Source organism: Pseudoalteromonas fenneropenaei (assembly GCF_042643375.1).
Lineage (GTDB): Bacteria > Pseudomonadota > Gammaproteobacteria > Enterobacterales > Alteromonadaceae > Pseudoalteromonas > Pseudoalteromonas fenneropenaei.
Map to the genome: position 1 here is coordinate 57672 of NZ_JBHRSD010000011.1, position 405707 is coordinate 463378.

Annotated in this window: 347 protein-coding genes, 6 tRNA genes and 2 pseudogenes (1 of these 355 only partly in view); 132 read left to right on the plus strand and 223 right to left on the minus strand. The window is 45.2% G+C overall.

Annotated elements, in window-relative coordinates; translation table 11 throughout:
• Both msbA and ACFOEE_RS06120 read right to left on the minus strand, forming a co-directional pair.
• Positions 1-646 carry the 5' portion of a lipid A export permease/ATP-binding protein MsbA gene (gene msbA, locus ACFOEE_RS06115; protein WP_377122014.1) on the minus strand. Its footprint begins 1100 nt before the window's first position, so the window shows 646 of its 1746 coding nt (coding positions 1-646); it begins with the start codon at positions 644-646; the stop codon falls past the left edge of the window.
• 60 nt (positions 647-706) lie between these two features.
• The gene (locus ACFOEE_RS06120; RefSeq protein WP_377122017.1) at positions 707-2683 is read right to left on the minus strand and encodes a DNA internalization-related competence protein ComEC/Rec2; all 1977 of its coding nucleotides are present in this window, start codon (positions 2681-2683) and stop codon (positions 707-709) included.
• A gap of 261 nt (positions 2684-2944) precedes the next feature.
• Here ACFOEE_RS06120 and ACFOEE_RS06125 point away from each other — a divergent pair, with 261 nt between their 5' ends.
• On the plus strand, positions 2945-3454 hold the full coding sequence (locus ACFOEE_RS06125) for a DUF2062 domain-containing protein (RefSeq protein ID WP_377122020.1): 510 nt from the start codon (positions 2945-2947) through the stop codon (positions 3452-3454).
• Positions 3455-3583: 129 nt separating this feature from the next.
• On the opposite strand, the gene ACFOEE_RS06130 is transcribed toward ACFOEE_RS06125, so the two are convergent.
• The 19 genes from ACFOEE_RS06130 to ACFOEE_RS06220 form a co-directional block, all read right to left on the minus strand.
• On the minus strand, positions 3584-5308 hold the full coding sequence (locus ACFOEE_RS06130) for a DUF3466 family protein (RefSeq protein ID WP_377122023.1): 1725 nt from the start codon (positions 5306-5308) through the stop codon (positions 3584-3586).
• Positions 5309-5316: 8 nt separating this feature from the next.
• Positions 5317-7221 (minus strand): ATP-binding cassette ATPase Uup, encoded by a 1905-nt coding sequence (gene uup / locus ACFOEE_RS06135; RefSeq protein ID WP_377122026.1) that lies wholly within the window; start codon positions 7219-7221, stop codon positions 5317-5319.
• A 1-nt stretch (position 7222) separates the two neighbouring features.
• Entirely contained in the window at positions 7223-7447 is a 225-nt protein-coding gene (locus ACFOEE_RS06140) for a glutaredoxin family protein (protein ID WP_377122029.1), read from the minus strand.
• Complete coding sequence (rlmKL, locus tag ACFOEE_RS06145; RefSeq protein WP_377122032.1) at positions 7440-9551, minus strand: bifunctional 23S rRNA (guanine(2069)-N(7))-methyltransferase RlmK/23S rRNA (guanine(2445)-N(2))-methyltransferase RlmL; 2112 nt, start codon at positions 9549-9551, stop codon at positions 7440-7442. The genes ACFOEE_RS06140 and rlmKL overlap by 8 nt, the downstream gene beginning before the upstream one ends.
• A 56-nt stretch (positions 9552-9607) precedes the next feature.
• Positions 9608-10135, minus strand: coding sequence for a cell division protein ZapC domain-containing protein (locus tag ACFOEE_RS06150; protein WP_377122923.1), 528 nt, complete (start codon positions 10133-10135; stop codon positions 9608-9610).
• 121 nt (positions 10136-10256) lie between these two features.
• Entirely contained in the window at positions 10257-11267 is a 1011-nt protein-coding gene (pyrD, locus tag ACFOEE_RS06155; protein WP_377122035.1) for a quinone-dependent dihydroorotate dehydrogenase, read from the minus strand.
• A 134-nt stretch (positions 11268-11401) separates the two neighbouring features.
• A complete protein-coding gene (locus ACFOEE_RS06160; protein ID WP_377122038.1) occupies positions 11402-16240 on the minus strand; it encodes an NAD-glutamate dehydrogenase in 4839 nt (1612 codons plus the stop codon).
• A 202-nt stretch (positions 16241-16442) separates the two neighbouring features.
• Positions 16443-18773: an efflux RND transporter permease subunit gene (locus ACFOEE_RS06165; protein ID WP_377122041.1), complete on the minus strand. Its 2331-nt coding sequence runs from the start codon at positions 18771-18773 to the stop codon at positions 16443-16445.
• The gene (locus tag ACFOEE_RS06170) at positions 18773-19816 is read right to left on the minus strand and encodes a WD40/YVTN/BNR-like repeat-containing protein (protein ID WP_377122044.1); all 1044 of its coding nucleotides are present in this window, start codon (positions 19814-19816) and stop codon (positions 18773-18775) included. The genes ACFOEE_RS06165 and ACFOEE_RS06170 overlap by 1 nt, the downstream gene beginning before the upstream one ends.
• Before the next feature lie 125 nt (positions 19817-19941).
• The gene (locus ACFOEE_RS06175; protein ID WP_377122047.1) at positions 19942-21309 is read right to left on the minus strand and encodes a DUF1329 domain-containing protein; all 1368 of its coding nucleotides are present in this window, start codon (positions 21307-21309) and stop codon (positions 19942-19944) included.
• Between the two features lie 11 nt (positions 21310-21320).
• The gene (locus ACFOEE_RS06180; RefSeq protein ID WP_377122050.1) at positions 21321-23438 is read right to left on the minus strand and encodes a DUF1302 domain-containing protein; all 2118 of its coding nucleotides are present in this window, start codon (positions 23436-23438) and stop codon (positions 21321-21323) included.
• A gap of 321 nt (positions 23439-23759) precedes the next feature.
• Positions 23760-23981: a DUF2835 family protein gene (locus tag ACFOEE_RS06185; RefSeq protein ID WP_377122053.1), complete on the minus strand. Its 222-nt coding sequence runs from the start codon at positions 23979-23981 to the stop codon at positions 23760-23762.
• A 9-nt stretch (positions 23982-23990) separates the two neighbouring features.
• Positions 23991-26576 carry an aminopeptidase N gene (gene pepN / locus ACFOEE_RS06190; RefSeq protein WP_377122056.1) on the minus strand — a complete coding sequence of 862 codons (2586 nt, stop codon included), beginning with the start codon at positions 26574-26576 and terminating at the stop codon, positions 23991-23993.
• Positions 26577-26622: 46 nt separating this feature from the next.
• Positions 26623-28089 carry a Na+/H+ antiporter NhaC gene (gene nhaC / locus ACFOEE_RS06195; protein WP_377122059.1) on the minus strand — a complete coding sequence of 489 codons (1467 nt, stop codon included), beginning with the start codon at positions 28087-28089 and terminating at the stop codon, positions 26623-26625.
• Positions 28090-28377: 288 nt separating this feature from the next.
• Positions 28378-30408: a carboxy terminal-processing peptidase gene (gene prc, locus ACFOEE_RS06200; RefSeq protein ID WP_377122062.1), complete on the minus strand. Its 2031-nt coding sequence runs from the start codon at positions 30406-30408 to the stop codon at positions 28378-28380.
• Positions 30409-30418: 10 nt separating this feature from the next.
• Complete coding sequence (gene proQ / locus ACFOEE_RS06205) at positions 30419-31120, minus strand: RNA chaperone ProQ (protein WP_377122065.1); 702 nt, start codon at positions 31118-31120, stop codon at positions 30419-30421.
• A gap of 16 nt (positions 31121-31136) precedes the next feature.
• Positions 31137-31415, minus strand: a complete 279-nt coding sequence (locus ACFOEE_RS06210) for a hypothetical protein (RefSeq protein WP_377122068.1) — start codon at positions 31413-31415, stop codon at positions 31137-31139.
• A 2-nt stretch (positions 31416-31417) separates the two neighbouring features.
• The gene (locus ACFOEE_RS06215; protein WP_377122071.1) at positions 31418-31882 is read right to left on the minus strand and encodes a GAF domain-containing protein; all 465 of its coding nucleotides are present in this window, start codon (positions 31880-31882) and stop codon (positions 31418-31420) included.
• Positions 31883-31999: 117 nt separating this feature from the next.
• Positions 32000-32386, minus strand: coding sequence for a hypothetical protein (locus ACFOEE_RS06220; RefSeq protein WP_377122074.1), 387 nt, complete (start codon positions 32384-32386; stop codon positions 32000-32002).
• Positions 32387-32818: 432 nt separating this feature from the next.
• Between ACFOEE_RS06220 and ACFOEE_RS06225 the strand changes: the two genes are divergently transcribed.
• Positions 32819-33349 (plus strand): AidA/PixA family protein, encoded by a 531-nt coding sequence (locus tag ACFOEE_RS06225; protein WP_377122077.1) that lies wholly within the window; start codon positions 32819-32821, stop codon positions 33347-33349.
• A gap of 95 nt (positions 33350-33444) precedes the next feature.
• Here ACFOEE_RS06225 and ACFOEE_RS06230 read toward each other — a convergent pair.
• Together ACFOEE_RS06230 and ACFOEE_RS06235 are read right to left on the minus strand one after the other, a co-directional pair.
• Positions 33445-33535: transfer RNA gene (locus tag ACFOEE_RS06230), tRNA-Ser, on the minus strand.
• A gap of 44 nt (positions 33536-33579) precedes the next feature.
• A tRNA-Ser gene (locus ACFOEE_RS06235) sits at positions 33580-33670 on the minus strand.
• A gap of 404 nt (positions 33671-34074) precedes the next feature.
• Here ACFOEE_RS06235 and ACFOEE_RS06240 point away from each other — a divergent pair.
• The 5 genes from ACFOEE_RS06240 to ACFOEE_RS06260 are packed head-to-tail and all read left to right on the plus strand — an operon-like array spanning position 34075 to position 36091.
• On the plus strand, positions 34075-34740 hold the full coding sequence (locus ACFOEE_RS06240) for a Bax inhibitor-1/YccA family protein (RefSeq protein ID WP_377122080.1): 666 nt from the start codon (positions 34075-34077) through the stop codon (positions 34738-34740).
• A 55-nt stretch (positions 34741-34795) separates the two neighbouring features.
• Positions 34796-35146, plus strand: a complete 351-nt coding sequence (gene tusD, locus ACFOEE_RS06245) for a sulfurtransferase complex subunit TusD (RefSeq protein WP_377122083.1) — start codon at positions 34796-34798, stop codon at positions 35144-35146.
• Positions 35143-35499, plus strand: a complete 357-nt coding sequence (gene tusC, locus ACFOEE_RS06250) for a sulfurtransferase complex subunit TusC (RefSeq protein ID WP_377122086.1) — start codon at positions 35143-35145, stop codon at positions 35497-35499. The genes tusD and tusC overlap by 4 nt, the downstream gene beginning before the upstream one ends.
• Positions 35499-35759, plus strand: coding sequence for a DsrH/TusB family sulfur metabolism protein (locus ACFOEE_RS06255; protein WP_377122089.1), 261 nt, complete (start codon positions 35499-35501; stop codon positions 35757-35759). The genes tusC and ACFOEE_RS06255 overlap by 1 nt, the downstream gene beginning before the upstream one ends.
• A 2-nt stretch (positions 35760-35761) precedes the next feature.
• Positions 35762-36091 (plus strand): TusE/DsrC/DsvC family sulfur relay protein, encoded by a 330-nt coding sequence (locus ACFOEE_RS06260; protein WP_377122092.1) that lies wholly within the window; start codon positions 35762-35764, stop codon positions 36089-36091.
• Positions 36092-36132: 41 nt separating this feature from the next.
• On the opposite strand, the gene ACFOEE_RS06265 is transcribed toward ACFOEE_RS06260, so the two are convergent.
• From ACFOEE_RS06265 to ACFOEE_RS06275, 3 genes are all read right to left on the minus strand, one after another.
• Positions 36133-38919 carry a collagenase gene (locus ACFOEE_RS06265; RefSeq protein ID WP_377122095.1) on the minus strand — a complete coding sequence of 929 codons (2787 nt, stop codon included), beginning with the start codon at positions 38917-38919 and terminating at the stop codon, positions 36133-36135.
• Between the two features lie 237 nt (positions 38920-39156).
• Positions 39157-39960, minus strand: a complete 804-nt coding sequence (locus tag ACFOEE_RS06270; RefSeq protein ID WP_377122098.1) for an SDR family oxidoreductase — start codon at positions 39958-39960, stop codon at positions 39157-39159.
• 51 nt (positions 39961-40011) lie between these two features.
• Complete coding sequence (locus ACFOEE_RS06275; RefSeq protein WP_377122101.1) at positions 40012-40290, minus strand: hypothetical protein; 279 nt, start codon at positions 40288-40290, stop codon at positions 40012-40014.
• A gap of 248 nt (positions 40291-40538) precedes the next feature.
• On the opposite strand from ACFOEE_RS06275, the gene ACFOEE_RS06280 reads away from it, so the two are divergent.
• A complete protein-coding gene (locus tag ACFOEE_RS06280) occupies positions 40539-42098 on the plus strand; it encodes a Na/Pi cotransporter family protein (RefSeq protein ID WP_377122104.1) in 1560 nt (519 codons plus the stop codon).
• Here the strand turns inward: ACFOEE_RS06280 and ACFOEE_RS06285 are convergent.
• Positions 42074-43549: an amidohydrolase family protein gene (locus ACFOEE_RS06285; protein WP_377122107.1), complete on the minus strand. Its 1476-nt coding sequence runs from the start codon at positions 43547-43549 to the stop codon at positions 42074-42076. The two genes, ACFOEE_RS06280 and ACFOEE_RS06285, sit on opposite strands and share 25 nt — an antisense overlap.
• Positions 43550-43727: 178 nt before the next feature.
• Here ACFOEE_RS06285 and ACFOEE_RS06290 point away from each other — a divergent pair, with 178 nt between their 5' ends.
• On the plus strand, positions 43728-44633 hold the full coding sequence (locus tag ACFOEE_RS06290; RefSeq protein ID WP_377122110.1) for a substrate-binding periplasmic protein: 906 nt from the start codon (positions 43728-43730) through the stop codon (positions 44631-44633).
• A 38-nt stretch (positions 44634-44671) separates the two neighbouring features.
• Here the strand turns inward: ACFOEE_RS06290 and msrA are convergent, their stop codons facing one another.
• A complete protein-coding gene (msrA, locus tag ACFOEE_RS06295) occupies positions 44672-45997 on the minus strand; it encodes a peptide-methionine (S)-S-oxide reductase MsrA (RefSeq protein WP_377122113.1) in 1326 nt (441 codons plus the stop codon).
• A 176-nt stretch (positions 45998-46173) separates the two neighbouring features.
• Between msrA and ACFOEE_RS06300 the strand changes: the two genes are divergently transcribed.
• The 7 genes from ACFOEE_RS06300 to asnB all read left to right on the plus strand — a co-directional run bounded on the left by ACFOEE_RS06300 (position 46174) and on the right by asnB (position 53928).
• Entirely contained in the window at positions 46174-47676 is a 1503-nt protein-coding gene (locus ACFOEE_RS06300) for a leucyl aminopeptidase (RefSeq protein WP_377122925.1), read from the plus strand.
• An 86-nt stretch (positions 47677-47762) separates the two neighbouring features.
• Positions 47763-48452 (plus strand): 5-oxoprolinase subunit PxpB, encoded by a 690-nt coding sequence (gene pxpB / locus ACFOEE_RS06305; protein ID WP_377122116.1) that lies wholly within the window; start codon positions 47763-47765, stop codon positions 48450-48452.
• Positions 48449-49396 (plus strand): 5-oxoprolinase subunit C family protein, encoded by a 948-nt coding sequence (locus tag ACFOEE_RS06310; protein WP_377122119.1) that lies wholly within the window; start codon positions 48449-48451, stop codon positions 49394-49396. The genes pxpB and ACFOEE_RS06310 overlap by 4 nt, the downstream gene beginning before the upstream one ends.
• On the plus strand, positions 49389-50153 hold the full coding sequence (locus ACFOEE_RS06315) for a DUF969 domain-containing protein (protein WP_377122122.1): 765 nt from the start codon (positions 49389-49391) through the stop codon (positions 50151-50153). Before ACFOEE_RS06310 ends, ACFOEE_RS06315 begins: the two co-directional genes overlap by 8 nt.
• Entirely contained in the window at positions 50150-51160 is a 1011-nt protein-coding gene (locus tag ACFOEE_RS06320) for a DUF979 domain-containing protein (RefSeq protein WP_377122125.1), read from the plus strand. Before ACFOEE_RS06315 ends, ACFOEE_RS06320 begins: the two co-directional genes overlap by 4 nt.
• 24 nt (positions 51161-51184) lie before the next feature.
• Positions 51185-51847, plus strand: coding sequence for a pyroglutamyl-peptidase I (gene pcp, locus ACFOEE_RS06325; RefSeq protein WP_377122128.1), 663 nt, complete (start codon positions 51185-51187; stop codon positions 51845-51847).
• A gap of 410 nt (positions 51848-52257) precedes the next feature.
• On the plus strand, positions 52258-53928 hold the full coding sequence (asnB, locus tag ACFOEE_RS06330) for an asparagine synthase B (protein WP_377122131.1): 1671 nt from the start codon (positions 52258-52260) through the stop codon (positions 53926-53928).
• Positions 53929-54010: 82 nt separating this feature from the next.
• Here the strand turns inward: asnB and pssA are convergent, their stop codons facing one another.
• Entirely contained in the window at positions 54011-55336 is a 1326-nt protein-coding gene (pssA, locus tag ACFOEE_RS06335; RefSeq protein ID WP_377122134.1) for a CDP-diacylglycerol--serine O-phosphatidyltransferase, read from the minus strand.
• Positions 55337-55590: 254 nt separating this feature from the next.
• On the opposite strand from pssA, the gene trxB reads away from it, so the two are divergent.
• From trxB to infA, 4 genes are all read left to right on the plus strand, one after another.
• Entirely contained in the window at positions 55591-56547 is a 957-nt protein-coding gene (gene trxB / locus ACFOEE_RS06340; protein WP_377122137.1) for a thioredoxin-disulfide reductase, read from the plus strand.
• A gap of 97 nt (positions 56548-56644) precedes the next feature.
• Positions 56645-57361, plus strand: a complete 717-nt coding sequence (gene aat, locus ACFOEE_RS06345) for a leucyl/phenylalanyl-tRNA--protein transferase (RefSeq protein WP_377122140.1) — start codon at positions 56645-56647, stop codon at positions 57359-57361.
• Positions 57354-58058, plus strand: a complete 705-nt coding sequence (locus ACFOEE_RS06350; protein ID WP_377122143.1) for an arginyltransferase — start codon at positions 57354-57356, stop codon at positions 58056-58058. The genes aat and ACFOEE_RS06350 overlap by 8 nt, the downstream gene beginning before the upstream one ends.
• A 93-nt stretch (positions 58059-58151) precedes the next feature.
• Positions 58152-58370: a translation initiation factor IF-1 gene (gene infA, locus ACFOEE_RS06355; protein ID WP_005493784.1), complete on the plus strand. Its 219-nt coding sequence runs from the start codon at positions 58152-58154 to the stop codon at positions 58368-58370.
• 157 nt (positions 58371-58527) lie between these two features.
• Here the strand turns inward: infA and clpA are convergent, their stop codons facing one another.
• Positions 58528-60792 (minus strand): ATP-dependent Clp protease ATP-binding subunit ClpA, encoded by a 2265-nt coding sequence (clpA, locus tag ACFOEE_RS06360; protein ID WP_377122146.1) that lies wholly within the window; start codon positions 60790-60792, stop codon positions 58528-58530.
• Between the two features lie 28 nt (positions 60793-60820).
• Positions 60821-61138, minus strand: a complete 318-nt coding sequence (gene clpS, locus ACFOEE_RS06365; protein WP_377122149.1) for an ATP-dependent Clp protease adapter ClpS — start codon at positions 61136-61138, stop codon at positions 60821-60823.
• Between the two features lie 202 nt (positions 61139-61340).
• On the opposite strand from clpS, the gene cspD reads away from it, so the two are divergent.
• Both cspD and ACFOEE_RS06375 read left to right on the plus strand, forming a co-directional pair.
• Entirely contained in the window at positions 61341-61556 is a 216-nt protein-coding gene (gene cspD, locus ACFOEE_RS06370) for a cold shock domain-containing protein CspD (protein WP_377122152.1), read from the plus strand.
• A gap of 432 nt (positions 61557-61988) precedes the next feature.
• On the plus strand, positions 61989-64211 hold the full coding sequence (locus ACFOEE_RS06375) for an NADP-dependent isocitrate dehydrogenase (protein ID WP_377122155.1): 2223 nt from the start codon (positions 61989-61991) through the stop codon (positions 64209-64211).
• A 216-nt stretch (positions 64212-64427) separates the two neighbouring features.
• Here the strand turns inward: ACFOEE_RS06375 and ACFOEE_RS06380 are convergent, their stop codons facing one another.
• From ACFOEE_RS06380 to tssJ, 27 genes are all read right to left on the minus strand, one after another.
• The gene (locus ACFOEE_RS06380) at positions 64428-65414 is read right to left on the minus strand and encodes a hypothetical protein (protein WP_377122158.1); all 987 of its coding nucleotides are present in this window, start codon (positions 65412-65414) and stop codon (positions 64428-64430) included.
• Between the two features lie 187 nt (positions 65415-65601).
• A complete protein-coding gene (locus ACFOEE_RS06385) occupies positions 65602-66591 on the minus strand; it encodes a hypothetical protein (protein WP_377122161.1) in 990 nt (329 codons plus the stop codon).
• Entirely contained in the window at positions 66581-66967 is a 387-nt protein-coding gene (locus tag ACFOEE_RS06390) for a hypothetical protein (protein WP_377122164.1), read from the minus strand. Before ACFOEE_RS06390 ends, ACFOEE_RS06385 begins: the two co-directional genes overlap by 11 nt.
• Positions 66968-67051: 84 nt before the next feature.
• A complete protein-coding gene (locus ACFOEE_RS06395) occupies positions 67052-68014 on the minus strand; it encodes a hypothetical protein (protein ID WP_377122167.1) in 963 nt (320 codons plus the stop codon).
• Positions 68015-68217: 203 nt separating this feature from the next.
• Positions 68218-69210, minus strand: a complete 993-nt coding sequence (locus ACFOEE_RS06400; RefSeq protein ID WP_377122170.1) for a hypothetical protein — start codon at positions 69208-69210, stop codon at positions 68218-68220.
• Positions 69211-69226: 16 nt separating this feature from the next.
• Positions 69227-72412 carry a hypothetical protein gene (locus ACFOEE_RS06405; RefSeq protein WP_377122173.1) on the minus strand — a complete coding sequence of 1062 codons (3186 nt, stop codon included), beginning with the start codon at positions 72410-72412 and terminating at the stop codon, positions 69227-69229.
• A 2-nt stretch (positions 72413-72414) separates the two neighbouring features.
• The gene (locus ACFOEE_RS06410; RefSeq protein WP_377122176.1) at positions 72415-73494 is read right to left on the minus strand and encodes a DUF4150 domain-containing protein; all 1080 of its coding nucleotides are present in this window, start codon (positions 73492-73494) and stop codon (positions 72415-72417) included.
• Between the two features lies 1 nt (position 73495).
• Positions 73496-74374, minus strand: coding sequence for a hypothetical protein (locus tag ACFOEE_RS06415; protein WP_377122179.1), 879 nt, complete (start codon positions 74372-74374; stop codon positions 73496-73498).
• 2 nt (positions 74375-74376) lie between these two features.
• A complete protein-coding gene (locus ACFOEE_RS06420; protein ID WP_377122182.1) occupies positions 74377-75399 on the minus strand; it encodes a DUF2169 family type VI secretion system accessory protein in 1023 nt (340 codons plus the stop codon).
• Positions 75393-76577 carry a hypothetical protein gene (locus tag ACFOEE_RS06425; protein WP_377122185.1) on the minus strand — a complete coding sequence of 395 codons (1185 nt, stop codon included), beginning with the start codon at positions 76575-76577 and terminating at the stop codon, positions 75393-75395. Before ACFOEE_RS06425 ends, ACFOEE_RS06420 begins: the two co-directional genes overlap by 7 nt.
• Positions 76577-77005, minus strand: coding sequence for a hypothetical protein (locus ACFOEE_RS06430; RefSeq protein WP_377122188.1), 429 nt, complete (start codon positions 77003-77005; stop codon positions 76577-76579). Before ACFOEE_RS06430 ends, ACFOEE_RS06425 begins: the two co-directional genes overlap by 1 nt.
• A gap of 8 nt (positions 77006-77013) precedes the next feature.
• A complete protein-coding gene (locus ACFOEE_RS06435) occupies positions 77014-79041 on the minus strand; it encodes a type VI secretion system Vgr family protein (RefSeq protein WP_377122191.1) in 2028 nt (675 codons plus the stop codon).
• 17 nt (positions 79042-79058) lie between these two features.
• Positions 79059-81728 carry a type VI secretion system ATPase TssH gene (gene tssH / locus ACFOEE_RS06440; protein WP_377122194.1) on the minus strand — a complete coding sequence of 890 codons (2670 nt, stop codon included), beginning with the start codon at positions 81726-81728 and terminating at the stop codon, positions 79059-79061.
• Between the two features lie 22 nt (positions 81729-81750).
• On the minus strand, positions 81751-82722 hold the full coding sequence (gene tssG, locus ACFOEE_RS06445; RefSeq protein ID WP_377122197.1) for a type VI secretion system baseplate subunit TssG: 972 nt from the start codon (positions 82720-82722) through the stop codon (positions 81751-81753).
• A complete protein-coding gene (gene tssF, locus ACFOEE_RS06450) occupies positions 82719-84449 on the minus strand; it encodes a type VI secretion system baseplate subunit TssF (protein ID WP_377122200.1) in 1731 nt (576 codons plus the stop codon). The genes tssG and tssF overlap by 4 nt, the downstream gene beginning before the upstream one ends.
• On the minus strand, positions 84446-84850 hold the full coding sequence (gene tssE / locus ACFOEE_RS06455; protein WP_377122203.1) for a type VI secretion system baseplate subunit TssE: 405 nt from the start codon (positions 84848-84850) through the stop codon (positions 84446-84448). The genes tssF and tssE overlap by 4 nt, the downstream gene beginning before the upstream one ends.
• A 113-nt stretch (positions 84851-84963) precedes the next feature.
• The gene (locus ACFOEE_RS06460; protein WP_377122206.1) at positions 84964-85449 is read right to left on the minus strand and encodes an Hcp family type VI secretion system effector; all 486 of its coding nucleotides are present in this window, start codon (positions 85447-85449) and stop codon (positions 84964-84966) included.
• Between the two features lie 194 nt (positions 85450-85643).
• Positions 85644-86054: a hypothetical protein gene (locus ACFOEE_RS06465; RefSeq protein ID WP_377122209.1), complete on the minus strand. Its 411-nt coding sequence runs from the start codon at positions 86052-86054 to the stop codon at positions 85644-85646.
• 34 nt (positions 86055-86088) lie between these two features.
• Positions 86089-86688, minus strand: coding sequence for a hypothetical protein (locus ACFOEE_RS06470; protein WP_377122212.1), 600 nt, complete (start codon positions 86686-86688; stop codon positions 86089-86091).
• Positions 86689-86765: 77 nt separating this feature from the next.
• On the minus strand, positions 86766-88292 hold the full coding sequence (tssC, locus tag ACFOEE_RS06475) for a type VI secretion system contractile sheath large subunit (protein WP_377122215.1): 1527 nt from the start codon (positions 88290-88292) through the stop codon (positions 86766-86768).
• Positions 88293-88294: 2 nt separating this feature from the next.
• Entirely contained in the window at positions 88295-88822 is a 528-nt protein-coding gene (gene tssB / locus ACFOEE_RS06480; protein WP_377122218.1) for a type VI secretion system contractile sheath small subunit, read from the minus strand.
• A 43-nt stretch (positions 88823-88865) separates the two neighbouring features.
• Complete coding sequence (locus ACFOEE_RS06485) at positions 88866-90473, minus strand: type VI secretion system domain-containing protein (protein WP_377122221.1); 1608 nt, start codon at positions 90471-90473, stop codon at positions 88866-88868.
• Entirely contained in the window at positions 90473-91459 is a 987-nt protein-coding gene (gene tagF, locus ACFOEE_RS06490; protein WP_377122224.1) for a type VI secretion system-associated protein TagF, read from the minus strand. Before tagF ends, ACFOEE_RS06485 begins: the two co-directional genes overlap by 1 nt.
• 9 nt (positions 91460-91468) lie before the next feature.
• Positions 91469-95164, minus strand: coding sequence for a type VI secretion system membrane subunit TssM (gene tssM, locus ACFOEE_RS06495; protein WP_377122227.1), 3696 nt, complete (start codon positions 95162-95164; stop codon positions 91469-91471).
• Between the two features lie 2 nt (positions 95165-95166).
• Positions 95167-95889 (minus strand): type IVB secretion system protein IcmH/DotU, encoded by a 723-nt coding sequence (gene icmH, locus ACFOEE_RS06500; RefSeq protein WP_377122927.1) that lies wholly within the window; start codon positions 95887-95889, stop codon positions 95167-95169.
• A 30-nt stretch (positions 95890-95919) separates the two neighbouring features.
• Positions 95920-97266: a type VI secretion system baseplate subunit TssK gene (gene tssK / locus ACFOEE_RS06505; RefSeq protein WP_377122230.1), complete on the minus strand. Its 1347-nt coding sequence runs from the start codon at positions 97264-97266 to the stop codon at positions 95920-95922.
• On the minus strand, positions 97266-97724 hold the full coding sequence (gene tssJ, locus ACFOEE_RS06510) for a type VI secretion system lipoprotein TssJ (RefSeq protein WP_377122233.1): 459 nt from the start codon (positions 97722-97724) through the stop codon (positions 97266-97268). The genes tssK and tssJ overlap by 1 nt, the downstream gene beginning before the upstream one ends.
• 562 nt (positions 97725-98286) lie before the next feature.
• On the opposite strand from tssJ, the gene ACFOEE_RS06515 reads away from it, so the two are divergent.
• The 3 genes from ACFOEE_RS06515 to ACFOEE_RS06525 are packed head-to-tail and all read left to right on the plus strand — an operon-like array spanning position 98287 to position 103570.
• Complete coding sequence (locus ACFOEE_RS06515; RefSeq protein ID WP_377122236.1) at positions 98287-102057, plus strand: contractile injection system protein, VgrG/Pvc8 family; 3771 nt, start codon at positions 98287-98289, stop codon at positions 102055-102057.
• On the plus strand, positions 102054-102740 hold the full coding sequence (locus ACFOEE_RS06520; RefSeq protein ID WP_377122239.1) for a hypothetical protein: 687 nt from the start codon (positions 102054-102056) through the stop codon (positions 102738-102740). The genes ACFOEE_RS06515 and ACFOEE_RS06520 overlap by 4 nt, the downstream gene beginning before the upstream one ends.
• The gene (locus ACFOEE_RS06525) at positions 102734-103570 is read left to right on the plus strand and encodes an ADP-ribosylglycohydrolase family protein (RefSeq protein WP_377122241.1); all 837 of its coding nucleotides are present in this window, start codon (positions 102734-102736) and stop codon (positions 103568-103570) included. Before ACFOEE_RS06520 ends, ACFOEE_RS06525 begins: the two co-directional genes overlap by 7 nt.
• A gap of 43 nt (positions 103571-103613) precedes the next feature.
• Here the strand turns inward: ACFOEE_RS06525 and ACFOEE_RS06530 are convergent, their stop codons facing one another.
• Entirely contained in the window at positions 103614-103766 is a 153-nt protein-coding gene (locus ACFOEE_RS06530; RefSeq protein ID WP_377122243.1) for a hypothetical protein, read from the minus strand.
• Between ACFOEE_RS06530 and ACFOEE_RS06535 the strand changes: the two are divergent.
• The 7 genes and pseudogenes from ACFOEE_RS06535 to ACFOEE_RS06565 form a co-directional block, all read left to right on the plus strand.
• A pseudogene (locus tag ACFOEE_RS06535) lies at positions 103736-103849 on the plus strand (ISAs1 family transposase); the annotation flags it as partial. The gene ACFOEE_RS06530 and the pseudogene ACFOEE_RS06535 sit on opposite strands and share 31 nt — an antisense overlap.
• A gap of 12 nt (positions 103850-103861) precedes the next feature.
• A complete protein-coding gene (locus tag ACFOEE_RS06540) occupies positions 103862-104530 on the plus strand; it encodes a GAD-like domain-containing protein (protein ID WP_377122246.1) in 669 nt (222 codons plus the stop codon).
• A gap of 327 nt (positions 104531-104857) precedes the next feature.
• A complete protein-coding gene (locus tag ACFOEE_RS06545) occupies positions 104858-105064 on the plus strand; it encodes a hypothetical protein (protein WP_377122945.1) in 207 nt (68 codons plus the stop codon).
• Positions 105049-105345 carry a DNA/RNA non-specific endonuclease gene (locus ACFOEE_RS06550; RefSeq protein WP_377122929.1) on the plus strand — a complete coding sequence of 99 codons (297 nt, stop codon included), beginning with the start codon at positions 105049-105051 and terminating at the stop codon, positions 105343-105345. Before ACFOEE_RS06545 ends, ACFOEE_RS06550 begins: the two co-directional genes overlap by 16 nt.
• Complete coding sequence (locus tag ACFOEE_RS06555) at positions 105335-105676, plus strand: immunity protein YezG family protein (protein WP_377122249.1); 342 nt, start codon at positions 105335-105337, stop codon at positions 105674-105676. The genes ACFOEE_RS06550 and ACFOEE_RS06555 overlap by 11 nt, the downstream gene beginning before the upstream one ends.
• Before the next feature lie 222 nt (positions 105677-105898).
• Complete coding sequence (locus ACFOEE_RS06560) at positions 105899-108124, plus strand: hypothetical protein (protein WP_377122252.1); 2226 nt, start codon at positions 105899-105901, stop codon at positions 108122-108124.
• Positions 108121-108552 carry a hypothetical protein gene (locus ACFOEE_RS06565; RefSeq protein ID WP_377122255.1) on the plus strand — a complete coding sequence of 144 codons (432 nt, stop codon included), beginning with the start codon at positions 108121-108123 and terminating at the stop codon, positions 108550-108552. Before ACFOEE_RS06560 ends, ACFOEE_RS06565 begins: the two co-directional genes overlap by 4 nt.
• Positions 108553-108737: 185 nt before the next feature.
• On the opposite strand, the gene ACFOEE_RS06570 is transcribed toward ACFOEE_RS06565, so the two are convergent.
• On the minus strand, positions 108738-109019 hold the full coding sequence (locus tag ACFOEE_RS06570) for a hypothetical protein (RefSeq protein WP_377122258.1): 282 nt from the start codon (positions 109017-109019) through the stop codon (positions 108738-108740).
• A gap of 685 nt (positions 109020-109704) precedes the next feature.
• Between ACFOEE_RS06570 and ACFOEE_RS06575 the strand changes: the two genes are divergently transcribed.
• The 4 genes from ACFOEE_RS06575 to ACFOEE_RS06590 all read left to right on the plus strand — a co-directional run bounded on the left by ACFOEE_RS06575 (position 109705) and on the right by ACFOEE_RS06590 (position 113603).
• Positions 109705-109953 (plus strand): hypothetical protein, encoded by a 249-nt coding sequence (locus tag ACFOEE_RS06575; protein ID WP_377122261.1) that lies wholly within the window; start codon positions 109705-109707, stop codon positions 109951-109953.
• Between the two features lie 270 nt (positions 109954-110223).
• The gene (locus ACFOEE_RS06580; RefSeq protein WP_377122264.1) at positions 110224-111738 is read left to right on the plus strand and encodes a mannan-binding lectin; all 1515 of its coding nucleotides are present in this window, start codon (positions 110224-110226) and stop codon (positions 111736-111738) included.
• A 54-nt stretch (positions 111739-111792) separates the two neighbouring features.
• Entirely contained in the window at positions 111793-112593 is an 801-nt protein-coding gene (locus tag ACFOEE_RS06585) for a hypothetical protein (RefSeq protein ID WP_377122267.1), read from the plus strand.
• 2 nt (positions 112594-112595) lie between these two features.
• Entirely contained in the window at positions 112596-113603 is a 1008-nt protein-coding gene (locus ACFOEE_RS06590; RefSeq protein ID WP_377122270.1) for a glycosyltransferase family 8 protein, read from the plus strand.
• 25 nt (positions 113604-113628) lie between these two features.
• Here the strand turns inward: ACFOEE_RS06590 and ACFOEE_RS06595 are convergent, their stop codons facing one another.
• The 11 genes from ACFOEE_RS06595 to ACFOEE_RS06645 form a co-directional block, all read right to left on the minus strand.
• The gene (locus tag ACFOEE_RS06595; protein WP_377122273.1) at positions 113629-115413 is read right to left on the minus strand and encodes a hypothetical protein; all 1785 of its coding nucleotides are present in this window, start codon (positions 115411-115413) and stop codon (positions 113629-113631) included.
• A gap of 24 nt (positions 115414-115437) precedes the next feature.
• The gene (locus ACFOEE_RS06600) at positions 115438-115857 is read right to left on the minus strand and encodes a hypothetical protein (protein WP_377122276.1); all 420 of its coding nucleotides are present in this window, start codon (positions 115855-115857) and stop codon (positions 115438-115440) included.
• Between the two features lie 136 nt (positions 115858-115993).
• Positions 115994-117340 carry an alanine racemase gene (locus ACFOEE_RS06605; RefSeq protein ID WP_377122279.1) on the minus strand — a complete coding sequence of 449 codons (1347 nt, stop codon included), beginning with the start codon at positions 117338-117340 and terminating at the stop codon, positions 115994-115996.
• A gap of 4 nt (positions 117341-117344) precedes the next feature.
• On the minus strand, positions 117345-117863 hold the full coding sequence (locus ACFOEE_RS06610; RefSeq protein ID WP_377122282.1) for a KdsC family phosphatase: 519 nt from the start codon (positions 117861-117863) through the stop codon (positions 117345-117347).
• A gap of 9 nt (positions 117864-117872) precedes the next feature.
• Positions 117873-118613 (minus strand): hypothetical protein, encoded by a 741-nt coding sequence (locus ACFOEE_RS06615; protein WP_377122285.1) that lies wholly within the window; start codon positions 118611-118613, stop codon positions 117873-117875.
• Positions 118606-120438, minus strand: a complete 1833-nt coding sequence (locus ACFOEE_RS06620; protein WP_377122288.1) for a WD40 repeat domain-containing protein — start codon at positions 120436-120438, stop codon at positions 118606-118608. The genes ACFOEE_RS06615 and ACFOEE_RS06620 overlap by 8 nt, the downstream gene beginning before the upstream one ends.
• 11 nt (positions 120439-120449) lie before the next feature.
• The gene (locus tag ACFOEE_RS06625) at positions 120450-121937 is read right to left on the minus strand and encodes a hypothetical protein (RefSeq protein ID WP_377122291.1); all 1488 of its coding nucleotides are present in this window, start codon (positions 121935-121937) and stop codon (positions 120450-120452) included.
• Entirely contained in the window at positions 121930-123204 is a 1275-nt protein-coding gene (gene ribA / locus ACFOEE_RS06630) for a GTP cyclohydrolase II RibA (RefSeq protein WP_377122294.1), read from the minus strand. The genes ACFOEE_RS06625 and ribA overlap by 8 nt, the downstream gene beginning before the upstream one ends.
• 658 nt (positions 123205-123862) lie before the next feature.
• A complete protein-coding gene (locus ACFOEE_RS06635; protein WP_377122297.1) occupies positions 123863-124192 on the minus strand; it encodes an energy transducer TonB in 330 nt (109 codons plus the stop codon).
• 58 nt (positions 124193-124250) lie between these two features.
• Entirely contained in the window at positions 124251-125015 is a 765-nt protein-coding gene (locus tag ACFOEE_RS06640) for a thioesterase II family protein (RefSeq protein WP_377122300.1), read from the minus strand.
• A 211-nt stretch (positions 125016-125226) separates the two neighbouring features.
• Positions 125227-126231: a sensor domain-containing diguanylate cyclase gene (locus tag ACFOEE_RS06645; protein WP_377122303.1), complete on the minus strand. Its 1005-nt coding sequence runs from the start codon at positions 126229-126231 to the stop codon at positions 125227-125229.
• 355 nt (positions 126232-126586) lie between these two features.
• On the opposite strand from ACFOEE_RS06645, the gene ACFOEE_RS06650 reads away from it, so the two are divergent.
• On the plus strand, positions 126587-127042 hold the full coding sequence (locus tag ACFOEE_RS06650; protein WP_377122306.1) for a GNAT family N-acetyltransferase: 456 nt from the start codon (positions 126587-126589) through the stop codon (positions 127040-127042).
• Between the two features lie 120 nt (positions 127043-127162).
• Here the strand turns inward: ACFOEE_RS06650 and ACFOEE_RS06655 are convergent, their stop codons facing one another.
• The 4 genes from ACFOEE_RS06655 to ACFOEE_RS06670 form a co-directional block, all read right to left on the minus strand.
• Positions 127163-128185, minus strand: a complete 1023-nt coding sequence (locus ACFOEE_RS06655; RefSeq protein ID WP_377122309.1) for a hypothetical protein — start codon at positions 128183-128185, stop codon at positions 127163-127165.
• A 216-nt stretch (positions 128186-128401) separates the two neighbouring features.
• On the minus strand, positions 128402-128653 hold the full coding sequence (locus ACFOEE_RS06660) for a DUF1289 domain-containing protein (RefSeq protein WP_377122312.1): 252 nt from the start codon (positions 128651-128653) through the stop codon (positions 128402-128404).
• Between the two features lie 124 nt (positions 128654-128777).
• Positions 128778-131630 (minus strand): discoidin domain-containing protein, encoded by a 2853-nt coding sequence (locus ACFOEE_RS06665; protein WP_377122315.1) that lies wholly within the window; start codon positions 131628-131630, stop codon positions 128778-128780.
• Positions 131631-131704: 74 nt separating this feature from the next.
• On the minus strand, positions 131705-134698 hold the full coding sequence (locus ACFOEE_RS06670) for a TonB-dependent receptor (RefSeq protein ID WP_377122318.1): 2994 nt from the start codon (positions 134696-134698) through the stop codon (positions 131705-131707).
• Positions 134699-135097: 399 nt separating this feature from the next.
• Between ACFOEE_RS06670 and ACFOEE_RS06675 the strand changes: the two genes are divergently transcribed.
• Positions 135098-135868: a copper homeostasis protein CutC gene (locus ACFOEE_RS06675; RefSeq protein ID WP_377122321.1), complete on the plus strand. Its 771-nt coding sequence runs from the start codon at positions 135098-135100 to the stop codon at positions 135866-135868.
• On the plus strand, positions 135865-136782 hold the full coding sequence (locus ACFOEE_RS06680; RefSeq protein ID WP_377122324.1) for a BadF/BadG/BcrA/BcrD ATPase family protein: 918 nt from the start codon (positions 135865-135867) through the stop codon (positions 136780-136782). The genes ACFOEE_RS06675 and ACFOEE_RS06680 overlap by 4 nt, the downstream gene beginning before the upstream one ends.
• Here ACFOEE_RS06680 and syd read toward each other — a convergent pair.
• Positions 136779-137300, minus strand: a complete 522-nt coding sequence (gene syd, locus ACFOEE_RS06685) for a SecY-interacting protein (protein WP_377122327.1) — start codon at positions 137298-137300, stop codon at positions 136779-136781. The two genes, ACFOEE_RS06680 and syd, sit on opposite strands and share 4 nt — an antisense overlap.
• Before the next feature lie 71 nt (positions 137301-137371).
• Here syd and queF point away from each other — a divergent pair, with 71 nt between their 5' ends.
• Positions 137372-138217 (plus strand): NADPH-dependent 7-cyano-7-deazaguanine reductase QueF, encoded by an 846-nt coding sequence (gene queF / locus ACFOEE_RS06690; protein WP_377122330.1) that lies wholly within the window; start codon positions 137372-137374, stop codon positions 138215-138217.
• 43 nt (positions 138218-138260) lie between these two features.
• On the opposite strand, the gene ACFOEE_RS06695 is transcribed toward queF, so the two are convergent.
• Genes ACFOEE_RS06695 through ACFOEE_RS06710 form a run of 4 tightly spaced genes read right to left on the minus strand, consistent with a single transcriptional unit; the run spans position 138261 to position 145560 of the window.
• A complete protein-coding gene (locus ACFOEE_RS06695) occupies positions 138261-139121 on the minus strand; it encodes a peptidylprolyl isomerase (RefSeq protein WP_377122334.1) in 861 nt (286 codons plus the stop codon).
• A 21-nt stretch (positions 139122-139142) separates the two neighbouring features.
• Complete coding sequence (locus ACFOEE_RS06700; protein ID WP_377122337.1) at positions 139143-139937, minus strand: hypothetical protein; 795 nt, start codon at positions 139935-139937, stop codon at positions 139143-139145.
• A 53-nt stretch (positions 139938-139990) separates the two neighbouring features.
• The gene (locus tag ACFOEE_RS06705; protein ID WP_377122340.1) at positions 139991-143782 is read right to left on the minus strand and encodes a translocation/assembly module TamB domain-containing protein; all 3792 of its coding nucleotides are present in this window, start codon (positions 143780-143782) and stop codon (positions 139991-139993) included.
• Entirely contained in the window at positions 143779-145560 is a 1782-nt protein-coding gene (locus ACFOEE_RS06710; protein WP_377122343.1) for an autotransporter assembly complex protein TamA, read from the minus strand. Before ACFOEE_RS06710 ends, ACFOEE_RS06705 begins: the two co-directional genes overlap by 4 nt.
• Before the next feature lie 156 nt (positions 145561-145716).
• Between ACFOEE_RS06710 and ACFOEE_RS06715 the strand changes: the two genes are divergently transcribed.
• Positions 145717-146043: a ribonuclease E inhibitor RraB gene (locus ACFOEE_RS06715; RefSeq protein WP_377122346.1), complete on the plus strand. Its 327-nt coding sequence runs from the start codon at positions 145717-145719 to the stop codon at positions 146041-146043.
• Positions 146044-146052: 9 nt separating this feature from the next.
• Here the strand turns inward: ACFOEE_RS06715 and ACFOEE_RS06720 are convergent, their stop codons facing one another.
• The 3 genes from ACFOEE_RS06720 to pyrC form a co-directional block, all read right to left on the minus strand.
• Positions 146053-147795 (minus strand): DEAD/DEAH box helicase, encoded by a 1743-nt coding sequence (locus tag ACFOEE_RS06720; protein WP_377122931.1) that lies wholly within the window; start codon positions 147793-147795, stop codon positions 146053-146055.
• 86 nt (positions 147796-147881) lie between these two features.
• Complete coding sequence (locus ACFOEE_RS06725) at positions 147882-148187, minus strand: H-NS histone family protein (RefSeq protein WP_377122349.1); 306 nt, start codon at positions 148185-148187, stop codon at positions 147882-147884.
• Between the two features lie 169 nt (positions 148188-148356).
• Positions 148357-149397: a dihydroorotase gene (gene pyrC / locus ACFOEE_RS06730; RefSeq protein WP_377122352.1), complete on the minus strand. Its 1041-nt coding sequence runs from the start codon at positions 149395-149397 to the stop codon at positions 148357-148359.
• 187 nt (positions 149398-149584) lie between these two features.
• Between pyrC and ACFOEE_RS06735 the strand changes: the two genes are divergently transcribed.
• Complete coding sequence (locus ACFOEE_RS06735; RefSeq protein WP_377122355.1) at positions 149585-152008, plus strand: bifunctional diguanylate cyclase/phosphodiesterase; 2424 nt, start codon at positions 149585-149587, stop codon at positions 152006-152008.
• Positions 152009-152104: 96 nt separating this feature from the next.
• Here ACFOEE_RS06735 and metE read toward each other — a convergent pair whose 3' ends face one another.
• Entirely contained in the window at positions 152105-154390 is a 2286-nt protein-coding gene (gene metE / locus ACFOEE_RS06740; protein WP_377122358.1) for a 5-methyltetrahydropteroyltriglutamate--homocysteine S-methyltransferase, read from the minus strand.
• A gap of 290 nt (positions 154391-154680) precedes the next feature.
• Here metE and ACFOEE_RS06745 point away from each other — a divergent pair, with 290 nt between their 5' ends.
• The 3 genes from ACFOEE_RS06745 (at position 154681) to ACFOEE_RS06755 (ending at position 156998) form a co-directional block, all read left to right on the plus strand.
• A complete protein-coding gene (locus ACFOEE_RS06745) occupies positions 154681-155568 on the plus strand; it encodes a LysR substrate-binding domain-containing protein (protein ID WP_377122361.1) in 888 nt (295 codons plus the stop codon).
• Positions 155569-155717: 149 nt separating this feature from the next.
• Positions 155718-156482: a YdcF family protein gene (locus ACFOEE_RS06750; protein WP_377122364.1), complete on the plus strand. Its 765-nt coding sequence runs from the start codon at positions 155718-155720 to the stop codon at positions 156480-156482.
• Between the two features lie 153 nt (positions 156483-156635).
• A complete protein-coding gene (locus tag ACFOEE_RS06755; protein WP_377122367.1) occupies positions 156636-156998 on the plus strand; it encodes a hypothetical protein in 363 nt (120 codons plus the stop codon).
• A 74-nt stretch (positions 156999-157072) separates the two neighbouring features.
• Here the strand turns inward: ACFOEE_RS06755 and ACFOEE_RS06760 are convergent, their stop codons facing one another.
• Together ACFOEE_RS06760 and ACFOEE_RS06765 are read right to left on the minus strand one after the other, a co-directional pair.
• Entirely contained in the window at positions 157073-160252 is a 3180-nt protein-coding gene (locus ACFOEE_RS06760; protein ID WP_377122370.1) for an amidohydrolase family protein, read from the minus strand.
• Positions 160253-160361: 109 nt separating this feature from the next.
• Positions 160362-161195 (minus strand): M90 family metallopeptidase, encoded by an 834-nt coding sequence (locus ACFOEE_RS06765; protein ID WP_377122373.1) that lies wholly within the window; start codon positions 161193-161195, stop codon positions 160362-160364.
• 101 nt (positions 161196-161296) lie between these two features.
• Between ACFOEE_RS06765 and ACFOEE_RS06770 the strand changes: the two genes are divergently transcribed.
• On the plus strand, positions 161297-163645 hold the full coding sequence (locus ACFOEE_RS06770) for a DEAD/DEAH box helicase (protein ID WP_377122376.1): 2349 nt from the start codon (positions 161297-161299) through the stop codon (positions 163643-163645).
• A gap of 97 nt (positions 163646-163742) precedes the next feature.
• Here the strand turns inward: ACFOEE_RS06770 and ACFOEE_RS06775 are convergent, their stop codons facing one another.
• Positions 163743-165110 carry a YjiH family protein gene (locus ACFOEE_RS06775; protein WP_377122378.1) on the minus strand — a complete coding sequence of 456 codons (1368 nt, stop codon included), beginning with the start codon at positions 165108-165110 and terminating at the stop codon, positions 163743-163745.
• A gap of 85 nt (positions 165111-165195) precedes the next feature.
• Positions 165196-166254, minus strand: coding sequence for an outer membrane protein assembly factor BamC (gene bamC / locus ACFOEE_RS06780; protein ID WP_377122380.1), 1059 nt, complete (start codon positions 166252-166254; stop codon positions 165196-165198).
• A 395-nt stretch (positions 166255-166649) separates the two neighbouring features.
• Between bamC and ACFOEE_RS06785 the strand changes: the two genes are divergently transcribed.
• Together ACFOEE_RS06785 and bcp are read left to right on the plus strand one after the other, a co-directional pair.
• Positions 166650-167183 carry a glycine cleavage system protein R gene (locus ACFOEE_RS06785; RefSeq protein WP_377122383.1) on the plus strand — a complete coding sequence of 178 codons (534 nt, stop codon included), beginning with the start codon at positions 166650-166652 and terminating at the stop codon, positions 167181-167183.
• A gap of 9 nt (positions 167184-167192) precedes the next feature.
• On the plus strand, positions 167193-167663 hold the full coding sequence (gene bcp / locus ACFOEE_RS06790; RefSeq protein WP_377122386.1) for a thioredoxin-dependent thiol peroxidase: 471 nt from the start codon (positions 167193-167195) through the stop codon (positions 167661-167663).
• Positions 167664-168106: 443 nt separating this feature from the next.
• Here the strand turns inward: bcp and ACFOEE_RS06795 are convergent, their stop codons facing one another.
• The 3 genes and pseudogenes from ACFOEE_RS06795 to queE form a co-directional block, all read right to left on the minus strand.
• Positions 168107-169027, minus strand: coding sequence for a toll/interleukin-1 receptor domain-containing protein (locus ACFOEE_RS06795; RefSeq protein ID WP_377122389.1), 921 nt, complete (start codon positions 169025-169027; stop codon positions 168107-168109).
• Between the two features lie 511 nt (positions 169028-169538).
• Positions 169539-169628, minus strand: a pseudogene (locus ACFOEE_RS06800) (transposase); the annotation flags it as partial.
• Between the two features lie 24 nt (positions 169629-169652).
• The gene (queE, locus tag ACFOEE_RS06805; protein WP_377122933.1) at positions 169653-170318 is read right to left on the minus strand and encodes a 7-carboxy-7-deazaguanine synthase QueE; all 666 of its coding nucleotides are present in this window, start codon (positions 170316-170318) and stop codon (positions 169653-169655) included.
• A 144-nt stretch (positions 170319-170462) separates the two neighbouring features.
• On the opposite strand from queE, the gene queC reads away from it, so the two are divergent.
• Both queC and ACFOEE_RS06815 read left to right on the plus strand, forming a co-directional pair.
• Positions 170463-171119, plus strand: coding sequence for a 7-cyano-7-deazaguanine synthase QueC (gene queC, locus ACFOEE_RS06810; RefSeq protein WP_377122392.1), 657 nt, complete (start codon positions 170463-170465; stop codon positions 171117-171119).
• Positions 171120-171234: 115 nt separating this feature from the next.
• Positions 171235-171474, plus strand: a complete 240-nt coding sequence (locus ACFOEE_RS06815) for a hypothetical protein (protein WP_377122395.1) — start codon at positions 171235-171237, stop codon at positions 171472-171474.
• A 43-nt stretch (positions 171475-171517) separates the two neighbouring features.
• Here ACFOEE_RS06815 and ACFOEE_RS06820 read toward each other — a convergent pair whose 3' ends face one another.
• The 11 genes from ACFOEE_RS06820 to rlmE form a co-directional block, all read right to left on the minus strand.
• Positions 171518-172447 (minus strand): ATP-grasp domain-containing protein, encoded by a 930-nt coding sequence (locus ACFOEE_RS06820; RefSeq protein ID WP_377122398.1) that lies wholly within the window; start codon positions 172445-172447, stop codon positions 171518-171520.
• Between the two features lie 269 nt (positions 172448-172716).
• Positions 172717-174753 carry a UvrD-helicase domain-containing protein gene (locus tag ACFOEE_RS06825; protein WP_377122401.1) on the minus strand — a complete coding sequence of 679 codons (2037 nt, stop codon included), beginning with the start codon at positions 174751-174753 and terminating at the stop codon, positions 172717-172719.
• Between the two features lie 106 nt (positions 174754-174859).
• Positions 174860-177097 (minus strand): TonB-dependent receptor, encoded by a 2238-nt coding sequence (locus ACFOEE_RS06830; protein ID WP_377122404.1) that lies wholly within the window; start codon positions 177095-177097, stop codon positions 174860-174862.
• A gap of 244 nt (positions 177098-177341) precedes the next feature.
• Positions 177342-177426, minus strand: a tRNA-Leu gene (locus ACFOEE_RS06835).
• 43 nt (positions 177427-177469) lie between these two features.
• Positions 177470-177554: transfer RNA gene (locus ACFOEE_RS06840), tRNA-Leu, on the minus strand.
• Positions 177555-177615: 61 nt separating this feature from the next.
• Entirely contained in the window at positions 177616-177963 is a 348-nt protein-coding gene (gene secG, locus ACFOEE_RS06845) for a preprotein translocase subunit SecG (protein WP_377122407.1), read from the minus strand.
• Positions 177964-178713: a triose-phosphate isomerase gene (tpiA, locus tag ACFOEE_RS06850; protein ID WP_377122410.1), complete on the minus strand. Its 750-nt coding sequence runs from the start codon at positions 178711-178713 to the stop codon at positions 177964-177966.
• Positions 178714-178791: 78 nt separating this feature from the next.
• The gene (gene glmM / locus ACFOEE_RS06855) at positions 178792-180132 is read right to left on the minus strand and encodes a phosphoglucosamine mutase (protein WP_377122413.1); all 1341 of its coding nucleotides are present in this window, start codon (positions 180130-180132) and stop codon (positions 178792-178794) included.
• Positions 180125-180973: a dihydropteroate synthase gene (gene folP / locus ACFOEE_RS06860; RefSeq protein WP_377122416.1), complete on the minus strand. Its 849-nt coding sequence runs from the start codon at positions 180971-180973 to the stop codon at positions 180125-180127. Before folP ends, glmM begins: the two co-directional genes overlap by 8 nt.
• A 107-nt stretch (positions 180974-181080) precedes the next feature.
• Positions 181081-183021, minus strand: coding sequence for an ATP-dependent zinc metalloprotease FtsH (gene ftsH / locus ACFOEE_RS06865; protein WP_377122419.1), 1941 nt, complete (start codon positions 183019-183021; stop codon positions 181081-181083).
• A 68-nt stretch (positions 183022-183089) separates the two neighbouring features.
• On the minus strand, positions 183090-183719 hold the full coding sequence (gene rlmE, locus ACFOEE_RS06870) for a 23S rRNA (uridine(2552)-2'-O)-methyltransferase RlmE (RefSeq protein WP_377122422.1): 630 nt from the start codon (positions 183717-183719) through the stop codon (positions 183090-183092).
• An 87-nt stretch (positions 183720-183806) separates the two neighbouring features.
• On the opposite strand from rlmE, the gene yhbY reads away from it, so the two are divergent.
• Positions 183807-184100 carry a ribosome assembly RNA-binding protein YhbY gene (yhbY, locus tag ACFOEE_RS06875; RefSeq protein WP_377122425.1) on the plus strand — a complete coding sequence of 98 codons (294 nt, stop codon included), beginning with the start codon at positions 183807-183809 and terminating at the stop codon, positions 184098-184100.
• Here yhbY and ACFOEE_RS06880 read toward each other — a convergent pair.
• Positions 184097-185269: a serine hydrolase domain-containing protein gene (locus tag ACFOEE_RS06880; RefSeq protein ID WP_377122428.1), complete on the minus strand. Its 1173-nt coding sequence runs from the start codon at positions 185267-185269 to the stop codon at positions 184097-184099. The two genes, yhbY and ACFOEE_RS06880, sit on opposite strands and share 4 nt — an antisense overlap.
• A gap of 102 nt (positions 185270-185371) precedes the next feature.
• Between ACFOEE_RS06880 and ACFOEE_RS06885 the strand changes: the two genes are divergently transcribed.
• From ACFOEE_RS06885 to ACFOEE_RS06910, 6 genes are all read left to right on the plus strand, one after another.
• Positions 185372-186175, plus strand: coding sequence for a hypothetical protein (locus ACFOEE_RS06885; RefSeq protein WP_377122431.1), 804 nt, complete (start codon positions 185372-185374; stop codon positions 186173-186175).
• Between the two features lie 69 nt (positions 186176-186244).
• Positions 186245-187141 (plus strand): MipA/OmpV family protein, encoded by an 897-nt coding sequence (locus ACFOEE_RS06890; RefSeq protein WP_377122434.1) that lies wholly within the window; start codon positions 186245-186247, stop codon positions 187139-187141.
• Positions 187131-187565 carry a DUF3019 domain-containing protein gene (locus ACFOEE_RS06895; RefSeq protein WP_377122437.1) on the plus strand — a complete coding sequence of 145 codons (435 nt, stop codon included), beginning with the start codon at positions 187131-187133 and terminating at the stop codon, positions 187563-187565. The genes ACFOEE_RS06890 and ACFOEE_RS06895 overlap by 11 nt, the downstream gene beginning before the upstream one ends.
• Positions 187565-188269, plus strand: a complete 705-nt coding sequence (locus tag ACFOEE_RS06900; RefSeq protein ID WP_377122440.1) for a response regulator — start codon at positions 187565-187567, stop codon at positions 188267-188269. The genes ACFOEE_RS06895 and ACFOEE_RS06900 overlap by 1 nt, the downstream gene beginning before the upstream one ends.
• 23 nt (positions 188270-188292) lie before the next feature.
• Complete coding sequence (locus ACFOEE_RS06905) at positions 188293-189594, plus strand: sensor histidine kinase (RefSeq protein ID WP_377122443.1); 1302 nt, start codon at positions 188293-188295, stop codon at positions 189592-189594.
• 204 nt (positions 189595-189798) lie between these two features.
• A complete protein-coding gene (locus ACFOEE_RS06910; protein ID WP_377122935.1) occupies positions 189799-191139 on the plus strand; it encodes a sodium-dependent transporter in 1341 nt (446 codons plus the stop codon).
• Here ACFOEE_RS06910 and ACFOEE_RS06915 read toward each other — a convergent pair.
• On the minus strand, positions 191131-191571 hold the full coding sequence (locus ACFOEE_RS06915) for a GNAT family N-acetyltransferase (protein WP_377122446.1): 441 nt from the start codon (positions 191569-191571) through the stop codon (positions 191131-191133). The genes ACFOEE_RS06910 and ACFOEE_RS06915 overlap by 9 nt on opposite strands.
• 64 nt (positions 191572-191635) lie before the next feature.
• Positions 191636-192379, minus strand: a complete 744-nt coding sequence (locus tag ACFOEE_RS06920; protein ID WP_377122449.1) for a sporulation protein — start codon at positions 192377-192379, stop codon at positions 191636-191638.
• A 195-nt stretch (positions 192380-192574) separates the two neighbouring features.
• Here ACFOEE_RS06920 and ACFOEE_RS06925 point away from each other — a divergent pair, with 195 nt between their 5' ends.
• Positions 192575-194146: a cation:proton antiporter domain-containing protein gene (locus ACFOEE_RS06925; RefSeq protein WP_377122452.1), complete on the plus strand. Its 1572-nt coding sequence runs from the start codon at positions 192575-192577 to the stop codon at positions 194144-194146.
• A gap of 280 nt (positions 194147-194426) precedes the next feature.
• Complete coding sequence (locus ACFOEE_RS06930) at positions 194427-194708, plus strand: hypothetical protein (protein ID WP_377122455.1); 282 nt, start codon at positions 194427-194429, stop codon at positions 194706-194708.
• A gap of 627 nt (positions 194709-195335) precedes the next feature.
• Here ACFOEE_RS06930 and ACFOEE_RS06935 read toward each other — a convergent pair.
• The 3 genes from ACFOEE_RS06935 to ilvY all read right to left on the minus strand — a co-directional run bounded on the left by ACFOEE_RS06935 (position 195336) and on the right by ilvY (position 199439).
• Positions 195336-197447 (minus strand): TonB-dependent receptor family protein, encoded by a 2112-nt coding sequence (locus ACFOEE_RS06935; RefSeq protein WP_377122458.1) that lies wholly within the window; start codon positions 197445-197447, stop codon positions 195336-195338.
• Between the two features lie 370 nt (positions 197448-197817).
• Positions 197818-198495, minus strand: a complete 678-nt coding sequence (locus ACFOEE_RS06940; RefSeq protein WP_377122461.1) for a winged helix-turn-helix domain-containing protein — start codon at positions 198493-198495, stop codon at positions 197818-197820.
• Positions 198496-198554: 59 nt separating this feature from the next.
• A complete protein-coding gene (ilvY, locus tag ACFOEE_RS06945; protein ID WP_377122464.1) occupies positions 198555-199439 on the minus strand; it encodes an HTH-type transcriptional activator IlvY in 885 nt (294 codons plus the stop codon).
• Positions 199440-199551: 112 nt separating this feature from the next.
• Here ilvY and ilvC point away from each other — a divergent pair, with 112 nt between their 5' ends.
• The 4 genes from ilvC to ACFOEE_RS06965 all read left to right on the plus strand — a co-directional run bounded on the left by ilvC (position 199552) and on the right by ACFOEE_RS06965 (position 205248).
• Positions 199552-201024 carry a ketol-acid reductoisomerase gene (gene ilvC, locus ACFOEE_RS06950; RefSeq protein ID WP_377122467.1) on the plus strand — a complete coding sequence of 491 codons (1473 nt, stop codon included), beginning with the start codon at positions 199552-199554 and terminating at the stop codon, positions 201022-201024.
• A gap of 149 nt (positions 201025-201173) precedes the next feature.
• Positions 201174-203087, plus strand: coding sequence for a methyl-accepting chemotaxis protein (locus ACFOEE_RS06955; RefSeq protein ID WP_377122470.1), 1914 nt, complete (start codon positions 201174-201176; stop codon positions 203085-203087).
• A gap of 84 nt (positions 203088-203171) precedes the next feature.
• Entirely contained in the window at positions 203172-204356 is a 1185-nt protein-coding gene (locus ACFOEE_RS06960) for a tetratricopeptide repeat protein (protein ID WP_377122473.1), read from the plus strand.
• The gene (locus tag ACFOEE_RS06965) at positions 204337-205248 is read left to right on the plus strand and encodes a M28 family peptidase (RefSeq protein WP_377122476.1); all 912 of its coding nucleotides are present in this window, start codon (positions 204337-204339) and stop codon (positions 205246-205248) included. The genes ACFOEE_RS06960 and ACFOEE_RS06965 overlap by 20 nt, the downstream gene beginning before the upstream one ends.
• On the opposite strand, the gene ACFOEE_RS06970 is transcribed toward ACFOEE_RS06965, so the two are convergent.
• The gene (locus tag ACFOEE_RS06970; RefSeq protein ID WP_377122479.1) at positions 205158-205490 is read right to left on the minus strand and encodes a GIY-YIG nuclease family protein; all 333 of its coding nucleotides are present in this window, start codon (positions 205488-205490) and stop codon (positions 205158-205160) included. The genes ACFOEE_RS06965 and ACFOEE_RS06970 overlap by 91 nt on opposite strands.
• A 107-nt stretch (positions 205491-205597) precedes the next feature.
• On the opposite strand from ACFOEE_RS06970, the gene ACFOEE_RS06975 reads away from it, so the two are divergent.
• Positions 205598-205957 (plus strand): outer membrane protein assembly factor BamE, encoded by a 360-nt coding sequence (locus tag ACFOEE_RS06975; protein WP_377122482.1) that lies wholly within the window; start codon positions 205598-205600, stop codon positions 205955-205957.
• An 86-nt stretch (positions 205958-206043) separates the two neighbouring features.
• Here the strand turns inward: ACFOEE_RS06975 and ACFOEE_RS06980 are convergent, their stop codons facing one another.
• Together ACFOEE_RS06980 and ACFOEE_RS06985 are read right to left on the minus strand one after the other, a co-directional pair.
• Positions 206044-206364 (minus strand): RnfH family protein, encoded by a 321-nt coding sequence (locus ACFOEE_RS06980; protein WP_377122485.1) that lies wholly within the window; start codon positions 206362-206364, stop codon positions 206044-206046.
• Positions 206361-206801: a type II toxin-antitoxin system RatA family toxin gene (locus ACFOEE_RS06985; protein WP_377122488.1), complete on the minus strand. Its 441-nt coding sequence runs from the start codon at positions 206799-206801 to the stop codon at positions 206361-206363. The genes ACFOEE_RS06980 and ACFOEE_RS06985 overlap by 4 nt, the downstream gene beginning before the upstream one ends.
• Positions 206802-207074: 273 nt before the next feature.
• Here ACFOEE_RS06985 and smpB point away from each other — a divergent pair, with 273 nt between their 5' ends.
• The 4 genes from smpB to ACFOEE_RS07005 all read left to right on the plus strand — a co-directional run bounded on the left by smpB (position 207075) and on the right by ACFOEE_RS07005 (position 213032).
• On the plus strand, positions 207075-207557 hold the full coding sequence (smpB, locus tag ACFOEE_RS06990) for an SsrA-binding protein SmpB (RefSeq protein WP_377122491.1): 483 nt from the start codon (positions 207075-207077) through the stop codon (positions 207555-207557).
• 227 nt (positions 207558-207784) lie between these two features.
• Positions 207785-210895, plus strand: a complete 3111-nt coding sequence (locus ACFOEE_RS06995) for an efflux RND transporter permease subunit (RefSeq protein ID WP_377122494.1) — start codon at positions 207785-207787, stop codon at positions 210893-210895.
• 8 nt (positions 210896-210903) lie between these two features.
• Complete coding sequence (locus ACFOEE_RS07000; protein ID WP_377122497.1) at positions 210904-211959, plus strand: efflux RND transporter periplasmic adaptor subunit; 1056 nt, start codon at positions 210904-210906, stop codon at positions 211957-211959.
• 155 nt (positions 211960-212114) lie between these two features.
• Entirely contained in the window at positions 212115-213032 is a 918-nt protein-coding gene (locus tag ACFOEE_RS07005) for a glycoside hydrolase family 16 protein (RefSeq protein ID WP_377122500.1), read from the plus strand.
• 15 nt (positions 213033-213047) lie between these two features.
• Here the strand turns inward: ACFOEE_RS07005 and ACFOEE_RS07010 are convergent, their stop codons facing one another.
• From ACFOEE_RS07010 to ACFOEE_RS07025, 4 genes are all read right to left on the minus strand, one after another.
• Positions 213048-214682 carry a winged helix-turn-helix domain-containing protein gene (locus ACFOEE_RS07010; RefSeq protein ID WP_377122503.1) on the minus strand — a complete coding sequence of 545 codons (1635 nt, stop codon included), beginning with the start codon at positions 214680-214682 and terminating at the stop codon, positions 213048-213050.
• Between the two features lie 69 nt (positions 214683-214751).
• Positions 214752-215138 carry a VOC family protein gene (locus ACFOEE_RS07015; RefSeq protein WP_377122506.1) on the minus strand — a complete coding sequence of 129 codons (387 nt, stop codon included), beginning with the start codon at positions 215136-215138 and terminating at the stop codon, positions 214752-214754.
• A 158-nt stretch (positions 215139-215296) separates the two neighbouring features.
• A complete protein-coding gene (gene argA, locus ACFOEE_RS07020) occupies positions 215297-216637 on the minus strand; it encodes an amino-acid N-acetyltransferase (RefSeq protein WP_377122509.1) in 1341 nt (446 codons plus the stop codon).
• 267 nt (positions 216638-216904) lie between these two features.
• Entirely contained in the window at positions 216905-217426 is a 522-nt protein-coding gene (locus ACFOEE_RS07025) for a GNAT family N-acetyltransferase (RefSeq protein WP_377122512.1), read from the minus strand.
• A 203-nt stretch (positions 217427-217629) separates the two neighbouring features.
• Between ACFOEE_RS07025 and ACFOEE_RS07030 the strand changes: the two genes are divergently transcribed.
• The 4 genes from ACFOEE_RS07030 to ACFOEE_RS07045 are packed head-to-tail and all read left to right on the plus strand — an operon-like array spanning position 217630 to position 221325.
• Positions 217630-218334: a spondin domain-containing protein gene (locus ACFOEE_RS07030; RefSeq protein WP_377122515.1), complete on the plus strand. Its 705-nt coding sequence runs from the start codon at positions 217630-217632 to the stop codon at positions 218332-218334.
• Positions 218335-218342: 8 nt separating this feature from the next.
• On the plus strand, positions 218343-219053 hold the full coding sequence (locus tag ACFOEE_RS07035; protein WP_377122518.1) for a spondin domain-containing protein: 711 nt from the start codon (positions 218343-218345) through the stop codon (positions 219051-219053).
• Positions 219054-219088: 35 nt separating this feature from the next.
• Positions 219089-219808 carry a response regulator transcription factor gene (locus tag ACFOEE_RS07040; protein WP_377122521.1) on the plus strand — a complete coding sequence of 240 codons (720 nt, stop codon included), beginning with the start codon at positions 219089-219091 and terminating at the stop codon, positions 219806-219808.
• Positions 219805-221325, plus strand: coding sequence for a sensor histidine kinase (locus ACFOEE_RS07045; protein ID WP_377122524.1), 1521 nt, complete (start codon positions 219805-219807; stop codon positions 221323-221325). The genes ACFOEE_RS07040 and ACFOEE_RS07045 overlap by 4 nt, the downstream gene beginning before the upstream one ends.
• Here ACFOEE_RS07045 and ACFOEE_RS07050 read toward each other — a convergent pair.
• A complete protein-coding gene (locus ACFOEE_RS07050) occupies positions 221320-222201 on the minus strand; it encodes an RDD family protein (RefSeq protein WP_377122527.1) in 882 nt (293 codons plus the stop codon). The two genes, ACFOEE_RS07045 and ACFOEE_RS07050, sit on opposite strands and share 6 nt — an antisense overlap.
• Positions 222202-222355: 154 nt before the next feature.
• Between ACFOEE_RS07050 and ACFOEE_RS07055 the strand changes: the two genes are divergently transcribed.
• Both ACFOEE_RS07055 and ACFOEE_RS07060 read left to right on the plus strand, forming a co-directional pair.
• Positions 222356-222487: a hypothetical protein gene (locus ACFOEE_RS07055; RefSeq protein WP_377122530.1), complete on the plus strand. Its 132-nt coding sequence runs from the start codon at positions 222356-222358 to the stop codon at positions 222485-222487.
• A 33-nt stretch (positions 222488-222520) separates the two neighbouring features.
• Positions 222521-223042, plus strand: a complete 522-nt coding sequence (locus tag ACFOEE_RS07060; RefSeq protein WP_377122533.1) for a hypothetical protein — start codon at positions 222521-222523, stop codon at positions 223040-223042.
• A 123-nt stretch (positions 223043-223165) separates the two neighbouring features.
• On the opposite strand, the gene ACFOEE_RS07065 is transcribed toward ACFOEE_RS07060, so the two are convergent.
• Positions 223166-223636 (minus strand): nuclear transport factor 2 family protein, encoded by a 471-nt coding sequence (locus ACFOEE_RS07065; RefSeq protein ID WP_377122536.1) that lies wholly within the window; start codon positions 223634-223636, stop codon positions 223166-223168.
• 197 nt (positions 223637-223833) lie between these two features.
• On the opposite strand from ACFOEE_RS07065, the gene ACFOEE_RS07070 reads away from it, so the two are divergent.
• On the plus strand, positions 223834-225144 hold the full coding sequence (locus ACFOEE_RS07070) for a hypothetical protein (protein WP_377122539.1): 1311 nt from the start codon (positions 223834-223836) through the stop codon (positions 225142-225144).
• A 99-nt stretch (positions 225145-225243) separates the two neighbouring features.
• Here the strand turns inward: ACFOEE_RS07070 and ACFOEE_RS07075 are convergent, their stop codons facing one another.
• From ACFOEE_RS07075 to ACFOEE_RS07100, 6 genes are all read right to left on the minus strand, one after another.
• Positions 225244-225870: a hypothetical protein gene (locus ACFOEE_RS07075; RefSeq protein ID WP_377122542.1), complete on the minus strand. Its 627-nt coding sequence runs from the start codon at positions 225868-225870 to the stop codon at positions 225244-225246.
• A 193-nt stretch (positions 225871-226063) separates the two neighbouring features.
• Positions 226064-226690, minus strand: a complete 627-nt coding sequence (locus ACFOEE_RS07080; RefSeq protein WP_377122545.1) for a hypothetical protein — start codon at positions 226688-226690, stop codon at positions 226064-226066.
• Complete coding sequence (locus ACFOEE_RS07085; RefSeq protein WP_377122548.1) at positions 226687-228885, minus strand: T6SS phospholipase effector Tle1-like catalytic domain-containing protein; 2199 nt, start codon at positions 228883-228885, stop codon at positions 226687-226689. The genes ACFOEE_RS07080 and ACFOEE_RS07085 overlap by 4 nt, the downstream gene beginning before the upstream one ends.
• Before the next feature lie 312 nt (positions 228886-229197).
• Positions 229198-230238, minus strand: coding sequence for a tetratricopeptide repeat protein (locus tag ACFOEE_RS07090; protein WP_377122551.1), 1041 nt, complete (start codon positions 230236-230238; stop codon positions 229198-229200).
• 277 nt (positions 230239-230515) lie between these two features.
• Entirely contained in the window at positions 230516-231817 is a 1302-nt protein-coding gene (locus ACFOEE_RS07095) for a DUF3644 domain-containing protein (RefSeq protein WP_377122554.1), read from the minus strand.
• A 254-nt stretch (positions 231818-232071) separates the two neighbouring features.
• Entirely contained in the window at positions 232072-232428 is a 357-nt protein-coding gene (locus ACFOEE_RS07100; RefSeq protein WP_377122557.1) for a DUF1428 domain-containing protein, read from the minus strand.
• A 102-nt stretch (positions 232429-232530) separates the two neighbouring features.
• On the opposite strand from ACFOEE_RS07100, the gene ACFOEE_RS07105 reads away from it, so the two are divergent.
• Positions 232531-233013, plus strand: coding sequence for a YbaK/EbsC family protein (locus ACFOEE_RS07105; protein ID WP_377122560.1), 483 nt, complete (start codon positions 232531-232533; stop codon positions 233011-233013).
• 16 nt (positions 233014-233029) lie between these two features.
• Here ACFOEE_RS07105 and ACFOEE_RS07110 read toward each other — a convergent pair whose 3' ends face one another.
• From ACFOEE_RS07110 to ACFOEE_RS07130, 5 genes are all read right to left on the minus strand, one after another.
• Complete coding sequence (locus ACFOEE_RS07110; RefSeq protein ID WP_377122563.1) at positions 233030-233710, minus strand: response regulator; 681 nt, start codon at positions 233708-233710, stop codon at positions 233030-233032.
• Between the two features lie 12 nt (positions 233711-233722).
• Positions 233723-235237, minus strand: a complete 1515-nt coding sequence (locus tag ACFOEE_RS07115; RefSeq protein WP_377122937.1) for an ATP-binding protein — start codon at positions 235235-235237, stop codon at positions 233723-233725.
• Between the two features lie 34 nt (positions 235238-235271).
• Entirely contained in the window at positions 235272-236795 is a 1524-nt protein-coding gene (locus tag ACFOEE_RS07120; RefSeq protein WP_377122566.1) for a cytochrome-c peroxidase, read from the minus strand.
• Between the two features lie 107 nt (positions 236796-236902).
• Positions 236903-237634, minus strand: coding sequence for an SDR family oxidoreductase (locus tag ACFOEE_RS07125; protein WP_377122569.1), 732 nt, complete (start codon positions 237632-237634; stop codon positions 236903-236905).
• A gap of 9 nt (positions 237635-237643) precedes the next feature.
• Complete coding sequence (locus ACFOEE_RS07130) at positions 237644-238153, minus strand: GNAT family N-acetyltransferase (RefSeq protein ID WP_377122572.1); 510 nt, start codon at positions 238151-238153, stop codon at positions 237644-237646.
• A gap of 217 nt (positions 238154-238370) precedes the next feature.
• Between ACFOEE_RS07130 and ACFOEE_RS07135 the strand changes: the two genes are divergently transcribed.
• Entirely contained in the window at positions 238371-239381 is a 1011-nt protein-coding gene (locus tag ACFOEE_RS07135) for a tetratricopeptide repeat protein (protein ID WP_377122575.1), read from the plus strand.
• An 83-nt stretch (positions 239382-239464) separates the two neighbouring features.
• Here ACFOEE_RS07135 and ACFOEE_RS07140 read toward each other — a convergent pair whose 3' ends face one another.
• From ACFOEE_RS07140 to ACFOEE_RS07165, 6 genes are all read right to left on the minus strand, one after another.
• A complete protein-coding gene (locus tag ACFOEE_RS07140; RefSeq protein ID WP_377122578.1) occupies positions 239465-240058 on the minus strand; it encodes a GNAT family N-acetyltransferase in 594 nt (197 codons plus the stop codon).
• Positions 240059-240101: 43 nt separating this feature from the next.
• Positions 240102-241433: a M23 family metallopeptidase gene (locus ACFOEE_RS07145; RefSeq protein ID WP_377122581.1), complete on the minus strand. Its 1332-nt coding sequence runs from the start codon at positions 241431-241433 to the stop codon at positions 240102-240104.
• Positions 241434-241435: 2 nt separating this feature from the next.
• Positions 241436-242824 (minus strand): peptidoglycan DD-metalloendopeptidase family protein, encoded by a 1389-nt coding sequence (locus ACFOEE_RS07150; protein WP_377122584.1) that lies wholly within the window; start codon positions 242822-242824, stop codon positions 241436-241438.
• Positions 242817-243188, minus strand: a complete 372-nt coding sequence (locus tag ACFOEE_RS07155; RefSeq protein ID WP_377122587.1) for a BlaI/MecI/CopY family transcriptional regulator — start codon at positions 243186-243188, stop codon at positions 242817-242819. The genes ACFOEE_RS07150 and ACFOEE_RS07155 overlap by 8 nt, the downstream gene beginning before the upstream one ends.
• 185 nt (positions 243189-243373) lie before the next feature.
• Positions 243374-243982: an HAD family hydrolase gene (locus ACFOEE_RS07160; RefSeq protein WP_377122590.1), complete on the minus strand. Its 609-nt coding sequence runs from the start codon at positions 243980-243982 to the stop codon at positions 243374-243376.
• Positions 243983-244018: 36 nt separating this feature from the next.
• Positions 244019-244432 (minus strand): Rrf2 family transcriptional regulator, encoded by a 414-nt coding sequence (locus ACFOEE_RS07165; RefSeq protein WP_377122593.1) that lies wholly within the window; start codon positions 244430-244432, stop codon positions 244019-244021.
• Positions 244433-244561: 129 nt separating this feature from the next.
• Between ACFOEE_RS07165 and ACFOEE_RS07170 the strand changes: the two genes are divergently transcribed.
• The gene (locus ACFOEE_RS07170; RefSeq protein ID WP_377122596.1) at positions 244562-245464 is read left to right on the plus strand and encodes an NAD(P)/FAD-dependent oxidoreductase; all 903 of its coding nucleotides are present in this window, start codon (positions 244562-244564) and stop codon (positions 245462-245464) included.
• A 147-nt stretch (positions 245465-245611) separates the two neighbouring features.
• Here the strand turns inward: ACFOEE_RS07170 and ACFOEE_RS07175 are convergent, their stop codons facing one another.
• The 7 genes from ACFOEE_RS07175 to ACFOEE_RS07205 form a co-directional block, all read right to left on the minus strand.
• Entirely contained in the window at positions 245612-246850 is a 1239-nt protein-coding gene (locus tag ACFOEE_RS07175) for a carbohydrate porin (RefSeq protein WP_377122599.1), read from the minus strand.
• Positions 246851-246948: 98 nt separating this feature from the next.
• On the minus strand, positions 246949-247614 hold the full coding sequence (gene hxpB / locus ACFOEE_RS07180; protein WP_377122602.1) for a hexitol phosphatase HxpB: 666 nt from the start codon (positions 247612-247614) through the stop codon (positions 246949-246951).
• Positions 247615-247732: 118 nt separating this feature from the next.
• A complete protein-coding gene (locus tag ACFOEE_RS07185; RefSeq protein ID WP_377122605.1) occupies positions 247733-251242 on the minus strand; it encodes an ATP-binding protein in 3510 nt (1169 codons plus the stop codon).
• A 2-nt stretch (positions 251243-251244) separates the two neighbouring features.
• On the minus strand, positions 251245-252177 hold the full coding sequence (locus ACFOEE_RS07190; protein ID WP_377122608.1) for a GGDEF domain-containing response regulator: 933 nt from the start codon (positions 252175-252177) through the stop codon (positions 251245-251247).
• 25 nt (positions 252178-252202) lie between these two features.
• Positions 252203-254302, minus strand: coding sequence for a two-component system response regulator (locus ACFOEE_RS07195; RefSeq protein ID WP_377122611.1), 2100 nt, complete (start codon positions 254300-254302; stop codon positions 252203-252205).
• Positions 254303-254888: 586 nt separating this feature from the next.
• The gene (locus tag ACFOEE_RS07200; protein WP_377122614.1) at positions 254889-256976 is read right to left on the minus strand and encodes a hypothetical protein; all 2088 of its coding nucleotides are present in this window, start codon (positions 256974-256976) and stop codon (positions 254889-254891) included.
• Positions 256977-257184: 208 nt separating this feature from the next.
• On the minus strand, positions 257185-259476 hold the full coding sequence (locus ACFOEE_RS07205) for a S8 family serine peptidase (protein WP_377122617.1): 2292 nt from the start codon (positions 259474-259476) through the stop codon (positions 257185-257187).
• Between the two features lie 377 nt (positions 259477-259853).
• Between ACFOEE_RS07205 and purM the strand changes: the two genes are divergently transcribed.
• The 3 genes from purM to ACFOEE_RS07220 are packed head-to-tail and all read left to right on the plus strand — an operon-like array spanning position 259854 to position 262289.
• Positions 259854-260906, plus strand: a complete 1053-nt coding sequence (gene purM, locus ACFOEE_RS07210; RefSeq protein ID WP_377122620.1) for a phosphoribosylformylglycinamidine cyclo-ligase — start codon at positions 259854-259856, stop codon at positions 260904-260906.
• Positions 260906-261562 (plus strand): phosphoribosylglycinamide formyltransferase, encoded by a 657-nt coding sequence (purN, locus tag ACFOEE_RS07215; RefSeq protein WP_377122623.1) that lies wholly within the window; start codon positions 260906-260908, stop codon positions 261560-261562. The genes purM and purN overlap by 1 nt, the downstream gene beginning before the upstream one ends.
• Complete coding sequence (locus ACFOEE_RS07220) at positions 261510-262289, plus strand: DUF3108 domain-containing protein (RefSeq protein ID WP_377122626.1); 780 nt, start codon at positions 261510-261512, stop codon at positions 262287-262289. Before purN ends, ACFOEE_RS07220 begins: the two co-directional genes overlap by 53 nt.
• A gap of 75 nt (positions 262290-262364) precedes the next feature.
• Here ACFOEE_RS07220 and ACFOEE_RS07225 read toward each other — a convergent pair whose 3' ends face one another.
• Positions 262365-263132 (minus strand): class II glutamine amidotransferase, encoded by a 768-nt coding sequence (locus tag ACFOEE_RS07225; RefSeq protein WP_377122629.1) that lies wholly within the window; start codon positions 263130-263132, stop codon positions 262365-262367.
• 186 nt (positions 263133-263318) lie between these two features.
• Complete coding sequence (locus ACFOEE_RS07230; RefSeq protein ID WP_377122632.1) at positions 263319-263585, minus strand: hypothetical protein; 267 nt, start codon at positions 263583-263585, stop codon at positions 263319-263321.
• Between the two features lie 78 nt (positions 263586-263663).
• Between ACFOEE_RS07230 and ACFOEE_RS07235 the strand changes: the two genes are divergently transcribed.
• Positions 263664-263873, plus strand: a complete 210-nt coding sequence (locus ACFOEE_RS07235) for a DUF3955 domain-containing protein (RefSeq protein ID WP_377122635.1) — start codon at positions 263664-263666, stop codon at positions 263871-263873.
• Here the strand turns inward: ACFOEE_RS07235 and ACFOEE_RS07240 are convergent.
• A complete protein-coding gene (locus tag ACFOEE_RS07240; protein WP_377122638.1) occupies positions 263870-264754 on the minus strand; it encodes a LysR family transcriptional regulator in 885 nt (294 codons plus the stop codon). The two genes, ACFOEE_RS07235 and ACFOEE_RS07240, sit on opposite strands and share 4 nt — an antisense overlap.
• A gap of 94 nt (positions 264755-264848) precedes the next feature.
• On the opposite strand from ACFOEE_RS07240, the gene ACFOEE_RS07245 reads away from it, so the two are divergent.
• Positions 264849-265502 (plus strand): glutathione S-transferase, encoded by a 654-nt coding sequence (locus tag ACFOEE_RS07245; protein WP_377122641.1) that lies wholly within the window; start codon positions 264849-264851, stop codon positions 265500-265502.
• Positions 265503-265555: 53 nt separating this feature from the next.
• Here ACFOEE_RS07245 and ACFOEE_RS07250 read toward each other — a convergent pair whose 3' ends face one another.
• The 3 genes from ACFOEE_RS07250 to ACFOEE_RS07260 form a co-directional block, all read right to left on the minus strand.
• A complete protein-coding gene (locus ACFOEE_RS07250; protein WP_377122644.1) occupies positions 265556-266641 on the minus strand; it encodes an MBL fold metallo-hydrolase in 1086 nt (361 codons plus the stop codon).
• A 240-nt stretch (positions 266642-266881) separates the two neighbouring features.
• The gene (locus tag ACFOEE_RS07255; protein WP_377122647.1) at positions 266882-268420 is read right to left on the minus strand and encodes a tryptophan halogenase family protein; all 1539 of its coding nucleotides are present in this window, start codon (positions 268418-268420) and stop codon (positions 266882-266884) included.
• Positions 268421-268491: 71 nt separating this feature from the next.
• Positions 268492-271455, minus strand: a complete 2964-nt coding sequence (locus ACFOEE_RS07260) for a TonB-dependent receptor (protein WP_377122650.1) — start codon at positions 271453-271455, stop codon at positions 268492-268494.
• A 404-nt stretch (positions 271456-271859) separates the two neighbouring features.
• Here ACFOEE_RS07260 and ACFOEE_RS07265 point away from each other — a divergent pair, with 404 nt between their 5' ends.
• The 3 genes from ACFOEE_RS07265 to fadE all read left to right on the plus strand — a co-directional run bounded on the left by ACFOEE_RS07265 (position 271860) and on the right by fadE (position 276149).
• Positions 271860-272726 carry a helix-turn-helix domain-containing protein gene (locus tag ACFOEE_RS07265; protein WP_377122653.1) on the plus strand — a complete coding sequence of 289 codons (867 nt, stop codon included), beginning with the start codon at positions 271860-271862 and terminating at the stop codon, positions 272724-272726.
• A gap of 224 nt (positions 272727-272950) precedes the next feature.
• A complete protein-coding gene (locus ACFOEE_RS07270) occupies positions 272951-273502 on the plus strand; it encodes a YkvA family protein (RefSeq protein WP_377122656.1) in 552 nt (183 codons plus the stop codon).
• 193 nt (positions 273503-273695) lie between these two features.
• Positions 273696-276149: an acyl-CoA dehydrogenase FadE gene (fadE, locus tag ACFOEE_RS07275; RefSeq protein ID WP_377122659.1), complete on the plus strand. Its 2454-nt coding sequence runs from the start codon at positions 273696-273698 to the stop codon at positions 276147-276149.
• Between the two features lie 582 nt (positions 276150-276731).
• Here fadE and ACFOEE_RS07280 read toward each other — a convergent pair.
• The 3 genes from ACFOEE_RS07280 to ACFOEE_RS07290 form a co-directional block, all read right to left on the minus strand.
• Positions 276732-278147 (minus strand): FAD-dependent oxidoreductase, encoded by a 1416-nt coding sequence (locus ACFOEE_RS07280; protein WP_377122662.1) that lies wholly within the window; start codon positions 278145-278147, stop codon positions 276732-276734.
• 8 nt (positions 278148-278155) lie between these two features.
• Positions 278156-282613 carry a glutamate synthase large subunit gene (gene gltB / locus ACFOEE_RS07285; RefSeq protein WP_377122665.1) on the minus strand — a complete coding sequence of 1486 codons (4458 nt, stop codon included), beginning with the start codon at positions 282611-282613 and terminating at the stop codon, positions 278156-278158.
• Between the two features lie 724 nt (positions 282614-283337).
• Positions 283338-283679 (minus strand): Grx4 family monothiol glutaredoxin, encoded by a 342-nt coding sequence (locus tag ACFOEE_RS07290; protein ID WP_377122668.1) that lies wholly within the window; start codon positions 283677-283679, stop codon positions 283338-283340.
• Between the two features lie 238 nt (positions 283680-283917).
• On the opposite strand from ACFOEE_RS07290, the gene ACFOEE_RS07295 reads away from it, so the two are divergent.
• From ACFOEE_RS07295 to ACFOEE_RS07310, 4 genes are all read left to right on the plus strand, one after another.
• A complete protein-coding gene (locus tag ACFOEE_RS07295) occupies positions 283918-284499 on the plus strand; it encodes a superoxide dismutase (protein WP_377122671.1) in 582 nt (193 codons plus the stop codon).
• A gap of 215 nt (positions 284500-284714) precedes the next feature.
• Positions 284715-286637, plus strand: a complete 1923-nt coding sequence (locus ACFOEE_RS07300) for a PrkA family serine protein kinase (protein ID WP_377122674.1) — start codon at positions 284715-284717, stop codon at positions 286635-286637.
• Between the two features lie 31 nt (positions 286638-286668).
• The gene (locus tag ACFOEE_RS07305; RefSeq protein WP_377122677.1) at positions 286669-287958 is read left to right on the plus strand and encodes a YeaH/YhbH family protein; all 1290 of its coding nucleotides are present in this window, start codon (positions 286669-286671) and stop codon (positions 287956-287958) included.
• A 17-nt stretch (positions 287959-287975) separates the two neighbouring features.
• Complete coding sequence (locus tag ACFOEE_RS07310; protein WP_377122680.1) at positions 287976-289481, plus strand: SpoVR family protein; 1506 nt, start codon at positions 287976-287978, stop codon at positions 289479-289481.
• A 344-nt stretch (positions 289482-289825) separates the two neighbouring features.
• Here the strand turns inward: ACFOEE_RS07310 and ACFOEE_RS07315 are convergent, their stop codons facing one another.
• Together ACFOEE_RS07315 and ACFOEE_RS07320 are read right to left on the minus strand one after the other, a co-directional pair.
• The gene (locus ACFOEE_RS07315) at positions 289826-290806 is read right to left on the minus strand and encodes a sensor domain-containing diguanylate cyclase (protein ID WP_377122683.1); all 981 of its coding nucleotides are present in this window, start codon (positions 290804-290806) and stop codon (positions 289826-289828) included.
• Between the two features lie 4 nt (positions 290807-290810).
• A complete protein-coding gene (locus ACFOEE_RS07320) occupies positions 290811-291815 on the minus strand; it encodes a response regulator (protein ID WP_377122686.1) in 1005 nt (334 codons plus the stop codon).
• Positions 291816-292015: 200 nt separating this feature from the next.
• On the opposite strand from ACFOEE_RS07320, the gene tpx reads away from it, so the two are divergent.
• The gene (tpx, locus tag ACFOEE_RS07325) at positions 292016-292597 is read left to right on the plus strand and encodes a thiol peroxidase (RefSeq protein WP_377122689.1); all 582 of its coding nucleotides are present in this window, start codon (positions 292016-292018) and stop codon (positions 292595-292597) included.
• Positions 292598-292676: 79 nt separating this feature from the next.
• Here the strand turns inward: tpx and adk are convergent, their stop codons facing one another.
• From adk to ACFOEE_RS07355, 6 genes are all read right to left on the minus strand, one after another.
• Positions 292677-293321, minus strand: coding sequence for an adenylate kinase (adk, locus tag ACFOEE_RS07330; RefSeq protein WP_377122692.1), 645 nt, complete (start codon positions 293319-293321; stop codon positions 292677-292679).
• Between the two features lie 188 nt (positions 293322-293509).
• Entirely contained in the window at positions 293510-295426 is a 1917-nt protein-coding gene (gene htpG / locus ACFOEE_RS07335; RefSeq protein WP_377122695.1) for a molecular chaperone HtpG, read from the minus strand.
• Between the two features lie 242 nt (positions 295427-295668).
• Positions 295669-296283, minus strand: coding sequence for a recombination mediator RecR (gene recR, locus ACFOEE_RS07340; RefSeq protein WP_377122939.1), 615 nt, complete (start codon positions 296281-296283; stop codon positions 295669-295671).
• 138 nt (positions 296284-296421) lie between these two features.
• Positions 296422-297033, minus strand: a complete 612-nt coding sequence (locus ACFOEE_RS07345) for a hypothetical protein (RefSeq protein ID WP_377122698.1) — start codon at positions 297031-297033, stop codon at positions 296422-296424.
• A 70-nt stretch (positions 297034-297103) separates the two neighbouring features.
• Complete coding sequence (locus ACFOEE_RS07350) at positions 297104-298435, minus strand: hypothetical protein (RefSeq protein ID WP_377122701.1); 1332 nt, start codon at positions 298433-298435, stop codon at positions 297104-297106.
• A gap of 254 nt (positions 298436-298689) precedes the next feature.
• Positions 298690-298926 (minus strand): heavy-metal-associated domain-containing protein, encoded by a 237-nt coding sequence (locus ACFOEE_RS07355; RefSeq protein ID WP_377122704.1) that lies wholly within the window; start codon positions 298924-298926, stop codon positions 298690-298692.
• Between the two features lie 165 nt (positions 298927-299091).
• On the opposite strand from ACFOEE_RS07355, the gene ACFOEE_RS07360 reads away from it, so the two are divergent.
• The gene (locus ACFOEE_RS07360) at positions 299092-301455 is read left to right on the plus strand and encodes a heavy metal translocating P-type ATPase (protein ID WP_377122707.1); all 2364 of its coding nucleotides are present in this window, start codon (positions 299092-299094) and stop codon (positions 301453-301455) included.
• Positions 301456-301475: 20 nt separating this feature from the next.
• Positions 301476-301883, plus strand: coding sequence for a Cu(I)-responsive transcriptional regulator (cueR, locus tag ACFOEE_RS07365; protein WP_449301150.1), 408 nt, complete (start codon positions 301476-301478; stop codon positions 301881-301883).
• 52 nt (positions 301884-301935) lie between these two features.
• On the opposite strand, the gene ACFOEE_RS07370 is transcribed toward cueR, so the two are convergent.
• The 8 genes from ACFOEE_RS07370 to ACFOEE_RS07405 all read right to left on the minus strand — a co-directional run bounded on the left by ACFOEE_RS07370 (position 301936) and on the right by ACFOEE_RS07405 (position 310170).
• The gene (locus tag ACFOEE_RS07370; protein ID WP_377122710.1) at positions 301936-303945 is read right to left on the minus strand and encodes a PKD domain-containing protein; all 2010 of its coding nucleotides are present in this window, start codon (positions 303943-303945) and stop codon (positions 301936-301938) included.
• Positions 303946-304188: 243 nt separating this feature from the next.
• A complete protein-coding gene (locus ACFOEE_RS07375) occupies positions 304189-304515 on the minus strand; it encodes a YbaB/EbfC family nucleoid-associated protein (protein ID WP_377122713.1) in 327 nt (108 codons plus the stop codon).
• Between the two features lie 59 nt (positions 304516-304574).
• A complete protein-coding gene (gene dnaX, locus ACFOEE_RS07380; RefSeq protein WP_377122716.1) occupies positions 304575-307055 on the minus strand; it encodes a DNA polymerase III subunit gamma/tau in 2481 nt (826 codons plus the stop codon).
• Positions 307056-307057: 2 nt separating this feature from the next.
• Positions 307058-307603, minus strand: coding sequence for an adenine phosphoribosyltransferase (apt, locus tag ACFOEE_RS07385; RefSeq protein ID WP_377122719.1), 546 nt, complete (start codon positions 307601-307603; stop codon positions 307058-307060).
• A gap of 151 nt (positions 307604-307754) precedes the next feature.
• Positions 307755-307880: a hypothetical protein gene (locus ACFOEE_RS07390; RefSeq protein WP_377122722.1), complete on the minus strand. Its 126-nt coding sequence runs from the start codon at positions 307878-307880 to the stop codon at positions 307755-307757.
• A 78-nt stretch (positions 307881-307958) separates the two neighbouring features.
• Positions 307959-308717, minus strand: a complete 759-nt coding sequence (locus ACFOEE_RS07395; protein ID WP_377122725.1) for an HvfC family RiPP maturation protein — start codon at positions 308715-308717, stop codon at positions 307959-307961.
• Positions 308717-309562, minus strand: a complete 846-nt coding sequence (locus ACFOEE_RS07400; RefSeq protein ID WP_377122728.1) for an HvfB family MNIO-type RiPP peptide maturase — start codon at positions 309560-309562, stop codon at positions 308717-308719. The genes ACFOEE_RS07395 and ACFOEE_RS07400 overlap by 1 nt, the downstream gene beginning before the upstream one ends.
• A 119-nt stretch (positions 309563-309681) precedes the next feature.
• On the minus strand, positions 309682-310170 hold the full coding sequence (locus ACFOEE_RS07405) for an HvfA family oxazolone/thioamide-modified RiPP metallophore (protein WP_377122731.1): 489 nt from the start codon (positions 310168-310170) through the stop codon (positions 309682-309684).
• A 144-nt stretch (positions 310171-310314) separates the two neighbouring features.
• On the opposite strand from ACFOEE_RS07405, the gene ACFOEE_RS07410 reads away from it, so the two are divergent.
• Together ACFOEE_RS07410 and ACFOEE_RS07415 are read left to right on the plus strand one after the other, a co-directional pair.
• The gene (locus tag ACFOEE_RS07410) at positions 310315-311301 is read left to right on the plus strand and encodes a tRNA dihydrouridine synthase (RefSeq protein ID WP_377122734.1); all 987 of its coding nucleotides are present in this window, start codon (positions 310315-310317) and stop codon (positions 311299-311301) included.
• Between the two features lie 34 nt (positions 311302-311335).
• Positions 311336-311701 (plus strand): conjugal transfer protein TraR, encoded by a 366-nt coding sequence (locus tag ACFOEE_RS07415; RefSeq protein WP_377122736.1) that lies wholly within the window; start codon positions 311336-311338, stop codon positions 311699-311701.
• 196 nt (positions 311702-311897) lie between these two features.
• On the opposite strand, the gene ACFOEE_RS07420 is transcribed toward ACFOEE_RS07415, so the two are convergent.
• From ACFOEE_RS07420 to ACFOEE_RS07465, 10 genes are all read right to left on the minus strand, one after another.
• Complete coding sequence (locus ACFOEE_RS07420; RefSeq protein WP_377122738.1) at positions 311898-312902, minus strand: hypothetical protein; 1005 nt, start codon at positions 312900-312902, stop codon at positions 311898-311900.
• A gap of 471 nt (positions 312903-313373) precedes the next feature.
• Complete coding sequence (locus ACFOEE_RS07425; protein WP_377122740.1) at positions 313374-314636, minus strand: tetratricopeptide repeat protein; 1263 nt, start codon at positions 314634-314636, stop codon at positions 313374-313376.
• An 11-nt stretch (positions 314637-314647) separates the two neighbouring features.
• Positions 314648-315265 (minus strand): energy transducer TonB, encoded by a 618-nt coding sequence (locus ACFOEE_RS07430; protein WP_377122742.1) that lies wholly within the window; start codon positions 315263-315265, stop codon positions 314648-314650.
• Positions 315265-315669, minus strand: coding sequence for an ExbD/TolR family protein (locus ACFOEE_RS07435; RefSeq protein ID WP_377122744.1), 405 nt, complete (start codon positions 315667-315669; stop codon positions 315265-315267). The genes ACFOEE_RS07430 and ACFOEE_RS07435 overlap by 1 nt, the downstream gene beginning before the upstream one ends.
• A gap of 13 nt (positions 315670-315682) precedes the next feature.
• Positions 315683-316207, minus strand: a complete 525-nt coding sequence (locus tag ACFOEE_RS07440) for a MotA/TolQ/ExbB proton channel family protein (protein ID WP_377122746.1) — start codon at positions 316205-316207, stop codon at positions 315683-315685.
• Positions 316207-317571, minus strand: coding sequence for a MotA/TolQ/ExbB proton channel family protein (locus ACFOEE_RS07445; RefSeq protein ID WP_377122748.1), 1365 nt, complete (start codon positions 317569-317571; stop codon positions 316207-316209). Before ACFOEE_RS07445 ends, ACFOEE_RS07440 begins: the two co-directional genes overlap by 1 nt.
• A 6-nt stretch (positions 317572-317577) precedes the next feature.
• Positions 317578-318348: a DUF3450 domain-containing protein gene (locus ACFOEE_RS07450; protein ID WP_377122750.1), complete on the minus strand. Its 771-nt coding sequence runs from the start codon at positions 318346-318348 to the stop codon at positions 317578-317580.
• A 413-nt stretch (positions 318349-318761) separates the two neighbouring features.
• On the minus strand, positions 318762-319409 hold the full coding sequence (locus ACFOEE_RS07455; RefSeq protein WP_377122752.1) for a CatA-like O-acetyltransferase: 648 nt from the start codon (positions 319407-319409) through the stop codon (positions 318762-318764).
• A gap of 54 nt (positions 319410-319463) precedes the next feature.
• The gene (locus ACFOEE_RS07460; protein ID WP_377122943.1) at positions 319464-320504 is read right to left on the minus strand and encodes a Leu/Phe/Val dehydrogenase; all 1041 of its coding nucleotides are present in this window, start codon (positions 320502-320504) and stop codon (positions 319464-319466) included.
• Between the two features lie 308 nt (positions 320505-320812).
• Entirely contained in the window at positions 320813-322339 is a 1527-nt protein-coding gene (locus tag ACFOEE_RS07465; protein WP_377122754.1) for a fumarate hydratase, read from the minus strand.
• 178 nt (positions 322340-322517) lie between these two features.
• Between ACFOEE_RS07465 and pabB the strand changes: the two genes are divergently transcribed.
• From pabB to ACFOEE_RS07480, 3 genes are all read left to right on the plus strand, one after another.
• Positions 322518-323858 (plus strand): aminodeoxychorismate synthase component I, encoded by a 1341-nt coding sequence (pabB, locus tag ACFOEE_RS07470; protein ID WP_377122756.1) that lies wholly within the window; start codon positions 322518-322520, stop codon positions 323856-323858.
• Positions 323859-323866: 8 nt separating this feature from the next.
• Positions 323867-324430, plus strand: coding sequence for a CoA pyrophosphatase (locus ACFOEE_RS07475; RefSeq protein WP_377122758.1), 564 nt, complete (start codon positions 323867-323869; stop codon positions 324428-324430).
• A 79-nt stretch (positions 324431-324509) separates the two neighbouring features.
• Positions 324510-325886: an L-serine ammonia-lyase gene (locus tag ACFOEE_RS07480; protein WP_377122760.1), complete on the plus strand. Its 1377-nt coding sequence runs from the start codon at positions 324510-324512 to the stop codon at positions 325884-325886.
• A gap of 95 nt (positions 325887-325981) precedes the next feature.
• Here the strand turns inward: ACFOEE_RS07480 and cysB are convergent, their stop codons facing one another.
• Positions 325982-326959, minus strand: a complete 978-nt coding sequence (cysB, locus tag ACFOEE_RS07485) for an HTH-type transcriptional regulator CysB (protein ID WP_377122762.1) — start codon at positions 326957-326959, stop codon at positions 325982-325984.
• Positions 326960-327304: 345 nt separating this feature from the next.
• Here cysB and ACFOEE_RS07490 point away from each other — a divergent pair, with 345 nt between their 5' ends.
• Entirely contained in the window at positions 327305-328063 is a 759-nt protein-coding gene (locus ACFOEE_RS07490; protein ID WP_377122764.1) for a hypothetical protein, read from the plus strand.
• A gap of 25 nt (positions 328064-328088) precedes the next feature.
• On the opposite strand, the gene ACFOEE_RS07495 is transcribed toward ACFOEE_RS07490, so the two are convergent.
• Entirely contained in the window at positions 328089-329381 is a 1293-nt protein-coding gene (locus ACFOEE_RS07495; protein WP_377122766.1) for an NCS2 family permease, read from the minus strand.
• Between the two features lie 120 nt (positions 329382-329501).
• Between ACFOEE_RS07495 and ACFOEE_RS07500 the strand changes: the two genes are divergently transcribed.
• From ACFOEE_RS07500 to ACFOEE_RS07510, 3 genes are all read left to right on the plus strand, one after another.
• Positions 329502-329957, plus strand: coding sequence for a tetratricopeptide repeat protein (locus ACFOEE_RS07500; protein ID WP_377122768.1), 456 nt, complete (start codon positions 329502-329504; stop codon positions 329955-329957).
• A gap of 139 nt (positions 329958-330096) precedes the next feature.
• Positions 330097-330531, plus strand: a complete 435-nt coding sequence (locus ACFOEE_RS07505; RefSeq protein ID WP_377122770.1) for a SulA-like leucine-rich domain-containing protein — start codon at positions 330097-330099, stop codon at positions 330529-330531.
• Between the two features lies 1 nt (position 330532).
• Complete coding sequence (locus ACFOEE_RS07510) at positions 330533-330985, plus strand: YchJ family protein (protein WP_377122772.1); 453 nt, start codon at positions 330533-330535, stop codon at positions 330983-330985.
• 354 nt (positions 330986-331339) lie between these two features.
• Here the strand turns inward: ACFOEE_RS07510 and ACFOEE_RS07515 are convergent, their stop codons facing one another.
• Complete coding sequence (locus ACFOEE_RS07515; protein WP_377122774.1) at positions 331340-331852, minus strand: VC2046/SO_2500 family protein; 513 nt, start codon at positions 331850-331852, stop codon at positions 331340-331342.
• 112 nt (positions 331853-331964) lie between these two features.
• Here ACFOEE_RS07515 and ACFOEE_RS07520 point away from each other — a divergent pair.
• Together ACFOEE_RS07520 and ACFOEE_RS07525 are read left to right on the plus strand one after the other, a co-directional pair.
• A tRNA-Tyr gene (locus ACFOEE_RS07520) sits at positions 331965-332049 on the plus strand.
• A gap of 27 nt (positions 332050-332076) precedes the next feature.
• Positions 332077-332161, plus strand: a tRNA-Tyr gene (locus ACFOEE_RS07525).
• Between the two features lie 184 nt (positions 332162-332345).
• Here ACFOEE_RS07525 and ACFOEE_RS07530 read toward each other — a convergent pair.
• The gene (locus tag ACFOEE_RS07530) at positions 332346-332999 is read right to left on the minus strand and encodes a M48 family metallopeptidase (RefSeq protein ID WP_377122776.1); all 654 of its coding nucleotides are present in this window, start codon (positions 332997-332999) and stop codon (positions 332346-332348) included.
• Between the two features lie 88 nt (positions 333000-333087).
• On the opposite strand from ACFOEE_RS07530, the gene ACFOEE_RS07535 reads away from it, so the two are divergent.
• Entirely contained in the window at positions 333088-334068 is a 981-nt protein-coding gene (locus tag ACFOEE_RS07535; protein ID WP_377122778.1) for an ion channel, read from the plus strand.
• 8 nt (positions 334069-334076) lie between these two features.
• On the opposite strand, the gene ACFOEE_RS07540 is transcribed toward ACFOEE_RS07535, so the two are convergent.
• Positions 334077-334709, minus strand: coding sequence for an HD domain-containing protein (locus ACFOEE_RS07540; RefSeq protein ID WP_377122780.1), 633 nt, complete (start codon positions 334707-334709; stop codon positions 334077-334079).
• Positions 334710-334834: 125 nt separating this feature from the next.
• Here ACFOEE_RS07540 and ACFOEE_RS07545 point away from each other — a divergent pair, with 125 nt between their 5' ends.
• Positions 334835-336025 (plus strand): class I SAM-dependent methyltransferase, encoded by a 1191-nt coding sequence (locus ACFOEE_RS07545; protein ID WP_377122782.1) that lies wholly within the window; start codon positions 334835-334837, stop codon positions 336023-336025.
• Between the two features lie 55 nt (positions 336026-336080).
• Here ACFOEE_RS07545 and ACFOEE_RS07550 read toward each other — a convergent pair whose 3' ends face one another.
• From ACFOEE_RS07550 to prmB, 8 genes are all read right to left on the minus strand, one after another.
• The gene (locus ACFOEE_RS07550) at positions 336081-336371 is read right to left on the minus strand and encodes a PilZ domain-containing protein (RefSeq protein WP_377122784.1); all 291 of its coding nucleotides are present in this window, start codon (positions 336369-336371) and stop codon (positions 336081-336083) included.
• Positions 336372-336380: 9 nt separating this feature from the next.
• The gene (locus ACFOEE_RS07555) at positions 336381-336776 is read right to left on the minus strand and encodes a response regulator transcription factor (RefSeq protein ID WP_377122786.1); all 396 of its coding nucleotides are present in this window, start codon (positions 336774-336776) and stop codon (positions 336381-336383) included.
• Between the two features lie 134 nt (positions 336777-336910).
• The gene (gene hrpA / locus ACFOEE_RS07560; protein WP_377122788.1) at positions 336911-340798 is read right to left on the minus strand and encodes an ATP-dependent RNA helicase HrpA; all 3888 of its coding nucleotides are present in this window, start codon (positions 340796-340798) and stop codon (positions 336911-336913) included.
• Positions 340799-340934: 136 nt separating this feature from the next.
• Positions 340935-341363 (minus strand): CBS domain-containing protein, encoded by a 429-nt coding sequence (locus ACFOEE_RS07565; protein WP_377122790.1) that lies wholly within the window; start codon positions 341361-341363, stop codon positions 340935-340937.
• A gap of 82 nt (positions 341364-341445) precedes the next feature.
• Entirely contained in the window at positions 341446-342471 is a 1026-nt protein-coding gene (locus ACFOEE_RS07570; RefSeq protein WP_377122792.1) for an isoaspartyl peptidase/L-asparaginase family protein, read from the minus strand.
• A gap of 285 nt (positions 342472-342756) precedes the next feature.
• Positions 342757-343464, minus strand: coding sequence for a SapC family protein (locus tag ACFOEE_RS07575; protein ID WP_377122794.1), 708 nt, complete (start codon positions 343462-343464; stop codon positions 342757-342759).
• Positions 343465-343691: 227 nt separating this feature from the next.
• Positions 343692-344792 (minus strand): chorismate synthase, encoded by a 1101-nt coding sequence (gene aroC / locus ACFOEE_RS07580; RefSeq protein ID WP_377122796.1) that lies wholly within the window; start codon positions 344790-344792, stop codon positions 343692-343694.
• Positions 344793-344858: 66 nt separating this feature from the next.
• Entirely contained in the window at positions 344859-345794 is a 936-nt protein-coding gene (gene prmB / locus ACFOEE_RS07585) for a 50S ribosomal protein L3 N(5)-glutamine methyltransferase (RefSeq protein WP_377122798.1), read from the minus strand.
• A gap of 86 nt (positions 345795-345880) precedes the next feature.
• Between prmB and smrB the strand changes: the two genes are divergently transcribed.
• Positions 345881-346417, plus strand: a complete 537-nt coding sequence (gene smrB, locus ACFOEE_RS07590; protein WP_377122800.1) for an endonuclease SmrB — start codon at positions 345881-345883, stop codon at positions 346415-346417.
• Positions 346418-346662: 245 nt separating this feature from the next.
• Positions 346663-346923: a hypothetical protein gene (locus ACFOEE_RS07595; protein WP_377122802.1), complete on the plus strand. Its 261-nt coding sequence runs from the start codon at positions 346663-346665 to the stop codon at positions 346921-346923.
• 363 nt (positions 346924-347286) lie between these two features.
• Here ACFOEE_RS07595 and ACFOEE_RS07600 read toward each other — a convergent pair whose 3' ends face one another.
• Entirely contained in the window at positions 347287-347892 is a 606-nt protein-coding gene (locus tag ACFOEE_RS07600; protein ID WP_377122804.1) for a peroxiredoxin, read from the minus strand.
• A gap of 261 nt (positions 347893-348153) precedes the next feature.
• A complete protein-coding gene (fadR, locus tag ACFOEE_RS07605; RefSeq protein ID WP_377122806.1) occupies positions 348154-348870 on the minus strand; it encodes a fatty acid metabolism transcriptional regulator FadR in 717 nt (238 codons plus the stop codon).
• A 227-nt stretch (positions 348871-349097) separates the two neighbouring features.
• Here fadR and dsbB point away from each other — a divergent pair, with 227 nt between their 5' ends.
• Positions 349098-349616 (plus strand): disulfide bond formation protein DsbB, encoded by a 519-nt coding sequence (dsbB, locus tag ACFOEE_RS07610; RefSeq protein WP_377122808.1) that lies wholly within the window; start codon positions 349098-349100, stop codon positions 349614-349616.
• A 3-nt stretch (positions 349617-349619) separates the two neighbouring features.
• Positions 349620-349925, plus strand: a complete 306-nt coding sequence (locus ACFOEE_RS07615) for a DUF6170 family protein (RefSeq protein ID WP_377122810.1) — start codon at positions 349620-349622, stop codon at positions 349923-349925.
• An 83-nt stretch (positions 349926-350008) separates the two neighbouring features.
• Here ACFOEE_RS07615 and ACFOEE_RS07620 read toward each other — a convergent pair whose 3' ends face one another.
• Positions 350009-350329 (minus strand): ComEA family DNA-binding protein, encoded by a 321-nt coding sequence (locus ACFOEE_RS07620; RefSeq protein WP_377122812.1) that lies wholly within the window; start codon positions 350327-350329, stop codon positions 350009-350011.
• A 184-nt stretch (positions 350330-350513) separates the two neighbouring features.
• Between ACFOEE_RS07620 and ACFOEE_RS07625 the strand changes: the two genes are divergently transcribed.
• Positions 350514-350804, plus strand: a complete 291-nt coding sequence (locus ACFOEE_RS07625) for a YebG family protein (RefSeq protein ID WP_377122814.1) — start codon at positions 350514-350516, stop codon at positions 350802-350804.
• Positions 350805-351229: 425 nt separating this feature from the next.
• Here the strand turns inward: ACFOEE_RS07625 and ACFOEE_RS07630 are convergent, their stop codons facing one another.
• From ACFOEE_RS07630 to ACFOEE_RS07645, 4 genes are all read right to left on the minus strand, one after another.
• Positions 351230-352420, minus strand: a complete 1191-nt coding sequence (locus ACFOEE_RS07630) for an amino acid aminotransferase (protein ID WP_377122816.1) — start codon at positions 352418-352420, stop codon at positions 351230-351232.
• A 75-nt stretch (positions 352421-352495) separates the two neighbouring features.
• The gene (locus tag ACFOEE_RS07635; RefSeq protein WP_377122818.1) at positions 352496-353158 is read right to left on the minus strand and encodes a GAF domain-containing protein; all 663 of its coding nucleotides are present in this window, start codon (positions 353156-353158) and stop codon (positions 352496-352498) included.
• A 63-nt stretch (positions 353159-353221) separates the two neighbouring features.
• Complete coding sequence (locus tag ACFOEE_RS07640) at positions 353222-354868, minus strand: ATP-binding SpoIIE family protein phosphatase (RefSeq protein ID WP_377122820.1); 1647 nt, start codon at positions 354866-354868, stop codon at positions 353222-353224.
• A 2-nt stretch (positions 354869-354870) separates the two neighbouring features.
• A complete protein-coding gene (locus ACFOEE_RS07645) occupies positions 354871-355176 on the minus strand; it encodes an STAS domain-containing protein (protein WP_377122822.1) in 306 nt (101 codons plus the stop codon).
• A gap of 138 nt (positions 355177-355314) precedes the next feature.
• Between ACFOEE_RS07645 and ACFOEE_RS07650 the strand changes: the two genes are divergently transcribed.
• Positions 355315-355644, plus strand: coding sequence for a stress response translation initiation inhibitor YciH (locus ACFOEE_RS07650; RefSeq protein WP_377122824.1), 330 nt, complete (start codon positions 355315-355317; stop codon positions 355642-355644).
• On the opposite strand, the gene ACFOEE_RS07655 is transcribed toward ACFOEE_RS07650, so the two are convergent.
• Positions 355641-358571, minus strand: coding sequence for a bifunctional diguanylate cyclase/phosphodiesterase (locus ACFOEE_RS07655; RefSeq protein WP_377122826.1), 2931 nt, complete (start codon positions 358569-358571; stop codon positions 355641-355643). The genes ACFOEE_RS07650 and ACFOEE_RS07655 overlap by 4 nt on opposite strands.
• Before the next feature lie 388 nt (positions 358572-358959).
• Between ACFOEE_RS07655 and ACFOEE_RS07660 the strand changes: the two genes are divergently transcribed.
• A complete protein-coding gene (locus tag ACFOEE_RS07660; protein ID WP_377122828.1) occupies positions 358960-360117 on the plus strand; it encodes a chorismate mutase in 1158 nt (385 codons plus the stop codon).
• Between the two features lie 75 nt (positions 360118-360192).
• Here the strand turns inward: ACFOEE_RS07660 and tyrA are convergent, their stop codons facing one another.
• From tyrA to ACFOEE_RS07695, 7 genes are all read right to left on the minus strand, one after another.
• A complete protein-coding gene (gene tyrA / locus ACFOEE_RS07665) occupies positions 360193-361326 on the minus strand; it encodes a bifunctional chorismate mutase/prephenate dehydrogenase (RefSeq protein ID WP_377122830.1) in 1134 nt (377 codons plus the stop codon).
• A gap of 251 nt (positions 361327-361577) precedes the next feature.
• Positions 361578-361937, minus strand: coding sequence for a 50S ribosomal protein L19 (gene rplS, locus ACFOEE_RS07670; RefSeq protein WP_377122832.1), 360 nt, complete (start codon positions 361935-361937; stop codon positions 361578-361580).
• Positions 361938-361970: 33 nt separating this feature from the next.
• Positions 361971-362738 carry a tRNA (guanosine(37)-N1)-methyltransferase TrmD gene (gene trmD / locus ACFOEE_RS07675; protein ID WP_377122834.1) on the minus strand — a complete coding sequence of 256 codons (768 nt, stop codon included), beginning with the start codon at positions 362736-362738 and terminating at the stop codon, positions 361971-361973.
• Entirely contained in the window at positions 362738-363271 is a 534-nt protein-coding gene (gene rimM, locus ACFOEE_RS07680) for a ribosome maturation factor RimM (protein ID WP_377122836.1), read from the minus strand. The genes trmD and rimM overlap by 1 nt, the downstream gene beginning before the upstream one ends.
• Before the next feature lie 17 nt (positions 363272-363288).
• On the minus strand, positions 363289-363537 hold the full coding sequence (gene rpsP, locus ACFOEE_RS07685) for a 30S ribosomal protein S16 (protein WP_208843602.1): 249 nt from the start codon (positions 363535-363537) through the stop codon (positions 363289-363291).
• A 284-nt stretch (positions 363538-363821) separates the two neighbouring features.
• Positions 363822-364898 (minus strand): AI-2E family transporter, encoded by a 1077-nt coding sequence (locus ACFOEE_RS07690; RefSeq protein WP_377122838.1) that lies wholly within the window; start codon positions 364896-364898, stop codon positions 363822-363824.
• Positions 364891-365124, minus strand: coding sequence for a hypothetical protein (locus tag ACFOEE_RS07695; protein ID WP_377122840.1), 234 nt, complete (start codon positions 365122-365124; stop codon positions 364891-364893). The genes ACFOEE_RS07690 and ACFOEE_RS07695 overlap by 8 nt, the downstream gene beginning before the upstream one ends.
• Before the next feature lie 95 nt (positions 365125-365219).
• Between ACFOEE_RS07695 and ACFOEE_RS07700 the strand changes: the two genes are divergently transcribed.
• From ACFOEE_RS07700 to ACFOEE_RS07720, 5 genes are read left to right on the plus strand one after another with little or no spacing between them, the layout of a single operon-like run.
• Positions 365220-365885: a hypothetical protein gene (locus ACFOEE_RS07700; RefSeq protein WP_377122842.1), complete on the plus strand. Its 666-nt coding sequence runs from the start codon at positions 365220-365222 to the stop codon at positions 365883-365885.
• A gap of 1 nt (position 365886) precedes the next feature.
• Positions 365887-367338, plus strand: coding sequence for a beta-barrel assembly-enhancing protease (gene bepA / locus ACFOEE_RS07705; RefSeq protein ID WP_377122844.1), 1452 nt, complete (start codon positions 365887-365889; stop codon positions 367336-367338).
• 57 nt (positions 367339-367395) lie between these two features.
• Positions 367396-367746 carry an arsenate reductase (glutaredoxin) gene (arsC, locus tag ACFOEE_RS07710; protein ID WP_377122846.1) on the plus strand — a complete coding sequence of 117 codons (351 nt, stop codon included), beginning with the start codon at positions 367396-367398 and terminating at the stop codon, positions 367744-367746.
• A complete protein-coding gene (gene wrbA, locus ACFOEE_RS07715) occupies positions 367743-368297 on the plus strand; it encodes an NAD(P)H:quinone oxidoreductase (RefSeq protein WP_377122848.1) in 555 nt (184 codons plus the stop codon). The genes arsC and wrbA overlap by 4 nt, the downstream gene beginning before the upstream one ends.
• Entirely contained in the window at positions 368294-368758 is a 465-nt protein-coding gene (locus ACFOEE_RS07720) for a DUF2069 domain-containing protein (RefSeq protein WP_377122850.1), read from the plus strand. Before wrbA ends, ACFOEE_RS07720 begins: the two co-directional genes overlap by 4 nt.
• Positions 368759-368804: 46 nt before the next feature.
• On the opposite strand, the gene ACFOEE_RS07725 is transcribed toward ACFOEE_RS07720, so the two are convergent.
• Complete coding sequence (locus tag ACFOEE_RS07725; RefSeq protein ID WP_377122852.1) at positions 368805-370142, minus strand: ankyrin repeat domain-containing protein; 1338 nt, start codon at positions 370140-370142, stop codon at positions 368805-368807.
• A gap of 151 nt (positions 370143-370293) precedes the next feature.
• Between ACFOEE_RS07725 and ACFOEE_RS07730 the strand changes: the two genes are divergently transcribed.
• The gene (locus ACFOEE_RS07730; protein WP_377122854.1) at positions 370294-370476 is read left to right on the plus strand and encodes a DUF2897 family protein; all 183 of its coding nucleotides are present in this window, start codon (positions 370294-370296) and stop codon (positions 370474-370476) included.
• A gap of 29 nt (positions 370477-370505) precedes the next feature.
• Here ACFOEE_RS07730 and ACFOEE_RS07735 read toward each other — a convergent pair whose 3' ends face one another.
• The 8 genes from ACFOEE_RS07735 to pspA all read right to left on the minus strand — a co-directional run bounded on the left by ACFOEE_RS07735 (position 370506) and on the right by pspA (position 377108).
• On the minus strand, positions 370506-370850 hold the full coding sequence (locus tag ACFOEE_RS07735) for a 4a-hydroxytetrahydrobiopterin dehydratase (protein WP_377122856.1): 345 nt from the start codon (positions 370848-370850) through the stop codon (positions 370506-370508).
• Positions 370851-370861: 11 nt separating this feature from the next.
• Positions 370862-371659, minus strand: a complete 798-nt coding sequence (gene phhA / locus ACFOEE_RS07740) for a phenylalanine 4-monooxygenase (protein ID WP_377122858.1) — start codon at positions 371657-371659, stop codon at positions 370862-370864.
• Positions 371660-371933: 274 nt separating this feature from the next.
• Positions 371934-373112 (minus strand): methionine gamma-lyase, encoded by a 1179-nt coding sequence (megL, locus tag ACFOEE_RS07745; protein ID WP_377122860.1) that lies wholly within the window; start codon positions 373110-373112, stop codon positions 371934-371936.
• Between the two features lie 147 nt (positions 373113-373259).
• Positions 373260-374291, minus strand: a complete 1032-nt coding sequence (locus tag ACFOEE_RS07750) for a TIGR01620 family protein (RefSeq protein ID WP_377122862.1) — start codon at positions 374289-374291, stop codon at positions 373260-373262.
• Positions 374288-375685 (minus strand): YcjX family GTP-binding protein, encoded by a 1398-nt coding sequence (locus ACFOEE_RS07755; protein ID WP_377122864.1) that lies wholly within the window; start codon positions 375683-375685, stop codon positions 374288-374290. The genes ACFOEE_RS07750 and ACFOEE_RS07755 overlap by 4 nt, the downstream gene beginning before the upstream one ends.
• A gap of 42 nt (positions 375686-375727) precedes the next feature.
• Positions 375728-376138: an envelope stress response membrane protein PspC gene (gene pspC, locus ACFOEE_RS07760; RefSeq protein ID WP_377122866.1), complete on the minus strand. Its 411-nt coding sequence runs from the start codon at positions 376136-376138 to the stop codon at positions 375728-375730.
• Positions 376135-376368: an envelope stress response membrane protein PspB gene (pspB, locus tag ACFOEE_RS07765; protein WP_377122868.1), complete on the minus strand. Its 234-nt coding sequence runs from the start codon at positions 376366-376368 to the stop codon at positions 376135-376137. The genes pspC and pspB overlap by 4 nt, the downstream gene beginning before the upstream one ends.
• Before the next feature lie 77 nt (positions 376369-376445).
• Positions 376446-377108, minus strand: a complete 663-nt coding sequence (gene pspA, locus ACFOEE_RS07770; RefSeq protein WP_377122870.1) for a phage shock protein PspA — start codon at positions 377106-377108, stop codon at positions 376446-376448.
• A gap of 182 nt (positions 377109-377290) precedes the next feature.
• Here pspA and pspF point away from each other — a divergent pair, with 182 nt between their 5' ends.
• Genes pspF through ACFOEE_RS07800 form a run of 6 tightly spaced genes read left to right on the plus strand, consistent with a single transcriptional unit; the run spans position 377291 to position 383652 of the window.
• On the plus strand, positions 377291-378373 hold the full coding sequence (gene pspF / locus ACFOEE_RS07775; RefSeq protein WP_377122872.1) for a phage shock protein operon transcriptional activator: 1083 nt from the start codon (positions 377291-377293) through the stop codon (positions 378371-378373).
• 2 nt (positions 378374-378375) lie between these two features.
• On the plus strand, positions 378376-379983 hold the full coding sequence (locus ACFOEE_RS07780; RefSeq protein WP_377122874.1) for an ABC transporter substrate-binding protein: 1608 nt from the start codon (positions 378376-378378) through the stop codon (positions 379981-379983).
• Positions 379983-381017, plus strand: coding sequence for an ABC transporter permease (locus ACFOEE_RS07785; protein ID WP_377122876.1), 1035 nt, complete (start codon positions 379983-379985; stop codon positions 381015-381017). Before ACFOEE_RS07780 ends, ACFOEE_RS07785 begins: the two co-directional genes overlap by 1 nt.
• Positions 381004-381897 (plus strand): ABC transporter permease subunit, encoded by an 894-nt coding sequence (locus ACFOEE_RS07790; RefSeq protein ID WP_377122878.1) that lies wholly within the window; start codon positions 381004-381006, stop codon positions 381895-381897. Before ACFOEE_RS07785 ends, ACFOEE_RS07790 begins: the two co-directional genes overlap by 14 nt.
• Positions 381897-382889, plus strand: a complete 993-nt coding sequence (locus ACFOEE_RS07795) for a peptide ABC transporter ATP-binding protein (RefSeq protein WP_377122880.1) — start codon at positions 381897-381899, stop codon at positions 382887-382889. The genes ACFOEE_RS07790 and ACFOEE_RS07795 overlap by 1 nt, the downstream gene beginning before the upstream one ends.
• A 1-nt stretch (position 382890) precedes the next feature.
• Positions 382891-383652 (plus strand): ATP-binding cassette domain-containing protein, encoded by a 762-nt coding sequence (locus ACFOEE_RS07800; RefSeq protein WP_377122882.1) that lies wholly within the window; start codon positions 382891-382893, stop codon positions 383650-383652.
• A gap of 73 nt (positions 383653-383725) precedes the next feature.
• On the opposite strand, the gene ACFOEE_RS07805 is transcribed toward ACFOEE_RS07800, so the two are convergent.
• The 3 genes from ACFOEE_RS07805 to ACFOEE_RS07815 form a co-directional block, all read right to left on the minus strand.
• Positions 383726-384559, minus strand: coding sequence for a DUF417 family protein (locus ACFOEE_RS07805; RefSeq protein WP_377122884.1), 834 nt, complete (start codon positions 384557-384559; stop codon positions 383726-383728).
• A gap of 154 nt (positions 384560-384713) precedes the next feature.
• A complete protein-coding gene (locus tag ACFOEE_RS07810; protein ID WP_377122886.1) occupies positions 384714-385448 on the minus strand; it encodes an SIR2 family NAD-dependent protein deacylase in 735 nt (244 codons plus the stop codon).
• A gap of 1 nt (position 385449) precedes the next feature.
• On the minus strand, positions 385450-386355 hold the full coding sequence (locus ACFOEE_RS07815) for a DMT family transporter (RefSeq protein ID WP_377122888.1): 906 nt from the start codon (positions 386353-386355) through the stop codon (positions 385450-385452).
• Positions 386356-386693: 338 nt separating this feature from the next.
• Here ACFOEE_RS07815 and ACFOEE_RS07820 point away from each other — a divergent pair, with 338 nt between their 5' ends.
• Both ACFOEE_RS07820 and ACFOEE_RS07825 read left to right on the plus strand, forming a co-directional pair.
• On the plus strand, positions 386694-387050 hold the full coding sequence (locus ACFOEE_RS07820; RefSeq protein WP_377122890.1) for a hypothetical protein: 357 nt from the start codon (positions 386694-386696) through the stop codon (positions 387048-387050).
• Positions 387051-387378: 328 nt separating this feature from the next.
• The gene (locus tag ACFOEE_RS07825; protein ID WP_377122892.1) at positions 387379-387969 is read left to right on the plus strand and encodes a porin family protein; all 591 of its coding nucleotides are present in this window, start codon (positions 387379-387381) and stop codon (positions 387967-387969) included.
• Between the two features lie 43 nt (positions 387970-388012).
• Here the strand turns inward: ACFOEE_RS07825 and ACFOEE_RS07830 are convergent, their stop codons facing one another.
• Entirely contained in the window at positions 388013-390166 is a 2154-nt protein-coding gene (locus ACFOEE_RS07830) for a tetratricopeptide repeat protein (RefSeq protein ID WP_377122894.1), read from the minus strand.
• Between the two features lie 185 nt (positions 390167-390351).
• On the opposite strand from ACFOEE_RS07830, the gene ygjK reads away from it, so the two are divergent.
• Together ygjK and ACFOEE_RS07840 are read left to right on the plus strand one after the other, a co-directional pair.
• The gene (gene ygjK, locus ACFOEE_RS07835) at positions 390352-392652 is read left to right on the plus strand and encodes an alpha-glucosidase (protein WP_377122896.1); all 2301 of its coding nucleotides are present in this window, start codon (positions 390352-390354) and stop codon (positions 392650-392652) included.
• 119 nt (positions 392653-392771) lie between these two features.
• On the plus strand, positions 392772-393971 hold the full coding sequence (locus tag ACFOEE_RS07840; RefSeq protein ID WP_377122898.1) for an iron-containing alcohol dehydrogenase: 1200 nt from the start codon (positions 392772-392774) through the stop codon (positions 393969-393971).
• A 75-nt stretch (positions 393972-394046) separates the two neighbouring features.
• Here ACFOEE_RS07840 and ACFOEE_RS07845 read toward each other — a convergent pair whose 3' ends face one another.
• Positions 394047-396071 (minus strand): methyl-accepting chemotaxis protein, encoded by a 2025-nt coding sequence (locus ACFOEE_RS07845; protein ID WP_377122900.1) that lies wholly within the window; start codon positions 396069-396071, stop codon positions 394047-394049.
• A gap of 350 nt (positions 396072-396421) precedes the next feature.
• Here ACFOEE_RS07845 and ACFOEE_RS07850 point away from each other — a divergent pair, with 350 nt between their 5' ends.
• The gene (locus ACFOEE_RS07850) at positions 396422-396883 is read left to right on the plus strand and encodes a HugZ family pyridoxamine 5'-phosphate oxidase (RefSeq protein WP_377122902.1); all 462 of its coding nucleotides are present in this window, start codon (positions 396422-396424) and stop codon (positions 396881-396883) included.
• A 106-nt stretch (positions 396884-396989) separates the two neighbouring features.
• On the opposite strand, the gene ACFOEE_RS07855 is transcribed toward ACFOEE_RS07850, so the two are convergent.
• The 3 genes from ACFOEE_RS07855 to putP all read right to left on the minus strand — a co-directional run bounded on the left by ACFOEE_RS07855 (position 396990) and on the right by putP (position 400187).
• The gene (locus ACFOEE_RS07855; protein ID WP_377122904.1) at positions 396990-397796 is read right to left on the minus strand and encodes a PhzF family phenazine biosynthesis protein; all 807 of its coding nucleotides are present in this window, start codon (positions 397794-397796) and stop codon (positions 396990-396992) included.
• A 9-nt stretch (positions 397797-397805) separates the two neighbouring features.
• On the minus strand, positions 397806-398645 hold the full coding sequence (locus tag ACFOEE_RS07860) for a kinase (RefSeq protein WP_377122906.1): 840 nt from the start codon (positions 398643-398645) through the stop codon (positions 397806-397808).
• Positions 398646-398708: 63 nt separating this feature from the next.
• Positions 398709-400187 (minus strand): sodium/proline symporter PutP, encoded by a 1479-nt coding sequence (putP, locus tag ACFOEE_RS07865; RefSeq protein WP_377122908.1) that lies wholly within the window; start codon positions 400185-400187, stop codon positions 398709-398711.
• A 322-nt stretch (positions 400188-400509) separates the two neighbouring features.
• On the opposite strand from putP, the gene ACFOEE_RS07870 reads away from it, so the two are divergent.
• Positions 400510-401733 (plus strand): EAL and HDOD domain-containing protein, encoded by a 1224-nt coding sequence (locus tag ACFOEE_RS07870; RefSeq protein ID WP_377122910.1) that lies wholly within the window; start codon positions 400510-400512, stop codon positions 401731-401733.
• A 120-nt stretch (positions 401734-401853) separates the two neighbouring features.
• On the opposite strand, the gene ACFOEE_RS07875 is transcribed toward ACFOEE_RS07870, so the two are convergent.
• Entirely contained in the window at positions 401854-402738 is an 885-nt protein-coding gene (locus ACFOEE_RS07875) for an alpha/beta hydrolase (RefSeq protein ID WP_377122912.1), read from the minus strand.
• Between the two features lie 49 nt (positions 402739-402787).
• Positions 402788-403171: a SpoIIAA family protein gene (locus tag ACFOEE_RS07880; protein ID WP_377122914.1), complete on the minus strand. Its 384-nt coding sequence runs from the start codon at positions 403169-403171 to the stop codon at positions 402788-402790.
• A gap of 206 nt (positions 403172-403377) precedes the next feature.
• On the opposite strand from ACFOEE_RS07880, the gene ACFOEE_RS07885 reads away from it, so the two are divergent.
• The gene (locus ACFOEE_RS07885; RefSeq protein WP_377122916.1) at positions 403378-405396 is read left to right on the plus strand and encodes a TonB-dependent copper receptor; all 2019 of its coding nucleotides are present in this window, start codon (positions 403378-403380) and stop codon (positions 405394-405396) included.
• Positions 405397-405707 lie beyond the last annotated feature (311 nt).

Sequence of the window (405707 nt, forward strand, 5' to 3'; positions counted from 1 at the left end):
AACCGTGGATCACTTTATGACCCGCGAGCATTTGCTCTGAGCTACGTGTCACTTCGCCCATCGCATCTTGAATGTTTTTGGAAATTTTACGAAAGCGCTTTGATACGACCCCGACAATCACCGCCACTAGCGGCGTAACCACTAAAAATACTAAAGACAATTGCCACGATGCGCGGAACATAACTATGAGCAAAAACACCACATAAGCGCCCTCACGAATTAAAATTTGTAATGCGCGAGTGATGGCTTGCTGCACTTGCTCGGTGTCATAGGTGATTTTCGAAATCAGTTCACCTTTTGAGTGCTGATCATGAAATCGCACCGGCATCGCCAACATATGTTCAAATAGTGACTGGCGCAGCGCTCTCACCACATGAGAGCCAACATAGGTCAAGCAGTATGACGACATATAGTTGAAAAGTCCGCGTCCGATGACCAATGCCATCACGACAAAGGGCGCCATCGCTAATATTTCGCTATTGCGGGCAGTCAAACCTTGGTCAATAAACGGCTTCATCAAGTCAACAAACAATGCATCCATAGCAGAATAGCCAAGCATGCCTATAACAGAAAAAATAGCCGCCACTTTGTATGGGCCAACATAACTTAACAAACGTTTGTAGATTTTCGCGGAAGACTGTTTCATACCACTATCCGGCTGCAAAAAAGACGCCTATTGTAGCCTTCAAGCATAAAAAACAAAAATTTAATTGTCCAAAAACCATAAGCTGGGATGCATCCTTGCAGTTTCAACAGTGATTTTATCGTTATGAATATTAAATCTAATGTCGCCTTGTAGCGCAGTATCCCAAATGCTCGCTCCACTATGCTGATAACGGGCTACCACTTGTGGATGAGGAATACGCCAAGGACTATAAAAAGCGCGCGAAAACACCACATGCTTAGCCGCGACTTTGGTAACAAACTCTGGCGATGATGAGGACTTCGAGCCGTGATGCGGCGCAACAAGAATATCAGCATACAACTCGTCCATCGCAACAAGTTGCGATTCAGCTTGCAGTTCAATGTCACCACTCAATAATATTCGTGTCTTGCCATCGCTAATACGCACCACACAGGAGCTATTATTATCTTGTTTAAGTGGAATTCGCAGTGGCCATACAATTTCTACCCGCAACGACTGCCAAGTATATATCCCTGTTTGGCATGGTAGCTCTGCATTACCTTGATGGAACTGCTGTAAACTCGCTTGTAGCCCCGCCTTATAGAGTGCAGGCAACCCGCCGCTATGGTCTTTATCGGGGTGGCTGACTATCACAGTCTGCAAAGCGCTACCTTCACGGGTTAAATAGGGTAACAAAGCCCTATCTACATAATTGACTCGACCAAAATGGCTGGGGCCTAAGTCATAAATGAGCGCATGATTATTTTGCTCAACCGCAACCATTAAACCATGCCCGACATCAAATACGACAACTCGCCAAGTTGGCTGCGGCATGAACCAATGATAACCAACGAGCACAGCCAACAATGGCAAGCTCAGCCATCTTACCATTGGCACCAATGCCAGTATTATTACTAGGTAGCACACCAGCACAGTATTAAGCGTAAGCCAAGGTAAATTGAGCCAGCCCCACTCTGCTGGCAACTGCTCGGCTTTTGCAAATAGCACACTTAGAGCAACATCAAGCAGTGGTAGGCAAAACAGCGTATCAAACAGCGCCGCATACAACACATCTATTAAAATTGCGGGAAACAACACGAGAGTAACCAACGGAATAGCGACTAAATTCACCAACAAACCAATTATGCTTACGCCAGCAAAAATATGGCTAGCGGCTGGTAATAACACCATAAAAATACTCAACTGGAACAACAGCAACTGCAAAGCCGCTGCACTTATTCCAGACTTAGGTCGTCGAACATGGTACATCTGGATAGTCATTAAAATGGCGATAACCGCGAGGTAAGATAAATAAAGTCCGATATCAAGCACAGCGAAAGGGTCAAGCAGTAACACCACAACTAGCGACCAAAACACCGCACGCCAACTAAAATAGCGCCCATCTGCGAGATAACAAATTGCCATCACCAGCAGCATGCAAAAGGCCCGTTGACTTGAAACCGCAGCACCACTTAAATAAACATAACTTAAAGTCAGCAGTAAAGCTGGCAGCACTGCGAGCTTACGCATGTTCAAATGTTGTGAACGCACGGTCACAACCACAACGACACTCAGCCCAACCCTTAGGCTAAGATGCATCAGCAAATAAACAATACCAACATGCATGCCGGAAATAGCCAACAAATGACTAAGCCCAAACTGGCGCATCAAGGCACTTTGCTGAGGTGGATTTAAAGTTCTATCGCCACTGAGTAAACTATAGTAGAGCCAGTGTTGTGTGAGTTCGCTAACATGTGCTGACCACCAAGTACGCCATTGTCTTGACCACGTAGTGGGTTGCTGGCCAGTTTTGGAAAAGGACAATACTTTGCCTTTAAGCCTGATTTTGTCTCTAAATGCTTGTAGCTCGCTATTGCGGCCATGGAAATGGCGTTTACTGCGATACAGTTTTAGCCCGACCAGTGCAGAATATTGAGCGCCTGGTTGTAACACATCCCCGCTCGGAAAAGTTAAAAACGCATTGGCTTTTCGGCCCTTTTCATCTGTGAGCGCCGCAATAACGTAAGGCGCAGGTTCGGAGTTGACTATTTCTGTCACAATCAGCTGATATCGTGAAGGCTCTGTAACCCAATCTGAGACATGGGAAAATTGATAGCACGTCTGCCAATACAAAATTACATACAAAATCGCGCAAATAAAACCTAACACAAATTTATAAATGGGCTTAAAATACCCTGTCAGGACCAAGATAACGACAGCAATAGCCGCAAAAGACCAAGATTGCCACAGCAATACGGTGGTGGTGCTGCCGCAAAGGAAACCCCAACATATCAGTGTAGAAGTAGATGGTTGCATGCTATGGCAAAAAAAACGATCCAACGCTTAATGCCCGATCACAACAAGATCAAAGAACAAAAATCGCTTAAGATCTTTGGTTCTCTCCTCCATGATGCCAATCTGTGGCATTTAAATCGCCGCTCAGCTCGCGGTGCGTTTGCAATTGGATTGTTCTTCGCGTTCATCCCTGTTCCTTTTCAAATGGTACTCGCCGCTGCGCTCGCTATTCCATTACGAGTGAATTTACCTTTGTCGATTGCTTTAGTTTGGCTTACAAACCCTTTAACCATGCCGCCGATATTTTATGGTGCCTATTTAGTTGGTGTCGCCGTGTTAGGTCACGAACCGCAGCCCTTTGCATTTGAAGCCAGCTGGCAATGGTTAACCGAAAGTTTAAGCACCATAGGGCCTGCATTTATTGTTGGTTGTTTAGTCTGTGCAACGGTCGCATCACTGATTGGTTACTTCGGTATCGATTACCTCTGGCGCCGCTCAGTAAATAAAGCTTGGGACTCACGCAGTAGCCGTTAAGCTTCAATCGCAACAACTGTTGTTGAGACCAACCTAGCGTATGCTCTCAACAAACCAGCTTAAAAGCGCAGTTATAAAGAGTACAGACATAAACAGTATAGATATAAAAAAAGCCCTCTCGGGCTTTTTTTATTTAACTTGGCGACGACGCCAAGCAACTAAAGGTGCTAATAATACAGTGAGCCAACCCCAGCTGGCAGACTGACGCTCGTACTTTTCAACTTCTGGCGCCAAGCAACTTTCAACTTCACCGCTGATAGGTGTCAATACTACTGGTACTGCAATACTCTCGTATTCTGTCTTACCATCAACATCTTTGACCACATTACCTAGCGAATCACGCTTCTCAACCGTCTTTGTTGCTGTACCATAAATCACATTACCGTCTGTGATCTTGTTCGCTTCAGCGACTGTGTACTTAAAGTTTTCACCTGTGGCTGGATCTTTACATGGCAGTAAGTTGTTAATGTTAGTGATTTTCTCATCACCGATTTTGTACAGGAAAGCTTCGCGACGCGAATTTTGCGTATTGCGGTCAACCTCAGCTTGGCCAACCAGCACACCCGCATTGTTGATAGAAGTCACCGCAACATCTGAGCCTGGGAAGAAACCTTGAATATCTTTAGACTCGCCAGAGTCAATATCGTAGTAGAAACCGACCACACTTCTTGCACCACCGGGAATTTCCCGCTGCTGGAACCCAACCATAACGTTATGGTCGTTGATATCCGTTGCTTTACCATTCTCATATGATTTAATGACTTTGGGTGCAGCATGGAACCCGCCGTCTTTGAAATAACCCGCCACGATATGCTCGTAATCTTTGTTATCCTCAAAACGTACAGGTGAAAAGCCTACGGCTATGCCATTTTTGTTAATGGCCAGCGCACCGCTTACATAAGCGCCTTCTTCATTATCGTTTGGCGTTAAGCCTAGGCCTAAATCTGTCGTGTCTACCACATTAAAGTTTTGGTCTAGTTTCCAAATATAACCATTGGTCATAAAGAAACTACCAAGTTGGCGAATCCAAGTACAAACCGCCACGGACTCATCTTCACCGTCACAGTTGTCATCAAAAATTTCCTGAGACGCTTTGGCAATTGCCACTGAACTTTGACCTGCCACTAAATAGCTACCGTCGTCTAGTTTGGCAATATCCATTGCTTTAGACATGCCACCAAACTCGGTATATTTTGGCTCTAAGGTAATTTTCTCACCCGTTGGTGTAATAACTATACCGCGCGAGATCCATGGTGTTTCAAAGTACAACTTTTCTTCGTTATCTTTATTGGTAAACGGCTTTTTACTAAAAGGTGCTGTGCCCCAACCCGCCATAACACCATCGTCGGCCAAAGCATTGAGAAAGTTTGATACAGAACGAGTTAAGCCATCATAGTCGCTTGAAGCAACATCAAATAACACTTGTTCTTGAGTCGAATTACCAATGTAGCGAATAGCAAAACCATCAACCAATTTTTGAAACTCTGCATTGTTCGCTCGGTTAGCTAAAAAACGCACCATAAAATCATTGGCATCAGCGTTAGTGGCAGCAGCACCATTTTTAATGTCTTCCAGAGTAAAAGTGATGGTTTTATCAATAAGTTCAAACTCACCTTTTACGTCGTCGTAAAATTTTTTGATGGTTGAATCATCAAAATCAATATAACTGACGTCAATCGGGCGATTAAAGTTACCACGCACTTGGCCTATCATATCGCCATTGTCATTGGCATCTACCACGTAAGTGTGTTTAGCACCCGAGTGAAGAGGTAATTCGGTTAATTGATAAGTTGCAGCACTCAGTTGGCCGGATACGGCGGCTAAAATACTGGCTGCAAGTACTGATTTTTTCATTTTCTTCCTTACGACTGATTCTGTAATGCTTCGAGTTCTTCCCAGCGATTAAATGCGGTTTCGAGCTTCGACTCTAGCTCTGCTAAATGGTTCAATGCAGCTTGCGTTGTCGCAGCATCTTGTTTAAAAAACTCTGGTGAGTTAACCAACTCTTGTTGTTGTTCAAGCTCAGCTTCAAGGGCTTCCACTTTACCCGGTAATGTCTCTAATTCAAGTTTTAACTTATAACTGAGTTTATTACTGTTTTTCTTTGTTACCGCTGATTTAACAGTTTCAATTGGGGTCTGTTTCTCAGCAACTTTTAACTCTTGCTTTTGCGCTGCTAAATAACGCTCACAATCACTGTAACCACCAACGATTTCGGTAATTTTGCCATCACCTTCAAATGCCCATACCGCGCTACAGGTATTATCAATAAACTCACGATCGTGACTTACGATTAATACCGTGCCTTGGTATTGGTCAATAATTTCCTCGAGAAGTTCCAAAGTTTCGATATCGAGATCGTTGGTTGGTTCGTCCAGGACCAACACGTTGGATGGTTTTACAAACAATTTGGCCAATAGTAAACGGTTTTTCTCACCACCACTCAATGCTTTTACTGGGGTGCGAGAACGTGCTGGCGGAAATAAGAAATCCTGCAAGTAACTAAGCACATGACGACTGCGGCCACCCATCATCACTTCTTGCTTACCTTCAGCAACGTTGTCTTGTACAGTTGCCTCTTCATCAAGTGCCTGACGATACTGATCAAAGTAGGCAACTTCAAGATTCACGCCTTGCTTGACTTTGCCTTGCTCAGGTTGCAAGTCACCAAACAACAACTTCAGTAAGGTCGTCTTCCCAACGCCGTTTGGCCCAACTAAACCAATGCGATCGCCACGCATCACAACCGTTGAGAAGTCTTTCACAATCGGCTTATCTTTAAAGCCCATTGCAAGATGCTGCGCTTCAAACACCAACTTGCCAGAGCGGTCGGCATTCTCGATATTGAAATCGACTTTACCAAGTTGTTCAACCCGTTGCTTACGCTCCACGCGCAGCGCTTTTAACGCCCTTACACGCCCTTCGTTACGGGTACGGCGAGCTTTAATGCCTTGACGGATCCACGTTTCTTCTTCCGCGAGCTTTTTATCAAACAACGCGTTTTGTGTTTCTTCAACCTTCAAGTCGTGGGCTTTTTGCTCAAGATATTTGGCGTAATCGCCAGGGTAAGAAATCAATTGACCACGGTCTAAGTCCAAAATACGGGTCGCCACTGCGCGGATAAAGGCACGATCGTGAGAAATAAACACGATGCCGCCTTTAAAGTCTTTCAGCAGTTGCTCAAGCCAAATCACCGAAGCCATATCTAAATGGTTGGTTGGCTCATCCAGTAATAACAAATCTGGCTCGCTAACCAAAGCTTTAGCAAGCGCAACCTTACGTAACCAACCACCGGATAGCGACTCAAGGCGCATATTTGGCGTTAAATCAAGCTGCGCTAGCACCAATTTGATACGACTTTCAAAGCGCCAACCATCTACAGCTTCCAATTGTGCGGTGAGACGCTCGAGTTGCTTAAGTAGCGAGTCTGTTTGAGAGGTTTGTAATGCATCGCTGACATGATGAAATTCTATCAATAATTCAGCCACCTCAGGCAAACCTTGGGCAACATAATCAAACACACTACCGTGAACCCCTTTGGGCGGATCTTGCTCTAATCGCGAAACTTTCAGGCCTTGCAAACGGTTTATTTCACCATCATCGAGAATAACCTGACCACCCAGCACTTTGAGGAGCGTTGATTTACCAGCACCATTGCGCCCTACGATACATACGCGTTCGCCACTACTGATCACCGCCTCGGCATTGTCCAGTAATGGGTGCGTTCCAAAGGCAAGCTGTGCCTTACTGATACGAATTAAATCCATGTTAATCTAAAAATTCTTCTAATTGTTGTGAGGTAAACGGCCAACCCAGCTCGGCCCCAGTGTCCAACCGCTGCACCACAGGAATAGTAAATTGATACGCTGCCATTAGCGCACTGTCTTCCACTACATCCCTAAGTTCAACCGCTGCGGGGATGTCCGCTAACATGGCTAGAGCCATTTCACAAAGATGACAGCCCTCAGTGTGGAATAACGCCACCTTAACCATGGGTAATAAGCCAGCTATTGTGAATTTGTTTATTGCGTTTAAAATCTGGCGAAATAGTCTGATCAGAGATGTTTTCCGCTTTTAAACCTAGTCCCATTAAGCCCACTTCATCCATTTTAAAACCGCGTTTATTATTTGAGAACAATAACACGCCTTTTGGACTTAAGATTTTCTTAACCCAAGTCATCAGTTGAATGTGGTCGCGCTGGACGTCAAACACTTCCTGCATCCGTTTAGAGTTTGAGAACGTTGGCGGATCGAGGAAAATCAAATCATATTGCCCTTGAGCATGCTCAAGCCACTTCAAACAATCTGCCTGCTCAAAACGAAAACGAGGGCTACGTAAGCGGTTTAAAGCGAAGTTTTCTTCAGCCCATTTGAGATAGGTTTTTGACATATCCACAGTCACCACAGATTTGGCGCCGCCCACAGCTGCATGCACCGATGCGCTGCCGGTATACGAAAATAGGTTCAAAAAGCGTTTGTCTTTGGCGTGTTGTTGAATATAGCGACGCGCCAAACGGTGGTCGAGGAACAGCCCAGTGTCTAGATAATCAAACAGGTTTACTTTAAATTGCGCACCAAACTCAGTGACTGTCATGGTACGGTCTTGACGGCTTAACACTTGATATTGCTCTTCACCTTTTTGGCGCTTGCGCACTTTCACAGCGATGTTTTCGGGAGCTAGCTCAAGTGTTTGCGCAGTCAAACTAATGACGTCCTGTAAACGCTTTTCTGCCACATTGTCGTCAATATTTTTCGGCGCCGCGTATTCATAAATCACTGCATGGGCTGGATAAATATCAACTGCCACATTGTATTCTGGGATGTCAGCATCATACACTCGGTAAGCTTCTATCTCGTTTTGCTTGACCCAGTTTTTCAATGCTTGTTTGTTCTTTTTCAAACGGTTTGCAAATGCGCTTGAACCTTCAAAGTGCAAAGTCGTAGCGCGATGCGTTTGCGACACCTGACGCGCATCGAGTTGATAGGTGTTTAGTACCACATCAAGTGGGCCGTTTTTAAACTTGTAGCTTTTGGCTTTTACCAATTTTAACAGGTTAAACAAGCTATCATCTGTGCCAAGCAGCGCCACCTGCCAATCGGCATAATACTGCTTTAATGCACCACCGATATTGCGATATAAATTCACCAGCTCAGCCATACCACCTAAACGCTCACCATACGGTAAGTTAGACAGTATTACCCCTGGGCGTTTTGCAACTAAATTAAGTTTACTGGCATCTTGCAGGTTAAATTGAATGCGCTCTGCAAACCCAGCTCTACGGGCGTTTTGCTTTGCAATATCCAGCACTTTTTCGTCAATATCAGAACCAATCAACCATAAGTTTTGCTCGACTTGCTGAGCTTTTAACTCATCTTTAAGTTCTTTAAATTTCGCAGGACGAAACCCTGGCAAAGTTTGAAACGCAAACTCTTTTTGCAAACCAGGAATTTGCTTTAGCGCCATACTTGCAGCTTCAATCAATAGCGTGCCTGAGCCACAACAAGGGTCAAATAACGGTTTGGTCGGATCTTGTAACCAGCCACTGCGCTTGACGAGGGCAGCCGCCAAATGTTCACGAATCGGCGCTTGGCCTTGTTTCGTACGATAGCCGCGGTCAGACAAACGTGGGCCTGAGTAATCAATATAAATTGCTGCTTGGGTTTTATTCAGTTTGCCAACAATACGCACATTCGGAGTGTCTTTGCTGACATTTGGTCGCTCACCAGCCACTTCATTGAAATAATCGACTACTGCGTCTTTGACTACCATGCCAGAGAACTGGCTGTTTTTCAGCAAAGTATTAGTACCATTAAATTCAACGGCGAAACTTTGTGAGACGCCGAACCAATCCTGCCAAGCAACCTGCTTCACTAACTGATACAGCTCGTCTTTACCTTTAACGTCGTTGCTTTCCGTGAGTAATAACATGACACGAGTAGCAAAACGCGACATTAAACAGATTTTTTGCGCCAGCAGACTGTCCGCTTCAAAGCGCACCGAACCGATAGTTTGCTTAACAACTTTGGCACCCAGCTCAGTGAGTTCGTCCACCAACAAAGTTTCGACCCCAATCGAGGTCAGTGCGATAAATAGCAACTTAATAAACCCTTTTTAATTCAAACGGGCTGAGTATACCACAAGTTGCCGCAGTCCTAAGCAGATTGCGCGGATTTCTGTGTAATGATGAGGGGGTGGATACGATCGTTCAGCACTTTAATCGCTTGGAATGGCTCAAGCACTAAATGCTCATCTAAATGATAAGGTCCTTGTAGGTTAATACAGAGCGACGCTTCTGCACCACAATCAACTAACAAAAATTCACCTTGTTGATGGGCACTTTTGAGTACTACTATGGCGTCACTAATAGCCGTACCACCTTGATAAGGTTTAAAAAACCAGCTCTTTGCCTGCATCGGTAGTAAGTAATATTTTGCCGCAGTCGCGTTGAGTGCGATTTGACAGATCTCCGGCTCACGCCAGACACCAAATTGCTGTAAGTATTGAAAAACTTGATTGTAAAACGCCGCATCTTGAATACTGAACGCCGGATTGTCGCGCGTATCTTCCGTCAACTGACGAAGTTTAAAAGGCGTGACTAATTGAAACTCTCCGAGGTCCACAAGCAAACGGTTTACTTCTTCTGAGTAAATCCACTGCCAATCTTTTGATGCTTGCACAATCAACTCCCGTGCGCTGTGCGATTTATTTCACTAGTGCACGGGAGTATAACGCGAAATACCGCGAGTTGAAATTTTTTATAATAACAATTTGTTTCGGATCATTTTGTTATATGACTGATCTTTATAACGAATCTACGATCGATTTGACCAGACCTGGTCCACGGTAGATAAAACCTGTATAAACCTGCACTAACGATGCGCCTGCATTGAACTTTTGCTGAGCAGATCCAGCGTCGTCGATCCCACCTACCCCAATGATCGGCAGCTTACCTTCAGTGATCCTCTTCAACTCAGAGACTACATGAGTTGATTTCTCACGTACTGGACGGCCCGACAAACCACCCGCTTCGTCCGCATGTTGTAAACCTTTCACCATACCACGCTCTAATGTGGTGTTAGTTGCAATTACCCCATCAATGCGGTTTTTCATCAACGACTCAGCAATTTGGCTAAGCTGGACAGCATCCACATCTGGCGCAATTTTAACTAACATAGGAACATTCTTTTGGTGTTTAGCAGTTAAATCCATTTGCTCCGCTTTTAAGCTTTCGAGCAAATCGTCCAACGCTTCACCGTATTGCAAGTCTCGTAAACCTGGGGTATTTGGTGAAGAGATATTCACTGTGATGTAGCTTGCGTGTTCGAATACTTTACGCATACAGTGAATGTAGTCATCCTTACCTTGCTCATTTGGCGTATCTTTATTTTTGCCAATGTTTATCCCCAAAATTCCACGATATTTCGCAGCCTTGACGTTGTTAACTAGATTATCAACCCCTTTGTTGTTGAAGCCCATACGGTTGATAATAGCGTCAGCCTGAGGTAAACGGAAAATACGTGGTTTGTCGTTACCCACCTGCGGGCGCGGTGTAACAGTCCCGACCTCGATAAAGCCAAAGCCCATTTGCGCAAAAGCATCGATACATTCTGCGTTTTTATCTAAACCAGCAGCAAGACCCACTGGGTTTTTAAACTCTAGGCCCAAAAACTGCACAGGCTTGTCCGCAACCGTTTGAGACCAAGCTAAGCTCAGCGGTGTGCCAGCAAAACGGCGAAGGTTTTCTAAAGCGAATTCGTGAGCCCATTCTGCATCTTTACTAAACATAAATCGGCGTGCTAAATCGTAAAACATGAAAACTCCTCGGTAAGTCAATCGCAGTAATATTGATTACTTCTATTTGTAAAAAGTAATGAATATTACGCGCCTAAAAATAGACAGAAAAAAAATACCCCAGTTAAAACTGGGGTATTTTAGCGTTTTTACAATTATTTGGAAGTGTCGCAGTTGTGGCTTAACAACATCAGCTCGCGCAATGCAACTGAGAACTTCGCAAAGTCGTGGCTTTGTGAAGTTTTGAACTCAGCCAGCATTTGCTTCCAGCGTTGTAGCAACAAGGTGCGAGCATCCATCCAAGCGTCGATTTGTGCTTCAACATCGGCTTTGTCTGTAGTGAAGCCATTCAGAGCCACTTCAGACAATGAACGTTGTTGCCAATCTAGCTCTTCGCGGTATGAAGCGCGTGCCAATGCTTGCCAATGGTTCGCAACCGGCTGCTTGGTGATCTGATCTAAGAACCAGTGGAGGCCCATTTTCGCACCTAGCTTGAAGTAAGTCGCAGACACTAAACCGATATCGCGACCAGTTTTGTGTGCTACTTCAGCTAAATCCATCACAGAGAACAAGCTAGATAGCGACTCAATACGTAGTGCGATGTGCGCAGGTACGCCTTGCTCTTCTAGTGCGCGCGCTGCATCACCGATACGCTCGCTTTCTTGTGCTTCCATGTAGTTATGGAGGTTAGCACTCAAGTCTTTAAAGGTTGGTTTAAAGAACTCGATTGACTCAGCAATCGTTAGTGCTTTGTTGCGGTGACGTAAGAACCAGCGGGTCGCACGGCGTACTGTACGACGTAACTGGTACAGCATTTCTGTTTGTACTTCAGCTGGGATCTTGTTATCAAGCGCCGCAATTTCACCCCAAGTTTGCTTCATCTCGAACACTTCGCTGGCGATTGAGTAGCACAACGCGATTTCTGCATCTGAGGCACCCGTTTCTTCGTGCATACGCACCATGAAGTTCAAGCCCATGTCATTGACGATGGCGTTGGCCAATTTCGTTGCAATGATCTGACGGCGCAGAGGATGGTTGTCCATCGCCGCATTGAACTTCTCACGCAGTGGCAGTGGGAATGAATTCACTAAGAACTGGCGGAAATATGGATTTTCAGAGATTTCATCCGTTACCAGAGTTTCTTTCAGTACCATCTTAGAGTAAGACACCAGTACCGATAGCTCAGGACGAGTTAAGTCTTTACCTGCTGCAGCGCGCTCTGCCAACTCTTCATCAGTTGGAATAAACTCGATAGCACGGTCCAACTTGCCCATTTTCTCAAGTGCATGGATAAAACGCACTTTTTCTTTAAGCGTGTCAGGACCTTTTGACTTAGTAATAGAAAGTGTATGTGTTTGACGATAACAGTCTTTCAATACCAATTGTGCTACTTCGTCTGTCATGCTGTACAGCAACTCATCGCGTTGTTTACGCGTTAAATCACCTTCAGCAACTAGCACGTTCAGTAGGATCTTGATGTTAACTTCGTTATCCGAACACGCCACACCACCTACGTTGTCGATAAAGTCAGTGTTGATACGACCGCCTTTTGACGCGTATTCAATACGACCAAGCTGGGTTGCACCTAAGTTACCACCTTCGCCTACAATCTGTGCACCGAGTTCTGCGCCATTAATACGTAGCGCATCGTTTGCACGGTCACCTACGTCTGCGTTGGTTTCTTTAGAATGCTTGATGTAAGTACCGATACCACCGTTCCAAAGCAGGTCTACTGGCATCATGAGAAGTGCTTTGATAAGCTCGTTTGGCGTCATTGTCGCCTTCTTCGTGCCAAGCATTTTCTTCATTTCGTTGGTCAACGTAATGGCTTTTGCTGCACGCGAGAATACGCCACCGCCCTCAGAGATTAGTGACTTGTCGTAATCTTCCCAGCTTGAACGTGGCAGTTCAAACATACGTTTACGCTCTGACCAAGATTTCTCTGCATCTGGATTTGGGTCAATAAAGATGTGCATGTGGTTAAACGCAGCTTGTAAACGAATGTGTTTTGACAACAACATACCGTTACCAAATACGTCACCGGCCATATCACCGATACCTACTACTGTGAAATCTGTAGTTTGACAGTCGATACCAATTTCGCGGAAGTGACGCTTCACTGATTCCCAACCACCACGAGCTGTGATACCCATTTTCTTGTGGTCGTAACCAATTGAGCCACCTGACGCAAACGCATCACCCAACCAGAATTTGTACTCTTCTGCAATACCGTTAGCGATATCAGAGAAAGTTGCTGTGCCTTTGTCAGCCGCAACAACTAGATATGGGTCGTCTTCATCGTGGCGCACTACGTTAACTGGTGGCACGATTTCACCGTGAACAATGTTGTCAGTAATGTCTAACAAACCACGGATGAAGATCTTGTAACACTCTTGGCCTTCTTTGAAGAATGCGTCACGCTCAGTTGGCAGCTGTTTACACACAAAACCACCTTTCGAACCTACCGGCACGATAACAGTGTTTTTCACGTTTTGCGCTTTAACTAAGCCTAAGACCTCGGTACGGAAGTCTTCACGACGGTCTGACCAACGTAAACCACCACGCGCAACTTTACCACCACGTAGGTGAACACCTTCTACGCGCGGTGAGTATACGAAGATCTCAAACGCAGGTAGCGGTAATGGCATATCTGGAATGGCGCTTGATTTGATCTTGAACGAGATATAAGACTTGTTCTTATCGTCAGCGTCTTTTTGATAGAAGTTGGTGCGCAGTGTTGCCCCAATCATATCAACATATAAGCGAATGATACGGTCATCGTCTAGGTTCGCAACGTTCTCTAGTTCAGCATGGATAGCTTCAACTAGTTTCTCAAGTTGCTTTTCGTTAGCTGGTTTTTTCGGCGAGAATTTCTTCGCGAACAAATCAGCAATCATAGCTGCGATGTGCGGGTAATGCTCAAATGTGCTTTCGATATAGTTTTGTGAGAAAGTCACGCCGATTTGACGCATGTACTTAGCGTATGCACGTAGAATAGATGCTTCACGGCCTGTCATGCCACCTTGTAGCACTAAACGGTTAAAGCCATCGTTTTCTAAGCGGTTGTACCACACGTTCGTTAGCGCCGCGCGGAAACGTGCCGATACTTTGTCAAAGTCAGTGATGTGCTTGCTGTCTAAGATCATTGAGAAATCCATGATCCAGTTTACTTTGCCATCATTGGTTTTAACTGGGAACGGGGTTTCACCGATAACACGTAGACCAAAGTTTTCCAACATTGGCATAACGTCTGACAAGTGGATGGGTTCCGCTTTGTGGTACAGACTCAAACGTACGATAGAGGTATTCGCTTCTTCCTGTGGACGGTAGAACAAAATCTCTAATTTGTTTTCATCGTTTAACTGTTCAAGCTTATCGATGTCTACCACTGCAGCACTTGGCAATACTTGATCTTTGTAAGCATGCGGGAAAGCATTGCTGTACTTACGCGTTAATTCATTCCCACGCGCTTCACCGTTGCCTTCAAGCAACGCGCTTTGCAGTTTATCTTCCCAAGTACGGGCTGCTTCTCTTAGGTTGTTTTCGATGTCTTTCACGTTAATTTCGATGCTGTTGTCCGCAACGCGAACAGTATAATGAGTACGGGCTAAGGTTGATTCAGAGAAGAAGGTGGTAAATTCCACTTTTTCTTTTGAGCCAAACGCGTTTGCCAATAGGGCTTGAGTTTCACGACGTAACGCAGTGTTGTAACGTTCACGCGGTACATACACCATACAAGAGAAGAAACGGCCATAAACGTCTTTGCGCACAAACAGACGGCACATGTCGCGCTCTTGTACTTGTAGTACCCCAGTTGCTACTTCAAGCAATTCACTTTCGCGCGCCTGAACTAGTTCGTCACGCGGGTAAGTTTCAAGAATATTTAATACCGCTTTGTATGCATGCGTGCCAACGGCGAAATCACACATATCCATAATACGGTTGATCTTGCTCTTCAATACTGGCACATCACGCGCACTGTTATTGTAGAAGCTAGAAGAGAATAAGCCGATAAAACGGTCTTCACCGACTACATTTCCGTCTTTGTCAAAACGCTTGATACCCACATAGTCGATATGCGCTGGACGGTGCACGCGAGAAATTGAGTTGGTTTTAGTCAAGATCAATAAATTGCTACTACGCGCTTCTTTGCGGGCGCCTTCTGGCAAACTGGATAATGCAAGTACCGCATCATCGTCAGAGTTTTTCATCAAGCCAAGGCTAGTACCTGCAACCGCTTTTAATTCATAGTCGCCTTTTACTGGCTTTAAGTCATACTGACGGTAACCCATGAAAGTGAAATTGTCTTTCACAAGCCAGTCAAGAAATTCAGCGGCTTCTGCAACCTCTTCAGGGCTGCATTTGTGCGGGCGAGTTGGTAGTGATTTGGTTACTTCAATAAGTTTATCGCGAATTGGCAACCAATCTTCTACTGCAACTGAAACGTCCTGCAACGATGACTGCAATTCTGCAGTAAAGCGTGCAATCACCTTATCATCAGTTTGACGGTCGATTTCGATAAAGAAAACCGTTTTTTTCGACGTTGATTCTTGTTCAGCTTTAAGGTTTGAAATGGCAGTGATAGCGCCTTTGTCGTTACGTTGGATCTTCAGCGGGCTATGAAGCAAAAGGTGAGAGACGATGTTTTCGCGGTTCATAGCCATACGAACAGAATCCACCAAGAAAGGCATGTCTTTCACGATAATTTCAACTATGGTATGAGACGATTGCCAACCGTCTTTTGCCACTTCAGGGTTGAACACACGAATGACTGGCTCATCCGAAGTGTTTTTCTCTAGAGAGTTCCAGAGACTGAGTGCAGCGCCATAAAGATCACTGTCGTTACGTTTTACCAAATCCTCTTTAGACATATTGCTGTACAAGGTTTTGGCAAATTTCTCAACGAGTGACACATGTTCGGCGTGAACTTTCTTTTGGATCAAATTGCAGACATTATCGAGGATAACCGATGCTTGACCTTCATATTGTGTCATTATGTGTTCCTTAATCTAAATCACCTTTGAACGGTAGATTTTGTGTACAGCCATTTATTAGCGTGGAGTCAGGTGAATTTTAACCTTTCTGACGCTAATAAACAGCTTTTTCGACGAAAACATTTCAAGCTTTTCAGCCGTTTGCTCATCTATTCACAAAATATAGATATAAATCGTGAAACCCGACTTTTTAATGGAACATTTATTCACAATCTTTTTTCTGGTCAGACCAGATAAGAGCGCCGATTGCTGGTAAAAGCAACACTGCACCGAGCATATTGACCAAGAACATGAAGGTCAAAAGTATGCCCATATCCACTTGGAACTTAAGCGCGGAGAAGATCCAGGTACTTACACCAACCGCTAACGTGATCCCGGTAAAGAGCACTGCACTGCCCCGTTCTGCTAACGCATTACGGTAAGCAACACTCAACGCAACTCCTTGTTTTAACTGCCCTATCATAGAAGATAGGATGTAAATACCATAATCCACACCAATACCCACGCCCAGTGCTATAACAGGCAGTGTTGATACGGTTAAACCAATTTCTAAATGTACCATGAGCGCTTGCGCTAAGGTCGAAACAATATAAAGCGGCAATACCACGGCTATTGTTGCTCGTAAGCTCTTAAAACTTAACAAACAAAGCGCAATAACGGCCCCATAAACATAGACCATCATTGGTAATTGTGCAGCTGCGACTGATTCATTTGTCGCTGCCATTACACCAATCGGCCCAGATGCCAGTTTAAAAGCAACCGTGTCAGATCCTTCTTGTGCGGCAAAGGTTTTAATTGCGCTTATCACGCTGTCAATGGTTTCAGCTTTATGATCTTGCATAAAAATAATAATCGGCATCACCGAACAATCACCATCGAGCAAGCCTGTGCTGGTCTCTATCCGTGACGTGGCTTGAACCAAACTCGCTTCGTTGCGGGGTAACACCTGCCATTTCAAGTTGCCTTGGTTATAGCCGGCATTCACAGCCTGTGAAACTGAGCTCAGCGACACCACAGATTGCACGCCCGGCAGATTCTCAACACGCCATTGGAAACGGCTGATCCGCTCCATGACATCGTGCTCTGTACAAGCTGCAGGATACGCTTCAACTATCACCTTCAAAATGTCTGAAGAAATGGTATATCGGTCATTAATCAAGAAGGTGTCTTGGTTGTACCGTGCACTTTCATGCAGTGCCGGCGCGCCAGCATGAAGGTCACCAATGCGCATTTTTTCTGACTGCCAGTATCCAACTGCAAACAAGGCCGCTGAGAGCAGTAAAATGACCACAGCCACCTTTTTATCTGTCGCTTTGACTAACAGTTCACGCAACTCGGTGAAATAATGGTGGGCTCTACTATGACCATCATCGACGCGATGAATGTCACTGGTTTTATAATAAGAGGCAAGAATTGGCAGTAACACTAAATTGGTGAAAATGATCACCCCTACCCCTAAACTCGCGGTGATCGCCAGCTCACGAATAATACCAATATCTATCGCCAGTAAGGTTAGGAAACCGACTGTATCAGAAAGTAATGCGATTCCACCAGGAATCAGCAGTGCTTTAAAACTTGCCTCTGCTGCAACTTTACTTGATACCCCTTCGCATACTTTTTTGCCAATCGCGTTGATCATTTGCACGCCGTGCGAAACACCAATCGCAAATACAAGGAATGGCACTAAAATAGACATTGGATCTAAACCAAAACCCAGTACCGATAGCAAACCCATTTGCCAAACCACCGCAATCAGTGAACAAAGGATAGGTAGCAAGGTGAGTTTTAAACTCTTACAGAATAGCCATACCATGATAAAGGTGAATACAATCGCGATGGCAAAAAATAACACCACGCCTTTTGCGCCTTCAGCGATGTCCCCTGCCATCTTCGCAAAGCCAATGATATGAATACTGACTTTATCTGTACTGAGTGGCTCACGAATTTGTGACTCAAGCTTACTGGCAAACGCCAGCGTATCGAGCTTTTCCTGCGTTTGGGGGTCAATTTCCATCAGCTGTGCAGTAACCATCGCACATGAATAATCAGAGGCTACCATACGCCCAACAACTTTAGCTTTTTCGATATTTTGTTTTACTACCGCAAGGCCCTCTGCTGTTGGGGCAAAATTGGCAGGAATGATGGGGCCACCAGCAAAACCGTCCTCAACAACCTCAACAAAGCGTGCGCTCGGTGCGAAGATAGAGTTAACCAGAGGGCGATTTACCCCTGGAATAAAATACAGTTGGTCATGTACAGCTTTAAGCTGGGTAAAGAAAGGTTCATTAAAAATATCACCGTCTTTGTCACATACTGAGATGAGTATGCTGTTGGCACCACCAAACTGCTTTTCATGTTTTAGATACACTTTCATGTAATCATGGTTAAGCGGGATATTTTTGGTAAAAGCAGCATCCAACTGAATTTGAGTTGCTTTGAATCCTAGCCACACAGTCGTTAAAGCAAATAGGATCAAAACCACTAAACGGTGACGAAAAACCGCATGTTCGGTTAAATCTAAAAAGCCGCGCATTAGTTATTATTCTCCACAGTTTGCATGCCACTTTCTGTTGCCATAATTAACTTATCACCCTTGGCAACGGCAGCAAGAATAGACTTGCCATTTTTCATCGTTGTTGTCGTAACTTGCTGGCCTTTAATCGTAAATAGCACACCGCTATTGCCGACTAATATCTGGTGGTCTTGCAGCGTTAAAATACTATTGATAGTCATAGGTTTATCAATATTTAGCTGCTGCCAATTACCATCTTCAAGTTGCGCTAGCGGAATTTGAAACGCATTGCCGCGCAAACCTGCCACCGTCATTTGATTGTTTGCCACACTGACATCGAAAAAGGAGCCGTTGTAAAATTCAGGTAAACGCTGCCAGCTTTTACCACCATCTTGACTCTCAGCGACCAATCCCATTTCACCAACAATAAAGAAACGCTCACCTAGGGTGGTAATGCGATTCAAATGGGGCAGCATAAACTCCCCCTCACTACGATAAGCTTCAGGGTCGCTCTCTTTGATTTCATCTAAGTAGGCTTTGTCATCTGGATTAAGAAAGTCATCAACAAAACGGCTCTGCCAGTTTCGACCACCATCAGAGGTTTCGTAATACATGCCATAGGCACCTATCGCAACCCCATGCTTGGCATCGACAAAAGCAATGTCCAAACAAGGTTTTTCAATTTTGCTGGAGTAATGTTGGATAACCCAGTTTTCGCCACCATCTTCAGTAACTAGAATACTGGCGTCATGACCACATGCCCAACCGAGCTTTTGATCGATAAAATAAACTGAGGTTAGTAACGACTGTAGTGGCACATTGGCTTGCTGCCATTTTGCGCCATCACTGCTATAGATAATCGTACCATGTTTACCAACGGCGACAAAACGTTCACCATTGAAGGTCACGTCAGTAAATAAAGTGCGCTCTGGATGAGCGACATGTAAAGACTCTTGAGGTGCATTTGCACCCGGCTCGGCAGCTGTAGTTTGCGCGCTAACAGCAAGCGAGCTTGAGACTCCAAAGAACAGCAGCATTAGGCTGGCGCTTAGCTTATACATCATGATGAAGTTCTCTTGTCAGGAAGATCCGTGAAAGTTAATGTGAGAGACAAAACAGGCAAGCTAATGCTTGCCCGTTGCACGAATGAGCGCTGTAACCAAATACAGCGCCATGTGACTTAGCACGCTTAGCGCGTACCCTCACGACGTAGTGCATTTGGCGTGAACTCGTTGTCTTGGAATGACTGACTGAAGTCATACATTTTTTCTTCGTTATCTAAACCAATCGCAAGATAACGACGTGAGTTCAAATCATAGTACACATCCAAAGTACTCCAATGTGTTGGTACATCGTAGTAATTCAGGCCGTGTGCCATGGCAACACGATACATTTGGTCGCGGTTATCGTATAGATCAGCGACATGGATCTGCCAGCTGTCTTCGTCAATGAAGAACACACGCTTCTTATAAATGTGACGAGTGCCTTCTTTGAGGTTTGCTTCCACCACCCAAACACGGTGCTTTTCATAGCGCACATGCTCAGGATTGATATGACCCGCTTTGATAATGTCATCATACTTCAGTTTATCGCTATGAAGCTTATAACTGTTGTAAGGAATGTATAGCTCTTGTTTGCCCTTGAGCGTCCAAGTGTAACGGTCTGGTGAACCGTTAAACATGTCAAAGTCGTCAGTAGTACGTAAGCTATCTGAAGCGGTACCTGGTGCGTCATATGCAACGTTTGGTGCACGTAACACACGGCGTTGCCCGGTGTTATAAGTCCATGCTTGACGTGGTGTTAAAACTTGGTCCATAGTCTCATGTACCAACAGTGCAGTACCTGCCAAGCGTGCCGGCTCAGTAACCGCTTGTTTGAACTTAAAGAGAATATTCGACTGTTGTAGCTCTTCTGGTGTTGCTGCTGGGTCAGAATATTTCACCAATAATTGTTCATCAAAGCCAATGATTTTGTAGTCACCAGATTCAGTTGGCATTGCCTGACCACCAAAACGCGCAATCGACAAACCGCGGTAACGCAACAAGTGGTTCCAAATAACTTCTAAACCCGTCTCTGGAACTGGGAATGGAATACCGATCGCGGTGTTTTTAATCCCGTTGCCGCCTTCGATAAGTTCGGCAGTAGTCGCGTACTTTTTCGTCGCATCGTAAACGAATTGCGGGTAAGCCGCACTGCGACGGGTTTGATAAATGTTCATTTTGAACGTATCAGGATACGTATTGAACATCGCTATCTGACCTGGGCTTAAAAACTGCTTGTATTTATCTAGGTTAGACTTATCAATCGTAAACAGGACTTTGTCATCTGGATACGGATCTGGGTGGTGCATGCCTGGCTGAAAACCAGCAACTGGCTTAGTGATACCACCTTCCCAGCTCGGGATAGAACCATCGGCATTACCCGCTTTTTCAGCACCAATAGGAGTTAAATCCTGACCAAGGCGTGCAGCCTGCTCAGGGGTAATTTTTGCCAGTGCTGCAGGCACTGAAAATAAGCCAACTAGGGCTGCGGCAATTAACGTAGGTTTCTTAAACATACAATTAGCCCTTAAATAGAATACTTGATATTGAAAGACACGAAATCACGATCTGCAAAGGTGTTGGTTGCGCCACCACCCCAGAAGGCGTTATAGCTAACATCGAACGACCAAGTATTTTGATAGTTAAAGTTCAATGTCACACCGAGTGATTTACGATCTTCGACAAACAGGAACATTGGGTCTGGTGTGGTACCATTAACATCGTGTGAGAACACGATACGCGGCGACATGTTAATACCAGCATAAAGGTTGTTATAATCACCTTTGGCGATCAGACGATAGCCCCATGATGTCGCTGTGGGGAATGGATTCACTTCAGGGCCGTTGGATAGACCAGTATGGATCACATCGTATTCACGACCTGGAATACCCTCGATAGTACCTGAGCGACCAGTACCTGCTACGTTTAAACGCAGTTCATCATACTCAGGCATGTCTTTAATGGTAACAATACCCGCTTCGGCAATGACTGCCCAGCTATCAGCACCAAGCGATGGACCAAACAAATGGGTCGCAGCAAATTGGAACTGCATGGTATCGCGTTCAATATAACCTTGTGCGATTTCACCAGGGCCCACAGCAGAAATGGCTGCACCATCACTTAGTTGCGAAATACCAGCAAAATCAGGACGGATACCTGCAACTGCAAGCTGCTCTGCCATACCTGCGTAAAGTAACTCTACGTCATCAATTTGCAGTGGCTCACCGCTACGGTAAGAGAATTCACCGGCAAATGCTGTTTCACCTACAGTGGTGTTAAAGCTCAAACCGTACATTTCAATGTCTTCTGGATAGGCAATCACAGCTTTAGTGAAAGCATTCAAATTCGTGACATTGTCTTCTGTGATAGTGTTTTGACTGATATACGCTAAATCTTGTGCCAAAGAAGCCTGGGTAAAGTTAGACGCTTTACCGGAAATAAGCGGCACACGACTATGATAATTTACGTAGTACAGACCGAACTCTGTCTCATTCCAATCTGCAGCGTACCAGCCTAATTTAACACCGTATTGGCCTGCATCTTTTGGTTCTTTCTTACCGTTGTCACCTTTGCCTTTTAACGCCACTTTAGTTGGGTAAGCAAGGTACATTTGCGCTAGTAAAGACTGAGCAGCAGCGCTTTGTAACACGGCTGGATTGCTTGCATCTAAACCACGCGATACCAACGCGCCTTTCCACATCGTGTCAAGGTTATTGAGCACTGAAGTCAGGTGATAGAGATCAATATCTGGGTTCGAAGTAAAGCCCAACTGCACGTTCTGTGCATAGCCATTTTCTGACGCAAAATCGTTCGTCGAGAAGTAGCTACCTGTTGCTGGCAGGCGAGTTTCTTGCCACTGATATTGATAGAAAGCTTCTAACGTCAAGTTTTCAGTCAAACCCAATGATGCCCAGAACATACCGACAGGAATAAAAGCTTCTTTAACTTCTGCACCAGCCGCTTTCAAACGATCAATATCAACAGGGTTAACGTTAATTCCGTGCGAGATCAAAATACTTTCGCCCCAGTTGATCACTTGTTGGCCAACGCGTACTGACAACGGGTTTTTACCATTGTTCAAATCAAAGTTTGCCCAAACAAATGCGTCTAAGAGACGGAAGTCAGAACACACTTGCTTTTTTGTTTCATCGTCTTCACAAGGATCAACTTTCTTGCCAGAAACAGGATTGGCATACGCGAAATCACCGTCTTCCATTGCAAAGTCATAGAAGTACATAAAACGCGAAAACACACCCCAGTTGTCTTTGCTTATCGACAACTCATGCGTGCCTTTGATGAGCTGAGAAAAGGTGTCGCCGGCGTCAAAATTTAAATCACCCGCATCACCATTGTTTGAGTAGGCACCCGGTTGAGACCAAACTTCAGCAGAACTGTAGATGGTATTGCCGATAGCTGCATTGTAACCGGTCCAGTCGAAGCGCGGATGGTTACTCTTACCGATGAACTCGAAGTCTCGGTCTTCCGTACGGATACTTTGTCCGTAAGAGAAGGTCGAATCGAAAGTTACATCAAATTCGCCAACTTGAAAACTTGCAGCATGAGTAGCCGTGCTTGTCGCGGCGAGCAACGCAGCACTAAGACCGAGTGTGAGTTTATTTTTCACAAAGTGCAGTCTTGTTGTCATTATTTCTCCCCCTTATGGCGGGTAATTTTTATCAAGTTATTGTTTTTTGTTGTCGTAACGATAGAAGCGAATTCGTAAAAATACAAATTGTACGCGTCAATCGGTGTCGTCGCTTTTTCGTATTTGTTGACTAAATCCGTTTAAATTTCATTCAAAATCAAAACCTAACCGCCAACAGAACTTAATCTTGCCATATTTTTTGTTGGTAAGACGTCCAACCAGATAAGTTATAACACGTAATTTAAGTTTAGAACAAACCCATTTAACAAAAATACAATATTAATCAGCACTTGAAAGTAAAAAGTGACGTAGTTTCTACACTTACGTCACTTTTTCAAGACTAACAAACTGATTACTATCATTAAGAATGAGGCGAAATCGACCACGGACACCAATTGTGGAGATAAATGGTCGGACGCGACTGGCGGGAAAGCGGATTTTTTTTCCGCCGTCCTCAACCACCTGGACATAATCAATAACACCTTGATAATAAGCCATACACTGCGCATGGCTTAAATCCAAATAAAAGAAAAACTCCCGCATGCGCTTGCGTTACGCCTCCAAGGCTTTGCTGACTTTTTCGTACAAGTCGTCACTTAACCCACTTAGTGCCGCCAAACGCTGCAGCTGCGCCCGGATAAGTTCACCACGAGCGCTGTCAAAACGACGCCACGACATAAAAGGTGTTAACATACGTGAGGCGTTTTGGGGATTGATAGCGTTGAGTTCAACTAACAAATCCCCCAACAATTGATATCCACTGCCATCGGCACGATGAAACACTGATGGATTTGCACGAGCTAAGCTGCCAACTAATGCTCTTACACGGTTTGGGTTGCCTTTATCAAAGCGCGGATGCTGATAAAGCCCTTTCACCCGCGTAATAGCTGCTAAGTCTCGACGCTGTGCTTGCAATGCAAACCATTTGTCCATTACTAACGCATCATGACGCCAAGCACCATCAAATGCCGCCATGGCGTCATCTAATCCGCTATGCGTGGCGTCCACCATAGCCTTTAATGCGCCCAATTTTAGCGTCATATTTGGATTCTCTAAAGCGTGCTTAAGCCACGTGTCGATTTGCACATCACTGACTTTGGCAAGATAGCCAAGACAAGTATTTTTCAGTGCACGAGTCCCAACAGCGGCAGCCGACAAACTACCATCCTCTTGGAGTTGCGCATAGCAGCTCAGCCAAAGCGGTTTTAATTCGCAAGCCAACTGGTGTTCAAACGCCGCCAAAGTCTCACACAAAGCCTCAACTGGAATAGTCTCAAACTGGGCGATGAGGGTATCAAAACTCGGTAAAGTCAAGAGCTCAGATATGAGCGCTAAATCACCAACAGGTTTGCTTAATAACTCGCCACATGCCGCGACAATTTCTGCGTCTAATCGCTTGATGCCACTGTTAATGGCTTGTACTACGGATACGGTGTAGATCTGCTGCATTGCTTCCCAACGCGCATAGTCACTGCGTGCAAAACGCAAAATATGCAGTTTGTCGGCAAGACTACTGTCAAACTGCACCTGCACTGGTGCAGAGAAATCCTCTAACATCACCACCGCTGGTTTACTTGTGACCCCTGTGAACGTGAAACTTTGCTCTGCGGCTTTAACATGTAACACCTTGCCGCTGACATTCGGCTGGGCACTAAGTGGCACCGACTTACCCATGTCATCCAGTAGCTCAATTGCGACCGGAATATGCAACATAGCTTGCTCAGGGTTATTCTTTGGCGGTAATTGTTTAATATTAAGCGTTAAAGTTTGCTGTGTACTATCGTAAACCGAATCAACCACCAAGCGAGGCGTGCCAAATTGGCTATACCAAAGTTTGAACTGAGTTAAATCCGCATCATTGGCATCTGCCATAGCGGCAACGAAATCATCGCAAGTAGCCGCTTGACCATCATGACGACTGACGTATAACTGCATCCCAGCTTGGAAGCCCGCTTCACCTAACAGAGTATGCAGCATGCGGATCACTTCAGCGCCTTTGTTGTATACTGTCACTGTGTAGAAGTTGTTCATTTCAATCACTTGCTCAGGCCGAATTGGGTGAGCCATTGGTCCTGCATCTTCAGCAAACTGATGATTGCGCATAGCTTCTACTGCATCAATGCGATTAAGACCCCGCGAGCCTAAATCTGAACTAAATTCTTGATCACGAAATACCGTCAAACCTTCTTTTAACGACAGTTGGAACCAGTCACGGCAAGTAATGCGATTACCCGTCCAGTTATGGAAATACTCATGGCCTACGATAGATTCAATCGTATGGAAATCTCTGTCCGTTGCGGTTTCTTGATTCGCGAGTACGCAAGCGCTGTTAAATATATTTAGCCCTTTGTTTTCCATCGCGCCCATATTGAAAAAGTCGACTGCAACTATCATGTAGATATCTAAGTCATATTCGAGCTTGAAGCGCGATTCGTCCCATGCCATGGCCTTTTTCAGGCTTGTCATGGCATGAGGCGCTTTGCCTAAATTCCCCTTATCCACGAATAACTGTAGCGACACCTCACGCCCACTTTGCGTCACAAATGTGTCTTCAAGAACGTCAAAATCCCCTGCCACTAAGGCAAATAAATAACTCGGTTTGTTGAACGGATCATGCCATTTGGCAAAGTGACGGCCATCAGGCAAGTCACCTGAATCTATTTTGTTGCCATTGGATAACAGATACGGCACTTCTTTTGGCGCGATGATAGTGACTGTGTATTGCGTCAGCACATCAGGTCTATCTAGGAAGTAGGTTATTTTACGAAACCCTTCTGCTTCACACTGAGTACAATAAGCACCACCTGATTGATATAAGCCTTCTAACGACGTATTACCAGCGGGGTCAATTCGGCATTGAATATCCAGAGTAAATTGCGTTGGCAGTGAGGTAAGATGTAGCTCAGAGGCGGTTTGGGTAAAGTCTTGATGTACCACACCATTCACTTTCACTTCTAACAGCTCAAGCTCTACACCTTGCAAAGTGAGCTCGCGAGAGTTGTTTACTGCCAACCATGTTGATTTTGCACTCACCAAAGTGGCATGAGGCGCCAGCTCAAAAGTGAGCGCCAGTTCAGCAACCTGATGAGAAGGGGGTGTATAGTCTTTTAATAATTTTGCCGCTGGTTTTGCTTGCATGATGATGTCCTTAAAAAAAAGCCCCAACTAAGTTGAGGCGTTTAAATTATTGCGCTGCTGGCGCCTCGACGGGCTGCTTGGGTTTAATACGCAGGATTTTAACCCCGAGATAAGCATAAATGACCGCCAGAATCGGATTAATTAGATTAAAGAAGGCATATACCGCATAGTCAAATGGATTTACCATCAACACACTTTGCATATAAGCACCACAGGTATTCCAAGGGATAAGCGGGCTGGTAATAGTACCGCCATCTTCAAGTGTGCGAGATAAATTAACGCTTTTCAGGCCGCGCTTTTGATATTCTTCTTTAAACATTCTACCTGGTACGACAATCGCAATGTACTGATCTGCCGCCACTGCATTAGTACCAATACAAGTTGCAATCGTCGCTGTGATAAGTGAGCCAGTGCTGCGCGCGATTTTCAGAATGCTTTTTACAAACATCTCTAATAAACCGGTCTTTTCCATAATTGCACCAAACATCAGCGCCGTCATCACCAACCAGGTGGTAGTAAGCATGCTGGCCATACCCCCGCCACTAAGCAGACTGTTCATTTTGCTATCGCCAGTTTCTACGCTAAAGCCTGCAAAAAAGGTTTGCCAAACCAGCTTGAAATGGCCGATTAGCTCACCTTGAGACTTGTCAATTTGTGTAGCGATTAAGTCACCTTGGAATAGCAATGCCCAAATCGCACCGAGCACCGCGCCGATTGAAATGGCAGGAAACGCTGGCATTTTCTTAATCGCTAAGGCCAGTAACACGATAAGTGGGACCAACATTGCGAGATTAATATTAAAGTGCGACTGCAAAATACTCACGATAGCGTCTATTTGATGCGCTTCACTACTCACGTCAGCATTAAAGCCCATAAATAAAAAGATGATGAGGGCAATCACAAAACTGGGGACTGTCGTCCACAGCATATGTTGAATATGTTCGAACAAATCAGCACCTGCAACCGCAGGTGCTAAATTGGTAGTTTCCGATAACGGACTGAGTTTGTCACCAAAATACGCCCCGGAGATCACCGCACCCGCGGTCACGACGTGATCTAAACCAAGTCCAGTGGCAACCCCTAACAGCGCCACACCTATGGTCGCGGCGGTCGTCCAAGAGCTACCGATACTCATCGCGACTATGCCGCAAATTAAACAACTGGCAGCGTAAAACCACTGTGGGTCGATAATTTGTAAACCGTAGTAAATTAAGGTAGGTACAGTACCTGAAAGTAACCAAGTGCCGATAAGTGCACCAACCATGAGCAAGATCAAAATCGCCCCAAGGGAAATTGTGATACCTTTTATCATGGCTTCTTCAAGAGTCTTCCAAGTGTAGCCATTTTTTAAGCCAATCAGTGCTGCAGTGAAAGTAGCGAACAATAATGCGATTTGATTTGGCCCTGACGATGAATTATCGCCAAACAAATAGACGGCTGCGCCGAGAAGACATACCAGCACGCCAATGGGAATTAAGGCATCCAAAAAGGTAGGTTGCTTTACTTGCTTCAAAACGTGTTACTCCTGTGCACAGCAGCGGCTGCGCTTATTATTATTGCTAGCTGTATTAACTTGTCTTGCAACTTAACAAGGCAAATATAAGCTAGTGTTGCAAACACGATAACGGCCTGCTCTGCGGGTCATGTGCTTGTTGTTGTCAATTTTTTGCGCTTGAGTACGCGGCCTGCTGACCTTTCATTTCATCATCATTTAGCTAAATTGAAGGCCAACAGCGCATTCAATCATACCAAAGGCTATCGCAGATGCGTAATAAAAAAGGCGCTAAAGCGCCCTTTTTGCTTATTTTGTATTCTTGGCGAGTCGCCCATAAGTGATAAAATCTTGCGTCACTAATGCGGCTTCTTCTAGATAGGGGTCAAGTTCAGACAATAGCTCAGGTGCATCGTCTAATGATTTGATAGGCTCTTTACCTAAACGCGCTAATCTTTCATTGGCACGCTTTAGGCTTAAAGCATCATTATCGGCGCGCTCTTTAAGACGCTCTGCCTCAACTAAAGAAATCGTTTTATTGTCTTTCTCTTGCTTGTATCGCGCAATGTCATCAAACACATAAGCAAATTCAGGTTCTTTCTTGATGCGTTCTTCATGCTTTTCACCCAAATACTTTACCGCTGCGGCTAACGAGTCGACTGTATTGTAGTTAGCTCGAGCAATACTATCCCAAGGCAAAGCATTTGGTTCTTGGCTCTCACCCCATTCTGCCGGGTCAATTGCTGATGGTAACATGACGTCTGGAATAACGCCCATATGCTGCGTGCTGCCGCCGTTAATACGGTAAAACTTTGCAATGGTATATTGCACACTACCGAGCGGATTATCGTACAAGTCGTACGCTCTACCTAGTGGCTTATGTTGCTGTACCGTGCCTTTACCAAAGGTTTGTTCGCCGATAACCACAGCACGGCCATAATCTTGCATCGCTGCAGCAAAAATTTCAGAAGCCGATGCACTGTAACGGTCAACTAAAACTGTCAACGGGCCATCGTAGAAAGTCACGCCGTCGCGGTCTTGCTGTGCTTCTACTTGATTATTCAAAGTGTGGATCTGTACCACTGGACCTTGGTCAAAGAATAAGCCGGATAACTGCGTTGCTTCATACAACGAACCACCACCATTTTGCCGTAGGTCGATGATAATTCCATCTACCTTTTGCTCTTTGAGTTTAGCTAATTCAATTTTGACGTCTTTTGACAGGTTGTTGTAGAAACTGGGGATTTCAATCACACCGATTTTGCTGGTTAAGGTTGAATACTTGGCTTCAAATACTTCGCCTTTTGCAGCTCGGTCTTCCAAACGAATTTTATCGCGAACGATCTCAACTACCTTGGGTGTACCATGACTGTCAGCACCTTTCAGATACTGTAAGCGTACTTTGGTGCCCTTTGGCCCTTTGATAAGGTCAACCACATCATCTAGGCGCCAGCCAATCACGTCAACAAACTCTTCACCTTCTTGCGCCACGCCAATAATGCGGTCATCTGCTTTGATCTGCTCAGATTTATCAGCTGGACCACCTGGTACTAAGCTACGAATAACCGTGTAATCGTCATCAAAACCCAACACTGCACCAATGCCTTCAAGCTCAAGTTCCATATCCATCTTGAACTGTTCAGCACGACGCGGTGATAAATACGAGGTATGCGCTTCAATACTACGTGCAAAAGCGTTCATCACGATTTGGAAGGCATCTTCGGAATTGGTTTGCACTAAACGTTTCAAAGCATTGTTGTAACGTTTAGTCAGTACTTCTTTGACACCAGCCCAATCTTTACCCGTCATTTTCAAACGTAGCGCATCGTATTTAACGCGTTGACGCCAGATCTCATCCAATTCCGCGGTGGAAGTTGGCCAAGCTGCATCTTCACGGTCAAATACGTAATTATCTGGCTTATCAAAAGTCATTTCTTTATCAAGTAAAGAAATAGCAAACTGATAACGCTCAAAACGACGTTTAAGGCTGACATTAAACATATCAAATGCAAAGTTTAGCTTGCCTGATGTCAAACCGTCATCGAAAGCATCTTTGTACTGCTTAAATTGTTCAACGTCAGAAGCTAACATTACGCTTTTGTTGAAATCGAGCGTTTCTACGTAACGCTCGAATACTTTTTCCGATAACGCGTCGTTAAGCTGGATATGTTTGTAATGCGAACGAGTAAACAGATTTGTCACTCTCTTGCTGGCAATGGCATGTTGACTTTCCTGTTTCAACACAGGTAATGACGACACATTTACCGCATCATTCGAGGCGGCGACAGATACAGAAACTAATGCTGCAGCAATGGGAATGAGTGACCACTTTTTACTCATACGCTACTCCTTAAATAAAGTACAAACTGTCCGCTTTGGTTTTAACTTGCATACCAGTAACCAGTTCTACAAACACTTCGTCGTTTTTCACTTCACGAATAGTTGCATTAACCAGTGCCTGACCTAGCTTCACTTTTACCTTAGCATTCACTTTGACTTCGGATGCTGGTAAAGGTTCGACTTTGCCAGAACGTTTTACCGGTGCTTCTTCAACAGGCTTAGTATTTACCTTAGCGTGTTTATCGTGAGGTTTGTTCTTATCAAACGGTCTCTTTTTGTAAGATTTTGTGTCAGCGCCACGATTTGCATCGCGCGGAGCACCATCACGGCCACCTTCACGACGAGGCGGACGCTTACCTTTGTTCATAGGTTTGGCCGCTTTACGTTTCGCGCGTGATTCTTCTAATGCTTGCTTAGCATGTTCAATATGCTCTTGTTCAATCTTTTCAGCTTGGTTACCGTCAAGATCAATACGGAATTCATTTTGAGTAACCGACTCAAGATAACGCCAGTTTGAAGTATATTTGCGTAGCGCTTGACGAACCTGCGTTTTACTCACAGTTTCATTGCCTTCGATGCGCTCAGCGATATCCTTAAAAATACCCACTTTTAGAGGTTTGATGCCGTCTTTGGCCTTAAAGCAATTTGGATACTCCTGATACAGGAACTCCAATACTTCATTGATGTCTTTTAGCTTGTTTGTGGTTTCCATGTTTAAACCTATATTGTTATATCTGCTCATCTAGTGATGAGTGAATATAGTGCGTTACCCAGTCTGATAGCTCTTCAAAATCGGCTTCCAGCAGCGCCGTATCACCGCGAAGATGCTCCCAAATACCATTTATAATTTCGTCAATTGTTTCGCAGTCGAGGTCTTCTGGTAACAGACCCCAAGCTTGGTGGATTAGTTCATTCAGCGTCTCAGCAACTTGCTCTTCTTCGCCTTCCCAATCGCCAACATCAGCGTAAGAAAACAAATAGTCTTGAACTTGCAGCAAATCTTTCATGATTATGCCCCAAGCGTCAGCTCAAAGGCGTTGATAAGCGCTTCTAATCCTTGTTTATCTTGTTCGTCAAAGCGCGCTAAACTGGGGCTGTCGATGTCCAATACCGCAACGACTTTACCGTTACGATAGACTGGCACCACTATCTCAGAATTTGACGCGGCATCACAGGCAATATGCCCTGGAAATAGATGTACGTCTTCCACCAGCTGGGTTTGCTGCATCGCGACGGCTGTACCGCAAACACCTTTGCCGACTGGAATACGAATACAGGCGGGTTTACCTTGGAATGGGCCTAACACTAACTCGTCGTCACCGTCCATGATGTAAAATCCTACCCAGTTGATGTCTTCAAGCGACATCCAAAGCAGGGCGCTTAGGTTAGCCATATTGGCAATCATATTTGGCTCGTCGCCGATTAAACCTTTCGCTTGGAGGATTAGACTGTGGTAAAAATCTTGCTTCTGCATCGTATACATCTAAATAAATACATAGAAGCCTAAGGTACTCTTTCACGGGCTTAAATGAAACCTTTTCCAGTCAAAAAGTGTTATTTCTCTGTAAATATTGCATCGCTTGATGAGATTTTAGACAAGTCGTTCTGCGTTTCGTCGCAAGCCATATAAAAACAGCGCTGCGGCTAATCCTGACATTACCGCATTTACAATAAAACCGACTCCCCCCGCCGCGGCAAAAATATAACTAAACACCGCGCCAGCCAATAACCCAACCGTTGCCAACAGGTTATAGCTGACCTTACCCCGCTTATAGAGCCACAAATATGCGGGTAGCACAGCGACTCCAATTGCCAAACCGACGATATGGGCGTTGGCTATCGCACTTATCAGTAAGCTAAAAAATGTCGCGCTGGAGCCATTAGGTAAAGTCACTGCGTAATAAATGCCAAGCACTGTACCCACTAATATTGGCGATAATAGCGAATAGCCCACGCCTTTTAGGATCTGATTTTTCATCTTAACTCACTTGTTCGGAGTAATTTACTGCCACACTTAAGCTTGCCCGAGGTTGCAAATAACTCAACTCGACTTTGGTCTATAACGGGTGTGTTAACTAGTTTGACTAAGCGCATTGTGGCACTTAATAGATTTACCCTACTGATAAGCACCAAACGACGCACTACTTCATGCGGTTAAAAATCCACATCTATTTTAGAACTACGATTGGACTAGCGACCTAACTAACTGAAGCATAAATATATAAGAATAAGTTATTCCCAAGCCGCTGTTTGCGCCCAAACAATATTAGCGATACGGTGAAATTGAACTAGCCTTGGGGGGCGAATTGAGACCTTTTTAGACCTATTCGCACCCGGTCACATCGGCATCGACGAGGTTGTTGCGCTGTGTGTCGAAGTGGTTACAAAACTTTAGATCAAGGACAAGAACATGAGTCAAATTAACGTATTAGTTGCAGTTGACGGTGCAAAACTGGCACAACAGGTTGCGGATGGTAGCCTCCATGCAGGCAGTGCTGGCAGTCCCACCCTCCTCGGGTCATATGGCACATCAGACGTGTATATTTCGATGATTGCCCAGCATAGCGTCGCGGTGAATGACCAAGGCCAATCTGAACTCACCATCAAAGCGCAATCTGGAGATATTATCAGTTGGTTTATGACCACCTTTGGCAATAACACAGATCACTCAGCAACCATTTACAACGCGAGCTTTAACCCGTCGAATGGCATACAAGCTTATGGCAGTACCATTCAGGAAGAAAACAATTATCTTCCACCTGCGGATAACACTTCACCTTCGTCGGTGACACGTTTCACCAATACTTTTAGCTCTTACAGTGCTAAGCTAACTAAGGTTAATCAACACATTCAATACTATATGTCGTTTGTATTGGTGGATAACAGCAATGGCCACATCATTGGCTATTTTGCGTGGGACCCATTTATCAATGTCAACTAACTCTGCTGACACCGGGCGCAATTCGCCCTGCGATAAATAAGTCAGTGTATGAAAAGTAAAAAGGCCGCAAACTTAATTTGCGGCCTTCTTTTTAGTGGCGGAGAGATAGGGATTTGAACCCTAGATACGCTATTAACGTATGCCGGTTTTCAAGACCGGTGCATTCAACCACTCTGCCATCTCTCCTAAACCGATCATTCCCGCATATTACTGCGTGAACTTAAAATGAGTGGCGGAGAGATAGGGATTTGAACCCTAGGTACGCTATTAACGTACGCCGGTTTTCAAGACCGGTGCTTTCAACCACTCAGCCATCTCTCCGCAGCGGGGCGAATAATAGAGAAACTCGGCGATGATGTGAAGCACTTTTTGCAAAAAAAAGTTCAACTGCTTAAAAAACAGCTTTTCTGCCCATTAAAGAATCACTTAACCTACCACTTTTGCTATTTCCGGCCCTACCATACCTATCTTGGTCATTATTTTACTTGTGAATTCGTGCTTGATCACCGCCCATTTGCCATTCTCAGCTTAACCCTAACTGGTACGCGTACTATCTGACGGGAACTAAATCGGTGTTTTTCAGTCTATGTATTTAGATTAGATTGCCCAAATTAGAGAGTCTTGTTACTCTTTTCTAAGGATAAGAAAGTGAACAAAATCTCTAACCAATAGGTGCAAAGAACACTTAACGTTAGTAGCTTAGATTTTCAATATAAGGAGCTCATATGGCTTTCAATCACTCGTATCAAACCGCAAAACCGGTGATGTCGACGCTTGAAACCAATAAGGTGTTGAAAAACACTTATTTCTTGCTGGCAATGACATTGGCATTTAGTGCCGTCACCGCAGCTATTTCGATGACTATGGCGCTGCCGCGCTTCACCGGATTGATTTGCTCTCTGGTGGCGTTTGGCTTGCTATTTGTTATCCAGAAAAAAGCGAATTCATCCTCTGCTATCGGCCTAGTATTCTTATTTACTGGCTTAATGGGCTTTGGTTTAGGACCAATGCTCGCGCACTACGCGAGTATGCCAAACGGCGCAATGCTGATAACCCAAGCACTTGGTTCAACAGCGCTGGTATTTTTTGGTTTATCTGCTTACGCACTAACGACTAAAAAAGATTTCTCCTTTATGGGAGGATTCTTAATGGTCGGTTTAGTAGTGGTGATTATTTCGAGCCTAGTAAACCTATTTATCGGCAGCTCAGTCGCATTTATGGCTATCAATGCTGCAGTAGTGTTACTGATGTCTGGCCTGATTTTATTCGATACTAGCCGCATCGTGAACGGTGGTGAGACCAATTATGTGCTTGCAACAGTAAGCCTGTACCTCAACATCTACAACCTTTTCACCGCACTACTACACTTGTTCGGCGCAAGTGATGACTAATCGCTGAGATTTGCTAAAATAAGCCCCACCTTTGGGGCTTTTTTATTGGTTTATTTTGGCAAGTTTCGTCCTTTCACTTCATAGCGCACCGAGCTCATTGACTTCGGTACAGCTGCTCTACCGCTACGCTACTGCTGCTATCGCGAATGGGCATACCATAGAAGCGGTGTTTCTTTATCAGCAAGGTGTGTATCATGCGCAGCAGCATATCCAAGTAGCCTCAGATCAATTAGATGCCAAATCCCTCTGGCGCCAACTCAAGGCGAAGGATATTCCATTAATGTTATGTGTTACCGCTGCGGAAAGCCGTGGTGTGGAGTGTGATAGCGAATTATTTGATATCGCTGGGCTTGCTGAGTTTGCTATGCGTACCAGTAGAGTGGATAAATGGGTGCAGTTTAAATGACCAAAATTCTTGTCATTAGCCAAAACTCACCTTATAGCGGTGCAAGCTTAAAAGAAGCGTTAGATATGGCGCTTATTTTTGCCGCGGTAGATGCTGAGGTCGCATGGCTCTTTCGTGGCCCTGCTCTGTATGCCTTACAAGGCGCTCAGCAACCTCAGGTGCTCGGCTTAAAAGATCAGTTCAAAACCATGAAAACGCTCGAAATCTATGATGTCGAGCAACTCTACGTGTGCGCCGAAAGTTTGCTACATTACGGCCTAGCTGAGGAACAATTGGCGCTGCCCGTAACCGCCTTAACTTCCAAGCAGCAAGCTGAGCTAATTCAGCAATTTGATAAGGTGGTCACCTTTTAATGGCAACATTACATATATTCTCAAGTCTTTTGGAGCAGGCTCTACCCTCTGCCAGTGCACTCATTGCCAAGGACGACATAGTCGTGCTTACGCAAGATGCCTGTTATGCAGCAGCGCAATTTGCCCATCTTCCCAATCTGCATATTCTCGCGGATTGTGCAACTGCACGCGGCGCTCTGCTGCCTGAAGGGGTGAAAGTCATTTCTGATACAGAGTTCGTCGAGCTGACGTTACTTTGTCAAACAAATATAAGTTGGTAATTATGTTAGCGTTTAAAGGCCAAGAAATCGCCACCGATCAACAAGGTTATTTGTTAGATCATACCCAATGGAGCAATGAGCTCGCAGCTGAAATTGCTCGTTTGGAAGACATCACGATGAGCGATGCACACTGGGAAGTCGTGCATTTTGTCCGTGATTTTTATCTTGAATATAACACTAGCCCTGCTATCCGAATGTTGGTCAAAGCAATGGCAAAAGCGCTTGGTGAAGATAAAGGCAACAGTATGTACCTTTATAAATTATTCCCTAAAGGCCCAGCAAAACAAGCTACAAAAATAGCTGGCTTACCAAAACCTGCGCGTTGTATTTAACTAAAAAAGGCCTCATTGAGGCCTTTATCTTTGCTTAACGGTTAATTGCACCAACCTTCGTTGTAGCTGACTTTAATCGTCGCACCACTCGCTTGACCAGAGACTTTCAAGTAACCCCAATAATTATTTTGACCACTGAGGTTAATACATTCACCGTTACCGCTGCGATTTGAGCTTGCCTCAACATTACTTGCGGTTGGCCAACCTTGATTACTGTACTCTAAATTAAGGTCGCCCGTACCGTGTGCGGTTTCAATACTGATACTTTGCTGCCCACTGACGTTTTCTAAGCTAAACCACATTGGATCTTGGCCACCTAAACAAGTTGCCTGGCCCGCTGTTAAACGACCACTGGTGACTGGGCCTTGGGTTTGACAGGCATTCGGTAAGCTCGCTACCGCTGCTGTGTAATCGGCAACCAGTTGTAAACCACTAAAGGCATTGTAGCCACGCACCATGACGTGGTAAGTACCAGCTTGTGGCGTAGCAATGTCACAACGTTCAGCGTTACCGCCCACATACGGGCGGCAATCCCACGAAGTCGTAGTTGGCGCAGCACCAAAGCGTACATATAAATCACCATCACCACTACCACCTGAGGTAACAAAGCTCAAGTCACTCGCCCCAGCAGGAACTGTGAAAGTGAACGCTAGCTGCTCATTTTGTGCCGCAGCAAGTGTCACTGCTACGCCTTTTTGTAAAGTCGTGCCGGTGTTTACCGCATTAACCGTGACATTGGTACTGGCTTGAGTCGCAAGACCTTGATTGTCTGTGACCGTCAGGGTAACTGTATAGCTACCTGCGCTAGTATAGCTGTGGCTAGGTGATGCTTGATTGCTTTGACTGCCATCACCAAAATCCCATACATAACTGACTATAGAGCCATCTGCATCTGCGGAGCCAGCACTTGAAAACGCAATTGCACTATTCACATCACCACTGTACGGACCATTGATCACCGCAGTCGGTGCCTGATTACTCGTGCCGTTGGCCAGTTCTTGAGTCCATGCGCTAAATTCACTGTTATATTGCTGTGCCCAGCTGTCTACTGTGCTCTTATAACCACTCCAGTTGCCTACGCGAGTCTGCGCCAGCATTGCCTCAACCTCTGAAAAGTGGCGTTCAAACATAAAACGTACCGCGAGATAACCCCAACGATAAATACGGTCAACATCAAAACCATCGTAAGTGGTTGCAAAAATTTGCGCTAAATTGTACACCGAGCCATCTTTGATGGTGTCTATCGCAGCTTGATTGTCATTTTGATTGGCAATGTATTCAGCCACACCTTCACTCCACCACACCACATCTTGAGTCGGTGCATTAAAGTCACCGTACATATCAAAACGACCATCTAGATAATGCACATATTCATGTTCAAGGTTCCAAATAAAGTGATCAGGTTTGGCGTAAGAAGCTTCATAGGCGATGAAGTTAGCTTGGTTACCTACTTTGCTTGGGTCCCCTTCCAAATACATCCCGCCATTATTGGTATCAATTTTAAAGATGGCTTTGGCATATTTCTGATAATCGGCACTCGAGTTAAAAATGTTAACTTGTAAAAAAGTATTGTTGTCGTTCGCAACGGGTTGATTGTTAGTCGCTAAACTGGCGTGAAAGCGCGTTTCTTCCGCTGCCATGGTGGCGCACGCTGAGGTCAATTGGATGCTCGTGAGTTCTTGGGCGCGAATACGAATAGTGTTACTGCACTGGTGGCTTTGTGCCAACACTTGCGACTCTAACGTTTTATCAAAATTACAAATATTGTATTTACTGCAATCCACGTAGTAGCTCGCCACATCCGCTGCGGCAAGCCATACCGCATCGCCAAAACCATAACTTTGATAACGACTAAACAAGGCATTGAGCGCGCTATCTACTTTAGTTTGGATTGCAGTCCCGGAATATTTTTTTAGTCGCGCAAGTTCACTACCCGCATTGGCAATCATAAATTCTGCGTCGGAATTGACCATCCAAGTCTTTTGCACAAATGCATCAAGTTGGGTGACAAGATCTTGATCATTACCAACCAAAGCCACAAAATTACTGTTCCACTGACCGCGATACAAAATGGTGAAAATGTTATTTACCGCACCGCGCATATTCCATTTGCCAGCATAGCTTTGATTCCAGCGACTTAACCATTGCTTCACCACGGGCAGATAAACGTCCTGTTGCTCTGAACTGTCCATGGTAATAATGGCTTCGCTCAACACTTTGCCGTGCGCATCGTTGTCGTCATAAAAATGGCTATTGTTTACAAACGCATCTAGTGCCGCTTTCACTGCAGGTTTGACCGTAGCCGGAAACGTCACTGAATCATTATAAAATTCTACGTAAAACCCAGCGCGAATAAATAAGAATAAGGCTTCTAACCCATCACTGCCATTTCCAGCGTAGGCCGTTGCAAGGGATTGAGCTCTATCCGCTGCAGCAAGCATTTTCTGCGCGGTAAATACTTGTGCTTGCTGCGCGCTGGCTGCCGAGAATAAATCGTTAATACAGCCGGCCCCTTGCGACACCACAAGATCAGCTATGGTGTTACTATTCGCATTGGCTAATGCACTGAGGTCGCAATTAGTTGCTGCAGCCTGCAAAGTCGTGCGCGCTGCCTTGTGTAGTAAGTTATTTTGCTTTACTTGCACGGCGATAGGCGCACGTTCATCGGCTTGTTTGTGGTCATGAGCATGATATTGGGTTTGGGTTTGCACAGCTGGGATGGGAGTAAAATGCCGGGTTTCATGCTGTGCTGCCGCCAGCGCATTGATACTCGTCACTAAACTTGCGCCAAGTATTGGCATGCTGGTTATTAATGTTGTCAGTTTCATATTGTACCTTCAAAAATGTTGTATCCAAGCCCGAATAGGCGCGAGAAAATTAACACTTTATTTATACTGTATACAATATATTTTATATAACTTTAATTCATAATCATGTTACATTTTTATTCCATCGGTATTTCACGCTTCCCAACACTCCATTCAACTCATTGAATTTAAAAAGAAATAGACAAAAAGCAGCTGAGTATTTTGACCCAGCTGTCATATTTTAACTTAAGATTAATCTTATTGTTGCTGTGGACGCGCAGCTGTACCGGCTAACAAACCACCATCGACATTGAGTTCAATGCCTGTTACATATTTGGCTTCATCACTGGCTAAATAAAGTGCTGCATAGGCAACATCATCAACATCACCCATGGTTGCCAACGGCACATCTTTCGCGATAGCTGCAATGGCCGCAGCCCTTGCTTTGGGTTCTTGAGGTAGCATAGGCTCCCACATCGGAGTTAATATGGCACCTGGATGAATGGCATTACACCGAATAGGATAACCTTGCTCGGCACAGTAAAGGGCGACTGACTTGCTATGATTGCGCACCGCAGCTTTGCTCGCAGCATAAGCCGCGGCCGCTGGGATCCCCACTAAACCGGAGCGAGACGAAATATTCACTATGCTGGCGGCTTTACGTCCCTTCATTAAAGCAATCGCGTATTTACAGCCAAGTGCCACGCCCTCACTGTTCACGCTATGTACGTGTCGCCAAGCAGGTAAAGTAAAATGTTCAGGATCATGACGCTCTGGAAAATCGCTAAACCCCGTTACACCAGCATTGTTCACTAAAATATCCAAACCACCAAAACGGTTAGCAATGTCCTCTTTAACCGCTTGCCACTGTGTTTCATCAGTAACATCCAAAGTGACAAAATCCGCCTGTGCGGAGTTAAACTCACTGCGTATCACCGCCGAAAAAGATTGAATATCTGAAAGCAATACGAACGCCCCCGCTTCTGCAAATCGCCTTGCTATTTGCAAACCAATCCCTTGTGCCGCGCCTGTAATAAGTGCGACTTTGCCTGCCAACCGCATAGTTTTCCTCAACTTGACTCTTTACTTGTGTTCAGTAGAATTAAACAAACTTCAGTATTGTTTCAAAGCCACAATACCACCTTGACGTATGGTCACAAGGACTGTGGTTTTACTCAAATAAACAGGATATTCGCCGTCTGGCAAACCGTCTTGGCAGAGGCGATTGAGCTTGTCTATTAATTCGTTCCCTGTGTCTGTGGATTGACCGCTAGTATGACTCGCACCGCGCAGTGCAGAAACACCCTGCTCGAAAACCTGATTCAGTACCTGCTTGCCTACACCTGATTTTACTTGGTGCTTGGCAACCGTTTTAAGAAGTGACTTTAACATAATTCCGTGTCCCTTTATTGAACTCACTGTTAGTGTAACAAACTTTCACCGCTTAGCTTTCGAAAAATAGTGACAAAATGTATCAGCCGTTTTCGCGCCAATCGTCGTCGCGCAGTTGCAACTGTAAGGTCACTCAGCCGACCCACTGCAACTTCCTGTAGAAAAGGTATATAGTAAAATTTATAGCGCGAGATCAAAGCATTGTAGTGCTCTGCTGTTACACTTGCCGCTTACTTTAAAGGAAAACTATGACGCAAGAATTGTTAATTGCCTTTGGCGCACTGGGGTTAATTTTACTCGGCATGGATTGGATGAGTAACGGTTTAAAAACCGCGACTGGGCCAAAATTTTTAGCCGCATTAGAGCATTGGACAACCACACCAAGACGGGGTGTGCTGTTTGGCACCACTGCCACCATTGCGGTGCAAAGTTCCAGCGCGATTACCGTAGCAACCATCGGCTTTGTTAATGCTGGGGTGTTGCCCTTAGAGCGCGCCGCGTTTGTCATTTATGGTAGTAACGTGGGCACCTCGCTCACTGGATGGTTTATTGCTCTTGTCGGCATTGAACTCAAAATTGATGCCTTTGCGTTACCCTTGCTTGGCTTCGGGGCTTTGCTGAAGTTATTTTCGAGCAGTGCGCAACGTCGTGGTCTAGGCGAAGCGTTAATCGGTTTTGCGGCGTTATTTTTGGGTCTGTCGTATCTCAAAACTGGGTTTGACGCCTCAGGTATTAGCTTAGATTTCGCCATTTTGCAGCAAGGCGGTTTAGGCGCCCTGCTCATCGCGGTACTAATCGGTACGGTACTCACTACCTTAATGCAAGCCTCGGTGGCAGTTATTGCTTTGGTCTTAACCGCAGTTTCAACTGCAGGGCTCGATCTCACCATTGCCGCTGGCTTTGTCATCGGCGCGAATCTTGGTACTACCTCAACCGCCATCATGAGCACGCTGGCAGCCACCGCTAACGCCAAACGCCTCGCGTGGCTGCATGTACTATTTAATGTTGTCACCGCCTTAGTTGCGGTGCTATTAGTTGCACCAATTTTGAATTTGATAGCTTGGCTTGAACAATCGCTTTCCATCAGTTCTACGCCTGCGGTTAGCCTTGCGCTTTTTCATAGCTTATTTAATGTGCTCGGCGTATGTTTGCTGTGGCCGATGACAAAACCTTTGGTGAGGTGGCTAAATCGTCGCTTTACGGAAAAACCCAGCCAACTCAAGTATGTCGATGCTAACAGCTTATTAATGCCAGATACGGCGCTGCGCGCTTTAACTATGGAGCAGTTAGAACAAATCTCGCAGCTATTACAGCATGTATTACCGCTTAGCCGAGGCATTAAACCAGATGAAAAAGCCCTGCAACCTGTGCTGCAAACTCAAAAGCAATTAGCTGACTTTTTACGCCAGTTAGGGCAATCGACGTTATCGGCCCGCCAATCAAGGCTGATGGTGCTACTCTCGAACAGCCAATTGCGTATAGAAACCGTGTTACAACTTATCCCAAAAATTGACCTTGCACTTGGTGACCACAATGAACACTTCAAACTTGAAGTCGCACTGTGGCAAACCTTGGCTGAGCCAGATTATCAATCGGTTGAATTTAAACGCGTGTATCGCAATTACCTAAAAGGCGTTGAGTTACAAAAACAAGCTATTTATCGCCACGCTGTATTTGGGCAGTTAAATCACAGCAAAGCCTCGCAATTATTATTAGCTATTCATGAACTCAAACGCATGAACATTCAAATGCTGAAAGCCTTTGCAGGGCTACGCAAAGCCCTTCAGCAATCTTCACCCAGTGAATAGCTGCACTGACCGGCAACCCAAGTCTGTTCGACCAAACATTCCTTGAGTAGATCTGGGTTAGCAAAAATATTGTGAGACAGCACCACAAAATCAGCTGCCGCACCAACTTTTAAAACCCCTAGTTGATGCGGACTATCAATTAGTTGCGCGGGGTTTTCCGTCACACACGCTAACGCATCACGCATCTCAATTCGCTGTTCTGGCAACAAATGACGCTCTGCACCGACATAGTATCCGGGCGCGGTATGCATTTCGCGATTAACCGCACTGTCAAAATGTCGCAGTGCTCCTAATGGCCGCTCTGGAAACTGGCTAGCAAATACTACAAACTTGTTGTCAGTGATCATCTGCCGGAGTGGCAAAATTTTGCTAAATGGTTGCGAGCGCATCTGCAAATAGCCATCTAGGCTCAGAGAGTCAGGGTGCGCATAAACCACATCTGCTGATTGCGGCTGAGCTTTGTGATTAAGCACTCGGATTGCATGAACGCGGTTACCCCGCTGCTCTGCTATTGTTTTTGCCATGCGATGGAAGAGCGCCAACACTTTGTTATGGAGTGGATGGGTTTGCCTTGCTTGACTTACAGCTAGAGTAGTCACTCCTTGAGACAATGCCTGAATAATGATGTTTTTCAACGCGCCCTCGGTTTGATGAGTTGCCCTTAATATCTGCTCTTGCGGTAAAGCGTGCAAAATCCAAGCAAACTCGTCTTTATTTAAACCACCTTGCTGCTCAATGTATTGACTAAAGATTCTGACATTGGCGAAACGTCGTTTTGCTTCATCTGGTAAAGTTAGATACAAAGTCATAGTCGCGAGACTGTTAATAAATGCCCGCTCAGCCGTCTTATCAAAAATACACACAGGTCGAGGTAGTTGTAAGCTATCAAGAAATTCCAAAGATAAAGGCTCTTTACTCTCACTGTGAGGTAGAAAAGGCGAAAAAGGTAACAGACTCAGATCTACACCAAAACCCAGTAACCATTCGTCAGCATCCAAGCTTTTATCTATGTAACTCAGTGCTCGACTCAAATAATGGAGATTGTAATTTGGCATTGGTTGCTGCCAGTTACCTTGTAGGCCAAATGGCCCTAAGTGAAACCAGCTGCTGGTTGCAAGCGCAGTTCCTAGATCAAGCTCCGCTTGTATAAAGCCAGGCACAATACATTTTGCCGCACTTAATCTCAGAGTTTGGTTACAGGTTAAATTGTGCTCTTGCAAGTATCCCTGCATTTGCGGCTCTGAACCAATTGCCGCTACCATACCTTGCTGTATTACCATCGCCTGATAATGATGACGCTGGGAATAAATATCTCCCACCAGTAACAAGACTTCATGGTGATGGTTTTGCTCGGGTTGGAACTCATTACAACTAAGAGAGTCGATATTTAACTGTGTAATGCTGTCATTGAACAAATCCAAAAGCGGGCAATTTGCCAACGGGCTGGACATAGCGGAGATCCTTAAAAATACAACTACTCTTTCTATCGACCATTTTAGAAAAAGCTGATGTATTTGCCGATTACAGCAAATTACACTTGTTCCTTAGCCATTCATGTGCAACAAAAATTTGTTAACGTACCGTTATTTAGTCTAGACTGGCAAAGAGTGCCCCTATGTTAATTAGTTTATGAAGTACTTTATAGTGTTGTGGCTATCTGTTGTGCTACTGGCTGCGCCTAGCGTATTTGCAAAACGGCCTGTCCATGTTAGCTACATCAATGACGGAAAAAGTTTTTTATATTCTGGTCTACCCCACGAGCGTGGCTACTTGTTTAATCCTGACGCGGAGCGACGGTTACGGTTAGTGACGCTCAATTGGCCGCCTTATATCGACGACAGCCTATGCAATAAAGGATGGGTGTTTCAGCTTGCGGTCTATTTGCTAACTTCTCAAGGTTATGGCGTTTATGTTGAGTTTCTCCCTTGGGCTCGGGCAGTGCGAGATGTTGAGCTTGGCAAGGCTGATATTATATTTCCTGAGTATTATATCGAACAAGAAGCACCTTCTGACGTAGTACGAGGCAAAACGAGGCGTGCTTTATTGGCACTGTCACACAACTTTCCCGGTGGGGAGATAAGCCTGTTTAAACACAAAGACAGCGATTTTCAATTTAATGGTCAATTGCAGTCTATTTTAGATAAAACCATTGGCATAGTGCGTGGTTATCAAAATACGCCTGAATTTGATGCACTCATAGATAACGGCAAACTCAAAACGGTTGAAGCTGTTAACGACTTACAGCAAATCAAACTATTAACCAATAAACGGGTTGAGCTGATAGTGGCTGATCCTGAAGTAGTACGCTCAACCATCAAACAAGCCGATGTTAGTATTGCCGAAAAACGCCACATGCTCAATCAGATGCATGTGCTAACCCCTCACCTTGCCTATAACCCGCTTTATTTTGCTCTCAGTAAACAAGTTCCTGACTGGAAAAACATTCTTCATAACCTCAATCAAGCACTGGATGCAAAACTCGCCTCTGGCGAAATACAAGACTTTATTGCCCGTAGCAAAGCGCAATGTGAATGACCACAACGTACTTTGCTAACACGTTATATTTACGGTGTTTAGCCTCGCGGCATAAATTCAAGCACGGTTGCATTGATGCAATAGCGGTCTGCGCCGTTTGGCCCTTCGCCTTTAAAAACATGCCCTAGGTGAATACCACTGGATTTCGAGCGTAGTTCAATGCGCTGCATGCCATGACTATTATCTTCATGATAGGTCACACTCCCCTTTACTGGATGGGTAAATGACAACCAGCCAGTGCCTGAGTTAAACCTATCTTTGGTATCAAATAACGCTGCACCGCTGAGTTTGTCGACAAACACACCTTCGCCGGTGTACTTAAATAAATCGTATTGCTGACAAAACGGCCGCTCCGTCCCTTTATTAAACGCGATATGGTACGCCTCGCTGTCACCTAATTTAAATGCACCAAGCGCTTGGTAAAACTCATCCCGAGCCATAAAACCTTGCGCTCCAGCCTGCTCTTTGCCATTTTCAAGAAATAAAATGGTCGGTGTGGCCCAAGTAGCCGAACGAATTTGTAAGCCTTGCAGTTGGTCTGCATACCGATAACTAATCGCAATATCGCCCTGATAATCATTCACCACGGTGGCTTTAAACTTTTCGCAGTAAGGGCAGTAACTACGTGACTCAATCACCACAATATGTTTGCCTGCAAGTAAAGCACTATTATCGACCTGTACTTGGCTACTTTTATCAAAGCGCACTCCGGTACTGTGATCTGGACAATAGCCATTGGGGTTTTTAGCTAAATAATTCTGATGATATTCTTCAGCTTTAAAAAATGCCTTTAGCGGTTTAATAGTTGTTGTGATAGTGCCAAAACCAGCTGCGCTCAGCAGAGTCTGATATTGTGCTTTAACTGCTTGAGCTACTTTAAGTTGTTGCTCATCTGAGGTAAGAATAATCGAGCGATACTGACTGCCAACGTCATTGCCCTGACGGTTACCTTGAGTCGGGTCATGGCTTTCAAAATAATGTTGTAATAAAGCCTGAGTTGATAAAATTCCCGCGTTATAAGTAACTTTTACCACCTCGGCGTAATTATTGGGGTCAAAGCGCCGCTTAGCCGCAGTAATAGCTTTATAACTGGCGCTAAACCCTTGCCCATCAGCATAGCCCGATTCTGCGTTGATCACCCCAGGTAAAGCTTCATAGCCCTTTTCCGCCCCCCAGAAACACCCTGAGCCAAGCACTAAAGTTTTGATTTGCGAGGTTGCATTGGCAGGTGCCGACAGTGGGATTTCGCCTCCCGTACTTTGCCCACCAACTAAGGTTTGGGCTCGTGCAGGCATATTACTCATAAATACACTGCTAACAACAATCAAGGCGAATGCCAAGGTGATACTGATAAAAGCTTTCATGGTAGATATCCAAATTATTACCTATGCAGAATTAGACCCACATAGCTGGGTTCTACTTTCATGATGATTTCTGCGTTTCGCCGGATAAAACGCGAGATTCACCGCGTCAGCATAGTCAGTTATGCACATTTGAGGTAAAAAGCGCTGCAATAGAGTTAACTAAGGGCTATAAGATGATGAATCTAAAATTGACTATGACAGCATTGGCGCTCATCAGCGCAAGTGCAACAGCAGCAGATATCGAATTTACCAAACGTATCAATGACGCAGATGCTTTAGTGCTGTTTCAATCAAATGCCGCTGCCAGCAGCTATTCGTTTTTAGATAAAGACACGCAAAAACAGTTAACCAAAGCTTTAGCTGCCGAGCAGTTTAAAGGTGACTTTGGCAAAACAGTTGAACTTTTAGCCCCAGTTGACAGTAAATACAGCCGTATCTTAGTGGTAGGTTTAGGTGACACCGAGCAATTGGATGTCAGCAAGCTAACTAAGCTTGGCGGTAACATCCACGCTAAATTACAAGCAAAGAAAGTTGGGTCGATTAGTGTTGCCTTCGACCAAGTTACAGGTAAAGCCGATAACGCCGAATTGGCCGCGCAATTCGCACATGGTATCAATCTGCGTGACCACACGTTTAACGTCTACAAAAAAGACGCCAAGCCACAATCGCTCACATACCATTTGAACGTTGCGGACAATCAGGCGGCTCAGGATAAATATCAAACACTAGCACATATTCAACAAGGCGTGTTTCTTGCGCGCGACCTGACATCTGAAGTCGCCAGCGAAATGACTCCAGTTGATTTTGCTAACGCAGCCAAAGAGCTAGAAAAACTGGGTGTCACTGTTACAGTATTAGAGCCAAAAGAAATTCTAGCTCTTGGTATGGGCGCACTGGAAGGTGTTGGCCGTGGCAGTAGCCAAGGTTCACGTTTAGTGGTTGCCCATTACAAAGGCAGTGACAGCACGCCTGTTGCTTTGGTTGGCAAAGGTATTACTTTTGATTCAGGTGGTTACAGCCTCAAAACGGGTGCTTCAATTGCGCGCATGAAGTCTGATATGGCAGGTGCGGCTGCGGCACTTGGCACAGTTAAAGCAATGGCACTGAGCAAAGCAGAAGTAAACGTAGTTGCCGTGATGGGTATGGCTGCCAACATGGTGTCTCAATATGCGGTCGCACCTGGTGATGTATTACGCACCGCTGAAGGCTTGTCAGTAGAAGTGGTTAACACCGACGCAGAAGGTCGTTTAGTGTTAAGTGATGCCATGTGGTACGCCCGTAAACATTTCTCCCCTGAGATCATGATTGATATCGCAACACTCACCGGCTCTAAAGTCAGCGCACTTGGCGACCGCTACGCGGGGATCTTCTCAAACGACGATACGTTAGTACAAGAGCTGACGTTTGCTGGTAAGCAAGTCAACGAAAACCTGTGGCGCTTGCCGTTAGGCTATGAAGATATGCTGAAATCAGATATCGCCGACCTTAAAAACGTTGGCAGTGGCGGCCCAGGTGCAACGACTGCAGCGGCATTTTTACAAAAATTTGCCGGTGATACTCGTTGGGTTCACCTTGATATCGCAGGCAATGCGCTATCTTCTAAGAGCCAGGATGAAGTACCTGAAGGTGGCACTGGTTTTGGTGTGCGCTTACTAAGCGAATGGTTGCTCAACAAATAACCACACGCTTTTCCCCCTGAGGCCATGCAATTGCATGGCCTTTTGGTTATGCTTACTGTACAAGGTTTAAAAAATATAGGTGCCATTTGCCTAGCACTTTTGAAGTTACCAAGAACTGCCAAGCTGATTTGAGAGCCGACTTAGTAGCCCTTGCGCCAGATATTGTGGTATTTAGCCTCCCTCCAACATTACCACTTAACGACCAAGCCGTTGCAGAATGTTTGCTTGCCGTGACCCAGTTGTGCCAATCAAGTCTAGAATGCCATGATGTCGTCCCCGCGGCACGCAGCGTCACACTGTACTTGCGCGATGCCAATCGTTGTCAGTATTGGCAATCGAGGTTAGCGCAAGAATGGCAAACACTAGAAGTAGCAAACACCCTCTGCCAAGTCCATCGCATTGCAGTCAAATATGGCGGTCAATTTGGTCCCGATCTCATTCCACTGGCAGAACGCTTAGGATTAAGTTGCCAAGATGTCATCCGGTTACACAGCCAAACTGAGTATCGCGTCGGTTTTATGGGATTCCTGCCCGGTTTTGGTTATCTACAGGGTTTAGCAGCGCAGTTACATGTCCCGCGTCTTGCCTCGCCGCGTACCCATGTCGCCGCTGGCAGCGTTGCCATTGCTGGCAAGCTGAGTGCGATTTACCCCTCTAGCTCACCGGGAGGCTGGCATATTCTGGGTCGTACTGAACAAAACTTGTTTAACCATCGCCAAAGTTCACCCTGTTTATTTAATCCGGGCGATCGGGTCGTATTCGAGGTATCCAGATGACAATCACAGTGATAGCCCCAGGCCCACTTACCACCATTCAAGATCTTGGCCGTCACGGTTACCGTCATTTAGGAGTTGCCACCGCAGGAGTGCTCGACCCTTTGGCGCTGCGTCTCGGTAATCGTTTAGTGGGCAATCAAGATAATGCCGCTGGTTTAGAAATTACCTTTGGTAATGCACAATTACGTTTTGATAGCCCCTGTACATTTGTGTTAATGGGCGCATGCTTGCAAGCAAGTTTAGATCAACAACCAATTGCGCCGGGCTTTCGCATACAGGCTAAAAAAGGCAGCATGTTACAACTACGCGGACGCAAAAATAGTTTGCGCGCCTACTTATGTGTCGCGGGCGGAATTGCTGTAGATACGGTGATGGACTCCTGTGCGACCGATTTACAAGCGCAATTTGGTGGGTTGAAAGGCCGTGCCTTGCAAGCAGGCGATGTAATTAAACTCGGCACGCCACCCAAAGCTACGCTTAAATCTTGTGTTGGCTTTCGTCTTCCTCCTTATCAACAAAACATTCGTGTTTTACCAGGGCCTCATCGTCATCTTTTACCGAATGATGCGTTTGCTCAGCTGCTAGAACATGACTGGCAAATTGCCAAGTGTAGTAACCGCATGGGCGCTCGTCTTGATACCAATGATAATGCACAGTTACATCATCATCTTGATCTCCCATCACAAGCGGTGCACCCTGGGGTTATTCAACTCCCGCCTAGCGGCTCGCCAATCGTGTTATTGCAAGATTGTCAAACCACCGGCGGCTATCCGATTATTGGACAAGTGGTCGGGGCAGATCTCAGACACTTTGCACAATTAGGCGCTTTACAGTATTGTCGATTTGTTGCGGCTGACTTTTCATCGGCACTTGCCGCTACGCGTGAACAAGAGTTACACCTCGCACGCGCCGATATTGCCTTGAACTATAATAATAATGACTGAATTAAATTTACTCCCCTTAGTGGGTATCGTGGTGGTGGTTGCAGGTTTTGCGCTGCGCTTTAACCCGTTATTGGTGGTGGTTAGCGCTGGTATTGCAACCGGTTGGGCAGTACAGCTCGATTTTTTAACTTTACTCGAAACCTTCGGTGAAAAATTCCTTAACGCGCGGCAACTCGCGAGCTTATTTCTAATCATTCCTATTATTGCGCTGTTAGAGCGCTACGGCTTGCAGCAACGGGCACAAGCTTGGATAGCCAGCATTAAAAGTGCCACAACGGCACGGATCTTAATGATGTATTTTTTGGTTCGTGAGGGTTCCGCAGCCCTTGGCTTGATTAGCCTTGCTGGTCACGCGCAAACGGTTCGCCCCCTACTCGCCCCTATGGCACTGGGCGCGGCGGCAAATTTGCACGGGCCTCTACCCAAACCCATTCAAGATCAAATCGCAGCTCACGCTGCCGCCTGTGACAACATCGCGGTATTTTTTGGCGAAGATATTTTTATCGCGTTTGGCGCAGTGCTATTGATGAACGCCTTTTTACAAGAAAATGGCATTATGGGGATTGAACCTTTACACATTGGTTTGTGGGCTATTCCCACCGCTATTGCCGCCTTGATTGTACATTGCTTTCGCTTAGCGAGATTAGAAGCACAGATCACTCAGCAGCTGGTTGCTTATCTGAAAAGCCAACCACAGGAGCATGACGCTACAAAAAAGTCGGAACTTGAAAACAACACCAGTGAGGTGTTGTCATGAGCACGCCTACAATCTCAGCCCCAGAAACCGCCATTTTTAGTATCGGCAATATTTACTTGCTAATTGGCATGGTCTTGCTATTTTTAGTCGTTAAAACGCTGCAAGATAAAGGCCATCCGAAACGCTTAACCACCGCGCTGTTTTGGGGGTTATTTGCCAGCGTGTTTTTATTTGGCGATGTCTCAAAAATGCTGTTAGGAGACGCCTATACACACCGCTGGGTAGGCATCGCTGTGCTCGCCATTGCCTTACTAGCAGGCTTAGGGCAAGTTTCTCTGGGTACTTATCAACAAACCACGGAAGCACAAAAGCAAACCTCGCAACAGCGGATTGGCAACTGGCTATTTTTGCCCGCGGTGCTTATTCCTGTGGTCACCGTTATCTGTACTTTGCTACTTGATACACTGAGCTTTGGCTCCTTGCGGGTATTTGATCCGCACCATGTTACCTTGGGGGCTTTAACCTTAGCATGTGGAGTCGCACTCATCGTTGGTTGGAAATTAACTGGCGGTAGCCCAGTGCAAGCGTTTAGTGAGTCGCGCAGGCTGGTTGATGCCATAGGCTGGGCAGCGATTTTGCCACAAATGTTGGCCATGCTTGGTGGCGTGTTTATCGTTGCACAAACTGGGGACGCCATTAAAGAGGTGGTAACACTATTTATCGCGCCGGAAAATCGCTTTATGTTAGTGGTGTTATATTGCGTTGGTATGGCACTTTTTACTATGGTAATGGGCAACGCTTTTGCTGCGTTTCCAGTGATGACAGCCGGCATTGCAGTGCCATTTTTAATTGAAGCCCATGGCGCAAGCGCTGCGCCTTTGGTGGCCATTGGCATGTATTCTGGCTATTGCGGCACGCTAATGACCCCAATGGCGGCAAATTACAATATTGTGCCTGCAGCATTATTGGACTTGAAAGACAAATATCACGTCATCAAAGTGCAAATTCCAACTGCTTTAATACTGCTCGCATTTAATATTGTACTGATGTATTACGTGGTGTTTTAACCCCAACCAACAACGAGGAATCCCATGGCAAAACCATGCGTTTTAGTGACTGGCTTCGCGCCATTTGGTGGCGAAACCATTAACCCATCTTGGGAAGCGGTCAGTCAATTGGAAGGTGAGGCCATCGGCTTACAGCAAAGTCATATAATCCACACCAAAGAATTACCGTGCGAATTTGATAAAGCCCTAGTGGCACTCTATCAAGCCATAGATAAATATCACCCGAGTTTAGTTTTGTGTGTTGGGCAAGCAGGTGGTCGCGCTGCGATTAGCATTGAACGCGTGGCGATAAATATTAACGACGCACGCATTGCTGATAATGCAGGGAAACAACCGATTGATACCGCTGTGATAACAGGTGGTCCGGTTGCTTATTGGGCTGCGCTACCCATTAAACGCTTGGTACAAGCACTACATCAAGCACAAATACCTGCAGAAGTTTCAAACTCGGCAGGCACCTATGTGTGTAATCACGTGATGTATGGTTTACTGCATTACATTGATACCCAACAACTCGATTGCCAAGGTGGCTTTGTCCATATTCCATATTTACCTGAGCAAGCGGTTAAGCACTCAGGTGCAGCAAGTATGAGTGCCAGCAACGTTCAACAAGCGCTAAAGGTGATTTTGACAGAAGCGCTCGCCAATCCTATTGATATCAAGCTCGCTGCGGGTACAACGCACTGAGTGGCGCTTAACGCAGCTCACCTGCGCACCATCTTGGTGCGCAGGTGCACGCCGACTATTCACCTAGACCAATTGCAAAATATCATTTCCGTAAGAGTTTAATCTTCGTCGACATTATTCTCAGTAAACTGCACCATAAAAGTGCAAATATGCACCATTGTGACACATAAATTATTCATGTTTTTCCTTCATTAACATGTGACTTACGTTTTTATTTCTGATAAATGTAAGGTGAATGAAGCTAAATATACCCACATGACTTGGCGTCGCAGTTAAGCATCAAGCTCGCGTATCCCCAAAACATAGAATTACTATGTGATTGAAGTGAAGAAACGCAACAGCCGCTGTAACTTCAACTAGTCAGGACATATTTAGCTTAGCAAACCACACAACACAGGAATGAGGTAACTATGTGTTCAATTTTTGGCGTACTAGAGCTACGCAGTGATCCGCTTGAACTACGCAGTCAGGCAATTGAAATGTCAAAACGTTTACGCCATCGTGGGCCAGATTGGTCAGGTGTCTACGCGTCTAGTAAAGCCATTTTAGTGCATGAGCGTTTAGCTATTGTCGGCGTTTCAAGCGGTGCACAACCTTTATACAACCCTGAGCGCACGCATATTCTTGCAGTTAACGGCGAGATTTATAACCATAAGCAACTTGCCCAACAACTCACTGTCGATTTTAAGTTCCAAACTGAATCTGACTGCGAAGTCATTTTGGCCCTCTATAAACAAAAAGGCCCTGAGTTTTTAGACGACCTAAACGGGATTTTTGCCTTCTGTTTATATGATGAAGCGGAAGATGCGTATCTTATCGGTCGCGACCACATTGGTATTATTCCGCTTTACACTGGTCGTGATCAACATGGTAACTTCTATGTAGCGTCTGAACTTAAGGCGTTAACGCCAATTTGTACGCAAATTGAAGAATTCCCGCCGGGTCATTATTTGTATTCAAAAGAAGGCACACCACGTCGCTATTACAGCCGCGACTGGCAAAGTTTTGATGCGGTCAAAAACAACGATGCCTCTGCTGAGACTGTCCGTGAAGGGCTTGAAGCGGCAGTAAAACGTCAGCTGATGTGTGATGTTCCCTATGGAGTGTTACTTTCTGGTGGCTTAGACTCCTCGGTTATTTCCGCCATTACGCAAAAGTTTGCCGCAAAGCGTATTGAAGATAACGATCAATCTGATGCTTGGTGGCCAAAGCTGCATTCGTTCTCCATCGGTTTAGAAGGTTCACCTGATTTAGCCGCAGCACAAAAAGTGGCTGACAAGATTGGCACAGTACACCACCCTATTCATTTCACCGTACAACAAGGTATTGATGCGCTTAAAGAAGTGATTTACCACCTTGAAACCTACGATGTCACAACGGTGCGCGCCTCCACTCCGATGTACTTAATGGCGCGCTATATCAAAGCCATGGGTATCAAAATGGTATTGTCAGGTGAGGGCGCTGATGAATTATTCGGTGGCTATTTGTATTTCCATAAGGCGCCTAACAGCCAAGAGTTCCACAATGAGTTAAACCGTAAAGTCAGCAAATTACACTTATTTGATTGCTTACGCGCTAATAAATCCATGGCTGCGTGGGGTGTTGAAGCGCGCGTGCCGTTCCTTGATAAAGACTTTATCGATGTCGCGATGCGCGTCAACCCAGAACAGAAGATGTGTAAAGACGGCCGAATTGAGAAACATATTGTGCGTCAAGCATTCGATGGCTATTTACCAGACGAAGTATTATGGCGTCAAAAAGAGCAATTCTCTGACGGTGTAGGCTACAGTTGGATAGATTCGCTGAAAGAGTTCGTTGCCACACAAGTGTCGGATCAAGACTTAGCGAATGCTGCGTTCCGCTTCCCTATCAACACCCCAGATAGTAAAGAAGCCTATTATTACCGCTGTATCTTTGAATCACACTTCCCGGGTGACGCTGCTGCTAAGTGCGTACCACACGGCAAGTCGGTAGCCTGCTCAACGCCTGAAGCGTTAGCTTGGGATGCCAGCTTTGCGAACAATGCCGATCCTTCTGGCCGTGCTGCCAACGTCCACAATGCAGCCTACCAAAAGCCCTAATCGGCGGCACATGACTACTGTTAACATATTAAAAAGGCTGCAATTGCAGCCTTTTTATTGTCACTGTGCTTAGGCTCACACTTTAAATAAAGCGTTTGATAATAAAATCCACTTTTACTCGTTTCGCTTGGCCTAACAATTTTTTCACTGGCGTTGGGTAATCATCCATTGTTTCCAAACAATCTGGGCCTGAGAGGCGGCGCGAGTTTGCCAAAATAGCGGCTTTTTCGGCCAACACGGCATCTTTTATCGCACCGCTGCGGTCTTCAATTAAAATGCCGTTTTCAATATCCAGACCCCAAGCTCGCGGATTAAGATTATGACCACTCATCAAATGCAATCTATTATCTTGACACACACCCTTTAAATGGAATGAATTGCTGCCATCTTTCCATAAATACACGTTCAAACGCCCTGAATCTATGTATTTTTGCTGCGACTTAAGAAACTTATACAAGATAGTTTCATACAAATAAGGTAACGCACCTATGCGGCTAAAAGGCGCAGTTGGGTCGATATAAAAATCGTTTGCGGTTTTATCGCCAACTACAATCGTCACTTCTTTGCCTTGCTTCAATAAACGACGTAATGAACGCAATAACGGCGCAGGAAAGTTGAAGTATGGCGTGTACAACACCAATTCACGCTCAGTGGTATCAAACAAAGTCTTAATCAAGCGATTGAGCTTGTTAGCACGTCGGCCAAAACCTAAAAAGGCGCGTACGCTCAACGCTTGACCAGAGGAAAAACGTGCGGCGCCATACTGAGCTGACTTTAAGGTTTTCATCAGCTGCCGCTGGGCAACTTTGATATCCATAAACTGAGGTAATGGTCGCACATCCAAACGCGGCACCGCTTCGGAGCAAAGCAAGTACTTGGCCGTAAACTCACACATTGCGTCACATAAGCCTGCCTGGTTAAGCACAAAATAACGGTCTAAACGATATCTTTCTTCGTATTGTAAATACACGTTATTTAAGCTGGCACCGCTATAAAGCAAAGTATCGTCAATCACGAATCCTTTCACGTGCAGCACCCCAAATAGCTCTTTGGCTTTTACAGGTACGCCGTAAATGCGCACGTTTGATTGTGTCTTCTCAAGCTCATCACAATACAGCTTAGCATTGCCCTCTGAGCGTGCTGCGCCTATCAAACCGCGCTGCGCACGGTGAAAGTCTACTATCACAGTAACTTCTAATTGTGGATTCGCCAACGAGGCTTGATGTAGCTCAGATAAGATCTCACGCCCTGCCTCGTCATCTTGCAAATACAATGCGGTCATCACAATGCGACGCTTTGCATTGCGGATCAAAGATAACAAAGTGGCGCGATACTCACTCGCGCTTGTTAAGATGGTGACATCCGTTGCATCTAACCCAAAAGCGGGTTTTTCCTGCCAAAATACCATAATTACCTAAACATTCTCGGCTATCCGATATGGATACCATAACCAAATTCGCTAGAACATAGCAAAAAATTCCTAGCGGGTCATGATATAACGACAATAATTGTGTCTAAAGGCCGAAATTTTGCTCAAGTACAGATTTTTTGACAACTTGGCTTTTTGCGAAAAAACAAATTCCGCTATTTTGTTTACTTATGGCTTGAATTTCTTAGAATCAGCCGCATTGAATGTTGAAATGAATTCTTGGGAAGAAAATTATGACAAACGCTAAGCATTGCAAACTGCTTATTCTTGGTTCTGGTCCTGCTGGTTACACAGCTGCAGTGTACGCTGCACGTGCCAATCTTAATCCGGTTTTAATCACAGGTTTACAGCAAGGTGGTCAATTAACCACGACGACAGAAGTAGAAAACTGGCCTGGCGATGCACACGGCTTAACTGGACCTGCGTTGATGGATCGCATGAAAGAGCACGCTGAGCGTTTTGAAACGGAAATTATTTTTGACCATATTCACACTGTGGATGTTAAGAACCGTCCGTTTACTTTAATCGGTGACTCAGGCACTTACACTTGTGATGCGTTAATCATTTGTACTGGTGCTTCTGCTAAATACTTAGGTATGGAATCTGAAACAAAGTTCCAAGGCCGTGGTGTTTCAGCTTGCGCAACTTGTGATGGTTTCTTCTATCGGAATCAGAAAGTTGCCGTTGTCGGTGGTGGTAATACCGCTGTTGAAGAAGCGCTCTACTTATCTAACATTGCTTCAGAAGTGCATGTTATCCACCGCCGTGATAGCTTCCGCTCAGAAAAGATCCTTGCAGACCGTTTAATGGACAAAGCCAGAAACGGAAACGTGGTTTTACACTTAAATAAAACCCTAGACGAAGTACTAGGTGACGATATGGGTGTAACGGGCGTACGTATCCGCGATACGCAAAATGACTCAACTGAGCAATTGGATTTAACCGGCGTATTTATCGCTATCGGTCACAAACCAAACACTGATATTTTCCAAGGTCAGCTTGAGATGAAAGATGGCTACTTAGTGGTGCAATCAGGCCTTAACGGTAATGCCACACAAACCAGCGTAGAAGGCGTTTTCGCCGCAGGTGACGTAAGTGACCACATCTACCGCCAAGCCATTACTTCTGCAGGCACAGGCTGTATGGCAGCGCTTGATGCAGAAAGGTATCTAGACGCCTTGGCAAAGTAAGCCTAAGCTGACTAAATTGAGGCACTGCGGTGCCTTTTTTATTGTAACTTAAGAAAAATATTGTATCTTCAGACCTAGCCTAAGCCATTTTCTGAGTATGATGCAACAGCTGTATTTCCTCTCACCATTAGAATTAGATTTTCCAGATCCAGAAACCGCTCTACAAGACCCGGACGGGCTGTTAGCCGTAGGTGGCTGCTTATCCTTAATGCGACTTAAAAACGCCTACAACAACGGTATTTTCCCTTGGTACAACGAGCAAGAGCCGATTATGTGGTGGTCACCATCACAGCGCGGCATCATTGAGCTAGATGAATTCCATGTCAGTCGCTCACTCAAACGCACCGCACGACGTTTAACTCCCAAAGTGACTATCAACCACGCTTTTGTTGACGTGATGCGTGCCTGCCGTGAACAACGTTTGCACCGCGAGGGGACTTGGATCAGCCGTGCCATGCTCAAAGCTTATCATGATGCGCACTTAGCTGGCTTTGCTCACAGTCTTGAAGTATGGCATCAAGGGGCGCTTGCTGGCGGCCTCTATGGCATTATGCAAAATGGCGTGTTTTGTGGTGAGAGCATGTTTCACCATGTCACCGATGGTTCAAAGTTGGCGGTATGGGCTTTGGTTAACTGGCTTAAGCAGCACCAGGTACATTTTATCGATTGCCAATTGGAAAACCCCTATTTAACTGCTCTTGGTGCAAAATCTATTTCACGCGCGCAATTTTTGACTAGACTTAAAGAGGCAAAGGATTTTCAAATTCCCGAAGGCATGTGGCAAGCTCAGGAGCTGGTGAACATCTATGACTGAACACTTTCCCGCAAAAATTGGCCTAAGTCAGCAATTTCCCTGTAGTTATCTGCCTGACAAACAAGAGCAGTTATTAGTTATTCTCGACCACAGTTATTTTACTGCTAAGCGCTTTGAGGCATTGTTAGAGCTTGGCTTTCGTCGTAGCGGCGATCAGATCTATCGCCCTCACTGCCCTGCTTGTCAAGCATGCCAGTCAGTGCGCGTACTAGCGCAGCATTTTAAGCCATCCGCCTCACAACAACGTAAGCTTAAAAAAGCACGGCAGACATTCCAGTTTGTGGTGTCGCACAAAGAGCGACCTGAATATTACACTTTATATGAAAAATACATTTGTTTGCGTCATCAAGACGGCACTATGTACCCACCCAATCGTGTGCAATATGAAAGCTTCTTGTTTTGCCATTGGCTGCCGGTCACCTTCTTAGAGATCTGGCATGAACAGAAGCTGGTCGCTGTTGCCGTTACCGATACTATGCCCAATGCGCTCTCCGCGATTTACACTTTTTTTGATCCGGATTACGAATCTTATAGTTTAGGCACTTTAATGATTATGGCGCAGTTGGATTTCGCAAAACAGCACAAAAAGGATTATGTTTACCTTGGATATCAAATAGATGCGTGTAAGAAAATGCGTTATAAAACACAATTCCTACCTGCTGAACGCTTAGTTAATGAGCAGTGGTTAAACATTTAGCTAACAAATAGTGCCCTGTCGTCCTTTACTTATCGGTCGCTTTTCGGCAAAATCTGCAGCGTTTCACTTTTTATAGAGGTTATAACGCTACACATGGCGAAAGAAGACGTAATTGAGATGCAAGGCACCGTCCTTGACACTTTACCAAATACAATGTTCCGCGTAGAGCTTGAGAATGGCCACGTAGTTACTGCGCACATCTCTGGTAAGATGCGTAAGAACTACATCCGTATCTTAACTGGTGACAAAGTAACGGTAGAACTAACACCGTATGACTTATCAAAAGGCCGCATTGTCTTCCGCGCTCGTTAATTTGTAGTCATGTAATTCTGTATCACCCTTAGCCGCCATAGAATTCATAGCTGTGGTTGTTTTTATTTTGGGGTGATACGCTAACGCAAATTTTTGCGACAGCAGAAAAACAAAAAGCCTGAATTTTCAGGCTTTTTGTGTTTTTAGAAACCGCAACTTAAGCGGTTTCTAATTCTTCTTGGTAAATAAAGTTCAGCTGTTTGTCTTTCACATCAATACGAACATCACCGCCATCTGCCAAACGTCCAAACAATATTTCATTTGCCAGCGGCTTTTTCAGTTGCTCTTGAATGACACGCGCCATTGGTCGCGCGCCCATCGCTTTGTCGTAACCTAAATCAGCTAACCACTCACGGGCTGCCTTAGTTAGCTCAAGATTAACCGACTTCTTATCTAATTGGGCTTGTAGCTCAACTACAAACTTATCAACCACCTGCAAGATAATGTCTTTATCTAAATGGTTGAACCAAATAATGTTGTCTAAACGGTTGCGGAACTCTGGAGTAAAGGTTTTGTTGATTTCAACCATCGCATCATGTGAATGATCTTGCTGTTGGAAACCAATCGACTTACGAATAGTCTCTTGCACCCCAGCATTGGTCGTCAACACCACGACCACATTACGGAAATCCGCTTTACGGCCGTTATTATCGGTTAATGTACCGTGATCCATTACTTGCAGCAGGATGTTATAAATATCTGGATGGGCTTTTTCAATCTCATCTAGTAACACCACAGAATGCGGGTGCTTAATCACCGCTTCAGTTAATAACCCGCCTTGCTCAAAACCAACGTAACCAGGAGGCGCACCAATCAAACGACTTACCGCATGACGCTCTGAGTATTCCGACATGTCAAAGCGGATGAACTCAACGCCCATACACTTTGCCAATTGCTTGGTGACCTCGGTTTTACCGACCCCAGTTGGTCCTGCAAACAAGAATGAGCCAACGGGTTTATCTTCATTTGCCAATCCAGAGCGCGATAAACGAATTGCCGACGTTAGCGCATCAATTGACTGATCTTGTCCGAATACCAACATTTTCAGGTTACGGTCGAGATTTTTCAGCACTTCTTTATCACTTGAAGACACACTTTGCTGTGGAATTCGTGCAATTTTCGAAATGATTTGTTCAATATCCGCCACATTGATGGTTTTCTTGCGTTTTGACGGTGGCAACAGACGCTGAGACGCCCCAGCTTCGTCAATCACATCAATGGCTTTGTCTGGTAAATGACGCTCGTTGATATACTTAGCACTCAATTCCGCCGCAGCTCGCAGTGCTTTTACCGTATAACGAACACCGTGATGCTCTTCATAACGGTCTTTTAAACCCAGCAAGATCTTAGTCGTATCTTCAACACTCGGCTCAACAACGTCAATTTTTTGAAAGCGGCGTACCAGTGCGCGGTCTTTTTCAAAAATATTCTTAAACTCTGAGTAAGTCGTAGAACCCATACAGCGCAATTTGCCGCTCGAAAGCAGAGGCTTAATCAGATTAGACGCATCCATTACACCACCAGAGGCAGCGCCAGCACCAATAATGGTGTGAATTTCGTCAATGAATAAAATCGCGTTTGGTTTCTTTTGTAGCTCTTTTAGCAAAGCTTTAAAGCGCTTTTCAAAGTCGCCACGGTATTTAGTGCCAGCCAACAATGCGCCCATATCGAGTGAGTAAACTACTGCATCAGCAATTACCTCAGGCACTTGCTCATTGACAATACGATACGCCAAGCCTTCAGCGATGGCCGTTTTACCTACCCCAGCTTCCCCCACTAATAATGGGTTATTCTTTTTCCGACGACACAATACTTGCACCGTACGCTCAACTTCCTCATCACGCCCAACCAGTGGGTCGATTTGCCCAGCTTTTGCTAAGGTATTGAGGTTAGAGGTAAAGTTTTCTAACTTTGTCGCGTCTTCGCTATTTGATTCAGACACTTCATCTTGCATTTCTTCGTGGTCGTCATGATCAGAGTCATCTTCAACTTTAGAAATACCGTGAGAAATGTAATTCACAATGTCTAAACGGCTTACATCCGCTTTTTTCAGCAAATACACAGCTTGGCTTTCTTGCTCAGAGAAAATTGCCACTAGCACATTCACACCGGTAACTTCTGTCCGTCCTGATGACTGCACATGGAACACCGCACGTTGCAATACACGCTGAAAGCCTAAAGTAGGCTGAGTTTCTCTATCTTCCTCTAAATCAGGAATAACAGGCGTAGTTTCATCAATAAAATCAGAAAGTTCTTTTTTCAAACTTTCTTTGTCAACCCCACACGCACCTAAAGCATCCCCAGCTGATGGGTTATCAATTAATGCCAGCAATAGGTGTTCAACGGTCATAAATTCGTGACGGCGAGCTCTTGCCTCACGAAATGCCGCATTCAAGGTAATTTCTAGGTCTTTATTCAGCATGGCAACCCCCAAACGAGATTAAATTAGGTTATTCCTGCTCACAACTACAAAGCAGCGGATGCTCATTATCCCGAGCATATCGATTTACCTGCTCTACTTTGGTATACGCAATGTCTGCAGGATATATGCCACAAACAGCACGCCCTTCATGATGTACCCGGTACATCACGTCAGTTGCTCTTTCGCTATCCATATTAAAGAACTTCATCAACACTTCGATGACAAAATCCATTGGGGTGTAATCGTCATTATTCAAAATGACCTTGTACTTTCGGGGTGGCTTGAGTGCGAGTGTTTCGCGCTCCCTTACCGTTTCCAAGACACCTGATTCTTTCGGTCCGCTCATAATAAATATAGTCTTGTCTCACAAACACAAGCAACAGGGAATTAAAAATAAATAAAATGTTAAAAAAGTTTAGCAAAAAACTTGACTGTGCGTCGATATAATCTACAGTCTTATCTGACTTGCTCAGTCTATGGGCAGTCTAGCAAAATACCAAGGTTAGATTAACTTAAATTTAGTCAACTTATAGAAGGATGTATGAAGTATGGCTTGCGGAAAAGTCAAATGGTTCAATAACGCCAAGGGTTTTGGTTTTATCGTTGAAAACGGCAATGAAGAAGATATCTTCGCGCACTACTCCACGATTAATATGGATGGCTACAAGACGCTTAAAGCTGGTCAAGATGTAACATTCGAACTACAACAAGGCCCGAAAGGTTTGCATGCTACCAATATCGCTCCAGTCGATAGTTTAGTATGAAGACAGATGGCAAGTGACTAAAAGCGAGCAACTTGGGTTCTCGCTTTACTTTCACTCAAGCCTTTTCGTAATTTTTCTTTCCCTCACATTATTAGACCAATTCTCTAGCAATTCTTACTAAATCGCATTAGCCCTTTACGCTTTCACTTGTTAAACTATAGCCACTCAAGATGTGACATCACTCACAATGCTTTAACATGCGCTGTCCAAACATACACTTGCTTCTTCACATTGCACGCAGAGACAAGTAGGCCGCGCTTAGGTTAGTTAGTTTTTTTTATTTTTACTGTTGGTTGAAAATTGCCACGTGCAACACCATATTAGTTGCTTAAATTTCGAGTAGAAAAACCTAACACACTTACCACTTCCTTTCATTAGGTAGTGGTTGCATTGCATTGTTGAAAGGCGTAAGCCGCAAATCTAGGAACGATGATGACATCTAAAATCATTTATACAAAAACAGACGAAGCACCGGCATTGGCCACGTACTCGTTACTGCCAATCATTCAAGCCTACACCAACGCTGCAGGTGTAGAAGTTGAAACCCGTGACATTTCATTGGCCGGCCGTATCATCGCAAACTTCCCTGAGTATCTGACTGAAGAACAGCGTATTGGCGATCACCTTGCTGAATTAGGTGAGCTTGCAAACACGCCAGAAGCGAACATCATCAAACTGCCTAATATTTCTGCTTCAGTGCCACAGCTTAAAGCGGCTATCAAAGAGCTACAAGCAAAAGGCTATGCGCTACCTGATTATCCAGAAGAGCCGCAAAACGATGCCGAAGCTGCAGCCAAAGCAATTTACGATAAAATTAAAGGTAGTGCTGTAAACCCTGTACTACGTGAAGGCAACTCAGACCGCCGTGCGCCACTTTCAGTGAAAGAATACGCACGTAAAAACCCTCATTCAATGGGTGCTTGGGCTGCTGATTCAAAATCTTACGTAGCCAGCATGACAGAAGGTGATTTCTTTGGCTCTGAGCAATCAGTAACAGTTGCTGACGCAACTGATGTACGTATTGAACACGTTGCCAAAGATGGCTCTATCACTGTTTTAAAAGCCAGCACCAAATTAAAAGCAGGTGAAATCATTGATGCGTCATGTCTAAATGTTAACGCACTACGCAGTTTCCTAGCTAAAGAAATTGAAGCGGCGAAATCAAATGGCGTGTTGTTCTCATTACATATGAAAGCAACCATGATGAAAGTGTCAGACCCTATCATCTTCGGTCACGCAGTAAAAGAATTCTATAAAGACGTATTTGCTAAACACGCGGATTTATTTGAGCAATTAGGCGTAGATGTAAACAATGGTCTTGGCGATGTGTATGCCAAACTACAAACGCTACCTGAAGCAAAGCGTGCTGAAATTGAAGCGGATATCGCAGCAGTTTACGCGGCGCGCCCTGCAATTGCTATGGTAGACTCTGACCGTGGCATTACGAACCTACACGTACCAAGTGATGTGATCATCGACGCCTCAATGCCAGCGGCTATCCGTACCAGCGGACAAATGTGGAATGCTGAGGGTAAACAACAAGATACCGCGTTTGTGATCCCAGACCGTTGCTACTCTGGCGTTTACCAAGCCACGATTGATTTCTGTAAAGCCAATGGCGCATTCGACCCACGTACTATGGGTACCATTCCTAACGTTGGTTTGATGGCACAAAAAGCAGAAGAATACGGCTCACACGATAAGACTTTTGAAGTCAAAGCTGATGGCGTGGTACGTGTTGTTGATGCCGCAGGTACTGTGTTAATGCAACACAACGTTGAGCAAGGCGACATTTGGCGTATGTGCCAAACTAAAGACGCACCAATCAAAGATTGGGTAAAATTAGCGGTAAACCGTGCCCGTCTTTCTAACACACCAGCTGTATTTTGGTTAGACAGCGCACGTGCACACGACGCCGAGCTTATCAAAAAGGTCAATGCTTACCTACCAGAGCACGACACTACGGGTCTTGAACTGCATATCATGGCGCCAGTTGAAGCAACGCAATTCTCATTAGCACGCATGAGCAAAGGCCAAGATACAATTTCTGTAACTGGTAACGTGTTACGTGATTATTTAACCGATTTATTCCCAATTCTTGAGCTTGGCACCAGCGCTAAAATGCTATCAATCGTGCCTCTGATGAATGGCGGTGGTTTATTCGAAACTGGCGCGGGCGGCTCTGCACCTAAACACGTTCAACAGTTTGAGAAAGAAAACCACTTACGTTGGGATTCACTTGGTGAGTTCTTAGCACTAGCTGCTTCTTTAGAACACTTAAGCCAAGTTACAGGCAATGCTAAAGCGCAAGTGTTAGCAAACACGTTAGACAAAGCAACGGGTAAATTCCTAGACGAGAACAAATCACCTTCTCGTCGTGTGAAAGAACTAGACAACCGTGGTAGCCATTTCTATTTGGCTATGTACTGGGCAGAAGCGTTAGCAAACCAATCTGATGACGCAGAGCTAAAAGCTTTGTTTACTGATATTGCCGCTGAAATGAACAGTAACGAACAAGCTATTGTTGCTGAGCTAAACAATGCTCAAGGCGTAGCAGTTGACCTTGGTGGGTACTACCAACCAAATGATGAGCTAGCATTTGCTGCAATGCGTCCAAGCCAAACACTCAATGCCATCATCGCAAAACTTGCTTAAGTTTTTATTGCTTTGATTTAAGTAATTAAAAAGCCAGTCTTCATGACTGGCTTTTTGCTTCGACACCATTATGTGAGCAGAACCCCATCCTTCTCAGTAAGAGCGATATACTTCGCCGCGGGCTTTTACGGCTTTTTGCTATTTTTAAATTAGATTTTAATATGTAGCAAAACACAACCATAGATTTTCACCAGACCGTCCAAGCAACTCTGTCGCTTACGGAATACAAAACAGCAATTGCAGCGTGATGCGTTTTAGTTTGTATCTCCAGTCGAGCTTATCGGTGCGGGTTAAATCTGGTTCCCAGCGCAGCCAAGGTTGGGTGATTTCGGCTTTGGGTTCAGCTTGTTCTGACCAGTCGTATTCCCACGCTTCTTTTAAAAGCTCTTCACCGATTTCGATTTGTTGGTCTACTGACATTGTGCGCCAGTAATATTCAGGGCGATTGTTTTGCTTATCAAATTCTGCCGTGATTGGGTCTAAGTGGCGGTAAGCCTCATACACAGGCACATCGGGCAACGGTTTTTTATTGTCCATATGCCTTACAATACGCTCCCACGCCAAAATACAATGGATGGGATGTTGGGATGAATCTGTGACTACTACATCCACTTCAGCATCTGGAAATTCACTCTCGTCCTTATGTCCAATCACAGGGTAAAAAGTATAGGAACCATTATTATTGGTAATGGTCGTTCTAACTGCGCAAATAATATCGCGCCAAGGAAAGCAACAATGGCCAAATTCATCTCGCTCTTCACAGCCTTTAATGTCATTTAAAAACCCGACTTTACGCGTAACGCGGTCAAAATACATAAGTTTGGAGGGGAATTTATTGGCAAACACATTACTTAAGTTAACAAAGGTAAAATTCCACGCCAGCACAAACCACATATACCCATAGAGGAATTCATCATCTGAAAATAGTGCAAAAATGAAAAACAAGCTCAAAATAATCCCAAAGAAAAAACCAGCGAATAGAGGGAATAGCTTTAAACGAGCACTATCATTACCGCAAGAATGCCAGATAAAGCGACCTTCATCTTTATAAAAGGCATCTTTTACTTTATTAAAACGCAGTAAAAAATTTATGCCAAAAAAACGTTTATCAAACTCAAGACTTCTTTCAACATCTATGTCGTAAAACTGATTATATTTGGTCTTTTTTGGTAGCATACCCACATTAAATCGGTTAAATTTCACGGTTTGTTTCCTTAGTCTTATATGGCTTTGTACACGCTTAAAATCGCTATTTTAGTCATACCCTAAAGCCAGCCCTCGTCACAGTCTGTTCCTTACTGTACCAAAGCGCTTAACGCCTATTATTTATCCCTTTACATGTTTTACAACGCCCCTCTCTTGTTCAATTAAGGGTAAACGCTGCTCTTAATCACGGAATACAAAACAGCAATTGCAGCGTGATACGTTTTAGTTTGTATTTCCAGTCGAGTTTGTCTGTACGGGTTAAATCTGGTTCCCAGCGCAGCCAAGGTTGAGTGATTTCTGCTCTGGGTTCGGCATTTTCTGACCAGTCGTATTCCCACGCTTCTTTTAAAAGCTCTTCACCAATTTCGACTTGTTGGTCTACTGACATTGTGCGCCAGTAAAATTCAGGGCGATTGTTTTGCTTATCAAACTCCGCGGTGATTGGGTCTAAGTGGCGGTAAGCCTCATACACCGGCACGTCGGGCAGCGGTTTTTTATGGTCCATGTGCCTAACAATACGCTCCCACGCCAAAATACAATGGATGGGATGTTGCGATGAGTCTGTGACGACTACATCCACTTCAGCATCTGGAAATTCACTCTCGTCCTTATGTCCAATCACGGGGTAAAAAGTATAGGAACCATTGTTATTGGTAATGGTCGTTTTGACTGCGCAAATAATATCGCGCCAAGGAAAGCAACAATGGCCAAATTCATCTCGCTCCTCACAACCTTTAATGTCGTTTAAAAACCCGACTTTGCGCGTAACGCGGTCAAAATACATAAGTTTGGAGGGGAATTTATTGGCAAGTAGGTTCGTTAAATTAACAAAAATAAAGTTCCAAATAACTAAGGTTAATAGCAATGCTGTTGGGTATGGTTCGTTGCCAAAAACGATCCACCAAGCAGTAAACGATACGACAACAATGCCACCAAATATACCGGCAAACATAGGGAAAAGGATTACACGTGAGCCATCATTACCGCAGTCGTGCCAAATAAAGCGGCCTTTATCTTTATAAAAAGCATCTTTTATTTTATTAAAACGAAGTAAGAAGTTTATGCCAAAAAAGCGTTTATCAAACTCAAGACTTCTTTCAACATCTATGTTGTAAAACTGATTATATTTGGTCTTTTTTGGTAGCATACCCACATTAAATTGGTTAAATTTCAATGGTCTTTCCTTTGTATGATATGGCTTTTTCAAGCGCTGCGTGGTCTACAGGGAGTGAGATATCTTTGTCTAGACGTAGTTTTACATTTGCTTTTTGGCCGGTAATTGTTGCGCTAAGTGGTATCAGCTTGCTATCAATGTTAATGGTATAAAGCGCAATACTTCGCCCCTCTGGCGTCATGGTTAATTGGTATTCCTTATCACCCGAAATACCTCGGGTTTGCCATCCGTCCACCTCGGTGGGTTTATCATAAAGACGACTGAGTTTATAGCTAAAATTAAGCTCAAGCTCGGATACACCTGGCGTAAAGGTGGGCATATCTACTTGCACCAAGTATTGAGCTAAGGCTTTAGTTATCGTGACTCTAGGGGCCATCAATGTACCAAGCAGTGATTTCGCAAATGGCCCCCATTTACCCTCTGAAACCAACAAGATTGCAAAAAATATTCACCATTTTACTCACCATACCTCCCAGCAATTGACTTGTTGGTCTTCTTTATCAAAGTAGCGTTTCATAATTTCAGGGTACGGGCCTGTGCCCATGGCATTGCGGTCTTTTTTATAGTGTTTTTCCATTTGAATGTGCACATCTTCGTTTACTGGTTGAGTGATATCCATAAAGTGGATTAACGACGTCCAGTGGCCTTCTTCAATGCCCCCAAAAAATAAACTGTAGCTAGGTCTAAACCAGTATTTAGCCGGGTATTTGGTTAAGAATAACGCCCCAGAGCCGCGTTCACCGCCGCCTCTGGCCGATTGCACCACAGGGCCAATCGACAGTTCAATGTCTTCAATGGGAATATAAAAAGGCCGACGGAATAGTTTGTGCGGCATACGCACCAGCCCCGTATGGCGGTTAAACTCAAACTTGTCTAAAAAGTCGAGTTTGCGCCAGAGTTGGACCACCAAATAAATGCCAAGAGGCCCACCAATTAAACCGCCGAAAAAACCTTTCCAACCATAGCTATTTTCAAACGGTGCTTCAATTACAGCGAAAAAAGAGACGAAGGCAATAGCAAAAGCCAACAAACAACATAAAAACCAGACTCCCATTCCCCGTCTCAGAATAGCTACTTGTCCATCGCACTCGCCACAATGGTAATAAATATCGGTATGTTCTCGCGAGGCAAATTGACGCTTAGTGGATTTTGCCTTTTTAAATTCGCAGCCATTTAACTGTGCCGCTTTGGCTAGCCGTTGCTCATAGCTTTGATGATGCAGATGCTTGCTATCAAATTCATGATAATAAACTTCAGTGACTCGATATTTGTTTTTGTTTTCACGCCTTCTGTCCTTTTCTAAATAGACTTTAAGCTCTTCTGGCGTGGCGTTTTGTTTTCTTTTCTCCCACCACTCACGGCTTTCTTGTGCGAGTGCTGCGCGCTGTTCTTCGGTCATGTCTCTAAAACGGGGCTTGGTCACGATATCGCCCTTAAATGGTTAGAGGCTTTGCAGCATTTGCTGTGGCTTAAAGCTGATTGAGGTCAAATAAGATTGGCCATAGGTATGGCTTCCTTGCCGTGCCGCAGTACTTAACGCCTATTATTTATCCCTTTACTCGCTTTACAGCGCCACTGCTCTTGTTCAATTAAGGTTAAACGCTGATTTTCAAACGTTGCTCTTTTTCACGGAATACAAAACAGCAACTGAAGCGTGATGCGTTTTAGTTTGTATTTCCAGTCGAGTTTGTCTGTACGGGTTAAATCTGGTTCCCAGCGCAGCCAAGGTTGGGTGATTTCGGCTCTGGGTTCAGCTTGTTCTGACCACTCGTATTCCCACGCTTCTTTTAAAAGCTCTTCACCGATTTCGATTTGTTGGTCTACTGACATTGTGCGCCAGTAATATTCAGGGCGGTTGTTTTGTTTGTCAAATTCTGCGGTGATTGGGTCTAAGTGGCGGTAAGCCTCATACACAGGTACATCGGGCAGCGGTTTTGTATTGTCCATATGCCTAACAATACGCTCCCACGCCAAAATACAATGGATGGGATGTTGCGATGAATCCGTAACGACTACATCCACTTCAGCATCTGGAAATTCACTTTCGTCCTTATGTCCAATCACGGGGTAAAAAGTATAGGAACCATTGGTGTTGGTAATGGTTGTTTTAACTGCGCAAATAATATCGCGCCAAGGAAAGCAACAATGGCCAAATTCATCTCGCTCCTCACAACCTTTAATGTCGTTTAAAAAGCCCACTTTTCGCGTAACGCGGTCAAAATACATAAGTTTAGGGGGCAATTTATTGGCTAGTAGGCTCGTTAAATTAATAAAGGTAAAATTCCACGCCATTAAAATACCCAATGGGATAAGTGAATAGGTATCGTCAGGCCCTAAAAATGGTATTGAAAATAGGGAAATTAAAAAAGTAATACCACCAAACAAACCAGCAAACATAGGAAAAAGGATTACACGCGAGCTATCATTACCGCAAGAATGCCAGATAAATCGCCCTTCATCTTGATAAAAAGCATACCTAGCCTTGTTAAATCGCCGCAAAATATTGATACCAAAAAAACGGGTGTTGAACTCACTCACTGTCGTAATATCAAATTTAAAAAACTGATTGTATTTGGTCTTTTTTGGTAGCATACCCACATTAAATTGGTTAAATTTCAATGGTCTTTCCTTAGTCTTATATGGCTTTCTCAAGAGCTGCATGGTCTACAGGGAGTGAGATATCTTTGTCTAGGCGTAGTTTTACACTTGCTTTATGGTCAGTGATTACGCTAAGAAAGAGCTGTTTGCTATCTATGTTAATGGTGTAAAGCGCGACACCTTGCCCCTCCGGCGTCATGGTTAATTGATATTCCTTATCACCCGAAATACCTCGGGTTTGCCATCCTTCCACTGCGGTGGGTTTATCATAAAGACGACTGAGTTTATAGCTAAAATTAAGCTCAAGTTCGGATACACCTGGCGTAAAGGTAGGCATATCCACTTGCACCAAGTATTGAGATACTGCTTTGGTTACCGTGACTCTAGGGGCTAGCAGCGTGCCAAACATATAACGGTAATACACATCTGGGTTAGCAAATTGGTTAAAGTCAGCTTGGTCATCACTGTTAAATGTACCAAGCAGTGATTTGGCAAATGGCCCCCATTTACACCATTTTTCTGACTCGGTATCCACTAAATAGGCGCCTAAAATACTGAGCACTATGCTGCCTAAAAAAAGTGACCAGCCAATTGGCCCTAGACTGACCAAAACCGCACCATAAATTGCACTCGCGCCACCTAATACACCAGCAATAATGGTGACCGCTGCGGCATCTTTATCTTGCTTGCGCCATAGCTCTACGCCATCCCATACTTGTACGCCTGCGGATATGAACCCCATTGCACCACCAAAAGTACGTAAATGGGTGAATTTAACTGGTCTGCGAAGTTCTTTTGACCAATCTTCGGCTAACTTAGTCGCTCTAGCCTGAGTTAGCCAGTGTTGATTGGCCGCTTTACTGTAGTTTTCCCACACTAAGCCTATTGCCGCCAGCGTACCACCTAAAGTACTTATATGTTTAAACATTTGATACGTAAAATGCTTACCACCAAATTCTTTTTCATATTGGCTATAGGTATAATACGCTGTCATACCAGTTAACAACATCAGCGGGACTGACACAGCCCGCTTTAGCTCAAACGGGTGTTTTTGCATTGCCGTCATTGAGAGGGTTTTGGGATCAATGCCGTTTTCTAGTGCATGGTCGTACAATATTTTAGGTGGTACGTCTTTTATGTTGGCGGTGAATACCATTCCTTTTAATTCTGCGGTGCGTTTGAATGTGCCGTGTAAGTCTTCAACTTGCTGCAGCAATTGCAATATTTCATCGCGTACATGGCGTGCTAAATAAGGCTGACCGTTTAAATTTGCTAATTCGGCGGCACCCGTTGGGTTGATATTGCGCTGTAACTCTCGCGCTATAGTAATGAGCTGATTGCTATTTACCTGTTTGCCTTGTTTAATGGCTTTAAGCGCATTTTTAATCGCTTGGCGACCTTTTTTAGACGTCACTTTTTGTAATAATGGATTAAAATCGAACCCTGCACTAATGGCGAAACGGTCTGGAGGAACTTCACCAAGCGGGTGTAATTGAATGTCTTTAAGCACCGGATGACCAAAGCTTTTGGCTAATGACCCAACTTGGGTATAAAATAGCGCTAAGTCTCTGTTTTTTTGACCACGCAATGACATCAGCTTAAATTGACGCTCCCAAAATGCGAGGCTCTCCGATAAGCCTTTTTCTATCACTTGGTTGAATCGTGCCTCTGCAAATAAAGCAGGAAGTGCCACAGTTTGGTGTTGAACCTGACTGGTGTCTAACGCCAATTTCAACGGATTAAATGCACCTAATTCCTCGCGAATATGCTGCTTATCAGGCTCAGTAGCGGTGAGTTTGTCACCAAATAAATCTGGGCTCGCGCAAAATTGTTGTTGTAACCAGCCTTCTTCATCTGTGCACAGTTCATCGATATAGGCATGACAATCGGCAGCGCTCTCTTTTAATGCTCGGCTAAGTGTTAATTTGGTTTGCTTATCTTGTAGTGCAGGTATATAAATGGGGACTGTGCTGCTCTCTCGAATTAAACAAAGCAGTTGCTCATAAGCAAATTCAAATGCAAGTGGATAGGCAAACGCATTTAGGGTCGAAAAATCGCGATATAATGCATGCCAATTTAACTCTGGGTTTTGATACAATCCCAAGAGCGTGGTTTTACTTTCGATATAGCGCTCTAGCTTTGCAATGACGGCTTCTGGCTCTTCACCGATTAAATAGTCTTGTAGCTTTTTACGGTCTAAACTGCTTGCTGCTTTTCTGGCTTGCTGACTGCCTGCATCGTTTTTCTTATAAGTTGTACCATGGCGAACTAAACTACCACCGTGAGCTAACCCGACACCACTGGTCACATAAAAATTCTGCTCTGTTTCCCACAGTTCCTCATTTAAAAAGAGTTTATAGGCCAACATAGCCGACTTATAAAAGCCATTGGCTTGCAAACTATTTTGATGTAGTTGTAACTCAATCATCGCCGTATCTGCATCAAGCTTTACATCTTGTGCGATACCAATCACATCGTGGATATACACACAGGGCATTGGGGTGTTTAGCGGTGGTAACGTGATGGTGCCCATATGCTCAATACTTTGCCAATTTGGTGCATCTTGCATGGCTAAAGTTTGCATCCGCTCGTTACGATATGTCGCTGCATTTTCCTTATTTGGACATGTTGATTTAGCTGGGTTGATATCAAAACGTGGGTCTTTTGGCCACATGCCGCCCAGCGCATTAATGTACTCCCATGACCATTGCAGGCGAGAAAAGGCAATTTGTACATCGTTAAATTCGGTTGCCGTGTTATCGGTTAATAGCCCCTTGCTTTTAACCGGTAGCGTTATCTCAAAAGCGTGATAAGTATCATAAGGTCGAAAATCGTTACCATGATGTTTGCGTAGGTCGACCTCACTTAACGCACCGTGTGGCAAAACGGCAATTTCACGCCATAAATAGCCGTTGATATAAAGATAGTAATAACCCAGCGCTTCGCCCTCTAAGAGCCGGTCTTTACCTTTAAATAAAGCGACAAATTCTGGGTCGCCCGCTTTATCTTGGCTAAATGTCGCTTCTTTAAAGACCAGTGGCTTTACCGTTACAAATTCAGGTATGTCTGCCTGCGCGGCTGGGGTTGAGTCCTGCTCGGTTAGCGCTAAGCCAAAGGGTAATAGACAAGGTGCTTGCCCTGACAAGCTTGGTAATTGCAAATTCAGCGCACAACCTAACTCGGCATGTGCAACCGGCACTTTGATATTATGTACCACACTCATGGCTACTCTCCCTGATCTAAACGACGTTCACTTTGCTCTGCAGCTTGCGTAAAGGTAAATGTGCCCTGTCCGCTCAACATCCGACCTTGCTGTGAATTAACAACAATAACCGCACGGCTATCATTGGTTTGCAGTTGTGTATTACCACGCTTATTAATCCTTAATCCTTGTGGATTGGCGCCACCGGGTTGGCGCAGTGGCGAAGGTGGGGTGTTTTTATTATTGGAGATCATTAAATCGCCTTGGCGTACAGCGGGCTTGCCTTCAATCAGCACATTGGTACTGCAGGTTATAAATTCGGCTTTTTGTTCAACTGTACCACTGATAATGCCTTTTTTATCGCCGGGGCTATCGCCTTTACTTTTTGTAAAGGTACATTTGATATGGGCCGCGCCATTACCTTGAATTTTAACTGAATCTGCTACGCCAGAAATATCCTCTGCTTTGGCAACATTTCCGTAAGGAATGGGAATAACACCAACCATGGGCACGGTGGTTAAACACACATCGATAGTGTTAAGTACCCCGCCACTGTCAACATGGACGGCGGTTTTGCCATTGATCAGTAAATTATTGTTACTCACCGTACTGGTTTCAGGCGCTTCGCTATCGGCGTCTTTAACGAGCGTTTCAACTTGGCCCGCTTGCCAGCCTAATTTTGTGCTGACTAAATTGAGCAAATTCTGTTTGTCGGTAACTGGCTTATTCACATCCATACCGGTTTCAGGCTCGTTGTGAGGTAGAATTGGAGCGTTTTTTTCTTCATCCCATTCGGGTGGAGGGATGATATAAGTTGGGATAAATTGGTTAACCAATTGGCCTAGCGTCATATTGGCATATTTTGGGCGCTCAAGTTCAGCTAAAAACGCCTGTTCGCTACTGGCTTTATCTGCAAATATGGCTACGCCATTGGCTTGCCCAAGCGCGCCATGACTTCTGGCACTAACATTAAGCGGCAATAAAGTCGCATTATTGTGGCGCCAAGTTGGCGTGCCACCCGTTCTGAGCTCCGCATTTTGCGCATCAATATCATATTGCACGCTTTGGGCTGCTTTGCCGCGTCCGGCTCCAATATAGCTCATGTTATTTGCTCCTTGCATATTCAATGAGTTGCGCATTATTGTCGTTATCTAACATTAACACCCGCTGACGCGCACGGTGAAAAGGGCTGCGCAATAAAGCAATTGCCGCCACTAAGTTCATCCAAGGCTGACAGACGCCCGTGTGACCACACACTACATTGGGGTCGAGCATTTCAATAACAGCATCCTCAGCTTGATATATTTTTTGACTGGCTGCGTACCAGTGGTATTGCCATGCCTCATTTGGCGTACCGCCAAAGAGATAAAGCTCATCGGCAGTTGCATTGGCAGCTTGTAACTGCTCGTGCAGTGCGCCGGCATACGCATGCTCTGTTACTTGCGTTTGCCCACCAACAAAAAACGCACAGGCTCCTTCACCGGGAATTTTCCCCAATGGGCCGTCAAGTACTTGGAGCTGGCTAGCCTCGCGAGCGAGAATTTGCTCTGCGCCCACCGTTGAGTCAGCGCATAATACTAACGTCCCTAGCACTAAGGTATTTGCAGTTAAACTTGGCTGCTGGGAAAACGACACTGCGGCGACTTTGTTATCGCGCAACAGCGATTCAAGCAGTGCATCGCCAAGCACTGGCTCGCCAAATTCATGGGGAGTAATAAAACAGATTTTTTGTACCGCATTGCTGTTGAGTAAAGTGCTGACGCTATCATCTTGGATCAAACCTTGCAGCAAAAGCAGTAACCTTGATTCACGGTCTAAGTCATCCAGTTCTGGAATAGTCACACGCATCACAGGTGCCGTGAGGGAGCTGTCATACTGCACCATAAAGGGACTTGGCTCAGCAAAGTACATGTGGTTTTCAAGTGCGGTCGCAAAAGTCGCCAAACAACTGCCGGTAGCATTAATATGTGCAAGATATTGCATCGTCAGCCTCCTTGTTGCGTGAGCACAATATGGCTGTTGGCTTTAATTTGCGCCCGCGCAAACCCACAGCGCCAAATCAAACTCAGTCTTTGTGCCTCGGTATCAACCACCAGCGTGTCACACTTCATGTCTAGCGCTATGCTTTGCAAACCACTGTGCACACTCAGCTCTGGTGGCTCAAAGGGTAATTTGAGTGTCAAAGCATGTTGATACGAGAGCTCCGCCACAAAACCACTTAAACGCAGCTGCCAATTGGGTGCAAAAGGCGCCGTGACGATTTGGTCACGTGGGGCGTAGTTATAAAAATCATCAGCCAGTGCTTTGCTATAGGGGAACTCCCCTAGCATTAATTTCGCTTCGTTTATTTTGGGTAACTGGTTAACGCGTGGTGCCCAGTGAAGTGGCAACGGGCCATAACCCGCCACCAATGCATTATGGCTGGGCTTGCGATATTGGCTGTGCGCGTATTCAATTTGCGGTAGCGGGCTACCTATGGCATCGCGGTTACTGAGCTTGTAGCCTTTCCCTGCGGGGTTCTCTGCACTGAATTCGGCTTTACTGCCTGAGCTTTGGCCACCAAACGCATTGTCATAGGTCATTGTGAGTGGTTGCAAATAAGCCGGCTCACTTGCCACTGGCCCGAGTAAACTGCGTCGCCATTGCCTCTGCCCTGTTACCCTCAGCACTTTGTTGAGTAAGGTTTTACCCTCCCCATCCGATAATTGTAATTGGGTTTCAATAACGCGCACCGCTTGGCCTTTAGGCGGGTAAGCAGTAAAGTTACCATAAATTTCAATACCTTGTTTGTAAGGTACGAGTTCATTCGCGGCTGTAAGATATTGCGCCGCGCCTTCACCGTTAAACTCATCGCCACTTTGAAGATCTGGTGCTTGGCTGAGCGGGCACAACTTGCCTTGGCTATCAAATTCATAGCTTTGTTTCACAACCACAATATGTTGCGCATCGCCTGAGGCTGACCAACTAGCAAAGTCAGCGGCTTGCCACTTTGTTTCGTTAATTAGCATGCACCCTCCGACATTTTCTGCCACACCATTTTTTGCCACAACTGAGTACTGCTATTGGCACACCAAAATGCCCAAGCACCTTGCGCCTTGGGTAACGCATGGCACAACGCACGTTGGCTATACAGCCCAGCAAATTGGCGCAGCAGAGGCAATGCGTTGGCTTTATCATAACTGACACCTTGCCACACCCACTGCCCCGGTTGTTGGCGCAGTTGCTGCTCGGCATAGATGGCATCATCACTTGAACTGCGTTTGGCCATATTGAGGTTTGAGGTTGATTGTGCCGTGCTGCCATTTGCTGCTAATTGCGGTACTTGTTTGAGCGCTTTAGTTGTTAAATTCAGCCATGCCGAATTAGCGCCAGCCATACAAGGGGCAAAATCTAATAAACCTATCACCAGTTTAAGGGCGGATTTATGCTGAAAATGACTTAATACATCAGCACAGTACTGAGGATGCTGACGACAAAATTCATCGGCTATTTCTTGCCAACGCATATCGCCGGTTAACCCGCCGACAGCGAGTAATTGCGCTTTCTGTGCTGGGTTATCACAGCGTGCAAAGGCCACAAAGCACTGCTCGGTCAGGCCAGTTTGTTGACTTAGATAGGCATTGACAAAGGCAGGATAAATTAACTCGAAATCACTATGGGCTAAGGCTTCTGACACCAAAGACGGCGCGTCGATATAGCTGAGCAAAAAATACTTTAATGCTGCTGGGCCATTGTCTGGTTGTTCAAGCAACAAATTAATTGCGGCCGTGTCTGGCTGTACATTCCAATTATCGGGGTGTTGCAATAACAAGTTGAGCGCAGTGGGATTTTCGCGCCCGAGCGCCATTAGCGACTCTATAGACAGTGGTGCGAGACTTTTGAGCAGCTGTGTACAACATAACGCCAGCAAATCGAAATTGCTGTTTTCAATCAGCATCGCATTTTCAGCATTCAGGCAAAAGCTTTGCCAATCTTGCGTGGCCAGTTGCTCTAGTTTTAAACCCGCTAACTCTGCCAACGCGTCATGCGTGGTTAGGGTATAAATATGATTGAGTAACTGAGACTCTAACACCGCCATGCGTGCCGCCGGATATACCCCAACTTGCTGTAATCTAATACGTTGTTTAGCTAAAACTGCAACGCGTTTTTGGTGCTGAGCAGCACGGTTTAACTTTGCAAACATCATTAGTTCAACCGAATTGGCCAACCTATGAGATTAAAATCTCGCTCACTTTGGGCGTCAATTTCGGTGCCTTCCAGTCGCAGCGAGCCATCGGCAAGCAATTCAATCTGACTTTTGCCACAGCTGAGACTAATGGCTTTACTGGCATTCAGTAACACTTGCCCTTGTACATCACGCGGCAACACAGCTGGCGCCTCGTTGGCAGTCAATAGTTTGCCCATCACCACGCAACCGGCATTGGTATGCCATACGATCACGGGGTCGTTTACTTGGCAGGCGCTCACGCTATCAAGCTGACCAATCACCGCAACCTCAGTGTGTTGTCCTTGGTTTAAGCTAACTTGGATCACCCGTCCCAATTCATCCACCTTACTCACTTGCACCACCAGCGCGCTAGTTTGGGTAAAAAACGATAAAAGTTGTGCTGTCATCATTATCCCTAATTGTTCGAAGTTGCCTTGCCTTTAATCACAATATTTTGCGCTGATAAAGTAATGCTTTGCGCGTCAATACTCAGGTTTCCTGCTGCATCAATTTCCACACTGCTGCGCCCTTGTAATAGCTGAATACTGCCGCGCTGACCTGTAGAAATGGTGATATTGCTGCCACTTTGAATGTTTACTTCGCCTTGTTTAGCCTGCAGCTCAAGGTTGCCATTACTGCTATAAACACTGACATCATCACGGGCTTGCAGTTTCATTTCCTGTTGCGCTTTCATGGCTAACGCGCCTTCGCTTGCAACCAGGTGCACATCACTCTGCGCTACTTGCGATAAGGCTTGCTTAGCTCGAACTTCGATATTCCCTTCTATGCTTTGCATTTGGATAGCCTGCTCGGCACGTAAGGTAATATTCTGCTTGGCGCTATGATTGATATTGCCACCCGCTTCAAATTGCACCGACTCTTTGGCATTCAGTTTTAGATCGCCGTCTTGACTCGCGAGCTCCGCAAAGTGAGCACCTTCAGTTGCGTTTAGCTCCAGTTTGTTTTTACCTTCTTTGGTCGCAAGGACTATTTTCTCTTGCGCGCTTTTATCGTCCATTAACAAACTGTGGCCAGCTCGGGTGACTAAGCGATTTTCGGTGGGATTAAAGGCATTGACTGGGCTTGTCGCATTTTGGTTATATAACGCACCAAGAATAATTGGCCGGTCTAGATCACCATGTTCGCCGCACACTAGGACTTCTGTCCCAGCGGTTAACGGGAAATGCATCCCATGTCCGGCACCGCCGTAAGGCTGCATCAATCTTGTGGGCTTACTGGCTTGACCTTCGCCATCAACATTAAACGGTAGATTGACCATATATTCGCCTTTGTCGTCGACTTCTTGTTCTATGGTGGCACTAAAGGTGGCAAATACACGTCGCGGTGATTGCACTTCGGCTTTAAAATCAACGTTGTTAGCAATCGCATAGACCTGATTCTTGTAGGTCAAGCCTTTTACATTGTCGCCGTAATGTAAGCTATGACTTTGGCTACCTTGATGCTCAACGCGGATCACTAAATAAGTACCACTAAATTCAGGGTGATCCTGCAACGTCAGCAATGTACCTGGGCGTAACGCACGACAATCGGTATCAAAAATCACCACATGGCGCTGACAATCCAGTGCAGCTTGCGCCACTTTTGCAAGACTTTTTGCCTCCGCATCGGTTTTGGCATTTAAACCATACTGTTGCTGCTGGCCAAAGCCCGGATTATTGGTGCGATTTTGTTCAGCGCCACTGACGTTGCCCGGTGTCATGTAGTTGTAATCATCGAAACGTACCGAGTGAGTGGTTAAAGTGGCACGCTCGCTTACCGCAAACACACTTTCGCTTAACCTCACTTGGCCACTCGGTGGGACATAACTTAACGTCACGGGCGGGTTAAATTGACTGAGCGACGATGCTCGCTCAACCACCACTAAGTTGCTCACCCCAGGTGAGACTTCAACAACGCTATATACTAGGCCATAACGGCGCATTAAGCGGGTTACAAACTCGTAATCAGACTCGTCATATTGCACTGTCATATCGCGTACGGGGCCGCGAGCTTGCACTTGTAAGCGAGCCATTGGAAACCCCGCCTTTTGTAACACGCTACGCACTATGTCACCGACACTCATCCCAGTAAAAATCCGATTAGAATGGCTATGCTTAAGCATAGTGAGCAATGAGCTTATCACCACAGTGTAGTGATAACCTTGCTGATTTTGACCATGACCAACCACTTCGCTAACTAAACCACTTAATGTCCGCACGCTATTGCTCCACAATAACGACAGCGTTGCGTCTTGCCCGAGCAATTGCTTGCTTTGTAAGGCCTGTTTCGCCACCACTCGAACGTTGAAATGGAAGTCTTCAGCCATGGCATCATCGTGCGAAGTAAAATCACTGACCGTCACCAATGCATCAGGTAACCCTTTGATGTTGATTGAAAACTGGCTTGCGTTCGCTTGTAGTTCGTCAAAAAAAGCAAGTCCCATTGCTTGTGCTCCTTGGCTTAGTGGTTAATATCCGCAAAGTCTGCGCAGATCTGCCCTGCGTCATCCAAAGTGAGGGTTAGAATATCCGGTACATCGTCTTCGGCTAAAAAACCCAGTATTGATTTGGCTATCCCTGGTAGCACTTGCTGCTCCAAGGTTGCCGACACCAATCGCGCACCGCTGTCACTTAAACGACAACGCTCAGCGAGCGCCTCTAATACTTGCGCATCAACCCGTAATTGCATTTGATGGTTTGCTTGCAAGCGCTCAGCAACCAGCGCCAATTTTAGCGCCACAATTTGCTTTAACGCTTCACCTTCCAGCGGATAAAAAGGCACCACTTGCATTCGCGCCAAGAGCGCTGGGGCAAAACGTGCAAGTAATTCAGGACGGATCAACTGGCTTAACTCACCAAGGGTTGGACGCTGCCAATCTGCCGCATTATTGATTGGTGCAACACCTTCGATATCCCCTTCGGTTTCGTCAGCAGTAACGTTCAGCGCTGGTGCTTCACACGCCTCGAGGATAGTATTCGCACCTAAATTGGAGGTCATAATGATCACGGTGTTTTTAAAATCGATTTCTCGACCCTCACCGTCACGCATCACACCACGTTCAAACACTTGATAAAACAAGTTCATAATATCAGGATGGGCTTTTTCCACTTCATCCAATAACACCACAGAATATGGGCGCTGGCGCACGGCTTCAGTGAGTACCCCCCCTTCACCGTATCCAACATAGCCCGGCGGTGAGCCTTTTAGCTGAGATACAGTATGTGCCTCTTGGTATTCACTCATGTTAATGGTGGTAAGAAACTTTTCGCCACCAAACAGGCTACGCGCAATACAACGTGCGGTTTCGGTTTTACCTACCCCAGACGGACCCGCCAATAAAAATACCCCTAAAGGTCCTATTTGGCTGCTTACACCCGCTTTGCTGACTCGTAACGTTTGCGCGATAGCACCTAGCGCTTCCGTTTGACCAATCACTTCTTGGCCTATCACTTGTTCTAGAGATAGTAGTGCACTCAGTTGGTCACGCACCATATTACCGACGGGTACGCCGGTCCATTGGGCAATGACACTGGCGACCACATCCGCGTCCACCTGCGCATAAACCGCATTGCCATCTTGCCCTTGGGCTTTTAATTCTGCGCGTAGCTGTTGCTGCTGAACTAAATCATCTGGTGCTGTACTTAACAACTTGGTGAGCAACCCAAGCTGGGCTTGGTGTTGAGCTTCAAGGGATTGTAAGCGCTGTGTGGCAAGCAATAACTCGCTGTCTAAGCTGCGCAGTAACGCTTCATCACAAACAATGCCACGGCTGGCTTCAATGTTTAAGGCCGTTAAACGATGTTCCAAAAAGCGGATATGCTCGCGCTGCGACTCGATGTCACTTGGTTCTACTGCCGCTGACATCCGCACTTTGGCCGCCGCGGTGTCTAACACATCGATGGCTTTATCAGGCAGTTGGCGTCCTGTGACGTAACGTGCAGATAAAGTGACCGCCGCGGCAATAGCAGCATCAGTGATAAAGACTTGATGATGACGTTGATAACGCTCTTTAAGACCACTTAACATTAATTGTGCAGCTTGCTCGCTGGGTTCATCCACTTTAATCATCTGGAAACGACGCTCTAAAGCGGCATCGCGTTCAAAATATTGCTTAAACTCACTCCACGTGGTTGCCGCTATAGTGCGTAGCTCACCGCGTGCTAGGGCTGGTTTTAGCAAATTGGCCGCGTCACTCATGCCGGCATCACCACCCGCCCCAATCAAAGTGTGTGCTTCATCAATAAACAAAATGATCGGCGTTGCAGCATTTTTCACTTCATCAATGACTTGTTTCAAGCGGCGTTCAAACTCACCTTTGACCCCAGCACCGGCTTGTAATAACCCCATGTCGAGTACCATAATCCGCACGCCTTGTAGCTCTGTAGGCACTTGACCCGCTTGAATACGTTGCGCTAGACCTTCAACCACCGCGGTTTTACCGACACCTGGATCACCGACCAAAATAGGGTTGTTTTTTCGGCGCCGACATAACACATCGATGGCCATACGAATTTCATCATTACGACCCAATACCGGATCTAACTTATCGTTTTGCGCCTTCGCAGTTAAATCTTCGCAATAGGCGCTAAGCGCATCTCCTTGTGCTGCATAACCCGCATCGTTTGACTGCTGCTGCGCGACACTGCCGCAGCGCTCGCTAGATTGTTTGCAGATTTTGTTTAAATTGGCACTCAAGAAGTGACCATCAACGCGACTCAGCAGCTCTGGCAATTCGAGTACGGGGCCGTAAGGTACTAAGTCTAGTAGCGCATCAAGTAACGCCGCCCCCGTTATCCAATCTTCACCTTGCTTCACATTGGCACTTAGCCAACTGCGTTCTAACCAATCAAATAAGCGCTTGGAGAATACCGGTTTGCCTGGGTTGCCAGCTCGTTGACCATGAATAAAATCCAATAAGGCGCGCCAAATAGCATCTTGATCAACCTGAAAATAATGCAATGCACGCTGCATATCACCGTCATTGCCCTCTTCCATCAATTTAAGCAAAAAGTGCTCTGGCAAGACTTCATAATGTTGCCGACTGGCCGCAAAACCGGCTGCGGTTTCTAACACCTTGGCACAATGGCCGTTCAGTTTGTTGATCAGTTGTTTTATGCTTATGGCGTCCATGAGGATCCCTTACGTTCCTTTTTTAATTGATTGCGAATTGCACTTTTTGATAGCGCATGCGCGTTTGTTTCTGCTCGCGTGCCCCTAAACAAGCATTACCACCCAGTTTGATCTCTTCACCAAAATGTAACGCGGGCTGTGCGGGCATGATCACGTCCAGTTCCAATTGCCAATCAATATCGCAACTGACATGGTGCGCCATTAGCCGCGCTAATTGTTGCCCTTGCTGACCATGTGGTTTGAAATGTTCCGCTTCATAGGTAGAGAGCGGTCCAACATGAATAGCCACCCTCGTTCCTGAAACCAATACTTGTTCACCGAGCAAAGTATTCGCCCCTAAGGTTGTGCCCTTTTGACCAAGCTGTGTTACTTCACTTAGAGGTTGCCACACCGGTTTTAAGTCATCTAATTGCAAGCACTCAACCGACAACGCTTGGCGCAACAGTTGAGTTAAACCTGCCGCACTGGTTTGTTTTAAGCTGGCAATGCCTAAATGGCTTTTTTTCGCTTCTTTACTTTGCAACACGGCGGCGATGACGGCATCGAATTGTTGACTGCCAATGCCGCTATGACCACTTTGGCTTTTTTGCCATGCTTGATAGAGCTGGCAATATAAAACGTGGTTAAAAATATCGATAAACGCGCGCGTACGGGCCGAACTCTCATCGTCCCTTAGCGCTTGCTCTAAAACATAATGAGGAAGTGGCGAATCTATCCCGTATAAACCAAAATAGGCGCTGCTTAATTGAATTTGTCCTTTACCGGCAATTTTGAGTTGGCTTGCCCGCAAGTCACTACCGGGAAAACCAAATTCCTTGTATGGCGTGAGCTTCACTCTATCGCTAAGCCCTTTACTAAGCTCCCCTTCAGACGCCCAATGTTTTTCCAACATTGCAATCGCCGGAAACAAACCAAATTGCCACGGCGTTTCCAACAATTTCAGGATGGGCTCAGGCAACTTGGCCCAGATTGGATTTTGCGGCTGCGTAGTCATAGGTTCTCACTCAACCCTGTTGCAATTGCCCAGTTAAACTCCGTTTGCGATGGCAAACAGGTCACCTTACTTTGCACACATTCATTTATCGGTGCATACATCACAAAGAAATGATGCAAGGTATTGGCAAAATGAAATACATCGGCAATGCAAGCAAAGTAACTCTCTTCGATATGTAAATGCACTTCCATACCACGCAAAAACATGCCGTGCTTCATGATACTCAGGGGCTTGACCTGAATCGCTTGCAGCCCTTTAATACGGTTTAGATTTTCAGAGCGTCCAGACCAGTCAAATAGGCGCAATAAACGCTGCAATTGTGCGATTTCGGTGATCTCTGAGAATTTCAAGTTGAGTAAACTAATTAACTGCCAATGCCTGGACTGATTTGGTGCCTTAGTGAAATTACTCGGCAATATGACGTTTTTAACCACTTGCACACCCGTTTGTGCTTGGCTAAGTTTGCTTAAATCGCCTTCAAATACCGTTTGTCTTGGCAAGGCAGCATTCGAGGCCAGCACTTGGGTTGAAAGTACTAACTGATCAGCATTATCAACGACGGGAATTTGAATAAAACTACTCGGCACCATTTCACCAATATCTTTACTCAAAATACTGTAAATGGGTTGCTCATCGTCAAATACTGCCTTGTACCGAGACGACAACTTGATTGCTTGGCCTGTCGCACTTGAGCGACTGTGAACGTCTAAAATACTGTGACAAAATACTTTACCGCGCGCTGCAGCATTAACAATTACTTGATATTCAGTATGACGAAAATCGCAGCGAATAGGCTCAGCCTCAGCTTTAAACAAGTTGATGGCAGGAACGCAATTCAGTCTCAGATGCTCAGCCCCAATGCGATGTCCTGGTGGTAACTTAGCGACACTATGGAACTCAAGTTGAAAACTATCGCAATCACTTGGCAAGGTTTGGCTATCTAAGCCAAGCACATCAACAAAATAAAAACGCTCTTTACCGTTAAAATAATCAAGTAGTAAGGAATAAGCTGGATGACATAAGGACGCAGTGGGTAAATTGGCTGATTGTGCATCTAACAGCGCCACTTGAGCAGTCAATGAGGTTGGTTTGGTTTGCATCGCCATCGTAAATGGCATAACCAATTGCACTGCTTGACTAGTTTTTGTCATCAATTGCAGCAAACTACTTTGTAAACTGGTATCGCCACATAAATAAAAACGCAAACGGCTTAAGTCGAAATCTTGTAGCGGTGCTTGTACTGACTTTTTCAGCGTGACCACTAATTTGGCACCAAGGTGCGACTCTTGATACTGCACATCACTCACCACGATTGGCAATAACTGACCGGCCACTGTGGTGGTAAAACGACATGCATCGTCAAGCAGCTCACTTTGCGTTGTGATTTCTATGCCCTTTGGCAAGTGCTCGGTTTTTTGCAGCATCACGGCTGGCTGAAATTGCACTACCGTTGTGGAAGGATAGTAATCTAATAAAATGGGGCACAATTGCCTTAACACTTGCTGTGAAATTTCGGGTAAAGACTCATCTAAGCGTTTTTGAATATTCGCCGTCAAATACGCTACGCCTTCCAAGAGGCGTTCAATATGGGGATCACGGTCTTTAACCGAGTCTAAATTCAAGAGACTGGCATGTTCAGGATAAAGCTGGGCAAATTGCTTACCGGCATGCATCAATAGCCGCATTTGCGCATCAAAATACTGTTTCAATCCTTGCTCTTGACTCATATTTCTTCTCGTTGGTTGAGTACATTAGCACGTCCTCCGGTGGCAAATTTGCTACTTAAATGGATATGCTGGCCACTGTCTAAAACGGCTTTAATGTCAAAACGAATAACATAGTCATCGGTATTGATATCGACTGGCTCGACCCACACCGATTTGACTCTGGGTTCAAAAGTTTCAATTAAGGTTTTAATTTCTTTGGCTAATTTGTGCTGGGAATACGGTAAGCCTTCGTAAATATCTTCAACATCTGGCAAACCATAATGCTCTAGATGACGCAGTACACCGCGGCGGGCATTCAACAATTGGGTAATATGCAGCCGCACGCTTTCCAATTCATTGACATCGAATCGTTGAAGCCTGCGCTTTGCTTGGTCATTTGCCAAAAAATCGAATAACGCCATACCATTTCATCCCGAAAAAGGAAGCACCGCAGTGCTTCCTTAGCACACTTAGCTTTTTGCGAGTTATTTACCACCCGAGCAACATCACTCAGGCAGCAAATAGGGTCGACAAATTAGCGGCCTTCAGTCCATGAATCCGAGAATTCAATGTTGCCGTCTAAATAAGTCCAAGTAATGCGCTTGTAACGCATATGTACGGTTTCAAGATGTGGATAACGCTCTTTGTCCAAATCTTTCACGTTGTGCATGGTTGGTGAAATCGACGTGATTTTCACATCTTCCAGCGTGTGACGGAAATACTCACGCTCAGTACCAGTATCATCAATGCGGTACCACTTAAGCTCTAACGTCTTAAGGGTTTGACCGTTAGAACACGCTTTGTACATATAAGGTGTTGCAGCATCAACCGCTTTGGTGATCACGAATGGCTCGTGCTTACGAGTACCTGTCAGTTCGCCTGTGTCGTTGTCTGTTGGAATACGAAGTTCATGGTCGAAATGTAAAATTTCGATTGAACCTTCACGCTCAGCAACGGTTACAGACCCTTTAACGTCATTCCCTTGGTCATCTTTTAACCACATATACGCAGGAATTGCCATTTATGTTATCTCCTTTTAAGATGTATTGTTTCCTGATTTCAAAGGCATAGTGCTAACTAGCAATTTAGCTATGTTAGCTCCCCAAAAGCACCGCGCTTTTTGCCACGGGGAACTTCGGTAAATAGCTGGGTACCTCCAGCTATTTACCAATCTTTAGTTACCAAGTAAAACTAAGCAACCATTATTCTTTTAGATTAAACGTTGACTTTATTTGGTTCCGACAAAAATTTTGCATATCTAAAAACCGGCAAAGAAAAAATTATTAAAAACCAAACTATATTAACCATAAAAAGCATCTCAGATGTGGTGTAACCACCCAAATAAAATTCATACATTAATTGAACAACACTCAGAAGCCACCAAACCCAAGCTACCACCAGCCACACAATTTCACTTAAAGCTCGAACCTTTAAAATAAGCAATAAGTTAGCAGCAAAAACCAAACCATCAAAAACACCGAGCACATTACCAATTAATAAACCCCACCTTCCAACATCAACCAACGCTTGATTTTCAAATGTTGAAAATAACACCACTAAAACTTGAACTAGGAAAATTACTTTCCAAATAAAATACTCAGCTTTGAGATTAATGGAATATAACATCTATTACCAATATCAATATTATTAAAAACAAAATTTATTCACCGCGTAACTCTATCACTAGGCTTACGACATCAAATGGAGCTCTCAATATTTCCATTTTCAAGAAGTGGTTTTGCGTCTGCGAGGGCAATTGGCGAAATTCGTATTCAGCCCTCAGCTCTTCTGTCCATGTATCAAGCACAAAATCACGTGCTCCAATGTCAGCTGAATTTGAAGTTTTCCGATAATACTCTGCCGCCTTTAAAAACGTGACATAATCACTTTTCATACATTCATTTAACGCAACATAGTGGAAATAATTAACTGCAATCACAGCTTCTTCCACTTCGACCTTCCCCAAATCCAAATCACTCACTTTAATCTTCCGAACATTTTCAAAACAACCTTGCATCGCTGACGTATATGACACTGTGGCTTGCTTAAGTTTTATTTTAGAAAACACAATTTCTTCCGATAAACTGTTTGCTGAAATTGATGAACTAAAAATAAGTAAAAAAACAAATTTAGAAGCAAACGCTACAAAACTTAAAGCATCAAAGTATTGATCTGTCTTTTTAGTTATTTCTCTTACCTTTTCCAAAATCTCGCTGCTTTTTTTGAAAAACTCTAGACCAGTAATATTTGGAGATTTCATTTCAAACTCCTTTTCATCCTTGATAATGGGCAGAATTCTCTGCCCTATATACGCTTCACCGGAATAACATCTGGCTTTCATTTTTCGCCGGGCATTTGTCCCACTAGCGCTAGGCGTACATCAATACCTTCAACTTGGAAATGCGGAACCACATAAGTGCTCACTCGGTAATACCCAGGATTACCAGGGATCTCAGCTACCGAGACTTTGGCATCTTTAAGTGGGTGGGTAGCAATAAGCGACTCGTCCGGATTATTCATTTTGGTCACCAGTGCCCCTAGCCAATCATTCAATTGCTGCTCGAGCTCATGGCGCGGCTTACTTGAACCAATGTTTTCGCGCTGGATCACTTTTAAGTAATGGGCAATACGCGATACCAAATAGATGTAGGGTAAGCGTGAGTTGATCCGTGCATTGGCCGTTGCTTCTGGGGTTTCGAATATTTGTGGCTTTTGCGCACTGTTGGCACTGAAGAAACACGCAAAGTCAGAGTTTTTATAGTAGCTCAGAGGGATAAATCCTTGATTCGCAAACTCTAGTTCTTTGGTTTCAGAGATAAGTACCTCTGTTGGGATCTTAGTTTCAGAGCCACGACCTGCTTCAAATGAATGCAGAGGTAAATTATCAACGCGACCACCTGATTGTGGACCTCGGATATTCACCGCCCAACCATGATTGTGGAAACTGCGAATAATATTGGCCGCAAAAGCAAACGTCGCATTACCCCAAAGGTAGTTTTCGTGGTCGGCACTACTCACATCTTCTTGGTAGTTGAAGTTGCGAATTGGGTTCATGTCACCATACGGTAAACGCATCAAGAAACGCGGGAAAGCAAGGCCAACATAACGTGAATCTTCAGACTCACGGAAATTCTTCCAACGTAAAAATTCAGCTCTTTCCATGTAAGAAGCAAGATCTTGAATTTTAGCGACCTCTTCTAAATTGTCCTTTAAGAAGAACTTGGCACCCACAGTACCTAAGAATGGACAATGCGCAGCAGCTGAAACACGTGAGATTTCTTGGAGCAAAGAAATATCCGTCGCTGAACAATCAAACTCAAAATTTGACACCATAGTTGAAATTGGCTCACCACCCGGCGTGTCATATTCTGCTGTGTAAACATGCTTATAAAGTGCAGACTGTGTGGTATCTGGTGCTTCTTCAAAATCTTCGCGCAGCGTTTCTTTATTCACATCCAACATTTCAATTTTAACGTTGGCGTTATTGGGCGTACGTGTGATCAAATAACGCAATGAGCGCCAAGCTGATTCCACTTGCTGAAATTCTTTATGGTGCAAGATTGCATCAAGCTGCGCTGAGATAATTTTATCCACTTTGGCGATGTATTCATCCAATAGCGTTTTATCGATACGGTTGATCTCTTGTTTGCTTTGGCTCGCCATGTCTAAAAAGACATTAATCGCGGCTGTTAAACGTTCATTCGTCTTCGTTTCAGCCAACTTTTGTGGGTCACGAAAAGTATCTAAACTTACCGCTTCAACCACAGGAGCTAAAGACACTAAACCGCAAATCGAGTCATAAACCGATTGTTCGGTCGTTTGCGTCACTTTACTGGCAACATTGAGATTTTCATGAATTGACATGATTAAGCTCCTTGCTCTTCATTGCGTCGCTGTGCTTGTTCATCAAGCGGCGCCACACTATCCAATTTGGCTTTTAGCTCGCTCAACTCTGGCTGACTTTGTAAGATACGCTCTAACTCTTTACGCAGTGTGGAGTTATCTAAAAGGTTAGATTTCAAATCACGTAACAGATTACGCATTGCCATCATCTTATTCAGCTCTGGCACTTGCGCGGCAACATTCTCAGGTTCAAAGGCCTTAAAATTGTCAAATGTTAGATTGATACCTATTTCACCTTCACCACTAATCTTGTTTGCGACCTGAAATTTCGCTTGTGGCGCCATATCTTTAAGCACTTGCTCAAGATTGTTTTTATCAACCACAACACGTTCACGTTCAGCAAACTCGGTTTGATTTTTACCATTTGAATAATCACCAATAACCAACATTTTCAAAGGCAATTCGCTTTTTTGCGACGCCCCGTTGGTATCGAGCTCTAGCGCGATATTAACGCGAGCCCTTGGTATTTCTTTTTGGAAGGTATCTGACATACTTTGTTCCCTCGAAGTTGTTCCTACTGTTAAGTGTGCTAATTTACAGCCAAGCTATGGCCGTAGCGGTATCCGTGACCAACATCCGCGTTTCAATCGCCTTGGCCCTAACGGAAAACTCGTCGTCCGATGTTTGGCTTAAGCCAGCAAAACATCGCTTCGCAAATCGCCAAACCTGTAACGCGAAAGCTTGCTGCCAGCGCGCCAGTTGATGCTGTTCAATTTGCTCCAATAACTGTTCAAATAACGGTTGTGCCAGCGCATATTGCTCATTACGAAGTAAAATTTTGGCGCGCAAGAGCTGTAACTGTGCGGCATCAAAGGCACTGCGATTAGGCAAAATCGCGATAGTCTGCAATGCTTGTGCAACTTCACCTTGGTCAACTAAGGCGTAGGCGGTTTGCTCCGCTTCTAGCAAACTATCAACCTCGCTGGTAGACGTGTCTGTGGCACTTTGTACGGCAGCTAACTCTTCCAGCCAAGCTGCGGTTTTGGCGCTGCAAAACGCCTGACCATTGTCATACTTAAGTTTGCCAAGCATCGGAAAACGCGCTAACAACCCACTCAATTCATGTTCTAACCACTTTGCCGCGTCCAATAATTGGGCTTGGCGCAGCAAGCCAACAATGTTGTGCTGTAAATCCAAATTGAATTGCATGGCGCCTTCCATAAAGACGTTTTCAGCCAATACCAAAGCTTGTTCAAAATGACCTTGCTGCTTGGCGTGATTGATTGGCGCCAAAGCAGTTTCCCGCGGTGCAGGCACGCGTGTGTTACCGTTGGCGTCATGGGGTGGAATTATCAAACTGCCCCATCGCGCTGCCCTAGCCAGCATCATCATACGGAGGTAGTTTTTTGCTTCTTTGTCATGACTAAGTAAACTGCGCACTACTGCTAAAAACTGACTATCCGAGCTAATATCTGTTGCCGGTGGTAAATTGCTGACGACAGGCGTCTCAGCTCTCACGGTATTTTGCACTGGCATTGCCACAGCAGCAGATTGCGCAACCGTTACCTGCTCTGCTTGCACTGCATTGGCCACTGGTATGGGGTTACTTGTTGCTGGTACCTCGCTTGCGCGAACCTCAGCCGCAGCTTGGGCAATGGGATTTTGCTTACAGCCTTGTTCAACCCAAGCCTGTAAGGTTGCAAGTGGACCTGCGTCTTTGTCTAAAAGTGGCAATGTACTGTCACGGTAACGCGTTAATTCAGCACGCAATTCATGCCAATCAGCTGCCGCAATGTTGCCTTTATGCTCACAGATCCCTTTGAGCCGCTCTTGTTGCTGTAAAAACCAATGATGTACGGCTAAACGAGCTTTTTCCTTGCGTGGATATAACGCCTCTGCAAATTGCTGCGCACTGTCATTAAGCAACTTAAAACTCGCCAAAAGACCAGTCATGCCAAATTCACTGCTCGCTGCGAGCATTAAATAAGACAAGACCCTGAAGTCTTTGCTTTCTTTTTCTGCTAACTCACTTGCGAGGACAAACAGACGTTTAAAATCATATTCCGCCACGCCCGACGATGACGCTTTTAAGGTTTTAAAGCGCTCGTCATAAATTAAATCTTCACCGCACGGCTCAGGAAGACACGGCTGCAGCAGCGCTTCATGCCAAGCTTGCCAACTGTGATACTGGTGCGGCGCCATTACACTTTACTCCAGCTACGTAACGCGTCAAAAATACTCATATTGTCCGCAATTGCGAGATCCATCGCCGCTTTAGTAACCGGTAAAGAAAGCTTTAACTGGGTTAAATCAATTGCCGACGTGCCTTGCTGCTCAGGTAAATAAATGGCGTCAAAGTATGACGCGGGCACCGGACGGCAAAATACCACCATGGAAGCTGGCAATTCTTCATGACCAAACTGATAAAAAACCCAAGGTTGCCAATTGTGATCAGCAACCGCATTGGTGATTAAATTAAGCCAAAAACCACCAACTAACATCGCCGCTTGCCAATCTGTGGGCATAGGTAAGCGAATACCAAACTGAGTGCGTAAGCAGCCGCGATTCGCCACCGCTTTTAAAATACTCGCCAATTCCCCAATTAAACGTGCTCTGGCTTCAATGTCTTGATACTGTAGTGCTTGCCAAATTTGCAGCATTGGCATTTTCCGCAGCTGTGCAATTGCGTCACTGACATCGCCACAGTGCATTAACTGCCGCGCAACCAGCTCTTGTTCGCTAAGTACCGACTCCATCACGGTTTTGCTGCTGCTTTGCAATAACCTTTCATGCACCGCACTAATGTTCTGCAAACTATATGATTCCAGCAAAAACAAAAACGCAGGATGGGTTTTATAGTCAGCGCTACTGGCAAACACAAAATTCACGAAGGGATAATTACGACCGATATTGTCACGACTGGCGCTAATAACACCCACGAGCGCACTTTCTTCCGGCCCACCCGCGATAATAAACAAAGACTTACGACCTAATTCGACTTTATCGTCGCGCTGCATACGACCCACCGCAGCAATCCCTTCTTGTACCCAATGATCCAGAGCAATAGACTCACGGCTGTTGACCTGATGCTTGATAAAATCCGCTTGAATGGCATGCTTACCAAAAAAGCCAAAGTAATCTTGCTTCTTAATTGGCTGTGTTTTTTTCTTATTAAACAGTCCAAACATGTCTTACTCCTACAGCGCCGCTTCGCGGGCCAATTTACCCACTACTGCAACTTGCTCTTCTTCGCGGAAAAGCGCCGCAGGCAAACTGAACGACGACAGCAAATGCTTGCTAAAGATGCCGCTATTCCGACTAGAACGCAGTGCCACTTGCACCATAAAGCTGTCCTCAGGCGCAGTGCCTAATTGCCAGCTGGCAATAAACTCAGTGCCTTTGTTCCATTTCAGTTCTGCGTTATTGAGTAGTTTTAACAATGCCCAAGGACCACTGCTTTCTTGCGACCATTGCTTGCCGCTACTGTCCTTGCCTGAGATAACCGCTTTATCTATCCCGCCTTGACCTGGCCAACTAAACTTGCGCCATTCTTCCGGTTCATTGCGGTAACGGTAGCTTTGCTCGTTGAACGCAAAATAGGTTTCACGAATCCCACGTTGTGCGACTGGCATAGCTTGAAACGACACCCCAATATCTTGCCCATCACGTGGGAAGAGTGAACGCGTCACTTTGCGTGCTTTGGTTAGTTGGTCAAGTAATTGCGCACTTAAACCGATGCCATAGCCATTCCAGTTTTTCTCTTGCCACTCGCCTTGACGAAGTTTCACAAACGCAGAGAGTTGTTCATCAACAAAGCGCCATAATAAACCCGATTCTTCATTGAGCACCTCAGCCACATCTTCCATCGCCGCGTCAGAGCCTGAAGTATTGAATGGATAACGACCACGCAAGTTATCGCGATACAAGGTAAAGACTTGATTAGTCCACTTTTCATTAAGCTCACGACGAGCGTCCAAAGTGACGGCTTGGAGTGCCGCTATCAGTGGTGCTTTGAGTAACTTATCCAGAATTTGCTTGGTTTCTGGGTCGAGCGCACGAACTTGGCTTTCGACCACAATCCACGCTGCTTGCAGGGCATTGTCGTTACTTTCACCCGCCATTAACTTGCGTAAAAAGGTCAGCGCAGCATCATCACCTGCACTTGCGCCCGCCACTTTCTTTAGCTCGCTATGAAGTGCACTGAGCGCACCTTGATATTGGCTCAAGTAGTCAGATGGCGCACTTTGTTCCGACGGTTTAGTAAATTGGCGTAAATCAGCAAATCGCGACTCAAGTTCTTGTACTCGTACTCCAGTTACCTGCGACTGTAGTTGTGTTTGTGCGGTATCCAATAGCGCTTTCTTATTGCCTTTGACTTTTAATAGCGAGGCATCTAATTGCTTAGTTAAAGCATATTCACCATTTTCCAGCACATGAATATGCTCAAATACTTTACCCATTAGCTCAGTTAAAGGACCATCCACCGCCGCTAAACGCTCAACAACTAAAGTGGTTTCATTGCTGGTGCGCATTTTCTTAACATCAATGCTTTGCAAGAAAGCAAACCAAGCATCGGCATATTCAGTGAAATAATAGCTGCGAATAGCCGCAGCAAGCGCTGCTGTTTTGGCTGTATCTATTTCACCTTGGTCGTCACTTTGTGTACCTAATACCCAATCACCACGATACGCAAGCGTTGCCACTTCATTGATTTGCTTATCAATGATCTGTTGCCATGAAGCCGCGGTGAACATATAAGGCACGCCGTGCTCACTGACAATGTAATTACGGTTTCTTGGACTTAATAAGTTCTCAATAGTGACAGCCACCTGCTCAGATTTAAAGCTACTGCGAATTTGCCCGTAAAGTAATGCCGCATCAGGCTCAGTGAAGAGATCAGCTCTGGCATCCGCTACTAATGCTTCATCTACAGTCCAGGGTTGTAAAGCCACGCCTTGCACAGGGGCCAAGCTTAAATCATCAACATAAAACGTCAGTAAGGAGTCCAATTGTTTAAGCAGTGGTTGCTGCGTCTCATCATTAAGGTCGATACTCAGCTTACCCACTAACAAAGTGAGTAATTGAGCCGCCGCAAATTCAGTGTCACGCTTGTCTAAGTCAGTGCTCAACATCAGTTGTAATTTCAGCGCGTTATAATAACTCTGGCGACTAATGTTATTGCTGCTAGCATCGTTATGCTGCCAATCGTTGGCCATATTAATAAGTAATTTGTGGTTTTCGTCGTAAGCCACATTCGCCACTAGAGCCTGTAACTGTTGGCGTAGAATGGCATGGACAGGAGCTTGTGTATCGTCGCCCGCATAGACACCAAAGAAGAAACACCATGGCAGTTTTTGCTCGTTCGCAGCTAATGTTTGATAGTGCGCAAACAGGGCTAAGGTTTTATCGAGCTGTTTTGCATAACTTTCTTTATTTACCCGGCTTTCAACCACTCGCTTAACCAGTTTTTCACCATCATTAATCAGCAACATATTGCTAGAATAAGAGGTAATAAGGAGTGCGGTTACCCCAGCAATCGCCGCCAAACCACCAGTAACCGTGAGGCCTTTAAACCAGCGCTGTAGTAAACGACGTTTACGGTTGCCTCGAGTCAAATCCTGTAAGCGGAAAATCACATCGTTAAATACGCGGTTGATAAAAAATGCTTGGGTGATCTGTTCCTGACGTTGCTTTATAAGTACTGAGCGGAAGCGACCAAGAATACCATTACTGGCTTGCTCTACCGGCGTACCTTCTTGGGTTCCAGAAGTAAAATACACGCCAGCAAACCAAGGCACTTCTTGATACGGATTATCTTTAAACAACAAGTTAATAAATTCAGTTAATTTGACCGAGGCGGCTTTAAACTGATTGGGGAAGTCTAAAATCAAACGCTTACGTTCTACATCGCGCTCACGGGCAACTTTACTTAAACGCTGTGCAATCAAACGTTGGTAGAGTTCATCCATTCGGGTTTCAAACAACTCCGCAGGATCTGCATCCATATTTTCACTGGCATCAAGTAAATAAGTACCCCATACCTGCTCACGTTCAGCTTCATCTAAGTCGTTAAAGAAAGGCTCAAAACCGCTTATAAGATCAGACTTAGTAAACACCACATAAACTGGGAATACGATACCAAGTTGTTGAATTAACTCTTCAATTCGTTCACGGATCAATTTCACATGGTGACGCACTTGGTCGCTGTCGGAGGTCAGAACGTCAGCCACACTGATGGCCACCATCACCCCGTTAATTGGTAATTTAGAGCGGTGTTTACGCAACAAACTTAAAAACGCCAGCCACTCTTTATTGTCGGTTTCTTCCGTTGTGTAACGGCCTGCCGTGTCAATCAGTACCGCTTGATCAGCAAACCACCAATCACAATTGCGAGTACCACCAAAGCCTTGAATATGGAATTGATTCGATTTTGAATACGGAAAATGCAAGCCTGAATTCGCAAACAGCGTACTTTTACCGGCCGCCGAGGGGCCGATAATCATATACCAAGGCAAGGCATACAAAGCTGTACTGCCACGATAACCTGCCCCTAAATGCGATGCTTTTAACGCCGCTAATGCCTCTTGCATTTTTTCTGAAATTTCATTTACTTCAGATTCAGAATGGGCGTTATGTCCCGCTAACTCTTTTGCAAGCGCTTCACCTGAGCGTTTTGTCCACATCCAGCGGACAAAAATAAACACCACAAAGGCGCCGGCCACCACCCCCATAGCAATCAGTTTTTTATCCGCGCTATCTAGCCCAACCAATTGACCTGCAAACCAAATTACCGACAGCACAGCGATTAAGCCAATTAACTGCCCTGTTGCGCGGGATGACAACAAACCCAAAAGAAAATGTACTAAGCCACTTTTGTTCACGTTACCAGCCATGGTTATTGTCCTGCCTTGTCGAGTTGCTCTAATACCGCTTGATGCTTTGCTGCTTCTTGATTGCTATTGCGGGCTTGTTTATCCGTGACAAAGTGGAAACCGACAAATAACATCACTACCACTGACAAACACACTGACATGATCACCCAATAAGGCACATTACGACCCACTTTCATGGCAAAGCCTTCTGCGGGAACACCATTGTCAGAAAGGAGTCGAGGCATAGCGCCAAAGGCATCTTCAAGTTGCGCGCGAATATCAACCATCAGTGCTTTTAATTGCTCAACCCCTTTGATTTTGTAAACGCCTTCAAAGCCCATTTGCAAACACACGTAGTAGACACTCAACACCTCGAGCTTAGTGTCACCGCCCTTTCGTAGTGCATCTAATTTTTCGAAAAAGGCTTCACCACCGCGATGGCTACCAAAGAATTCCAATTGCAACGGACGTGACATCCATTCCATTTTAAAATCAAGATTTGAGGTAAGAATGCGCTCATCAACTAACGCCGTTAAGGCAAATTTCATTTCTTGCATCGCAGACGCCGGCACTTGCTGGCTATAGCATTGCTTCTCAAAATGATCGAACGCACTGAGTAGCCGCTCACGACAATCTACGGCACTATCAACTTGCTTTTTAACTTGGCTCAGTACCGCTAACTCATTAATAATGGGCGAAATACAAGCCAAATAATCAGACTGTTTTGACGTTTCCATAAACAGAATTTCCCTTTTCTTTCCCTAGTGTGTGGACGGTTATTTGCCCACACTGACCAATTCAATTTTTGCCGCTTGTAAGCTAAATGGCACAAATAAACTCAGCGATAATTCTTTGCGTAATTGTTGATAAGCATCACCGCGAGGTTCCACTCGGAAATACTCATAACCGCCTTTAATCGCCAATTTATTCGGTGGTCTTTGGCAATGCGTTATGGCAATCCCATCTAACGCACTTGCCACCAAAATTTCTAATTGCTCGGAGGCCGCCAGCTTGACTTGCTCGGTAAACACATCAATCCACTGGGTTGATTCGGCTTCAAAATACACCGCAAGGTACAATTCACTGCCATCTAACAACTGTGGATCTAGCGTTGGCACTTGATAAATTGCCGACGATTTACGTTGCAATGTCAGTGGTGCCATTTTCTTCGGAACCACACCATCAATTAGTTGCCCAAGTGACTGTTCTAATTGAGTAAAAACCGCGGCGAGATCGTCGTGATCATACTTTGGCAATTGCGCCGCAATATCTGCATGTTCGAATACCGACACATTGCTAATCAGTTCAGTCAGTTGGCAATAAAAACGCTCAGGATGCAGAACATTCAACCCTTTCAAATGCTCAAAATGTGCCGCATGGCTCACCATAGTGCTCAGCAATAAAAACGTGTTCATTTCATTAGGGCCAAAATCAGTTACTGAGCCTAAGTCGTTACGACGATTCAATAAAACCCCAACTTTGGCGTTCACTAAGTCGCAGGTTTTTTTCAAAAAACTACGTAAATATAAATTGCTGTGGACATTGAGTTGCGGCGGTACAAACGTTTCACTGGCCTGCCAACTGCCACTGGTATCACGCTGTAAACGTAAGATAGGTAATTGCTCTATGTCAGAGTGAGCCGCACCAGCAGGCATTAAAAATAAGTTTGGTGTCGCGACCAAAACTTCGCGGGTGCGATTTAAGTCATGGCTATCAGCTAATTCAATAAAGTTGGCATCAAAAGCGCAAATGGCACCATGACTGCCGTAACCATTTACACCTGCCACAGCGTCATTCGCCGCCATAGCTAGCGCAATGGTGATCTCAGCTTGGGTTTCTGGCAATTCCATTTGCAATTTGCGACTCTCAGTTAAACCCGCTTCAACCTGCACCAGTCGTCCTGATTTAAACAAGGCTTCAACCCGAACGATGCTGAGAATGCCACGAGCAAGTGCGCCTTGGTCTATATCGAGCACACTGCAACCATAAGCAAACGGATTAAAAATCTGTTGCTGCCGAGCTTGCTGCTGCAACAAGAATTTTTCTTGCAGCTGCATATGCTGCTGGCCTAGCAAAATACCTTCTGCCCAGACTGGCTTTACGCTGATAGTTGAGCGTGCCATTACTTCGCTTCCACACCTAAAATCGCCAATGAATTTTTACTTAGTGCGATATCAAGCGAAGTCGACATTTTCACATAACCATCACTTAACTCATGATAGGTACGCCACTTGCCACCTTCAACATCTCTAAACAGCGCGACCATAGCAACGTATTTAGCTTGCTCGGCTTGTTCAAATGAGATTTTTGTTACTTGAGAAGGATTTATGGTGCGTTCTTCTACTGTGACCAAGGAATTCGCCAAAATTGATTTATCTGATTTCCAAAGCTGTTCATAAGTTGCATTATTAAAAGCTTGAATATCAGTCAGTTGATAAACCTTCAAAACCACAGGAAGCGGCTCATCAAACTGGTTTAAATTCAAATTATCACTTGCAGATACAGCTAAATCGACCTTGGTAGAGACACAGCCAGTTAATAGCAAAAAACCAAACAAAGGCATTAACTTAAGATATTTCATTGACCACATTCCTTTAAATAGATTCAATTACACCGAGTAACAAATTAAAACCAATTCAACTTTAAAACTGAGATTTGTTTTAAATCAAAGAAATAACTCGATTAAGGTACAAACGCAAAACCCTGTAAATCACACGAATTAAATCAATAGCTATCAGTCACTTACAATCAAACAACAGCTCAAGAAATTACACTGAGTAACATTGGTAACCTAAAGTTACTTTATTAAATAGAGGGAAAGCTGAATCAATCATTAATGGCATGAACTTATTGCGCGATTTAAAAATCACAAGGAAAGACAATCCATTATCTCAACAACTCCCTTACAACTCATCAAGCATAGGCTTAAATGTGGATTATTGCAAAATCCTACAAAACCCAAACCAGAGCGGCGCAAAGATTAATAGATCGAATTTTAAAGATCAACTCAAAGGTTATAAAAATTTATATTTGATCGAAATATACAATTAACTTAGGATTATAAAGAGAGCGAAAATCGGTTTTAACTAATTGCAGTAAATTAAACACCCAAAGTACCCATTAAAGGAATGCGGAATTGGAAAATGGATAAATCTATCGTCAATTTATGGCCCGATCTAAACCACTTTTTTGTGACTAAGTTACTCTTAGAACAGAAAATTTCTGGACTTTACAGGGCCGAGTCAAGTCTTTATTCTGAGCAAAAACTCAATAACTCAGACTTTATTGGTAAGACGCTAACTTTTGAAATTATCGCAACAGACGTTACATCCAGTTACGTATCGCTACACGTGATAGCCATGCGTTTTTTGGGTAAAACTTGGGGGCAATACCATTATGAACTGCAATTTGCGCCCAAATTACAAAGTTTGCAGCAGCAATCGCAAGAACGAATTTTTATCGACACTGACATTCAATCTGTATTACAGATGCTTGCAGAAGAAGCTGGGTACGCCAAGGAACAAATTGTATTTCGCCTTAGCAACCCGCTTCCCAGCGCAATTGAGTTTGTCCAAGCCTTTGAAAGTCATTATGAGTTATTTTATCGTCTACTCTGTGAACATGGCCTCGTGTATTGGTTTGAAAACCAAAACGGCGATGAACAATTAATTATCAGTGACAGTAATCTTTCTAGTCCCTACTTACCTCAAGGTATGCTAACTGCAATAGCGCAAGATGGCTTAAACCATGTACTTCCCCAGAATTTTGTGGGGTTTAGCGCGGGGCAAAGCATTGCAAAGTGGCGCACTGGCAATTCCTCCAGCGTAGCTTTACTGAAAGAGCAAAACAACCAAAAGGCCAGCCGAGTTTTTTTTGAGCCATTTAATGCCCCGGTTGCCGAGCAACTTAACTTTTCTCAAGCACAACAATTAGCCTATGAAAGCCAAGCCCAGCAAATGTCGCTGCGGGGTAATGTTGCAAATACCTTTGCTGGCTGCTCTTTATCTTTAGATAGTCGCTTAGATTCGGCCAGTGGCGATTATTTAATTCTCGAAAGCCGAATTGCGATTGCACAGCCATTTGAACAATTAGCGCAAGGCGGGCAAGTCAAAGTGCAATGTGACGTTACACTTGTGCCGCGTAGTAACCCGCTGCGCTTAAAGTGCCCGCCGCATCGCGCCAAACCTTTGGTGTTCCCTGCTAAAATAGAGTCAATTGGCGCCTTGCCTTATCTTGACCATGCCGGACAATATCGGGTGAGACGGCATTTTTCTCAAGCGGCAGCGCCTGTCGCTTGCGCCAGTCAAGCGCTGAAAAAACTCGCCCTGTATGCGTGTAGCGAACAACCTCAAGCCACTGGCTGGCATTTCCCTCTCACGCCAGAGTCAGAAGTGTTGATTGGCTGCATTAATAACGACCCCAATCACAGCTTTATTTTGGGTGTCACCAGCAATGCCTTGCAACCTTCGGTGGTCAATGCCAATAACGCAACCCAAAATCGCTTACTGTCGGCCAGTCAAAATGAACTGCGTTTTGATGATGACCCGCAAAAGCCCTATGTGTTATTACAAACCTTAGCGGGTAAACACAGTTTACGTTTAGACGCTCGCAGCACTGGACGCCAATTTATTAGTTGGATAAGCCAGATGGGTGGCTTGAGTTTAATTGCTGGTAAAGACCTTTTAGTCGCAAGCAAAACCAAAGCAATTACCCAATTAGCAGGCCAAGACCAAACTTATGCAGCTAAACAAACCCTAACGCTCAATGCCAAAGAGCAGCAGCACTGGCAAAGTGGCAATCAACTGGCGTTAACCGCCGCCAGTATTTCCACTCAAACCAAAGCCGGGCTTAATGTTAAAGGCGGACGCAGTGTGAACCTGCAAGCGGAAGAGGCTTTTGCACTCAGTAGCGCAACCGCCATTACCTTAACTGCCCCCGAAGGTGCCAGCGTCATTTATGGTGACCAAAGTATTCAAATCAAAGGTAAAGGCAGTGGCACCTTAACCCTACACAGTAACGGTGGCGAAATCTCGTTAGATAACAGCGGTAATGTCAGCCTAATTGCAACGGATGTGCTGACCTTAAAGGGTCGCCTCATCACCTTAGATGCGCCTGTTGAATACCAACTGGAAGACCCTTTAACGGCAAGTGCACCTCAAGCGCTCAGTGCGCCAACTCAGTCAGCCCCAGCCAGTTTAGCGATTTCTGCTGCTGGAGACGCTGACCTAAGCCAAGGGGTAATTGAGCTGGCGTATCAATATCAAGATGGTTCGCCCGTACAAAATGCCCCTTATGAAGTGCGTTTACACGACGGCACCGTTCTCACTGGGCAACTCGACCAAAATGGCCAAGCTCGCCTTGAAAATGTACCACCGGGACAATTCTCTGTGGTGTATGGGGAAGACAGTCGCCCATATCAACCACAAGACAGCTCCACCCCTAACCCGCTCTTTGGAACTATAACCGCCAAAGACGCCCGTACTATGGTGGAAGCCGAGCAGCCAGAGCAACTACAAGCCGCACAGTCACTCGCCAGTCAAGCTGGTGAATGGTTATGGGGCACCTTGCAGGGGGATTTTAACGCCAACCCCAGTACCTCGCAGATTGTGACGGGTACAATTATTTCCATGATACCTGTGGTCGACCAAATCATGGATGTTCGCGATATCATGGCGAATGTGATGTTGCTCACCGATAACGACGACTCAAACGACAATGATGCTTGGATTGCCTTTACCCTCACTGGCATAGGTTTAATTCCCCTGTTTGGCTCTGCCATTAAAGGGGTGGGTAAAGTAGTCATTAAAAACCCCGCTGCTGGCCTTGATGCCGCCATTGCCGTCATGCGTAAACTAGGTAAAGGCGACCCCGTTGCCTATTTACGCACTGTCAATTGGCATGACCTAGGTAAACAAGCCGCAGGGGAAGTCTCAGACAAAATCAATGGACTTCGTGATGCGTTAAAAGAAATCTCCGACAGCTTTATTCTGCGCCACACCCTACCCGATGAAGCACTAGCAGGCATGCAAACAACCCTGCGCCAACTTGACGAGATCCCCCTTAAAATCACCCAAGGTATGCAGCGAGCCGCACAACAGATAGGCCAAAAGGTAAACAAAGCACTGGATGACTATCAAGGCATTAAACCCAGCAGCGGCGTGGTCGGCCAACCCCATCAAAGTGTCGCCAAACAACTGGATGCCCCCAAAGGGAATGAGTTGCCAGGGGCCTCCAAAGAAACTAAGGGACTTGATTCTAGAAACAAAGAGTTAGATATTTCAAGTAGCTTAGGGGATTTGTCACTCGCTCCCAATTACACTAATTTGGTATCCAAATTCAAAGGAATCTCTTCTGAAGAAATTCTAGATTTTTATGCAAAAATGGATAATCTCGGTATTGATTACAAAAGTCTTATTGAACGCTCTATTAATAAGTATAAAATGACTGCTGATGAGGCACATGCTGTTTTCGGCTATACAACCAAACTTTTCTATCGCGACCTAAACCATATCTTAGCTAATGGCGGAAGTCGAGAGGCGATAGAGTTAACTAACCTAATAAAATCTGGTCTAGGTAAAATGCCAGACGCTAAAAATATGCAGTATCGTGGAATAAGACTTGACAGCAATCAATCAATTGAAGCATTCGATAAACGTTTTAGATTAAATAACACCATAGAATCTAGCTTTTGGTCTACAGCACCAAATATCAATGACTCATATATTGGTTCTAGAAACCTAACGATTTTAACCAATAGCTCTAAAGACATATCGGAATTGGCATTTGGAGTTAATTTCCACAACAAAGTTGGCAAGCCAGTTTATTCATCAGAAACCATCATACCACCGGGAATTAAGTTTAAAGTGATAGGTTTCGAAGATAATGGCAGAGTTATTTTAAGGGAAATCCCATGAAAAATTTGCAATACAATGACCTTCCAGAAACACTAAAATCAAAAATAAAAGAGGAGGAATTACTTACCGCATACTCAATTAACAACTTCAAAAAGGTTTTGATCTGGATTGTAAATGAGGAGTTAGGTAAACAAGAAGAACTAGAATATTCATCAGAACATAATGCATTGCTTTCACTTGAGGAGAGACAGAAGGATGCTCCTTGTGAAAGAGTAGTTTCGATTCCAGAAATGGGAGTTGAGATACTTATCTATTACAGCTTTGAACTTAACACGAATGTAATGTATGAAAATTATCAAATCAGACCTATTGGTTCAACAGATGTATTAGCCAATTCATCACAAATTTATTACTCTCCATATAAAAATTCGCCAGAGGAAGTTGCCAAGGGTGTTTTGGATGAATATAAATTCGCCAACACATACAAAAGCTTTGATCGCGATGAGAAGATTAACTATTGGGTCGGTATCTTATATCGACTACGTAGACAGGCTGTAGAATCCGGTTGTGAGGAGGATGTAATATTTGACGATAAATTGCTTAAAAAGATGAAAGAAGTGGATCAAGATATAGAGATAATACTCCATTTGTGTTTAGAAAAGCTTGCCGCTCTTGAACAGATTGATGAGAGTAAATTAAAAAAGGCATTTAACAAAAATATGAGTGATGACCTGCTATGTTAAAAGAGATTGCTATATCTGATGCATATGGAGCAGGTTTTGAATTCTCAACCAAAGATAAAATAGCAATGCATAATAACCTCTCCAACTACGTTTCTCATGACCTTTATAAAACAGTTGGAAAATATACCGATGACACACAAATGTCTATCGCCATTTCAGAGCTAATTTTATCAAACAAAAAATGGTCTGATTTAGATGTGGCATCGAAATTTGTAGAGTGTTTCAAAAGAGATCCCAGAACAGGATACTCAAAAGGTTTTTTCTCTGTCCTCAATGAAGTCAATGATGGAAATCAGCTACTTCTTAAAATTAGAAACTCAAGCGAAAGAAATGGTGCTGCAATGAGATCTATGCCTCTTGGCTTTATTAAAAGCAAAAGTGAATTACTTGCCAAAGCGAAAATGCAAGCCGCCATTACACACAATACGACCATGGGAATTAAATCAAGCTGTGCTGTTGCTTTAACCGCTCATTTCGGTTTGCATTGTAAAGGAGAAATAAATAAAATTAAAAATTTTTTGGAAAAGAACTATTTTTCCGGATGGGAGTATGAATGGCAAGGTCAGGTTTCGATAAATGCATTTGACACCGTAAGCGCCGCGTTACATTGCCTAATAAATTGCAGAGATCTAAAAACATTACTTATAAAGTGTGTTTCTCTAGGAGGCGATACAGACAGTGTTTCCTCTATAGCAATTGGTTTAGCTACATGTTTTGATGAATATGAAAATAATCTACCAAATAATTTAATTGAGTCACTAGATGAGAAAAATTTTGGTATGGAATACTTAGATTTCTTAGATAGAAAATTGCATGATTATGCTTTCTAGGAAAAACCCAACTTAACACTTTGAAATTAAAATAGCACTAACACTATTTCACTTTGATTTTTATAATTTCGGCTTCATTAATAATGAACCCTATCACCGATTCGACTTTGGTATCACCAGCAATGCCTAGCAACCCAAAATCGCTTACTGTCAGCCAGTCAAAAGAAGGAAGATTGGTTGCGGCAGTATCGGCCATTTAAAAACGGGATCCCAAAGCGCCATACCATCGCTCGGATCCTCAAATCTGTGGTGGCAGAATCACTGCTAGAAGCTCTGTTAAGGTAAATAAACATGACATCCTCATTTAAATTAGACGAAGACTTTGAATACTTTTTGGAAAAGTTTTCAACTCCGTTTGAACAAGTGCCATGTAGCACAGAGACTATTAATAGATACAAAGGTAAACTTCCTTCGCGTTTGCTAGAATACTGGCGAGAATATGGGTTTTGTGGTTTTCATGATGGACTTTTTTGGATAGTAAATCCGGAGGATTTCGAGGACATAGTAGATGAATGGTTGGCGCCAACCGATATTCCTGATCATGACATTTACCATGTATTTGCTCGCAATGCCTTTGGTGATTTATTTCTTTGGGGTGAAGAAACGGGTCAGAAATATAAGCTTTCGACTTCAAAAGGATGGATTATAGAGCGCGAGGGAGATCCAAGACCAGAACATAACTCCCGCATCGAGTGGTTCTTTGGCGGACAAACAATTGACTTGCACGATATTGATGATGAAGACGATAATCCCCTCTTTGAACAATGTGTGAAAAATTTAGGTGCGTTAGAATCCGATGAAATGTTTGGTTTTGTGCCCAGTTTAATTGCTGGTGGTGAAACCAAGTTAGAAAATATTCACAAAGTGAATATTTTCGTTCATTTATCACTATTAGCTCAATTTGGCCAAATTGAAGTTCTGGACAAGAATGCATTACGTAAAAAAGCCTTTGGCTTATAAATTGAGAAGACTCCGATGTGGCTAGAATATTATTCAACACCGCTTTAACAATTTAGAAATGATACCAAACTCAATAATATCCACCTACTTAACTTAGTGATAAAGTGTATGCTTTTGAGTCGGTTTTTTCTTAGTGGAGAATTAATATCGAGAGTACCTCTAAAGTGAACAGCTTTGCGCATAAAAGCACAATATCTTCCGCTCTTTAATAACACGGATGTTGTTGAGCTTGCCAATTAAGTTGGCAGGCTAGGTATTTATTTTCAAAATTACTCTGCAAACTTTTAGACACCTTGCTCGCAGATTGTCACGGGCACAATTATTTCCATGATACCAGTGGTCGACCAAATTATGGATGTTCGCGATATCATGGCGAATGTGATGTGGCTCACTGATAACGACGACTCAAACGACAATGATGCTTGGATTGCCTTTACCCTCACCGGCATTGGTTTAATTCCCCTGTTTGGCCCTGCCATTCTCGAACTCAACAAAGCAAAGCTGGGAAAACAGATGGTATTAAGGATGGCCTAGTTGATGATGAAGGCGGTCACCTTATCGCATCTATCTTTAAAGGGCCGGGTGAACAAATCAACTATGCCGCTATGGATGGGAACTTGAATAAAGGTGCTTGGAAGCGCATGGAAAATAAATGGGCAGAAGCACTTAAAGGAAACCCGCCTAAAGAAGTTAAAGTTGAGATAAACTCGATTTTTAAAGGCGAAAGCAAAAGGCCCACTGCATTTGAAATAATATATGAAATTGATGGTAAAAAAGTGAAGCGTTTTTTAAGGAATATGCCCAATGGAAAATAGCGTAGAAAATTTGTACTTAACCATAGCTCAATCAATTGTCAATTCTATAGATGATGATTGGTCAAGCTCAATAATTCGAGCAGAACTTACAGAGGGCTCTATCGAATTTCAAAGTGAATACATTCCAACCTTATCACCTGCTCAGCCAAAATATTTCGATGTTCCTTTTGAAATATTTGAAGCATTTGAAGAGCTTCATGCAGTAACAAGTGGAAACGATAACAATTGGAACAGAGCTACATTTACCCTCGCCCCCTCAGGAAGTTTCAATATTGACTTCGAGTGGGATCAAGCCCTTGCTGATGAAATCGAACGTTTAAACAATGAATAGCTAAGGTCTAAAAGAAAAAGAGCTAAGGCAATATAGTTAAATATTTCCATTTGGATAAGTTAAAAGGCCAGAAATATGATAGAAACTAATGATGAAGCTTTAGCTTTTTTCTTAAGCTTAAGCGAACTAGGTCAAATTTTTTAGATACCTTACTCGCACGTGTGATTAGAAGCTGCCAATAACGCAACCCAAAATCGCTTACTGTCAGTCAGTCAAAATGAATTGCGTTTTGATGATGACCCGCAAAAGCCCTATGTGTTATTACAAACCTTAGCGGGTAAACACAGTTTACGTTTAGATGCTCGCAGCACTGGACGCCAATTTATTAGTTGGGTAAGCCAGATGGGTGGCTTGAGTTTAATTGCCGGTAAAGACCTTTTGGTCGCAAGCAAAACCAAAGCAATTACCCAATTAGCAGGCCAAGACCAAACTTATGCTGCTAAACAAACCCTAACGCTCGATGCCAAAGAGCAGCAGCACTGGCAAAGTGGCAATCAACTGGCGTTAACCGCCGCCAGTATTTCCACCCAAACCAAAGCCGGGCTTAATGTTAAAGGCGGACGCAGTGTGAATCTGCAAGCGGAAGAGGCTTTTGCACTCAGTAGTGCAACCGCCATTACCTTAACTGCCCCCGAAGGCGCCAGCGTCATTTATGGTGACCAAAGTATTCAAATCAAAGGTAAAGGCAGTGGCACCTTAACCCTACACAGTAACGGTGGCGAAATCTCGTTAGATAACAGCGGTAATGTCAGCCTAATTGCAACGGATGTGCTGACCTTAAAGGGTCGCCTCATCACCTTAGATGCCCCCGTTGAATACCAACTGGAAGACCCTTTAACGGCAAGTGCACCTCAAGTACTCAGCGCACCAACTCAGTCAGCCCCAGCCAGTTTAGCGATTTCTGCTGCTGGAGAAGCTGACCTAAGCCAAGGGGTAATTGAGCTGGCGTATCACTATCAAGATGGTTCGCCCGTACAAAATGCCCCTTATGAAGTGCGTTTACACGACGGCACCGTTCTCACTGGGCAACTCGACCAAAACGGCCAAGCTCGCCTTGAAAATGTACCACCGGGACAATTCTCTGTGGTGTATGGGGAAGACAGTCGCCCATATCAACCAGAAGACACCACCACCCCTAACCCGCTCTTTGGAACTATAACCGCCAAAGACGCCCGTACTATGGTGGAAGCCGAGCAGCCAGAGCAACTACAAGCCGCACAGTCACTCGCCAGTCAAGCGGGTGAATGGTTATGGGGCACCTTGCAGGGGGATTTTAACGCCAACCCCAGTACCTCGCAGATTGTGAGGGGTACAATTATTTCCATGATACCTGTGGTCGACCAAATCATGGATGTTCGCGATATCATGGCGAATGTGATGTTGCTCACCGATAACGACGACTCAAACGACAATGATGCTTGGATTGCCTTTACCCTCACTGGCATTGGTTTAATTCCCCTGTTTGGCTCTGCCATTAAAGGGGTGGGTAAAGTGGTCATTAAAAACCCCGCCGCTGGCCTTGATGCCGCCATTGCGGTAATGCGTAAACTGGGTAAAGGCGACCCCGTTGCTTATTTACGCACTGTCAATTGGCATGACCTATGCAAACAAGCCGCAGGGGAAGTCTCAGATAAAATCAATGGGCTACGTGATGCATTAAAAGAAATCTCCGACAGCTTTATTCTGCGCCACACCCTACCCGATGAAGCACTAGCAGGCATGCAAACAACCCTGCGCCAACTTGACGACATCACCCCTAAAATCACTCAAGGTATGCAGCAAGCCGCACAACAGATAGGCCAAAAGGTGAACAAAGCACTGGATGACTATCAAGGCATTAAACCCAGCAGCGGCGTGGTCGGCCAACCCCATCAAAGTGTCGCCAAACAACTGGATGCCCCCAAAGGGAATGAATTGCCGAGAAGCGCTAGACAAATTGAAGAACCTAAGGTTGTAACTGGTGAAGGCACTAATGTTCGTATGGACGGACACAAAATATATGATTCCAATTTCGCTCCGTTGAGCACAAATCCAATGGCACAGTACCGATTTTCAGACCCTTCCTACCGTTCAACTGGAGGTGATGTTTATTTTGGTGAGAATATTGTCACTTCTTATATGGAGGTTCGTAAAAACTTAAACGGGAAATCTATATTTGTGGGTGACGTTGAGCTAGATAACATTCTAGATCTAACAGACCCTTCAGTACTTAAAAAAATGAATATTGACCCCATTAAATTGACAGAAAAAGTTGACAGCCATATCCAACAAAAAGTTGTTTATAATTATACAAATAAAATTTCGAATCAAGCTTATGATGCAGGTTATAACGGCATTCTGTATTCCAGTAGCAGGAAAACAGGAAATAATAGAGCCATAACTTTGTTTGAAGGTCGTTACAACGCTGATAACATTAAAAAGGTTTTAGATAGGACAATAAAAAAATGAGTAACTTTAAACTGCGACTTGCCGATGAATTAGGTATACAACCAGCTAAAATAGTAGGCATGGAACAACATGGACTAGGCTTTTTTACATGGCATGATAGTGGGGTAGTAGGAGGCCAGTGCTCATGTTGCCATACTATCATATGGGTTAGTCCTATGAAAAATTCGATACTTGCCAAGACTCGACCAGAACATATCCCATCAAGTGGCGAAGAATATAGAACTTATTATAAGGATACGTTAAATAGGTTTCTATGTAGTTTACCACCCTGCCCTAATTGTGGGAAAAGAGAATTTGACAGATTCATTAATAATACTTCATTTCCACGATTACAAGATGGATTTGAATTTGACGAAAACCAAAGTGACATTGCATTAATTAACTCGCCCCCCTTTAGCGTAAAAGTTTGGTGGTTAGACGAAAACTAGATAGCCAGTTTAGCGATTTCTGCTGCTGGAGACGCAGACCTAAGCCAAGGGGTGATTGAGCTGGCGTATCAATATCAAGATGGTTCGCCCGTACAAAATGCCCCTTATGAAGTGCGTTTACACGACGGCACTGTCCTCATTTAATTCCGTAGTAAGCAATTAGGGTGCATTTAGCACCCTATTTATTAGCTCGCTTTAGACTGTAAAGCGCGATATTTTAAGTAGCACATCAGTGCCAGCAAACCCAAAACAGGAATGGTGACTAAACTCAACCAACCACCCGTGTATAACACGGCAAGTGTCATACCTACATCCAGACTCCCTAAAATACAATTGGAACTTCCTGTTTCAGATACCCGACAATTTAGCAAAGCTACAACAAGCTCTGCTGTCAGTACCCCAAGCAGCGGTAAAAACGCAACAAGTCCGCTCAATATCGCAAGTTGCTTAAAACGCTGTTGTGTCATCAATACCTCCTTATTAAACACCCAATAATCAATTTAGATAGTCCAGATTTGCGTAAGTATGTCCTACCCACGTGTCCAAAGAACTATTGTTGCTAGCGTGGTGAAGGTGGAGGTGTGGTACAATCTGGAGAAAATAGAAATCACCTTGAAATTCGATAGATGCTGATACCACACCATTCAAATCATCCGACATCATAAAATTCATCGGATTTGCGGTTGCATTCGCAGTTAAATTTACAGCATCACTAGGTACAAAAAAAGTGCCTGTAATTCCGTTTTCAGTCTACCGAATAAAAGTAGCTCTATCAATTCCAGCAAATGTTAAACCGCAATAGATCATTGAAAAAATAATAACTGTAAAACTCAAGCTCTTCATAATAAATTCTTTTTAACAGATATAATAACAGAACTGAAATAGTAATTCACTCAGCCCATCTGCAACCTTATTCCAAGCTTTAGTTTTGTCAAAATTTATAACTAAGTGCGTTAACAAAATGGAGTAAAACAACCAACCTTTATCATCAATGATAAATACACAACAAAAATTCAGAAGCATTCAGATTAAAAGCCACACAAAAAAGACCGCTTAACTTAATCAAGAAAAAAGCTGACTTTAAAAAAACATCAAACCAATATACAATATCAAAACAAATGGAATTATTACAAACCAACAAAGGACTATTTTATGTCAAACCATAAGCTATTTAAGACACTTAACTCTTTTACCCCAGCATTCATCGCAAAACCATTAGCCAAGTACCCTTGGTTACTTATTACTATTATTCTATCTATTTTATTAATGGTGTTTTTATTAATTAAAGTGGCGATTATTGCAGCGTACGCGTTTATTGCATTATTGGTTGTTGGCATACTTTGGGGTGGCTGGAATAAAATTAAGAAGCTCTCAAGCCGTAAAAATAACCCTACAGCATAGCAACGACCATGATGAAACTGGCGCAAGCCAGTTTCTATGCCAACCACTTAGGTAAATTATTTGTAAGTTAAGTGTAATGTGATGTAATTAGCTTTCTTTCAGCTATGCTATAGTCTTAAAAGCAAGATTGGACATGGTTAGACGGAAGCTTATTCTTACCCCTAAGCAGTTAAGGATGAAAGAAAGTCGTTAAGCACTACCCTGACCACCCAAACTGATTCGCAAAGTATGCCTACTTTGCTGTAATTTACGTTTATTAGGGTGTGAGCAATGCAAACAATTCATAACACTACTCGTCGTTTATTCGCGGCGTGTGGCTTAGTCGCCACCTTGACTGTACCAACTGCCATGGCGGCAAGCCCAACAAAACCGTACGGTGATCCCAATATCTGCACTGCACCAGCCAGCTGGTTTACGGCAGATCCAGGCATCCCTACTGAAGTGCCAAATAATGGCAACGATTTTTGTGATTTTTATCAATTTACGTGGCAATCTTTTTTGAGTCTGATGTGGCCTGTATCGGGCAACACTGACCCAACCAATAACAACGCAATGGTGCGAAACTTCGCCGATACGACCCAGTATCCCTTATTTGAATTTAACCCAGATGGCAGCCCAGCTAACTCTTGTGATAACAAGATAACCGGTTCGATATTAAAAACCGCGCTACAAAAAGACGGCAGCTTTGTCCATGGTGAAGCCGGTGGTGGCGATGTTATCTTCGATCAAAATGGCAACATTGCCTACTACGATATGCGTTTTAGCCGCAATATGTGTACCGATGCAGACAAAATCAAAAACGCAACTAATTTTCCTGGCGGAACCACTGAATTAAAAACGGCGTGGCGCGTATTAGATATTTCGGACAAAAATATAGGCAATTACCTAATTTGGCACAAACCCCCAGGTTTACCCAAACCTAAAGAAAATGAGAAGGAAAAAGTATTAGCATTAATTGGCTTCCATTTTGCAATTGCCACGCCCAACCACCCTGAATTTATTTGGGCTACGTTTGAACACAATAGCAATGCCCCTGACTGCAATAAGCCAGCCCAAACCAATGGCTGGTCATTTACCAGTACACAGTGCGCGACGGCTCTGCAAACCGGTGATAACACGGCAATGAGCAAGTGTATGAACCAAGCTAAGCCAAACGATACCTTAACAGGTGTGCCTACTGAAATCTGTCGCGTTTACCCTAATGGCACTGATCCTTCAGACTTAAAAGCAGGGGAAAATGTCGCAGATATTACGTCGATGAACACCAGTGTCAAAAACCAAGTTACGGGGGCAATGGCTGTATTGAAAAATTACTTTAATGTCGGCTCAATTTGGGTGTCTGATATTAGTAAAGATTCTACTTTGGTTACTGAAGTGAATGGTAAAACCCAAGGTGATATCAGCAATCAACGTGGTTCTTTACGTCTTGCTAATACCGTTGCGGAAACCACTTTCCAATGGGTTGATACCAATGCGGAGACCAACGGTGGCTTTGCCTCAAACTGTTTTGGTTGCCATAGCTACGAAGGTACCGCCGATATCAAAAACAAAAATACCACTTCGGGTTTATTAAGCCATATTTTTGATGACATCGTAGTGGGTATGGGCAAATGCGTCGACGTACAAGCTGGGCCTATTTTTGACCAAACTGACGCCGCCGCCAAGTGTAATGCGAAGCAATCACCTCAAGGTGCATGTCCAAATCTTGGTTTAGCTTGGAATGGTCAGTGGACCACCACACAAGCGGGACAAATGAGCGTATGTGGCTGTTGCGCAGCTAAATAGGCTTGGCGCCAACAAGTCCCTCGGATTTGTTGGCGCTTTCCTAAAGGAATACCGATGCTAAAAATTTTGTTTTATCCCAGCTACCCTGACAAAGAATTTTACGCCATCACTCACCTAATTAATCTCAACGGTTATGCTGCAACGCGTGATTTAAATGATGATTTTGATGTCGCTTTTTTGTGGCAAGACGCCACCAAGCTCAATTGCCCAGAGGAGTTAGAACAAGCCTGTGGCAAACGTAAAATCATTAACCAAGCTTGTGTCGATATTAGCAAACGCCATGTTGAAACCTTACATCAACAAGTTTTTGGCTATGGCTGCGCACTAGACCCAACTACAGCTCACGGCCTTGGGGTCGAAAAACCCGATGCCAATGGCGTAAAAGGTGGCAAGCTCGTTTCCCTGCCACTACTCGCACCACAAGCCGATAAAGTCTATCAGCAGTTAATTGACTCCACAGTAGATGGCTACCAACAGGAATACCGCGTTGCAATTGTGTTTGATGAGATAGCTAGCGTTTGTCTCGTGCGGCAACAGCCCGCTACAGAATTGCTAGATCACAGGGAACAGCTACCTCCAGAGCCAGTAGCTGTGCAAAAGGTATTTTCAACCCAAGAACAGCGCTTGATATTAAGCTTTTGCGCGTGTATCAGACTGGATTTTGGTGAGTTAGATATTGTGCGCTGCCGCCATAGTCAGCGCATTTATATTTTAGATGCCAATAAAACCGCCGCAGGTTACGGTATGCTGAATTATTTTAAATGGCGCGCCGAGGACAAAAAGGCTGTGCTAAAACGCATTGCAGAATGTTTTGCGCACCATATCGAATGCTTTTTGCATGCTAACAAGGACTGACTATGACACCTAAATTATGCCTCGCCACTGTGACTTGTGACCGTTTTGCAACTGGTACAGAGGTGTTGCTCTATAGCTTTCTTAAACACAATCCATGGTTTGAAGACGATATCATTATTTTCATTGATTCATTAAGCCCAGCTAATCGGGCACGATTAACAGCCCTTTACCCCGTAAAATTTGTTTCAAGAGCACAAGATGTTGAAAACGCCATTGCCCTACTTCGTGAGCAGCTCCCTGAATTAAGGGCCGATCTTCACTTGCGACTGTTGTCATTAGAAATACTGAGACTGACCGAATATCAACGCGTGGTATTTTTAGATAGTGATGGCTTAGTCACTGGCGATTTAACACCGCTATTTCAGCATAAAGCAGCCTTTGTGGCTTGTCGTGATGGTTTCAGCTATGAAGATTGTGCTGACCTGTTGTTAAAAAAGGCCGGCTACCCTGCCATTAGTCAGCAAGCACGCTATGGTCAAGCAACGCTTCCGAACAGTTTTAACTCCGGCATGATGTCAATTGGTGCAGAGATCTTAACCGCACAACACTATCAGCAAATTGTATCTCTGCTTGGCGATTTCTCGCTTTGGCGCGCTTTTGGTCTACGCGGTTTTACCGATCAGATGTTGCTCAACGTCCATTTTCAAGGCCAAGTTGAGATCATTGATGGACGTTATAACTTTATGCCGTTTATTGAACAATATGTGCATTGGGTGGATGGTATTACGCTAACAGATGCTTGCTTTATCCACTATGCAGGTCTCATAAAACCTTGGTTTAACTATGATGAGCAAGAAATTTTAACGCTAGCACCACATTATCTGAAATATCTACAATTGTGGCACAGCACTTGGCAAGCCATGCATTTTGCCAATGATACCCAGTTCGCAGCGCAGCAAATTTTAGCTCAATATCATTGGACCGAAACATACGGCGCCACCATGCCAAACTTTAAAGCACCGCTTATATCATCAGCTGACAAAGTTGAGCAGGTAAAAAAAGGGGCTTAGCGCCCCTTTCTCATTTAGCTTGGCATTACTTTTTAGACGTTGCCATATATTGTAAAGCCGCGCTACTCAAGTCGGTACCTCGCTGATCAAACGCATCCGCCTCAAAGCCACCTTGGCTGCTAAGATTGGTGGAGTTGATCAAAAAGCTGAAAATGCTGGTTTTGCTACCATCTTTATTCGTATATTGGGACTGACCATGACAGCCCATACACCCACCCATAACGATGGAGTTTTGCGCACTTTGGCTAACACCAGGCACCACCAGATTTGGCACGTTAACAATGTTGTAAGCGCTACTTCCAGCACGCGGATTGGGGAAACAATTCACTGAACTTGGCACATTATTCATTGTGAATTGGGTACAATCCACGTTCACTGCAGTTTGATACACAGGACCTGGCGCACCACCTTTAAATAACTGGATACCCGGTTGGCTACTCTCCACTACGTTGTTAGCCAAGAAATAATCTTGCGTCAATGGATTAGCTTGGCCAGCAAGCGTTGCATCCTCATTCGCTGGCAGCGGCTGCACACCTTTCAGTTGATAGTATTGCCACACCGAATCTTTAAATTGCCCAGAACTGGCCATGGCATTTTTCACTTCCTGATTCACCTTGATAACGGCATTGGTGATAGTTGGCGGTTGCACGACTTTAATGGGCCCTGCAGACGTATCGCTTGGCTGAGTATATTGACCGGGGATAAAGTTATAGCCATTGGCCGCGGTTACCGCACCTTGCAGTGGTAGCGTGACTTGCGACAAATTAGTCCCAGTATTGATTATCGCATGAGGCTGCCCAGTCACAGTGCCGCGATAGCTCATTTGGTTGTAAGTAGTATAAAAATATAACCCAGTGTCTGAGCCATTAGGTGTTTTCAAATTGTCTACATGTTCAAAAGTAGAAAACACAAAGGCTTCATAGTTTTTCATTTTGCGAATAATATGCAAACCTATCAAACCAAAAGTCGCTACATGCGCTTCGACTTCATCGCCCGTGCCGCTACTTTTGTAGTACAAGGCTTCTGCCGTATGGTAGCGCCCTGACTGCGCTAAGTCGTCACTTAAAACCCGCCATGCGGCTTTAATCTCAACCGTTTCGTTCGGTAAGTTAAAGGTATCTGGCGCTTTGCCGCCAAGGCCCTTCACATAGTCGTATTCAACTTGGTTGACCTTAGCTTCGAACAAAACCTCATAATCATCGTACGGGTTTTGCGACGGGGTACTGCCCGTTTTAGGGAAGAACAGTTTGTTCTGTCCAATTTGCGAGTTTTCATCCAAATTGTTAAATCTCGCTTGTGAAGCCGGTACAGTTAAGTTGGTAAACTCATATTGCGGCGCCAAAGTCGGAAAATTGCCTCGCGCGGTGGAGTTTTTTGGGAATAACTCTGAACGATGCGCAAAGCTCTGCCACAGTAAGATATTGCTACTTAGGTTATCCGTTGAGCTTTTACCATTGTGATAAAAACGCGGATTACCCGACGTGACAAAGTTGTCAGATGGTGAAACTTGTCCACGTACGACAGTTGACTGCCCCACTTGTGAATTGCCGCTACGTTGAGTTGGTGAGTTAAAGTAAATAAACTGCCGCCATGCAAAACGAGCAAACTCTTCGTGGCTAATGGGGTTATTTAAATCGTATTTCGGTGGCGGCGCTGGCAAAGTCGCCGGCGTGGCGGTTAGATCTGCAGGGGTAATCGTATTACCGCCTGGAAAACTACTTGCCGCAGCGCTATTAAAGCTCGCAACAATAGCAAGGCTCAGCGCGCTACAAAGCACAGAACCTAATACGCGTGGTTGACGATAAGTCATGATAATTATCCTTAATAACGCGGTTTAGCCCTGCGAACTGAACCACTGTAAAGTCAATGCGGTGTCGTTATAATCTGGCTCTGCAGTGCCTTGGTCATCAGTGACAAACATAATACCGCCGCCATAAGTAACGCCATTTAGGGTAAATTGTGTAGTGCTCGCCGCAACTAATGGTACTTTACCCCCACTGCTACGAAACTGAATTTGATAACCCGCTTGCATGATGAATTTACCATTCCCATTGCCAAACAGATTGACGCCTGTCCCACTGCCACTAATAGGGAAAGTGAAGGTACTGCCGCTAAAATTTTGAAAATTTATCGGCTGATTATTGCTGTCAATGATTTGAATATATTGCTGATATGCGGCTTGATGAGTTGCATTGAATATCACCAATTTATTGGCTGGAATATCCAAACGTTGCGGTGCTGACCAATCAGACATAATGCTCTCCTTAAATTACCTTGTAGTTGGAAGCTTGCGCTTCATCTTGAGTTGTTGATCTCACTACAACCAACAAGGCGTGCACTGGTTGACCCATAAGCCTTAAACCAGACGACGCGCGCCAAATCCTTACTGCTTATGCAGGTATGCTGTAACCTGCTAAAATCGATTGCCAGTCACCTGCCTGTTTTATCTGGCTTAAGTGCCGCCCTTGCCAGCAAATAATCGCCTGACACGGATGGATGAATGGCTGCTTCAATACATTGCTATAGCCACCCATATACTGAAATACCACAAAATCCCCTGCCTTAACTTGGCCTGCCACATCCGTCATCAGCACATCTTTTTCAATACAGGTGTTACCCACTAAGTCGAACTGTTCTTCGTCTACCGAAGGCTTATCTGTAACTAATTGGATGGGTAAAGTTTCACCCTGCCATTTATGATTAACGTTATGATTACTGCCGTTGAGCAAGGCCAAGGTTCTGCCCAGCTGCTGCTTTACTTCCAACACTTGAGTGATAAACACCATAGCGTTGGCAACCAATGCCGTGCCGGGTTCTAATTGCAAAGTAGGTTTAAATGCCTGCTTATTGGCATCGCGTAACTGAGTTGCAGGATATTCATAGCAATGGCTTTGCCACGCTTCATTAATGGCACTGGCATAATCGTTAAAACCACATACTGCGGCGCCATATTGCGCAGCGAGTGCTGGCGGCATAACGCCAAAAAAGCCACCACCAAGATTAATAAACTCAGGCGCTTTATCCTTAAATAGCGTCTCACAAGCATGTAAAAGCCCGCGCATCCGTTGGTAAAACGAAGCTTGGCTACGTGTCGAGTTCGAAAAATGGCTATGTACACCGACCAGTTGGCAATTTGGGTGCTGCTGTCGCCAGAGGATTAGCTGCGCTAAATTAGCCTCGTCGGCAACTATTCCAAAGCGTGAGAAGCCACCTTCCTCGATGCCATAACTTAATCGCACCGCGATGCGAAATGTGTGCTGGGGATATTTTTCACAGACTTTAGCCACCATAGCCAGTAAATACCATGCATCGACATTGAATTGCGCGCCAGCCAACAGTATCCGTTCAACAAACGCTTCACTATGTACCGGGCCGTTGACAATGATTTTATCTGGCTGAAAACCAACAGCTTGTACTGCAATGTCATACTCCATCTCAGAAACGACCTCGGCATGGCAACCAAGTTGTTGTAGGTGATGACAAAGCGCTGGGGTGTAATTGGTTTTAAACGAATACGCTATGGTCAATGGCTTAAAATACGCAGCAAAAGCCGCTTTAAACTCAGTGAAATTGGCAGTAACACGGTCTAAATCTAGTAAATAACAGGCTTGACCTTGTTTGCATGGTGCAAGCTTGGCTAAAAATTCGTAGTCAAGATTATCCAAGCGAGCAACATCGTAGTTGCCAGTATTTGCATTGTCGCTAAAGGGTGAGGTTTGAGGCTGCGTCATCATCATGCTGTTACTCCACCCAATACCGCGCCATTAGGCTTGGCCATTTTCCTTGCGCCTGTAAAAGCGCCACCAGTACTTCTCGAATGGCACCCCGACCACCTCGCGCCTCTGTGACTATCGTTGCCACCTCTTTGGCTTCGAGCGTGCCATCTGCTGGCACTGCAGCAATACCCGCACGGCGCAATACCGGAATATCCATCAGATCATCACCCATATAGAGGCACTCCGCAGCACTCAATTGCTGTGTTTCCAGCAGTGTGTTGAACGCCGCTAGTTTATCTAATGCGCCGAAATAACAAGGGCCAATGTCTAATTCTTTGGCATGGTCGACATTCGCTTTATCTGCGCGACCAGAAATGATAGCCACTGGGATGCCAGCACGAATGGTCATGCGAATTAAATGGTCATCTTGCGAATGAAAAAACTTTATTTTTTCATCCCCACCATAGCCAATGAGGCCATCTGTCATTACGCCATCGACATCCAAAATCACCATTTTTATTTGTTGCGCTATTTCGCTTTGCATTCCACGTCCTTATTCGCAGTTTTCCAACAGCTCTTTTAGTTGCCCATCACTAGATGCTAAAAGTTGCTCATAGTTTCTTATCACCCGCCGAAGGTCGTCAGGTGCTTGTTTGCGGCTTGCGGCTTTGAGTCTAAGCCTTCGCACCCCTAAAAAATCCAATATCCTTGCTTGTGTGGCTTCACTCAGTAAGGTTTCGTAGTCAACCGCACAATAGGTTTGCTGGGTAGTGGCAAGGCACTGGCTGAGCGCTTGATAATAAGCCTGATTTTTAGCGATATCAGCGGCCAATTCGGCCTTATTGACCATCACTTGGCAACGGACTGGCTCAGGATCTGAATGGTAGTTTTCCCATACACCAGTATGTTCCGCTACCAACTTAGAGACATGAACCTGTAAGGGATTATTACGTTTTAAGACAATTTTTTTAATGCTGGGGTCATTCACCACAGCCTCAAAAATATCCGGCTGTTGCTGATGCGTCATTTTAAAGCCCACCGCATTATGCCCCATAGACTCATGCCAAATTGCCTCTAACACCTTAAATGGCGCGGCATCACGCTCAGCGATTGAACTGGCGAGACTAAAACTGGTATTACGCAGCGGCAATGCGTAAAACATGCCTGTCGGGTTAAATACCTCATGGTGACACAAAATATCGCTGTGTGACTGCAACATGCTACAAAGCATATTGCTGCCACTACGGGGCGCCGACAAGATCACAAAACGTTGCAGGGTATGTCGGCTACTCATAGCTCGGGGCCTGTACTTTTTGCGTCATGGCGCGTAAATGGTTGAGCACTTTTAACGTCACACTATCCACTAAGTACACAGCACCATCGTAACAAGACGCCAGTAAATCGTTACCATGGCGCACCACAGCACTGATACCGTTATCAGCTAAGGTATTGCGTGTTACAACACCTGAGCTTAAATCTATGCGGATTAATTCACCCCAATAGTTACTGACCACGACCACATTTTCAGTGGTATAACACAGCGCTTTAGGTGAGCGGCGCCCTAAATGAATACTGTGATACAGTTTGCCATCTTCCAAACCGTGGACTTTCAACACAAAATCGCGTCCCGCGCTGGCAATAAACTGACCACTTGGTGATATCGCAACAGCATCGATGATTGCAGTATGCCCATGATAACGCTGCAGCACTTTGCCATTAAAATCCCAACTCGCCAGCCCACCTTCAGCACAACAGCTTACCCCAATTGCTTTGGTGGGATGCAGTTCCAAAGACTTCACCGCGTTATCATGGAGCGCAAGACTGGCTACAACTTGCCCATCCGCGCGCATGTGCACCACGGCACCACTATAGCAAGCAATAAAGACATCCCCCGCAAACTCTGCTAAGTGGGCACTGCGAATGCTATTGATAGGTCCTTCATGTAAATTCAACACACCTTGCTGCTGTAACGCGGTTAATTGCCCTTCGCTTTGCGACACGGTTTGATTGTGGGCACCGGTATAGAGCTTTTGCATAGCTGGGCAATAGTGCACAGCATTCATTAGTACCCGCTCTCGCCTTGGCAGTTGCGCGCTTAACCAATTCGCTTGTAATGGCGCTAATTGACCAATACGTAAATAGCCATCATCACTGACCGCCGCAAATAGACCCTCTCCGCATGAGGTCACGTCATTAAAACAGGCATTACCTTGGGTGTTTTCTGCCAGATGCTGTTTACATTTGCCGCTTTGCGCATCCCAAATCACCACAGTCCCATCAAAACTACCAGCTACGACTTCGCGACCATCTTGAGTCCAATTAAATGAGCGCTCCCATAGCGCGGGTTGTGATTGGAGCTGTTGTTTTTGGACAAAATGCTCGCTGTCCCAGATTAAAATACGCTGGTCGTAAGCTGCTGAGAGAATATCGCCATTCAGTGGCGATACCGCGACTTTTTTAATGGCAGAATCATGACCGCGTAATTCTGCCAACAAGGTTTGGCTTGCAATATCAAACACACGCACTATGCCATCATCGCAGCCAAGCACCATACGCTTGTGCACTTCGTCAATGGCGCAGCTGTCGGTTTCAGTGTCAAATGGGCCAATTTTTGCCAGCTGCTTGCCTGAATCTATGTCCCACACGCGCAGTGTCATATCGTCGCCTGAGGTATATAGCTTGCCGTCAAAATAATTCACCGACAGTACGTCTTTTTCATGGCCAAGAATAATTCTGCGGATAGCACCCGTGTGTAAATCCCAAATAATGATTCGCCAGTCACGCGACACCGAGGCACCTAGTTCATCATTAATAAAAACAAAATCTTCGACATCATCACTGTGACCCTGCAACACCATACGCAGCGCACGAGTTTGTAAATCCCAAATATACAGGTTGTAATCCGATGAAGCGCTCGCCGCGAGCGTCCCAGCAGCATTGACCGACACTCGATTGACCAGATGTTGGTGATAACCCAGTAAACACACCTCGGCACTTTGCTTATTAAACAGTGCTACCGCACTGTCATAACCTGAAGTGATGATCCAGTCGCTACTTCCGACGTGCGCCGCACAAGTGACTGGGCCACGATGATGTAAAAATGCTTGTTGCTTATCCATATTTGCTTCCTTTAAAAACTCATTGCGACTGAGGGGAATTGCGTCGGATGTAGCTCAACATGGTGAGCATTGAGTGTATGTGCAGCGTATTTTGCTGCGGTTGTACAATTAACCGCGCTATTGTGGTGATCGGCGCCATTAATGCGACAGTTAGGTGCAACATCGGCAAGTGCGAGCAGCCATTGCAAATAATGCTGTTCACGTGCTGAGGCGTTAAAATGCCAATGGCTATAAATGGTAAAGAAAGCGTTACTCCACCAGATATAGCTATGTTCATAGTGCTGCAACGCGGCGAGCAATTCTTCACGCGCAGCCAACAAGTCAACGTGTAGATAGCGATGCGGTAGTTTACGCCATACTTGCCATTGGTTTTGAAATGCCGCCGCCCCACCCCAACGCGTCAGTTCGTTTTGCCACAGCTGTTCTAAATCCTGCCAATTAATATTGCGAGAGTGAGTGTTAAACCACAGCTGATAGAAGGTTTCCGGCTCTGGAAAAACATCAAATAAATGACGAACAAAAGCCGGGAAATCAGCACCATCCCAGTGATTAACCATGTACTGCCGTACTGCCAACGCCTTTTCGCTGTAATCAAAAAACACTACCTCGGTGTTGGCATGAAAACCCATTTTGGCCAGCGCATAGTAAATCTTAAACCCTGCGGCCACGCTAAATACCGCATCCAACGGTGCCCCTTTTGGCTCGGCATCTAGGTCGGTGTAATTTTCGATATTGAGTAGAAACACGCCTTGCTTAGCGCTTCCTATCTGCTTGGCGGCACGACGTACAAATTCGCTTTGCGCTTGGGATAACTGCGCGAGATAAGATTGTGCTTGGTTTGGCTCACGTAAACACTTAGCAAATGCGCTGTGCTCTTCAGGCATTGCTTTGTCGCTATCGGCTAAATCAAATCGATTTTGATTGATTGCATGGCTAAAACACCGCAGTACTAACCCTGCATTAAACCCCACGGTGACTAAGCCACTGCCAGCAACATCGGTTACTCGCTCAATTTGTTGTAGTTGCTGTGAGGTAATAACGTCAGGCAAAGATTGCAGCGCGGCTGTGCATTTCCATTGCCAGCGCAGCATGTGATCTGCTTCACCAAAAGCAGGCATGCCAAGAGCGCGATAGTGGCGTAAATTCACCAAAAAGCAGTCTGTAGCTAGACCAAGTGCGCCGCTTTCGCCCTTAACCACTTCACCCGCCAGCAAAAAATCTGTTTGCTGACACAATTGCGCTATCCCATGTCGCAAACCTTGCTCTGACCAATGCGGCAAATACCACTGTTCATCAATAACGTGGCCTGCACTCTGCAACAAACAATAATCAGCATCGCGGTTTGCCGCTTGCTGCAAAGCTAAATCAATGGTGGCGGCTTCAATGATTTCGTCTCGATAACCATAACGACAAAAAGCTATGGTTAACTCGCGCAACTTGCGCTGATAGGCAGAGTTATTCCCATGCTCACTCACAAGCGCATAGATGAGTTTAGCCATGCATCACCTCCGCCATCAACGGCTGCTCAGCCGAGTGAGTCAAGGTGACGGTGAGTAACATACCCGCACCAAAAGCGTTAGCGGTTATCTGATCCGCCGGAATATCTCCAAGCACCTCTGTGGCTGCTGCAATGGCCGCAACCACCGAAGCGGTATTCACATAAATAGTGAGTACATCCACGACCTGCTGCGCCATAAATGACTGGATAAGCGTTAATCCCCCTTCAACGAGCATGCTCTCTATGCCCTCAGCCTTGAGTTGGGCCAAGGATGGCGCCAGCGACCAACCTTTTGCCGCCACCACTTGTGATGGCCAGCAAGGTCGCTCACTCAGCTCAGTCACCAGCCAAGTTTCCCGCTCTGCCGCTGCTGGGTCGAGCGTTGTTTGTTTAAGTACAGCCTGATGCCGGCCAGAGAAAATCACGCGATGTGGCTGCTTTAAAGGTTTACGGCCAAGTTTGTCGTATCGGACATTAAGTTTAGGTTTATCGTTAAGCCAAGTTTTCGCACCTACGGCCACGGCATCATAGCGCTCACGCAGTTCATGTACCCGTTGCCAATCACGCTGGCATGATAAACACAGCGGCTCACCATTCGCTTGACTCATTTGACCGTCTGTACTTAACGCGAAATTCACATGAATAAATGGCCGCTGCAATGGCGAAACGCCCTCTTCTGGCGGAGCTGAAAAGCCACTCAGCAAATGCCCCATCGCATCACGTTTGGTGTGTAAGTACTGTAACGAGTGCGCAGTTGGGTCACAAGGCACCGGAATTCGCCCTGCAACCTTAATCCCAAGTGCTTCAAGAGAGTTTAGTTTGAGTGGATTATTGGTCAGCAATTGCACCGAGCGAATACCATGAAATGCCAATATTTCTGCCGCATCATCATAGGTGCGGGCATCAATCGGTAAGTTTAATTTGGCATTGGCTTCAATGGTATCGTAGCCAAGTTCCTGTAAAGCATAAGCCCTAATTTTGTTGGTCAGGCCAATCCCTCGCCCTTCTTGCGGTAAGTAAATCACCATCCCATCATTTGCGGCGATATAACCGAGGGCGTAATCAAGCTGTTGTTTACAATCACACTTTAGCGACCCCAATACTTCCGCAGTAAAACAAGCTGAGTGCATCCTGACTGGCAATTTGCTGCGCCCTGCAATATCGCCATGACAAATTGCCGTGATCTCTTCCCCTTTGTGGTTTTGATAAATTTCTACCACAAACTGCCCCAACGCAGTGGGCAATACCGTGCTCGCTTTGAACTTCATTCGCTTACTCCTTCATGCGACCCACGACAGCAACGCCGCAAGTAAACAAAAACGCACTCCTTACAACCTAACAGCAATGCAAATTACATTTAATTAACACAATATAGATCATAATTTAAAATTGTGAATTACAGTTGCTTACAAATACAATTTAGAATCATTTTTTGCTGTGTCTTACCATGCCTTGAACTGTTTATTTTCTGTCAGTAAGTAAAGGTGTGACAAAGACCAATTAGTTCCTATTACTCTTAGTTGATTTCCAGCAATGGAATTTGTTGACGCCTAAGTAACGCAGCTCGGCTACAGAAAATGAATGTAACGCGCGAAAAGGAGATAATGAGGGAGTATATTTTGAGTGAGAGTTGGTGAAGTGCTGCAATATTAGTAACAATCAGCGCCGTTATTGGTAGTGTCAGCGCGTGAGCATAAATGAGCCGCCACTAAGTTAAGGTGGCGACTTCGCCTTGAGTGAGCTAAGACAACCGCCCCTATGTCTTAGCTGGCGCAACTGGAAAGTAATAATCAATCGCAGCTGTACTTACACTTTAGGGCAATTTGCTAAATAGGCTTCACCCGTTGGATTTTTTGACGTGGCAAAGTCCAAGCGCACAGAGGTTAAAATCGGTTTTCTTTCGGGATTTGTTACCGCTGGCTCCCATCACCATTGCCGCAATGCAGCGATTGCACTATTCTCAAACACCCCCTTAGGATAAGAAGAGCGTACTTTGTACCCTTGTAGTTCGCCTTGCTCGTTAATTCCCACAATCAATTCCACACAGCCTGAGAGATTCTCTTTTGCAGCTTGGATTGGATAGTGCGGATTGGGAGCTTTTTTAGTTAGCCAATATTGCTCTGCCAGATCTTTCTGCTGTTTTTGAGATAAATCCAAATAGCTGACTTCAACAGTCTGAAGTTTTTCTTGTTTTGATGTCGTTGTGCACGAAACTGTTAACAATAGCGCAGGTATAATAATTAGTATTTTTTTCATCGCTTTTTCCTTTAGCGGCAATCAAGAGATTCTATAAGCTCGATACGCGGTACCGTAATTACATCACTGAAGTATCATACAGAGCATGTTTTTTCGACTCCAAGCTTTGATTAATAACATTAACCATTTCGCTTGAGTAGTGGTGAATAAAAAAATGCCCACTGGCAAAGTCAGTACGTGCTATTGGATTTTCTGATAGGTGTTGCCATGCAGCAACATTTTCTTCCGGAATATCATCTTCTGAACCATTAAACACATGGATATTTATTGGTAATGGCCGACATTCAGCGATATAAGTCTCTGCAATTTTAAAATCCGCCCGTAATAATGGCACGAGCAAATTCATTAACTGTTCACTTTCTAGGACTTCTCGTGGAGTGCCATTTAACTCTTTTAACGCTGCGATAAACTCATCGTAAGGCAAATTGTGCAGTAGCTTTTTATGGTTGGATATATGTGGCGCTCGGCTTGCAGAAACAAAAAGCATCTCTGGTAGTGGGAAACGATGGTAATGCAACTGTTGTGTTAATTCATATGCAATACGGCTCCCCAGACTATGACCAAAAAATGCAAAGGGTTTACTACTAATAAAACTATGTTCAGCAAGTAACTCAGCAATCACATCCTCCATAAATTCATGAGGCTCCTCCATCATTCTTATACCGCGGCCGGGTAAATGCACGAACACCAATTCAATATGCGGTGCAACAAAATTAACCCAACTCGTGAATATGCTTGACGAACCACCTGCGTATGGGAAGCAGAATAATCTTATGGTTGCATTTGGATTGGCTCTTGGGATACAAAATAACTTTCTATTCATACGCTTATCTTACGTATTTAGGTTTACTTACTTCCTGATCAGCCTAAGGCAAAAACAAAAATGTAACTTCTATTTTTAAATACATTATCATATGGCACAGTTTAGGAGCAGAGATAAAACCAGCGCTGGTTGGCAAGTCTCGTAAAGCTAGCATGAAGACTTATTAATCACTAAGTGTCAGTATGCGCGTTACGGCCTTGCAGTAATGGGGTTAACTCAAACTCAGCTTCTTACGGCGCTTTTTCACTTTATACATTTCGCTGTCTGCACGCTGCAATAATGAATCCGCATCATCGCTGGGTTGTGAAATAGTCACACCCACACTGGCACCTTGATAGTCAATAATGGTGGTACTGATATCAATATTGCCAACCGTACTTTCAAATAGCTTTTGCTGAATTTGCTGCGCCGCTTCATCACTCATTTTACTTGGCACTTTACCAAAAATAACAAATTCATCGCCGCCAATCCGGGCGATAAAATCGCTTTCATCACAACCGCTTTTCAGCCTTTGGCAGATAGCCAATAAAAATCTATCACCCGCGTCATGACCATGGGTGTCGTTAATATGCTTAAAATTATCGAGATCAATAAACGCAGCAAAATAAGCAGCTGTTTTATTCTCTAAAGCATTTAATGTCTGCCAGATCTCTTGCTCCAATGCACGACGATTACCAACCCCAGTGAGGGGATCCATAAGCGCTATGTTACGAAACTGGCGGTTTTCAATTCTTAACTGTTGTAATAAAAACTCACGGTCTACTTGGATAGCAATAATTTGGCTGATGAGCTCAAGTAAAGTGCGGTTTTCTGCAGATACTTTTTGCGGAAAAGTACTCGCTGCGCATACCGTGCCAAATAAATTACCATCGGTTAAATGTACTGGCGCGCTCATATAGGTTTGAATACCAAGTAACCTAGCTGCATCCGAGTCTCCCCAACATGTGCTGACATCACTGGTGACAAATTGGTTTTGTTCAATGGCACGTTTACACAAGGTATCGCCCCAAGGCACTGTTAATCCCTCATCAAGCTTGAGATTACCAGTGTTGAGTGCATAGACGACTTGTTGCACCCCTTCAGCTAAATCAATGCGTGTAAAATAAGCGGATTCTAACCCTGTTGAATGATGTAACAATTTGATAAGTGCGCGCACTTGATGTTCTAGGTCGCCGTCAACAAGCGACGTGCTCAGTTCATCTAATAGCGTGTTCATAATGTCCTCTGCATGACGTCCAAATCCATTGCGCACAGCAAAGGCCACAATAAAGCCTTATCTTGCAGGAAAAATCTAATCATCCGACGCGGTACTGTTTGCTCGTCTATAGTAAAACCTTAAAAACCAAAATGGTAACTTTTATTTAGGTTATCCCTGATATGTAAACTACTTAACCACACCTATTGGTTAAAATTAATTACGCTTGGCTGTTACCCATATGAAAGTAACCAGATAACATCGTAGAAATTGTCATGTCACTCTCTCAATGGATACAACATTGATTTAGCCAAAAGCCACTGATAGCATTAGGAAATTAATTTAAGTTGACCGCTTGGTCTGGTAAGGAAATATATTGGAAATTAAAATTGATGATTTGCAAGGTAGCGATGTGTTACTGCTGCTAAAACAACATCTGCAAGATATGTACGCAACATCACCAACAGAAAGTATCCATGCATTGGATATTGAAGCACTCAAACATCCATTTATCACTTTTTGGCGAGCAGAAATAGAAGGTGTGATACAAGGCTGTATCGCACTCAAGGAATTAGATTCAAAACATGCTGAAATCAAGTCCATGCGCACTGCCACTCATGCGCGAAATCAAGGTATTGCCTCGCAATTGTTGTCCCATGTACTTAATGTGGCAAAAATCAGAAGCTATGAAACTGTGAGTTTAGAAACTGGCACCATGGATTATTTTTTGCCCGCCAGAAAGTTGTATGAAAAGCATGGTTTCGTTTACTGCGATCCGTTTGGCGAATATCAATTTGACCCTCATAGCTGCTTTATGACCCGCAAGGTTTGAGCACATAACTCAATGATTGCTTCCCCACCGCACAAGTGCATTTGGCACTTGATTTTAGTGAACTCGCCCCACTTAATTTACCTAGGACGTTGAATAGTAAATTCTCCAATTTTACAGATGCTAAGTCAGTATTAGACGACTTTCTAGCTCGTGCTGCTTTTGCTCAATTCGCGCTTTCTCGTGAAGCTTTAGACATGTCGTTTTTTCTTTGTCTCCCGCAAACTGGAGCTGACTATCTTTTGAATATTGATTGCAATTAACTTGTGCTAGCTGCTCTGAAGGCACATCGGCAAGTAAAGTATTAAACAAGGCTTGAGGTAACTGAGAATACTGGATATGAGTAATACTGTGTTGTTTAGATAGCCTCAAACCAGCTTGATAAATTGCGGAAATCACACTCAATAAATATCCGTCCGGCCTTAGAAAATCCGCTCCTGGGTCAGTTAGTTGAAAGTAACTAGGTGCCACAATTGAAGGTATTGTAAACGCGCCAGGTTTAGCGTGGTGCGATGCAATAACCTCTGTCAAAGTGCGGCTTAAAAACATACTGCGTGGAGGCGATAAGCTCGATAACAAAAACGTGGCCTCAAAGTTAAGCCAAGCATCTAACTTAATATAGCAATGTTGGTGGTGTTCAGACAAAAAGGTTAACCAAATCTGTAACAAGGATTTTAAAATTTGACTCTGCGTTTCTCGGTCAACCTTATGTGCATACACGCGGGCGATATCATCGACAAATTTTGGTTCCGAAAGGCAAACTCGTCCCGGTAGCTGATTAATTAACTGACTACACAGCGTTGAACCGCAACGCGAAATATGAAAGATAAGCCCTGCAAAATGGCAAGATGGTGATAATTGTTTTGCATAATCCAATAATTGCGAAATAGATGTGCGTAGCGTAACGCGGCTACCTGGTGCGCGTTTAAGTCTAGCGATCGTATCGTGCACAAAAGGCAAGCTAAAGTCTGCATGTCTGGCGTAGCACCACTCAACAAACAGCTCATCTTCTAACTCAACGATTTGATAGGGAAGCCAAAATTTTGCGTTAGGTAATAAGTGAATTTCATTTTGCCAATTAAGGGGTTGAAAGTTCAGCCCAACACCGAGCGCCTCAAACACCGCCTTATCCAATAAGCTTTCCACAACTCACTCCTTTGCACCTGATTTCTCATAGAATTGCATTGAATATAACGGCTTCATTGAGTTCTTTTCAACTCTAATCAATGGGATAAGAGTCATTGCTTGAAAAAGGGCAACCACTTAGACGTTAGCTGGTTTACCTCTGTATGAAAAAAGATGGCGTTATAATTTCTGCTATTCGCTATTCGTGCAAAAAGGCGTGAAACATACATCGGCGTACTATCTCGTAGTTCTCAATCGTCCCTCTGCCCTTTTTAAAATCAGGTATTTAGCTTCATCATCTATCTCATGCCAAGCGAGGATTTCTTGTAGTGAACGGCCGCAGCCAACGCATATATCGTCGTTGTTTAAGCAGCAATGACGGATGCAAGGTGACTCAATCACTACCGCTGGCGCGGATTGATTAGTTTGTTTGGACGGGGTGGACTGCGCATGGCTTGCTGCCACTGACCCCTCCGTTAACTTATGCATATTGCCCTCCTTGGTTAAGTTTAGCCAACATGTGCTGAATCGTCTGCAAATGTACCCGACAAAAAAACCAGACTCACGGGGAGTCTGGTTTAAGGTTGCAAGAGAAATTGTCTGGGCAGAGTGCTTACTCTTGAGCAAGGCCTATTAGTTCGATTTCACTTAATTGCACTAGGCCGTCGTTGTTACGATTTTTGCTGATGGCTAAGCGGTAGCTGCGGTATGCAAAACCGTTACGGAATTCAAACGCACGGCGTTCAAAACGGTTTTCCCAACTTTCACCCACCCAGCTTGAGACCACTTGCCACGTCACGCCATCGTCATTTGAGCCCAACAAAGTAAAGTTCTCTGGATCACGCTCTGGGGCATCATTGGCGCTGGTGATGGCTAACCCACTAACCACCTGAGCGGCGGTGAAATCAACTTGGATCCAAGACGGGTCGGCCTCACTTGGTGCCCCTTTCCAATCGTTATGGTCAAGCCATTTAGTCGTTGTGTCGTTATCGAAAGCTTTGTCTTGGTTTTCTGCATCACCAATGCTGTTACGGGCACTAAATTGCGTACCTACGAGGGCAGTTAAATCCATCGCGGCGTATTGCGGGCCGACCATGCCGACTTCCGCAATTTGCACTAAGCCATCGTTATTGGCATTTTTGCTGATGTTCAGGCGATAGTGGCTGTACGCTAAGCTATTAGCAAAGCTAAACGAACGTGGCTTAAAGCGCTCAGCAAACGATTCTCCAACCCAAGAGGCAACTGCTGCCCACGTTTCACCATCGTTAGACGCCATTAACTGGAAGTTTTCTGGGTCGCGCTCTGGTGCATCATTCGCACTGGTAATCGATAAAGTATTGACCGCTTGTGGCGTCGGCAAATCGACTTGGATCCAAGCAGGATCAGTCGCAGTAGGCGCGCCTTGCCAATCGTTGTGATCCAGCCATTTGGTATTCACATCACCGTCAAAGGCCTGTGCCGCACCTTCTGACTCACTGATACTAAAGCGTGCGCTGTACACCGCTCCTGCCACACGAGCATGGTCAAGCCCGGCTAATTCTGGCCCGAGCAATTCCACCTCAGCAATTTGCATTAAGCCATCGTTATTTTTGTTTTTAGTCACATTTAAACGATAGCTGCTGTAGGCCAGTTGATTGCTTAGCGCAAAAGTGCGGCGCATAGCGCGTTCGTCAAACGCTTCGCCAACCCAACTTGCCAGCGGCAGCCAAGTGGCTCCACCATCATTTGAGGCTTGCAGATTAAAGTTTTCTGGGTCGCGCTCTGGCGCATCATTGGCACTGGTAATAGCCAGCGCATTAACCGCCACAGGGGTGGTAAAGTCCATTTGTAGCCATGAAGGGTCGGTTTCGCTTGGCGCGCCTTTCCAGTCGTTATGGTCAAGCCACTTGGTGGTTGGGTCGTTATCAAAGGCTTTGTCTTGATTTTCCCCATCTCCAATGCTGTTACGCGCACTAGCAGTGCCAGCCACAAAGTTAGTATGGTCACGCGAGGCAAACTTTGGTCCCACCATTTGAATGCCGCTGAGTTGTACTAAACCATCATTATTTTTGTTTTTGCTAATGTTAATGCGATAACTTAAATAGGCTTGTTCATTGGCGAAGCTAAATTCCTTACGCTCAAAACGCGCATCAAAACTGGCACCCACCACCTTACTGAGTAATTGCCAAGTCGCCCCACCATCGTTAGATGCCACTATGGTAAAGTTCTCAGGGTCACGCTCAGGGGCATCGTTCGCACTGGTAATAAACACGCTATTGACGGCATGCGCTGTGGTAAAATCAATTTGGATCCAAGACGGATCTGCCTCGCTTGGCGCGCCTTTCCAGTCGTTGTGATCTAACCATTTGGTGTCGTTGTCACTATCAAAGGCTTTATCTGGGCTTTCGGCATCACTGATGCTGTTACGTGCTGTGATAGTCGCACCGGCTAAATTGGCAGTGGTGGTCACTTCCTGCAATGGCCCTGATGTCGTTTCTTCATCAAACAACGGCAATTTCATGTCAACAATGCTGTCGGCACTTAAGCCAAGCTCAGCGGTTAACGGATGCGCCGCAATAGCTTCATGTAATTGCGTACGTAATGCGGTGAGCGCATCACCATCCTCAGCCAATGCCGCACTGAGATTTGCGGCGGCTTGTTGTAACATGCCCGCTTGCGAACCACCTTCAGCAAAATTAGCCAATGCCGCATTTAACAATGAAAGTTTCGTGACACTATCGCTTGCCATCGCATTGCCGCAGGTTTCGACATTATTGTCGTCAGTGGTGCATTCTGTGCCGGTGATAAAATTGTCAAAACTATCAGCACTGACCACTTGGGTGGTAAACACATTGGTATTATTGGTTTGCCACCCCATTGCGCGTAGCAGTAGCGCCGACATATCTGCTTGTGCGAGAGCCATCAACTCAGGTGTTGAGGCATTGCGTCCTGCCGCGACGGCGTTTTCCACTAATTGGGTTGCGAGCGTAGTTAACGCATTGGCTTGTAAAGTCGAATCGGCATTGCCATCGGCTTTACTGCCATAAGTCACTTTGAGTTGGCCTAGCGTACTCAGCGCAGTGCCCGCCACCGCCTCGCCGCTGATGGTTTCACCCAACATCGCCGAACCGCAATGTGCGGCATCACACAGCATGCTCGAGGCGCTGCTGGCAGTGACCGTCATTTTCACAATCGCATTGATACCAAAACCTGGTGCCCCGGTGAGTTCCACAAACAGCTCACCGTTTTGGTTGGTACTGGCATTTGCCCCTAAGGTTAATTTGCTGCCATTAAGGGCTGTGACCGTCACATCGGCTGCGCTTAAGGTGCCTTTTACAGCACTACCCGCCAGCTCTGCCACTGTGGTATCTGGGGTGACGGGTACGTCATTCACTTGGGGATCATTGTCGCCACCACCGCAACCGGCTAGTGCGGTTGCAACAAAAAGTGCTGGCATGGCAAATCGAAATAGCTTCGCCTTGTTCATAATGGTTTCCTTGTTGTCTTGTTGGCGGCGCAACGTCCTCCGCCTAGCAAAATCTTCAAAATTGTTGTTAGTTTTTAGAAACGGTAAGTCAAACCTGCGTAATATCGACGACCGGTGTAGCTGCTACTACGCAATCGTGCGCGGCTATCGGTGCCATAAAATGTACGCGGTTCTTCTTCGGTTAAGTTGATCACCGAAGCCGTGAAGATTAAGTTTTCTAACAAGCTGTAAGAGGCGTTCACATCCACTTGTTGATACGGTTCTTGATACACAGTTAAACCATCCGCAAGACCTAACGCGGTTTTACCGCGGCGGTTATAAGAGGCCCGTAAGCTGTAGCTGTCATTCTCAAAGTAAGCCGAGAAGTTGAACTGGTTGTCTGCACTACCCACCAGCGCTGACTCGCCAATTTTCTCGCCATTGACGTTAATATCGGCCTGATTTGTATCGTTTAGGGTGTAGTTGATATTAAAGCCAAAGCCATTATCAAAGGCATGCTGAGCAAAGACTTCCACCCCGCGTGAGGTTGCGTTGGTGCCATTGGCGGTGGTTCTAAATGGCGTCACGGTGATGTCCCCCGGAGGCACAATTTCAACCCCCGTATTTGGGTTGGTAAAGCCTTCAAATGGCCGCACTGAGGTAATAATCAACGGCACAATAAAGTTGTCGACTTTTTTATTAAAGAGCGCCACCCCAACGGCTGATCCTTTGGCAAAATAATATTCTGCCGAGACATCTAGTTGCACTGATTCAAACGGTTGTAGTGCCTTATTACCACCCGACCCCGACCAACCCGGATCAACTGGATTGCCACGGAATTCTAAGCGGTCATCGGCCCATTCCTGCGAAATAAAAGTGAGGTTTTCTGGCGCGCCCATATCGTTAAAAGGTGCCCGCGACATGGTTTTCGCCGCCGCCATACGCACCACTAAATCGTCGCTGGCGTCCCACACTAAGTTCACGCTTGGCAACCAACGTTTGTCGGTCACGCTACGCTCGGTCATGGTGGCAACATCGACGACGCGTTCGTCACCCAAAATGTCTTCTTCCGTGACATCATCAATATCATCTAGGTAATAATTGATTTTATCTGACGACATAATGTTGGTTTTGGTCTCGACATAACGCACCCCAAAGTTACCGCGTAGCGTCTCGTAAGAGAAATCCGCTTGCATGTAACCTGCGGTGATGGTTTCTTCAATGTCGAAAATAAAGTCAGGTTCGCGACGGGTATGTTTTACATACTGACTGGTGACGATATCGCGGTAACGATCCCAGTTAATGGTCGGCATCACATTCACAGAAAAGCCACCGGGGATATTTTGCTCAGATTCCTCGTTTAAGATTTCGGTTAAATCTGGCATGCCATCAATCCACTGATAAGACACTTTATCAATGGCACCTTGACTGAACGGATCTAACTCACCACTGGCGATTTGTTCTGCCCCAGCTTGAGTAATAAAAAAGGTATTGTTGGTTTCGCGGTGTAATTTGGCGTTGCGATATTTCACCCCTACTCGCAACGTGTCGATGATGCCATAATCCAAACGATAATCTAAATCGAGCTGCGCATAGTTTTCTGCTAAGTCACTCACCACAAAGCTCGACCCTGTTGAACCCGGATCTGGGTCGCCCGCAATGCCTGCTTGCAAATTGGTTAAAAGAGCTGGGTCGGCATAAAGCGATACTCGGTCACCCAATCGCCAACCGGCATAGGATGCGGCGTTTTCAACTAAACCAGAATCACTGCGTTTTGCGGGTTGACCACTTTTGTATGCCGCACTCCAAGATTCAGAAGGCCCGCCCTCAGCTTGTGTCCGACCAAATTTACCGCGTAAATCATAAACATCGCCGGCATATTCAAAACCGAAGTCATAGGTATCTGAGGTGTTTTCTTCTACTGTGTAGCTGCCGATGATCCAAGGAAATTCTAAGTTACCTTCTGTGCCGCCAGCGCCAGTGGTAAAGTCCATGCCAGTGACGATAGTGCCGCTTTCATCCAGTTCAACGCCAGTGAGATAATCTGGGCTGTATTTCCACTCAGGGATCCACATTTGCGAGTTAGTGCTGTCTTGGCTAAGACCAAAGTGAAAATAGTTGGCGGTCAGCTCTAACGCGTCGGTTGGTCGCCACTGCATAGTAACTTGCCCACCTACGCGTTCACGTTTTTCTTTGGTGACCCCCACACCCGCCACTTGAGGCGCCCACACCCCTTCATAGACATTGCCATAAGCATCGGTTAGCGCGGCAAAGCGTCGAGTGCTGTTGACAATTTCATTGCCATTAACATCCATGGCGGGTTTATCATCACTGGTTGCCCAGCGCCAACCGCCACCGCCGCTGGTATCACCACTTAACGAGCGGTTGGTGCGGTCTTGTTCGGTATAGCCGAGCAAAATCCCAAAGTCTTCATCGCTATTTTTCCAAGAATATACGCCACTAAAGCTTGGCTCGTATTTTTCAGTCACGTCCGAATTGGTATATTCAACATTTAAGGCGCCTGAATTTGCATCCATATCTAGCGGCTTACGGCTATGAAGAATGACGGTGCCGCCAACCCCGCCCTCATCCAAACGGGCTTCTGACGATTTAAACACTTCGACCGATTGGATCATGGTTGAAGGCAGTAGCGAATAGCTGAACGAGCGCGATGGGTCACCGGGTGACGAGGCGATAAAGTTGCCGTTTAACTGTGTAAATGTTAGGTCTGATGACAACCCACGAATACTGACGTTTTCGCCTTCACCACCACTTCTTGAAATGACAATCCCCGGCACCCGTTGGAGTGAATCCGCAACGTTTTTGTCGGGAAATTTGCCAATGTCTTCTGCTGTAATTGCATCAAGAATGGCGTTTGATAAACGCTTGAGCGCGAGGTTTTCCGCCATAGAAGCACGAATACCTCGAACTTCAATGGTTTCCATCTCCTGATCGGTTTTTTTGTCGTCCGTCACTTCGTCCTGCGCATAGCTAAGATTACACGCAGTCAGTAATGCCAATCCCAGCGCAGAGCGCTGAAAGCGCCTTGGGTTCCCTGTAGGATTATGGCTGTTATTATTATTGCTCATACCTGTCTCCAGTGGTTCATATGTGTTTGTAAACATGGACTCATCAATCCTGAAATTGTTGACGAGCAACCCTGTTTAACCCCTGTTGTGCTCCTTGTCAGGGTTAATACCTTGTAAAACTCATGCTCAGAATAGGGTTGCATCAGAAAAAGTGATAATAGAAATTCGGTGAGCACTAGGAGAAAATCGGCGTTTAGCCTAAAAAAAGATCCATTTGCAAAACACCTAGTTTATAGTGATTACGGGAACTCTAAGCGCGGCATTTAGCGCTTTTAAACGCCTAAAAGCAAGTTAAATTACAACTTAAACTTTTGTTAAATATGTACTTTATAAGATATTCACAGTTACCTAGCAGAGTGGACTAAGTTATCTAACACCCGTAATCGGATTAACCGCAAAATGGTAAGAAACAGTAAAATTCTTGAAGTGTGTATCGACGCCGATAAGTTACCGACGTTAGCACAGAATATCCACAGTGCACTGAGTGCGGGTGCGACGCGAATCGAGCTTTGTGCAGCGATGGCAAGTGACGGACTGACTCCAACGCCACTGGCGATTGCCACAGCCAAACAGGCCATGCTACCAAACACCGAATTATTGGTGATGATCCGACCCCTGCCGGGGCGCTTTGTAGTGACTTCGCAAACATTGCAAGACATGCTGCAAAGCATAACAACCGCAGCCACACTGGGTGCCGATGGCGTCGTATTTGGTGCATTGACCGAAAGCCAAGCGTTAGACCTAATGACGACAGCTAAATTACAGCAACATGCGGCCAAATATGGCCTGAAAAGCACGTTTCATCGCGCTTTTGATGCAATAGCAAACAGTGAGCAAGCCATAACCGCATTGATTAATTTAGGTATTCACCGTGTACTGACAAGTGGTACGCCGTGGGGGAGTAATCGCTCAGCATTAGACGGCCAAACACGCATAGCCGAATTGCTAAACTACGCAAATGGCCAGATTGAAATTGTCGTGGGTGGTGGAGTGAATGCGCAAAACGCCACCGCACTCTTTGCACTTGCTGACAATTGCGCTGCTTGTGTCAACGCGAATACCTTTTCTCTGCATAGCTTTAGTGGAGTTTATCATCCTGACGGGCAAATTTCTGCCAACGCCATTCAAGCGATATTGCAACCAAGTCAACTTCAAGAGACCACGCTATGAGCCACACAATCAGCAACGCTGACAATCACAATAAAACCCCATTATTTTTAGGTATAGATGGCGGTGGTAGTAAATGCCGCGTCAGACTCGAAGACAGTAAAGGCAACGTACTTGGCGAAGGTGTTGCTGGCCCCGCCAACATTGTGCGCAGCGTGTCGCAAACCCAAGAGGCTATTATCACAGCCACGATGATAGCGCTGACAAACGCCCAATTATCGGCTTCACGTATGGCCGATATTCAGGCCGTCGCAGGGTTAGCTGGAGCTAACGTCAGCTCTGCCAAACAACGTTTTTTACAGTGGCAACACCCTTTTGCGGCACTCACTGTAACCACAGATCTCCACATCGCCTGCGAAGGTGCGCATCAACACCATGACGGTGCGGTGATCATTCTTGGCACTGGATTTTGTGCTGGCGCGAAGTCAAACCAAGAACATATTGAACTAGGTGGTCATGGCTTGCTACTCAGCGACGGCGCCAGCGGTGCTTGGCTTGGTTTGGCGTTGGTGCGAAAAACCTTGGAAGTGCTAGATGGCTTGGCACTGGCAAGCCCCGCTACCGATGCGCTGCTAAGCCAATTACAGGTCAACAGCTGCGATGCCTTAGTATCGCTCGCCCACGATGAGAAACCAGCCTTTTTTGCCAGCCTGGCAGCATTGGTTTTACAAGCGAGTGATGCTGATAGCCATACACGCAATATTATTGAACAAGCGGCAAATTTTGTTGGGCGCTATGTCCGCCACCTGACTATGCTTGGCTACCCGCGCATTGCGCTCATAGGGGGTATCGCAGCACCACTGACGCCGCATTTATCCAAAGCAGTGCGAAGTTGCCTCTATCCACCTTTGGCAACACCGGAAGTTGGCGCGCTGCGCTTGGCGCGTGCGCACTATCAAGCCGCAGGCGGGTCTTAGCCTTGCTGTAGTACAGTCAAAAAGACGCTTAGTGACTCTGCCAATTGGTGATGTTGTGGCTTACCGACACGCTCAAGACCAACACTGCCCGTTGCAACATCAACACTAATGAGTAAATCGTCTTCTGCGGTTAGACCAATAAACACGGTGGCTGGCTGCTTTAAACGGCGCTTCATCAGAATATGGCCGGTGATGTTCTCTTGTAATCTAACATAGTCATCCAGCGACCACGCCTGCAATAACTCTATCGGTTGTGATTGCCATGTCGTTGCGATATTTGGACCAAAATAGCTGCCGTAATAAGCACTAAGCTCTGCTGGAAACTGTAGTTCCAATGCGCTTGCCAATTCATCTAATTGCGCAGCTGGCGTGCGCGCTACGGCTTGCCATGCAATCATTTGCTCAGCATCGGGTTCACCCTGTTCACACGGACTTGGCCAATCCGTCGAATGATCGACTCTAGGGTTTTGACTTTGAAAGGTTTGGTATAAAGCGCCGAGCGCGGTTGCGATTGACATACTGCTATGCTCTTAAAAATTCGTTATAATGCCGCCATTGTAACGAGTTTTAGCGTAAGTTCGAAGTTAACATGACAGACTATAGTAATTCACCTGAGTTGCAGGCCTCAGTGCTTGGTAAAACCACCCAATATTCAGATCAATACGATGCGAGTTTGCTTCACCCAATTGCCCGCAAACTAAACCGCTCGCAAATCGGCGTATCGGAGCAAGCATTGCCGTTTTTTGGCGAAGATACTTGGACTGGCTATGAACTGTCTTGGCTTAACCTCAAAGGTAAGCCACAAGTGGCTGTTGCGACCTTTGTATTTGCCTGCCAAAGTGCAAAAATTATCGAATCCAAGTCATTCAAGCTATATCTCAACAGCTTTAACCAAACCCGTTTTGATTCACTTGCCTCAGTCCAAGCCATTTTAGCTCGCGACTTATCTGCTGCAGCTGAAACAGACGTACGGGTGACTTTATACAGCCCACGCGAGTTCAACTGCTTGCCGTTTACCGATTTACCTGGTATTTGCCTTGATGAGCTGGATATTGAATGCCATGAATACGCGCCTAACACCCAACTTTTAGTCGCCAAAAGCGACGAACTAGTGAGTGAAACGCTGCACAGCCATCTGCTAAAATCTAACTGCCTGATCACCTCACAACCAGATTGGGCGAGTATTGTGATCCGCTACGAAGGCAAAGCCATTTGTCATGCCAGTTTGCTTAAATATTTAGTGTCATTTCGCAGCCACAACGAGTTTCATGAGCAATGTGTTGAACGCATTTATTGCGACCTACAAAATGCCTTCGCCCCGACTATGCTCGAAGTGTATGCCCGCTACACTCGTCGTGGTGGCCTAGACATCAATCCGTTTCGCTCGAGTCACAGCAACCGCACCAGCATGCTACTGCGCACGAACCGTCAGTAAAAAAAGGATGCTGTCGCATCCTTTTCTCCTTCAGCTCCACCTTTTAAAGGCGCTCGGTCGGCACCGCCACTGAGCATACATCAACATAATCAGGTCGAGCGATAAACCATGCCTCTGGTCGATGGGCGCGCGCCTGAATAAGCTGTTTAAAACTGTCAGAATCAGTATTCATCACTCTAAATTGGCTGTTGTCTTGTGTTTTCACATCCGCAAGGACCACCATATCTTTAATCACATTAAACGCTTGCCCTGCTTTGGCAGTTCGGTCAAGTTTCTGGATATGTTCCATGCCTTCAAGCACGCGACCAAATACGGTGATGTTACGGTCAAGGTAACGCTGCGGTGTCAGCGCCACATAAAATTCAGTGCCGCCGCTATCGGCTTCGTTGCCTCTTGCCATGGCAAATACCCCGGTACAATGGGTTTGCCAAGTGAGTTTACGGCTTGCATCTTGCGCTACTGCAAAACCATTTAGAAAACCGCTGTGTGTTGCATAGCCGTCTGGTCCTGCAACTGGCGTAATCGCTAAAGGCTCGGCAGTGGCCTTAGCAAACTCCGCTGGAATGACTTTTTTTCCTGATTTTGGCGTTTTGCTGTCGCTCATATCACCTCCTTGAGCGACAAAGCCTTCAACAAAACGATAGACTGACAAACCTTGATAAAAACCTTCGCGCGCGAGCTTTTTCATGTTGTCACTATGACCAGGCGCAAGTAGAGGATTAAGCTCAATATAGACATGGCCTGTTGCCAAACTTAAACGCAGCACTTGTTCAGGGTCGACCTTACGCCATGCAGCTTCTGGAGCTGAACTGATAATTTCATGAGGAGATAAGTTCTTGGCAAGGCTATGCGCACTACTTAACAAAGCCATCGCTAGGCATAGGGCTGACATCGTTTTTATCATTATTTTCTCTTATTATTCATTTTAATGTGTTGATGATTGCCACATTTCTTTGCGCCAAAGTGGTGCCGTTGCGGGCAATAACGGGTTAGTTAAGTTGATTTTCACTTTTTCTGCAAGTGCCAATTCCGTCAGCAGCACACCGTAGTGGGCATTAAGTAAACTGTCCAAGGTGCCATTTTGCACGATTTGTTCCATCCCCTTGCTAAGCATTTGATGCAAAGCACTTGCTTCATTGGCGACAAAAAAATACACCGCTGAGGGGTAATAAATTATGGTGTGCGGGGCAATTTGTAATTGTGGATGCGCAGTGATTAAGTCTTTAGAAAAGATATCTAACGGCAAAATATCAAAGCGACCAGAATCCAGCATTTCGAATTCATCCGCATCTTTTGCAAATGAAAACACATCAAAACCGTTGGCGCTAAAAACTTCTTGATCCGGCCAGTCCTCTCTGAGCCCCACGCTGTATTTGCGCAGTGCCATCAGGTCTCGTAAAGCCAACGGCTGGTTCTTACGGGTAACAATATAGCGATAGCCTATCAACCCCTTTTCTATGGGAATGAGCACAGCTTTGCCGAGCTTTTCCCGTTCTTTTGAGGTTACCGCCCAAAAAACGTCGATGCCATCGCGCTTACCTAATAAGCGCATTGCGCGATCTTGGGTGGGGATATTCTGCACCGCTTGAAATACCACCGCTTGGCGTTGTGATGAAAACGCCGCTTGTAAAACAGCAAGTGCGTATTCGTTTGCCCCTGCGCTAACCCTTATAATGACTGGGTTTTCAACATGTTCACCAAGCTCTGACGCCATACTCACGGTAGGCACTAAGAGCCACAGCAGACACCAGCACCCCAGTTTAAACCGATACATTACTGACCCCAGTCAAACCGATAAAGCAGATCTATACTGTCATACAATCCGCTGGTAATTTCCACATATAATTTTGAGAAGATCTGGTAACGAATGGCAATTTCACTCAGCGAATCAAACACCCCAACGCTGTACTTGACCTGCACACTGGGCGTCAAATAGCCTGATACTTCAACTTGCGTGCCCTCGCCTGCCCCTTTGGTACCTACATTCACATCCGACAAGCCAATTCCCTTGCCCACTTTTTGTAGTACCCCTTCGCCACGACCAAGGCCCTGACTCAATATTAAATTGGTCAGTAGCACGTTTTTATCGCTTTCACCTTCACCTAGTGGCTGGCCATTGAGCAAATACGAAAGCGCATGAGATTGGTCCATAGCGGGCTCTGAATAGACAGTAAAATTAGGCGCGCTAGCAGGGCCGGTCAATTGCAATCCAGCAATAACGCCATTGGCAGTAGTTGCTGGATTACGAATGGCGTTCACGTGCAGATACGGCTTATCCAGCGCGCCACTAAAGCCAATTTGCCCGGTTTTTATCTGTAAATCCTGACCGAAGGCTTTAAAAGTGCCATCCACCAGCGACAGCTCGCCACTACCCACGACTGGCGTGTCGTTTTGTTTGCTGAGTGCTATCCCACCTGTGATATAGCTTTTCAGGCCAAACGAGTCGATACGAACATTGTCGAGCACATCCACTTGCAATTGCACATCATAGCGAAATGGTAAAGATTCTGGGGTTTCCTCTGCATTATCAACAAAGATCTGATCAGCCGAAATGCTCACCGCGTTTTCAGGTAACGATTTGATGGCGATACGACCATAAGGCACAGCCAACTTGCCTTTCACCTTTGCCATTTGCTGTTCAAGACTCACGCTGATATCCGAATTCACTTTAAACTCAACACCAGTTTGTGGCGTAAGCAATAAGTCTTGTCCGCTTAAACGCAAGTCCATCCACCATTCTTGTTGCCAAGCAACTTTACCCTCGAGCGCTAAACTGCCTGCTTGGTGATCATTTAGCTGTCCATTGACCTCTAACGTTTGACCTTGGAAACTCATATTGAGATTAGAATCTGTGAGCTGTAAAGGACTTTTTTCGTTTGAAGCAAACAGTTGCTCTACCGCAAGATGGCCGTGCAGTTCAGGACGCGCTAAAGCGCCTTTGAAACTCACTTGGCCCTGCACATTGCCACGTAAATCGAGACTACGATTGAGCGCCTGCGCAACCAATGAATCAAGTTGCGCTAAATCCAGTTTTGCCAAACTGAGCTCACCTTTAATAGGCGGAGTTGCTTGCCCGAGTTGGGTCTCTAATTGTAGTGCAAACGTGCTAAGCTGACTCTCTGCATTTTTCAGGCTGACTTGTAAATGCGAGCCTTTGGCCGTCACATTTGCACTGATATCGCCAAGATCTAACGTAGAGATCAATCCCTCTTGTTCCAATATCACTAAACTGTTGTCAGCATTGAAACTGCCAGCCAAAGTCTGGATACCTTGCGGACCGAAACTGGCGTCCAATTCACCGTTGGCAGCACCTGCCAGCCGCATTTGTCTTGGCATAACAGGCCAAAATTCTTGCCAATCCAAATTGGCCAATGCGACTTTGACTTGGCCTTGCTGTGCGGCATTAAGTGACACACTGCTGCATAACTGGCTGAGCGGTGACTTAATACACAGCTCGTCGAGTTTAAATTCACCATTCCCCGCCACACGCAGCTTTGCTGCCGAGGTTTGTTGTAATGAAAGCCCTGCCAGCACGCCTTGCAACTGGGTTACTTCGCCTTGCCAAGCTTGCTTGACTATCCCACCTAAAGCACCAAAGGCAAAATGGAAATCATCCCCCTCACCTTTAACGCTGAGCGTATGTTTAGCAACGGAACCTTTCACTTGCGCGCTTAAGGCTTTTAACTGTTGCTTGGCTACTTGCAATTCGGCCACATGAATGTCCGCGTTTACTTTGCCTACTTGGGTATGTTGGTAATCTATTTTTGCACTGGCGTCTTGCAGCTTCACATCAGCAACATCCAGCATAGCTATAGCGGCATCTAACTTGAGCTCGGGCGCTGTGCGTTTTCCCGATACTTGCAAAGTACCATTCCCTTTAGCAATAACCCCAAACCCCGATTTTTGGTCTAAATCAAGCTGCCACTTACCAGCCAGTTGGAGCTGCTGCTGAATACGCCCGCTCAATTCAACAAAGCTGCTACCATATTGCAACTCTGCCTTCGCGACTTTCGCGAGTAACTGGTCGTCTACTTCACCTTGTAACTTTAAGGTAAGTGGAAACTGATTGAGTGTACCGCTCGACTCTAAATTATCGACTTTAGCCAGCCAACCCGTTGTAGATTGCTTAAATGAAAACTGCACATTTCCAGCCAGTAAAGAGGGATAGCCGAGCAGTTTTTGCAATTGCACGCCTTGCCAATTTAACTCCGCATCAAGCGCCAGATCCGGCGCTAACGTGACTGCGGAACTGGCTTGCAAATGGCCAAGTTCACTTTGAAGTTTGAGTGTTTTGACCTTAAGCGCTGCTTGCGACCCACTGAGCTCAGTACTCAGCGTAACTGGCCCATATTGACTCGATTGCCCTTGTGCGCTCGCACGCAACTGAAAATCCGACAATCGACCATGTAAACCTAACTTAGCTTGCACCAACTCAATGCTGCCATGTTCCTCTCCCAAGTTATATGCTGGTAGCTGAGCAAACTCTGCATCTAGCGTTATCGGCCAATCAGCTTCGCTGACATTGACTGTGCCTGCAACTTTTACCGGCCATGGCGCTTGGCTTGCAAGATCCAGCGCTAAATTCGACCAAGGCCCAGCTAATTTGGCATTGAGCTGTTGGCCATTACCCGCAATGTTGAGCGCTGCTTCAACTTGGTTGGGTTGGATCAACAAAGTGGCGCTACTTTGATATTGCATAAGGCTTAGTTCAAGCACTGAAATCGCAATTTGGTTTGCTGTCACTTCGGCACTTAAGGCGAGGTTAGAAATATTAAGCGGCTCGTTGCTTGATGGCGTACTCACCTGCTGTGAACTCCCATCAGTTTGGCTAATTAAGCTCACGTCATTGATCCGTAATGATTTCAAACTCGCATGCAAAGGTAATGGGAATAACGCCTCTGGTGAAATGGCGGGCAGTACAATAGCTTTTCTTGGCTCAGCTGAGGTGTCTTTGCTAACACTGGTATGCTGCAGAGTGTCTAAAGATACTTGTTCTAACTCAAGCGCTGAGTGACGCCAAATACCGCTGAGTTTAAGCGCTTTTGCAACGCTCTGTTGTTCAGCCTGCCAAAAACTTAAAGCGGTAATTTGCACATCAAACGCGATTGGCCAGCGTGCCATGAAGCTACTTTGCTGCTCAGCTTCATTTGGTGTCTCATCATTTTCGGGCACCACCTCTGAGCCAGCTTCAGCGGTTGAATTAGTGTCTGCTGTGGATGTGTCCGCTTGGCGTAAAGCCCCATTCACTTCATCTATGGCTAAAGCAATGCAAAGCCCTTCGCATTGCCACCAAGTTAAGTCCAGCTTCACGCCACTGGCGTTGAGTTGTAATGTGGGTGTGTCGATATCAAGATTAAATGCTTGGTTGTCATAGAGCCGCGCCTGTAAATCAGAAATAGTCACACCCGGCACCAATTTATTCACACCCCACACAATGGCCTGATTACCCGGAATGGTAAATAGCAAACAAAAGAGCGTAGTGAATATGCCCACCACAATCCACGAGATAATTTTCAACGCTCGAACATACGGCATCATGGTTAGCGACACAGTTGGCAACTTCAAATTTCCGGTCCTATTACAATACTTAAACGCGTGCTGTTACTTTCTTTACTAAGACCCCACGCGTGGTCAAAACGGATTGGGCCAATGGGCGTCAAGTAACGAAAACCAAAGCCAGCCCCCACCGACAATTTTTCGCTAAAATCGTTGGTTGCCGTACCAGCATCAACAAATAACGCGGCCCGCCAGTTTTCAGCAAACTGGTACTGATATTCCGTGGTGCCTGTTACTAAATAGCGGCCACCGGTTTTTTCACCGTTTTCTTCTGGTGAAATAGATTGATACTTAAAGCCACGAATGCTTTGGTCGCCACCCGCATAGAAACGTAGTGAAAATGGCACGCTCTCGATATGGTCGCTGATGATTGCCCCCAAATCGATACGACCATAAAAATAGTGCTGCTCCCAGCTGCGTAGCCAAGCGTTCTGCCATTGCAGTCGCAGCATACTGGTTGACGAGGCTAAATCCTCATTTGCGCCTTCAATCGCAAACAGTCGCTCTTCCCCCCAGTAAGGTAATGTACCACCGCGGCGCTGTTTTTTCGCCCAGCTGATGCCAGGAATGGTCATATGACTGGTGCGCAAGCCCGTGCCTACGTCGTATTGTTCTTTTTCACGGCGCACAAACGCGGTGCGCACCCAATTTTCTTCGGTAAGCCACTGCCGTTGCAGCTGCAATGTCACCACACGACTAAAGATATCTTCGGTTAAACCATCTTCAAGTTTGTAACCACCAGACACTCGCCAAACATCCTGTACCGGATCTTCAACGGGTATGGTATAGCTAGCCGTGACATCTTGTTGGCGCTCCGACACCGACAAATCGGTATCAAGATAGTGACCATCATCACTTACCCACGGCTTACTCCAACGAAACCGCCCTTTTGCGCCTAGATCTGTACTAAAACCGCCCCCCACTTCAAAACTATTGGCAGGTTTATCAACCACTTCTACTCGTACTGGTACTTGCTGGTTTTGTCTTGCGCTTAATTCAGGATAAATACGCACACTGTTAAAGTACGGTGTTTCATTTAACGACAAACTGTAGTCGCCCAACATACTTGCCTGATAAGGCTCGTTTTGTTTAAACGGTGCGAGTTTTTCAACATAATGTTGTGCACGCGACCCAGCTGCAATAGCAAGTGCGCCAAACTGATAACGCGGTCCAGTATCTAAACTCAACACAGCGCGCGCGCGGCGTCGCTGTTTGGATACCAACAGTTGAGATTTCAGCCATTTAAAATCAAAATAGCCAAACTCCAAGAGATGATCTTCAAGCTGCTTTTTGGCCGCCTCATACTGACCGTGGTTAACCACTTGGTCTTTTTTAATCGCTAGATCTGCGATGATTTGCTTGAGTATCTCATCTTCTTCACCACTGCCGATGACGGTCACATGCACTTGAAACCAACGATATGGCTCGTTGAGCAGCACGTTGACCTTTAACACCTCACCGCCTTTATCCCACTGCAGCGTGACTTCGCTTTCATAATACCCAAACGCTTGCAATGCTTTGTTACTTTGCTCATAAACATAGTCGCTGTTGACTTGCTGCATTGGCTTATCAAGTAAAGTTTGCAGATGCGCGCGGATGTTGTCTGCCAACAGGCTAGGAATACTCGGCACTTCAATTTCTTGCACTTTCACTTCAGGCAGTTGTACGTCAGCGACTTTTGCTGCAACCCCAGCGATTGGTGGAGTATTGATGGTGGAGGGTTCTGGTGTTTGAGCAAGGATTAAACAAGGTAACGACCATAAAAACAACAAGCAAAATCGTAACAATGACATATCCCTAAATTGAGGTGGCAAGCAGACGCTTAATACTATCACAGCAAAATTAACCCTACATGGCTAAAGCAGCGCTTTTTAACAAATTGACCTTTTTATTTGCCCTGAAATCACCGACAATATCAACAAATTCAATATTGGGCTGTAAGCATGCAATTTCCTAATGATGACAATGGTCAACTGCTCGCTGAAATGGCGGCAGAAGGTATCGACCTAACACAAGTTCATCCTGTCGACTTTTTTATTTTATTTGAACAAAAACCACAAGCCGAAGCGTTTATCAAACACATGCAAAGCGACGAACTTGCGCCGCAAATGATCTTGCAAAAATGCCCAGATACCGGTGTGTGGGAAGTCAAAACCACAGTCGCTATGGTGCCGGAACACACCTTACTTGGCCAAACTGAGCAATATTTAGAAAGCATTGCCGACGGCCATGATGGCTATGGCGACGGCTGGGGAATTATGGCGAATTAAGCAAGTTGGTTAACCCAACTGGTTTGCTTTTCTGTACCGTCCCTGATAATCAAAAAGTTTGTCGGTTATTTGCCAACCAAACTTTGCGTGTTTCTTTGCAATCACGAAGTCAGGGGCGCGTAACTGCCCCGCCGCAGCCAGCACCGCTGCAACACTGTTAAGCTCAGCTTCTGGATGCAAGTCCTGAAAGCGTTTCAGATACTCTGCCATAAACTGCGCTTTACGCTGACTATTAGCAAAATCAATGCGCTCTTTTAACTCGACACCTTCTTCATCATGATAGGTAATAGTCAAGACCTGCCCTTTGGCCGTTATCGATAATCCCGCGCAGCGGATCACTAAGGCATGCTTTAAATTCAGCGCATCGCGGAGCTTGTCGTCAGGGTCAACCAACACCATATCACAACTTTGGCAAACTCTGGCTGCAATGTCATTTTCAGCACCGCACTGGCCACAGGTTTTAAACCGGAAACGATAATCACATTGTTGCTGTTCATCTTCGTCCACAAGCAGACCTTGGCAACGACGACCAAAGTGCTCTATTACTTTACCTTGACTATCAGTGCGGCCCCAAAAAGTGTTAGCAAAGCCACAGCCTGGGCACACCACCTGCACCGGCTCAGTATCTGGCGCTGGGCGTTTGCTGCCTACTTCTGGGCGAAATAGATCAAAACCATTGTCGGCATAGTCAATGACTAGGCAATCCGTTTTGTGCGGCGCTAATCGTAGGCCTCGCCCCACAATTTGTTGATATAAACTAATCGACTCAGTAGGACGTAATATTGCAATAACGTCTACATGTGGCGCATCAAAACCTGTGGTTAACACAGAAACATTGACCAAATATTTAATTTGTTTTGCTTTAAACTGACGGATAATTTCATCGCGCTCTTGTTTTGCGGTTTTACCGGTTACCAAAGCAACACTTTCGGTCTGTAAATAGCTCGTAATTTCTTCTGCATGTTTAATTGTCGAGGCAAAGATCATTACACCGCTACGCATTGCACTTAAAGCCCTAATATCTTCTACTATGGTTTTGGTAACCCTTTGTTGTTTATGTAATAAGGTATTTAAGTCTTTTTCACTGATGCGACCATATGGGTCTGCCATTAAGGCAGAAAAATCATAATGCTCAACAGCGGGTTTCAATTCTCGTGGAACTGTTAAATAACCGTGCTTGATCATGTAACTGAGCGGTAACTCAAATATACATTTCTTAAATGGCGAATTTATGTCACCACGGACAAATCCACGGTAGTGCTGATAATAGATCCAACCTATTCCAAGTCGATATGGTGTGGCCGTTAAACCCAAGATTTTGAGTTGTGGATTAATGCTTTTAAGTTGATTAATAACTTGCAGATACTGGCTATTATCATCGTCACTGAGGCGATGACATTCATCAATTATGACTAGTGAATAGTAGCTATCTAACGCAGATAAATTCTTAGCAATTGATTGAATACTGGCAAATGTAACCTGGTTGGCAAGAGATTTTTGGCCTAGACCTGCTGAATAAATACTTGCTTCAAGCCCAAAGCTTGCGTACTTCTGCCAGTTTTGCTCGACTAATTCTTTAACGTGGGCAAGCACCAATAGTTTGTGTTTAGCAAGGCGAGCTAATTCTGCGATGACTAAACTTTTACCGGCACCGGTAGGTAACACAATGACAGCGGAATCGTCACTACGGCGAAAATGAGCGAGAGTATTGCTTACCGCATCTTGCTGGTAGGGTCGTAAATTGTAAATAATTAGTCTCTAATTTAAAAACAAAACGCATGAATAAGTATACCCTAATCATGCGTTTTTTGATGCTAGCTTTTAATGCTAAATAAAGATTAGATCAAGTGATCTTCAAGAGTTACACCTTGGAACGCTTTTGGCGTTTTACCACGGCCAGTCCACTCATATACTTTGCCATCTTTTTCGATACGATATTTTGGTTCAACTTTTGAACGCTTATCTGGCTGAGCACCACCCATTAAATCTTCTACTGTCAGTCCTTTTGCTTTTAGCATTGCCATTACTTCCTCTCTGGCTTGCTCTTGTGCTCTTTGTGATTCAATTGCCTCGCTAATCAATTCAAGCGCCTTGTTCAAATCGCTAAAGCTCGCTGATTTAATGAACGACTTAATTTCACGCATTGCTGTCTCTCTTTTGTTAATATTCAAAGGACCTGATTCAGGTATTTAAAAGTGCCTATTAAATATAATAATAAAACCCTAAGATCGCAATGTATTAACTCAATTTAATATTGAAATATTTTTTATATAAACAAAAAGTGCACCTTTTGGTGCACTTAATGAGTTATTCTTAGCCAACTTGCCAAGTCATTTTATCCCCAGCTTTTATTGGCACCACTGTACCATCACCAAGTGGATAACTGTCTGGTACTTGCCATTCTGCTTTAGTTAACGTAATAGTATCGGTATTACGCGGTAAATTGTAAAAATCTGGGCCATTAAAGCTCGCAAATGCCTCTAATTTATCTAAGGCGCCCGCTTCTTCAAATGCTTCAGCGTATAATTCTATCGCCGCGTGAGCAGTATAAGAGCCCGCACAACCACACGCAGCTTCTTTTTTATCTTTTGCATGTGGTGCAGAATCTGTACCTAAGAAGAATTTTTTGCTGCCACTGGTTGCAGCTGCAATTAAGGCTTGTTGGTGGATATTGCGTTTAAGGATAGGCAAACAATAGAAATGTGGGCGAATGCCACCTGCAAGCATGTGGTTACGGTTATAAAGCAAATGGTGCGCCGTAATAGTTGCCGCAACATTGTCAGAAGCGGCTTTAACAAATTCAACCGCATCTTGCGTAGTGATATGCTCAAGTACCACTTTAAGGTCTGGGAACTTAGCAACAATTTTCGCCAGCTTGGTCTCTAAAAAGACTTTTTCACGGTCAAAGATATCAATACTTGAGTCCGTCACTTCACCGTGCACTAAAAGCAACATGCCAACTTCTTGCATGGCTGCAAGGACTGGATAGATATTTTCAATATCCGTGACGCCGGAATCAGAATTTGTGGTCGCGCCCGCTGGATAAAGCTTTGCAGCAACAATATGACCCGTCGCTTTGGCTTTTTTAATCTCTTCTGGGGTGGTGTTATTGGTGAGGTAAAGTACCATTAACGGTTCAAACTGGCTACCTTCAGGTCTTGCCGCCAAGATACGCTCACGGTACGCCATAGCGGTTTCGGTACAAGTTGCAGGAGGAACCAAGTTTGGCATAATGATAGCGCGGCCCATATAACGGCTAGCATCACGCACCGTATCTTTTAATTGCACGCCATCACGTAGGTGAATATGCCAATCATCAGGTCTGGTTATGGTCAGTAGAGATTTGTTCGTCATTGCCTTTTTCCAACGGTGAATTTGCGTGATCATAGGCACTTGCAAGACAAGAGTAAAGGCGATGGAACGTATTTCAGCGGCAAATTAACGCGTTAATGCGTGATTTTGCTTACCTAACATGAAGAATGTTTGTCAAAATGGTGATAGTTAAGTTAATTTACTCTTACGACCTTTTCAGAGCGTTGTCATGTTTTCACAAAAAAAAATAAAACTAGAATCGAAAACGGAACAGCTAGCCATTATCAATCAATTCTCGCTAAGCTTATTGCATATCACTAAGCTCGATGAATTGTTTAACTACGTTACTCGCGAAGTGGTGAGTAAACTGGGTTTTGTTGATTGCGTTATCTATTTAACCGATCACAGCGGTACTATGCTGCAAGAAGTCGCCGCTATGGGCGTGGGTTATAATCAAGAAAGTAACGTGGCATTAGACGATGCGGCCGCTCTTGCCGAACGAGACCCCTATCAAATCGGTGTTAGCCAAATTCCCATTACTGAAGGTATTTCAGGCTATGTTGCCCGTAGTCAACAAGCGTTTGTTAGCGGTGATGTGTCACAAGAAGCGCGTTATGTTGCAGACTCCCGCCCTGCACTCTCTGAGCTCTGCGTGCCTTTGGTCTACGAAAATAAAACCCTTGGCGTGATTGACTGTGAGCATCCTGAGCGTGACTATTTTACTGAGTCACACGTGCAGATCCTCTCCACGGTAGCGCATCTACTCAGTGCTAAGATCTATCAACTCAGAACATTAGCGCATTTAACTGCAACCGTTACGCAATTAAACGAAGCACAAAAGCTCGAACAATCGCTGCTAAAAATCGCCAATATCACTTATGGTTCAAAGCAAGTTGAACAATTCTATGATGAGCTATACCAGATCATTTGTGCTTTTTTGCCTGCCGATAACTTTTTTATTGGGCTTTACGACACTACACAAGATACCTTAGAAATCGACTTTTTAATTGAAGCTGGGATCAAATGTGATGCCCACCACAAAGTCTCAAAAGATCAACTCAAAGATACCGCGTCTTATTATTTGCTGACCAGCGGTCAATCTTTGCTGTGTGATGAGAATTCTTTTGCTGAACATATTCGCAGTGGCCACTTTACTTTAGTTGGTCGCGCGCCAAAGTCTTGGCTTGGGGTGCCGTTTCAGGTTAATGATAATGTTAAAGGCGTGATAGTGACACAAAGCTATCACGATGAGTTTAGCTACAATAGCCATCATCAAAGCATTCTGACTTACATCAGCCGTCAGGTTGCAATGGCAATTGACCGCCAGTTATCACGTAAGGCTTTAGAGCATCGAGCACTACATGATGAGTTAACCGGCCTAGCTAACCGCTACCTATTAATTGAACACATGAAGCACGCGATATTGTGTTTACATCGCCAAGCTAACAGTCAGCTACATGCCCTGCTGTATCTTGATTTTGACCGATTCAAAAGCATTAACGACTCACTTGGCCATGATGTAGGTGATAGATTTTTAATTGCCATTTGCGGCCTCATTAAAACCTGTATTCGTAAAACTGATACCTTTGCGCGCCTTGGTGGCGATGAGTTCGCTATTTTTATGGAAAATGTGCAAAGTAAACAGCAGGTTGCGATTGCAATCGAACGCATTATTTTGGCGTTATCTAAACCCATCCAAATTGACAGCCACACCTTGCAAGCGTCGACCAGTATTGGCGTGGCATTTACCGAATCTGAGCACGATAAAGCACTGGAATTATTGCAACAAGCCGATGCTGCCATGTACGAAGCCAAAAGCAGCGGGCGTGGACAAATTCGCTATTTTAATAACGCGATGCGCAAAAAGCTTAAACGCCAAGCCGATATTGAAAATGACTTACAACATGGTATTAAGAATCAGGAATTTGAGCTCTACTACCAGCCGATTTTCAGCCTTAATGACCCAAAAGTGGTGAGCTTTGAAGCACTCGTGCGCTGGCATCATCCAAGTAATGGCTTAGTTCCGCCGAGCGAGTTTATTCCGGTTGCCGAACAAACTGGGCAGATCATGGAACTCGACTTACATTTGCTACGCTTAGCCGCCAAGCAACTCTACGCATGGCACTGCCAAGGCATGCGCACGCGGATCACGGTCAATGTTTCCTCGCGGCATTTTGCCAGCCTAGATTTTGTGAAATACATTCACCAGCTCTATGACGACTACGATTTAACCGCAGGTGCGCTGAGCTTAGAGATCACCGAATCAGGACTCATTGAAAACCTTAACTTGGCAACTAAGATCATCAAAGGGCTAGAGCCTTTAGGTGTGCGCCTATATTTGGATGACTTTGGTACTGGCTATTCAGCCTTAGGCTATTTGCATCAATTGCCCATTCACGTCTTAAAGATAGACAAAAGCTTTGTTGATCAACTGACTAATCGCTCAAACCCCTTGGTGGATGCGATTTTATCGCTCGCTCGTTCATTGGAGCTGGATGTGGTTGCCGAAGGCATTGAAAACCCCAAACAATGGGCGCTATTAAAACGCAAAGGCTGTCAATATGGTCAAGGCTATCTGGTGTCAAAACCGCTCGCCAAAGACGACGCTTATCGCTTTTATCACGATTATCAGCATGAAGATCTGATGGTATAGCAAGTGCTCTGGAACGCACCAGAGCACCTTACAAAGACCTTACGCGGCATTTCTCATTTCACGCATTAAAACCCTTTGATTTGAAAAAACCATACTTCAACGGTCAACACGCCCTAGTTCCTCGCGCAATTCTTTAGTTGCAATGACCATATTGCGCAGTGCTTCGCGCGTTTCCGGCCATGCGCGAGTTTTCAGACCACAATCTGGGTTTACCCATAGCCGCTCTACTGGCACTTTTTCCGCGGCTTTGTGGATCAAAGCTTTGATCCAAGCCACATCCGGCACATTTGGCGTATGGATATCATACACGCCTGGGCCAATATCATTTGGGTAGGCAAAGTCTTCAAAGGCATTGAGTAAATCCATATTGGAGCGCGAAGTTTCTATGGTGATCACGTCGGCATCCATGTCCGCAATGGCGGCGATAATATCGTTAAACTCCGAATAACACATATGGGTGTGAATTTGGGTTTCATCTTTAACACCACTGGCCGACACCCGAAACGCATAGGCAGCCCACTCCAAATAGCTTTGCCACTGAGAAGCCTTGAGCGGCATACCTTCACGAAATGCCGGCTCATCGATTTGAATAATCTCAATACCCGCCTCTTGCAATTCAACCACTTCGTCGCGCAGGGCTAAGGCAATTTGTTTGGCTATGGTTGGCTTATCCAAATCGTCACGGATAAACGACCAAAACAGTATAGTTACAGGGCCGGTCAGCATGCCTTTCATTTTTTTATTGGTTAATGACTGCGCATAACGGCTCCAAGCGACGGTCATCGCCTGCTCACGTGACACATCGCCCCAAATAATCGGTGGTTTTACACAGCGCGAACCATAACTCTGTACCCAACCAAATTGGCTAAAGGCAAAGCCGTTTAACAGCTCACCAAAGTATTCCACCATATCGTTACGCTCAGCCTCACCATGGACTAGCACGTCTAAATCGAGCGCTTCTTGTTCTTCTACCGCGTAGCGGATCTCCGCTTCCATCTGTGCTTGGTAATCCGCCGCGGTTATTTTCCCGACTTTAAAATCGCGCCGCGCTTGACGAATTGCCTTTGTTTGCGGAAATGAACCTATGGTTGTGGTGGGTAAAAGCGGCAAATTGAGTGCTGCGGCTTGCTTGGCGATACGCAGCGCAAAAGGACTCTGTCGCTGACCGTCAGCAGCGGTCAGTGCTGCAACACGCGCTTGCACACTCAAATTATTGACGCGCTTAGAAGTTTGCCGTGCCTGTACAGGCGAAGAATAGGCTCGTAATGGCGCAACGTCACCACCTTCGAGCGCAGCTTTTAATAAGCTCAGTTCGGCCCCCTTTTGCACTGCAAATGCCAGCCAAGATTTCAGTTCTTCATCTAGCTGAGTTTCTTGGCTGAGATCAACTGGGCAATGTAATAATGAACAAGATGGCGCCAGCCAAAGTAAATCGCCCCGCACTGCGGCAATTGGCTGAAGCGCAGTAAATAGTTTACTTAAATCTGCCCGCCAGATGTTGCGACCATTCACCACACCTAAAGACAACACTTGTTCACTTGATATCAGCTCTGAGAGCACCGTAAAGTCATATTCAGCGGCAACACAATCAAAATGTACACCTTGCACAGGGTAAGCAGCGATATCATGCAAATGCGCATGTACGCCATCAAAGTAACTGGCTAACAGCAACTTAACGCCCTGTGCTGTCAGTTGCGCAAAGCTTGTTTTTAACGCTGTGCGATACGCACTATCTAATTCTAGCGCTAAAATCGGCTCGTCAATTTGCACCCACTCCACACCTTGCGCTGCTAATTTCGCTAAGACTTGCTGATACACTGGCAAGATACGTTCAAGTAAGGTGAGCTTATCAAACTCTCCACCAACACACTTCGCCAAATACAGATAAGTGACTGGGCCAAGTAACACAGGTTTTACTTGATACCCCAACGCTTGCGCTTCCTCAACTTGGCTAAATAGTTCTTGCCAACCTAAACTGAAAGTTTGCTCAGCGGTGAGTTCAGGAACAATATAGTGATAGTTGGTGTTAAACCATTTGGTCATTTCGCTGGCAGCACAAGTACAGCCCGTTGGTGCGCGACCACGGCCAATGCGGAATAAAGTATCTAAGTTGACTTCACCGGCTTGGTCTTGATGACGGGTTGGCACGGCATTTAATAATAAAGAGGTATTCAGCACATGGTCGTACCAAGCAAAATCTCCAATTGGTAATAATTCAACTCCTGCTTGTGCTTGTAGTGCCCAATTTTCTGCACGGATAGCTTTGCCACGCGCTTGCAACTCTTGCTTATCAATCTCACCAGCCCAATAGGCCTCGATAGCGAATTTTAACTCCCGACGTTTACCTATACGTGGAAAGCCTAAGTTATGTACTGTTGCCATTAAATTACTCCTTTTAGATGTTTAGACGTCCAAAACCTTAACTTTTTCACCGCTTCACTACAATTGATGCTTTCTCAGAAGCAACTTGAACAAATTTACATTGAAAAAAAGCAAAATATTTTAAAATAAATAATGACAACGCTGTCATGTTTGGTGTTATAGTGGTTTTGTGAAAACAGCGTAAAAATTCACATTTAATTTGGACGTCTAGACATTGAAATGGCGATTTGTACCGCGTAAACTGTGTTCAACCTGAGTTTGACTCACTATTTTTATGAGATTTACTAAAGATGATTGACATTAAGCACCTCAAAACTATCTCCGTGTTAAAAGAAACTGGTTCTTTGGTCAATACCGCTCGAGAATTGTACTTAACGCAATCAGCTTTATCTCATCAAATCAAAGATTTAGAGAACAAACTCGATTGCCAGTTGTTCGAGCGTAAAACCCAACCAGTGCGCTTTACGCCACAAGGTATGCTGTTATTGGAACTGGCGAATGAAATATTGCCAAAAATTGAAGCAACTAAGTGCCGTTTGAAAGAAAGTCTCAATCAACCTATTTCGCAGCTGCGTTTAAGTGTTGAGTGTCACGCGTGTTTCCACTGGTTATTGCCGACCATCAAAGAGTTCAACAACTTCTGGCCAGACATTAAAATCGACTATGAACGCGGTTTTAGTTATGACGCTATTCCTGAACTATTAAACGATGAACTTGACTTGGTGCTGACCTCAGATATTCGTGAGCCAGATTTGCTAGAATATGCGCATATCTTCGACTTTAAACTTAAGCTTATCGTTGCACCGGATCATGAACTGGCAAAAAAGGCCTACGTCACGGCATTAGACCTTAAAGATGAAACCATTATCTCCTACCCTATTCCGCGTGAACGGCAGGATATTTTTAAACATTTTATTCAAAATGCCCGCTTTGACGGCACCTTAAAAACGGTTGAGCAAGGCTTATTAATATTCCAATTAGTGAGTGCGGGTATGGGAGTTGCGGCTTTACCGGATTGGCTCGTGACGCCATATGAAAGCCAAGGTTTAATTAAATCAATTCCACTCGGTGCGCTAGGTTTAAACCGTCCGATGTATTTAGCAATGAAAAAGAATATGCGCGACAACCCAGTTTATCGCCACTTCCTAACCACTTGTAAGCAAACTAATAGCCGCTAAGTGAGATTCAGGTTAGACTCAACATCGCCTTAGTATGCGCCAGTTAACGCTTCTTATGTTAACTGGCCAACGATACCCACATTACTTGTAGCAGCAGGCAAACACCAGTAAGGCGGGTATATACACTAAAAAGGAAGTGAGTTGTTACCATGTTCGAAATGAAAAAAATCATCGGCAGTTTGCTGATGCCTTTGCCAGTATTGCTTGTTACACTTTTTATCGCTTTACTGTTTTGTGTAAAGCAAAAGAAATTGCCATGGAGTGTTAGTTTTATTTCTGTACTGTGCTTGTGGCTTATCAGTACACCTTGGATGGCAAGTATCCTCGTCGCGCCATTAGAAGCACAATTTCCCGCCTTTAACGCCAGCAAACATCCAGTGGTGCAAAAAATCGTGGTGCTCGGTTGTGACGTGCGGCCGAATCCCGCTTTGCCCGCCAATAGCCAACTTGGCAACTGTGCCATCACCCGTTTAGTTGAAGGGGTGCGATTAGCAAACCTGTATCCAAATGCTGAGCTATTTGTCTCAGGTGCTGGAATAGGTAAAGCGACCAACAGCGCGTTAATGACCCAAACCGCGATGAGTCTTGGTATTGCTCGTAGCCGTATCAAGCAAAACCCCATGGCTTTGGATACCGCTGATGAAGCACGCTTTTTGGCACCACATTTAGTCGACTTTAAAGTTGCACTGGTGACCAGCGGGTCGCATATGCACCGTGCAAAATCACTTTTTAACGCACAAGGGATAGAGGTAATTCCAGCGCCCACCGACTTTGCTAATTTTGAAAGTTGGCATAGCAGCCGAATGTGGATAGCCAATGCGGACGCACTTAGAATAGTCACAGCGCATGTCCATGAGTGGGTTGGCCTAACTTGGTTAAGCTTGGTCAGGCTGATAGACCCTGAAGCGATGTAAGCGGAAAATCAGCCATAATGCCGATTATATCAGCGAAAATCTTTGCTATTCTTACCATATTGCGCAAAAAATTGAAAAATGGCGTAAAACTCGGTATAACTGAGGTTTATTCTTAATCCCGCGAATTCGCGTACAGAAGACTAGGAACTAGCAATGAGTAAACTAGATAAAACTGAAGTATTGAGCGCTTTTGAGGCGGCTTATGAAGCTAAACATGGTAAAAAGCCAGAGATTGAAGTGAAATCTGGCTGGTATAGCATCGATGGCGGCAAGAACGTTCGTTTAGCTGAAATAACAGCAATGACTGACGAGCTTACTTCAGGTGTTTCTTCTCAACCAGCAGCTGCGCCACAGAAGAAAACTAAAACAACAAAACCAGTCGCTAGCAAGCCTGCGAAAAAAGCACCTTTTACAATCGTGAAAGCGAATGAGGAAGGTGATAAAGCTGAAGATTTATGGATAATCATCTTAGCTTCGAAAGATCACGACTGTCGTCTGCCACGCGGCGTAGTTTAAGCTTGAGTGAAAAAGCCGCATAGCGCGGCTTTTTTATTGGCTTTAATACGGGCCTCAATTAGCCCGTAAAATGACTATTTTTCTTCAAAATACAGCTTCTCGCGCGCTTTTCCATCCACTTCGTTCATTGTCGCCGCATCATACAAACGACCATTTAGCATAGTGTAGTGCACTTTGTCCGTATCGCGGATATTGTTCAGGGGATCGCCATCAATAACGATAAGATCAGCCAATTTACCCGCCTCTAATGAGCCGATATGCTTATCTAAACCAATATAGGTTGCCCCATCGAGCGTTGCTGCACGCAAAGCTTCATGTGGTGTCATGCCACCTTGGGCAAACATCCAAATCTCCCAATGCGCGGCTAAGCCTTCACGTTGACCATGAGCACCTAAATTAACCAGTACGCCCAAATCTTGTAGCTCAGCGGCAATACGCGCATTGTTAACGTGATTGTAGTGATGTTCTGGCGCTTTAGTGCGACGCATCGAACGCGGCAGCAATTGATTCTTCGGCACATATTTACTGAGTAATGGATGATTCCAGACATCAGTTTTATCGTACCAGTAATTTTCACCCCAAATGCCACCATAGGCGACGCCTAAAGTTGGCGTATAGCCTACATCACTTTGCGACCATAATTGACGGATATCATCATAAATCTGTGCAGGTGGAATGGAATGCTCAATGCCAGTATGGCCATCAACAACCATGGTCAAGTTGTGCTGTAATAATGAACCACCTTCAGGCACCACCATCACCCCCAACTCACGACCTGCTTCAATCACTTGCTGACGTTGATCACGGCGTGGCTGATTGTAGGATTTAACACTAAAAGCACCGACTTTTTGCAAACGCTCCAAATGGAATTTAGCGTCATCAAGTGAATCAATATGCGAGGTATAACCCGGCATATTGGCACCGTACAATATGGTACCGGTCGAGAAAATACGCGGTCCAACAATACTGCCAGCCTTTTGCATTTCACTGGCGGTAAATACTTCTGAGGTATCGTTGGATGGATCATGGATAGTGGTCACGCCAAGCGCAAGACCCGCAAGATTTTTCCAGTTTTGCTCGGGAATAATTTCTGCGGTCCCTTGTGCGCCGTGGGCGTGCACATCAACAATCCCTGGCATAATGGTTTTGCCACTCACATCAATCACTTTAGCAGCTTTAGGAATAGCGACTTCACCGACTTTACCTACCGCTTTAATATGCTTACCGTCAGTTAAAACCACACCTTGCTCAATCACCTGCTCACCTTGCATCGTGATCACTTTGGCACCCACTAAGGCGACCATGCCCTGAGGTGCATCAGTTGGTTGCGTAAAGCTAATATTGCTACCATTGGCAACGCTAAATTCAGCCTTTTTATCTGTGGTGATGTCAAACATACCCGCTAAGCTGGCATGATATAGTTCTGGGCCAAGCGTCCAGTAAAGCTTGTCGCTTGTGGCGTTCCAACTGAGGTTTTCACCTGCACGTACGGACAATTCGCGTACCGGAATTTGCTTATCTTTTGGGCCAATATCAATGGTTGAGCCACTTTCCACCAGCGGCGTAACATAGACCTTAAAGCGCTCTGCAAACGCCATATATTGGCCATTTGGTGCAACTCTAAACTCAGTGGCGTGCTTTGACTGGTACAGCACCCGTGACTTTTTGCTATCTAGCTCAATCGCCTTTAGCTGCGGCTTGGGCGCTGCATCCATGACATAAATACGATTGTTATCGGCGGCAAACTGTGGTTGAAAACCTGAGTTAGTAATAAGTTCCGGTTTGCCACCTTTGCTCGCAACGCGGTAAATCCCAGTATTCAGCGACCATTCTTTGGCGAGTAAAGAAGAGCCAGAGGTTTTGCGATAAACCACAGTTTCGCCATCAGGACTAAATGTTGGCTCGACATATTTACCCGGTTCATCCGTTAAGGTTTTACTTTTACCGCCATTAACCGAAATGGTGCGCACGCTGCCCTGTGCTTGGTCATCCCATGTAACGTATACGAGCTTTTTGCCATCGCGAGAAAATTGTGGGAAAAATTCAAAATGGTCAGTTTGCGCGGTTAAACGTTTTACTTTGCCGCTCGTTAAGTCGCGCTTGTAAATATGACCTAAAGCATCAAATACTGCGGTTTTGCCGTCTGGAGAAATCTGCACATTGCGCAGCATTTTAACGTCAAACTCTGCTTGGTCGATATTCTGAGCAAAACGCACTGCTTTTTGCATTTTCTTCGTGGTTTCAACACTAAATTCAATCACACTGCTTTTACCACTGGCTACGTCAAGGCGATGAATTTTGCCCCCAGCCCAAAACACCATAGCTTTATTGTCACGTGTCCATGCCATGGTTGGGTAAACACCATGAATGGCCCAAGTTTCCTGCATATCGCGGTCAAGCTGATCATACAGTTTGGTTTCTTTTCCTGATGCTAAGTCGTATAAATACAGTGTTGATTGGAAGTCATCCCGTTTGATATACGCAAGCGATTTCCCATCCGGTGATGGCGTTGGGCGAATAGCACCACCAGTGCCTTGTAATATGGTTTCAATCTCACCCGTTTCGCGGTCTAAACGCTTAATCTTATAAATCCCAGCAACAGAATCTTTAGAATAGTGGAACGTTTTGCCGGGCGTATCGTCCTGTGAAAAGTACACGTAGCGGCCATCAGGAGAAAATGCTGGCTCGCCTAAATCTTTTTGGTCGTTAGGGCGCTTGGTCAGCTGCACACCATCGCCACCTGATTTATGATACATCCATACTTCACCAGCACCGAGCGAGCGCGTGCCAGTGTAATGCTTACGCGCGACGATAAAATTACCATCTGGGCTCCAAGCTGGGCTATTCAGTAAACGGAAAGTCTCGTTGCTGACCGCTTGTTGCTCACTACCATCGGCTTTCATTACCCAGATATTGTCACCACCGCCTTGATCTGAGGTAAAAGCAATATATTGACCATCTGGGCTAAAACGCGGCTGCATCTGCCATGCGATATCTGAAGTCAGCTGCATCGCTTTGCCACCTGTAGCTGGCATACTGTAAATATCACCGAGTAAATCAAACACTATGGTTTTGCCGTCTGGACTGATATCTACGTTCATCCAAGTGCCTTGATTTACTGCAATTTTGGCATCAAAAAAATTGCCTTGTGGCGCATCGACCTGCCATTTTGCTTTATCATCGGCTGCTATTGCCGAGGTCTGGAATGCCAGCGCTATGGACAGCGCCAGCGTAGTTTTAAGCCTATTTTTCATCGCAGAGTATTCCATTTTTAGTTATTTGCCCCATCACAACAAAGTTAAGCTTAGTGCAAAAGTAAAATGTGACTAACTGCGGTTTTTTGCGTTTAATCCAAGCAATACGTTAATAGCTCGGATGCCAATGGCTGGGGTCAAAGCGAAAATATTGCACTAACAAATTAAATAACTCGGGTTCTTCTCTTCGCAACTGCGAAGGCTTTTCGATAAAGGTCTCGGTGACCACGGCAAAGAATTCGGCCTCATTCGTAGCGCCATAGGAATGAATGGTATGGGGCATTTGGTAGGCTAATTGGGTTTTAAGACGCTGATATGCTCGGGTTAGCACTTCACCCCATTGCTGGTAACTGATCTCTTTTGGTAAGGCTGGCGTGCCATTGGTGCTACCGGTTTGCTGATCAAGCTGATGAGCAAACTCATGAAATACTAAGTTATGACCATCGCCTGGGAGCCGATTACCCTCCAGCACATCATGCCAGCTCAGCACTAAAGTGCCACCCGGCCAAGATTCCCCTTGGCGAATAGCGGTGTGATAGTTCACTAGCCCTGCGGCATCAGTACTCGTTTGGGAAGCATAATAGCTACTTGGATAGAGCAACACTTCTTTCACATTAGGATATAGCGGCCAAGCTTGTTGCAATACCAATAAGCAGGCATCTGCCGCCACTATCACCGCCATAGCTCGGTTTACCTTTAGCCCATCGCGCCCAAGCACCCGTTTTTCACCTAAAAACCACACTATATGGCGCTCTAGTTGCGCTCGCTCATGGGCTGATAAATTGCGATAAATAGGCATGTACTGCAGCAGTAATTGCTTATCTTGCGCGGATAAAACTTGCGTGGCGTATTGTCGCTGCCACCACCAACGCTGAATATCAACAAAGCGCCAATAGCCGATACAAAATACCACTAACAAGCCGATTAATACTAAATTGACCATAATTTTTCCTTGCTGTCCTTGCGAATAAATGACTCCAAGGCGCCCCCTTTTCAAGTCAGTTTTGCTAAAATGCGGCAAATATTTATTTTCCTTGGTTGCGAATGACCTTACCGATAGACAGCATTCAGGTGCCCTTTTTAGCGGCACTGCGCACTCAGCATGTGGTGGTATCTGCCGCCACCGGCTCTGGCAAATCGACCCGTTTACCTTTGTGGGCAAGAGAATTAGGTAAAGTGCTAGTCATTGAACCGCGCCGAATTGCATGCACTGCGCTGGCTGAGTATGTTGCGGCACAATCTGGCCAACCGCTTGGCGTTGAAATTGGTTACGCCATCCGCTTTGAACAACATCTCAGTGAGCAAACTCAGGTGGTATTTGTAACGCCAGGTGTCGCGCTGCGTTGGTATTTTGAAAACCAATTGCACGACTTTAACGTCATTATGCTTGACGAATTTCATGAGCGGCGTTGGGATATGGATTTGTTATTGGCAGTACTTAAACAAGCCAAGCAACATCGTTTGATTTTGACCTCAGCCACCTTACAAGGTGAGCGTTTGGCGCACTATCTTGATGCCCAATTGCTGCATTCCGACGGCAAGATGTATCCGGTAGAGGAGCGTTTTCAAGCTGCAGATCTACGCGCCATGCCAGACAAACAGCGCCTTACTGAGCGAGTCAAGGCAGCCTGCGCGCAGGCCTTAGCTGATACCCAAGGCGATGTTCTGGTATTTTTGCCCGGCAAAGCTGAAATTCAACAATGTGCCAGCGCGCTGCAATCGCTCGCTTGCCAAGTTATTAAGCTCTACAGTGGTTGTAGCAAAACCGAGCAACATGCCGCACTCCATGCCAATCAGCAAAGACGCGTGATTTTAGCCACTAACGTCGCCGAAACCTCGTTAACTATCCCAAATATCAGTTGCGTAATAGATTCAGGGCTTGAGCGCCGCACTCACCTGCGCTTGGGGAAAACCGTACTTGGCCTTGATGCCATCGCTCGCGATTCAGCGCAGCAACGCCTTGGCCGCGCTGGGCGCACGCAACATGGACTATGTATTCGTTTATACGGCCAATATGCGCCGTTAATCGCCACAACCCCGCCGGAAATACAACGAGAGTCCTTAACTGAGTTTATGCTTGCGGCAGCTTGTTTAGATGCCGATATCAATACCCTATCATTGCTAGATAATTTGCCTGAGCGCGCTGCAGCCTTGGCATTGGATACCTTGCAGCAAATTGGCGCCATTGATGCGCAATATCGTGCAACGCCGCACGGTAAAAGCTTATACCCGCTCCCCATAGATATTGAACTTGCCCATCTAGTTGCTACGATGCCCAACAACACGTTGCGCCAAGCTATGATAGATGCAGTCGCCGTTATTGCCGTACCTGCCAGTGTTTATCAACTGCCTAATGATGTGGCGACACTAGAGCTACTCAATCAACACCTCCCCAATGCGTGCGACCTTGAGCTGGTCATCGCTTTGGTGCGCGGTCAACTGCCGATGCTGGAAACCGACTCAGAAGCACTCAGCGAAGCTCGGCAATTTAGTGCTATGCTGCGCGATGCGTTTCAACTGCCTGAATTGGCAAAGGCTGCGCGATATGACCGCGTGGCACTTGTTCAAGCTATTGCCACCGCTCGACCAAGCTGGTTGTATGTGAAGCGGCAAAATCGTCGCGGTGCATTTGGCAATGGTCAAAGTGAAGTGATGCCAAGCAAACAATCACGGCTAACAGCGTCGAGTGAAGCTATGCTGGTATTAGACACCTTTGCCTTAGCTGGAAACGGCGCCAAACAAGCCACCACTCTTGCTACGCTTTGCGCACCAATCAGTTTGAAGCAGCTTGCCCAGCTCAACATTGGCGACACTTTCGCTATTGAGTATGAGCTGCTAGACGAGCAATTAATACAGCACTGTGAGCAGCGCTACGCTGATGTGGTATTGAAGCGCTTTAGTCGAATCGCACCACCAGAGGATTTAGTGTCTGGTATCGCCAGTTTAATTGCAAGCGGTCAGTTATTACCTGAAGTTGCACCTGCAGTGCAAGCCTCTCTCGCCGACCATGTACTTTACTACCAAGCAAGTTCCTGCCAAGCGCCGGGTAGCAAAACGCCACCACCAATCCCAACACTTCACGAATTCTTATGCACCCGTTTGACCATGCTTGGTATTGAAAGTGTAGCCGATCTCGACTTGATAAACGCTGAGGATTTGGCCTTTAGTGAAGTGGAACCTTGGCTGCTCAAAGCATTTTGCGACAAGCACCCCCGCACCCTTTCTTTACCTGAGCAAAACCTGATAGTGCATTACCAGTTTGCCGCCAAACGTATTGTGGTCGAATATCAAGCAGGACTGCGTAAAGATGCGCCTAAACGTTGGGAACTGCCTGCATGGCAAGGCTTTAGCATTAGTTTTCAAAAGGCCAGTAAAGTCGTGGCAATTAGATAATTTTTGACTTTAAGTGACAGGTTAATACTTGAGAAAAGTTAAGCCCCACTTAAGTGGGGCTTAACTTGCTCGGTTAACTCGGTTTAAGCGCCTGAACTTATGCAACTAACCAATGTGCCATCAAAACAATCACAGGTAGCGTCACTAAGGTGCGCAGGATAAAGATTAAAAACAGCTCCCACAGATTAACTGGGATTTTGCTGCCTAATAACAATGCACCGACTTCCGACATATAAATCAATTGCGTTACGCTCATTGCCGCGACAATAAAACGCGTCACATCACTTTCAATACTGCTCGCCGCGAGGATTGAAGGGATAAACATATCGGCAAAGCCTACCACGATAGTTTCCGCCGCTTTTTGCGCTTCCGGCACCTGTAATAGCTCTAAAAATGGAATAAACGGCTTGCCTAAAATTTGAAACACCGGCGTATATTCAGCAATGATAAGCGCTGTAGTACCCACCGCCATAACCACTGGTAATACCGCAAACACCATATCTAAAGCGTTATGCGTACCTTCTTTTAACGTTCCGCCAATACCGGGGGCATTACGGGCTTTGGTTAACGCCACATCCAATGCATGCCTAAACAAAGTTTTACCTTCAGGCACGGCTTCAGCATTATCATCACCCGGCGTACCGTCGATATAACAATGCTTTTTAAATCGCAGTGGCGGTAAACGTGGCACTATAATCGCGGCAATAAACCCTGCTGCGCAGACCGTTAAATAAAACGGCGCAAACAGATACTCAAGTTTAACTTGGCCTATCACCACCAAACAGAAAGTGATCGAAACCGCAGAAAAAGTGGTACCAATGATCGCCGCTTCACGCTCAGTATAATGTTTTTCTTCGTATTGGCGCGCAGTCATCAGAATACCGACGCTACCGTCGCCAAGCCATGAAGCTACGCAGTTAACCGCAGAGCGACCGGGTACGCCAAACAGCGGACGCATCACTTTGGTAAACAAAGTACCCACTAACTCTAACAGACCAAAATTCAATAATAATGGCAGCAATAAACCCGCCAAAATAAATACCGAAAACAACACTGGCAGCAAATCATGCATGACCAATTTACCAGTATTGTCGGAGTGAATAGCGACTGGCCCGACTTTAAAATAAGTCATTAGAATAAAGGCCATACCGAGTAAGCGAGTGATAAGCCAAATTGGGCTTACTTTAAACAGATGCTGGATAATATGAATATTACTAAGCACCTTAGGCTTCACTAAACTGACCAGAACGCTCATTACCCCAGTAATACAGATAATCGCGACAATAAGAGGATGGATAAACGGAGCGACCAACTCTTGCACTTTTTTCGCCATCACTGCGATGGGAATGGTCACCACTTCACCAACAGGAACCGGTGTCATAAACAAAAATACACCTATCAGTGACGGTACTGTGAACGCAATCAGCGTACGCCAGAAATCAGACGTGACTTGACTTGTTGCCATAAAAAACTTCCAGATATATAAAACGCAGAAAAGAGCTTGCGCTCTTTTCTAACCTCAGACTTGTTGTCTATTTTGTTGTATTTTTTTAGTTTACGTCCTTTTGCTGCACGGCTGCGAGCAAACCTTGCTGCAACGCCTGTACAGTAGCTGTATCCAATAACTGGCCTTTTCCATCGCGCCAGGTGATCACACTGCTGCCATCTTGATTAGCCGCAATGCTAAGCTGGTACTCACCACTTTCAATTGGTAAAGCTGGTGTGTCATCGCCCCAAATTGAGTCCCACACGGAATCAGTTGGCTTGTCGTAGCGAACATTCATGGTTGCTTCATCGACATTAATTTTATCAACCGAGAAACTCAATTCTTCTAGCACAGTTGATAAACGGTCAAATACGCGTTCAAACGGCACTGAGGCGACAATAGCAGCATTCCCCGCTTTATCAAAGCCCACATTGAACGCCAGTTGCCCTTCTGTACGGCGCACATTTGACTGTAATAAACGATATTCGTAATCGTATTCAGCAACCACAGCATTGAGCGCACGGACTTCTAATTGTTGCTTAAGCAAGTCAGTAAGTGGCACATCATCGCTACGGTAATCTACCAACTCAGCAATTAAAGATGCGGTACGTTGATGCTCTTGCTGCACCAAAGTAAATTTAAACTTTTGCTCTGAGGGCGCTTTAAGGTCTTCCCAAAACCAGCCATCCGCAGGCTTTATCAATGCCACCCAACCACTGACGACTTCACGTTTTGCTTCATCTTTGGTACTTACTTGTGTACCAAGTGTTTGCAAAGCGCCGTTGACGGCTTGCCAAATGCTAGCTGATAAATCCGTAATGCCGTCATTTTTGTCAAAAAACACCCTAGGTACTTTGTCGCCTTCTTCTATCCAAGTGCCTTGTGCAACCGTTAGCACTTGCTGTGGTGGGCGATAACCAATTGGTTCTTCAGCTGCCTGATATTGCGCTACATCCATCTTAAAGTCAGGGTCCTGACTAGGTGCTTGCAATGAGGCGGGTACCTGGACAGGCTGGTTTGCGCGATAATTTCGGGGATGATGGGCATCATTGATAAAAATACTACAGCCAGACAATGATAACAGCACACCTACAGCCAATGATGATTTGATCCAGTACTGCACTAAAAATTCTCCTTAGCAAACCCTTTATTATTTACCACATATATGAGTGGGTAATGCCAAAATGGTTCAGTTGTTGTCGCAAATTATTGCTGCAGTTCACCTCGTTTTACGGATTTTCACCGTAAATGCCGATAGTTGCGACTGCAAGCTTAGCTTTAGAATTGGCAAAATTGCGCCTTATGTTACTTTTAGCCGCCAGTAAACACAAGCAAAGGCACGCAATTGGCGCTGAATTGTGAGTCATGCCATGACCTAGGCTCGGATTTAACGAAGTTTTTCTGGTGTGGTCGTAGCGGAGCAAAAACCAGATATGTTAAGCTCGGACGCTTGTTACGCGTAAGCGTGTGAAACTAGCAATAAAGAACTAAGCTGCGACTAAAAATTAGGTATTTTTCATGGCAACTTTTGCAAATCAGCAACTGGTATTGACTGCAATTGGCGAAGATCGTTCCGGGATCGTCAGTGAACTCACAAAACTCGTCAGTGACTGTCACTGCAATATTATTGATAGCCGTATCGCTATCTTAGGTAACGAGTTCACTTTTATTATGCTACTGGCAGGTGACATGGCGGCTATCTGCCGTGTTGAACATTTGCTGCCGGTCAAAAGCATGGAACTAGGCCTCTTGACCATGATGAAGCGCACGTCCAAACACCAACAAGGTGAATACAGTGCTGGCTATACGTTGGAGTACCATGGTATTGATACACCAGGCACACTCAGCAAAGTCACGGGCTTTTTTGCCGAGCAAAATATTAGTATTAGCTCTTTGAAGTCAGATACTTATGATCAAGATGGCGAGCTGATGATGCGCTGTGAACTGGAAGTGAATATCCCAGTTGAAGTGGACAGCGATGAATTTAAAATTAAATTCGAAGATCTTTCTCGCACCCTGAACGTAGATTATATTTTCAGACGCATTCGCTAAGGATATATTATGAACCGCTTACAAGCTGGCGACCAAGCACCGCAATTTACACTGCAAAACCAAAACGATGAATCTGTTTCACTCGCAGACTTAAAAGGTAAAAAAGTACTCGTTTACTTTTATCCGAAAGCTTCTACCCCAGGCTGTACTGTTCAGGCTTGCGCGTTAAGAGACACAAAAGCTGAGCTTGATGCACTAAACGTGGTGATCTTAGGTATCAGCCCTGACACACCAAAAAAGCTAACTAATTTCATCGATAAACAAGCCCTGAACTTTACCCTACTCGCTGATGAAGACCACGCTATTTGCGAAGCCTATGGCGTTTGGCAACTTAAGAAGTTTATGGGTCGTGAAAGCATGGGGGTTGTCCGTACATCTTTCCTGATTGATGAAAATGGCAACATTGAACACGTTTTCGACAAGTTTAAGACCAAAGACCACCATGAAGTGGTTTTAGACTATCTAAATAGTCATTCTTAAGCTTTAAAGTGGCTCATAAATGGGCCACTTCAATTCCTCACGCAATATTTACACTCTCTAGCCAGTCGAGGCATTAAAGCCTGACAATCCCAGTGTTGGCTCTTGCTAGTGCCATAAGCGGTATAAAAGAGAGCAGCGATTTAAAGTAAGGTAATCCCCCCTTAAATTAACTGGCTTTAAGCCCGACACCTTGAATAGTGCAAGCAATAGGTTAACCAATGAATGTCTGGTGCCCCTGCTTTCAGTAAGGATACTGAGATCAGCAGGCGCTCATTGAGAGTGAGATAAGAGAGCCCCGATATGTGTTTGTTGCAAGCCATCACTTGGCAACCATGATAACAGATGAAGCAGTCTATCTTGCTAATGGGCAATAAACTGACCGCTAACGCGGCCAAAAGAATGATATTACCTATTGACTCTGAGAAGGCTCATATGTGTTAGGGCTATTTTTTGATAACTTTGACAAGCTCTGTGATTACCTTTATTAAGTTGGGATCATAGTCTTCAGCTTTATAGTTATCAGCGCCTTTACTTGGCGTTGTATTCCAGTTTTCAAAAACCTTATACATTTCTTCTTTGGTAAAATCATCACTAAACATCTGAATGAATACCTTACCAAATGAGATGGCATGGATTCGCTCACCTAGGGTTATAGACTCATCGAGCGCAATCTTTCCCATAAGAAACGAATAGCGAGACATCGCAATCAGGAATGAAACTACCAAAATAGATTTTATGATAACAGCAACAGCGTGTGATGAGCTTATATCAATAGCTGTATCTGACAGTTTTGATAGTAAAAATATGGTCGAAATTACTAACGTGAAAAAACCTATAACGTTCCATAGATAGTAAATTCGTTTAGCACCGACTTGTTTTTTTTCTAATTTTGATATTTCGTTCATAATATAATCATCTGTATTCTTTTTCTTTTCTTCGCCTCTTTCCTTAATCGCTGCGCGCCGCCCTTGAAATTTATTAATCGCATCTAAAACTCTGGTGGCAGCCAAATCGACTTCTTCAGGCGTTACCTGAATGTACAACTTGTGCCTTATTGAATCAGGTATTTGTGGCGACCCCACAACTAGGGGGAATAACCCGAAATTCTTTCTCTCGGCCGAATAGGAAAGAGCAGCTCCTATTTCGTTTTGTACCCATTTTGAATCAACAGAATTTTCGCTGATAATAACAATCATAAAATCTGACTGTCTTAAAGCATCAAAAAGGGTTGAGGATATGTCTTGGCCGGGCAGAAGCGTATCTACGTCTATTAGAATTTCATGGCCGGCATCTTTGAGAGATTCGCTTATTTTACTGGCAATCGCGCTATCTCGATTATTGTATGAAATATAAACTTTAGCCATATTCTCTTCTCTGCCCTAACATCTTAGTATTTATGGGACACGTTGTTTGTGTCACGTAATCCCTTGTTGAACTGAGGCGCTACCTGCACGTAGCTTGGTGTAGTTTATGCTATGGGAATTTGCTTTTTAAGCCTAAGAGGGTAAATGGCTGGTTTGCTCAATCCGTTACCTTACTTTGCGCTTCCTAGCATCGCTCAGTCGTTTTTTATGATTTCATTACAGCCAATTCAGGGAGTTTAAGCAACCTTTTTTAAGCCGCGCAGCACATCCCCTCCCAATTTTTTCATTAGGTTAACGCATTAAAGTTAGGCAGTCCTTTGCGCTGTGAACTCAGCCGTGTAGTAGCCTGTGAGTCGTCTTGGTTTTGTCTTTGAGCTGTGAACAGCAATTTTAGACTCCGTCGTCCATACCCACAGACCTGACAGGTCCCACTCGGTAAAGGCGGTGGTTGGGCTTCTCTTTGGGATGTGGGTTGAACCTCTTGTTCAATTGACCGCGTAATACGCTGTGTTCGCTTGTCGCTCGCGTTGGCTAAAAAGCCATAGTGCCGTATTCGCATCAAGCCTTTTGACGCGACATCTAATAAATACAGTCGAATAAACCCTAGTAGCTCAGCGAGCTAGAATCAGTTAATTCCTAAATACTTGTGAACTTGCACCGATAAACGCCAGTTTTTCGCTTTGCAGGTGTCAATCGCCAGTTTTGTCGCCTTGGCCTTTTGGCTGATTGGCTGCAAATAAACCAGCTTAGGCGTCACACCAGAGTCGGCAAACAATTGCTCCAACTCATCAACATGCTTTTGCATCGCAACTGGGTGTTTGATTTCATCCGCACGTTGCATTGCCGAGGTTAATACTTTATAACCACCACGCATATTGATTTTGGGTGAAACCGTCACCCAGGTTTCTGCTGGCGCTAAAATTTCAAATGTGCCGCTGGTTTCAATCTGGGTGCTATAACCGTTGGCGTGCAGTAAAGTGCAAAGTGGATTTAAATCAAACATACATGGCTCACCACCCGTGATCACCACATGTTTGGCCTGATAACCACGCGCTTGAAACAAGGCAAAAATATCCTCGGCTGATGCATTCGCCCATAACTCAGAATCGGCTTTTTTCTCAACTGTGGTCTCTAAGCTCACTAAGTAGGTGTCATTGACGTCCCACGTTTGTTTGGTGTCACACCATGCGCAGCCTACCGGGCAACCTTGTAAACGCACGAAAATGGACGGCATACCAGTATAACTGGCTTCACCTTGGATGGTTTCAAACACTTCGTTTACTTTGTACAACATGTCTCTCATATTTACCGCTGTGCTATTGTGAAACGGGCAGCAATTGCGCTCGATTGGCTCAAGATATTTGTCATTTCTTGAGCGGCCGTGTAGTATATCGCGCCCTGAAGTAAACCTCTATCAAAAATCGAGGCAAAGACAATGAGCGAAAAAGTTGTTGTGATTTATTCTGGTGGTATGGACTCGTTTACCGTCCTCCACAAAGCCGTACAAGCAGGCCATGAGGTGTATGCTTTGTCGTTCAACTATGGCCAACGCCATGTTAAAGAGTTGAAAGTCGCCGAATCGGTATGCGCTTCTCTTGGTATCAATCACAAAGTTGTCGACATTTCTGCCATTAATCAGCTGTTAGCGGGTTCTTCTTTGACGGACGACATTGATGTACCTGAAGGTCACTACGAAGAAGAAAGCATGAAAAGTACTGTGGTGCCAAACCGCAATATGATTTTACTGTCATTGGCGGTCGGTTACGCGGTTTCTATTCAAGCCAATAAAGTATTTTATGGTGCGCACTCTGGCGACCATGCTATCTACCCCGATTGTCGCCCAGAATTTGTGCGTAAGATGGATGACGTATGTCGTATCGCAAACTACGAAGAAATCGCAATTGTGTCGCCATATCTTAATGAGAGCAAAATTGAGATCCTGCGTGACGGTTTAGCTATGGGACTAGACTATGGCCAAACGTGGACTTGCTACAATGGTCGCGAAAAAGCCTGTGGCAAATGTGGCGCCTGCCAAGAACGTTTAGAAGCCTTCTCATTAAATAACGCTCACGATCCGCTGAGCTACGAATAATTCTTACCACGGGCAAGTACACATGCTTGCCCGTAACATTTGCTGACATATGTCACTTTCCTGAATACACTTACTTCCCATATACTGTATGAAAGTTTAGCCACGGAGATTGATTATGGCCGGCACTACTATGGTATTTTTAATTGTTGCTATTTGCGTTATTTCAGGCGTGTTTGGTGAAGTGCTCAAGCGCTTTATCGAGTATAAGAAGCTGCAACAAAACCAAAACTTCAATGCAGCAGGTAACGAACAATTAAATAAAGAAATTGCCGAGTTAAAAGCTCGCGTTCAAGTTTTAGAACAAATTGTGACCGATGAAGGTTATCAGGTAAAACAGCAGTTTAAGAGCCTGTAACCAAATTTGAATTAAAAAAGCGACCTCGGTCGCTTTTTTTATGTTATTCGCCAGACTTTTTCGGTTTATCAAATATACCTAAACGAATGCGAATAAAATGCAGGATTTCACGAGCAACATCAATCCCTAAGGCATTTTCCAAACCTTCAAAGCCGGGGCTTGAGTTTGCTTCGCAAATTTTGAAATGTTCTTCGTCAAACAGTAAATCAATGCCCGCGATATCTAAGTTCAAGATATTGGCGGTTTGGGTTGCTAACCACTCAATTTCCGGTGTAATGGGATGTGGTGAGCCTGATGCCCCCGCGCTGATATTGGCTTTAAAGTTTTTCCCACCCGAATTGCGTTCCATACACGCTACTGCTCGGCCACCTATGGTGAAAATACGTAAATCACGGCCATGGCTCGACTTCACAAATTGCTGCAGAATAATGTTGGCCTTTGGATTGGTGGCTTCAATCAGCTGCATCAAGTCGTCAAACTCGCTGCGGGTTTTTGATAAAAACACCCCACTACCCTGCGAACCAGAAAGGGTTTTGATCACCACAGGGAAACCGATTTGGCTTTCGACCAAATCAATATTAACGGGAAACTTCACCAACATAGTGGTTGGAGTCGGTAGATTCTGTTGCGCCAATATTTGTTGGGCATAGAGTTTGTCTTTGACTGTTTCAATCGCATGTGAGCTGTTAAAACAATGCACACCAAGGCGCTCAAGGTGGCGAATAATGGCTAAGGCGAAGTAAGTAGTACCGGCTCCCATACGAGGCAAGACAAAATCAGGCAGTGTAACGGGTTCACCATCGATGAGAATGCTTTTCTCATCTTCACGCGTTACCATTAAATCAAACTGATCTGGTGAGTAAACTTGGAGATCAATGTTCTCTTCTTTGGCTACTTCTAAGAACCGATCGATTTCGTAACGTTCTTGTTTTATTAAGTTTTCTACGTCTTTATAAATGATCCAACCGCGCATACGCTTACTCACTTGTTAATTATATTTGCTCTACAACCTAAGCAGTTAAAAGCCTGTGATGACTGTTGCGCTTAATTGCGCAAAATCGTGAAAATATCACCATCAATATCATTAAAACTGAAATATTTAGCTGCTTTTAGTGCAAAAGGGCGAATTATCAAAGCTAACTCGCTCGCTGTACAACAAAAATATTATATCGTTTCGATTCCGTACTTTAATCGTATACCGTAATAGCCAAAGGTGCCTTGTAAAACGCGAGCATCAAAGATTTAGTGTAGCTCAGTAATAAACTCACTGGGCCGCGAGTGAGGATAAAGAACGAACACTTTCTGTTTGGCGCGGGTGAGTGCCACGTAAAACAATCTACGCTCTTGAGCATGAGGAAATGGCTCGGTTGGTGGTAATAAAGCCGCAAGTAACGGCGCTGTTGGCTGTTCAGCTGGAAAACCAAAGCGACCACTGCTGACATTATTAATTATAGCAAAATCCGACTCCTGCCCTTTGGCTGCATGAACCGTCATATAACGCAGAGCCAAATGTGGAAATTGTCGCTGCCAGTGCTGACGTAGTGCCTGTTCTGGTAAGTCTTTATTAAAGCGCGCAAGGATCACCACACTACAACCTTGTCGATTATGCTCAGCAAGCTCGGCTAAAACTTGTGCTATCGCTACTTTATCTGCGCCTTCGGCTTCATCATGACTCAAAGTCACTACCGCCTCTCGTCGCTCAGAATCGAATGCCGTCAGGGCTTTTTGGCATTGGCTCGGGTTTTGGCGGACAAATTGGTTGCTGATATCAACTAAACCTTGGTGAAAACGAAAGGTTTTATCTAGCTCCATTTGCGCTGCGGGGCTGAAATGTGCAGCAAATTCTGTGGTGAGCCTAATATCTGCGCCACTAAAACCATAAATGGCCTGCCAATCGTCGCCCACTGCAAAGAGTCTGCTATCGTGCTGTTTAGCTAATAGCGCCTTTAATAATGTGGCACGACTGCGTGAGATGTCTTGAAACTCATCCACCAAAATATGCTGCCATGGCGGTATATAGCGGCCGGAATTGACGTATAAAGTGCTGCGCGCAATCATATCTTGATAATCAATACACTGCTGTGTTTGCAAGGCTAATTGATACTCTGCAAAAAGGGGTAAGAAACAATCCAGATCGGCACGGTGCTTTATTTGTAGGTCTCCCACCTTTTCTGTCGCACTATATTCTTTGTAAGCACTCAACAAGGTTTCTAAATACTGGCAAACTTTTTTACCTGCGCTACTACCAAGCCACGTTTGCCAATCGGTTAAATTGGGCAGCTCAGCAACATTATTCGTAGAGACACCTAATGCCGCACTTTGCCGTGCGATAAATTGCTGGAATACCCCTTGATAACGCGGATCGGCAAGTAGTTTAAGCAAAGTTTGCTGGACAAAAGCTTTTAATGCCTGTGGCTCAGTGGCCAAGGGGCTGAGCTGTGTTTTAGTCCCTTCAACCTGCTGCAAAATATGTAAACCTAAAGCATGAAAGGTATAAACTTTCACCCCTTGTGTTTGCGGCTGTGTTGCCAAGCGTGCCTGCATTTCTTTGGCGGCATCGTTGCCGTAGGCAAGCAACAATATATCTTGTGGCACAGCTAAACCATGCTCAATAAGATAAGCACAACGCGCCACCATAACGCTAGTTTTGCCACTTCCTGCTGCTGCCAGCAACAACTGATGTTTGGCACTACGGATACAAGCCAAGCGCTGTGTGCGCGTGAGTGGCTGCTTATACAGCTGGTTAAAAAACGTCTCATATTGATTAAGATAAAACGCTTCAAACGCTTCACGAAATGCCACGATATCGTCGTTTTGCCACTGGCAAATTTCTCGCAACGTGTTTAAAGCTGCATGTAAGGTAGGATCAGCCAGTGTGCTTACTTGCCAATAACGCCAAGGCTTTAGGAGTTTTGTTGCCTGCTGTTGTACTTGCGCCAATTCGGTGTCGCACAGGTAATGACGTTTGAGTCGCGCTTCAATTTGCGCTACCTGTAATTTCAACTGCGGAGCATAGTGCAATGCCCAAAACTGATGCAATTGGTTGATAAACTCAGTCGCGGAGGCCGCGAAGCGAAAGCTGGCTTGCGCTTTTTTAATCGTAAAGGTGTACCAAGGAAAGCGCCTTTCTAGTTGCGGAGGCTCAGCGATCTCCGGCCAAGATAGTGCTTTAGTCTTATTATACCGAGAGATCACAACCCCCTGTTCAGTGGCAACGACATTGCACCAACGACAAAATGGCCGCAACAGCTTCACAGGTTGAGTTTGAATGGCTGACAACGGCATGTTCCTTATACTTTTTTTGCCATTCTACAAAATGAAAAAGCGCAGTAAAAGCTTTCACTTTTAACTGCGCTTATTAATGCTTAAATATCAAACGATAAGGTTATAATTCAAACTCTTTTTTGAACTTTACGCCAAACTCGCTACGGTCGTTGCTACGCATTACGCCAACAAAACCACTTTGTTGTAAACGACCCACATCGTACACCTCGTTGAAGATGTTTTCGCCGTACACTGTGATTTCCATATCGCCATATGGGTTAGTGTAAGACATGTTAAAGCCGAACAATTCACGCGACGCAATACGCTCACTAGGACGTGATACCGATTGGCCTTGCATATCACTGCGGTATGAGTAGTTAGCATTGAATGACAAAGTACCACCTGACTGTAAATCATAGTAGTAAGATGGCGCCACCATGACTGTCCAACGTGGTGTTAACGCTGGTGCATCACCTTTACCAATACCGATTACGCCTTCATCCACCTTAGTGATTTCTGAATCTAGGTAGCCGATAGCCGAGCGAATGCTGAAATCGTCAGTAATCGCAATGGTCGTTTCAAGCTCAATACCTTGTGCTTTAGACTGACCTGCGTTTTCAACGATAGTCACGAAACCACCGCCCGCAGTTGGGTCGTTAAACGGTAGCGCTAAGTCAGTGTAATCCGTCACAAATAACGCTAACATCATAGAAACGCGCTCATGCACTTGGCCTTTGAAACCCACTTCGTAGTTAATTGCTTTGGTTTCTTCAAATGGTACAAATTGCGCTGGGCCGCCAAATGGACGAGGTGGGAAACCACCACTTTGATAGCCTTTTTGAATTTGTGCATACACGTTCATGTCGCTGTTGAGCTGATACGCTGCGTTCACATCCCAAGTCACTTCATTAAACTTAGCCGTTTCAAACTTACGTGCTGGGAAGCTTGGGAACATTGCATTAGCCGCTTTTTCGTCTTTTGAATAACGCAGACCACCACCCACTTTAAACGCATCGGTCAAGTTGTAGCTAGCATTGATATAAGCCGCATAAGACTCAGTTTCTTGCTGAATATCGAAGTAACCATAGTCACCAAAAGACGCGGTAGTACCATCATTTAATAAACCATTTGGCGTGTTCCATGGACTGAATACAAATGGACCAGACTGGGTAAAGCCGTCCTCATTGAAGTAGTAAAGACCAGACACAAAATCCATGTTTTCAAATGAACCATTTAACTGTAATTCAAATGAGTATTGATCAGCACCACCCTCTTCTGGGAATTCAGAGAGATTCAACGCCGTTGCATCGTCATCTAAGCCGCCAGTGTACTCAGAACTTCTAAAGCTAGTGATAAACTTTGCTGTGTATTGGTCGTTGATGTCCCACTCTGCCGTTAACGCAGAACCCCAGCCTGAGTAATCTGTACTTTCAATGCCTGCAACTGTAGTTGCTAAGTCATCTGGATTGGCAGGTAACATATCTTCTGTTAACAGCGGGAAATCACCATTGAACGAGTCATTTGGGTCTAATGGCGCTGTTAATTCAATAGTGTAAGGTGATTGACCAGAGTCGTTTTCTACTTTATCGAATGATGCCGTGAGGCTGAAATCGTCACGTACTTGCCATTTGAATGCAACGCGGCCGCTCCACTCTTGCTCTTCACCGATTTCTTTTTCGGGATTGGCTAAGTTAATCGCTTTACCAACGCCATCACGCTGCTTGTAAGATACACTACCTGAGAATGCCAATTGGTCATTTAAGTGCGTATTCGCATATACGTCTGTGGCAAAACGACCACGAGAACCCGCAGTAAACTGCGTGGTTAGAATGTCTTCGTCACCCGGTTGCTTGGTGATGATATTCACCGCACCACCTAAGGTATTGCGACCATATAGCGTACCTTGAGGACCACGTAATACTTCAACACGCGCCACATTTGGTAGCGACAGGTTAGAACCCATTTGACGGCCTAAGTACACCCCATCAACATACACACCTACACCTGGGTCAGTGGTAATGATATGGTCTTGTAAACCGATACCACGGATAAAAACAGATGCATGTGCCGCGTTACCTACACCGTAACGGGTAATGTTTAAGTTTGGTACGTATTTACCAATATCATCTAGGTTGCCAATATTGGCTTTTTCGATAAGCTTTTCGCTGATTGAGGTCACCGCAGTCGGTGTTTCATAGAGACTTTCTGTACGTTTACGTGCTGTGATTTCGATTTTCTCGAAGACGTCATTTTTTGCTTCTGCTTGTTCTTGAGTATTTGCAAAAGTAGGTAGAGCAAGCGCCGAGAAAATGGCAGCAGACAAGGCAGTTAGGCCTGCATGAGGGAAAACTGATTTCATACTATCTCCAAAGGAATGATCACCGTGTGTGTTGCTTGTCAAAGCAAGGAAATTCTCCCGCCAAAGCGATGGACAATTTCAGGCATAAAAAAAGATGCGTGTAGCATCTTTCCTCTGGAAGGGTATTATATCCAATAATTCAAAAATAATGAATAAGAAAGTTCATAAAACTGTAATTTGTTAGATTTATGTTTCTTAAAGCTCGACAGACGCAAAAAAGCCAGCAAATGCTGGCTCTTTAATTTGGTGCGGATGGAGGGACTTGAACCCTCACGCTCGAAAGCACCACCCCCTCAAGATGGCGTGTCTACCAATTCCACCACATCCGCGTGGTATTTTGTTTTCAACAGCTTAAGGCTGTTACTCTTAAATTGGTGCGGATGGAGGGACTTGAACCCTCACGCTCGAAAGCACCACCCCCTCAAGATGGCGTGTCTACCAATTCCACCACATCCGCAGTAGTTGAGAACTTTTGGTTCTCACTCGCTGCTGAGCCCAAAAGCCAGCAGCCAGTTTTATTAATTAGGAACGTCTGATGACTTTTCTTCAGTGGCTGGTACATCTGATGCTGCAGGTGCTGCGGCTTCAGTTGCAACTGGCGCTTGAAGATTTTCCCACTCGTCAGTCTTTTTGATCTGACCAGCAGTTAAGTTACCTAGCACAATACTTAGCACAAAGAATACGGTTGCTAAGATAGTGGTGGTTTTAGTCATAAAGTTACCTGCGCCTGACGAACCGAAAACGGTTGCCGATGCACCAGCACCAAATGACGAACCCATGTCTGCGCCTTTACCTTGCTGAATTAACACCATACCAATCAGTGCTAAAGCAACAATCAAATAGACGACTAATAATACTTCGTACATCTACACATTCCCTACCGCACTTGCACAGATAGTCGAGAAAGCATCTGGTTTTAGACTTGCGCCACCAATTAAGCCGCCATCAATATCTGGTTGTGCGAACAATAATTCACTGTTCGAATCGTTAACACTGCCGCCATAAAGGATTGGCAATGTTGCCGCAATTTGCGCATCTTTAGACGCAATCAAATCACGAATAAATTTGTGCACGCTTTGTGCCTGCTCAGGCGTGGCAGTTTTACCTGTGCCGATAGCCCAAACGGGTTCGTATGCTATCACAGAGTTTTGTAAACACGCTACACCTAATTTATCAATTATAGCGTTCAGCTGTGTTGCTATTGTTTGCTCTGTGGCATCGGCGTCGCGCTGACTTTCAGTTTCACCCACACATAAAATCGGCGTTAAACCGACTTGCTGCGCTTTGGCAAACTTCTTCACTAACACCGCATCTGATTCTGCAAATAACGTTCTGCGTTCAGAATGCCCTATCAGCGTATATTTACATCCTAATTCGCGCACTAGCTTGGCTTCCACCTCACCAGTAAAGGCTCCAGCATCATGTTCAGATACTGTTTGCGCGCCCGTGTTAAACCCTTTTCCAGCCATAGCTGATAACAAAGGGGAAGGCGGGAAGAAGATCACTTCAACATTGGGATATAAATCCGTTTTTATGGTCTCGGCAAACTGGTTAATCAGCTCTAATGAGCCGTTCATTTTCCAATTTCCGGCGACAATACGCTTACGTTGCGTCATGGTTTGCTCCGCACTGAAAGCGGGCGAGATACTAGCGCGACTCGCCCGAAGTTACAAGAAGATTTTTATAGATTTCAATTAGCTGCTCACAGTTTCGACAACTTTTGCAATTTTTTGTGCAAAGTCGATAACCTGCTTTTCCTGCTCCGCTTCAACCATTACTCGCACCACAGGTTCAGTCCCTGATTTACGCAGTAACACACGTCCTTTTCCTGCCAGTTTTTGTTCAACTTCAGCAACCACTTGCTGAACTTCTGATGCAATTGTTGGATCACTGCCCGGTTTGTAACGCACATTGATCATTTTCATTGGATATTTAGTAAAGCCCGCGCCGAGATCTTGTAGAGTTTTGTTCTTTGCGACCATAGCTGCCAATACTTGCAAGCTTGATACAATGCCATCACCCGTTGCTATCAAGTCTAGATTCAATACGTGGCCTGAACTTTCACCGCCAATTTTCCAGCCTTTCTCTTTTAGCAGTTCAAGCACGTAGCGGTCGCCTACTTTTGAGCGCGCAAACTCAATACCTTTAGCCTTAAGTGCGTTTTCCAAGCCCATATTAGACATAACAGTACCCACTACCCCGCCACCTAACGAACCATTTTCGTTGGCTTGCGAAGCGATGATGTAGACAATATCATCACCATCAAAAACACGACCATTATGGTCAACCATCATCACACGGTCGCCATCACCATCGTAAGCAATACCGACATCGGCTTTGTGCTCCAGCACTTTGCGCTTTAAGGTATCAACATGCGTTGCACCACATTCGTGGTTAATGTTAACACCATCAGGTGTACAAGCATGACAAATAACTTCTGCACCTAGCTCGCGCATCACCGCAGGGGCTATGTGATAAGTCGCGCCATTAGCGCAATCTAACACAATCTTCACGCCCTCTAGTGAAAGCTCTTTGGGAAATTGACCTTTACAGAATTCGATATAACGGCCATCGGCATTATCTAATCGTCTCGCTTTACCTAGCTTATCTGAAGCGACGCAAGTCATGGTCTGCTCGAGCATAGCTTCAATTTCGAGCTCAACTTCGTCAGGTAACTTAGTCCCTTTGCCACTAAAGAATTTAATACCATTGTCATGATAAGGATTATGTGAGGCACTGATCACAATACCCGCTTCAGCACGAAAAGTTTGGGTTAGGTACGCAACAGCGGGTGTTGGCATAGGGCCTAGCAGCACTACATCAATACCTGCCGCGATTAAGCCCGCTTCCAGTGAAGTTTCTAGTAAATAACCAGAAATACGTGTGTCTTTCCCTATAATAACCTTCTTGGTGCCTTGTTTTGACAGCACTTTACCCGCTGCCCAACCGAGTTTTAAGGCAAACTCAGGAGTGATAGGAAACTCACCCACTAAACCACGTACGCCATCGGTACCAAAATACTTTCTATTACTCATGCTCTACTCCATTGCATGCAGCGTGTAACACTTGCAGTACATCTGCTGTTTCTTGTACATCGTGAACACGGATGATGTGCGCGCCTTGCTGCGCGCACAACAGTGCACCCGCTAAGCTGGCAGCTAAGCGTTTATCAGTGTCACGATTTAATAATTTGCCAAACATAGATTTGCGCGATAACCCAGCAAGTAGCGGCAATTGAAAATGCGAAAAAGCCGCAAAACGTCCTAAGAGCGCAAAGTTATGCTGTAAGTTCTTGCCAAAACCAAATCCTGGGTCAAGAATAAGTCGCTCTCGCTTAATCCCCGCTTGCTCACATGCGGCGATCCGTGCATCAAAAAACGCATTAATATCACTAAACAAGTCCTCGTAGTGAGGATTAAGCTGCATGGTGCGCGGCGCGCCTTGCATGTGCATTAAACACACTGGCACATCGTCAAACTGTGCTGCCACCTCAAGCGCGTTAGCTTCCTGTAGCGCTCGTACATCGTTGATGATATCAGCGCCCGCTGCAATAGCAGCAGCCATGACTTCGGCTTTACTGGTGTCGATAGAAATAACACAATCGGATATGCTGCGAATTGCCTCAATAGCGGGAATGACTCTTTGGAGTTCATCTTCTAGAGTGACATCAGGCGCGCCGGGACGAGTGCTTTCACCACCAATGTCGATGATAGTTGCACCTTGCTTGAGCATTAATATAGCTTGATTGACAGCGCTGTCGGTTTGGCAGTAACTGCCACCATCTGAAAACGAATCAGGCGTGACATTTAAGATCCCCATGATCTGGGGGCAGGTAAGATCTAATACCCTACCTCGAGGTAACTGCAAGTTATTCATAACTCACCTTAGGTTTAAGTTAAAACTAAGGGCCTGGGGAAGCTCCGGCCAGGTATAAAAAAGCCCCTGATCAGGGGCTTTTGAAGATTGCTGTATTGTAACGGCTGTTAGAGGCTATCATCAAGCTTAGTTTCTGAATTATCAGCACTTGGCTCTACTTTTTCCTCTTTTTTAGCTTCCGCAGCAGGCTGACTCGAAGCCGAACCACCAGACGTTGGCTTTTTGTCGTGCGCGTCACGCGGCTCGCGTACTTCACGGCGTGCCATTAAATCGTCAATTTGGGCTGCATCGATGGTTTCATACTTCATTAACGCATCTTTCATCGCATGGAGAATATCCATGTTGTCTTTTAAGATTTGCTCTGACCGCTGATAGTTACGGTCGATCACTGATTTAATTTCTTCGTCAATCAGTTTTGCCGTTTCATCAGACATTGACTTGGCACGGCTTGAGCCACCACCCATGTACATTTCGCCATTCTCTTCGATGTACAACTGTGGCCCTAATTTGCTGCTAAGACCCCATTGCGTGACCATTTTACGAGCGATTTCTGTAGCGCGCTCAATGTCGTTACTCGCGCCAGTAGTCACCTTATCTTCACCATAAATAATGGCTTCAGCTAAACGACCACCATAAAGGCTTGAAATCATCGACTCTAAATGTTGCTTAGAGTGACTAACACGGTCTTGCTCTGGTAAATACATGGTCACACCAAGAGCGCGGCCACGTGGAATAATGGAGACTTTATATACCGGATCATGTTCAGGCACTAAACGACCCACAATAGCGTGGCCCGCCTCATGGTAAGCAGTCATTTCTTTTTCCTGCTCACTCATCACCATAGAACGGCGCTCTGCACCCATCATGATCTTGTCTTTGGCTGCATCAAATTCGGCCATGCTGACCAAACGTTTGTTACCACGCGCCGCAAACAAGGCTGCTTCATTAACGAGATTTGCTAAATCAGCACCAGAAAACCCAGGTGTACCACGGGCAATAGTGGCAGCATCAACGTTTTCGTTTAATGGCACTTTACGCATGTGGACTTTAAGAATTTGTTCACGACCACGTACGTCTGGTAGACCAACCACAACTTGACGGTCGAAACGACCCGGACGCAGTAATGCTGGGTCTAAAACATCTGGGCGGTTAGTCGCAGCAATAACGATAATACCTTCATTGCCTTCAAAACCGTCCATTTCAACTAGCATTTGGTTCAAGGTTTGCTCACGTTCGTCATGACCACCACCCATACCCGCGCCACGCTTACGGCCAACCGCATCGATTTCGTCGATAAAGATGATACAAGGTGCCGCTTTTTTCGCTTGTTCGAACATATCACGCACACGAGAAGCACCAACACCGACAAACATTTCTACGAAGTCTGAACCAGAGATAGTAAAGAATGGTACTTTGGCTTCACCCGCAACAGCCTTAGCTAATAAGGTTTTACCTGTACCTGGAGGGCCTACCATCAATACGCCTTTAGGAATTTTACCGCCTAATTTTTGGAACTTTGATGGGTCACGTAGAAAATCAACCAACTCAGTCACGTCTTCTTTGGCTTCGTCGCAACCTGCAACGTCCGCAAATGTCGTTTTAACTTGGTCTTCGCTCATCAAGCGCGCTTTGCTCTTACCAAAAGACATGGCACCTTTACCGCCACCGCCTTGCATTTGGCGCATGAAGAAAATCCATACCCCAATTAGCAATAGCATTGGGAACCAGGAAATGAAAATGCTGGCTAAAAATGATTGCTCTTCTGGTTGTACACCCTTGACGTTGACGTCGTTTTTCAACAAGTCATTTAGTAAGTCTTGGTCGTACATTGGCATGGTAGTCTGGAAACGCTCACCATTGGTTTTTACGCCTGTGATGCTGAGTGTTCCACGGTCAATCACCACCTCGCGGATTGCACCCGCGCGGGCTTCCTTGACAAATTGAGTGTAACTAGTTTGACGATCTAATTGCTCGCCGCCGTTAAAACTCTGAAATACCGACATTAGCACGACGGCAATGACCAACCAGAGTATCAGATTTTTAGCCATATCGCTCAAGGAGTTAACCTCTTGTATCCAATTAAAATGAAATCTTTTCGAAACACCTGTTCACTGTACTACAGTTTGTAGCCTGTCGCCACTATATACACCTCGCGTGAACGTGGCCTTGACGCTTTAGGTTTACGAATTTTAACTACTTTGAAGTATTCACGGACGGATTGCACAAATTGCTCAAATCCTTCGCCTTGGAACACTTTAACTGTAAAAGCGCCGTCTTTTTTCAACACTTGATGGCACATATCCAAAGCAAGTTCCACAAGGTACATGCTGCCAGCTTGGTCGATTGAGGTGTTGCCACTCATATTTGGTGCCATATCTGAGAACACTACATCAATGTTTTTACCATCAATGCGTTTTAGCAATGCGTTCAATACCGCTTCTTCGCGAAAATCGCCTTGTAAAAAAGCAACCCCCGCTAGTGGGTCCATTGGCAAAATATCACAGGCGATAACTTCGCCGCGCTCACCTAGCTGTTGCGCCAAATACTGGGACCAACTTCCTGGCGCTGCACCTAAGTCGACAACGTTCATGCCTGGCTTGATTAATTTGTCCTTTTGTTGGATCTCCTCCAACTTAAAAATTGCCCGTGAACGATAGCCACGTTTTTGTGCTTCAAGGACATAAGGGTCATCAAAGTGTTCTTTTAACCAGCGCGTCGAGCTTGCCGAGTGCTTTTTATTAGCCATATTTGTGTTTAACTCATTAGTAATATTGTCTAGATGGCGGTAGAATAACGATTATTCAAGCCTATTCATTAAGTAAATTGTATCAATATGACATTATCAAATAAACAAAAGCAGTTCCTAAAAGGTTTAGCGCATGATCGTAAGCCTGTGGTATTGCTCGGCGCAAACGGTTTAACCGAAGGTGTTTTAGCCGAAATCGACAGTGCTTTAAACATTCATGAACTGATCAAAGTTAAAGTGCCAACCGAAGATCGCGAAGTAAAACAGCTGATCATCGACGCTATCGTGCGTGAAACTAAAGCTTTCAAAGTACAAACGATTGGCCATGTATTGGTATTATATCGTCAAAGCGAAGAGAAAAAGATCCAATTACCACGTTAATTGTCGGCTTTTTCGCGTTGCTGCTCGAACTTTTCGTTCAGCAACGCATCCATATCCAACACTTCATTGATAAAATCTGTCGTCAATTCATTCAGTAGACCTGCTTCTGCATTTAGCAACAAACTAAAGCCGATTTTTAACCGTGGCAAAATCACCACATCAGTGCGATATCCTTGCACCCAGCCACTGTGATAATAAACCGTTTCTTGCTGATAGTCATAGATCCGCCACCCCAAACCGTAATGCGCTTCGTTCACATATTGTTGCCACGTACGGCGACGTAATTCTCGTTTAGTTTGGGTATAAGGACGTGCTTGAATGATAAGTGCGTCTAACGATAACACATCGGGGTAATAACCCAGTTGCGCAAGCAACCACTTTTCCATATCTTTGGCACTGGCATTTATACCAGCCGCGGGCGCTACCTTATAATAGTTAGGTTTGAGCTTAGCGGTGTGCCAACGTTTTTGCCCTTTGACATGTGGAAGTGCGTAGTTGTCATCCCTTTGCATGTTATCAAAGCCCACACCACCGTCTTTCATACCAAGCGGTTTAAAGAATGCCTCGCGCACCCAAGTTTCATAACTTTGTCCTGTGGCTTTGGCGATAACATCACCGACTAAACTGAACATCACGTTTTGATAGCCATAACACTTACCAGGTTCACACAGCGCGTCAACGTTCAATAACTTGTCGCGAATATCAGGGAACGGCATACGTGATTCAATTAAATTATCGTAAGCATTGGGCACTAAACCACTGGAATGGCTGAGCAAATGGTACACTCTTAAATGCTGGTAGTTAGTGGTGTTGAAATAAGGTAAGTAGTCCGACACTAGGGCATCTAAGTCCAATTTACCGTCTGCCGCTAACTTTGCTGCCAAGGAACCCGCGAAGGTTTTCGAAACCGAGGCTAAACGAAACCGAGTATGTTCGTTCACTGCGTGACCATTTTTCTGTTGTGTCACGCCAAAACCTCGCACGAGATCCGGAAAATCGCCATGTACAATGGTCAAAGCAGCTCCAGGAATGGATTTCTCTTTAAGTTTTGCGTCCACTTGCTTAGAATACTTGGCTAAAAATTGGTTCCATTGTCTGAGCGCAAGATCTTGGTCCTGCGACTTTACGATGAATGGCATAAACAGCAATAGATAAATCAGGTACTTCATAACGCTTCGCTTAGATTAGAGCGGGGCAATACTAACATGAAGTTTTGATGTATCTCACGTAGAATCATTGCTTTTCGATAAATAACATAAAGGCGGGCGTGCATGACTTTGAGACGAAGTTTACCACTGGCGTTAGTATTAATAGCAGGTTGTCAAATAACCAAAGAACCTGCGCCATTACTTGCGACACCCAAGAAGCCACTCTTGGCTAAGCAAGTTTACGAAGTCACTTATGTTACGCAAAAAGAAAGTGCCCGTGTCAAATCCGTGCAGTTGCCAGCACACCCGATTGCCGAAGCCGACACAGTGCGCATCGTTGCCAACAAAGTGAGTCTGACCGATACACTGGCGCAACAAATCGCGGTGGCATTGCAAGCCAAGGGCCTTAAAGTGCAGGATGACGAAAAAAGCCATTATGTACTGACCATACATCAGCTGGACTTAGATTTTGCTAAAGATAAGAGCTATCAACTACAGATCTCTGGCAATAAAGACCGCTTAGCAGTGCTGGCACGACTACCACAGCAGCAACAGTGCAAAAGCATAGTTGCATCGGTAAGTATGCGTTTAACTCATCAAAAGTCTTCTGACGTAGTATGGTTTGCCAAAGCATCGATAGACAGCGCGAGTTTTCAAAATCAGCCGTTACGCTATCAGCTTACCAAGCAGCAAAAAGTCACTAATGAACAGGAAGTGATCCAGTTTGTGCAAGATCAAAACACCGATGAAGCACGATTAATGCGTACCGAGCAAACGGTGACAATTCCTAAATATAAAGTGGTTGAGTCTGTGTCTGAGTTAGAAAAAACCAGCGGAGCATGTACAGAAACGGAAGTCAGTGCGCTGGTACCTATGATGCAAAAACACTTAAGCGATATTCTAATTGAGAAAATCGCAGTCAAGTAACCTCCCTACCCGCACTACTGGGTAACGGCGTAACATTCACTCAGCCGTTACCCTACAATTTTTAACAGCATGACAATAAGGACAATTTATAATGCTGCTATCTTCACTCGTGGTATTTCTGACAGCGCTATGCGTGTAATTGCGTTATTTCTTTTGTTTCTGACAGTCCATCAATCGGCATTTGCAGCGAATCGTCTATATGCAGACAATCAGTTTGCAAACAACGCAGGCTTTACGTGGGATTGGAGTGTTGGTGCGCAATATACCTATGAAGACCCTTATTTAGAGGGCCTAAGTGATGCAAGCCAACACTTTGAGGCGAACTTAAACTTAGCGCTCAGCTACGGCAATTTCTATCTCGACTTTGATCAAAGCCAGCTTAGTGGTGGACTTATCCTCGGTTACAATCTGTTTGACCATAACTCATGGAGCCTTGATGTAGTCGGCCTGCAACTACAACCAGGATTCAGTGAAAGCGGCAGCGGACTGCACAATAGCAAAGTCATTAAAGAAGCCCTACGCGGCATAAAAACACGCAATTATGATTTCGATGTTGGGGTGCGCTTAACGCGGCAATACCACGATACCCAGCTGAGCGTTGAATTGCTGCATGATGTTACCGGTTCACATAATGGCTGGATAGCGACATCATTTCTAAGCCATATTCATCCTTGGCGGAATTGGGAGTTTCGCTCTGGCGTTGGCTTCAACGCGTATTCTGAAGCGTTTGCCGATTATTATTTCGGTGTGTCACCAACTGAAGCCACCACCTCTCGCAACGCGTATAAAAGTGATACTGCGTTTGCGCTACTGTTTGAGTTTCACGCGGAGTACCCGCTTAATCAGCATTGGGTATTTTTAGCAGGCTGGATGTCTACCTGGTTTTCACCGGATATTGCCAACAGTCCCTTAGTACAACAGGACTATCAACATAAAGCCATGGTAGGCGTGCGCTATGTATTTTAACTCTTCAAGGATGATTTTGAACACGCTCGGCTATGTGCTGGTCATACTGAGCCATACCGCACAGGCCGAACAACTTCGTACTGCGGCATTCGATGTGACACCAAGCGGTGGCAATACCCTTGCGACCACACCACAAACCTGTGTTAGCTTAAGACAAGGTCGCAACTGTTATATAGAACTTGAGATAAACTGGCAGGTTAACGCAGCGCAACCAGTTTGTATCAAAAATCGTAATACCGACATCGTCTTGGAGTGTTGGCAAGATAGCCTGCAAGGCGCCTTTAAATACGATTTTAATCATACAGAAAGCCAAACTTTTGAGTTGATCACTCAGCATGGTGGTCAAAGTCTGGCAAGTGCAGATGTGCAAGTACAATGGGTTTATACTAACCGACAAGAAAAAAGACGGTGGAGATTATTCTAATGGAAAACTACGGAACTATTTTATTGGTTGAAGATGATGTTTCGCTGGCTCAGTGGGTCGCTGAGTATTTGACCAATCAAGGCTATACCACCGTCTGCTGTGCAAGAGGTGACTTAGCTGTTGAACAAGTTAAAAAGCTCAATCCTGACTTAGTGTTGTTGGATTTAATGCTGCCCGGCCAAGATGGCATCAGCGTATGTCGCGCATTAAGACAGTTTTACCACAAACCTATTATCATGATGACGGCAAAAGACGAAGAAATGGACGAGGTCATTGGCCTTGAAGTCGGCGCCAGTGATTACGTGATAAAACCGGTCAGACCAAGAGCACTGCTCGCACGTATCAAGTCTGCGCTACGCTTACCACAAGAAGCCGATAGTAGCAAAACAGCAGCAACTCAGCTGGTGGTCGGCAACTTAGTGATAGACTCGCAAGCGCGAAAAGTACTACTTGATGGCAGCGAAGTGATAGTATCGACTTCGGAGTATTTGCTGCTGAACTTTCTTGCCAGCCACGCTGGTGAAGTTGTCTCTCGCGATGCCGTCTTTAAAGCCACTAAAGGGCGCGAATATGATGGCTTGGATCGTAGCGTTGATGTACTGATCTCTGCGCTGCGCAAAAAATTCAATGACGACCCACAAAATCCTGAAAAAATTAAAACCATCTGGGGCCGTGGTTATCTATTAGTTCCTAGTGCTTGGTAACAGCGAAACTTAAGGTGATCTGATTGCGTAAACTGTACTTTTATTTGCTGGCAAGCGCATTGCTCTCGCTGGTGATCCTCGGCTGGTTAATCGACAGTTTTAGTCAACAGGCGCTGCCAGTTGAAGACCGTTTTGCTTGGGAAAGTAAAATTGCAGCGGGGATAAGCGCACAGCTGGCAAAAGCCCCGCCACCTGAGCGGCAAGCGTTAGCAGCCCAGTTTGCCACCAGTTTTGCTCTCGATATTGCCCTCAAAGGTGGCAATAGCCTTGCTCTACCCAACGAGCTAAAAACCGATATTCTTGAGCCCCAAGGACTTATCTTGGAAGATCAGGTCGGTTACTACTTGCTAAAAAGTGTGCCTGCCTTAATGCCAGATTATCTTGAACTGCGACTATCCAAACCCGACGAACTATTTGAAGACAACGACATGCTGCTCACGTTGATGTTCTACGCTGGGGTGTGCATCTTTATGTGGTTTATTCTTGCCCCTCTTGCGAAGCGTTTAACACAACTCACTAATGCCGCAAAAGCCTTTGCTAGCGGCGATTTGTCTGCGCGCATTGAAGTGAATCATTTTACTTACATTCAGGATGTTGAGCTGACGTTTAATCGCATGGCAAATCAGATTGAGAAACTGCTTGCCGAAAACAAACTAATGGCGTCCAGTTTATCTCATGATATTCGTACCCCAGTCGCCTGTTTAAGATTTGGCGTTGATGCCGCGCTCGATGCAGAGGATTTCAGCGCTGCCAAAACTTACCTTGAGCGAATGGAGCGAGATCTTGACCAAATGGAGGCTATGCTAAAAAGCTATCTTTCCTTTGCGACTTTGGAACAAAAAGCACAACAACTTAATTTTGAAACCACCTCTTTGGCACCTTATCTCGCTTCAGTTGCTGACCAAATGTTACCGAAAGCCCGCGAGCGCAACATTACCATCACCACCTTTTGTCATCAGCAAGTCAGTATCAGTGCGGACCTACATTGGCTGGCCAGAGCACTTGGTAATCTACTTAGCAATGCGTGCGATTTCGCCCAGAGCCAAATTCAACTCAGTGCAGTAGTGCGCAATAAACAAGTGTTCATTTATGTTGAAGATGATGGCGCAGGTATTGCGAAGGAAAATTGGAGTAAAGTATTCAACCCATTCTATCAGGAACAAAACCACCGCAACCGAGCAGGACAAAGTTACGGCTTAGGCCTAGCAATCGTCGCAAAAGTGGCCGATTGGCACCACGGTGCAGTGGAAGTCTGCCAAAGTGAGGTATTACACGGCGCCAAGTTTATTTTTTCGTTTCCACTACAACCGCTCAGAAAACTGTAAAGAAACTCACACAGCTGTACATTTTTGGCCATCTTGCTGTTTTTATAGCAGTTTTTAAAGTGCCTGAACTCATAGGGATTAAACTTGGATTTACAGCATCTTAGCTGTGGAGATCTTGAGCCAGATCAACAAAAAAATGCCTTTTTATTTAAGACTTTTTCCAGTAGATTGTGGCGCAATAAAGAAAAAGAGAAGTATAACAACATGAGCAGTGTGCGCGGAGAGTTCAGCTCTCGCTTTGGTTTTATTATGGCCGCAGCTGGGTCTGCCGTTGGCCTTGGTAACATTTGGGGTTTCCCCACTCAGACCGCCAGTAATGGTGGTGCCGCTTTCGTATTCGTCTATTTAATTCTAGCTTTTTGCCTAGCATATCCAGCTTTTATGGCAGAATTAGTGATAGGTCGCCACGGTCAGGCTAATGCTGTGACCGCGCTTCGTAAAATCGCCCCCACACAGCCTAAATTCGCTTTTGCCGTCGGTTTCGGTGGCATCATTTGTGCTGCACTCATTCTGAGCTTTTATGCCATCGTTGCTGGCTGGATGTTGTCTGCTACCCTAGCCCCGATTGCAACGGTTACGGATTTAAAGGCAACCGCAGATTGGTTAAACCAACAAAGCCTTGGTCGCGACCTGTTATTTACTGCACTATTTATTATGCTGACCATTGCAATCATCAGTAAAGGAGTGGAAAACGGCATCGAGAAGTGGTCCAAACGCCTCATGCCCGCACTTTTGGGTATTTTGTTTTTATTGATTGCCTATGTATTGACCCAAGAAGGCGCAACGCAAGGCTTGCGTGCTTATTTGGTACCTGATTTCAGCCAAGTATTTAATCCTGATTTGCTGGTAAGCGCGTTAGGCCAAGCGTTTTTCTCTTTATCTCTCGGCACCAGTGTGATGATCATTTACGGCTCTTATATCGCAAAAAATGAAAACCTTGTTTCGCTCGGTGCGTATGTCACTTTGATTGATGTGTTTATTGCTTTCACTGCGGGTCTGTTAATCATTCCTGCCATGTATGTTGCCCAAGCACAGGGCGTCGAAATCTTCAGCGCAAATGGCACGCTGTTATCCGAAGACACTTTGGTATTCCAAGTGCTACCAGCGCTTTTCAACAGTATGGGCACTATCGGCTTAGTGGTTGCGTTTGCATTCTTTGCCCTGATGAGTATTGCAGCCCTCACCTCTTCGATTTCGATGCTTGAGGCGCCTGTGAGCTATACGGTAGAAAACTTTGGCATGAATCGCTTACAAGCGACTTGGCTAATAGGCGGTGTGATTGCTGTGGTAAGCTTTGTGATTGTGTTTAACTTCAGCAGTTTATTTGGCTTTGTGATTGCGCTTACCACGCAATTTGGGCAGCCGCTGATTGGCATGTTCTGCTGTATTTTTGCCGGTTGGATGTGGCATCGCCATAAACTATTGGCTGAAATACAAGCTGGCTTTGAAGGCGTAGAGCACAGCCTATTTTGGAAAATTTGGCCGTGGTATATCAAGTTCATTTGCCCACTGGCCATTGCATTGGTGTTCTTTAACTCACTGTAAACGCATATCTTGATGAGGTATACCATCTTCTAGGTATGCCTCTCCCTCAGCTATAAAGCCAAGCCCAGCGTAAAAGTCTAGCAGATAGGTTTGTGCACTTATGACAATTTCAACACCATCGTAGCGCTTGCGACATACATTGATTGCTTCAAGCATCAGTTTTTTAGCTAGACCTTGACCCCGTGCCCACGGTGCGACCACCACGCGACCGATAGCCGCAGTACCACAAGCTTTGCGGTAACAGCGTGCGTAACCGGCTAATTTGTCGTCCTGTAGTAAGGACAGATGTAAACAATCTGGCGCTCTATCGATGTCATCAAGCTCTGGATAGGGGCAGTTTTGCTCCACCACAAATACCGTGACACGAAGTTTCAACAGCTCATATAAACTGTCGGTATTCAATTGCGCGAAGTTTTGGACCTCAGTTCTCATTCTTTTGCTCCCGTAAAAAAGCCCGGCAAGCCGGGCTGTTATTTCGCTTTGCGTGGCGCCTAACTTAAGCGAACAAGCGCTCTAGCTGATCACAGAGCTGCGACAAATTCACTTGGTCGTGCTCAATCGTTAAATCAACATAACCGTCGCCGCGAAATGCTCTGTCGAGTTCAATCAACACATGGGTGCGGTGCGGTTCGGGCACGAACGATAATTCCACTTCCTGAATACCGAACATTGAGCGACTACGCGGTCGGTATTCCAATTCTTGATAACAACCGGACACTGAATGAAAGTTGCTAGCACGTAAAAAGCCTTTTTCTACATCAGCCTTCACTAAGGCAAAACCTAGTTTGTCCATGGCCTGCATACAGGTTTTAACCGCATCATTGGGATAAATATGCAGGAAATCTCGATCGCTTGGGTCTAGCGCCAAGTCGATATCTAATCCGGTTTCGATCCAAATATGAGTTTGATTTAAACCACCTGAGAGTTCAGTAATGGGGGTTTCTGAATGCAATCTGGCTTCAAAAGGCACAATACGCGTCTCGCCTGGGGCAATGGTAAATTGCTCAGCAATGCGCCATTTTTCAATAATATGATTTACAAAATAACTGCCGTCGTCACCTTCAACCTTTACCCGAGTCATGAGTGCTAGCTGTAAACCGCTAATATCCTGAGCGGTGCTACCACCTGTTACATGGATCTGGGCTTGAAACTTTTGCCCAGGGTGTAAATGTTCTGTCTCTAACACGGTGTCTACTTTCGCCGCACCGATACCAACTGATGCGAGGATCTTTTTAAACATCTGCTCTCCTAACGAGGATCTTCCTTCGTCTTGCATCTTAACCACATTTTTTTCAGCTTGTCAGCGAAAATTTGCGGCCGACGGCATGATTTTCCTTGTTTATGCACGGTAACTGCCGAAAATGTTGCATTTTTGATTTATATATCAAAACGTTTTGGTACACTGATAGGCAGGAATAACTCAATAAATAGCATTATGGAACTCTTGTTTTTTGCCGCCGCGTTCCTTTGCGGCTTTGCGGTGTATCAGCTTAAGTTACCGCCTCTCATCGGATTCTTAATGGCTGGATTCGTTTTAAACGGCTTTGGCTACAGCTCAACCGAGGCTTTGTCACAAATCGCTGATTTAGGTGTGACATTACTGCTATTTAGCATAGGTTTGAAGCTAAAGGTCAGTAACTTGACCAAGTTGCAAGTTTGGGCGCCCGCCTCCCTACACATCATTGTCAGCACTATGCTCTTTTGCGCCATAGCCTTGATGCTCGGCACCTTAAGCTTGCCTCTATTTACCGACCTCAGCTGGCAAAGTGCGGCATTGATAGGTTTTGCGTTTAGCTTCTCAAGTACCGTATTTGCCGTAAAAGTGCTTGAAGAGCGCGGTGAAATGAACAGCATGCACGGTAAAATCTCTATTGGTATCTTAGTTATGCAAGATATCTTCGCTGTGATATTCCTTGCTGTTTCAACTGGTAAAACCCCCAATATTTGGGCATTTGCGCTACTCGTCGCGTTGCCGTTATTGCGCCCAGCCATGTTCTGGATCTTAAACCGCTCGAAACATGGTGAGTTATTGCCTTTATTTGGCTTTTTCTTTGCTCTGGTCGCGGGTTATCACGCTTTTGAATTTGCTGGTTTAAAAGGTGATTTAGGGGCTTTGATCATAGGTATGATCTTCGCACCACACAAAAAAGCCAGTGAGCTTGCTAAGTCATTACTCAATTTGAAAGACATTTTACTGGTCGGTTTCTTCTTGAATATTGGTCTGAATGCGGAAATGAGTTGGCATGCGTTGTTTGTCGCTCTGCTGTTAGTAGCAATTTTACCGCTTAAAGTTGCGCTTTATTACGTCTTTACCAATTTGGTTAACCTCCGTGCCCGTACTTCATTATTAAGCGCGTTTAGCCTCGCGAACTATTCAGAGTTTGGCCTCATCGTGTGTGCGGTTGCCTCCACTAGTGGTGTGATTACGGGTGAATGGTTAGCCGTTGTTGCAATAGCCGTATCCATTACCTTCGTTATTGCATCACCGCTAAATAAACGTTCAAACGATATTTATGTCAAAGTAGAAAACTGGTTACTGAAATTCGAAAGCGATGTACGTCTAGAAGAAGAAATGCCGGTGAGCCTACCTTCAGCAAAAATTTTGATATTTGGAATGGGCCGCGTTGGCACAGGCGCATACGAAACCATCGAGCAAAGCCACCCCGGCAGCATTGCAGGTATCGACATCAGCGCAGATGTGGTCAATAAGCATCTGTCCCACAATCGTCGTGTCATTGTTGCCGATGCAACGGACCCTGATTTTTGGCAGCATATAAACCACCACTGTATAGAGATGGTGATGTTAGCCATGCCAAAACATAACCAAAACTTGTTTGCTTTAGAGCAATTGAAAGCCTGCGGCTATCAAGGCCAAGTGACCGCTATTGCTAATTACCCGGACCAGCAAAAGGAACTGGAAGAGCTCGGAGTCGACTCAACTTACAACTTTTATCTTGAAGCCGGTAGTGGTTTCGCAGAACACGTCAAACAAAAACTATTCAGCTAAAAATAATTGTTCTCAACGTTTAGATAGCGTTGAGAACAATTTTCATTCTCTATCAGTGACTTGCATCTAGACGTCTAAAAATTGCAGTTTCCAATATAGAGAATTTTTCAAGTTGATTTACAAACCTTTACATCCAGATTGGCTTTCGAGGTCAAAATCAGAGTAAACTGCATTTATTGAAATTATCTAAGTCGCGATTTTTTATACATAATTCTCGATTTTGGTAACATTGCATACGAATTCATTGCGATTGGCAAAAGACAAGATGAGGGCCGTTATTATGAAAGGTAAATCTGCTTTACGTTTTACTCCCGTCGTTGACGACAGTCAGGCTCGCCCATTTGCGGATCTACAAGAACAGCTCGATATCATCCAAGATAATGGAATGACAGCGTTTGACATTCGTAGCGTATTGTTCAGCAAAATGCTCGATTTACACAATGTGCCAAAAGATCATTATTTACGCGATTTAGATACACCAGAGCGTCTCGACGACCCAAGTATTATTGAACAGCTTAATGCGATGGGTTTTTATCGTACTCGTCAGTACGCCGTTCACTGAGTTTAAAATCTGGGAGCCTACTCTCCCGTACTATAGGCTGGCACTGCCCGTCGCCAGCCTATCTCTTCCCTATCTATGATTAACTAAGCTTATGCCCCCTCAAGTTGAGTTAAACAGTTTTAGCTACCTCGTCAATTTATTCTCTTAGATCATTCTGTTACCTTGCTGATTACAGCAAAACATTACCCACACAGCTGTGATATTGATTAGTTCTTGCATTGATTAACCGATAATACCATTAATCTGCATTAACCCTTGGTCATTTGAAATGATTAAATTTTATGCTTACTTTGTTGAAGCTTCCTCATTTACAACTGTATAGATACAAGAAGTAGAGTAATGCAGGAGCAATTACCAAGAATAACTAAATTCGCATTATCGAAAAATTTACCCGCCTTAAAAAAGACCACTTACCCCTTTTCTGAGTATCGTGACTGCTGTTAGCAATCAAATGGACGTAAAGGGACTACTTAGGATAAGACTAGGTGTAGGATAGAAATGAAGCTTTTTTAAAAGCACTATTAGCAAGCTCACAGCCTTTCTCGGCAACGTTCTTAACTAACAATAAACCAAAAAAAACGGGACATGCTGGTCCCGTTTATCAAACTTGCTTATAAAAGCGAAGTGTTAAAATTTGTAGCGTAGCGCAACATCAAAACTACGTTCAGTACCCACGTAAATACCTTGGCGCAAACTGGCGATATACTCTTTGTCTGCCAAGTTTTTAACGCTAGCGCTCAGCGTTAGAGCACTGTTGACTTCATATACAGCATTTAAATCTAACAATGTGTAAGCGTCGATTTGACCAGTAAAGAAACCTGACGTTGATTCTTTTAACGCAACGCTATTCTTTACATCAGTGAACTGATCGCCAGTGTAGTGCACGCTTAGTGAAGTACGTAGCTTGCCGTAGTGGTGTTCAAGCGCCATATTCGCAATCCATTTCGGCGTATAAGTAACGCGATTACCATCAGGCGTAGTGACGTCACCTTGTGCGTTATAACGGGCACCATCAAACTCAGCATCAGGTACATAGGTCGCATTTGCGGTTAAATTGAATGCATCATTCAGTTGCCAATTAAATTGACCCTCAAGGCCTTGATGCAGAGTTTCGCCACCATTGGTGCGCTGGAATTGGCTGTTTGAGTTTGCTGGAATGATTTGGTTGTCAAAGTCCATGCGGAAATACGCGAGCTCGTACTTAAACTGTTGCTGCTGACCACGTAAACCAGCCTCAAAATTCACTGAGCGCTCAGCCGCTAACTCTTGGTCATCCAAACCATTTAGCGCATCGCCATTAAGCGCAGGTGAGAACGCTTTGTAAACGCTAGCAAATGCTTGCAATTGCGGTGTAAGTTGATAAGTCATACCTAAGCCAGGCAACACTTCTGTGTTGCTTGTTTGCGCTTGCTCTGCTTTACGTTTGTCTTCACGGTTTTGCTCGTAGTGTTCGACACGCACGCCCGCTGTAATTGCTAAATGTTCGTTTAACTCGAAACGGTTTTGCAAATGTAGCGCTGTACTTTTCGCAGAATCAGTCACGTCTTTGCTGAGGCTACCCGTACGTGGGGTTTCACGAGTGGCGGCAATAGTTTGGTCGTCCATAGACTCATACATATAACGCACACCGACTTCGGTTTCACTCTTAAGACCAAACAACGTGTGTTCTAACTGTAAACGGCTATCTACACCAAAACGCTCAAATGCACGGTTATTACCGTTTAGCTTGTCTGTGTAAATCCAACGACCAGCAGCCATAGACGCATTGTTGTCAGTGCCGTAACGCCAGTAATCACGGTACATTTCACTGCCATACACCAAAGTGCTTAATGTCGTCTCTGCGTTAATTTCCCATTCGTGGGTAATATCTAAAGAACGACGACCAGTTAAGAAATAGTCATCAGGCGCTGGGTTGTAACGCTCGCCATTTTCATAAGCACCTAAAAACAAACCACGGTAAGAAATATTTGCATCATTGTCATAGTCTGTGTATTTAACGCTGACTGATTGATCTTGCCCTATATCCATGCCAGCCTTGATCATGATGTCAGTCATGTCATAGTCTTTGTCCATAAAGCCATCACTCTTATCGTGGCTAATTTGTGCACCAAAATAAGCGTCTTTGCTTGGGTTACTACCACCGACTTCTAAAGTCACCGACTGAGTGTTGAATGAGCCTGCGCGGGCATACACTTGCACGCCATCTTCAGGCTGCTTAGTGACATAGTTAATCACGCCACCAATGGTACTTGGGCCAAAGCGTAGTGACGCTGCACCTTTTAGCACTTCAATCGCTTCCATTCGTTGGATACGCGGATTGTAATAGCGGCCATTACCAACGAATAAACCTGGTGCGACAGGTACACCATCTTCCAAAATTAAGGTTTTATAATCTGCCGAGCTTAAACCACGCACGCCGATATTTGCGACAACTGCTGATTCTTCTTCAGGCTTAACCGCAACTCCTGACACGTTGCGCAGTGCTTCTTCGGTTGAGCGCGGTTGGCGGATCTCAAGTTCGGCAGCAGTAACAAGTGCCACAGAGCCAGGCTGACGAAGTACGTCATCAAGCTTGTCGCCAACCACAACGATAACTTCTGGACGCTTTTTGGCTTTGTCACCCGCATCATCCGCTATTGCATTAAATGAAACAGCACTAACAGCCAGTGCGATACCTAGCGCAACGCGAGAATAGGACGAAGTCAACAATGGAACGCAAAGAGTAGAATGGTTTTGCATCAGAATACCTATAATTATTAAATACAGAATAACTAAGTAACGCGAACGAGTCGCGATTAATGAAGTATATGATATAAAAAATGAGAACGCTTTGCATCTGCATTTGTGGCAAAAATAAAATTATTCACATTTTATTTCAGCAAAGGAATAGGTATTCTTTGAAGAGAGGAATGGATTTGCTTGGTTAGGGGGAAAGTTTACCCGTGTCACAAGGGTAACAACTCTACGATTAACGAAATTTACTTTTTCAATAAAAAAACATGCAATATAGGAAATAATCCTGCGTTTTAGATACGTTTATCTAGCAGTCTGCCACGATGCGCTGCACACACTGGCAAGCAAGCCAATGCGCACAATCCATCGTTTGTTTTTACCAAGCATCCGGTACTAAACAATAACCTTGTTTCCAAACTGTTTTGATCCGCTCCGGACAGCCTTCATTATCAAGTAGTTTTTTACGTAACTTGGAAACCCGCACATCAATGCTGCGACCAATACCATCGTACGGACGACCCAAGATCTGCTCAAACAGCTTGTCTCTGTCTATTACTTTGCCTGCATTTTCTGCCAGGATCACTAATAGCTCATATTCATGGCTGGTGAGCATAATATCTTGATCTGCTAATTGTACACGACGATTCAGACGGTCAATAAACAGCCTGCCCAACCTTATAATGCCGGTTTGCTCTTGGCTCTCCGTGCATTTTAAACGTCTTAATAAGGCATTTAATTTTGCTGCAAGCATACGTGGTTTAACCGAACGCGAAATCACATCATCGGCACCTAATTCAAGGCTGATAATTTGGGTTGCTTCATCAGCAGCGTTAGAGGACACCACAATCCCGCCCTGATATTTGCCACGTAAGTCTGGTAAATAATGCGTCAATTCAGTTAACTCACCATCTAAGATAATGACCTCACAACCACGATAACTCGGCCATTCGCTGATATCTTGGAGTTGTAATACGTCAAAGCCATAACGGGCTAAAAACGTGCGATACTGACTGAATACCGCTTCATTTCTTTCATTGAACAAGATTTTAGTCATAATTGTCGGCAGTTTAGGGAATGTAAAGACAGTGTATATTTCGTTCCTGAATCTAAGCTTTACGGCGTAAATATTTCTTGGCTACACAGCCAAAATGATTGGATAACAGCTTCATTCACTCGTCTTTTTTGGGCTACTAGACCAATCTCAATTTCTGCTATGCCATGGTTTGGCAGAATTTGTACTTTGTCTTTAAACGGACTTTGCTGCAAAACCACATCTGGCACTAAAGCGATACCAAATCCCAAGCTAACCAGTGCGACTAAGGCCTCATGGCCGGCAACATAGGCATAAACTTTTGGCACAAACCCTTCTTGCTGTGCAAGCTGTTCAAAGCGCTCTTTTACCACCCCCTCTTCAGCTACAATAAAAGTCAGCTCAGCTAAACGACTACCTTGCTGGATTTGTTCAGTTAAAGGACACTCTAATGTAGGCGCTATCAAATGGAGTGACGATTTACCTAATGCAACAAACTCCAACCCATTTGGTAACTGCGCGGGTTTTACCGCGACGGCTAAGTCGGCACTTTCTTTTTGTACTCGCGCAATCGACTGGGCTGGATCACCGGTGGTGAGATGTAGTTCAACATGAGGATGACGCTTACGAAACTCAGCAAACAGCTGATAAACAAAGCTATAGCTGGCGGTGACTGAGCAGAACAAATGTAATTGACCCGTTAATGGTGCGTTTTCATCCTGACATTCTGATTTAAATTGCTGCCATGAGGCCAAACTGGCTTTGGCGTAACGCACGAATGCAGCACCCGTTGCGGTGAGGCGTACACTGCGATTATCACGATAAAACAGCGCTTCCCCTACCTCTTGCTCCAGTTGCTTAATTTGCCGGCTCAAAGTGGGTGCACTAATAAAGCAGCGTTCGCTGGCGCGACTAAAATGCAGCGTTTCTGCCAAAGTTAAAAAATACTGTAATTGCTTGTGGTCCATGTAACGTTTCAAATAATGAAATACTACGTTTTAAATATATCATTTTACGTAAGAAGAAAAGCCTTTTAATGTGGAACCCGTAACACGTTCTCTTTTCTTTATAGGATCTAACATGGCGAATTATTTTAATACCTTGTCACTGCGCGAACAGTTGGCACAGTTGAAGCAGTGCGAATTTATGGACCCACAAGAGTTCAGCGAAGGCGTTAATGTTTTACTGGGCAAAAAACTGGTTATCGTTGGCTGTGGTGCACAAGGTTTAAACCAAGGTCTGAACTTACGCGACTCAGGCTTGGACGTCAGTTATGCTTTACGCGAGTCTGCAATTGCAGAAAAACGCCAATCTTACCGCAACGCTGCGGATAATGGTTTTACCGTTGGCACTTATCAAGAACTTATTCCAACAGCAGATTTGGTGTTAAACCTCACACCAGATAAACAGCATACTGCTGTTGTTAGCGCGATTATGCCGCTAATGAAACAAGGTGCGACACTTGCTTATTCTCATGGCTTCAATATTGTTGAAGAAGGCATGCAAGTTCGCCCTGACTTAACCGTCATTATGGTTGCACCAAAATGCCCTGGCACCGAAGTGCGCGAAGAATACAAGCGTGGCTTTGGTGTACCAACGCTCATTGCTGTGCACCCTGAAAACGACCCTGAAGGTAAAGGTCTGGCGCAAGCTAAAGCCTATGCGGCAGGCACTGGTGGTCACCGCGCTGGGGTACTGAAATCTTCCTTCATCGCAGAAGTAAAGTCTGACTTAATGGGTGAGCAAACTATCCTTTGCGGCATGTTGCAAACAGGCTCACTACTGTGCTTTGACAAAATGGTCGAGCAAGGCATCGATGCTGGATACGCTTCAAAGCTTATCCAATTTGGTTGGGAAGTCATCACCGAAGCACTAAAACACGGTGGTATTACCCATATGATGGATCGTTTGAGCAACCCAGCCAAACTTAAGGCTTTTACGCTCAGTGAAGAATTAAAAGGCATTATGCGTCCACTATATAACAAACACATGGACGACATCATCAGTGGCGAATTCTCTCGCGGTATGATGGCAGATTGGGCAGAGGACGACGCTAAATTGTTAACTTGGCGTGCTGAAACCGCACAAACTGCGTTTGAAAAGCAAGCCAATAGCGATGCTGCGATTTCTGAGCAAGAATTCTTTGATAAAGGTATCCTCATGGTTGCTATGGTCAAAGCTGGGGTTGAATTGGCGTTTGAAACCATGACAGCTGCGGGCATTATTGCTGAGTCAGCCTACTATGAATCGCTCCATGAAACACCTCTGATTGCAAACACCATTGCACGTAAGAAACTGTACGAAATGAACCGTACAATTTCTGATACTGCTGAGTACGGCTGTTATCTCTATAACCATGCCTGCGTGCCTTTATTGCAGCCATTTATGAGCAAAATCAACGTCGATGTCATCGGTAAAGGACTTGATAGCAGTTCAAATCAAGTTGATAACCAAGCACTTATCAAAGCTAACCAAGCAATTCGTAACCACCCAGTTGAATTGATTGGCACCAAATTACGCGGCTATATGTCTGCGATGAAAAGTATTGTTTAACATTCGGTTCGCTTGTTAGAAACCAAGCCCACTCGCTTTATGCAGTGGGCTTTTTTTTACATTTTTTTGACAACGCTTTGTCGCCAGATGCGCAACGATCATTCCCTATGCTAGAATAAACTTTCCAGTGGTAACTTTATTCGGCACCAATGATACACACGCGATTTTCTATTACACAAAAAATCACCCTACTCGGCAGTTTAATTGCATTGACAGTGGCTATTCTGATTGGCGCAACGGCACTATTTAGCGCCAAAGACATGATTGAGCAGCGCATGATGCAATCTGAACTACCAAGTAAAGTTGAAAATATCAACCGAGCTTTAAGTCAGCAAATCAAAGAGCTGAAAAACGCAGCCGAGCAATTATCCAGTAATCAATTACTGCTTAATGCCGCAAGTCAAAACGCGTTAAATGAAGCTGTGTTGGTTGATGAACTCAAGCGCATGACAAAACAATACAATTTGGTCACAGCCTCGTGGGCAAATCGCCAAACCGCACAGTATTGGAACCAAAACGGCTTTTTGCGGGTTTTAAAGCAAGATCAGCAAGATGGTTGGTTCTTTGGTTTTACGCAATCTGGCAATGCTTTTTCGATTAGTATTTATCAAGAGTCGCCAGGCGATGTGAAAATGTTCGTCAATCATCAACAATTAAATGGCATTGGTTTGGCCGGGTTAGCAAAAAGTATTGACGATATGCAGACCATGCTAAGCCGCATGACCATAGAGCAAACTGGCTTTGTGTTTGTGGTTGATAAAACGGGGCAAGTGCAGTTACATGGTGACGCCAGTAAGGTAGCGAAAGCAAGACTTAGTGATTTTTATGGCAGTGACGCTAATAACCAATTATTGGCGAGCGAAACCTTTACCATCAAAGAGTTTAACTTAGATGGCGAAGAGACTATCGTGGCTGCAAGCCCGATTGCTGGTACTCAGTTATTTGTTATCGCTCAAGTACCGCGTGCAGAAGTATTTGCTGGTATTACTAAATTACAGTGGACCATTATCAGTTTTGCTTTGGTGATTGCACTTATTGCCAGTTTTATCAGTTTATTTTTAGCTCGTACTTTAAGCGCACCTTTATCAAAAATGGCAGAGCTGTTTAGCCGATTAGGCAGCGGAGATGCGCGCCTTAACTATCGCGTACCAGATTCACCTCAACCTGAGCTGCAAGCACTAGGTAAAGGTTTCAACGAGTTTATCGCCAAAATTGAGCAAGCGATTGCCCAAGTTGCGTGTGAAAGTAGTGATATTCGCCAATCGAGTGAGCAAGTCTTTAAACAAAGTCAGCGTAATTCGAAGCAACTCGACAATCAAAAATCACAAACCATTTCCGTTGCCGCAGCAATCAATGAAATGGGCGCGACAGTGCAGGAAATTGCACAAAGTGCCAACAACACGGCAAAATTAACGGAAGACAGTAAACTAAAGTCGAATCAAAGCCACGACCATGTGCAGGCTAGCCAGAAAACCCTATTACAACTGGCAAAAGATATTGAAGGTATGGCGCAGCAAGTCAATATGTTGGCTGGTAAAACCCAATCAATTGCCAATATTGTAGATGTGATCCGCGGCATTTCTGAACAAACTAACCTTCTCGCTCTCAATGCGGCGATTGAATCGGCACGTGCTGGTGAACATGGCCGGGGGTTTGCGGTGGTGGCGGATGAAGTGCGAGCACTGGCAAGCCGCACGTCGAAATCGACGGACGAGATCCAAGCCATGATTGCCGAGTTAACCAGCGCATCGGATTCGATTGTCAATCAAATTGCACAGAGCAAAAAGCAAGCTGACAACAGCGTAGCTGCGATGCAAACCTCGGTTGAGCTTATCAAGATCATTTCCGACACCGCTGATCAAATCAACGACATGACCACGCTTATTGCCGCTGCAACTGAAGAACAAAGCAATGTGGTTGCCGATGTGGGCCGTACTATCGAGCAAATAAGCACCATCAGCGATGATGTGATGCAAGAACAGCTTAATAGTGAGCAAGCCATTCATGCCCTTGCCGATTCTGCCAAAGCGTTAGATACGCTGGTTGCCACATTCGAGCGATAATATTCGCTTACAAACTCAGTCTGCCTGTCCTCAGTTTTTATACTATGATGAATTTAAGTAGTAATTAAAACTGAGGACAAGCTGATGTATACGCGTTATTGCCCGCTGCTAATCACTTTTATCGCCACCTTGACCTTAACTGCATGTCAAAGCACTAGCGAACAGGCTAAATATCAGCTCGCGCCGATGAATTTACTCGACACCCAAGGCTTTAAAGTCTATGCGGTGGAATCGCAAGAAGAGATTTTTCGCCTTGACCCTGAGCTAAACGCCCATCTCGACGCGATGATGCTAAGACCGCTTGACGGTCTTTCTAAAGCGAAGCGCTTGCTCAATTTCCTAATGGATAATGGTGATGCGTCTTTGTCTTATCAATCTGGTGCTAACTTAACTGCAAGTGAGGCGTATCACAGTCAAAACGCCAACTGTTTATCCCTCTCTATTTTGGCTTATAGCATTGCGCAAAAAATGGGCTTGCAGACTCAATTCCAGCGTGTCCTTATTCCTGAATACTGGGATCAAAGCCAAGGCTATAGTTTGCTCACTGGCCACGTCAATCTTAAGGTTGTCAAAAAAAGAGAGCGCAGTAATGCTGTGGTGTCAATTCAATACAATGCTGAAGAATCATTGACCGTCGACTTTGACCCGAATAGCCGCCAACAACGATTTCGTGTGGTGCCTATCTCCAAAGAGCGCATCACCGCTATGTATTACAATAATAAAGGCGCCAAAGCACTACTCGATCACGACCTAGATAGCGCATTTAGCTACTTCAAAGCTGCAGTTGATATCGACACTAGCTACTCTGGTGCCTGGGGAAATTTAGGGGTGTTATTACGCGTCAGTAACCACTTGTCAGAAGCGGAACAAGCGTATCAATACGCCATTACGCTCGATGCCAACGATACTGCATACGGTAATTTGGCGTTACTTTACTATTTGACCAATCGTGAAGAGCTTGCCAAGCCTATCGAGGCAAGACTTGCCGCCAAACGTGACTCCAACCCCTACTATCATATCTTGCTTGGTAACGAAGCCTTCGATAACGCCGATTATTCACTTGCACTCGCGGAATATCGAAAAGCCCGCTCACTTGATAGTTCGCTACACAACAGCTATTTTGGCCTAGCTAAAACCTTTTACACCTTAGGTGATGCAGAGCAAGCGCGACATTATTTGCAATTGGCACTTAAACACGCTGACTTTGAACACGATAAATTGAAATACGACGGGAAACTCAGATTTTTAAATGCGACTGCAAAAAATTAATAGCTTGTTGCTGTGCCTCGGCTGGCCGTTATTGGTATCCGCCACCACAGTGATAGAAGATCTGCAAGCACTGACGTCCAGTGACTTCGCAGGTCGTAAAGCTGGTAGCGAAACGCCTAATCTTGCAGCTCACTATATTCATGGGCGCATGGCGACTCTCGGACTTACACCACAGTGGCAGCATTTTCGTTATAGAGTCGGGTTTAGCGAAGATAAATATGGCCACAATGTGCTCGGCCATTTACCCTGTAACCAAACTTCTTGTACTCAAGCATTGGTTATTAGCGCCCATTATGATCATTTAGGTGGCACCAACACTCGCTTCTATCCCGGAGCCAATGACAACGCCTCTGGTGTTGCTGCCTTATTGGCGCTCGCCCAAAAGCTCGCCGATCAACCCCGCCATCGCGACGTCTGGTTTTTAGCCAGTGACGCAGAAGAGGCTGGGCTTCACGGTGCTTATCATTTTTTACAAACCTATCAAGGGCCGCCGCTTGGTTTAAACATCAATCTCGATATGCTAGCAGTAGGTGCCAACAACACCTTATATTTACTGTCATCAAAAGAAACTGAACTTCAACATTTTCTCCCACAACTCAAGCATATCCCGCTTAAAGTGCGTCACACCCATTCATCTCGGCATCTTGGTCGTATGACCAAAGACGAACGTGTCGATTGGTTAAAAGCCAGTGATCACTACGCTTTTTACCGCAACGACATTGCCTTTATATATGTTGGTATGGGGAATGACAGTAAACATCATACTGTGCAGGATGACTTTGCCAGTGTCGACCAAAGCCGTTATTTAGCCGCTGTTGAGGTAGTTAAGGTACTTACAGCACATTTTGTCGGTAGCTCCCGTGTTGGTAGTTTACCAAGTACTACAAATTGACGCTTTTGCGCTTTGCTCAACTGTTTGACTTGCCATTCCAATTTCGCCGCGTCACTGCGTGTTCCGACCACCTGATTAAACACCAGTTTAAGTGGCCCTTTGCCACGCAAGTTCTTCGCGCCTGTGCCTTTTTCATGCTTATCAAAACGGGCATTGACGTCTGTGGTTATTCCTGTGTACCAAGTGCCTAAGCGAGTTTCGATAATATAAAGTGACCAAACGGGCGAATTTTCTGCTTCCACGTTAAACTTTCTCTGCTTTTCTCGGTCGAACAATTCCAAAAGAGTGATTGACCTTATGTCTGTCTACAGTATTATGCTCCCTATAAAAAATAAGGATACACAATATCATGCTGTCTTATAAATCGCTGTTGGCGGGAGTTTGCACCGCTGTTTTGATGCTCTCATTAGCTGGCTGTTCAAGCTGGGTTTACCGCATCAATATTCCTCAAGGTAACTTTCTTGAGCAATCTGATATCGATAAATTACGTGTTGATATGACCCGTGAACAGGTGCTGTTCGTCCTTGGTAACCCAGTGGCTAAAAATGCGTTTGATAACAACACTTGGCATTACAGCTATAGCTTTAATTTAGGCCGTGAATCTGAACAGCGCCAAGCCTTGGAAGTTTATTTCGAGAACGACCGCTTAAAACGCATTGCTGGCGACTTTGAAACCCCTAAAGACTTTAACATCCCGCTTGAACAGTAAAAGTCAGCAAGCTATCAGCAAAAAAGGGTCAATGACCCTTTTTTGTTATCTCTGGACGTTATCTGCACCAACTCTACAAAACAGACTTATTTTAGTGGACGACCACCGGTAATTTTATTTGCCCTACCCTCATCTTTTGCTTTTTCTGCACGACGACGACGAGCATCTTTCGGGTCTGCTATCAAAGGGCGATAAATTTCAATTCTGTCCCCTTCTTGCACCACTTGCTTACCTTTGCAGGTTCGATTCCAGATCCCAAGGCTCAGATTGGTCGGATCAATTTCTGGGCATTTTTCCAAAATGCCCGACTGCATTACCACTTGTTCAGCGCTGCTACCTTCAGGTACTTCGATATGCAGACAAGTTGCTTTTTCTGGCAGTGCAAACACCACTTCAACCTTAATCATCCCCGAACCCCATAGACATTCTTTGCTCGTTGTGTAAATGCGGCAACCATGTTTTTTGCCACTTCATTAAACACTTTACCAAATGCCAGCTCAATCAATTTACTAGCAAATTCAAACTCAAGGCGTAATGACACTTTACAAGCTTGTTCATCGAGCGCCGTAAATTGCCATTGGCCAGTGAGAAATTTAAATGGCCCGTCCACCAGCTTCATTGATACTGTTTTGCCCGCAATTAACTGATTTTCTGTGGTAAACCACTTAGTTATACCTGCCTTTGAGATTTCTAGGCTAGCAGTCATAATATCACCATCTTGCGTGAGGATTTTTGCACCAGAGCAATTGGGCAAAAATTGCGGATACGCGGCAACATCATTAACTAGTGCGAACATTTCTTCACTGCTATACATTACTAACGCACTTTTTTCTATTTGTGGCATAGTTACTCCAAACGCTTTGCGTTATTCTATCAGCCTTTTAGGACATTTGACCAAAAGAAATCGGCACTTAGCCAAGTGACATGGCTGAAAACCCAGCAAAGCTCGTGGCACTTAGTCATCTCCAAAGTGCTCGCGCTTGAATTTTCGCAATGTCAGCCTCATATTGGCAAAGTTACAGCTGAGGTTCATGTGCTTCTTATTTATTAATATTTTTCGGCCCACCGCTTTAAAAGCGCTGTCATGTCTTTCGCTTTATAGGTAAACTACGCCATTATGACAAAGAAAAAATCACCTAAATCAACCAGCAATACCATCGCGTTAAACAAAAAAGCGCGTCATGAGTATTCATTGCATGACAAATTCGAAGCCGGTATGGAATTACAAGGCTGGGAAGTTAAAAGTATCCGTGCAGGCAAGGTAAACATTTCAGATACTTACATCCATTTGAAGGATGGTGAGGCGTTTTTACTCGGCAGTCAAATTCAACCGCTCAATAGTGCTTCAACTCATGTGGTTTGTGACCCAATGCGTTATCGCAGGTTACTACTATCAAGAAGGGAGCTAGACAGACTGGTCGGTGCGGTAGAGCGTGAAGGTTTCTCTTTAATTGCCACCGCTATGTACTGGAAAAAATGTTGGGTAAAATTAGAGTTTTACCTCGCCAAAGGGAAAAAGCTCCACGACAAGCGTGCTGATATTAAAGAACGCGATTGGGCGCGTGACAAAGACCGCCTCATGAAGCACCAAGCTAAATAGTCTCCTATCTTTTCATAAATGAAGCAGAACTCCTTAGGACTCTGCTTTATTTTTGCCATAAATATGTCAAAACTGCCAAAAAGCGTTACAACATATTTCAAATTGCATTTTATCGCGTATTTTGCGCACTTTAACGCAACGTTTAAGCTACAGCTTTTACTTTTTTGCTAGCAGTTACTGCGCTACTCAGTAAACTTAGGACATAGCTTTATTATTCGGATGTTGTCATGAATTTAACCAAAGGCGCCCTGAAAAACCCAGCTGGGGTTTTAGTCATTTTGGTACTCATTGTGTTGTTTGGTACATTAAGTATTTTTAAGCTGCCCATCCAACTTACACCTGATATTGAACAACCGCAGATCTCCATTATTTCCGGTTGGCGCCAAGCCGCCCCTGAAGAAATGGAATCTATGATCATTGAACCGCTAGAAAATGCGGTAAAAAATACTCCCGGAGCGCTTGAGGTAAATACCCAAATTAGCCAAGGGTTTGGTTCAATTAACCTGACCTTTGCAGTGGGCACCGACATGCAACAAGCGATGTTGGATGTGCTAACCAATCTTAATCAAGCCCCCCCGTTGCCGTTAGATGCACTCGACCCAATCGTAACTGCAGGTGGTAATGGTCAACCCGGCGCAGGAGGTCCAAGTATCGCGACCTTATTGGTGGTGCCGCTTAGCTATGGCGAACACACAGATATGGCGCAATATCAAAAAGCCATCGACGATTTAGTTGAACCTAGATTGGCTCGCATAGCTGGGATTTCGCGAGTAAATCTAGCCAGCGAACGGCCAAAAGAACTTAGAGTCACCTTTAACCCGCATAAAGCCGCGGCACTTGGCATCAGTATTGGCGATATTCGCCGGACATTATCCGCCGCTAACGATACCTCAGGTGGTATTGCTGATGTTGGACGGCGCCAATATACCGTGCGGTTTACCGGCAAATATAATGTGCAAAACTTAGCGCAAATGCGCATCGGCTACTCCGGCGATAGACCAATTTACTTAGGTGATGTGGCTGTGGTGGAAGAAACCACCACAGATAGACGCGCCTTTTCACTACGTAACGGTAAACCTGCCTACTACATCACACTTTCGCGTACTAACGAAGCGAACACCGTTGCGGTGTTAGATGAGCTCAACGCAGCGCTCAGAGAGTTAAATGAAGGTGCTCTCAAGGATGCGGGCTTATCTATTGAACTCAGCTACGACGCTTCCGTCCACATTCGCAATGCTTTGCAATTGGTAAAAAGTAACCTAGGCCTTGGGGTGCTATTGGCGTGCAGTATTTTATGGTTGTTCTTTCGAGGTTGGCGCACTACGCTTTTTATCGCCGCGACGATCCCCGTGTCATTGATGGTGGCATTTTTAACCCTTGCGGTATTTGAACGTAGTCTCAACGTGGTGTCGCTGGCAGGTCTTGCCTTTGCAGTGGGTTTAGTGCTCGACGCGGCAATTATTGTGCAAGAGAACATCACCCGGTTAAAAGACGAAGGCATGGCAAACAATAAAGCTGCCCTGCGCGGTGCAACTCAAGTGGCGGGCGCCTTGTTTGCTTCGACTGCAACCAGCGTCGCGATATTTTTGCCAATTTTATTTATGGCCGGCATTGAAGGTCAGTTGTTTTCAGATTTAGCCCTCACTTTATCGATTGCCGTGGTTGCATCACTGGTCAGCGCCGTGACCTTAATCCCCATTGCTAATCGCTATTGGCCGGAGTCATGTCAGCAAGACCCATATGCAAGTTACTGGGTCAAACTCACCAATACCGTGATGAAAGCCACCAATACTCGAGTCAAACAATGGAGCTGGATTGCCGCTTTACTTGGTAGCTCAGCCCTCGTAACGATGACACTATTGCCACAAACCGACTTTATGCCAAGAGCACCAACTGACGGCTTTTTCTATAGCCTAGTCACACCACCTGGGGGCAATATCGGGTATATGGAAGATGAATTGGCAAATCGCGTAAATGAACGCCTATTGCCCTATTATCGTAAGGAGAAAGAGCCTTATATCAAAGACTTCAACTTCTATGTGTTCGGTTCAAATGCCGGTGGTTTTATTTACTCAGCCGATCCACAACGGGTTGAGGAATTAATGAAAGTCGCGCGCGAAGAGATTTTTACTGACTTGCCGGATACCCAAGTATTTTTATTCCGTGGTTCGATGATCCAAGTCGCCAATGGCGGTGATGGCCGCACCATCAATTTAGACTTGAGCGGCCCGGATATGACGGTGTTACTTGAAACCGCTAAACTTGCGCTGCAAGCGGTTAAAAAGGCCATGCCAGAAGCGACTGCGCAGCCGCAACCTAGCCTTGATTTGTCTGAGCCTGAGCTGCGCTTACACCCTAACGACCGCCGCATCACCCAAGCTGGCATTACCCGCTTAGAAGTAGCGCAAGCAGTACAAGCCTTTACCAGTGGCTTGTTTATCAGCGAATACTTTAACGGTAATGAGCGTATGAATGTTATTTTGCGCGCAGAGCAATGGCAAACACCGGAAGAGCTCGCAGAGTTGCCGATTACTACACCTATGGCCGGTATTCAGACTTTAGGAGAGTTGACCCACATAGAGCGTACCGTAGGGCCAACTGAGCTAAGACGCATTAACGGCAACCGTACCGTCAGTGTATTAATAACGCCCCCTGCCGATATGAGCCTACAGCAAGCGCAACAAATTCTGCAAACGCAAGTTCTGCCTGAAGTACGTGCCGCTCTCCCAACTGATGCCAGTGCTATCCTTGCTGGTAATGCGCAGAAAATGGACTCCGCAGTGCAAGAAATGGCGATTAATTTCGCTTTAGCGCTGTTTATTCTCTTTTTGCTGATGACTGCGTTGTTTAAATCCGCTAAAGACAGCGCCTTAGTGCTGTTAGTGATGCCAATGGCCGTTGCGGGTGGCGTTTTAGCCTTATGGCTGTTGAATTTGTTCACTTTCCAATCGCTCGATTTACTCACCATGATAGGCTTTATCATTTTGCTCGGCTTAGTGGTCAATAACGCGATTTTGCTGGTTGACCAAACCCGCGCCAGTGAGCGCGAAGGTGTACCACGCCAAGCGGCGGTACGTCAGGCGGTGCTGATTCGTGCCCGTCCAGTTTACTTAAGTACCCTCACCAGCTTGTTTGGCATGTTGCCACTGATGCTGATGCCGGGGGTTGGCTCTGAGATTTATCGCGGCCTTGCCACCGTGATTGTGGGTGGCATGGCGATTAGCGCCGTCTTCACCCTCTTTTTAATGCCAAGCCTGCTGTTACTCGGTAAACACCCAAGACCGCAGGCTAAAGCTGAAGAACGCAAACCGCAACTGAATCTTGTTGCTAATCAGTAGGAGTTAATATGTTAAACAAGATCCATCCGCTCGTTTTTATCGCGTTTGCAGTGACAACCCCAACCGCCTTTGCAGCGCAGCCCGTAAAGGTTGAAGCTATTCAAGCCGCTTCGCTGCAAAAAGAATTGGAAATTCATGGTACTTTGCATGGCAAAGGCGATGTCGAACTGGCTGCTGGCACAGGCGGTCATCTACAGATGATCAAAGCCCCCGGTGAGTCCGCCAAAAAAGGCGAATTAATCGCCCAAGTCGATGTATTACCGCTTGAAATTGAGCGGGCACAACATCAAGAAAGCTTAAATCGGGCCAAAATTAACTTGCGTTACTACGAGCAGGAATCCGCTCGCTTACAAGCCTTGGCAAAATCCAATAGTGCGGCAGCCTCACAAGTAGACTTAGTTAATAATCAACGGGATTTAGCCAAGTCAGATATCGCCATGGCTGAGCTGAAAATTCGCCAAGTCGACGACACCATAGCTCGAGCGAGCTTACGAGCACCGTTTAATGGTGTGATAAGCGAGCGTTTTAAAATGCCAAATAGCGAAGTGAATCGCGCTGACCGCTTACTGCGCTTTGTGGATATTCATAACCTTGAAGTGCGTGTGTACGTGCCGATGAAATACTTAGGTTATGTCTCTGTCGGTGACAAGTTAAACGTTAAAGGCGCCGATAATCAGCTCCTTAAACGTGCCGAAGCTGTGGTTGATGCGGTGATCCCAGCCAGCGACACTCGTTCGCAAACCTTCGAAGTGCGCGCGAAATTAATAAACTCGGAACAAGTATGGGCAAGTGGCCAGCTGGTTGACGTCACCATGCCCCTTAGTCAACAACAACCCGCTTTACTGGTTAATCGCGACGCCTTGATCTTACGCCAGCAAGGCGTACATATAGTCAAAATTAACGCAGATAATACAGCAACCAAAATTGCGGTAAGCGTTGGCAAAGGCCAAGGCCAACTAGTAGAAGTGACGCCAACCCAACAAGATGCCCTCCTCCCCGGCGATAAAATTGCCGTGCGTGGCGCTGAACGTTTAAGCGATGGGCAAGCAGTCGAAGTACAATAGCAAAACTGGCAGGCGAGCACTCGCCTGCCACAACACATTGATATTCATCATTTAATAAAATTTAATCAGCGTGAAAAGCAGATTTCATAAAGTTTAATTGGCGCAAAGTGGGCCAACCTTGCTAAGAGTGAGTAAACAGCAAGGAGAACAACAATATGAACAAGTATTCCACTATCAAACCAATTATTCTAACGCTCAGTACAGTGGGCCTCGCCTTTTCTAGCCATACATTTGCCAGCAAAGCCGCTATCTTATTCGATGATTTCAGTTACCAGCAGTTTAGCGATGCCAAACAACACGGTTGGCTACAGCGCACCGAGACCGGACACCCAGGTGTAAAAGGTGCTACTTGGTGGGAAGAAGGTGTGAGCTTTCACCCTGACTTACTCAACCCAAGCAACCAAGTTATGCGTTTAACCTCAAAAACCGATGGTACAAGCGTTAACACCCGCCAAACCCAAATTTGCCATCAACGTAAATACTTTGAAGGTACTTACGCTGCACGCGTTAAGTTTAACGACACGCCACAATACGGTATTGATGGTGACGGTGTGGTGCAAACCTTTTACACCATTAGCCCGCTCGCCAAGCCTTTAGATAAAAACTACAGTGAAATGGATTTTGAATACTTACCAAACGGCGGCTGGGGCGAGGAAAACATGGCACTTTTTGCCACCTCTTGGGAAACCTTCCAACTGACGCCTTGGCAACCGGTCAATGCATACGACGCACGACGCGGTTCGCTACAAGGCTGGCATGTGTTAGTGCTACAAGTGGCCGATAATAAACTGAAATACTACGTCGATGGTGAACTGTTCGCAGAACATGGCGCCGATGTCTACCCAGAAGTGCCGATGTCGATTAACTTTAATCTGTGGTTCATTGGCGAACAAATAATCCAACAACCAAGCATGCGCCAGTATTACCAAGATGTCGATTGGGTTTACCACAGCCAAAACCAAGTACTAGACACCCAAGCAGTACTTAAAGAGGTCAGCGCACTACGGGCCAACAACACCGCTTTTGTGGACACCGTACCCGCTGGCAAATATGAGCCTTATTGCAGTTTGTAACTGAGCGGTTGTCGCTCAATTGACAAGATAAAATGCCGCATTACCCAGCCAAGTGTCGACCCGAGCAACCAAAATCGGGTCGTCACTTTGTTTTGCGATTGCATGGGCTTGCATAGCAAATTGTTGTGCTTGTTGGTGATCCGCAAGTTGCTTCGCTAAATCCGCTTTGGCTAACAACACCCAAATCTGATTTGCCGCTACTTGGTACTGATTAGCAATCGTTTCTGCGGCCGCTAAATATTGCCAAGCTTGACTAAAAGCAGCTTGCGCTGCCGCCACTTTCGAGAGCTCAATTAACGTTGCAGTTTGTCCGTAATTACCACTTAATTGGCTGTGGATGGCCAAAGCCGCTTGCAAATGTGCCTGCGCTAAATCGAACTGCCCCTGTAGGCGTTTTATTTTGGCCAGCTCCTCTAACGAATAAGCAATAAATACTTTGTCATCTTGTGCCACTGCCATGTTTCTTGCAGTTTCAACATGTTGCTCGGCTTGCTGGAGCTGCTCTAAATCATCAGCAAACCAATTTAACTGTAAATAGCCAAGTAACAAATGAGTGCGTAATACTTCTCGCGCGTCTTGTTTATGCGCCGTTTGTGTCTCTGCTATCCGTGCTAAGCCTTGCGTTAATACCTCAAGTGCAGCTTGAATTTCACCATTATTGGCATAACTCGCTGCCAAGTAACGGGTTGCTGCCAAAGCATCTGGGTCGGCCAAACGTGCCGATGCCAAAAGCGCAATTGCCGCGCTGAAATCGCCTTGTAGATAATGCTCAATACCACTGACCAAGGCCGCATTACTAAAGTCGCGCTGTAGTCTCGGTGGGTTTTGCGCACTGACGCTAAGCTCAAAACGGGCGGCCAAACTTTCCACTAATTGCGCAAAGCAGGCTTCAACACTGGCGCCAAACACCACGCCTCGCTCATGGGACATAGGTAAATATAAATCGTATTGCAGTTGGAAATCTTCGGGATACCCCAGCAGTTTTGTTGCCACCACCACATCGGCGGCTAAATGCTGTTTTACATCGTGGCTGTCACCTTGCGCCAAGCGCACTAAAGCATCGCCCGACAAGCGCTCCAAGCCAGATAAAACGCGCTCAGCGGGGATCACTTGCCAATAGCTAGCATGGTCGTCTTGGCTCATCGCTGCGGTGAGAAATCTTTGTCCGGCTAATGGCACCCAACTATGTAAAGAGTCAGGCACAGCGTTGCTCACGGGTAAAAATGCAATAGCAAGCGGCGCGGCTTTGTGTTGTATAGACTGCAGCCACCAACCTGCGACCAGCACAACAAGGACCAAGCTTGCCGCTAATAGATACCCTCGAGTTCGTGATGAATTCGCAGCGGCTGGCGTATGCCGCACAGTGACTGGCGCAACCCAACGATAGCCTTGGCGTGGAAAGGTTTTAATCACTTCATTGCCGAGTATGTCGCGAATTTCTTTAATCGACTGCACTAATACTTGCTCTTGTACCACAACGTCCGGCCACACCACTTCGAGCAATTGCACCTTAGTGACAACGCTGTCTCTGTGCGTCAGCAAATATGTCAATACTTGCAAAGTCTTAGCCCTTAAAGTGTGCTTATGCTCTCCATAAAGGACTATTCCTTGGGTTAAATCGATTTCAAATCCGTCACCTGAGTAATTCATATTGCTGATATTTTGTTCTTTTTGACAATATAAAAGACTTAGCTGCTAAGGTACAGTAGCAAACGAAAATCAAGGCCAGACATTCACATTGTCGGCAGTGGCGAAATCGTCACGCTGAGGATTAACCACACAGAATTTATGGCCTGTTGGCGCTTGCATGACTACCCAACGCGGGAACCGCTCCACTACGCTTGCGCCAAGTGTGCTTAAACGGGCAACTTCTGCCTCAATATTGTCCGTTTCTATATCAATATGAACACGGCTTTCATGGCTGACTTTTTGTAACAACACCTGCGGCTGACCAGCGGGTACATCTAAATGCGTATAACGACTCGCCCACTCTTCTTTGCTGACTTGATACGGCATGCCCAAAGCCTGTGGCCAAAATTGATTGGCGGTGTTGATATCATCTACTTGGCTGTCTATGACGATGGCGGCAAATCGACTACGGTGCATAATATTATCCTCCCTAAAAAGACCATAAGTTCAGTTTGATACAAAAACTGACATATTAGCTTTAGCAAGAAATCGCACCTCTGGCAAACTGGTGCGCTGCAAAGAAGGAATTTGTCTGAGAAGCAAACACGCGGCTGGTGGCCGCGTGTTAGTGGTATTTAACGGTGCTGAGGCACCAGAGTGAGGTCTAATTTTAAGATTTTTGAGCGGCGTTGGTAATTATATAAAGACTTTTTCTTCTGCGGTAAGTCTTCAACTTCCGCAAACTCAAAGCCTTGCTCTAAAAACCAATGAATGCTGCGCGTAGTCAGCGCAAATAAGGTTTTAAATTTCATTTGCTTGGCCTGATTAATCACAGTACGCAGCAGCACACTGCCACGGTCTGCATCACGGTAATGTGGATGCACCACCAAACAAGCAAACTCTCCTGCTTCCTCTTCAGGGAAAGGGTATAAAGCAGCACAACCTATTATCAAACCATCACGCTCAACAACGGTAAATTGCTCAATTTCCATCTCTAATTGTTCACGCGAGCGGCGCACCAAAAAACCTTGCTCTTCAAGTGGGCGAATGAGATCTAAAATGCCGCCAATATCCCCAATGCTAGCTCGGCGTAATTGCTCCGAACTTTGTGGCGCAATTTGTGTTCCTATGCCATCGCGCGAGAACAGCTCTTGCAGTATCGCCCCGTCTTCACAGTAGCTCACTAAGTGACAACGGTGTACGCCACCACGACAAGCATCAATTGCCGCTTGTAAGAATGCCGTTGTACTCATGCATGGCGGCACAATTTTCTTGTAGCGCTCTAAAATACGCTCGGCTTCATTTGGCATCAACTCAGCGATAACATCCCCTGCTTCGTCAACGATACCGTTTTCGTAGCAGAAACCTATCATTTTATCGGCTTTAAGTTTCAGCGCGACTTGGGTAGCAATTTCTTCCGCCGTGAGGTTAAAGCTTTCCCCTGTAACGGAAGCAGCAATTGGGCCAAGTAGTACGATACTGTTGTTGTCTAACTGGCGACGAATACCGTTTACGTCAATGCGGCGCACTCGGCCAGAGTGGCAATAATCAACCCCTTGGTCGATGCCGATCGGCTGAGCAATAACAAAATTACCACTCACGACATTTAAAAACGTGCCCGACATTGGTGTGCTGCTGAGGGATACCGACAATCTGGCAGTAATATCAAACTGCATTGCGCCTGCAACTTGTTTAATAATGCCAAACGAGGCTTCGTCGCTCACGCGCACGCCTTCGTGGTATTGGCTTTCGATATTGTTCGCAGCCAGCGCCGCATCAATTTGTGGGCGAGCACCATAAACGAGCACTATCCTGATCCCCAAACTGTTTAACAAAGCCACATCGTTAATGATACTTCGGTAACCAGGCTGATTAACGGCTTCTCCACCTAACATGACAACAAAGGTTTTACCCCGGTGAGCATTCACATAAGGGGTAGATTGGCGAAATCCATCAACAAGTTCAGTTGTGCGCACTCGTTTTGCTTCCTCACAAATTAAAATTAAGACACCTAAGCGATAAGGGATCGAAGTCTAAAGAATTTATATTCACAAATAAAGCATTTTTATGCTTAAATGTGAAATTTTTTCACGTCTTTTCCTTACTCACTCACACATTAGGGATCCTCACGCTTGTACCATTGAGCTTAAACTCAAACTATGACAAATAAGTGTAGACGTAAATCGCCAAAACTTGAGCGCTAGACACCAAAAATTAGGATAAAAATGCAGCAGCAACTAGGGCTATCGTCGCTCGCCTAAAGAAAGGATAAAATGATGGTCGGCGTAGCTTTTACCGCCAATTTGATACGCATTGGGCACCACGGGCCCAGTTTTAAATCCGCATTTTTCTAATACCCGCATTGAGCCGATATTCCCTTCGGTCACTACCGCGGTATAGTTGGCAATACCATGCTGTTGCCAAGCCCAATCAATTACAGCCTGCAAGCATTCCGTTGCGTAACCCTTGCCATGGCTTACTGGTAACAGCAAATATCCTACTTCAGCCTGTGTGCGCAAAGAGCAGGTAAAGCCTGTCACACCAAGTAGTTCACCGCTTTGTTTGTCACGAATGGTTAAACACAGAGGGGTTTCACTGTCAGGCTGCCACGGTATTAAGCGCTCGGTAAATTTAGCTCTCACTTCCAGTTCAGAAGGCGGGTCGAAACACAGCTTTGTCACTTCAGGCAATTGGTGTAACTGCAAAAACAGCGGCCAATCTGACTCCGTCAGCGGCGCTAGCTGCAATCTTGTGGTTTCTATCATCTGGTACACTCCTTATTGGGCTGCCAATCATTGACCAAAAAATATAACTACCTTGCTCAACCATAATTTGCAAGCATTTTGCAAGCATGTAGTGGTGAACTGTTCGCCAAAGAATTGTGATAATTTTGTGATAACTTGGTGCTCTTTTCGCGACTTTTGCCCGCCACACTGCAATGGACCAAATCAAATGTTAAGGGCAAATAATGAAAACGAAACTCCACTCTTGTTACCTCGCTGTTGGCCTTGTTGTAAGCATGTCAAGCCATGCCGCCGAGCTTGAAATCACATTGACCAATCTCACTCATGGGGTCTACTTCACGCCGCTTATTATTGCGGCACATAACCAAGACGCACACCTCTATCAACTCGGTGAGCCAGCCTCCTTAGCATTACAAGCGATGGCGGAAGGTGGTGACATTGCCCCTTTGCAAGCTGAGCTACAAGCGCAAAATAGCAATATCGTAATGAACCCTGCAGTAGGTTTGCTGGCACCATCAAAGTCGACTAGTGCAATGCTGATGACTGACAGCACTAATCAATACTTGTCGTTAACCGCCATGTTATTACCAACCAATGATGGGTTTGTTGGATTATCGGCGTGGCCTATTCCGACCACAGCAGGTACATATCATATTTATCTCGATGGCTATGATGCCGGCACGGAAGCCAATAATGAGTTGGTTGTTGCTGGTTCTGGGGCGTCAGGCATGCTCGGCATTCCAGCTTCACCAGGAATGGAGCCGGGTAGCAACGGCACAGGGGTAACCAGTAGCGAAAGCAACAAAACCGTGCATGTTCATCGCGGCAATGTTGGTGATAACGACCCCCAAGGTGGCGCAAGCGACTTACACAATACCGTACATCGCTGGTTAAATCCGGTTGCCAAACTCACTGTCGTGGTGAAATAGGAGGCGTTATGAAATCTTGCTCTTTATTGGCAGGCGCTGCTGTCTTGTTGCTATGCGCCTGTGGCGACAATGACAATATGCAAACCACCCCAGTTACTCCGCCCCCCCCTCCTGTTGAGATGAAGGAATATCAATTCAGTATCAAAGTCATAAACCTAACCGAGGCACAACCTATGTCGCCTATTGCGTTGGCTCTACATCAAGCTGGGCAGTGGTGGCAATTAGGTATGCCTGCAAGTATTGCACTGGAGCAAATGGCTGAAGGTGGCGATAACTCAGCGCTACTTGCAATGCCGGAATTTGCCATCCAAGCCAGTGCCTCTAGCCCTTTACCTCCTGGCGAAACACAGGAATTTACACTGACCAGTGAGTCACTAGAGAACATGAAGTTGTCTCTTGTGACCATGATGGTGAATAGTAATGACGGCTTTACCGGTCTTAATAATCTTGATGTGTCTGATTTTACACTAGGCGATATGCGTCGTTTATACAGTGTGGCTTATGACGCTGGCACGGAAGCCAATAGTGAAGACTCTGGCACCATTCCCGGACCTGCGGATGGCGGCGAAGGGTTTAATAGCGAGCGCGACGACATTAATGTGGTCACGATGCATGCTGGAGTGGTCGGCCGTGACGATGGCTTACCACTTTCGGTGCTTTCGAGTGTGCATAAATTTGATAACCCGTTACTTGCAATCACAGTGACAAGAACTAAATAAAGCTGGCACCTCACAGCGCCGGCTGTGGGGTGACTATGCAAGAAAAAATACTCTTGATCGAAGATGATCTTGAATTGGCGACAATAATGACACTACAGCTGCAACAATTGGCATTAGACGTTACCGCTGTAAGCACGTTGAATGAGGCGCAGCGCGCGTTGCAACACCACCACTTTGCCCTAACTATATTAGATTTAACCTTACCCGATGGTGATGGGTTGAGCTTGTGTGGGCAGTTACGACTTTGCTATCCAACCATGGCCATTGTGCTCACAACCGCCAAAAGCAGTGAACTGGATCGGATACTTGGCTTGGAAATGGGCGCCGATGATTACATTTGCAAACCATTTAGCTTGCGTGAATTTCAAGCTAGGATCAAAGTGCAATTACGCCGCATTGCTTTGCTCACCACCCCTTCCCAGCCTTCACCCCACAATCGCATTCATCTTGGGTGTTTTGAGCTAGACAGCTTAAGTCATGAAGTCCATATCCAAGGCAAGCAGCTATCACTCACGGCAACCGAATTTGAGTTACTGCACTTTTTTGCCAAGCACCCCAATCAAGTCTTTTCACGCGCACAATTGTTGGATTCAGTGTGGGGCTACTTGCATGACGGCTATGAACACACTGTTAACTCACATATCAACAGACTACGACTGAAACTCACTGAATTGGGGATGCACGATTTGATCCTCACCGTCTGGGGAGTCGGCTATAAGTTCAATGACAAGCAATTACGTCGAGGCGCAGCATGAGGTTTTCCCTCTACACTTGGTTGGCACTCACCTTTACCGCCTTATTTATTGCCATTACAACCACTTTTGTGTGGTGGACAGACAATCTTGCCACTGTGACCCGAGCCCAAGCTGAACAGCAGTTACACTTACATTTGGCAGCGCATTTAGTGCAAGATAACCCCTTATTGGCCGAGGGTGTTTATGATCAATCAGGTTTAGAAAACCTTTTCCATACTTTGATGTTGTTAGGCCCCGCATTTGAGTTCTATTTTATCTCGCCACATGGCGAAGTGCTGGCTTTCTCGGCCAAACTTGGCGAGGTAAAGCGCCAGCAAATTGACCCTACTCCCTTGGTATTGCTACAACAAACTAAGGCACAACAAGATAGTGTAAAATTACCAGTCTATGGCGACGACCCAAGGCAGCTCACCGGCACTAAAATATTTTCGGCCGCCCCCGTGTTTCGACACCAGCAACTACAAGGCTATCTTTATATCATTATTGGCTCAGCTAAATTTGATTCAATCTTTGCCCAGCTGTCAGGCCATAGTCTGCTATTGCAGGGGGGGATAGGAATAGCTCTGCTACTGGTATTTTTGTTTGCTGCCATGTTAGTGATGTTTTTGGTGATCACCAGACCCATTCGACAACTGAGTTTGTTTATTCGTCAAAGTGAACAAGTGCAATTCGATTTAACCCGTGTACCTATGCTTACTTGGCCACATAGCCATAGTGAAATCGCCATGTTAGGCAACAGCGTGAATACCATGCTCACCACCATAAATAAACAGTTTCGTACCCTCACCGAGCAAGATAGCCAGCGACGTACCTTACTGAGCCACCTATCCCATGACTTACGTACACCTTTAGCGTCTTTACAAGGCTATTTGGAATTAATCGACAGTAAACTAAGACAATGCAGCCACGACAATATACCCACCGAGGGCCTCGCTCTTTGGTGTCGTAATGCTTTGCGACAATGCGACAAATTAAAGTTATTAGTGGGGCAAATTTTTGAGTTGGCACAGTTAGAAGCAGGCCAAGCCAAAGTCAATCGTGAGCGTTTTCCCTTGGCTGAGCTCGTGCAGGATATTTGTGCCAAATTTGCCCCTTTAGCACAGCAGCAAGGTATTCAATTGATTGCTCCAACACAGAAGCAGAATGTCAGCGTATTAACAGATATGGCTAAATTGGAACGGATCTTAAGCAATTTACTCGACAACGCTCTAAGGCATACGCCGAAACAGGGCAAAATTGAGATAACCGTGACAGCGACCCACACCCATACCAAACTTTGCGTAATAGATTCCGGTATTGGCATCGCGCCTGCTGACTTACCTCATGTCTTCAAAACTAGCTATCAAGCCAGTAACAGCAACGCGCAATCAGGCATCAACGCAGGGTTGGGTCTGGCAATTTGCGCAGAGCTATGCCGTTTACTGGCAATTGAACTATCCGTCAACAGTGAACTTGGTACAGGCACTCAATTCAGCTTACTGCTCAAAAATACAGACGATTGTGATAACCAATTATGAATGCGACTCGGTGTTTAATTGCAGGTCCTCTTTTGCAAGCGGTGTATCTGGGACTATTCCTTTGATAACCACAGTGTTGGAGATTTTATCGTGAATACATTGGCGATTAGGGTCCCAAAAAATCTGTAAAAACCCGAGTAACCCTGTAGCAAAACCAGCGCCATAACCGCCATAGCGACCAAAACTATCCCAAAGCGTTAAAGGTGTGCCATTGAGCGCAGCAACACGCACCCCAACTAAGCGTTTACCCGGGGTTTGCCCGTCCCATAAATACGTGAAAAGTGAGAAATACGCAGCTGCCCAACCAAAACCTAGGCCAAGATCAGCAATTAAGGTATTAAACCATGCAATTAAACTGCTCGGTCTGGATGCCTGCGAGGTAGGCTTAGATTCAGCAGGCACGGCCTCGCGTTGTTCTTCAAGTACAGCAAGTTGTTGTAACGCCTCAGAAGAAAGTGGCGTGATGTTAGGCTTAGACTCTGTGGTTGTGGTCACAACTTGCTTGCCGTCGTCACTGACTTTGGCTGGTGATAGTAAATCTATGATATCGCTAAATATCAGTAATACAGCAAAGGTCATCACGGTAATGGCAACAAATTTCATCGGCCCACGCCATAGCCACGCAAGTTTTTCCCCCGCCCCTTTACGTTGGCACAACAACAAGCCATAAGCTACCAGCAGCCAGACAAACTCACCACTGATCTCCGCGGCCAAAAACACCAAAGCAATATCCACCATTAAGGCGAACGCACGTTGCCAAGGTAATGCAAGCGGGCAACCCAATAAATTCTTCGAAACCTTAAATGCATACGGTGTCACAATTTGCCGAGTTTCAGCGCCACTTAAGTGCAGCTGTTCAAAATCTTTTGCATCCATCTTTTTACATCCATGCTTTATTATCATTATTGAGCGGATCAAGATATTTTAAGCAGATCTGCACTTATTCAACAAGTCAGCCGCTTTCGTTTATTGACAGTCACAGCAGAGCGTTTTACTTTTCTTGGTAATTGCCAGTTACGCACTTCTTAAAATGACACATGCATTTCAGGAATTTATCCGACTCTTACAAGCTGCAGATAAAACTCAATTAACGACTTTCTTTGCCGCCCAAGAAACCAAAGAAAAACTCGCTATTTTAAAATGGCTATTTAACCAAGCGTAGCAAGACCAAACGAATTACGCCCATTGGCAGGCTATGGTGGAGGTGTTGTGCGTTGATACCGCTATCCCTAACGAGTTGATTGCGGGCATTAATGACGAGTCGCGCCTGACTTTTTTTACCCCAGTGCTACTTAGCAAAGAAGCTTTTGCACAGGTTAATCATCAAGGCAATACGGTGCTACATATCTTGTTTGCCAGCCCACTTGCCGCTTACCCACCGTTTAATTATGTGAGATCGTTACTGTTATTTGAACGTAATGAAAGCTTAAGCAAGGCGCTTGCTGTTCGCAATCAACAGCAACTCACCGCTATTGAAATGTTTTTTAGTCATCGCAAAGACTTAACCGCCCTGCCCAATCACGAACTTGGTGCGTTGCTGGCTTTAGTCGAGGTTGAGCGCAAACTGCAAATTACCCCGCTAAAAGCGAATTTACCTATGATTGTTAAACACTTACGCAAGCAGCATAAAGCAACTTGGACGGGTGCGGAGCAATGTCATATTATGCTCGCCAGTTACTATCAATGCCCTTTAGCACTGGTGTTAAGTATCAAATAATACTTAGAACTAGAGCGTTAAAAAGTTGCTCAACTCACGCATCAAGATGCCGGCATGCCTTGGTGAAGACAAGGTTTCGAGGAGCAACTTAGAGGCAGGCGCACTTCGCACGTCTTTATGACCTTATTTTTTAGCCGCTCCACTTTGATGACGACTTAAGTCATGGTATTGCCACACCACATTGACAATTTGCCATTGCCCTGCGTCATTTTTGAACAGCTGCATATAATCAAGCCATTCATCGGCGGTAAGTTTAACCATAGCGATGCGCCCATCCAACGCCAAAATCTCAACTTTTTTAGTTGGCTCTGTTGGAAAGCGGTCGCCATTTTTATTGTAACTTGCGGCAACTCTGAGCATCACCTCTTTAGACGTTTCCATGACAAACTCTTGGCCTTCTTTATCATGCCAAAAAGTGCGTTTAACCAGTTTTGGGTGTAACGCCCTATCCATCATCGCCACATCAACTTGATGCTGCGATTCAATATAATCCAAGGCTGCGCGGGTTATTAGTGTTTGGTCATCATTTTCGCTCGCTTGCGCAAAGCTACCAATGAGTAACGTACTTAAGAAAAGTTTTTGCCAATAAGTCATAAAATTCCTTGAATATTCAGTAAAGTGTTACAACGCTAAAGTAAGACCAGAGCCCCCATAATTTTCTTTCAAGCGTTTTAACGTAACCAATGGAGAATAAGTAATGAGTTGAGACACGAATCAATTCAGTATGTTATTAAAGCTCAATGGCCTGCTATGAGCTACACTTGCTCAAACTACAAAAAAAGGATTAAATAATGCGAGACTTAGCCGACTTACAAAGATTTAAGTACCTTGTTGATACTTTGCTGACCAGCACACCTGATCTTGTGCTGATGCAGCCATTCACCAATGAACTCACTGCATACTTGGGCAACATCTGTGGGATCAGCGCCGAATTTGACCTCAATGACTGGCAACACGCAAAAACCGCTAATGGCGTGGCAATTTCTCCGGTGAGCGCCGCTAAGTGTTCTCTAGAAACCTTACGCAGCCAAATTTTTATGCAAGGCGTACAAGCGGCGATAACCGACAAACTAGCAAGTAAACCATCAATACACATTTTGTACGCAGGTACAGGCCCTTATGGCACCTTACTGCTGCCCTATTTAGCTTGCCATGCAAACTTACCAATTAAAGTAACACTGTTAGACATCCATCCTGAAAATATCGCTGCGGTTGAAAAGCTTATTCATCACTTTGGCATTGAAAATTACATTGAGGCGCTAGTGTGTGATGACGCAACAAGTTGGCAGCCCGAGCTGGGAAAACAGTTTGATTTAATCATTTCTGAAACCATGACTGCGTTACTAAAAAATGAACCTCAAGTGTGGATTTTCGCCCACTTAGTGCAGTTTTTAGCGCCAGACGGCTGCTTAATTCCTGAAGTCATTAGCCTTAAAGCCCAATTTCTCCTAAAGCAAATCGACGATGACGATAACTTAGCCGCTGGGGAGTTTTTCCGCCTCGACCAACACAGCGCCCTAAGTATACAGCGCAAGGACTTAGACTGTTTGCAAGGTCATATCAATGTCCCCGCTGGGATCACACCAAAGCACAAACTCGGTTTAACCACGGATATACAAGTTTATAAGCAGCACACCCTCACTTTACGGCAATGTAGTCTCAATTTGCCTTTTACACTGCCCCAGCCAAAAGACTTGCTCGAAGCAGGCGCACAAATTCGTTTTGCCTATGAAACCCCTGCCCAACCTGAGTTTGTGTTTTATTTTCCACAAGGTCAGCAACCGCTGAGTAAAGCCAATATCGTTCCTAGCGAATCCCCATCACCAAGCGGGCTTTTCCACTTATCTCGTGCTTTTCAACAAGCTAGGTTGCAAAAGTACGGTGATAAAATTCAACCCAATGACACGGATAGACTACGTGAACAAGTCCTTTGCAATGCACTCGGTTTAACCTTGCATCAATGGTATGAACACCTCTTTACCTGCGATAGCCTAGAAGAGCTTGAACAATGCTTACAAATCTTAAACCCCAAGTTACATGGCCCTGACTTTGTGCAAAACCTCAATAGCAAGCTGTTAAGTAGCCACAGCGATATTAGCTAGCAACCCAGCCGGGTGTAAAACCCCGCCCACAGCGTAAAAAGGAAAATTATTGTGGGCGCGATTTTATATCGCGCAATGCTTGTTTCTCGCGTAGCAAGGTTATTGCGGGTTTGCTTTACCTTCGGCTTTCAACTTAGCGCGATACGCTGCGATTTCTTCTGGGACGTTATTACAAAAGCGATGTAATGCCTCACTTCTTTCACCATAAGTACAGTTTGCTACAGCAAACTCAGGGATAAAGCGTTCTCCTTGAGCTCGGGCCACTTCAACGATTTCACGCCGAATATGGTCATCTCCAAAGGCCGCATTCGCCATAAAGCTGATCACCTGTTTATCATTGGTAAAACTGGTTATAAGGATTAAAAACGCGGATGACGGTTTATTTGAAACGAAATATTCATCAGGCAACCTTTCTGCTATGGCTTGCAAGTTTTTAGGGTAAGTCAGCGCAGCGCGATAATAATGCCCCTCTTTGGTATCAAACCATTCAAAATAGCCCGTCTTGGGGTAACGGTCAGGGAACATAGAAGCACCGCTGCCGCCATCTCCGATGCAACAACCTAGAGAACCTCCCGGTGTGCCGGTATTATCGAATTGCGCCTTAACCAAAGTGTAACGGCGACTTTCTTCCGCGCTATAGCCAAACTGATAGTTCACTTTACGTGCACATGCGGTGAGTAAAGTCAGGGATAAAATAATCAGGCTTATTTTGTATCGGGTGTTCAACTGACATCTCCTTTATTACTTTGATTGGGATATTTATCCCGACTCCCTGAAAAAGTTTTAGTATCGGTTTTCTGCCTACTGTGAAAGATTCAAATCACAGGTAAGTTTTTCAATTTAAAAGCAGCGGGGTGTAAAAAAATTATTGTGGGCGCGATTTTATATCGCGCAATACCTTTTTTATCGCACGGAGTGGTTATTGCGGGTTTGTTTTACCTTCGGCTTTTAACTTAGCGCGATACGCTGCGATTTCTTCTGGGACGTTATTACAAAAGCGATGTAATGCCTCACTTCTTTCACCATAAGTACAGTTTGCTACAGCAAATTCAGGGATAAAGCGTTCTCCTTGAGCGCGGGCGACTTCAACGATTTCACGCTGAATATGGTCACGACCAAATGGGTCGTTTGCCATAAAACTAATCACCTGTTTATCATTGGTAAAACTGGTAATGAGGATTAAAAACGCGGATGAGGGTTTATTTGAAGAATACACCACATCTGATAAACCCTCAGCGATGGCTTGCAAGTTTTTAGGGTAAGTCAGTGCAGCGCGATAATAATGTCCTTCTTTGGTATCAAACCATTCAAAATAGCCGGTTTTGGGGTAACGGTCAGGGAACATAGAGGCACCGCTGCCGCCATCACCGATACAACATGCGAGAGACCCACCTGGTGTGCCGGTATTATCGAATTGGGCTTTAACTAAGGTATAACGTTCATCATCTTCCCCGCTATAGCCAAACTGATAGTTCACTTTGCGTGCACAGGCGGTGAGTAAAGTCAGGGATAAAATAATCAGGCTAATCTTGTATAGGGTATTCAACTGGCATCTCCTTTATTACTTTGATTGGGGTATTTATCCCGCTCACCTTGGAAAGGCTTTAAAATCGACTTTTGAGGGGTGTTAGCGTTGATTAACCCGCCATTCGGTTCCACAAATTGATGGGAGTGATGTACATAGCGCACAAAAATAGTATGTAATTCCTGTTGGCTAGCCGCGCCTTTTGCCAAACCTTGTAACTCAGCGGGGATAAGGTACTTCAGTTCAAGATCACGTAATGTGACTAATGGCTTAAATGGCACTTTACGTTGTAATGCCATTTCGTACATTTTATGTAGTGCGATATGGGCTAAGCTATTTTCCACATAACGTTGCCAAATAACGCGGTAAACCACCGCTCGGTCGTGATTGGCTCCTGAGGTTTGTTGGCGCTCTCGTCCTTTTTTTAAGATAAGCTCGCCACCATAGGCTTGATATTTGGTTTTAACCACTTCAAACCAGCTTGCAATTTTATCTTGGGCCCGTTGCGTACTTCGCTCGTCATTATGTTGCCAACTAACTCGTTTGGTAGCGAGATGGATTTCACGTTTGATGGTGTTAGGGCCATAGCCACCGCCAATATCGGAATGGGCACCGACCAAATAGCGCTCATGAAAATGTGGCGCTGGGGTACTGCTACTGTCCTTTGGGTTATGCAAAATGCTAGTAAGGGGAAAGTGGTAACGAAACTCATGCAAGGCAGTTAAGTGATAAACAAATTTACTGGCTTTGGCGTGTAAATGAAGATTATGCCCGCCATTCAATTGATTCTTAAGGCCAATTGAGGCTACGGTATCAAACAAGCCTAAAAAGCGCACCTCCATTCTGGCCGCAGTGTGGCCAACATTGGGGTATTTTGCGGCATCATTCCCTTTGCCTTGCCTCAGCCTATGTAAACGGTTAACAAAAGCGCGTGCCGTTGCTGCACCACGGCTAAAACCATAAATATCCAGCGCTACCTTCCACTGTTCAAAAGGATTGCCAAGCTTTGTCTCTATGTCTTTAATAAATCTATTGCACCAGTCAAAAGCAATATGGATTTTATCTTCAATACCAATACCAAAAGCCATTTCTAATTTGCTGTAATCTGCGTCCGTTAACAGGTCGCCATTGTCGAGCTGTAACTTAGTATCTCGCGTGCCTATCCCTTTGATATAAGCTCGACGAATATTGTTATTTATGGACTCAGGATACAACTCATACAGCTTAGCGATATTGGTGGGTTCAAAATCATCATCGGGGGATTGTTTATCCACAAAATAATTATTGCCAGTGCCGTCGAAAAACAAACCGATTTGTAAGGTATGTAACGACTTAACAATCAGAGTTTGAGTGGCAGTGGCACTCCCTGCGCTGGCGGTTAGTTGATATTGCCCTGCGGGTAATGACAGCTGAGTTTGCCAATGACGATTAAAGTCGACCGGCGCTTTCGCAATGGATAAAAACTTTGTGCCGGACTCTGGCCCTTGCCAGTTGAGGGTAACTTCTTCGCTATTGCTTGCAGCCCCTTTGATAATCACATCAAACCCAGCGGGGACTTGCACTGTTTCCCCCACTTGCAACGGGTTGTCCGATGTTATCCAGCGGTTGTCGCTGCGTTTAATGCTGCTGGCGTCACTAAAGCCGGTATATTTTAGTGCAATGCTTTGCGGGGTTTCGCCGCTTTGTACTTCATGGTTTTGATAACGCCGATAGGTAAAGGCGTTATCTTCTAGCACCACAGTATCATCTTTGCCAAACTCATCTAAGCTCACTTTCGGTAACGCAGGTGGCGCACTGTAATCTATGGGCCGAGCGGCGCGCATTTGCGCACTCAGTCGCCCCGTGGCTGGCGCTAATTCACCACTCAAGGTAGAGACTTTATTGGTGGTGAGCGACACCCTAGGTACAAACAGCAACGACTCTTTATGCTGTTGATAGTGTTTAAAACTACCGCGCACCCATTGGCCTTTTTGGCGATACCAAATTTGGCTGCGGGTGTCGTAGCGAAACAATTCGGCGTCTTCGCGCGCGATAATCACCCACTCAGAGGCCGAATAACGAGATTTAACCGCCGCAGGAATACGTGACCAATGTGCGGCAGTATTGGGCTGGCTTTGCAGCAGTTGTTTTTTACTGGGCTGCGTACTTTGCGGCTTATTTTGTGGTAACGCAAAGTCGTCAATAGGCGTAAAAGCGCCCGGTGAAGTTGCAAGCATGACGTTTAATTCCTTTAAACTGAGTACCTACCCTGCCAACTTAAAGCTCGGCGGTGTTGGCTAAGTTCGCTCACTTGCCACCCACCTCCAACTTCAAATGGTTTGGATAGATTCGAGCCACTGCTCGTGATTTCTAATGCGCCTAAGCTTTTCAGGCTATTTATAGTTATCCTTATTTGGCAATTGCGACACAGCCTTGCAAACCATTGCCAACCTCCAAACGGGTTTTAGTTTAAAGAAGTTGGCTAAAAATTGAAACATTTTTGTAAAAACACACTTTTACTGCCGTAAATTAATTGGTAACTAGCTGATTTATTTAAATTGTTCTGCAACTTTAAAACAATCGGCAAGATTTGCAAACCAAGGCAACTCAGGTAGATTACGTTCGGGTGGTTTTTTTGCGGGTGTCACACTCAGGCCAAGCTTTGGGGCAAGATAAGTTTGTATTAAACCTTGCAGTTTTACGCTCTCAAGCCGAGTAAAAGCTTGTTGCAGCTGTTGTTTGCTGGCGTCATCCAGCGCCTCGCCACGGTTGACTTGGTCGGCTGCAATCAACCATTGCATCAAGGCTTTTTTAGATTCGTCTGGGAAGTTTTCAACATAGGTATTAATTGGGTCGAACAAGCGCTGAAAGTTAAGCACCTCGTTTTTTATCACAAAAATCAGCAGTAAATTGGTTCCAGCAGTAATATTGCCAGTGCGCTTAGCGCTAAATTGGAAGCCCACCAACGCTTTGCGATAATAGGCTTCTGCTTGTTCAATATGGCCTTGGTCTAATTCCAAAGTGCCTAAATTATTGTTGATAACCGCAATTGCCCGTTCAATTTTGAGCTCCTCGGCTATCTTTTCGGCCTCTTGATAATGCCTGCGAGCTTGAGCGTCGTTATCTAAATGGCGCTCTAAAATAGCTTTATTAATCAAAAGCCCCATCCGCTCATTGGGCGTAGTGGTAAACTGTAGTGCACACGCAAAGCTTTGCTGCGCCTGTTGCCAATAGCCTAACTTACGTAAAATTACCCCGGTTATACGAAACGCTTCACCAGCGTTTTGCAAAAAATACTCTTCCGCTTTAAACGTAAAAAGCCGCACAATGTCTTTATCGACTTCACTAAGTTTGTTGGTCGCAACCGCAGCGCGCATCCGCGCTAAATACCAGCGGATCTGCTGCGAGCTTTGCAGGGTAGATAAATCAACCGCTTGATGGAGTAAGTCAAAAGAACGTGATGGCTCAACGTTAATGTAGTCCTCCGCCTCACGCAGCATATCGCTGGCAGAGCGAGCCGTATCAGGTGCTGGCGTGGCTCGCACTAAAACCGCAAAAAGTGCAAAAGTCACAACAAAGATAAAGCTCACTATTTTATCCATACGCGGCAAATACGGTCTCTTTAAACAATTCTCGGCGGCAGCTTAAGGCCTAAGCTGCAACGGTCTACTTTTCATAGTAGTCGAGAACCCGCTTTAGGTCATCTTAAGCGGTAAAGGTAGCTCCGAGTTATGCAATAAACGCCAAATACACTGCAAATAAGTGGTGGGGTTTCGCAATCTTGTGGGGTTGAGTAACTAGGTAAAAATGGTTTAGAAGTAAAAACCATAAAAATCAATTACTCTGACCACATTGATAAGTTAATATTCACTTTTTGCTATTGTGCCATTGTTTAGTTGTTTTAAGGTAATCCTCATGCTCCATAACTTTCTTCACGAATTCCTCGACTAAACCGTTTGAATAATAATGAATTTCTGGGTTTTTATTTTTATAATGGTACTGATTATCGGAAAGCTTCCATTTATTTTTCGTTACAACGGCATCAAAACAATTAGGGTTTATAATTGGCTTGCCAGAATTTCCACACACTTTAACAAGGTGTTTAGCTAACTTAGCTAGTTCATAACGATCGTGCAATTTACCGTTAATTTCATTGATAGCATCTTTTCGTAACAAAGGATGTGATTTAGACCTATCAACTGGCTTTTCAATGACTAATGCCTTTTTGAGGCCTTCCATACCTTCATCAGCTCTAGCAATAGTAATAGTTGTTCCATCTTCAGTATCAGTAGCAAAAACAAGTTTTACGTTTAGTGGTATTGCAAATTCGATATTATCACTAGTTTCTACATCTTGCTTAACTGATGATGCCAAATCAAGAATATCATTGGCTATATCACCATAAGTTGATTTCATAATCGAAACTGGTGGCGATTTAAACTCTCCGACAAGTGATATCATTCCAGCATGGCTACTATTTAAAAATGATATTTCAGTAAACTCTTCAAATTTCGAAGTGAAATTTAGAACTCCTGACTGGAAGACTCTCGACATAATGCCTTGAATTTCTGGCATCAAAAGATGCACAGCTTGATCACGTAAAAATGCAATTTGTTCTATATTTTTACGCACATTTGATTGTTGAGGGTATAGTTTTTCAAGAGCTTCACGTAACGAAATTGTTTCTTTCAATCCTTTCTTGCTTGATTTACGGAAAATGCTTGTTTCACCATCTCTTTCAATGAGAACAGCTTTTAAAAATTGCTCCCATGCCGTACAGAAGCACATTACAAAAGCATCCATTCTATTTTCTAACGAAGGCCGATTATATAATTCGAGAGCTAGAAGCATATTATCTTTGGATTTACCTAAAAGTGCCTTTGCTAATTTTGATTTACAATTGTGCCCCAAGCCTCGCCGATGCTTGCTTTGAGATAATAATTTTGCAAACTCAACTTCTGAAATCTCTGTACAATTTGATGCTTCATAAACATTCTTTGCAACTTCACTTATAAAATCAGCAAGTTGGCCTTTATTCCAATAAGTCTTGAAAGTCGCAATTTTCCATCCTGTTGCGTTTAAAATTTGCTCTAAGTCGAAATTTTGACCAGAACTTTCTTTTTTCTTTAAAAACTCATGTAAAGCAGATAGTGATTTGCTGACTTGCACGAAAACTCCTTGTGGACACTAAAAATATTAATTAACGAGCGACTTAGTCGTTTTTTGCCCCTAAGTCGCTTCGTTTTCATACATAGTATATTGTTACCATTTATCCTAACTAATTGCTATTACAGTGCTTTACATTCAGATTGTGACCTTACATTGGGACAAAAATGACCAATTCTAGCATCTGCTCTTCGCTCTCAACCAAAAATTAAAACCAACGCATCACTCACCGTTTGCGATTATTGCTAAGTTTCAAACTAAACCTCTACCAATGTCTCAAAACCGCCAAAGATCATCCGCTTGCCGTCGAATGGCATAGTGCTGATATCCCAGTTGGCGATACGGGGGTCGGCCATGGAGGCTTTCATGCCATCGTCACGGACTTGCTTTGTTGGCCAGACCACCCAAGAAAACACCACGGTTTCATCTGCTTCGCATTTTACCGCCATGGGGAATGAGGTGAGTTTGCCTTCGGGTACGTCTTCACCCCATGTTTCCACCACTGCAAGGGCGCCGTTTTCTTTAAAAATCACGGCAACGGCTTCGGCCATTTGGCGGTAGTCTTCTTTTTTGGCGGTTTTTACCGCTAATACGTAACCATCGACATACGACATGGTGTTCTCCTCTTGGTTATTTGCCTTTAAAGATGAGTTACTTGCTGAATTTTGTCCAATCCATGTAGGATAGAAGATAATTTCATCGTTAAGGACATTGCAATGAGCGAACCGTTAAAAGCCTCCAGCGCCAAAGTACAAGCTCATTTGGCACAGTTTGACACGCCGTTTCAGGTGCAAGAACTGCCTGCCTCTACTCGCTCGGCGCAAGAAGCCGCCGATACCCTTGGCTGTGAGGTGGCGCAAATTGCCAAGTCGCTGATTTTTCGGGATCTGGTTTCTGACGAAGCGGTACTTATTATTGCCTCGGGGGCAAATCAGGTCGATTTAGCCAAAGTAGCAGCACAAACTGGGTTGCAATTAGGCAAGGCGGATGCCGCGTTTGTACGCAATAAAGTCGGTTACGCCATTGGCGGGGTGCCGCCGGTGGCGCATACCTCTAAGCTTAGGACGTTTCTCGACCCAAGCTTACAGGCATTTACGGTGATTTGGGCGGCGGCAGGCACACCTAACGCGGTGTTTGCCTTAACCGCGCAAGACTTAGCAAAAATAACCCAAGGGCAATGGTTAGACTTAGCTAAGTAGCGCACATAGCGCTCAGTTAAACGTGCTCAAACTTATAACCAACGCCATAAATAGAATGGATAAACTCGCTCTCAGGGGCGATTTCAGCCAATTTTTTGCGCACTTTTTTAATATGGCTGTCGATGGTGCGGTCGCTGACAATACGGTCGTCATCGTAGATGCTATCCATTAATTGCTCGCGATTATAAATGCGTCCGGGGCTGCGCCAGAGTTTATACAGCAGTTGGAACTCAACATGGGTTAGGCTCACACGCTGACCATGAAAGCCAGCAAAAAGGGTTTCTTCCTCAAGCGTAAGGCTTTGGCTTGCCAACGTTTGTGGGCTTTGCATAACGCTAACCCGGCGTAAAATGGCTTTAACCCGCGCCACCACTTCTCTTGGGCTGTAAGGTTTGCAAATATAGTCGTCAGCGCCAAGCTCTAAGCCCAGTAAACGGTCTACTTCCTCGACTTTGGCAGTTGTCATCACAATCGGTAGCATGGACGTTTGCCGTACTTGCTTACAAATGCTGATGCCATTAAGGTTCGGCAGCATTAAATCTAACACCACCAAAGCGGGTGAAAAGTCACTAATAGCGGCTAATGCTTCGCCCCCATCATAGATGGTTTTGACTTCATAGCCGGATTGCTGCAAATATTTGCCGAGAATATCGGCCAGCTTAACTTCGTCCTCAACCACTAAAATGCGTTCTGCCACGGTATTTTCCTGTTATTCCTTGGCTAGGCTGATTTTTACCGCTAATCCCCCCAGCTCACTTGCTAAGGCGTCAATGCTACCTTGATGCGCTAAAACAATGCTAGTACAAATTGCCAAACCTAGCCCAGAACCGCCGTGGGCACGGCTGCGCGCTTGGTCAACGCGATAGAGGCGTTCAAACAATTTTGGTAATTTTTGCTCATCCACCCCAGGGGCGCTGTCTTGCCAAAGCAAAATCACCTCATCATTTTGCTCACTAATTTGAATGACAATATGCCCTGCTTGCTCCGGACTTGAGTCGGTATAACGCAAGGTATTTTGCATTAAGTTATCAAACAGTTGTGTTAAGCGCTGAGCGTCGCCATAAATTTGCCCTGCGCTGGGCGCTTGTAGCAATACCTGAAAATGGCGCTGCTCTAGCATTGCCGCATGTTTATCTAACACTTTACGCACTACTTCAGTGAGGGAAATCGGCGCCATGCTGTACGTCAATGCGCCACGGTCGGCAAGCGTTAGCTGATGGAGGTCATCAACCAAGCGGGTTAAACGGCACATTTCATCGTGTAATGAGTCGATGGCTTGCACATCAAGGTCAATCACGCCGTCCATCATGCCTTCTAGCTCGGCACGAATGACTGCAATCGGGGTGCGCAGCTCATGGGAGATATCGGCTATCCACTGCCGCTGGGCTTTGCGATTGTCCGCTAAAGTATCTGCCAATCGGTTGATATCTTTAGCTAATTGGCCAATTTCATCATTGCCTTTGGGCTTAAGTTTGACGTCGTAGTTACCACTGGCGAGCTGTTTGGCATTACGGCGAATCGCCAAAATCGGTTTAACTAGGTATTTACTGCTTGGAATGGCCAGCAGAAAGCTTATCACCAGCACAATGGCAGTGATGTAAGTAAATTGGCGCTGCTGCTCTTTGGCAAACATCTCGTCAAATTTAGCGTTAAGGCGCGAGCCGTTTTCTATTCCTAGGTATCCTAGAATTGCCCCCTGCCCTTGGGTCTCTGGGTTGTCATCGCCTTCGTGTAGGGGGATCCATAACGCCGATGTTGCCATTCTAGGCGTGCCTAAGATGAGGTCGCCTTGCACCGTCTTAAACATTAACCTTGACGTCCCACGTCTACGATCGCCGCCATCATTCGGGGGCGCAAGGCCTGCGGCGCGAGGTCGCAGTGGTTGGTCTTCTGGTGGCGGCGGTGGCCGGCGCCCGTCTCGTGGTCGTTGCTCAGCAAGTTGTCCTTGTTCGTTAAGACGCCTTGGCCGCTCACGTTCCAACGGCTTCGTCGGATGCTTTTCACCAAGTTGATAAATGTTAACTATGTTCTCAAAGTCTTTGGTGCCGGGGCGGATCCAGTTCCAATTGACCGACTCTTTAAGCTGTTTCACAAAGACTTCAATAACGGGGACTAAATCGGCTCTTGTGGTACTTTGCACGTATTGACTAAAACTGCGCTGAAATGCGAGTTGGTTGGCAATAAAGATAGCCAATACCACTAAGGTATTTGCAACCAAAATCATCACTAGTAATTTCGTGCGTATCGAGCCTGGCATATTAGAGTGGATTTCCAATTCGGTTTACCGCGTTTAAGCGCAAATTATCCGGATCGCTGTCGGTATTTGCTGGGATAAATTGACGTAAACACGCTGTTTGCATCACACAATTGTCGGTCAATGCTTGTAAAAAAGCGACCAAATCTTGTTGTTGCTCGCGATTTAACCGCGCTGGCTGAAATGGTGATTGGCCTAATAGCTGGAGCGCTTGCTCGCTGTTTTCCATTGAGTTGGTATTAAGGCTGTCACACGTCGCGCTGCGGTTAAATTGGCGCAGGCTACACGCTCCGCCTCTAGCAAAAAACGCATCAACTGCTGCTGGCGGGTTTACATAGTGGCGCACCACTTCATCGAGATTTTGATATACCCCAGCATGACCGTAAGGTGCCGTCACTGCCACATTGATGAGGCTTGGCACTTTAAAGGCGAATTGATCACGAGGCTGTGGGGTTAAATGACCACGGCCTAAATCCTCATGGTTTTCCCCTTTACCAATGCCCATTTGGGGAAATGCCAAATTAAAAAAGCCTTCGTTGGTAAAACGCTCACCACTATGACAGGCCACACAACCGGCTCCGCCTTGGTTTACTGGGGTAAAGAAGCTTATTGCACCGCGTTTTTGCGCATCGCTTAATGCTTGTTTGTCGCCACGTACATAGCGGTGCCAGTTGGTATCCACAAAGGTCATGGCATGTTGATATTCGCCTAACGCCATGGCGATACTATCAAAGGTAATCAGGGTTTCAGCGGGCTCGGCCGAATTATACGCGGCGCGAAACTCGGCTAACCAATCATTGGTGTCTAAATCTCCTTGCAGCGCACCGTAGTCGCCTATGCGCTCTGCGATATGCGTGCGGATCTGCTGATTATTGGTTGCGGTGGTAAAACCCGTGCCGCGCATTTCCTCTGTCGATGTCACAGGGAAACGGGCTAAAGCATCAAGCAAATCGTTTGGTACTGCGGGATCAATTCGGCCAATGCCTGAATCTGGTGTGCTGACTCCGGTTACCGTTTCACCATTGGCTGCGGTACGGGTGATGCGCTCTACTCGGCCATCCCAAAATAGCGCGCGCTCAGCTAGACCGGCATTAAATACCGTGGGTGAGTTACGTGGAATATCCACCTCGTTTTGCACCGCGCGGCGCCCTGGACCAATAACATTGGCGTCAATGGCATTCACCCCAACAGGGAGGGAAAGCCCATCTGCGCCACCTAATGCAGGGTGATGGCAACTGGCGCATGCCACAGACTTCTCTCCACCCAAAGCCTTACTGAAAAACAACTTCATGCCTAATTGAGCCAATGGCTCAGTGATTTTCGGTGCGGTTTGCGCAGCGGCCACTACTCCAGTTAACCCCTGCGCGGCAATAATATTAGCCAGTGATGCATCCAGCGTATTTAGCTCAGGTGCGGGTTGTGGTGGCGGTGGTGGCACTGGTCGTGGTGGAAATGCAGCATGTGCCGTGAGTGAAAGCGATGCCAGCACTATGGCGGCAGGTAGAGTTTTAGAATTTAATGTTGTCATTGCGCGCTCCCGCGAGATTGGCTTAATCTTACAATGACGGCAAAATGTGCAAAAAATATGTAAGCAAATTGCACAAATTGAGGAGTCTGTGCAAATTTGCGGCCTTGTTAACGGCCCCCTGCTAAATCAATAAAGTTACCAGTCACATAACTGGCCTCGTCGCTCAGTAACCAAGTAATGGCAGCTGCTACTTCAGCCGCGGTGCCACCACGTTGCAGCGGTAATAACTGGCCTACTCGGGCTACCCGATTTGGCTCACCACCATCAGCGTGGATCTCGGTCTCAATACAACCGGGGCGCACTGCATTAACGCGAATCTGCCGTGCTGCAAGCTCCATCGCGAGCCCTTTAGTTAAACTATCAACCGCCCCTTTTGATGCTGCATAATCCACATATTCAAATGGTGCGCCAGTATAGGATGCAGCCGACGAGACATTCACAATGGCGCCACCCGCTGGCATGGTTTTGATGGCTTCGCGGCAGCAAAGAAAGGTGCCCGTGACATTGGTGGCAAAAATCCGCTCCCAGCGTACCAAATCAAGCTCAGCAAATTGACATTGAGTGGCGAGAATTCCCGCGTTATTAACCAAATGCGTTACTGTACCTAATTGTGCCGTTACCGCTTCAAATAAGGCTTGTACTTCGGCCTCAACGCTAATGTCGGCTTTAAATGGCAGTGCCACACCGCCGCTGGCAGTTATCTCTTCACACAAGGCAAGCGCTCGCGCCGTTTGAGAGCGATAATTGATTGCGACTGCATAACCTTGCGCTGCTAATCGCTGCGCGGTCGCTGCACCTATCCCCCGCGCGGCCCCCGTAATAAGAACGACTTTGTGCATTGACTCTCCTTACAATTGGCACCAATAACGCGCCAATAAACTAGGCTGCTGTTGCCCTAAAACAATATCCGCCAACTGCCCACCATTGGCTTCAATGACTTTACGCGAGGCAAGATTATCTTCATCTGCAATGATTAACACTTGCTCAAGCCCGAGTGTTTTTGCCGCAGCAAGGCCTTGCGCCAAGAGTTGTTTACCCACTCCTCTGCCGCGCCAGCTGGGTGCGACATCATAACCAATATGACCGACTTCCAAACTCAAATAGGCTGAATCGATATGATGACGCACTCGCAGCGCACCAATGATTTGCATAAATTCGTCACAAAACCAAAAGTGATGGCACGGCACTGTGCTGTCGTTTAACGGCAGATTTTGTTCTGCAAAAAGCTTTGCAACATGAGCAGCAAAGGGTTGCTGAGGCTCATAAAATCCTGCATTTTCTGGATCATGTGCAATAAAGTCAGCGAGGAACGCGTGATAGGCGTGTTCAAGCTCAACGCTTGGGGCGACCAGTTTCATGGTATTGTCTATTTTTGTCGTTATTTTCTAGACAATACGGTTTGTACCTTAGTTTTTCAAGGTGAATTAGTGAACCAATTGCAAGTAAATTGAGCTGAATTCGCGGCTATATCCCCAAAACCCCTTATTGTCCTTGTGTACTGAGAGCCGACTTAGTTTTGCAACTGAGGTATCTACGTGCCATGCTTAGCGGGTTGGCATTAAATGAGTAATAACTATGTGGATCCCGTTGCTTATGGCGCTATCTCTAAGCCCAGATGCACTTTACAAAACAATGAACGACTTAAAGCAACAGATGCAACAAAACCCAGCCGCAGCTTTACAAACATATCAGGCGATAGCCACAGACTTGCCACACAGCGCATCACAAGGGGTATTGGAGCTTCACCGTTTGGGCATGCAAGCGGCGATTATCAATAATGACTACGTTACGCTAAGCCAAATTGCGGTTATTTTACAACAACCTGAATGGTTTAGTGTGGTTAAACCTGAACTCGCGATTTTCATTAGCAACTTTGGCATTTTCTACCGCAGGCAAGGCCAATACACTCTCGCCGAGCAAACCTACCAATGCGCCGAGCGTTATGTTATGGATGCCCAGCAGCAGCTTCGCATTGCCAATAATCTTGCGGTGCTGTACCGCACCCAAGGTAAATTTAACGAAGCTAAGCAAGTGTTATTAAAAGCCAAAAGTAAAGCCGCCACGCCGGACGTTGAAGCGAGCATAGGCAATAATTTAGCCAATCTAATGGTTGAAAATGGCGAATATCAAGCCGCTGCCGACGGTTATCGTAGCGTGTTTAACTATCATGTGCGTGAGGATGACCATCATAATGCCTCAAGAGTGGGCTTGAATATGCTCAACGCTTTGATCCTCGCCCATAATTGGCGCGATTACGGGCGTTTTCATGAATCAGTAGCCAACCAAATTGCGGTGGCTGGTGGCACGTTATTTAGCCAATACTTTCAATGGCAGCAGGTTATTGTGCGCTATTTAGAAACCAATGTAGCACCAGACGCAGCAACACAAGCAGCGCTAGTTAAAACGATGCCAGCATTAAGCAAAGAGGAAATCGCCGCCAGTATTCAAGATTATATCCAACGTTTAGCACTGCCAGCGCTAACCAGTGCATGGCAGCAAATCTATCAACCAATTGAGAACATCACATCCGAGCAGGCTCAATTTGAGCAACCAAGCATTGCGCTAAAGTGGTGTGAACCTTCCTAATACACTGAGTGTTAGACTTGGCTTTAAACTCAAGCTTACTCAGCAGTTCTGCGGTTAAAACCCACCCATTTCTGCCATCAAAGTCACGACCGAGTATAAGCGTGCAAACGTGCTTGTAGGTTGTTGCGTACCGCAGGCCACTCTGCCGCGACAATCGAATAAACCGCCGTATCACGCAGTGAGCCATCACCCATAATTTGATGGCTACGTAAAATGCCGTCGAGTTTTGCGCCCAAACGTTCAATCGCTTGACGTGACGTATGGTTGAAGTAATGGGTGCGAAACTCAACCGCGATGGCACCACTTGAGGTGAAAAGATGGTTAAGTAGCAAAAGCTTGCTTTCAGTATTAATAGCGCTGCGGCGCACTCTATCGGCATACCAGGTGTAGCCAATACACGCCCGCTTATGGGCGGCTTGGACATCGTAAAAACGCGTCGTGCCAACAATATCTCCGCTACAGTTATCGCGTACTGCATACGCTATATTGCCAGTCTGTGCGGCAACCATTGCCTGCTCGACATAGTGCGCCATGCTCGCAGGCGTTGGCACACTGGCATACCATAAACGCCAACTTTCGCCGTCGCTCACAGCCGCCGCTAACGGCTCAATATGCGCTGTGGTTAATAATTCTAACTTAACATACTGACCTTGTAGTGGCTTTGCTTCTATAAACATGGTTGTCCTTACTAAGATTTGGATTGCAACAGCTGCGCTAGAGCTACTCTGCTTGCAATTCCTCGGGTAATTTTTGCTGTGCCGCGATTCTAACTTCTTTTTTTAAGCTATTCAGCTCATTACGCACTTTTGCAAACCGTGCCATGTGGGTATCTGGCAATTTAATGTGACTTGGGCGTTTCATGTCCAGCGGGTTAATGGCTTTATTATCGCGGTGGATCTCATAATGCAAATGCCGCGCTTGACTAAGCCCTGTATTCCCCAAGTAACCAATCACTTGCCCTTGTTTAACTTGCGTGCCTACTTTTATGCCTTTGGCAAAGCCTTTAAGGTGTGCGTACAAGGTGGTGTAGCCGTTACCGTGCTCCAATTTCACCATATTGCCAAAACTGCCCATTTTACTTGCATGTACGACTTTGCCAGCCCCTGCAGCCATAATCGGCGTGCCAACGGGCGCACTAAAATCTAGCCCTTTATGCACTCGGGTATAACCCAATACCGGATGATGGCGCTTACCAAATTTTGAAGACAGACGCGCGCCCTCGATAGGTGTTTTGAGTAAAAAGCTTTGCGCTAAACGACCATCTTGGTGGTAAAACGCGCCACCCCCTTGCAGCTTATCAAAGTAATAGAGCTGTAATTGATGCTGTTTTCCAGCAAAAGTAATGGCTTGCAACTGCCCACTTTGGCGGCTGCCATCGTTGCGCTGCGTTTCTTCGTAGACTACCGTCACTTCATCGCCTTCGCGAATATCGCGTTGGAAATCAATAAAATGAGACAGTACAATTAAAGCTTGGTTAGATACCGCCAATGGCACATCTGCTTTGCTGGCCGCCCGAAATAGGCTTTCGTCAATTCGAAACTGTTTCACCGTCTGCGCATTGGTTAACGTGAAATCTTGTAATTCAAGCTGCCAGCCCTGCTCGCTTGGTTGTAAACAGCCATATTGGCTAAAGCTCAGCTCGGTACAGATAGACTGTATAACTTGCTGTTGCTTTTTAACCGTAAAAGTTTGCCCAGCTGGCATTTTTTCCGGTGCTAAATACGGTGACAATAGCTCAGCCAGCCGAAGTAGCTCTTGCTCACTGAGTGCTAATGGCTGCAACAAGTGACTAAAGGTTTGGCCGCTTTTAAGCACCCATTGCTCGCTGGTAAGCGGTCGCACTGTTTCAGCAGCTGGCAACTGTGGTGCCATATCATCAAGTTGCGGCTCATCAGTTGTTTGATGCTGCACACTGCACGGCGCGGGTGTTTGTGCCATCAGAGCTGTATTTTCAGCCGTTGGCGTACAACCAAACAGGCTCACCGCCAGTACACAGGCAATAGTCAGCTCGGCATGCTGTAAGCTGCCAAAATAAACGCGTAAATTATCCATAATCAGTTTCGTGTTAGTATGGTTAAAGGATCTACCTTGAGGTTATTGTGGTGGACTTCAAGGTGTAAATGCGGCCCGGTGACGCGCCCTGTAGCGCCCACAGTGCCCAGTATTTGGCCAGCCTGTAAGTAGGTTCCGGGGCTGACATTAATCTCATCAAGATGTGCGTACAATGAACGGTAGCCGTCACCATGTTCAATAACTACAACTTTGCCATAATTGGCAGGGTAACTGCTGTCATCAGCTATTAGGACTTTGCCAAAGCGTACTGCATACACAGGCGTGCCTGTTGGGGCGACGAAATCAGCGCCACTGTGGCGTCGGCCCTCGCGAAAAGGTGAGGTGGTCGCAAAACCTGAACTAAGCGACAAGCGCTCAAGTGGTGCTTGCCAGTGCTTTGCCGATAGCGCCAAGATTGCCCAATCTGTCACTGGCTGACTCACTGCTGCTGCGCTAACAAGCATCCCTGCAAACCCTGCGGCCATGGCAAACCGACGCGTGGGTTTTGGCGATGTAGGTGTCAAAATAGCGCGAAAGCGCCGCGCGTGAATGCTTGCACTTTGCTGCGCGGCTATAGCGCAGGTATGAGCATAAGCTTGTAATGAAGGAGACGACTTATTTTGGTTAAACTTGAAACACTGCAGCAAGGTTTGCGCGTACTCAGTGGCTTGCTCACGCATTGATTTACCTGTCATTACGGCCAACTGTTTAACTGTGTTTGCATCGCAGCGCAGCTCCATCGCCTCGCGATATTCACGCCATAGCAAGGCGTATAAAGGATTAAACCAAAAACAGCTTTTAGCTAGGGCAAAGGCCATCAACCAGCGCGAGTCGCCGTGTGCAATATGCGTTTGCTCGTGGCACAGCAAAATTTGCTGCTGCGCGCTAGACAACTGCGTTATATAAGCGGGCAAGTAAATTTTCGGCTTAAGCACACCAAACACTAAAGCGCTCGGAATTTTATCGCTGACGTAAACGTTTACCTCAACCTCCTTCTGTCGCGAAGTTGGGTGCCAGCGCAGTGCCTCAGCCAATGCCGCGTCAAAACGGCGCATTTCGCGCAGTAATTTTATAACCCTCAGCGCCGCAATCAGCGCTAATAACCATGGCAAAGCATCTAGCAAAGTGTATGAAAGCTGCGCAGGAGTGATATCGGCAAGATTTGTGGTCGGTTTGAGTGATAGTGCATGAGCTTCGGGTAATTGCGGTAGTTCATGCCGCGTATCGAACATAATAAATGGCAATGCAAAAGTCGTAAGACTGACAAGCAATAACAACTGACAACCTCGCGTGCCCAAACGAGCATTGCAACGTGTCAGCAGGCAAAGTACGGCGTATAGCAAGCAACCAAACAGCGTAAAGCAGGTAATCGCAACAACTCCGTTAGTCACGACGAGGTTCCTTGCTAAGCTCTGCAACTAACGCTTCCATTTGTGCCAGATCCGCTTCGCTGAGTAACTTACTGTCTGAGAATAGCGCGACAGGCAAAGGCCCATCCATTTCCAACACTTGTTTAAAAAAGGTCTGTGCGGTTTTTGCTAACGTTGCCACTTTATCAAGTTCAGTGCGATAGTAATTTTTATTGCCGTCCGCAGTGGCTATCAGTAAGCCTTTTTCACACATGCGTTCAAGGGTTTTACGGGTTGATGAATAGCCCCATGCAAATTGTGCTGTGAGTGCTTCATGCAAATCCCGCGCAGACTGCGGTTGCGCGCGCCACAATAATTTTAATATTGCCAGTTCTGGTTCTGTCATTGCCATTCTTAACCCATTGCAATTAATTCAACTTTCACATAGTGCGACAAATGTCGCAGATGTGCAAGTAGAAATTGTCAACCTTGCTAATTTGGCAGTTACACTCATGGCTTTACGCCGCCTTAAGCCTTGTTTTTAAACGCTTAAAACACTCTTTTTATTGATATAAAACAAGTAGCTAAAAGCTAAAACTGCAAGCCTAATTGCTTTAGGCTGTGCTCCCCTTGCACCGCATCTTCAAACTGAATCGCATGTATACCTAGCGCAATCGCACCTTCGACATTACGTGGCATATCATCTAAAAATACGGTTTCTTCGCCACGTAAATCAAAGCGTTGCAATAGTGCTTGATAGATCTCGGGCATAGGTTTTAATACCCCTTCCTCGGCAGAAACAATCGCACCATCGAACAACGGCCAAAAATCGTGAGTTGTTTTCAGATACTCGACAATTTCCAACACATTGTCAGTAAGTGCATAGACGCCATAACCTGCGGCTTTGAGTCGTTCAAGCAAGCGTTGCGAGCCTTCTAGCATGGTTAGAGTGTGTTTGATATTCAAGAATAAACGTTCAACCATTGCATCGCTCAAAGCATGCTGTTGTTGATACCTTTGCTTGGCCTCGTGCTCGGTCATCAGACCTTTGTTCAAATCAAGCCATATCTCGCCATGAAACAGACTTTTCGCCAGTGCTTGCAGCTCGTCGACTTCACCAAACGTTAAGCGGGTAATTTCCTCCGGCGACCAGCGCACCAACACATTACCTACATCAAATACCACGTTTTTTATTGCCATCGTCATTGTTCCTTGATAATCGAATACTGAAATGATTTAGGGCGTTTTTGTAAACGCCAATTTGTCCAATGTTAACTCACCAAACCGTTTTAGCATCAGTGCCTCTGCTTCAGCCATCACATCTTTCAGCGCCTCATTAACGGCCATTTCGATTGGGCATTCGGTGTGTTCGTCGGTAAGGCCAATGGTAAACACTGAGCTGTCCCCTAAGGCTTGATGGATCTCCAACAAAGTGATCTCGCTAAGCGGTTTAGCCAGTGCCCAGCCCCCTGCGTGCCCTTTGCTTGAGGTGACATAGCCCCGCTCGCGCAACAGGGCCATAGTGCGGCGCACCACCACGGGATTCGTGCCAAGCATTTGAGCCATAGTGTCTGAGGTAAGCTGGGTCGCAAACGCATCTAAATGCACCAAAATGTGTAACACCCTCGAAAGGCGGCTGTCTTTTCTCATAATTCACCTGTGATTGTTTCACGCAGCATATCACGAAACTTTTAAAGTTACATGTATTGATCTCGGCATTCTTTTAATGTAACAATAAAATTAATGTAACAACAAAAGTTACTTAACTTAACGAGGTAAATGATGAACGCAGATGTCGTAATTATTGGTGGTAGTTTTGCCGGCTTTGCTGCTGCTTTACAATTAGCCCGAGCACAACGCCAAGTGGTGGTGATAGATGCAAACCGCCCACGCAATCGCTTTGCAGAGGCTTCGCACGGAGTATTTGGTTTAGATGGCAAAACCCCACAACAAATTCGTGAACAAGCACTTTTACAGCTAAGGCAATATCCGACCTTTTCGCTGCAGCAAACATCGGCCATAGGAGTTGAGCAAACGCGTGATGGTTTCGCTGTACTTACCGAGCAAGGCGTCAGCATCCGCTGTAAAAAACTGATCTTAGCCATGGGCATTCAAGATCAACTGCCGGACATTGCAGACATTGAACGCTACTGGGGAAAATCCGTCGCGCATTGCCCTTATTGCCATGGCTATGAACTCAGAGATCAAGCACTGGGAGTCTTGGCAAGCAATGAGTTTTCGCTCCATCAGGCAATGATGCTACCGGATTGGGGACCGACGACTTTGTTTACGCAAGGTCAGTTTACCCCTTCAGACACCGAGCTCAACGCCCTAGAGCAACGGGGTGTAAGGATTGAAACCTCACCTATTGTGGCGCTTAAGGGTGATGCACAGCAACTCTCGGCCGTGATATTGGAAGATGGCCGCTCGCTGCCGCTACAAGGCTTGTTTGTTGCACCCAAAATTGTTTTACCACATCCTTTAATCGAGATGCTAGCGCTTGAACTAGAAACGACGCCACATGGCGACATTGTGCGGGTTGATGCGCTAAAAGAAAGCTCGTTAGCTGGGGTGTTTGTCGCAGGTGATTTATCCAACCCCATGCAAAGCGCCACCTTGGCTATTGCCTCTGGTGCTATTGCTGGCGTTGCAGCTCACCGCAGTTTGATCTTTACGAGCTAAATTAGGCATTCAACACCAGCCAAGTAGAAACTTTTTTGCTTGGCTGATATTGCGGTGCGTAAGTTGCGACAAAACAATTCAACTAGGCTAACCTCTTCAGTTCTCATTAACCTTAGTGAGTATCGCAGGCTTTTTTGCAAACCGAGTTTAGAAATAATAGCCAAAATTGAGGTTATAGCGCCGTTCGGTATCGTCGCTATCGCCAGCGATTGAGCCACCAATAAATGGCTGATTTTTCGCATGTACAATATCAAAGTAAGAAAAAAACGCACCAGCGCCAAATGACATACCAGTCACGTTCATCCACGTATCCGCGCTGCCATCAGACTTGCTGTAAACCATGCCGAAATCATTGTAAAACTGCACATGCTGAACTGGGCCCCAATTAACTTTCATAGCATAAGCTACATTGAAACTAGACATGCTCGCCGCGGCTGCAATCGAGTCATAAAACGCATACGCACCCACAGCGACTTGTGCCACATCCGTCACATCGTAGTCGTACTTGCCATGCTGCAATTGCACATTCCACGGCCCATAATTGCCATTAAAATGTACCGCCCAAGCGCTGTAATCGCCGACTCGCGTGGTGCCATCATGCAATCCACCAGCAAGTGCAGAGAGCCCCCACTCACTTTGCCCGCCTTTATGCGGTAATACGTACGCGATACGACCTGCAAAAGTATTGTATTCCCCCACCGCTTGGCTAGGTGTGGCGTAGATCCCTTCACTTTGCGCGCGCAAACCCACAATATCGTAGGAATAACGATGCGTACGGTCTTCGACATAACCATCCACACCACCTAGCTCATCATTTTTGAAAAAGCCGAGGTCGAGTTGCCAATTGTCGCGTAATTGGCGCTTAAACAAGATCCCTAGGTCGTGGTCGTCTTCTAAGCCGAGGTAGTAATTGGTGCTAAAAAAATAGCTGTGAGAGTTATAAGGCCAATTGCCAAATGGTACTTTGGTCAAGCCAAGTTGGGCTTGCCAATCGCGGTTAATGTCATAACTGAGGTAGGCAAACTTTATTGCCGTCATATAGTCAAATACGCGCAGTTCAGCGTTTAACCCGATATCACCAACTTTACCCGAAAAATCAATGCGAAACATATCAAAATCAAAGTCACCGCCACGATTTTTGCTGTCGTCATCATAAGAGGTAGAGCTGAAATTGGTCCGTACTGCCCCACCTACTTTTATTGCGTTGGCGTTCAGTTGTGACGGCGTTTCGGCTTGTTGCGTGGCTTGTTGTTCTAGCTGACTGATGCGTTTTTGCAACGCCTGCAACTGCGCCTTGAGTTCGGCCAATTCATTTGCATTGGCGAGCGCGCCAGAGCTGGTGGCCAAGATAGTAGCAGCGAGGGCGAGAGAATGGCTATTGCGCATGTTAGAGCGCTTCCCTTATTGCAGGATAAGTCTTTAAAGGTTAGCACATTTTTCATACTAGCAAGGCGCAGTTAGGTCGAGTAACGCTGTTGTTCGTGCTAGGCTCTCAGTAACGCATTTGCCAGTGCCAAATTAAATTGCTGCAAACTATCTAAGGTGTAGTCAGCGACTTCACGATAGCGATGAGTATCTACGTCTGCAGGAGGCACAGCAATAGCGGTGAGCGCAGCCGCTTTGGCGGCACGTAAACCCGTAATTGAGTCTTCAAAAGCTATGGTAGTGCGGCTATCCGCTTGCAATTTTTGCAAAGTAAAGTGATATACATCTGGTGCGGGTTTGCCTTTGGTGACCTCATCGGCTGAGGTTACAGCGTGGAAAAAGTGGCGAATTTGCAAGCTATCGAGTACTGCGTTCATAACCACAGCGGGTGCATTGGTCGCCAAACCAATTTTCACCTTCTGCGCGGTTAGCAATTTGAGTGTTGCTTCTACTCCGTTCAACGCTTTGCCATGCGTTGCAACTAATGCTACTACTTGGGCAATAACGGCCTGCTCAGCCTGCTCTAACGTCGTACCAGACCAAGGTTGCTGAGCATACCAAAATTGGCTGACTTCTGAAGTCGTCATGGTTGCAGTATGGGCTGCAAGTTGCGGGCTCACAGTGACACCCAGCTTACTAAATACATTATATTCAGCTTGTTGCCAAAACGGTTCTGAATTAATCAGCACACCATCCATATCGAAAATAGCCGCACTTAGTTGCATTACTCCACTCAAGTTTGTCGTCCTGAAGGTAGTTGAACTGTAACAGTTACGTCATAGCAACACCAGTCAGCTAGGCGCACTAGCGTAGCTAGAAAGAGGTCAATGATGAAATTGTGCGCTATTCTAAACCCAGCACCTTTTTGAGTTTTCCATATTCAGCATCCACTTTGTTAACTAGCTTATTGTATTCGTCTGCTTGCTCATCAATCGCATGCTGCTCAATGTCAGCCATCAGTTTATGAAAGGCACCGGCCCCAATATCACCAGACTGACCGCGTAGCGCATGGCTTATTTGGCGGACAGCTTTGTCATCTCGAGCTTTGGCTTTTTCTTTCAAACTTAAGATCCGCGCTTCGGCTTGATCAGTAAAGAGTACGCAAATTTTAGTGTATAAATCTACATCGCCAAGAAGACGATTCACTGCAGTTGGTGCATCTAACACTTCACTTTGAGGTAAGTTTCGCACATCAAAATTGATTTTTGTGCTATCAGCCTGTTCCTTAGTATTTTTTACGCTATTTACCGCTTTCATCAACACTGGGTCGCTGGGCACTAAGGCCACTACTGGTTCTGCGCTTTCTTGGCTATTAGCGTCAGCTACAACAGGAGCAGCTTTGCCAGCTTTTATCCCTTTGGCGCTTCTAGTTACTGTGGCATATCGTTGCAACACACCAAATAACTTAGTTGAATCAACAGGTTTGGTGACATAATCATCCATACCCGCACCGAGGCAACGTTCACGTTCACCCGACATGGCGCTTGCCGTCATCGCGACAACAGGTACCTTTTTGTTGATTTCACCACCCTTGCCTTCACGGATCATCCGTGTACATTGGTAGCCATCCATCACTGGCATATTACAGTCCATCAGCACGCAACATACACTCACTTGCTGTTTTTCTAAATCTGCTAACACCTTCAGCGCATGATGCCCTGAACTACAAGTGATCACGCTAATATTGGCACTTTGCAAAATCCCTTTAGCCACTTCTAAGTTGATTGAGTTATCGTCAACCACTACCACTAAATTACCACTGAGATCATAGCTAGATTGGTTTTGCTGCAAGCGCGACAGTAGTTGTCGCTCGCTTTTTAGTAATTTACCACGGTCAAACAAATCTAAAATGCCCGCTAGGCGAACCGGTTTTGCCACTTTGGCCAGAAAACCTGCGGGCAAATTGACATCATCGCAACTGTTGTAGAGCACGACAGTGCGCTGGTAATCTTCACTGCCAAGGAGTGCCGTAAGCGCTGAGCTTTGCGAGTCAATAACGATATAGTCCGCTTGACCATCAACCACAGCGCCGCCAAATTTATTCACGATGCGAGTTAATACCGTCTCATTCATATCGCCAGCTAGCAACAGCTTAAAGCGCTTGCCCGCCAACACTCGCTCTTTACTGCGGGCTACGGCGGTTGCAATAGTAAACGGCAAGCTAAAGCTAAATGAACTACCTTGGCCTTTGTTCGAAGTAAAATCAATACTGCCGCCCATCAATTCACATAGTTGCCGGCATATCGACAAACCAAGTCCAGTCCCACCAAATTCTGTTCCTGTGGTGGCACTTTCTTGACTAAATGCTTGGAAAATTTTGTGGTGATTGCTAGGGTCAATCCCAATCCCCGTATCTGTGACTTCAACATGGAACAGCACTTTGTCCCTATGTTCTTCTGTCCAGCCTCGTACACTGACACTACCACTACTGGTAAACTTAATGGCGTTGCTCAGGAGGTTATAAACAATTTGTTTAATTCGCCCAGCATCACCGACTAACTCAACATACTCAACGTCAACCACATCCATAGTCAGTGCCAGTTGCTTCTCAAACGCGCGGATAGAAATGGATGTCACCACATGTTCAATCACAGACAACGGATTAAACGGCTCATGTTCGACTTCCAACTTACCTGCTTCAATTTTTGACAAATCGAGAATATCGTTGATAAGTGATGCTAGCGTAGACGAGCTGGTTTCCGTCATTTCCAAGTAAGTCAGTTGTTTGTCGCTAAGTGGTTCACGGCGGATCAGATTGAGGGTGCCCAGAATACCGTTCAACGGTGTACGCATTTCATGGCTGATGGTAGAGATAAATGCGCTTTTTACCGCTGAGGCTTTCTCGGCTTTCTCTTTTTCTTTTTGTAGTTCGCGGGTACGATCTGCAACCTGCTTCTCAAGGCTTTCATTGATCCGCTTAATATCTTGCTCAACCAACTTTTCTTGGGTTATATCGTTACCAAACAAGGTGTATCCAATAATCTTTCCTGACACCCCGGCAATACAACCGACCTTAAAACTAATAAAACGCGCTACACCGCCTGCATTAAATTCCCGGGCCCCAATCGGCAACGCGTCACCCTCGCGTTTCAATTTTTCACTGGCGCCTGCAAGCTCATTGAATGGCAACTTACCGACTGCTGAGGCGTGACCGCCAAGCAACATACGCTTTAAATCTGGGAACAAAAGCAAAGATGCGCTATTAAAAGTGGTGACGTTCAGCTCTTTATCAAAACTGATGATCGGGTCATCAGAACCATTGATAATGGATTCAAATACAGCCTTATCCCCTTGGTATTTCTCCCGATTTTTGAAAAATACTATCATCCCTATCATGAATACCAAAAACACCAGCGACACTGTGCCAAGCAGAAAATAACTTGAACGACGGCGTTCATTGAGTAAATTGTCATATCGGGTCGCAGGCACGTTGGTAAACAATTCCATTTTACGTCCACCAGTCGCAAAGTCCTGATTAATCACTTTACGAACGCCTAAACTGACGAGTTCTGAATTCGTTTCTTTTATTTGCCAAATTCCTGTTAAATCAGAGCTTTTTACTTCGTAGTCACGGGTAAAATTGTCTTCAATTCCGTAGTCGGCACCAAATTGTTTACTATTATCGGCTGACCATATATAGCGACCTTGCTCATCTACTAAAATATGCTCAATTTTGTCGCTTGCCATGCCTGCAAGTAAGCTCTTGGCACTGGCGTTTAACACTAATATGGCATACAAGTTATTTTCTGTATCGTAAAGAGGAGACGCAAAACGCACTACAGGATTGAGCGGAATTTCTACACGGCCATGTTCAACATTCAAAGAGATATTTGAGGTAAAAAACTCGCCTTCATTGAGTTTCAAGGTTTCACTAACATAGTCACGATGCGCTTTATTTTGCAGCTTTTGGTCGCTCAAACGCGCTACCTTGCCAGCTTTTCGGTCTACCCGCACAAACTCTTGTCCATCAGTAAGAATAATACGCAATTGTAGAATGTCGTCGTAGGTGTATTGCAGCGATCCGAATATGGTCGCAATGCGCTCTTTCCAAACTTCGATAGGCGCGCCATCGCGTGGATCCTTACCATTATTTTGCAAAGAACGAGCTATCCCGAGCATCGGCGGCGTTTCTTTTAAGAAGCTAATAAAACCTATTTTTTCTTGAAAGTAAGCATCAAAATGACGCTCCATGTCTTCAGCGTCTTGACGTAACTCACTAACAATTTGTTGCTCAACTTCGCCGTGTACTTTATCTTCGAAGTAGACAATAGAACCCCAAATTGACACCAGCAGCACCACAACAGCAACTATCAAAACCAATTTACTCAGCTGCAATTTAAGCTTACTTGTCATATTTACTCCGAAATATCCTTCGCCGTGCTGATGGCGTAACAGTTTTTACCTGTAATTTTAGCTTTATGCAGCGCACCTTGCACCGCCTCAATCCAATGTGTGAGTTGGGTATTGGTCACCACGGGTTCGCAGTATCCACCAATACTGACCGAAACTAAACCCGTTTCAGCCTCTTTAAATTGTAGCTTAAGCCCGCTGATCGCTTGCTGAATACGGGCTGCTATCACTGCCATGCCGTTTTCGTCGGCTCCCGGAACGATGCAAATAAACTCTTCACCACCTACTCTGGCAACACTATCGCCACCGCGAAACAAGCTGCTGCTAATTGCTTCGGCAACTTGAGCCAAGCACCGGTCGCCCTGTAAGTCGCCATATACTTGGTTATACACGCTAAAGTAATCAATATCGACCATTAACAGTCCCAACGCCGTTTTTCCGCGACGACTTTCGCGTAGCTTGGCTTTCATTTCTTCAAGCAAATACTGTTTGCTAAACACACCCGTTTGCGGATCTATCATCAAATTGCTGGTCAAAGTGCGAATTTTTTGAATTTGCATTAACTGCACTTTCACGCGGGCAGCCAAATCAACTGGATTAGCTGGCCTGCGAATTACATCACTGGCACCGGCTTGCCAACATTGGGAGAGGAAATTTTCATCGCTATGCGCTGTGATAAAAATCACTGGAATGTCTTTAGTCTCTAGCTGTGCTTTCAAGAGTTTGCACAATTCAATACCGCTCAAACCTGGCGCTTCCGATTTTAAGATAAAAAGCGCTGGTAATTCCTTTTGACTCAGCTCTAAGCAAGCATTTGCGCTCCAACTACGTTGTAATTGGTAGGTTTTGCCAAGTATTTTGGTGATGACTAAGTAATGGATATCATCATCTTCCATCACTGCTATGTGCCCAAGCGTGTTTTCCAGTACTTCTGTCACAATAAAAACCTTCCACTACAAAAAGTTAGCATAACCTAGTCAAAATCGTCTGCTCAGGCTCCGGTTTTGCAATTAAATAACCTTGTACTATCAAACAGCCCAGCTGCTGCAAGGTATCCGCTTGATCTGACGTCTCGACGCCTTCACCAACTAAGGTCAGCGACAGCGAGTTAGCCAAGAAGATAATGGTTTTTACAATATCTAAGCTTTGCGAATCTTGCATCATGTCTTTAACAAATGACTGGTCGATTTTCAGCACATCGACTGGGAACGCTTTAAGATAAGATAAACTTGAGTACCCTGTACCAAAATCATCAATCGCTATGCTGATCCCCATTTGTGACAGCTCGGTTAAAATAACCTGTGTCTCTTCGAAATCGTGCATCAAAGCACTTTCTGTCACCTCCAACTCAAGGTAGCGGCTTGGTAAACTGCATTCCTCTAAACAGTCTGCAATATCGCTGACAAAATTTGGTGATGCAAATTGCACGGCAGAAATATTAACGCTCATCTTGATCGGTGCATTCATCTCGACCAGACGTTTTGCAAATTTACATGCCTTGCGCAATACCTGCCCACCTAACTGATTGATTAGGACTAAGTCTTCTGCAAGAGGAATAAAATCAAGCGGAGAAATCCAACCTTGTTCTTCAGCTTTTAGCCTCACTAAAGCCTCAAGTCCGATAATTTTCCCGGTGTTAAGATCAACCTGAGGTTGGTAATGTACCTCCAAACTGTTTTGTTCCAGACTATCGCGCAGTATCTTTTCAACCTTATGACGCTTTATTAAATCGTGCTCTAATTCTTCCGAGAAAAAGCACACGCGATTACGTCCTTGTTTTTTCGCTCGATACATAGCAACATCAGCATGGCGCATCATAGCCTCTTCCTCATAAGCATCTAGCGGGTTCATGCTCACCCCAATACTCACACTGATTTGATATTCGTGTTGTTCCAATAAAAAAGGTTCATTAAAACTGGCCACCAGATTACTCGCCACACCTGCCACAAAGCTCACCGAGTTAACATCACCTAGCACCAAAACAAATTCATCCCCGCCAACGCGCGCTAACGTGGCACTTGGGTCAATATGGGATTCGAGACGTTTGGCAACTTGTTTGATAAGAATATCACCGAGATAATGGCCTAAGGTGTCATTGAGGTACTTAAAGTGGTCAATGTCTATTAATAACAACGCCGTATATTTATCTGCATTAAGAGAGCGTTTAATCGCAAATTCCAAACGATCATGTAACAACACGCGATTTGGCAAACCAGTGAGCTGATCATTATTCGCTAAATGGGTCATTTTCACCGACATCGCCACCGCTTCACTAATATCGTGAAACACAATAATCGCACCTATCACTTCTTGATTGGTATTACGAATTGGTGCGGCAGAATCTTCTACCCGATAAATTTGACCATCTAAACTATGTAACTGGCAATTAAGTGCCATACCCACAATACGTTGTTCTTTAAGCGCTAACATCAAAGGATTAAGTGATGGTTTTTGTGTGGTTGCGTCGCGCAGCTCCATAACTTGTTCAATATGTTGACCAATTGCATCACGCTGCGCCCAGCCTGTCATGCGCTCTGCGATTGGATTCATAAAAGTGACGATGCCATTGGCATCACTGGCAATAACTGCATCACCGATGGAATTTAAGGTAACGTGTAAGGCTTCTTTTTCTTGATGTAGAGCTTCGGTGGTTTTTTCTAACCGCCGTTGATATAGCAAGATGGCAAGTTGGTTGCGCACTCTTAGCTGACAGATCTTCATGTCGATGGGCTTATTGATAAAATCGACACCCCCAAAGCGCAGTGAGAAATATTCAATATTAGGATCGCGATGCGAAGTAATAAAAATCACCGCAGAACCCGCTGTGACTGGGTCTAGCTTGAGGTCTTGACAGAGCTGCAAGCCGTTGTAAGCCCCCATTTCAATATCTAGCAGAATGACATCTGGCTGTAGCTGTCGTGCTAGTTCAAAAGCATTTTGCGGTTCTGTGGTGGTATACACAGTACCAAGTTCAGATACCGCCTTTTCAGCTATCATCACGCTTGAAAGTTCGTCGTCAATGATAAGGATAGATGGTTTTTTACCGTACTCTGTCACCCACATGGTTTAATCTCCAGTGTCCTTGGCAATTCAAGCTTAGTACAAGCTCCATAATTTTCGAGCATCTATACTACATTCTCGACAAAATGCCCAAAGCGCACGTCAAGCTGAGCTTAATAACCTGATATCTGGATGATAACTGAAGACGATGTGAGCGTGATGCACAAAGCTGAATGCGACTTTTTGCACAGAAAGATGGCAAAAGTGCAATCTAAAAGATTATTCGCAGTAGAACTACTAAAAACAATAATTTCGGGACAGGCAACTCAGCTCTAGCATACACCAGCCAAATTACACCAATAGCAAGCAATGTTAATTTGCCCTTGATGTAATGTCGGTCAGTTACTTTTGCACGGCTTGCTGTAGCCAAGCAATAAATTGGCTTTTTGGTAATGCACCAGAAAGTCGTGCCACTTCCCGACCTTGTTTAAACACCATTAAAGTAGGGATAAAACGGATTTAGAAACACACGGCGCTGAGTTGATTTTCTTCGGTGTCCAATTTTGTAAAACCAGCTTATCACAGCATTTTATCTCGTTCAAAAGTGAATCGTAACCACTTCTAAGCCCCACAATATTTTCTCTGACCCCTACCGCATTACAAATCTAAACTGATTCACCGCAACGTCATCTTCTAATGCAAACTTTTCATTTAATTGCAGCAGTTTTTTGTATTCATCGGGGAAGAATCGTTTGATCCTAGCAGCTCTTGAGAGATGGCTTGGTTCGAATATCTTTACTTGGGGAATAATAAGGCCCAAACTCGGATTAAGCTGCCCATTCTCGTAACTCTTTTCTAACAGCAGATCCAGTACATCTAAGCCTACCTTTCCAAACTCCGGTGTTAAACCCAAGTCTAACAATAACTTCACGGCCTTTGCCGAATTCAGTGCCGCAGGCACGAAAAGGTCGTTGCCAAACTTATCTTGGATAGAAAAGTCAAACTTCTCTTTTTGCAAAAACTCCCATGTGTCGAACGAAATGCTTTTAAAAATAACTAAGCTTGAAGGTGAGATAGAAGCCACTCTCGCATTCCAAATCGGTAATATGTTTTCAATGTCCCCAAGTAGTAAGGACAACAACCTGTCTGTTTCAAATTGCGTAAGTGGGGTCGAATAACTGTATTCAAGCGCCGCTTGAAACCTCCCTTCTCGCAACATAGTTAAGAAATCACTACCGCTTCGCTCGCTTAAATTCAGCTCTGGTTGAGAATCTCGCCATAAGTTAACAAGCGCAGGATCAATTGCATGTAACTGATCTGCTGCATTACTCTGTTCTTGAGTAATACGTTCTATCAGTTTGTAAACTTCTCTACGCTCGAGAAACCCCTCTTCAGCCAGTAACTCCTTGCGAATATTCTCACAAGACTCAGATGTATCATTTAAAACGGCCTTTCTTAGCTCTTGCATCTCAATTGCTTTAGAGACCAATGAATCATCCGGAGGGAGCTGCTCAATAGAATAATTATTATTGACCAGCTCTAGTTGGTGTAAAGTTTTGTTAAGTTCAGCATTTAACACTTTTGAACTATGGAAGTTCCGCCCATTTGGCGCACCAAAAAATATGACACTTTCTTCATCGCGTTGATAACTTGCCCCGTGAGCCTTATAGCCTTTTTCAACCAAGTATTTAATTGTCTCAATATACTTTTCAGAAAATCTATCCGCATCAATATAGGCTTCTTTTTCTTCCGGCAAGTTCGCAACAGCCAGATCTAATCCTGTTGCTACCCCTAATTCGCTGGAAGGTTGGACACCATATTTATCTAATAGCTGTAAAATTTTCACATTAAACGTTGCAGCTGCCAAATCAGCTAAGTTGGCATAATAATTATCCTGACCTTGAACGATTAGCGGCATATCCCCCAATGCTTGGGTGTGTTTAACAAGATGCTCAAAATATTCATAAGGTAAGTTGTTGAGTATTGCGATAGCGACATCATTCACATTGAACTTTTTCAAAGATACCGCCTGTTTGAACTCATCAACACTCAAAGTTCTCGCTGTTAGAATAAATAATATGGACGGAGATAAAACCGGACTTCCCCCGACCTGCAACGGGGATTTTAAATAGGTGTTGAAATTATCATCATTTTCTAGCAGTGCTAAGACATCCGACTTACTGATTTCATTACCTAACTCCAAATTCATCTTTAAGCCGTGCGACACACCTTCAATCGCTTTTAAATCCTGAACAAGCATAGCGATATTGGTTGCAGAAAAGCCATTTATGACGGTTAGGCCCTTCCAGCTGTTCAATATATCAGCAGACAAGGTAAAGTTGTACTTTTCTTGCTCTATTCTTATCTTCGCTTGATGCAGCAAGTCATCATAGCTTTGGTAAAAAGTTTTATATTGCTTGGAGTAAGCTAGTAGCTCACGTGCTGTTTTACCGTTTCTTAATTCATACTCTAAAGCTTGTATTAGAATATTATGAATATTCGCAACCTGAGTGCCGAAATCCAAACTACTCTCGTTGCACTGCGCATCCGCAATTGACAATTCTTTTAGCCTATTTGATGCGAACTTTCTGTTGCTCAAGGGGAAAACTTCCTCAACTGCGTTGTCATTCAAAGCGTGCGTGACTTCGATATTTATATTAGAGGACGGTTTTTTAGTTGGGTATAAGTAAACTGAAATGGTAATAACTAGAACTATTAGTAACGTGAACTTTTTCATTTGCTTATCATTCATCCATGCGTAGACAAATCACAGCTTAACACAGATATCGTAAAGTCTAACCCCCCTAGTTTATTAATGTAGACTAGTACTAAATATCTGTTTTTACTGAATGCTATAAATAAAAAGAGCCACTATTAAAAATAGTAGCCCATTATTAAATTTATAGTCTGTAACAAACAGCCCTTATTATACTGGGGAAAGTATATTATTGTGGGTTTGCAGTCACAGTTAACGTAATACCGCTTGATGCTGCATAACCGTAGATATCAATGTACCAAGTACCAGATTGTGGGTTAGTGAAGCTACAAGACTCGTTGTTACCTGTTTTGTACGGACGGCAATCATAACTTGTGGTAGTAGATTGAGCACCACGCGTTACATACAGATCTGCATCACCAGAACCACCAGCAATCGCTACGTTTAAGTCCGCATAACCTTCAGCTAAATCAATTGTGTAACGTTTCCAAGCGCGGCGACTTACAGACACATCGCTGATCACTTGGTTGATTGGCTCAGCAGTACCTGGGTTAGTACCTGTGTCTGCGTCATAGCTTGCTAATAATGTCACGCCAGAGAATGCGCTATAACCTTTTAGCATTACGTGGTACACCCCGCCAGCTTGAGTTAGGTCGCAAGTCTCGTTGTTACCATTTTTGTATGGACGACAATCATAGCTTGAAGTAGTTGGCGCTGCGCCAAACTTCACATGCATGTCTGCGTCACCTGAACCACCAGACATCGCAATCTTAATATTTGATGCGCCTGCTGGAACATTAAACGTAAACATCACTTCTGCGTCTTTCGCACCAGCAATACCTGACTTAGCTACGCCATTTTCAAGCTCGCTGCCAGTTGTTGGCGGTGGTGTTACATCACCAGAACAGCCATTTGCGGTAATAAAGTCGATAGCTGCTTTAGTTTGTACTAGACCGTAACCAAAGTTAGTGTCACGACCTGCTGCACCTAAATCCTCTGCGGTGTTGTTTAACACATTACGGATCTCAGTGGCTGTACAGCTTGGGTGGTGACTCCAAACTAATGCTGCAACACCTGCTACATGTGGTGACGCCATTGACGTACCGCTCATTTTGCCATAGTTACCTGGGCCGATATTGATAGTGGTTGACATACCAATGCTACCAAGCATAGCCGCGCCGTCAGTATCCGATACCGTTACCGCAGGGATAGAAGTGGTGTTGGTATCACCTAATGTACCGCCAAAACTGCCTGCTGCATTATTATAAATAATCGCGCCCACGCCACCGCTGTTTTCACAGTTTTTCACTTTGTCGTGGAATGAAATATTACCACGTTGAATTAAACAGATTTTGCCGTTCGCTGCTGAGTTGGTGCTTTCACCAGTGGCGAAATTAACCAGTGCCGCAGTAGCTGAACCTTGGTTTTCCATGGCATTTGCGCTGTAACCAGTGCCAGCTACGACTACATCAACTACTGAACCATTACCTTCTGGGTAAGTTGAGTAAACATCTACACCGGGTGCTGCAATTTCAACTTGCGCGTTCTTTTGCGAAAAATCTGCAAGGACTTTGTTACTGTCAATTGCTGCAACCGACATCACTGAGTCGTAAGAAGCTGGGTAGCTCATAATGTCAGTGGTTTTTGCCGGGTCGCCATCATTACCTGCTGCAGCGATAAGTAACATGCCTGAGTCTGCTGCTGCTTGAATGCCGTTTTTCTCTGTGGTGCTTGAACCCGCGCCACCTAAACTCATGTTCACAACATGTGCGCCTGCACTCTTACATTTATTGATAGCGCTGACTAAGTCTGACGAATAACCCCAACCCGCTTCGTTAAATACTTTAATAATGTGCATTGATGGGTTAGAGCCAATTACACCACGTACACCAATACCGTTGTTCAGTGCCGCGATTGTGCCCGCTACGTGCGTACCGTGTGGGCCTCCATGGTCAAACCAGTTGCCAGTGCCACTGTCGTTAGTACCAGTGATAGTACCACCGTTAGTGCCCATATCTTCGTGTGGTAAATCTAAACCTGAATCGATAACACAGATTTTTTTACCACCGTTGGCCGCTGATGCAACGCTGTCGTTCACCAAGTCAGCTTGTACCATGGAGATACCGTAAGGTACAGATTGCGCCATTAAACGACGAGGCAAATCTTCTTCAACGTATTCAACTGCTGCATCTTCTTGCAACGAAAGTAATTGATTGTCAGACAAGTCATCGACCACAAAAGCATTTAAATCGGCTTTGAAACGACCATTTTTGACCCCTAAAGTAGCCAGTTTGAACTCAGCAACCTTAGCCATTGCGCCTTGTGCCGACGCGCCCAATTGTGATACCTGATCCTTGTACTTAACAATGTAGCGTTTTGGCAGCGGTGAATTTTCCGAAGCCATCGCTTGGCTGTTTTCCATTAACACGCCTGACGTTTGTGCTTGTAAAGACGCAGAGACTGCTAGTGAAAGCGCAGTGACTGCAAGTAGCATTGGTTTGTTATTATTCTTTGTTGTCATAATGGATGTTTCCAACTTGTTATTGCGTTCGGACAGAAAACTAGCAGAACCAAAACAAAATTAACACACGATCAACACTACCATTGTAAACAAATGTCAACAGAACCATCATCAAACCTTAACAAGTAAAAAATAAATCAATAAATATCATAAAGATATATTTAGAGCAAAACGCTTAGCATCATTACATAAGGCGCCATTTATTGCCAATAGCGCAAAACATGAACATCATAAAATTGCGTAATTATTAACAATTACCGGACATTTATCCTTTATCCCTGTTTCATCTCCCTGTAATTCAACTAGCCGCAGCTTGGCAATTGTTGTAAAATGCCCGCGTTTCTAAGCAACCCCCCAACAAATTTCGAGGAAAACCTGTGAGCGAACAAAAACAGTCTCTTAGTTACAAAGACGCTGGTGTAGACATTGATGCGGGTAACGCACTGGTCGAACGCATCAAAGGCGTTGTGAAAAAGACTCGCCGCCCTGAAGTCATCGGCGGACTTGGCGGTTTTGGCGCACTTTGCGAAATTCCAAAAGGTTATCAAGAGCCTGTTCTAGTTGCTGGCACAGATGGTGTTGGTACTAAACTGCGTTTGGCGCTTGATCTGAAAAAGCATGACACTGTCGGTATCGACTTAGTTGCGATGTGTGTTAATGACTTGATTGTTCAAGGTGCTGAGCCGCTATTCTTCTTAGATTACTATGCCACTGGCAAGCTTAATGTAGATACTGCCGCAGACGTAGTAACAGGTATCGGTAAAGGCTGTGAAATGGCTGGTTGCGCGCTTATCGGCGGCGAAACGGCTGAAATGCCAGGCATGTACGAAGGTGACGACTACGATATCGCTGGTTTCTGTACGGGTGTGGTAGAAAAATCAAAAATTATCGACGGCAGCAGAGTACAAGTTGGCGACCAACTTATCGCGCTTGCATCAAGCGGCCCACACTCAAATGGTTACTCGTTAGTGCGTAAAGTGCTTGAAGTATCAGGCGCAGACACCAACAGCGTATACGAAGGCCGCACTTTGGCTGAACATTTACTTGAGCCAACCCGCATTTATGTAAAATCTGTGTTAGAGCTGATTAAAACAGTTGATGTACACGCTCTTTCGCACATTACAGGCGGCGGCTTCTGGGAAAACATTCCTCGCGTATTACCAGAAACCACTAAAGCAGTAGTGAATGGCGCAAGCTGGAACTGGCCTGCAATCTTTAACTGGCTTCAACAAAACGGCAATATCACGACTCACGAAATGTACCGCACATTTAACTGTGGTGTTGGTATGATTATCGCAGTGCCAGCTGACAAAGTTGAAGCGGCGTTATCGGTACTAAACGCTCAAGGTGAAACTGCGTGGCATATCGGTGAAATTCAAGCCCGTAATGGCGACGAAGAACAAGTTGAAATCCACGGTGGTGCCAATTAATGGCACCCTCTCAGTCTCCTATCCGAATTGTAGTACTCATTTCGGGTAGTGGCTCAAACCTGCAGGCGATCATTGACGCCTGCCAGGCGCAACAAATTAATGGTCATATTGCCGCGGTCATCAGTAACAAAGCAGACGCGTACGGGCTCACTCGTGCAAGCAATGCAGGAATTGAAACCAAGGTATTGAGCCACAAAGAATTTGCCAATCGTGACGACTACGACACAGCACTTGCGCAATTAATTGATAGTTTTTCCCCTGATCTGGTTGTATTGGCCGGATTTATGCGTATTCTTACTCCAGACTTAGTGCAAAAATTTAAAGGAAAAATGTTGAACATTCATCCTTCTTTGTTGCCTAAGTATCAGGGGCTGAATACCCACCAAAGGGCAATTGATGCCAAAGATGCTGAACATGGTGCCAGTGTGCATTTTGTCACGGAAGAATTAGACGGTGGTCCAGTGATTGTTCAAGCAAGAGTAACAATCCTTGCTGACGACACTGCCGATACACTAGCACAACGGGTGCATGAGCAAGAGCATGTGATTTATCCTTTGGTGGTCAAATGGTTCAGTGAACATAGACTCACAATGGAAGCAGAACATGCAGTTCTTGACAACCAAGTATTACCGGCTCACGGCGCCGACTATCAATAAAAATAAAACCTGCGCCTTGCTCTTATGCTTAGGCGCGGTTTTTTCTGCCAGCTTTTCAAGCGTTATACAAGCCAGCGAGCTTGCTCCGTATAAAGCCACTTATAATGTCCTGCGCAAAGGCAAAATTCACGGTGAAGCCACCCGTGAATTAAGCAAAGCCACCGACGAAACATTCGTTCTTAAATATCACAGCAACATTGAATGGATGATTTTTTCTGACGAGCGCATTGAAGAAACCACCTTTACTATCAAAGATAGTCAGATCCATCCTGTAAATTATGTGATGAAACGCGAAGGGACAGGACCGGATAAATCGTTCCGGATTGATTTCGATCCCAGTGAACAAAAAGTCAAACATAGCGACAGTAAATATCCGCTTAAATTACAGTGGCGTGAAGACTGGCAAGACTTATTAAGCTATCAAGCACAATTGCGGGTTGATTTAATGGCGGGTAAAACGCGTTTTAGTTATCCGATTGTGGACAAAGAAGGTGACGAAAAAGTCTATGATTTTGAAGTGGTTGGTAGTGAAACCATCACCTTACCAGTGGGCAATTTCGAAACGGTTAAAGTACGCCGGATGTATGACAACGACAAGCGCCAAGCTCTGGTTTGGTTTGCACCAAGCTTAGACCATATGATGGTACAGCTGTATAAAGGCAAAGACGGTATGGAACAATTCCAAATTCAACTCAAAAGCCTTAATAGCGATAAAGTCTCGCTTTAATTGCTATGCTGCTAACTAAACAATAAAGGTGCTTATCTGCACCTTTATTGTTTTATGCGATACTTAATCTGACCTTTAAGCGACCTTTTCTCCCAACTTAAAAATCGCAAATTCGCCCGGTGCCATTTGCTGCCAAGCCTCATCATTGGTTAAAGGCCGTGTCGCAACCACGGTCACCACATCGTTTGGGGTGGTCTCCTGCTGAAAATCCACCACCATATCGGCATCAATTAACGTTGCCTTACCAAATGGCGCGCGCCTTGTGATCCAATGCAGGTTATTGCTGCAATAAGCCAACACATACACACCATCGGTAAAGAGCATATTGAACACGCCTTTTTCACGTAGCGTATTAGCAAGCTTAGCGGCATAACGGAACACACTGAGCATATTTGTCGGACGCTCCGGATATTTTTGTCGAATCTTGTCTAATATCCAACAAAATGCCAATTCGCTATCGGTATTACCCACTGGGCGATACCATTTTGGCGCCAAATCCTGATAGTTTGATAATTGGCCGTTATGTGCATAGGTTATTTCCCTGCCCCACAACTCACGGGTAAATGGGTGGGTATTTTCCAAACACACTCGCCCACGGTTGCCTTGGCGGATATGGCTAATCACAGACACGCTTTTTATTGGATAGGCTTTAACCAGTTTGGCAATTTCTGATTGGCAGCTCGGCTCTGGATCTTTAAACGTCCGACAACCTTTGCCTTCATAAAAAGTGATACCCCAACCATCACGATGCGGGCCTGTATTACCACCGCGCTCAAGCAATCCTGAAAAACTAAAACAGATATCTGTCGGCACATTCGCAGACATCCCCAGCAATTCGCACATAAAAATTATTTTCCAATTAAATCAATGGGTTTTATTGTTCTTATGTTTAGCAGCCTTTCACTTGGTCACACTTTTGGTCACACATTCCAGATTGAGTTACAGCCAAGGATTGGATTTTTCAACATGAATTTGGATTATAAAGTATCCCCAAGGCTTGGTGAACAAAGATTGTCATTTCAAAAAAGTTTAAAACTGCTCGGTTGAGCACGCATTAACGATAAATTGCTCTAACTCATCTAAAGTTTGGATGATATGCAACGACTTACCTGCTGCCAAGATGGTTAATTTGGCGGTAAAATCTGCGTTCCAAAACTTCGGGCAAAGTTTTAAGGTGCGATAGCTTTGCAGTGTGCCTTGTAACACCGAGCAGCCTTCGGGCCAACCCGCTGGATGAACAAAAAGGCTTTTTAACAAACGTTTGGTCACTAACCAATAGCTCAGTAGATACGGCAAATCTAATTACCAAAAATGACAACAAACTTTGGCTATTTTGCTACAGTCTTTTCAGTTGCTCAGATAAAGAAAATTGAAATGTTAAAACAAAAAACGTTTAAAGCGGCACTGGTACTCTTTGCGTTAGCGATTGCTTGCCTTGGTGCTTATCAATTCAATGGCAGTTATGTCGATAATGAGGGTTTTTTACATGAAACGTTCGGGTTTATTCCTTTAGCATGGCTCAGTATGTTCGGTGCCGTATTGCTGGTTGCCGTGTCATATTGGCGGACCCGTAAAGCTACTTAAATTGCCAACGGCACTGGTGATGTGCCATCGCGTGTACAGGTGTCACTTTTGTAAAGCTCGCTTAAACGCAACGCCTGTTCATGGCTAATTAAAGGCTTGGCATTGTTTGGAATGGCAAGAGCGAGTTCAACTTTAGGTAAATTTGGCAGCGAGTTATCGTGAAGTGGTTCAAGATTTGGGCTCAGGCTAATATCTGCCATGGCGCCAATCGCTTTATTGGCATTGATGAGCGCCCGCTGCGCAGCAAGGCTACTACTAGTCGCCATCACTTTAAAAGCTCGACCTTGTTTAATTAAGCCCTCCACCACAGCTTGATTAAACTTGCAGTCCTGCTCAAATAAGGTGATCGGGAGGCAATTTGCATGGTGCAGTTGCGTACCCTTAGCCCCGACCCAAATACCATTGCCTGTTTGTAATAAAAACCCTTCTTCGGAAGCCGGCACCCGACTGACCACCGCGGCATCGAGATGCCCAGCGTCCAACATAATACGCAAGCGATAACTCGGCGCGCAAAACAATCTTAAGTCGACCTCGTCATAGAGCTGTTCAAGTGCATCACTCAAGCGCGGCAGCACACAATCGACATAATCATCTGGACACCCTAGCCGCACCTTCAAGACCGTTGACTGGCGCTTCACTTCATAAATCGTTTCATCATGCAAATTGACCAACTGCCTCGCATAACGCGCTAGCTGCTGACCTTCCGCGGTAAGCAATAAGTTGCGGCCATATTTTACAAACAAAGGCTTACCAAGCTCTTCTTCAAGCTTTTTCATCTGCATACTAATGGCAGCTTGGGTACGATGCGCTTGTTTAGCCGCGCGGGTAAAACTACCGGTTTCGACAAATGCTAACAAACTGCGTAACGCCTCAATATCCATAACAATCTCTAATAGGTGGTATAAAAATAATCCGTTAGTCGCAGACTGCCAAAAAACGTAAAGTGATGATAATAACTCAGACAAGGAAACCCAAGTGAAACTCTATATCGCCAATCAAAACTATTCCAGCTGGTCATTACGTGCCTGGTTAATCCTGCACAAAATGGCGCTTCCGTTCGAGGAAGTCAAGCTCAAGTTATTTACGGAGCACTTTTATAAAAGCTTGCAAGGGATCGCTGCAAATGCCAAAGTCCCCGCATTACAAGACGGCGATTTTACCCTGTGCGAATCATTGGCTATAGGTGAATACATTAATGAAGCTTATTGTAATGGCACCGCTTGGCCGACTGACACAAAACGTCGGGCGCAGGCAAGAGCTGTGAGTGCGGAAATGGTAAGCAGCTTCAGTGCGCTTCGCAACGCCATGCCAATGAACATCCGCGCGCGGCGTCTGGTTGACATTTCGGTTGCAGTTCAAAAAGACATTAAACGGATTGAGCAGATCTTCGCGCAATCCGCCCAATACCAACAGCAAGGTGGCTGGCTATTTGGCCCATGGAGTATTGCTGATGCGATGTTTGCACCTGTGGTACTGCGCTTTAAAACCTATGGTGTGGCGCTAATCCCCGCCGCGCAAAGATATTGTGAGCATGCCTTGCAATGTGAGTCTTTACAACTGTGGATAGCGCAAGCTTTGGAGGAAACCGACATCGTCCCAGAGGACGAAGCCGGCATCGACATTTACTAGACGTTTTCAAGTAGTAGCCAAATACTAAAGCTGGCAACGCTCATGCTGCCAGCTTATAACACCAGCGATTCCCCTTCATTGAGTACATAAACAGGTACATCAGACTTAAGTTTTTGTTTCATGTGTAATAAACGTAATAGCGCAGAATGCGAACTGATATCACCCATTTTCCAACTCACATTACCATACCCCCAAGGGATCATGACTTTACAACCTAGCTCTTGGGCTGCGACCAACGCATCTTCTGGCGTAGTATGAACATAACGATACCAGATGCTTTTCTCGGGGTGATGATATGATGCTATTGGCATCAAGCAGACGTCTATCTCACCATATTTAGCGCGGATCTCCTGAAAGTGAGCGGAATAACCTGTATCGCCTGCAAAGAAGAGCTTTTTGCCTTGGTGTTCAAACAACCAACCGCCCCACAAGGTTTTTTCATTGTCATCATAAATAAAAGGCACCCAAATTCGACCACTAAAATGGTTAGCTGGCACAAAATGGATCTTCATCTCGCCCAATTGCGAGCGACCATACCAAGCCATTTCACGAATGCGATAGCCACCGTCAGGGAAGTAATCCGCAAAGTTGAGCGGGGTGAAATATTGCGCTTGGGTGCCAATCGCGGCGATGTCGTCTTTATTAAAATGGTCATAGTGAATATGCGAATAAAACACCGCATCTGTCGCTTGTAGCTGCGACTCACTGAGCCAGCTCGGCTCGTTGCGGTAAAAACCGCCTGCCAATTTGAATGCCACATCCACAGGCCAATCGAATTGTTTGCTGACTGGGTCTAACAACCATTGCTGTTTATCTGGGGTTTCAATCATAAAGCTGGCATGACCAAACCATTGAATAGTAAATCCGGTCACAAGTTTAGGCCGTGGTTGCGCACCGACAAATTGGCAGTTTTCTCCCATTGCTTGGCATGCAACCGCTGGAGTTTCGGGATAGCAGTCCTCAGTACAATTTTCGGGATAAACTGCAACTCTTGGATGAAGATTACGAAACACCCCAGAATCACTATCGTTATTGCGGTAGGCCACAACAGTCGTGTCATCTTGAACGCGTTCAACATGGTTTGCCGCGCTGCATGCACAAAGAGAGGCGGCTGCGCCTAAAAGTAATGCGGGTTTCATAGCTAAATCCTGAGCAGTTATTGTTCTTTGCGCTTGAGTATAAAATTTAGGGTCACGGAAATAAATAACAGATTTTGCCGTTTGGTCATCAGAGGGAAGGAAGGATGCGGCTGCAGTGTGGGCAGACATTGCAAATGAATCAAGGGGAAACCTAACGAATCTTCCGCATCCTTACTGGTTAAAAATTAGCAGGTTCACTGCCCTACTATTACGCTAATCCTCTTCTTTTATGGTACTTTTCTAGCGTATTGCTGCAAAGATATTCGGTACAGCATGATGTTTTCGCAGCTTTTCCAAGTATTGAACATGATTAGCATAATTCAAACAGCAGCGCTGGTAATAATCACCCAGCTCAAGTAATGCTTGGTCAGCTTCAGGCGCAGTGGTCACTTGGCTTGGGAAGAGGCCCATACCACTGAGTAAACTGTACCAAGACATAGGTGAATAAAACTGTGCGATATTTTGCCGCGCAATTTCCTGCTGTAGATCTTTCCCTTCATACCAACTGGCTAACAACTGCTGTAAAGACGGCGAAACTTTTTCTAGCCCCGCTTGGTTGTCACGCCAATACTGAGTATCTTGCCGCGAAGTGGTTTTATAATGGGCCACGATATAATCTTTTATACCGTCAAACATGTCGCGAAGTCGGCTATTAACATAGTCTCGGTGGGCATCACTAAGCCCCCCGTCTAAGTAGGCCTTAGCAAAAATTGCGGCTGACTGTTGGATAACAAATAACCCTGTCGCTTCAAGTGGCTCGATAAACCCTTGAGACAAACCAATCGCCATACAATTGCGTAGCCACTGCTGCTCATAGCGTCCAACTTTCATAGTGAGCTTACGCACTTCACTTTCCGGCGATACCCCTAAATGCTGTCTAAATTCAATCGCAGCCTGCTCGTCACTAATGTGTGAAGAGCTATAAACATAGCCGTTACCAACTCTAGACGTGAGTGGAATGCGCCACACCCACCCCGCACTGAGCGCCGTTGAAGTAGTGCAAGTGTAAAACTGCTGCGTATCCACGTCAGTCGCCAACGTAATGGCTGTGTCATTGAATAGTACATCTTGATAGGACTGAAACTGCCCTCGCAAATGCTGGCCCAATAACAAAGAGCGGAAGCCGCTACAATCAATAAATAAGTCTGCACTCATGCGCTCGCCATTTTCCAGCACCAGCGCAGCGATGTCGCCATTAACTGCACTTTCTACCGCCGTAATGCGACCATAACGGTGCACTACGCCAAAGAGCGGTGCCTTTTGTTGTAAAAAGTGAGCCACTTTATTAGCATCAAAATGATAGCCATAGCTGTGTAGAAAGGGAAAATGCGGTTCAGGTTTAGGCGCTAATTGCTTGTCACTTAAATAGCTGGCGAGGAAAAAATCATCCGGATGGCAGCCCCATTGCGCGCCTTTTAATCTTGCCTGACAGCGCTGATAAAACAACGCCTCGCCACGGCGGTCTAGTTCGTTGGGAAAAGCATGAAAATAACTAGGATGAGTGGCTAGCCCAGACCAACTTTCAAAACGGATCCCCGCCTTGAATGTGGCATCACAAGCGAGCATCCACTCTGCTTCTGGTATTTCTAACCAATCAAAAAAACGTTTAAGCGCCGGTGTCGAGCCCTCGCCTACGCCATTTCGCGGGATCTCTTGAGCCTCTAACAAAGTGATGGCTATTGCCTTTCCCTGCCATTGTTTGGCACAGATAAGCGCAGTCATCCAACCTGCTGTACCACCACCGACCACGACAACTTGCTGCGGTTTATGCTGTTGCATAGCACTTCCTAAAATGAAATAAGCGGCGTGGGTTACACACCGCTTTTTGCCTTATCAATACTTAGGTTAGATTACCAGCGACCACGCACACCTAGCGTCACGCGGCGCTCATAGATGTTTTGCGAAATACGGTTATCTTTCCATTGCGCATAGTTACTTTCATATTCTTCAGTGAGGTTACTACCCGACATAAACACGGTAAAGTTCTCATGGAAGTCATAACTGGCTGAAACATCGATGTAGGTCGTAGGCTCAGTCCAAATCGCAGTATCCCCCATACCACTTGGTACGGATAATTCGGCTAAACGCTTAGAACGATAATTCGCCGCAAGACGGAACTGAAAACCATCCTTTTCATACCACAGGACCGCGTTGCCCGAATGCTTAGAATTATCTTGCAGCGGCAGAGCTTCACCATAGAAATCTTCACGGCCACTCTCACTATCAGAGTAAGTGTAGTTTAAGCCAACACCTAAACCACTCCAAACGCCTGGTAAAAAGTCCAATGCTTGTTGATAAGCGAACTCTGCGCCACTCATAGTGCCGCCTTGACCATTGGTTAAACCACTGACCGTAACCTCACGACGCACAACACCGTCAGCATCTGGCATATCCATCTTCCAGGTGCTTGATTCAATAAATGATTCAAGCTGAATGTTGAACACGGCTAAACTCAATAAAGCACTTGGTGAGAAGTACCACTCAACCCCCATGTCGGTATTAGTTGCACGCCACGGCTCAAGGTTTGGATTACCTTCCATGGTGGCATCAGTTGCAATGAGCAAATCTGGCGAAATTCCCTCACGAGCGGCCAATTCGTCACCCGCACGTGCGCGGCTAATTTTCAGACCACCAGCGATTGAACCCAAGTCTAGACGGGTCATGGTTTTACCCCATGCAGCACGGAATACGATATCTTCTGTTAAATTAAACGCCAAGTTTGCGCTTGGTAAGAAATCACTGAATGATTTATCCGTCACGACGTCACCCGCATCCATTGCAACTGCACCAGGACAGTTCACACAAATGCTATCGCCAATCACGTTTTGAATAATTTCTAAATCGGTTTTAATATATTGGAAACCAATATTCGCAGTGTAATTATCATTAGATAAATCAGCACGCCAGTATACAGATTTGGTTTGCTCATTTACTTTATATGAGCTACCTGGCACGCTACCGCGCTTGTTACCCGGATAGAAACGGTCTTGGAAGGCAAATGGGTCATCTAGTTGCGCAGGATCAATAAAGTAGAAGCTGCCGATATTCACTGGGCCAAAATCATCTACTTTTTGGATCCAACCCTCAGGCATACCGCTAAAGGTAATAAGGTTATCGTAGCCCATAGTCAGATCACCTGCGCTTGCGCTTGGCACGCCACCACTGCCATCGGTATCAAATGCTGCCAAACCTTGGTCTTTCCACATCACCCAAACTGTTTCATCACCAACTGGGTTCTGCAGCGGGGCTAACAATACATATTGGTCACGCGATACCTCTCGCTCACCAAAGCGCGCCCCAAACGACATTTTGCGTAAATGATCAGTGTCAAACTCATATTCACCATCTAAGCGGAGTACATCAAGGTTAGCTTCTTCATCAAAATTGTTTTCTGAGTAAGTAGAAGTCACCGAATAACGGTCAATATTTGAGCCAAATACTTCGCCATTGATACTCGCAGGCGTTAACATAATCGGGTGGTCACCTTTAAAGTTCAAACGCACTGGAATAGTGCCCGGACCGTAACCATTCGGGTTTGCTGCGATTGGGCCATTACCTTCATTACGACGTAAGCCATGGGCAAGACCTGAAGTCAGGTAACCTTGCGCCACGTTTTCGGTATGTGAACGCTCTGCATCTGCGGTAATATAACGTACCTTACCTGATAAAGGACCGTCACCCTTATAGCTAAACTCGAAGTTATAGTTTGTCGATTCTCGGTCATTGGTATGACTTTCTGAATGCGCAACGATACGCGGTGCATTAAGGATAATGTCCTGTGCAGTATAAAGATTATGGCCTGAACTTAATTGGCCTCGGTCAATTGGGTCGAGTTGATCTTGCCATGCCCAGTGACCACCCCACGCGTTATCAGCCATAAGGCCACGTTGACGGTCTGCATCATCCATTTTAGTGAAAAATACATCACCACTGAACTGAATTTCATCGGTTAACTGTGCTTGAATACTTAAGCTCGCCCCGGTACGCTCACGCTCAGTGAAACGGTTTACCATACCATAACTAACATATGAAAACTCAGCGTCGTTAGTATCGCCGTCACCGTTCATATCCACATCAGGACAGTACCAGCAACTGCCTGATTCCGCAGGTGCAGCACCCCAACCGTGGTTAGTCGAGCCCAAGCGATAGTTTGCCAAATTGACTTCATCGCGACTCAACGTCACTAATGCCGCAAAACGACCACTGTTATAACCCGCAAAAACCATGGCTTTTGGATCCGTTTCCTTGGAGTAAGAGCCGCGCGAAGCCTCAATTGAAGCTGCACCAGTAAAGCCCTCTTCTAGACTGAAAGGTTTGCGAGTTTGCAAGTCAACCGTACCAGAAATACCTCCAGCCAGAGTATCTGCCGAAGTCGATTTCATGACGTCCATCGCGCCAACTAAGCTGGATGGAATATCAGTAAAATCTGGTTGTACTGTGGTTAAAGAACCTGCGCTTAAAAACTGTTCACCATTTAAAAGCGTGGTTACTTGTGGCATACCACGAACGTTAATAGTCGCGCCTTCACCTGAGCTACGGCGGATTTGAATACCAGGAACACGTTGCAACGAGTCAGCAATCGTCACATCCGGCAACTTACCTATATCATCCGCAGTAATAGAATCAACTACACCATCAGCGAAACGCTTGGTATTCAAACTCTTTTCCGTTGACGCACGAATACCACGCACTTCAATTACTTCAACTTGCTCGTCGGTTGCCGCAGGCGCATCTGCTGCTTGAACTGCAGATGCACTTAATATGATACCCACATTGAGGGCAATGACGCTCTTTTTAAAATTGTTAGCTAACACAGGATTCCCCTTGAATCTTTTGTTGAGTGCAATTTCTCTTGCTTTGTCACTGACTGTTACTAATGTAACCATCCTTAGCGACAGCCTTGTCTGCATAAGTTATTCACACAGCAAGGAATTTGTTATTAGTTTCAACTATATATTTGGTGTCGAATGGTGAGTTGAAACGTCGTTGATTAAAATATCAACATGGTTATTTGAGCAGGAAGTGGGACAAGATGTTTGCTTTTTCACACATTTATTGATACTAAACTATCGCTGTGATAGCGCTGTCATTTAAATCTTGAGAACAATAGGATACAAATGTGATAAATTAACCTAGTTTGTTAACTTGCCTGTGTGTAATTAACTAAAACTTGCTTGAGTAGGTTTTTTAAACCTAAAACAGGGATCAAGGAGCGGCTATGCGTGCAATGTGTGAAAAAATAATCCCGTCACTAGGGTGTTCTTGGCGATATGGTTTATATGAATTGGAGCATATCCCATTTAACTGGCATTATCACCCAGAATACGAAATTTGTCTTACTTTGAACAGTAAAGGAGTATGTCATATTGGCGATTACATCGCGCCATTTGATGATTATGATTTGGTTATTTTAGGCCCAAACCTTCCACATACTTGGCAATCCAAAGGCAATCCTGACGGCAGCAAGCAGCGTGTTCATGTCGCGCAAATCCCGGTACCATGGCTAGAACAGATGATAAGCCAAAACATTGAATTACAACATTTACGCGAGTTTTTACAAAGAGCTAATTGTGGGCTCAAATTCAGTCAATCAGTCGCATATCAAGCCGAACAGCTATTCCAAAAAATTGCTGCAGCCACGCCTATCGGGCGCTATATTCATCTGCTGGAATTACTTTCATTAATGCAACAAGATAATCCGCAGCCTTTATCTAGCCTAGAGTTTAGTTTTGCCAAACAACTCGACCCAGCTAAAGATAAGTTCGATAAGGTGATTCATTACATCTACAACCATTATACCGATGAGTTATGCGCTGAGCAGTTAGCTACTTTAGCGCACATGAGCACCAACCACTTTCATCGCTTTTTTAAACGTCGAATGGAATGCACCGTGACTGAATTTATCAATCAGCTACGCATCGCCAAGGCTTGTAAATTGTTGATTAATACTACGGCGCCAATCACCTACATTAGCGACCAGTGTGGATTTAACAATATCTCAAACTTTAATCGCCGTTTTCTTGCATTCAAGCACTGCACACCGAGTCAATTTCGTTCCCGCGTGCATCAAAAGGCGCTTATTTAGCCAATAGACTTGAAGTGAGGTAAACACTGCTACAAAAAAGTGATTAAATCGCAAAGTCGACGAAAATAGCATTAGAGATTTTGTAAATACCCAACTATAGTTGGACTTACACTTTTGGCTCAGATCTGGCATTATCCTAGTGCATTGGGTACAAAAGTCATTGTGCTTGTGACAAGAATTTAGATACAAAAATAACAACAGATATTTGTGCAGGGAGTAAAACCATGTCGTTAGAAATTAATTTAGAACTCACTGATGCTGACTTAGCACACTTTCGTCAACTTATGGACGCCGCAATTGCCAAATGCGAGCGTTTAAGCGATGACGAAATTATTACTCGTGCTCGAGCATTAGTCAGCAAAATGGAAAATGCTACGCTGCCAGAGTTTGTACAATGTCGTTTGCTGTCGTTAAATGCGTTAATTGACGCAGTTCAAGATGATGAATGGCAAATGCCTGAAGACGAAAAGAAAGAAATCATGACCTCGTTGGCTTATTTCAGTGAGCCAGAGGACATTGTGCCAGATAACGTACCTGTACTGGGCTATCTTGATGACGCTATCATGATTGAACTCGTGCTGCAAAACCTCTCTTTAGATTTAAAAGCTTACCGTGAATTCTGCGGCTTCCGTGCCACTGAAGAATCGCGTCGCGGTGAAGCTGCCAGTGTTAACCGTGAAAGTTGGCTTGCTGGCACCCGCGCGCAAATTCGTGCTTCAATGCGCCGTAGTCGTGGCTCTCACAAACGCGTGAGCTTCTTAAGCCGTATTATGTAATCTCCTGTTTAGCAGGGCCAGTATTCGCTGGCCCTGTCCTCAATCGCCACGGCAAAACGTGGTAATTCAAGCCACTTGCACTAAACTTAAATAATCTTATTTTTCGCCTTCAACTTTGCTTTTTAACTTGAAAAGCGTATGGCTTCTCGTTAGTCTTAGCAAGGTGGTCAGACCTCTTAAAAGGAAGAACGAAATGACACTCTTATTCATCGTTGCATTGATAGCCCTGCTCTCAGTAGCCAGCTATCACCGCGCCAGTTGGAATACCTGTGTTGGTATTGCAGCTGTCACTTTAGTCGTTGGCACATTTGCTGGCGCATTCGGATTAATTGCTTGGGTATTGTTCCTCGCAGTTGTATTACCTTTATCTCTTACCAATATTCGCCAGCAATATATTGTTGCACCGCTGTTCAAAACCTTTAAAAAAATCACCCCAACTATGTCTGAAACCGAAAAGTCAGCCATAGATGCGGGAACAACTTGGTGGGAAGCGGACCTATTTTGTGGCAACCCAGACTGGAAAAAGCTCCATAACTATCCAAAACCACGATTAAGCCTTGAGGAGCAAGCTTTCCTTGATGGTCCGGTTGAAACCGTATGTGCTATGTTGGATGATTGGAAAGCCACCCACGAATTGACTGATCTTCCCCCTGAAGTTTGGCAATATTTGAAGGACAACAAGTTCTTCGCCATGATCATCAAAAAGCAATATGGTGGTCTTGAGTTTTCAGCTTTCGCGCAATCTTGCGTGCTGCAAAAACTTACCAGTAAATCTACACTATTGTCTTCTATCGTTGGCGTACCAAATTCGCTAGGTCCAGGCGAATTATTACAACACTACGGTACGACTGAACAAAAGAATTATTACTTACCTCGCCTTGCTAAAGGTGAAGAGATCCCTTGTTTTGCCCTAACATCACCTGAAGCTGGTTCAGACGCGTCGTCTATTCCTGACTTTGGCATTGTCTGTAAAGGTGAATGGGAAGGTAAAGAGACGTTAGGTATTCGCCTTACTTGGAACAAACGTTATATTACCTTGGCGCCAGTCGCTACCGTGTTAGGTTTAGCATTTAAACTACGCGACCCTGATGCGCTACTTGGTGACAAAGTTGAATTAGGTATTACCTGTGCGCTTATTCCAACCACAACACCGGGTGTGAAAATTGGTCGTCGTCACTTTCCACTCAACGTACCTTTCCAAAATGGCCCAACCCAAGGTAATGAAGTTTTCGTACCTATTGATTTTATTATCGGTGGTCCAAAAATGGCGGGCCAAGGCTGGCGTATGTTGGTTGAGTGCTTGTCGGTGGGCCGCGCTATCACACTACCTTCTAACTCAACTGGCGGTATTAAAACGTTGGCATTAGCCAGCGGTGCATACAGCCGTATTCGTCGCCAATTCCGTTTACCTATTGGTCAAATGGAAGGTATCGAAGAAGCCTTAGCAAAACTGGCAGGTTACGCTTATAGCAGCGATGCTGCAGTAAGCATGTCTACCGGCGCTGTTGACTTAGGCGAGAAACCATCTGTGGTTTCAGCAATTTTGAAATACCACCTCACCGAACAAATGCGTACTTCAACCATTCACGCTATGGATATTCACGGTGGTAAAGGGATCTGCCTTGGTCCAAATAACTATCTTGGCCGTGGTTACCAAGGTGCGCCAATCGCCATCACAGTTGAAGGTGCTAACATCCTAACTCGTAACATGATCATCTACGGTCAAGGTGCTATTCGCTGTCATCCATTTGTGCTTGCAGAGCTGAACGCATGTAATATTGCCGATAAACAAGAAGCATTAGACAGCTTTGACAAGTCATTGATGGGCCATATTGGCTTTACAATTTCAAACCTAGTACGAACAAAGTGGCTGGCACTGACTGGGGCTCGTTTTACCAAAGTGCCTTTTGATGACGAAACTGCAGTGTTTTACCGTAATGCGGCGCGTTACAGTGCCTCATTGGCGCTGATGTCAGATATTTGTATGGCCGTATTTGGTGGTTCGTTAAAGCGTAAAGAACGTATTTCAGCACGTCTTGGCGACTTACTGAGCTACTTGTATTTAGTGTCTGCAACGCTGAAACGTTATAACGATGAAGGTCGTCAAAAAGAAGATCTGCCGTTTGTTCAGTGGAGTTGTCAGGAGCATTTATACTTGTGTCAACGCGCCTTGGCTGATCTTATTAATAACATGCCTTCAGCAGCGCTTCGTGGTGCGTTGAAAGTATTGCTATTCCCATTCGGTCGCCCAGTGCGTAAGCCAACCGATGAACTAGAGCACAAACTCGCGCATTTGTTACAAGTGCCAAACAGCTCACGTGACCGTTTGGCATCATACATCTATTTAAAAGATGAGCCGCTGAGCTTAATTGGCAAACAAGAGCAAACCTTGAAGGATATCCTGGCCATCGAACCGCTGTTCGACAAAGTATGCCGCGCGAAAGGTGAGAAGCTGCCGTTTATGCAACTGGATAAAGTTGCAGCTATGGGCTTAGAGGCTGGCATTTTAACTGAAGCAGAAGCTGAGAAGTTAGCTGCAGTTGAAATCAAACGTTTAGCTGTGATCAATGTTGATGATTTTGATCCAAGTGAGCTGGTTGCAGGTCAAGCCGCACGCCCAGCGATTAAAGACGCTGATGCAGCTTAACTAAATAATTTGTGGAGTCTAAAGCCAGAGCCATGCTCTGGCTTTTTTATGCCCGTCATTACTTTATCGTATCAAGCTGCAACAAGGTCGCTCAACGCAAGTAGCTTATAATCAACAAACTTGCCCAACCAATTGCCAATCTGTGTAGTCATTATCAAACAAACCTTTGCAAGCTTGGTACTATCGATACAAATAACTACAACAGCCCTTCTTGTTTGAAGAGCACGAATATAACCAACCTCGCTGCAAGCAAAAGTAAGGTATCGCAAACAAAAAATAAAAGATCCAACTTCTGCAGAAGGTGGTTTTGCATTAGCCCCTCGAAGGGGCTCTATCGACTTCAGTGTTTTCCTGTCACTGTGTTATCCAAGATGAGCGCGACATAAAGTCGCACCGACAGAGCAAAAAAGTCTTTGTTGGGAGAGTTGACCTCTCGCTAATTCAATCCAAGGCCACAAACTTAAAGGCAAAGCCTAATTGATGATAACCACCTACTGAAGTAGGTGGTTTAGGGCAGAAAATAAAAAAGCCCGACCTGAGTCGGGCTAGAGAGTCGTTAGGAAGACTCAAATCGTGATTGGGTTAAACGCCCAAAAATTCCAAAATACCCTCTGCGGCATTACGACCTTCAAAAATAGCGGTAACCACTAAGTCTGAACCACGCACCGCGTCACCACCAGCAAAAATCTTGGGGTTGCTGGTTTGATGGGTAAATTCGCCCTGCTCTGGCGCAACAATGCCACCCCAATGATTTATTGCCACGTCGTATTGGGCGAGCCAAGACAGATCATGTGGTTGAAAACCAAATGCCATGATCACTACATCCGCTGGCATGATATGTTGCGAACCCGGCACTTCCTCGGCGCTACGGCGACCTTTTGCATCTGGCTGCCCCAACTGAGTACGAACCATTTCCACACCCGTAACATTGCCATTGCCATCAACAACCACGCCTTTTGGCTGCAAATTGAACTGAAAGTCGACACCTTCCTCTTTGGCGTTTTTCACTTCGCGCTGCGAACCCGGCATATTGGCTTCATCACGGCGATACGCGCAGGTCACCTCTGCTGCCCCTTGGCGGATAGAAGTACGCACACAGTCCATCGCTGTGTCACCACCACCAAGCACCACCACACGTTTATTGGCAACATTGATATAAGGCGCATTTGCCATATCATAGCCAAGTAAGTGATTGGTATTGCCAATTAAAAACGGTAGCGCATCATACACGCCATTGGCATTTTCATTGGCCAAACCGCCGCGCATACTTTTGTAGGTACCCACACCGACAAACACCGCATCATATTCCGCCAACAGCTCATCCATACTGACGTCTTTACCCACTTCGGTATTCAGATGAAACTCAACGCCCATGTCAGTGAATATTTCACGGCGTTTAGTCATAACCGACTTTTCCAGTTTAAAGGCTGGAATACCAAAGGTGAGCAAGCCCCCAATTTCTGGATTACGGTCAAATACCACTGGCTTTACGCCGTTGCGCACTAAAATGTCCGCACAGCCTAATCCCGCTGGGCCAGCGCCAATAATCGCAACCTTCTTATCTGTCCAAACTACATAGCTAAGATCTGGCTTCCAACCCGCAGCAAAAGCCGTATCGGTAATATACTTTTCAATATTACCGATTGTGACCGCACCAAACTCTTCATTGAGTGTACAAGAGCCCTCACACAATCTGTCTTGCGGGCAAACCCGTCCGCACACTTCCGGCAAGCTGTTGGTGCGGTGCGATAACTCCGCCGCTTCAAACAAGCGCCCAGTGCGCACCAATTTAAGCCACTGTGGAATATAGTTGTGAACTGGACATTTCCATTCACAATACGGGTTACCACAATCCAGACAACGGTCCGCTTGTGAGTTCACTTGATTGTCAGAAAATGGCTCATAGATCTCTACAAACGATTGCTTGCGAGTAGAAATCGGTTTCTTACGCGGATCTACGCGTTGCACATCGATAAACTGATAAACGTTTTCGCTCATACTGCCTCCTACTGTGCTTGAACGCGTAATTCTGCGCTGCTACGTGCGCGATGCCCAAGGAGACTTTTCACGTCGCTGGATTTGGGCTTTACTAATTTAAACATGGGCATATACAACTCAAAGTTAGCCAAGATCTGTTCTGCACGAGTAGAACCGGTTAGCTCCAAATGCTCAGCAATGAGACCACGTAAATGCTCTTGATGGCTTGGCAATTCCGCGACATCAAGAACTTCAACTAACTCACCATTAAAACGCTTGTGGAAGTCACTTTCCTCGTCCAAGACATAGGCAAAGCCGCCTGTCATCCCAGCGCCGAAGTTGACGCCGACTTGACCCAACACACACACCACACCGCCCGTCATATATTCGCAGCCGTTATCACCTAAACCTTCAATAACCGCCTGAACACCCGAGTTACGCACCGCAAAACGCTCGCCAGCTTTACCTGCGGCAAATAATTTACCGCCAGTAGCGCCATACAAACAGGTGTTACCAATAATGGTCGCTTGATGCGTCAAAAAGCTGGAACCCAATGGTGGACGAATAACTAAGCGCCCACCTGCCATACCTTTACCAACGTAGTCGTTGGCATCACCGACTAAGGTCATTTCCAAGCCACCCGCGTTCCACACTCCAAACGACTGCCCCGCTGTACCATGCAACTCGATACTAATCGGATCAGCAGCCATGCCTTGGTTACCGTGACGCGAGGCAATTTCACCCGAGATCATTGCGCCCACTGAGCGATCAGTATTGCGAATTCGCGAGAACAACTGCTGCCGTGTTTTGTTTTCAATCGCATCTGTCACTTTGGCCAGCAAACTTTCGTTTAACTCACCACGATAGTGAGAAGTGTTGGCTTTGGTGCAGTACAAAGCTTCCCCCGATGGGTTTTGCGGTTTTGCCAACAATCCAGAAAGGTCCAGTTTGCGGTGTTTCGCCGTTTTACCTTCAATCACAGTTAATAGCTCGGTACGACCGATTAAGTCGACCAAACGTGTCACGCCAAGACTTGCCATGATTTCGCGTGCTTCTTGTGCAATAAACTTAAAGTAGTTCATCGCCATCTCTGGTAAACCGTGATAGTGCTTCTGTCTGAGCGTATCGTCCTGAGTCGCAACACCAGTTGCACAGTTATTGAGGTGGCAAATACGTAAGTATTTACAACCCAGTGCAACCATAGGACCGGTACCAAAACCAAAGCTTTCTGCACCCAAAATAGCGGCTTTGATAATATCTAAACCGGTTTTTAAACCGCCGTCGGTTTGCAATCGAATACGGTGACGTAGGCCGTTTTCCACCAAAGCTTGCTGAGTTTCAGCAAGGCCAAGTTCCCACGGACTGCCTGCGTACTTCACTGAAGTCAAAGGACTGGCACCTGTGCCGCCGTCGTATCCCGCGATGGTGATAAGATCGGCATAAGCCTTGGCTACGCCGGTTGCGATAGTGCCAACCCCTGGCTCAGAAACCAGTTTCACTGAGATCATCGCTTGCGGATTAACCTGCTTAAGGTCAAAAATCAGCTGCGCTAAGTCTTCAATTGAGTAGATATCGTGATGCGGTGGTGGCGAAATCAAGGTTACGCCGGGTACCGAGTAACGTAGCTTAGCAATGTAAGGTGTCACTTTTTCGCCCGGTAACTGGCCACCTTCACCCGGTTTTGCACCTTGCGCCACTTTAATCTGGATCACATCTGCGCTGCGTAAATAATGCGGTGTCACACCAAAACGACCCGATGCAACTTGTTTAATACGCGAGTTTTTCTCTGTGCCAAAACGCACTTGATCTTCACCGCCCTCACCTGAGTTCGAGCAACCACCAAGGCGGTTCATGGCAATCGCCAACGCTTCGTGCGCTTCTGGGGACAAAGCGCCGATACTCATCGCCGCAGAGTCAAAGCGTTTGTAAAGCTCAGTTGCAGGTTCTACATCATCCAAACTGATTGGCGTGACATCTTCAGATAACGCCAATAAATCACGCAGTGTGGTAATTGGCCGCTTGTTGACCAATGCTGCGTACTTTTTATAGTCGTTATAATCACCTGAGCGCACTGCCACTTGCAGTGACTGCACTACATCCGGGTTATAGGCATGGTACTCACCACCATGGACATACTTAAGTAAACCACCATGGCTCAGTAACTTACGCTTACTATACGCTAACTTACGCAGTAGTTTTTGTTCAGCTTCAAAGTCACTAAAGTCAGCGCCTTTAATCCTGCTGGAAACCCCTTTAAAACATAGCTCAACCACTTCATCGGCAAGGCCAACAGCTTCAAATAGCATTGAACAACGATACGATGCGACGGTGCTGATGCCCATCTTACTCATGATCTTGTACAGACCTTTATTAATGGCATTGCGATACGCCATCGTGACGTCACGGTAGGATTTGTTGATGATTTTATCATCCGACATCGCCACTAGCGTCTCATAGGCAAGGTATGGGTAAATGGCCGTTGCGCCAAACCCAAGCAAAACCGCAAATTGGTGCGGGTCGCGTGCTGCACCTGTTTCAATAATGATATTAGCGTCACAACGCAAGTTTTTGTTCACCAAGCGTTGCTGCACCGCCCCCACAGCCATTGCAGCTGGAATAGGTAAAGTGTCGGCACTGATATGGCGGTCCGTCAATACCAGCAGTACACAGCCACTGCGGGCTTTTTCTTCTGCTTCATCACAGACTCGTAGCAGTGCTGCATGTAAACCTTCTTCATCACTGTAGTTCAGGTCAATTTTGCAATGTGCGTAATAAGCGCCATTGGCACTGAGCAACTGCTGCATATCTGAGTACATTAGAATGGGAGACTCAAACTGCAAACGCTTGGCATGGCCTGTGGTTTCATTAAACACATTCTGTTCACGACCAATACAAGTCGCCAGCGACATCACGTGGTTTTCCCGCAGAGGATCAATTGGCGGATTAGTGACCTGTGCAAACTGTTGACGGAAATAATCGAACAGTGAGCGAGTGCCTTCGGACAACACCGCAAATGGGGTATCGTCGCCCATCGATCCGGTGGCTTCTTGACCAATTTCACCCATCACACGGATCACTTGGTCTAGTTCTTCATTGCTAAAACCAAAGAGTTTTTGATAGGTCAATAAGGTCGCAGCGTCTAAATCGCGATTGCCAGCCTGAGAGTCATCAAGCTGCTCAAATGGCACCAAACGCTTAACGTTTTGCTCCAGCCACGCTTTGTAAGGATGGCGTGATTTTAAATCTTGGTCGATTTCGTCTGATTGCCAGATTTTGCCATGCAAAGTATCTATGACTAATAATTCGCCTGGACCTACGCGGCCTTTCTCAATCACTTCGTCAGGGGCATAATCCCAAATACCGACTTCAGAAGCCAAAGTAATAAAGCCGTCTTGGGTTATCACATAACGAGCTGGACGAAGGCCATTGCGGTCAAGGTTACAGGCAGCAAAACGACCATCCGACATGACGATACCAGCGGGTCCATCCCATGGTTCCATGTGCATTGAGTTAAAGTCGTAAAACGCTCTTAGGTCATCATCCATGGCACGGTTTTTCTGCCATGCTGGCGGCACAAGTAAGCGCATGGCACGGAATAAGTCCATACCACCCGCTAAAAACAGCTCTAGCATGTTATCTAAACTTGACGAGTCAGAACCTGTTTCGTTAACAAATGGCGCTGCTGTTTGTAAATCAGGAATAAGCGGTGAAGCGAATTTATAAGCACGCGCACGCGCCCACTGACGGTTGCCAGTAATGGTGTTGATTTCACCATTATGAGCTAGAAAGCGAAACGGCTGCGCAAGCGGCCAACGCGGTTGGGTATTGGTCGAGAAGCGTTGATGGAACACGCAAATCGCCGAGGTCATGCGCATATCCGCCAAGTCGCGATAGAAACGCGGCAAGTCGGCTGGCATCATCAAACCTTTGTAAACTGTGACAAGCCCTGACAAACTGCTGACGTAAAACTGTTTATCCTGCTCAAGGCGTTTTTCTATTCGGCGTCGTGCCACGTATAAACGACGTTCTAAATCTTTTGGTCGCCACCCTTCTGGCGCGCTAACAAACACTTGCTCAAATTTTGGCAACTGTTTCATGGCGATAGGACCAAGCATACTCGGATCGGTAGGCACATCGCGCCAACCAACCAAAGTCAGGGTTTCTTTTTCTAATTCTTCGTTGATCACTTCGCGAGAGGCATTCGCCAATATTGGGTCTGCGTTTAAAAACAACATCCCCACCGCGTAGTTTTTACCTAAACGCCAGTCATTCTCCTGCGCAATAGCGCGGAAGAAACTATCCGGTTTTTGCAAAAGCAAACCACAACCATCGCCGGTTTTCCCGTCTGCTGCAATACCACCGCGATGTTGCATGCGGTCTAAGCCCTGAATGGCGGTACGGATCAGCTTATGGCTGGCCTGCCCATTGATCTGAGCAATAAGCCCAAATCCACAATTATCTTTTTCTAGTGCTGAGTCGTATAACATAGACTCCTCCCCTTGCTACAACTGCCAGCTTGTTACACACGGACTTGGCGTCTTGGCACTGTCTTGCGAAAGTATTGCGACGGAACTGGCAGAACTTCAAAGCTAGCGATTTCATTGCAACACGTCAACAACAAAATGAATACATATTCATTATGATGAATATTTTTCAATAATATAGATAACTTACCAACTTTTTGCAGATTGCTAACAGCAGCGGGGAAATGACACCAATTTGGCATATGACACTGGTGTCATTTTTAACTTTATGTAAACCAAACTCACCAAATGATGGCAGTTGACGTAAACGTAAACCACTGCAACAGTGAATTTATATTCACAAAAAGTGACTGGACAGAATTATATAAAAGGCTTAATAACGCTCAAACACCCGCCGACTGGGCGCTTAGCGAGATACAACCGATTTAGCAGAACGTAAACACAGTGTGCATAATTGCATAGTTTACTTTACGTATGCGTAAACCAAGGCATCTAAGTGCACTAAGGTTAGGGCCTAATTGAGCAAAGTGATCCGCACATTATTTCAAAATAATGATGAACGGCAGCGCTAATTAGGAAACAAAAATGAACAAAGACAATCAGTGTTGATAAACCTGATGACTCTACTGCGAGGAGAAATTAAACGAAGGGCTACTTAGGCGAAGGAACACATTAGGCGAAGTAAAAGGCGTTAGGGTGAGCTTTGCCCACCCTTACAGCAAAGCGCTTAGGCTTGCTCGTCAGCTTTTTTATATTTAGCTGCCGTTTCAGTGATAAGCGGTTGTAGCTCACCACGTTGGAACATTTCAACTATGATATCACAACCACCGATAAGCTCACCTTCAACCCATAATTGTGGGAAAGTTGGCCAATTTGCGTAGTGCGGTAGTTCAGCGCGGATATCCGGGTTAAGCAGAATGTCAACGTAAGCAAATTGCTCGCCACACGCCATCAACGCTTGGGAAGCTTGTGCTGAAAAACCACAGTTAGGCAGCTTAGGAGAGCCTTTCATATATAGGATAATTGGGTTTTCGGCGATTTGCTGTTTAATCTTTTCAATGGTTTCCATTATTAACCTCGAATGTGACGATAATCTACGGCCAATTGGCAGCACTTAAGCTAAATGAGGCTCTGACCAGCCGTGTTCAAAAAATTGTCATAGGCTTTGGCATTGCTGTTTGCCAAAACTTGAGTAAAATACTCGGGAATTATAGTATCACTATATAGTCGATTCGCATAGAAATCTGCTTGTTGCTAGGCGAGGTTTCGTACACAATCGACGTACTAAATAAAAAATGGAGATTATCATGGCATTTGAACTACCGTCACTACCTTATGCAATCAATGCACTTGAGCCACACATTTCACAAGAAACTTTGGAATTCCACCACGGCAAACACCACAACACTTACGTTGTTAAGTTAAACGGCCTTATCGCTGGTACTCCGTTTGAAGGCAAATCGCTTGAAGAGATCGTGTGTTCATCTGAAGGTGGTGTATTCAACAATGCTGCACAAGTTTGGAACCACACATTCTTCTGGAACAGCCTATCACCAAACGGTGGCGGCGAGCCAACAGGTAAAGTTGCTGAGCTTATCAATGCTAAATGGGGTTCATTCGCAGCATTCAAAGAAGCGTTCAATGACAAAGCAGTAAACAACTTCGCTTCAAGCTGGACTTGGTTAGTGCAACTGGCTGACGGTTCTTTAGACATCGTTAACACGTCTAACGCAGCAACACCATTAACACAAGCGGGTGTTACACCAATCCTAACTGTTGACCTATGGGAACACGCGTACTACATTGATTACCGCAACGTGCGCCCAGATTACCTAAAAGGTTTCTGGTCACTGGTTAACTGGGAATTTGCAAACGGCAACCTAGCTTAATCCGATGTAGCAACTCACGCTTAGGTGGGTTACTCACAAACAAAAAAAGGGCGCTGATGCGCTCTTTTTTGTTGCCAACCCGTCACTTTTTTTTGATTAAATATTTGGAATTTTTAGGCAAATTTTCTAAACCCTGTCTACGCTTTAAGTAACCGATAGCTTTTCTTTGTTTTTCCTAAGCCTTTTCCCCAAACAGCAGGTTACTGGAGGTCGTTATGACGATATTTGAGCATTATCAAGCCAGATACGAAGCAGAACAAGAAGAAGAATACAGCATCGCCGAGTTTCTCGACATTTGTAAGGCCGACAAGTCAGCCTATGCCAGCGCCGCTGAGCGCTTGTTAATGGCTATTGGCGAACCGCAAATGATTGATACCGCGAGCGATTCTAGATTAAGCAGAATATTTTCCAATCGTGTGATTGCCCGTTATCCGGCATTTAGCGAGTTTTACGGTATGGAAGAAGCCATTGAACAAATTGTTTCTTACTTAAAACACGCAGCACAAGGTCTTGAAGAATGTAAGCAGGTGCTGTACTTGCTCGGCCCAGTGGGTGGCGGCAAGTCTTCAATTGCTGAAAAACTCAAGTATTTAATGCAAAAGGTACCAATTTACGCATTAAAGGGCTCGCCAGTGAATGACCATCCTTTAGCACTTTTTAATCCGCTTGAAGATGGTGCCATTTTAGAAAAAGAGTACGGTATTAAGCCACGCTACCTGAAAACCATCATGTCTCCGTGGGCAACCAAGCGCTTGCATGAGTTTAACGGCGACATCAGTAAATTTAGAGTCGTTAAACGTTACCCATCTATTCTAAATCAAATTGCGATAGCAAAAACTGAACCGGGCGACGAAAACAATCAAGATATTTCGGCGTTAGTTGGGAAAGTTGATATTCGAAAATTGGAGCACTTTGCCCAAAATGACCCTGACGCCTACGCTTACTCTGGAGCCTTATGTTTAGCTAACCAAGGCTTGATGGAATTTGTCGAGATGTTTAAAGCACCGATTAAAGTGCTTCACCCGCTCCTAACTGCGACACAAGAAGGTAACTATAACGGTACTGAGGGGATCTCTGCCCTGCCCTTTAGCGGCATCATTTTAGCGCACTCGAACGAATCTGAGTGGCAAACCTTCAAAAACAACAAAAACAACGAGGCGTTCTTAGACCGCGTTTATATCGTTAAAGTACCTTATTGTTTGCGGGTTTCTGAAGAAGTCAAAATTTACAAAAAACTCATTGAAAATAGTGAGTTGTCAAAAGCGCCTTGCGCACCGGGTACACTCGAAACGTTGGCTAAATTCAGTGCCTTATCGCGCATTAAAGAACCGGAAAACTCCAGCATCTATTCAAAAATGCGGGTTTACGATGGTGAAAGCTTAAAAGACACCGATCCGAAAGCTAAATCATATCAAGAGTACCGTGATTATGCAGGTGTGGACGAAGGTATGACAGGGCTTTCAACCCGCTTTGCCTTCAAGATCCTATCGCGGGTATTTAACTTCGACCACTCTGAAGTAGCAGCTAACCCAGTGCACCTATTCTATGTGCTGGAACAACAAATTGAACGGGAGCAGTTTGCCGCTGAAGTTCAAGAGCGCTATTTAAGTCATCTGAAAGGTTTCTTAATACCTCAGTATGTTGAGTTTATTGGCAAAGAGTTACAAACCGCGTATTTGGAATCGTACTCTGAATATGGGCAAAATATCTTTGACCGCTATGTCACCTATGCTGATTTCTGGATCCAAGATCAAGAGTATCGCGACCCTGATACCGGACAATTATTTGACCGCTCAGCCCTTAATGCCGAACTTGAAAAGATTGAGAAACCAGCCGGTATTTCGAATCCAAAAGATTTCCGTAATGAAATCGTCAACTTTGTCCTACGGGCGCGTGCCCATCACGGTGGCGCAAACCCAGTGTGGACAAGTTATGAAAAACTGCGCACTGTGATTGAGAAGAAAATGTTCTCCAATACAGAGGACTTATTGCCTGTGATTTCCTTTAATGCCAAAACATCGGCTGAAGATCAGAAAAAGCATGAGGACTTCGTCAATCGTATGGTGGAAAAAGGTTACACCCAAAAACAAGTACGTTTGCTCTCTGAATGGTATCTCAGAGTCAGAAAATCGCAGTAACCGACTGAGCATAGTACTGAGAGGGTGAATTATGGCGCATTTTATAGACCGTCGCCTGAACGGTAAAAATAAGAGTACGCTGAATCGTCAGCGTTTTATCAGGCGCTATAAGAAGCAGATAAAAGAAGCGGTATCGAATGCTATCAACAAACGCAGCGTGACGGATATGTCGAGCGGTGAAAGCATCTCGATCCCGCAACGAGATATCAGCGAGCCTCTGTTTCACCAAGGTAAAGGCGGCGATAGAGAACGAGTTCATCCTGGTAATGATCAGTTCTCTTCGGGCGACCAAATCAAACGTCCACCACAAGGTCAAGGCGGTGGAGGTGGTAGTGGTGAAGGCGAAGCGAGCAATCAAGGTGAAGGCGAGGATGATTTTGTTTTCTCTATTTCCAAAGATGAATATCTCGATTTGCTGTTCGAAGATTTAGAACTACCTAACTTGCAGCAAAGCCAACTGGATAAACTGGTACAAATGAAAACGCACCGTGCCGGATTTTGTAATGACGGCATGCCCACCAACTTAGATATAGTGCGCTCCCTACAAGGTTCTTTGGCGCGACGTGTGGCTATGAGCGCTGGGAAAAAACGCAAACTCAGAGCGCTTGAAGAAGAGTTAGCATCATTACTGGCAGAACCTGTACCGCAGCAAAGTCGCATCCAAGCTCTGGAGGAAGAGATTGCACATCTGAAAAGCCGTATTGCAGCCGTGCCGTTTATTGATAATTACGATTTACGCTTTCGTAATTACGAAAAACGCCCTCACCCCACAAGTAAAGCCGTGATGTTTTGCTTGATGGATGTGTCAGGTTCGATGGATCAAGCCACCAAAGATATGGCCAAGCGCTTTTATATTTTGTTGTATCAATTCCTAACACGCACTTACAAGGATATTGAAGTCGTCTACATCCGACATCATACCCAAGCCAAAGAAGTGGATGAACAAGAGTTCTTCTACTCGCAAGAAACGGGCGGAACGATAGTGTCGAGTGCGTTAAAACTGATGGACGACATTATTCGTGAGCGCTATGCCCAGGGAGATTGGAACATATACGCAGCACAAGCCTCTGACGGCGACAACTGGGCGGATGATTCACCACATTGTGGTGAGATCCTGCGTAGTCGCTTATTAAAAATGGTGCGTTACTACGCCTATATTGAAATCACTACGCGCGCACATCAAAGTCTTTGGCGCGAATATCAAGTACTTGCATCGCAAAACGATAACTTTGCCATGCAGCACATCCGCAGTGTTGAGGATATCTATCCAATTTTCAGGGAGCTCTTTAAAAAGAACCGTCAACAACAAGGCGCAGCCTAAACATCGGGAGGGAGCTTATGACATATAACCCGCTAAATGACGGACCAGACTGGACCTTCGATTTACTTGAAGCATATCAGGCAGAAATAAAACGTGTCGCGGAGTATTATCGCCTCGACACCTACCCAAACCAAATTGAAATTATCACTGCCGAACAAATGATGGATGCCTACTCCAGTGTAGGCATGCCGATTGGCTATAATCACTGGTCATTTGGGAAAAAATTTATTCAGACTGAGCAGCACTACAAGCGTGGGCAAATGGGCTTGGCCTACGAAATCGTTATTAACTCCAACCCCTGTATTGCCTATTTAATGGAAGAAAATACCATGCCAATGCAAGCATTGGTTATGGCTCATGCTTGTTATGGGCATAATTCCTTTTTTAAAAACAACTATCTATTTAAAACTTGGACTGATGCGTCGTCCATCATAGATTACTTATTGTTTGCCAGAAATTACATTGCCCAGTGCGAGGAAAAGTACGGCATTGATGAGGTGGAAAATCTTATCGACTCTTGCCATGCTCTGATGAACTATGGCGTAGACAGATATAAACGGCCGCAGCGAATTTCTATGGTTGAGGAGCAAAAGCGCCAAAAAGAACGTGAGGATTATCTACAATCTCAGATCAATGAGCTGTGGCGCACAATACCAAGTAGTCAGCAACAAACAAAACAGCGCAAGGTTCGTTTCCCTAAAGAGCCGCAGGAGAACATCCTTTATTTTATTGAAAAACATGCGCCATTATTAGAGTCTTGGCAGCGAGAAGTGATCCGCATTGTACGGAAAATTTCCCAATATTTTTATCCGCAAAAGCAAACCCAAGTCATGAACGAAGGTTGGGCAACGTTCTGGCACTACACCATTCTTAATCACTTATACGATGAGGGTAAGCTGTCTGATTCGTTTATGCTGGAGTTTTTACAAAGTCATACCAATGTGGTGTACCAACCCCCCTACAACAGCAAATATTATTCAGGTATCAACCCTTATGCACTTGGCTTCAATATGATGTGCGATATTCGCCGTGTCTGTGAAAAGCCTACAGAGGAGGACAAACTGTGGTTTCCTGAATTTGCGGGTAGTAATTGGCTTGATACACTGCACTTTGCAATGGAAAACTTTAAGGATGAGAGCTTTATTAGCCAATTTTTGTCACCTAAAGTGATGCGTGATTTTAAACTTTTCACCATAGTCGATAAACAAAAGTCGCCAACCCTTGAAGTTGGTCCTATCCATGATGATAGCGGCTACCAAAAATTACGTGAAGCGCTTTCTGCTCAGTATAACCTCAGCAACCACGAACCAAATATTCAAGTGTACAATGTCGATGTACGTGGCGACCGTTCGCTGACTTTACGCTACGTGCCACAAAATGGTATTCCACTTGCAGATTCAAAAAAAGAAGTGATGAAACACCTCTACCGACTATGGGGGTTTGCAGTGAAGCTTGAGCAAGAGAATGCCGATGGCACAGTAGAAACCATAGCCCAATGCCCAAATGTTGAGGACGACATATAACCAGCGTCAGTTTACTAGGTGTTAAGTCCTACTATTAGCGCTAAAGACAAAGATCCACCTTCTTTAGAAGGTGGCTTTGCGTTAGCCACCTAAAAGAGCGCTTGGTTAAAGTTAATCTTGCCCTCAACAATCATTTCTATTGCTAGCGTGACATACAATTGCACCCACATAGTAAAACAACTGCGGACGATAGCTGACGTCTTGCAAAATTACCTATCACAATGAGTTAATTATAGAATTTAGGCTAAACCTAAATGATGATTACCACCAAATGAAGTAGATATTTAGGGCTGAAAATAAGATTTTTATTTAGAACATTTAACTTAAGCATGAAAAAAACCGCCTTACTTGGCGGTTTTCTTCATGCTTGGTTCAAAGCGTGTTACCCGATTTCTGCCATGCTCTTTGGACGCATACAAAGCAATGTCAGTCGCCTCAATCCACTCTTCATGCTTTGTAAATTCAGCATCATACTGAGCTATGCCGACACTGACGGTTATCTTAATTTGCTGTTCATCATAAAAAATCACTGACTTTTCAATTAACACCCGCAAACGTTCAGCAAAAATAGTAGCGCCTTCTTCGTCTGTATCAATTAATGTCACGGCAAACTCTTCACCACCATAACGCCCTGCAGTGTCGGTTTCACGTAGCGTTTTCTTTAGTAGATCAGCAACATGGCGAATAGCCATATCACCACCGCTGTGGCCATGCTCATCGTTGATACGCTTGAAATGGTCAATATCAAACATCAATAACGTGCTACAACCTTGGTTGCGCTTGAGTCGTTTGAATTCACGGCGCAGTCCCTCTTCCCAAAACCCTCGATTCGTCAGTTTGGTCAAGCTATCGGTGCGGCTTAATTGCTCAAGCTGTTTGTTCGCTTCTTCTAACTCAAGTTTATTCATCGCTTCGTCAGTCACGTCGTAAATGATCACACAAATGTGCGCCACTTCACCTGTGGTGGTGGTAAGTGGAATAAATGTGGCATTTTGATACATGTACTCCGCTTTACCTGTTATTGGGCGGTAGTTTTTAAACTTGAAAATATAGGGCTGTTGCTCCCAAATAGTAAAAGAGCGGTTTTTTAGGACAAATACCGATTCTGATTTCCCACGAAACCATTTTTCATCAATGCTTGGGAACAGATCGAACAGATCTTTATCTTTCACTGCGCTTGGTAACAGGCCAGAGTGGTTTTCCATAAAACCATTCCAAACACAGACTTTGTAATCTCTATCGAGCACCACTAAGCCAACATCGACAGTATTAAACATGTCCATTAACCAGTGGATTTCATTCATGTCAAAATCGGCTGCAGGCATAGGCTTATTCTTCTAGTAAGTACGCGACTTTATATTTTAGGGTTTTAAGCGAATCTTCCGTGAATAACAGCATCAAATCGCAATTAATATTATGGTGCTCAATGCCATAGCTTATCTCTATGGCTAAGGTACGCTGCCAGCGCCCTTTGTTGGCTTTAACCAGCTCAGCAACATCGCCGTGCTGACCTAACACCACAGGGTGGCCTTGGCTAAATGGCATATCTAATTGTCTTGATAAGCCCGTTAAAATTGCGCCAATCAAGATATTACTGATATCCATCAAGAGCTCAAGCTCAACTTTATCATTGAGCTCTCCGGTATAATTCATCAGTGAGGCAATTTCTTTAAAACTGGAATCATTGATGATAAGTAGCGCCTCACCCGACACGCCGCCACCAATAAAACCCTGACAAACACCTGACGTGCTGACACTTGAATCGATTGATTGCAACGCCATATGCAGTTCACTGACTTCAAGCACGTTGACATTTGGGATAGGCAACTTAACAAATACATTTAGTAAGCGTGCTAATAAATCGCCCGCCTGCCCCATCGCGACGTTGGTTAACTCTTGATAGACATCCCGCAGCTCTGAATCAAGTTGCTCACCCAGCTTGTGTACTAAGCTTTCACGAATGGCTTTATCACGGATACCATGATGTTCAATAATCTCAGCAAGCTTTTTGCTATCGCAAGGTTTCTTAATAAAATCAATGGCGCCCAGCTCTCGAACACGTTCGTGGGCATTGGGTTGAATGTCGCCGGAAACAACGACTGTGAGTACATTGAGACCTTGCTCGTTGATTGCCTCTAACACCTCATAGCCATCCATTTGCGGCATATTGAGATCCAAAAATAGCACTTCAGGCATCAGAGATTTTATTTTATCGATGCAATCGTAACCGTTTTCGGCAAACTCAACCTTGATATCCCAATCCTCAGGTAAAGAGCGCGCCAACTGGCGACGAGCCAACTTCGAGTCATCACAAATTAAAACAGATGTTGCCATAGACGCTCTCTAACCCATCACTACGCAGCTGGTTTGCGTGTGTTCTATTATTTTAATTATCGGAATAAGTACAATTTTGCGACACATGTTAATCAAAGTAACCTGCATTTACAATTTTAATTTAGTTGCAAAAAACTTGGTTAGTCTTCTCCAGTATAATACACTCGCCAAGATTAAGTTAACTCAAAAGGTAATACTTTATGCTCAAACGTTTAAGCCTTGCATTTATGTTCGCCGTTGCACCGGCCTTAGCCGCTGATTTACCTGAAAATACGCTCGATATGGGCAAAGTTATGGTGCAAAGTAAACCTGTGACATTACTCGGTACAGGTGTCAGTATCGGCCAAGCTGCGCCAGACTTTAAGGTAGTCGACGCAGGTTTTTCACCAGTTACCCTCGCCAACTTTAAAGACAAGGCAGTGTTAATAAGTGTTGTACCCAGCTTGGACACTGGGGTCTGTAGTATACAAACCAAACACTTCAACGAAAAAGTAGCCAGCGAGTTCCCTGCGGTTGCGATGCTGACCATTAGTGCAGATTTACCATTTGCCCAGAAGCGTTTCTGCAAAGCGGAAAATATCGACAAACTACAAACCCTATCTGATTCCGTATGGCACCATTTTGGTGAGCAATATGGTTTAATTATTAAAGATATGGGCTTATTGGCTCGAGCGGTGTTGGTACTCGATGCCAATCATAAAATTGTTTATAAAGACTTAGTTGGTGAGTTAACCAAAGAGCCTAACTATGAAGCGGCGATACAAGCCCTAAAAGCACTGTAACAGCCCTCATCTAAAGCTCAACCACAAATAGCACATAAAAAAACCGCCATTGGCGGTTTTTTTATGTGCTGCAATGAGCTTAACCTAGCATTGCTGCTAATTGTTTGCTTACTGCATCCACCGCTTGAGTGCCATCTAATTTGTGGTACTCAGTGTTACCTGCTTCTGCTTCGGTACGGTAGTAAGTGACCAGTGGCTTAGTTTGGTCGTGATAAATCGCCAAACGTTTGCGCACAGTTTCTTCTACGTCATCAGCACGAATGATCAGCTCTTCACCAGTCACATCGTCTTTATCCGCAACTTTTGGTGGGTTGTACACAACGTGATAAACACGGCCTGAACCCGGATGTACGCGACGACCTGCCATACGCTCAACAATCACTTCGTCTGCCACATCAAATTCAATCACGTGATCAATCACAATGCCATTGTCTTTCATCGCATCAGCTTGCGGGATAGTACGTGGGAAACCATCTAACAAGAAACCTTTCTCACAATCTGCTTTAGCGATACGCTCTTTAACAAGACCGATGATGATTTCGTCAGAAACCAATTGACCTGCGTCCATCACCTTTTTTGCTTCTAAACCTAATGGTGTGCCTTCTTTAATGGCTGCACGTAACATGTCGCCAGTAGAGATCTGTGGGATCCCATATTTGTCCATCAAGAATTGTGCTTGTGTGCCTTTTCCTGCACCTGGAGCGCCCAATAGGATAATGCGCATAGTCGTGTTCCTCGTTTTCAGAATTATCAATAACAGCCGAATTTTTTCACACCCTCAGCGGATACTCAAGCAACTTATACTAATTGATAACGTTAAGCGTACAATTTGCTGAGAACAATAAAACTTGACCATAAAAAAGCGGGAGCATGGCTCCCGCTTAGCGTGTAACTCACTCTTGCTGCAAGCGCTTATTTGCTAAGCTCAAGCATCAATTTATTCAGGCGTGCCACAAACCCTGCTGGGTCTTTTAAGCTACCACGCTCTGCCAGCATAGCTTGGTCAAGTAACACTTCTGACCACTGTGCAAACTTGTCTTCGTCTTGCAGTTCGTTTAAGTGTTTTACCAAAGCGTGCTCTGGGTTTAATTCAAATACTGGTTTTGACTCAGGCACAGATTGACCGATTGACTCCATTAGCTTTTGCATTTGCGAGCTCATATCGTGGTCGTCCGTCACCACACAAGCTGGTGAATCAGTTAAACGGTGAGTGAAGCGTACTTCTTTGACTTTATCGCCAAGTACGGTTTTCACCCGCTCAACTAAACCCGCAACTTCTTTCTCTGTCTCTTCCTGCGCTTTTTTGGTTTCTTCGTCGTCAAGCTTACCTAAGTCAAGGTCGCCACGTGTTACGGATTGGAATGACTTCTCAGCAAACTCAGTCAGGTAGCTCATCATCCACTCGTCAACGCGATCAGACAACAATAATACTTCGATGCCTTTTTTACGGAAGATCTCTAAATGCGGAGAGTTTTTCGCCGCTTCGAAGCTGTCAGCAACCACGTAGTAGATCTTTTCCTGACCTTCTTTCATGCGCTCAACATATTGCTCAAGCGACACATTTTGTGTTTTTTCATTGCTGTGAGTTGAAGCAAAGCGCAGTAATTTGGCGATGTCTTCTTTGTTTGCCGAATCTTCAGCTGGACCTTCTTTTAGCACTTGGCCAAATTCATTCCAAAATGTTTGGTACGCATCAGCATCATTTTTGCCAAGACGTTCCAACATTTTCAATACGCGGCTAGTACAACCTTTACGGATAGCTTGGGTGACTTTGTTGTCTTGAAGAATTTCGCGCGATACGTTTAGTGGTAAATCGTTTGAATCTAAAAGACCTTTAACAAAGCGCAGGTAGCTTGGCATAAACTGCTCTGCGTCATCCATGATAAACACGCGTTGCACATAGAGCTTTAATCCTGCACGACGCTCGCGGTTCCACATATCAAACGGCGCGCGTTTTGGAATGTAAAGCAAACTGGTGTATTCAGTTTTACCTTCGACCTTATTGTGCGCCCAAGTCAGTGGTTCTTCCCAATCATGGCCGATATGCTTGTAAAACTCGTGATATTCTTCGTCTTTGATCTCTGACTTATCGCGCGTCCACAATGCGGTAGCACGGTTAATAGCTTCCCATTTAGCTGGCTCTGCAGGGATTTTTTCGCCGTCGGCACCGTCTCTTTCCGGTACTTCAGCTTTAAACATTTCGACTGGAATTGAGATATGATCTGAGTACTTAGTGACAATACCTCGCAGGCGATAGTCATTTAAAAACTCTGTTTCATCATCACGCAAGTGTAAAATAATCTCTGTACCACGGTCCGCTTTTTCGATATCAGCTACCGTAAAATCGCCTTCACCGTGTGATTCCCACTCAACGCCCGTTGCTTCGCCCGCTTTACGCGTACGAACGGTCACTTTATCGGCAACGATAAACGCTGAGTAAAAACCAACACCGAACTGACCAATCAGCTTAGAATCTTTAGCTTGGTCGCCCGTTAAGTTTTTGAAGAACTCTGCCGTACCCGACTTTGCAATCGTACCCAGCGCACCAATTACGTCGTCACGGTTCATACCGATACCATTGTCAGAAATGGTCAGTGTCTTGGCGTCTTTATCAGCGCTGATACGCACCCGTAAGTTTGCATCACCGTCATAAAGCTCAGTATTAGACAATGCTAAAAAGCGCAGTTTATCTGCCGCATCTGAAGCATTTGAGACCAATTCACGTAAGAAAATTTCTTTGTTGGAATACAAAGAATGGATCATCAGGTTTAGTAGTTGTTTGACTTCTGTTTGAAAGCCATGTTTTTCTTTGTGATTTACATCAGTCATTTGTCAATAGTCCTAATTTGTGTACCTTGCATGTACTTATACTGGATGTATAAAGTTGCTATGACGGATATATTGAGGCTGCTCGGAATATTTCAAGCGGAAAAATGCGATTTTATCCAAATTACCGCGCAGTAAGTTAGCAGGCTAACACGGGGAATGACTGAGCTTGAAGTCGTATTCAGGCGCAGATTGTGGTTGCAAAGCATGTCATGCAGGCAAGGCTGCATGACTATAAAGCGGGTTTATTCTTGATCTCTTGCGATGGCGCGTCTGCCGCTAAAGGCGTGTTTCAGTGTCATACCATCAACTAAGTCTAACTCGCCACCTACTGGCATGCCATGCGCAATACGCGATGGTGTGACATGGTATTTATGACATAGCTCAGCGACAAAATGCGCGGTGGTTTCCCCTTCTACCGTCGGGTTGGTCGCCAAGATAACCTCATCAAATAACCGCTCAGCGAGGCGCGCTTCAAGCACATCTAGGCCGATTTCCTTGGGGCCAATACCATCAAGTGGTGATAGATGCCCCATTAACACAAAATATTGTCCTTGATATTGACCCGTTTGCTCAATCGCAAGCACATCGGTAGGCGATTCAACTACACAGAGAATACGGTTGTCCTGACGTTTTACACTTAAGCAAATATCGCATTGCGGTGCTTCGCAAAATGTCCGGCAAGTTTGACAATGACCAATTTGCGCCATGGCTCTTGTTAGTGCTTGACCCAATTGCGTGCCACCATGACGGTCACGCTCCAATAAATGAAACGCAATACGCTGCGCAGACTTAGGGCCAATACCCGGTAAACAACGAAGTGCTTCGATTAATTGAGTCAGACTTGGTGATAATTGCATAAATTCTAGTGGTTCAAAAAAATCTAAGCTGCAAACTAACATACCAGCGCGCTTGAGTACATATTCAAAGGCCGTGCTTGCGCGTTTCATCTCGTCGCAAGCGGCACTTTGTCTATGCAATGAATAGGCTGAGGTTACTCAATAGCCACTGGAATTGAGGGTACTTTGATCGGTTGCGGGTTTTTGACTTGACGTTGTTGTGCTATCCGTTGCAGTTACTGAGGTTGCGGCTTTGTTGCTGTCAGTTATAGTGCTACTGACATTGGTACGATTGTTGACCGCATCACCAATATTGACTGTGGTGTGGTTGGCTTCGACTTTCCAATTTTCCAACACGCCGTCTAAGGTCTTAAGATAAATCGCCTTAGCTTCCTCTTTATTTAGCTTGTAGTTAGAAGAAAACTCACAAGCTCGGAAGAACAGCTCACGCGCTAACAGAACGCCCGGTGTACGACCTGCTAGCTCGACTTCCTCGCTTGATTCATTAATGTCACTGCCCTCGCCTTGAGTATTGATCAGTGAAATCGTGAGGTCACCATCATCTTTTTGGTCAAACGCCGAGTCAGGTTGCGGCAAAGAACACAGATAGTGATTAGATTCAGGCGACAACACATAAATTTGTCCTTGTCCTGAGGTCGTCGTCAAAATGTGATTGTTGTCGAGGCTGGTTTTTAACGGCTGTGGGTACTCCATCGCAGAACAACCAGAAAGCAGTGTGAAGCAAAACGCATAGCAAGTGATAGGTTTCATGTTAGTCTCATTTAAACGCGCTAGGCTGGTTGATAACTGCCAGCCTAGCAAGCTACTTAAGTGATTTGCTTTAGTTCATCGCATCAGCAAGCCATGCTGGTGCGTCAGTTGGGTAGTGATTGGTGGTTGAAAACTCAATGCGAGTTGGTGCATTAGTTTGTGCCAAGCCCCATTCATTCAACTTACCTTTAAACCATTGTTCTTGGCTCGCTACTGCCGCTGCGTGGCGTGCTTTGTAGCGGTCGGTCAATTTATTTTGCAGCACACCAATTTGCGTCGCTTTACGCATCGCATAAACTAATTGGTCGTTATTACCGTAAGCAGCAATGATGTCTATCCAGCTGATCACTTGGCTTTCAACATCACCAAGTTCATTTGGATATTTAGTGATAAGGTTTAAGTTACGTACATATCTTGCCAAATCATCCCCTTTGACCACCAGCATATGGAAGTCGAGCGCAAATGGGCCGGTTAAATTGGCATACTTTTTAATCGAAAAGGCGCGATATTCGTTTTTGTGTACTTCCATGATATCAGTTGAATTGAACGGTACTTCATTGCCCGGTGAAATTGGCGCACCGTACATCATGATTGCTCCCGCTGGCGAGGTATAGTAAATATCCTTAGGTGCGCCAACTGGTGGAATTTGCTTGTAATTGCGGCAGGTTACAGTTGAACGGTCGACCCCTATGGTATCTTTATTTTGACCTATCAAACCACGTGATGAAACCCAAGGTGTCTCTGGATATTTATATAAACAGCCTTGAGTATGTGGTGTGGTGTCGTAAAAATGTGCATAGAAGAATTTTGCTAAATCGGTCAAGCTGTCAAAAGCCGCTTGTGCTGTAATACGGTTTTCTTCTGCAATTTGCGCGGTTAGCTCAGCTGCGGTCATCTCACCTGCCACAACAGCCTTTTCGCCTTTAAGTTTAATATAACGACGACGCTCACTTAAAAACGCTAATCTAACATTGGTCGCGGTAATATAGGTTTTCGCTAACTGCATAAAATTGCCGTTGCTCATTTTAACCGCCACCGCACTTTGTACCGCACCAGCGGAGTTACGAATACTCTCTACCGTAGTTAAATTGGTCGTGTAGCTTAAGGTGTAGTTGTAATCTGAGATTGAACTCATGACGTTAGAAAGCTGAATATCGATTTCATCCATCGCGGCTTTATTAAAGCCGTTATTGACTATATCTTGCACTTGCTGAGGCGTTGCTGCTGGGTCGCCTTTATCAAAAATTGAGCTAAATACTTCGCCCAAAATCAATGAAGCAACTTTCTCACCTATTTTAATTCCTACATCGGTTGCCGCATTGGCATGTGCAGGCGTTGAGTATTGTGCGGCAAAAATAGCAGCAGCTACTGCCGAAGTTAAAGCAAGCTTTTTAAGTATCATAACGACCTCTTCCTATTTGGCGTTTTATCCAATGACGGACTTGTACTGTTGCAGCTTGTTACATAATTGTGTGGAAAATATGGAGGCGTGGATTTACACCACTTTTTGCAGTGATGTCCCCCACAATCTCACTGGCTTTTGGTAGGCAAATTTGCGCGCTATCGCAAGGTTTGAATACTTGATGGCTGTTTATAATGAGGTTCCAAAGTGTAGGCCTTTCGAACCTCAGCCGGTTATCTTGCTATATAGTTTTGTTAGCCTCCGTGGCAACGGTTATCTGCAGCGCAGCATGTAGTTTTGATTTCCATAGCGCTATAGCCTGCGTCACTTAAAGCGTCGATGACTTCATCAGCGGTGATATCGCCAGTCACCGTCAACATGTGTTCACTTAGGTCCACCATAACGCTGATACCTGAATTTATCGCAACCACAGCTTTGGTAACTTTACTAACACAATGACCGCAAGTCATATCAACAATCTTAAATTTCATTAAATATCTCTCCAGTTAGGTTTGCGTGACGTAAGCTAAAGCTTACGGCTATGGTAGAGTCAAGCGTGATGAATAAAAAAATCATAAAAGCAATTTGACCTTGCCATGATGGTAAGGTTTAGCCTTGTTAGGTGAGATAATCATCTTCAACTTGGAGTCTAAGACATGACAACAATGCAACTTGCAATCAAAGGCATGAGCTGTGCGTCTTGCGCAAAGCGAATTGAACAAGCACTCAGTGCTATCACTGGTGTTGAGTCCGCCAGTGTTAATCTAGCAACCGACACCGCAACTGTAAGCGGCAACGCCCATGTTGATGACTTGCATCAAGCGATAATCGCCGCAGGTTATGAGGTGGAAACTAACGTCCGACAATTCGCTATAAAAGGCATGACTTGCTCCTCTTGCGCAACGCGAATTGAAAAAAGCCTATTGAAGGTACCGGGTGTCATCAATGCAGCGGTAAACTTAGCCACCGAACAAGCCAGCGTGACCTTGTTACCAGATACCGACGATAATGCGCTAATATCCGCGGTTGCCGACGCAGGCTATGAGTTGCTGGCCAATACCGCATCGGGCAGCTCAGCAAAAGAGCAATCCTCGGCCCCATTTTACCAAAGTGAGAACTGGCCCGTAATTGGCGCTGCGCTATTCACGCTGCCTTTAGTGTTGCCTATGTTTGGCCTCTTGTTTGATGCTGACTGGATGCTACCCGCTTTGTGGCAGTGGCTATTAGCAACGCCAGTGCAGTTTTACTTTGGTGCGCGGTTTTATCGCGCGGGCTGGCAAGCGATAAAGGCAGGCAGCGGTAATATGGACTTATTAGTCTCGATTGGCACCAGTGCCGCTTATGGTCTGTCATTGTACTTGTGGTACAGCTTTGATGGCCATCATGGTATGCCACACCTCTACTTTGAAAGTAGTGCTGCCGTATTAACCTTAGTGTTACTGGGTAAATTGCTAGAGAAACGCGCCAAGCGACGCACCACAGATGCGTTACAAGCATTAGAAAACTTAAAACCGACCACTGCGACTGTATGGCGTAACCATGATTGGCAAGTGGTTGCCGCAGCAGAAGTGGCCAAAGGCGACCGCCTGCAAGTATTACCTGGCGAGCGCATCCCCGCGGATGGCATAGTGCTCGCGGGTAGCAGTCATGTTGATGAGGCACTCATCAGTGGTGAGAGTATTCCGCTCAATAAAAGCCAAGGCGACAAAGTCACAGGTGGCGCCATTAACCTCGATGGCATGTTAGAGATTGAAGCCAGCACAGTGGGCGCGCAGTCGACTTTAAGCAAAATCATTCGCCTTGTTGAACAGGCCCAAGGCGCCAAAGCGCCTGTACAAGCTTTGGTGGATAAAATCAGTAGTGTGTTTGTCCCTGTGGTATTGCTTATCGCACTTGCTACTTTCCTTATTTGGGGCTTAGGCTTTGCAAATTGGCAACTTGGTGTGCTCAATGCCGTAGCAGTGTTAGTGATAGCCTGCCCGTGTGCGCTTGGTTTGGCAACGCCCGCCGCCATTATGGCAGGTACTGGCACCGCGGCACGTCAGGGGATTTTAGTCAAAGACGCAGTGGCGCTTGAGCAAGCAACGCAAATTAACTACGTGATATTTGACAAAACTGGCACTTTGACCGAAGGCAAGCCAGTACTGATGCAGCTGACTGCACTCACCGGCAGCGATACTGAACTTGCTGGGTTAGCTTATGCGTTATCGCAATACAGTGAACATCCGCTCGCTAAGGCCGTAAGCAATTATGCGCTAAGCCACCAGCTACCACTACAAACCGTCACTGATTTCGCGGTAGTGGCAGGTAAAGGTGTGCAAGGCATAGTAGCCGAGCGTGCACTCTTACTTGGCTCAAGCTATTGGATGCAGGAACTTGGCTTAACCCTACCAGTAGAAAAGGTCACTATACCGGGCGCATCTGTATCTTGGCTTGCGGAGCGCACCGCAGATGGAGTGCAACTGCTTGGCGTATTGTGTTTTGCCGACAAAGCCAAACCGCAAGCGAAAAAGGCGGTACAACAGTTACAAAGTTTAGGTATTCAAGTTGCCATGCTGACGGGTGACTCGCACGCGAGCGCCGAGTTTGTAGCCAAAGAATTAGGCTTAGATAATTTTGTGGCGGAAATTCTCCCCGCAGGCAAAGCTGAGGTAATTGCATCCTATCAACAGCAGGGCTACCAAGTTGCTATGGTGGGCGATGGTATTAATGATGCTCCTGCCTTGGCGCAAGCCGATTTGGGCATTGCCATGGCAACGGGCACAGAAGTTGCTGTGAGTGCCTCAGCCATCACCCTAATGCGTGGCAATCCAGAATTGGTCGCTACATCGTTATCACTGGCGAGTGCCACTTATCGCAATATTCAGCAAAATCTGTTCTGGGCATTCGCCTTCAATACCATAGGCATCCCACTTGCTGCGGTGGGTTGGTTAAATCCGATTATCGCAGGTGCAGCCATGGCTTGTAGTAGTGTGCTGGTCGTGACCAATGCGCTACGCTTACAACGGATGAAATTTTAGCCACGGCGGATTAGGAGCCAATGATGACAACCTTATTAACGATAGGCGATGCCGCAAAAGCCAGTGGTTTATCCGCCAAAATGATCCGCCATTACGAACAATCCGGTTTAGTGCGCAAGTCGCCACGCACTGACTCGGGTTACCGGCTCTATAACAGTGAGCAAATTAGTCAGCTGCGTTTTATTCGGCAAGCACGTAAGTTGGGCTTCTCATTACAGGATATTCAGTCGCTGCTGGCATTATGGCAAGACCCACAACGTGAAAGCCGCGCTGTGAAGCAGTTAGCGCAGCAGCACCTCACTGAAATTGAAGCAAAAATTAGTGAACTACAACATATGCAGCAAGTTTTGACCAGTTTGGCACAAAGCTGTAGCGGCGATGCCAGCCCAAATTGCAATATCCTCAAGCAGTTGGCTAAACCGGATTGATGAGCCCTACACAGATATAAAACACCACAACGCAACGCTGTGGTGTTTTGCATTACCTTTTTAGCATTGTGCCGCTAATCGCACTAAGCCAGCGACCATGATTGTCATAAACAAAGCTGTCTACCCCATATCCGCTGCCATGCCCTTTGATGACCCGCAAAACCTGTACATAACCGGTATTAAAGCTAATCGCCAGCACAGTTTGTCCGCCGATATCCTGAGCTAGCTGCCAACTAAAGTACGTCCCTTGGTTGTCGTACCCTGAGTAGTCCGCATTAAGCTCTACAATTCTGTTTTCGAATTGACTATTATTGCCTTGTTTAAACATAGAATACATTGGCATGTACCACTGTCCAAAAATATCGTCAGGACTTAACGCAAGGGTTGCGAAATACAGCGCACTTGCCCACACATACTCTTGCGTTTCTATCTCCCGCTCAGCAAACTCGAGCACTTCGGTGCCAACCGTAACTGGCGCAATAGTGTAGCGGCTATACTGGCGACGCTGAAACAAGCTTTGCACTATTCCTTTGCTAAGTGGGGTTAATTGCTCACCGCGTTGTACAACCTGTACTTGTAAATGAGTAATAGCATGGTTTTGCAATAGGCTAACTTGCGCAGCACTCAAGCCCAGATCAGGGTGATTAAGGGCAAATGACAACTCAGGTATAGCCCCATTGTCTGCCTGCATTGTGATGTCGCCATTTAATATCCCCCACTGAGCTGAGTAACTCAAAAATGGCTCGCTGATTTGCGCGCTCGAGTCATTATTTAATTGGAAAAACACCCTATGGCCAGGTATGTCATCAAATCCACCAGTTTCAATGCGCAAACCATGTTGGATTTCGGTAGCAAGTAGTGGTTGTTTCGCCCAACCTTGTGTGATGAGTTTATGTTCAACCTCAGCCAGCAGTTCAGCATGTTGATCTAACATCTCTGTGGACAAAGCTGCAAAACTGTCAGCATTGACGATACTGTCAAACAACGAATTATAGTCTTGCGGTAATGTTAGTTCATACAGCTCTGGAAAGGCTGCTATGATTAGCCCAGCTAAAACAGCGTCGGTAAGGTTTAGCTCTTGTTCCGCATCCTTAAGTGCAACAAGATTAGATGGGACTACCCCGCCATTAGCGCGTGTAGCCAATGCACTGTTCCCAGTAGTAAAGGGCGTTATATTCGTGGCGTAATTGGAAGGATGTGTACGGACAGATGGGATGAATAGCCAAAGCTCCATACCTGGCCGAGTTACTGAGATAGCGCGCAATGTGAGAAAATCGTTTTGCTCATCATCGTCTAAAGTCACCGCCAAATTATAGTTAGCAAACTTATCTGCCTTACTCCTGAAAATTTGCCCACCCATGCTCGCGATTATCTCCGCCTCGCCCATTTCGGCGGCAGCCAAGAAGCCACCCAATTGAAATTGCTGCAAAAATGGTTCTATCGCATATTGTTTTTGCACAACAACCGCTTCACCATCGTCGTCCACCACAGTGACCGCAAATTTAACGGTTGTACGCTTGGTCACCGCTGGCAAAGTCAGCGTCAACTGTGTTGCACTTAAACCTGACGTCTCAACAACAGGCCCCGCGACTTGTTGCCATTGCACACTGACCACTTGACCGTCTGGATCACTCGCTGTCATTGTAAGTGTTGCCGTTGTTTTTTCGACAAGCAAGGCGTCTGTTAGTATGACACTCGGTGGCTGGTTGGCTTTTAACTGGATCTGTTGAATTGCAGAAACTGCCGAGCCACTGTCGTCACGCACGGTCAATCGCAATATGGCTATTGCGTCATGTTCTAGTGCTGGACTGGTCAAGATAAGTGTTTCGCCTTGCTCATTTTCAAGCTCCAGCGGTGGACCTGACTCTTGCTGCCATTCAAAACGCAATTTACCTTCTGCATGGGAAATAGCAGGTGTCAAGGTCGCTGTTTTTTGTTCTTTTAGCGTTAAAACGCCGCCCAATTTGAGCTGCAGTCCGACACGTGATAGCGGCTCATTTGCGCCACATGCGACCAGCAGTTGGCATGCTGCACTAAACATTAAAACGGAAAATTTCGTCATCTTAGATTTCCACATAGTAAGTGTATTGTGATGTGGGGAAAGGTTTGGCTCCCCACATTATTTGCCGTTTGCCACTGCAAACAACTCCTCACAGCCTGCGGTTTACCACTATAGGAAAGTCAATCATTTCACGTCGCAACGCAAAAAGTAGTTATCTAAAAGATTCAGATGCTCAAATAAAGTTACGTGATATTTTGGACAAAAAAATAGCGCCTAAAGGCGCTATTTTTATAGGATTCTAAATTAGAATGGCATTTTAAAGCCCGGTGGCATTGCCATGCCGCCAGTTACGGCTTCCATACGCTTTTGCGACTCATCAGCAACGCGACGTACGGCGTCATTCACGGCTGCGGCTAACAAGTCTTCAATCATTTCTTTGTCGTCTTCAAGCAAGCTTTCATCGATTTCAACACGGCGCACGTTGTGGCTGCCAAGCATAGTGACTTTCACTAGGCCTGCGCCTGCTTCGCCAGTGACTTCAAGACTTTTGATCTCTTCTTGCGCCTTTTGCAAACGATCTTGCATCATTTGCGCTTGCTTCATGATGTTACCCATTCCGCCTTTAAACATAATTCGCTCTCTACAACTTAATTGTCAATGTGCTAAAAGATAAGGGCTATTGCGCTGAATTACAATGCCCGAATACTGTTCTCGTCTACAATGGCGGCAAATTCTGCAACCAAACGCTGGACATTAGGGTCGTCGTTGATCACTTCTACCGCCTGTGCAAGGCGATGAGCATCAATTTTTTGCTGGATAAGATATGGAGAATCTAAGATCCCAGCAGCAAACTCGACCTGTAATTCAATCGGATAATTGAGTGCCTGTGTTAATAAATCGCTCAGGCGATTGCGCAAAATCGGCCCATCCAAATGCTGTTGCGAACTGTCGACCTGCAAATGAATGTGCTTACCTTGCTGATTAAAAATAGAATGTAAGGCAAATTGTCGCGTGCGACCGCCAAGTCCCATCATTTCAATTAACTCAGCCCATCGGTCTTGCTGGTGCGCATAACGCACGTCACTAATTGGGCTTTGAAAATTGTCTGGGGTTGGAATAACCTGCGGCGCCGGTTGGTTATCGCCTTTTGCTGATTCATTACTGAGCTGTGCTAGGAGCTCAGGTGCGAGCTTACTTTCATCAATCTGAAAACGCTCACGAAAATCCGCTTTTTTAGCTTTACCCAGAGGAACTGCCTGTGGCGGCTCAGCTGTAACCCAAGGTGGTGTATCAAATTCGTCCGGCTCTGCCACTGGAGACTCAAACTGTGTAGCTGGCGCACTAACAATACTAGGTACTGCATTTGCTGCTTGGGTAACCGGTGCTGCAAACGGCTCAGTCGCCGTCGCTTGCGGCTTTTTTGCTTGGGGTTCCCCCTGCTTACTCGCAAGCCGTTCAGCGCCGTCAATATTGCGGCTTTTCAAAATCCGCGCTATCGCTAAATTGGCTTGTGCCGACTTTTGCTGTAGCTGCTGTGCTGGGCTCAGCTCAGCAGTTACATGAATAGGCTCTACGGCTGGTGCAGCTACTGGTGAAAGTGGCGCAGCAGCAGGCTCGATATTTAGCGTAGCCGCTGTATTTGGTGTTTCATAACCAAGCGATTCGGCCTGTGCCATTAACTCTGCATATTGCTGCTCGGCTTGCAGCGACATCAAAGTATCGTCATCTTCCGCCACGTCATAATCAAGCGGCTCTGGATAAGACGCCACACTTTGCTCAGCAGCTGGATGCGGCTCAATAACTGGGTCTATAACGGCTTCTAATGCAACAGGCTGACGCTCAGTTTGCACAGGCTGTGCCGTAGGCACTGATGCAACCTGAGTTGCCTCAGGTTGATTTTGCTGCGCTGTAGGTGTTTGCGGCTGCGCATTTGGCTGAGATGCCGTAGGTGCTAAATGTGACGCTGCGGGTATATCTGCTGAGTTAATTTTATTTTTTGCTAAAATCGCCCGCAGCCCAGCGGCTTTACTTTGGCTTGGCTCAGCACTTGCTGCACTACCGGACTCGCTCGCCGTAGCACTAAAACCACCGCGTTCAAACGCCAGCAAACGCAACATCAACATTTCAAAGCCTAATTTTGGCTCTGGCGCCCACTGCAAATCACGTTTTCCAGCAAGTAGCAGCTGATAAAGGGCTTGAATTTGCGTAGCACTGGTGTGACTTGCAAATGCTTGGATCTCTTCTGCGGCCAATTGACCTAGCTCGGCGGCTTGTGGCACCAATTGCGTCAGCTGAATGGCGTGCATCAGCGCTATTAAATCATCTATCAGCGCTTTGTAATTCGGGTTTCGCGTTGCCAATTGCGCCACTTCTGCCATTAACGCTTCGCCGTCTTGGCATAACAATGCCGACAACAGTGCGCTGGCATAACGTCTATCCATTAAGCCTAGCATAGTTTGCACTGGGGCTAAGGTGAGCTGGCCATTGGTTTGCGCGATGGCTTGATCCGTTAAGCTAAGCGCATCACGCATACTGCCATCAGCGGCTTTTGCTAACGCAGCCAATGCATCGGCTTCAAAATAAAGCTGTTCTTGACCAAGCACATAAGTGAGCTGAGTAACGATTTCTGAGCGCGATAATGCCCCCAGATTAAACTGCAAACAGCGCGATAAAATGGTGATAGGTAATTTTTGCGGATCGGTCGTTGCGAGCAAAAACTTCACATGGCTTGGCGGCTCTTCCAGTGTTTTCAACAGCGCATTAAAGCTGTGTTTAGACAGCATATGCACTTCGTCGATTAGATACACTTTATAGCGACCACGTGTCGGTGCATATTGCACGTTATCTAGAATTTCGCGGGTATCTTCAACTTTAGTGCGCGACGCGGCATCGATTTCGATTAAATCAATAAACTTGCCCGCTTCGATATCTAAACAGGCACTACATTGCCCACAAGGGGTTGAGGTAATGCCATTTTCACAGTTTAAGCTTTTTGCGAAGATCCGCGCTATGGTGGTTTTACCTACCCCACGCGTCCCAGTAAACAAGTACGCATGATGCAGACGCTGTTCATTCAGGGCGTTAACTAACGCTTGTTTGACGTGCGCCTGTCCCACTAACTCATGAAAGTTTTGTGGCCGCCACTTGCGTGCTAGGACTTGATAACTCATGGTTACTCGCCTTCGAACTCAACCAGTTTCAACACGCGAATACCGAGTTTAGCAACCCGCGCTTCACCACCAAGTTCTGGTAACGAAACAACAAAGGCAGCGTCCGTCGCATGTCCGCCTAAACGCTCAACAAGCTTAGCGGTGGCTTCGATTGTACCGCCTGTGGCAAGTAAATCATCAATCAGCAACACTTTGTCGCCTGCTACAATCGCATCGGTGTGCAGCTCAAGCGTATCTTCACCGTATTCCAACTGATATGACTGGCTGATAGTCGCGCGTGGTAATTTACCCGGTTTACGTACCGGAATAAAAGGTAAACCTAGTGCGTAGGCAAGTGGTGCGCCAAAAATAAAACCGCGTGATTCGGTGCCAATGATTTTGGTAAAGCCTTGATCTTTATAAGCGTCGATAAAGGCGTTGATGGTCGCGTTAAATGCGGCAGGGTTTGCCAACAGTGAAGTCACATCGCGGAACATAATGCCCGCTTTTGGGTAGTTAGGTACTGTTGCGATGCTGTCTTTAATCAGCGACATCTTGGTGTCTGTCATAATGGTTTAACCATTTCATTAATGATTCAAAGACAGAGATTATAACAAGAACCAGCGAAGTTAAAACGGAAAGCGTGAATTTAGTGGCAGAACTGCGTAGAAAAGCAACAACTATGGAGCAGAAGGCTGCAAAGCAGCCTCAACTTCAGGGTTATGCACCGATAACGTGTGCCCAACCAAGAATGGCATTTAAACAGCCAACTACTGCAAATACTGCTAGAAAGCCTAAGAAGTATTTTGCGTTGAAAGGATCTTTGAAATCACCTTTATTTGCCATGTGAGTACTACCTTAATAAAAAAAGCACGACGAATTAAGGCGCGTATAATAATGCAAACATGATCTAGATCAAAGTATTTATTGTGCGTTTTTTGTCACTACCACACCCAGCTCAGCAAATTGACCTAGCAACTGGAAGGCGCCCTGTTGCAGCTGAGCTAATGGAATAGCAGTGGCATGCGATTGCATTAAGGTGATGAGCTGCGCGATATTAATACCGGGTTGTTGCTGTAGCGTGTCCAGTAGTAGTGCCGTTAAGGCGTTACAAGCCATAAACTGCACATCATCCTCGCCATCGCGGTAAACTACAAAATAGTGCCGCTCAGCACTTGGGGCTTGCGGTTGGAAGTCAGTAGAGATCTGATGTACCGCATAGCTGTAGCTCAACACTCGTGCACTAGTTGCGATATACAATTTGGCGTCAAGCAAATCAGTCGAAGTAAGCGACTGCTCACTTTCATCTTGCATCGCAACCGACACAACCAGCTCAATCCATTCATAATGGGCAAGCTCTAGCATAAAATCAGCATCACACTCACGTGTACTAAACGAAGTGGTTAAATAGGTTAAAAATTCTTCTGCGATATCAACAAAATAAGGGCTATGACAGGGATGCTGTTGAAAAAAATCCCGTAACAATGCTTGCCAGTCTTCAGCCTGATATAAAGATTTCAACACCGGAAAAGCATTGCTGACAAAGCCGCTGACATTATTGAAAAATAAATCTTGATAAATGGCTAAACGTCGCGCTTCCAACTCAGGAAAATACTCGTCATGCAGTGACGGTGTGCGGATCCCAGCGGCGAATTGCTTTTGCACCTCAATAAAGTCAGGCATTAGACTTGCTCCGCCATTTTACCCGACAGCATAACTTGCTGCTGTATGGCTTTAATTTGTCGCACTTCTTGCATCAAATCAGCAAGAGGCGGAATGTTAAAATCTCGTTCTAACAGTGTTGGGAAGACCCCGTGATATTGATAAGCTACTTGCAACAATTGCCACACCGGATCTATTACATCCGCCCCGTGGGTATCAATAATTAAATCATCGGCTTCATTGTAGTGACCTGCAATATGACCATAAGCAATGCGCGATGACGGCAATGCCTTTAAAAATTGCTCAGCGTCGTAGCCGTGATTAACTGAGTTTACATAAATATTGTTCACATCCAACAGTAACTGGCAATCGGTCTCAGCAAGGATGGCTTGCGTAAACTCAAGCTCAGTCAATTGCTGCCCCGGCGCACAATAGTAAGAAACATTTTCCACCGCGATTTGCTGTTCTAAAATATCTTGCACCTGCCGGATGCGCGCGGCGGTATGCTTCACTGCTTCTTCGGTAAACGGAATAGGCATTAGGTCGTACATATGACCATCCGCTGAGCAATAGCTTAAATGCTCGCTGTACAGTTTGATTTGATGTGATTTAAAAAAAATTTTTAACTGCTTCACAAATTCGATATCGAGCGGGTCGTAGCTACCCAAAGACAATGACAAGCCATGACAGACAAAAGGCCGTTGCGCGATATGATGGCGTAATTGCTTGGCGTAGCGTCCGCCGAGTTTCAGCCAGTTTTCTGGAGCGATTTCAAAAAAGGCGACCTCATCCGGCACCCCTTGACTTAACTCATCCAGCATCTCACGACGAAATCCAAGCCCAGCGCCTGAAACCTGATACTGCATAACTCAACCTTTTTATTGTGAAATGTAATTAAGATCTACCGCGAGTACACTAGCTTTAGCTTGAATACCCGCGGATTGGCGCGCTAACATAGCTTAGCGCGTCAAGCTAGTGTGCTGAACTAGTGATTGCCACCACATTTGCCTTCGCCACACTTACCTTCTTTTTTGCTTTTGTCTTTGTTTTTCTCTTTGTGTTCGCCACATTTGCCTTCGCCGCACTTGCCTTCTTTCTTACCTTTCATGTCGCCTTTGTGTTCGCCACATTTGCCTTCGCCGCACTTACCTTCTTTTTTGCCTTTTTCGTCGCCCTTATGCTCACCGCATTTGCCTTCGCCGCACTTACCTTCTTTTTTGCCTTTGTCAGCGCCTTTATGCTCGCCACATTTGCCCTCGCCGCACTTACCTTCTTTTTTGCCTTTTTCGTCGCCCTTGTGCTCACCACATTTGCCTTCGCCACATTTACCTTCTGCTGCGTCTAGCTGATAACCCGCAGCCAAAGCTTGTACTGCAAAAGGATTAGCGTTGGCGTCTAAGCTTGCAAAACCAGCGCTGCCAACAACAACTGCGCCTAAAGTTAATGCGATAGAATTTTTCTTGATGCTGTTCATAGTGACTCTCTCTTGTCAAAGTGATAACGATTCGTCTATTAGACCTTACAACTACCAAACTACTTTCAATAAAAGCACGGTTACTTACGCTTTTTCTATGGCTCAGGTAAACTAGCCGCCTTTTGCGCAACTAACGACACTGCAATGAAATTAACACTAGCACCGATGGAAGGCGTGGTCGACTTCCAGATGCGAAAACTCCTGACAAAACTCGGCGGATATGATCTCTGTGTCACAGAGTTTGTCCGCGTAGTCGATATTACCTTGTCACGGCGCAAATTTTTCCGCACCTGCCCAGAATTAGCCAATGGTGGCTTTACCGACTCTGGAACACCCGTTAGAGTGCAACTACTTGGCCAGGAACCTAGTGTGCTTGCTGCCAATGCCCGTAAGGCGATTATGCTTGGCTCACACGGTATTGACCTTAATTTTGGTTGCCCAGCCAAAGCGGTTAATAAAAGCCGTGGTGGTGCCGTACTTTTACAAGATCCTCAGCAAATGTTCAATATTATCAGTGCTGTGCGCGATGCAGTCCCGAGCGAACAGGTAGTCAGCGCTAAGATCCGCTTAGGCTATGATGATGATAGTAACAGCAGCGAAATTGTCGATGCTGTGCAACAAGCGGGGGCAAGCGCACTGGTGATCCACGCACGGACCAAACGTGATGGTTACAACCCGCCAGCGTATTGGGAGAAGATCCCAGCACTCAAACAACGTATGTCCATCCCCGTTACTGCAAACGGCGAGATCTGGTCGGTGGCGGATGCATTGTTGTGTCAAACACGCAGTGGCTGTGATTCGCTGATGCTTGGCCGAGGGGCATTAGCCATGCCGGACTTAGCTGCACAAATTCGAGCTCATGTTGAAGGGCGAGCCTATCAACCTATCTCATGGCTAGATATCGTGAATGATATCGTTGAATCTGCGGGTAACTTAGCCCAAGAACACAGTGAGTTTTATTTTTCGTCGCGGCTTAAACAATGGCTGGTTTTCTTAAAGCGTCAGTATCCGCAAGCCCAACGCGTGTTTAATTGCATTCGGACGCTGCATGACAAACAACAGGTACTATCTGTGCTTTATAGCGAACTTAATTCTGCTGGAGTTGATTCAAATCATAACGACTTTGCCTAGATGTTTCATAATGAAATCTCATAGGAGAGCCAGCATGAAAGAAAATCAGACCCTAATTTACAAACGCAAGTTGGAGCTGGAGTTAGACTGCTTGCGCCAAGCCTTTTTAAACGAGCTAAAGCGCTCAGATAATTCCTTTATGTCCGCATTGGTTAGTGCATTAGAGCAAGCTCCACCAACGGAGTGGTTAGACATGGCGGCAAATAAACTCAGTCCTGAGCATTTACCGCGTTACAACCGCCTAGTGCAATTAGAAGCAGCATTGTGTCAGATTGATATTGGTCAATATGGTTATTGTTGTGATTGCGAGCAGGAAATCGACAGTTCATTACTCAGCGAAGATGCAGCCACACAGCGCTGTGGGGGTTGTATGACTAAAAAAGTAGCCAACCATATCTAAGTGGCGCGAATGCCCCACTTATACTATGGCTACTTACAGTTGTAGGGATGTTGGCTATGTTCGCTCTCGCCTATCACATAGCATATCTATGCTCATGGGGATCCGCTAATTCGCCACAGCTCAACAACTGCAAATTAATATGGGTATAGAGATTTTTGAACAAGCTATGGTTTGATACGAAGCCTTAAAACAGCACTTAGAGAACAGGCCAAAGTACAAACACAGCACCTGGGTAACGGGCAACTTGTTGCAATACGCGACTGACTTGATCCGCTGTTAAGTCTAAATGTTCAGTAATAAACTGAGTTGCAAGCTGCTCATTCCAACCTTGATAATGTATCCCGACATCCAGCATCATAATAGTTAACCACAGCTGCTTTTGCATATCGTTTAGATTCACTTGGCATAAAGCAACCGTTTCCACCAAGTTTACGTAGTCGAACTGCCAGTCAAGCCCACGAACAGGCTCACAACGCTTAGTAATAAACTCTTGCAACCACGCCTTATCAAAATCCAATGTCTCAGTTTCGCGGTGAGATTCATTGGCGTACGCAGGTAAACGAGCGGCTATCATTTGCATCCAAACCAAAGGGGCATGGGTTTGCTGGGAAAAGTAATTTAATTTACTTTGATACCACTCACTGCCATTAGGGATTTGATCCAATCCACTGCGACTACGTGGTTTATATCCCGCAAGATATTCCACTAGCTGCTGCTTGGCTTGGCTTGCGGGAAAAGTTTGTAACGCGGTTTGGATATAATCCAGTTCTTGCCGCGTCAGGTAAATCCGACTTTCTTGCGCTTGTTGTAGTCTTGCATGCACAAATGCAAACCATTGCTGACGCACTTGCGGCGTTTGTGTCTGCAAAACTACTGAAATATCGCTATATATTGGCCAAGGCAAATAACGTTCAGGAAAGCGCTCTGCTATCACCAAATAGCTTAACTCTGGTGTTGCTGCGACTGCACCAAGTGCCTGATACAATTCATGACGTTGTTTTAAATATGGCTCATCAAAGGGCAGAGGTGGAATATGCTCCGCTTCTGTTCGCCTCAACATGCCATTTAGTTGCACCAGCTGATGTTGTAACGCCTCAGCCGATGGTTTTATTTGCGGCTCACTACATCCGACTAGCGTCGCACTTAACGTTAGAAGCAATAATGAGTTACGAAACCAATTATCTATACCAAATCTAATCATGTTGAAGGAACTTACATACAAGCAAAACCAAGTTTGAGCGCGAGAAGCTAAGGCGCCAATTACAGCGGTTAAGTTGATGATTTTCTCTGTAGAATATGAACAATTGCTACAATCATATCATTTATTTCTATAAGCAACAGTGGCATTGAAAGGAAAGGTGTACACAATGATGGCTAACTGATCTTGTGCGGCGTGATTATAAAGACAACGGATTAGCAAAAGCTCCACCTTCTAAACAAGGAGCAAGGTTAAGTTTAGTCTTATCCTTAACAATTTTTGCTACGATTAGCGCAACTTAAAGTCGCGCCCACAGGGGTAAACAACTGTAGACGATATTTAAACTCTCGCTAAGTTACCTAAGGCCATGATTTAATTATCTGTTTCAGGAAAAGCCTAAATGATGATAACTACCTAAAGAAGTAGATGGTTTAGGGCTAAAATAAAAAAGCCCCTTACGGGGCTCTTTACAGCTTATAAAGCTACGCCTTTACGCTGCGCTTTATCTTTAATAAAGCCAGCCCAACTTTTAGCAAATTTTGCAGTAGTTGGATCGTCCTGCGCTTTCAAAATAGCTTGGTACGCTTGCTTGTACTTTTCTTGATACAAGTAAGCTTCAGCCAAAGAAGAATAGATAGACCCTTTCTTCTCTGAACCAAGTTCTAATGCCTTGTTTAAACGCTCAATTGCATCTGAGTAATTTTGCAATTCAACAAGGAGAGCACCTGAACGACGAACAAGTTCAGCATCGTTATCAAACTGTGCAGCTTCGTTATAATACTTAGCCGCTTCTTTGATATTTTTTGCCGCATGGTAGTAGCTCGCCAGCGCCGTTACGTTTTGCTTATCACGCTTAACTTTACCTTCTTTGATAAATTTATCGTAATAAGTAGCCGCACGATAAGGAACATCAACTAATGAGTAATAGCTAGCTAGAACTTTATAGTCGGTTTCCGAATCGAAGTAGCCTTTGTCGTAAGCAACTTGCATTACTGTTAGGCCTTCAGAATACTGCTCAACTTGCATATAAAACTTGCCAAGTTGGGTCCAAAGTTTGCCATCAGTTGGGAAAACTTGCACCGCAGTTTCAAGTACGCCGACCGCATCTTTGTACTTTTTCTGTTCAAAATAAGCGCCCACTTTAAGCATATAATAATCCTTTACAGGTTTATCTTTACTTAAAGCGATTGCCTTATCGGCCATTGGAATAACTTCATTGTAAAGCTTAGACTCAAAGTTTGCTTGCGCGATTAGAGCATATACTTTTGGATCTTCTTCACCAGTGAAGTCCATCCATTTAAGGTACATTTTCTTCGCTTCAGCGTAGTTTTGCGTCTGAACGTACAAATCACCTAGCAATTTAATCGTATCGGCTTGGTCTTTAAAATTAAGCACATCGGGTTTAACGGCAGCCGCGATATATTTTATCGCATCAACCATTTGCTCTTTCTGTGCCAACATTTGACCTAAGAAACGATCAACCGTTGCGCGGTCAAAAGCATCAGATGCTTCAATTTCACGCAAGGCTTTAATTGCTTCGTCGACCTGTTCTTGGTTGTATTGCTCGAAAGCCGCAACCATTTTCTTACCAACGCGCTCACCCATTACCTTGGTTTTGGCCTTTTTACGCTGTTCAATATCAGCATAATTAGGCGCCGCAAGTGCTGGTGCAGTTACTGCTGCACCAGAAATGGAGATCAGAAGAGCAAGTGCTGTTGCTTTTGATAAATGCTTCATATCTTGCCTCCTTAATTGCCTTGGTTAAGTTTAAAGTCTAGTTGAACTTGGATACCAAACTGTTTCATTGGCTTACCATCTTCAACTTTCGGTCTGTACTTCCACTTACGTAACGCTCGGATTGCTTCACGGTCGAAAATACGTTTTGGTTCAGCGTCGATAACTTCTACATCTTCAACGCCACCAAGTTCGTTAATGGTGAAAGACAGTTGAACCCAACCTTCTTTACCATCACGCGCCGCTTCTACTGGGTACTTAGGCTCAATACGAACGATAGGTGTTGCATCACCATCACGACCGAATGCTCCAGGACCACTAATACCACCCGCTGTACCACCGATATTGATAGAACCCATGTTGAAGCTCAAAGCGCCAGGTGTTGGGTCTGCATTATCTGGTTGTGGCGGCTGCGGTTTAGGCGGCTGCTTAGGTGGAGGTGGCGGTGGCGGTGGTACCCGCTTACGCTCCTGCACCTCTGACTCAGGCGGATTCGTCAAAATTTCGACTACAATTTGCTCTTTACTATCTTGCGCACGGTCAGCTCCACCGGAGATTAAGTACGCCATAAAGAAGAATAAGCCGAAAGTAACTGCCCCACCTGTCAAAAGTGAAAACAGAAAACGAATCATTACTTATCTCCAGCAATTGAGATCTTAAGATTGTCGCCAGTAGCTTTAATCTGATCCATAACTTTTACAACCACACCGTGCTTAGCTTCTTTATCCGCTTGGATAATAACTGTGTCAGTTGGTTGCTCGGCTAGGATACTTTCCAAGTTCGCGCTTACACGCTCTACGTCAACTTGGCGTTTATCCATCCAGATTTCGCCATTACCGCGAATCGCGATAAATACGTTAGCGTTTTTCTGGTTCGTCGCTTGCGCAGCTTTAGGTTTGTTGACTTCAATACCTGCTTCTTTAACGAACGATGTAGTTACGATAAAGAAAATAAGCATGATGAATACGATGTCTAGCATCGGTGTCATGTCAACTGCTGCTTCCTCTGCTTCACGAAAACGTTGTTTACGTGCCATAAAATTTCTCTCTCTAGTGATGTGGCAAACTATCTACTAGTTTTTCTTTAGCAACTTTCGCTCTAGCTTCTAGACGAGTGCTGAAGAAAACACCAGATAGTGCCGCAACCATTCCAGCCATTGTTGGTATCGTCGCCATTGAGATGCCCGATGCCATCATACGTGCGTTACCTGTACCTTGTGTAGCCATAGTCTCGAAAACCGAGATCATACCTGTCACTGTACCTAGTAGCCCGATAAGAGGACAAATTGCAACTAAGGTTTTGATAATCAACATGCGCTCTTGTAATTTTTCAGACGCTTCAGAAATCCATGCTTCGCGGATTCTGTGTGCGTACCAAGACGTAGTGTCTTGGCGGGCATCCCACTTAGCGACAATTTCCTTATGCATTTTAGGAAATTCCGCTAGTAGGAACCAATAGCGCTCAATCATTAATACCCACATTAGAAAGAGTGCTATCGCGACCACGTATAATACGTTGCCGCCTGTAGCAACAAAATCCCTGATAGATTCCCAGACCTCCATCAGGACTAACATTATGCTCTCTCCTTCTCCGCGTGAGCTGCGATGATGCCAGCGCTTTGCTCATCAAGGATGTGAAGTACTGCTTTGCTGCGACCAGCTACAACTGCGTGTAGAAGGATAAGTGGTAATGCAGCGATTAGACCTAGCGCTGTAGTTACAAGTGCTAGAGAGATGTTACCAGCCATAAGCTTAGGATCACCTGTACCGAACAATGTGATTGTTTCGAACGTCATGATCATACCAACAACCGTACCTAGAAGACCTAGTAATGGTGCGATAGCAGCAAGGATCTTGATGATGTTGATACCAGCTTCGATACGTGGCGTTTCACGAAGAATCGCTTCATCAAGCTTAAGCTCAAGGTTTTCAACGTCTTGATTCTTGTTGTCATGGTAAACTTTCAAGATACGACCAAGTGGGTTGTTGGTGTTTGGCGTGTTGATGTTCTTGATTTGTGAGCCAATTTTCGCGCTTACTAGCATTAGGTCAACAAAACGGAACAGAGCAATTAAACCACCAACTACTAGCAACGCAGTAATGATGTAACCTACGTCACCACCTTGGTGCCAACGTTCTTCATTTGTCGCACGTTGCGTGTTCAAACGTAAGATAGCGCCACGAGTTGGATCAAGGTAGAAAGGTACAGCTTGACCAGCTTTTGCGTCAATCATTGAACCAACAGTTTCTAAAACATAACCATCTGGCTGTTTAGCTAGAGGTTGGATTGATTTAGTTTCTGCTGAGTAGTAAACATAACCTTCGCGAGTGATAAGGTTAAAGTTACCAACACGAGTGATTTCTTGTGACTTAACGGCACCGCTTAGTTCAGCAACTTCCGCTGTGAACTTAGATACTTTACCAGATTCAGTCATTTCAGTTTGGAACGCAATCCAAAGCTCTTCAAGTTCACGTACAGTTGGTAGCTCTTTAGCCGCCGCTAGTGAACGAAGAACTTCTGCACGGCCTGGTTTTTCAGCGCTTACGATAGACGCTTCGATAGAACCGATAGCTTCTGACGCAGAACGACGAACCACACCAAACATCTCACCTAGAGTACCTTTAGCATTTTCAAGCGCTTGCTCTTTTTCTGCTAAAGTAATTTCGTTTTGTGCGAATTGCTTCTTAAGTGCTTCACCACGTGCTTGCTCAGCAGCGAAGTCACGCTTAGCTTTGTTGAAAAGTGCTTGCTTGTCGGCTTTAGCATCAAGGAACTCTTGCTCGCGCGCTTTGTTTAGCTTGCCTTCAGAGATACGTTGTTGCTTGACTTGCTCAAGAATTTTGTCAAGTTCTTGTGTATTTGCATGTGCATTTAACGCGGCGCCTGCTGAAACAGAAAGCGCAGCTGCAATAGCAAAGCCTTTAAATAGTTTCTTCATTATTGATTACTCCGCGCCAAAGACAGGTAGTTTAACAAGATCAGGTGCCGCTTGGTTACGAGCAATACGGATCATATCTTTGATAGGCTTTAAGTATTCTTCACCTAGCGCGTCCCACTTCTTAGAAGTGTTGTTCCACACCCAAGCGTGTTTTAAATCAAATGACTGGGCTACGTAAGATACACGACCAAGACGTGCGAAATCTACGTTGATATTCTTGCCATCAATCTCAAGTGTACCTTGAGAAGCTGCGATACCTGAACCATAAGAGGTTTCAATTGTGTAAGCTTCAAGCACTTGGCGATATTTCTCAGAAGTAGTTACTTTTGAGTTAACCATTAACTCACGTAACTTTTCGATGCGGCTTAAACGAGTTTCAGTGTCAAATGGAATGTCCGCTTTGATGAATTGCTCAAGCGTATCGATCATGCGATACATCAAAGGCACAACATTCTGTTTAGTTTTGTCAACTTCACCGATTTGACGGTCGAATGACTCGATACCTGCATTTTGGTCCGCTACTAGGCGAGCAACGTGATCGTTGTACACTTTTAACAGTTCAGTTTCATCAATAGTGGCGCGGTATTCAGCTACCAACTCTTGAGTTTGACCATAAAGGTTATCGATTTTAGCTTGAGACTTAACAGCTTCCGCTTGAGTTTGTTGACCTACTTTTTGTACGTCTTTCAATGGATCTGCCATCACATTGCTGCTTGCGAATGCAAATGCGCCAACCAACGCAGTTGCAACAAGACTCTTTCTGATTTTAACAGACATAGTTCCCAACCAATTAAGTAATGTTACTTTTATAATTTTATCGCCCCTCTAGGGAGCAACCCTGATATCTTTTGGGAGATATCAACCCTCCAATAATGCTAAAAGCGCCAGCGTGTGTCAACTTCACGTGCAAAACAATTTTTGTCTAAGTTACGGTAATAAAATCAAAAAAAACATAATATTAACATTGTCATATTCTTGTATGTTACTACGCGCCCCTAAACTCGTACCTTTCGGAGAAATCTTTTACATTTTATTACATTTTTAAATGCTGTTGTAATGTAAACATTAATTATCCAAACCGTCACCTATCTCCATGTATTATATATAATTTTCTATATTATTTTTTTAATTTATGGCATATATTGCAACAAACTATATCGCCCATTTTTTAATCTGCATTGAACTATATATTAGGCACATACCTGTAATTCATCCAAATTTTTCTGCAATTTGTCGATAAATTTTGCCACATGAAGACCGTCCATCAGCGCATGATGAACATCTATTGACAAAGGGGTATGACCTGTCTCTACATCAAACCGTCCAAACACACATTTTGGGATCCCTGCGCATATGCCATCTGAGCTGGCATGACTAAATCCTGTGAAATCCAACCAAGGTAAAATCGACACATGGCTGACATCAAGACGACTTTCATTAGCGACGATGCGAGGACTAAATAACGCCTCTTGATGAGATATTTGTTTACCCTGTTGATGCTGGGCTTGAAAAGTGCTGAAGCGTTCACAAGATTCAAGGATCACAAAACGAAATGTTTCATCTTCTGCGAGAGAAACCACGCTTAAACTATTGTTTTCCATTAACACGGGCTGACCATCTAAGATCCGCAGGCGCATTGGTTCGAAGTCATTAATGGTTCGATTCAGAACGTAAAGATAAGCGCTGGTAAAAGAAATTTGCTCAGCTTTACAGCGCAAATAGAGCTGCTTCATATTTACTTTTACACATACGTTGAAGTAAGGGCGGGTGAAGGCGGCAAAAAATTTGAAGTGATCAGCACGCGGCCAATCGTTAAGATCAATAATGCGGTAATTCATAAAACACCAAAGGGCACCTCAAGTGCCCTTTAGCATACTGGTAAAGCTTAAAACTTATAAACCATTTGCGATGATTTCACGTGCAAGCTCATCAGCTATGTGATGTGTTGACTTCTGCTCTTCATCAGCACGGCGGAAAATTTCAACTAACGTGTCGTATATACCTTCAACGTGTTTCGTTGCAGCTTCTTTGCTGTAACCTTCTGGTTTTGTTTCGTAATAAACGTTGATTATACCACCTGCATTAATCACGTAATCAGGTGCATACAGCACACCTTTCTCACGTAGAATATCACCGTGACGCGATTCTTTTAGCTGATTGTTAGCGCAACCTGCGATGATCCCAGCTTTCAAACGTGGGATTGTATTGTCATTAATCGTCGCACCTAACGCACATGGCGCATACACATCTACATCTAAATCGTAAATTTCGTCGATACCAACGGCTGTCGCACCAAACTCAGTAACCACACGGTCAATGGATGCTTGGTTAATATCCGTTACGAATAACTCAGCACCGGCTTCGTGCAGGTATTTGCATAGACCATAAGCAACCGCACCTAAACCTTGCACCGCCACTTTAAGACCCTTAAGATCTTGATGACCGTGTTTGTGCTGCATTGCGGCCTTAATACCTAAAAATGTACCAAGAGCAGTGAAAGGCGATGGGTTACCGCTCTTGCCTTCCAAACCAAGTACATAATTGGTTTCTTTGTGCATCATCATCACATCATCAGTGGAGATGTTAACGTCTTCAGCTGAATAATAAGTGCCACTTAAACGCTCTAGCTGACGACCGAAGGCACGGAACAAAGCTTCTGACTTAATGGTTTTAGCATCACCAATGATCACAGATTTACCGCCACCAAAAGGTAAACGGGCTACTGCATTTTTGTAAGTCATGCCTTTTGATAAACGTAGCACGTCATAAATAGCTTCTTCGTCACTGGCATAATTCCAAAGACGACAGCCACCAACAGCTGGACCTAGTGCAGTGCTGTGGACTGCGATAATCGCCTTTAGACCAGATGCTTCGTCAGCACAGAAGACGACTTGTTCATGGTTATCAAATTCAACTTGGTTAAATACAGCCACTTTGTTGTTCTCCAAAATTATCATACCCAGTGGGGCAGCGCTGAAATTGCCGATGACTCTAACATTAAGCATGGATTACTGCTACCTACTGAGAAGATAAATCCCCCTCGGCAATAAAAATGAAATAAATAATGCAACACTACAAACAGGAAAGCATGTTTAAGCTAAATTAATAAAAATTTGCGCCAAGCATTAACTAAGAAATGTAAGCTTTAGGTCTGACTTGTTTACGTTTACGTAAACGGAGGATTGTGTGTAAGTTTTTTTGTACAAAAAAACGCGGCCTTGTAGGCCGCGCGCTCACAAAATTAACTCAATTTTGCGTCTAGTTCTTCAATTTTGGCTTTCCAAATTGCAGGACCTTGAGTGTGTGCATTAGCACCTGTGCTATCAACAGCAACGGTGACAGGCATATCTTCTACTTCAAATTCGTAAATCGCTTCCATACCTAAATCTTCGAATGCCACAACTTTGGCTTTTTTGATTGCTTTCGCCACTAAGTAAGCTGCGCCACCCACTGCCATTAAATAAACTGACTGGTGCTGACGAATTGAATCTACGGTCGCTGGGCCGCGCTCTGCTTTACCAATAGTACCGATAAGACCGGTTTCTGACAGCATCATGTCAGTAAACTTGTCCATTCGAGTAGATGTCGTCGGGCCAGCAGGACCCACCACTTCATTTCCTACTGCGTCAACTGGGCCGACGTAGTAAATAAATTTGTTGGTGAAATCCACACCTGCCGGTAAACCTTGGCCTGAACGTAGCATTTCTTGTAAACGCTTATGCGCCGCATCACGGCCAGTTAAAATTTTACCTGACAATAAGACTGTTTCGCCCATTTTCCATTCTTGAATATCCGCTTTTGTCAGCGTATCCAGATTGACACGGCGAGTGTCCGCACCGACTTCCCACGTTACTTCTGGCCAATCCTCTAATTTTGGTGCAGCCAAATTCGCAGGTCCTGAACCATCTAAAGTAAAGTGTACGTGGCGTGTTGCAGCACAGTTCGGGATCATCACCACAGGTTTTGATGCCGCATGTGTCGGAGCAGATTTAATTTTTACATCCACCACTGTGGTCAAGCCGCCTAAACCTTGAGCACCGATGCCTAGTTTGTTAGCACGCTCAAAAATTTCTAAGCGCAGCTTTTCTTCAAATGTTTCTGCGCCACGCTCGATTAGCTCATGAATATCGACAGGGTCCATTAACGCTTCTTTAGCTAGCACCGCTGCCTTTTCCGCAGTACCACCAATACCTATGCCTAGCATACCCGGTGGACACCAACCCGCGCCCATTAGAGGCAAGGTCTTTTCTACCCACTCTGCAATGTCATCTGATGGATTGAGCATTACCATTTTGGTTTTATTTTCTGAGCCACCGCCCTTAGCCGCAATCATCACTTCGACTTCAGCGCCCGGCACTAAATCTATGTGCACCACGGAAGGTGTGTTGTCTTTGGTATTTTTACGGGCCCCTGCTGGGTCTGCAACAATAGAGGCACGCAGTGGGTTGTTTGGATTGAGGTATGCACGGCGAGTACCTTCATCAACCATTTGTTGCACGGTTAAATCGGTTTTATCCCAACGTACGTCCATGCCAACTTTCACAAAACACGTTACTATCCCAGTATCTTGACACAATGGACGTTTGCCTTCGGCCGACATCCGCGAGTTAATTAAGATTTGGGCGATAGCATCTTTTGCCGCCTTACTTTGTTCTTTGTTGTAGGCTTTTTCTAATGCTTGAACAAAATCGAGAGGGTGGTAATAAGAGATGTACTGGAGTGCATCTTCAATGCTATCGATAAAGTCTTGCTGACGAATCACGCTCATAACGCTTCCTTAAATATTGGCCAAAACAAGGCACCTATTAACTGGGTGCGACAGCCAAAATCGCTTAGGGTTGAAATTCCGAGTAAGGCTAAAGCAATCGCATTGCCATTACTAGGGTAAACGGTCTAATTATGATACCCTCCTCGCCCGTTTCGAGCTAGTTTTCGGGTTGAAGTAAATGATAAATGACCAGATCCAGTGCATCCCATTAGACCTTTCGCTATCTGCTACAGCAGTTTTCAGCCATTTTGCTGAGTTGCCTTATGCCATGTTGCTCGATTCCGCAAGTACTACCCATCCCAATAGCCGCTTTGATATTATCGTGGCTTGGCCGGAGCAGCTGTTACAAGCCGAGCAAGGCAACATTATTTTGGATGGGGAGCTATGCGCGACTGGTCTTGACGTTTTAGCTGTCAAGTTAGGCGGTTATAGTTCGAATAAAGCCCCTGAACAGCTCCCCTTCAGTGGCGGTTGGGTAGGTTATATCAGTTACGATTTTGGCCGTTATTTAGAGCGTATACCTTGTAGCGCAGCAGCGGATATTCAACTGCCGGAATTGGCCTTAGGTTTATATCCCGACGCGCTGATTTACGATAAGCAACTATCAAGCTGGTTCTATGTGGCACAGCCGCATGTTAACCGCTTAGCACAATTCCAAGCTCAACTCGCTTATCAGCCCAAGCATAAGACCTTTGCTTTGACCAAAACATGGCGAGCAAATATGACTCAGCAACAATATCAAACTAAGTTCGCACAAGTGCAAGCCTACTTGAAAAGTGGCGATTGTTATCAAATTAATCTCGCACAACGTTTTAGTGCAGAATTCTCCGGCTCTCCTTGGCTTGCCTATGAAAAACTTCGCGACACTAACACTGCACCCTTTTCTGCTTACATTAATTTACCGCAAGGGCAAATTTTATCTGTGTCACCGGAGCGCTTTATTCAGGTTATTGACCGCACAGTCGAAACTAAACCAATCAAAGGTACATTGCCGCGCGGAAAAACAGCACAGGAAGACCAAGCTTTGGCTGAACAATTGCGCCTCTCAGCAAAAGATAGAGCCGAGAACGTGATGATAGTGGACTTATTACGCAACGATTTAGGTAAAGTGGCTGAACCAGGCACCGTGCAAGTGCCGTCGTTATTCGCCATCGAAAGCTTCCCTGCGGTGCATCATTTAGTAAGCACAGTGACCGCCCAATTAGCAGCGGATAAAACCGCCATTGACCAATTACTGGCGGCCTTTCCCGGTGGTTCTATCACTGGTGCGCCGAAAATTCGTGCCATGGAAATTATCGAAGAACTTGAACCGCATCGTCGCAGTGTTTATTGTGGTTCTATTGGCTATTTGAGTGCTTGTGGCAATATGGATACCTCTATAACCATCAGAACACTTATCGCGGCACAAGGTAAACTGTATTGCTGGGCTGGCGGCGGGATTGTCGCTGACTCAAATGTCGATGCGGAATATCAGGAAACCTTTCATAAAGTGAATAAAATCCTGCCCACTCTAAATTAGGGATCTGTATGCGTTTTGACGATTTCATCGCCCGATTTTTATTGACTAAACAAAGCAACTCAAAGCGCATATTTGCCAATCACCTTAAACACAGCGCAGTATTGGTGCCAATCATTAATGTCGGTGGTGAAGCCCATATATTACTATGTAAGCGCCCGACTTATCTTAAGCATCATCCCGGGCAAATCTGCTTTCCCGGCGGCAAAGTCGAGCCTGAAGACGACTCTTACCTCGCCACCGCACTACGTGAGTGTGAGGAGGAACTGGCCATACCAGCCCAATCTGTAACGATACTTGGGCAGTTAAGCCCCCGCTCGACTCCAACGGGTTTTGTTATTGCACCGATTATTGCCACCCTGCCTTGGCCGCTCGAGTTTACCCCTAACAGCAATGAAGTGGCAGCTACCTTTACCTTACCCGTTGCCACCTTGCGTGATGCCAGCCAGTGGCAATCGATGCATGTGCCAACGCGGCAACGTCTCATCGAAGTAAATGGCATGATGACCGAACAAGGTTTGCTGTGGGGAGCAACCGCGCGCATCATCCACAGGCTGCTAAAATCAATCGCTTGAAATCACCCCCAGCTAGTTACAAGGCATGTTAATAACGTTATGATGTGGCCCCGTTCATAGGCAATGTTGAGTAAAATTTATGATCAGCGCATTCGATATGTTTAGTATTGGCATTGGCCCTTCGTCGTCGCATACCGTCGGCCCAATGCGTGCATCTCGTCTGTTTGTAAAAGACCTACAAGCATCAGGTCTGTTCGATAAGCTGACCACAGTCCGAGTCGAACTGTTTGGCTCGTTAGGGCAAACAGGAATAGGCCACGGTTCTGGTAAAGCCGTTATTCTCGGTTTAGCTGGTTATGATCCAGAATCCATTGATGCTGACGCCGTACCAGACATTCTGACCAAAATCGAGCAAGAGCAAGTGATCTACTTAGATCAAAGCAAAGCGGTCGATTTTCCAAAACAAGGCGCGATTGTTTTTCACCGCCGTAAAACTTTACCTAAGCACTCAAATGCAATGGAATTACAGGCCTATATTGGTGAAGAACTCGTTCATAGCCAGATTTACTACTCTATAGGTGGTGGTTTTATTGTTCGCGACCAAGATTTCGAACAAGAAAAACAAGCGGCTCTTGATGTGCGTGAGCAAAATCCCGCACCTTATCCATTTAATAGCGCAGCTGAGCTGTTGGCCTTATGTAAAGAATCCGGTCTCAGCGTGTCATCCCTGATGATGCAAAACGAAAAGACCTTACGCAAAGAAAACGATATCAAAGACGAACTGTTCCACATTTGGCAGGTGATGAAAGCCTGTATTGAACGTGGTATTCGTACTGAAGGCATCTTGCCAGGTGGTCTCAAAGTGAAACGTCGCGCACCAAGTCTGTACTTGAAGCTCAACGTTGAAAATTCTAACGATCCACTTCGCGCTATGGACTGGGTCGACCTGTTCGCACTAGCAGTAAATGAGGAAAATGCTGCCGGTGGCCGCGTAGTAACGGCGCCGACCAACGGTGCAGCTGGGATCTTGCCTGCAGTGCTGATGTACTACCATACCTTTATTAAAGAAATCGACCGTGAAATTGCCACGCGTTACCTGCTAACAGCTGCAGCAATCGGGATTCTATACAAGAAGAACGCTTCTATCTCTGGTGCTGAAGTTGGCTGCCAAGGTGAAGTGGGTGTTGCCTGTTCAATGGCGGCCGGTGCACTGACGGAAATAATGGGCGGCAACGCTGTACAAGTAGAAAACGCGGCAGAAATCGGCATGGAACACAATTTAGGCCTGACCTGTGACCCTGTTGGTGGTTTAGTGCAAGTACCTTGTATTGAACGTAATGCAATGGGGGCGGTAAAAGCCATCAACGCGTCACGTTTAGCGCTGCGTGGCAGTGGTGAGCAAAAAGTGTCGCTCGATAAAGTCATCAAAACTATGCTTGATACCGGCAACGACATGAAGACTAAATACAAAGAGACCGCTCGTGGCGGCCTAGCGGTAAATATTATCGAGTGTTAGTACAAACCACACTCACACTACGCTGAGTTGTAGCCTAGCGTTTTTACTCTTAACGATAAAACGCTATACCGACAAAAAGCTGGCATTGCCAGCTTTTATCTTACTGGCAATTTAATATCTTTAAACAGCTCATCGACGTCTTCTTGGCTACGCATTAAACTCGCGCGCTCCACTCGTTCTTTAGTTAAATGAGGGGCAAAACGCTCAATAAAATCATACATATAGCCGCGCAAGAAGCTCCCTTTACGGAAGCCAATTTTAGTGGTGCTGGCTTCAAATAAGTGGCTGGCGTCAATACAGACCAAATCGCTATCTACGGTTTTATCAACCGCCATAGTGGCCAACACACCCACCCCTAGACCTAAACGTACATAAGTTTTAATTACGTCAGCATCGGTGGCAGTGAACACTATATGTGGTTCTAATCCATGAGCGTTAAAGGCTTTATCCAGCTCAGAGCGACCAGTAAAACCAAACACATAGGTGATAATTGGATAACGCGCGACATCGGGCACCGTGAGATTGCCGGCCTTTTTTGCCAGTGGGTGATCTTTAGTCACCACTATGCTGCGATTCCAATGGTAACAAGGCAACATGATTAAATCACTATACAAATGTAGCGCTTCGGTCGCGATGGCGAAATCGGCATCACCGCGAGCTGCAGCGTCAGAGATCTGCTGTGGCGTGCCTTGGTGCATATGCAGCGACACTTTTGGGTACTTATTCATAAACCCTTTGATCACCGTCGGCAAGGCATAGCGAGCTTGCGTATGAGTCGTCGCGATATTGAGTTTACCTTGATCTGGCAACGTATGCTCATTGGCTACTGACTTAATGCTTTCGACTTTAGACAAAATTTGTCTAGCAATATTAATGATTTCATTGCCAGCAGGGGTAACGTGGGTTAAATGCTTACCACTGCGGCCAAAAATTTGCACACCGAGTTCATCCTCAAGCATACGCACTTGCTTGGAGATCCCCGGCTGCGAAGTATATAGACTCTCTGCCGTTGCAGAGACGTTGAGATTGTGGTTCAATACTTCAACTATGTATCTAAGTTGTTGTAATTTCATAGTTTAATTCTTATTAATTATTGCTATGGCAAAGTATGGCACAGAAAGTCAGCACAAATCCGCAAAGCGTCTCACACCCGTTAAGTCATGCACTGACGCATGGAGGTCAGCAGCTTGCTCACTGTCGTGTTAGCATTTGTCCCGATGCTCTAGGCTAGCATAAAACATTATTGACAGATAGCCAGTTGATTATCCAAATGCTGTGAAATAACAACATTGCACTATAATAAAAAATGATGAATTGCTTTGAATTTTACCCTGTTTGGTCTTAATCCTATCCACATTAAGCCTAATTCATGTAAGATAAAAAACAATGCGCGAAAATGTTAACAAAGAGATTGGACTATGGTTGTTACGGTTATCATTATACTGATTGTTGCACTTATTGTGATTGCGGTATGGGTCAGTGCCGTACAGCAACATAAAGAGAAGCAAGAAGCAGAACGTCGCAAAGAGTTAGCAAGACAGAAAAAAATCATTGAAGAATCCGAAGACGTGATTTTAAACGCCTGTAATATTCCCATGTCCGATACCATTATTCGTATCATCCAACGCCGTGTTTGTGATGCTTTAGCGGTTATGGTTGAACTCTCCCCAACTTCACGTGAACTAAAAAACCGCCTCCACGAGTCTAAGGAACGTATCAACGCGAACATTGAAAACGCCGATGCTGAACGTTTGGTGATGCCAGATAATGACAAACAAATCGTCGCTTTAGTGCAAGGGATCAAAAAACTGCGTCAAGTTCTGCGTTCAGAGCATAGCAAAGGCAAAATCGACACTCAGGTATTTGTCAGTGAAGACAAAAAGCTAGAGAAATTACAGCTCAGAATTAACGTTGAATCACAAATTAAACGTGGCCGCTCTGCTCGTGCTGCCAATATGATAGGCTCAGCCCGGCAATATTTTGAAAAAGCCTACGCGACCATTTGTACTGTGACTTATTCTGATGAGTACGTAACAGAGAAAAAACAAGAACTCGAAAAGCTGTTAGAAGAAATAAGTACTGAGCTGAAAGCCTCAAACGCTTCGTCAGTTAAGAAACGGGCTGAAAAAGAACGCGATGACTTAGACGTGTTATTCGCACCAAAGAAAAAGTGGTAAATACCACTTTTTCTTTGTCAGCGCGCTACATCGTAAGCGCAAATTTGATAATAAACAACACCGTCAATACCCACACACTGATGCTGATATCGGCGCTGCGCTTACACAGCACTTTGACCGCTGTATAAGCAATAAAACCTAACGCGATACCATGGGCAATTGAAAACGTCAGCGGCGTCATCAAAAGCACAACACTCACTGGAATGGCGTCTGTCATATCATCCCAATTCACAAACTTAAGATTCTGTAACATCAGCACTGCGACATATAAAATCGCCCCCGCCGTTGCGTACGCTGGCACCATATACGCCAGTGGCACAAAGAACATCATCGCAAGGAAGCACAGACCCACGACCACCGCCGTTAAACCCGTTTTACCACCCACCGAAACACCCGCAACTGATTCAATATAAGAAGTAGTCGTTGAAGTACCAAGCGCAGCACCTGCAATCGTTGCTGTACTATCAGCGGATAATGCGCGTCCTAAACGTGGCATATGACCTTGGCTATCAGCAAGGCCGGCCTTTTGCGACACAGCCACCAAAGTGCCCGAGGTATCAAACAAATCGACAAATAAAAACGCAAACACCACACTCAACATTGAAATCTCAAAGGCTGCGGCTATATCCATTTGCATAAAAGTAGGGGCAATCGACGGTGGCATTGCAAAAAAGCCATGGTAGTCCACTAAGCCCAGTCCCCAAGCAATCGCTGTCACGAGAAAAATGCTGATCAGTACACCACTTTTCACATCGCGGAACATCAAACCTGCAATGACAAAAAAGCTGATTATCGCAAGTAATGGACCTGCTTCAGTGATGTTCCCCAACTGCACAAACGTTGCTGGACTTGAAACAATAATGCCGGCATTTTTTAGCGCGATTAATGCCAAAAATGCGCCAATCCCAGTCGCAATAGCCTGTTTTAGTACTAGCGGAATGGCTTGAATCACCCATTCACGGACTTTAAAAAGACTTAATACCAAGAACAAGCAGCCAGATAGGAATACTGCCCCCAAAGCCGCTTGCCAAGTATGACCCATACCGAGTACCACACCATAAGTGAAAAACGCATTGAGACCCATACCTGGTGCCAACGCTAATGGATAATTTGCCCAAAACCCCATAATGAAACAACCAATGGCTGCAGCCAAGCAAGTTGCAACAAAAGCGGCACCATGATCCATTCCTGCTTCAGCTAACATCGCAGGATTCACAAATACGATGTAAACCATAGTGACAAAAGTCGTTAAACCAGCAATCACTTCACGTTTAGGAGTCGACCCTTGCGCTGTGATAGAGAAAATTCGTTCGAGCATAGGAGTTTGCGTTAAAAAGTGGAACAAGTGCTTGGATTTTAACACGAATCGCAATATAAAGAGGACAAAATAAGCAGTTTTCGACTAAACTAAGGCAACAAACCGTTGTTGAGTAGCACCATGGCACAGAATCCTTTCCAGCAAAATGATAGCGTCGATTTAGAGCAACAATTAAATAATGTCCTCACTTTCGTTGTTGGTGGCGTTGTTGAAGGAGCTAACGAAACACAATTCAACCCAGATGATGCTTTGCAAAAAGGCCTACTCTACCTCAAAGATCAGGATTTTCCGTTAGCCGCGAAATGGCTACGTAATGCCGCTTTAGATGGCGATAGTAAAGCGCAGTTTTATATGGGTTTACTCTTTATGAAAGGCCAAGGTGTACCACAAAGCGTGTACCACGCTGCAGCTTGGTTGTCGCTGGCTAAAAGCCAAGGTTTTAGTACGGCTACACCGGTACTGGATGATATTCGTAAATACCTAACTACACGCCGTTTTAAAGAAGCAGAATGTTACGCCGCCACCTTATATGAACAAATTCATCAACTGCATTACTTTCAGCAAGTAAAGAAATAGATTAATACTATCAAATGGTTAACTTTAACCTCGACGGAAAAGGCAAAAAATCGCTCAAAAAATAGAAAATTTAGCTTGCCAGTGATTACTGTATGAACTACTGTATATGAATACTGTATATAAACCCAGTGAGTAGAACATGCTGCAATCAATTTCTGTAACACGTATTAAAAGCTATAACGCCGCATCAGAACCTGTGGTGCAGGTTATTCATACTGAAGACGAAATTTCTGCTAGTTTAGAGTTGTTAAAAGTGCTGCATAGCTGCAACCAAAAACAAGGTTGGACTTTGCTTATCGCCCCAGACAACGTACCAAACAAAGCCATGTTGCAGTCATGCTCGATTGATTCCAGCAAATTACTGGTGATCCGACAAAAGCATTTGGTAAACTTACCTTATGTACTTAACTCAGCGTTGCACAATGGTAATTTCGCAGCTGTGATCACTTGGACTGATATTGTTTCACCAAGCCAGTTAGATGCCCTTGCGCTTACGACTCAGTCTAAAGCTCAGCTCTATTGCTTTACACGGACTCGACATACAGCAACGCCTGACTCCTTACTGATGTGTTAATATGACTTGTTACTGTGGTAACGACCTCAGCTATGCAAATTGCTGTGAGCCGTTTCATCTTTATCACCAAACTCCAGCGCAGGCACTGCAATTAATGCGCTCTCGGTATAGCGCTTATGTGCTAAAAAATGCTGCTTATATTCTTGATACCTATGGTATTGAGGAGCAAAAAGAGCATACCGAAGCGGATATTTTAGCGTTTGCCAACGCAGTTGAATTTATCCGTTTGCAAATTGTTACTGCGGACCAACCCGATGTGGTTGAGTTTAAAGCGTTTTATTTAGCTGAAAATAAACTGGGTGTGGTACACGAGCGTTCAACTTTTGCCTTGGAAGGCACGCGTTGGAAGTACATAACTGGTGAATTGTTTGCACATCCTGAACAAAAAGTATCTCGAAATGACCCTTGCCCTTGCTTAAGTGGTAAAAAATTTAAACAATGCCATTTGCGCTAAATCTAAGACGTTATTTTTTATTTATTGCTATGCGGTTGTTGTCATCTGCTTGTATAAGCTGATTTGAGCCGCGAGTTGTCAATAGGTCACGTCAAAGCGTGTTTTTATTGATTGGGCCGAGTGCTTAATTGAGGTTTTTACAATGTGCATGCAGCAACACAAGAGTATTGTGCTGAGTAAACGCTGCTCTTTCTCAATATATCAAGACTGCTTCGCAGCAAGATGAATTAATACTCGGTCTATTTGAAGCCAGAGCGATATTGGCTCAGTTTACTCGCCTCAATCACTTAGCAAACCTATGCTCATGGTGAGTCACTTATTTGCCACCAAACTTCAAGTAGTTTGGCTATATATTTAGGCAGACACCTGCAACATGCTTTGCGGTTTTCCAGAGGCGAGTTGATCATAAAACGCGGCCGCATCAATTGGCAGCTCGTTTGCCAATTGCTTAATGCCCTGCAATTTACGTCTTACCGCTGGCTCACAGTTATCAACGATATGCAACGGAATATGTTTTTTATCGTTACGTATGGTTAAAGGCTCTGGTTGTAAGCAATCTTTTAAACGAAATGCCGCCATACCAAAATTTTGCACCACAAAAGCATCTTCCTCTGCAACTAACATGTCAAAGGTTTCTGGGGCTAACGCGCGTTGCGGACCAATTTGTAATTCTTTTCGTAACTGTTCTTCACTGCGCTCTGGCGCTTGTTGCACTGATTGCGGAAGATGAAACTGTGCAAAATCCAATGCATCTTGAGAAAGCATGGCCAACAACAAACCAAATTCGCCTCGGTCACCAAAGTGCACCGATTCATTGAGTTTGCTATCAAGCTGACTCTCTCTGAGTAATATTCCATCAATTTGCATTATAAATAACCGATATTCGCAAGTTCTAGAAATTTATCGGCATAATTTCAAAATTCTTTAGTTTTTTTCTTTACTTAAAAATTCATTTTGCTATTATCAGCGCCGTTGCTGAGGAGGGGTTCCCGAGCGGCCAAAGGGATCAGACTGTAAATCTGACGGCACTGCCTTCGATGGTTCGAATCCGTCCCCCTCCACCAACATCCTTTCAGCGACACACAATTTGTGGAGGGGTTCCCGAGCGGCCAAAGGGATCAGACTGTAAATCTGACGGCACTGCCTTCGATGGTTCGAATCCGTCCCCCTCCACCACCCCCCTCTCTGAGGGGATAACCCAGTCAAGAAAAGTCACTCTCTCTTTTTAAATCAACAAGATTATCACTCTAAAAAATAACGTGCACTTATCTCTTCTCTATGACTTTGCAAATGCAGTTTCTACATAAAAACTTAGTGCAACTCAATATTCGCGTTAAATATCAAATAGCCACACCGCCTATTAAAACTGCTTGGCTAATTGCCTAATTTGTACTTTTGCCGCCGAATAGGCTGGAAAATAGCGCGCAACTAACAACCAAAAAGCCGGGCTGTGATTCAGATGCTGGCGATGCGCCAACTCATGCACAATCACGTAATCAATACATTCTTGAGGTAAACTTGCAAGCAGTAAGTTAAAGGTTAAGCGCCCTTTACTATCACAACTTCCCCAGCGGCTTTTATACCATCGTACTTTTACGCTGGTAACATTCATCCCCATCTGCGCTTGCCAATAAGCTAATCGTGCCATCAACCATGGCTGCAACTGCGCCTGCAAGAAACGATGCTTTGCCAACATCCACTGCTCTGGCTCACCTTGTAGCGTTATCACCTTGCGCTCGTCATCAATACAGTCATGGCCATCAGCAACTATCTGCAGTTGATATACTTCGCCAAATAACCACAAAGTCCGCTGTTTTGTTTCTTGCTCTGCAATACTTTGCGCCTGACTTTGCGCTTGATATTTCATTACCCACTGAGTTTTACTGGCAAGCCATTCGTTCAACCAAGAATGCGAGATAGTACTGGGCGCATAGACCCAAACTGTGCCTTGCTTAATTTTAATCGCAACGGTTTTACGCTTTTTACTCAGCCGCAGTTGGTAAGGAAATGACATAACTACTTCCAAAAATCAGACCTTTACTATTCTACCTGAGAAATTTACTGCTAACCTTATAGATATTGTCACTTTGTGGAAAGCACCTATGGAAAGTAAACCACTCTGTCGCTACTGTTCTCCCGATGGCCATACATGCACTGAAATCGATATGGGCTCAGGCTTTTGTTTCTGGCATGACAATAAATTTGATAAAAGTGGCTTAGAGCTCGCTCACAAGCTAGAACGCTATGCTAAGCGGGGCGGACTGCTGCAGGGCTTAGAGCTGAAAAGAGCCAACCTAGAAGGCCTCAATCTAATCAATCTTGAACAAAACTCAGGGTACGACCTTTCCTACTCCAATTTTTATCGCGCAAATTTACGTGGTGCGCATTTGTTTAATAATGCCATTTGCCATGCGTCGCTAATGAAAGCAGATTTACGCGAAGCAAACCTACACTGCACCGATCTGCGTAATACCAATTTACTTGGTATTAAACTTGATAACACACGGATTGATAACATTAATTTAGGTGACGCTTTGGCACAAGAGCAGCAAGCCAAAGACGCCCGAAGTAAAGGTAACCAAGAGGAAGCGCTGGATTATTATCAGCAATCGGAAGAAATTTATCGTATTTTGCGCAAGGGAGCAGAGCAACAAGGTTTGTTCCAAATGGCAGGGACATATTTGTATCGCGAGCTGCAAATGCGTCACCAGCAATACCCGCGCGGCTCTAAACGCTGGTTGTTTTCAAGTTTCAGTGATTTCTTTTGTGGTTATGGCGAAAAGCCAGAAAACGTGATCCGCTTTTCTCTTGGGATGATCTTTATCTGCGCCATTTGTTATTTTTTCTTGGGTGTCAGTTTCCAAGATCAACTATTAGTGTTTAACGCTAAGGCGAGTTGGCAAGATAACCTCTCGGCGCTTTTAAACAGCTGCTATTTCAGCGTAGTGACTTTTACCACTTTAGGATATGGCGATATTACACCTGTTGGCGTGTCTCGCTTTGTCGCGGCTTTAGAGGCCTTTACTGGCAGCTTCACTCTCGCCCTATTTGTGGTGGTGTTCGTCAAACGCATGACGCGCTGACGAAAGCCTTAATCACTGACAATTTCACTACGTAGTTGATCTAAAAAGCCATACATATAGTCAGTCCTGCGCTTGGCTTCGGCTTTTGCCGCGTTGGTGTGCATGCCATCTTGAATATGCAGCAATTTGATAAAGAAATGATCTAAGGTATAGCGTTTGTCATTAGCCTCTCTGGCTTCACAAAATGGGTCTTCTGCGTGATAGATATGTCGCGCAATCGCCCCACCTACTTTCATACAACGGCTAATACCAATGGCACCAAGCGCATCCATTCTGTCAGCGTCTTGGACAATTTTTGCTTCTAAACTGGTTGGTGCAACATTTGCGCTAAAGCTATGGGCAACAATGGCATGGTGAATTGCAGCAAGTTTGCTTTCATCATAACCATAAGCTTGTAAAAAAGTCACCGCCTTGTCTGCTGCTAACTTTGATGCAATCGCTCTGTCTGGATGATTCTTTGCCACTGCTACACAATCATGTAACCATGCAGCAGGTATCACTACGGCCAGATCCGCTTGCTCCGCATGCGCCAATTGTTTGGCCACCTTAACAACTCGTTCAATATGGGTAATATCGTGTGCAGTGTCTGCAACTGTGGCTGTTAAAATAAATTCTCTGCAGGCGGCTTCTAGCGCGTCCATTTTGCTTCCCGTTAATGGCAAATGAGCCTCAATCTTACGTGATAGCCTGCTAAACTCAAGGGACATTTGTATGTTAGGCCAAGCTTCACTACAATGCGCGCATATTTATGTCGAAGGATACTTTAATGTCTCACGCTATTTATCTCGAACCGGGTAGAGAAAAGTCTTTAAAAAGAAAGCACCCATGGGTTTTTTCTAAAGCAATTAAGAAAATCAAAGGTAAACCCGGGATCGGTGATACCGTTGAAGTATATACCCACGATGGTCAATTTTTGGCTATTGCCGCATACAGCCCTGAGTCACAGATCCGTGCCCGCGTATGGAGCTTTGAACCCAATGTCGCAATTGACGCCGACTTTTTTGAGCGCAAGCTAAGACGTGCCCTTGATGCCCGTGAACAACTCATCGCTGAAGGTGGTTTGAGTGGCTTCCGCCTTTGTGCCGCAGAATCGGATGGCTTACCAGGCATCACCATCGACAAATTCCAAAACGTCTTGGTATGTCAGCTACTCAGCGCCGGTGCCGAGCGCCATAAAGCTGATATTACCGCCGCGCTTCAGCGTATTTTCCCAAACTGCACGATTTACGAGCGCTCAGATGTTGATGTGCGTAAAAAAGAAGGTTTAGAGAAAACCACAGGTGTGTTACACGGTAAAATGCCGCAAGAGCCCGTGATCATTCAAGAAAACGGTTTGAATATTGAGGTGGATATCGAAAACGGCCACAAAACCGGTTTTTACCTCGACCAACGTGACAGTCGCGCTGCGCTGGAGCGTTTTTCAAAAGACAAAGAAGTACTAAACTGCTTCTGCTACACAGGTACCTTTTCCCTTTATGCGTTACGCGGCGGCTGTAGCAAAGTGACCAACGTTGATGTTTCTGAGCAGGCGCTTGCTATCGCAAAACGTAACGTTGAGCATAATCAGCTAGATTTAAGTCGCGTCGATTTTGTAAAGCAAGATGTCTTTAAGCTGCTACGCCAATACCGCGAAGAAGGCAAATTGTTCGACACTATCGTGATGGATCCGCCAAAATTTGCCGAAAGCAAAGCGCAATTAACTGGAGCCTGTCGTGGCTACAAAGACATTAACATGGTGGCGATGCAAATTTTGAAACCGGGTGGCACTTTACTGACGTTCTCATGCTCGGGCTTGATGGACCAAAACTTATTCCAAAAAGTAGTTGCTGACGCCGCGCTGGATGCCGGAAAGGATCTATTGATTATGGAACGCCTTAATCAGGCTGGTGACCACCCAATTTCAGGCAATTATCCTGAAGGGTTTTACCTAAAAGGTTTGATCTGTAAAGTGTACTAACAAAAAACGGAGCTTCGGCTCCGTTTTGCTTAACTGGCAGTCAAACGTTAGCCGCCTAGTTAAACTGATTGATTTCAATTCCCCAGATATATTCTTCTTCATTGTCTTGAGTAACGCGCAGCACTTTCGCATGCACACTCAGTGGCGGTATTGCATTGCCAGAGGAATCAATAAACACCTCTATCATAGTATTAACTTCAACCGGCTCAGACACCACCAATGACATACCCGTTGCACTTAAGTCTTGGCATTTGGCTTTAACCTTGTGGCCACTTTCTAGTACTGTGACGGTCGCAGTGGTATTGACACTCATGCGCATAAAGCGGCGTTTATCTTCATGTAACATCGCGCTCTCCTAAACGACGTTTTTTATTTTCTCCAACAGTGCTTGCATGGAAAACGGCTTGACCACATAAGCATCACAGCCTGCTTCAAATCCTGCACGTTGCTCTTGTTCTGATTCTAAACCCGATACCATTACAACAGGAATATCCTTAGTTTCTGGGGTATTTTTGAGCATTCTGCAGGTGTCGTAGCCATCTAAACCCGGCATACAAACATCAAGCAAAATTGCATCTGGTGGATTGGCTATAGCACTAGATAAACAACTTTTCCCCGAATTGGCATAGCTCAGCACAAAACTATCTGCTAGAGCTAATGACAACATTTCGTAGTTAAAATATTCATCATCAACAACTAAAATATGCGTAGCGCGATCCTTTGGTTTTTGCGACGCCATAATGGTAGCCATGTCCTTTTCCGATCCCAATTTCCGTCCTCTTTAATAAAGTAATGGGCTTAGCTCAAAAAGCAAGCTCAAAATTGTAAGTAAGCACAAAATCCTCAGTGATTGCCAAATTAGGAGAGCGGCAATAACCTTGTTACTTAGAGTTCTATTTCCTTTAAAGCGTTCAATATTCGTTTTGCTGAGATTGGATAGGCAGTGCCTAAGGTCTGAGCAAATAACGAAACCCGCAGCTCTTCCTGCATCCAGAAAACTTCAGTGATAGCAGGTGGTACTGGCATACCCTGTGGTATTTTTTTTAGCAGTGCCTGATATTGCTCTGCAACTTTATCCAATTCCAACACACATAAACGGTCACGGTTAGGATCAACCGGAAGTTTTTCTAAGCGTCGCTCAATGGCTTTAAAATAGCGTAGCAATTCCGGCATTTTTGCCGCGCCGTGGTGACTTACAAAACCACGGAAGATAAGTCGCTCCAACTGAGATTTAATATCGCCGTGCGCGGTTATCATAGTTAGGTCGACTTTACCTTTCATCTTTTTATTCACCGCATGGGCGATACTCAGCACCTGCTCAACTTGGATAGCGATTTTCACTACGGTATCGCCAAGCTCAGCACGGATCCATTCTTTTGCCGCCATAAAACTGGCTTCATCGCGGATCTCAGGGCGTGCAGCGAGTAAACTATCCACGCCAGCAGCAATGCAGTCGTCAATCAAATCCTGCACTTTGCCAAAGGGGTTAAAGTACAAGCCCAGTTTGGCTTTATTCGGCAAATGCTGCTGCAAATATTTAATCGGTGACGGTACATTTAACAAAATCAAACGACGTAACCCCAGTTTGTGTGCTGCTGCCGCCTTTTCAGGGTGATCAAAGAGCTCAATTGCGGCGCTGTCTTTTTTATCCACCAGCGCGACATAGGCTTTTATCTCATACTGCCCCTGTTTTTGCGTATATTCACTCGGCAAATCGCCAAATTGCCAGTCACATAAGCCTTGCTGCTCAATACCCGGTTTGGCCACTTTTGATAACGTATCGCTGACTTTACCTTGCAGTTTATCTTTTAGCTGTTGCAGATTGGAGCCATGCGCAAGCACTTTTCCGTTGTCGTCTTGTACCTCAAACTGTATCCGCAAATGGGCATCAAGTGTCGTTAAATCCCAAGCTTCTGGTGGGATTGTCACACCTGTCATACGCTGCAAGCGCGTACTCAGCGCGTCTAGCAAAGTACCTTGCATCGGCTCGATAGAAGCTAACACAGCATCAGCATAGTTCGGCGCTGGCACAAAGTTACGCCTAAGCGACTTAGGCAGAGATTTAATCAAACCACAGATTAATTCATGGCGTAGCGCGGGAATATGCCAATCAAAACCGCTTTCCTGCACTTGGTTAAGTAATGCAATTGGGATCACCACGGCGACCCCGTCCAATGCCTGACCAGGTTCAAAATGATACTGCAAAGGCAAAATCAGGTTATCTTGTTGCCAAGTGTCTGGGTAGGCAAGCTCTGTCACACCATCCGCACCATGTTGCATCAACATCGCCTTATCCATCATCAGAAAGTCAGGCGTGGTTTGGCGAATACGCTTATACCAGCTAGCAAAAGCCGCGCGGTTGTTAACCTCAGCGGGCAAACGTTCATCGTAAAATGCCAGCAAGGCTTCTTCGTCAACTAAGATATCACGACGGCGTGCTTTATTTTCAAGCCGTTGAACTTCTTCGATAAGTCGCTGGTTGTGAGCAAGAAAAGCTTCATCCATGCCTAATTCTTGATTGATCAAAGCCTCGCGAATAAAGAGCTCGCGACTTAATACTGGGTCGATATGGCTATACACCACCCGCTTTCTTGGCACTATGATAAGGCCAAATAAAGTCTGTTGCTCAAACGCAATCACCGCACCGGGCTTTTTCTCCCAGTGTGGTTCACTGTAGCTGCGCTTTACTAAATGTGCCGCCAGTGGCACTAACCAATCAACGTTGATACGCGCATTCATGCGCGCATAGAGTTTGCTGGTTTCCACCAGCTCAGCAGACATGATCCACTTCGGGGCTTTTTTAAACAGGCTTGAGCCGGGGAACACATGGAATATACTGTTACGCGTGCCTTTGTAATGCTGTTTTTCGTCTTTAAAGCCAACTTGAGTCAAAAGCCCACTCAGAATGGCTTGATGAATACGTTCATAGTCAGCCGGTTGCTCGTTGAGACGTAAATCCATCTCTTCACAAATGGTGGTGAGCTGATAAACAATATCCTGCCATTCACGCACCCGCATATAAGCCAAAAAGTCCTGTTGGCACATTTTTCTAAACTGGCTGCGCGTTAACGCTTCTTGTTGCTGCTCAAGATACTGCCACAGGTTTAAAAAGGCGATAAAGTCTGAATCGGGGTCTTCAAAACGACCATGTTTTTCGTTGGCCGCTTGTTGGCGTTCTTGTGGGCGCTCTCGCGGATCTTGGATAGATAATCCCGCCACTATGATGATCACTTCACGCAGTGCACCTAAGTCTTTCGCTGCCAACACCATTTTTGCCAAACGCGGATCAATCGGCAGACGACTGAGATTCTTACCTTCTGGGGTTAATGTGGCGCTGTGTTTGTTATCAGCAGGCTTAATCGCTTGCAGCTCTTCAAGCAACAACATGCCATCGGTAATATTGCGACTATCCGGCGCCTGCACAAACGGGAACTGGCTAATTTCCCCAAGCCCCAGCGCCAGCATTTGCAGTATAACTGACGCCAAATTAGTGCGTAATATTTCAGGGTCAGTAAACTGTGGACGACTGTTGAAGTCATCTTCTGCATATAAACGGATACAAACGCCTGCTGCAACACGACCACAACGGCCTTTACGCTGCTCAGCACTGGCACGAGAAATCGCCTCAATCGGTAAGCGCTGCACTTTGGTGCGGTAACTATAGCGGCTGATCCGCGCTGTGCCAGGGTCTATGACATAGCGAATACCAGGTACTGTAAGCGAGGTTTCTGCGACGTTTGTCGAAAGTACAATACGACGCTGACTATGAGCCGCAAAAATACGGTTTTGCTCTGCATTGGACAAACGTGCATACAGTGGCAGTATTTCGACCCCTTTAAGTTTACGTTTAGCAAGCGCTTCGGCGGTATCACGAATTTCCCGCTCGCCGTTCATAAAAATCAAAATATCGCCAGGCCCTTCTCGGCACAGCTCATCTACCGCATCAAAAATACCTTGCAACAGCTCATTGTCATTATCGCTATTGTCGATATCGACATCGGTCAATGGACGATAACGAACTTCTACTGGGTAAGTTCGGCCAGAGACCTCAATGATAGGAGCGTTATTGAAATGCTTGGAAAAACGCTCAGGATCTATGGTTGCTGAGGTGATAATGACTTTTAGATCAGGGCGTTTTGGTAGTAAATTCTTTAGATAACCGAGAATAAAATCTATGTTGAGGCTACGTTCGTGCGCTTCATCTATGATGATAGTGTCGTATTGATTGAGGAACCTGTCTTGCTGGATTTCGGCCAGCAAAATACCATCAGTCATCAATTTAACATGGGTCTGCGCCGAGACATTATCACTAAAGCGGATTTTAAAACCAACGCTTTGCCCAAGCTCGCATTCCAGCTCTTCAGCAATACGGGCGGCAACGCTACGTGCAGCCAATCGTCTTGGCTGAGTATGACCTATGTAACCGTCAACGCCACGACCAAGCTCTAAACAGATTTTTGGTAACTGAGTGGTTTTACCTGAGCCGGTTTCACCAGCCACAATCACCACTTGATGTGCCGCAATGGCCGCTTTAATCTCATCTTTTTTCTGGCTAACAGGCAAAGCCTCAGGGTAAGAGAGTCGCGGCATTGCGTCCAAACGCTGCTGACGCAAAGCTTTGCTAGCCAGAATGTCTTTTTCTATCGTCGCTAATATTTTTGCTTGTTTACTTGGATCTGCAACTTTTTGCAGCCCTTGCAAACGCTTTCTTAAAATAAAGTGATCCTTTCGCAAACAGTCTACAACTGCGTTTTTGAGCGACGTGACGTCCACTACTCACCCTCTGAGGATAGTCAAAATTCCCACTATTCTAACAAACTGTGAGGTAGAATCCTACGTTAGCGGCTGCAAAACTCCGACCAGCGTGCTAGTGCGTCAATTTGCTGTTGAACTAAGCTATACAACTCAACTAGACAAACCTATGCCCAGCTTCATAATTACAGTGTAAATGCTTGTCAATTGCACGCAGCACGTTAGCTCTGCTTATCACCCCTAGCAAGTAACCTTGGTCATCAACCACGGGATAAACCTTCGGTTTATCTATAGTCATCCGCTCTGCTAGCTGCAACACACTTTCATCAGGTGACACACAAATAGGTGTCGGATTCATTACATCATGAACCATACTGTGGGATTCATTCTGATACGTCGCTTCAAGCATTTTGCGAATACAGTCTTGCTCAGACAAAAACCCTACCACCCGTTTTTGGGCGTCTATCACTGGGCCACCTTGCTGACCACTCAGCAACAGCTTTTCAACCGCCTGTTCAATGCGCATGTCGGCATGAAACGTTACGGGACGGTGATTTAAATAATCTTTCACCTTAATCGATTGCATAATTATCGCTCCATAAAAAAGCCAGCCCTATTCTCTTTTTAATAGTAGCTGGCAGCGACAATTTTGCTTACCTTTGCAATGATTAATCTTGTTTAAAAATACCAACATAAGTGGTAGCCGCGGAGTGCTTACTGGCGCGGTACATGCCCTCAGTATTAAACGGCATACTAATATTGCCTTTGTTATCGATGATAATCACTCCACCTGTCCCACCGATTGGCGCAAGCACATCGTGGATCACCTCTTTGCCAGCTTGCTCAATGGATTTACCTTGATATGCAACCCGTGCACAGATATCCGAGGCGACATTATAGCGAATAAAATACTCACCATGGCCTGTGGCCGATACCGCACAAGAATGGTTATCGGCAAATGTGCCTGCGCCAATTACGGGGGAATCACCAACGCGACCAAAACGCTTGGCAGTCATGCCTCCTGTTGAGGTGCCCGCGGCTAGATTACCCTGTGCATCCAAAGCAACTGCGCCAACTGTGCCCATTTTATAAGCGCTTGGTAAGGCTTGATGGGCCGCTTGATAATCTTTGGTATGCGACTTTGCTTGTTCGAGTTTTTCTTTGGCTTTTTTCAGTGCTTCTAAACGTGCTGGCGTATCAAACAAGCTATTTTCTACCATAGCTATGCCCTGTTGTTTGGCAAACTCTTCTGCGCCTTGTCCACTTAACATGACATGCACTGAATTTTGCATCACTTCTTTAGCAAGTAAAATGGGATGCTCAATGTGTTTTACGCCAGCCACCGCACCTGCTGCGCGAGTTTTACCATCCATAATAGAGGCGTCTAACTCATGCTCACCATTGAAAGTATAGACGGCACCTTTACCAGCGTTGAAAAACGGCGACGATTCCATAATGGTTATCGCTGCGGTTACGGCATCTAAGCTTGCACCTCCTTGCTCTAACACCTTGTAACCCGCTTCAACGGCTTCTTGTAATTTAGCGCGATAAGCCGCTTCTTGCTCGGCACTGAATTTGGCCTTTTCTATGGTGCCAGCGCCGCCATGAATCGCGATGGCAATCGGTGATTTCGCAAAACTGCTGGTCGACATGGCCAGCAGCATAAACGCTGAGCCTAGTATTACTCTTTTCATGATGTTCCTCGTTAACGTTTCAAATCAGGCGTTACCCATTTTTTCTATACCGACATGACTTGGTGCGGTAGGTAGACGACAAGTACGCGAACTCCCATGAGCATAGACATCCTATGTAATTGGGATGAGCGGACAGAGCCACCACTTTTACTACTTCAAGTAGCAAGGGTATACATTTAGCAAAGTGGCAAGGAAGGAAAAGAATTGCAACTCGATGAGATATGACGCCTAAAAAATGCGAAAAGGCGCATCAAGCGCCTTTTCCAGAGTCAGCAAACGTTTTAGTTACGCAGCTTGTTCTGCTTTCAAACGAGCTAGACGTGCAACTTGGTGCGAAGACGTCAGGAATGAGTAGATTGGTGCCAAGTAGCCACGCTTACGCAGCTCAAGGAAATCTGCATCGCTCAGCTCAGCAAGTTTACGCTCGTCAATCAAGTAAATGCCGTTGATGTCACGCTTTTCACCTTTAATATCAACAGTTAAAGTCTGTTGAGAGAAAAGCTCTTTATCCGCTAAATATTGTGTAAAGGTATCAGTCACGCGGGCAAACTCAATATAAGAAACTAAAGCTTCTTTACGACGCTTAAGGTATTCAGTCTCTTCACCGTTTTCGAATAGCGCATTGCCTTCTGTGTCATTGACTAATGGACTACCTGCATCAATAACAACACCAAACTGATCTTGCTCTGGGTGCTTAACTAAACCTAGTGGGTAACGTGTCGTTGCCATAGGCGCGTAACCCGCAGTCCACTTGTCGCCTTCAACAAATAGGTTTTGACCTGGCTCTAAACCAAACATGGCAACAGCTTGGAATTGACCTGTTTCAGTGTTTTTCACGAATACTAAAGGAAACTCAACCGCAGCACGAGCAAACTCGTGAGCGACGACAGGAATGATATGTTGAGATTTTAAGAATTCTACGTTGATGCCGTTTTTGATTTTGATATTGGCATGCTTTTCCGCATGTAAAGGCTGCACTTGTTGCTCGGCCATAGTACTACTCCATTTCTTTCGTATAATTATAAAGCGCTGTCGCTCTTATCTTGTGGCCTTAGGCTAGCGGTTTTACTGGTAAAAAGAAAGGGAAAATTTTTTGACACTCTGTACAAACGAGTTAAGTTCTTGACATACAGTAGAAGTTATTTGTTAACTGATTGAATTTGTGCAAATTAACACCAGCTAAACCGCCTAAAAAAGCCCCAAATAGGGGCTTTTTACGTTTAGCAAATACTTGCGGCTATCGGCGGCGCTGGTACTTCAACATGCGGATTTTGCCCGCGTTGACGTAGCAGATGATCCATCAAGGTGATAGCCATCATAGCTTCTGCAATAGGCACTGCCCGGATCCCAACACAGGGGTCGTGACGACCTTTGGTCACAAGCTCGGTGGCTTCATTGTAAACGTTGATACTCTTACCTGGGATAGTGATACTAGAGGTCGGTTTAAGCGCAATGCTCGCAACAATATCTTGCCCAGTTGAAATACCCGCTAAAATGCCACCAGCATGATTGGAGGTAAACCCCTCTGGAGTAAGCTCATCGCGGTGGGTTGAACCATTTTGCTCCACTACCGCAAAGCCATCACCAATCTCAACACCTTTGACAGCATTGATACTCATCAAGCTATGTGCAAGTTCCGCATCTAAGCGGTCAAACACTGGCTCACCCAAACCAACTGGCACATGGCGTGCGACTACCATCACTTTAGCACCCACTGAATCACCGCGCTTTTTAAGCTCACGCATATATTCATCAAGTACTTCTAGTTTACTCAAATCAGGAAAGAAAAACGGGTTTTGTTCCACTTGCTGCCAGTCAAACTGTTCTGCTTTGATTGGTCCAAGCTGCGATAAACATCCTTGTACCTCAATGCCGTGGGCTTGCTTTAAATATTTTTTCGCAATGGCTCCAGCGGCCACACGAATCGCGGTTTCACGCGCGGACGAACGACCCCCACCGCGATAATCGCGATGTCCGTACTTGTGCCAATAGCTGTAATCGCCATGTCCTGGGCGGAATAAATCTTTGATTTGGGAGTAATCTTGTGAGCGCTGATCGGTGTTTTCAATCAACAAACCAATACTGGTTCCGGTGGTTTTACCTTCAAATACGCCAGAGAGGATCTTCACCTCGTCTCCTTCACGTCTTTGCGTGGTATAACGGCTCTGACCAGGTTTACGCCGGTCTAAATCGACTTGTAAATCTGCTTCGGTGATCTCAAGCCCTGCGGGAACACCATCAACGATGCCTCCCAATGCAGGACCATGGCTTTCACCAAAGGTGGTCACTTTAAAGAGTTGACCAATACTGTTGCCCGCCATCGTGCCTCATTCCTCTTTGATTGCGAGTGACGACCTTAGCCGTCACGCGAGGCATAACGGCAAAGATCAGTCGTTAAAATAACTTAATAGTGCTTCTTTGCTGATCACGAATACCCCTAGTCCACCACGTTCAAACTCAATCCAAGTGAACGGCGCGCCGGGGAATTCTTCCTCCATATGTATCATAGAATTACCCACTTCCACAAACAGTAAACCACCCTCATTGAGGTGTTCTGCTGCTTCTTGCAAAATTGTACGGGTCACATCTAAGCCATCTTCACCTGATGCTAAGCCTAACATCGGCTCATGATGGAACTCTTCAGGCATGTCAGCGATATCTTCGGCGTCAACATAAGGTGGGTTGGCTACTATCAAATCATATTTTTGGCCAGGAATACCGCTAAATACGTCGGACTGAATAGCAAACACACGATCTAGTAACATGTAGTCATTGATGTTGGTATCGGCCACAGCCAACGCATCATAGGAAATATCTACCGCATCTACTTGCGCATCAGGAAACGCGTGCGCAAGAGCAATAGCGATACACGCTGAGCCAGTACACATATCAAGAATACGGCCAACGTTTTTGCCTTCTTCTAACCAAGGCGTGAATTTACGGGCAATCAACTCCGCAAAAGGTGAACGCGGCACTAATACTCGCTCATCGACATAAAATGGCAAACCTGCAAACCACGCCTGATTGGTCAAATAAGGCACTGGCGTGCGGTTCTCGATACGTTCGCGAATATAACCAAATAAACGCTGCTTTTCAGAGGTAGTGATCCGCGCTTGGATCATCTCTTTTGGCGCATCAATGGGCAAGTTCAGGATAGGTAGCACTAAACTTACCGCTTCATCCCATGCGTTATCAGTGCCATGGCCAAAATACACGCCATGGTGCATTAACTGGCTGGCAGTCCAACGTAACCAATCTTGAATGGTAAATAGCTCAGCAATGGCTTCTTGTTGCTGGGCTTCGGTAATTTGAAATTCACTCATCGCAGCTCTCTGTCTTTTGCGCCTAATAACTTATTGTAACTTGTTTTCAGCTAGGTTTTTACGCTTTTTTTCATTACAATACCGGCATGAATGAAAAAGACCTCGACCCGTTCAACACTGATGATTTTGCCCTCTTTCAAGAGGCAGTGAGTGGTGTTAAAAAAATCAAGCAAGACACAGTACAGTTCAAACGCAGTGCTGTGCGTTTTCGTGGTGATGTTGTCGAAGAACAGCAGCGCCAACACAGTGCTGAGTTTTACTTTTCCGACGATTATGTGCCCGATATTGACACCTCCGGTACCATTAACTTTGTTCGCCCTGGCGCAGACCGTTTTCTAGCAAAACAATTACGCCGCGGCGATATTGCACCTGAGCTGATTTTAGATCTGCATGGTCTCAATAAAGACACCGCTAAACAAGAATTAGCAGCGCTTATCCATGCCTGTAAACGCCATCATTATTACTGCGCTTGTATTGTGCATGGAATTGGTGAACGGGTGCTAAAACACAAAGTACCTCATTACCTCGTGCAACACCCAGACGTGCTTGCCATTCATCAAGCGCCGCTTGAATATGGTGGTAAAGGCGCGTTACTGATCTTAATTGACATTCCTGAACTGTAATTACTAAGACGCTAACCCCCAGCGTCTTAGGTACATCACCTACTGCCCACTGAATGATTTAAATTTCGCTACTTATTAGCACAAAACGCTAAATCACTTAGCAAAATTAACCACTCCTGAATTAAGCCCATTTCTAACAAAAAACAATAACCATTAAAAATCATAAACTTAAAAATTTTTTTGATTATGGCACAACCTTTGTAATAGCTATTGCGACTAATAAGTTAATCCCAAGGAGCACAATCATGAAAACTTTAACTCAATGTTTGATCGCTGGCTGTTTAATGACTGCAAGTATTGGTGCAAATGCGCAATCTGTAACAAGTGACCTAGTTGCAGATATGAGCCAAGTGTTAGTTTCAAGTTTACAAACCAGCTTACAAGATATGAAAGCGAAATCTAAAACGGCGTTACTTGACGCTTTGAAAAGTCAAATTGCCGATGCCAACAAACAAGCTGAACAAACTCAACAAGTAGCAGCAACAGAGAAAAAGGATGAGCAGTAATGACTAACGAATTATTACTCGCCAGCATTTTAGCCATGCCAGTCGTGAGTCTATTCAGCGTATACTTCGGTTACATCGGCGTTAAGTCGCTCTCGCAGTGGTGGTCAGTTTAGTCTCCATCGCTGCGCCACTGGCGCCCTACCATTAGACTGGTAATAAACTGGTATTGAAAAAGAATAAAAACGAGATAAAACTCTGATACTGAGGAAACAACATTCTCTCGAATGTTGAACAATAGTGCAGCGCATCTAGGCTTAATATTCTAAGCGTATTGGCCGCCATATTTAGCTGCTAACAAAGCAACGCACAGGCAATAAAAAAACCGCCTTGCGGCGGCTCTTGTAAAGCTGCTATTCGGCAGTATTACAGTTCTTCAGACTTTTCAGCTAGGAACTTAGCAACACCTTCTGGGCTTGCTTGCATACCTGATTTGCCTTCAGTCCAACCTGCCGGACATACTTCGCCGTGCTCTTGGTGGAATGCAAGTGCATCAACCATACGTAGCATTTCGTCGATGTTACGGCCAAGTGGTAGGTCGTTTACTACTTGGTGACGTACGTTACCTTCTTCGTCGATTAGGAAAGAACCACGGAACGCAACACCTGCTTCTGGGTGCTCAACGTCGTACGCTTTACAAATGTCGTGTTTAACGTCAGCGATTAGAGCATATTTAACTGCACCGATACCACCTTGGTTAACTGGCGTGTTACGCCATGCGTTGTGAGAGAATTGAGAATCGATAGAAACACCGATCACTTCAACACCACGCTTTTGGAACTCAGCATAACGCTTGTCAAAAGCAATCAGTTCTGATGGACATACGAAAGTGAAATCAAGTGGGTAGAAGAAAATAACCGCTTTCTTACCTTTGATGTTCTCATGCAAATTGTAGCTATCAACGATTTCGCCGTTACCTAGTACAGCTGCTGCAGTAAAGTCTGGTGCCTTGCGGCCTACTAATACACCCATTGTTTTCTCCAATTAGTTAAGTATTAAATCCACATGCCAAAATGACATCTTGGCTAATGATGGGGGCTAACTTGATAAATTCAAGTTATATAAGAAAATTGTGCCTAGTTTATGGGGAGCATTAGGAAAAGAACAATCGAATTTAACGATGGCTGCAATAGAAAAAATCGATTAAAAAAGCCCGGATAGGCCGAGCTTTTCTAGAATTAGCAACAATGTCGACTTCAATTCAAATTATTTGAAGTAGCTAGGTAGCGTGTACTAGTTGTCCATGATGTCGCTTGGCAGATCACTGCGGATCTGTTGCCAAATCTCACCACTTTGGTGGCCGTATTTACGCATTAATGAAATTGCGTTGTCATGTTCGCCGCTTTGCGCCAAATGCATTAGCCCTTGATAAAACTGACGCGCCAGCTCACGAGTTCTGCTATCTGCAAAATAATGGCAACCAATTTTTGAATAAAGGCCTTTAAAGCCATTCAAAATCAATACATAAATTTTGTTGTTACCGGCAATCGCAAGCTGGTGATGGACACGATAATCAAACTCGGAAAATGCTTCTGCAGAATCCTCTAACTCTGCGTACTGCCCGACAATTTCAATCACTTGCTGGGGGTTGGATTTGATCGCAGCACGTGTATAGATAGCGCTAATATTAGTTCTGGCTGACAATAACTGATCTGTAAGTTCAGGCATTCTGTCTTCATCAAGACGTGCCAAGGTTTCTAAAATATTTAACCCTGATGTCTCCCAGAAGTTATTCACACGAGTCGGCTTACCATGTTGAATGGTTAACCAGCCATCACGGGCTAAACGCTGCAAAACTTCGCGCAAAGTGGTTCGTGTTACGCCAATCAATTCCGAAAGCTCACGCTCCGCTGGTAAAATAGAACCAGGAGGAAACTCACCATTCCAGATAGATTCAACAATGTACTCCTCAGCAAATCCAGCTGGGCTTTTGGCTTTGAAAATTCTCATCTAACGTCCACTCAATTGCGACTAAAGTGTAATCTGCACAACTACAATTTACTGATTGTACCAGATGATCTTGAACTAACAAGCAAAGTTATCGCTGTTTGGCTGAGAATGAGTAGGTAATTTTATTGGTTTTTTTGCAATACCCATGTTGTACCTGAGTTCCATCGAATTGGGTTGCCTTATTTCTGTGCCTTCACTCATAATAAGCTAAAAAGAGAGGGTTACCTATGAACTGGATTGGCCAATTGGCTTTTAATCGCACTAGCTGGCTATTGCTGGCGCTATCGGCTTTTTTGCTCGAATGTATTGCGTTGTATTTTCAATATCAAATGGGACTAGAACCCTGCATTATGTGTATTTACCAACGTACGGCGGTACTTGGAGTATTATTTGCAGGTTTGTTTGGGGCCATCAACCCAAGTGCACTTTGGTCACGCTTACTAGGCTTTGCGACTTGGGGCGTCGCGAGTATTTGGGGATTCTTGTTAGCACGCGAGCACATCGCAATGCAAACTACTACAGATCCTTTTGCATTTACCTGTGATATTTATCCTAATTTTCCAAGTTTCATGCCGTTACATGAATGGCTACCGCACTTTTTTGCCGCCACCGGTGACTGTGGTAATATCGACTGGATGTTTGCTGGCCTTTCTATGCCAGGTTGGATGGAAGTGATTTTTGCACTCTATAGCATCGCATTTATCCTAGTGATACTGTGTCACCTCATCGTTTGGAAGAAAAAATAAACTATGGCACTACGCTTAAGTAAAATTGCTGTACTCAGTGACTTTAAACACACCGAGCGACAAGCCATCTTGTCGATTGCACTGTCGCAATTGAGCGTGCAGCAAAAGATCATCATGCGAGTATTAAAACTATTACTGTTGACACCCGTATTTATTTCGCTGGCTTACTTTCAGGGCTGGATTTTATTACCTATCCTGCTCGTTGCAGGATTAATTTACCCATTACTTACTGTGCCTATCGAAATTCAGTTTGCCAAACCGCATTTCGGCAGCGCTATTGAAAATTTTAAGAATGGTCAAGTTAGCTGAATGGTATAGCACAAAAAGCTAATGTCATTTAGTTCTTCACTTAACAACAAAGGGCCGGTTGGCCCTTTGTTGTTTGGCAGCTTCTATAACGCTATTCTATCCTTTAATTTCGCTACCAGTTTTTCGCCTATACCTTTAACTTGGGTTAATTCTTCCACTGACTTAAACTCTCCTTGTTGTTCACGGTAAGCGATAATGGCCTCTGCTTTACGCTTACCTATGCCAGGCAATGACGCTAGGTCTTCAACACTGGCGGTGTTAATATTGATAAGCTGTGTAGCTATTTTTTCCGACACTGAGCCACTATTTATCGCGGTATTTTCTGTGGTGGGTTTATTCGCAACTGCAGCCTGCGAGCCTAACGCAAAAAAAGCCGCAACGATAATAGTTTGTATAGGTTTCATATAGATCCTCCTTGTTAAAAGACATGAGCTTTACTCCGTAGTCAGCTCCATTTAAGCAAAGCAGATCCGTCCTGATAGTCAAATCACTGTCATGGGAAATTAACATGAAATTTTTACAACCCTACTTGCAAATTGAGCAGATTAACATTACTGTATATAAAAACAGTACCCAGTGAGGACTATAATGGCTGTCGTAATAAAATATGTTGTCGAAAGAAACGGAGTCGAGCGTATGACCTTTACCAGTAAAAAAGAGGCTGATGCATACGACAAAATGTTAGACATCGCAGAAGCACTTGAGGTGATGCTCGGCAAAGTCGATGTGCCTTTAAGTGAACAGCAAATAGAGTCGCTGGCACTGGAAATGGCCAAGCAAAAGGACGACTTTGCAGCAGTATTAAAAGGCACTGCCCCAGTGGAGAAAAAGTCGCCAAAACTTGCAAAAGTCGCCGACATTAGCAAACAAGCGGGCTAATCACACCTAGCGATATACTTGGGATATAGTTACTACGTTATTGGCTGCGCTTAAGCGCGGCCAAGTTGGAGCGTTGTTTATTTTCCTCAACTTCTCAACACGCTGTTGCAAATCGGCCACTTCATGAAATTTAGCCTGAAGATTACACACTTCCAACATTCAATCGTTATTGCCGAATCACACGTGTTTATCGCTCTGCATCATTAAATATTGCTAAGTTTCAATTGCATAAAAATTTATATGGCTTGGGGATACAGATTACGATGAGAGTTACTGAGCTGGGAAAACTAACCAATTCTGTTCAATGAAAACAAGCTAGGTCATTTTATTGACGGATTCGTCAAGAGGAACTTTTGAGGCGGACTTCTTATAAAGAGCAGCTGATGTAGAGAAACTACATCAGCTGACAAGATGACGTATCGAGATTATTTCAATACTTCAACCATAGCTTTGACGAAGTAATCAATATTGTTATGGTTAATGCCCGCAATATTCACGCGGCTTGAACCAACCATATAAATGGCATATTCGTCACGCAGGCGCTCAATTTGCGCTTTATTAATACCAAGGAACGAGAACATTCCGTGTTGACGCTCGATAAATGAGAAATCTTGTGCCACGCCGGCTTGTGCTAGGCGAGTTTTAATTAACCCACGGTACTCATTGATGCGACCACGCATTTCGTCTAGCTCTTGGTGCCATTCTTGCGTAAGCTCAGTGCTACCTAAGATAGTAGCAACAATGTCCGCGCCATGCGCTGGCGGCATTGAGTAAATACTACGTACCACGCTTAACATGACTGAGTTTGACACATCAGCTTGTGCTGCATCTTTAGCAATCACAGTACACGCACCAACGCGCTCACGGTACAAACCAAAGTTTTTAGAGCATGAAGAACAGATGATCAACTCTTCAACCGTTGCAGCTAATAAGCGCAGACCCGCAGCATCAACATCCAAACCACTACCAAAACCTTGGTACGCGATATCAATCAATGGCGTAAAACCAACTTCTTTGGCGAGCTCAGCAACAACTTGCCATTGCTCTGCGTTTAAATCCATACCACTTGGGTTATGACAGCATGCGTGGAGTAAAACGATGTCACCTTTTGGCACGGTTTTAAGCGTCGCTATCATGTCGTCAAAACGTAGATTTTTGTTTTCATAGTCATAGTATGGGTATTCTTTGACTGTTAAACCCGCAGCTTCAAATAAGCTGATATGGTTTGCCCAAGTCGGTGTTGTTACCCACACAGTTGCGTCAGTATTACAACGCTTAATAAATTCAGCTGCAACACGCAGTGCACCTGTACCACCTGGTGCTTGAGCTGTACGTACACGGTTTGCCAATAATGCTGGGTGCTCACCTAGTAATTGGTGTTCCATCTTTTGGCAGAAATCGAGATTACCCGCTAAGCCAATGTAAGTCTTAGTGGTTTCATTTTCTAAGCGAAATGCTTCAGCCTTTTTAACGGCACGCAACACGGTAGTATTACCTTGTTCGTCTTTATAAACACCTACACCAAGATCGATTTTGTTAGGATTAGTGTCTTGTTTGAATGCAGCCATCAAACCCAAAATCGGGTCCGTCGGCAAAGGTTTGAGTGTTGAGAACATGCGAAATCTCTTTTAAATGGGGTTAATCACGAGTAGGTAAATAGTAACATAAAAAGGCCATAACACGAGCTACGATCATTGTGGCAAATGTTGAGGAATTTTAATACATGCAGCAATGAAATAGACAAGTTTTTGCTCGTCAAAAAAGCCCTGCTGAAAAGCCTCAGCGTCAATAATTCCGATACATTCACCACTTTCTGTAAAGAGTGGTAAACACACCTCTGCCTGCACCTTAGGATCACAGGTGTAATACTCTCCGCCTTTGGCAACATAACTTGCCACGTCATTGATGACTCTGCCTTTACCAGACATAGCCACTTGCACGTTGTTACTGGTCGCAGCAAATGCTGGGGTGAGAGGGAATAGTGGTCTACTTGGTGCGCCACGATAGGCTAATTTTGCTAATTGTGCTCCAGTATCAGTAGTACGTGTTTGATAAATACCAAACCAATCCACCGCGGTTTTTTGTTCAATAAAAGCGACTATGGTTTGTAAGGTATCTAAAGCCTGCTGCGATGCAGGCGTTTTTTCTAACACAGTGTGGAGCTCAAACGGTTCGTCTTGTAAATGGCCAAACAGGCTACAAGCGCCACCTTCGCCTAATTCCGGAACTTTATAAGACCAAACGCCAGATACCTGAGGCTGCGAGGTCAAAAATAACTCTAATTCCTGAAGTGTGGCAGCAACCAAAGCGGGATCAGCAGAAACACCTGCGTTGTGTAAATAAGTTGAAATCATTTAGACGTCCAAACTGCTAAAATTTGGTCCTTAGCCTATCATTTGCCATTGTTTGTGAAAAGCTCAAATCAAGGAATAAATCATTTCGACTTCATTGCCGGCACCGTTATAGGTAACTGATTGAGCAATTTCCTTCACTAAACTAAGCCCCCGCCCATGTTCGCGTGTCAGACTTTCTGGCTGTGAATCTTTTTTAATAAAGCCTTGACCGGAATCACAGATACAAAATGTCAGATTAGCTTTTTCCGGATCGTACCTGACAGAAATAATGATCAGCGCTTCTTTTAACCGCTTGAGCGCTTCCTCACGGAGTAAATAGAACTCTAAAAAACCTTCTTCTTTATTTTTAATATCCGAATCTAAACCAAGTACACCATGGTCGAGCGCGTTATTGTAGGCTTCCGAGAGCAATAGAAATATATTCGAGCGGTGCGCACCTAAGCCTTCTACTTTGGATAAAATATCAACCAGTTCGAGTACGGGATCTGTGCTTTTAATTTGGCCTGCATTCAAAGTCAAAGATATGTGGAAAGGAATATTTGAATAGGTCAGCTTGCTTTCGCGTTTTTCGATACAAGGTAGGCAATTAAGGATAGCAATACTCAAATCATCCTGCTGCGACAGATGCCCTGAGAAAGCTTTCACTTTATCCACTATATCTTGAGTCGAGATATTGGCCTTTGAGCGAATAGCTGAGAGCAAATTGTGCTCACCAAAAAATTCACCTTGCTGGTTCTCCGTTTCTATCATACCGTCAGTCGACACTATCAAACGCAGTTCTGTATTGACCTCAAGATGGACTAAATTACGCTCAAATTCATTTTCATCTAAAATCCCAAGCGCCATGTGCTGTGATTCTAGAGTTCGAATGACGTTACCTTGCTTATCAATCAAATAAGCGTCGGGTAAACCACCAAGCCAAAGCGATACGCTCTTACCCGATTCGCTGAGCTCAAAAATCGTGGCCGCACAAAACATATTGCCGGGCAATAGATGAAATAGTAAGGCGTTCATTTCTGCAGCAATGTCACTGACAGCCATACCTTTACTGACCATAGTGTAAAACACCCGCGAAGCCGGCAAAGCACCGACTGCCGCTGCTAGACCATGGCCTGTAAAGTCACCCAGCATACAATAAAGCCCACCAACTGGACTTTTGGCGAGTAAAAACATGTCGCCGTTAAACATCGATGCGGGCGACAAATGATAATCACAATGGCTTGGGTACTTACCCTGTTCATCTAAAGCATTGCGAAATATGTGGTCAACGATTTCATGTTCACGTTCGATTTGGTTATAGTGGTATTCTAGTAATTTTTTCTGCGCAAACGTTTCTTGGCTTAACTTGCGAGTACGGGCGTGGGCCTTAATTTTGGCACTTAGAATAACTCGGTCAAAAGGCTTGTGAATAAAGTCATCACCGCCAACAGCTAAACATTTCTCAAAACTTGCGTGGTCTTCAAGTGCAGTAATAAAAATTATCGGTAAATAGACTTCACCGGCAAATTGTTTAACCAAAGGCGCGGTTTCAAAGCCATCCATAACGGGCATCATCACATCAAGCAGCACGATATCTATATCTGTCTCGTGCAAAATGGCGATTGCCTCTTTTCCGTTATGTGCTACAACCACCTCATAACGCTGCTGCTCCAACATGGCTTTCAGCAGCGTACAGTTTAGCGGTTGGTCATCGACCACTAAAATGCGCATAATCAGTCAATATCGAACTTTTTATCGAATCTAGAGATCTGTAAGATTTTCTTAAGTTGTGGTCGGCAATTGGTAATGTGGATAGATGAGACTGTGTCCCCCAAAGTTTTTTTCATATTCAGCAACATACCTAACGCTGAACTGTCCATATAATCGGTTTCGCGCAGATCGATAACTACTTTCTCGGTATTCGCACTCAATTCTGCATAGGCTTGGCGAAAAGACTGCACCAAATTAAAGTCAAACTTCCCTCTGATCTGGATGGTCAGCGTTTTACCATCTAAAGACGCACTGGTACTCAAACTCATCTAAAACTCCTATTCCGCTTTGTTCTCATTGTCCGTTAACCTCCTTAAATATAATCCTTTCTCTGTTTTTCGCCAAAAATAAAAACGCACAATCGGAAATTTGCTATCATAGCGCCAAATCACATTGAGGAGCTCACAATGTCAGACAGCAGATTAGTCTATTCAACAGAAATCGGTCGTATTAAACACGACGAAGCGCAAGCTGAGCCTGAGGTCAAACTGTTTAAAGACGGTTTTATCCGCATTGAAAAGCAAAGTAAAGGCCGTAAAGGAAAAGGTGTAATGTTGGTCGTTGGTATCGACCCAAAAGCCCATGACCTCAAAGATATCGCCAAAACCCTCAAAAGCAAAATGGGTCAAGGTGGAGCGGTAAAAGACGGCCTGATAGAAATTCAAGGCGATGATCGTGATAAATTAAAAACCATTCTTGAAGGCATAGGCTTTAAAGTGAAATTGGCAGGCGGCTAATTCGCCGCCAAACGCTCTTCAAAATACACCAAGTCTTGTTCTGCTAGCGGTGGACTATAGAAATAGCCTTGCACAATAAAGCAATTGTTACTTTGTAAAAAGTCGACTTGCTCTTGCGTCTCTACCCCTTCTGCAATAATTTTGAGGTTAAGCTTCTGCGCCATGGCGATAATTGCAGCAGTAATCGCCATATCATTCACATCCTCAGGGATGTCTTGCACAAAAGAGCGGTCCACTTTCAGCATATCGACAGGGAAGCGTTTTAAGTAGCTCAATGACGAGTAGCCTGTACCAAAGTCATCTATCGACAGTGCAATCCCTAGCTCTTTGATCTGATGAAGCTGAGCAATCGTGGCTTTTACATCCCCCATTAACATACTTTCGGTGAGCTCAAGATGCAGATACTGCGGCGGTAATTTCGTACGTGCCAAAATATCTGACAAGCTTTCAATCAGTTGTGCATCTTTAAATTGCCGAGCTGAAAGGTTGATCGAAATATTGGCCGCACGTTTGTGTGCCAGCATGCGGGTCGCAAAGAAGCACGCCTCCTCTAATACCCATGCACCTAATTGCACAATCAACCCCGTAGTTTCGGCAATAGGAATAAATTTGCTTGGTGGAATATTCCCTTCTGTGGGATGTTGCCAACGGATCAACGCTTCATAGCCGATAATTCGATTCGTTCGGCTATCTACTTGCGGCTGATAGTGTAAAGAGAATTGTCGCTCTTTGATTCCCACGCGCAATTCATTTTCAATATACAAGCGCTCATTAGCCGCAGCATCTAGCTCTTGACTGTAGAAGTGATAGGTATTCTTACCCTTCGCCTTAGCTTCATACATAGCTAAGTCTGCATGCTTTAATAACTGTTCTTCTTCTTTGCTATCAAATGGTGCCATGGTTATACCAATACTGGCACTGACAATGACCTCGTTATTGCCAAGCATTATGGGTACATTTAAGGTGCGTTGAATGGTATGCGCGACATCCATGGCATGCTCACGTTTGTCGATGCCACTCAGCAATACCGCAAACTCGTCCCCCCCTAAACGCGCAATGGTGTCTTCGGCACGTAAACGGCGTTTTAAGCGATTAGCAACTTCAACCAACAAGCCATCCCCAGCGTCATGACCTAAGGTATCGTTAATTCGTTTAAACTCATCCAAATCAAAATAAAACAAGGCAAATGAATAATGTCCACGCTGCGCCAGCGCCATGGACTTACGCAGCTGCATACGAAAGAAAGTACGATTAGCCAATCCCGTTAAGGTATCAAAGTACGCCAGCTCTTCCATTTTGCGCTGACTTTCTTTTACAAAAGAAATATCCTGCGCAGATGCAACATAGCTGGTGATCTGACCACTTTCGTCACGAATTGGCGAAACGCTCAGCGATACCCACACCGGTCGATTATCAGCGCTTTGCAACACCGTATCACCGCGCCAAGCATTGCGACTACGTAAATCAATATCTATGTCTTCAATGATAATTGCCATTTCGTTTGAGACAATTGACAATAGAGGCGCATCTAAAAAATGCGCTTGCTCAAAGCGGGTCATTTCCATCATTTTTGGATTGACGTAAATGATATTGAATTGCGCGTCTGTGAGCACCACACCAGTACCAGAAGCTGCAACTGCCTTCAAAAAGCGATTTGCTTCCTTTTCTGCGTTTTCTTTTTCAGCAATGCGCTGATTAAGGCCATCGATAAGTTTACGGATCTCTAAACCCATATCTTTAATTGATTGATTTAGCGTACCGATTTCATCATCACTGGTTGGCAAATTGTTCAGGATCTCAAATTGGCCTTTACCAAAACCAGATATCGCGTTAACCAACGTGATAATTCGCCCAATCACCAGCTGATAGAGTGTTTGGTGCAATAACATCGCCACAAACAAGCCATACATTACAAATAGGCCAAAAAACTTATACTTGATGTCCTCAAGTGAGGCTAATGCGGCGGAACGCTTTTTGTATACCCCAATAAACCAGTTAAGCTGTTTAAGCTTGCGGATATTAATGATAAATTCGTCCTGCTCAGTGGCGAAAGTCGCATCTCGCTCCATCAAGGGTTTGTTGAGGCTGGTGCGCACTAGCTCCTGTAGTGCTGTTGGCAACTGTTGATACTGCATTAGCTCAAGGCTTGAATTATCAAAATTAGCCAACGTTGGCGACGCCAGCACATGACCTTTATCGTCGAAAATGAGTAACCCATAATCGTTGCCAGCAAGCGGCAATTTACTGAGCAAGTTATCAAGTGCAATATCAGCACCTGTCATGCCAATGTAGCGGTTTTGCACATAGACTGGGACCAACACACTCACAATCCATTTTTTCCAGCTCGCATCAAAATGCACTGGACTCCATACCGCCTCACGAGTGGGATTTCGTTCATCACGTAACAAAGCTAATTCGGAAGGCTGTAAATACTTATGCTGATGTCCACCTTGGAGCAATAAATTTGGCGGTGCGACGCGCGCAAACCCATCATCCGTTAGGAGGTAAAAATTAGCGAAATCTTGCAGTAAAGTGGGTGCAAGAATATTCCATAAGGATTCGGAATGACCAACTAAAGCTCGCTGCTCTGACGTAATACTTTGCCCAGGTAAATACGCTGCCGATAAACCATTTTGAGCTGTACTAATCGCCCCTTCTTGTGTTTCAGTGAGAATATAAGTGGCATGTTCAGCTAAGTTAGTGGCATTGCCAAATAGCTGCTTTGTGACTACCGCATTGGCTTGCTCGGCGACATTAGTTTTATTTTCCAGATACTGTTGAAACTGTTCAACCATTTGCGCACTGGATTGCTTGAGGATTTTTAGCTCTTCAAAAACAAGTAGTTTTTCTTCAGACTTGAGCATAAATGCCGCCGCGCAAATTCCTGAAATCAAACAAATCGCTGAGATCAGTAAGGTCAGTTTCATACTCAGGGAGCGTTTCCCAAAGCGCGATGGCGGGCGTTTATTCCCCACAGTTAAACCCTTATCTTGATTCTTGTTTTTATCACTTTGTGTAAATATATCAGAACCGCTAGTGTTACTTAAGTTTTTTTAATACTGGCAAGAAATAGTAAATCTGCTTTGAAAAACGATAGATTTCGCTTGACGCTAGCGCTTAGATAGCGGTATGTTGAAAAGGTGACTAATTTATCGCTGTAATTAACAGAATATTGGAATGAATTTTAACTCTGTACGCTTTGGTTTTTACTTTTTTAGCTTCTTTCGATGAAGAGGCTTAACTGTTTGCGTACAGAAATCAAATAGCTAAGCCTCCCAACTGGGAGGTTTTTTTTTGCATTGGGAATGAGGACCTATGACAGAAGATACTTTGCAAGCGCTGCGTCGCGATATCAATGAAATCGATTCAGATTTATTGGTATTACTCGCCAAACGCCGTCGCATCAGCCACAGCGTGCTGGAATATAAAATCACCAACAACAAACCGATACGTGATGAAGCGCGTGAGCAAGCATTACTTGAAAAGCTGATCAGCTACGGTAAGTCGTTAGGGTTAGATGCTTACTACATCAATAATGTATTTCAGCTGATCTTAGAAGATTCAGTGTTAAATCAACAAGCCTTACTGCAACGCAGCCTAAACCCAGATGCAATGAGCGATTCCTATCGCGTTGCGTATCTCGGCGGTCAAGGTTCTTACAGCCAACTTGCTTGTCATAAATACTTCAGCCGCCGTCCAGGTAAACTGATTGAAATCGGCTGTGCCAGCTTCGAACATATCACCGGCCAAGTTGAAAAAGGCCAAGCTGATTTTGGTTTGTTACCGATTGAAAACACCAGCTCAGGTAGTATTAATGAAGTATTTGATTTACTTCAGCATGCACAAGTCAGCATTGTTGGCGAAGTCACCCAAAGTATTGAGCATTGTTTACTTGCCTTACCTAATGTTGAACTCAAGGACATCACCAAAATCTATGCCCACCCACAACCTTTTGCTCAGTGTAGCCGCTTCTTACAAGGTTTAGGCGATAACATTCAACATGAGACTTGCGACTCTACCTCCAGTGCGTTGCAACAAGCGCTTGATAATCCAAACAGTGCCGCGATTGGCTCAGCACAAGCAGGCAAACACATTGGTTTGGAAGTATTAAAAAGCGGTCTTGCCAATCAAGCCGAAAATCATAGTCGTTTTATTGTCGTAGCACGTAAAGCGCTACAAGTTTCGACGCAAATTCCAACCAAAACCACTTTGATTATGGCGACCAAACATCAAGTTGGTTCGTTAGCAGATGCCTTGATGGTATTTAAGCAACACAATATCAATATGACTAAACTGGAATCTCGACCAGTGCCAGGTAATCCATGGGAAGAAGTATTTTACGTGGACTTACAAGCCAATACTGCTGAAGCCTCGGTGCAGCGTGCATTAGAAGAGCTCAAAGAGCATACTCAGTTTGTGCGTATTCTTGGTTGTTATCAAAGCGAAACCATGAAGCAAGTAGAAGTGCTATAACAATCCATCGACTCAGTAATATAGGCAGTCACGGCTGCCTATATACGAATTCTTAACTATCTAAGCCCAATCAAGTTAATCCAACACCTTTGCATCGTGTGCTTTATTTAATAAGCTGCGGCTTTGCTGCAAAAACTGTGAAGCGGCGTCTGAGAAATAAGTTTTTGCTTCGCTAAAGGCATCAATTAGCGCCGCTTTATCCCCTCTTTGTAGTTTTTCCAACGTCAGCGCAAATGTCTCTTGATAACTCGCCAGTAACCCCTCAACATCAGCAAACTGCGCCAGCATAATATCGGAATACAACTCTGGTGACTGGGCAAACAGACGCCCTACCATCATCAACTCCAGCTGATAAATAGGTGATGAACAGCTGCGTAATTCTTCTAGGGTATGGCATTGTTTAGACAAAAATTGACCATACACAAATGTAGTTAAGTGGCGCATTACCTGAATAATTTGCATTGCTTGGTCATGCTTCTTCGCTTCCATCGCAACCACATTACCACCCCAAATACCGAGCTGATGTAATAATGGTTCACAATGCTCAGGCAAACGTCCCTCACAAGCGACTATGGTTTGCTTTACCCAGTGCGAAATATCCGGGCCAAACATTGGGTGCAGCCCCATTACAGGGCCTGCATGTTTGGCTTTCATCACCTTAATGGGTTGCTGTTTTACCGAGGTAATGTCAACTAACACACATTCCTTATCTAATTCGGGTAAGGCGTTTACTATGGTTTCGAAAGCGTTGATAGGCACACTCACCAACACTAGCTTAGCACCTTGCAGGAGCTGCTCAGCTTCATCTTGTTGTGCTTTATCCAAGATACGTACTTCAAAACCAGAACGTAAAAACTGCTTGGCAAACAGTTTACCCATTGCGCCTTCGCCACCGACAATGACCACAGGTGATAATTGCGGCGCCACGCAGGCTAGTTGCCCTTGCTGGTTTTCATAGGCTTCGCGCATCATGCGGCGCAAAATATCTTCTATTAGATCGGGATTCACCCCTGCATGCTCTGCTTCTTGCCTACGTGCTTGGATCAAAGCAGCCTCACGTTCAGGTGCATAGAGCGGTGTACTGGTTTGCTGCTTAATGCGACCTACTTCTGCAGTCAGTTGCTTACGTTTGGCGAGTAGCTTGACTAGTTCAGCATCGCAGCTATCGATTTGCTGGCGTAAAGGAGAAAGTGCATTCAAACTTGTCATTGTAAACTTATTTGTACATCAGTAAATTTTTCAATACAGTGAGTCTAACAAGATCTAGGCAGGGATGAAAGCTTTGTGCGTCACTATCAAGGAAATTTCATGGTATCAAAAATGCCGCTGGTTATGACAAGAGGCAACATAATGCGTCGTTGAACAAGGTAGAAAAAAGATTAATAAAAGGTAAGTATGAAGAGGTAAAAACAAAACAGGCCGCTTTATAGGCGGCCTGTTCTGCAGAAGGTAACAACGTATTAGTTAAGTTTCTCTTTAATACGTGCTGCCTTACCAGATAGTTTACGCAAGTAGTAAAGCTTAGCGCGACGAACTGCACCGCGACGCTTAACTGTAATGCTGTCAACTAGTGGGCTGTGTGTTTGGAATACACGCTCAACACCTTCGCCGCTCGAAATTTTACGAACAGTGAAAGAAGAGTGTAGACCACGGTTACGCTTAGCGATAACCACACCTTCGAACGCCTGTAGACGCTCTTTGTCACCTTCTTTGATGCGTACTTGAACAACAACTGTGTCACCAGCGCCGAATGCAGGTACGTCTTGCTTGAGCTGCTCAGCTTCAAGCGCTTTGATAATGTTTTGGTTTACTTTTGCCATTATATTTCTCACTTTCCTAGGTGTAACTGTCTTCTAGCCACAAGCTTTTTCATTCTCTTGCTGAAATTCAGCGAGCAATTTCGCTTGCTCCTCAGTCAGAGCTAGGTTTTGCAACAAGTCTGGACGCCTCATCCAAGTTCTACCTAATTGTTGCTTTAAGCGCCATTTAGCTATTTCTTGGTGGTTACCACTCAGTAAAACTGCTGGAACCGATTTGCCATCCAACGTTTCTGGCCGAGTATAGTGCGGACAATCTAACAGGCCATCCGAAAATGAATCCTGCTCTGCCGATTGGTTGTGCCCCAACACCCCTGGCACTAATCGAGCGACAGCATCGATTAATGTCATGGCAGGAAGCTCTCCCCCGCTCAGAATAAAATCGCCGATGGACCATTCTTCATCCACATAGGACTCGATGATCCGTTCATCTATACCTTCGTAGCGACCAGCTACTAATATCAACTTCTCGTTCGCCGCGAGTTCCGCTGCGCCCTGCTGATCTAGTTTTCGCCCTTGAGGGGACATATAAATTACCTTTGCACCTTCACCCGCTGCGGCTTTCGCTGCAACGATGGCTTGTTTTAATGGTTCAACCATCATCAACATGCCAGGTCCACCGCCATACGGACGGTCATCAACCGTTCTGTGCTTGTCGGTGGTGAAATCTCGAGGATTCCAGCACTGTAACTGGATAAGGCCGCTTTTCACCGCCCTACCTGTTACCCCTTGATTGGTAATAGCATCAAACATGTCTGGGAAGAGCGTTACCACACCAACCCAAAGTGCCTTAGCTTCTTGCATTAAAATGCAGGATCCCAATCAACGGTAATCTTTCGCTCTGTGTGCTCAACTGCCAAAATGACCGTTTCCGGTAAGAATGGAATTAAGCGCTCAGCTTGTCCAAATGCGTCTTTTTTGTGAGCTTTCACAACTAAAACGTCGTTTGAACCAGTCTCCATCAAGTCATCAACAATACCTAGGTCATAGCCTTTGTCTGTGACCACGGACATGCCGATGAGATCTCGCCAATAGAACTCCCCTTCAGGTAGTTCTGGTAATTGCGCTTCTTCTACAGCGATTTCTACATTAGTCATTGCCAATGCTTCGTCACGGTCGTTGATTTGCGCAAATTTGGCGATATAGCCTTTGTTGTGACGACGCCAGTCGACCACTTCAAAGGTTTGCCATTTACCTTGTTGCCCTATTAACCATGGGCTGTAATCGAAGATCCCTTCGGGATCATCCGTAAATGAATGCACCTTAAGCCAGCCCTTAATACCATAAGGGGCACCAAGCTTACCTACTACAATAACCGAGGTGTTTTCTTGACTCATGGTTACACTTACGCCTATTAAGCCGCTTTACGAGCGTCTTTAACTAATTTTGCTACACGCTCAGTAAGAGCTGCACCTTGACCTACCCAGTGTTCAACACGAGCTAGATCCAAACGCACTTTCTCTTCTTGACCAGCAGCGATTGGGTTAAAGAAACCAACTTTCTCGATGAAGCGACCGTCACGCGAGAAACGGCTATCCGCAACCACGATTTGATAGAATGGACGCTTTTTAGCGCCGCCACGTTGCAAACGAATAGTTACCATACCGTCCTCTATATAGATTGACTGTTTTCATTAATAAGGATTGCTTCCCAAAACGGGAAGCTGCGGAATTGTACTAGCTTTTTGACACAATGCAAGTAAGAAAAGCAACCCAAGCGAGATTGAGTTGGTAAAAGTCTGATCACGGTTGCAAAACACGGTTGTAAAACACGCTTACAAGACTCAGTTGCAGTCACGCTTAAAAACATGGCCATAACACTAGGTAATCAACACAGCATAAGTTGGCGAGCGGCGTGGGTCCCTACTCGCCTTTTTCAGTAACTCAGTTAGGATTGACAGGACTGAACGTCGGTATCACGTTGAGTTGACCACGCATTGAGCAACGCTTTTACTAAGGATGCAAGCGGAATGGCAAAAAACACCCCCCAGAATCCCCATAAGCCACCAAAGAACAATACTGCGACAATAATAAAGACCGGATTTAAGTCAACTGCTTCAGAAAACAATAAAGGTACTAACACGTTACCGTCTAATGCCTGGATTATGCCGTACACGATAATCACAGTCCAAAACTGCGCTTCGATACCAAACTGGAACATCGCTACTGCCGCAACGGGAATCGTCACTAATGCTGCGCCAACAAACGGAATTAACACCGATAACCCCACTAAAGTACCTAATAAAGCCGCGTAGCGTAAATCCATAATGCTAAAAGCGATAACCGAGGCTACACCCACAATAATAATCTCAAATACCTTGCCGCGAATGTAATTCATGATTTGCTGATCCATTTCATGCCACACTTGGCTGATTAGTCGACGTTGCTTGGGTAGTACCTGCACCACACTTTGCGTTAGTTCAGTTTTGTCTTTGAGCATAAAAAACACTAATAAAGGCACTAAGATAAGATAGATAAGCCAAGCGATTACGTCTTTTAACGAGGTGAGCGAGACGGACAACACCTTTTGACCAAACTCAATTACTTTAGCTTCAACGGTATTAACCACTACTTTAACCTGATCCGCATTAATCAAAGTCGGGTATTCTTCAGGAAGATGTAGCAGCCAAAACTTACCTTGCTCCACCATAGACGGCGTTTCTTGTACCAAATTACTGAGCTGTTTCCAAAGCGTAGGAATTATCCCTATGGTTAAACCTAATACCAAACTTATAAATAGCACCATGACTAACGCAGTTGCCGCTGTACGACCTAAACCTAACTGTTCCATGCGACAAACCGGCCAATCCAATAGATAAGCAATTACAATCGCAACCAACACGGGGATCACTAACGCGCCAAAAAAGTAGAATAATGCGGCGCTGAACAGCAACATCAATAATAGGGTGACAGAATGGGGATCGGAGAACTTTCGGGTATACCAAGACTTTAAATATTCAAACACAACTTCCCTCCACGACGATAAATATCAGCTCAGACTGCTCAACACAGGAAAATTCGACTTGCTGTTGGTTTAGATAACGAAAAATATCTGCTGTTTGCTGCGTTTTTAGCAACTTAAACTGCACCGGCTCAGATTGGCTTGCCGCCTGTTTCAGCGCCCATTTAAACTGGACAAATAATTGTGGACACTGCATTTGCGTTAAGTCTTTGATTCGATTTTGCTTCATAATCAATGATAGCGCTCCAATCCATCCCTTTGTACTAGCTACGCACCAAACTATGGTTTATGCTTTGGGATAAGTTCAGTAGTAAGGAATTAACAATGTCTGGTGCGCATAATAAAGCCCAACTCCCAGCGAATCCAACTCTAAAAGAAATAAACTGGTATAAAAAGCAAATAAACTGGGGCGAGCTACCACCATTCTATCATTTGGTCGCATCTTCAGTCAGCGAATCTGAAGGCGTACTGCATCATGGCTTTGACAATGCGGTAAAACGTATTTTAGACAAGCGTAACTGGAACTTACCGTTACTGGGTGGTTTTCAAGATGAAAATGGCTTTATCCACTGTGACAATAAACCACGCATTGGTTTACATCAAAGTTTTACCGACCGAGGTTTTGAACTGTGGGCCTTTCCGTACGCAAAAGACATGCAAATTGACAATTATGTCAAAGACAATCGTTTGATGGAGTTTCAGGTGTGGGATCCTCACACCATGAAAAATATTTTACGCATCAATCAATTACACAAATTTATCGCTTTTTATTTTGAACGCGGCGATATCGCTGACAAAGCCTTAATCCTGCATTCACACAAAGTGGTGCATAAAATTATTGCTTTTTTAAAGTTAGAAATGAACGTTGTAAAGGTTGATGGTGTCTCAATAAAAGATTTTTACCAGCTCTGTGAAAAAGACGCCAGAGCCTGTAGCGATGAAGTTGATATTGCCCGACTAATGCTCGGAGACGATATAAGAAAGGAATAAAATGAAGTTGAAACTCATGTTCGTGACCTTGCTTAGCCTCAGTGCTTTGCCATGGTCGAACAGCCTGTCGGCGCAAAGCAGTTTTAATTTGCCCGACTTAGGCACCTCAGCCTTACAAGCATTACCACTAGAAAAAGAACAAGCGATTGGTGAAGTGATGATGATGCAAATACGCTCTCGCTCACCACTGGTTCAAGACCCTGTACTCGATGAGTACTTATCGACCTTAGGCAACCGATTGGTTGCCAATGCCGATGACGTGCGCTTTCCATTTCGTTTTTTCTGGATAAAAAACCCTGAAATTAACGCTTTTGCCTTTTATGGCGGACATGTTGGGGTTCATTCTGGGTTGCTGGCCGAATCGGACAACGAAAGTCAGTTTGCCTCTGTTATTGGTCACGAAATTGCTCACGTCACCCAACGTCATTTGGCACGCCGCATTCAACAGCAAAAAGACAATAGCGCAATGACTATTGCCGGCCTGATCACTGGTATTTTGGCGACTGTGGTGGCACCTGATGCGGGTATTGCTATTTTATCGGCAAGTTCAACCCAAACCGCGTTAGATCAACTCAGTCATAGTCGTAAAGCCGAACAAGAAGCCGACCGCATTGGTATGAAAACCATGAAAGATGCCGGCTTTGACCCTTACGAAGCCAGTGAGTTTCTTACCAAGCTGCAAGAACAGGTGCGCTATAAAAATACCCCCCCGGCATTTTTATTAACACACCCTATGCCGGATAGCCGAATTTCTGATATTCGTTTGCGCGCTCAGCAATACGATAAAAAGTACGTGCCTTCTAGTTTAAACTTTGCTCTTGCCAAAGCGCGAGTCATGGCGCGGTATCAATATGGCTCTGCCAATGCGGAACAGTTTTTTAAAACAGCCATAAGTCGTTCCAGCGCACTTGATAATCGCGCTTTGGAATATGGCCTAGCGCTAACTTTACTCGACCAGAAAAAGCTTCCAGAGGCGGCTGAGCTACTGAAAAAGCTACGCAGTGAAGACCCGAACAACTTATTTTATCTAGATGCCCAAACCGATTTGCTGATAGCCCAAGGTAACAGCAAAGAGGCTGTTACTTTACTTGCACAATTCCACGACCTGCGGCCAAATAATCAGGTGATCACCTTAAACTATGCAAACGCCGCACTGGAAGCCAAAAACTACACGCAGGCTGCACAATTATTGCGGGTATTTTTGTTAGAAAAGCCAGATCATGTATTAGCCAAAGAGCTACTCACAAAAGCATACGAAGGGCTTGAGAACAAAGCCGCGTATCATGAGGCCAATGCTGACCTAATGGCTGATTACGGTGCTTACATGAAGGCCGCGGACGAGATCCAAAAAGCCCTGAATCACGTTGAAAATGGCGATGAAATAAAGCAACAGCGGTTGAAAGCTTTACTTAGTCAGTATCGCCAGATGCAAAAGGAACTCGCGAAACTTTGAGTTAAGTTAGACTTCCCGTACACTATGCAACAGCATTTTTGTATGGGAAGTCATGACATGTCTATTACTATCTACCACAATCCGCGTTGTTCAAAATCGCGTGAGACTTTGGCATTGTTAGAATCACACGGCCATCAGCCAGACATTATCGAGTATTTAAAAACTCCACCAAGTCTAGAGACTTTGCAACAACTACTCGAACAATTAGGGTTTACAGACGCTCATCAATTATTACGCAACAAAGAAGACGAGTACAAAGCCTTAGGCTTATCGCCGCAAAGCTCGCAGGACGCGATTTTGGCTGCCATGGTGAGCTGCCCAAAACTTATCGAGCGACCAATTGTAGTGCATAACAACAAAGCGGCTATTGGTCGTCCACCTGAAGCTGTATTGAGCTTGTTTGCATGAGTCCGCGTATTTTAGTGCTCTATCATTCCAGTCATGGCTCAGTCAAAGCCATGGCACACGATATTGCCGACGCCGTTTTGGCCGCCGGTGCTGAGCCTTTGTTACGTACCTTTGTTGCCAGAGCGTCTGATGATATTGAAGTAACCTTGGCAGATTTGCAGCACTGCGACGGCTTGGCGTTTGGCAGCCCAACCCGGTTTGGCATGATGGCCTATCAAGCCAAGCAGTTTTGGGAATCCACCAGTGAATTGTGGCTCAAGGGCGCACTTATCGATAAACCTGCTGTGGTGTTCACTTCGTCAAGTAGTATGCACGGTGGTAACGAAGCCACGTTGTTAAACTTGTCATTGCCGCTGTTACATCATGGCATGTTATTGCTGGGTGTCCCCTACGACACGCCAGAGTTATCGAGCACGCAATCTGGTGGCACGCCTTACGGTGCGAGCCATGTTGCTGGGCTCAATAATAGTAGCGATTTAACCAAAGAAGAACGGGCGATTTGCCGTGCGGTAGGTAAACGTCTGGTGACCATTGCGAGAAAACTGAAATGACCTCACCTGTTGTAAAAAGCGCCATTACTAAACGTTTTCAACGTTTTGCATTATTTGGCTATGTCGGCTTATTACTGTTAATGCCACTATGGCTATTTGTACTTGCGCCACGCGATGACTATAGCAATGGCTTTGTCTTTGCAGTGTACATTTTACCTTTGCTATTACCACTCAAAGGGATCATTCAAGATAAACCCTATACCTACGCGTGGGCCAATTTTGTGGTGATGATCTACTTTATTCATGGTTTGACATTACTGTGGGTAGCGCAAGACGAATTAGGCTACGTGTTGTTAGAATTGTTGTTTGCAACCAGCATGTTTATTGGTTGTACCTACTACGCTCGTCATCGTGGGCAAGAACTAGGACTCAAGATCCGTAAGTTAAAAGACGACTTAGCGGACGAAAAAGCCGCTCACAGCCAATCAGCAGCCGATGCAGAGGACGAAAAGCAAGCTTAATAGTTTGAATTAATCCAGCGCGTGATAGCCATGCGCTGGATTATTGTTATTGCGTCAGTAACGTCAGCAACACCAGTGCCGAAAGCCCGAGTTGACACACACCAGCGAGCCAGCTTAACGCCACCAAAATATGCCAAGACCAAGGATGACGACGCTGCGGATACAACTTGCCACGTTTCACCCGAGTTGCAGCAATTAACGCCATGACTGCCATCAAGGTCGCTGTCAGCGTAACCTCACTTTTGGCCGCAAAGCTCTCATCAAAAAAGAAAAATAGTTGCAATGGTAAACACAGTAACGCTAGCGCATACAAACCATGTACCCAACTCATCCGCGACAACTGTGCTTGTTCTGACAACTCCTTCAGCGCAAACTCTTGTTCAAGGCATTTCACCATGGCTTGGCGGCGCAATTGTACGGCCAAGCCATAAGGGGTAAGATTGTCATGATTACGCTGCTGTGGCTTATCCCCAAGCTGAATGAGCTTGCGCATCATTTCAAGGGCGTTGCCTTGCACCGCAAAATGCAATGCGGTATTACCATCTTTATCTTGGCTTGAAAGATGAGTTGGGCAAGCTTGTGCCAGATTTTCAATCACCTCAACAAAACCATGTTGTGCGGCAAGATGCCAAGCGGACTGCTCTGCCTCATTACGCACACTGCCCGTTGCACCTTGCTGGATAAAACGCATCGCCATCGTTTGCTTCGCTTGCTCTTGCGACAGTAAAGCCAACAAGGCTTGCTCCAACAATGTGTTAAGATCATCGCCGCTTTCAAGTAAGGTCAGCAAAGTATAATAATCTTCCCCTTTTGCCATTGCAGCAATAGCGGCCTCTTTCAAACCTGTCAGGGTATCACTTTGTGCAGTAATAAAAGGCGTTAGTCGCTCTCGTAGCGCCACCTCTTGCCACAACAACATTACATCGTCAGCATGCAGTTTCGCACCGCGCTCTAAACAAAACAGCAGCACATTAAACAGACGCTTATCATAGAGTAATTTAAACAATGACAATGGCGCGTCACAGTGCGCTTGACAAGCCAAGTCAGAATACTGGCAAAACGGTTCCAATAACGCTAAAACTTGCGCTTCGTGACCCATTTCGAGCTGATTGAAGTGACTGATTAAACGTTGAATATAGCTTTGCGACGCATCGTCGAACTCAGCAATATGCTGAAAGTAGCATGCTTCAAAAGGTTCAAGCGGCTTTAACCACTGCAAATAATAAAGTGGCGGTAACACCGTCGCATTGACGCCTTGCTCATCTGTCGCAGTTTTACATGACGGCCACGCTTCCAGTGCATCTAAAATAAATGCTCCATTTTGCTCAGCCAGTCCTTTTACCAGGAGTGGGTATTCCTTAGGCCAAATAAGTACCTGTTCCATTGCAATAAAATGACTCCAGAATCAATGATGGCAGCATGAACTCAAGCGCCTGACTCTATACTTAATGTGCACAACTTATTGCGCTGAATGTTAGCATATCTCAATCAAGAAAAGGCATAATGGATCAAACAAATATTTAGGAGTAGCGGCGATGAATCAAGAATTTGAGACTTGGCAGGTAATACTGATTATTGCCATGGTGTTAGGCGTGGTATGGAGCAATATTGCACTGTTGAAATACGCTAATAAGTTTAAGTTTCCTAGTCAAAAGCAGGACGAACTCCCTTCAGATAGCCAAGTTGAGTCCGATAAGGACAATAAAAAACCGAGCTGAGTCGCTCGGTTTTCCGTCATCATACGCAGTTATAGCGCGGCGAAAACTTCGTCCGTTTTTGCCGCACAGATAAAGTCGTTACGGTGCAAACCTTTAATAGAATGGCTCCACCATGTCACAGTGACTTTACCCCATTCAGTTAATAGTCCTGGATGGTGGCCTTCTTCTTCTGCCATATCACCCACTTTATTAGTAAAGTGAAGGGCTTGCTTAAAGTTCTTAAACTTGTAAACGCGCTCAAGCATCATAATGCCATCACGTACTTCTGGCACCCAATCTGGGATCTGCTTGATTAGCACTGCTAATTCTTCATCTGACACTTTAGGCGCATCAGCACGACACGCTTCACATTTTTGTGCACTCAAATCAGACATTGACATGTTCCTTAACTGGCAATTTTTTCTTTAGGGGGAAACTTTGGCTCAAATAAGCCCAAGGCTTTTGCCTTTTCAACTAACGCCATGATATCCATTTTGGAGATCTCAAACAGGTCGTTAATTGAATTAATGGTATAGTAAAGTGGTTGCATGATATCAATACGATATGGCGTACGCAGAACATCTAACACTTGAAGCGGCGAAATTTCCGGTTTACCTGAGTAAACATATTGTGTTTCACCTGGGCTAGAAAGAATACCACCACCGTATATGCGTAAGCCGTTTTCAGTTTGCATCAAACCAAATTCAACCGTAAACCAATATAAACGGGCTAGATAAACACGGTCTTTCTTATCCGCCGCATAGCCTAATTTACCATACTGATAGGTGAATTCAGCAAAAGCTGGGTTGGTCAGCATCGCGCAGTGACCAAAAATCTCATGGAAAATATCCGGCTCTTGTAAGTAATCAAACTCTTCGCGGCTACGAATAAAAGTCGCCACTGGAAATTGCTTATTGGCAAGCAAGCGGAAAAACTCGTCAAAATCAATAAGCGCAGGCACAGGTGCAACTTGCCAGCCAGTTTCACGCTTTAACACGTCGTTAAGTTCATGCAACTGCGGAATGCGATTGTGCGGCAGCTTGATTTTTTCTAACCCAGCGAGATATTCGTCACAGGCTTTGCCTTTAATGCACTCTAGCTGACGTGCCACCAACTCTGCCCAAATCTCATTTTCTTCCACCGACCAATGGATAATGCCATTGTCGTCAGGTGCCTTAGATACATACTTGCTTGCTTTTGCCATGATGACCTTCTTTGCAATACGTTAATCGCACCGAGCATGGTTACGGACATGATATATGCCGCTAATTGTGTTTATGCGCTCGCTACAACTTGTTACTTGGATACTATGAGAAAGTAAGGAAAAGTTTAATAGCTGACGCGTCCGCGCTGGTTTGGTACGACCTCATTTTTGTACAAAATACCATACACAATCGTACATATAAAATTACACATGAAGAAATCAGCAAAAATAAAGCCCCGCTAGCGCGGGGCTTTGTATAGAAATAATTACAAAATTAAAAGGCGTTAAACGCCTGTGCTAAGTCGGCGATAATATCATCCACGTTTTCAAGGCCTACCGACAAACGGATCAAACCATCGCTGATCCCCGCAGCTAAGCGCTCTTCTCGCGTATAAGGTGAGTGCGTCATCGAAGCTGGATGCTGAATTAAGGTTTCAGGATCACCCAAAGAAACTGCCAATGTGCAAAGCTTAGTGGCATTAATAAAGGCTTCACCATCTTGCAACGAGCCTTTTAACTCAAATGCGATTACACCGCCCGCGCCTTTCATTTGTTCGCCAAGGAAACGATACCCCGGGTGGCTTGGTAAACCGGGGTAATACACTTGTGTTACTTTGCTATGCTGCTCTAAATATTCAGCAACTTTTTGTGCACTTTCACAGTGCCTTGCCATGCGCACGTGTAAGGTTTTTAAGCCACGATTAATCAGCCACGCATCATGTGGGCTAATCGTCGCACCTATGTCTTTTAACACCGTGAGTTTGATGGTCGCAATATGCTCTTTACTACCGCACACTAGACCTGCCACCACATCGCCGTGACCATTAAGGTACTTAGTGGCGCTGTGGACGATTAAGTCGATGCCAAAGTGCTTCGGCTTTTGTAACAGCGGGGTCAAAAAGGTATTGTCGATTACGCTTATCAGTTGATTGGCCTTGGCAAATTGACCTAACATAGTTAAATCAAGCACAGTCATGGTGGGGTTAATCGGCGTTTCCGCAAATAGCATTTTGCTGTTTGGCTTAAGTGCAGCTTGCAGCGCTTGCGCATCTGTCATATCAACAAAGCTAACATCAATGCCGAACTTTGGCAGCATGTGCGCAAACAGTGCATAGCTACAGCCATACAGTGCTTTTGAAGCAATAAGATGGTCGCCCGCTTGTAAAAAGCTTAGTACCGAAGCTGATACAGCCCCCATGCCCGTAGCCGTAGCTGCCGCGTCTTCCATCTCTTCCAAAGCTGCGACCTTTTCTTCTAACTCTCGTGTGGTTGGATTGCCAAGGCGAGTATAAATATAGCCCGCTTCTTCACCGGCGAAACGCGCAGCCCCTTGCGCGGCATTTTTAAAATGGAACGTAGAAGTTTGATAAAGTGGCGCAGTCAACGCGCCGTGTGGATCTTCAAAGTGGTTTGGGCCGTGGATACAATTGGTATCATCGTGAAATTTGTTCATTACCTGTTGCTCGTTATTATTTTGACTATTTGTTATATAAATAGTTAAGCGAGCAGGCTATAAATCACAAGCATGCCAGATGCACAGACGGCTAGGTACAACCATGCAGCTAGACTAAGGTGTACAGAAAAGTTGGCAGTTGCAGGCTTACGCCTGCTCTTTTGCTGCTGGGCTTTTATCGCGCAGCACACCCCAAACTTGTTTTACAGTCGTTTTTAGCAATGCGGGTTTTCGCCCAAGCTCAGGAAGCGGACGACACAACTCCATGGTTTTAATACCAAGGCGCGACGTAAAGATCCCAGCACTTAAGCCCTGTGCGGCGCGCGCTGACAGCTTACCTAATAACTCAGCACCGAGCGATGTTGCCGCTAAGTCAGTGACTAGCTCAGTACCACCAACAAACACCATATGGGTCAAAAGCATTTTGTAAAGTTTTAAGCGACTGCGATAGCCAAGCCGTACACCATAGACCGCACTTATCGCTTCGATCATTTTGCCGCCCCGCCACAATACTGCCAACATATCCAACAGCGCCATAGGACTAAGTGCCACCAATAGCGCTGAGCCGCTGGCATATTGACTGATCAAACGCTGCGCTTGCTCATCTAGGCCGGTTAGTACTTGTTTATCATAAAGTTCCAGCACTTCTTTGTCGGTATGGTGGGATTGAATAGCCTGTAACAACGCTTGAGTTTGGTTTGCTGGCAAATGCCGTAATTGTGGTTCCAGCCATTGCATTGCTTCACCGACCTGCTCACTATGTAGCAAGCGACTGGCTTGTAGGCGAGTATCAGTTAAATTTTTTAATCGCACTAAGGCACGTAACTCAGCGTACATAAAGCGCCCTATGCCCCCTACTGCGATAAGCGCCAACAGGCTGTAAAGCGCACCCATGATAAAAGACGATTGCCAGCTTGCAACAATTCCAAGACCGGTCTCAATCACAATCGCGATACCAGCTAACCATAACCAAATAGTCAACCAACGACGGCGTTTTTTTACCGTAAACACCTCATTCAATTGGCTTATTTCGACGCTTTCTAACTCAGGCGCAGGTGTCCATTCATCCTCTTGTGCCACCACTTTGGCCTCAGTTTGCGCTTCTTGTGGTTTAAAGATGTCTTCATTATGGGTTTGAATACGTCGGGCGACCGTAACAGGCTCAGCATACTTAGTCATTTCAGTTTGTCTCCCAATAAAAACTGTAACGCGTGATCAAGGCGAATATGGGTTAATTGTTGTTGTGAGATTGGCAGTGGCTGAAATGCCAAATACTGAAATCCCCCTTCCGGCCATTGGCTTTTGGGAATAAGATGATCGGGTGGCGTATTCGGTAAATAGGTCACCCATTGACTCTCTTGCAAGGGCCGACCATAAATACAATTTAAGGTTTGCCCACCTTCTTGCACACTTCTATCTAAAGTACTGCGCACAGAGCTCATCGCCATAGTATCAATACTGACACCATCAAAACGCAGTACATTGGTGCTTTCTTTTAATAATTCATCGAGTAATTTGACCAAACGACTGTGCATGGTACTGCTGACAAAATCACACTTATTAGCAGCAAAGAGCACTTTGTCTATTTTCGGGCGCCAAATACGCGACCAAAAGGCATTTTTGCCATAATCGAACAAAGTCAAAATCTGTTGCATCACTTCTTGAAGCTCGATGAGTTGTTCAGGCCCTTGATTCAATGCACTAAACATATCCAGTAGCACCACTTGGCGGTCAAACTGGCAAAAGTAGTCACGAAAGAAGGGCTTCACCACTTGTGCTTTGTACGCCTCAAAACGTCGCTCTAACTGGTGGTAACTGCTCTCTTCGCTGATATTTTCCGGTTTTAAACATGGAAAAAACGCCAATAATGGTGCCCCCGCCATATCTCCCGGTAGCAATTGTCTTCCGGGTTGCAGCTGGGCGACGTGGGTGTGCGCTTTAAGCGCTTGTAGGTATTCGCTATGCAGCTCACTTAAGTGTTTGAGCTGCGCTTGATCGACTACTGCGCTGGCATCAAATTGCGCGAGCGCCTGGCAAAACGCTTGGGAATATTCTGCTCGCGGTTTTTGCGCGGCCTTTTCTAACATAGCGTGAGACCAGCTTGCATAATCTTGATTAAGCAGCGGCAAATCCAACAGCCACTCACCCGGATAGTCATATAGCTCTATGGTGAGGGTCGATTCAGGTGCAAATTGCGCACGCAGGCCACTGGCAGCCTGATAACGTAGCGCAAGCGTCAAGGTATTGATCCGCGAGGTCGATGGTGGCCAAGCTGGCGCCTCGGCACTTAAGCATTTCAGCGCACTGGTATAATCAAAACTCGGCACGGCGAGCGCTTGCTGCTGCACTTGTTTACAGGCAATAAAACGACCCGATTGCACCACATCAAAAAACGGGAGATTGTCTTTATTTGCTTGGGCGGTAAGGTGACGCACTAAGGCGGTGACAAATGCAGTTTTACCGCTGCCACTCAAGCCAGTAACCGCAATTTTAACATGACGGTCTAAACCACGTTTGACCACTTTCTCGGCTTGCTGCGCGAGGTTTTTAAAATAATTCTGACTCAGGCTCATGCTCGCTCATATGTTGCGCCGGTGGCCGAAGCCACCGTGAGATTATAGACGGTCTATTTCGCGGCTAACGGTGTACTCAGGAGAGGTAACATAGGTTTCAAGTTTTTGAATACGTGAATCCAATCGAGTAAACCTATCCTTAAGTTCATAGAGCGCCTGTCTTGGCGGCTCACCCTTTTGCCACACCTTAAATTTAACACTGACCCGCTCTTCATGCTGCGCTGCTTCTTGTGACGGTTTCACTGCGTCAAAGTCTTGTGGTTTGCAGTCTAGAATAAACCAACAAGCCACATACAAGACAACGATAAAAGGGCCAACTAAGAGTATGGCGGAGATACATATAATTCTCACCAACCACAGCTCAATATTAAAATAATCACTAAGACCTGCACACACCCCAGCTAGCTTGCCACGTTTAGGGTCGCGGAATAACTCTTTACGCTTGTTACTCATACCTTACGTCTCCAACCGGGTGATTCTTGATCAAGCAAAGCTTCTAAGGTTTCGACACGCTCTGCCATCTTCTCGGCTTTACTTGCTAGTTCAATTAACTGACGATGCTCGTGCTCACTCAAGCCTTGGCTGACTTGCTTTTTACTGCGGTAATGTAAAATTAGCCAAAGTGGTGCCACAATTACCATAAATACAATTATGGGTGCCATAATAACGTCTGAGTCGATCATAATCCTCTCCTGTTGTGTTTGTGTGGGTGCCAAGGCGTATAAGGGCTATTCCAATATACGCCGAGATGACCGACATCTTATTGTTTTTCAGCTAACTTTTTCTTAAGTGCAGCAAGTTCGTCATCAATGTGCTCGTCTTGTTGCAACTGCGCAATCTCGTCTGAAAGGGATTTTTTACCCAGTTCATAAGACTCGACTTGCGACTCAATTTCATCAATTTTAGACTCAAAACGCTCGAAACGGTGCAGCGCGGCATCAACTTTGTTGTTGTCTAATGCCTTTTTCACTTCTAAACGTGATTCAGCTGAACGTTGACGCAAGATAATGGCCTTTTGGCGAGCTTTTGCATCTGCCAACTTCTCTTGTAGCGTCGCAACTTCTTGTTGCAGCTTTTCAATGTGAGAATCCACATGGGTTAACTCATTGGTTACTGCATCAGCCGCAGTGGTGGCTTTTTGCTTTTCCACAATCGCCGCACGCGCTAAATCCTCACGGTCTTTCGTCAATGCAAGTTCCGCTTTACTTGCCCATTCTGCAGCTTCAGCACGTAAGTGCTCAACACGGCGGGCCAGTTCTTTTTTCTCAGCTAAGGTTTTTGCTGAGGTAGAACGCACTTCAACTAATGTGTCTTCCATTTCTTGAATAATGAGTCGGACCATTTTTTCCGGATCTTCGGCTTTGTCTAAAATGGCATTGATATTTGAATTAACTATGTCTGCAAAACGTGAGAAAATTCCCATGATTTCACCTCTGTGGTTACTTTAATAAATCTTGGCATAACAGTATCAATATCCTTGCCAACTTTTTAAACCTCAATTACTTATTAAAAATCAAAACTTTACACATTTCAAGAAAACACTTCACGTTGTTCAGTTAATGAAATACACTAGTTATTAGCAAAAATAACTAAGAGTTAGCCAATATGCGCCAACAGGACAACTTACTCGGTCAGTCGGATAGTTTTCTCGCCGTTCTTGACCAAGTTTCGATGATAGCACCGCTCGATAAGCCCGTATTAATTATTGGCGAGCGCGGCACAGGTAAGGAACTTATCGCGGCTCGTTTGCATTATTTATCAGAGCGTTGGGATCAGCAATACGTCAAAATGAACTGTGCGGCGCTGAACGAAAATCTGCTTGAAAGTGAGCTATTCGGCCACGAAAGCGGCGCCTTCACCGGTGCCAGTAAACGCCATGAAGGTCGCTTTGAGCGTGCCCATGGCGGCACTTTGTTTCTCGATGAATTAGCTAATACCTCTGCCATGGTGCAAGAAAAACTCCTGCGAGTGATTGAATATGGTGAGTTTGAACGGGTTGGCGGGCGCCAAACCATTAAGGTTGATACCCGCTTAGTGTGTGCAACCAACGAAGACTTACCGTCTTTAGCTGACAGCGGCGAATTTCGCCATGACTTATTGGACCGCCTTGCATTTGACGTAATTACCTTGCCACCACTGCGTCATCGCCGTGAAGACATTCTACTGTTGGCAGAAAACTTTGCGATTAATATGGCACGCGATTTAGGCTGGTCTTTGTTTAGCGGCTTTACCAAAAAGGCACGGGAAACCCTACTCGATTATGATTGGCCGGGTAATATCCGTGAATTGAAAAACGTCATTGAACGTAGCCTTTATCGCCACGGCAGTGAAGCGCTGGCCGTACATGATATTATTTTAGATCCGTTTAGCAGCCCATTTAGACCTCTACAGCGCGTAAAGGCTGTAAAACCTCAGCAAACGCAAACCACTGACGATGTGACAAGTTCGGGCGCGGTATTTACACCTGCCGACCCTATCTTAAGCAGCAACGTGCCAAATTGGCAATTTCCTTGCTGTTTAAAAACCCTCTCAAACGATTATGAAACTCAGCTACTGCAAAAAGCATTAGAATTTTCGCAATTTAATCAAAAGAAAACTGCAGAAGTGTTGGGATTAACGTATCATCAGTTACGAGGCTATTTGAAAAAATACAATCTCTTAGATTCGCAACAGAAAAACGAGGCATAACAGTGCGAAAGCTGGTTCTGGTGCTCCTCCCCTTCCTGATCTCAGGCTGTATAAAAGGGAGTGAGGGCAATAAAGCAAAATTGGCGCAAGGTTTAGTTTATTGCGCCGAAGCCAATCCGGTGTCTTTTAATCCACAAGTCACCACCACTGGCTCAACCATAGATATTATTGCCAATCAGCTTTATGACCGTTTATTGAGTATCGACCCAGACAGCGGCGAGTTTATTCCTGAACTTGCCACTAAATGGGATATCAGTGACGATGGCAAACAAATTACTTTTACCCTGCGTCAAGGCGTGCCCTTTCATACCACCAGTTATTTTACGCCAAGCAGAAATTTAAACGCGGACGATGTGATTTTCTCCTTTAGTCGGCTGTATGACGTCTACAACCCTTATCATTTTGTTGGTGACGCAAACTACCCATATTTTCAAAGTGTTGGCATGGATCAATTGATCCGCCAGATAGTGCGGGTGGACGACTACACGGTGCGCTTTGAACTCTTCAACGCCGAAAGCAGTTTTTTATCTAACCTAGCTACTGACTTTGCGGTGATCACCTCCAAAGAATATGCCATGCAGCTGCAAGCAGAAGGCAAAGAGGCTTTTTTTGATCAGCTTCCAGTAGGCACTGGCCCGTATATTTACAAGAGCTTTTTACGCGATAACTTGATCCGTTACCATCGCAATCCACAATATTGGAAGCACCCTGTTGCGATTGAGCAGCTGGTTTATGACATCACCGCCAACGGCACCAGCCGTATTGCCAAAATGCTCACCAAAGAATGTGATATTACTGCGCATCCAAGCGCTACCCAGTTGAGCTTTTTACAAAGCCGCGAAGACATTCAAGTCGACCGAGCTGCCAATCTTAATATTGGTTACTGGGCGTTTAACACTGAACGTATTCCATTTAGTAATCCTTTAGTACGACGCGCGTTATCGTCGGCTGTGGATGTCGAAAAAATCATGCAGGCAGTATTTTATGGTAGCGGTATTACCGCCACTTCAAATCTACCGCCATCGTCTTGGGCGTACGCGCCGCAGCCGGCGTTGCCGCAATACAATCCAGCCCGCGCTCGCGAGTTATTGATAGAAGCAGGCTATGAAGATGGCTTTACCATGACGCTATGGGCCATGCCGGTGTCCCGTATTTACAATCCTAACGCGCGTAAAATGGCTGAGCTTATTCAAAGTGACTTAAAACAAATTGGCGTCAATGTACGGATTGTCGAATACGAGTGGAACGCGTTTATCGAACGTATTGGCCGCCACGAGCACGACAGCGTATTGCTCGGCTGGGCAGCTGACACCCCCGATCCGGATAATTTCTTCACTCCATTGCTGAGCTGTACCGCCACCTTTAGTGGCAAAAACCCCGCTAACTGGTGTAACCCCGAGTTTGATTTACTGCTTACTCAGGCCCTCGATAGCAATGATGTTGAGGAACGGAAAATTTACTATCAGCAAGCGCAAACTATGATAGCCAACGAACTGCCGATTTTCCCTATTGCCCACGGTTTACGCTTTCAAGCCTCTAGCAAAGACATCACTGGCATTACACTTAGGCCCTTTGGCGGGATCTCACTCGCCGAGGCAAGGAGAAAGTAATGCTGCTGGCCTATTTGTTTAGACGTTTGAGCCTATTGCTGTTTATGCTTTTCACCTTGAGCGTATTTACCTTTTCGCTAAGCTATTTATTCCCGGGGGAACTGCTCACGAATTTAAGTGGTATCACCAACAGCAACTATCAAATCAATCAACTTTTGATAGCCAAATATCGCGTTGATGAAAACTACGTGGTGCAATATTTCGCCTTTTTAGAACGCGTTTTTTCCGGTGACTGGGGCGTATCTCTGTCTTCGGGTGAAACGGTCTTCGCTCATGTTTGGATGTTGTTCCCTGCCACATTAGAGCTGTGTATTTACGCGCTTTTAGTTGCGGTGATTGTCGGTATCCCAGCGGGGATCTTAGCTGCGGCTTACCATAAGCGCTGGCCTGATAATGTCATCAATTCCTTAACCTTAATGGGTTTTTCAATCCCAATTTTCTGGTTGGCATTACTGCTTATCATGTTGTTTTGTCTCACCTTTGGCTGGTTCCCTATGTCTGGTCGGATAGGCTTACTCTATGAAATAACTCCGGTTACGCATTTTATGCTGCTCGACATTTGGCTGGATGATTTCCCGTATTCAGGCTTGGCGTTTTGGGATGCCATTCACCACCTTACATTACCGACTGTGGTACTTGCTATGTATCCAACCACTGTGCTTATTCGCTTTACCCGCGATTCCATGCTTGAAGTGTTAGAACAAAACTTTATCAAAACCGCGCGCGCAAAAGGCTTGTCTCGCTCGCAACTTATCATTCACCACGCGCTACGCAACGCGCTGCTGCCTGTTATCAAACAAATTGGTCTGCAATTTAGTACTTTGATCACTTTAGCTATGGTGACAGAAGTGATTTTCTCTTGGCCGGGCATTGGCCGGTGGCTCATTGACAGCATTTACCAACGCGATTACCCCGCCATTCAAGGGGGTTTACTCGCAGTATCCATGTTTGTCATCACCGCTAACATGGCAGCCGAGCTGGCACACAGTTTATTAGATCCTATTTCGCGGAACAGAGCCCATGGCAAAATTTAAGCTTTATAGCGAAGAATCGAACCGCTCGCCTCTTTCACGACTGTGGAAGAAGTTTAAGCGTAATCACCCAGCCCTAGTTGGCTTGTGGATCTTTCTTGCCTTAACTGTACTTGCCATTACAGCCCCCATTTTGGCTCCTTATGGCATTAATCAGCAACACGCTGATGCACTATTGCTGCCGCCCTCTTGGCATGATGCAGGCGATGTGCGGTTTTTACTCGGCACCGATGACTTAGGTCGAGATGTGCTTTCACGCCTGATGAATGGGGCAACTTACACTTTTGGTTTGTCGATTGTCGCTGCACTTATCACCACTTGCCTTGGCGTGGTGCTAGGCACTTTTGCTGGTATGTCCAAAGGGGTACGTTCTAGTTTACTTAATCATTTACTTGATATTACCTTAGCCATACCTTCGCTGCTGCTTGCTATTATCATTATTGCGATACTTGGCCCCGGTTTACTCAATACCGTGTGGGCCATCATACTGGCATTGCTGCCGCAGTATATTCACTCGGTGCGTAACTTAGTGGTAGACGAGCTTAATAAAGATCATATCACCGCGTTTCGTCTTGATGGGGCAAATCAGTGGCAAATCTTAACTCGTGGTATTTTCCCCAATATTTACGAACCTATCGTGGTTATTTTTACCATGGCACTCTCCACTGCTATTTTGGACATCGCGGCGCTCGGCTTTCTCAAGCTTGGTGCGCAGCCGCCCACCACTGAATGGGGTGCCATTTTGATGGAAAACCTAGGCCTAATTTATCTTGCGCCGTGGACTGTGGGATTACCCGGTGTGCTATTGTTTATTGCAGTACTCGCCACCAATTTGGTTGGTGATGGCTTACGTGAAGTGCTCAAAGAGCGTAAGGCGGACTAATGCAACTGTTAGATATTCGCAACCTAACGATTGAACTTAAAACCGGTGACGGCGTGATCCGCGCCGTTGACCGCATCAATCTCAGTTTAAAAGAAGGCGAAGTACACGCTTTGGTCGGTGAATCTGGTTCCGGTAAAAGCCTTATCGCCAAAGCTATCGTTGGGGTACTGAATAAGCGCTGGACTGTGACTGCCGACCGTATGCACTGGCGCGGAGTCGATTTAATGCGTTTAGGCGCAGAAAAGCGCCGTAAATTGGTCAGCAAAGACATCGCTATGATCTACCAAGAGCCGAGTTTGTGCCTTGACCCCACCGCCAAAGTTTTTGAACAAATTGCTGAGTCTATCCCTGACGAAAGTTTTCTGGAACTCGGCTTTTTCAAACGCCGCGAAGCGCGTAAAAATCGCGTCATTGCGCTACTACACAAAGTGGGTATACGTGAACACCTTAAGGTCATGGCAAGCTACCCTCACGAGCTGTCAGAAGGCATTTGCCAAAAGGTCATGATAGCCATGGCCATTGCTCGCAGTCCCAAATTATTGATAGCCGATGAACCCACTACAGCGCTTGAAACCACCACGCGAGCGCAAGTATTTCGCTTGTTAAAAAGCCTTAACCAGTTAAAGAACATGTCGGTGTTGATGATCTCCCACGAATTGGAAGAAATCGCCGATTGGTCACATGCCATGCACGTATTGTATTGTGGCCAGATGGTAGAGGCTGGCCCGACTCAAGCGCTGTTTAAAATGCCGCTGCATCCTTATACGCAAGCGCTGGTAAAAAGTTTGCCAGATTATGGCCAAGGGCTTGCACACAAAGAAGCGCTCTATGCACTGAAGGGCACCATTCCACCCTTGCAGCATTTACCTATAGGTTGCCGTTTAGGCCCGCGCTGCCCGCAAGCGCAAAAGGCGTGCGTTGTGACTCCACATGTTGAACGTATCAATCACCATGCCTACGCCTGTCATTTCCCGCTAGTAAAAGGAAAGTAGCATGCAACCTGTGTTAAAAGTTCAAGCGCTGAATAAAACCTTTCGCCTTCGTGCAGGCTTATTTCGCCGCCGTAGTCTCAAGGTTTTAAACGATATTTCTTTTACGGTGAGCGAAGGTGAAACCCTTGCCGTGATAGGTGAAACTGGCTCAGGGAAAAGTACCTTAGCGCGGGTGTTAGCGGGCGCTGATAATGCCGACAGCGGACAAATTTTATTAGGCTGTGATACGGTTGAAGACGACGGTAGACGTGATACCGGATGCCGCCATATTCGGCTGATTTTTCAAGACTCTAATCGCTCACTTAACCCAGGTTTAACCGTTGGTGATGTGTTAGATGATTGCCTGCGTTTTAATACTCAACTCACCGAACATCAGCGTCAGCTAAAAATTAATGAAACCTTAGCCAAAGTGGGACTACTTGCCGACCACCAGAGTTATTACCCGCATATGTTCAGCGGCGGTCAGCTACAGCGCGTTGCCTTAGCACGGGCGCTGATCTTAGACCCTAAAGTGCTAGTGTTAGATGAAGCGCTTTCGAGTCTCGACCCATCGGTACGGGCGCAAATCGTTAACTTGCTATTAAAACTGCAAAAAGAAACTGGGTTGTGCTTTATTTTGATCACCCATCATCTCAGTTTAGTTCGCCATATGAGCGACCAAGTGATGGTGATGCACCGAGGTAAAGTGGTGGAATACGGTGCGACTGGCGCGGTGTTTGATAATCCTAAATCAACCATTACGCAGCGTCTGCTGACCTACTAAAGCGATTAGATTTTACACCACTGAGTGCCAACTACCTTGCCACTCAGCAATGTAATTTCAACAGAAGCGCTGACTATTCTTTTAAACTGCCCTGCCACCAGAGCACCACAGCTAAGTTAGCAACAAACCACAAATCTTTGATAAGGAACTGCCCCGTTCCAGACAGCACAGTTCCCATGCTAAGCGCACCGGTAAAGCTGAATAAAAAGGTTTGCGTGGTGATAAATACTGCGCCACAACCTAAGCTTGCAATGAGTGTCCAGTGGCGATTGCCCTTGTAAATCGCCCACAACAGTAGTGCGGCAAAACACAAGTCGTACACACCTATCACATTTGATGCCACTTGTAGCGACATAAGCTGATACATCCAACTCATTAACGGTGAACTTGCCACTAATGCTTGGATCCCCTCAGCTTCGTACGTGGTAAATTTCATGCCGCCAATCCAAAACAGCACCAGCGCAACACTGCTGGCATTTAATAACGCATGCTGTTTAGCGCTCAATTGTTCACGCCAGCATAAAAAGACCAGCAGCGGCACTAAAGCATAGTATTTAATTATCCCCTGCCCTGAGCCAATCGCCGGAAAGCCACCTAACGCTGCCAACCAACGTGTTTCGCTGAATAAAGTGAACAGCGGGACTAAAGCAATCAGTAGTAGTGGCAAGCTGCTCAGGCGTGGTGGCAATAACCGCTTCGGCAACCACAGCAATACCACCGCAAATACCAGTAACGCAGCGGTAAAACCCCGCAGCAGCGCTAACCAGTCACTGCTAAGCCAATAAAAATCGAGTAACGCTTGTAGCGCTTTGGAGTTTGCGCCGAGTAAAAAAGATCCCCCCAGCAGTAATAAACTCATTGATAACAAGACTTGCACTAAACGTGTCGCGCTGAGCTGTAACATCATGACTTCCCCTTTAAGAACAACATGCGCTACCAGACCCGCTGGTCCTCAGAAAACTTTCATTACTTTAGGCACTCTTACCTTTACAGCTGTGCCATCAATGACAATATCTAAGCCAGTCAAAGTTGCAGGTAAGGTAATAAGCGAGTCAATCGCCCTAGGTATCCACCGCACCATAAGTTTCAATATATTGCTGCGCGGTCATTCTGTGGTAATGGCTGCGAGCATGTAGCACATGCGCAGGTTGTGGGTCGACAATCTCAATTGCGATGTCGTTGCTACGAGCGATTTCGAGCGCCATATTGGTAATATTGACGCTAAAGGAAGTCCCCATAAACACCATTTTATCGGCATTTTGCATCAAACGCTGCGCACGACTGATTTGATACAACTCAGTGTAATATTCATCAAATAACAAGACATACGGCTTGAGTGATTCATTCAGTTTTGGCCCACTGCGACCAATTTTAAATAAAGCCAACAATGACGCTTCCAACGCGGATTCGTCCACCTCATCCCACGGCGCTTTAAAACGCGCAACCTCTTCACCTTGCTGATGATAATAAGTCACTTCATCCAGCCGGCCATGGATCGCAATATAATCTGGGTTACCAGCTTTGCCATCAAGGCCATCTATGTTTTGTGTGATCAAGGTTTTATCAGCCAACCAATGATGTACCGGATTCGGTCCGTGATGGCGATAGGTAACAAAACGATGATAGTACCACTGTAAAAACTGTCCGGGATTATGTTCATACATCGCCCTAGTTGCCATTTGCTGTGGCGTATAGTTTTTACTACCTATGGTCCAATAACCATCTTCCCCACGAAAAGTCGGAATACCACTTTCTGCACTCACCCCTGCTCCTGTGATGTATAACACTTGTGTCATGTTAGGCTCCCGACCTTAATCCAGCGCTTTTTATTTGTTTAAACCAACTATCACCAAATTGAAAGAGCGCTAAGCTAGCAAGAACAATCACCGCCCCTACCAATAACGTCGCGGTTAGTTGTTCATGATTAAGCCAAGCGCCTAATGCAATGGCAAATCCTGGGGTCACTAAGGTGGTCAGTGCAACAGTTCCTGCAGGAAGCTTTTGCAATACATAAAAATAGGCTAAAAATCCCAATAATGAACCAAATATCCCTAAATAAACCGTGGCCCAGATTGATTTCGACTGCCACTCAGCTGGCTGTATTTGACCATCCACCAACCACCACACCAAAGTAAGCATGGGTGTTACAAATGCCAAAGCGCCAAACGTTGTTGCCATAGGGTGAACCACCACCGGCACGCGCTTTATCATCACACCGCTTAAGCTAAAACTACACACCGCAAGCAACACATAAATCATTCCAGCGGGCGCTAACTCCAGCTCTTGCAACTGGGCTACACAGATAAGATAAAGCCCCAAAAAGGCAACAATGAGTGCTAACAACTTAATTTTAGTGAACTTAGCCTCACCTAATAACTTATAGCCAAGTACCCCAGAGAAAAATGGCGCTAATCCAAAAATAAGCGAGATGACTCCTGACGGTACAGTTTTTGCCGCCATATAACATAGGCACATGCCACCTAAAATCCCCAAACTTGAGTACAAATACTGCTTACAAGCAAGACGTGTCCAAGGCACTCGGATATTAGCAAAGGCAATAAAAAGCGCGGCCAATACTAAAGCAATTGCCATGCGCAGTAATACGCTCATGGTTGGCGGAATAGTTTCACTACTCCAAACAATACCCAGTGGCGTCGTTGACCACACCATAATCACAAACAAATAAGCAATACGCACTAACATGCGACTTATCCTTTTAGGGTGACGGCAAAAGAGGGGAAATTGAACTGACTAACCGCTTTTACCATCGCGGTTAGAAAAACACGCTAACCGCAGTAAACACATGGCACTACAACAACCAGAGGTTGCCATAGTCGCAGCATATTTACTTGGGTATTAGCGTTCATTGGAAGTCCAGAAAAAATACGGTGATCAGCTTATTTTTAACCGACTTTCCCCCATCAGGTCAATGTACTTTCGTTGACTATCAGGAAAAATTTGCGAATTTCACAATTTTCAGCTGCTGGACATCTTTTACGTACCCCTTACAATACCGCAGATTGCCACATTTGGAGCTTAGCATGGTGTTGCTTGCGTTTATTATGGTTGCGGTTTTAGTCAAAACCTCATTACTCGGACTTGGCCTCTTAACCCTAGTGTTTGCCAGTATTGCAATGCTTTGCAATCGCTTTAATCTAATGAGATTGGATAATAAAACCCAACAGCGCTTCCAACGCATCTTTAAAACCGCATTAGGGCTACATTTACTCGCTTATTTTGGTCTTATCATCAAACTCTGGTGGATTGAAGGTTGGCAAGATATCCCTGCCTTTATCGTCAGCCACCTGATCTTCCATCATGTCCTTTGCGCTGTCGTTGCAGGTACGCTGACTCTCATGGCAATTCGAGTGTATTTAACCTCAGCTTCGCATAAGTAATGCGTTTCTAGGTGCTATTTTTACTGACTTCTGCGTTATTTTGAAGCGAAATAGCTCGCTATTCCAGCTCCAAAATGCCTTGAATTCAGACAAAAATATCGAGCTAGAAATATAAAACATTGCTAAGTTATTGTTTTATTAAGTTTTGCACTATTTCTTATACAAACCTGAGGTTATTTAAAACGCCAAGAAGCGTAAAAAGCTGAGCAGAAAATTTCGAATGTCACACTTTATCACTGGCCTTTACATTTTCTGACAAGCCTCCAACAGACTCTCACACCGCCCCTCGCTAAAGTGTCGTCACACAACACCGAAAAGGATAAACACCATGAAACATGCTCTTCTTATCTCTCTATTTGCCAGCACCTTAGGATTCGCTACCCAAGCAACTGCAAATGAACCTCATCAAATTGGCGCACAACTCAATGGCGGTAGTGCAAAATACAAATCATCGAGCCAAGATGGTGATGGCGTTGCTGAATTATACTTTTTTTACAATTATCAATTTGACCCTATTTGGTCACTAGAGGCTGGTATCACAACTGGTGCTGAGGTTGACGACTGGGATTGTAAAGATGTTAACGACGACAAGTTTGTTTGTCAGCGTGACAATGATGCGCTGTTTAAACTAAATGCCAACAAATTAGACTACAACCATTTCTCAGTTGCAGCAAAAGCGCAGTTTGAGCTGACTGAAAACAGTGACTTATACGGTAAAGTAGGCGTATTGCGCTACGACTATGAAATGAAAAACGGCAGCAAACGTGTCGTAGATGAAGATGGTTTTGGCTATTTGGCGGAAGCGGGTTGGCAATATCAGTGGCAAAATGGCATTGGTCTTAATATAGCGCTACGCTACACCGACATGGGCGACTTAGACACCACAACACTAGGGGCAGGCATTAGTTATCGCTTCTAAGTAACCAAACAGCCGTTTAAGAATTTAAACAAAAGCGCCTAAGTTAACTTTGCAGCACGACTCGCAGACCCCCAAGTGGGCTATGCTGTGCTGCAATTTTCCAGCCGTGTAGCTGTACTAATTGCCTTGAGATAGACATCCCCAACCCTGAACCCATCGCATCGCGGCTTCGAGCACTGCTGCCACGAAATAGCCGCTCAAATAACTTTGCCAATTGTGCGTCTGGCACACCGGGTTTACTGTCATCAATCACCAACAACCAGCCTTGTGCTTGCACTACCAAGAGCAGTTCAATCACCCCGCCGGCATCTGTGTAAGCTATGCTATTTTTCAATAAATTACTGATGATTTGCCGTAGCCGCATGGCGTCACAATCAAGCGTTAGTCGCTGCTCTGGCAATTGCAAACTCAAGTGCAGTGCTTTGGCCTCGGCCAATGGCCGAAAGTCTCGTACTATGTCTTCAAGCAAATGATTAAACTCACATTGCTGCAAATTCAACTCAATCACACCTGAGTCCAATTGGGTGTATTGGTAGATATCTTTAATTAAGGTATCGAGTTGCAAAAGTTTATTGTCTAGGCGCTGGTAAGCGGCATCAACGTCTGGTTCAAGTCGATAACGTAACGCTTCCACGATAAGCTTTAAACCCGTTAGTGGCGTACGTAATTCGTGTGATACATCGGCAAAAAAACGTTTCTTTTGTGCCAGCGACTGCGCCACGAGAGAAGCTTTAACTTCACTGAGTTTTTGCTTTTGGCGAAATCGCCACAAGCCAAACAAACTTAGCGACAATACCAGCACTAAGCTTAGCGCAATACTAGTTCTCTCTAGCGCTAAGTAATCTAACCGTGCAGCTTGCAAAGCTTGGTCTTTTTGTGCCAACTGCAAGGCATTGGCTTGGCGGGCAAATTCGACGTTAAACTTCATGCGCTCCGCTTGCTTGGCATCAAGCCCGGCATAGACTTCTTGTTGTAATTGGCTATGCTGTTCTAAATCGGCCGTAGCTGCCTGAAAATCACCTAATGCTTTGTACACATCGGCGCGGCGTTTTAGCAGTGCGCTTCGCTCTTGTTTGCCGAGGGCGTCATCACCCAACAAGGGAGCCAATGCCAACAAGGTTTCCGCATGTTTTTGCTGGGCACTGGCGATATCCACCAATGCCATTCTCACCAAATGTTCAGTGCGTTTCGCTTTGACTTCAACCGCTAACAACAAGCCTTCTTGCGCATGGCTATGCGCTTGGGCAAACTGCCCTTCGGCCATTTCCACTCGCGCCAAATTGCTGAGCTGCCAAGCTAAGTCACTCTTCGCGCCAATTTCCCGCACTAACTCTAAAGCCTCTTCAACATAGCGCCGGGCGCTGCTGCTATCATTGAGTGCCAAGCTCACTTGCGCCAGTTTGCCTAGACTATTGGCGATATGGACTGGGTTGCCTTTTTCACGGTCAATGGTGAGCGTTTGTTGGAAATACAGCTGCGCTAAACTGAGTTTATTCAGATCTCGGTATAATTCACCCATATTATACAAAGAGTTAGAAATGCCCTGTTGGTTGCCAAGCTTTCGTTGGATCTCTAGCGATGCTTCGTGGGATTGCAAGGCACTTTGGTAGTCGCCCATATAATCATGAATCACCCCGAGTAAATTAAGCATGTTCGCTTGTTTCATGAGGTCATTTTGCGCGCGGTAAATCGCCAAAGCTTTACCGGCTGCGGTGAGTGAATCAGCGTAGCGCGCTTCAAAGCGATAAATAGTGCTAAATAAACCTAAGATCTCGGCATGGAGATAGGTGTCTTCGGTTACCGGCAAAATATCTAACGCACGCTCTAGGGCTTTTTTCGCGGCACTATAATCTGCTTCTTGTTGTTTGATTTCAGCAAGATGAAAAAACACCTCAGCCTGATATAAGCCTTGGTTGACCCCTTCTGCTAGCGCAATAAGCCGCGCCGCAACTTGTTTTGCTTGCTGATAATCACCGAGCTTGATGAGCGCTTTAAGCTGAATGATCTCCAACTTTTGCCAAGTGATATTATTGGGCTTTGGCGTGCTAAAGTTTGCATCCAATTGCTGCTGAACTAATTCAAGCGCTTGTTTTGGCTCATCGTTTAGTAGCTTAGATAAATCTGGCGGCGTATCCGCAACCGTCGCACCAACATAGCAAATTAACAAAAAACTTAAGACTTTGAAGTAATTAGCCATTTTGATAACTGCTCATTTAGTTTCCGGTTAAGTGCTGATGTTAAGTGCACTATTATGCACCAATCTTAGCGTAAGCGCTAAATGTGTGAAAAAATGGAGCAAACGCACTAAGGCGAGTTATTCATCGCATTATATTGCATACAATATTCAAATTTAAAATAATCAATCAAAATGAGGAGATGATAATGCGCCACGCCTTGCTGTTGATTTGCTGTTTTTTACTGAGTTTGCCCGCCTTAGCTCAATGGCACAATGTCATTGACCGTCGTGGTGAACCGAGTGTTGCTCGCCCCGCCGACAAATATGGCCATAGCCCTTACAATCCATTGTTTGATAACGGTGCATGGCACGGCCATTTGTTGCCAACATCCGATGCCGAATTAGGCGGCTTTCCCGGTGCGGCGGTTGTGACTGAGGAATATTTGTTGTACCTCAGTAAGCGTATTGACCGCTTACAAGTGTGGCGCGCTGGTGTGCATGTTCCAGTGACTGGCAAAGTGTGGAGTGAACCCGGTTTATTGCGCCAATCACTTACGGCTGAGGGGGTGCGCGTTGAACTCAGTTTAAGATTTGTCAGCCCCCGCAGCTCATTGCTCAAAACCGAGGTGTTTACTGATACCCCCTTGGAGCTGCGTTTTGATGGTGAACTGCAACAGCAATGGGATCAACAAACCTCGCTTGCCAAAGCCTTCCCTACCTTGCAACTCGCATGGCAAGCTGTGCCAAAGGGTCTGGATATCGTAATGGGTCAAGTACGCAGCCCTTGGCAACTGCTTACATCAGGCACCTCGCGCTATCAAGTGCGTAAAACGCTCGCGACAACGACACAAATTCAAGGTGCCAACTACACCCAAACCGCCGCCATTAGCGGCGCTGCACAGTTTTATACTTTATACAGTTATGTGCATAACCAAACCGAACAGCAAACTTATGCACCTATGCAGCAAGCTATGCTAGCCAGACCTGATACTTACTTCGCTGCCAGTGCAAAACGCTGGCAGGGTTATTTGCAGCGCTTGGACGCCATGCCAGCATCACAGCAACGTATTGCAGTAAAGAGTATCGAAACCTTAATCAGCAACTGGCGTGCCCAAGCTGGCGCGGTGGCGTATGACACAGTGACTCCTTCTGTCACGGCGCGATGGTTTTCTGGCAACTTAACTTGGCCGTGGGACTCATGGAAACAAGCCTATGCGATGAGCCAATTCGCGCCCGATATTGCCAAAGCCAATATTGAAGCGGTGTTTGCGGGTCAAATTCAACCCAATGACCCGATACGCCCGCAAGATGCGGGCATGCTGCCGGACTTGCTGGCATATAACCTTAGCCCTGAACGAGGTGGTGATGGAGGCAACTGGAGTGAAAGAAATTCCAAACCAAGCTTAGCAGCTTGGGCGGTGATGGCGGTTTATCAAGCCAATCAAGACAAAAACTGGCTGTCCGCTATGTATCCAAAGCTCGTAGCTTATCGAAAGTGGTGGTTAAGCAACCGTGACCATAATCGTAATGGTGTGGTGGAATATGGTGCCACCCTTGATAAAGCCCACAACACCAACACCGGTGAGCTGATATTTGCTTACCAAGACTCGCATGGCAATACCGTCGCCGCAACGGGTCTGAAGCAATACCAACAGCATTTAGCCTTACAGCAGCAGTTAGAGATCCCTGCGCAAACTGCGGCCTCTTGGGAATCCGGCCGAGATGATGCGGCAACCTTTGGCTTTATTAGTGCAGAACAATTGCAAAAATACCTAAAACAGGGTGGCAAGGCGAGCGATTGGCAAGTCAATTTCGGGGAAAACCGCAATCAAGACGGGGTATTAGTGGGCTATTCCTTGCTACAAGAGTCGGTTGACCAAGCCAGTTATATGGTCAGCGACAATCGCTTATTGGCAGCCATGGCTGAAATCTTAGGTAATCAAGCGGACGCTGCTCACTTTAAGCATGCCGCGCAAAAGCTTAGCGACTACATCAACCGCTGCATGTTTGATAAGAGCAGCGGCTTTTATTACGACATTGAAATCGCAGCGACACCACTTGCGAATGGATGTGCCGGACGGCCATTAACCGCGCGAGGCAAAGGACCTGAAGGATGGTCACCGCTGTTTAACCAAGTGGCGAGTGCAGAACAAGCGGCGCAAGTGCGTAAGGTAATGCTGTCTGAGCAAGAGTTTAATACCCCAGTACCTTTCCCCACCGCAGCGCTTAGCAGCCCCGCGTTTGGTCCTAATATCTATTGGCGTGGCCGAGTTTGGCTTGATCAGTTTTATTTTGCGGTAGTGGGGCTTCGTCACTATGGCTATGAGCAAGATGCCAATAAACTGATTGGCAAATTGTTTAAGCACGCCGATGGCTTGCTAGCCCAAGCGCCCATTCGCGAGAATTACCACCCTTTTACAGGCGAACAGCAAGGCGCACCCAATTTTTCATGGAGTGCAGCGCACTTATACTTGCTCGCCAGCGAATTTAACGCGGCTAATGAATAGCTGAATTTTTACTCACATGGTCGCGAGCCAGTATTCGTCATGCTACAGTATTACTGACATTTGCGTCAGCATTTGCATCAACATTTGCGTCAGCATCGGCTTAATAAGGATAAAAAACGATGACAACTTACTGGTATCGCCTTTACCATTTCATTCTCAAATGTATTGTGGTTGTCGTCGGCATTCCGAGCCCTAAACTGTACCGGGGCACATCAGGTTTGCACTGCGCCATTGAGCAGTTAAAGCTCAGATCTGGCACAAAGGTTTTAGTTGTTAGTGATCACACCTTAGTCAAGTTGGGTGTGGTTGAGGCTGTGTTAAGCGCAGTGCGGAAGCATGAACTAGTTCCGGTACTGTATAGTGATGTTGACCCAAACCCAACATTAAGTAACGTGGAAAATGGCCTTAGCGTTTACCACCAGCAGCATTGTCACGGCATTATCGCCGTCGGTGGTGGTTCAGTTATCGACTGTGCGAAGTTTATTGGCGCCAGAGTCGTTCGGCCCAAAAAGTCACTCGCCGAGCTTAAAGGTTTGTTTAAGATCTTACGCCGTTTACCGCCTAATATCGCTATTCCCACCACCGCCGGCACTGGCTCAGAAACCACAGTCGCAGCAGTGGTTAATGACCCTATCAATAAACAGAAGTTTGCCGCTACGGATCTGGTTTTGGTGCCACAGCATGCCGTGCTGTTGCCTGAACTCACGCTCAGCTTACCACCGCTTATTACCGCTACCACCGCATTGGATGCGCTCACGCATGCCATTGAAGCATTGCTCAGCATTAATTGCATGCAGTTTAGTCGCGAGCGAGCGTTAAAAGCCTGCGCCTTAATTTTTGATTTTCTCCCGCAAGCTTTGCAAGACGGCCAAAATGAACACGCTCGTGAGCAGTTGTTATTAGCCTCACATTACGCTGGACAAGCATTTACCCGCACCTCGGTGGGTTATGTGCATGCTATTTCACATCAACTCAGCGCGACTTATGGCACAGCTCATGGTCTGGCAAACTCAGTATTGCTGCTACCGGTATTACGTTGGTATGGCGAATTTGCGCAGCCACAACTAGCAAGTATTGCCACTTATTGCCAAATGACCTCGTTAGACTATCCCACAGCCAAGCAGGCTGATGATGTATTACAGCGCATTGAAGCTTTACTGGCCCAAGCTCAGATCCCAAAATCATTGCCTGAAATCCGCAGCATAGATATTGGCACGTTAGCCAAAGCGGCACTCGCAGAAGCGCACCCAGATTATCCGGTACCGGTGTTTATGGATGAATCAAGCTGTCAGCAGATCTTAACTCTAGTTACGCATTAACAGTTAAGCTGAGTGAAAGCGAGGAAAGAGTGGCTGCAACTCTGCCCTTAGCTTGGGCAGGGTTGCGCCTTTACGCTAGAGTTTAAAGCGTTCGACCAATTTGGTTAAACGATTGGCAAATTGACTTAATGACGCACTACCTTTTGCTAAAGTTTGCATCGCGGTGGCGTTATCAATTGCCGTTGCTTTTGCATCAGCCATCACCCCCTCAATTTGTTGGCAGTCACGTGCCTGACTATGCGCCGCTTCACTGACTTGGCTGCTGATAAGCGTCACGTTATAGAGCGCGTCATTGATCTGCTCCATGGCATTAGCCAACGCTTCGCTTTGCGATACACACAGTAAAGCATCTTGTTTACCGGTATTAATCGCCTTGGCTGCCGCCGCAGTATCTTGCTGCAGTGCAGCAATCATTTGGTTAATTTCATTGGTTGACGCTTGAGTGCGTGACGCCAAGGTACGCACTTCATCTGCCACCACAGCAAACCCTCGCCCTTGCTCTCCGGCACGTGCAGCTTCAATGGCAGCGTTAAGTGCCAAGAGGTTAGTTTGTTCAGCAATAGCGGAAATGGTATCTAAAATACCACCAATATTCTGACTGTGGGCTGTCAGCTTAGTCATACTGGTCACCACCTCTTCCATCCGTTGGCTTAGTGAAAGAATATGCCCGCGGTTTTCCAACGCCAGTTGCTTTACCCGCTTTCCTTCCGCATCGGCACTGTGCACAGTGTCTAAGCTATTTTGCGATCCTTGGCTAACCTGCGCGGCACTTGCTGCTATGCGGCTGGCTAAATCGCTCGCGCTGCCCATGCGTTGCCTTTGCGCATTGGCATTATTTGCTATGGTTTCACTCTGCTGTAGAGAGTTAGCCGACAAATGTTCCAGCTCATGCACCTGCTGGTTAATGTCTTCCAATAGCGCCCGCAAGCTGTCTTTAACTTGAGTAATATTATCGATCAACTGGCCAAATTCATCGTCATGACGCTTACTCATTTGTCGTGAGAAATCACCAGCCGCCAGGTAATGGAGCATCTTATTTACGGCGTTGAGTGGCATCAGCATCGCACGACTGGTTGAAATTGAAATAAACGCGCCAAGCAGTAAGAATACTGCCGCTAACACTACCGCCATATTTTGTGCTTGGCTGATCCGAGTTTCGGCCACTTCTTGATAATAATCGAACTGCTGCTGTGCGCCATTGCGTAAGGTTTCAAGCGAGGTAATAATTTGCTCAGCGCTCGATTCTGCACTGAGATAAGCGCTTGCCGCCTCATGCTGAGCATTAAGTTTACGTTGTTGGGCAGCATAGAGCTCGCCTGGGCTATCCAATAAACGCCGTAACGTCGTCATCGCCGTTTGGTAACGTGTAAACACCTCATCCAGTGGTAGCCCCGCCGCTTGCTGCTTTAAATAATCAAAGTTATTGCTGATGTTATCGAGCAAAAAGCGCATGTCATCTTGGTGCTGACTCAGCTCTTCGCTGCTCAATTGCGCGATGGCTTTACTGTTGGTTGCCAAAGTAAATAGCAAGTCGTCAATACGTACACCTGTGCCTGCTACCTCCTCTAACTGCTTTTGCGCGTTAGTTTCAATGAGCTCAATGTCCAGCATGGCATTGCTGGCTTCGCTGCGCTTTTCGCCCAGTTCGGTCACCAGAGTGTATAGTTGCTGATGTGTTTGCAGCGCCGCGAGTTTAGCCGCAAACAAGGTTTTGCCTGCGGCAGTCACCGATTCCCCTTGTGTAACTGCTTGCGCTAGCATTGCGTTCAATTTAGGTTTGCTACTCAGCAACTGCTGCAATTCTCGTTGCTTGTCATGATAGCCCTGAAGCACCACAGTAAACTGCTGATTGCTTTTGTTTAAAGCTGCCTCATTGCTTTGACTAAAACCCTGAGATATCAATTTACTCAGCTGCAATTGTTGCAATTGTAGGGCGTCCGCTACCCGTTGCACTGGGACTGCGATTGTTTTGACTTGGGTATTTGCCTGCTGGATCTGCATCAGTGCGATATAGGCTAAAATGCAGGCGAGCACCAACAATGCGCCCAAGGCACTAAAGCCTAGCGTGATTTTTTGTTTTATCGACAATTTTCTTAGCATAATGTCACTAGTTTCACGATTTTCGCTACTATGATATAAAATTGTTAAAATTCCAACAGCTTACTCTAACGTTTTATGCAATTTTCTGCTAGTTCGCAACGCTCAACTCCGTTATCAACTAAAAATGACGCTGATACCTTGCTAATTAAAGTTGCTACCGTGTCGGCTAGGCTCCCTCACCGCAATCACAAAGCAGATCTAATCACATATTAGATCTAACCCATGGGCTTGGTTTACTAGCCGCCAACCAACAACACCAAGTAATTTGCGTATCGCTAAACTGCAGCACAGATTTTTTTTTATGACTCTGTTAAGCTTTAAACAGATTAGCCAAAATGCAAGGTATCCTCATGAGAAAACAAGCAGTTAATGACGCAAAAGCGCTGTTGACGGACGCAGATATTGCCGTGTTATCGACCAACTCCAACACTATGCCAGGTTTTCCTTTTGGCTCTATGGTGCAATTTCTGCTGTTGGAGAGTGGTGACTTATGCCTTTTTATCAGTGATTTAGCTCAGCATACTAAGAATCTCGCCGCAGATGGCAAGTTATCTTTGACTGTGATTGAACGTGAACAGCTGGGCAGCGCCAATGCCGCTCGACTCACTGTGATGGGACGCGCCACGCAACTTGCTCGTAGTGAGAGTTTGGTTGAAATAGCTAGTTTCTGTGAAAAATACCGAGATGCAGAGCAGTACGCTATGATGGGGGATTTCAATATTTGGCTTATCAATATTGAACGTTTACGTTTTATTGGCGGGTTTGGCCAGATCTTCTGGCTTGAACGCGATGAGTGGTACGCTGCGAATTAATACTCGTCATCTCTTTATCGCAGTTAGCAGCTAGGCTGCCGACTGCACTGCGAACTGCTGCACGTACTAAACTCTCTGCCTAAGCATGCTCATCGCGTTTTACAAATTAAACTCTTAACTGCCCTTTTAAGGCAATGACTGCGTTACCGGTTAGTTCAACTTGCTCGTCGGATTTTAATTTAACCCCTACCGCACCGCCGCGTGCCGACGCTTGATAACCCCACCATTCACTGAGTCCCTGCTGGCGATATAGATGGTCAGCAAGGGCACAATGCGTCGAGCCCGTGACGGGATCTTCATTGATACCCACCCAAGGCGCAAAATAACGTGACACTAAAGTATATTCTGGGTCGTCACTGGGCGCGCAGATCACCACCCCGCGCCCTGCTCGAGCTAATAATTGGCTAAAGTTGGGGTTTAAACCCCGCACTAAGGCGGCTGAGTTCACTTGTAGTAGTACCCGCTCACCAAAACGACCAGCAAAAGTAAGCTGCTCAGGATTGAGGCCAAAAGCATCTAACTCAAATTGCACTGATTCAAACGAGGTTTCGAGTACCGCCAAGCGCGGCAATACAATAGTGCTATGGTGACGGTGTACCGCGGCGGTTAAACGCCCCGACTGAGTCTTAAAGGCAATTTCGTCCCCTACCGCAACCAAGCCAAGTTCATTAAGCACACATGCCGTTGCCAAAGTTCCGTGACCACAGAGCGCCACTTCAACTTGAGCTCGAGTAAACCACTGCAAGCGAAAATCATTTAAAGTCAAAAAAGCGGTTTCGCTCGCCCCCAGTTCCGCGGCAATTTGCTTCATCAAAGTTTCACTGAGCGGTTGCTCGGTAATACAAACCCCTGCAGGATTACCTGCAAAAATGCGGTCGGTAAAAGCATCAACAATATAAATATCAAGTTTCATTGGTTGTCCTTACTGAGCTTTCAATTGCATCTGATGTTGGCTATCCAGTGCAATAACCAGATTGGCTTGGGTTGGCAAGGTTCGCATGGCATGTAGGGTTAAGCGCTCAAATAACTGAATAAAATCAGCCACTTCTGCATCACTCATACCTCTACCAGTACGGGCACGTAATTGCTGCTCTTGTAAAGTGCGCCAAGCCAATACTCGCTGAAAACTATCAATTTGGAGATAGACCAGATAATCACACATGTCAAACCAAGTGCCATAGCTGGTTGCCAGTTGTTGATTAACAAAATGGCGCCAAGTTCCTGTTGCATCTTGTTGGCTTTCTAAGGCATTTACAGGGAGTAATAGTTCTGCTTCAGGTTGCGCCGGCGTTGCCACACACCAACCTTCAAAAATCACTATGCTGGTTTGTCGTGCTGGACGGTCTGCAATTGGGCTATCTAAACTTTTATCAAACTGTGGCCATGCAACCGCTTGCCCCGCTTTGAATGCTTTGAAATCTCGCAATGCCCGCTCCACATCGTGCGTACCAGGCACGCCGCGCTGACGCAATAAAATATGTTGTTGCTCAGCAAGCACTCGGCGTGCTAAAGGGTTTAAGTAGTAATCATCCAAAGAAACTACCGCTACGTCTATCCCTTGCTGTTGCCAATAACATTGCAACCAGGCTGCTAAGGTTGACTTACCACTACCTTGGGCACCATTAATCGCTAGCAACCAAGGTTTATCAATATTGCGTTGCCGCTCCTGCTCAAGCCGTGCTGCAATCTTCAATGCTGCAGGTAAATAGCTCTGCGGTAACTGATGCTGCTTTAAAAAATCTTGCTGCCAAACTGAGTTCATGCCGTTCCTTACAAAAAAGCCGCGTTCAAAACACGGCTTTTGCGACTCACATAATATGAGAGACTACAGCGCTTGCTGTACTTTATCGAATAAGTCTGTCACTTCTTTACGAGGCGGTGGTGTTAGTAAACTCACCACCACAATCGCCACCGTGGCAACGATAAATCCGGGCACAATCTCGTACAATAGGCTACTTAAGCTTTGACCGTTAATTGTGACTGGGGTATAAATCCACGCTAATACCGTAACTGCCCCTGCAACCATACCAGCCAACGCACCAAAAAAGTTCATCCGTGACCACATTAAACTGATCAGCACTAAAGGTCCGAATGCGGCGCCAAAACCAGCCCAAGCATTGCTCACTAAATCAAGAATGGTACTTTCACGGTCATAAGCAAGATAAATCGCCAACACCGCAACCACAGCAACGCTGATACGGCCAACTAACACGAGTTCTTTATCACTGGCAGTGGGGCGAATAAAGATTTTATAGAAATCTTCGGTTAACGAACTTGAACTTACCAACAGCTGCGAGGAAATCGTACTCATGATAGCGGCCAAAATGGCAGCCAGTAAAAAGCCCGCTATCAAAGGGTGGAATAACAATTGCGACAGTATTAAAAAGATGGTTTCAGGGTCTTTCACTACCAAACCTTTTTCAGCCGCGTAAGCCGCGCCAAATAAGCCCGTTGCAACCGCACCAACTGCCGACACTATCATCCAGCTCATCCCGATGCGACGCATGGTTGGCATATCTTTGACACTGCGAACCGACATAAAGCGGACGATAATATGCGGTTGACCAAAATAGCCAAGACCCCAAGATGCAGCAGATACAATGCCAATCAACGAACCCGCGCCTATCCAGCTAAACATTTGTGGATTGATGGCATTAAGCGTTTCTGCGATAGGGTTATCAAGCAAACTGAAAGTCACAGTAGGCACCAAAATTAAGGCGATAAACATGATACAGCCTTGCACAAAATCCGTCAGGCTCACCGCTAAAAAGCCACCAAATAAAGTGTAAAGCACCACCACGCCGGTAGTGATATAAAGCCCAGACTCGTAACTCATGCCGAATGAACTTTCAAATAGTTTGCCACCAGCAACTACCCCTGATGAGGTATAAAGCGTAAAGAAAATAATAATAACTAATGCAGAAACAATTCGTAGCGCATGGCCCCGGTCCTCAAAACGATTCGCAAAGTAATCTGGGATGGTAATTGAATCGTTGGCGTATTCGGTATAAACCCGCAGTCTTGGCGCAACTAGCAGATAATTACACCATGCGCCGATGATAAGGCCGATGGCGATCCAACTGCTGCTAAGACCAGTGACGAACATTGCCCCAGGCAATCCCATTAAGATCCAACCGCTCATATCAGAAGCACCAGCAGATAAGGCTGCAACGCTCGGTGGCAAGCTGCGACCACCTAACATATAACCGGACGCATCGCCGGTAGATTTTTGATAGGCGTATAACCCTATCGCGAGCATGGCTATAAAATATAACGCCAAAGAGATCAGAGTACCTGTTTCCAATTCTTCCTCCTGTTCTTCTTGGTGTTTTCCCCTAATGGCAACACATAGCAATCATTGGGGAAAAAACCTCTTGTGAGTGAGAACTCTGACTATAGCATGGCTACTTACGCTAACTCCAATCTCTGAGACCATTCACTTAAATAGACAATGCAAAAAATTGGTGTTTCTGACCCGCAAGACACCTATTGCCAATTAAAGGATAGTTAACTGTTCCAATTCCCATACCAAATCATGGTGAACAAAGATAAAAATAATGAAATTCCCGTCTTTTTGACTTATATTCTCGGATAGAATGTGAAGTAACCTCGGACTCTCAGAATCTATGTATTTTTACGCCGCGCGTCAGCCTATCCTTGATATTAACAAAAATTTAATTGGCTATGAGTTATTGTTTCGTGATGGCGTCAATAATGTCTTTCCCAATATCGATGGTGATGAAGCCACCTCGCGCTTAGTTGAAGGTAGCCAATTTAATTTTGGCCTTGAAGACCTCACCGCAGGCAAACCTGCATATATCAACTTTACCTTAGAAACTATCATCAAAGGCTACCCAACCATGCTGGGTACTGAACAATTGGTGATAGAAATACTAGAAACTGTGCAGCCGGGTAAGCGTCTCTTGGCAGCAGTGCAAGAATTGAAAGCCAAAGGCTATACCATTGCCCTTGACGATTACCAACATCAAAAAGTGTGGCGCCACTTTTATCCGTTTATCGATCAGATCAAAATTGATTGTTTACACACAGCTAGAGAGACGATTTTAGAAATAAAAGAAGCACTTATTGAGTTCCCTCACATCACCTTAGTGGCGGAAAAAATTGAAACTTATGAAGCCTATCAAGAGGCGGTTGCGCTCGGCTTTAAACTGTTCCAAGGATTTTTCTTTGCCAAACCAGAAATGGTGCAAAGTAAAGCGTTACCACCATCAGAAATGGCGCTTGCTGAATTACTGTATGAAACCTCAAGCGTCGATATGGACCTCAAACGCGTTACTCAAGTCTTTGAACGTGACGTTAATTTATCTTATAAATTATTGCGTTATGCCAATTCAGCGGCATTTAAACGCCGTGCCGAAATCGCCACCATCAAGCAAGCCTTAGTGGTGCTTGGCAATCAAGAGCTGAAAAAATTCCTCTCGCTATTGTTTGCCGCCCAAGTGTCGTCAGAAAAACCGGTAGAGTTAATAAAATTATCACTGACGCGCGCCCGCTTTGCAGAGCTACTAGCCATTCATCATGGCAAACTTAAAGATCCCGGTATGGCATTTTTGGCTGGCATGATGTCACTGATGGATGCGATTTTGGATGAAAGTATGGAAAGCGTGATGAGCAAATTACCCTTATCCGTGGACATCAAAGATGCCCTGTTACGCCGCGAAGGTCAGTTAGCGGCTTATCTCAACCTAGTGATTGATTATGAACAAGCACGTTGGGAAGATGCCCATCAATTGGCGGGCAGTATGCTGATTAACGCTGAAGTGTTACCTGAATACTACCATGACGCAGTCGCTTGGTGTCAGGAACAAATGACGGTATTGGAAGTCTAGCTATTCGCGTGTTGGCTTTCGGTTCCGCCCGTAAGCCAAATGCGATTAAAGTGAGCATATGGCGAGTTGTTGCAACTTGCTCACTTTGCTTTCGCAGTTGAGAACTACCAAGCTTTACGCTTACTGCTTGGCTTTATCTTGCGATGCCTCACTAAACAGCCACTTCAAGCCGTCATAAGCGGCCAAATGCAATGTATCTCCATGGTTTAATTCAGGATAAAACTGAAACGCTACGCTCGCTACGCCATATTGTTGCTGTAATTTTTGGTGCCAAGCTTGCGCGTCACCTTCCATTACCTCGCCTTCTTTCCCTACTGCCACAAACACCTTGCTAAAGTGTTGCTGCGCGACCAGCGGTCGTTTTAGCAAACTGCCATTGTCCCACCACAAACTAGGGCTCACGATAAGGTAATGGGAAAATAGTTTGGTGTGCGATTGCAGAATTTCACTAGCAAGTAATCCGCCCAATGATTGGCCAATCAAAACCCGCTGCTCATTGATGCGATAGCGCTCTGCCAATTCCGGCAATAAACCTTCCGTAATAAACTGAATAAATTGCGCGCTCCCTCCTGTGGTTGGAAAATCGGCTAAATCTCGCGGATCTTGCGATGGGAAAGTGAAATCATGTTTACGGTCATCATTACTTAACCCAACCACAATACTAGCTGGCATTTGCTTTAACCACGGAAAGCTCAAAAACTGCGCTAACCCTGCCAAATGCGGAAAATCTTGATCTAGTCCGCCATCTAACACCACTATGAGAGGATAAGACTGCGCGGGTTGATTTTGATAGTCAGTAGGTAAGCTGACATTAATTTGCCTAGCGCGTGTCAAATACGCTGAGCTAATTAAGAATTGTTCCCCCATCACTAAAGGCTGTGCCGCCGCTCTCGCTTGTTTAACTACAGCGGCTTGTTCGGCACATACCAAAGGCGCACTACACAATAGCAAACTTGCAACCAAACCAGTCAAACGCTGCTGCCAACGGAAAGAAATTACACTCATACCCTGCTCTTATTGTTGTTGTTTTTATTAGTGTAAGGAAAATACGCCGCTACAGTCGATTGTCCAACCAAGCTAACGCGTTTAAACGTGTATCGAAAAAACGCACCTCACCGCTGACAAACCAACTCGCCACAGTGGCAAGCCAACTCTCTGAGCTAACACCGGCACCTACAACCGCAATTTTATTAAATTCCTTGCCGTGTTTAAGGCCGAATTTAAAATCATCCCATGCTGCTTGCAGCTCCCAGCCTTGCCACTCGCTGGCATCAAAGAGCACGTCAATGTGCGGTCTTTCGACTTGGTTAAGCGCACTTTCCAACAGCGGGATCATCAATTGATAATCATCGTGAGTTAATTTACCGACGGCCTTTAACGAAACAAAAATCTGTTGCTCTAGCCTTTCGACGCCAATCGAGAGTCCATGTGTTTGCATCGTTATCACCACTTATGCAGTCGTTGTATTTGGTTACTATAACGCCAATACAAGCTAAATGCGAATGCCTCTTCTCTGCCCTTTGCGTTAAATCAAACTTATGGCTTTTTATCCTTAGAGCTGAGGTTGGTGCGACAATCTGTCACATCCCCAAAGCCAGATATCAAGCTTAAAATCCTAACCATTCAATAGATTAGGATAATAATATGCAATACTCTTTGCTCACCTTAGCAATGGCAACTACGCTAAGCTTGCCGACCAAAGCGGATGAGATCGAAAAAATTGTGGTGATTACACCAATGCAAACCCCACTTAAAATCACTACAGATCCTAAATTGCCGCGCCAACCTCTGCCGGCACAAGATGGCGCCGATTTGCTCTCCAGCATTGCGGGGTTTTCGTTAGTGAAAAAAGGTGCGGCCAGCGGCGACCCCGTGTTTCGCGGTATGGCGGGTTCACGCTTAGCCATTTTGACCGATGGCGGCATGACCTTAGGAGGTTGTGGTAGCCGCATGGACCCACCTACAGCTTATATCACGCCACAAAGTTACGATACTTTAACCATTATTAAAGGCCCGCAATCTGTGCAATATGGGCCGGGGAGCAGCGCCGCCACGGTCATTTTCAGTCGTGATAAGCACCGTTTAGACCAAGCTGGCATCACAGGCTTTGCCAATACCGTGCTTGGTAGTGATGGCCGTCACGGGATTAATTCCGACGTGCAATTCGGCAACCGGAGCTACAACGCTCGCATTGCCACCAGCTATCAAACAGCGGATGACTATCAAGATGGCGACAACCAGCGCATTCATAGTGCTTATGACAAATGGAATGCCGATGCTGAATTTGCCTATACCCCAGATGATGATACGAGTTACCGCCTAAGCCTTGGTAAGAGTGATGGTAATGTCGCGTATGCCGATCGCATGATGGATGGCAGTTTGTTCGAACGTAGCCACGCTGCGCTCAAATTTGATTTAGGCGCCTTATCTGGCGTAGTGCAATCACTGCAAGGTCAAATTTATTACAACTACGTTGATCATGTGATGGACAACTATAGTTTGCGCCCTTTTATCCCCTCCATGATGATGAAAATGCCCATGGCAGCCAACCCAGATAGGCATACACAAGGCGCTAAACTGCAAGCTACCAGTACTTTAGACACAGCAATAAACCTAGTTTATGGCTTTGATTTTCAATACAACACCCATAGGAACCGCAACATTATGAATGCCCCTATGGTCGATTTTAATACTGTGGCGCGGATTACCGATGCCGAGTTTGAGCAAACTGGGCTATATGGCGAAATCACTTATCCGATAGACGCACAAGCACAGTGGGTTGCAGGTTTACGGGTCGACTTTTGGCAAGCCAAAGACAAGCGCGAGCAAATCACCACCATGATGGCTGCAAAACCCAATCCGACTTCACAACAAGCCCGCCACGATACCTTAAGCAGTGGCTTTGTTCGTTATCAATGGCAAACGGCAACCAGTAGCTATTACATCGGTTTTGGCCGCAGCGAACGGTTCCCAGACTATTGGGAGTTGGTGGGTTCAGGTCGTGGCGCAGTCGATAGTCTCAGTGCTTTCAACACCCGCAGCGAGAAAAACCACCAGTTTGACATCGGCATGATTCAACAAGGGCAACAGTGGCAAACCAGCACGGCGTTATTTTACAACCGCGTAGACGATTATATTTTGCTTGATAATGCTTATGCGAAAATGGGCATGCCAACGAGCGTCACCCGCAACATTGACAGCGAAAGCTATGGCCTTGAAGTGGAACTGCAATACGCCTTATCAACTAAGCTCAATTGGCAATCTGCCCTGAGTTATGTGTATGGCAGTAACCTCACCGACCACCGTCCATTGGCGCAACAACCACCGCTGGCATGGCGTAACAGTCTGCGTTTTGATTGGCAACAATGGCAATTTGGTCTGTTATGGCAACTTACCAAAGCCCAGCATCGGGTTGCGTTGGCCCAAGGCAATATTGCAGGTCAAGATGTGGCAAAAAGCGCGGGCTTTGGCACCTTGGCGCTTAATACCAACTATAGCTATAGTGATTCGGTAACAATCAGCGCAGGGATAGATAATCTTTTTGATAAAACCTATGCCGAGCACTTGAGCCGCGCAGGTGCTGCGGTTAGTGGTTATAGCCAAGTCAGTCGCGTCAACGCCGCAGGCCGAACGCTGTGGTTAAATTTAGATTGGCGCTTCTAATTTTAGCTAAATAACCAGCCAGTTCGCGTCAGGTGCTAAAGCGGCCTGACGTAACTGGCTAACTTATCGCGAGCACTTAACTGGGGGAAGATTACCAGTTGAATTCGGGAATAAATACTATGTTCGAATGTGATCGCGAGGCAATTATCGTTCCCATTAAATAGACAGCAATATTCAAAAAATAGAGCATTAACGTTCAATCCATTGTTGTTGTTAGCTAGTAGTATGAGGTCATCTACTAACAATAGGATAAAGCAGGGCAAGAGCATGAAAAATCACTTGCTATTCAATACCTTTTCTAAATAGCACTC

What these genes read in the sequence shown, in the direction of transcription:
- ACFOEE_RS07480 (WP_377122760.1), top strand. Translation starts at nt 324,510, where the DNA reads ATGATCAGCGCATTCGATATGTTTAGTATTGGCATTGGCCCTTCGTCG.
- ACFOEE_RS07805 (WP_377122884.1), bottom strand. Translation starts at nt 384,559, where the DNA reads ATGATGTTACAGCTCAGCGCGACACGTTTAGTGCAAGTCTTGTTATCA.
- adk (WP_377122692.1), bottom strand. Translation starts at nt 293,321, where the DNA reads ATGCGCATTATCCTATTGGGCGCTCCAGGTGCAGGAAAAGGCACACAA.
- ACFOEE_RS06320 (WP_377122125.1), top strand. Translation starts at nt 50,150, where the DNA reads ATGAGCACGCCTACAATCTCAGCCCCAGAAACCGCCATTTTTAGTATC.
- ACFOEE_RS07695 (WP_377122840.1), bottom strand. Translation starts at nt 365,124, where the DNA reads ATGAAGCAAAATCGAATCAAAGACTTAACGCAAATGCAGTGTCCACAA.
- ACFOEE_RS06290 (WP_377122110.1), top strand. Translation starts at nt 43,728, where the DNA reads ATGAAGTACTTTATAGTGTTGTGGCTATCTGTTGTGCTACTGGCTGCG.
- ACFOEE_RS07025 (WP_377122512.1), bottom strand. Translation starts at nt 217,426, where the DNA reads ATGATAGAAACCACAAGATTGCAGCTAGCGCCGCTGACGGAGTCAGAT.
- ACFOEE_RS07035 (WP_377122518.1), top strand. Translation starts at nt 218,343, where the DNA reads ATGAAATCTTGCTCTTTATTGGCAGGCGCTGCTGTCTTGTTGCTATGC.
- ACFOEE_RS07390 (WP_377122722.1), bottom strand. Translation starts at nt 307,880, where the DNA reads ATGGCAAATAAAGGTGATTTCAAAGATCCTTTCAACGCAAAATACTTC.
- ACFOEE_RS06530 (WP_377122243.1), bottom strand. Translation starts at nt 103,766, where the DNA reads ATGGCCGATACTGCCGCAACCAATCTTCCTTCTTTTGACTGGCTGACA.
- ACFOEE_RS06955 (WP_377122470.1), top strand. Translation starts at nt 201,174, where the DNA reads ATGATACACACGCGATTTTCTATTACACAAAAAATCACCCTACTCGGC.
- ACFOEE_RS07570 (WP_377122792.1), bottom strand. Translation starts at nt 342,471, where the DNA reads ATGAAAAGAGTAATACTAGGCTCAGCGTTTATGCTGCTGGCCATGTCG.
- ACFOEE_RS07630 (WP_377122816.1), bottom strand. Translation starts at nt 352,420, where the DNA reads ATGTTCTCAACACTCAAACCTTTGCCGACGGACCCGATTTTGGGTTTG.
- ACFOEE_RS06215 (WP_377122071.1), bottom strand. Translation starts at nt 31,882, where the DNA reads ATGCAGAAGCAAGATTTTTACCACAGTCTAATCCTCCAAGCGAAAGGT.
- ACFOEE_RS06175 (WP_377122047.1), bottom strand. Translation starts at nt 21,309, where the DNA reads ATGTTTAAGAAACCTACGTTAATTGCCGCAGCCCTAGTTGGCTTATTT.
- ACFOEE_RS07360 (WP_377122707.1), top strand. Translation starts at nt 299,092, where the DNA reads ATGACAACAATGCAACTTGCAATCAAAGGCATGAGCTGTGCGTCTTGC.
- ACFOEE_RS07555 (WP_377122786.1), bottom strand. Translation starts at nt 336,776, where the DNA reads ATGGCTACCATTATGGCGTCGCAAAAACCAAAGGATCGCGCTACGCAT.
- ACFOEE_RS06405 (WP_377122173.1), bottom strand. Translation starts at nt 72,412, where the DNA reads ATGAGTGTGGTACATAATATCAAAGTGCCGGTTGCACATGCCGAGTTA.
- ACFOEE_RS06815 (WP_377122395.1), top strand. Translation starts at nt 171,235, where the DNA reads ATGGCCGGCACTACTATGGTATTTTTAATTGTTGCTATTTGCGTTATT.
- ACFOEE_RS06580 (WP_377122264.1), top strand. Translation starts at nt 110,224, where the DNA reads ATGCAAACAATTCATAACACTACTCGTCGTTTATTCGCGGCGTGTGGC.
- ACFOEE_RS07070 (WP_377122539.1), top strand. Translation starts at nt 223,834, where the DNA reads ATGCGAGACTTAGCCGACTTACAAAGATTTAAGTACCTTGTTGATACT.
- rlmE (WP_377122422.1), bottom strand. Translation starts at nt 183,719, where the DNA reads ATGGCTAATAAAAAGCACTCGGCAAGCTCGACGCGCTGGTTAAAAGAA.
- ACFOEE_RS07625 (WP_377122814.1), top strand. Translation starts at nt 350,514, where the DNA reads ATGGCTGTCGTAATAAAATATGTTGTCGAAAGAAACGGAGTCGAGCGT.
- ACFOEE_RS07620 (WP_377122812.1), bottom strand. Translation starts at nt 350,329, where the DNA reads ATGAAACCTATACAAACTATTATCGTTGCGGCTTTTTTTGCGTTAGGC.
- yhbY (WP_377122425.1), top strand. Translation starts at nt 183,807, where the DNA reads ATGACATTATCAAATAAACAAAAGCAGTTCCTAAAAGGTTTAGCGCAT.
- ACFOEE_RS07300 (WP_377122674.1), top strand. Translation starts at nt 284,715, where the DNA reads ATGACGATATTTGAGCATTATCAAGCCAGATACGAAGCAGAACAAGAA.
- ACFOEE_RS07840 (WP_377122898.1), top strand. Translation starts at nt 392,772, where the DNA reads ATGACAACTTACTGGTATCGCCTTTACCATTTCATTCTCAAATGTATT.
- aat (WP_377122140.1), top strand. Translation starts at nt 56,645, where the DNA reads ATGATGCAACAGCTGTATTTCCTCTCACCATTAGAATTAGATTTTCCA.
- tssK (WP_377122230.1), bottom strand. Translation starts at nt 97,266, where the DNA reads ATGGCACGCTCAACTATCAGCGTAAAGCCAGTCTGGGCAGAAGGTATT.
- ACFOEE_RS06635 (WP_377122297.1), bottom strand. Translation starts at nt 124,192, where the DNA reads ATGAAAAAAATACTAATTATTATACCTGCGCTATTGTTAACAGTTTCG.
- ACFOEE_RS06910 (WP_377122935.1), top strand. Translation starts at nt 189,799, where the DNA reads ATGAGCAGTGTGCGCGGAGAGTTCAGCTCTCGCTTTGGTTTTATTATG.
- ilvC (WP_377122467.1), top strand. Translation starts at nt 199,552, where the DNA reads ATGGCGAATTATTTTAATACCTTGTCACTGCGCGAACAGTTGGCACAG.
- ACFOEE_RS07045 (WP_377122524.1), top strand. Translation starts at nt 219,805, where the DNA reads ATGAGGTTTTCCCTCTACACTTGGTTGGCACTCACCTTTACCGCCTTA.
- ACFOEE_RS07495 (WP_377122766.1), bottom strand. Translation starts at nt 329,381, where the DNA reads ATGCTCGAACGAATTTTCTCTATCACAGCGCAAGGGTCGACTCCTAAA.
- uup (WP_377122026.1), bottom strand. Translation starts at nt 7,221, where the DNA reads ATGGATTTAATTCGTATCAGTAAGGCACAGCTTGCCTTTGGAACGCAC.
- tusC (WP_377122086.1), top strand. Translation starts at nt 35,143, where the DNA reads ATGACCAAAATTCTTGTCATTAGCCAAAACTCACCTTATAGCGGTGCA.
- ACFOEE_RS07205 (WP_377122617.1), bottom strand. Translation starts at nt 259,476, where the DNA reads ATGACAACAAAGAATAATAACAAACCAATGCTACTTGCAGTCACTGCG.
- ACFOEE_RS07595 (WP_377122802.1), top strand. Translation starts at nt 346,663, where the DNA reads ATGAAAACTTTAACTCAATGTTTGATCGCTGGCTGTTTAATGACTGCA.
- ACFOEE_RS07445 (WP_377122748.1), bottom strand. Translation starts at nt 317,571, where the DNA reads ATGAAGAAACTATTTAAAGGCTTTGCTATTGCAGCTGCGCTTTCTGTT.
- tpx (WP_377122689.1), top strand. Translation starts at nt 292,016, where the DNA reads ATGCTCAAACGTTTAAGCCTTGCATTTATGTTCGCCGTTGCACCGGCC.
- ACFOEE_RS06665 (WP_377122315.1), bottom strand. Translation starts at nt 131,630, where the DNA reads ATGAACAAGGCGAAGCTATTTCGATTTGCCATGCCAGCACTTTTTGTT.
- ACFOEE_RS07650 (WP_377122824.1), top strand. Translation starts at nt 355,315, where the DNA reads ATGTCAGACAGCAGATTAGTCTATTCAACAGAAATCGGTCGTATTAAA.
- ACFOEE_RS06315 (WP_377122122.1), top strand. Translation starts at nt 49,389, where the DNA reads ATGACTGAATTAAATTTACTCCCCTTAGTGGGTATCGTGGTGGTGGTT.
- ACFOEE_RS06520 (WP_377122239.1), top strand. Translation starts at nt 102,054, where the DNA reads ATGAAAAATTTGCAATACAATGACCTTCCAGAAACACTAAAATCAAAA.
- ACFOEE_RS07540 (WP_377122780.1), bottom strand. Translation starts at nt 334,709, where the DNA reads ATGGACGCGCTAGAAGCCGCCTGCAGAGAATTTATTTTAACAGCCACA.
- ACFOEE_RS07810 (WP_377122886.1), bottom strand. Translation starts at nt 385,448, where the DNA reads ATGACACAAGTGTTATACATCACAGGAGCAGGGGTGAGTGCAGAAAGT.
- queC (WP_377122392.1), top strand. Translation starts at nt 170,463, where the DNA reads ATGAGCGAAAAAGTTGTTGTGATTTATTCTGGTGGTATGGACTCGTTT.
- ACFOEE_RS07255 (WP_377122647.1), bottom strand. Translation starts at nt 268,420, where the DNA reads ATGCAACAGCATAAACCGCAGCAAGTTGTCGTGGTCGGTGGTGGTACA.
- clpS (WP_377122149.1), bottom strand. Translation starts at nt 61,138, where the DNA reads ATGAGCGGACCGAAAGAATCAGGTGTCTTGGAAACGGTAAGGGAGCGC.
- ACFOEE_RS07270 (WP_377122656.1), top strand. Translation starts at nt 272,951, where the DNA reads ATGTCGTTAGAAATTAATTTAGAACTCACTGATGCTGACTTAGCACAC.
- ACFOEE_RS06745 (WP_377122361.1), top strand. Translation starts at nt 154,681, where the DNA reads ATGATTGACATTAAGCACCTCAAAACTATCTCCGTGTTAAAAGAAACT.
- ACFOEE_RS07800 (WP_377122882.1), top strand. Translation starts at nt 382,891, where the DNA reads ATGCAACCTGTGTTAAAAGTTCAAGCGCTGAATAAAACCTTTCGCCTT.
- ACFOEE_RS06960 (WP_377122473.1), top strand. Translation starts at nt 203,172, where the DNA reads ATGTATACGCGTTATTGCCCGCTGCTAATCACTTTTATCGCCACCTTG.
- ACFOEE_RS07700 (WP_377122842.1), top strand. Translation starts at nt 365,220, where the DNA reads ATGTCTGGTGCGCATAATAAAGCCCAACTCCCAGCGAATCCAACTCTA.
- ACFOEE_RS06770 (WP_377122376.1), top strand. Translation starts at nt 161,297, where the DNA reads ATGACCTTACCGATAGACAGCATTCAGGTGCCCTTTTTAGCGGCACTG.
- ACFOEE_RS06670 (WP_377122318.1), bottom strand. Translation starts at nt 134,698, where the DNA reads ATGAGCAATAATAATAACAGCCATAATCCTACAGGGAACCCAAGGCGC.
- ACFOEE_RS07825 (WP_377122892.1), top strand. Translation starts at nt 387,379, where the DNA reads ATGAAACATGCTCTTCTTATCTCTCTATTTGCCAGCACCTTAGGATTC.
- ACFOEE_RS06640 (WP_377122300.1), bottom strand. Translation starts at nt 125,015, where the DNA reads ATGAATAGAAAGTTATTTTGTATCCCAAGAGCCAATCCAAATGCAACC.
- tssE (WP_377122203.1), bottom strand. Translation starts at nt 84,850, where the DNA reads ATGGCGTTATTCGATTTTTTGGCAAATGACCAAGCAAAGCGCAGGCTT.
- ACFOEE_RS07250 (WP_377122644.1), bottom strand. Translation starts at nt 266,641, where the DNA reads ATGAAACCCGCATTACTTTTAGGCGCAGCCGCCTCTCTTTGTGCATGC.
- ACFOEE_RS06220 (WP_377122074.1), bottom strand. Translation starts at nt 32,386, where the DNA reads ATGAAAAATCAGATCCTAAAAGGCGTGGGCTATTCGCTATTATCGCCA.
- ACFOEE_RS07130 (WP_377122572.1), bottom strand. Translation starts at nt 238,153, where the DNA reads ATGAAACTGGTCGCCCCAAGCGTTGAGCTTGAACACGCCTATCACGCG.
- ACFOEE_RS06820 (WP_377122398.1), bottom strand. Translation starts at nt 172,447, where the DNA reads ATGCGCGGTTGGATCATTTATAAAGACGTAGAAAACTTAATAAAACAA.
- trmD (WP_377122834.1), bottom strand. Translation starts at nt 362,738, where the DNA reads ATGCAAGAAGCTAAGGCACTTTGGGTTGGTGTGGTAACGCTCTTCCCA.
- purN (WP_377122623.1), top strand. Translation starts at nt 260,906, where the DNA reads ATGGCACCCTCTCAGTCTCCTATCCGAATTGTAGTACTCATTTCGGGT.
- ACFOEE_RS07345 (WP_377122698.1), bottom strand. Translation starts at nt 297,033, where the DNA reads ATGAAACCTATCACTTGCTATGCGTTTTGCTTCACACTGCTTTCTGGT.
- ACFOEE_RS07465 (WP_377122754.1), bottom strand. Translation starts at nt 322,339, where the DNA reads ATGAGCGTGATTCGTCAGCAAGACTTTATCGATAGCATTGAAGATGCA.
- tssM (WP_377122227.1), bottom strand. Translation starts at nt 95,164, where the DNA reads ATGGCTGGTAACGTGAACAAAAGTGGCTTAGTACATTTTCTTTTGGGT.
- ACFOEE_RS06420 (WP_377122182.1), bottom strand. Translation starts at nt 75,399, where the DNA reads ATGCTAATTAACGAAACAAAGTGGCAAGCCGCTGACTTTGCTAGTTGG.
- ACFOEE_RS07265 (WP_377122653.1), top strand. Translation starts at nt 271,860, where the DNA reads ATGCGTGCAATGTGTGAAAAAATAATCCCGTCACTAGGGTGTTCTTGG.
- cueR (WP_449301150.1), top strand. Translation starts at nt 301,476, where the DNA reads ATGATGACAACCTTATTAACGATAGGCGATGCCGCAAAAGCCAGTGGT.
- ACFOEE_RS06725 (WP_377122349.1), bottom strand. Translation starts at nt 148,187, where the DNA reads ATGCGTGAAATTAAGTCGTTCATTAAATCAGCGAGCTTTAGCGATTTG.
- ACFOEE_RS06375 (WP_377122155.1), top strand. Translation starts at nt 61,989, where the DNA reads ATGACATCTAAAATCATTTATACAAAAACAGACGAAGCACCGGCATTG.
- ACFOEE_RS06270 (WP_377122098.1), bottom strand. Translation starts at nt 39,960, where the DNA reads ATGCGGTTGGCAGGCAAAGTCGCACTTATTACAGGCGCGGCACAAGGG.
- prc (WP_377122062.1), bottom strand. Translation starts at nt 30,408, where the DNA reads ATGAGTAAAAAGTGGTCACTCATTCCCATTGCTGCAGCATTAGTTTCT.
- queF (WP_377122330.1), top strand. Translation starts at nt 137,372, where the DNA reads ATGACAGACTATAGTAATTCACCTGAGTTGCAGGCCTCAGTGCTTGGT.
- ACFOEE_RS06585 (WP_377122267.1), top strand. Translation starts at nt 111,793, where the DNA reads ATGCTAAAAATTTTGTTTTATCCCAGCTACCCTGACAAAGAATTTTAC.
- ACFOEE_RS07660 (WP_377122828.1), top strand. Translation starts at nt 358,960, where the DNA reads ATGACAGAAGATACTTTGCAAGCGCTGCGTCGCGATATCAATGAAATC.
- cysB (WP_377122762.1), bottom strand. Translation starts at nt 326,959, where the DNA reads ATGAAATTACAACAACTTAGATACATAGTTGAAGTATTGAACCACAAT.
- rimM (WP_377122836.1), bottom strand. Translation starts at nt 363,271, where the DNA reads ATGAGTCAAGAAAACACCTCGGTTATTGTAGTAGGTAAGCTTGGTGCC.
- ACFOEE_RS06140 (WP_377122029.1), bottom strand. Translation starts at nt 7,447, where the DNA reads ATGGTTAAGGTGGCGTTATTCCACACTGAGGGCTGTCATCTTTGTGAA.
- ACFOEE_RS06880 (WP_377122428.1), bottom strand. Translation starts at nt 185,269, where the DNA reads ATGAAGTACCTGATTTATCTATTGCTGTTTATGCCATTCATCGTAAAG.
- ACFOEE_RS06735 (WP_377122355.1), top strand. Translation starts at nt 149,585, where the DNA reads ATGTTTTCACAAAAAAAAATAAAACTAGAATCGAAAACGGAACAGCTA.
- ACFOEE_RS07600 (WP_377122804.1), bottom strand. Translation starts at nt 347,892, where the DNA reads ATGGGTGTATTAGTAGGCCGCAAGGCACCAGACTTTACTGCAGCAGCT.
- pspC (WP_377122866.1), bottom strand. Translation starts at nt 376,138, where the DNA reads ATGAGTAACAAGCGTAAAGAGTTATTCCGCGACCCTAAACGTGGCAAG.
- wrbA (WP_377122848.1), top strand. Translation starts at nt 367,743, where the DNA reads ATGAGTCCGCGTATTTTAGTGCTCTATCATTCCAGTCATGGCTCAGTC.
- ACFOEE_RS06525 (WP_377122241.1), top strand. Translation starts at nt 102,734, where the DNA reads ATGTTAAAAGAGATTGCTATATCTGATGCATATGGAGCAGGTTTTGAA.
- metE (WP_377122358.1), bottom strand. Translation starts at nt 154,390, where the DNA reads ATGGCAACAGTACATAACTTAGGCTTTCCACGTATAGGTAAACGTCGG.
- ACFOEE_RS06605 (WP_377122279.1), bottom strand. Translation starts at nt 117,340, where the DNA reads ATGATGATGACGCAGCCTCAAACCTCACCCTTTAGCGACAATGCAAAT.
- ACFOEE_RS07885 (WP_377122916.1), top strand. Translation starts at nt 403,378, where the DNA reads ATGCAATACTCTTTGCTCACCTTAGCAATGGCAACTACGCTAAGCTTG.
- ACFOEE_RS07505 (WP_377122770.1), top strand. Translation starts at nt 330,097, where the DNA reads ATGCTGCAATCAATTTCTGTAACACGTATTAAAAGCTATAACGCCGCA.
- ACFOEE_RS06470 (WP_377122212.1), bottom strand. Translation starts at nt 86,688, where the DNA reads ATGAAATCTCCAAATATTACTGGTCTAGAGTTTTTCAAAAAAAGCAGC.
- ACFOEE_RS06900 (WP_377122440.1), top strand. Translation starts at nt 187,565, where the DNA reads ATGGAAAACTACGGAACTATTTTATTGGTTGAAGATGATGTTTCGCTG.
- ACFOEE_RS06935 (WP_377122458.1), bottom strand. Translation starts at nt 197,447, where the DNA reads ATGCAAAACCATTCTACTCTTTGCGTTCCATTGTTGACTTCGTCCTAT.
- ACFOEE_RS06680 (WP_377122324.1), top strand. Translation starts at nt 135,865, where the DNA reads ATGAGCCACACAATCAGCAACGCTGACAATCACAATAAAACCCCATTA.
- dsbB (WP_377122808.1), top strand. Translation starts at nt 349,098, where the DNA reads ATGAACTGGATTGGCCAATTGGCTTTTAATCGCACTAGCTGGCTATTG.
- tssG (WP_377122197.1), bottom strand. Translation starts at nt 82,722, where the DNA reads ATGACTACGCAGCCGCAAAATCCAATCTGGGCCAAGTTGCCTGAGCCC.
- pepN (WP_377122056.1), bottom strand. Translation starts at nt 26,576, where the DNA reads ATGCAAGCAAAACCAGCGGCAAAATTATTAAAAGACTATACACCCCCT.
- ACFOEE_RS07750 (WP_377122862.1), bottom strand. Translation starts at nt 374,291, where the DNA reads ATGACTAAGTATGCTGAGCCTGTTACGGTCGCCCGACGTATTCAAACC.
- ACFOEE_RS06265 (WP_377122095.1), bottom strand. Translation starts at nt 38,919, where the DNA reads ATGAAACTGACAACATTAATAACCAGCATGCCAATACTTGGCGCAAGT.
- ACFOEE_RS07815 (WP_377122888.1), bottom strand. Translation starts at nt 386,355, where the DNA reads ATGTTAGTGCGTATTGCTTATTTGTTTGTGATTATGGTGTGGTCAACG.
- ACFOEE_RS07355 (WP_377122704.1), bottom strand. Translation starts at nt 298,926, where the DNA reads ATGAAATTTAAGATTGTTGATATGACTTGCGGTCATTGTGTTAGTAAA.
- ACFOEE_RS06750 (WP_377122364.1), top strand. Translation starts at nt 155,718, where the DNA reads ATGTTCGAAATGAAAAAAATCATCGGCAGTTTGCTGATGCCTTTGCCA.
- ACFOEE_RS07400 (WP_377122728.1), bottom strand. Translation starts at nt 309,562, where the DNA reads ATGCAGTATCAGGTTTCAGGCGCTGGGCTTGGATTTCGTCGTGAGATG.
- ACFOEE_RS06675 (WP_377122321.1), top strand. Translation starts at nt 135,098, where the DNA reads ATGGTAAGAAACAGTAAAATTCTTGAAGTGTGTATCGACGCCGATAAG.
- ACFOEE_RS07225 (WP_377122629.1), bottom strand. Translation starts at nt 263,132, where the DNA reads ATGTGCGAATTGCTGGGGATGTCTGCGAATGTGCCGACAGATATCTGT.
- ACFOEE_RS07000 (WP_377122497.1), top strand. Translation starts at nt 210,904, where the DNA reads ATGTTAAACAAGATCCATCCGCTCGTTTTTATCGCGTTTGCAGTGACA.
- ACFOEE_RS06885 (WP_377122431.1), top strand. Translation starts at nt 185,372, where the DNA reads ATGACTTTGAGACGAAGTTTACCACTGGCGTTAGTATTAATAGCAGGT.
- ACFOEE_RS07490 (WP_377122764.1), top strand. Translation starts at nt 327,305, where the DNA reads ATGGTTGTTACGGTTATCATTATACTGATTGTTGCACTTATTGTGATT.
- ACFOEE_RS07860 (WP_377122906.1), bottom strand. Translation starts at nt 398,645, where the DNA reads ATGAACTCAGTTTGGCAGCAAGATTTTTTAAAGCAGCATCAGTTACCG.
- ACFOEE_RS06430 (WP_377122188.1), bottom strand. Translation starts at nt 77,005, where the DNA reads ATGACAGCACAACTTTTATCGTTTTTTACCCAAACTAGCGCGCTGGTG.
- ACFOEE_RS07735 (WP_377122856.1), bottom strand. Translation starts at nt 370,850, where the DNA reads ATGTCTGATTTGAGTGCACAAAAATGTGAAGCGTGTCGTGCTGATGCG.
- ACFOEE_RS07405 (WP_377122731.1), bottom strand. Translation starts at nt 310,170, where the DNA reads ATGAACAGCATCAAGAAAAATTCTATCGCATTAACTTTAGGCGCAGTT.
- secG (WP_377122407.1), bottom strand. Translation starts at nt 177,963, where the DNA reads ATGTACGAAGTATTATTAGTCGTCTATTTGATTGTTGCTTTAGCACTG.
- ACFOEE_RS06995 (WP_377122494.1), top strand. Translation starts at nt 207,785, where the DNA reads ATGAATTTAACCAAAGGCGCCCTGAAAAACCCAGCTGGGGTTTTAGTC.
- asnB (WP_377122131.1), top strand. Translation starts at nt 52,258, where the DNA reads ATGTGTTCAATTTTTGGCGTACTAGAGCTACGCAGTGATCCGCTTGAA.
- ACFOEE_RS06645 (WP_377122303.1), bottom strand. Translation starts at nt 126,231, where the DNA reads ATGAACACGCTATTAGATGAACTGAGCACGTCGCTTGTTGACGGCGAC.
- ACFOEE_RS07880 (WP_377122914.1), bottom strand. Translation starts at nt 403,171, where the DNA reads ATGCAAACACATGGACTCTCGATTGGCGTCGAAAGGCTAGAGCAACAG.
- ACFOEE_RS07440 (WP_377122746.1), bottom strand. Translation starts at nt 316,207, where the DNA reads ATGTTAGTCCTGATGGAGGTCTGGGAATCTATCAGGGATTTTGTTGCT.
- ACFOEE_RS07170 (WP_377122596.1), top strand. Translation starts at nt 244,562, where the DNA reads ATGATGAACGCAGATGTCGTAATTATTGGTGGTAGTTTTGCCGGCTTT.
- ACFOEE_RS07320 (WP_377122686.1), bottom strand. Translation starts at nt 291,815, where the DNA reads ATGGCAACATCTGTTTTAATTTGTGATGACTCGAAGTTGGCTCGTCGC.
- ACFOEE_RS07635 (WP_377122818.1), bottom strand. Translation starts at nt 353,158, where the DNA reads ATGATTTCAACTTATTTACACAACGCAGGTGTTTCTGCTGATCCCGCT.
- ACFOEE_RS07235 (WP_377122635.1), top strand. Translation starts at nt 263,664, where the DNA reads ATGTTAAAACAAAAAACGTTTAAAGCGGCACTGGTACTCTTTGCGTTA.
- aroC (WP_377122796.1), bottom strand. Translation starts at nt 344,792, where the DNA reads ATGGCGGGCAACAGTATTGGTCAACTCTTTAAAGTGACCACCTTTGGT.
- ACFOEE_RS07200 (WP_377122614.1), bottom strand. Translation starts at nt 256,976, where the DNA reads ATGAAAAAGTTCACGTTACTAATAGTTCTAGTTATTACCATTTCAGTT.
- ACFOEE_RS07545 (WP_377122782.1), top strand. Translation starts at nt 334,835, where the DNA reads ATGTCTCACGCTATTTATCTCGAACCGGGTAGAGAAAAGTCTTTAAAA.
- ACFOEE_RS06830 (WP_377122404.1), bottom strand. Translation starts at nt 177,097, where the DNA reads ATGAAATCAGTTTTCCCTCATGCAGGCCTAACTGCCTTGTCTGCTGCC.
- bcp (WP_377122386.1), top strand. Translation starts at nt 167,193, where the DNA reads ATGAACCGCTTACAAGCTGGCGACCAAGCACCGCAATTTACACTGCAA.
- ACFOEE_RS06210 (WP_377122068.1), bottom strand. Translation starts at nt 31,415, where the DNA reads ATGAAAGATTTGCTGCAAGTTCAAGACTATTTGTTTTCTTACGCTGAT.
- ACFOEE_RS07510 (WP_377122772.1), top strand. Translation starts at nt 330,533, where the DNA reads ATGACTTGTTACTGTGGTAACGACCTCAGCTATGCAAATTGCTGTGAG.
- ACFOEE_RS07065 (WP_377122536.1), bottom strand. Translation starts at nt 223,636, where the DNA reads ATGACTTATTGGCAAAAACTTTTCTTAAGTACGTTACTCATTGGTAGC.
- ACFOEE_RS07725 (WP_377122852.1), bottom strand. Translation starts at nt 370,142, where the DNA reads ATGGAACAGGTACTTATTTGGCCTAAGGAATACCCACTCCTGGTAAAA.
- ACFOEE_RS07795 (WP_377122880.1), top strand. Translation starts at nt 381,897, where the DNA reads ATGCAACTGTTAGATATTCGCAACCTAACGATTGAACTTAAAACCGGT.
- ACFOEE_RS06160 (WP_377122038.1), bottom strand. Translation starts at nt 16,240, where the DNA reads ATGACACAATATGAAGGTCAAGCATCGGTTATCCTCGATAATGTCTGC.
- ACFOEE_RS07125 (WP_377122569.1), bottom strand. Translation starts at nt 237,634, where the DNA reads ATGCACAAAGTCGTTCTTATTACGGGGGCCGCGCGGGGGATAGGTGCA.
- ACFOEE_RS07060 (WP_377122533.1), top strand. Translation starts at nt 222,521, where the DNA reads ATGGTGGAGGTGTTGTGCGTTGATACCGCTATCCCTAACGAGTTGATT.
- ACFOEE_RS06985 (WP_377122488.1), bottom strand. Translation starts at nt 206,801, where the DNA reads ATGCCACAAATAGAAAAAAGTGCGTTAGTAATGTATAGCAGTGAAGAA.
- ACFOEE_RS07450 (WP_377122750.1), bottom strand. Translation starts at nt 318,348, where the DNA reads ATGTCTGTTAAAATCAGAAAGAGTCTTGTTGCAACTGCGTTGGTTGGC.
- ACFOEE_RS07120 (WP_377122566.1), bottom strand. Translation starts at nt 236,795, where the DNA reads ATGACAACATTAAATTCTAAAACTCTACCTGCCGCCATAGTGCTGGCA.
- ACFOEE_RS07435 (WP_377122744.1), bottom strand. Translation starts at nt 315,669, where the DNA reads ATGGCACGTAAACAACGTTTTCGTGAAGCAGAGGAAGCAGCAGTTGAC.
- ACFOEE_RS06765 (WP_377122373.1), bottom strand. Translation starts at nt 161,195, where the DNA reads ATGGTCAATTTAGTATTAATCGGCTTGTTAGTGGTATTTTGTATCGGC.
- megL (WP_377122860.1), bottom strand. Translation starts at nt 373,112, where the DNA reads ATGAACAAATTTCACGATGATACCAATTGTATCCACGGCCCAAACCAC.
- ilvY (WP_377122464.1), bottom strand. Translation starts at nt 199,439, where the DNA reads ATGGACCACAAGCAATTACAGTATTTTTTAACTTTGGCAGAAACGCTG.
- pspF (WP_377122872.1), top strand. Translation starts at nt 377,291, where the DNA reads ATGCGCCAACAGGACAACTTACTCGGTCAGTCGGATAGTTTTCTCGCC.
- hxpB (WP_377122602.1), bottom strand. Translation starts at nt 247,614, where the DNA reads ATGCAACTAAGTGCGGCTATTTTCGATATGGATGGTGTGCTGATTAAT.
- ACFOEE_RS06575 (WP_377122261.1), top strand. Translation starts at nt 109,705, where the DNA reads ATGTCAAACCATAAGCTATTTAAGACACTTAACTCTTTTACCCCAGCA.
- ACFOEE_RS07305 (WP_377122677.1), top strand. Translation starts at nt 286,669, where the DNA reads ATGGCGCATTTTATAGACCGTCGCCTGAACGGTAAAAATAAGAGTACG.
- ACFOEE_RS07220 (WP_377122626.1), top strand. Translation starts at nt 261,510, where the DNA reads ATGCAGTTCTTGACAACCAAGTATTACCGGCTCACGGCGCCGACTATC.
- ACFOEE_RS06920 (WP_377122449.1), bottom strand. Translation starts at nt 192,379, where the DNA reads ATGTTTAAAAAGATCCTCGCATCAGTTGGTATCGGTGCGGCGAAAGTA.
- ACFOEE_RS07280 (WP_377122662.1), bottom strand. Translation starts at nt 278,147, where the DNA reads ATGAGCGAAAACGTTTATCAGTTTATCGATGTGCAACGCGTAGATCCG.
- gltB (WP_377122665.1), bottom strand. Translation starts at nt 282,613, where the DNA reads ATGTTATACGACTCAGCACTAGAAAAAGATAATTGTGGATTTGGGCTT.
- ACFOEE_RS07140 (WP_377122578.1), bottom strand. Translation starts at nt 240,058, where the DNA reads ATGTTTATAGAAGCAAAGCCACTACAAGGTCAGTATGTTAAGTTAGAA.
- ACFOEE_RS06225 (WP_377122077.1), top strand. Translation starts at nt 32,819, where the DNA reads ATGAGTCAAATTAACGTATTAGTTGCAGTTGACGGTGCAAAACTGGCA.
- ACFOEE_RS07875 (WP_377122912.1), bottom strand. Translation starts at nt 402,738, where the DNA reads ATGAGTGTAATTTCTTTCCGTTGGCAGCAGCGTTTGACTGGTTTGGTT.
- tssH (WP_377122194.1), bottom strand. Translation starts at nt 81,728, where the DNA reads ATGGACGCCATAAGCATAAAACAACTGATCAACAAACTGAACGGCCAT.
- rpsP (WP_208843602.1), bottom strand. Translation starts at nt 363,537, where the DNA reads ATGGTAACTATTCGTTTGCAACGTGGCGGCGCTAAAAAGCGTCCATTC.
- ACFOEE_RS07655 (WP_377122826.1), bottom strand. Translation starts at nt 358,571, where the DNA reads ATGAAACTGACCTTACTGATCTCAGCGATTTGTTTGATTTCAGGAATT.
- pcp (WP_377122128.1), top strand. Translation starts at nt 51,185, where the DNA reads ATGGCAAAACCATGCGTTTTAGTGACTGGCTTCGCGCCATTTGGTGGC.
- ACFOEE_RS06930 (WP_377122455.1), top strand. Translation starts at nt 194,427, where the DNA reads ATGAAAGGTAAATCTGCTTTACGTTTTACTCCCGTCGTTGACGACAGT.
- ACFOEE_RS06240 (WP_377122080.1), top strand. Translation starts at nt 34,075, where the DNA reads ATGGCTTTCAATCACTCGTATCAAACCGCAAAACCGGTGATGTCGACG.
- ACFOEE_RS06980 (WP_377122485.1), bottom strand. Translation starts at nt 206,364, where the DNA reads ATGATTAAGGTTGAAGTGGTGTTTGCACTGCCAGAAAAAGCAACTTGT.
- pspB (WP_377122868.1), bottom strand. Translation starts at nt 376,368, where the DNA reads ATGATCGACTCAGACGTTATTATGGCACCCATAATTGTATTTATGGTA.
- dnaX (WP_377122716.1), bottom strand. Translation starts at nt 307,055, where the DNA reads ATGAGTTATCAAGTCCTAGCACGCAAGTGGCGGCCACAAAACTTTCAT.
- ACFOEE_RS06285 (WP_377122107.1), bottom strand. Translation starts at nt 43,549, where the DNA reads ATGTCCAGCCCGTTGGCAAATTGCCCGCTTTTGGATTTGTTCAATGAC.
- msrA (WP_377122113.1), bottom strand. Translation starts at nt 45,997, where the DNA reads ATGAAAGCTTTTATCAGTATCACCTTGGCATTCGCCTTGATTGTTGTT.
- ACFOEE_RS07455 (WP_377122752.1), bottom strand. Translation starts at nt 319,409, where the DNA reads ATGAATTACCGCATTATTGATCTTAACGATTGGCCGCGTGCTGATCAC.
- ACFOEE_RS06390 (WP_377122164.1), bottom strand. Translation starts at nt 66,967, where the DNA reads ATGGCCCCTAGAGTCACGATAACTAAAGCCTTAGCTCAATACTTGGTG.
- ACFOEE_RS06410 (WP_377122176.1), bottom strand. Translation starts at nt 73,494, where the DNA reads ATGAGCTATATTGGAGCCGGACGCGGCAAAGCAGCCCAAAGCGTGCAA.
- pyrD (WP_377122035.1), bottom strand. Translation starts at nt 11,267, where the DNA reads ATGTTTTACGATTTAGCACGCCGATTTATGTTTAGTAAAGATGCAGAA.
- ACFOEE_RS06310 (WP_377122119.1), top strand. Translation starts at nt 48,449, where the DNA reads ATGACAATCACAGTGATAGCCCCAGGCCCACTTACCACCATTCAAGAT.
- ACFOEE_RS06660 (WP_377122312.1), bottom strand. Translation starts at nt 128,653, where the DNA reads ATGCATAAGTTAACGGAGGGGTCAGTGGCAGCAAGCCATGCGCAGTCC.
- ACFOEE_RS06975 (WP_377122482.1), top strand. Translation starts at nt 205,598, where the DNA reads ATGCTGTCTTATAAATCGCTGTTGGCGGGAGTTTGCACCGCTGTTTTG.
- ACFOEE_RS06170 (WP_377122044.1), bottom strand. Translation starts at nt 19,816, where the DNA reads ATGATGTATAAGCTAAGCGCCAGCCTAATGCTGCTGTTCTTTGGAGTC.
- ACFOEE_RS06350 (WP_377122143.1), top strand. Translation starts at nt 57,354, where the DNA reads ATGACTGAACACTTTCCCGCAAAAATTGGCCTAAGTCAGCAATTTCCC.
- ACFOEE_RS07755 (WP_377122864.1), bottom strand. Translation starts at nt 375,685, where the DNA reads ATGAGCCTGAGTCAGAATTATTTTAAAAACCTCGCGCAGCAAGCCGAG.
- ACFOEE_RS07350 (WP_377122701.1), bottom strand. Translation starts at nt 298,435, where the DNA reads ATGATACTTAAAAAGCTTGCTTTAACTTCGGCAGTAGCTGCTGCTATT.
- bepA (WP_377122844.1), top strand. Translation starts at nt 365,887, where the DNA reads ATGAAGTTGAAACTCATGTTCGTGACCTTGCTTAGCCTCAGTGCTTTG.
- ACFOEE_RS06565 (WP_377122255.1), top strand. Translation starts at nt 108,121, where the DNA reads ATGAGTAACTTTAAACTGCGACTTGCCGATGAATTAGGTATACAACCA.
- ACFOEE_RS07640 (WP_377122820.1), bottom strand. Translation starts at nt 354,868, where the DNA reads ATGCGCATTTTAGTGGTCGATGACCAACCGCTAAACTGTACGCTGCTG.
- ACFOEE_RS07085 (WP_377122548.1), bottom strand. Translation starts at nt 228,885, where the DNA reads ATGCTTGCAACTTCACCGGGCGCTTTTACGCCTATTGACGACTTTGCG.
- syd (WP_377122327.1), bottom strand. Translation starts at nt 137,300, where the DNA reads ATGTCAATCGCAACCGCGCTCGGCGCTTTATACCAAACCTTTCAAAGT.
- ACFOEE_RS07155 (WP_377122587.1), bottom strand. Translation starts at nt 243,188, where the DNA reads ATGACAGAACCAGAACTGGCAATATTAAAATTATTGTGGCGCGCGCAA.
- pabB (WP_377122756.1), top strand. Translation starts at nt 322,518, where the DNA reads ATGATAAATGACCAGATCCAGTGCATCCCATTAGACCTTTCGCTATCT.
- ACFOEE_RS07165 (WP_377122593.1), bottom strand. Translation starts at nt 244,432, where the DNA reads ATGAGAAAAGACAGCCGCCTTTCGAGGGTGTTACACATTTTGGTGCAT.
- ACFOEE_RS06895 (WP_377122437.1), top strand. Translation starts at nt 187,131, where the DNA reads ATGTATTTTAACTCTTCAAGGATGATTTTGAACACGCTCGGCTATGTG.
- ACFOEE_RS06260 (WP_377122092.1), top strand. Translation starts at nt 35,762, where the DNA reads ATGTTAGCGTTTAAAGGCCAAGAAATCGCCACCGATCAACAAGGTTAT.
- ACFOEE_RS06300 (WP_377122925.1), top strand. Translation starts at nt 46,174, where the DNA reads ATGAATCTAAAATTGACTATGACAGCATTGGCGCTCATCAGCGCAAGT.
- ACFOEE_RS06940 (WP_377122461.1), bottom strand. Translation starts at nt 198,495, where the DNA reads ATGACTAAAATCTTGTTCAATGAAAGAAATGAAGCGGTATTCAGTCAG.
- folP (WP_377122416.1), bottom strand. Translation starts at nt 180,973, where the DNA reads ATGAATAACTTGCAGTTACCTCGAGGTAGGGTATTAGATCTTACCTGC.
- arsC (WP_377122846.1), top strand. Translation starts at nt 367,396, where the DNA reads ATGTCTATTACTATCTACCACAATCCGCGTTGTTCAAAATCGCGTGAG.
- ACFOEE_RS06625 (WP_377122291.1), bottom strand. Translation starts at nt 121,937, where the DNA reads ATGGCTAAACTCATCTATGCGCTTGTGAGTGAGCATGGGAATAACTCT.
- ACFOEE_RS07415 (WP_377122736.1), top strand. Translation starts at nt 311,336, where the DNA reads ATGAAAGAAAATCAGACCCTAATTTACAAACGCAAGTTGGAGCTGGAG.
- ACFOEE_RS07115 (WP_377122937.1), bottom strand. Translation starts at nt 235,237, where the DNA reads ATGATTTTGGTTGCAAATACCTTAGTGGTATTGGCTATCTTTATTGCC.
- trxB (WP_377122137.1), top strand. Translation starts at nt 55,591, where the DNA reads ATGACAAACGCTAAGCATTGCAAACTGCTTATTCTTGGTTCTGGTCCT.
- ACFOEE_RS07290 (WP_377122668.1), bottom strand. Translation starts at nt 283,679, where the DNA reads ATGGAAACCATTGAAAAGATTAAACAGCAAATCGCCGAAAACCCAATT.
- ACFOEE_RS06515 (WP_377122236.1), top strand. Translation starts at nt 98,287, where the DNA reads ATGGATAAATCTATCGTCAATTTATGGCCCGATCTAAACCACTTTTTT.
- ACFOEE_RS06465 (WP_377122209.1), bottom strand. Translation starts at nt 86,054, where the DNA reads ATGTTATATTCCATTAATCTCAAAGCTGAGTATTTTATTTGGAAAGTA.
- ACFOEE_RS06125 (WP_377122020.1), top strand. Translation starts at nt 2,945, where the DNA reads ATGGCAAAAAAAACGATCCAACGCTTAATGCCCGATCACAACAAGATC.
- ACFOEE_RS06540 (WP_377122246.1), top strand. Translation starts at nt 103,862, where the DNA reads ATGACATCCTCATTTAAATTAGACGAAGACTTTGAATACTTTTTGGAA.
- ACFOEE_RS06275 (WP_377122101.1), bottom strand. Translation starts at nt 40,290, where the DNA reads ATGTTAAAGTCACTTCTTAAAACGGTTGCCAAGCACCAAGTAAAATCA.
- phhA (WP_377122858.1), bottom strand. Translation starts at nt 371,659, where the DNA reads ATGGCAAAAGCAAGCAAGTATGTATCTAAGGCACCTGACGACAATGGC.
- pyrC (WP_377122352.1), bottom strand. Translation starts at nt 149,397, where the DNA reads ATGACGAACAAATCTCTACTGACCATAACCAGACCTGATGATTGGCAT.
- ACFOEE_RS07240 (WP_377122638.1), bottom strand. Translation starts at nt 264,754, where the DNA reads ATGGATATTGAGGCGTTACGCAGTTTGTTAGCATTTGTCGAAACCGGT.
- tssC (WP_377122215.1), bottom strand. Translation starts at nt 88,292, where the DNA reads ATGTCAATTCATGAAAATCTCAATGTTGCCAGTAAAGTGACGCAAACG.
- ACFOEE_RS06890 (WP_377122434.1), top strand. Translation starts at nt 186,245, where the DNA reads ATGACAATAAGGACAATTTATAATGCTGCTATCTTCACTCGTGGTATT.
- ACFOEE_RS07425 (WP_377122740.1), bottom strand. Translation starts at nt 314,636, where the DNA reads ATGAAGCATTTATCAAAAGCAACAGCACTTGCTCTTCTGATCTCCATT.
- ACFOEE_RS07830 (WP_377122894.1), bottom strand. Translation starts at nt 390,166, where the DNA reads ATGGCTAATTACTTCAAAGTCTTAAGTTTTTTGTTAATTTGCTATGTT.
- ACFOEE_RS07410 (WP_377122734.1), top strand. Translation starts at nt 310,315, where the DNA reads ATGAAATTAACACTAGCACCGATGGAAGGCGTGGTCGACTTCCAGATG.
- ACFOEE_RS07430 (WP_377122742.1), bottom strand. Translation starts at nt 315,265, where the DNA reads ATGATTCGTTTTCTGTTTTCACTTTTGACAGGTGGGGCAGTTACTTTC.
- ACFOEE_RS06425 (WP_377122185.1), bottom strand. Translation starts at nt 76,577, where the DNA reads ATGATGTTTGCAAAGTTAAACCGTGCTGCTCAGCACCAAAAACGCGTT.
- ACFOEE_RS06570 (WP_377122258.1), bottom strand. Translation starts at nt 109,019, where the DNA reads ATGACACAACAGCGTTTTAAGCAACTTGCGATATTGAGCGGACTTGTT.
- ACFOEE_RS07870 (WP_377122910.1), top strand. Translation starts at nt 400,510, where the DNA reads ATGTATTTTTACGCCGCGCGTCAGCCTATCCTTGATATTAACAAAAAT.
- ACFOEE_RS06415 (WP_377122179.1), bottom strand. Translation starts at nt 74,374, where the DNA reads ATGCAATATCTTGCACATATTAATGCTACCGGCAGTTGTTTGGCGACT.
- ACFOEE_RS07515 (WP_377122774.1), bottom strand. Translation starts at nt 331,852, where the DNA reads ATGCAAATTGATGGAATATTACTCAGAGAGAGTCAGCTTGATAGCAAA.
- ACFOEE_RS06595 (WP_377122273.1), bottom strand. Translation starts at nt 115,413, where the DNA reads ATGACTTATCGTCAACCACGCGTATTAGGTTCTGTGCTTTGTAGCGCG.
- ACFOEE_RS06715 (WP_377122346.1), top strand. Translation starts at nt 145,717, where the DNA reads ATGCAATTTCCTAATGATGACAATGGTCAACTGCTCGCTGAAATGGCG.
- ACFOEE_RS06590 (WP_377122270.1), top strand. Translation starts at nt 112,596, where the DNA reads ATGACACCTAAATTATGCCTCGCCACTGTGACTTGTGACCGTTTTGCA.
- ACFOEE_RS06785 (WP_377122383.1), top strand. Translation starts at nt 166,650, where the DNA reads ATGGCAACTTTTGCAAATCAGCAACTGGTATTGACTGCAATTGGCGAA.
- ACFOEE_RS07015 (WP_377122506.1), bottom strand. Translation starts at nt 215,138, where the DNA reads ATGCACCGTAGTCGATTTGCCGCCATCGTCATAGACAGCCAAGTAGAT.
- ygjK (WP_377122896.1), top strand. Translation starts at nt 390,352, where the DNA reads ATGCGCCACGCCTTGCTGTTGATTTGCTGTTTTTTACTGAGTTTGCCC.
- ACFOEE_RS06545 (WP_377122945.1), top strand. Translation starts at nt 104,858, where the DNA reads ATGATACCAGTGGTCGACCAAATTATGGATGTTCGCGATATCATGGCG.
- ACFOEE_RS07790 (WP_377122878.1), top strand. Translation starts at nt 381,004, where the DNA reads ATGGCAAAATTTAAGCTTTATAGCGAAGAATCGAACCGCTCGCCTCTT.
- tyrA (WP_377122830.1), bottom strand. Translation starts at nt 361,326, where the DNA reads ATGACAAGTTTGAATGCACTTTCTCCTTTACGCCAGCAAATCGATAGC.
- ACFOEE_RS06760 (WP_377122370.1), bottom strand. Translation starts at nt 160,252, where the DNA reads ATGAAAAATAGGCTTAAAACTACGCTGGCGCTGTCCATAGCGCTGGCA.
- ACFOEE_RS07550 (WP_377122784.1), bottom strand. Translation starts at nt 336,371, where the DNA reads ATGTTACATGAAGATAAACGCCGCTTTATGCGCATGAGTGTCAATACC.
- ACFOEE_RS07615 (WP_377122810.1), top strand. Translation starts at nt 349,620, where the DNA reads ATGGCACTACGCTTAAGTAAAATTGCTGTACTCAGTGACTTTAAACAC.
- htpG (WP_377122695.1), bottom strand. Translation starts at nt 295,426, where the DNA reads ATGACTGATGTAAATCACAAAGAAAAACATGGCTTTCAAACAGAAGTC.
- tpiA (WP_377122410.1), bottom strand. Translation starts at nt 178,713, where the DNA reads ATGACGCAACGTAAGCGTATTGTCGCCGGAAATTGGAAAATGAACGGC.
- ACFOEE_RS07010 (WP_377122503.1), bottom strand. Translation starts at nt 214,682, where the DNA reads ATGAATTACTCAGGTGACGGATTTGAAATCGATTTAACCCAAGGAATA.
- ACFOEE_RS07145 (WP_377122581.1), bottom strand. Translation starts at nt 241,433, where the DNA reads ATGGATAATTTACGCGTTTATTTTGGCAGCTTACAGCATGCCGAGCTG.
- ACFOEE_RS07500 (WP_377122768.1), top strand. Translation starts at nt 329,502, where the DNA reads ATGGCACAGAATCCTTTCCAGCAAAATGATAGCGTCGATTTAGAGCAA.
- ACFOEE_RS07370 (WP_377122710.1), bottom strand. Translation starts at nt 303,945, where the DNA reads ATGACGAAATTTTCCGTTTTAATGTTTAGTGCAGCATGCCAACTGCTG.
- smrB (WP_377122800.1), top strand. Translation starts at nt 345,881, where the DNA reads ATGAATGAAAAAGACCTCGACCCGTTCAACACTGATGATTTTGCCCTC.
- ACFOEE_RS07105 (WP_377122560.1), top strand. Translation starts at nt 232,531, where the DNA reads ATGAGCGAACCGTTAAAAGCCTCCAGCGCCAAAGTACAAGCTCATTTG.
- smpB (WP_377122491.1), top strand. Translation starts at nt 207,075, where the DNA reads ATGACAAAGAAAAAATCACCTAAATCAACCAGCAATACCATCGCGTTA.
- fadE (WP_377122659.1), top strand. Translation starts at nt 273,696, where the DNA reads ATGACACTCTTATTCATCGTTGCATTGATAGCCCTGCTCTCAGTAGCC.
- ACFOEE_RS06165 (WP_377122041.1), bottom strand. Translation starts at nt 18,773, where the DNA reads ATGCGCGGCTTTTTAGATTTAACCGAACATGCGGTTTTTCGTCACCGT.
- ACFOEE_RS07050 (WP_377122527.1), bottom strand. Translation starts at nt 222,201, where the DNA reads ATGGATGCAAAAGATTTTGAACAGCTGCACTTAAGTGGCGCTGAAACT.
- ACFOEE_RS07195 (WP_377122611.1), bottom strand. Translation starts at nt 254,302, where the DNA reads ATGTGGGTGACAGAGTACGGTAAAAAACCATCTATCCTTATCATTGAC.
- ACFOEE_RS07855 (WP_377122904.1), bottom strand. Translation starts at nt 397,796, where the DNA reads ATGAAACTTGATATTTATATTGTTGATGCTTTTACCGACCGCATTTTT.
- ACFOEE_RS06620 (WP_377122288.1), bottom strand. Translation starts at nt 120,438, where the DNA reads ATGGATAAGCAACAAGCATTTTTACATCATCGTGGCCCAGTCACTTGT.
- prmB (WP_377122798.1), bottom strand. Translation starts at nt 345,794, where the DNA reads ATGAGTGAATTTCAAATTACCGAAGCCCAGCAACAAGAAGCCATTGCT.
- ACFOEE_RS06925 (WP_377122452.1), top strand. Translation starts at nt 192,575, where the DNA reads ATGGAACTCTTGTTTTTTGCCGCCGCGTTCCTTTGCGGCTTTGCGGTG.
- ACFOEE_RS07475 (WP_377122758.1), top strand. Translation starts at nt 323,867, where the DNA reads ATGCGTTTTGACGATTTCATCGCCCGATTTTTATTGACTAAACAAAGC.
- ACFOEE_RS06130 (WP_377122023.1), bottom strand. Translation starts at nt 5,308, where the DNA reads ATGAAAAAATCAGTACTTGCAGCCAGTATTTTAGCCGCCGTATCCGGC.
- ACFOEE_RS06435 (WP_377122191.1), bottom strand. Translation starts at nt 79,041, where the DNA reads ATGGGACTTGCTTTTTTTGACGAACTACAAGCGAACGCAAGCCAGTTT.
- ACFOEE_RS06485 (WP_377122221.1), bottom strand. Translation starts at nt 90,473, where the DNA reads ATGGCGCCGCACCAGTATCACAGTTGGCAAGCTTGGCATGAAGCGCTG.
- ACFOEE_RS07030 (WP_377122515.1), top strand. Translation starts at nt 217,630, where the DNA reads ATGAAAACGAAACTCCACTCTTGTTACCTCGCTGTTGGCCTTGTTGTA.
- ACFOEE_RS06185 (WP_377122053.1), bottom strand. Translation starts at nt 23,981, where the DNA reads ATGCGGGAGTTTTTCTTTTATTTGGATTTAAGCCATGCGCAGTGTATG.
- ACFOEE_RS07395 (WP_377122725.1), bottom strand. Translation starts at nt 308,717, where the DNA reads ATGCCTGACTTTATTGAGGTGCAAAAGCAATTCGCCGCTGGGATCCGC.
- ACFOEE_RS06555 (WP_377122249.1), top strand. Translation starts at nt 105,335, where the DNA reads ATGGAAAATAGCGTAGAAAATTTGTACTTAACCATAGCTCAATCAATT.
- ACFOEE_RS06460 (WP_377122206.1), bottom strand. Translation starts at nt 85,449, where the DNA reads ATGGCAATTCCTGCGTATATGTGGTTAAAAGATGACCAAGGGAATGAC.
- ACFOEE_RS07420 (WP_377122738.1), bottom strand. Translation starts at nt 312,902, where the DNA reads ATGATTAGATTTGGTATAGATAATTGGTTTCGTAACTCATTATTGCTT.
- ACFOEE_RS06180 (WP_377122050.1), bottom strand. Translation starts at nt 23,438, where the DNA reads ATGACAACAAGACTGCACTTTGTGAAAAATAAACTCACACTCGGTCTT.
- ACFOEE_RS07845 (WP_377122900.1), bottom strand. Translation starts at nt 396,071, where the DNA reads ATGCTAAGAAAATTGTCGATAAAACAAAAAATCACGCTAGGCTTTAGT.
- ACFOEE_RS07185 (WP_377122605.1), bottom strand. Translation starts at nt 251,242, where the DNA reads ATGACAAGTAAGCTTAAATTGCAGCTGAGTAAATTGGTTTTGATAGTT.
- infA (WP_005493784.1), top strand. Translation starts at nt 58,152, where the DNA reads ATGGCGAAAGAAGACGTAATTGAGATGCAAGGCACCGTCCTTGACACT.
- ACFOEE_RS07175 (WP_377122599.1), bottom strand. Translation starts at nt 246,850, where the DNA reads ATGCGCAATAGCCATTCTCTCGCCCTCGCTGCTACTATCTTGGCCACC.
- tssJ (WP_377122233.1), bottom strand. Translation starts at nt 97,724, where the DNA reads ATGAAATATCTTAAGTTAATGCCTTTGTTTGGTTTTTTGCTATTAACT.
- fadR (WP_377122806.1), bottom strand. Translation starts at nt 348,870, where the DNA reads ATGAGAATTTTCAAAGCCAAAAGCCCAGCTGGATTTGCTGAGGAGTAC.
- ACFOEE_RS06915 (WP_377122446.1), bottom strand. Translation starts at nt 191,571, where the DNA reads ATGAGAACTGAGGTCCAAAACTTCGCGCAATTGAATACCGACAGTTTA.
- ACFOEE_RS06600 (WP_377122276.1), bottom strand. Translation starts at nt 115,857, where the DNA reads ATGTCTGATTGGTCAGCACCGCAACGTTTGGATATTCCAGCCAATAAA.
- recR (WP_377122939.1), bottom strand. Translation starts at nt 296,283, where the DNA reads ATGCAATTATCACCAAGTCTGACTCAATTAATCGAAGCACTTCGTTGT.
- ACFOEE_RS07785 (WP_377122876.1), top strand. Translation starts at nt 379,983, where the DNA reads ATGCTGCTGGCCTATTTGTTTAGACGTTTGAGCCTATTGCTGTTTATG.
- tssB (WP_377122218.1), bottom strand. Translation starts at nt 88,822, where the DNA reads ATGTCAGATACCTTCCAAAAAGAAATACCAAGGGCTCGCGTTAATATC.
- ACFOEE_RS07005 (WP_377122500.1), top strand. Translation starts at nt 212,115, where the DNA reads ATGAACAAGTATTCCACTATCAAACCAATTATTCTAACGCTCAGTACA.
- ACFOEE_RS07645 (WP_377122822.1), bottom strand. Translation starts at nt 355,176, where the DNA reads ATGAGTTTGAGTACCAGTGCGTCTTTAGATGGTAAAACGCTGACCATC.
- ACFOEE_RS06965 (WP_377122476.1), top strand. Translation starts at nt 204,337, where the DNA reads ATGCGACTGCAAAAAATTAATAGCTTGTTGCTGTGCCTCGGCTGGCCG.
- ACFOEE_RS07310 (WP_377122680.1), top strand. Translation starts at nt 287,976, where the DNA reads ATGACATATAACCCGCTAAATGACGGACCAGACTGGACCTTCGATTTA.
- ribA (WP_377122294.1), bottom strand. Translation starts at nt 123,204, where the DNA reads ATGAAGTTCAAAGCGAGCACGGTATTGCCCACTGCGTTGGGGCAGTTT.
- apt (WP_377122719.1), bottom strand. Translation starts at nt 307,603, where the DNA reads ATGACAGACACCAAGATGTCGCTGATTAAAGACAGCATCGCAACAGTA.
- clpA (WP_377122146.1), bottom strand. Translation starts at nt 60,792, where the DNA reads ATGCTGAATAAAGACCTAGAAATTACCTTGAATGCGGCATTTCGTGAG.
- ACFOEE_RS06255 (WP_377122089.1), top strand. Translation starts at nt 35,499, where the DNA reads ATGGCAACATTACATATATTCTCAAGTCTTTTGGAGCAGGCTCTACCC.
- ACFOEE_RS07850 (WP_377122902.1), top strand. Translation starts at nt 396,422, where the DNA reads ATGAGAAAACAAGCAGTTAATGACGCAAAAGCGCTGTTGACGGACGCA.
- tagF (WP_377122224.1), bottom strand. Translation starts at nt 91,459, where the DNA reads ATGTTTGGACTGTTTAATAAGAAAAAAACACAGCCAATTAAGAAGCAA.
- ACFOEE_RS06695 (WP_377122334.1), bottom strand. Translation starts at nt 139,121, where the DNA reads ATGATAAAAACGATGTCAGCCCTATGCCTAGCGATGGCTTTGTTAAGT.
- ACFOEE_RS07055 (WP_377122530.1), top strand. Translation starts at nt 222,356, where the DNA reads ATGACACATGCATTTCAGGAATTTATCCGACTCTTACAAGCTGCAGAT.
- ACFOEE_RS07100 (WP_377122557.1), bottom strand. Translation starts at nt 232,428, where the DNA reads ATGTCGTATGTCGATGGTTACGTATTAGCGGTAAAAACCGCCAAAAAA.
- proQ (WP_377122065.1), bottom strand. Translation starts at nt 31,120, where the DNA reads ATGGAAACCACAAACAAGCTAAAAGACATCAATGAAGTATTGGAGTTC.
- ACFOEE_RS07730 (WP_377122854.1), top strand. Translation starts at nt 370,294, where the DNA reads ATGAATCAAGAATTTGAGACTTGGCAGGTAATACTGATTATTGCCATG.
- ACFOEE_RS07535 (WP_377122778.1), top strand. Translation starts at nt 333,088, where the DNA reads ATGGAAAGTAAACCACTCTGTCGCTACTGTTCTCCCGATGGCCATACA.
- ACFOEE_RS06610 (WP_377122282.1), bottom strand. Translation starts at nt 117,863, where the DNA reads ATGCAAAGCGAAATAGCGCAACAAATAAAAATGGTGATTTTGGATGTC.
- ACFOEE_RS07135 (WP_377122575.1), top strand. Translation starts at nt 238,371, where the DNA reads ATGTGGATCCCGTTGCTTATGGCGCTATCTCTAAGCCCAGATGCACTT.
- ACFOEE_RS07565 (WP_377122790.1), bottom strand. Translation starts at nt 341,363, where the DNA reads ATGCAATCGATTAAGGTGAAAGATTATTTAAATCACCGTCCCGTAACG.
- ACFOEE_RS06755 (WP_377122367.1), top strand. Translation starts at nt 156,636, where the DNA reads ATGAGTAAACTAGATAAAACTGAAGTATTGAGCGCTTTTGAGGCGGCT.
- ACFOEE_RS06280 (WP_377122104.1), top strand. Translation starts at nt 40,539, where the DNA reads ATGACGCAAGAATTGTTAATTGCCTTTGGCGCACTGGGGTTAATTTTA.
- ACFOEE_RS07720 (WP_377122850.1), top strand. Translation starts at nt 368,294, where the DNA reads ATGACCTCACCTGTTGTAAAAAGCGCCATTACTAAACGTTTTCAACGT.
- pssA (WP_377122134.1), bottom strand. Translation starts at nt 55,336, where the DNA reads ATGGTATTTTGGCAGGAAAAACCCGCTTTTGGGTTAGATGCAACGGAT.
- pspA (WP_377122870.1), bottom strand. Translation starts at nt 377,108, where the DNA reads ATGGGAATTTTCTCACGTTTTGCAGACATAGTTAATTCAAATATCAAT.
- ACFOEE_RS06795 (WP_377122389.1), bottom strand. Translation starts at nt 169,027, where the DNA reads ATGGCTAAAGTTTATATTTCATACAATAATCGAGATAGCGCGATTGCC.
- ACFOEE_RS07820 (WP_377122890.1), top strand. Translation starts at nt 386,694, where the DNA reads ATGGTGTTGCTTGCGTTTATTATGGTTGCGGTTTTAGTCAAAACCTCA.
- cspD (WP_377122152.1), top strand. Translation starts at nt 61,341, where the DNA reads ATGGCTTGCGGAAAAGTCAAATGGTTCAATAACGCCAAGGGTTTTGGT.
- ACFOEE_RS07530 (WP_377122776.1), bottom strand. Translation starts at nt 332,999, where the DNA reads ATGTCATTTCCTTACCAACTGCGGCTGAGTAAAAAGCGTAAAACCGTT.
- ACFOEE_RS07160 (WP_377122590.1), bottom strand. Translation starts at nt 243,982, where the DNA reads ATGGCAATAAAAAACGTGGTATTTGATGTAGGTAATGTGTTGGTGCGC.
- ACFOEE_RS06615 (WP_377122285.1), bottom strand. Translation starts at nt 118,613, where the DNA reads ATGAGTAGCCGACATACCCTGCAACGTTTTGTGATCTTGTCGGCGCCC.
- glmM (WP_377122413.1), bottom strand. Translation starts at nt 180,132, where the DNA reads ATGAGTAATAGAAAGTATTTTGGTACCGATGGCGTACGTGGTTTAGTG.
- tssF (WP_377122200.1), bottom strand. Translation starts at nt 84,449, where the DNA reads ATGAGTCAAGAGCAAGGATTGAAACAGTATTTTGATGCGCAAATGCGG.
- ACFOEE_RS07315 (WP_377122683.1), bottom strand. Translation starts at nt 290,806, where the DNA reads ATGCCTGCAGCCGATTTTGACATGAATGAAATCCACTGGTTAATGGAC.
- ACFOEE_RS07575 (WP_377122794.1), bottom strand. Translation starts at nt 343,464, where the DNA reads ATGGCCGAGCAACAAGTGCAGCCTTTACATGCGGAAAAGCATGCCAAT.
- ACFOEE_RS06775 (WP_377122378.1), bottom strand. Translation starts at nt 165,110, where the DNA reads ATGGCAACAAGTCAAGTCACGTCTGATTTCTGGCGTACGCTGATTGCG.
- rplS (WP_377122832.1), bottom strand. Translation starts at nt 361,937, where the DNA reads ATGGCAAAAGTAAACCAAAACATTATCAAAGCGCTTGAAGCTGAGCAG.
- ftsH (WP_377122419.1), bottom strand. Translation starts at nt 183,021, where the DNA reads ATGGCTAAAAATCTGATACTCTGGTTGGTCATTGCCGTCGTGCTAATG.
- ACFOEE_RS07040 (WP_377122521.1), top strand. Translation starts at nt 219,089, where the DNA reads ATGCAAGAAAAAATACTCTTGATCGAAGATGATCTTGAATTGGCGACA.
- ACFOEE_RS07295 (WP_377122671.1), top strand. Translation starts at nt 283,918, where the DNA reads ATGGCATTTGAACTACCGTCACTACCTTATGCAATCAATGCACTTGAG.
- ACFOEE_RS07375 (WP_377122713.1), bottom strand. Translation starts at nt 304,515, where the DNA reads ATGTTTAAAGGCGGAATGGGTAACATCATGAAGCAAGCGCAAATGATG.